This is a genomic window from Streptomyces sp. BB1-1-1, assembly GCF_031597775.1.
Lineage (GTDB): Bacteria > Actinomycetota > Actinomycetes > Streptomycetales > Streptomycetaceae > Streptomyces > Streptomyces thinghirensis.
The window spans coordinates 7,632,130-8,084,361 of the sequence record NZ_CP134203.1 but is presented as its reverse complement, the minus strand read 5'-3'; the positions used below and the strand labels follow the sequence as shown (position 1 = coordinate 8,084,361).

Below are 452,232 nucleotides of genomic sequence, written 5' to 3'. Positions count from 1 at the left end.
CCTCACCGGCCCTCCGGAGTCACTACGGTCCTGAACAAGGCCGGGCTGCTGGCGCCTGATCTCGACCACGGGGTGGCCGTACTGCCGCACGCCCAGCGGGCCCGCTCCCAACCTCAGCCGCGAAGCTGCGAACAGTGCCTTTCGTGGGGCCGAAACCAGTTGTGCGACGCCTGTAGGCACTGGCGTCGCAAAAACGCTGATCAGCAGGGATGTTGCGGGCGGTGTGGCGCCGGGCCGCTTCCCCTGCAGAACGGTCGATGCCGCGACTGCACAAGCCTTCGCCTGCGGCTGGGACCCGACACCGACGCCAGCACCTGGCGACAGCTGCGGTTCGCCGGGCCGTCCCGCCCGGCGGGCATCAGCGCAAGTCGCCCCGAAGTCCACCGCGCAGATCGACTGGTACTCAGCCCGCCGGTCGCGCAACATGCAGGCCAGTTGACGATCTTCGAAGCGGAGCGGGACTGGCGCCCGCTGGTCAACGCACTCCTGCCATCCCCGCCGCCATCGGTGACGACCCTCCTGGAGGATTTCGCCCGGCACGCCACCGAGCACCGCTGGAGCCGGCAGTCCCACGAGTCCACAGCTCGGGTCCTGCGGATGGCCGCCATCTGGCTGGGCGCCGAGACCACCTTCCGCGAGGATGACCTGCGGGCGCTGACCCGCGCGTGCCGCAGCGGTGGTCGCATCGGCGGTCTGGTCGCCTTCCTGAACCAACGCGAACAGCTCCTGGCCTCGCCCCCGCGCCGCAACCGCAACGAGGCCTTCGTCCAGCGCAGCATCGCCGCCTTTCCACCCCGAATCGGCGACGAACTCGGACCCTGGGTAAGGGTCCTGCGCGGAACCACCCGTTCCCACCACCTCGCCACCGACTACGGCACCATACGCCGCTACCTCTCCTACCTGGCCACACCCCTGGCTGACTGGACCAGCGGCTACACCACCTTGCGCCAAGTGACCACAACCGACGTCACCACCGCTGTCACCGCGGTCAAAGGCCCGCGCGCCCACGAGCGAGCAGTGGCCCTGCGATCACTCTTTCGTGCCCTGAAGCACGCCAAGCTCGTCTTCGCCGATCCCACCCGCAGCCTGCATGTCACCCGCCAGGAACTGTTGCCCACCACTCTGGCCCCCGACCGACTGGCCGGGCTCCTGGAGACGAGCGCCAATCCCGCTACCCGCCTGGTCCTGGCCTTGGTTGCCCTTCACGCAACCAGTGGCACCGACTTGCCTGACCTCACCCTCTCCGACGTTCTGCTCACCCGCCGGCAGCTTCTGATCCGCCGCCCTCACGGCCGCCACATCGTTCACCTCGACGACACCACCGCCGCCCTGCTGCACACCTGGCTCCGCTACCGCCATCGGCGATGGCCACGCACCGCCAACCCCCACCTCCTCGTTACCCAGCAGACCGCCAGCACCACAGATCCCATCTGCACGGACTACATCTACAGACGATTCACCCCCGCCGGTGTGACTCTGCGCGCTGTTCGCGCCGACAGAATTCTGGACGAGGCCCGCGAGACCGAAGACCCCGTTCATCTCGTTCGTGTCTTCGGAATCTCCGTCACCACTGCCATGAAGTACATCCACACAGCTCACCCCCACCGCGGCGGCCCTGTTCCTCACTGAGGCAGACATCCGCCCCGGGAAGCACCAGCACCCCCAAATAGCGTCGCTCCAGGACCCTGACCTGCCTTCACGATGGCGGCAGCTCAGTGTTGAGCCTCTCGGCAGGCACTCGCTCGATGCGGGTCCATCCCCTCCAGCCCCGCTCCTCCAGGATCTCCAACAACCGTGCGGCGTGCGGTGAGGACTCGACCATGGTTGAGTCCAGCAGGTCGACGAACTGATCGTCGATGCCGTCGTCGGCACCCACCTCGCCGGCCTCCACAGCGCGGACCATCAAGCGCTCCATGATGTCGGCGACCTCGACGATCCGCGGATCGTTGGCCGGCCAGTAGAGTGCCCCGCTGAGAAGGCTGTAGAGCTTCACCATGTCGGGGTCGTTCAACTCCTCGTGTTTCTTGGCGATCACGGAGTCGATCGAGTGCGGCACCTGGGCGGCGATCATGATCCAGGCGTCCCGCTCCATCTCGATGTACCGCTCCTCAACGCCGAGACCGCGCAGCCGGTCGAGGTAGTCCACGACGCTCTGCGGGAGCGCCAGGTGCTCTCCGGCGGCGAGCTTGGCGAGTCGGCTGCGAGTGTCCTGCAGCCGCCGGATCTCGGCACGCAGGGCCTTGTCGATCTCCTGGACGCCGGCGGCGAACTCCTCCGGGCCGGCGGCGAGCAGTTCCTGCACCCGGGCCAGCGGCACGCCGGCGTCTGCGAGCGTGCGGATCCGGATCAGTCGCCCGACCGCGACCGCGTCGTAGGACCGGTATCCGGACCGGTCGCGCTCGGGTTCCGGCAGCAACCCGATCCGGTGGTAATGGCGTACCGCCCGCACCGTCACCCCGGCGTACGACGCAAGCTGGCTGATGGTGAGCATGGGTCTCAGCCTGCCTCAGGCGATCTTCCGGCGATAGGCGGCCATCGCGAAGACGTACGCCACGACGAGGATGCCGACGCACCACGCGAGGGCGGTCCAGATGTCGTCACCGACCGGCTGCTGGGCGAACAGGTTGCGGATCGTGTTGACGATCGACGTCACCGGCTGATGTTCGGCGAACCAGCGCACCGGGCCGGGCATGGTCTTTGTGGGCACGAACGCCGAGCTGACGAACGGCAGGAAGATGAGGGGGTAGGCGAACGCGCCTGCTCCCTCGACCGACGACGCGGAGAGCCCGGGGATCACGGCGAGCCAGGTCAGCGCCAGGGTGAACAGGAGCAGGATGCCGGCGACCGCGAGCCATGCCGACACTCCTGCCCCTGAGCGGAAGCCCATGAGCACAGCGACGCCCACGACGAGCACGAGCGCGATCAAGTTGGCGACCAAAGAGGTGACGACGTGGGCCCACAGCACACCCGACCGCGCGATCGGCATGGACTGGAATCGTTCGAAGATCCCGCTCTTCACATCGGTGAACAGCCGGTACGCGGTGTAGGAGATGCCTGAGGCGATGGTCATGAGCAGGATGCCGGGCAGCATGTAGTTCACGTACGGAACCGACCCGGTATCGATGGCGCCGCCGAACACGTAGACGAACATCAGCATCATGGCGACCGGCGTGATGGCGGTCGTGATGATGGTGTCCATGCTGCGTGTGACGTGGCGCAGGGTCCGCCCCGTGAGCGCGGCAGTGTCGTTGAAGAAGTACGTGGTCATCCTCGTCCCCCAGTTGTCGTGCCAGTGACGTCGCTCTTGTCGCTGCCGCCGATGACTGCGAGAAAGATTTCCTCGAGAGTCGGCTGCTTCTCGACGTACTCGACCTTGGCGGGCGGGAAAAGCTGCTTGAGCTCGGCGAGGGTGCCGTTCACGATGATCCGACCCTGGTGGAGGATCGCGATCCGGTCGGCCAGCTGCTCGGCCTCTTCCAGGTACTGCGTGGTGAGCAGCACCGTCGTTCCGTGACCGGCGAGCTCCTTGACCGCGTCCCACACCTCGATGCGCGCCTCTGGGTCGAGTCCGGCCGTTGGCTCGTCCAGGAAAATCACCGGCGAATTCCCGATGAGGCTCATCGCGATGTCCAGCCGGCGGCGCATCCCACCCGAATACGTGGACACTCGCCGCGCGCCCGCCTCGCTCAGCGAGAAACGCCTCAGCAGGTCATCCGCAGTCGCGCCAGGGTCCTTGAGGTGGCGCAGCCTGGCGACCAGGGCGAGGTTCTCCCGACCGCTGAGGATCTCGTCGACGGCCGCGAACTGCCCGGTGAGACTAATGGACTCCCGCACGTTCGCCGCTTGCGTGGCGACGTCGAAGCCATTGACGCTCGCCGCCCCCGCGTCGGCTTTCAGGAGCGTGGCGAGGATCCTCACGGTCGTAGTCTTGCCCGCCCCGTTGGAACCGAGCAGGGCGAAGATACTGCCCGGCACCACGTCGAAGTCCACACCGCGCAGCACTTCGAGCTTCCCGTACGACTTCTTGAGACCTTGCACGCGAATCGCCGGACCGGCGATCGATTGGGCTGTCATGGTCATCTGCCTCCTTCGCGGAGCTGTTCCAGGCGACTGCGCGGAAGCTCCTCCCGGAAGGATGGAGGGTTGACCCAGCGTCAAGGTCAAGCCCGTTCCGACCACGGCACTCAGATCGCCTACCGGCCAGACACACTGCAGCGATGACGGGCCGCTCGCCCCGAGCTCGTTCGGCCGCGAACCCGCCATACTCATAGCTGTCGGTGCACCACTCACGCGTCGGTTCCTGCGACTCACCGGCCAGAAATCGACGAACCCGCCTGCTTCCCCCGGTGGCAAGGTCGACACCGGCGAGGACTTCGAGACGGCCGCCGCCCGTGAACTGGCGGAGGAGACCGGACTCGCGGTTCCGGCGACGGACGTACGGGTGGTGGCGGTCCTGGTCGACGGTCTGGGCGGGCTGACCCGGGTGACGGCCGCGGCCGTCACCCGGCGGGCCGCGGGTACGCCCCGGGTCACCGAGCCGGACAAGATCGTGCGCTGGGAGTGGTTCGACCGCGACGCGGTACCGTCCTCGCTCTTCGCTCCGTCCGCCTCGGTCCTGGACTGCCTGTGGCCCGAAGCGGCACCACGAGGACCCGCCGGGGTACGTCGCTACGAGGTGCTCGCCGACCGGGTGCGCGGGAGCGGGCCGAACGCGTTCAACCGAGTACTTCCCTGAGTCGGTCGCACACCCGCCGCACGTCCGCCGCCTCGGGGAAATGCCCCGCCTCCCCCATGGCCACCTGCAGCGCGGGGCCGAAGGCGGCGAACCGGGACATGTCCCGTGCGCCCACGGGCTGTACGACGAAGTGGATGTGACCGGGCACCCCGCCGGCGTGCGACCACAGACACACGTACACCTGCTCCGGGGCCATCACCTCGGTGACGGCGGCGCTGACCCGCTGCAGCAGGGGGCCCAGCTCGCCGGACTCCTGCGCCGTCAGCTCGGCCACGTGCAGCACGTGCCGGGCCGGCTTGACCACCAAGGTGCCCAGGCCGAGCGGTCCGACGCAGTGCTCAACCACCCATGACTCGGTCCGCAGCACGCTACCGCCCGGCAGCGGTGCCCTGCCGAGCATGAGGTCGCAGGCCTTGCATCCGCCGCCCGCACCCGTGTCCTCAGCCATGCCGCTCCCCCTTCGCAGACGTCTCCGGGCTGCCACGCCCGCATTCGATCACGGCAGCCCGCCCATGAGAAAGGTGCTCCGCGCACCGGCCCGGTGTCGGGCCGTGCCGGCTTGTGGCCCGGTACCGGCCCCCACCGTGCGGGCGGCAGCTCTCCGGAAAGCCGGGCGAAATAAATTCGGCGGCGATGTCGAGAACCCGTGATCGGCTCCGACCCAGGGGCGAACGCGACCACAATGGGTCGCAACAGCACCGCCGAGGAGAACACCATGGCCAAGTACCTGCTGCTCAAGCACTACCGCGGCGCTCCGGCTCCGGTCAACGATGTGCCCATGGACCAGTGGACGCCGGAGGAGATCTCGGACCACATGCAGTACATGAACGACTTCGCGGCCCGGCTCGAGAAGACCGGCGAGTTCGTCGACGGTCAGGCGCTCGCCCCCGAGGGAACGTTCGTCCGGTACGACGGCGAGGGGCGCCCGCCGGTCACCGACGGCCCGTTCGCCGAGACCAAGGACCTCATCGCCGGCTGGATGGTGATCGACGTCGACAGCTACGAGCGTGCCGTCGAGCTGGCCGGGGAACTGTCCGCCGCCCCGGGGGCGGGCGGGAAGCCCATCCACGAGTGGCTCGAGCTGCGCCCGTTCTACGGCGTGACGCCCACCATCACGGAGTGACCTCACCCATGGACGAGGCCCTGCTCCGCAGCCTCACACCGAGCGTCCTCGCCATCCTCGTCCGCCGCGGAGCCGATTTCGCGGCGGCCGAGGACGCCGTACAGGACGCACTGGTCGAGGCGGTCCGCGTCTGGCCGGCCGACCCGCCCCGGGACGCGAAGGGCTGGCTGGTCACCGTGGCCTGGCGCCGGTTCCTGGACGCGACCCGGGCGGACACCGCCCGCCGCCGGCGTGAGGACCTCGTCGACGAGGAACCGGCGCCCGGGCCCGCGCCCCAGGCGGACGACACGCTCCAGCTTTACTTCCTGTGCGCCCACCCGTCGCTGACGCCGTCGTCCGCGGTCGCCCTGACGCTGCGCGCCGTCGGTGGGCTGACCACCCGTCAGATCGCGCAGGCCTACCTGGTGCCCGAGGCGACCATGGCGCAGCGCATCAGCCGGGCCAAGCGCACCGTCTCCGGGGTGCGGTTCGACCGGCCCGGCGACGTCGCCACGGTGCTGCGCGTCCTCTACCTGGTCTTCAACGAGGGCTACTCCGGCGACGTCGACCTCGCCGCCGAGGCCATCCGGCTGACCCGGCAGCTCGCGGCCGCGATCGACCACCCCGAGGTGGCGGGGCTGCTCGCCCTGATGCTGCTCCACCACGCCCGGCGGGCCGCCCGGACCGCGCCGGACGGCAGTCTGGTGCCGCTCGCCGAGCAGGACCGCCGCCGGTGGGACACGGAGTCGATCGCCGAAGGCGTCGGGATACTGCAGGCGGCCCTCGCCCGCGACCGACTGGGCGAGTTCCAGGCCCAGGCCGCCGTCGCGGCACTCCACGCGGACGCGCCCACCGCCGGGGAGACCGACTGGGTGCAGATCGTCGAGTGGTACGACGAGCTCGCGCGCCTCACCGACAGCCCGGTCGTCCGGCTCAACCGCGCGGTGGCCGTCGGTGAGGCCGACGGGCCGCGCGCCGGCCTGGCGGCGCTCGCGGGTCTGGACGCCTCACTGCCCCGCCACACCGCGGTGGCGGCGTACCTCCACGAGCGCGACGGCGACCTGGTGACCGCGGCACGGCTGTACGCCGAGGCGGCCCAGAAGGCGCCCAACCTCGCCGAGCGCGCCCACCTGACACGCCAGGCCGCCCGGCTCAACGCCCGCCGACGCCACTGACGGGTGCGCTCGGAACCTCCGCGGCACTCGGCGCGACCCGACGCAGGTTCCGATCACGAATCCCCGCTCCGTCCTCATTGACATGGACGCGTCCCGGCGTAACTCTGAGAGCGCTCTCACAATCGGTACGGACCAATCCCCCCACACCCGCACGGAGGTGGAGAGTGCTCTCAAGCCTCAAACACCGTCTGCTCGCCGTGGCCATGGCCACAGGCCTGGCCGGCGCCCTGCTCACGTTCGGCGCCGCACCGCCCGCGGACGCCGCGGTGCCCGCCACCATCCCACTGAAGATCACCAACAACTCGAGCCGCGGCGAACCGGTCCACATCTACAACCTGGGCACCTCGCTGACGACGGGTCAGCAGGGCTGGGCCGATGCGAACGGCGCCTTCCACGCCTGGCCCGCCGGCGGCAACCCCCCGACTCCCGCGCCGGACGCGTCCATCCCCGGACCCGCCGCCGGGCAGACCAAGACGATCCGCATCCCCAAGCTGTCGGGACGCATCTACTTCTCGTACGGCCAGAAGCTCGACTTCCGGCTGACCACGGGCGGCCTGGTGCAACCGGCCGTGCAGAACCCGAGCGACCCCAACCGCAACATCCTGTTCAACTGGTCCGAGTACACGCTCAACGACGCCGGGCTGTGGCTCAACAGCACCCAGGTCGACATGTTCTCCGCGCCCTACACCGTCGGCGTGCAGCGCGCCGACGGCAGTGTGGCCGCCGCCGGACGGCTCAAGGCCGGCGGCTACAACGCGGTGTTCAACGCGCTACGGGCGCAGCCCGGCTGGGGCGGGCTGATCCAGACCCGGTCCGACGGCACCGTCCTGCGGGCGCTGTCGCCGCTGTACGGGCTGGAGACCGGGGCGCTGCCCGCGTCGGTCATGGACGACTACATCAACCGCGTCTGGCAGAAGTACACGTCCGCCACGCTCACCGTCACGCCGTTCGCGGACCAGCCGGGCACCAAGTACTTCGGGCGCGTCTCGGGCGGTGTCATGAACTTCACCAACAGCTCCGGGGCCGTCGTCACGAGCTTCCAGAAGCCCGACGCCTCCAGTGTCTTCGGCTGTCACAAGCTCCTGGACGCCCCCAACGACCAGGTACGCGGGCCCATCTCGCGGACGCTGTGCGCCGGCTTCAACCGCTCCACGCTGCTCAGCAACCCCAACCAGCCCGACTCCTCGGCGGCCGACTTCTACAAGGAGTCCGTGACCAACCACTACGCCCGGATCATCCACGACCGGATGGCCGACGGGAAGGCGTACGCCTTCGCCTTCGACGACGTCGGCCACCACGAGTCGCTGGTGCACGACGGCAACCCGGCCCAGGCCCAGCTCACGCTCGACCCGCTGAACTGAAGAACCGGTGACCGGGTCCGCCCCCGCCCGCCGCGTCGACGCGGCGGGCGGGGGCGGACCCATGGGTCAGGCGCCGGGCAGGACGCCGGTGCGGGCGACCTCGGAGTACCAGCGGGCGCTGGCCTTGGGGATGCGCGTGCCGGTCGGGTAGTCCACGTAGACCGCGCCGAAGCGCCTGCCGTAGCCGTGGGCCCACTCGAAGTTGTCCAGCAGGGACCACAGGAAGTAGCCGCGCACATCCACGCCGTCCACGATGGCCCGGTGCACGGCGGCCAGGTGGTCGCGTACGTAGGCGATGCGGGCGGGGTCGTTGACCTGTCCCGAGGGGTCGGCGTAGTCGTCGAACGCCGCCCCGTTCTCGGTGATGACCAGCGGCAGCCGCGGGAAGTCGGACGCCAGCCGGGTCAGCAGGTCGTACAGGCCGGTGGGGTCGACGGCCCAGCCCATGGCGGTGGTGTCGCCGGGCGGCTGGTGGAAGGCGACCCGCTCGGCCCCCGGCCACGGGGTGTGGGTGCTCCTGCCGTGTCCGTCCGAGGTGTGCGTGCCGCTGCCGTCGGCCTCGGAGACGAGGGTGGGCGTGTAGTAGTTGACGCCGAGGAAGTCCAGCGGCTGGTGGATCCGCCGCAGGTCGCCGTCCTGGACGAAGGACCAGTCGGTCAGCGCCGCGGTGTCCTTGAGCAGGTCCTCCGGGTAGGCGCCCTGCAGCATCGGACCGGTGAAGACCCGGTTGGCGAGCGCGTCGATCCGGCGGACCGCGTCCGCGTCGGCGTCGCTGCCGGTGAGCGGGCGGACGTGGTGGATGTTGAGGGTGACCGAGCACTGGGCGTCGGCGCGGACCCGGTCACGCAGTGCCTGTACGGCCAGGCCGTGCGCCAGGTTGAGGTGGTGGGCGGCGCGCAGGGCGGCGACCGGGTCGGTGCGGCCGGGGGCGTGCACGCCGGAGCCGTAGCCGAGGAAGGCGCTGCACCAGGGCTCGTTGAGGGTGGTCCAGGTCTTCACCCGGTCGCCGAGGGCGTCCGCGGCGAGGGCCGCGTACTCGGCGAACCGCTCGGCCGTGGCACGCTCGGGCCAGCCCCCGGCATCCTCCAACTCCTGCGGCAGGTCCCAGTGGTAGAGGGTGGCGACGGGCTGGATGCCCTTCTCCAGCAGGTCGTCGACGAGGCGCCGGTAGAAGTCCAGGCCCTTCTGCACGGCGGGGCCGCGGCCGGTGGGCTGGACGCGGGTCCAGGCGAGGGAGAAGCGGTAGGCGCCGAGCCCGAGCTCGGCCATCAGGGCGACGTCCTCCCGCCAGCGGTGGTAGTGGTCGGTGGCGATGTCACCGGTGTCGCCGTTGCGGACCCGGCCGGGGGTGCGGGCGTAGGTGTCCCAGATGGACGGCGTACGGCCGTCCTCCGCGGCGGCCCCCTCGATCTGGTACGAGGCGGTCGCGGAGCCCCAGAGGAAGCCCTTGGGGAAGGTACGGGCGGCGTCCGGGGCGGACGCGGTCTGCTGTGCTGCGGTGACCACGTAAGTCCTTTCTGGGAGGGGGTGTTCGCGGGCGCGCGAACGCCTGGCGAGGTGGGGATCGTGGTGCGGCCCGGCGGCTCGGTGCCGGACCGCACGGTGGCGGGTCAGCCCTTGACGGCGCCCGCCATGATGCCGCTGACGATCTGGCGGCCGAAGACGATGAACATCAGCAGCAGCGGCAGGGTGCCGAGCAGCGCGCCCGCCATGATCAGCGACTGGTCCCGGACGTATCCCGCGCTGAGCTGGGTGAGCGCGACGGGGACCGTCGGGTTGGTCATGTCGAGCACCACGAAGGGCCAGAAGAAGTCGTTCCACGCGTGCACGAAAGTGATCATGAACAGGACCGCCATCGCGGGCCGCGCGACGGGCAGCACGATGCTCCAGAAGATCCGCAGCGAGTGCGCCCCGTCCACGCGGCCGGCCTCGACGAGTTCGTCCGGCAGCGCCTCCGACAGGTACTGCCGCATGAAGAAGACCCCGACCGCGCTGACCAGCGTGGGGAAGATGACGGCGGGCAGCTGCTGCGACCAGCCCAGCTCGGACATCATCATGAACAGCGGTACGACACCGAGTTGCGGCGGCACCATCATGGTGCCGATCACCAGCATGAGCAGGGCGTTGCGGCCCTTGAACCGCAGTTTGGCGAAGGCGAACCCGGCCAGCGTCGCGAACATCACCGTGGACAGGGCGATCACCCCGGCCACGATGAGGCTGTTGAGCATGGCCTTGCCCATCGCCGCCTCGTCCCAGGCCCGGGCGAGGTTGCTGAACAGGTTGGGGCCGGGCAGGAACGGCGGCGGGGTCTGGCTCACCCGGGTGTTGTCGGTGGAGGCGGCCACCATCGTCCAGTAGAGCGGGAAGATCGACAGGATTGCCATGATGGCGAGCAGGACGTAGGCGAGCGGGCCCGCGTGGTGCTGGCGGCCGGCGCCCTGGCGCAGCAGCCGGCGGCCGCCGCGGCCGGCCGGCTTGTCGGCGGGGGTCCGGTCCGGGGCGTCCGTCCGGGCCGGGAGGCTTTGGGTGGTCATGGCGACTCCAGGTCAGGACGTACGGGAACGCAGGCGCTTGATCAGGCGCTGGGTCACGAAGACGAGGACGAGCAGCATGAACATCGCCCAGGCGACGGTCGCCGAGCGGCCCATCTGGTAGTTCTTCCAGCCCTCCTCGTACAGCAGCAGGCCGAGTGTCTGGTACTGGTTGTCCGCGCCACCGGTGATGCCGTTGGGGCCCTGGCCGAAGATCAGCGGTTCACCGAACAGCTGGGTGGCGCCGATCGTGGAGAGCACGATGGTGAAGACGATGGTGGAGCGGATCCCGGGGACGGTGACATGGGTGAACTGCTGCCACCGGGATGCGCCGTCGAGGGAGGCCGCCTCGTACCGGTCGGCGGGGATGGCCTGCATGGCGGCCAGGTAGAGCAGGGCGTTGTAGCCGGTCCAGCGCCAGATGACGATGGTGGAGATCGCGGCCTGGGCGGGCCACTTGTCGGCCTCCCAGTTCACCGGGTCGATACCGACCGTTCCGAGCGCCCAGTTGATCATGCCGAAGTCGCGTTCGAAGATCATGGTGAACACGAGGGCGGCCGCCGCCACCGAGGTGGCGTAGGGGACCAGCGAGGCGACGCGGAAGAACAGCGAGGCCCGCATCCGGTAGTTGAGCAGGTGGGCCAGGCCGAGCGCCATCATCAGCTGCGGCACCGTGGAGATGACGCCGATGGTGATGGTGTTCCGCAGCGCGTTCCAGAACCGGGAGTCGCCCCAGAGTTCGACGTAGTTGTCGAACGCCACCCACTCCATGACGTCGAGGGTGGCCAGTTCCACGTCGTGCAGGGAGATCCACGAGGTGTAGACGAGCGGGTAGAAACTGAACGCGGCGAAGACCACGAAGAACGGTGCGACGAACGCGTACGGGGCGCCCTTGATGTCCAGCCGGTGCAGCAGTGCGCCGCGCCGCCGGGCGGTGCGCTCGCCGCCCGTCCTGGGGGACGGACCGGGAGGCTCGTCCCCGGTCAGGGCCTTGGTGGTGGAGGTGGCCACCGGACTTCCTTCCTGAAAGCAGATGTGTGAGCCGGGCCCCGGGCCCGCCGGCGGGTCGCCGGCGGGCCCGGTCGGCCGCGGGGGCGGCGGATCAGCCGACCGCCTTCTCGATGCGCTCCGTGGTGGTCTTCCACGCCTCGTCACGCGAGGTGCCCTGCTCCACCAGGGCCAGGCCCTGGGAGAACGTGTCCTTGATCGTGCCGTCCTTGCGGCCGAGTACCTGCTTGTCCGGGATCTCCTGGGCGGCGGCGCCGAAGATCTGGCCGATCGGGGCGTCGCTGAAGTACTCCGACTTGGCGCTCTTCACATCGGCGCTGTCCAGCGCCTGGAGCGAGGACGGGATGTTGCCGATCTCCTTGAAGATGTGGGCCTGCTGCTCGGGCGCGGTCAGCCAGGCGACGAGCTTCTTGGCCTCCTCCTTCACCGGGCTCTGCTCGACCACACCGAGGAAGGATCCGCCCCAGTTGGCGCCCTTGGGAGCCTTCGCGACGTCCCACTTGCCCTTGTTCGCCGCACCGGCCTTCTCACTGATGTGGCTGAGCATCCACGCCGGGCACACGGCGGTGGCGAACGTGCCGTTGGCCAGACCCGGGTCCCAACCGGGCTGGAACTGGCGGAGCTTGGCCGACAACCCCTCCTCCCCGGCGTCGGCGGCGAGGTTCCACGCCTCCTTGACGGCCGGGTTCGTGTCGTAGATCAGCTCGCCCTTGCCGTCGTAGTACTGCTCGGGGTAGCCGTAGACCATGGCGTTGAACAGGCCGCTGGCCGCGTCCATGTAGGCCACGTCGCCACCCTTGAAGTCCTTCTTGAAGGTGCGGCCGACCTCGACGTACTTGTTCCAGTCGCCCTCCCACAGCTTGGCGACCTCCTCGCGGTCGGTGGGCAGGCCCGCCTTCTCGAAGTAGTCCTTGCGGTAGCAGACGGCCATCGGGCCGATGTCGGTGCCCAGGCCCAGCACCTTGCCGTCCTCGGTGCTGATCTGGGACTCCTTCCAGGGCAGGAAGTGGTCGGTCCCCGACATCTCGGAGAAGTCCGCGAACTTGTCCGCCTGGGTCTCGGTGATCTCCTTGGCCCGGCCGATCTCTATGCCCTGGATGTCCTTCAGGCCCTTGCCCGCGGCGAGCCTGGTCTGCAGCGCGGTGTAGTACGTCTGCTCGTCACCGGCGATCTCGGCCTTGATGTCGACATCCGGGTTCTCCTTCTCGTACTGCTCGAGAAGGCCGGTCTCCTTGATGCCCATCACGCCGTACAGGCCCATCGTGATGGTGGTCTTGCCGTCCTCCTTGCCACCACCGGTGACCGAGTCGTCACTGCTGCTGCAGCCCACGACGAGTGCCAGCGCGCCGGCGGCCGCGACCGCCGCCACCGCCCTTGTGCGCAACGAACCGAGACTGCCCATGGATCTCCTCCTAGCGACGGCGCTGACACATCGGCGTGACGAGTTGTGCGATGACCACAGCGACGACTACAGCGGCTCTGACAGGTTTGGGAACGTACCCAAATGTGGTGGGCACGTTCCCACCGGCGCATCGAAGACTCGTGGGAGCGCGCCCATCTGTCAATGACTTGAACGCAAGTTGCCGGTGAACTCCGATCGCCGCCCTCGTCCTTCAAGCCTCGGGGGGTGCTCTGCCGACGGCCGCGTCTGCAAGAATTGCCGCAGGTCACCTCCGCGGCAGGCACGGCCGCCGCGGCCGCCGAGGGGGGAGTGCATGACCGGCAACCGCCGTCCCACGATCAAAACGGTCGCCGCCCGCGCCGGCGTGGGCCGCACCACGGTCTCGCGTGTCGTCAACGGCTCGGAACTGGTCAGTGCCGACGCACGCGCCAGGGTCCTCGCCGCGATCAAGGAGCTGAACTACGTACCCAACTCGGTCGCCCGCGGCCTGGTGACCAACCGCACCAACGCCGTGGCCCTGGTGATCCCGGAGTCGGAGAGCCGGCTCGGCTCGGAACCGTTCTTCGCCGCACTGATCCGGGGCGTCAGCGGCGCTCTCGCGGAGAGCCGGACCCAGTTGCAGCTGATGCTCGTCCGCGACCAGGCCGAGCGGGACCAGCTGACCGAGTCGGTGGCGACCCGCCGCGTGGACGGCGTCCTGCTGGTCTCCGTGCACTCCGAGGACCGGCTGCCGGGCATGCTGGAGGAGATGGACCTGCCCACCGTGCTGGCCGGCCGCCGCGACGCGGGCGAGCGGCTGAGCTACGTCAACGCCGACAACGTCGGTGGGGCCACCGCGGCGGTCCGGCACCTGCTGGACAGCGGCAGGCGGCGGATCGCCACGATCACCGGCCCCCTGGACATGGACGTCGGCCGCAGCCGGCTCGCGGGCTGGCGCGCCGCGCACGGGGAGGCAGGGGTGCCCGCGAGGGAACTCCTGGTCGAGGCCGGGGACTTCACGGAGGAGGGCGGGAGCAGCGCCATGCGTTTGCTTCTTGAACGCGCCCCGGACCTGGACGCCGTCTTCGCCGCCTCCGACCTCATGGCGGTCGGCGCCCTGGCCGAGCTCCGCCGGCAGAAGCGGCGGGTTCCCGGTGATGTCGCCGTGGTGGGCTTCGAGGATTCCGTCCTCGCCCGCCACACCAACCCACCTCTGACGACGGTCCGTCAGCCGGTGGAGGAACTGGGCCGGACCATGGCCCGGATCCTCACCGACATCACGCAGCACGGCGCGTCCCGGCAGCAAATGACCCTGCCGACCGAGCTGGTGGTGCGCGAGTCGTCCTGACGCACGGCCCGGAGACGAGGTCGAGGAGGGCCGGGCGCGGACCCGCGCTCCATCAGGTCGCGGGCCCCGCGCTCCGCTAGTCGGGGACGGCGCTTCCCGAAGGGGCAGGCCCCACCGGCCCAGCCGGTACTCGCCGCTCGGCTTCCAGCCCTGGACGCGGGCTCGCAGAGCGGCCAGGACGACCATCTGGAACGCGGCGTAGATGCCCAGGATCGCGAAGGACACGATCTTGGTGAGGGCGTCCGTCGAGATCAGCGAGCCGACGGCGATCAGCGCCGGGACGACCGCGGCGACCAGCAGCGCGTACTCGGGCACCGCGCGGGTCGGGGAGAACTTCCGCAACAGCCGGTGGCCGATGATCATCTCGTCGCGGGCGTAGGAGTAGATCAGCCGGCCCGCCGCGGCCTGCAGACTGACGGTGCAGGAGAGGAAGGAGATGAGGACGACGGCCATCACCACCCGTGCGCCGGCCTCGCCGAGGGCGTCGAAGAGGACCCTCACGACCGGGTCGGAGTCCTCGCCGGAGATCACCGCCCGGTAGTCGACGACGGCCAGGAGCAGCGTCAGACAGGTGAAGGTCGCCGCCGCGCCGCCGACGTAGATGGTGCGTCGCATCGCCTTGGGAATCACCTTGCCGGGGTGGGCCACCTCCTCGGCGACGTCCCCGCAGGCCTCGAAGCCGTAGTTCTGGTAGAAGCCGATGATCGCCGCACCGAGGAAGACGGGCAGGTAGGAGCCGTCGCCGGCGGTCCCGTAGTCGTCGAAGAGGACGCCCAGGCCGTGGAAGCGATGCGTGACCAGCAGGATGACCCCGACGACGAGGGCGCCGATCAGTTCCGCGCCGAAGCCGATCAGCGCCACCCACGAAAGGGCCTTCGTGCCGGCGTAGTGATGAGCACCGCGACGACGATCAGCGCGATCGTGCACAGCACGGTGGTGTGCACGGTGGCGCGGAAGCCGAGCATGATGGCGATGTAGGGCCCAGCACCGTAGGCGACGCTGGTGATGGTGACGAGCAGGGCCCACATGTAGACCCACCCGGTCATCGAGGCCCAGCGTTTGCCCCACAGCCGCCGGGCCCACGGGTAGACCCCGCCCGCGATCGGGTACTGCGCGACGATCTCGCCGAAGACCAGGGCGACGAGGAACTGCCCGCACCCGGCCATGACGAAGGCCCAGATCATCGGTGGTCCGCCGTCGGCGAGTGCCGTGCCGAAGAGCGTGTAGGTGCTCACCACCGGGGAGAGGTAGGTGAAGCCGAGGGCGAAGTTCGCCCACGGTCCCATGTCCTTGCGGAACTCCGATTCCTTCTGCCCGTGGCCGGCGTCCGGGGGCCGCCCGGCGTTCCGGGAATCGTGATCGGGCCTACCCTTCCACGGCCGGCGGCCGTGGGGCCGGCCGGGCGGTGATGAGGTCCGCCGCGCGTTCGGCGGCGAGCAGTACGGTGACCATCGGGTTGATGGTCGGCATGGTGGGGAAGACGGACGCGTCCACGATCCGCAGCCCGTCGTGGCCACGCAGCCGCAGCTGGGGGTCGAGCACCGCCATGGGATCGTCCTCGGCGCCCATCCGGCAGGTCCCGGCCGGGTGGTAGACGGTGTGCGCGGCGCGGCGTCCGTACTCGGACAGGTCGGCGTCCGAGCGAACGTCCGGACCCGGCGCCACCTCGCGCAGCAGCCAGTCGCTGAACGGGGCGGTGGACGCCACCTCGCGGGCGATCCGCAGGCCTTCGACGATGGTGCGCTCGTCGTGCCCGTCCGGGTCGGTGAAGTAGCGGAAGTCCAGGGCCGGTTTGACGTCCGGGTCGGCGCTGCGCAGCCACATGCGGCCGACGGACCGGGCGCGTGGCACGTTCGGGGTCATGCAGACGCCGTGTTCGGGGACGGGGTAGCCCAGCCGTTCGGTGTTGGTGGTGAACGGCACCTGGTAGAAGTGGAACATCAGGTCCGGGCGCGGGCCTCCCGCCGGGTCGCGGCGCAGGAAGAGCCCGGCGTCGGAGTCCATGGCCGAGTTGGGCGGCAGCGGTTCACGGGTCTCCCACACCATCACCGACTCGGGATGGTCCAGCAGGTTCTCGCCCACCCCCGGCAGGTCGGCGCGGACCTCGATGCCCAGGTCCCGCAGTCGGTCGGCCGGGCCGATGCCGGAGAGCATGAGCAGCCGGGGCGTGTCGATCGCGCCGGCGCACAGCAGCACCTCGGCGTCCGCCTCCAGTGTCGAGAGGGAGCCGTCGGGGTTGCGGACCTGGACGCGGGTGAAACGGCCCTCGCTGTCGGGCGTCAGCCGGTATGCCCAGGTCTCCAGGCGCAGCGTCAGGTTCGGGCGGTTCAGTACGGGGTGCAGGTAGGCGACGGAGGCGGACGAGCGGGTGTTGGTCTCCGGGTCGTAGGCGACGGAGAAGAAGCCGGCGCCGTCGGTGAAGGGGCGGGCGTTGAAGTCCTCGACGACCGGCACACCGAGCCGGGTGGTCGCCGCCGTGACGAAGTCCTGGGCGATCGCGTTCCGGTCGGCGGCGCCGACGGGCACGATCGTGTTCTGCAGCCGTGTCCGGTACGGCAGGATCGTCTCCGGCTCCCAGCCGGTGCAGCCGCGCTCCGCCCACTCGGCCAGGTCCTGCGGGAACGGAAGGAAGCTGATCAGCGTGTTGTGCGAGGAGCAGCCGCCGAGGACGCGGGCGCGGGAGTGCAGGATGTGCGAGTTGCCGCGGGGCTGTTCCTCGGTGGTGTAGCCGTAGTCGAACTCGGAGCCGAGCAGGTTGATCCAGTTTCGGAGCCGCAGGATCCGTTCGTCGCCGACATCGCTGGGCCCGCCCTCCACCACGCACACGCGGCAGGCCGGGTCCTCGCTCAGCCGGGCGGCCAGTACGCAGCCGGCCGTACCGCCGCCGATGATCACGTAGTCGTAGGTCGTCGTCTCGTCGTCCATGGCGTCGCCTTCTCTCTCGCCCTGCCCGCTCAGCCCTTGAACCAGCCGGAGGGAGCCGGTCTGAGGTTCTGGTAGATGTGCTTGGCCTCCTGGTATTCGCGCAGGCCGGTGGGCCCGAGTTCCCGGCCGAAGCCGGAACGGCCGAAGCCGCCCCACTCGGCCTGCGGCACGTAGGGGTGGAAGTCGTTGATCCAGACCGTGCCGTGCCGCAGCCTGCCGGCGACCCGCTGGGCTCGGCTCGCGTCGTTCGTCCACACGCCGCCGGCCAGGCCGTAGCGGGTGTCGTTGGCCAGTTCGACGGCCTCGTCCTCGGTGCGGAAGCGCTCCACGGTGACGACCGGACCGAAGACCTCCTCCTGGACGATGCGCATGGAGCGGTCGCAGTCGGCGTAGACGGTGGGCAGCAGGAAGAATCCGCGGGACAGCTCGGGGTCGTCGGGGCGGCGGCCGCCGCAGACCAGGCGGGCGCCCTCGTCGCGGGCGATCTCCAGGTACTTCTCGACCTTCGCCCGGTGTTCCGCGGAGCTGAGCGGTCCGCTCTCGGTCGTCGGTTCGAGCCCGCTGCCGAGCCGGATGGACTGGGCGCGGGTGGCCAGCCGCTCCACGAACCGGTCGTGCAGGCCGTCCTCCACGAGCAGCCGCGAGCCGGCCGAGCAGACCTGCCCCGAGTGCAGGAACGAGGCCTCCAGGGCGTGGTCGACGGCCGCGTCGAAGTCGCAGTCGGCGAAGACCACGTTGGGGTTCTTGCCGCCGAGCTCCAGGGCGAGGTTCTTCACGCCCGGCGCGCACGCCTCCATGATCCGGCGCCCGGTGGCCAGGCCGCCCGTGAAGGAGACCAGGTCCACCTCGGGGTGGGAGGACATCGCCGCGCCCACGGTGCCGCCGGGGCCCAGGACCAGGTTCGCGACCCCGGGTGGCGCTCCCGCCTCCGCGATCAGCCGGACCATGTGGATCGTGGACAGCGGTGTCGTCTCGCTGGGCTTGAGCACGAAGGTGTTGCCCGCCGCCAGGGCCGGGGCCACTTTCCAGGAGGCCTGCAGCAGCGGGTAGTTCCACGGCGCGATGAGGGCGCAGACGCCGAGGGGGTGGTAGGTGACCCGGCTGAGTACGTCGGGGCCGACGTCCACCACCCGGCCGCCGTCCTTGTCGGCGATCTCGGCGAAGTAGCGGAACGCGTTCGAGACGTCCTCGACGTCGATGCGTGCCTCGGCGAGCGTCTTGCCGGTGTCGAGGGATTCGACATGGGCGATCTCCTCCTGGTCGCGCAGGAGGAACCGCGACACCCTGAGCAGCACGTCGGCCCGCTCCCGGGTGGGTGCCGACGGCCAGTCGCCCCGGTCGAAGGCCCGCCGGGCGGCTCGTACGGCCAGGTCGACGTCCGCCTCGTCGGCGTCGTCCACCTGCTGGATGACGGACGCGTCGAAGGGGTTGATCACGTCCCACCGCGCGCCGCCCACGGCGCCCGTCCACTCGCCGTCGATGAACAGTTCCGGCATCGCAGGCTCCCTCACTCGTACCTGTCCGGTGCCGACGCAGCCCTCCGGCGCGGCACACCTGGCACCAACATCGTCCGAGTGGCCCGCGCCGGTCATGTGGACGCACCGGCCGAGGGAGGGTTGGGCGGGGATGTGACCTGGTTGGGCTAGCTGGGGCGTGGATGCGGAGGCTGGTTGCCCTCCGGAGGCCGACGGGGGCGATCCGGAGATCGGAGGTCGTGTCGCCGCAGGCGGGCCGGCCGAGCCGAGCCGTCAGGCGGGCGCCCTCGTGGTCGGCGCGGGCCGACGGGTGGGCGGCGTGTCCCGGTGGCCGGGGAGGGCGACGCCGCCGGTGACGATCGCCTCCTGTCAGCCCGCGTCGGGCAGCGCCCCCGGGAGGCCGTCCTCCTCCGCCTGCCGCCGCGCCCGGCGGGCGTTCTCCTCGCGCACCGCCTCCAGCCACCGCCACGGCTTGATCTCGTCCAGGGTGAGGCCCGGGCACGCGAGTCGGTGGGGGACGCGGCGCGTGGCGCCGGGCGGAGGCTCGTTCAGACCGCTGTTCCAGGCCTGCCCGCCGGAGTCGATGTGCCAGCGGTGGCCGCCGGGGACGAGATGCGCGGGGACGGCGGGCAGGGGCTCGAGCAGGACGTGCCGGCCGGTGTAGGTGGGACGGCGTTCGCCGACCAGGCCGCAGTGCGGACAGACCGGCCGGGCAGGCGGTTCGGGCCCGGTGGCGCCGTCGCGGGCGGCCTGCGCCCGGTCGACGCTCTCCCAGGGCCCTGGGGCATCGACGGGCGGTTGCCGGTGGCTGTCGGGGCCGGGTACCGGGAAGAGGGTCGGTTCGTGTGTATCCCCCATGGACGCGAGCGTGCGGGGGAGGCAGGGAGCGGGACAGGGCGCAAGACGGGCGCAACGGCAGCATGCGGACGGATCGCACGGGCGCGGGCCCGGCGGGTCACCGCGAGGCCGACACCTCACCGACAGCAGCGTGCACGTGTGCTCGGACGTTCCATGGTCTTCGGCTGCCGGCGGCCGGCGGCCGGGCGGCCTGGCAGACTGACGGACGTGACAGCTCACGAGACAGTGCGCGCCCCCGTGTTCGCGCAGATCGTCCGGGCGCAGGATGCCACCCCGGCCCTCCGTCGGGATCTGCGGGACTGCTGGACGGCGGTCATCAACGCCGGGGGCGCGGTCATCCCCATGGGCTGTCCACTGCCGCCGGTGCCCTCGCCGGAGGTCGAGCCGGCGCTGGACGAGATCGTCCGGGGGCTCGCTCCGCAGCGCGGCCGGATCCTCCTCGCCACCGTCGACGGCGCACTCGCGGGCTGGGTACTCCTGCGCCGCGAGCCGCACCCTCTTGTCGCCCACTGCGGAACGGTGAACCACCTCCAGACGCACGTCCGTTTCCGCGGCATGGCCGTCGGTGCCGCGCTGATGCGCCGTCTCCCGGAGATCGCCCGCGACGAGATGGGCATGGAACGGCTGCGGCTCACCGCGCGGGCCGGTCTGGGGCTCGAGGACTTCTACCGCAGGGCCGGCTGGACCGAGGTCGGTCGATGGCCGGGGGCGCTGCGCGTGGCGCCCGGTGACGACCGTGACGAGATCCTGATGAGCCTCGCCCTGTGAACCGGCTGGCGTTCAGTCGCCCTTGACCGCCACCAGGACGGCACTGTCGCCGAACTGCCAGACCGGCGCGACGTGGCGGAAACCCGCCCGGCGCAGCAACTCGGTGTGGCGGTCCACCGCGAGATCCTCCCCGGCTCCGCTCCCCCCGTGGGCCGCGTGGCGCTGGGCGCGCTCGGCGAGCAGGTCGGCCAGCTCGGGGTCCCGGGCCGCCGCGGTCCACCACTCCTGCCAGTCCTCGTGGGCGTGGCCGCCCATCCGCTCGGCGCGGCGGCGGCCCACGTGGCCGGTGATGTCCGAGCACGGTGCCTCGCCGGGCGGGAAGTGGTCGCCGTTGACGAGTACTCCGCCGGGGCGCAGCAGCGCGGCGAGACGGCGGTACGTGTCCAGCAGTACCGGCTCGGGGAGGTAGTGCAGGGCCGTCGTGGAGACGGCGGCGTCCAGGGGGCGCTCCAGCCCGAGGGCGTCGGTCCAGCCGTCGGCGCCGATCACGGTGTCGACGTAGCGGGCGGCGTTCGCGTGGTGGGTCCGTCCCAGTTCCAGCAGCAGGGGGTCCATGTCGGCGGCGACGATCTCCGCGTCCGGCAGCCGGTCGACGAGTCTGGCGGCCAGGGAGCCCGGGCCGCAGCCGAGGTCGAGCAGGAGCGGCCGGGGACGGCCGGCCGTGACGTACTCGACGACATCCGTGATCACCGTGAACCGCTCCTCGCGGTCCACGGCGTAGCGCTGCTGCTGTCGCTCCCAGCGCTCCACCCACGTCCTGGCCACCGCCATGCTGATGCCCATCTGGTCGCGCCACCTCTTCCGTTCCTCACCCGTAGTGGTCGCGATCGAATCTACAGGTGGAAACGGTTATCACTTGCCATATCGCTCGTCCTTCACGCCAATGACGCCAGTACGGTGAGCAGACGGTCGATTTCCTCCACCGTGTTGTAGACGTGCGGGCTCACCCGCACCGACCCGTCCTTCTCACCCGCGCCGGCCTGGCAGAGGCTGTCGGCCCGCACCATGAAGCCGTGGCTGTAGAGGATGAACCCGAGGTCGTCGGACGGGATGTCCTGGTGCCGGAAGGTGACGATGCCGTGGCGGCGCTGGGCCGCGGGGAGCGCGGAGTCGGCGGCAAGACTGGTGGGACAGCCGAGGATCTCGTACGGGTCGAGGTGTCTGAGCCGGTCGGTCAGCCGGGTCGTGAGGCCGGCCGTCCAGCCTGCGATCCGGTCGGGACCGGCCAGGTCGAGCCAGTCGAGCGCGGCCCTCAGCGACACGATGCCCACCGTGTTGGGCGTGCCCTGCCAGCCGGCCGGCCGGAAGGCGGGCCCCCGCGCGTTGCGCGCCCAGACCGCTCCCGAACCCGGCAGGGCCATCGCCTTGTGCCCCGAGAAGACCACGAAGTCGACGTCGAGCGCGGGATCGGCCAGGTCGACGGGCAGATGGCCGACGCTCTGGGCCGCGTCCAGGCAGATCGGCACGTCCGGGCCGACCGCCGCGCGGATGCGGTGCACGTTCATGTCACCGCCGTAGACGTGGTGGACGTGCGTGGCGGCCACGAAGCGGGTCCGCGGACCGACGAGGTCGCCGAGGGCACGGTGGTCGTAGTCGCCCGAGACCGCCTGGTACGGCAGGGCGCGCAGGTGCACGCGGATGCCGCGGGCGGCCAGCAGCCGCTGCGCTTCGACCCAGGGGTCCAGGTTGGCCCGGTGGTCGGCGAACGGCACGAGGATCTCGTCGCCGTCGTCGAGGTACGGCACGAGCCAGTCACGCGCGACGGTGCGCAGGCCCTCGGTGGTGCCGCTGGTGAAGTGCACGGTGGAGTGGTCCGGTTCGGGATCGCCGAGGAACTCCTTGACCCGGTCCCGGGTGCCCTCCACCAGCTCCGTGGTGCGGTTGGCCCAGGGGTAGGTGCCGCGGCCCGCGTTGGCGTTCGACGTCGTGAGGTAGGTCTGGACGGCCTCCAGCACGGCGCGCGGCTTCTGGGACGTCGCCGCGCTGTCGAGGTAGGCCGACTCCGGATGTGCGGTGACGATGGGGAACTGCTCCCTCAGTTCCCGCTGCCAGAGCGCCGCGCTCATTCGCGCACCAGCGGGGCGCCCGCGTCTCGCCAGGCGACGATTCCGCCGGCCAGGCTTCGCACGTCGGGGTGGCCCATGCGGGTCAGCAGGGCGGCGTAGCGCAGTGACCTCTCGCCGACGGGACAGGCCAGCAGTACCGGTGTCCGCCTGGCGAAGGGGAGCCCGCCGCGGACGAGTTCCTCGAACAGTTCGTCGACGATGTTGACCGAGCCCTCGATGTGCAGGGCGGCGTAGGCGTGCGGGCTGCGCAGGTCGACGACGAGCGGCCGGGGGTCGCCCTCCGTGAGCCGGCGGCGGGCCTCGTCCACGGTCGCCGACCGGCCGCCTGCCCGCACCTCTTCCTCGGTGAGCGTCGCGAGGGTGGGCCCGCGGCTCGCCCTGCCCAGCAGTTCGGGGCGGCGTGCGCGCACGTAACTCAGGTAGCTCTCCGCCCGGTCGCACACGATGAACACCGCGGTCTCCCGGCGCCCCGACCCCTCCAACGCGGCGTCGACGTCCCCCAGATGCCGCACCGCGCCTTGATAGGCGGCGCCCCCGGTCGGTCCCGTCAGCAGTCCGCAGCGGCGGATGAGGGTGAGCATCCCGTCGATGGCCTCGCCCGAGGTGACGGACTCGATCGTGTCGTACGTCGCCGGATCGAACAGGCCGACCTGATGGACCTCGTCGATGGTGCGGATGCCGGGGATGAAGTCCGACTTGTGGGCGACCAGGCCGAGTACCCGTACCTCCGGGTCGTGCTCGCGCAGCACCCTGGCGACACCGGTCGACGAACCGGCCGTGCCCACGCAGGCGACGAACCAGTCCGGCGCCCGCCCGTCCAGGTCCTTGACTATCTCCGGCCCGGTGCCCTCCGCGTGTGCCTCGACGTTGCGCGGGTTGAAGTACTGGTCGGTGTGCAGGTACGTGCTTCCCGGCTCCGAGAGGGTCCGGTGGAAGTGGGTCAGCGGATCGTCCGTGTCGGTCGGGTCGAGGCACTCGCTGCGCCCCGGCAGCTCCTCGATCTCGGCGCCCAGGAGCAGGAGCAGCTCCTTGATCTCCGGCACGCGCAGCCGGTTGGTGACGCTCTTGAACCGCATTCCGTGCATGCCCGCCAGCAGGGCGAGCGCCTTGGCCGTGTTCCCGCTGGAGAGCTCCACGACCGTCCTCTCCCCGGCGGCCGCGTCCTCCAGGTGAGGGCGCGCCATGTGCCAGGCGGGCCGGTCCTTGACGGAGCCGAACGGGTTGAGCATCTCCACCTTCGCGTAGAGGTCGATGTTGCGCAGCCCGTGCACGGCGGGGTCGATGCGCACGAGCGGTGTGTTGCCGATGGCCTCCGTGATGCTGTCGTACCTCATGCGGGCGTTCCCCCCGGGTGTGTGATCGGCCAGTAGTCCTCGTCCAGGCACCAGCGCCAGAAGTCCCCCTCCCTTTCGACCGCCACCGTCCGCGCGAGGGGCTGCCGCTGCGCGTGGTGGGCGTGGAAGTCCATCGCGTACCCGGCGGTGTTGACGAAGGCCAGCAGATCACCGGCGCGCGGCAGCCTGGGCAGGAACACCAGGCGGCGGGTGATCAGATCGGCCTCCAGGCAGAGGTTGCCGACGAGGTGGACGCCGACCGGCCCCTCGTCGTCCTTCTCCGGTTCGCCGCGCGGCAGCAGTACGGGGTCCACGAGGACTCCGTGCTCCTCCAGGCTCACGTCCCCGGCGTTCATCCCGAGGCGCACCAGGTAGGGCGCCGAGTCCTCCCCCGTGCGGCGCACGTCCAGCACGCGGGCCAGCGACAGCCCGCACTGGTCGACCAGGGAACGGCCGGGTTCGATGTGGAGGTCGTGGAGATGTTCCAGCAGCAGGGTGCCGAGTCCCCGGCCCAGCACCGGCGCGGGGAGCGAGAGGAGTTCGTCGAGGTAGCCGGGGCCGGCGGCGGGGCGGTGGCCGGGGTACAGCGCGACGGACCCGCGCACCGTGCCGCCCTCGTTGCGCAGCCCGTAGCCGTGACCGCGCCAGGTCAGGGGCGGGCGGCCACCGAGGACCGCCTCGCTGAGCGCGGTCGTCCAGCGTTCCCACTCCTCGGCGTCGGCGACGTAGCCGACACCGAATCCGCCGCCGATGTCGACGGCGCGCGGTGCCAGGCCCCGGGCCCGGCACCGGTCCATGAGCAGCACGCACTGCTCCAGGGCCCGGCCCTTCTCCTCCAGGCCCGTGGTGTCCAAGTGATAGGCGAGGCCCGTCAGTTCCACGGCGTCCGCGTGCCGTTCCACGGCCGCCAGAAGCTCCTCCACCTCCCCCGCGGGGGTGCCGAAGCGGCTGCGGCGCGACAGCATCCGGGTGCCCGCTCCCCCGTGGTCGGCGGCCGACTCGAACCCGGACAGGCGCGCCAGGACGTCGACCCGCGGGAGGCCGTACTTCCGTACCAGGTCGGCGAGTTGTTCCAGCTCGCGGATCGAGTCCAGGTTGACCGTCGCGCCCACGCGGGCCGCCAGCCAGAGGAACTCCCTGTCCTTGGGACCGGTGGCCATGACACGGTCCCCGGTGAAGCCGCAGCTCAGGGCGTGCCGGAGTTCGTCCAGCGAGGCGACGTCGACGCCGACGGCGGCCGGTGCCTCGGCGGCCAGTCTCCGCACCAGGGCGCTGGACCGGTTCGCCTTGTGCGCGAAGTAGACGCGCCCGGCCAGATGGTGGCGACGGTAGACGGCCCGGAATCGCTCGGCGTTCGCGGCGACCGACTCGGGGAGCAGCACGTTGAGCGGAGAGCCGAGCGCGTCGACGAGCGAGTGCAGGAATGGTGCGGCCCCCAGCAGTGAGGCGAGCGGTGGATCCACCCGCGGCCTCAGATATAAGGGCACATCCACGAAAGACCCCTCCCCGTGTCGGCCGACCGTCGTTGCGACGACCGTTCGGGAGTAGTCGTTTCCAGGTACACACGCCGCTAAGCCTCGGGGCGCGGCCAGGGGCCCGGGCGGCCGCCTGCGCCGCTACCGGCCGGCTCGGCGCCCGGAGCGCTCCGTGCGCCTCCCAGCAGCTCGTACACGCTGGAGAAGCTGTCCTGCCCGTGGCCGTCCGCCGACCGTCTGTCCAGCAGGACCTTCAGCGGCTCATGGACGTCGGAGGCCACTCCGGCGGCTTCGCCGAGGCCGATCAGGCTGTCGACGCCGGCCCGGTTCAGGTCGACCGTGGAGACCCCGGAGTAGTGGAAAGCCAACGCGCCGTGCGGCGCGAGGATGCCGGCGGGGCGGTGCGCATGGCACTCGCCTCGACGTGGTACTGGTTCCTGCGCGGCAGGCTGAGCGAGGCCCGGGGATCGCTGGACGCAGCGCTGCGCGTCACCGGCGACACCCCGACGGCTCCGTTCCCAGGTCGCCTGCTGGCACGCGGCATTCACCGTACTGGCCGGGGACGGGAGGCGCGGCCCGGCCACCCGTCCTGCCGAGGATGCTGCCCTCGGCCGGGCCGGTGGCGCACGTGCCGTATGGTTCCTCGGCTACGCGTTGCTCAGCGCGGGCGAGGACCTGGCCCGCAGCGAGGCGCTGGTGGGCCGAGCCCGACGGACTTCCGCTCTTCGGCGAACTCGGCGATCGTCTCCTGGCACCGGGAGGTCGACTTCGGCCCCGACCCCGCGCTCCCCCACGCCGAACTCGGCTTCCTCGCCGAACAACGCGGCGACGCCCCCGGCGCCCCGCTCCCCGAGGCCGAGCGCGGCGACGTCGAGCGCATCACGGCCAGGGCTCTCGCGGCGTTGGGGGCGCGGACCTTCGCCGCCGAGTACTCGACGGATGCCGACGACGACGATCCCGACCTGGGGGACCACGGCGGGCCGACGGCTGGAGAAGGCTGAGGGAACCGGCGCCTGCCTTACGGGGCACAGGCCTCGGCGATGGACAGGCTGTTCTCGTAGAGGTGGTGGCGGGTGATCCGGCCGTCCTCGACGGTGAGGCGGAGGGCGAACGGACCCTCGAAGGACTTGCCCGTCACCCGTACGGTCCCCGAGATGTGTCCCATCAGGACGGCGTCGGTGCCGTCGACGAGGAAGGTGTCGAGGCAGGCACGCGCGTCGTCGGGCACGGTGTGCTGCATCAACTCCGTGAACTGGGCGGCGCATTCGGCGGCCGTGGACCGCGGCCGGATCCATGGAACGGCGGGGTTGTCGGCGAGCAGCCAGTCGACCTCGTCGGCGAAGAGGTCGACGAGCCGCCCGGTGTCGCCGGCCATGCGGGCGGCGAGGAAGTCCTGCACCACGGCCCGGGTGGCCTCGGCGACCGAACTCGCGGCGCCGGCGGAACTCGGCGTGGTGGCGGTGGGCTTGGCGGACATGCTGCTCTCCTCGCTGCTGCGGCTGGGTCCCGGCCGGGGGTGGTTCGCGGGGTTTCCCGTCGACGCACTTGATCCTGCCGGGGGGAGGGAGAGCGGTCGATTACCCCGAAGGTAAGTGCCGGGGATGATCGGGGAGGGCCAGGGTGCCGATGCCGCTCCGATCGAGTCCCGCGTAGCCCGACTGGGCCAGTCGGCTGACGGCGAGCGTTGCTCCGCGGGCTGTCGTTCGTTAAGGCGGACATGATCAAGAAGCTTGCCTGTGTCTCCGTCATGGCCACTGCTCTCCTGGCGTCCGCACCTGCCGCCGAGGCATCCCCCGTGCCCGGCCCGTCCGCCGGGATCCCCGGCGGGCCTCTCCTGGACGGTCTCCTCGGGTCGCTCGAGGTGGGCCACCCGGCCACGTCCCCGCAGTCGCTGCTGCCCGAGGGCATCCTCGGCAGGTGACGGGTGCCGTCGCAGTTGATCACCTCGGACGCTGATCAACGTCCCGTTGGCGCCGTCCCGTTCGCGTCGCCCCGTTCGCGCGGACGGACGGGCGCGAATGCGCGTAATCGTCCCTTCGGCCTCGGATCAGCCGGTTCACCGTTACGGTCCACCGGCTGATCCCGGCGCCGCCAGACCGCGGCAGGCTTCCCGTAACCACCGTCCGACAGCCTCCAGGGAGTCATTCGAACGCGGGAGGCTGTAGTGAAGCATGCGAGCAACAGGCGTGTCGGTGTCGTGGTGGCCGTGCTGAGCGGTCTGACCGTGGCCGCGGCGGCATCGACGACCGCGCACGCCGACGACCGGCCCGGCGACCGGCCCGACGCCATCGCGCACCGCGGATCGTCCGGCATGGCACCGGAGAACACCGCGGCCGCCATCGACCTCGCCGTCGACCAACGCGCCGACTTCGTCGAAATCGACGTCCAACGCACCAAGGACGGCAAACTCGTCAACTTCCACGACTGCACCATGGAACGCACCACCGACATCGAAGAGGTCTACCCCGACCGCCCCCGCTACCGCGTCTCCGACTTCACCTGGGCCGAACTCCGCAGACTCGACGCCGGCTCCTGGTTCCACCACGACTACACCGGCGAACCCCTCATCACCGTCGACCACGTCATCTCACGCATCGACCACACCCGCACCGGACTCCTCGCCGAAATCAGCCCCTGCGGCCACTACACCGACATCGCCACCGACCTCGCCGAAAACCTCCAGAACAAACCACGCTACGTCCGCCGCGCACTCGCCCGCGAACAACTCGCCGTCCAGTCCTTCCAGACCGACGACGCCCACCAATTCCACACCCACCTGCCCGACATCCCCATCGGCCTCCTCGACGCCGACCGCCCCACCGACACCGAACTCCTCGAACTCAGCACCTGGGCCGACCAAGTCAACCCCCAACACACCGTCACCGACCAGAACCTCGTCGACCGCATCCACCAACTCGGCATGGACATCAACGTCTGGACCGTCGACGAACCCGGCGCCATACGCAAAATGACCGCCCTCGGCGTCGACGGCATCATCACCGACTACCCCCAATCCCTCACCCAGCACTGACCAGAGCGTCCGGAAGTCACCGCGTTGACACACACCGCCATCGGGCGTTGACTACCAGTACGGCGCAGAGCCAGGCCGCTCCGGGGAACCGGTGATCCAAGCAACCCAGGAAAGCGGCACTCGATGATGTACGACCAGACGCGCGCACAGCAGCCGTCGGATCAGCCCCCGCGCCACCCCGAGCACCGGTCCGCGGCGCCGGACGCGCTCCTGCCGTCGGACGAGCGGGACGCGGTCCTTCAGCGGCTCCGCCAGGCCATCAACACCTTCGCCGACACTCCGCTTCAGGCGCTGGAAGAAGCGGAGGGCGCCTTCGACGACGCCGCCGCCCACCTCGCGAACGCCCTCGCGGAACGACGCCGTGCCCTTCACGAGAGCTGGCAGGACCGCGACCCCGAGACGCAGGCCGAAGAACTCCGGATCGCGCTGCGGCAGTACCGGGAGATCACCCAGCGACTGCTGCGCACCTAGGCCGCTCCGCGTTCTGTTGCGCGTCGGCCCTTCGACACCGGGGCTAGGCGCTCCTCGGTTTGCGGGCCGGCTGTTTGCGGGCCGGTGCCTTCTTCGCGGTCGTCGCCTTCGCGGTCGTCGCCTTCGACGCGGTCTTCTTCGCCGCTGTCTTCCTGGCGGGTGTCTTCCCCGCCGCGGGCTTCTTCTTCGGTCCCGGCAGCTCGTGCACCTCGGCGTGCCCGTCCTCGCCCCGGGACTCCTTCGCCTGGGACACGGACTCCTGCAGCGCGGCCATCAGGTCCAGCACCTGCCCCGGCCGCTCCTCCTGCTCGGGTGCCGCCGGCGGCGCCCTGTGCTCGCGCTTCGCCTCGATCAGGTCCGCGACGGCGTCCGTGTAGGTGTCCCGGAACTCGTCGCCCTCCAGGTCGTCGCGGGTCATCGTGTCCATCAGCGCGAGCGCTCCTTCGATCTCCTCCTCGGCCACCTCGACCGGCGGCGGGGTGAGCGACGAGGGGTCGCGGATCTCGTCGGGCCACCGCATGGCGTGCAGCACGATCGCCTCGTCCCGCACCCGCAGCAGGCCCAGCCGCTCCCGGCCCGACCACGCGTACTTCGCCACCGCAACCTTCGACGACCGTGCCAGGGCCTGACGCAGCAGCTCGTACGGCTTCGCCGCGACCTGTCCGTCCGGCTGCAGGTAGTAGCCGTCGCCGATCCTGATCGGGTCCACGGACCCCAGCGGTACGAACGCCACGATCTCGATGGCCTTCGCGGTCGGCAGCGGCAGCTCCCGCAGGTCCTCGTCGGTGACCGGAACGATCTGCGTCCTGGTCAGCTCGTACCCCTTGCCGATCTCGTCGGCGCGGACCTCCCGGTCCTCGAGCTCGCAGACCTTCCGGGTCCGGATCCTCCCCTGGTCCGCCAGGTGGTAACGGTGGAAGCGGATGCTGTGGTCCTCGGTCGCGCCGACCACATGGATCGGCACGGTGACCAAGCCGAACGAGATGGCACCGCTCCAGATCGACCGGGGCATGGACAGGCCTCTCCACGAAACGTCCCCGAGCAGCACCAGACTAGGAGGGACACGGCGGGCCCGCACGTGCGCCACCGGCGCCGGCCTCGGCCCGGGGCATCACATGCCATCACGGCAGGACGGGCGTAGTGTCCTCATATGCGTGATGCTCGGTGTGGTCGGCGTCGAGCAGCCCTGCCGGAGCCGGAGTTCTGATGGACGCCGCGATGGCCGCCGTAGTACGGGAGAGCGGTGCGTTCGGAGGGCTGTTGTACGTGCTGCCGCCGGGCGACAACGCCCTGTGGCAGATCCTGGTGGCGGGCGTTCCCCAGGAGATCGCCGCTCCGTGGCGGCGCGTCGCGCTGACCGATCCGATGCCGGTGGCGGACGCCGTCCGCGAGCGGCGCCTCGTATGGGTCGGCGGCCGGGAGGAGATGGCCCGCCGGTATCCGCGGCCGGCGCTGGTCCTGCCGTACGACTTCGCACTGGCGGCCACCCCGCTCGCTTCGGGCACCACCGTCCGGGGCGGACTGGTGCTGCTGTGGTCCGGGACCCATCCGGAGCGGCTGAGCCCCGAGGAGCGCGACGTCATCCAGGAGGGCTGTCGCCACCTGGGCGGGATCCTGCAGCAGGCGGCGGACCGCGGCGACCCGCTGCTGCCCGCGGACCGGCCACGGACCCTGCCTCCGCCGGCCGGGCGCACTCCCTCCCCCGCCGAGGCGACCGCGGTGTCGGCCTTCGTCGACCGCCTGCCGGGCGGGTCCTGCGCGCTGGACATGCACGGACGCATCACGTTCATCACCCCGGCCGGGGCCGACCTGGTCGGTGCCGATCGAACCGACCTGGTGGGTGCCCTGCCGTGGGAGGCGCTGCCGTGGATGGACGTACCCCATGTGGAGGACCGTTACCGGGCCGCGCTGGTCAGCCGCCGGCCGCAAAAATTCAGCGTCCTGCGTCCCCCGGACACCTGGCTGGCCTTCGAGCTGTACCCGGACGCCACCGGTATCAGCGTCCGCATCACCCCCGGCGGCCCGGCCGAGGACATTCCCCCGTCACCGTCCGTGCCGACCGCGGGCCCCAGCCGCGCCACCGTTCTGTACCACCTGATGCACCTGGCCTCCACCCTGACCGAGGCCGTCGGTGTGCAGGACGTGGTCGAGCAGACCGCCGACCAGTTGCTGCCCGCTCTGGGTGCGCAGGCCATGGTGTTGATGACCGCCGAGGGCGGCCGCCTGAAGATCCTCGGCCACCGCGGCTACTCCGCCGAACTCATGGACCGCTTCGACGCCGTTCCGCTCAGCTCGGACATCCCCGGCGCCAACGTCCTGGCCCGCGGTGTCCCGGACTTCTTCGCGTCCTTCGCCGAGCTGCGGCACGCCTACCCCACCACCGTGCACGAGGACGGCATGGCCGCGTGGGCGGTCCTGCCGTTGATCGCGTCCGGTCGGCCGATCGGCTCCCTCCTCCTCGCCTACAAACGGCCGCACGTCTTCCCGCCCGGCGAACGGGCCGCGCTCACCTCACTGGCCGGCCTGGTCGGGCAGGCCCTGGACCGTGCCCGTCTCTACGACGCCAAACACCACCTCGCACACCGCCTGCAGTCCGCCCTGCTCCCGCACACCCTGCCCCACGTGCCCGGCCTGCGGGTCGCCGCCCGCTACTTGCCGGCGGCCCGGGGCCTGGGGATCGGCGGTGACTTCTACGACCTCATCCGTCTCGACGAGCACACGGCCAGCGCCACCATCGGCGACGTACAGGGCCACAACGTGGACGCCGCCGCGCTGATGGGGCAGGTCCGCACCGCCGTGCACGCCCACGCCACCGTGGGGGCGACCCCCGACGACGTCCTGGCCCGCACCAACCGCCTGCTCACCGACCTGGACCCCGGCCTGTTCACCAGCTGTGTCTACGTCCACCTCGACCTCGCCACGCACCGGGTCTGTCTGTCCTCCGCCGGTCACCCGCCGCCGCTGGTGCGCCATGCCGACGGACGCATCGAACTCCTCCAGGTGCCGCCCGGCCTCCTGCTCGGCATCGAGCCGGACGCCCAGTACTCGGTGCTGGAATGCGACCTGCCGCCCGGCAGCGTGCTCGCCCTCTACACCGACGGACTCGTCGAAGCCCCCGGAGTCGACCTCGACGACGCCACCGCGGCCCTCGCCGGGCTTCTCGAACAGGCCGATCCCACCGACCTCGACGCGATGGCCGACACCCTCATCCGGCACGCGCCCAGCCCCGGCGACGACATCGCCCTGCTCCTCCTCAGTACCCGTGCATGACGCATGGGGCACTCCCGTGACCAGCAGATCGTTTTACACAGGCAAGTAGGACTGACGCCGGCCGGCACAGGCCGGCAGCGGAGGAGAAGAACCTCGATGAAGCACCAGAAGGTGTGCGATCTGATGAGCGACGCCGTGGTCCGCGTCCAGCGCGGCACACCGTTCAAGGAGATCGCCCACCTGCTGCAGGAGTACGACATCACAGCGGTGCCCGTCGTGGACGAGGAGAACCGTCCGGTGGGAGTGGTGTCCGAGGCGGACCTCCTGCAGAAGATGTGGGGCGGAGACCACGACCGTTCTCCGGAGGACGGGGAGGGGCCCCGGCCGGCCGGAGGCAAGGCGTCCGCCACGGACGCCGCCGGGCTCATGACCTCGCCCGCGGTCTGCGCGCGGGAGAGCTGGAGCGTCGTGGACGCCGCCCGGGTGATGGCCCGGCACGGCATCAAGCGGCTCCTGGTCGTCGACGAGGGAGGGCGGCTGATCGGAGTCGTCAGCAGAAGCGACCTGCTGCGGGTCTTCCTCCGCAAGGACCGGGCGATCCGCACCGAGATCATCGAGGAGGCGCTGGTCGGGTCCCTCGGACTGGCTCCCTCGTCGATGCAGGTGGATGTGACCCACGGCCATGTCGTCCTCAGCGGCCGGCTCCCGGGCGAGGTGTCCGTTTCCGTGCTGGAAGAGCTCTGCCGGCGCGTCGACGGTGTCGTCGCCGTGGAGTTCAGACCGGCGGGAGAGGCCGGCGCCGAGGGCTCGGCCTCCGTCGGCCGCTGACCGGTCGCGCGGCTCCCTCGTGCGGCCGCCGACGCGCCCGCCCGTGCCCGCCTCCGGGGGGGAGGCGGGCACGGGCGGGCGGGACCGGGCGGGCGGACCGGGTGTGGTCAGACCCCGGTCGAGTCCTTCACTTGGGATGCCTTCGCCGAGGGCTCCGGCACCGCGGCCGGGGCGGGCGCGGGCCCGCCCTCGCTGAGTCCGAACCGGCCGTGGAACTTCCGCAGGAAGCCGGGCGCGTACCAGGCCGAGCGGCCGAGCAGTCGCATGGCGGCGGGCACGAGTACGCCGCGGACGGCGACCGCGTCGATGAGGATGGCCAGCCCGCTGCCCAGGCCGAACATCTGCATGAAGCTGATCTTGGCGGTCCCGAAGGCGAAGAAACTCACGGCGAGCAGGCAGGCCGCCGCGGTGACGATGCGTCCGGTGTGGCCGAGGCCGTCGACCACGGCGGACTCGTTGTCCTCTCCCAGATCGTGGAGTTCCTTGATCCGGCTGGTGACGAACACCTCGTAGTCCATCGAGAGACCGAAGGCGATGCAGAACATCAGCACGGTCATCGACGCCTCCATCGGCTGCGGTGTGACACCGAGCAGGGAGGAGAGGTTGCCGTCCTGGAAGATCCAGGTCATGACGCCGAGCGTCGCCCCGAGACTGATCATGTTGAGGACCAGCGCGCGCAGCGGCTGCACGACGCTGCCGGTGAAGAGGAAGAGCAGGAGGAAGGTGGTGAGGGCGACCAGCCCCAGGGCGAGGGGGAGCCGGCCGCTGATGGAGTCCTTGGAGTCGACCAGTTGGGCGTCGGCTCCGCCCACCAGGGGCTCCGTCCCCGCGGGCCCCGCGACCGCTCTCACCTCCTTCACCAGGCTCTGGGCCTCGTCCGACTTCGGTGTCAGGCCGCTCACCACGGTGACGCGCTGCGCGTCGGGACGGCTGAGGGCGGCGTTGCCGGGGCCGTCCGCCGTGGCGCGTCCGCCGGCGTAGGTCCCCGTGCCCGCCTCGACGCGGACGACGCCGTCGAGGGCGGAGAGTTCGGCGGCGTAGAAGCCGAGCGGCTCCCGGCCCACGGACTCGTCGATGACGACGTGGAGGGCCGCGTCGTCGTTGCCGGCGAACTTGTCCCGCAGCACCGAGGCCACCTGGCGGCTCTCGGCGCCCTCGGGCAGTACGCGTTCGTCCGGCGTGCCGAGGGTGATGCCCAGCAGTGGGCTCGCCGCCACCAGTAGTACCGCGAGTACGGGCAGGGCGGTGAGCACGGGCCGCCGCATGACGGTGCGGGCCAGGCGTCCCCACAGGGGCGCCCGGGCGCCGGTGCGTGACCGCTTCGCCCACGGCAGCCGTCCGCTGTTGACCCGGTGGCCCAGGACGACGAACAGGGCCGGCATCACGAACAGGGTGCCGGTGGCGGCGATGACGACGACACCGACGCCGGCGTAGCCGAACGAGCGGAGGAAGTACTGCGGGAACACCAGGAGCGCCGCGAGCGCGACGGCCACGGTCGCGGCGGAGAAGGCGACCGTACGGCCCGCGGTGCGTACCGTGTGACGGACGGCGTCGTCCACGGTCGATCCGGTCGCGAGTTGTTCCCGGAACCGGCTGATCATCAACAGGGCGTAGTCGATGCCCAGTCCGAGTCCCAGGGCCGTGGTCAGGTTGGTCGCGGAGACGGAGACGTCGGTGACGCCTCCCAGGAGGGCGAGTTCGGCGAACGTTCCCGCGATGGCGAAGATCCCGATGATCAGCGGCAGCAGGGCCGCGACCACGCTGCCGAAGACGACCAGGAGCAGTACGAGGGTCAGCGGTACGGCGATGGCCTCGGCCAGCAGGAGGTCCTTGGGCGTCTGCGTCTCCAGGTCGTTGCCGACGGCCGCGCCGCCTCCGGCCCGGACGTCGAGTCCGCCCTCGTACGCTCCCGAGTACGCGTCGATGACGCTCTTGGCGTTCTCCCTCTGCTCTGTCTCGTCGCCCTTCACGTGGGCGAGCACCAGGGCGTCGCGGCCGTCCTCGGAGCGCAGGGCGGCGTTGTCCGCGTCCCAGTACGAGATCACGTTCTCGAGGTCCGCCTCCTTTCTGAGGTCGGCCGCCAGGGCACGGCCGCTCCGCGCGGCGTCCGGCGCGTCGATGCGGCCTTCGGGGGCACGGACCAGCAGGACCAGGTTCGTCTCCCCGCCGAACTTCTCCTCGATGGCCTCACCGGCTCGGGTGGACTGGGAGGCCGGGTCGTCGTAGCCGCCCCCCTTCAACTTGCCGAACGCGCCGGCCCCGACGGCGCCCATGAGGGCCACGGCCACGACGGCGACCACGAGTACCAGCCGGGACCGGCGGATCGCCAGTTCGGCTATGCGTTCAAACACGCACGTTCTCCTTTGTGTCCTTGCGGTGAAGTCGACGGGAAGCGACCGGAGTTGCCCTTTCGGGGCCGGCACAGCACTTCGTCGCCGCGAGACGACGTTAGAGAGACGGTGGAAGATTTGGCAGTGTGAGATTTACCTAACACTGTTCGGTTTTTGATATCCCGTCAGGTCTCGCGCCCGTACGCTCACCGCATGCCCTCAGACGAACACCCGCCGGCTCCAGGCTCCTTGCGCGAGCGGCGTCGGACCGCCGCGGCCCGGGAGATCGTGGACGCTGCGGAGCACCACATCGGGGAGCACGGGCCCTCGGCCCTGTCACTTCGCGCGGTCGCCCGCAGTCTGGGCATGACCGTGCAGGCGCTCTATCACTACTTCCCGAACCGCGACGCCCTCGTCACGGCCCTCATCACCAAGGCCTACGAGGACTTGGCCGAAGCGTTGCAGGCAGCCGTCGACACCGCGGTGGACGACCCGTCCACACCGCGCCTGGTGACGGTGGCGGAGGCCTACCGCGGCTGGGGCATCGCGCACCCCGAGCGCTTCCAGCTCCTCTACGGCACACCACTGCGGTACTACGCGGCGCCCGCCGAGGGCCCGACCACCCAGGCGGTGCGCCGGATGGGCGCGATCTTCCAGCGTGAGCTGTTCCGCGGGTTCACCACGGCACAACTCGCCGCGGCCGACATACCCGCGCTCTCGTCCCCGCTCCGGGAGCATCTGGAACGCCTGCCCGCGAACGGGCAGGGAGACCTACCGCCGCCTGCGGTCTGCCTCTTCCTGAGCGCGTGGGGGCACCTGCACGGCCTCGTCGTCCTCGAGGTGTTCGGGCACACCTCTTTCCTGGGCGAACATCAGGCCGAGATCTTCCGCACGTCGGTCCGGATCATGCTCGATGACATCCACAGCCGGATCTCCCGGCCTGCCGCGGACTGAGGGACGGCGTGCGCCGGGTTTGCTCATGCCGACAGGCTTCACGGTTTCGGGGCGTCGTCACGGGGTTCGGCCAGTGCCGGGATCTCCGGGTGCTCGCGCAGCGCGGCGATGACCGTGTTCACCGCGGCGCGCTGCGGGGTGCCGCGCCGCACCACGACGGCGACGTTGCGGTGCACCGGTGGGCTGAGCTCCCGGGTGACGACGGCGTGGTCCGGCGTGACGGCCAGGGCGGGCAGCAGGGCGATCGACCCGGCCGACTCCACGTGTCGCAGCAGCATCAGGTAGTTGCTGAACCGGCATGCCACCCGGGGTTCGAACCCCGACTCGCGGCACAGCCGCACGGTCAGGTCCGCCATGTACGACTGCGGTCGGTCACAGGCCCAGGTCTCCTCCTTGCAGGCCGCGAGGTTCACCGCCGTGCGGGAGGCGAGCGGATGGCCACGCGGCAGCACCAACACGACCGAATCGGTCCCCAATGACGTGATCTCGAGGTCCGCACCCCACGAGAGGCCCGCGTAGTCGGTGGTGGTGACGATGACGTCCGCCTCCCCCGAGCGCAGTGCGGGTCCGCTCTCGTGCGGCTCCATCTCGACCAGCTCGACGTGCAGGTGCGGGTGGGTGGTGGCCAGGCGCGTCGCCGCCGGGACCGCGAGGGTGTAGATCGCGCTCTGGAACACCCCGAGCCGGACGGTGCCGATGGGCTCGTCGTTCAGCGCGCGCAGTTCGGCCTCGGCCTCGGCCATCCGGTCCAGGATCTCCCGGCCCCGGCGGGCCAGCACGAGACCGGCCGGGGTCAGCCGCACCCGCCGCCCGGTCCGCTCGATCAGCCGGCACCGGGTCTCCGTCTCCAGCACCGCCAGTTGCTGGGAGACCGTCGACGCGCTCAGATGCAGCGTTTCGGCGACCGCGCGGACCGTACCGAGAGTGTCCAGCAGGCTGAGCAGCCGCAGCCGTCCCGAGTTGAGCACGCCTCGATTGTACGGAGCCCTGTCCGACTTTGCCGAACAGCAGCATCGAATCTGTGCGATGGACACGCGCAGCGGCGCGTCTCTAACGTCGGTCGCATGCCTTCCGAGACAGCCTTCGCCGACCCAGAGCGCCACCTCATCCGCTACTCCGGCCACGCACCCTTCTCGCCGGAGGTCATCACCCGCGCCGCGGGCACGTCGGTGTTCACCGAGAGCGGCCGTGAGCTGCTCGACTTCACCTCCGGTCAGATGAGCGCGATCCTCGGGCACTCCCACCCGGCGATCGTCTCGACGGTGCGTGAGCAGGTCGCGCACCTCGATCACCTCCACAGCGGCATGCTGAGCCGTCCGGTCGTCGAGCTCGCACGCCGGCTGGCCGGCACCCTGCCCGACTCTCTGGACAAGGCGCTGCTCCTGACCACCGGGGCGGAGGCGAACGAGGCCGCGGTGAGGATGGCGAAGCTCGTCACCGGCCGCCACGAGATAGTCTCCTTCGCCCGGTCCTGGCACGGCATGACCCAGGCCGCCGCGAACGCCACCTACAGTGCGGGCCGCAAGGGCTACGGCCCCGCCGCGCCGGGCAACTTCGCGCTTCCGGTGCCGGACCGCTTCCGCCCCGCCGTCGTCGACTCCGACGGCGAGCTCGACTGGCGTCGCCAGCTGGACATGGGCTTCGAGCTGATCGACGCCCAGTCGGTCGGCAGCCTGGCCGCGTGCCTGGTCGAGCCGATCCTCAGCTCCGGCGGAGTCGTCGAACTGCCGCCGGGCTACCTCGCGGCCCTGGCGCGCAAGTGCCGGGAGCGCGGCATGCTGCTGATCCTCGACGAGGCCCAGACCGGGCTGTGCCGCACCGGCGACTGGTACGCCTTCCAGCACGAGGGGGTCGTCCCCGACATCCTCACGCTGTCCAAGACGCTCGGCGCGGGGCTGCCGCTGGCCGCCGTACTGACCAGCGCGGAGATCGAGCAGCAGGCCCACGACCGGGGGTTCCTCTTCTTCACCACCCACGTCAACGACCCGCTGCCGGCCGCCGTGGGCAACACCGTCCTCGACATCCTGGTCCGCGACCGTCTCGACGAGCGTGCGCGCCGGCTCGGCACGACCCTGCGCGGTCATCTGGACAAGCTCGCCGCCCGCCACGACGTCGTCGGAGACGTCCGCGGCCGGGGACTGCTCCTGGGCGTGGAACTGGTCGGGGACCAGGTCCTGGGCGACGGGGGCGCCGACCGCCTCGGCGCGGCCGTCACCCGGCGCTGCTTCGACCTGGGGCTGCACATGAACATCGTCCAGCTGCCCGGCATGGGGGGCATCTTCCGCATCGCGCCCCCGCTGACCGCGAGCGACGACGAGATCGCCCGGGGCGTCGCCGTCCTCGACGAGGCGCTGACCGACGCGGCCCGGGACCTCTGAGGACTCCGCGCCCGTGCGAAGGCCCCGGTGGCCTGGAGGTCCAGGTCACCGGGGCCGTACGCGTGGGTGTCAGACGCCGGCCGTCTCCGGCTCGCGGGCAGGCTCCGGGGGCGCGGTGGTGTCACCGAGCTCCTTGTGGAGCTTCTCGCCCTCCACGTCGACGTTCGGCAGCAGGCGGTCCAGCCACTTGGGCAGCCACCACGCCTTGGTGCCGAGCAGGGCCAGCACGGCGGGCACGATGGCCATGCGGACCACGAAGGCGTCGAAGAGGACGGCGATCGCGAGGCCGAAGCCCATCATCTTGATCATGTTGTCGTCCTCCATGATGAAGCCGGAGAAGACACTGATCATGATGATCGCGGCCGCCGCGACGACCCGGCCGCCGTGGGTGAAGCCCGTGGTGACGGACTCGGCGGCGGACGATCCGTGGACGTAGGCCTCACGCATGCGCGTCACCAGGAAGACCTCGTAGTCCATGGCCAGGCCGAAGACCACGCCGATCATGAAGATGGGCATCATCGACATGATCGGGCCCGGCTGGGCCACACCGAAGAGGTCGGCGAGCCAGCCCCACTGGAAGACCGCGACCACCGCGCCGAGCGCCGCGGCCACCGAGAGCAGGAAGCCGAGGGCCGCCTTCAGCGGGACGAGGATCGAGCGGAAGACCAGCATCAGGAGCAGGAAGGCGAGGCCGACGACCAGGGCCAGGTACGGGATGAGCGCGTCGTCCAGGGTCTGCGAGAAGTCGATGGTCATCGCGGTCGCGCCGGTGACCAGCATGGTCGCGCCGGTCTCGGCCTTGATGTCGCCGGACAGCGAGCGAATGTCCTTCACCAGCGACTCGGTGTCCGCCTCGCTCGGCCCCGTCTTGGGCACGACCGTGAGGAGGGCGGTGTCGCCCGCCTCGTTGAAGTTGGCCGGGGTGACGGCGGCGGCCTCGCCCAGGCCGGTGATCTCCTTGCCGACGGTGTCGGCGGCGGCCTTCGCGTCGTCCGCGCCCCGGGTGTCGATGGTGACCATCAGCGGGCCGTTGAACCCGGCGCCGAAGGACTCGGACAGCATGTCGTAGGCCTTGCGCTGCGTGGTCTCGGGCGCGGAGCTGCCCTCGTCGGGCAGGCCCAGCTCCATGCTCGCGGCCGGCACGGCGACGGCGCCGAGGCCGAGCACCGCGGTCAGCAGCACGGTCACCGGACGCCGCAGCACGAACTGCGCCCAGCGGGTGCCGAGCTTCGGCTTGGCGGACGCGGCCCGCTGTCCGGCGGGCGCCTTGCGGTCCTTGCGGCTGAGCGCCTTCTTGCCGGCGAAGCCGAGCAGCGCCGGGGTGAGGGTGAGCGCGATCAGCACGGCGATGCCGACCGTGGCCGCTGCGGCCAGGCCCATCTTGGTGAGGATCGGGATGTTGACCACCGCGAGGCCGGCCAGGGCCACGATGACGGTGAGTCCGGCGAAGACGACGGCGGAGCCGGCGGTGCCGGTCGCGCGTCCGGCGGCATCCTCCGGGGTGCGTCCCTCGGCGATCTCCGCGCGGTAGCGGGAGACGATGAACAGGGCGTAGTCGATGGCGACCGCGAGGCCGATCATCATGGCGAGGGTCGAGGTCGTCGCGGAGAGTTCGAGCGTGCTGCCGAGCGCCCCGATGGCGGAGATGCCGATGCCGACACCGATGATCGCCGAGAGTAGCGGCATGCCGGCCGCGACGAGCGAGCCGAAGGTCAGCAGGAGGACGATCGCGGCGACACCGATGCCGATCAACTCGGCGGTGCCGCCCATCTCCTGCTCGGCCATGACCGCGTCGCCGCCGGTCTCGACGGTGAAGCCGTCGCCGCGCGCGTCGTCGGTGGCGGCGGTGAGCGAGTCACGTGCCTGGTCGGTCAGCTCCATGGCGTTGACCTTGTACGTCACCGAGGCGTACGCGGTCGTACCGTCCTCGCTGACGGCGTCCGCCTTGAACGGGTCGGCGACCGAGGCGACCTGCGGGCCGTCGCCGAGGGCCGTGACCAGCTCCTCGACCTTGGCCTTGCCGGCCGGGTCCGATATCTTCCCGCCGTCGGGGGCGCGGATCACGACGCGTGCGGTGGCGCCCTCGGCACTGGCGGCCGGGAAGCGCTCGTCGAGGAGGTCGAATGCCTTCTGGGACTCGGTGCCGGGCATCGAGAAGGAGTCTTCGGGCGGGGCGGGCGCCGTGGACGCGGCGACGCCGGCGCCCACGAGTATGGCCACCCAGAGCAGGGCGACGAGGCCGCGGCGCCGGAACGCGCGTCGGCCGAGTCGGTAGAGGAACGTAGCCACCTGGGACCAATCCGTCGGATGTCGGGCAGGACGAAGACCCGGCACATGGGGGGAAGGCAGAGACGCTGACCGGGGTACGGTTCCATGCTCGCCCGGCGTCTCCCGCATTTGATCCGACCCTGGGGCTGGACTGACGTACTGCATCGGGTGTAGTGCGACCCCGTGCTCCTCTCCCCCGGGTGTAGATCGCGGCGATGGGTGTACGCCGCACTTCGTTGCCGCGGGCAGCCGATGCCGCGCGCACCACCAGGGAGGGGGTGACTCCGCTGAGTACGGGGTCGCCGACGTCCAGGTGCCCGAGCCCGACCCGGTGCCGGCGCTCACCATCGGATGGGTCACCTGGCACATCGGCTACTGGTGGACGGCCATGCTCCGCGACTGCTCTTCTGGCCGGGCACCGCGGAGGGCGCCGTGGACTGGCTGCGCGGACTGCACGGGCAGTGGCGGGCGCGGCTGGGCGACCTCACCGACGCCGAGCCGGACTCCACTGACAGGACCGTCACCCTGCCCTGGGGCGAGGGCATGTCCCTGGCGGACGTGGCCGGCTGGGTCAACGTCGAACTGACCAAGAACGTCGCGGAGATCGGGCTCCTGCGCATCCTGCGGGGAGCCCGGAACGCCCCTCGCTGACCATGGCGCCGTGGCGGTACGTCCGCCGTCGTGGCCGGACCGCCGTCCGGTGCGACACTCAGCCGGTCGACGCGGCGAGGCGGACCCGGTCGCTGTCCCGGTCGGAGAGGAAGGACGCCAGCGCCCGCCCCTCCTCGGCGACGGCGGTGCGGTCGGCCCGGGAGAGGCGGCGCAGCGGTGTGACGGTCACCGTGCCGGCCTCGACAGTCCAGGTCGCGGCGACCCGGCCGTCGACCAGGACGACACAAGCGCCGGCGACCGACAGGCCCCGGTGGGCGTCGTCGATGATCCGGCTCCGGTCGTGGTAGCCGAGGATCGCGTTGTCGAACGCCGGCAGGAACCGCAGCGGGGCGGGGCTGTCGGGATCGGGGCGCGGCGCGTCCGCCAGGTCCAGCAGTTCCCGGCCGCGCTCGTCCCGGAAGGCGACCAGTTCCCCGCGTACCGCGGCGACCGCGGCGGGCAGTCCGGCGAGGCCGCACCAGGCGCGCAGGTCCGCCGATGCGGCGGGTCCGAACGCGGCGAGATAGCGCCGTACCAGGGCTTCGCCGACCGGATCGGAGCCGTGAGGGGCCGGCGGGTCGATCTCGCGGCCCAGCCATGAGGAGAGCGGGGCGTTGCGCACACCGGCCCTGCTGCGCCACAGCCCGCGCGGTGGCAGCTGCACCATCGGGATCAGCGCGACAGCCGTGCAGCGGCAGTCCGCCGCCGTCGCCCGCGCCGTGACGCTGGTATCTCGTCGCCTGGGACCTCGACCGGGACGACTGGCGCGTCTTCCGCGCCGACCGGATCACCCCGCGCGCTCCCACCGGGCCCCGTTCCACGCCGCGGGAGCTGCCCGGAGGAGATGTGGCCGCCTTCGTGACCGGCGGGTTCCGCGGCTCCGACCACTCCCCCGAATGGCCCTGCCGCGGGGAGGTCGTCCTCCACCTGTCCGCCGCCACCGTGTCCCCCTACGCCCCCGCCGGAACCGTCGAGGAACTCGGCCCGGACCGCTGTCGGCTCACCCTGGGTTCCTGGTCGTGGCCGGCCCTCGCCGCCACCATCGGCGCCTTCGACACCGACATCGAGGTCATCGGCCCGCCCGCGCTCAAGGAGGCCTTCGCCCGCCTGGCACAGCGTTGCGCCGACGCCGCGAGGAGTACACCCAGCGCACTTCCTACGCCGACGGAGGGCGCTCCCACCCGACCGTCGAGCGCCGTGAACGGGCGCCGTACGGTTCAGCCCGACGCGGGGTTCCCGGCCGGCCGGACCATGGCGCCCGCCAGCGCCCGGAAGGTCTCCTCGGGGTCGCTCCCGCTCAGCAGTCCGTCGAGGTTGCGGGAGAGCAGCAGCGTCACGAAGCCGTGGGCCATCGACCAGGCCGCCATGAAACCGAGGGCCGGATCGTCGCCGTGGCCCTCCACGGCCGCGCGAAGCCGGGTCCGCGTCCGCTCGCGCGCGGCGAGGAGCTCCGGGTCGTCCGTGCGCAGCAGTTCCGGCCGGAACATGACCTGGAAGTGCGCCGGGTGCGCGGTGGCGAAGCGCACGTACCGGACCCCCAGGTCACGCAGGTCTTCCGCCTCGCCGAGTGCGGCGGCCAGAAGGCCGTGCCCCTCGGCCGCGATGGCCGTGAGAAGGCCCGCGCGGTCCTTGAAGTGATGTGCGGGCGCGGCGTGGGAGACGCCCGCCCGGCGGGCCAGGTCCCGCAGGGACAGGGCGGCCGGTCCTTCGGTGGCGATGACGTCGAGGGCCGCGGTGAGCACGGCCCGTCGCAGGTCTCCGTGGTGGTAGGCGCGTTCGGCGGTCATGAGAGCAGGCTAGCGCAATCTAGTCATTGACAAGACCGTACGTCGACCGACAATCTAGTCGGTGCCAAGATATGGGACTCGCGGAACGAGGACGCCATGGGTATCGACCACGGACGCGTGCGGCAGATGTGGCACCTGCTGGAGCCGCTGCACGCCGTCGTCTACTACGCGCCGGAGGTCTTGGAGGAGATCCGGGCGCTCGGTTACGACACCGACGAGCGCTGGCCGAGTTACTTCCCCTTGCGGGCGGCGCCGCTCGGGGCGCCGGAGACCCGTCTGGTGGCATCGGCGTTCTACAGCTTCAGCCCGCGCATGGTGGCCGAGCACATCCCGGCCGCCTGGGACGTCGCCGCACCGGACAAGGTGCTCGCCGCCCGGGCGCGCGGCGTCGACCGGGCGTACACCGCGCTCATCGGGGACCGGACGGGCAGTCCCGATCTCTCCGAGGCCGCCGCGCTCGCCCGCCGGGCGGCGGAGGCCGCGCCCACCGGAGGCCGGCCGCTCGCCGCCGCCAATGCCGGCCTGCCCTGGCCCCGGGAGCCGCATCTCGTGCTGTGGCAGGCCGCGACGATCCTGCGCGAGCACCGCGGCGACGGTCATCTCGCCGCTCTTCTGACCGCGGGCCTCGACCCCGTGGAGGCGCTGGTGTCCTTCGCGGCGATCGGCGCGGCGCCGGCCGGCGTCTTCGCGAGCCGCGGCTGGAGCGAGCACGAGTGGGCGGCGGCCCGCGAACGACTCTCCGTGCGCGGCCTGCTGGAGGCGGACGGCACCGCGACCGACGCGGGCCGCGCCCTGCGCGCCGAGGTCGAGCGCCGTACCGACGAACTGGCCGCCGCTCCCTGGCGGGCGCTCGGTGACGAGGACACCACGCGGCTCGCCGAACTCCTCGGCCCGGTCTGGCTGGACGTGCTGGGCTCCGGCTTGCTGCCCCGCGAGAACACCCTCGGCATCGGCAAGGTCTGACCGGGCGGCGAGAAGGGGCGGGGCGGCCGGATTCGAACCGGCGTCCTCCGAGATGATGTCGCGGCGCACTACCTCTGTGCTACGACCCCGCCTTGCCGATGATCATACGGAACGCCCCCCGCGTTCCGGTAGGCGTCACACCCGCTGGGTCTGCTCCGCGCCCACGGGCTCCGCGGCCATGCCCCCCATCACGATGCGCGACCGGCTGTGCAACCGCAGCGAGGCGACGACGAAGGCGATCGCGACCAGGGTCATCGCCGCGCCCGCCCAGGCGGTGGCGGCGTAGCCGAGGCCCGCGTCGATGACCGTGCCGCCGAGCCAGGGGCCGCCGGTGTTGCCAAGGTTGAACGCGGCGGTCGTCGTGGCGCCGGCGAGGGTGGGCGCGGCGCCCGCGACGTTGAACATGCGGGCGTTGAGCGCCGGTGCCGTGTAGAAGGCGGAGACGCCGAGGAGCAGGGAGAGGGCGATCACGACGGCGGGGCTCGACGCGAACAGCGCCAGCGCGGCCAGCAGCACGGTCGAGGCGGTGATGCCGGAGAGCAGCACGCCGAACAGGTGGGCATCTGCGATCCGGCCGCCGATCGTCGTGCCGATCAGCGCGCCGAGCCCGAACAGGGCCAGCACGGTCGGCACCCAGCCGTCCGCCAGCCCGGCCACGTCGGTGAGCAGCGGCGCGAGATACGAGAAGGCACAGAACACGCCGCCCGCGGCGAGTGCGGTCACCACGACGGACAGCCACACCTGGCGGTCGCGGTAGATCGCCAGCTCACCCTTGAGCCGGGGCCGCTGCTCGGGCAGGGGGATGTGCGGGATCAGGGTCACCACACCCACGAGCGCGACGGCGGACGCCGCGCCCACCGCCCAGAACGCGGACCGCCAGCCCAGGTGCTCACCGAGGAAGGCGCCCACCGGGACACCGAGGACGTTGGCGATCGACAGGCCGCCGATCATCACGGCCATCGCCCGGGCCCGTGAGGTCTTCGGCACCATGGCGATGGCGACGGCGGCGCCCACCGCCCAGAATCCGGCGCACGCCAGCGCGCTCACGACACGCGAGACGAAGAGGATCTCGTACGTCGTCGCCAGCGCACCCGCGACCTGGCCGAGGCCGAACACCGAGATCAGCGCGACCAGCGTGATCTTCCGTGGCAGCCGCAGGGTCGCGACCGCGAGCAGGGGCGCGCCGACCACCATGCCGATCGCGAAGGCCGATATCAGCAGCCCGGCTTGGGGTATCGACACGTCCATGTCGTCGGCGATGGGCGGCAGCAGCCCGGAGAGCATGAACTCGCTCGTGCCGAGGGCGAATACGGACAGGCCGAGGATGTATACGGCGAGCGGCATGCGGGATGCCGGGGGCCGTGCGGAAGAGTCGGGCATGACAGGTGTCAACGACGCCCTTGATCCCGCCATTCCCGCACGCGGGTGCCGTCTCACGATGCGGCGGGGCCGTGGTGGCCGGGCCCATTGTCAGTGGTGGGAGGCAGGATGCCACTCATGACGACTTCCGCAGCAGTGATCGTTGACGCCGCCGCCTACGCGCAGGCCGTGCAGGACGCCGCGCGTGCCGCCGCCGCCTACTACGCGGGCGGCTCCTCGCCACTGGACGACGACACCTACGACCGGCTGGCGAGAGGCATAGCGGCGTGGGAGGCCGAGCACCCCGACGACGTGCTGCCGGACTCCCCTACCGGGAAGGTCGCCGGCGGCGCGGCCGAGGGCGATGTGCCGCACACGGTGCCGATGCTCAGCCTCGACAACGTGTTCTCACCGGAGGAGTTCACCGCCTGGACGGCGTCCCTCGCGCGTCGCCTGGGCCGGGAGGTCACGCGGTTCGGCGTCGGCCCCAAGCTCGACGGGCTCGCGGTCGCCGCCCGCTACAGCGGTGGCCGCCTCACCCGGCTGATCACCCGCGGTGACGGCACGGCCGGCGAGGACGTCTCGCACGCCATCGGCACCGTCGAGGGGCTGCCCGAGACGCTGTCCGAGCCGGTCACCATGGAGGTGCGCGGCGAGATCCTCATGACGACGGCCCAGTTCGAGCATGCGAACGAGGTGCGTCTGTGTCATGGCGGGCAGCCGTTCGCCAACCCGCGCAACGCGGCCGCGGGCACGCTGAGGGCGAAGGAGCGCGCCTACACGGTCCCCATGACGTTCTTCGGGTACGGCATGCTGCCCCTGCCCGAGACCGAAGCCGCGCTCGCCGGGCGGCTGGTGGAGCTCGCGCACAGCGACTTGATGTCCATGGCGGCCGGGCTCGGCGTGCACACCAGCGCGGGGACCGCGGTCCCGGACGTCGTCGCCGAGACGCCGGAGCAGGTGGTGGCCAGGGTCCAGGAGATCGCCGCGCTGCGCGCCGAACTGCCGTTCGGCATCGACGGGATCGTCGTCAGGGCCGACCTGGCCGCCGACCAGCGGGCCGCCGGATCCGGCTCCCGCGCGCCGCGGTGGGCGATCGCCTACAAGCTGCCGGCCGTGGAGAAGATCACCCGGCTGCTGGAGGTGGAGTGGAACGTGGGCCGCACCGCCATCATCGCCCCGCGCGGCGTCCTGGAACCGGTCGTCATCGACGGCTCCACGATCACCTACGCGACCCTGCACAACCCGGCCGACATCACCCGCCGCGGCCTGCGCCTGGGCGACCACGTCATGGTCCACCGCGCCGGCGACGTCATCCCCCGCGTCGAGGCGCCGGTCGCCCACCTGCGCACGGGGGACGAGCGGCCCATCGCCTTTCCCGAGCTGTGTCCGCGCTGCGGGTCGGACATCGACACGAGCGAGGAGCGCTGGCGCTGCGCGCAGGGGCGCAACTGCCATCTGGTCGCCTCCCTCGTCTACGCCGCGGGCCGCGACCAGTTGGACATCGAGGGCCTGGGCACCACCCGCGTCGTCCAGCTCGTCGAGGCCGGTCTCGTCGCCGACCTCGCCGACCTGTTCGCCCTCCGGCGCGAGGAGTTGCTCGGCCTCGAGCGGATGGGCGACACCAGCACCGACAACCTGCTCGCCGCGATCGCCAGGGCCAAGGAGCAGCCGCTGTCGCGGGTGCTGTGCGCGCTCGGTGTCAGGGGTACCGGCCGGTCCATGTCCCGGCGCATCGCCCGGCACTTCGCCACCATGGACCACATCCGCGCCGCCGATGCCGACGCCATGCGGCAGGTCGAGGGCATCGGGTCGGAGAAGGCCCCTGCGATCGTCGCGGAGGTCGCCGAACTCGCTCCGCTGATCGACAAACTCGCCGCCGCCGGCGTCGGCATGACCGAGCCCGGCGCCACTCCGCCGCAGGCGCGTACCGATGCCGAAGGCCGAGGCGACGGCGAAGGCGAAGGCGCGGCCGCGTCGCCGGTGGAGGGTGGTCCGCTGGCGGGGATGAGGGTGGTGGTCACCGGCGCGATGACCGGAAACCTGGAGAAGCTCTCGCGCAACGAGATGAACGAACTCATCGAGCGGGCCGGCGGGCGCTCGTCCTCCAGCGTCTCCAAGAAGACGACGCTCGTCGTCGCGGGTGAGGGGGCCGGCTCCAAACGGGCCAAGGCCGAAAAGCTCGGCGTCCGACTCGCCACCCCCGACGAGTTCGCCACCCTCGTCGCCGGTCTCGTGGAGTGAGCCGAGCACGGTGGTGGCCCACGCCAGCTGAAGAATCCTATGGGATCTGCCAGGAGCGGCAAGCATCTTGACCAGGTGATCGCATCTGCCTCACCATCAGAGGCGGCATGATCCTATGTGATTCCAGCCCTCCGGTACTCCAGTGGGGATACGACCATGGCAGCGGCGCGCATCACCGACCTCGACGTGATCGACATCCGTTTCCCCACCTCACGCGAGCTCGACGGCTCCGACGCGATGAACCCCGACCCCGACTACTCGGCCGCGTACGTGATCCTGCGGACCGACGCGGGTGACGGGCTGGAGGGCCACGCCTTCACGTTCACCATCGGGCGCGGCAACGACGTGCAGGCCGCGGCGACAGCCGCCCTGCGCGACCACGTCCTGGGCCTGTCCGCCGAAGCGGTGTGCGCCGACCCCGGGTCGGTGGGCCGGGCCCTGACCGGCGACAGCCAACTGCGCTGGCTCGGCCCGGAGAAGGGCGTGATGCACATGGCGATCGGCGCCGTGGTCAACGCGGTGTGGGACCTGGCGGCCAAGCGGGCGGGCAGACCGGTGTGGAAGTTGCTCTCCGACGCCGAACCGGAATGGCTCGCGGACCAGGTGGACTTCCGCTACATCGAGGACGCCCTCACCCGTGAGGAGGCCGTGGCGCTGCTCCGGCGGGGCAAGGCCGGTGCCGTCGAGCGCGAGGCCCGTCTCCTGGCGAACGGCTACCCGGCGTACACCACCTCCCCCGGCTGGCTCGGGTACTCCGACGAGAAGCTGGTCCGGCTCGCCGAGCAGGCGGTCGCCGACGGCTTCACGCAGATCAAGCTGAAGGTCGGCGCCGATCTCGCCGACGACGTCCGCAGGCTGCGCGCGGCGCGCGCGGCCGTCGGCCCCGACGTCCGGATCGCCGTCGACGCCAATCAGCGCTGGAACGTCGCGGAGGCCGTCGAGTGGACCAACGCACTGGCCGACCAGGCCCCGTACTGGGTCGAGGAGCCCACCAGCCCCGACGACATCCTCGGGCACGCGGCCGTACGCAGGGGCGTCGCCCCGGTCAAGGTCGCCACCGGTGAGCACGTCCACAACCGCATCGTGTTCAAGCAACTCCTGCAGGCCGAGGCGATCGACGTGCTGCAGATCGACGCGACAAGGGTGGGCGGCGTCAACGAGAACCTGGCGATCCTGCTCCTCGCCGCCAAGTACGGCGTCCCGGTCTGCCCGCACGCCGGCGGCGTCGGCCTGTGCGAACTGGTGCGCCATCTGTCGATGTTCGACTACGTGGCGCTGAGTGGGACGACCGAGGACCGCGTGATCGAATACGTGGACCATCTGCACGAGCACTTCAAGGACCCCGTCACCGTCGCGAACGGGCACTACAGGGCTCCCACGACACCCGGCTTCTCCTCGGAGATGCACGCCGCGTCGATCGCCGCCCACCGGTATCCGGACGGTTCCTTCTGGGTCAGCGACGCCACCGGCCTCGCGGAACGGCGGAAAGGTACGGATCGATGAGTGAACTGTCCGGGCTCAAAGCCCTGGTGACCGGCGGTGCGTCCGGCATCGGCAGGGCCACCGCCGCCCTGCTGGCCGCCCGCGGCGCCGACGTCGCCGTGCTGGACGTCGACCCGTCACGCGTCGGCGAACCCCTGCGCGGTTACCTCGCGGACGTGTCCGACGACGCGTCCGTGCGGTCCGCCGTCGCCACCGCCGCCGAAGACCTGGGCGGCGTCGACATCCTGGTCAACAACGCCGGCATCGGCGCGGTGGGCACGGTCGGGGACAACGACGACGCCGAGTGGCACCGGGTCCTCGACGTGAACGTCCTCGGCATGGTCCGCACCACCCGCACGGCACTGACCCACCTGCGGGCCTCCGCGCATGCCGCCGTCGTCAACACCTGCTCGATCGCCGCCACGGCCGGCCTGCCGCAGCGCGCCCTGTACAGCGCGAGCAAGGGCGCGGTGCTGTCCCTGACGCTGGCCATGGCGGCGGACCACCTCCGGGAGGGCATCCGCGTCAACTGCGTCAACCCCGGCACGGCGGACACCCCCTGGATCGGCCGCCTCCTCGACCGGGCGGCGGACCCGGTCGCCGAGCGGGAGGCGCTCGACGCCCGGCAGCCCATGGGCCGGCTGGTCACGGCCGAGGAAGTCGCGGCGGCCATCGTGTACCTGGCGAGTCCGGCCGCCGCCTCGGTCACGGGCACCGCGCTCGCCGTGGACGGCGGAATGCAGGGCTTGCGGTTGCGGCCGGAGGCGCGGTGACCCGCCCGGACCCGAGCGGTGCGTGCCCGCCGCTGCCCAGCCGCGCCCTCGGCCGGAGTGACGTCCGCGTCACCGCCCTCGGTTTCGGCGCCGCGGCCGTCGCCGGTCTCTACCAGGACGTGGGCGAGGAGGAGGCCGCGGCCGCCGTGGACGCCGCCTGGGCGGCGGGCGTCCGCTACTTCGACACCGCCCCGCACTACGGCCTCGGTCTGTCGGAACGCAGACTGGGCGAGGCTCTCAGGGGCAGGCCGCGGGACGGCTTCACCCTGTCCACCAAGGTGGGCCGGGTACTGGTGCCCCACGACGGCGGCGGGGACGACCTCGCCCACGGCTTCGCCGTACCGGCCACCCACCGGCGGCGGTGGGACTTCAGTGCCGACGGGGTGCGCCGCTCGCTGGAGGACAGCCTCACCCGCCTCGGGCTCGACCGCGTCGACCTGGTCCTGCTGCACGATCCCGACGACCACGAGGAGCAGGTGTTCCGGGAGGCCTACCCGGCGTTGGAGGACCTGCGGTCGCAAGGGGTCGTACGGGCGATCGGCGCGGGAATGAACCAGACCCGGATGCTGACGCGCTTCCTCAAGGACACGGACGTCGACGCCGTGCTGTGCGCGGGGCGCTACACCCTCCTGGAACAGGGCGCGTTGGATGCCCTGCTGCCCGCTGCGGAGGCGGCCGGCAAAAGCGTGGTCGTCGGCGGTGTGTTCAACTCCGGCCTGCTGGCCGATCCGTCGCCGGGTGCCACGTACGACTACGCGGCCGCTCCCGCTGACCTCCTGCGCCGGGCCGTGCGGATGCGCGAGGTCACCGAGTCGTGGGGAGTGCCGTTGCGTGCGGCCGCGCTGCGCTTCCCCTTCGGGCATCCGGCGGTCGCCTCCGTCCTCGTCGGGGCGCGGTCGGCCGCCCAGGTGCGGGACGCGACCGGGCTGTTCCACCGGCCCCTGCCCGACGCGGTGTGGGAGGGGTTGCGGACGCGGAACCTGCTGTCCGGTGAGGTACCGGTGCCGGCCGGGAGCGAGTCCTGAGCCTCGTCCGCACGCACCACCACGGTCGGGGCAGCGGGAACCGGTGCGCTGTCAGCCGGGCCCGAGCCGGCCCAGTCGGCGTTCCAGGCTGCGGGCGAGGTGGTCCGCCATCGCCTCGGCCGCGCGTTCGGGCCTGCGGCGCAGGATCGCGCGGACCACGCGCTCGTGCTCCGCGAGGGTCGGGGCGCCTTCGCTCTGGAGACTGCTGAGGCGGAAGATGTGCAGATGGGAGTGGAGCCGCTCCACCGCGTCCGCGAGCAGGGGCCGGCGGGCGGCCTCGGCGATCGCGTCGTGGAAACGCTGGTCCAGGACGGCGAAGTCCCGGTAGGCCGCGTACGGTCCGGCGGGGCCGGGGTGGGCCTGCATGTCCTCCAGGATGGCTTCGACGGCGTCGAGCTGGGACTCGTCGGCGTGGCGGGCGGCCAGGGCGGCGGCTCGCGGTTCCAGGAGCAGCCGCATCTCGAAGAGTTCCTCCACTCCCTGCCGGGTCAGCAGCTCGGTGGCCCGGTAGCCGGACAGGGAGCGCTTGACGACGAGACCGTCGGACTCCAGCCGCGCCAGGGCCTCGCGCACGGGGGTCGGGGAGACGTTGAGCGTGCGGGCCAGGGCCTCGATGCCGACGCGGGCACCGGGAGCGATCTCATGGTCCATGACCATGGCCTTGACGTCCTCGTAGACGCTGTCGGACAGCACCTGCCGGACCGGTGCCGAGGACGGCCCCTTCGCCCCGGCCGCGTCGTCGGAGACGGACGGGTCGTGTGCCGGCATCCGGGTCTCCTCAGTGCGCTGTGCGTTACGGCGGGCGCCAGTTTAACGAGGTGGGGCGGCCGCTTCGAGGTCGGCGACGGTGCCCGACATGATTGTCCGCACCTGCTCGGTGATGAGGTCGGCCGGCCAGTCCCACCAGGCCACCGCGAGCAGCCGGGCGACGTCCTCGTCGCTGTAGCGGGTGCGGATGAGCCGGGCGGGGTTGCCGCCGACGATCCCGTAGTCGGGCACGTCCTGGGTGACGACGGAGCCCGCGCCGATGATCGCCCCGTGTCCGATCCGTACGCCGGGCAGGACCGTCGCGCCGTGGCCGAACCAGACGTCGTTCCCCACAACCGTGTCGCCCCGGTTCGGCAGGCCGGTGAGCAGGTCGAAGTGCTCGGACCAGGAGCCGCCCATGGTGGGGAACGGGAAGGTGGAGGGGCCGTCCATGCGGTGGTTGGCGCCGTTCATGATGAACCGCGTGCCCGTCCCCAGCGCGCAGAACCTGCCGATGACGAGCCTCTCCGGCCCGTAGTGGTAGAGCACGTTGCGCGTCTCGAACGCCGTCGCGTCGTCCGGGTCGTCGTAGTAGGAATACTCCCCCACCTCGATCAGCGGGGAGGTCACCAGCGGCTTGAGGAGCACCACCCTCGGCTGCCCGGGCATCGGATGGAGCGCCGTGGGGTCTGCGGGCACGGACATGTCGGGCTGCTCCTCGGGGTCGGCGTGCGGTGACTCGGCCCCATGATCGCCGCAACATGGCTCGTGGGACACCGGTTTCGGGAGTGTACGTTCGTACGCTTCCGACTGTAGGCTCCGGGCATGACTGTTGACGTACTGCGTCGGCCCGCCCTGGCCGAACGGCGGGCTCGCGTGGCCGTCGCCGTGCTGTTCTTCACCAACGGGGCCCTGTTCGCCAACCTCCTGCCGAGGTATCCGCAGATCAAGGCCGACCTCGGTATCGGCAACGCGGCCTACGGGCTGGCCGTGGCGGCGTTCCCGGCCGGCGCCATCGCGGCCGGTCTCGCGGCCGGGATACTCGTCCGCCGGTTCGGCTCGGCGCGGGTTGCGGTCGGCGGCACGCTGCTGACCGGGGTGGGGATCCTCGCCGCCGGACTGGCGGACTCGGTGGTGCTGTTCGCGGCCGCGCTGTTCCTGGCCGGGGCGGCGGACGCGTTCACCGATGTCGCGCAGAACGCCCACGGCCTGCGGGTGCAGCGCCGTTACGGACGCTCCATCATCAACTCCTTCCACGCCATCTGGTCCATCGGCGCGGTCACCGGCGGGTCCATGGCCGCCGCCGCGATGGCGCTCGACGTCCCGCGGGGCGGGCACCTGCTGTTCTCGGCCGTGGTGTTCGCGGTCGCGGCGTGCGTCGCCCTGCGGTTCTGCCTGCCCGGCCCCGAGACCGAACCGGACGGGGAACCCGACGCCGAGGGCCGGACACCGCGGCAGACGCGGCGCACGGCACCGGGGCCGCGTACGGGCTACGTACTCGCCGCGCTCGTCCTGATCGCCACGGCCGGCACGCTCGTCGAGGACGCGGGCAGTTCCTGGGCCACGCTCTACCTCTCCGACTCGCTGCACGCGTCGGTGGCACTGGCCGCCTCCGGCTATGTCGCCCTGGTCGGGGCACAGTTCGTCGGCCGGCTGATCGGCGACCGGCTCGTGGACCGGTTCGGCCAGCGCGCGGTGGCCCGCTCCGGCGCTCTCGTCGCCGCGGCCGGCATGGGCCTGGCGCTGGCCGTGCCGACGGTGCCCGGGACGATCCTCGGATTCGCGGCGGCCGGGTTCGGAGTGGCGACCCTGGTGCCGGCCGCGATGCACGAGGCGGACGAGCTGCCCGGCCTCAAGCCCGGTTCCGGGCTGACCATCGTCTCCTGGCTCATGCGGCTGGGGTTCCTGCTCTCCCCGCCGATCGTGGGCCTGGTCGCCGATGCGTCGAGCCTGCGGGCGGGGCTGCTGGTGGTGCCGTTCGCCGGGCTCCTCGTGCTCCTGCTCGCCGGAGTGCTGCAGCCCCGGCGACGGTGAATGTACGTTCGTACGCTCCAGGGTACGATCGTGCGCATGCCGACGGACCACTTCGCGCAGGACCCCCGCACGAACCTCGAGCGCATGGAGGCGGGCGACCTCTACATCGCCGACGACCCCGAGATCGCCCGCAGGCAGCAGCAGGCCGTGCGGCTCGCCGCCCGCTACCAGGCCGCGTACGTGGAGGACGCGGAAGCCGCGCGGCCGATCCTCGCGGAACTGCTCGGCTCCTTGGGCGCCGAGGCCCACGTGCGGCCACCGCTGTACGTCGACTACGGCAGCAACATCACGATCGGCGCGCGCACCTTCGTCAACTACAACCTGACCGCGCTGGACGTCGCGGCGATCACCATCGGCGAGGACTGCCAGATCGGGCCGGGTGTCCAACTGCTCACCCCCACGCACCCCCTGGAGGCCGAGCCCCGGCGGGACAAGCTGGAGGCCGCCCGGCCCATCACCATCGGCGACAACGTCTGGCTGGGCGGGGGCGCCGTCGTCCTGCCCGGCGTGACCATCGGCGACAACGCCGTCATCGGCGCCGGAGCGGTCGTCACGAAGGACGTGCCCGCGAACGTCGTGGCCGTCGGCAACCCCGCCCGCCCGGTGCGGAAGGTGTAGGCCTGCTCCCATGGCAACCGGACACACGGATCCGCGGCGGCGTGAACGCATCATCGCCGCCACGCTCGACCTGATCGCCGAGGAGGGCATCGCGCGCGTCTCCCACCGGAGGATCGCGACGCGCGCCGGGGTCCCCCTGGGTTCGATGACGTACCACTTCAGTGGCATCGAAGAGCTGCTGCGGGAGGCGTTCGGCCGCTTCACCGACCACATCGTCGCCGTGTTCGACGCCCACCTCGGCGCGGCGGCCGACCGCGACCAGGCCCGGGCGGCGGTCGCCGACCTCGTACACGAACTGTCCGAGGGGAGCCAGCGGGACCTGGTGCTCACCCAGGAGCTGTACACCCTCGCCGCGCGCCAGCCGGCCTACCGGGAACTCACCCACGAGTGGATGCGCCGCAGTCGCGTCCACCTGGAGAAGCACTTCGACCCGGACACCGCCCGCCAGCTCGACGCCCTCATCGAGGGTCTGACCCTGCACCGCGCGCTGGCCCGTGAACCCCACGGACGGGCCCTCACCGCGGAGGCCATCGCCCGCGTCACGGCCACGGACCGGCGCGTCTCCTAGGGGGTGTCGTTCGGATCAGGCCGACTCCGGGCGACGGTGCCTTGCGACCGGCCCGAGCGGGGTCTGGTGCGTGCAGCTGCAAGGCGGAGGAGGGCGACAGAGCGGAGCCCTGGCAACCGACGACAACGCCGCTGGGGGCACCTCCCACGCCTTTAAGGCAGTGGGGGAGCGCGTGCCAGACCCCGCGACCCCGGCAAGATCCGAACGACACCCCCTGGCCGCCCGTGCGGTACAGGCCTGACCCCTGTGCCGCACGGGCATCCCCTGTGTCAGCAGACGCCGTCGCCCGGCTTGGGGTTGCCCAGGCCGAACAGGGGGCGCAGCTTGAGACCCACCCAGGTCCCGGCGAGCGCGAAGGCACCCCACAGCCAGCCGCTGAGGCTGCCCGAGGCGATGCCCGCCAGATAGGCGCCGATGTTGCAGCCGCCGGCCAGGCGGGCGCCGATGCCCATCAGCACGCCGCCGAGCACCGCCGCGAGCGCCGTGCGCCAGGGGATGCCCCGGTGCAGGGCCCAGGTGCCACCGACCGACGCGGCGACCGCGGCGCCGATCATGATGCCGATGTCGGTGAGGCTGGTCTTGTCGGCGAGCACCGGGCCCGCCAGCATCTCGGCGTTGCCGGGCCGCTGCCACCACGTCCAGTTCTCCGGGTGTCCGCCGAGCGCGCCCACGAGTTCGGAGCCCCACAGGCTGAAGGCGCTCGTGACGCCCCAGGCACCGCCGGAGACCCACAGCACGCCTGCTCCGAGCACGGCCAGCGCGAGGGCACCGGCGGCCGGCGGCCAGGAGCCGCGGACGGCGCGGACCGCCGCACCGCGCGCCGAGGGCACCGCCCCGAGGGGCGGCGGGTTGCGGCGGGCCTGGACGCGCCGCGTGACCAGCACCACCAGCAGCAGCGCGGCGATGGTCACGGCCCAGGAGCCGAACCAGCCGACGTGGTCGGACAGGACGACGGGCTCCCAGGCCGGGAGGTCCTTCCACAGGTCGAACTGCCAGGCGGCGAGCGTGGCGCCCGCGATGAAGCCGCCGAGGGTCAGCACCACCGACCCCTGTCCCGAGCCGACGGCGAAGAGGGTGCCCGAGGCGCAGGCGCCGCCGAGTTGCATGCCGATCGCGAAGAGCGCCGACCCGGCGAACAGACCGACCCCGATGGACCCGGCCGACGGGGCCGGCTGGGAGCCGAACAGCCCGGTGCCCGTGCCGATGAGCAGCGCGAACAGGGTGGCCGTGGTGCCGAGCAGCAAAGTGTGCGCCCGCAGCCCGGCGCCGTTGCCGACGGCGACCAGCTGCCGCCACGCGGAGGTGAAGCCGAACCGGGAGTGGAAGAGGGCGACGCCCAGACCGAGACCGAGCAGCAGCAGCACGCCCGGCTTGGCGCCGTGCGCGGACCACACGTACGCGGTCAGGGCCGCCGCGAGCAGCCCGGACACCGCGAGTGGCGTCCGGCGCACCGGGGGCAGGGGCGGCGCCTCGGGCCGTGCCGAGGAGGTGGGCGAGGGGGCGAACAGGGCGGCGGGCGCGCGCGGCGGCGCGGCCGGGGCCGACCCGGCTGGGGGTGCGGTGGTCACGGAAGATCTCCGGTGTGGTGCACGGGGACGGCGGGCGAGGGCACTGCCGTACCGGCGGCGCGGTTCACGCGGCCGGTACCGGGCTCAGTGGCGACAGAGGCCGTCGTCGACGCACCACGCCGAGTTCGCGAAGAGCGCGAGGCACAGCAGCGGAGCCGATGCATACATGCGTGCGAATATACGGAGTGGGGCGCTCCGGATGCCAGGCCGTCTCGCCATGCGGATGGCGACCTGGACGGCAGGCGAGCCAAGGCCCCGAAGCAGAGGACTGCCTCGGGGCCTCACAGCGAGCGGCGTGGCTACAGCGTGCGCTCCAGACGGTCCGCCACCAGCTTCACGAACCGGGCCGGCTCCTTCGGCCGGCCTCCCTCACCGAGTACCGCCAGGGCGTGCAGCAGTTCGGCGGTCTCGGTCAGTTCCGTCCGGTCCCGCTGTTCCGTGTGCGCCCGGTTCAGGGCCTTCACCAGCTGGTGCTCCGGATTGAGTTCGAGGATCCGCTTGGCGTGCGGCACCTCCTGGCCCATGGCCCGGTACATGTTCTCCAGCGCGGGCGTGAGCTCGTTCGCGTCGGAGACGACGCAGGCCGGGGAGACCGTGAGGCGGGAGGAGAGGCGGACCTCCTTGACGTCCTCGCCCAGGTGCTCCGTCATCCAGCCGAGCAGCCCGGCGTACTCCTCGCTCTGCGCGTCCTTCTCGGCGTCGCTCTTGTCGTCCTCGGTACCACCGAGGTCGATCTCGCCCTTGGCCACCGAACGCAGCGGCTTGCCCTCGTACTCCCCCACCGCGTCGACCCAGACCTCGTCCACGGCGTCGGTCAGCAGCAGCACCTCGACACCCTTGGCCCGGAACGCCTCCATGTGCGGGGAGTCCTCGATGGCCTGCCGGGACTCGCCCGTCATGAAGTAGATGTCGTCCTGGCCGTCCTTCATCCGCTCCACGTAACTCTTCAGCGTGGTCGGCTCGTCGGCGTCGTGCGTGCTCGCGAACGAGCAGGCGGCGAGGATCGCGTCCCGGTTGTCGGAGTCGGTCACCAGGCCTTCCTTCAGGACTGCGCCGAACTCCCGCCAGAAGGTGGCGTAGCGGTCCGGCGCGGACGTCATCAGGTCCTTGACCGTGGCCAGGACCTTCTTGGTCAGGCGGCGCTGGATCATGCGGATGTGGCGGTCCTGCTGGAGGATCTCGCGGGAGACGTTGAGCGAGAGGTCCTGCGCGTCGACGACACCCTTGACGAAGCGGAGGTAGGGCTGCAGCAGTTCCTCGCAGTCGTCCATGATGAAGACGCGCTTCACGTAGAGCTGTACGCCGCGCTGGTAGCCCTGGGTGAACAGGTCGTGCGGGGCGTGCGAGGGCACGAAGAGCAGTGCCTGGTACTCGAAGGTGCCCTCGGCCTGCAGCCGGATCGTCTCCAGCGGTTCGCGCCAGTCGTGCGCGATGTGCTTGTACAGCTCGTGGTACTCGTCGTCGGACACCTCGTCGCGCGGGCGGGCCCACAGTGCCTTCATCGAGTTGAGCGTCTCGGCCTCGCGCGCCTCGGCGCCGTCCTCGGCCGGCTCCGGCAGCAGGCGGATCGGCCACGTGATGAAGTCCGAGTACCGCTTGACGATCTCCTTGATCTTCCACTCGGAGGTGTAGTCGTGGAGCTGGTTCTCGGCGTCCGCGGGCTTGAGGTGGAGGGTGACGGAGGTCCCCCGCGGCGCCTCGGCGACCGTCTCCAGGGTGTACGTGCCCTCGCCGCGCGACGTCCAGCGAGTGCCCTCGGTCTCACCGGCGCGCCGGGTCACCAGGGTGACCTCGTCCGCCACCATGAAGCCCGAGTAGAAGCCGACGCCGAACTGGCCGATGAGCCCGTCGGCCCCGGCGGCGTCCTTGGCCTCGCGCAGCTCCTGAAGGAACTTGGCCGTGCCCGAGTTGGCGATGGTGCCGATGAGGTGCGTGACCTCTTCGTACGACATCCCGATGCCGTTGTCCCGCACGGTGAGGGTGCGGGCCTCCTTGTCGACGTCGAGCTCGATGTGGAGGTCGGTCACGTCGACGTCGGGAGTGTCGTCCCGCAGGGCGGCCAGGCGCAGCTTGTCCAGCGCGTCGGAGGCGTTGGAGACGAGCTCGCGCAGGAAGACATCCTTGTTCGAGTAGACGGAGTGAATCATCAGCTGCAGGAGCTGACGCGCCTCTACCTGGAACTCAAACGTTTCGGTCGTCATGGCTGGTGAGTACCTCACAGGTCCGCGGTCTTCTGCACTGGCGGAAGTCACTCTAGAACAGCCCGGGTTCCCATCGGCGCCGGTCAGCCGTCCTCGAGCACGGCGGCCTCCGCCAGCCAGTCCGTCACGACGGAGTGGCGGTCGGTGCCCGTGCCGAAGAGGCCTTCCGCGTCGAGGCGGGCCATGGCCGTCTCCATCGCCCGCAGTCTCAGGTCGAACTCGGCCTCCCACTCTCCGTCGGGCAGGTCGAAGAGCTCCCCCCGGGCCTCGAAGAGGGGCCGCACCGGCTCCATATGGCGTTCGCCGTAGCCGCAGAACGGGGAGTCGGCGTAGGACCACTTGATGTCCAGCGGCGCGCAGCCCTGGCGTGCCGACTCCTCGGCCAGGGCCTGGACGGACCACGCGGACAGCACCGGCCCGTAGGCCTCGCCGGGGGTGACGAGGGTGCAGTAGTAGAACCGGTGGTCGGGATGGTCGCGGAACAGGTCCAGGAGGGCGGCGCGGGCCGCGCGGTGGACGGCGTCGGCGAGGTCGGTCTCGGTCGGTGGCACGGCATCGGCTCCCGGTGCGCGCGGGGACGGCAAGGGCTCGGTGAGCATAGCGACGGGCACCGACAGCGCTCACGGCAGTCGGCGGACCGGGCGACTTGGCCGGCCGGCCTCCGCGAAGGCGGGCGCAAGAAGTTCCGTCAACAACGTTGACTCAAAGTCAGGGCGCATGCACATTACTTAAAAGTAGAACCGACCGGTAACCAGCGGTCACGCGCTCGCTCGACTCCCCTGCCCGCACCCCGAGAAGAGAGACCACATGCCGAAGCATGCCCTGCGCCGTGTCATGACCGCGTCAGCCGCCCTCGCCGGCACACTGGCTCTCGGTCTCACCGACGCCACCGCGCACGCCACCCCCTCCCTGGACTACGTCGCCCTCGGCGACAGCTACAGCGCCGGCTCGGGCGTCCTGCCCGTCGATCTCACCAACCTGCTCTGCCTGCGCTCCACGGCGAACTACCCGCACGTCATCGCCTCCGCCACGGGCGCCCGCCTCAAGGACGTCACCTGCGGCGCCGCACAGACTTCCCACTTCACCCAGGCGCAGTACCCGGGCGTCGCACCCCAGGTGGATGCGCTCAGCACCGGCACGGACCTGGTCACGCTGACCATCGGCGGCAACGACAACAACACGTTCATCAACGCCATCACGGCGTGCGGCTCCGCCGGGGTCCTCAGCGGCGGGAAGGGCAGCCCCTGCAAGGACAGACACGGCACGTCCTTCGTGGACCAGATCGAGAACAACACCTACCCCGCGCTCAAGGCCGCGCTGCGCACCGTCCGCGACAAGGCTCCCAACGCCCGGGTGGCGGCCCTGGGTTACCCGTGGATCACACCGGCCACCGCCGACCCCTCCTGCTTCGCGAAACTGCCGGTCGCCGCCGGTGACGTGCCCTACCTGCGGGACATCCAGACACGCCTCAACGCCGTCGTCGAGCGGGCCGCCGAGGAGACCGGTGCCACGTACGTGGACTTCTCCCGGGTGTCCGAGGGCCACGACGCCTGCGAGGCCCCCGGAACCCGGTGGATCGAACCGCTGCTCTTCGGACACAGCCTGGTCCCCGTGCACCCCAACGCCCTCGGGGAGCGGCGCATGGCCGAGCACACCATGAGCGCGCTGGGCCTGAGCTGACCCGCACCCCCCCACGTACGCTGGCTCCGTGCCGTCCTCCCGCCTGCGTCGTGTCGCCGTCCTTGTGCTCGAGGGTGCCAAGCCGCTCGATGTCGGTATTCCGGCGCAGGTGTTCACCACGCGCGCGAGCATGCCGTACGAGGTGCGGGTGTGCGGCGCGGCGCCCGGCCTCGTGACCGGCGGTGACGGCCTGTCATACCACGTGGCCCACGGCCTCGACGCGCTGGCCTGGGCCGACGTGGTCTTCCTGCCCGGTTACCGGTCCCCCGACCTCGACGATCCGCCGCGGATCGTCGTCGACGCGCTGACGGCGGCCCACGGACGGGGCGCGCGGCTCGCCGCCATCTCCACGGGCGCCTTCGCGCTCGCCGCCACGGGCCTGCTCGACGGCAGGCGCGCCACGACGCACTGGCACTACACGCGGGCGCTCGCGGCGAAGCACCCTCTCGTGCGGGTCGACGAGAACGTGCTGTTCGTGGACGAGGGCAGCGTGCTGACGTCCGCCGGCGCCGCCTCGGGCATCGACCTGTGCCTGCACATCCTGCGCGGCGACCTCGGGGTGGCCGCGTCGAACCACGCCGCCCGGCGCCTCGTCGCCGCCCCCTACCGCAGCGGCGGTCAGGCCCAGTACGTGCCGCGCAGCGTGCCGGAGCCGCTGGGCGAGCGGTTCGCCGCCACCCGCGAGTGGGCGCTGCGCCGGCTCGGCGAACCACTGACCCTGGAGGCCCTCGCCCGGCACGCGGCGGTGTCGGCGCGCACGTTCTCCCGACGCTTCGTCGACGACACGGGGTACACGCCGATGCAGTGGGTCATGCGCGCCCGTATCGACATGGCCCGTGAGCTGCTCGAACGCTCGGAGCGCAGCGTCGAGCAGATCGCCGCCGACGTCGGCCTCGGCACCGGTGCGAATCTCCGGCTGCACTTCCAGCGCATCCTCGGCACCACGCCGAGCGAGTACCGGCGCACCTTCGCCCAGGGCGACTAGCCCGCCACCGCCGCCTCCCGCGCTTGGCGCGATCCTTGCGAACCGTGGCACTCACGCCGCTGCCGTCGGCGGACGCCGCGCGGGAGTCTGGTGGCGGACCGCACGGCGAACCCGAAGGGACACCACTCATGACTCGCATCGGCATCAACGGTTTCGGCCGCATCGGACGCAACGTGCTGCGCGCCCTGCTCGAACGCGACAGCAAGCTCGAGGTCGCCGCCGTGAACGACCTCACGGAGCCCGCCACCCTCGCACGGCTGCTGGCCTACGACTCGACGGCAGGCCGGCTCGGCCGCCCGGTGACCGTCGACGGCGACACCCTCGTCGTCGACGGCCACCGCATCAAGGTGCTCGCCGAGCGCGAGCCGGCTCGGCTGCCCTGGGCCGAGCTCGGCGTCGAACTCGTCCTGGAGGCCACCGGCCGCTTCACCTCGGCCGGCGCCGCCCGCGCCCACCTCACCGCGGGCGCGAGGAAGGTCCTGGTCAGCGCGCCGTCGGACGGCGCCGACGTCACTCTCGCGTACGGCGTGAACACCGACGCGTACGACCCGGCCGCGCACACGATCGTCTCGAACGCGTCCTGCACGACCAACGCGCTCGCGCCGTTGGCCGCGGTCCTCGACGAGCTCGCCGGTATCGAACACGGCTTCATGACGACGGTGCACGCCTACACGCAGGAGCAGAACCTCCAGGACGGTCCGCACCGCGACCCCCGCCGCGCCCGCGCCGCCGGGGTCAACATCGTGCCGACCACGACGGGCGCCGCCAAGGCGATCGGCCTGGTGCTGCCGAATCTGGACGGCAAGCTGTCGGGCGACTCGATCCGGGTGCCGGTGCCGGTGGGTTCGATCGTCGAACTGAACACGACTGTCGCCCGTGACGTGACGCGGGACGACGTGCTGGCCGCCTACCGCGCCGCCGCGGAGGGGCCCCTCGCGGGCGTGCTGGAGTACTCGGACGACCCGCTGGTCTCCTCGGACATCACGGGCAACCCGGCCTCGTCGATCTTCGACTCGGCCCTGACCCGTGTCGACGGCCGCCACGTCAAGGTGGTCGCCTGGTACGACAACGAGTGGGGCTTCTCGAACCGGGTGATCGACACGCTCGGACTGCTCGCCACACGCTGAAAGCATGGCCGGTGCGACATCACGGGGGCTCGCACGTCACAATGGTGCGATGAGCAATTCCAAGGTTTACTTCGACATCGACATCGACGGCCAGGATGCGGGCCGCATCGTCTTCGAGCTCTTCGAGGACGTCACCCCCAAGACCGCCAAGAACTTCCTCGAGCTGGCCACCGGCGAGCACGGCTTCGGCTACGCGGGTTCCCCGTTCCACCGCGTGATCCCGCAGTTCATGCTCCAGGGCGGTGACTTCACCGAGGGCAACGGCACCGGCGGCAGGAGCATCTACGGCGAGAAGTTCGCGGACGAGAACTTCCAGCTGAAGCACACCGAGCCCTACCTGCTCTCCATGGCCAACGCGGGCCCGAACACCAACGGCTCGCAGTTCTTCGTCACCACCGTCCCCACCCCCTGGCTGGACGGCAAGCACGTCGTCTTCGGCAAGGTCGTCGAGGGCACGAAGGTGGTCGACAAGATCGAGGGCTACGGCTCCTCCCCGTCCGGCCGCACCTCCGCGAAGATCGCGGTGCGGGCCTCCGGCAAGCTCGAGGGCTGATCGGCCGCACCAGGACCTGAACCGAAGGGGGCCCACCGCACACCGTGCGGTGGACCCCTTGCCGTCCCGTCTGGTGAGGGGCGCCAGGTGGTGCGACGCTGGGGTGGAGAAGCATCCGAGCGAGGCAACCCGGGAGGGCCGATGGGACGGGACGTCCCGGCGCTGGTCTTCACCCGCGAGGACCGCCGCCGGTACCGGAGCAAGATGCAGGAGTGCCTCGAGGCCTTCGCACAGATGCTGCGCGAGTCACGGTTCGAGACCGAGCGGCCCCAGGTGGGGCTGGAGATCGAGCTGAACCTGGTCGACGACGAGGCCGAGCCGGCGATGTGCAACAGCGACGCGCTCGAAGCGATCGCGGACCCCGCCTGGGCCACCGAGCTGGGCCGGTTCAACCTGGAGATCAACATCCCGCCCCGCCGGCTGACGGCGGGCGGCCCCGACTCCTGGGAGACCGAGATCCGCGCCGCCCTGAACCACGCGGAGGACCGCGCCAAGTCGATCGGCGCGCATCTGATCATGGTCGGCACCCTGCCCACGCTGCGCGAGACGGACGTGGGCGAGGCCGCCCTGTCGGAGAACCCGCGCTACCGGCTGCTCAACGACCAGGTCTTCGCCGCCCGGGGCGAGGACCTGCACATCGAGGTGGACGGCGTCGACCGCCTGCGGACCTACGCGGACACGATCATGCCGGAGGCCGCCTGCACCAGCACGCAGTTCCACCTCCAGGTGTCCCCCGACGAGTTCGCCGACTACTGGAACGCGGCCCAGGCGATCGCCGGGGTCCAGGTCGCCCTCGCGGCCAACTCGCCCTTCCTGCTCGGCAAGGAACTCTGGCACGAGAGCCGTATCCCGCTGTTCGAGCAGGCCACCGACACCCGGCCGCAGGAGATCAAGGCGCAGGGCGTACGGCCCCGGGTGTGGTTCGGGGAGCGGTGGATCAACAGCGTCTTCGACCTCTTCGAGGAGAACCTGCGCTATTTCCCGGCACTGCTGCCGCTGTGCGACGAGCAGAACCCGGTGGAGACGCTGGACCGGGGTGACATCCCCGACCTGGGCGAGCTCACCCTCCACAACGGCACCATCTACCGCTGGAACCGGCCCGTCTACGCCGTCGCCCACGACAAACCGCACGTCCGGGTGGAGAACCGCGTGCTGCCCGCCGGCCCGACCGTCGCCGACACCCTCGCCAACGGCGCCTTCTACTACGGGCTCACCCGCGCTCTGGTGGAGGAGGAGCGGCCGGTGTGGTCGCGGATGTCCTTCTCGGTCGCCGAGGACAACCTGCACACCGCGGCCCGGCACGGCATCGAGGCACAGTTGTACTGGCCGGGCGTGGGCGAGGTGACCGTGCCCGAACTCGTCCTGCGGCGGCTGCTGCCGCTGGCGCACCGGGGACTGGAGCTCTCCGGCATGGACGCGGCCTGGCGGGAGCCGCTGCTCGGCATCATCGAGCAGCGGTGCGTCACCGGGCGCAATGGCGCGGTCTGGCAGAAGGAGATGTTCCACCACATCGACGCCTCCGTCCATCCGGGCCGCCACGAGGCGCTGCGCCGGATGACACAGCAGTACATGGACTACATGCATCTCAACGCCCCGGTCCACACCTGGCCGGTCGACTGAGGGCCGGCGCCCCGCGCGGCACGCGCCCAGGACCAGGGAGGCGGCAGACGATGTGCCGATGGCTTGCCTACTCGGGAACGCCCGTGCTGCTGGAGACCATCCTCTACCAACCGCAGCACTCACTGATCGACCAGAGTCTGCACGCCCGGATGGGCGTCGAGACGACGAACGGGGACGGGTTCGGCGTCGGATGGTTCGGGCCGGAGATGACGACGCCCGCGATCGTCCGGGAGATCGGTCCGGCGTGGAGCAACCGCAATCTGCGGGAGATCGCGAGCCATGTCCGCTCACCCCTGTTCTTCGCGCACATCCGGGCCTCGACGGGCAGTGCGGTGCAGCAGACCAACTGCCACCCGTTTCGCCACGGCCGCTGGATGTGGATGCACAACGGCGCGATCGCCGAGTTCCACCGCGTCCGGCGCGACCTCGCCCTGGCCGTCGATCCGCGGCTCTTCACGCACATCGAGGGTTCGACGGACTCGGAGATGATGTTCTTCCTGGCCCTCACGTTCGGCCTGGAGGACGACCCTCCGACGGCCGTGGCGCGGATGGCGGGGCTGGTGGAGGAGGTCGGACACCGGCACGACGTGGAGTACCCGATGCAGATGACGGTCGCCGTGACCGACGGGCTGCGGCTGTGGGCCTTCCGCTACTCCAGCCAGGGGGAGTCACGGTCGCTCTACTACAGCTCGCGTGTGGAGAGCCTGCGGGCCCTCCAGCCCGACCTGCCGTTCCTCCGGGAGGCGTCCGACGAGACCCGCCTCATCGTCTCGGAACCCCTGGGTGATCTGCCCGGTGTCTGGAACAAGGTGCCCGAGAGCAGTTACGGCGTCGTCCAGCCGGAGGGCGATGCCATGCTGCCCTTCGCCCCGCAGCCCGCCCGGCCCCATTGACACGGGTTGACACGGGCGCGAGGAGATCACACAATCGGTGCCATGACCACATACCGGTTCGGCACCACGGCGGAGTGTCCCCGCGTGCCCGAGCGAACCGGCTGTGAGCGCTCCGGCCGATAACGGCCGTCTTCGAACCGAGGTCCCGACGCGTCCCGCGTCGTGAGCCGATCGGTGTTCCTTCCGGCGAACAGTCCGGAACACCTTCTTTTCCCGGGCCCGTCCGGCGATGACGTCGTACCGCCATGGCCCGGCCCGCCCGTACCGCCGCACAAGGGGAGGACTCCCATGACCGTCACTGCTGCCGGCCCGATCACCAGTCTGCGAGAAGCACGCGTTCCGGAGGACGGAATGTACGAGGGCCGGCGTGTGCTGCGCCGACTGCCCGCAGGATGGGAGGAACGGCCCTACGAACTCTTCGAGGTCGTTCCGCAGGCGCGCACGATCGGCGCCGAGATCAGAGGCGTCGACCTCTCGCGCCCGCTCGACTCCGCGCTGCGCGAGGAGCTGAACCGCGCCCTGCTGGAGTGGAAGGTGCTGTTCTTCCGCGCCCAGCACCTCACCTCCGACCGGCAGCGCCGCTTCGCGGGCCACTGGGGCGAGTTGGAGACCAACCCCCTGCTCGCCGCCGGCTCCAGCGAGGACGTCGTCCGCTTCGACAAGGCCGACGGGGCCACCCCGACGTACGAGAACGTCTGGCACACCGACGTCACGTTCCGCGAGCGGCCGGCGCTCGGCGCCGTCCTCCAGTTGCGCGAGGTCCCGCCGTTCGGCGGGGACACCATGTGGGCGGACATGGCGGCCGCCTACGACAACCTCCCGCAGGAGGTGAAGGACCGCATCGACGGTGCTCGCGCCGTGCACGACTTCATCCCCGGCTTCGCGAGGTTCTACGGTCCCGAGCGGCTGATCCCCCACCAGGACCTCTTCCCGCCCGTGGAGCACCCCGTCGTGCGCACCCACCCCGAGACCGGACGGCGCATGCTGTTCGTCAACACCTCCTTCACCACCCACATCACCGGCATGGACCGGGACGAGAGCGACCGGCTGCTGCGCTTCCTCTTCCAGCAGGCGCACGTTCCCGAGTACCAGGTGCGCTTCCGCTGGCAGCCCGGCGACATCGCCTTCTGGGACAACCGCGCCACGCAGCACTACGCCGTGGGCGACTACGGCTCCGACCGCCGCGTCGCCGAACGCGTCGCCATCGAGGGCGACCGTCCCTTCTGACCCCGCGCGACCGGGGCCCGCTACTTGGGATCCTGCTCCTCGATCGCGGCCGGGCGCAGTTGCGCGGCACGGATGCGTGAGACGTCGAGTTTCAGGCCGCGGTCGAAGCGGTAGATGCCGTTCTGCTCCTGGAAGACGTCGGTCAACTGGGTGTAGCAGTAGCCGAACATGTCGCGGTCGCCCAGCAGCACCCCGGTCAGGCCGCTGAACCGTTCGTGGAACTCGTCCTCGTTACGGACCCGTTCCCCGTAGCCCCAGGACTCGGTGCGGTCCTCTCCGGAGCGGTCCGCTGCCGCCTCCGGGTCCCACCAGATGCCGCCGAACTCGCTGACGAAGTACGGCTGGCCGCGGTAGGGCTGTGAGTAGGGGGCGCCGTTGTCGTAGGCGTTGACGAAGGGGGCGTCCTTGGCGAGGCCCGACATCAGCTGGCGGAAGGCCGCCGGGTCCTGTTCGTAGTTGTGGGAGTCGTAGATGTCGGTCTCGGCGACCCGGTGGGCGTAGCCGGAGGCGTCGATGACGGGTCGGGTGGTGTCCATGGCCTTGGTGGCCAGGAACATCGCCCGGGTGACGGCGTCGAGCTGGGTGATGCGGTCGTGCAGCTTCTGGTAGGTCTCGTTGAGCGGGCACCAGCCGATGATCGAGGGGTGCGAGTAGTCCCGTTCGAGGGCTTCCAGCCACTGGCCGACGTAGGAGGCGTCGGGCTGCTGGTTGTCGCCGGAGGAGCCGCCCGTCTCGCAGCCCCAGTCGCCGAACTCGCCCCAGACCAGGTAGCCGAGGCGGTCGGCGTGGTACAGGAAGCGCTCCTCGAAGACCTTCTGGTGCAGCCGGGCTCCGTTGAAGCCGGCCTCCATGGCCAGCTCGATGTCCCGGACCAGTGCCTCGTCGGTCGGGGCGGTCATCAGCCCGTCCGGGTACCAGCCCTGGTCGAGGACGAGGCGCTGGAAGAGCGGGCGCCCGTTGAGGGTGACGGCCTTGCCGCGCAGGCCCACGGCGCGCAGCCCGGCGTAGCTCTCCGCGCTGTCGACGACCTGTCCGGCGTCGTCGAGGATCTCGAAGCGCAGGTCGTACAGGTGCGGGTCGTCGGGGCTCCACTCCCGTCGCCGGTCCTCCGGCACCGGCAGGTGGAGGCGCGGGGCGAGGTCCAGGTCGGCGCGGGCCTCGGCGCGGCTCACCTCGCCGTCGGCGTCGCCGAGGACGGCGCGTACCCGGTGGCCGGGCCGGTTGCCGGACAGGGGCAGTTCGAGGTGGAAGGCCGAGCCGGCCAGGTCGGGGGTGATCCGGGGGCGGCGCAGGTGGAGGTCGGGGACGGGCTCCAGCCAGACGGTCTGCCAGATGCCGGTCACCCGGGTGTAGTTGCAGTCGTGGTTGGCGTACCGCACGGCCTGCTTGCCGCGCGCCTGCGGACCGGACCTGGGGTCGCGGGCCCGGACGGTGACGACGACCTCCTCCCCCGCCCCGGCGATGTCGCCGAGGTCGGCGGTGAAGGGGGTGAAGCCGCCGCGGTGCCGGGCGACCTCCTTGCCGTCGGCCCACACGGTGGTGTCGTAGTCGACGGCACCGAAGTGCAGCAGTACGCGGCGTCCGGCCCAGGCCGCCGGCAGGGTGAGGGCGCGCCGGTACCAGACGGCCTCCAGGAAGTCGGTGTCCCCGATGCCGGACAGCTCGGACTCGGGCGGGAAGGGGACGAGGATCTCGTCCCGCAGCTCGCGGTCGAGGAGGCCTCGTTCGAGTCCGCTGTCGCCTCGGTCGGTCTCGAACTGCCAGGCGCCGTTCAGGTTGAGCCAGTCGCGGCGCACGAACTGCGGTCGCGGGTACTCCGGGCGCGGTGCGGAGTGAGTGGGCACACATGCTCCAGTCGATCGGTGGGCCGGCGCGGGAGCGCCGGGCCCGTGTGTACGGCTGTGGGGTGTGGTTCAGGAACCGCCGAGGCCGGTGGTGGCGACGGAGTTGACGATGCGGCGCTGGAAGAGGAGGAAGACCACGATCAGCGGCAGCGCGGCCAGCAGGGCGGAGGCCATGGACTGCGCGTACTGGATGCCGTAGGCGTCCTTCACGGTGGCCAGGCCCACCGGGAGGGTCATCAGGTCCGGGTCGTTGGTGACGATGAACGGCCACATGAAGTTGTTCCACGCCCCGATGAAGACGAAGATCGCCACCGCGGCCACGATCGGCCGCGAGAGCGGCAGCACGATCGACCGGAAGACCCGGAACTCGGAGGCCCCGTCGATCCGGGCCGCCTCCTCCAGCTCCTTGGGGATGCCGTCGAAGAACCGCTTGAGGATGAACACCATCATCGGCGCGACGACCTGGGGCAGGATGACCGCCGCGTAGGTGTCGACCAGGTTGAACAGGAGCATCTGCTCGAACAGCGGCACGACGAGCAGCTGCGGCGGGATCATGATGGCGGCGACGGTGACGGCGAGCAGCGCCCGGCGGCCGCGGAACGTGCCGCGCGAGAAGCCGTACGCCGCGAGGGTGGAGACCACCACCGTGATCAGCGTGACGAGTGCGGCGATGAAGAAGCTGTTGAAAGCCCAGACGGTGACGTTCCCGCGTTCCAGGATCTGCTGGTACGCGTCGATGGTGAAGGCGCCCTTGAACGGCGAGAGGCCGGGGGTGGAGACGTCCTCCTCGCTCTGCGCCGAGGTGGTGATCGCCCACGCGAACGGCACCAGCCAGACGACCGCCAGGACGGCCAGCGCCGTCCCGGCCAGGACGCGGGGCAGCCGGCCGTGGCCGAGGAGCAGTGGGGAACCGGACGCTTCGCGAGGTGGACGGCGCCGCGTGCGGACGGTGGTGGCGGTTGCGGACACGGTCAGTCCTCCTGGCGGAAGAGGCGGAGCTGCACGAGCGAGACGACGATGACGAGCGCGAAGAAGAGGTAGGAGATGGCGGAGGCGTAGCCGAGCCGGTAGCCGGTGAAGCCGACGTCGTAGACGTACTCGAGGACGGGGCGGGTGGAGCCGTTGGGGCCGCCCTTGGTGAGGATGTAGATCTGGTCGAACACCTTGAGCGACGCGAGGATCTGGAGCATGGCCACCAGTGCGGTGGTCCGGCGCAGTTGCGGCAGCGTGATCGACCACAGGCGCCGCCACGCCCCGGCGCCGTCGAGTGCCGCCGCCTCGTCGAAGGTCGAGGGCAGGGACTGGAGCGCGGCGAGGTAGAGCAGGAAGTTGAAGCCGACCGTCCACCAGACGGTGAGGGCGGCGACGGACCACATGGCGACGGACTCGTCGGACAGCCAGCCGACGGAGTCGAAGCCGAGCGTGGTGAGGAGCTGGTTGCCGAGCCCCAGTTCCGGTTGGTAGAGCCAGGTCCAGATGAGGGTCACCACTGTCACGGGCAGCAGGTAGGGGGCGAAGAACGCCAGTCGCCACGCCCACTGCCCGGCGAGCCCGCTGTGCACCAGCAGCGCCATCGCCAGCGCGACCAGCACCAGCGGCACGCTGGAGATGACGGTGAAGAAGACCGTGTTGCCGAGGCTGCTCCAGACGTCCGGGTCGCCGAACGCCTCGCTGTAGTTGTCGAAGCCGACGAAGCTCGTGTCGCGCAGGGCGAGCGAGGTGTCGGTGAAGCTCATCCACAGCCCTTGCACGATGGGCCACACCATGAAGAGGCCGAAGACGAGCAGGAACGGCAGGACGAAGACGAACCCGGTGCTCGGGGTGGTGCGTATGCGGCGCAGGGCGGCTCGGCCGCGGCCGCCGGTGCGCACGGCGGGCGGGTCGGTCTGCGCCTCGGCGCCGAGAGGTGCGGTGGTGGTCACGTCGGTCACTCCTTCTGCTGGTCAGGCCACCGGGTTGGGCTGCCGCAGCAGCGCGTCCGCCTCGCGGACCATCTGACGCACCGCCTTCTCGGCGGACGTGTTGCCCAGCAGCGCCGACTGGAGCGGCTGACACATCCGGTTCTGGAAGTTCGAACCGGCGCCGACGAACCAGTTGGGCGGGTCGAGCACCGCCACCTTCGCGGCGTCCGCGTAGGAGGACTGCGGGTCGAGGGCCGCGTACTCCGGTTCCGCGAGCACGGGCTGATAGGCGGGGATGTGACCGGCGCTCGCCCAGGTGAGGCTCTGCTTGAGGATCTCCGCGACATACCGGTGGGCCTCGCGTCGCCGCGCCGGGTCGGGGTTCTCCTGGTGCGGGAGGACGAAGCTGTGGCTGTCGGTGTAGACGGCCGGCTTCTCGAAGACCTGGGGGAAGGGGGCGGCCCCCAGGGGGATGCCGGACTGCTTCAGTGTCGGCAGCTCCCACTCCCCGAGCATGGCCATGCCGCCGCGGCCGCCGGTGAAGGCGGCCACCGAGCCGTAGTAGTCCAGGTTGTTGGGGTTGGTCCGGCCGTCGAAGAGCTGCTTCATGAACGTCACGACGCGTACGGCGGCGTCGATGTCGATCTCCGGGGGTCCCCCGTCCGGCAGGGTGAACTCGGCACCGGTCTGCGCGTAGAGGCCGGCGAACAGCCGCCAGTTCTGTGCCGTGTCGGTGACGTGGCCGAAGAGGATGCCCGACTCCCCGGTCGCCTCGGCGAGGGCCTTGCCCGCGTCCAGCAGCGCCTCGGGCGAGCCCATCGGAGCCAGTTCCCCCGAGGAGTCCAGGAGACCGGCGGTGTCCGCGGCCTCCTTGTCGTAGAAGACGATGAACGGGTGGACGTCGAGCGGGATCGCGTAGACCGTTCCATCGTGCTGCGTGCGCGCCCAGACGGCCGGCGTGAAGTCCTTCCGCGTGACCCCGAACTCGGCGAGCAGGTCCAGGTCGAAGGCGTCCACCAGGCCGCCGGGCGCGTAGCCCGCCAGCCGGGACAGATGCATGGCGGCCACGTCGGAGGCCCGGCCGCCGGCGGCGGACATGGCGAGTTTGGTGTAGTAGGACGGGCCCCAGTCCAGGATCGTGCGGTCGACCTCGAAGCCCTCGGCCCCCGCGGCCCCCTTGGAGACGGCCTCGATCATGTCGTCCATCAGCATCCCGTCGCCGCCCTGGAACAGGTCCCAGACGCTCAGCGCGGAAGCGCCCGAGGCGGAGGCCGGTGAGGCGCAGCCGGAGAGCGGGCCCGCGGCGAGCAGGGCTCCCGTTCCGGCCATGGTGTGACGCAGGAGCCGACGGCGGCTGAGGCGGCGTACCGGGTCGGACGCGGCCGGCACCCCCCGGGCAGGCAAACGGGAACTCATCGCGGACCTTTCGACGGCCGGACGCTGATGCGGTGGCTAGTTTTTACATCGATGTACATGGGCTGTAAAGAGCTGTGGCCCCAAGACGGGCAGCGGCGACGGTGCGCGGGGAGTCACGCCGGGGGGTTACTCCGACCTGCGCTCGGGCCGGTGCGGTAGCGGGACATAGACTCGGCCCTCGCGTGAGAGGCAGGGAGGTCTCGGTGGCACGGCCCAGGATCAAGGACGTCGCACGTCGTGCGGGCGTGTCGGAGAAGACGGTCTCCAATGTCATCAACGACTACGCCCATGTCTCCGACCGGACCAGGCAGGTGGTGCGCGAGGCCATCGAACAGCTCGGCTACCGGGTGAACCTGGCCGGGCGTCATCTGCGCAAGGGCCGCACCGGCATCATCGCCCTGGTCGTTCCCGAACTGGACATCCCGTACTTCGCCGAGCTGGCGCGGCATGTGATCCGCGAGGCCGAGCAGTGCTCCCTGACCGTGCTGATCCATCAGTCCGGGGCGGATCGCGACCATGAGCTGGCGGCGCTGGCCGGCTTCGGCTCCGCCTTCGCGGACGGGATCATCCTGAGCCCGCTCGCCCTGACCGCGGACGACCTGCGCGACCGTGCGGGCGCCCCGCCCACCGTGCTGCTCGGGGAGCTGCTGGAGGAGGGTGCCGACCACGTGGCCATCGACAACGAGAGCGCCGCGCGCGAGGCGACGAACCACCTGATCGGTCTCGGGCGGCGCCGCGTCCTCGCCGTCGGCGGGCGCGACGACTCGGGTCTGGGGACGGCCGAGGCCCGCACCCGGGGCTACCGCGCCGCCCTGGAAGAAGCGGGCATCGCCTACGATCCGGCGGCCCTGCTGCCGGTCGACTCCTTCCGGATGCCCGACGGCGCCGAGGCAGTGGCGCGGGCGCTGCGGGACGGCGCGCGGCCCGACGCGCTGCTCTGTCTCAACGACCAGTTGGCGCTGGGCGCGTTGCGCGCCCTGCACGAGCACGGCGTCAAGGTGCCCGAGGACGTCGCCGTCATCGGCTTCGACGACGTGGAGGGCGGGCGTTTCAGCGTACCGACGCTGAGCACGGTGGCCCCCGACAAGGCGGCGGTGGCCAAGGTCGCCGTGCAACTGCTCCAGCGCCGCATCGAGGAGGCGACGGGACCGGACGGCGTGAGTGACGGCGCCGATTCGGGTGTGCTGTCGCCCCAGGACCGCATCGTGGCCCACCGGCTCGTCCTGAGAGAGAGCACGGAGGGCCACGAGCGGCGCTGAGGGGGCGGTCGGTGCGGCGAGCGCGGGCAGCGGGCCCACGACGGGTCCGATGAGGGCAGTGACGGGCAGGCGAGCGCGCCTGCTCAAAAATGGTATTCCATTTTGCCGCAGACCTCTTGACGGTGCCGTTTGGCGAAAACTACGTTCTGTTCATCGGAACGCCGCTTCCGCTTTGTGGAACTCTCCAACTCCCCGCACCTGATCCCAGGAGTCCCGTATGACTGCCCTGGAAGACCGCCGCTCGCCCGCGGAGACCAGCGACACCGCCCCCAGCTCGGGTCTGTACACGTACGACCTGGCCCCGACGAAGAGGGAAGGGCGCCGCTGGGGCGCCTACAACGTCTTCACGCTGTGGGCCAACGACGTTCACAGCCTCGGGAATTACGCCTTCGCCATCGGACTGTTCGCCCTGGGACTGAACGTGTGGGGCATCCTCGCCGCCTTCGCGCTCGCGTCGGTCCTGCTCTTCCTGCTGCTGACGCTGTCCGGGTTCATGGGACACAAGACCGGCGTCCCCTTCCCCGTGATGAGCCGCATCGCGTTCGGCATCAAAGGAGCGAAGCTCCCGGCCGCCGTTCGAGGCGCCGTCGCCATCGCCTGGTTTGGTATCCAGACCTACCTTGCCTCCGCGGTGCTGAGCACCCTGCTGGTGGCGATGTTCCCCGGCCTGGCCCGCCTGGACACGAACTCCCTGCTCGGCCAGTCGACGCTCGGCTGGATCACCTTCCTGGTCCTGTGGGCCCTGCAAGTGGTCATCGTGAGCTACGGGATGCAGATGATCCGCCGGTACATGGCCTTCGCGGCGCCCACCACGCTGCTCACCATGTGCGCCCTCGCGGTGTGGATGTTCGTCCGGGCGGACGGCTCGATCAGCCTGTCCAACGGCGAGCCGCTCACCGGCGGCGCGATGTGGCTCCAGGTCCTCCAGGCCGCCGCCCTGTGGGTCGTGATCTACGGGACGTTCGTCCTGAACTTCTGCGACTTCACCCGGTCCGCCAGGAGCCGCGGCTCCATCGTCCGCGGGAACGTGATCGGCATCCCCGTGAACATGCTCTTCTTCGCCGTCATCGTGGCGATCCTCAGCGGAGCGCAGTTTTCTCTCGACGGGCACGTCATCACCAGTCCGACGGACATCGTCAGGACCATCCCCCACATGTTCCTGCTGGCCGTGGCCTCACTCGCCCTCATCGCCCTGACCGTGGCGGTGAACCTGCTGGCCAACTTCGTGGCACCGATCTACGCCCTGGTCGACCTCTTCCCGCACCGGCTCGACTTCCGCCGGGCCGGCCTCGTGAGCGCGATCCTGGGCCTGGTGATCACACCCTGGAACCTCTACAACAGCCCGGTCGTCGTCAACTACTTCCTCGGCGGGCTGGGCGCCCTGCTCGGCCCCCTCTTCGGCGTGATCATGGCGGACTACTGGCTGCTGCGGAAGTCCCGGGTGAACGTGCCGGCCCTCTACACCGAGCAAGCGGGCGCCGAGTACCACTACCGCCGCGGCTACAACCCGCGGGCCGTCGCCGCCTTCGTGCCGAGTGCCGCCATCGCCGTCGTCGTCGCCCTGGTGCCCTACTTCCACGCCGCGGCCGGCTTCTCCTGGTTCATCGGCGCGATCATCGCCGCGGCGCTGTACGCGCTCATCGCCGACCGCGCCTCGCCGATCCGCGACGTGGACGGCGAAGCCATCGCCGTCGCCGCGGAATAGCTCCGCCGTCGCCGCGCCACTCCCCACCCGAGCGGAAGGCCCGCCCATGCGCATCCTCGTGGTCAACGTCAACACCACGCAGTCCATCACCGACGCGATCGGCAAGCAGGCGGCCGGCGCGGCCTCCCCCGGCACCGAGATCGTTCCCCTGACCCCCGCCTTCGGCGCGGAGTCCGTCGAGGGGAACTACGAGAGCTACCTCGCCGCGATCGCCGTCATGGAGACCGTCCGCGCGCACCCGGAGCCGTTCGACGCGGTGATCCAGGCCGGGTACGGCGAACACGGCCGGGAGGGTCTTCAGGAACTGCTCGACGTCCCCGTCGTCGACATCACCGAGGCCGCGGCGAGCACCGCCCAGTTCCTGGGCCGCCGCTACTCCGTCGTCACCACCCTCGACCGCACGGTCCCCCTGATCGAGGAGCGGCTGGAGGTGGCCGGGCTGAGCGCCAGATGCGCCTCCGTGCGCGCCAGCGGGCTCGCCGTACTGGAACTGGAACGGGACGAACAGGCCGCCGTGGACGCCATCACCGCGCAGGCCGCCCGCGCGGTCGAGGAGGACCGCGCCGAAGTGATCTGCCTGGGCTGCGGCGGCATGGCCGGTCTCGCCGAACGCGTGGTGGAACGCACCGGTGTCCCCGTGGTCGACGGGATCGCCGCCGCCGTGACGATCGCCGAGTCACTGGTCCGGCTCGGCCTGTCCACGTCCAAGGTGCGCACCTACGCGCGACCGCGCCCCAAGCAGATCGTCAACTGGCCCCCGAAGGCGGTCTGAGACCTCCGAGTCCCGTGCCTCTCCCCCTGTCCCTCTCCCCTGTCCCGCGCCCCCGGTGGGCGGCCGCAAACCGGCCGCACACCGGCCACACCGGCCACACCGGCCGCGGGGTATTCTGACGGGCCGCCCGACCGACGCCCCGCACCGGCGCGGTCGGCGCGCCTCGGAACGGGAAGACAGACGAAGGACGGCGATGGCTGCGTCAGAGGGCTTCACGCCCGAGTCCGAGCGGGTCACGCGGCAGTTGCGCGACGAGATCGTCGACGGTGCGCGGCGGCCGGGCAGCCGCCTGGTGGAACGGGAGCTGGCCGAGGCGCTCGGTGTGAGCCGGCTGCCCGTCCGGGAGGCCCTGAAGACCCTGGTGGCCGAGGGCCTGGTGACGCCTCGACCGCGATCCTGGGCGGTGGTACGGGAGTTCACCACGAGCGACATCGCCGACCTCGACGAGGTCCGTTCGGGCCTGGAGACCCTGGCGTTCCGGCTCGCCGCCCAGCGGCACACACGTCCCGGGCTGGAGAAGCTCCGCGCGACGGTGGACGCCGAACTGGAGGCGGCCCGCGCGGACGACGCGGTGCGAGCCCGCCGGGCTGCCGCCGACTTCCACCAGACGGTCATCTCCCTGGCCGCCAACGAGCTCCTCAACGAACTCGAGCGCGTCCTGCGCAGCCGGCTGCGGTGGCTCATGGGCCAGCACGACGACCTGCTGGCCGTGGCGCTGGAACACGAGGCTCTCTACCAGGCCATCGCGGAGCGCGACGTCGAGCGCGTACAGGCGCTCGTCCTCCATCACCTGGCGACGAGCCGCAGCGCGGCCCTGGGCCACCACGCGCGGGAACGGGCGCAGGAGAACGAACAGCCTTAGCGCGGCTTTCGGCGGCGAACAGCGGGCATACGGATGTCCCGAGGCCCTCTCCGTCGCCGACCAACGGGAGTTCCCTGTGACGCCGAGCCTGCGCACCGCCCGCGCGTGCCGTGCCGCCGCCGCCCTCCTTCTCGCGGCGGCCGGATACGCGGCCACCCACCACCCGTGGCTCGCCCTGCCCGGCCTGTACGCCGCCGCCGTGTTCGCCTGGTGTGCCGCCCGCGCCCGGACGGAGCACCGGCTGCGGGTCGCGCGGGCACAGCGCGCCGAGCGGCTGGCACGCCCCCGCCTGCGGCAGCCGCTCGCCGCGACGCTGAAGCCCTGTTGCGCGTTCTGGCAGCACTCCGACGGGGCCGTGCACGGCCCGGGGTGCACCCGCCCCGCTGCCGCCCGCGTCCCCTTCCGCGACGACTGCTGCGAGCGGTGGTGGACCTCTCTGGGCGCACGGCACGACGCGGGCTGCCGCCATCACGTCGGCACGCCGGAGCACGACCGGGCCCGCACGACCCCGCAGTGAGGCAGCAAGCCCGCAGTAAGGCGGTAAGCACGTCACCGCTCGTGGGGATCGCCCACTGCCGGGCCGTCACCGCCGTGCCTGCTCCAGTGCCGTCCGCAGGGCCGGCGGGGTGGCGGCCGCCCAGGCCTGGGGGGAGCAGGAGTGGGGATACGGGACCGGTCCGGCGGTCGCCGAGCGGTCGTAGCCGGCGAGGACCTCGGGCAGCCGGTGGCCGTGGTGGGCCGCCGCCGCGACGAGCCCCTCGGCGACGGTGCGCACCTCGGCCGTGAGCCCCTGGCGGGCCAGGCCCAGGGCGATGACCGCGTTGTCGTGCGGCCAGGCGCTGCCCCGGTGGTACGACAGCGGGTGGTACGGCCGCTGGCCGGCGGCGAGGGTCCGGATCGCCCAGCCGGAGAAGAAGTCCGGCTCCAGCAGCCGTCGTCCCACCCGGCGGGAGCGTTCCGGGTCGAGGATGCCCGACCACAGCAGGTGCCCGGCGTCCGAGGCCAGCACGTCGACCTGGCGGCCGTCGCCGTCCAGTGCGAGCGCCGGGAAGTCCGCCTCCGGCATCCAGAAGTCCGCGGTGAAGCGGTCCCGCAGCCGGGCGGCGGTCTCGCGGAGCCGACGCGCGTAGGGCTCGTCCCGCCAGATGTCCTCGGCGAGCCGGGCCGTGCGCAGGAGCGCGTCATAGGCGTAGCCCTGCGCTTCCGACACCGCGATGGGTCCCTGGGCCTGGGTGCCGTCGCGGAAGCAGATGGCGCCCGCGGAGTCCTTCCAGTTCTGGTTGACCAGCCCGCCCGGGTCGGGGGTGTACACGAGGTAGCCGTGCTTCTCCAGGCCGCCGTCGGTGAGCATCCAGTCGACCGCCTTCCGGGCGTGCCGCTCCAGACGTACGGCCAGGGAGCGGTCGCCGGTCGCCTCGTGGTGGGCGTGGAGCAGGACGAGGAAGAGCGGCGTGGCGTCCACGGCACCGTAGTACCGGCCGTACGGCACCTGCCGGAAGTGGGCGAGTTCGCCGTGCCGGGTCTCGTGGACGATGCGTCCGGGCTGCTCGCCGCTGAAGACGTCGTGGCGCTGCCCCTGGGTGGCGGCGAGCGCGCTCAGGACGGCGGCCGCCGTCGCGGGCCGGTACGGCAGCAGGAAGTACGACGTCAGCAGTGAGTCGCGGCCGAACAGGGTGAGGAACCAGGGGATACCGGCGGCCGGGACGCGCACGTCCTCGCCGTCGACGCCGGGGACCGGGATGGTCAGCAGGTCGATGTCGGCGAGACCGCGCTCGACGGTGAGCGTCAGGTCGTCCGTCGCGTCCGTCGCGTCCGCCACGTCCGTCGTCGGTTCATGCCGGTTCGGGCGCCGTTCGGCAGCGGCAGCGGCGGGCATAGTACGTCCGTGCGGGTGGGCGCGGACGGTCAGGTGCAGGTCGGCCCGGCCGTGGGCGTCGAGCGGCAGGTGCCAGGTGAACGTCCGCGCGGTGGGCCCGGGTTCGGCCTCCGGGGCGTCGACCGAGTCCGGGGCGGGGCGGCAGACGACCTCGGTCCGGGCGTGCCAGTCTGCTCGCCGGTAGGTGAGGAGCAGACCGTCCGCGGTCTCCTGGACCCCGTGCTCCCCGCCGGGCTTGGCGTAGTGGCGGTCGTCGGCGCGGAGTTCGAAGAGGTCGGCGAAGTCGGCGTCGACGGTGAGGCCGAGGCGGGCGGTCACGGGGCCGGGGCGGTTGCTGACCAGACTCAGGTGTTCGGTGAACGTGCCCGCGGTGACGCTCTGCCGCCGGAAGACGGTGTACGCGGGCGGGTCGTCCCGGGTGCCCTCGGGGGTCAGGACGCAGGCGGCCGTGTCGTCGGTGTCCGCCGTGGCGGGAACGAGGGCGGTGGGCGCGCCGGCGTCGACGGTGAGTCGCCAGCGGCTGAGGTGCCGGGCGTCCTGGAAGAACAGTCCGTCGGGCGTCGACCCGCGGATGCCGCTGATCTCCCCGTCGGTGCCGAGGCGGACGAAGGTGGCGTCGCGCACCAGTTGGACGCGGGGGTCGGCCGCGGTCACGGCATGGGCTCCTTCGGGTCGGCGCTCAGCAGGTCGAGGGCGAGAGCTGCGGTCCAGGAGAAGTGCCGGGTGCCGCGGGCCTCCCCGCTGGACGGGTCGACGTACTCGGCGAATCCGGAGCGTCCCGCACGGGCGAGGAAGTCGGCGCGCAGACGTTCGGCGTCCTGCTGGAGGCCGTGGGTGCGCAGCCCTCGCTCGATCAGCCAGGCCGTGTTGAACCAGGCCGGTCCGCGCCAGTACCGGGTGGGGTCGAAGGCGTGGCCGGTCAGGTCGTAGCTCGGGACCAGGCTGGTGGCCGGGGCGGCGAAGCGCGGGCCGGTGAGCGTGGTGTGCAGGCGCCGGACGACGTCCCGCGGCAGGTGCGGCACGAGGAGCGGGACCAGTCCGCTGACGCTCCCCTCCTCGACCGGCGTGTCGGTGTGCAGGTCGCGCACGCGGAAGAGGCCGGCCTCCTCGTCCCAGAGCCGGTCCGTCAGTGCCCGGGTCAGCTCGGCGGCCCGCTCGGTGTGCCGCTGCCCCGGCAGGCCCAGTTCGCGTGCCATGGCGGCCAGGGCGAGTTCGCTCACCACCAGCAGCGCGTTGAAGCACGGGTCCTCCACGGCGAACCGGTGCCGCACGACGCGGTCGTCGTAGCCGGCTTCCCGGTACTCGGTGGCCAGCCGGACGTAGCGGCCGTAGTCGAGGTCGGTGGGCCGATCGGCGGGGTGGCCGTGGTCGAGGTCGGCGCGCCGGAAGGTGTCGGGCGGGCTGGGTTCTACGCGCTGGAGGGCCCGGTCCCAGCAGGGGCTGTTGTCCATGCCGGGTTCCCAGGGGTGGACGACGGCCGCGAGGCCCCCGCCGCCGAGGTCGCGGCGGGTGCGGAGGTAGTCGTGCCAGGCGGTGAGCCGGGGGTGGACGCGGGCGAGGAAGCCGCGGCGCCGTGACTCCGCCGGGTCGGCCCGGTGCACGAGCCACGCCGCCAGGGCGTGCACCGGCGGCTGGACGATGCCGGAGGTCTCGGCGGTCGCCGGTGCGCCTGCGGCGCGGCCGGCCCGGGAGGACTGCCAGAAGTCGGGGCTCGGGAAGTACGCGTCGTGGGGCAGGGCGGGGTTGAAGACGATGTGCGGCACGCGTCCGTCGGCCCACTGCGCGGCCAGCAGGGACTCCAGTTCGCGCTGGGCGCGGCGCACCGAGAGATGGCGCAGTCCGATGGCGACGAAGGCGGAGTCCCAGCTCCACTGGTGGGGGTAGAGGGTGCGGGAGGGGACGGTGGAGGTGCCGGTCCAGTTGTCGATGAGGACCCGCGCCGCACCGCGCCGCAGGGTCAGGTCCGCGGGCGCGGTGGGCGCGGGCCGGTCCAGGAGCTCCAGAGGGGACTTCACGCGCCCGACCTCGCCAGGAACGCGGGGACGGAGCGCACGGCCTCGACGGGGTCGCCGGTCAGCCGGCATTCGAGGGCGAGGTGGCCGTCGTAGCCGATGGTGTGCAGGGCGCCGAGCCAGGCGGGCCAGTCGAGGTGTCCGGCGCCGGGCTGGAAGCGGTTGGAGTCGGAGACCTGGGCGTGGCCGATGACGTCGGCGTGGGCGAGGATCGCGGCGGCGGGGTCGGGCTCCTCGATGTTCATGTGGTAGCTGTCGATGCCGATCCGGACCGAGTCCAGGCCGACGGCGCGGATCAGGTCGGCGGCCTGTTCGAGCCGGTTGACCATGTGGTCCTCGTAGCGGTTGAGCGGCTCCAGGAAGAGCGTGACGCCCTCGCGGCGGGCGTGCTCGCCGAGTTCGGTGAGTCCGGCGAGGAGCACCTCGCGGTCCTCCTCTTCGGTGCGCGGCGGTGTGAAGGGCGGCAGGCGGCGGGAGAACATTCCGTACGAGGCCGGGGTCTGGGCGCCCACGCCGCCGATCTCGGCGATGACGGTGAGCTGTGACTTCATCTGGGCGACGGCGTCGCGGCGCAGGTCCTCGTCGAAGGCGCCGAGGAAGTGCGGCATGTCGACGCAGACGGTCGGCATGACGACGCCGTCCTCGCGGGCCTGCTTGAGTTCGCCGCGACGGGAGGCGAAGTGGAGGTCGCCCTTGCCGCGCAGTTCGATCGCGTCGTAGCCGGCCTGCTGGGCGAAGTCCCACTTGGCCTGGAGGGTGTCCCCGGGCAGGAGCTGTTCCTGGACGGCGGTCTTGAGCATGGGGGGCCTTTCAGAAAAATCCGGTCGCAGAGGAGCCGGGTCTCAGAATTCCAGGACGACCTGCAGCGCCTCGGCGGGCCGCTCGTCCAGCAGTACGTAGGCGTCGGCGGCGTCGGCGACGGGGACGACGTGGCTCACCAGGGTGTCGACGTCCACCTGGCCCTCGGCGACCAGGCGCAGGAAGGTCTGCTGAAGGCGTTCGACGGTCCAGCGGTTCGACAGCTGGGGCGGGACGCCGCCGATCTGGGAGCAGATCAGCTGGACCCGGTTGTGGTGGAACTCGTCGCCGAGGCGCAGGCCGATGCCGTCGCCCTGGTAGAAGCCGGAGGCCACCACCCGGCCGCCGGCGGCGACCGAGCGCAGCGCCTCGTGCAGGGCCGGGTAGGCACCGCTGATCTCGATGGCGAGGTCGGCGCCGAGGCCACCGGTGGTCTCTCGGACGCGTTCGGCGACGGCGTCGGTGCGGGCGTTGAGGGTGTACTGGGCGCCGTACCGCTTCGCGATCTCCAGGCGGCCGTCGAGGGCGTCGACGGCGGTGACCCGGGCACCGCTGAGCCGGGCGAGGCGGGTGGTGAGCAGGCCGATGACGCCCTGGCCGAACACGGCGACGTCCTCGCCGAGGTGGATGTCGCCGGCCAGGACGGCGTTGAAGGCGATGGCGCCGACCCGGGCGAAGGCCCCGGCCAGCGGTTCGAGCCCGGTCGGCAGGGTGTGACCGATCATGCGCTCGGCGGGGACGATGCCCTCGCTGCGGTGGCCCCAGATGCCCCAGACCAGGTCGCCGGGGGCCGGCAGGCCCGGGGTGCCGGCGAGTTCCGGGGAGACCTCGACGACCTCGCCGACCTCGGAGTAGCCCCAGCCGGCCACCGGGTACTCGATGCCGGGCGCACCGTCGCGGAAGAGCCGCGCCCCGGGGTCCCAGGTCCGGGTCAGGTACGGGTTGGTGCCGCGGTAGGCGGTGAGTTCGGTGCCGGCCGAGATGCCCGAGTAACGGGTACGGACCCGCAGATGACCGGGCGGCAGTTCGGCCCTGACGTGCTCGGCCACCTCCACCTGACGGGGGCCGGTGAACTGGACGACGCGCTCCACGGATGACACGGCTGACACGAAGGGCTCCGGAAGGGTTGCTGGTGCGGTTGCGTCGACAATATCCGCAACTTATGTCTTGTCAACCAGCAAAAGTAGTGCTGTGATGCGTGGCGAGCAGACGTAAGCCGGAACGAGGACACTCAATGCGCATCAGGACCCTGCGGTCGAGGACGACCGCGGTCGGCGTCACGGCAGCCATGGGAATCGGGCTGCTCTCGGGCTGCGCGGGCAGCACCGGGCCCGGCAAGCCGGACCGTGAGATCACGGTCTGGTCCCAGGAGAACCTCCCCGACCGCGTCGCCGCGACGCGGAAGGTCATCGACGGGTTCGAGAAGAAGAGCGGGATCAAGGTCAAACTCGTCGGGGTCGACGAGGCCCAGATGCCGCAGCTGATCATGTCGGCGGCGGCGTCGGGCACGCTGCCCGACGTCATCGGCGCGGCCCCCATGGGCCAGGTCTGGCAGATGTACACCAACGGCCTGCTGAACACCGACATCCCGAAACGGATCGTCGGCGAACTCGGCCGGGACACCTTCAACCCCAACGCGCTGGAGCTGACCTCCGACGGCGCCACCAGTCTCGGCGTGCCCTCCGACGCCTGGCTCCAGCTGCTGGTCTACCGCAAGGACCAGTTCGCGCGGAAGGGCCTGGCGGCTCCCGACACGTACGCGAGGACGCTGGCCGCCGCCGAGGCACTGACCACCAAGGGCCACGACGGCATCTCGGCGGCCACCGACCCCAGCGACGTCTTCACCTCGCAGAGCTTCGAGAGCCTCGCCCTGGCCAACGACTGCCAACTGGTCGACGACCGGCACGAGGTCGCCCTCGAGTCCCCGCGGTGCGAGGCCGCCTTCCGCACCTACGACCGGCTCGCCCGCACCTACGGCGCGCCAGGCACCCAGACCGTGGACTCCACCCGCGCCACCTACTTCGCCGGCCGGTCCTCCATGGTCATCTGGTCCTCGTTCCTGCTCGACGAACTCGCCGGCCTGCGGGGGGACGCCCTGCCCAGCTGCCCCCAGTGCGCGAAGGACCCGCGGTACCTGTCGGACAACAGCGGCATCGTCACCGCGATGAAGGGGCCCGACGCCCAGGAGGCGGCCCAGTTCGGCGAGATCACGTCCTGGGTGACCACCAAGACGGCCGAGACCGCGGCGTCCCGCGAGTTCATCGAGTACATGATGGGCACCGGCTACGAGTCCTGGTTCGGCATGGCGCCCGAGGGCAAGATCCCGGTCCGCAAGGGAACAGCCGCCGAACCCGAGCGCTACCTCGACGCCTGGCGCCACAGCGACATCGGCGTCGACACCCGCAAGCCCCTCGACGAGGTCTTCCCCGAGACCCTGCTCGACCAGCTCGCCGACGGTGTCGGCAACCTGCGCCGCTGGGGCATCACCCAGGGCGAGGGAGCCCTCGTCGGCGCCACCAACGGCGAACTGCCCGTACCGAAGGCCATCGGCGCCATGACCAGCGGCCAGAGCTCGCCCTCGGAAGCGGCACGCGACGCCGACGAAGAGGTCGCCGCCCTGAAGAAGTCCCTGCAGTAGCCGCCCGCCTGCACGTCACGAAGGTCCCTCATGACAACAGCCCCAGTCGGCGCGCCGCAGCGCCGGGACACCAGCCCCCGGTCCACGGACCGGTCCGACGCACCGGGCCGCCGTCCGATGACCGCCAGCCGGCGCGCCAACCGAGCGGGCCTCGCGTTCGTCTCCCCCACCTTCCTCGTGGTCCTCGTGGTGGTCGTGCTGCCCATCGCGTGGACCGTGCTGCTGGCCTTCCAGAAGGCCAAGCTCGTCGACATCCAGGGCATGGGCCTGTTCGGCAACTGGTCCCTGGACAACTTCGCGCAGGTCTTCGACTCGGCCGGCTTCTGGTCCAGCCTGTGGACCACCCTGCTCTACACGGCGGGCTCCACGCTCGGCTCCGTGGTCCTCGGCCTGGTCGCCGCGCTCGCGCTGCGCAAGCCGTTCAAGGGGCGCGGGGTGCTGCGCGCGGCGATGCTGCTGCCGTACGTCGCGCCCGTCGTCGCCGTGGCCTTCGTCTGGGAGGTCGCGCTCAGCCCGCAGTACGGCGTGGTGAACGACTGGGGGCGGCGGCTGTTCGGCTGGGACGACCCGATCGCGTTCCTGTCGACCCGCGAGTACGAGGTGAACCTCCTCGGTCTGCACTTCGACATCCCGCTGGCGCTGCTGACCGTCATCGTCTTCGAGTGCTGGCGCTACTTCCCCTTCGCCTTCCTGTTCATCCTGGCCCGGCTGCAGGCGGTGCCGGACACCCTGGAGGAGGCCGCGCTGGTCGACGGCGCCACCATCACCCAGCGCTTCCGGCACGTCCTGCTGCCCCAGTTGATGCCGGTGATCGCGCTGCTGTGCGTGCTGCGCTTCATCATGACGTTCAACAAGTTCGACGACGTCTACCTGCTCACCGGAGGCGGAGCCGGCACCGACGTGGCCGCGGTGCGCGTCTACGACTTCCTCACCGCCCGCTACGACGTGGGGGCCGCGGCCGCCCAGGCGCTCGTCCTGGCCCTCGTACTGATGATCCTGCTGGGCCTCTACTTCAAGTTCTTCGGCAACAAGGTCCAGGAGGAAGCGTGACGCAGAACGTGCCCCAGAAGGCGGCGCTGAGCCGGGCCCGGTTCGAGGAGCGGTTCTTCGGCGTCGCGCGGTGGATCGTCATCGCGTTCCTCGCCGTGATCACCCTCCTGCCCTTCTACTACATGGTGCTGCTGTCGCTGAAGCCCATCGACGCGCTGCTGCTCGACCCGGGCTCCCTGTGGATCTCGGCGAAGGACTTCACCCTCTCCACCTACCAGGACGTACTGCGCTCCACCGACGACGGCGGCCAGGGCTTCCTCAAGTTCCTGGTCAACTCCGCGCTGGTCTCCCTCGGCACGGTGGCGCTGACCCTGGTGGCCGCCGTGCCCGGCGCCTACGCCGTAAGCCGGCTGAAGTTCTTCGGCCACCGCCAGGTCAGCGCCCTCTTCCTGGCCGTGTACATGTTCCCGGCGACCCTGCTGGCCGTGCCGCTCTTCGTCATCTTCGCGAAGATCGGCCTGTCTTCCAGCCTCGTCGGTCTCGCCATCGTCTACGTCGCCCAGACCGTGCCGGTGTCGATCTACATGCTGAAGAACTACCTCGTCACCATCCCGGCCTCCATCGAGGAGGCCGCGGCGCTGGACGGGTGCTCGCGGCTGCAGACCGTCCGCAAGGTGATCCTGCCGCTGGCCCTGCCCTCCCTGATGGCGACCGGGCTGTACGTCTTCATGATCGCGTGGAACGAGTTCCTGTTCGCGCTGCTGTTCCTGGCCGCGGACCCCGGTCAGTGGACGGTCTCCCTGGGACTGGCCCAGCTCTCCAACGGCATCGAGGTGCCGAAGACGATCCTGATGGCCGGTTCCGTGGTGCTGACGATCCCCGTGGTACTTCTGTTCTTCGCCGCCGAACGACTGCTCACCGAGGGTCTGACCAGCGGCGCCGACAAGAGTTGAGCCGTGGGGGACACCATGATGACGCCGAGTCAGGCCAGCGCCGGCGCGCTGCTGCAGCTGATCCGCAGCGGCCGCGCCAACACCCGGGCCGACCTCCAGCACGCCACCGGACTGTCCCGGTCGACCGTCGGACAGCGCCTCGACCTGCTCAACCGCGCCGGATGGCTGCGCCACACCACGGGAGCCTCCACCGGTGGCCGCCCGTCCCACCGGATCGCGTTCGATCCGAGCCACGCCTCGGTCATCGCCTTCGACCTGGAGACCCGGCACGCCCGCGCCGCCGTGCTCGATCTCGCGGGCACCATCCTGGCCGAGCACACCGGGCCGATGGATGTCGGTGCGGGCCCCGATCACGTCCTGGACCGGCTGGCCGAGTGGTTCCCGGACCTGATCGCGGCGGCCGGGGTGCCGGCGTCCCGTGTCGTGGGCATCGGGCTGTCCGTCCCGGGCCCGGTCGACTGGGAGTCCGGTCGGGTGATCGAGCCGCCCATCATGCCGGGCTGGGACCGGTACCCCATCCGGGAGCGGCTTCAGAAGGCATACGCGGCACGGATGGGCCTGGACCCGGAGGCCGACGCCGTCCCGGTGCTCGTGGACAACGACGCCAACCTCATGGCGCTGGCCGAGCACCAGGCCAACCACCGCGACTGCTCGTCCTTCCTGCTGCTGAAGGTCTCCACCGGCATCGGCGCGGGTGTCGTCATCGGCGACAGCCTCTACCGCGGCATCGACGGCGGCGCCGGCGACATCGGGCACATCCGCCTGCACGACCGGTCCGACGCGCTGTGCATGTGCGGCTCCCACGGCTGCCTCGCGGCCGTCGCCAGTGGGCGCGCGATCGCCAAGGAGCTGTCCGCCCTCGGCCTGGACACCGCTTCCGGTCGGGACGTGCGGCGCCTGCTCAACGAGGGCCATCCGGACGCCGTACGGCTGGCCCGGGAGGCCGGGCGGCGGGTGGGCGAGGTCCTGGTCACCGTCGTGACGCTGCTCAATCCCGGGGTGCTCATGATCGCGGGTGAGCTGTCCGGGGTGCCCTTCCTGACCGGGGTGCGCGAGTTGGTCTACCAGCGCGCGATGCCCCGCGCGACGGCCAACCTCCAGGTCGTCACCTCGCGGCTCGGCGACCACGCGGGACTCGTCGGGGCCGCCGCCATGGTCGTGGAGCACCTCTACTCCCCCGCCGGTGCCGACGCCCGCCTCGACCGCCTCGCGCCGTGAGCGCACCGCAGCCCCTCCCCGCGCTCCCGCCAAGAAATCCCGATCAGCACCAGGAAGACAGGAACACCGTGACCGCTGCCCCCGCCCCCTGGACCGGCCGGCCCGTCGAGGTCGGACTCGTGGGCGCCGGCCCCTGGGCCCGCACGATGCACGCCCGGATACTGGCCGCCGGGCCCGAGACGCGGCTGGCCGCGGTCTGGGCCCGCCGCACGGAGGCCGCCCGCGAGACGGCCGAGCCCTACGCCGCCCATGTCGCCGCGGACTTCGACGAGTTGCTGGACCGCTGCGAGGCCGTGGCCTTCGCCGTGCCGCCCGCCGTCCAGGCCGAGCTGGCACCGCTGGCGGCGAAGCGGGGCAAGGCCCTGCTGCTGGAGAAGCCGCTCGGGCCCGATCTGGCCTCGGCCCACCGCGTGGCCGACGCGGTCGCGGAAGCCGGTGTGGTCTCCCAACTGGTGCTGACCAAGCGCTATCACCCGGCCACCCGGGCCTTCCTGGACGCCGCGCGCGCCGTCGACGTGGCCGGGGCCCGCTCCTGCTACCTCCACGGCGCCTTCCTGCAGGGCGAGTTCGCCACCGGCTGGCGCCTCGAACACGGTGCCCTGCTCGACCTCGGCCCCCACCTGCTCGACCTGCTGGATGCCGCGATCGGCCCCATCACCGGCCTCCGCGCCACCGGCGACCCGCGCCGCTGGGTCGAACTGACCTGCGAGCACGAGAACGGAGCCGTCAGCCAGGCCTCGCTGTCCGGCTCGGTGGCCGTCCCACGCACGCTCACCCGCGTCGAGCTCTTCGGCCCCGAGCACCCGCTGGTCTACGACACGGCCGACATCGACCACGAGGAGTGCTGGCCCGTCCTGCGCCACGACTTCGCGACGGCCGTCCGCAGCGGCACGCCGACCCCGATCGACGCACAGCGCGGCCTGTACCTGCAGAGCCTCCTCGACCGGGCGGTACCCGGCTGACCGGCCGCCGCGACGGCCCCGCGTTCAGCGGGTGTCCGTCAGGCCGCCCGTGACGGCGATGACCTCGCCGACGGTGAAGCTGGAGTCCGCGTCGGAGGCCAGGTACACGTAGGCGGGAGCCACCTCCTCCGGCTGGGCGACCCGCCCCATGGGTGCCGAGCTGCCCAGGTTCGTCAGATAGTCGTCGGGGAAGCGCTGCCCCGCCAGGTTGAGCACCGTCCAGGTGGGGCCCGGGGAGACGATGTTGGCGCGGACGCCGCGCTCGGCGAGGTGCGGGGCGATGGACTTGGTGAAGACCACCAGGGCGGCCTTGGAGGCGGCGTAGTCCATCATGATCTCGCTGCCCTTGAGCGCCTCCTCGGACGCGGTGGCGATGACGGCGTCACCGTGGGAGAGGTGCGGCAGGGCCGCCATCACCAGGTGGAAGTAGGCGTAGACGTTCGTCTTGAAGACCCGGTCGAAGTCCTCGGCGGTCAGATCGGACAGGCTGTTCTGGCTGTTGAGGTAGGCGGCGTTGCTGACCAGGACGTTCAGAGCGCCCAGCTCCGCGACGGTGCGTTCGACCACATCGGCGCAGAAGGCCGGGTCGCACAGGTCGCCCGGCAGCAGCAGGCAGGTGCGGCCCTCCTTCTCGACCGCCTCCCTGGTCTCGTCGGCGTCGCTCTGCTCCTCGGGCAGGTGGACGATCGCGACGTCGGCCCCCTCCCGTGCGTAGAGCACGGCCACCGAACGGCCGATTCCGGAGTCGCCCCCGGTGATCAGCGCGACCTTCCCGGCCAGCTTCCCGGAGCCCCGGTAATGGGGGGCGAGGTAGCGCGGGCGCACTTCCATCCGCTCTTCCAGACCGGGGCGCTGCTGACGCTGGAAACGGTACGGCGGAGAGAGCTCCGCCTCCTCCTGGGGCATCGCCGGACGGTCGAGCGGTCCGCCGCCCGTTCCGTTCCTCTCCACCATTACTGGCCTCCACACGATCACGTACGCGGTCGGCGCCGCCGGTCGGCGGCGCCCAGCAATCGCATGTCCGGAGCTCAGAGCCTCAAACAGCTCCGTCGGGTTCAGTCGACGACCGCGGTGGCCTCGACCTCGATCAGGTGCTCGGGCACGTCCAGCGCCGCGACACCCAGCAGGGTGGCCGGCGGTGCCGCGGTGACCCCCAGCCTCGCGGTCGCCCGGGCGATGCCCTCCAGCAGCAGGGGCATCTTGTCGGGGGTCCAGTCGACGACATGCACGTTCAGTTTCGCCACGTCGTCGAAGGAGGCACCGGCCGCGGCCAGGGCGGTGGCGACGTTGAGGTAGCACTGCTCGGCCTGGGCCGCGAGATCGTCACCGCCGACCGTGGTCCCGTCGGCATCCCACGCGACCTGCCCGGCGGTGAAGACCAGCTTCGATCCGGACGCGATCGACACCTGCCGGTAGACGTCGATCTCCGGCAGTCCGCCGGGGTTCACCAGGGTGATGGCCATGACGTGTCTCTCCTTGCCGTTCACTCTCTTGTGGTTACTCGGGAACCGTAGGAGAGTGAACGCTGACATGGAAGAACGCACTTTTCAGTGACTGGGGAACCTGATGGTGACCAAGCAGTTCACGGGCTCGCCCGACGACGCGGACCTGACGCGCGCGGACTCCCTGGCGCGGGAGATCTTCTCGGACATCGCCAACAAGTGGGCGCTTCTGCTCATCGAGGCGCTGGGCGACCGCACCCTGCGTTTCAGCGAGTTGCGGGACGAGATCGAGGGCATCAGCCACAAGATGCTCACCCAGAACCTGCGCATGCTGGAGCGGAACGGGCTGGTGGAGCGGTGCGTGCACCCCACGGTGCCGCCGCGGGTCGAGTACACCCTCACGGAGCCGGGGCGGGGGCTGTTGAAGACGACGCACCACATGTGCGACTGGACTCACCAGTACCTGGGCCACATCGAGGCTTCCCGTCGCGGCTTCGGGGCATGACGGGCGCCGCCCGGTTCAGCGCCGTCGGCGAGCGGGGCCGCGGAAGACGGCCAGCCGCAGGACGACGAAGCGCACGACGGTGACGGCGACGGACGTGGCGGCGAGGACGCCGGTCTCGGCGGCGGGCGAGGCGCCGGGCTCGGCGTGCCTGAACCACAGCACGGCGCCGGACGTGACCAGGTAGCCGAGCACGAAGAGGCCGCCGGCTCCCAGATGGGCGCGGACCGCCCCCGCCGCGGTGTGCCGGAACGTCAGCCGCCGGTTCGCCTCGGTGTTGAGCACGGTCAGCACCAGCAGGGAGACCAGGTTGGCGGCGGCCGGTGGCCACCACAGGCGCAGCACCCAGTACAACAGGGCCTGCCCGACGGTCGACACGATGCCGATCGCGACGAACCAGCCGACCTCCCGCGACCACACCGTGCGCCGCGTGGAGGTGGAGGGAGCGCGGAGCGGCTCGCCAGGCTCCGGAGTGACCGGTGACGCGTTCAGCCGAGCCACACGTCACGCCCCCACCCATGCCGACCGACCGTCAACTCCCGGTCGCGCAGCCTACTACGCCACCGTGAGACACTTTGCCCGGCCTTTGCCTTTCGGGAACCGAGCGGCCCACGGGTGCGTTCATCCTGATAGCCGCGAGAAATCGCGGCCAAGGACCAAGACGGACACGCAGCAGCAACAGAAGCCGAGGTGGCACGAGTGGCGATGTGGGACAAGATCAAGGACCAGGCCAAGACCTTCCAGCAGTCCCAGGGCACTCGGGGAGCGAGCGGACCCGGGCAGGGCCCGCAGGGACATCAGGGACACCAGGGATCCGGCCGGCCCGGCTCGTCCTCCGGCGGCTCCAAGGCCCAGCTGATCGGGATGTTCAAGACCCAGCTCGCTTCGGTCAAGACCGAACTCAAGAGCGGCGCCTACCGGGACGCCAGCATGGCCATGTGCGCGCTGGTCGCCGCGGCCGACGGCCAGGTGGAGCCGGCCGAGCGGCAGCGCGTGGAGGAGCTGATCGTCTCCAACGAGGTCCTGCAGAACTTCCCGGCCGACCAGCTCCGCCAGCGTTTCAACCAGCACGTGGACAAGCTCGTCGCCAACTTCGAGCTGGGCAAGAGCGAGGCCCTCCAGGTGATCGCCAAGGCCGCCAAGAAGCCCGCGGAGGCCCGGGCGGTCATCCAGACCGGCATGGTCATCGCCGGAGCCGACGGGGTCTTCGAGCCGTCGGAGCAGTACGCGATCCGTGAGGCCTGCACCGCGCTCGGCGTGTCGCCGTCGGAGTTCGGCGTCTGACCGAGCCGGGTCCGTCAGCCTCGCCGATGGGGAAAGCGTTTGACGGCCGTCGGCGTCGCGGGATCGGATGAGCCGCATGAGCTCAGCAGGGCAGACGCGGCAGGGCCTTCACCCCCTCGACGACCGTCTCGTACGGCGCCTGGTCGCCGGGCAGTTCCCGCAGTGGGCGGGGCTGCCTGTCGAGCGCTTCCCGTCGGGCGGCACGGTCAACGCGATGTACCGGCTCGGCGACGAACTGGTCGTACGGCTGCCGTTGATCGAGGGCGGGGTCGGGGACGTGCTGGCGGAGCGGGAGTGGCTGCCCCGCCTGTCGCCCCTGCTGCCCACCGCCGTCCCCGAGGTGCTCGGGGACGGCGGGCCCGCCGAAGGGTATCCGTGGCCGTGGTCGGTGTACCGGTGGCTGCCCGGGGAGATCCCCGATGCCGGAGCGCTGAGCGAACCCGCGCTGCTGGCCGGGGATCTGGCCGGGTTCGTGGCGGCGATGCGGAGCGTCACCCTGCCGGACGCGCCGCGCGCCCATCGCGGCGGCCCGCTCGCCACGCTCGACGAGGCGACCCGGTCCGCGATCGAGGAACTGCGCGGCCTCCCCGAGGAAGGTGTCGACTGCGACGCCCTGGCCGCCGTGTGGGAGGACGCGCTGCGGGCCCCGGCCTGGGACGGACCGCCGGTCTGGCTGCACGCCGATCTGATGCCGGGCAACCTGCTGGTGAGCGGCGGCAGGCTGTCCTCGGTGATCGACTTCGGGTGCATGGGAGTGGGCGACCCGGCCTGCGACCTCTTCCCGGCCTGGAATCTGCTGCCGGCCGGCGCGAGGGAGGTCTTCCGCGAGGCGCTCGGCGTGGACGACGCGGCCTGGCGGCGCGGCCGCGGACGGACGCTCTCCCAGGCGCTGATCGCGCTGCCGTACTACCGCGAGACCAACCCGGCGATGGCCGGTAACGCCCGCCACGTGATCCGGGCGGTGCTGGCGGAGAACGGCTGAGCGGGTCGGCCGCCCGACCTCCCGCGAGCTAGGGAACGATGCCCACACCGTCGATCCGGCTCCACGCCCGCTCCTGCGCGGCGGTCATGGCGGGCCAGCCGAGTCCGCCCGGCCTGGGCCGCACCCGCGAGGCGTACGGCGCGGGCCGGTATCCGGGGTCGTAGAAGCAACCGTCGCCGTACGTCGCGTCGAAGGCGCCGCAGGAGTCCGCGACCGAACGCGGGGTCGGCTCGAGCCGGGATGTTAGAAACCCGCCGAGGCCGGGGCCACCCCTTCGATCATTGCGTTCATAGTGTTCGCCCGCTCGCCCGAGGAGTGCTGCGGGCTCAGCTGTCGTAGTCCACGGTCAGCTTCTCCGAGACCGGGTACGACTGGCAGGTCAGGACGTAGCCGGCGTCGACCTCGGCCGCTTCGAGCGCGTAGTTGCGGCGCATGTCGACGCTGCCGTCCGTGACCAGGGCGCGGCAGGTGCCGCAGACGCCGCCCTTGCAGGCGAAGGGCAGGTCGGGGCGGGTCTGCTGGGCGCCGTCGAGGACACTCCGCTCGCGGGCGAGGGAGGACGTCGTGGAGCGGCCGTCCAGGGTGATGGTGACCTCGCTGACGGGTCCCTCGGGGCCGGCGTCCTCGTGGCGGACCTCCCGCACGGGCTCGTCGTCGGCGAAGAACAGCTCCCGGTGGACGCGGTCCGCCGGGACGCCGAGGCCGGCCAGGACCTGCTGGGCGTCGGCGACCATGCCCTGCGGGCCGCACAGCCACCAGTGGTCCGCGCTCTCCACGTCCACCAGGGAGTCGACCAGTGCCGAGAGCCGCTCCGCGTCCAGGCGGCCGGAGAGCACCTCGGCCTCGCGGGGTTCGCGGGAGAGCACGTGGACCAGGTGGAAACGGGCCGGGTGGAGGTCCTTCAGGTCGGCCAGTTCGTCGGCGAACATCACCGTGTCGGTGCGGCGGTTGCCGTAGAACAGGGTGACGGTCGAGCGGTCGTCGGCGGCCAGCACCGACTCGGCGATGGACACCATGGGCGTGATGCCCGAGCCGGCCGCGATCAGTACGTGGTGGCCCGGGGTGGTCAGGTCGGGCGTGAAGAAGCCGGTGGGGGCCATCACCTCGACGGTGTCGCCCGGGCGCACCTCGCTCACCAGCCACGACGAGAACAGGCCGCCCGGCACCACCCGGACACCGATGCGCGGGACCGTACCGGCCGGTGCGCAGATCGAGTACGAGCGGCGCTCGTCCCGGCCGTCGACCTCGCGCCGCAGGGTGAGCGACTGTCCCGGGGCGAAGGCGAACTCCTCGGCCAGTTCGTCCGGGATCTCGAAGCTCACGGCCGCCGCGTCCGCGCACAGCCGCTGGACGGCGGCGACGCGCAGGCGGTGGAAGGCGGGACGGCGGCGGGTGCGCGCCGGCGGTGCCGAGGCGGACGCGGTCGCCGAGGCGGGGGCGGTCGGGGCCATCAGATCTCCTTGACGTACTCGAACGGCTCGCGGCAGGCCCGGCAGCGCCACAGCGCCTTGCAGGACGTGGCGGCGAAGCGGGAGGTCTCCTCGGTCTCCGCCGAGCCGCACCGGGGGCAGGGCACCGCGGGCCGGGTGGGCGACAGGACGAGGGAGACCGGGCCGCGGGGGGCGGCGCCGGGCGGGGCGATGCCGTGCTCGGCGAGCTTGCGGCGGCCGGCCTCGGTGATCCAGTCGGTGGTCCACGGCGGGTCGAGGAGCGTACGGATCTCCACGCGCGCGTACCCCGCGTCGCGCAGTCGCGCGGCGACGTCCGCCCGCATCTCGGCCATGGCCGGGCACCCCGAGTAGGTGGGGGTGAGGCTCGCGACCACGGTGCCGTCCCCGGTCACCTCGACGCCGCGCAGTACGCCGAGGTCGGCGAGGGTCAGCATGGGCAGCTCGGGGTCGGGCACCTGCTCGGCGACGTGCCGGGCGCGGCGGACGTCCAGGAGTGCGGGGCCGCCGGTCACCATGTCGCCTCCGGGTGGGCGCGGGCGACGCCCTGCAACTCCGCGAGGAGCGGCGCCAGATGTTCGGTGTGCTCGCCGGCGCGGCCGGAGCCGGGCAGCGGGCGGTACACCGGCAGGGGCAGTCCGGCCGCCTCGGTGACCTGGCGCAGGTCGTCGGCGACCTCGTCCCGGACGTCGTACGCGGTGTGCAGTTCGCCGAGGTACGGGGCGATCTGCTCCAGCGCCGCGCGCGTCCTGCGGTGCGACTCGTCCGTGCCGTCGCCCAGGCGTACGACCCACTCGGCGGCGTACTGCCGGTGGTACGTCAGTTCCTTGACGCCCTTCGCCGCGACCGCCGCGAGGACCGGGTCGGGGTGGGCCGCCAGCCGCTGGAAATGGGCCAGGCGCCAGCTGGAGAGAACCAGGAGCCGCACGATCGCGAACGCGAAGTCGCCGCCGGGCAGTTCGGCCAGCGTCACGTTGCGGAAGTCGCCGGCGTCCCGGAAGTAGGCGTAGGCGTCCTCGTCGCGGCCGGTGCCGTCGACCTGGCCCGCGCGCGAGTAGAGCAGACGGGCCTGGCCGAGGAGGTCGAGGCCGATGTTGGCCAGCGCCACCTCCTCCTCCAGCTCCGGCGCGCGCGTGACCCACTCGGCGAGCCGCTGCGCCGAGACCAGGGCGTCGTCGGCGAGCGCCACGCAGTCCGCGGCCAGTGCACCGGCGTCGACTCCCTCGGGCACGGTGGTGTCGACGCCGTGCAGCGGGTCCTCGAAGCCGGTGCCGTAGGCCCAGCGGGTGTCGTCCTCGTGTCCCTCGGCCAGGGTCAGGTAGACGTGGTCGTCACTCATGCCCTGCTCCTAGATGTGGGGGACGTCGTCGGGGATGTCGTAGAAGGTCGGGTGGCGGTAGACCTTGTCGGCGCTGGGCGCGAAGAAGGGGTCCTTCTCGTCGCGGGTGGAGGCGGCGATGTGCTCGGAGCGCACGACCCAGATGCTCACGCCCTCGTTGCGCCGGGTGTAGAGGTCGCGGGCGTGGGTGAGGGCCATCGTGTCGTCGGCGGCGTGCAGCGAGCCGACGTGGACGTGGTTGAGGCCGCGCTTGCCGCGCACGAACACCTCGTACAGCGGCCAGCCCTGCTTCTCGGCGCTCATGCCGCCGCTCCCTTCTCCGTGCGGGCCGCCTGCTTGGCCGCGTGGGCGGTGGCCGCCTCGCGCACCCAGGCGCCCTCCTCGTGGGCGGTCCGCCGCCGCTGGATCCGCTGTTCGTTGCACGGGCCGTCGCCCTTGATGACGCGCGTCAGCTCGTCCCAGTCCGGGGTGCCGAAGTCGTGGTGCCCCGTCTCCTCGTTCCAGCGCAGCTCCGGGTCGGGCAGGGTGACGCCCAGCTTCTCGGCCTGCGGGACGGTCATGTCGACGAAGCGGCGGCGCAGTTCGTCGTTGCTGTGCCGCTTGATCTTCCAGGCCATCGACCGCGCCGAGTTGGGCGAGGCGTCGTCGGGCGGGCCGAACATCATCAGGGACGGCCACCACCAGCGGTTCACCGCGTCCTGGACCATCTCCCGCTGGGCGTCGGTGCCGCGCATCATCGTCATCAGCAGCTCGTAGCCCTGCCGCTGGTGGAAGGACTCCTCCTTGCAGATGCGCACCATCGCGCGCGCGTACGGCCCGTACGAGCTGCGGCACAGCGGTACCTGGTTGCAGATCGCGGCGCCGTCCACGAACCAGCCGATCACGCCGACATCGGCGAAGCTCGGGGTCGGGTAGTTGAAGATCGACGAGTACTTCTGGCGCCCCTCGATCAGCCGCTCGGTGAGGTCGTCGCGGTCCGCGCCGAGCGTCTCGGCCGCCGAGTACAGGTACAGCCCGTGGCCGGCCTCGTCCTGGACCTTGGCGAACAGGATCGCCTTGCGGCGCAGCGACGGCGCGCGGGTGATCCACTCGCCCTCCGGCTGCATGCCGATGATCTCCGAGTGGGCGTGCTGGGCGATCTGCCGGATCAGCGTCTTCCGGTAGCCGTCCGGCATCCAGTCGCGCGGTTCGACGCGCTGGTCGTGCGCGATCGTCGCGTCGAAGTGCTCCTGCAGCCCGTCCGGGGGCGGCGCCTCGGCGGCGTGTGTCGTGGTCATCGTCACCAGCTTCCCAACCGACCATTCGTTCGGTATCAGTGTGACGTGTTTCCCGGTGCCGGGCAAGACCCGGACCCCCGCCGACCACACTCTTGACAGGGCAACCGCACGGCTGGATTACTGGGCCCTGCCATGCGCTAACCGAATGGTCGGTCGGGAGACAAGGTGGTGGGACCACGTGCTGGGAAGGGTGTCGCAGGCCGCTGAGCCGACGTCCACGGAGGTGATGTTCTCCGCGGACGAGGCGTCCCGGCGGCTGGGCATCGAGCTGGTCGAGCACGGCGAGGGAAGCGCCGTGCTCCGGATGACCGTGACACCGGCGATGGTCAACGGACACCGGATCGCCCACGGCGGCTACCTGTTCCTGCTCGCCGACACCGCCTTCGCCTGCGCCTGCAACAGCCACGGCCCGGTGACCGTGGCGGCGGGCGCCGACATCGTCTTCGTCGCGCCGGCCCGCGAGGGCGACGTACTCGTGGCGAGCGCCGAGGAACGCGCCCGGTTCGGCCGCAGCGGCGTCTACGACGTGACCGTGCGGCGCGCCGGAGAGGTGATCGCGGAGTTCCGCGGCCGCAGCCGCAGCGTGCGGGACACTACGGCGCGCGAGACGCCGGGCACGACGACGAAGGAGTCGCGATGAGCAGCGAGCCGACGACCGGGACGGCCCCGGCACCCCGCCGAGGAGAGCCCCTCCCCCACGACCTGCTGGACGGCGCCGAGCGGCTGTCCCGTGAGCAGCTCCGGGAGCTCCAGCTCGACCGGCTGCGCACGACGCTGCGGCACGCCTACGAGAACGTGGAGCTGTACCGCAGGAAATTCGACGCCGCCGGGGTGAAGCCCGACGACTGCCGCAGCCTCGCGGACCTGTCCAGGTTCCCCTTCACCACCAAGGCCGACCTGCGGGACACGTACCCCTTCGGCATGTTCGCCGTCCCGATGGCCGACGTGCGGCGCGTGCACGCCTCCAGCGGCACCACCGGCCGGGCCACCGTCGTCGGTTACACGGAGGGCGACCTGTCGATGTGGGCGGACGTCGTCGCCCGTTCGATCCGGGCCGCGGGCGGCCGCCCCGGCCACAAGGTGCACATCTCCTACGGCTACGGGCTGTTCACCGGAGGCCTCGGCGCGCACTACGGCGCCGAACGCGCCGGGTGCACGGTGATCCCGGCGTCCGGCGGCATGACGGCCCGGCAGGTGCAGATCATCCAGGACTTCCGGCCCGAGATCATCATGGTCACCCCGTCCTACATGCTCACCCTGCTCGACGAGTTCGAGCGCCAGGGTGTCGATCCGCGCACCACCTCCCTCCAGGTCGGCATCTTCGGTGCCGAACCGTGGACCGAGGAGATGCGCCGTGAGATCGAGGAGCGCATGGACATCCACGCCGTCGACATATACGGGCTGTCCGAGGTGATCGGCCCCGGCGTGGCGCAGGAGTGCGTCGAGACCAAGGACGGGCTGCACGTGTGGGAGGACCACTTCTACCCCGAGGTGGTCGACCCGCTCACCGACACCGTGCTGACCGAGGGCGAGGAGGGCGAGATCGTCTTCACCTCACTCACCAAGGAGGCGCTCCCGGTCATCCGGTACCGCACCCGCGACCTGTCCCGGCTGCTGCCGGGCACCGCCCGGCCCGCCTTCCGCCGGATGCGGAAGGTCACCGGCCGCTGCGACGACATGATCATCCTGCGCGGGGTGAACGTCTTCCCCACCCAGATCGAGGAGATCGTGCTGCGCACGCCCGGCGTCGCCCCGCACTTCCAGATCCAGCTCACCGAGCGCGGTCGCATGGACCACATGACCATACGGGTCGAGGCACGCCCCGACGCCGGCCCCGAGCAGCGCGCGGCCGCCGCCAACGCGATCCGGCAGGGCGTCAAGGACGGCGTGGGCGTCACCGTGGAGGTGGAGATCGTCGACCCGGAGACCCTGGAGCGCTCACTGGGCAAGCTCCGCCGGGTGAGGGATCTGCGCCAGGCGTGACCGTCGGCCGGCAGAGGGACCAAACGTGAGCACCGACACGTCCGTTCACCACTCGTGCTGGTGTGCGGAGAGGTGTGGATGGGCAGTCACTGCATGATCGGGGGAGGTTGAGTCCGTCCTGGGGGGAAATCCCGTGCGTGTGTGTGTGATCGGTGCAGGTCTGTCGGGGTTGGCGGTGGCCCACGCCCTGAAGGCGCGTGGCATCGGGTTCGTCTGCCTGGAGAAGGCTCCCGACGTCGGCGGGATCTGGCGTCAGCCGGAGGCGGCCGAGCGGGGCCCCGGGTACCTGTCGCTGCACCTCAACACCGCCAAGCAGCTGACCGGTTACGCCGACTTCCCGATGCCGGACTCGTATCCGCTCTATCCCCGGCACAGCCAGGTCGCCGCCTATCTGCGCTCCTTCGCCGACCGGGCCGGCCTGCGCGACCACGTCGAGCTGCGGACCGAGGTGGTCTCCGTGGACCAGGACGCGGACGGCAGGTGGACGGTGGTCAGCCGGGACGCGGACGGCGAGATGGCGTCGCGGCGGTTCGAGCAGGTGATCGTCGCGTCGGGACACCACACCGACCCCGCTCTGCCGGACCCGCTCCCGGCGGGTTCCGAATCATTCACCGGAACGATTCTGCACTCCCTCGACTACCGCGACGGCGGCGACTTCGCAGGCCGGCGCGTCGTCGTGGTGGGCCTCGGCGCCTCGGCGGTGGACATCGCCGCGGACCTGTCCCGGCACGCCGCCGAGACCGTGCTCTCGGTGCGCCGGGGACTGCACATCGTGCCCAAGCAGTTGTACGGGAAGTCGCTCGACGAGATCGCCGAAGCGCCCTGGTGGAACGAGATGTCCTTCGCCGAGCGGCGCAAGTGGGCCGAGGAGGCCCTGCTCGTCGCGCGCGGCAGACTGGCGGACTACGGCCTGCCCGAGCCCGACCACCCGGTCTTCTCGTCGGCCACGACCCTCTCGGACGAGATCCTCAGCCGGATCCGGCACGGCGCCGTGACCCCGAAGCCCGCGATCGCCTCCTTCGACGGCGACGAGGTCGTCTTCACCGACGGCACCCGGGTGGCGGCGGACGCGGTCGTGTACTGCACCGGCTTCCACATGACCTTCCCCTTCCTGCCCGCCGGCTGTCCGGTGGCGGCGGACGGCTCGGTCGAGCTGTACAGACGGGTGGTCCCGGCCGACCGGCCGGGCCTGTACTTCGTCGGGCTGGTCCGTCCCGTGGGAGCGATCACCCGGTTGGTGGAGGCCCAGGCGCAGTGGGTGGCGCGGATCATCGACGGCGAGGCCGAGCTGCCCGCGGCGGCGGAGATGCGCGAGGAGATCGGCACGTATCTCGCCGCCATCGTCGAGCGCTACGGCCGGACCCAGGGCGCCTCGATCCAGGTCGACGTGGGCCCGTATCTGGCGGAGTTCCGCGAGTCGCTGCCCGTGTAGCCGTCCCGCCGGGTGCCGCCACCGGCACCCGGCCACCCCGTCCGTGACCAGGACTCCCGGTGGGTCTCACCGGGAGCCCTGCGGTGTCCGGAAGGCCCGCTCAGTGCACCGCCACCGGGTGGCGGACGGACTCCACGGCCGGCGGCCTGACCGCGTACGCCTCCGAGGAGAGGTAGGCCGTCACCCGCGGCGGGCGGTCCTGCTGGTGGGCCAGTGCCAGATAGGCGATCAGCCCCACGCCGTCCTCGGGCCGCCGGTCGGTGAGCGCGGCCAGGGCACGGGCCGGCACCGAGGCGTCCATGCCGTGATGGCGCAGCACGCTCGCCGCCCGTGCCAGGGTCTCCCCGTCGTGCCCGGCGTAGTCCCTGACCGGGATGTGGAGGGTGAAACCGCTCGGTCGGGCGGCGGCGGTGTCGGTGAAAGAGTGGCAGGACAGGCCGGGCCGCCTGCTGAGCCCGGTCACGTCGGGGCCCAGGCCCGCGGCCGTCCGGAAGAATCCCTCGATCGCCGCGGGGCCGGGTCCCGGGGACATGCGGGACAGCCGCCCGGCCTGGCCGGCCGTGAGGTCCTCGTGGCGCACGTACACCTTCGCCCGGGGCTCCTCCCAGTCCCCCAGGTCCAGGGCGAGGAAGGGGTACCCGCTTCCCTGGGGCAGGTTGGCGAAGGCCTGCCGGTGGCCCAGCCGGTGCAGAGCCTCGCGCACGGTTCCGGCGGAACGTTCCGCCCCGTTCGCGGCCGGGTTCAGATAGACCTTGACCTTGGGCACACCGCCCGGTCTCAGCTCCAGGGCACACCACAGGGCCAGGGCACCCTGCGGTGAGGGCGGGAGAAAGAGGTCCTCGAGGTCGTCGAGCGGTCCGGTGGTGAAGTGCCAGCGCCGGGCCATCGCCCGGATCGCCTCGAGTCCGACACGGCCGCCCCGGGCCAGGCTGTCTGCGCCGCAGCCCGGGTCCAGGAGCACCCGCAGGGCGGGGGCCGCGTCGGGCTGGAAGGAGAGCGAGAACTCCACGGGGGTGTGGTCGTCGGACAGGAAGGTGCGGCTGGGTGGCGGCAGGCTCAGCGGCCGCTCGGCCACCGGGCCCAGCGAGTCGGTCAGGACACGGGCGTACGTATCGACGTCGGCCTCGGACAGGCCGGCGACCGCGCCGAGTCTTCGCAACTGGCCGCCGGTGAAGGCGCCGAGCGTCTGTGTGCCCCGCAGGCCCGTGTCCGTCGGTGCGGCGGTCACCGGCCCGTCCCCGGCCGGGGCCGCACAGCGAGATACCCGCCTGGGGAGGCGGGTATCGGGGGGTTCGGCGGCGGGAAAGCGGCGTTCGTGGATATGTGGTCCACGACACCTCCTTTTACTCGTAAGCAACTTGAATGCCGCGTTGCTCACTACCCGTGCCGTTGAACCTTCATGCGGGAGGGGCAGGTTGGGAGGGTGTTGCGCATGTCACCGTGTGAGCCAGTTGAGGAACTGGCTCCACATGCCGCTGCGTTCGGCCGGCCGGGCCGGACCCGCCGCCTTGTCCGGCTCGGCCGCCCCGGAGCCCGGCTGCGGGTCGCCGCGCCGCCCGGACCGCACCGGGGTGAAGCGGGCCGGGAGGGTGGCCAGGGCCCGGTTGAAGGGACCCGGACGCCACGTCAGGCTGTCCTCGGGGACGGCGAGTTCGACATCGGGCAGTTCGTTGAACAGGTGCTCGATGGCGGTGACCGTGATGTGCCGGGCCGGCTCCTTGGACGGGCAGGCGTGCGGGCCGGCGCTCCAGGCCAGGTGCGCGCGGTTGCTGCCGGCCTGGCGCGACGCCCTGAGTGCGGGGCCGGTGTTGGCCGCGGCGAAGCTGACCAGGACCAGGTCGCCCGCCTGCAGTCGCTGTCCGGCGAGTTCCGTGTCGGCGGCCGGGTAGTGCGGCGCGTAGTTCGACATCGGGGGGTTCTCCCACAGCGTGTCGTCGAGGGCCTCGTCGATCAGGCCGCCCTCTCGGGCGTACCGCTCGTGGGTCAGGAGCCGGTGCAGGGTGTTGCCGATGAGGTTGCGCAGCGGCTCGGCGCCCGCACCGAGCAGCAGCGCGAGCTGGTGGACCATCTCCTCGTCGGTCAGCCCGGCCTCGTGCTGCATCAGCCAGGAGGTGACGTCGTCACCGGGCTTGCTCCGCTTGAGCGCGACCAGCTCCCCCACCGCCTGGAAGAGCACCGCGGTGGCCTTGTCGGCGTTGACGCCGTCGAACATGCCGGAGATGCCGAACAGCACCCGGTCGCCGATGTCGGCGGGGCAGCCGAAGAGTTCGTTGAACACGAACAGCGGCAGCTGCTTGGCGTAGTCGCCGAGCAGGTCGGCCGAGCCGCGGCCGCGGAACTGGGCGATGAGGTAGCCGGAGATCTGCTCGGTGCTCCGGCTCAGCCGACGGGTGTCCACCTTCGCCATGCTGTCGGTGACCGCCTGGCGCAGCCGCAGGTGGTCGGCGCCGTCGGCGAACATGCAGTTGGGCCGGTAGGCGAGCAGCGGCGCGACGGGGCTGTCCGGGCCCACCTTGCCCTCGTTGAAGGCCCGCCAGCGACGCGCGTCCTTGCGGAAGGAACCGGAGTCCTGCAGCAGCTGGAGCGCCGCCGCGTAGTCGGTGACCAGCGTCGCCTCGACCCCGGGGGCCAGCTCGACGGGCGCGGCGGCCCCGTAGTGGCGCAGGTACTCGTAGTAAGCCTGGGGGTCGGCGGCGAACTCCGTCCCGTGCAGCGGCACCCGGGCGCCGGAGCCGTGGGCCGGGCACCCGGGCGGCGGCACCGGGGCGGTGTCGTGGGCGTTCATGTCTGCTCCCAGCTCCTAGCGGGTGCGGTCCAGCAAGTAGCGGACGAGGGTGGTCAGTGCGGCGGCCGAGGACTTCTCGTCGCGGGCGTCGCAGGTGACGACGGGGGTGTCGTCGAGCAGGTCCAGGGCCTCGCGCAGCGCCCGCTCGTCGCGCAGCGGCGCCCCGTCGAAGTGGTTGACCGCGATGGCGTACTCGAGTCCGTAGTGCTCGATGAGGTCGATCACGGGGAAGGAGTCGGCCAGCCGCTCGGGGTCGACCAGCACCAGGGCGCCGAGCGCGCCGCGGGCCATGTCCTCCCACATCTGCACGAAGCGCTGCTGGCCGGGCGTGCCGAACAGGTAGAGCACGACGCGGTCGCTGATGGTGAGGCGGCCGAAGTCCATGGCGACCGTGGTGGTGGTCTTGCCCTGGACCCCCTTGAGGTCGTCGACCGCCTCGGCGGCCTGCGTCATCGTCTCCTCGGTGGAGAGCGGCTCGATCTCGGAGATGGAGCCGATGAGGGTGGTCTTGCCCACCGCGAAGTGTCCGACGACGAGGATCTTCACCGCGGTCTGGGTCGCCCCGCCGCGTACGTAGTCCTGTTCACCCAAACTTGGCGCGGAGCCCATTGAGCACCTCCTCCAGGATCTCCCTGTCGGCCAGGCGCGCGGGGGCCACCGGCGGGCGGGTCATGACGTAGCCGCCTTCCATGAGGGATGCCAGCAGGATCCGCACCACGCCCAGCGGGAAATGGGTGTGTCCGGCGATCTCGGCGACCGAGAGATAGCCGGCCGAGCAGAGTTCCAGCAGGCTCTGCTCCTCGGGGGACAGCCGGGTCGGCCGCCGCGCGTCCTCGGCCGAGGCGGTGACCAGGGTGATGAGGGAAAGGTCGTCCTCGTCGGGCAGGCCGCGCCCCTTGGTGATGACGTACGGCCGTACTAATTCGGCGGCCTCCGGCTCCCAGCCGTCGCGGCCGGTCATGAGCGGGTGCCGAGGTTCTCGCGCGGCGGTGTCGTCAGCCGCTTGCCGAGCTGGGCGACGAGCTGCTGCATCCGGAAGGTGATGTCCGCCATGTCGACCTCCGGGGAGGCGGAGACGCCGAGGTAGGCGCCCTCGCCGGCGGAGATCAGGAACACCCAGCCGCCGTCGAACTCGACCAGGGTCTGCCGCCACGCCTGGTGCGGGTCCTCACAGAAGAAGGCGAGGGTGCGGCTGAGTGACTGGACACCGCTCATCGCGGCGGCGACCCGGTCCGCGTCGTCCTTGTCGAAGTCCTGCGTCCGGGCCATCAGCAGGCCGTCGGCGGAGATCAGGACCGCGTGCAGGGCCCCGGGAATCTCCAGGGCGCTGTCGAGCATCCATGACAGATCGTCGTTCACGAGTCCTCATGTCCTTCTCTGCTTGCACCAGGTGTTCTGCTCGTCCGGTCCGTGTCCTCGGGCCGGGTGACGCGGCCGGTCTGCGTGCCCCGCTGGAAGGCACCCATGATCTGCGCCTGCTCGGAGTCGGAGCGGCCCGCTTGGCGCGGGCCGGAGGAGCTGCCGGGCACGATGGCCATCGGGCGCTTGCGGCGCCGCCGGGGCAGACCGTCATCGGTCTGGGACGAGGTGAGCGCCGTCTCCGGTCCACCGTCCGGGCCCGGCCGGGCCGTACCGCGGGCGGCGGGGGCGGGCGCCCTCTTCTCCGGCATGGCGGTGAGCAGTTCGTGCGGCAACAGGACCACCGCGCGTACACCTCCGTAGGGGGAGGAGGAGTCCACCGACACCTCGAAGCCGAAACGCTCGCACAGCAGGCCGATGACCGCGAAGCCGAACTGTGGCGGGTTGCCGAGCCCCGCCACCCCCGAGGCCCGCTCGGTGGCGAGCAGCTTGTCGGCGCGGGCACGCTCCTCGTCGCTCATGCCGACACCGGCGTCGTCGACGACGACGCAGATGCCCTTGGGCACGGTCCGGATGTTGATCTCGACGACGGTGTCCGGGCTGGAGTAGCTGGTGGCGTTGTCGAACAGCTCGGCGAGGGCCAGGGCGACGGGTTCGACGGCGCGGCTGGTGATGCCGAAGTCGACCTGGGAGAGGATCTCCACCCGGCGGAAGTGCCGGATCCGGCCCTGGGCGCTGCGCACCACGTCGTACACCGAGGCGGTGTCACGCCGGCCACCGAGCCAGCCGTCGCACAGGACCGCGATGGACTGGGCGCGCCGGCCGAACTGCGAGTTGGTGTGGTCGATCTCCAGCAGGTCCTGCAGGAGCGCCGAGTCGCCGTACTTGCTCTGCAGCCGGGAGAGCACCAGTTGCTGTTCGGCGGCGAGGCCCTGCAGGGTCCGCATGGCCGATTTCAGCACGGTCTTCGTCTCGTCCTCGGCCCGCTCCTGAGCCGCCCGCACGGACTTCCCGTAATCGTTCTCCAGCTCCGTGTAATGATCCCTGAGCCCTTGGACCTGCTGCCGCAGAGCTCGTGCCGCCCTGCGCTGGCGGCTGATGAGCGCAGCGGCGGCGACGAGGGCGACGAGAAGGACCCAGAGCAATGGGTTCCCTGTGTATTCCGTCATAAGACTCTCTTCAGGCGACTGAAGGCCGGCTTGCTGGATTCCCGTCTACGCGGGCGGCCCGGTGGACTGCCCGCACCGGGGTTGCCGTCCGGGCTGTCCCTGAAGTCGGGGATGCGGCATTTCACCCATCCGCCCGCTCCGCAAACGCGGTGATCGTATCACCGCGTGATCAGGTGAATTTACGTCAAGAAGTGTTCAACCAGGACCGGTTGGGACCGGCATCTGGATCGACTCGGGCGGTGGGTACAGTCGGCCCCGTGAAAGATGCACAAGACACCTTCCGGCCGGGTCCGTGGGCGGCGCGGGGCGGCACGGGGTGACGCCGGAGGCCATGGCCGCCGTGTTCACGGCGGGCGTCGGGGCCGGGGCGATCAACAGCGTCGTCGGCTCCGGAACCCTGATCACCTTTCCCGTACTGCTGGCGACGGGGCTGTCCCCCGTCACCGCCACGGTCTCCAACGCGCTCGGCCTCATCCCCGGCTCCATCAGCGGGGCGATCGGCTACCGGAAGGAGCTTCGCGGCCAGCGCCGGCGCATCCTGAAACTGGGCGTCGGCGCGCTCATCGGCGGCCTCGCCGGCGCCACGCTGCTGCTGGCGCTGCCGGCCGACGCGTTCGAGACGATCGTGCCGGTCCTGGTGGGTCTGGCCCTGGTGCTGGTGGCACTCCAGCCCCGGATCGGCAGGCTGGTGCAACGCCGCCGCGAACGCACCGGCAACTCCCCCCGCCGTGACGGCGGCCCACTGCTGTTCACCGGCCTGACTCTCGCCAGCGTCTACGGCGGCTACTTCACGGCCGCGCAGGGGATCATCTACCTGTCCCTGATGGGCATGTTCCTCGACGACTCCCTGCAGCGCCTCAACGCCGCCAAGAACGTGCTGGCCGCCATCGTCAACACCGTCGCCGCGCTCTTCTTCCTCTTCGCCGCGGACTTCGACTGGACGGCCGTCGCGCTCATCGCGGTCGGCTCCGCCCTCGGCGGTTACCTCGGAGCCAAGGTGGGCCGCCGCTTCAGCCCGCTGGTCCTGCGGATACTGGTCGTGGCGGTCGGCACCGTCGCCCTCGTGCAGCTGCTGCTCCGCTGACCCGGCAGCGGGCCCGCGGCGTACTCGGGTACGTGAGTACGTGGGTACGTGGGTTGAAAGGCGACCGGAAGTGGAATGTGCCCCACCGCTCGCCCGCCCACACCCTGACGGCGCCTGACGGGCCGTGGCGAACACCACGCCCTCGCGCGGATTGTTCCGGGCGGTGATCAGGGAAGCCATGGAGGCGCCCAAGATCGACTCGAAGGGACGCACCCTCGTGACGCTCGTAGCGCCTCCCCCCATACCCAGAGCAGCGGGCTCGCTGCCGCTTCTGGGTCACGCGATACAGCTCCTGCGCGACAACCTCGGCTTCATCGCCTCACTGCGCGCCTCCTACGGACCGCTCGTCGAGATAACCCTCCAGCCCGGCACCCGCACACTGGTCGTCCAGGACCCCGACCTCATCCGCACCATGCTGACCGACCTCGGACCCAGCCTCGACAAGGGGCGGTTCTTCGAGAAGATGGGCCAGTTGCTGGGCGACTCCGTCGTCACCGCGGCCGGCCAGGCCCACGTCCGCAGACGACGCCAGCTCCAACCGGCCTTCGCCCGCGACGAGATCGCCCGCTACGTCGACACCATGCGCGGCGAGACCGAGGCCGCCGTCGCCGGCTGGGCCCCGGGCCGCGTACTCGACGTGCGCGAGGCCATGGTCGGGCTCAGCCTGAACATGCTGGCCAAGACCGTCTTCTCCGGCAGCCTCGACGACACCACGTTCCGTCGGCTGCGCGCGGACCTCTCGGTGGTGATGAACGGCGTCGGCGCCCGGGTCATGCTGCCCGACTGGATCGAGCGCCTGCCGCTGCCCGTCAACCGCCGCTTCACCGCGGCACGCGACGCCGTACGGGCCACCATCGACCGGGCCGTCACCGACCTCCAGGCCTCCGGCCACGACACCGGCGACATGCTCTCCCTGCTCCTGCGCACCACCGACGAGGAGACCGGCCGACCGCTGACCGGCCACCAGATCTCCTCCGAGATCCTCACCCTGGCCGTGGCCGGCACCGAGACCACCGCCTCGGTGCTGTCCTGGGTGCTGTACGAGCTCGCCCGGAACCCCGGTGTGGAGGCGCGGGTGCTGGACGAACTCGACGAGGTGCTCGGCGACCGGCCGGTCACCTTCGACGACCTGGGCCGGCTGCCGTACCTGAAGAGGGTCGTCGACGAGACCCTGCGGCTGCACCACACCGGGTGGCTCGTCACCCGCCGCACCGTCGCCGAGACCCGGCTCGGCCCGTGGACCGTGCCCGCCGGGACCGAACTCGCCTACTGCCAGCACGCACTCCACCGCGACCCCGGACTCTTCCCGGATCCGCTGAGGTTCGACCCCGACCGCTGGCTGGACAGCGACCAGCCCCGGCCCACGCACGCGTTCCTGCCCTTCGGCGCGGGCAAGCACAAGTGCATCGGTGACCGGTTCGCCCTCACCGAACTCGTCACCGCCATCGCCACGATCACCCGGCGGGTGCGGCTGGAACCGGCTCCCGGTCGGACGGTGCGGCCCGTCGCCGCGGCCACCGTACGGCCCCGGACCCTGCTGATGACCGTGCGCGACAGAAGGGACGCACCGGCCTCGCCCGCCGGCTGAACCGACTCACCGGGCCGGCCGGCAGGCTCCGCCGGCCGGCCCGGGCCCGCCATAACGGCGCGTTATGACCAGTCGGGATTGGTGGCCGCGGATCCGCGCCCGACATGCTGAGCGGCGCCCCCACACATCAACACGCGCCCCCACGCGTGTCGTCGGAATCGAGGAGCCTTGCGCATATCCAGACTCGTCCCCACCTTGGCGGCCGCTCTCATGGCAGCCCTGCTGTCCGCCCTCGCGCTCGCACCCAGCGCCTCCGCGGCGGAGCCCCGGCCCGGTGACGGCGGCCCCCAGCCGATCATCGGCGGCGGCTACGCGCAGAACGCCCCCTGGGCGGCCCGGCTGTTCTCCAACGGAACCCAGACGTGCTCATCGACCATCATCTCCCCCACCTGGATCCTGACCGCCAAGCACTGCGTGAGCGGCGGAAACCTCTCCTTCCGCATCGGCAGCCTCGACCAGAGCTCCGGCGGCACCGTGGCGAACGGCGTCCAGACCGTCACCCACTCCTCGTCGGACCTCGCGCTGGTCCGGCTCGACCGCTCGGTGTCCGCCTCCTACGCACAGCTCGGGCAGCCGGGCACGGTGCGGGTCGGCCAGGGCGTGCAGGTCTACGGCTGGGGCGCCACCTCCCGGTGCGGCTCGGAGATCAACTGCCAGTCCCGGTACCTGAAGGTCGCCAACCTGACCGTCACCCGCGGCTGCTACGACGCCTACTACGGCCAGGCGATCTGCGCCCGCCCCGGTGACGGCATCACCGCGGGCGGCGACTCCGGCGGCCCGATGATGGCCGGCGGCGTCCAGGTGGGAGTCGCCTCGACCAGCGACCGGCAGACCACCACCGCGTACACGAACGTGACCGCCTACCGCTCGTGGATCCAGTCGGTGGCGGGCGTCTGACCCTGACCCGTCTCCGGCGTGGAGCGGACCGGGCCGTCCAGGAACCGGACGGCCCGGCAGGCGCGTGGTGGATGCATCTACCGTTCCCCGTGAACGATCGGCGTCCCGCGCGAAGGAGTTCCGCTATGGCCGGGCAGACAGTCGAGTCAACGGTGGACGAGTACGAGGCCGCCGTCCTGCGGCTCCAGGACGTCAGCGTCCGCCGCCACACGACGGACCACCTGATCCTCGACGGGGTCGACTGGACGGTCCGGCCGGGAGAGCACTGGGCCCTGCTGGGAGCCAACGGCGCCGGCAAGACCACCCTGCTGCGGCTGCTCGGCGCGCTCATGCACCCCACGACCGGCACCGTCGAGGTCCTCGGCAGCCGGCTCGGTCGGGTGGACGTCCGTGAGCTCCGGGCACGCATCGGCCATGTCAGCTCCGCCCAGCGGGTGCCGCAGGACCTCACCGCCCACGCCGTCGTACTCACCGGCCACAGCGGCACCGTGCAGCCCCTGTGGCGGACGTACGACGACGAGGTCCGGCTCCGGGCCCACGACCTCCTCACCGAACTCGGCATCAAGGAACTGACCGACCGGCCGTACGGTGTCTGCTCGGGCGGGCAGCGGGCGCGCGTCCTCATCGCCAGGGCGCTGATGGCCGACCCGGCCCTGCTGCTCCTGGACGAGCCGTTCAACGCCCTGGACCTGCCGTCCCGCGAGGATCTCGTCGAGGCCATGCACCAACTGGCCGAGGGGCGCCGGCGACTGGCCACCGTGACGGTCACCCACCATCTGGAGGAGCTGTTCCCGGCCGTCAGCCACGGCCTGCTGCTGCGCGAGGGCCGGGTCCTGTCCCAGGGGGCCGTGGACGGTGTCCTGACCGACTCCCTCCTGACCGCCTGCTTCGGCCGCGACATCACGGTGTCCCGGCGCGACGGGCGCTGGTCGGCCTACTCGGGGCGCCGAAGCCACGCCTAGGGAGTGTCGTTCGGAGCCGTGCGAGGGGCGGCCCCGGACGTATCGGCTCACCGAACGTCCGGGGCCGCCCCTCGGCTCCCCCGCCGGGGACTGCCCGTCCGCCGGCCGGCGGAAACGGGAGGCGGGGGTGGAGGGCACGAGTGCGCGCCCACGGGTGACCCCGGTCAACACGGCGACGCCGTCGGGGTGCGAGGTCGTCCCGTGCGCGCTGCCGGCTCGTTCACGGGGCATGCGCACGGGTGGAGGACCTCCGCCTCGCCCGTCCCGCCCCGACACGAGGAGCAGCCGCACCGTGGGAACCGCCGTTCACGTCCCGCAGACCCGGGACATGCTCGGAGACGAACTCTCCGGCGACGAAGCCCTGACCGCCCTGCGCCGGTACGGCGGCCTGCGGCTGCTGACCGACTCCTTCGCCCGGTTCCGTTACGCGGACGGTTTCACCAACGCGCGGGCCCTCGCCTTCCAGGTGGTGCTCGGCCTGGTCCCGTTCACCATCGTGCTCGTCGGCCTCGCCACGTCGGTCCACACCGAGGGTGTGGGACGGGTCATCGAGCTCACCCTCGGCCGGATCGTGCCGGGCGCCAGCGCCGACGTCGTGGAGAAGGCGTTCGAGGGCACCCGACGCAGTGCCGACAGTGACGCGTGGAGCACGCTCGCACTGTGGCTGGGACTGGCGTTCGCCGTACTGAACCTCGCTTCGGCCATGGGCCAGATCGAGCGCGGCGCCAACCGCATCTACGGCATCGAGCGCGACCGCCCCGTCCACCGCAAGTACGCGAGGGCGCTGGTGCTCGCGCTCACCGCCGGCCTGCCCATGGTGCTGGGGTTCCTCGTGCTCGTCGCCGGTGAGGCCGTCGGGGACGCCGTGGCCCGCTCCGTCGGCGACCGGGACGGCGGCACCGGGTGGTGGAGCGTGCTGGAGTTGCCGGCGGGACTGCTGCTGGCCTGGGTCGCCTCGGCGGTGATCCTGCGCTGGTCGCCCCGCCGCGACCAGCCCGGCTACACCTGGCTGGCCTTCGGCTCTGCGGTCCACCTCGTGCTGTGGATCTCGGCGACCTGGCTGCTCGCGCTGTACGTCGGGCACAGCGGCGCCTTCGGTGCCGTCTACGGTCCGCTGACCGCCTTCATCGCGCTGCTGCTGTGGGCGAACCTCACCGCCGTGGCGCTCTTCCTCGGCATCGCGTTCGCCGCGCAGCTGGAGGCGGCCCGAGCCGGCATCCGTACGCCGGTGCGGCCGGATCCCGGGCCGGGAGACTGACGGTCCCGTCGGTGACGACCGGGGAGCCCGGGAAGCCGGCCCGGGACTACGCGGCGTCGCGGGGCGGAGTGAGCGCCCAGCGGATTCCGGCGGTCACGGCCACGCCGAGCGGGCGTACGCACACACCCTCGGCCGGAGGGACGCGGGGCAGCCACAGGGCGCGCGAGGCCCAGCCCGGCAGGAGCGAGACCGCGTTGGCGGCGATGACCGCGTACGGGAGGCGCGCGAGCAGCGGCACGGGCGGATTGAGCAGCAGGAACCGCGCGGTGCTGCGCGCCTCGCCGGTCGCGCGCAGTTCGCCGCGGTAGGCGGCCAGTCGCTCCGTGAGTCCGGCGCGGTCCACGGGCGGGTCGGGGACGCCGAGCGCGGTGGCGATGCGCGCCGCGTCGGCCACGTACGCGTCGCACTCGTCGTCGTCGAGGGGCCGGGCGCCGTAGCGCTGGTGGGCGCGCAGGAAGCTGTCGACCTCGGCGACGTGCACCCAGCACAGCAGGTGCGGATCCGCGGCGGCGTAGGCCTGCCCCTCGGAGGTGGTGCCGCGCACGCTGTCGTGCACGGCCCGTACCCGCTCGCACGCCTCCTGTGCGCTGTCGGCCGGTCCATAGGTGGTGACGGCCAGGAAGGTGCTGGTCCGCTGCAGCCGGCCCCAGGGGTCGCCGCGGAACCCGGAGTGCGCGGCGACGGCCGCCATGGCCAGGGGGTGGAGGGACTGGAGCAGCAGGGCGGTCAGGCCCCCGATGAACATCGAGGCGTCCCCGTGCACCCGTCTGATCGGCCGCTCGGGACCGAACCAGCGTGGACCCGGTGTGTCGTGGATGCGGGCACGGTTTCCGGGCCCCTCCGGCCCCGCCACCCTGGAGAAGATCATGTCGCCGAGCCGTGCGCGCGGGGCGGGACGGCTGTTCCCGGGGAGAAGTCCCATGGCTGCCGAGCCCTCCTTCACCCTGGTGCGGACGGGCGGCTCACATGACTACTTCTGCCCGGGTCCGCCGGGCGGGAACGTCAGGCGCAGCCCCAGGCCGACATTCCCTGAAGACGGGCGAGGCGTTCGGCCACCGCGATCTGCTCCCCGCGGGTGGCGAGATCGGCGCGCGGGGCGTACTTGAGGCCGCCGGCCGCGATCCAGCTCGACCGCGCGAACTGCAGGCCGCCGTAGTAGCCGTTGCCGGTGTTGGCCTTCCAGTTGCCGCCGGACTCGCAGGCGGCGATGGCGTCCCAGTCGGTACGCAGGGGGACCGACGGCGTGGCCGCCGCTGCGGTGGGCGTGCCCAGTGCGGTCGCGGCGAACAGGACCACCACCGCGGTCCGGATCCTGCGACCCCGCGAACTGCGCACGCCGCTCTTATGAGCATTTCGTCTACAGATCATACAGAAACTGTTACACCACGTGACGGTGAGGGTGCGCGCCGACCACCGCCTCCTTACGCCGGTCGGAGCACACGGTCCACCGTCCTCGCCGACCCCTCGCCCCCTACCCGCCCGGCGTCGCCGACCGAATGGCAGGCGGGCTGTCCACCACCGCCTCGGAGGCGAGGTAGTCCGGGACCGCCTCCGGGTCGACGAGGCGGTTGAGGCGGCTGGGGACGTCGAAGCCGATCAGCAGGATCACGACGAGTGTCAGCGAGAACGTCAGCACCGCGAGCGACTGCCCCAGGGACATGGCCGACGCCAGCTTGGCCCCGAGCACCGGGGCGACGGCGCCGCCCAGCGCTCCGACGTTGTAGGTGAAGCCCAGGGAGGCCGCCCGGGTCTCGGTCGGGAAGTGCCCGGCGATGAACTTGGGCAGCAGCCCCGAGATGCCCTGCGTACAGGCGAGCATGAGGAAGAGCAGGATGCCAAGCCCGACCTGGCTGTCCCGGATCGCGAAGACGGGGAAGACGAAGGCGATGCCGATCAGCAGGGTGCAGGCGTAGGCCCGGCGGGTGCCGAACCGGTCACCGAGGAAGCCGGTGACGACGCAGCCCGCCATCGTGCCGAACCCGGCGTAGTAGAGCGCGTCGCTGACCTGCGCGGGGGTGAAGCCGAGCTCGGTCTTGAGGTACGTGGGCAGCAGGGCCTGGACCGGCCAGCTGTAGAGGAAGGCGCAGAAGACGGTGACGCAGAGCGCGACGAACAGCAGCCACCGCCTGCGTCCGCCCAATTGCACGGCGAACGCGGTCAGACAGGCCGCCGCGACGACCGAGAGGACGGGCACCGCCCCCGCGCCGAGCGGGGTGAACACCGCGAAGAGCGATCCGGTGGCGACGACGGCGAGGACCGTGTTGACCGTGGCCCGGCGCGGGCCCGCGAACAGCGGCCGGAAGGGGTTCGGCCGTTCACCGGTGGCCCCCACCCGCGCCTCCCAGTCGTCGGCCTCGGGCAGCGCGCGCCGCACCCAGAGCGCGACGACCACGGGGAACAGGCCGATGTAGAACAGCCAGCGCCAGCCGTGTCCCGGCACCACGTGCTCGTAGACCTCGGCCGCCAGGACGCCGCCCAGCGAGAAGCCGGAGATGAGGAAACCCGAGGCGCGGTTGCGCAGCCGGGCGGGCCAGCTCTCCAGGACGTAGGTGGCGCTGGCGCTGTACTCGCCGGCCATGCCCATGCCGATCAGCAGTCGGGCGGCGAACAGGCTGGTGTAGTCCCAGGCGAAGCCGCAGGCGAAGGTACCGATCGAGTACAGCAGGATGCTGGCCACCATGGCGCTCTTGCGGCCGAAGCGGTCGCCGAGCGCGCCGAGCACGGCGCCGCCGAGCCAGCGGGTGATGAAGGCCCCGGAGACCAGGCTCGCGGACTCGACGGTCGACAGTCCGAAGTCGTCGGCGATCTCGGTCAGCACGAGAGTGATCAGGACGAAGTCGAAGCCGTCGAGGAGGTAACCGATCCAGGCGGCGAAGAACGACTTCCACTTCTCCCTGGAGATCTCGCGGTACCAGGGCAGGGCGGTCGGGTTGGTGCGCGCAGATGACATGACGGATCCAATGCGGGTGGGGGGGACGCGCGTCAGGGCCGGCGGGGCGGGGCCGGGGGGGGCGGGCCGGTCGCCCGTGCCCCCGGTGTCACAGGAGGCCGGCCTCGGCCAGTCGGCCGCGGATCCGGGCCAGGGCCGTCTCGTCGAGCGGTACCTGCGGTGCCGCGGTGGCCGCGCAGTCGATGTGGCCGAGCAGGTGGGCGGCGGCCTTGAAGGCGCCCAGCGCGGCGGAGCTGGGGCCCATCAGGGCCGGATCGCCCGCCTCGGTGAGGCCGAACAGGAGGGCGAGCCGGTCCTGTTCGGCCCTGGCGGCGGCCCAGTCGCCGGCGCGGGCGGCCTCGTAGAGCCGTACGTAGCCGTGGGCGTCGACGTTGCCCAGGCCGGGCACCACCCCGTCGGCCCCCGCGAGCAGCGCGCAGTCGACGGTGAGTTCGGAGCCGGTGAGCACCGAGAAGTGGGGTGCGCGCCGGCGCAGTTCGACCAGGAGGCGGCGCAGGGAGCCCTCGTCGCCGCTGGAGTCCTTGAGCCCGGCGAGGGTGCCGTCGCCGGCCAGGCCGAGCACCACGTCGCGGGGCAGCTTGGTGTGCACGGCGACCGGGATGTCGTAGGCGAACAGCGGCAGGTCGGCGCCCGCGCGGATCCGCCGGAAATGGTCCGCGATCTCGACGGGGTGCGTTCGGGTGTAGAAGGGCGCCGTGGCCACGAGCGCGTCGGCGCCCACCCGTACGGCGTCGGCCGCCCGGTCCAGTACCCGGGCGGTGGTCATGTCGATGATCCCGGCCAATACGGGGACGCGGCCGGCCGCGGTGTCCACGGCTGCCTCGAGGGCGGTCAGCCGCTGGGCGTCCGTGAGGTAGGCGGCCTCACCGCTGGACCCCAGCAGGAACAGGCCGTGCACACCGGCCGAGATCAGGTGCTCGGTGAGCCGGCGCACCGAGGCGGTGTCCACCTCCCCTGCCGGGGTGAGGGGGGTGACGAGCGGGGGGACGACGCCTCGCAGCGGCGCGGGGAAGGGCATGCGGTACTCCAGGTCGTGCTGTTTCCGCCCCGGGCGGTGGCGGGCAGCACCTCGCCTGTCACCCGGGGCATGGGGACGTAGGATCTCAGTCCCTCCAGGCGCTGCACATCGTCGAGATCAGGAGCGGCTTCGGGACCTACATCGGCACCATGTCGCTGGAGGCGGGGTTCATGCACCGGCATTTCGACGACATCCGCAGCCGGCTGTCGCGGCACTGAGCGCGCGCACCCCTCGTTCGTGTGAAGAAACGGGACGACGTCCGCCAGTCGAGTGAGAGCCGGGCGGGGACGTCCCGGCGCGCCCTTACGGTTTCGCGGTGACCTCGATCTCAACTGACACGCGCCCCCTGCGAACCGCCGACCTCGGCACGCTCGTCATCATGTCCTGGAGCCGTGAGACCCCCGACGGCGACGTCCCCTTCCTCCTCGCCTGCTCGCTCGGCGACGGGGAGGGCGGCCCGGAGGCGTCCCGGGCGGCCGTCGAACGGCTGCTGCGACACTCCGGACTCTCCGTGGGCGACGGTGTCCTCGACGCGACACGCCTGCCGAACCTGCCGGTCAGCCTGCTGGTCGTACCGGGCGCGGCGGCACTCACCATGCCGGGTGTCAACGCCCAGTTCGTCCCCACGCCCGAGTGGCGTACGGCGGTGGACAAGCGCGGGTACGCCTGCCTGATCTTCGCCACGCGCCCCTGGTCCGACGGGGAGCCCGGCGACGGCGAGGCGGTCGCCGCCTTCGCGAACGACGAGGACACGCTCACGTCGGCCGCGCAGGTCATCCTGCCCGCGCGCAGCCTCCGGAACTGACGGGCCGGGACCGGCGGGGGCCCGCGTCAGCGGATCGCCTCACGTCCACAACTCGCCGCTGTCGCACAGCCGGGCGCCCATGTTCCGCTGCATCATGCGCAGCGCGGCGTCCGCGAGGTCGGCGTGGATGTGGGCGACCGCGTCGCGCGGAACGATGACCTGCAAGTGGCGGATGTGGGCGTCGAGCGCCGAGTAGAGCACGCACTGTTCGGTCACCTGTCCGCACAGCACCAGCCGGTCGATCCCCTGTTGGTGGAGCAGATACGTCAACGGCGTCTCGTAGAAGATCGAGTGGCGTGCCTTGACCACGAAGAGGGAGGCGTCGTCGGGACGCAGCGGCTCGACGAGGCGGGCGTGCGGTCCCGAGAGGGCCTTGTCGACGATCTCACCGTGGTGCGAACGCCACTCCCCGAAGTTGTCGTTGACGTAGATCACGGGGACGCCCTGCCGCCGCGCCCGCTGCAGCAGGCCGGTCTGCGCCGGGAGCACGGACTCCACGGCGGGAATCAGCGAGTCGGCGTCCTCGTGATCGTAGGTGTTGATCATGTCGATGACGATCAGCGCGGTCTTGCCCATGATGACAAGGTTGCCACTGGACGGCGAAAGATCCGCCCTTCCCGGGCCGACGGCGGGGCGGGCAGGACACGGCAGGTCACCGGGAGTACCGGTCCGCGGGTTCCGCCTCTTCCTCCACGAGGTCGCTCGGAGCCCACGGCGGCGGCCCCAGCCCCTCGCTCCAGTCACGCAGTTGGTTCTCGTTCACGCAGAGTATTCCGCACTGTTCGGCGTACTCGGCGGCCGGAGCAGTGAAGTCGCTGCTGGTGACGACGACCGCGACGTCGGCCTCGTGGACGGTGAAGCAGGTACCGCCGAAGCGCTGGAGGTCCTGGGAGCCGACCTTGTTCTCGTCGTCGTAGCGCTTGCACTGGATGACGACGCGGCGGCCGTCGGGAGCCATCGCCACGACATCCGCGCCGAGGTCGCCCGCTCCGCCCACGACCTCCACCTCGGCGCAGCCGTCCCGTACGCACAGATCGGCTATCGCCTGCTCGAACTCGTCGGGGCTGAGCCGCTCGTGGTCGGCGACCGCCTCCGTCGCGGACTCCTCGACGCCGTGCGCCTCCTGTGCCGGCGCGGCCGTCGGCGTCTCCAGTGCGTCCAGGGCCGTGGCCGTGGCCTCCTCCAGGGCGCCCGTGGCCCGGCGCGCCACTCTCCTCGGGGAGAACCCGGCTCTCCTGCGCAAGCAGACGATGCCTGCCACCACTCCCCCGAGCACCAGGACGACGGCCCAGGCGGGGCGCCGCTCCGCGACGTCGAGCGCCATCCGCACGACCCATCCCACGACGCTCAGGCCGACGGCGGCGAGCCCGAAGAGCATGGCCGTCGCGCGGAGGTCGAAGCGGCGTCCCGGGCGTCGCGGGCGTATGCGGCGTTCAGGCACGGTCACGGTGGTCATTCCTCCCTGGGGCCGACATGAAGATCACTTACGCCGTCTGCCCAAGAACCACCGGTTCACCGTCCGTTCATGACACGCCGTCGGATGGCTCATCCCTCCCGTGCGAGAATCTTTCGGGCATAACGTGCTGAATATGAAGAAATGCCATGTCGTGTACCTGGTGTGCACCGCAGCGATGATCGGAACGGGGCTCGGTGCGGCTCCGGCGTCCGCCGGCCACATGACCCACGTGGTCCACCCCGGCGAATCGATCCAGAAGGCAGTGGACGCTGCCGACCCCGGCGACACCGTTCTCGTCACACCCGGCACGTACCACGAGAGCGTCAAGGTGAGCACGCCCGGGCTCACCCTGCGCGGCCTGGGCCGCGGCGCGGTCATCAAGCCGAGCACGGAGAAGGCCACCGACAACACCTGTGCCGAGGGCGGCAACGGCATCTGTGTGATCGGGACGAAGGACGAGAACGTCAAGGGCGTCACCGTCGCCAACCTGACGGTGACCGGCTTCAAGCGCACCGGCCTGTTCTCGATGGGCACCGACGGGCTCACGGTGCGGAACGTGACGGCGGTGAAGAACGGCGTCTGGGGCATCGCCCAGGAGCGGTCGATCCACGGCACCTTCCGGGACAACACCGCCCGCGACAACGGCGACGCCGGCATCTTCCTCGCCAACACCATCAAGGCCGAGGAAGGCGCCGCGGACACCGAGGGCACGGTCGTCGAGCACAACCGGGTCGAGGGCAACCGGATCGGCGTCACCGTCCGGCGCCTGCGCAACCTCGCCGTCGCGGACAACTACATCGGCGGCAACTGCGCCGGCGTGTTCGTCGTCGGCGACGAGAACAAGCCCAAGGCCGGCGACCTGGTCGTGCGCGACAACTACGTCGTGCGCAACAACAAGTCCTGCCCGAAGACCGACCGGCTGGAGGCGCTGCAGGGTTCGGGCATCGTGCTGACCGGCGTCGAGAAGGTCCTGGTCGCCGACAACACGGTCGAGGGCAACGCCGGCAAGTCGTCGATGTCGGGCGGCATCGTCCTGGCCAAGAGCATGGTGGGCACCGGCAACTCGGACAACGAGGTCAACGGCAACAGGCTGCGCGACAACTCGCCCGCCGACCTCGTCCACCCCGAGACCGGGGACACCGCCAAGACCAACACCTTCGAAGGCAACACCTGCGGGGCCTCCAAGCCCGCGGGACTGTGCTGACCGGCCGGCCGTAGCCACCCGTGGACCGAAGCAGGAAGGAAAGCGGCACATGACGACCGCACAGACTGCCCCTCCCCCGCCCATGCGGCTGAGGGAGCTCGCGTTCGGGGCGGCATGTGCCGCCGCCCTCCGCGCGGCCGCCCGGCTCGGTGTCGCCGACGCGCTCGGCGACACCCCCATGGCCGTGGAGGACCTCGCGGCCTCGGTGAAGACCGAGCCCAGGCCGCTGCGCCGGCTGCTGCGTGCCCTGACCTGCTACGGCGTCTTCGCCGAGCGGAAGGACGGGACGTTCACGCACACCGACATGTCCCTGCTGCTGCGGGAGGACGACCCGCACAGCCTGCGCTACATCACCCTGTGGTGCACCGAGCCGTGGACCTGGGACGCGTGGCCCCAGCTCGACGAGGCGGTGCGCACCGGCCACAACGTCGTCGAGGGCCTGTACGGCAAGGAGTTCTTCACCTACCTCAACGAGGACGCTCCCGAGTCGGCCGAGGTCTTCAACCGCGCCATGACCACCTCCAGCCGGCAGTCGGCCCAGGACGTCGCGGCGCTCCTCGACCTGTCGGGGAGCACGTCGGTCGCGGACATCGGCGGCGGCCAGGGGCACGTGGTGGCGAGCCTGCTGGAGAAGTACCCGTCGATGCACGGCACCCTGCTCGACCTGCCGCGGGTGGTGGAGAACGCCGACCCGCGGCTGCGCGAGGGCGGATCGCTCGCGGACCGGGTGCGGATCGTGCCGGGCGACTGCCGGGTGGCCGTCCCCGTCCAGGCCGATGTGTACATCATCAAGAACATCCTGGAGTGGGACGACGACAGCACCGCCCGTGCCCTGCGCAACGTCATGGCGGCGGGCGGGCCCGGGGCGCGCGTCGTGGTCATCGAGAACCTCGTCGACGACACGCCCTCGATGCGGTTCAGCACCGCCATGGACCTGCTGCTGCTCCTCAACGTGGGCGGTGCGAAGCACACCACCGACAGCATGGTCGGCCGGCTGACCGACGCGGGCCTCGTCATCGACGACATCCGCCCGGTCAACCCCTACCTGCACGCGTTCGACTGCACGGTGCCCGAGTGAGCTGACCGGGAGACGCGGCACGTCGGCCGCCGGACCGCTGCGCGCGGTCCGGCGGCCGACGTGTGCGTGCCGTGAGCGGGGCGGATCAGGCGTCCGGCGCGCGGCGGTCGGTGACGAGTCGCATGCGAGCGCCCCGGAGAGCGCGGGCGAGGTCACCGCCCGTCGGCGCGGAGGCGTCGCCACCGGCGGGGTCGTCCAGGAGTGTCGTCAGCTCGGCCACCTGTCCGGGGTCCGTGAGCCCGAGGGAAAGCGCCGGGTCGCCGGCGTCGAGACCGCCTCGTACGTCGACCAGCCGTACCACTACGTCGTCGCGCTGGAAGATCGTGCTGCACAGGACCGGGCTGCGCGGATCGTCCGCCGCCGCCTCGTCGCGGTCGGCGAGCAGTTGGGCCAGCCGCATGCCGCGGCCCGGCCGGGCCGGGTACGACAACGCGTGCCGCCGCGCCGCCGGATCCTCCTGCCCCGCGGTCACATGGTGGACGGCGGGCAGCGCCGCCCGCGTGTAGAACACCCGGGCGGACTCCGGGTCGCCGAGGTCCCGGTCCTGCTCCAGATACGGGTTGATGGCCTCCTCGACGGCCCGCACCTCGGGCTGCTCGGCCACGTGCCGCAGGGCCGCGAGCAGGTCGCCGCGCACCTCGATGGCCCGCACCACCCGGTTGCCGTGCAGGAACAGGGAGGTACGGCACAGCCGTGTGGTGTCGTCGACCCGCGGCTCGGGCGAGGCGTAGTCGGCGAGGATCTTCCCGACCGCTTCCTCGCTGCCCGGCTTCACCGTGAAGGTGAGCGCGTGCCGGATCACTCCGTCACCGATCCGGGGCGACGTCTGGAGTCCGCCCCGGGCGGTCCCGTCACCCGCCGCCGGGTGGCTCGTCTCGCGGACGACGTGGAAGCGCAGCGACCTGGTGTCCCGGACGCAGCTGTGCAGCGGCTTCACCATCCGCACGTGCTCTTCGCTGCTCACCCAGTTCAGGAAGGGCGGGGCACTCTCCCACTCGCTGGTGATGAGCCACTGGGAGGGGTTCTCGATGGACTGGCACAGCTGCTCGCCGAGGTGCCCGGGAACGGACTCGACGTGGCTGCGCAGCTGCTCGTACGTCTCGAGGAACTGCTGCTGGGCCCCGTCGTAGACCTCCACCAGCAGGACGACCCGGAGTCTGGAGCCGTCGAACACCGACTGGGAGACATGGTGCGACACCTGTCGCGTCAGCGGTTCGGTAACAGGGGTGGATGTGGTGGTCATCCTGCGCACATCTCCTTCGCGGGGGCGGAACTGAACATCGGCCGCGGTGATACGACGCCGGCGTGCCTCGATCCTGTGCCCGGCCCCGCGGGCGCGCGACTCGTATGCACTGCGCGGGTGACCGGGCGGCGCCGGGGCGGCGCGTGCGGGACTCAGGTGAGGTGTGCGAAGACCACCAGGTTGTCCGTGTAGTCCTTGGCCTTGCGGTCGTAGTCGCCCGCGCAGGTGATGAGCCGTACCTCGGCCCGGTCCCCGTCGCCGTACACGCGCTTGCTGGGGAAGTCGTCCTTGTCGAAGGTCTCCACGTCGTCGACCACGAAGGAGGCCTTGCGTCCGTCGGCTCTCTCGACGTGGAAGACGTCGCCCTCCTCCAGTTGGCCGAGGCGGGCGAAGACGGCCGCCGACGTCTTGGTGTCCACGTGCCCGGCGATGATCGAGGTGCCCTCCTCCCCGGGGGATGCGCCCTTGGCGTACCAGCCGACGAGGTTGGTGTCGTCCGGGGGCGGGGCCTGGAGCTGTCCGTTCGCGCCGATGGCGAGGTCGGTGAAGGGCGCGTCGACGGAGATCTCCGGGATGCGCAGGCGTACCGGCTTCGACCGTGGCAGGTCCGTCTCCGGCTCGCCCGAGGCGGGCGGGGCCGACGGGGCGGACGCGCCGGGCTGCGCGGCGAGCGGCGGGCGGGAGGAGTCGGCCGAGGTGTCGTTGCCGCCGATCAGGCTCACCGCCAGGACCAGCAGGGCCACGGCCAACAGCACCGTCATGCCCGAGCGGGACCCGGTCGGCGCCGGCTCGTCGTCGGCGGGGGAAGGGGGGACTGCCATCGAGGACCACCTCACTGGGTCACGGGCGGACGGGTTGGGGGAAGCGAGCCGGGCCGCCACGCGGTGCCTGGGCGGCGGCCCGACTGCTATCTCGCCCGGCACGGCTCAGGCCGTTCCGTGAGCCGACTTCCTGCGTCGGACGGCGTACAGACCGGTCCCGGCGACGGCCAGGACGGCCAGTCCGCCCGCGGTCGTGGTCGGCGCGTCCAGCCCGCCGCCTCCGGTGTGCATGCCGCCGCGCGGCTTCTCGTGCTCACCGCCGCCCCAGGACTTCTCACCCTCGTCCTGCTTGTGGGTCTCCGAGCCCTGCTTGGAGCCGCCCTCCCAGTCACCCTCGTTCACCGCGGTCAGCGCACCGCCACCCGTGTGCATGCCGCCGCGCGGCTTCTCGTGCTCACCGCCGCCCCAGGACTTCTCACCCTCGTCCTGCTTGTGGGTCTCCGAGCCCTGCTTGGAGCCGCCCTCCCAGTCACCCTCGTTCACCGCGGTCAGCGCACCGCCACCCGTGTGCATTCCGCCACGCGGCTTCTCGTGCTTGCCTCCGTTGTCGTGCTCCTTGCTGTAGGAAGAGTCGTCGTGGTCCCAGTCGCCTCCGACCGCCGCGTAGGCGCCGGGTGCGCCGAGGACGAGGACGGCCGAGGCCGCCGCTGTGGTCAGGAGCATGTGAGCAGAACGCATCTGAGGTTCCTTCCGTCACGACCGGGCAGCTGGTGCTTCGTCAGCTGAGGTGACCCGGCCCCGACGTGATTTACCGTCAGCCAGTCGTCCGTCTCGCACCACTCAAGGCGCTCAGCCGGGTGACGGACCGTCCGGTGAGGGAGCCCTCGCGGTCCCCGTCCACCGTCCGATGGCCGGCGGGTGCGACCGGACGCCTCGGTCCGTCAACTTTCTTGGGTGGTACGGCAGTCGGCGCCGACGGACCGGGGCGGTGGACCACCGTGTCGGCCGGGGCCGGCCGGGCGCGGCCGGAGCGCGGGACTTACTGGAGCAGGTGCCGATCTCGCCCGTTCGGGTGCCTCGGACGGGCGAGCCGCCGCGCGCGCCCACCGGTTTCCGTGCCTCGTTTCGGCGGCTCGACCCACGCGGGTCCGGCCCATGACCGACGACGGCCGCGCCGCTCGGGTGAGCGAGGCGCGGCCGGTCGGGGATCGGGGGTCGGGGTCGAGGGTCAGGGCCGGGTGTCGGGGTTACCTCTCGAGGAACGTCAGGAGGTCCGCGTTGAACCTCTCCTTGTCGCCGGGCACCATGGCGATGCCGTGGGAGGCCCGCTCGTAGACCTTCAGCTCCGCGCCCTCCACGAGCCGGGCGGTCTTGCGGCCCGTGGCGTCGATGGGGACGATCCGGTCGTCGTCGCCGTGGACGACGAGGGTCGGGACGTCGAACTTCTTCAGGTCCTCGTGGAAGTCGGTGGTGCCGAACGCGTCCACGCAGTCGACGCCGCCCTGGATGGTCTGCGCCATCGCCATGTACCAGAAGGCGTCCTTGTTGCCCCGCGTGACCTGGCCGCCGTCGCGGTCGGCGGAGAAGAAGCCGACCGCGGTGTCCTGCCAGAACTGCGAGCGTTCCGCGATGATGCCGGCCTTGAGACCGTCGAACACCGACTGCGGAACGCCCTCGGGGTTGTCCGGCCCCCGCAGCATCAACGGCGTGATCGCGGAGAGCAGGACCACGGAGCGGACCCGCTCGGTGCCGTGCCGGCCGATGTAGCGGGCCAGTTCCCCGCCGCCCATGGAGTGTGCGACGAGGGTGACGTCGCGCAGGTCGAGGGCGGTGATCAGGTCGTGCAGGTCGTCGGCGAAGGTGTCGAAGTCGTAGCCGTCGTAGACCGGCGTGGAACGGCCGTGACCGCGGCGGTCGTGGGCGATGCCGCGGTAGCCGGCGTCGGCCACCGCCTTGAGCTGGTCCTGCCAGGCGTCGCCGTTCAGCGGCCAGCCGTGGATGAGCACGACCGGACGGCCCCGGCCCCAGTCCTTGTAGAAGATGTCGACGCCGTCGCGAGTGGTGCAGATGGGCATGCGCCCTCCGTGGGTCGGGGGCCCGGCCGTGCGGCGGGCCGGTGGGTGGGAGGGACGCCCCGGCACCCTCCGGAAGCCGCCGCGTCCCACAGAAGTCGAACGCACCCGCTCAGCCACCGCACGCAGCACGCCGCCGGACGAGTACGGGAGCAGGGCGGGCACGTGAACGCGTCCCCACGCACCCCCCTCTGCCCGCTACTCGTCCGCCCTCCACTCGTCCGGGTCGACGTGTGTCGGGTCCCGCACCTCGGGCTGCTGGCGGCGGGAGCCGGGAGCGGCCCGGTCCGGGGTGGCCTCGCTGTGCGCGGACTGGGGCGGTGGAGGCGGTGCGGTGTCCCCGGGGGCGCCGACGCCGGCGGCGGGCAGACGCAGGGCGAGCAGGGCGACGTCGTCACCGCGGGGTGTGATGCGGTCGAGCAGCTCGTCGCAGTACTCGTCGATGCTCCGCCCCTCCAGCCGGCGGGCCAGGACGCCGGCGTGGTGGCGGAGCTTGGCCATGCCGAGGTCGATCGGGCGGTCGCGGCTCTCCACCAGACCGTCGGTGTAGAGCAGGAGGATGCTCTCCGGCGGGAGTTCCTCACGTGTGTCGGGCCAGCCCAGACCGAGGCGCAGGGTGGCGCTCATGCCGATGAGCGGGCCGTGTCCGCCCTCCAGGAAGCGGGTCTCCCCGTCCCGCGTGATCAGCAGGGGCGGCGGGTGTCCGGCGTTGACCCAGTGCAGCTGCCAGGGGCCGCCCTCGGGGCCCACGACACGGGCGAAGACGAGCGTGGCCATGGGGGCGTCGCTGGTGTTGGTCACGGCCTCGTCGAGGCGCCGCATGATCACGCTCGGCGGTTCCTGGTGGTCCCAGGCCAGGGCTCGCAGCATGTTGCGGACCTCGGCCATGTGGGCGGCGGCCTGCAGGTCGTGCCCGACCACGTCCCCGATGACCAGGGCCATGACACCGTCGGCGAGCAGAAAGGCGTCGTACCAGTCCCCGCCGACCTCCATGGCGCTCTCGGCGGGCCAGTACCGGGCCGCCATGCGCAGGTGGTCGACCTGCGGGAGGGGTGTCAGCAGCTGGCGTTGCATGGTCTCGGCGACGTTCTGCTGCTCGTGGTAGAGCCGGGCGTTGTCGAGGACCAGTCCGACCCGGCGGCCGATGTCGGCCAGCAGGGCGACCTCGGCCTCGGTGTGGGCGGGATGGTCCCCGGACCTCGCCACGGTCAGAATCCCGTACGACCGTTGCCTGGTGCGGAGCGGGACGACGACGGCCGCGTGGCCGCCGAGCCGTTCGAACAGCGCGCGGTGAGTGGCGGTGAAGGGGTTCCCCGGGTCGTGCAGCACGTCCTCGGCGCTCAGCGGTGCGGGGCGGTCACTGTTGATCAGCCTGGTCAGCGCGGCGCGGGCCGGGTCCGGCAGCGAGGTCACCGGCCCTCTCAGCCGTCCCGCCCGGTGCGGGTGTGTGCCGCTGCGCACCGCGACCCGCTCCAGGACGTCCGACTGCCCCTGGTAGACGTCGACCGCTGCCCACTGGCCCAGCTCCGGCACCAGCAGCCGCAGGAGACGGCGGAGCGTGGCGGAGGTGTGCTCGGAGGGGATCAGTACGGTGGAGATCTCGGCCACCAGGTGCAGTTGGGTGGTGAGTGCCTCCAGGGCGGCGGTGCGCGCCTCGGTCTCCTCCGCGGCGCTTCGGTGCAGGCTGAAGTCGTGGAAGACCAGCACGAGCCCTTCCGGCCGGCCGTCCCTAACCAGCGGGGTGGTGGCCCAGATGATCGGTACCGTGGTGCCGTCCGCCCGCTGGAAGTACTCCTCGCTTCCCTCCTCGGCTAAGACGCCGTGCAGCGGGTTGCGCAGCGCGCACCGCTCGCGCGGCACGGGACTGCCGTCGGCGTGCCGGTGCAGCAGGTCGTGCGCGTCGTGTCCGATCATGTCCGGCGCCGAGCGCCCCAGCAGGTGCTCGGCCCAGGGATTCACCGAGGTGATGCGCGCGGACGGGTCGAGGGTGAGGACACCGGCGCCGAGAGCCTGCAGGACGGCGCGGGCGAAGTCGGGTCCCGGGGCACCGTCCGCTTCTTCGTGCCCTCGCTCGTCGCCCTCCCGGTGGCCCGCCCAGCGTGATGTCACGACCCTCACAGCCTTCCGATGCCGTCCGTCCCGCCAGGTTCCCTCAGCGGGCGGGTACGGACCGCTCCGGAGGGCCGAAGGAGGGAGGTCGGGTAGGCTCCCGGTGCTGATCATGTACCTGGAGGGTTTGGTGCGGACGAAGACCACGACCACGGCGTCGGCCGTGCTGAGCTGTCTGCTGGCCGGGACCCTCGTGGCGGGGTGCGGCGGCGGTGACTCCGGCGGGAACCGGTCCGCCGACGCCATGCTCGAGGACGCCAACGCCGCGATGCGGGCGCTGAAGTCCGTGCGGGTCGACTCCACCAGCACCGCGGCGCAGGGCGGCACCGTCACCATCCGGCTCGTGACCGACCTCGACAGCCGGTGCACCGCGAGGACCGCCTTGTCCGAGGGCGGCCGCCTCGACCAGATCCGGATCGGCGAGACCGACTACGTCCGTCCCGACCGCGCCTACCTGCGGAAGTGGAAGGGCGGGACGAGCGTCACCGGCGAGCAGAAGCTCTGGATCAAGAAGCCGGTGGACGCCGCGCAGCCCGGCGACGGCCTCTCTGCCTGCACGCGCCCCTTCGTCTCCTTCGGCACGGCGAAGAAGGGGACGACCACCCGCGTCGGCGACCGGGAGGCGGTCGAGCTGACCGTGACCGACAAGGAGGACAAGGGCGGGACGTACCGCTTCTACGTCGCCACGCAGGGCAAGCCGTACCTGCTCAAGGCGGTGTACAAGGGCGCCGAGTACGACACGACCACGTCCTTCGCCGACTTCGACGAGCCGCTGGACATCCGGCCTCCGCGGCCGGCCGAGGTGGTCGACGCGGAAGAAGCGCTGCAATGAGGCCGTGAGCGACTCGGGGCGCTGCCGTGCCGTTCACGCGTCGGCGAGCCGTACCGCGGCCCTCATGCGCTTGCCGACCGGTTCCCGGCGCACCTCGAAGCTCTGGCAGACGGCCATGACTATCTCCAGCCCGTGCCGGCCGACCCGGCCCGGGTCCGTGCTCTCGGCCACCGGCAGCACCGGATCGCTGTCCCACACCGTGACCTCCACCCGGTCCTCGGTCAGCTCCAGATCGACCAGTGAGGGGCCTGGCGCGTATTTGCAGGCGTTCGTCAGCAACTCGCTGACCACCAGTTGCACCAGGTCCGTCGCGCGGTCGGACACCGGGAGGCCCTGCGCCGCCCGCACCCGCGCCAGAAACCTCCGGGCCAGCTCGCGGCCCCGGGCGATGTCGCCGGGCATGCCCTCGTACTCTGCCGAAACTTTGACCAGCTCGTTTCTCAGCTGGTCCCCATTCTGGGCAGCCACGTCCATCCGATCCGCCCTCTTCCTGAGCCTTGACCGTTACGCCAGCCCGTCTACCCCCAAAATCCGGGAACACCGGAGAAAACCGGAGAACAGCCCGCCCGATCGGCAGAACTCCGTGGTTCTGCCACTCAGTCGCCCGTGGGGCGCAGGACGAGGCAGAGGAAGCCCAGCGCGTCCCGGTAGACCCGAAGCCATCCGTCGCGGTGGGTGGTGGCCGCCTCGAGTGCCCGCGCACTGTCCGGGTCGGTGGGGTGGTCCAGGGCCCAGGAGGCCAGCGACCCGGTCCAGGACCACTCGTAGTCGTCGAGCTCCCCGCGGGTACTGACGTGCCCGCCGACGGGTGTCCAGCCGTCGGCGACGACCTGCTCCAACGTGGTCGGCAGATCGGTGAGGTCCCCGAGCATCTCGATGGCCTCGGCGGACGGCTCGCCCTCCCAGAAGCCGTCACCGACCAGGACGCGGCCTCCTGGCGCCAGGTGCCGGCGTGCGGCCGCGAGGGTGGCGAGCAGACCGCCGAAGGCGTGCGTGGCGCCGACGCACAGGACGAGGTCGAACCGGTGCGGGGCGGTGAATCGTGCGGCTTCCTGGCGGTGGAGGACCAGGCGGTCCCGCACGCCGAGCCGGTCCGCCGTCTCCCGGGCGTGTGCGAGCGAGATCTCGGAGATGTCGACGCCCTCGGCCGTGAGCCCCGGGTGTTCGGCGAGGGCGCGAAGGAGCCACTCTCCCCCTCCGCAGCCCAGGTCGAGGACGCGCGCGTCGCCATGTGGGACGCCACGTGCCAGCAGCCGGCGTACCGAGTCGTCGTCGAGCGGGGCCGCGATCGGGTGATCGGCATGGGCGAGTCTGGAGATCCTCTGTCGGTCCACCGGCGGAGCCTCGCACAACCGCACCGACGGCGCACCCGGTTTCGGCGGGCGGCCATCCCGGGCGTACAACCACTGGTTGTACTCCTAGGATGGCCGCCGTGGATCTCATCGCCGTACGCACCTTCGTCGCCGTCGCGGAGGCGGGGCAGTTCCAGGTCGCCGCCGCCGAGCTGGCGATCACCCAGCAGGCCGTCTCCAAGCGTGTCGCCGCGCTGGAGCGGGACCTCGGGGTGGCGTTGTTGACCCGCACCCCGCGGGGATCGCGGCTCACCATCGACGGGCAGGCCTTCCTCCCGCACGCGCGTGCGCTCCTCGCCGCCGCGGAGCGGGCCGCCGCCTCGGTGCGGCCGGGGCGGCGGCCGCTGCGCGTCGACGTGATCGGCAGACGGCTCTCCATGGCCGGGGTGCTGCGCGACTTCCACCGGACCCACCCCGAGGTCGACCTCGACGTCGTCACCCTCTTCCACGTCGACGCGGACGCGGCCGTGACCGCCATCCGGTCCGGGGAGATCGACGCGTCCTTCCGCTGCGTCACCATGCCGGGAAGCACCCTGCCCGACGGCGTCGAGGCCACGCCCGTCTTCGACGAGCCGCTCCACCTCTTCACCGGGCCCGCCCACGAGTTCGCGAAGGCCCGGGCGGTGACCCCGGCGCAGCTCTCCGGTCACCGCATCTGGATGCCCGGAAACGTCCCCGGCACCGAGTGGTCGGCCTACTACGACGCGCTCGCCGCCGAGTTCGGGCTCGCCATCGACGCGATCGGCCCCGACTTCGGCGTCGAGGGGCTCCTCGACACGATCGCCGAGTCCTCGACCGTCGCGACCTTCCTCAGCGAGCAGACCCCCCTCGTCTGGCCCGCCGTCCACGATCTGCGACGTATCCCCCTGCGCGACCCGACGCCCGTCTACCCGCACTCCCTGCTCTGGCACGCCGACAACCCGCACCCCGCGCTGACCGTCCTGCGGGCCTACCTCGCCTCCCGGCCGTCCGGTCGTCTCGACACGGAGGTCTGGACACCGGCGTGGGCCCTGCGCTCCCACCCACGGGGCGAGCGCGCCCGGCCGTGATGTGCGCGGCGCGCCCGAGCGGCACGCCCGGGCCGGTCGTCGCTGACCGGCCCGGGTCCGGTTCGAGGGGGCCGGTACGGCGTCAGCCGCCCAGGGCGCCGAGGACGACGAGCTTGGCCTCGTCCTGCACCTGCCGGAGGTGGTCCGCCCCGAGGAACGACTCCCCGTAGATCTTGTACACGTCCTCGGTGCCGGAGGGGCGGGCCGCGAACCAGGCGTTCTCGGTGGTCACCTTGATGCCGCCGATGGCCGCGCCGTTGCCCGGTGCCTCGGTGAGCACGGCGGTGACCGGCTCCCCCGCGAGGGTGTCGGCGGTGACCTGGGCCGGGGACAGCTTGGCCAGGCGGGCCTTCTCCTCGCGGGTCGCGGGCGCGTCGATGCGGGCGTAGGCGGGTTCGCCGAAGCGGGCGGTGAGGGCGGCGTAGTGCTCGGAGGGCGTGCTGCCGGTGACGGCGGTGATCTCCGAGGCGAGCAGCGCCAGGATGATGCCGTCCTTGTCCGTGGTCCACACCGAACCGTCCCGGCGCAGGAAGGACGCCCCGGCGGACTCCTCGCCGCCGAAGCCGAGCGTGCCGTCGACCAGTCCGTCCACGAACCACTTGAAGCCGACGGGTACTTCGACCAGCCGCCGGCCGAGGTCGGCGGCGACCCGGTCGATCATGCCGGAGGACACCAGCGTCTTTCCCACGCCGGCGTCGGCGGGCCACTCGGTGCGGTGGGCGTAGAGGTAGGCGATCGCGGTGGCGAGGTAGTGGTTGGGGTTCACCAGCCCGGCGTCGGGGGTGACGATGCCGTGCCGGTCGGCGTCCGCGTCGTTGCCGGTGGCGATGGTGAAGCGGTCGCGCTGTTCGATGAGCGAGGCCATCGCGTGCGGCGACGAGCAGTCCATGCGGATCTTACCGTCCCAGTCCAGCGTCATGAACCGCCAGGTGGGGTCGGCGAGCGGGTTGACCACCGTCAGGTCGAGGCGGTGCTGCTCGGCGATGCGGCCCCAGTACGCGACGGAGGCGCCGCCCAGCGGGTCGGCGCCGATCCGCACGCCCGCCGACCGGATCGCGTCGAGGTCCAGGACGCTCGGCAGATCCGACACGTACGCGTCGAGGAAGTCGTAGCGGCCGGTGCCGGGCGCGGCGAGCGCCTGGGCGTAGGGCACGCGTCGTACGTCCTTCAGGCCGGCCGCGATGATCTCGTTGGCCCGGTCCTGGATCCAGGAGGTGGCGTCGGAGCCCGCGGGGCCGCCGTTCGGCGGGTTGTACTTGAAGCCGCCGTCGGCGGGTGGGTTGTGCGACGGGGTGACGACCACTCCGTCGGCGAGGCCCGAGGTACGGCCCCGGTTGTGGGTGAGGATGGCGTGCGAGACCGCCGGGGTGGGGGTGTAGCCGTCCGCGGTGTCGACGAGGACGGTCAGGTCGTTGGCCGCGAGCACCTCCAGTGCGGTGATCCTCGCCGGCTCGGACAGGGCGTGCGTGTCGGCGCCCAGGAAGAGCGGGCCGTCGGTGCCCTGTGCGGTGCGGTACTCGCAGATGGCCTGGCTGGTGGCGGCGATGTGGTCGTCGTTGAACGCCGCCGCGAGGGACGATCCGCGGTGCCCGGACGTGCCGAAGGCCACGCGCTGCCCCGGCTCGGCCGGGTCCGGGTGCAGGGCGTAGTACGCCGTCACCAGCCGGGCTACGTCGATCAGGTCCTCGGGGCCGGCCGGCTTTCCGGCTCGGTCGTGCTGCATGCGCCCACTCCTCCGCGTCGGTCGGGACTTCGCTCGCGGTCCCATCTTCCCCTGTCCGGGGTGTGGTCCCGCGTGTTCCTGCCGAGGTGGAGGTACCGGGAGCGCCGGCTGTGCCGGCGCACCGGCCGGCCGGATGTCAGATCCGGCCGCCGGTGAGACGGGTGAGGGGACCGTGCGAGTGTCGTCCGGCGCGGCGTCCCACCGCGTACGACGCGGCGCTCACGGCGGTGATGCCGGCGCCCACGCCCGCGGCGACGAGCTTGCGGTGGGCGATGGCCGTCCACGCCGTCTTCGCCGTGGCCGCGACCTGGCCCGAGGTGGTGACGACCGCCTGGCGGCCGGCCGCGACGCCCTTGGCCGCCGTCTGCACGGCGCCGTTCGCGGCCTCGGCCGAACGCTGGGCGCCGGCCTTGGCCGCCGACGCCGCGTCACCGGCCCTGTCCGCGGCGGCCCGGCTCGCCCGGGAGGCGGGTGCCGTCGCCTTGTCGGCGGCGCCGCGGGCCTTGGCCTCGGCGGTCCGGGTGCTGGTGGGCTTCTTGTTCGTGTCCTTGTTCGGATCGCTCATGGAGACCGCCTTGCCCCTCACCGCGGCGGCAAACACCAACGGCCCTCCCGGTGCTCAACGGGCTCGCGCCGTCCGGGTTTTGACGCCGGAGGCCGAGCACGGTCCCGGCGGCGTGGACGTCGGTCAGGGTGCCGACCGTCTCGCCGCGGAGCGTGTGGAGGTCGCCGGTGGTGCGCAGGTGTCCGAGCCGTGACCGCGCCGAGCCGTCATCGTCGCGGACCGGGCAACTCGCGTGGCTCGACGCGCTCCTCCACCGCCGTGTCGCCCTCGCGTACGACCACGTAGGCGCCCTTGCCCGGGACCTCCGTGACCGCCTCGACCAGTTCGGTGCCGCGGTAGACGAGGCCGACGCCGTCGTCCGTGCAGTGGGCCGCCGGGAAGGTGCCGTCGGCGACGAGGCGGTGGATCAGGGGGCGGCGTCCCGGGTCGACGTCGTAGTGCACGCCGTTGCCGTAGGGCAGGAAGCCCAGCGCGTCGGTGACCGGGCGCAGTTCGGGGCCGAAGGAGTCGGTCGCGCCGCCCCGGAACCAGCAGAGGGATCCCGCGCTCACGCCGCTGAGCACGACGCCCGCCTCCCAGGCCCGGCGCAGGATCCGGTCCAGGCCGTGCACGCGCCACACGGCCAGCAGGTTCGCCACCGAGCCGCCCATGACCCACACGACGTCCTGGGCGAGCACGGTCTCCGCCACGTCCTCGACGTTGGGCATGGGGAACAGGTGCAGCGGTGTCAGGTCGAACCCGGCGACGCGGGCCGCCTCCGTCATGCGGGCGGTGAAGTGCTCGGCGTCCCCTATGGCGGTGCCCACGTACAGGACGCGGGGGCGGCGGCCGTGCGCGCCCGAGAGGTCCACGGCGTGATGGACCAGGGCGTCGAAGGTCACCATGGTCCGGCCGCCCGCTCGGTGTCCGCCGGAGGTGGCGAGGATGGTCGGTTCCGGTGCCGTCATGCGGGTGATCCTAACGACGACTGGCGGGCGGCTCGGTGACAGGCCGTCAGCGGGCGGCGGTCGGCGGCAGCTGGGCCGGGCTCACCTGCTCGCCCAGCACCTGGGCCATGAACTGCACCAGCCACCGCTGCGCCGGGCTGCGCGAGGACTCGTGCCGTGCGTACAGGGCGATCTCGATCGGCTCGGTCTCGAAGGGCAGCCGCACCAGACGCACCCGGTGGGAGGCGGTGAAGACCTCGCCGACGTACTCGGGGACGATGGCGATCAGGTCGGTCTGCTCCAGCAGGTAGGGCAGCATCGAGAACCGGGTGGCGTCCACGGCCACGCGCTCCAGCAGCCCGTGCGCGGCCAGCACGGCCCGGGGCGCGACGTGCCCGCTCGGCCCGAACACCGTCGCGTGGTGCTCGGCCGCGAGGTCCGGCAGCGTGACCGCGTCACCCCGCACGCGCGGATGGTCCGCGGCGACCATGAGGACGTAGCGCTCCCGGAACAGCGGGATCCGCACCGTCAGGTGCGAGGTGATCACCGGGGTGGCCACGAAGGCGTCGAGGTCGCCGCGGCGCAGCTGGCTCTCGGCGTCCTCCACGTCGAACGGGCGGACGGTGAACGACACCGCCGGCGCACGCTCGCGCGCCGCGGCGAGCAGCCTCGGCAGGAGGGTCGCCTCGCCGAGGTCGGAGAGGGCGATCGTGAAGCGGCCCGACATGGTCCCGGGGTCGAAGGCATCGCCCTGCCGGACCGTCCCGTCGATCTCCGCCAGGGCGCGCTGGAGCGGCTCGTACAGCCGTCGGGCGCCGGCCGTGGGCGTGAGCCCGCGTCCGTTGCGGCGGAACAGCTCGTCGTCGAAGTGCCGCCGGAGCTTGCCCAGGCTGTAGCTCACGGTGGGCTGCGTGACGTGGAGCGTCTCCGCGGTGGCCGTGACGCTGCCGGTCTCGTACAGGAGGACGAAGACGCGGGCCAGGTTGAGATCGAAGGTGCCCATATCGATGGACTCTATATCGGCATGCCGAAACATCTATTGGTGCCCATGTCGCGGGGTGCCTAGCGTGTCGGACGTCACTTCGAAAGGAACGTCCGTGCCATCCGTGCGTCGTGTCTCCCACGATTTCCTGGAGCGCCAGGGGCTCACCACCGTCTTCGGCAATCCGGGCTCCAACGAGCTGCCCTTCCTCGCCGGCCTGCCCGACGGCTTCCGCTACGTCCTCGGGCTGCACGAGGGCGCCGTCGTCGGCATGGCCGACGGCTACGCCCAGGCGACCGGCCGCCCCGTCCTGGTCAACCTGCACGCCGCCTCGGGTTCGGGCAACGCGATGGGCGCGCTGACCAACGCCGTGGCCTCGCGCACCCCGCTCGTGGTGGTGGCCGGCCAGCAGGTGCGGCCCGCCATCGGCCCGGAGGCCAACCTGGCGAGCGTCGACGCGCAGAGCCTGATGAAGCCGCTGGTCGGCTGGGCGGCGGAGCCGGCGTGCGCCGAGGACGTGCCGCGCGCGCTCGCCCAGGCCGTCTTCGAGGCGCGGCTCCAGCAGCGGCCGACCTATCTCTCCGTCCCCTACGACGACTGGTCGGCCGAGGCCGACGACAACGCCCTGGCGGTGCTCGACCGGCGGGTCGAGCGGGCCTCCGCGCCCGGCGGTGAGCACGCCCGCCGGCTCGTCGAGCAGGTCGCCTCCGCACGGCGCCCCGCGCTGGTGCTGGGCGGCGACATCGACTCGGCCGGCCGCTTCGACGACGCCGTCCGGCTGGCCGAGCGCCTGGGCGGCCCGGTGTGGGCGGCTCCCTCGCTCTTCCGGCTGCCCTTCCCCAACCGGCATCCGCAGTTCCGGGGCGTGCTGCCCGCCGGGATCGCGCCGATCTCCGAGGCCTTCGAGGGGCACGACCTCGTACTGGTGCTGGGCGCGCCGGTGTTCCGGTACCACGAGTACCTTCCCGGCCGGTACCTGCCGGAGGGCACCCGCTTGATCCAGGTGACCGAGGACGCGTCGGCCGCCGCGCGGGCGCCGATGGGCGAGGCGCTGGTCGCCGACCCCGGGGCCGTCATCGACCTGCTGCTGAAGGCACTCGACGCGCCGGGAACGCCCGCGGGCCCCTACCGGCCCGCACCCGAGCCGCTCACCGCCGAGGGAACGGGCCTCCACCCCGAGCAGGTCTTCGCCGCGCTGCGCGACGAACTGCCCGAGGACACCGCGTACGTCGTCGAGTCGACGTCGACCAACTCCGCGTGGTGGCGCCAGATGGACCTGCGCCGCCAGGGCTCGTACTACTTCCCGGCGGCCGGAGGACTCGGCTTCGGGCTGCCCGGCGCGGTCGGCGTCGCGATGGCCCAGCCCGACCGCCCGGTCGTCGGCGTGATCGGGGACGGCTCGGCCAACTACGGCATCACCGCCCTGTGGACGGCGGCGCAGCACCGGGTCCCGCTGACCGTCGTGCTGCTGCGCAACGGCACGTACGGGGCGCTGCGCTGGTTCGGCGGTCTGCTCGGCGTGCCGGACGCCCCCGGGCTGGACATCCCGGGGCTGGACTTCACCCGCATCGCGGAGGGCTACGGCGTCCGCGCCCAGCACGTCGGCGGCGCCGAGGAGTTGCGCGCCGTGCTCGCCGAGCGACCGGGCCATCCCCGTCTCATCCAGGTGGACACGGCGCTCACCACGCCCTCCTGAGAGACGACTTGACCGGCCGAGCGCCCGGAGCCGCCGACGCGCTCGGCACCCGAAGATCCCGAAGAAGGGGAAGACGATGACACTCCTGGACAGCGACGTCTGGGGCGGGAAGTTCTTCAGCGACGGCTGGCAGGACTCCCCCGCCGAGCAGCCGGTGACCGAGCCGGCGACCGGCGACCGGCTCGGCACGGTGGGCCTCGCCACGGCCGAGGACGTCGGCCGCGCCGCGGCCCGGGCCGCCGAGGCCCAGCGAGAGTGGGCGGCGACCTCGCCGCAGCGGCGGGCCGCCGTGCTGCGCCGCGCGGGCGACCTCTTCACCGAGCACGCCGCCGAGATCGAGGACTGGCTGGTGCGCGAGGCCGGCTCGGTCCGGTCCAAGGCCGGCTTCGAGGTGGGGCTCGCCGTGGGCGAGTGCTTCGAGTGCACGGGCCTGCCGACGCATCCGCAGGGCGAGGTGCTCACCTCGGAGGAGGCCCGCTGGTCACTCGCCCGCCGCCGGCCCGCCGGTGTCGTGAGCGTGATCGCGCCCTTCAACTTCCCGCTCATCCTCGGCCTGCGCTCCGTGGCCCCGGCGCTCGCCCTCGGCAACGCCGTACTGCTCAAGCCGGATCCGCGCACCGCGGTCAGTGGCGGCGTCGTCATCACCCGGATCTTCGAGGAGGCCGGGCTCCCCGCCGGTGTCCTGCATCTGCTGCCGGGCGACGGCTCGGTGGGCCGGGCGGTCGTCGAGGCTCCGGAGGTCCGGGTGATCTCCTTCACCGGGTCCACGCCGGTCGGGCGGGCCATCGGCGAGCAGGCCGGGCGGCTGCTGAAGCGGGCCCATCTGGAGCTGGGCGGGAACAACGCGCTGGTCGTGCTGCCCGGCGCGGACGTGCCGAAGGCCGCCTCGGCGGGGGCCTTCGGCTCCTACCTGCACCAGGGGCAGATCTGCATGACGACCGGTCGGCACATCGTGCACGAGTCGCTGGTGGAGGAGTACACCGCCGCACTCGCCGCGAAGGCCGAGGCGCTGCCGGTCGGTGACCCCGCCCGCGAGGACGTGGCGCTGGGCCCGATCATCGACCGCCGCCAACTGGAGCGCGTGCACGGCATCGTCACCGACAGCGTCGCGGCGGGCGCGAAGGTCGCCGCGGGCGGCGAGATCGACGGCGCCTGTTACCGCGCCACCGTCCTGACCGGCCTGACGACCGAGATGCCGGCGTGGCGCGAGGAGATCTTCGGCCCCGTCGCCCCCGTCATCTCCTTCTCCACCCTGGAGGAGGCCGCGCGGATCGTCGACGACTGCGAGTACGGGCTGTCGGTCGGCATCCTCGGGGACGTCGGGACGGCGATGAAGCTCGCCGACCGGATCGACTCCGGCAAGGTCCACATCAACGAGCAGACCGTGAGCGACGAGCCCAACGCTCCCTTCGGCGGGGTCAAGGCCTCCGGTACCGGGTCCCGCTTCGGCGGCGCCGCGGCCAACGTCGAGGCGTTCACCGAGACCCAGTGGGTCACGGTCCGCCCGGACATCGCCGACTACCCGTTCTGACCCTTCCGGCCACCCCGGCCGTTCCGGTTCCGCTCACTCACACCCGTCCCCGGGGGGAGAGTCACCATGGCTTCCGCCACCACGTCCGGCGCGCCCGCGAAGGCAGGCCGCGCCGGCAACAGCACCTGGACGGTGATCCTGTGCTGGATCACCGTCCTGCTGGAGGGCTACGACCTCGTCGTCCTCGGCGCCATCATCCCCACCCTGCTCAAGACCCACCACCTCGGCATGACCGCGGGCGACGCGACCACCATCGCGACGCTCTCGCTCGTGGGCGTCGCGATCGGCGCGGTCTGCGTCGGTCCGCTGGCCGACCGGCTGGGGCGCCGCCGCCTGCTCATCGGCTCGGTGGTGCTGTTCTCGCTCTTCACCATCGTGGTGCCGCTGGCGAACTCCGTCGCGATGTTCGCCGCGCTCCGCCTGATCGCCGGTCTGGGCCTGGGTGCCTGCATGCCGGTCTCGCTCACCATGATGGCCGAGCAGATGCCGGCCAGCCGCCGGGCGCGGGCCAGCACGCTGACGATGACCGGCTACCACACCGGTGCGGTGATCACCTCGCTGCTCGCCCTCCAGGTGACCGACGACTGGGAGATCCTCTTCTACCTGCTCGGCGTCGTCGGCCTCGTGGTCGCCGCCGTCCAGTGGTTCAAGCTGCCGGAGTCGGAGGCCTTCGTCCGGGCCAAGCAGGACGGGGACCGGCGGGTGCCGTTCACCGAACTGCTCAAGCCGGCCTACCTGCGGGCGGGCATCGGCATCTGGGTCGCGTCGTTCATGGGTCTGCTGCTGGTCTACGGTCTCAACACCTGGCTGCCGAAGCTGATGAACGACGCCGGCTACCCGGTGCCCACGGCCGTCACCCAGCTCCTCGTGCTCAACATCGGCGGCGTCGTCGGCCTGGTCGTCGGCGGGTTCGTCGCCGACCGGCGGGGCATCAAGGGCACCACGATGGTCTGGTTCGCCGTCTCGGTGGTCATGCTCGGGTGCCTGAGCATCAAGATGGAGAGCGACCTGCTGCTCAACGTCATCGTCTTCTTCACCGGCGTGTTCGTCTTCTCCGCCATGGTGCTCGTCTACGCCTATGTGACGAGCTTCTACCCGGCGTCCGTGCGCAGCACCGCGCTCGGCTCGGCGTCCGGGATCGGCCGGATCGGCTCGATCGTCGGCCCGTCGATCACCGGTGCACTGGTCGCCTCGGGGATCGGTCACCCGTGGGGGTTCTACTTCTTCGCCGCGGTGGCGGTCTGCGGCTTCCTTGCCGTGCTGACGCTGCCCCGCACGGCGGCGGCCGGACGGGCGGAGGCGGTGGAGCCGGCCGCCTGAGACCTCCGGGCACACATGACGGGAGCAGCGGGGTGACTCCACCCGGCTGCTCCCGCCGTGCTGCTTCGGTTCTTCTCGCGGTGTTCGGGGTCGGCGCTCAGTCGCGGTCCACGTGCTCGCGCAGGATCTTGCCGTTGGCCGCGTCGACGTCCACGGTCGTCTTGTTCCAGTTGTCGGTCGACACCACGTCGACGCTCCACAGGAGCTGCTGGTTGTCGTTCTCGTCCAGCTCGACGCCGGTGACGGTGCCCTTGGTCTTGTCGGTGGCCACCTTCACCGCCTGCTCCGGCGTCTGCGTCGCCTTCTTCAGCCGGTCGGCGACCTGCTGCTTGTCGTCGGCGTCCTGGTCCTCGACCTGGGTGCGGAAGACCTCGCCGGAGACCGCGTCGACGTCGATCCGGTGCACGGTGCCGTCGGGGGCGGCGACCTTGGCCTCCCACTCGGGGGCGCCCTGGCTGGGAGCCGGGTTCGGCATGCTGGGGCTGGGCGAGCCGGTCGACGCGGTGGCCTCGGCGGACGTGGGCTTCAGTTCGAGGTCGACGAGCTTGCCCTCGGGGACCTCCTTGACGGCGGTGTCGGCCGCCTTGTCCCAGGTGACCTTCGCCTTCGGGACCAGCGCCTGGCGCTCGGCCTGGTCGTCGGTCAGGGTTTCCGAAGGAGAGGGGGAAGCGGTGTCGGTGGCGGAAGCCGTGTTGGTGGGGGACGTGGTGGGGGGAGTTGTCTGAGCCGCCTCGGCGACACTGGAGCGTGTCGTGTCGGCGTTCGTGCAGCCGGTCATCAGGAGGACGGAACTGCCCAGGGCACAGATGACGGCCATCGAACGAAGAGGCGGAAGACGTCGCACAGAGCTCATACACCTCTCCGTAACCATATGACCTTCTTGCCATACCGGTTAGGGCGGAAAACCACCGCAATGGCCGATATGGCTCAGGGGGCCGCCGGTACGAGGCGGGGCCCGAGGTGCTCCAGCCACTCCCGGTACGCGGTGGACTGACGGGCCACCTCCCAGTACGCCTCCTCCAGCGCCGGATAGACGGCGTCCAGCTCGGCCCGGGTCCGCGCGGCCAGCAGCAGGCGTACGCCGAGGGGGTCGCCGTACAGCCGCCGTACGGCCGTGTCGGGGCGGGACTGAGAGCTGGGCTGGCAGACGGTGACCACCTCGCCGGTGGCGACGAGGGACGCGGCGGTGTGGTAGTCGCCGTGCAGGACGCGCGGGTCGAGGCCGACGGCGCGCAGCATGCGGTGCACGCCGTCCCACTCGCCGTCGACGGTGGGGTCGACCATCCAGCGGTCGTCGGCCAGGTCGGCGAGGCGGACGACGGTCCGGGCGGCCGCGGGGTGGTCGGCGGGCAGCATGACGAACTGGGGTTCGCGCTCGACGAGGACCCGCAGCCGCAGGCCCTCGGGGACGTGCAGCGGGCAGCCCTCCACCTCGTGCACGAAGGCGACGTCGAGCTGGCCGTCGGTGACCCTGCGCAGCAGCGCGTTGGCGGAGACGTCCATCTGGAGCGTCGGTTCCAGGCCCGGCCGTCTGAGCCGGCGCAGCCAGCCGGCCAGGGCACGGCTGGCCGTGGAGCCGACGCGCAGCCGGCTGTCACCGCCGGCCGCGGCGGCGCGGGCCTCGCGGACGAGAGTGCGCATGTCGGCCAGCAGCGGACGGGCCCGGCCGAGGACCGTCCGGCCGAGCGGCGTGGGTCGGCAGCCGGTGCGTTCACGAGTGAACAGCGGGCCGCCCAGGGCCTGTTCGATACGGCTCAGCTGGGTGCTCAAGGTGGGCTGGGTGACGCCCAGTTGGCGTGCCGCCCGGTGCAGGCTGCCGGCGTCGGCGATGGCGCACAGTGCGCGTAGGTGCCTCACCTCGAGCTCCATGCAGGGAGCGTAGGGCGGAACAGTTGGTTGCGCCAGGTGAACAAAACGCGGCGGATCAGGGCGAGTTCTGCACTCCGGTCGAAGCTGTTCCGGGGCGGCCGCACGGCGGTGGCCCCGTGGGTGATAGCCCCGCCCTATCACCTGTTGCCATCATCACAGCGGGCTCATGGGCGCTCCACACTCACCGGTGACGACTTCTCTCCCCACTCCCCCACACAAGGAGTCATCGATGCGTATCAGCCTGCCCCTGCTGTCCACCGCGGTCGGCCTCGGCCTGACGGCGGCCGTACTCGGCTCCGGTCCCGCCGCGACGGCCGCCGCTCCCCAGGCGCCGGCCCAGGGCGCCCACGTCGGCTACCAGCCCGCCGCCGGTTCGGGCGAAGACGCCGCCGCCAACCGGGCGTTCTTCGAGGCGGTCATCAAGTCCGTCGCCGAGAAGCGCGCCGCGAACCCGACCTCGACGGCCGCCGTCACCGTCTACTACAGCGCCACCAACGCGCCCAGCTTCCGCTCGCAGATATCCCGCTCCACGCAGATCTGGAACAGCTCGGTCTCCAACGTACGGCTCGCGGAGAGAAGCTCGGGCGCGGACTTCGCGTACTACGAGGGCAACGACTCGCGTGGCTCGTACGCCTCCACGGACGGACACGGCAACGGCTACATCTTCCTCGACTACCGGCAGAACCAACAGTACGACTCGACCCGCGTGACCGCCCACGAGACCGGGCACGTGCTCGGTCTGCCCGACCACTACTCCGGCCCGTGCAGCGAGCTGATGTCGGGCGGCGGCCCCGGCCCGTCCTGCACCAACGCCTACCCGAACGCCAACGAGCGCGGCCGGGTCAACCAGCTGTGGGCGTACGGCTTCAAGGCTGCTCTCGACAAGGCGCTGCAGAAGACCTCTCAGCGCTGATCGCCCGAGGCGGACGCGTGCGTGGGGGCGGCCCGGACCGGGTCGCCCCCCGCCCGTGCGCCCCTCTCCGCTTGCGCAACCTCCCCGCGGGTACCCGGAGTTCACTCTTCAGCGAACCCCCGAAGGAGTCCGACGTGAACGAGCGGCAGGCAGCCACCGGCAACGGTCTCGGCGATCTGGAACCGGGCACCCGGCAGCGCGCGCAGTTGCGCACCCGCCTCGCCGACGTCGCGTGGACGGCGTTGTGCGTCGTACTCGCGCTGTGGGCCGTGTGGAGCGCCGTGGACCTCGCGCGGGGCGCGACGGCGTGGGCGTACTGCGCCGTGGCCTGGGTGCTGTTCGCCGTGGCGCTGGCCCTGCGGGTGGTGGCGGTGCGGCGCAGGACCTCGCTGTAACGGGCCGGGGCTCACGGGCCGGTGGGCAGCGCGGAGAGTACGGCCCGGTGGACCGCCCGGGCCAGCCGGGCTCCCCACTCGGAGCGCGGGCCGGCGAAGGCGTGGGCCCCGGCTCCGGACCGCTCGGCGCGGGCGGCTACGCACACCGCGTCCGTGGGCGTGCCGGAGCAGTCGAGGCCCGCCTCCAGCAGCGCCTGGACCTTTGCCTCGGTCGCCGTCATCACGGCGTTGACCAGGGCGGCGTCGCTCAGCGCGACCGGCAGCGCGGCGATGATGTTGATCGTCCCCGGTGCGGCGGGCGCGGCGGCACCCTGCTCGGGCGAGGCCGCCCAACCGCGTACCGAGATCCCCGCCGTCACCACGGCTTCCACGCCGCCGTCCCGCGCCCGTGCGGAGGCGGACACGTCGGCGGCCGTCATCAGACCCACCCCGGACCCGCGGGCGCCGGCGGCGCGCGCCAGGTCGGCCAGGTGCCGCGCCGGGTCGGTTCGCCGGTAGCCGTGGGCGACCTGGGCGTTGAGCACCCACGCGCGGTCGGCGATCCCCCCGCCCAGCACGGCACTGCTGGCCATCCGCCAGCCCGGTCCGGGGCACCACAGCAGGGCGTGCAGCCGCTCGCCGTCCTCCACCCGTGTCAGCCGCTCCGGGTCCAGCAGGCGGGGCCCGGTACGGGGCGGGGGCAGGAGGGCGGACAACGGTCGGGGCTCCTCGCGTCGATCAGGGTACGGAGGTCGTCGGCGGACCGGACGATCGTACTCAGTGGCGTGTGCACGGCCGCGGGCGCGTTGCGAACGCGGTACCGGGCACCTTCACTGAACACAACTTCGCCACCAGGCGTCGGATCGGAGGCCACGATGCTTTCCCACACCCTGGAGCATGGGGTCCTGGTCATCACGGTGGACCGAGACCCGGGAATCGACGGGCGGGCCACGCTGACCACGCACATCACCAACCTGGTCGACGCCCATCAGCCGACCCCCGTCGTCATCGTCCTCACCGAGCGGGCCGCCGGCCCCGCCTCGGTCAGCGCCGTGCTCCGGGCCCACCAGTGGTGCCGCCGGCTCGGCGTCCTGATGTGCGTCGTCACCCACAGCGCGCCCGTCCGCCGGCTGTTGGAGAACAACTCCGGCACCTCGGGCCCGCGGCTGGTCGTGCACGCCCGCGTCGACACCGCCATCACCACCGCGTTCACCGCAGCGGCCTAACGCCGGTACGGAATTCCCGCGGTGGGCGCGTGCCCGGTCGAGGCCGGCCGTGACCGCTCCCCCGCTACCGCGCTCCGAACCAGAGGTCGGGCCCGAAGACCTCGTAGTGGATGGCCGCCGCGGGCACACCGCGGCGCAGCAGGTCGCCGCGGACGGCGCGCATGAAGGGCACCGGGCCGCACAGGTAGACCGTGAGCCCCTCGGGCAGTTCGAGACCGGCGATGTCCGCGTGGCCGGCCGATGCCTCCGGCGCCCGGTCGCCGGGCTCCTCGTACCAGAGGTGGAGCCGGGCGTCGGGCAGCTCGCGTATCAGGTCGAGCTGTTCCCGGCGGTGGGCGTGCGAGGCGGGGTCGCGGTCGGCGCGGACTACGGTCACCGGCCGGGTGGCGCCGGAGGCGGCCAGGTGGTTCAGCATGGCCAGCATGGGGGTGATGACGGTGGACGATCTCGTACTGGTCGGCGGTGCAGCTCGGGGTGGGCGTCGAACAGCTTCCGGTTCGTTTTTTTCGGTCGCGGCTCGACGGCTCTCGACAGCCCGGCGGTCGACCGCCGACAGCCGAGGCCGCCCGTCACCCGGAGGGGCGGTCCGTCAGTCCGATCAGGACCGGCCCGGTGGGCGAGGCCACCAGGTCGGCCACGGTCAGCGGGTCGAGCGCGGCATAGAACGCCTCCTGCGCGCCGCGCAGCGCGCCCCGCAGTCGGCAGGCCCCGCGCAGCGGGCACGGCGGGTCGTCGTCGCAGGCGACCACCTCACCGTCGCCTTCGAGCTCGCGCACGAGCCGGCCCACCGAGGCGCGCCGCCCCAGGTCGGCCAGCGTCAGCCCGCCGCCGCGACCGCGCCGCGCCTCCACGACGCCGAGGTGCTGAAGACGCGTGACGGTTTTCGCCGCGTGCGTGTACGGCACACCGACGGCCTCGGCCACCTCGCGGGTGGTCAGTGGGTCGTCACCGTCTCCCACGACCGCCAGGCGCATGACGGAACGCAGCGCCAGGTCGGTGAACTTCGTCAGCCGCACAGCCAGGACGCTATCAAATACGCATAATAGATTCGTGTTTACTTACGACCATGGCTCTGTCGAGTGCGTCACCGGACGCCGAGCGACGGACGGTGACACCTGATGGCGGCGGAAGACGGCGGCTCCCCCCGGCCGGCGGCCGGTCCGCCCCTCCCCGGGATCCTGTGCGACATCGCGGAACTCCTGTCCGCCGGCGGGGACGCGCCGGCCGGCGCCCTGTGGAAGCTCGCGGAACCGGGGCGGCAGCTCGACGCCAACGTCGTGCGCGTCCCCGCGGCGGGGCGGGTCGACACGCACACCGAACCGGACCTCGACGTCCTGCTGCTCGTCCTCGACGGTGCGGCGGTCCTCGTCCGCACCGACGGCGAACGCCCCCTGCGCGCGGGCGTCCTGACCTGGCTGCCGCACGGCTCGACCCGTGGCGTCGTCGCCGGCCCGGACGGGGTGACGTACCTGACCGTGCACCGGCGGCGTCCCGGCATGCGGATCCAGCCGCCGGACGCCGCCGACCGGCTCCGGCCCGGCGGCGCCTGAACCGGCGGACGTACGGTCAGCGCGCCGGTGCGGGCACTGTCAGGCGTCCGTCGTGCACCTCGGTGACACGGTCGGCCGCGGCCAGCTGGGCGTGGTCGTGGGTGACCAGCACGGTGGCCGTGCCCCGCTCCCGGGTGAGACCGCTGATCAGGTCGATGACGGCGGCGCCCCGCTCGTGGTCGAGGGCGCTGGTGGGTTCGTCGACCAGCAGCACACCGGGGTCGTTCATCAGGGCGCGGGCGAGGTTGACGCGCTGGCGCTGGCCGCCGGAGAGCTGATGCGGCCGGCGGTCGGCCCGGTCCGCCATCCCGACCGCGTCGAGGAGGTCCAGCGCCCGGCCCCGGGCGGCGCGCGGCCTGCGCCCGTCGATGTGGGCCATCACCTGGAGCTGCTCGGCCGCGGTGAGGGACGGCAGCAGGTTGGGCTGCTGGAAGACGATGCCGATCCGGTGCCGGCGCAGGTCGGCCAGCTCCCCGCGGCTCATCCCGGTGGTCTCGGTGCCGTCGACGGTGACGGTGCCGGAGTCGGGGGTGATGAGGGTGGCGGCGACGGCCAGCAGGCTGGACTTGCCCGAGCCGGAGGGGCCGATGACGGCGACGAGACTCCCCCTCGGGACGTCCAGGGTGACGCGGTCGAGGGCGGTCAGACGGCCGTCGCCGTCGGGGTAGGTGAGGGTGATGTCGGTCAGGCGCAGGCTCATCGGGCGCTCCCCAGGGCGGTCAGCGGGTCCACGGAGGTGATGCGGCGGACGGCGAGGCCGGCCCCGAGCCCGCCGAGCAGGACCGTCACGGCGGCCGGGACGAGGACGGTGGCCGGAGTGAGGACGAACGGGACGGCCGAGCCGGACACGGCGGCGCCGATCGCGGCGGCGGCCGCGGTACCGACGAGGGTGCCGCAGGCCAGCAGGACGACGGCCTGGCCGAGCGCGTCGCGCAGCAGTCCGGCCGTGGTGGCTCCCAGGGCCTTCAGCACGGCGATGTCGCCGCTGCGCTGAATCGTCCACACGGTGAAGAAGGCGCCGATGACGAGGGCCGAGATGGCGAACAGAAAGCCGCGCATCAGTTGCAGCGAGCCGTTCTCGGAGGTGTAGGAGCCGATCGCGGAGAGCGACTCGTCCTTCGTCACGGTCTCGGTGCCCGCCGCCCGGTCCGTCGCCGCGATGTCGGCACCGGAGGCGGTGTCGAGTGCGATCACCGTCGCGGCGGGTTCCCCGGCCCCTCCGGTGGGCGGGGCGACGGCCTGCCAGGTGCGCAGGCTCGTCCACACCACGGGGGTGTGGCTGAAGGAGACGTCACGGCCGGTGGCGGCGACGGTCAGCCGCCGGCCGGCGAGGACGACCGTGTCGCCCTCGCGGACGCCGAGTTCCTCGGCGGCGGCGGGCGGCATCAGCACCGTACGGTCGTCGATGCGGTCACCGCCGGGGGCCAGGCCCGAGCCGGGCTCGACACCGAAGACGGACACGCCGGTGCTCCGGTCGCCCGCGGTGGCCCGGGTGGTGGTGATGCCGAGCGGCTCGGCGTCGCGGATGCCGGGCGCCTTCGCCCACCGACGCCACTGGCCCTCGGTGACGGTGGAGTCGGCGTACGACAGGTCCTGACCGCCACTCGGGGCGGCGAAGGCGATCCGGTCGGCGGGCAGGGACGTGACGGCGGAGACGTTCTCCCGGGCGAGGCCGGCGGTCAGCCCGGACAGCAGCCCGACCAGCAGGGTGATCAGTACGACGACGCTGCCCATCAGGGCGAAGCGCCCCTTGGCGAACGTCAGGTCTCTCAAGGCGACAAACACGTCTTCGCCCGGCCTTTCGACAACGGTTGGGAGGGGTGGGGGGTCGCCGCCGACGGATTCGGCGAGGTGTCCACCGTCGCCGCTCGGGGGCCTCGCGGGCATCGCTCCTGGGCGGGGACTTCGCGGGCCGAAGGGTGCGGCCCGGCTTGTAACTTTCGGCAGATGCCCGGCCCCGGCACGGTCCGTAGGCTGGGACGATCGTGAACGCGCTGACTCCCACCACCCGGGCCCTGGCCTGGAGCCTGCACCTGCTGGTGGCCGGCCTGCTCGTCCTGCCGGCGGTACGGGCGGTGGCGGACGACCGGCCGCACGCGCCCGCCGTGATCGCCGTGGCCGCGGTGGTGGGCGTGGTGTACGCCGTGGGCCCCGCGCTCCCCGCCGTCCGCGCCTCCCGCCGTGCCGCCGCGCTGTGGCTGGGCGCGGTCGGCGCGGTGTGGCTCGCGCTGCTGGCCCTGTCCGCCGAGGGTGTGTGGCTGGCCTTCCCGCTGTACTTCGTCCAGCTCCACCTCCTGTCCCGCCGTGCCGGACTGACCGCGGTGGTCGCCACGGCGGTCGCGGCGATCGCCGCGTTCTCCGCCCACCAGGGCACCTTCACGGCGGCCACCGCGATCGGTCCGGCGCTCGGGGCCGCCGTCGCCGTGGCGGTGGTGTGGGGGTACCAGACGCTGTACCGGGAGAGCGAGCAGCGGCGCCGGCTCATCGAGGAGCTCACCGTCACCCGGGCCGACCTGGCCGACGCCCAGCGGGCCGCGGGCGTCCTGGAGGAACGCCAGCGCCTCGCCCGCGAGATCCACGACACCCTCGCGCAGGGCCTGTCCAGCATCCAGTTGCTGCTGCGTGCCGCCGAGCGGGCCCTGCCCGACCGGCCGGTACCCGCGATCACCTACGTGGTCCAGGCCCGGCAGGCCGCGGTGGACAACCTCGCCGAGGCCCGACGGTTCGTCGCCGCCCTCTCGCCGCCGGCCCTGGACGGCACGACCCTCGCCGACGCGCTGGACCGGCTCTGTGCCACCACCGGTGACCGGCATCGCCTCGACGTCCGTTTCCGCCTCGCCGGCCGGCCCCGCCCGCTGCCCACCGCGCACGAGGTGGCCCTGCTGCGCGTCGCCCAGTCCGCGCTGGCCAACACGGTGGGGCACGCCCGCGCCGATGGCGCCGAGGTGACCCTGAGCTACCTCGACGACGCCGTCGCCCTCGGTGTCACCGACGACGGGGTGGGTTTCGATCCCGCCGCCGTCCCCGCTCCCGGACCGGAGGGCGGCGGTTTCGGGCTGGCCGCCATGCGGGCCCGTACGCACGCCCTGGACGGCACGCTCACCGTCGAGTCCGCCCCGGGACGCGGTACCGCGCTGGCCGCCCGGCTCCCGCTCGCACCCCCGCCCACGCCCCCGCGCGACACCGACCCCGCCGACGACGACCCCGAGGCCCAGCCGTGACCGAGACCGCCATGACGCCGATCCGTCTGCTGCTCGCCGACGACCACCCCGTCGTCCGTGCGGGGCTGCGCGCGGTGCTGGAGACCGAGGAGGGCATCACGGTGGCCGCCGAGGCCGCGACCGCCGAGGAGGCCGTCGAGCGGGCGGACCGGGGCGACATCGACGTGGTCCTGATGGACCTGCAGTTCGGCAGGGGCATGAACGGCGCGGAGGCCACGGCCGCGATCACCGCGCGACCGGGGGCACCGCGCGTCCTGATCGTCACGACCTACGACACCGACGCCGACACACTGCCCGCCATCGAGGCCGGTGCCACCGGCTACCTCCTCAAGGACGCGCCGCCCGAGGACCTCGCCGCGGCGGTACGCACCGCGGCGACGGGCCGCACCGCGCTCGCGCCCACGGTGGCGGACCGGCTGATGACCCGCCTGCGCGAGCCGCACACCTCACTGACCCGCCGCGAGACCGAGGTCCTCGCCCTGGTCGCCGAGGGCCTGTCCAACCAGCACATCGCCGAGCGGCTCCAGCTGACCGAGGGCACGGTCAAGTCCCATCTGGCCCGCGTCTACACCAAGCTGGCCGTGGACTCCCGCACCGCCGCGGTCGCCACCGCCACCGCCCTCGGTCTCATCCGGCGCTGAAGCCGGCGCCGGGCCGCGGCGGGTTTCGGATCTCCCTGTTGCATCCGACCGTCCGAGGGGCACTCATCCAGGGACCGAGGAGGAAACGGCATGGAGGACTGGCGCGGGTTCGCACAGCAGATGGCGTCGTTGGCGCGCGATCTGCTGGCACAGGAGTCGGTGAACGACACGCTGAGCCGGATCACCGGTTCGGCCAAGGAGCTGGTGGAAGGCTGCGACGCCGCCGGCATCCTCATCCTGCGCGGGAAGCAGGTGCAGTCGCTCGCCCCCACCGACCAGGTGGTGGTCGACAGCGACGAACTTCAGGGGCGTGTCGGGGAAGGGCCCTGTTTCGACGCCGCTCGCACCTCCGACGGGCAGCGGCAGTTCCGGATCGCCGACTTCACGGACGAGGCGCAGCGCTGGCCCAAGTACCTGCCCGAGGCACGCAAGCTGGGCCTGGGCAGCATGATGGGCTTCCTGCTGTTCACCGAGGACGAGGATCTCGGGGCGCTGAACATCTACTCGTATCGGCCCGGCGCGTTCACCGAGGCCAGCGAGACGGCGGGCTGGCTGCTGGCCTCGCACGCCGCGGTCGCCTTCTCCAGTGCCCGTACGCACGCGCAGTTGCAGGAGGCCATCGGCACCCGGCACACCATCGGCGAGGCCATGGGCATCCTCATGGGCCGGCACCGCATGACCGAGGACCAGGCCTTCGCCGCGCTGCGACGGTACTCGCAGGACCGCAACGAGAAACTCCGTGACGTCGCCCGCCGGGTCTGCGAGCAGGGCAGCCTGCCCTGAGTCCGCGGGGCGCGAAATCGTCCGGGATTCAACCGGGCAACCGGCGTACGCCGGCGCGGCAGCGGGCACACGTCAGCGGTGACCTTGGCTGACTTCCTCTTCACCGTGCTCGGGGCGGGTGCCCTCGCGGCCGCCGTCCTCCCCCGGCTGGTGGCCGGACGGCCACTGTCCATGCCGCTCGTCTTCCTCGCCTGCGGGGCCGTGCTGCAACTGCTGCCCACGCCGCTGCCGGAGATCGACCTGGTGCGCGACCGGGTGTGGGTGGAGCACCTCACCGAGATCTGCGTCATCATCTCGCTGATGGGTGCCGGTCTCGCGCTGAACCGCCCCCTCGGCCTGCGCCGCTGGCAAGCCCCCTGGCGGCTGATCGGCATCACGATGCCCCTGACCATCGCGGCCACGGGGCTCCTCGCCTGGTGGCTGCTGGACTGGCCGCCCGCCGCCGCGCTGCTGCTGGCCGCCGTGCTCGCGCCCACCGACCCGGTGCTCGCCTCCGAGGTGCGGGTGGGCGCGCCCACCGACTCCGAGCACGACGAGGACGAGGTGCGCTTCGCGCTCACCAGCGAGGCCGGCCTCAACGACGGCCTCGCCTTCCCCGTCGTCATGGCGGCGATCGCCCTGACCGCGGCGGCGGGCACGGGCCTGTCCGGCGACTGGGTCGGGCACTGGCTCCTGGTCGACGTACTGTACAGCTGCGTGATCGGGGTACTGGCCGGCCTCGCCGTCGGCAAGCTGCTCGGGTGGCTCTTCTTCCGCGCCGGCCGGGCGTCGGTGCGACTGTCCGAGCACCGGGAGGGCTTCGTCGCGCTGGGTGCCACGTTCCTCTCCTACGGCGTCACCGAACTCGCCCACGGCTACGGGTTCCTGGCCGTCTTCGTCACCGCCTGCCGCATCCGCGCCGCCGAACGCGACCACGGCTACCACACCGTGCTCCACGACTTCGTCGAGCAGGTCGAACGACTGCTCACCGCCGGGCTCCTGTTTCTCCTGGGCGTCTGTGTCGCGCAGGGCGCCCTGGCCGACCTGACCTGGCAGGGCGCCGCCGTCGGTCTGCTCGTGCTGCTCGTCGCCCGGCCGCTGACCGGCTGGGTCGCGCAGTTCGGCACGGCCGCCGGCCCTCGGGAGCGCCTCGTGACCGCCTTCTTCGGCATCCGCGGCATCGGCTCGCTGTTCTACCTCGCCCATGCGCTCGGCACGGAGGGCTTCCACGTCCCGGCCGGGGAACTGTGGGCCGTGGTGGCCTTCACCGTCCTCGCCTCCGTCGTCCTGCACGGGGTGACCGCCTCCCCCGTGATCTCCCGTCTCGACCGGCTGCGGCTGCTGAGGGCCCGCGACCGACGGCTCACCGGGCGGAAGCCCAGCGAGGACGACGTGGCCGGCGAGCGCCTGTGACCGTCGCGCGTCTGTGACCGTCGCGCGTCTGTGACCGTCGCGCGAGGAAGCGACGGAAAGCATACGGTAGTTGAGCGAGATCCTTCTCAATTGGATCACGAACTCTCGTATAGTGATCGCCTGTTGCGTGCCGTGTGAAGTCTCTCGGTACTCACGCGCCCCGAAGGACGACACGAGGGCCGCTCCGGCGGCCTGGCGAGGACCCGATTGATGACCGCGCCCGCCCGCCCCGGCGACCGACCCGCTCCCCGTGTTCTCCTGGCCGTGGCCCTGCCCTGCGCGGTGGTGTCGGCGCTCGTCGTCGGCGGTGCCGTCGCCGCGGCGCCGTCCTCGGTACGCGTTCCGCTCGGCCTGGGCGCGAGCGCCGCGGCGATCCTGCTCTGCGCGGCGGTGACCGCGGCTGTGCACGCCGTCCGCCGGGAACGGGCCACCCGCCGCCTGCTGGACGCGGCCCGCGCGGACGCCGCCGGGCTCGCCCAGGACCGGGCGCGGCTGGCCGAGCGGGCGGGACGGGAACAGGAGCGCCTGCGTGCGGAGGCCGATCGTGAACGGGCCCGCGCCGTGGCGGAGTTCGACCGGGAGCGGGAGCGGCTCGCGGACGGTTTCGAGCAGGAGCGGGTACGTCTCGCCGAGCAGCGGGCCCAGGAGGTCGCGCGGCTCACCGAGGAGACCACCCGGCTGCGGGCACGGCTCGACCGGGCGACCGGTGAGCGGGCCGCCGCCGTCTCCGCGACGGCCAACGCGGCCGGCCGGATGCAGGCGCTGGCCACCGGGATGCTGGCCGACCTGCGCGCCATGGAGGAACGGCACGGCGACGAGGACGTCCTCGCCGACCTGCTCCACCTCGACCACCGCACCGCGCAGGCGGGCCGGCTCGCCGACTCCGTCGCCGTCCTCGCGGGCGCCCGCTCCGGACGTCGTTGGGCGCGGCCCATCGGCATGGAGTCCATTCTGCGCGGCGCCATGGGACGTATCGCCGGCTACCAGCGGGTGCGCGTGCACTCGGCCAGCGACGCCTCGGTCGCCGGGCACGCCGCCGAGGGCGTCATGCACGCCCTGGCCGAACTCCTCGACAACGCCGCGAACTTCTCCCCGCCGACCGCCGAGGTCCACGTGTACGTCGAGGAGGTGCCGGCCGGCGTCATCGTGTCCGTGGAGGACAGCGGGCTGGTGATGGGCGAGGTGCAACTGCGCCGGGCCCAGCGGGCGGTGGCCGGCGAGTCGGCCGGGCTCGGCGGCCTGACCGGTACCCGGCTGGGCCTGTCCGTGGTGGGCCGGCTGTCGGCCAAGCACGGGCTCAAGGTGTCCTTCCGGCCGTCCGCGCGCGGCGGTACGGGCGTGCTGATGCTCGTCCCCCAGGACATCCTGAGCGGTCCCGCCGCTTCCGACGGTCCGGCGGCGTCCCCGCCGCCCACCACCCCGACCGGCCTCCCACGCACCCCCGCACCGTCCGCCCCCGCACCGGCCACCGCCGGGCCGGAGTCCCTCTTCGCGCCGCCCACCGCCAGGCCGGAGTCCGCCGTCGCACCGTCCACCGCCGAGCCGAAGTCCGCCCTCGCACCGTCCACCGCCGAGCCGAAGTCCGCCCTCGCACCGGCCGCTCCCGCACCGTTTGCCGCCGGGCCGGGATCCACTCCCGCCGACGTGGCCCCCGAGCCGCTGCCCACCCACGAGTCCGCGGATGGCGAGCCGGACCCGTCGGCCGAGTCCGCCGAGCCGTTCACGGGGCTGCCCAGGCGCCGTCGCGGCCGCACCCTCGCCGCCGCCGAACGCGCCCGGGCCACCGCCCGGTCCGCCGAGCCGCGTGCCACGCCGCCCGCCGACGACGCGAAGGCACGCGCGGCCCGCTTCAGCAGCTTCCGCCAGGCCGTACGGGCCACCGGCCCCGCCACCTCACGGGACAGTGCCCGGCAGGCGGAGCCCGCAGCACCCGCACCGGCCGAGACGGCCCCCGACCATCCGACCCACTCGCACGCGCACCCGGAAGGCGACACCACTTCATGACCGGCTCGACCACCGCCGACGAGAAGCTCACCTGGCTCATCGAGGGCCTCCTGGAGCGCACGCCGGGCGCGCGGCACGCGCTCGTCCTGTCCCGCGACGGACTCAGGCTCTGCCGCACCCCGGAGCTCTCCGTCGACCAGGCCGACCAACTGGCCGCGATCGCCGCCGGCATCCAGTCGCTGTCCCACGGCGCGTCCGTGGAGTTCGGCGACGGCAGCGGCGGGGTGCGCTCGGCCATGACCGAGTTCTACGGCGGGGTCCTGTTCATCGTGGAGGCGGGTCAGGGCGCGCATCTGGCCGTCGTCACCTCCGAGGACGCGGACGCGGGGCTCGTCGGGCACAACATGAGCGAGCTCATCGAGCAGCTCGGCGAGCACCTCACCGCGCAGCCCCGTACGTCATGAGCCGCCCCGGCAGGGACGACGCGCCCGACCGTCTGTACACCGTCACCCAGGGACGCAGCCGGTCGAGCCCCGGCAACCCCTTCGACCTGGTCACCCTCGTCGTCGCCGAATGCGAGCCGACGCCCGGCATGCAGTCGGAGCACACGGCGATTCTCAGGATGACCGAGGCTCCCACCGCCGTCGTGGAGATCGCCGCCGAACTGCGGCTTCCGGTGAGCATCACCAAGGTCCTGCTCTCCGATCTCCACGCCGCGGGCCGGGTGAGCGCTCGCCACCCGCACACGGCAGCCGTTACCGATCCCGACATCCTGGAGCAGGTGCTCGTTGGACTCCGCAACCTCTGACGCCCGCACCCCTTTGGGTGCGTCCGCCGACAACGGCCTGAAGATCGTGGTCGTGGGCGGGTTCGGCGTCGGCAAGACGACCATGGTCCGCTCGGTCAGCGAGATACGCCCCCTCAACACCGAGGAGACGATGACGCAGGCCGGCGAGGCGGTCGACGACATCAGCGAGGTGCGCGGCAAGACCGCGACGACCGTGGCCTTCGACTTCGGCCGCATCAGCCTCGACGCGCGCAACGTGCTGTACCTGTTCGGCGCGCCCGGCCAGGAACGCTTCTGGTTCCTGTGGGACCGGCTGTTCTCCGGCACGCTCGGCGCGGTGGTCCTGGTGGACACCCGCCGCATCGACGACTCCTGGTACGCCATCGACCGCCTGGAGCACCACGGCACGCCGTTCATCGTCGCCTGCAACGACTTCGGCGGACCCCGGCATCGCCCCGAGGCGGTGCGCGAGGCGCTCGACCTGGACCCGAGGGTGCCGCTGGTCTTCTGCGACGCCCGGTCCCGCGAGTCCGGCAAGCAGGTGCTGATCGCGCTCGTGGAACACCTCCAGGCGCGCTACGCCGCCCAGCCCCGACAGGAGTTCGTGTGAGCACCGACGTCAGCGACGCCCCGGACGCCGTACCGCTCGGCGGCCCCCGCTTCCAGGCCGATCCCGCCCTGCTGTACCGGCAGATGCGGCGCGAGCACGGTGCCGTCACCCCGGTGCTGCTGGACGGGGACGTCCCGGCCTGGCTGGTGCTCGGCTATCGCGAACTGCACCAGGTGACCGGCGATCCGGTGCTGTTCAGCCGGGACTCCGACCTGTGGAACCAGTGGGACGACATCCCCGACGACTGGCCGCTGCTGCCGATGATCGGCCGGCGGCAGCCGTCGATCCTCTACACGGTCGGCGAACGGCACCGCGAACGCGCCGCCATGATCAGCAACGCGCTGGAGGCGGTCGACCCGCACCTCCTGCGCGGCCACGCCGAGCGGTTCGCGGACGAACTCGTCGACCGGCTGTGCGCCAAGGGCGAGGCCGACCTGGTCGGCGACTACGCCATGCTGCTGCCGGTGCGGGTCCTGGCCCGCCTGTACGGCTTCTCCGACGAGCAGGGACCGGCGCTCGTCACCGCCCTCAACGACATGATCGACGGCAGGGAGCGGGCCATCGCCGGCCAGACGCACCTCGCCACGTCGATGGCGGGCCTCCTCGCCGACCGGAAGGCGGCGCCCGCCGACGACGTCGCCTCCCGGATGCTGGCCGACGACAGCGGCTTCACCGAGGAGGAGGTCGCCCAGGACCTGATGGTGATGATGGCCGCGGGCCACCAGCCGACCGCCGACTGGATCGGCAACTCGCTGCGCCTGATGCTGACCGACGACCGCTTCGCCGCCTCCCTCTTCGGTGGCCGCAACAGCGTCGCCGAGGCCATGAACGAGGTGCTGTGGGAGGACACGCCCACCCAGAACGTGGCCGGCCGCTGGGCCTCCCGCGACACCCGGCTCGGCGGGCGCCACATCCGCGCCGGCGACCTGGTGCTGCTCGGTCTTCAGGGCGCCAACTCCGACCCGCAGGTCCGCACCGACGGTTCCGCGCTCACCGGCGGCAACAACGCGCACTTCTCCTTCGGACACGGCGAGCACCGCTGCCCCTTCCCCGCGCAGGAGGTCGCCGAGGTCATCGCGCGCACCGGCATCGAGGTCGTCCTCGACCGGCTGCCGGACATCGACCTGGCCGTACCCGCCGGGTCCCTCACCCGTCGCCCCTCGCCCTGGCTGCGGGGGCTGACCGAGTTGCCCGTGCGGTTCACCCCGACCACTGCCCTGGGAGGCACGTCAGCATGACGACCGGAACCGAAGAAGCCCGGATCCCGCTGGACCCGTTCGTCACCGACCTCGACGGCGAGAGCGCCCGGCTGCGCGCGGCCGGACCGCTCGCCGCCGTGGAGCTGCCGGGCGGCGTGCCCGTCTGGGCGGTCACCCACCACGCGGAGGCCAAGGCCCTCCTGACCGACCCCCGCCTGGTCAAGGACATCAACGTGTGGGGGGCGTGGCAGCGCGGCGAGATACCCGCCGACTGGCCGCTGATCGGGCTGGCCAACCCCGGCCGCTCGATGCTCACCGTGGACGGCGCCGAGCACCGCCGGCTGCGCACGCTGGTGGCTCAGGCGCTCACGGTGCGCCGGGTGGAGCACATGCGGGGGCGGATCACCGAGCTCACCGACCGGCTGCTCGACGAGCTGCCCGCGGACGGCGGCGTCGTCGACCTCAAGGCGGCCTTCGCCTACCCGCTGCCGATGTACGTCATCGCCGATCTGATGGGCATCGAGGAGGTGCGGCTGCCGCGGCTGAAGGTGCTGTTCGAGAAGTTCTTCTCGACGCAGACGCCGCCCGAGGAGGTCGTCGCCACCCTCACCGAGCTGGCCGGGATCATGGCCGACACGGTCGCCGCGAAGCGCGCCGATCCGGGCGACGACCTGACCAGCGCGCTGATCCAGGCGTCCGAGAACGGCGACCACCTCACGGACGCGGAGATCGTCTCCACGCTCCAGCTGATGGTGGCCGCCGGTCACGAGACCACGATCTCGCTCATCGTGAACTCCGTGGTCAACCTGGCCGCGCATCCCGAGCAGCGGGCCCTGGTGCTCTCCGGGGAGGCGGACTGGTCCGCGGTGATCGAGGAGACGCTGCGCTGGTCGACCCCGACCTCGCACGTCCTGATCCGCTTCGCGACCGAGGACGTCAAGGTCGGCGACAAGGTGATACCCGCCGGGGACGCGCTGATCGTGTCGTACGGGGCGCTGGGCCGGGACGAGGGGGCGCACGGCCCGACGGCGGGCGAGTTCGACATCACGCGCGCCTCGCAGAACCGGCACATCTCCTTCGGCCACGGCCCGCACGTGTGCCCGGGCGCGGCCCTGTCCCGGCTGGAGGCCGGCGTGGCGCTGCCCGCGCTCTACGCCCGCTTCCCGCACCTGGACCTGGCGGTGCCGGCATCGGACCTGCGCAACAAGCCGGTGGTCACGCAGAACGACCTGTTCGAGCTGCCGGTGAGGCTGGCGTAACGGCGTCCGGAGCGGCCGGGACGACGGCGGTCTCCTCACCCGCGGGGCGTTTGCTCCCCGCCCTGCGGGTAACTCCGGCATTCCGGACGCCGATCCCCGGGAGTCGCCATGTGGAAGCGCAAGGGCAGGAAGGACCGCCGGACCGCCAAGCCGGTCCCCATGGAGCTGTGCGACCTGTGCGCCAGGGTCTTCCCCGAGGACGAAGCCGTGAGCGGCTACGTGCCGGACTCCTCCGCGGCCCACCTCACCAACGAGTGGTTCGACGGGCTGCGGCGCATCACCGCGTGCTGCGACGACCACTTCGACGTGATCAAGAACGGTTACGCGCACCGGCCCTTCGTGGACGAGGAGCTGTGGGCGGCGAAGCTGACCCGCGCCCTGACCACGGGCCCGCCGGCGCTCTCCATGGACCAGCTCGGCTGCCGGACCGGCCTCCAGGAGCCGCAGATACGCGCAGCCATCGCCTGGCACAACGAACGCATGCGTGAGCAGCAGCGCATGGACCCCTGACAGCGCAGGGACCCCTGATGAGGCCGTCGGCCGCCTGTCTCCCGGTCGTGTGCAGGATCGCCTGTCTCCCGGTCGTGGTCAGGACGGGCGGGTACCGTGCACGCGGTACGGCTCCGCGTCGGCCCACTTGACCTCCAGGCCGAGCCCCGGCCGGCCCGGGTCGGGGCGAAGGGCGCCGCCGTCGGGCGACAGGACGCCGTCGAACAGCAGCCGCTCGACGCGCACATGGTCGTGGAAGTACTCCAGGTGCCGCAGCCGGCGGACGGCGCAGAAGGCGTGGGCGGACAGCGCCGGGGCGCAGTGCGCGGACAGGTCGAGGTGACGGCCGCCCGACAGACCGGCGACCTCCAGCACGCCGGTGATGCCGCCGCAGCGGGTGACGTCGGCCTGGAGGCAGTCCACGGCCGGCCCGTCGACGAGGTTGGCGAAGTCCTGGGCGGTGAAGGCGTACTCCCCCGCCGTGATCTCCAGCCGGGCCGGGCCCCGGTCGCGCAGCATCCGCAGCCCCGCCAGGTCCGCGGAGCTCACGGGCTCCTCGAACCAGCGCACGTCCCACTCGTCGTGGAACCGGTGCGCCCAGTACAGCGCCTCCTTGCGGCCGAGCGCCCCGTTGGCGTCGGTGAACAGTTCCGTTCCGTCGCCCACCGCCCGGCGTACGGCCGTCAGGCGCCGCGCGTCGGCCTCCGGGTCCCGCGAGGTCTTCAGTTTCACGCGCGGGATGCCCTGCTCGACCCACCCGGTGAGCTGGTCGGTGAGGCGGTCCTGGGAGTAGTTGGTGAAGCCGCCGCTGCCGTAGACCGGCACCCGGTCGTGGTGGGCGGGGAGGAGGTGGACCAGGGGGAGACCGAGCAGTCTCGCCTTGAGGTCCCACAGCGCCACGTCGACGGCGGACAGGGCCATGGCCCCGATGCCGGGGCGGCCGGCGTTGCGCATCCGGGTCCCCATCCGCTCCCACAGCGCCGGTGGTGAGGCGACCGGCCCGCCCTTGATCACCGGCGTCAGCACGGAGTGCGCGAAGGCGGCCACGGACACGTCCCCGTAGGTGTAGCCGAGGCCGGTCCTGCCGCCCGCGTGCACCCGCACCAGGACCATGGTCGTGGAGTCCCACTCCAGGGTGCCGTCCTGTTCCCGGCCGTCCGGGCCGTCGGTGGGGACCTCGAAGGCGTGGACGTCGACCGCGTCGACGGTGCACCCGTCCAGCGTCCTCGCGTCGAAGCCGGTCGCCGGCGTCATCTCGTACTCCCTCGGGCCGTCACGTACGCGCAGGCGAGCGGTCAGTCCGCACCGCCCTCCAGCGTGATCACCGTCTTGATGTCGTCGGCGCCCTGCTCGAACGCCCGTGTCGCGCGGTCGAGCGGCACCCGGCGGTTGAGGAGCCGGTGGAGCCACTCCCGGTCCGCTCGTGCCAGGGCGTCGGCGGCCTGCCGGAAGTGGCGGAGGTTGGCGTTGACGGAGCCCACCACCACGTCGTTCTCCAGCACGATGTCGCGGTTCACCGTGCCCGCGTCCACGGTCAGGCTCCGCCCGGCGGGCGAGACGCCGGTGAGACAGACGATGCCGTACGCCGCCGTCCCGCGCATCGCGTCGAACACCAGCCGGCCGGCCCCGGTGGCCTCCACCACGACGTCCGGGCGTACGGCGGCGAACACGTCGTCGGCCGCACCGCTGTGGTACGTGGCGCCGAGGGCGCGTACGAGGTCGGGCTTGGGCCCGTCCGTGACCCGGTCCAGGACGTGTACGTCGAGGCCGCGCTGCCGACCGAGGAGCGCGGCGAGGAGTCCGATGGGGCCGGCGCCGGTCACCAGTACGCTGTGGGGCTCGAACCAGGCCCTGGCGCCCACCCGCTCGATCTGTTCCCAGGCCTTGGCGACCACGCTGGCCGGCTCCATCAGCACGCCCGCGAGGCCCAGTCCCGCGTCGACGCGCACGGCGTAGTCGGTCTCCAGGCACCAGAGCTCGGCGCCGTACCCGTCGAGTTCCTTGATGCCCCGCTCGCGGTAGCGGCCGTTGCGGCACATGTCGAACTCGCCGTGCGCGCAGGCTCCGCAGGGCTCCGGGTCGGGGCGCCGCACCACGCCGGCCACCAGGTCGCCGACGGCGAATCCGCTGCCGTCCGGCGCCTCGGCCACGCGACCGAGGGACTCGTGGCCGAGGACCAGCCGGTCGCGATCCGGCGGTGCCTGGCCGTATGCGCCGGAAGCGATCTCCCGGTCCGTGCCGCAGACGCCCAGGGCCACCCCTCGGACCAGCAGCTCACCGGCGGCCGGTTTCGGCTCCCCCACCTCCTCCACCGCGAGCGAGCCGTCCCCGCCGGGTCGGACGGTCAGTGCGCGCATGATGCTTCCTCTCGGCTCGCCTTCCCGGAGCCGGTTCCCCGCATCGTTCGGCCCATGCAAGGGCCGTCCGGTCGGTGCGCGGCGGGCGTCCGGGTGGCGCCACGTTTGTCCGGCCCGCCGACGGGTCACTCAGTTCCGCATCCGCGAGCCATCGAAGGGACCCGCCCGAGGAGCATCCCGTGAACCGCTTCCGGCAGCCGTTCCACCGTGTGTGGGACCGGTTGGCCGCGTCCGCCCTGGTGCGGCGCGGCCGGGACCTGGAGCTGATGCACCGTGCCTTGGGGTTCGCCACGCTCGCCCTGGTCACGCTGGCGCCGCTGCTGATCGTGGTGGCCGCCTTCGATCCCCTGGGGGCGCGCGGCGGGTTCGCCTCCTGGCTGGCCGACGGCATGGGGCTGTCCGGCCGGTCCGCCCGTGTGCTGACCGACATCATCACTCCGCCGACCAAGATCGTCGGCACCACGAGCGTGTGGGGCGGTATCGCGCTCGCCGTGTTCGGCGTGTCCTTCGCGGCGAGCGTGCAGAACGGCTACGAACGCATCTGGGAACTGCCCTCCGGCCCGTGGCACCGCGTCTGGCGCCAGGGGACCTGGGTGGTCATGCTGACCGCCTACCTCTACCAGGAGGTGCAGACCCGGACCGCGCTGCACGGGTCGGTGCGGATCGCGCTGTCCACGGCGACGGGCATGCTCTTCTTCTGGTGGGGCCAGCACTTCCTGCTGGGCGGTCAGGTCCGCTGGCGTGACCTGCTGCCGGGTGCGATCGCCACCATGGTGGGCCTCATCGGCCTGCGCGGCTTCTCGTACCTCGTGTTCACACCGCTCATCCTCGACAACGCGATCAGCTACGGCACGGTCGGCATCGTGCTGGTGGTGGAGTCCTGGCTGATCGGGGTCGGGTTCGTCGTCTTCGGCGGCGCGATGGTCGGCCACTGGTTCTGCGAGCACCACTGGTGGACACGGAACATCGACCGCGAATGACCCCTCCTCCGCCTACGCTCCCGTCCGGTCCTCCAGGAAGGCAGACAGCCCATGGCCCGCCCGCTCCCGTGCACCACCGTCCGGCGTCGTGCCCGCGGAACCGGGGTGTCCGCGCTCGTCGTGGCGGGCGCGCTGCTCGCCACGGGCGCCGCGTGCGACGGCCCGCCGCCGTCTCCCCACCCCGAGGTGCTGCCGCAGGTCGAGACGCCCTACGACCGGGCCGTCCGGGAGGCGCTGGACGAGGTGTCCGGCAGCCGCCTGCTCTCGGTGGCGCTGCGCCGGGTCTCCGAGCCGCAGCCCGTCTGGCACACCCGGGTCGCCGCGCAGGACGGAACCGTGTACCTGGTCCGCGTCGACGCCGTGCACGGACGGCTTCTCGGCACCGCCGTGCCGGACGGCCAGTCGGCCGCGGACAAGGAGCGGGTCTCCGCCCTGGCCGCCTCGGCTCGGGTGCTGCCCGAGGAGGCCGTCGAGCAGGTGAAGAGTCCGGACTTCGGCAAGGTGACCGGCATCCGGCTGGAGGAGGACCGGCAGCACGAGGCCGTGTGGTTCGTCGACGTCACCACCGTCCGGCGGGACGACACGCAGACGTACCTGGTCGACGCCGTGACGAAGGACGTCCTCGACCGGCGGACGGCTCCGTCTTCGGCATGAGCCGCCCGGAAGGGCGGGAGCCCGGAAGGACGGGAGCCCAGGAGGACGGAAGGACGGGCGTGCCGGGGCCACCGTCCTCCACGCCGTGCCGCGACGGCGTCCCGCAGCCGTCGGCCGGGCATCCGGCGCGCGGCGCCCGCGCCCGGCCCTGGCATCACGTCACCATCGCGTCACCGACAACGCCGGCGCATGCCGTCGGCCAGTACCGCGGCGACCGTTCCGGTCACGGCGGCGCCCAGCGCGAGCGGCCGGCGGTGGCGGGAGAGCCAGAACTGGAGGCTGCGGGCGTGGGACTCGTCGTCGAAGGCCCCGTGCGCGCCGTAGTCGGCCGGTGCGGTGTCGTCCGGCGGCTTCCAGAGGTTGACCGGGCGGGACGGGTCGACGGGCTCGTCCGTCTGCTGCCCGTCGTAGCCGGTCCGGGCCAGATAGCGGTCCAGCAGCCCGGGAGCGAGCTTCTGGCCGAGCAGGGTGGCGACGGTGGAGCCGCCGACCCAGTACTCGCGCCGCTCGGGATGGTCGGCGGCGTACAGGACCGCCTCGGCGGCGACCTCGGGCTGGTAGACCGGGGCCACCGGGCGCGGATGCCGGGGCAGCCGGGTGAGGACCCAGCTGAACTGGGGCGTGTTGAGTCCGGGCATCTGGACCATGGTCACCCGGACCCCGCTGCGGTCGTGCAGGAGTTCGCAGCGCAGGGAGTCGGTGAAGCCCTGGATGGCGTGCTTGGCCCCGCAGTACACCGCCTGGAGCGGGACGCTGCGCTGGGCCAGCGCCGAACCCACCTGCACGATGGTGCCGCGGTCGCGCGGCGTCATGTGCCGCAGGGCGGCCTGGGTGCCGTGGACGAAGCCGAAGTAGGTCACCTCCGTGGCCCGCCTCAGTTCCTCCGGCGCGATCTCCGCCACCGGAGCGAAGACGGTCGAGAACGCGGCGTTCACCCAGACGTCGATCGGGCCGAGCTCCTCCTCGATCCGGGCAGCCGCCGCGTCCACGGCCTCCGGGTCGGCGACGTCCACCACCAGGGGCAGTGCGCGTCCGCCCGCCTTCCGGACCTCCTCCGCCGCCTGCTCCAGGGCGTACTCACCGCGCGCCAGGAGGGCCACGGAACTCCCGCGGGCGCCGAAGGCCCGGGCGGTGGCCCGGCCGACGCCACCGGTCGCCCCGGTGACGACCACGACTTCGGTGCCGCCCGCCCGGCGGTCCCGGCCGCCGCTCACTTCTTGCCCCGGCCGGGGAGGTGCTCGGCGTACTCGGTGAGCTTCTGGCGTACGCCCTTGGTGGCGATGCCGGTGGCCTGCGGGTCGTGCAGCGCGGCCTTGACGGCCTTCTTGCCCTGCTCCTTCATGATGTGCGGCGGGATCGGCGCGATCTCCGCGTCGACCTTGAACTCCAGGACCACGGGCCGGTCGGCGGCGAGCGCCTCGTCCCAGGCGGCGCCGACCTTCTTGGGGTCGGCGCAGACGATGCCCTTGAGACCGAGGAGTTCGGCGTAGGCGGCGTAGGGGACGTCGGGGATGTCCTGCGAGCCCGGGTACTTGGGGTCGCCGGCCATGGCGCGCTGCTCCCAGGTGACCTGGTTGAGGTCCTGGTTGTTGAACACGCAGAAGATGAGCGGTGCGGTCCCGGTCAGCCGGTCCAGATACCGCTTGACGGTGATCATCTCGTTCATGCCGTTCATCTGGAACGCGCCGTCCCCGATGAAGGCGATCACCGGCCGGTCGGGGTACGCGAACCGCGCCGCGATGGCGTACGGCGTCCCCGGTCCCATCGTCGCCAGCGTGCCGGACAGCGAGGCCCGCATGCCCTCGCGCAGCTTGAGGTGCCGGGCCCACCAGTTGGTGCCCGAGCCGGAGTCGGCCGTGAGGATGGCGCCGTCGGGCAGGCGGGGCGACAGTTCGGCGGCGACGGCCTGGGGGTTGATCGTCTTGCCGAAGTGCTCGCCCGCCCAGCGGTCGCACAGGTCGTGCCATTCCCGGACGTCCTTCTCGATCTTCTCCTGCCAGCCGCGGTCCTTCTTGCGCTGGAGCATCGGGATCAGGGCGCGCAGGGTCTCCCTGGAGTCACCGACGAGGTGGGCGTCCATGGGATAGCGGATGCCGATCATGCGGCCGTCGATGTCGATCTCGACGCCCCGGGCCTGTCCCTCCTCCGGCAGCCACTCCGAGTACGGGAAGCTGCTGCCGACCATCAGCAGGGTGTCGCAGCCCTGGATCATGTTGTCGCTGGCCTTGCTGCCCAGGAGGCCGATGGGTCCGGTGACGTACGGCAGGTCGTCGGGCAGGACCTCGCGGCCGAGCAGGGCCTTGGCGACGCCGGCGCCGAGCAGTTCGGCCACCTCCATCACCTCGGCCTCGGCGTTCGCCGCGCCCTGGCCGACCAGCATGGCGACCTTGTCGCCCGCGTTGAGGACGTCGGCGGCCTTGCGCAGCTCGTCGAGGTCGGGCAGGACCCGGGGCCTGCTCCAGCCCACGCTGGAGAAGACGGATCCGTGCTCCCTGGGCGGGGAGGGCTGGGCCTCCTCCTCCTGCACGTCGTTGGGGATGATGATCGTGGCGACGCCCCGGGTGGTCAGCGCGGTCTTGAAGGCCCGGTCGATCACGTGCCGGGCCTGGCCCGGGTGCACGACCATCTGGCAGAACTCGGAGACGTCCGCGAACAGCTGGTCGAGGGCGATCTCCTGCTGGTAGTGGGTGCCCAGCGACAGCCGCTTCTGCTGGCCCACCACCGCCACCACGGGCTGGTGGTCGAGCTTGGCGTCGTAGAGGCCGTTGAGCAGGTGCACCGCGCCCGGGCCCGACGTGGCGATGCAGCACCCCACCTCGCCGGTGAACTTGGCGTGGGCGCAGGCCATGAACGCGGCCATCTCCTCGTGCCGTGCCTGAATGAACTGCGGGTCGCCGTCGGCCCGGTCGAAGGCGCCGAGCAGGCCGTTGATGCCATCACCCGGATAGCCGTACACACGCTGGACGCCCCACTCGGACAGGCGCTGGAGCACATAGTCGGCGACTTGGGTCATGAGGCTCTCCTGGGCGTGGGGGGACGACGGTCGGCTTGTGGAGTTGCCTTCCCCGGCAGCCCGTAAACCGGGCGGTACTCACCCGTTCGGCCAGGAACCGACCGACCTTTGCATAGGGCAAAGGAGCGTGGGCACCCGTCCGCCGTCCGGCGGCACGGGGCTCACGAGCCCACCGACTCCCGCGCCGCACACCATGGACCGGAAAGTGGACGCGCATGTCTGTCACCAGCACTCCCCGTACGCCGCAGTCGTCCGCCGGGAAGGCGCGGGAGCCGGCCGGGGCGGGTGGCCGGACGCCCGAGGAGGAACTCGTGCACCGGATGGCCGCCTGTCCCGCGGGTCCGGACCGCGAGGCCCTGCGGGAAGCGGCCATCACGGCCTACCTGCCGGTCGCCCGGCGGATCGCCCGGCGCTACGGCTCCCCCGACCGGAGCCGTGAGGACCTCGACCAGGTGGCCTGCCTCGGGCTCGTCAAGGCGGTGGACCGCTTCGATCCCGGGCTCGGGCACGCCTTCCTCTCCTACGCCGTGCCCACCATCGACGGCGAGCTGAAGCGGTTTCTGCGGGACTTCACCTGGCAGGTCCATGTACCGCGGCGGCTGCAGGACAAGCACCGCCGGGTGCGGCTCGCACAGGAGGAGCTGAACAGGGCCGGGCGCTCCGACGGCGGAACCGTCCGTGACATCCAGCGGCTCACCGGCATCGACGAAGAGGACGTGCGGCTGGCCCTGCGGGCGGACCGGGCGCGCAACCCCCTGTCCGTGGACGAGCAGCGCGGCACCGGGAAGGGCTGCACCCTCGCGGAGACCATCGGCGGGGACGACCCGAGGCTCGAACTGGTCACCGACCTGGTGGCGCTCAGGACCCTCGTGGCGGAACTGCCGGCCCGGGAGCGCGCCATCCTGAAGCTCTACTTCGTCAACTCCCTGACCCAGCGGCAGGTGGCGGACATCGTCGGTCTCTCGCAGATGCACGTCTCACGTCTGCTGGACCGGTCCTGCGCCTTCTTGCGGCGCGGTCTCCTCGGGGGCTGACGGCCGCCGGCCCGGCGCGCGGTCGAGCCCCGACGGACCCTTGACCGTCGCCCTCGGGGCAGGGTAGACATGCGGCCACTGATGTTTACGTAAACATGAGCCACACCCCCTGACAGTGGGAGCACCTTCCGCGACGCTCGATGTTTACGCAAACAGGATGAGTGACCACACCTTCCAGTCGGGAGCACACGATGGCACGCCGTACCCGCAGCAGACGCCCTCTCGGGGTCGCCGCCCTGACCGCCCTGGCCACAGGGGCCGCCCTGATCAGCGTTCCCGCCCAGGCCGAACCGGCCGCGGCCGCCGCCTCCGTCACCGTGCGGCCCGACCCCTCGTACCAGCAGGAGGCGTTCGAGGGCTGGGGCACCAGCCTGGTCTGGTTCGCCAACGCCACCGGCGACTACCCGCCCGAGATCCGCGAGAAGCTGGCCCGGCTCCTCTTCGGCGACGACGGCCTGGGGCTGAACATCGCCCGCTACAACATCGGCGGCGGCAACGCGCCGGACGTCAAGGACTACCTGCGCGCCGGCGGCGCCGTCGAGGGCTGGTGGAAGGCGCCCGCGGGCACCACCCGCGAGGACACCGACTGGTGGAGCGCCGACGACCCGGCCGACTGGAACGAGGACGCCGACGCGACCCAGCGCTGGTGGGTCGAGCGCATCAAGGACGACATCGACCACTGGGAGACGTTCAGCAACTCCCCGCCCTGGTTCATGACCGTCAGCGGCTACGTCTCCGGTGGCTTCGACTCCTCCGCCGACCAGCTCAGGACCGAGTCGGTCGACGACTTCGCCGCCTACGTGGCCGGTGCGACGAAGCGGCTGGAGAAGGCCGAGGGCATCAAGGTCGACACCGTCGACCCGTTCAACGAGCCCAACACCCCCTACTGGGGCACGCGGCTGGGCGCGGACGGCGAACCCGTCGGCGGCCGGCAGGAGGGGGCGCACATGGGCCCCGGGCTCCAGCGCGAGGTCCTCCGGGCACTCGCCCCCGCGCTGAAGAAGGCGAAGGTCAAGGCGGACATCTCGGCGATGGACGAGACGAACCCCGGCACCTTCGCGACCAACTGGAACGCCTACTCCCAGGCCGACCGCGCCCTCGTCGACCAGATGAACGTCCACACCTACGGCACCGGGCAGCGCACCACCGTGCGGGACCTGTCCAAGGCCGCGGACAAACCCCTGTGGATGAGCGAGGTCGGCGGCGACTGGGGCGACGGCCAGGACTTCGAGGACATGCGGCCCGGCCTCGGCCTCGCCCAGCAGATCGTCGACGATCTGCGGGAACTGGAGCCGCGCGCCTGGGTGTTCTGGCAGCCCGTCGAGGACTACGACAACATGAAGCCGGGCGGCGAGTCCGCCGAGGGCGGCAACTGGGGCAGCATCCAGCTCCCGTTCAGCTGCACCGCCGAGGACACCCTCGAGACCTGCCCGATCCGGACCAACACCAAGTTCGACACCGCCCGCAACTTCACCCACTTCATCCAGCCCGGCGACCGGCTGATCAAGACGGACGACACCTCCAGCGCCGCCGCCGTCACCCGCGACGGCAAGGGCGCCTCGCTCGTCCACGTCAACCGCACCGCCGAGGCCCGCACGGTCACCGTCGACCTGTCGAAGTTCCGCGACGTGCGCCGGGGCGCCACCGTCACCCCGGTCGTGACCAGCGCCGACGGCAAGCTCGAACAGCAGGCCCCGATCAGGGTGAGCGACCGCGCGGCCACCTTCACCGTGCCCGCGCAGTCCGTGACCTCCTTCGAGATCAAGGGCGTCTCCGGCGTCGCGAAGGACGCCGCCCCGCTGCGCCAGGGCCACACCTACACGCTGACCGGCGTGCAGAGCGGCAAGGCCGTCACCATCGCGGGCAACGGCACCGACCTGGTCCTCGGCGCAGGGGCCGGAACCAGCGCCCAGCAGTGGCGGCTCAGCGCGGTGCGCCACGACAGCGGCGTGCGCGACCGCCACGTCTTCACCAACCCGGCGGACGGCACGCGGCTGGCCGTACGCGACGACGTCCCGGTGGCCGAGCCCGACACCGGCAGGCGTGACAAGGCCGCCGAGTGGATCATGTCGACCACCGGCGACGGCACCTGGACGCTGATCAACGCGGCCACCGGGCGCCTGCTCGAAGTCGGCGGCCAGGCGACGCACGAGGGCGCGGCCGTCACGACGTGGCCGCCCAACTCCGGCGCCAACCAGCGCTGGACGGTGACGGACGTGTCCGCCGGCTGACACCCCCCTCATGCCGAACGGCCCCGCCCGCGTCCACCCGCGGCGCGGGCGGGGCCGCGGCCCGCCCCGTACAGACGGACCCCGTACAGACGGACCCCGTACAGCCTGCCCCCACACACAGACAGAAGGAGACGCCATGACCAGCGACCCCCGCGAGCTCGACGTCCGCCGCAGGATGGCGGCGCAGGAGCTCTACTCGGACGGCGCGCCGGGACTGGAGGGCCTGGCGGAGGAGCGGCTGCGGGGCAAGGAGCTGGCCGACGCCTACAACCGGACCGGTGCCCGGGACGAGGAGGGCCGCGGGGCGCTGCTGAAGGAGATGCTCGCCTCCGTGGGCACGGGCGTCTGGATCGAGCCGCCGCTGCACGTGGCCTACGGCAATCGTGTGCACCTGGGCGACGACGTGTACGTCAACTTCGGCCTCACCCTCGTCGACGACGTCGAGGTCTTCGTCGGGAACCGGGTGATGTTCGCCCCGCACGTGACCATCAGCACCACCGGGCACCCCGTCCACCCGGACCTGCGCAGGGACGGGACGCAGTTCTCGGCGCCGGTGCGTATCGAGGACGACGTGTGGATCGGGGCCGGCGCGCTGATCATGCCGGGGGTCACCATCGGCCGCGGCTCGGTGGTCGGCGCGGGCAGCGTGGTGACGGCGCACGTGCCGCCCATGGTGGTCGTCGCCGGGACGCCGGCCCGGGTGATACGCGAGATCACGGACGCGGACCGGGAGTGGACCTACCGTCCGCCCCGCACCCTGGGCCGCGGCTCCGAGTGATCCAAGGACGACCGTCGGGTGGTCCAGGAGTACTCGGCAACTCCCGCCGTCCGCCCCGCACATGGCAGCGGACGCGGGACAGTACGATGATCGGGAATTGCTGCGGAGCGTCACCTCCCGGACCACGGAGCCTGCCATGACGACGGACCATTCCCAGCCTCCCCGGATCGACACCACCCGGGCCCACCCCGCGCGTGTCTACGACTGGCTGCTGGGCGGCAAGGACAACTACCCCGTCGACGAGGCGGTGGGCGAGACACTGCCGCCCGAGGCGCGGGACGCGGCGCGGCAGAACCGCGCGTTCATGAACCGTGCGGTGGCCCACCTCGCCGCGCAGGGCGTCGACCAGTTCCTGGACATCGGCACGGGCATCCCGACCGAGCCCAACCTCCACCAGATCGTCCAGCAGGCGGTGCCGACGGCCAGGGTCGTCTACGCCGACAACGATCCGATCGTCCTGCGGCATGCGGAGGCCCTGCTGGTCAGCAGTCCCGAGGGGGCCACGGACTACATCCAGGCCGATGTCCGCGAACCGGACGAGATCGTGCGGCACGCACGCGAGATCCTGGACTTCGACCGGCCCGTCGCGCTGTCGCTCATCGCCCTGATGCACTTCGTCCCGGACGAACAGGATGCCCACGGCATCGTCCGCGGCCTGGTCGAGACCCTCCCGTCGGGCAGTCACCTGGTCCTCTCGCACGCCGCGATCGACCTCTTCCCGGAGCTCGCCGAGCAGGTGATCGCCCAGTACGCCAAGGGTGGCATCCGCCTCGGCTTCCGTACCCGGGCGGAGGTGGCCCGCTTCTTCGACGGCCTCGAGATGCTGGCGCCCGGCCTGGTCACGACCACCGAGTGGTACGGCGCGGGCCAGGAGCCGCCCGCGCCGGAGGAGAGCGGCATCTACGCGGGCGTGGCGCGGATCCGCTGACGACGGGATGCGGCGCGGGGGCTCAGCGGCGCCGCCCGCGCGTCGCCCAGCCGCTGCCGATCCCGGCGACGTGCAGGGCCAGCAGGGCCAGGCCGATGAGCATGACGTTGGTGGCGGTGAAGATGTCGTTGGTCGAGATCTCCGCCGCGTTGATCAGCCAGGCGATGAGGAACAGAACCGCCGCGATGATGGCGAGCACGGTGTACACCCCTTCGGATCGGCGGCACCGGGCCGGTGCCGTGTCACGCGTATGCCCCCGACCGGTTGCGTGACACCGCGGAAGGCTCCACGCGCTTCGTACAGTGGAGGGGAACCGGGACCGTCCGCGGCGCACCGAGGCCGGGAGCGGTCCGTCCCGCACCCGCCCCACCGGAGCACCCATGCACGACCCGTCCACCGCACCGGACGACGGCTCCGGCACCCTGTTCGGCCTCGACGCCCTGACGCCCGGCCCGCCGGATGCCGCGCCCGCCGCCGGACCGCTCTTCCGGGACTCCGCCACCGCCCGCCGCCTGCTGCCCGTACGCGAGATCCACGCCGAGCCGGCGGCGGCCGCCTCCCCGCGCGGCCGGCAGGTGATCGCCCGGTTCCCCGAGGCCCGTGTGGTCGAGGTGGACTCCCACTGGCGCGTCCCCGGGCTGCACGGCAACGAGGGCAACGTGGAGCGCTGGGTGCGGGTCAAGGGTGAGACGCTGGTCCTGGGCGAGAGGAAGACGCTGACCACCCGCCCCAACGGCCGTTCCGCGGACTGGATCGCCCCCGGCGCCTCCAACGGCTGCGCCATGGCCTGCGCCTACTGCTATGTGCCGCGCCGCAAGGGATACGCCAACCCCGTCACCGTCTTCACCAACATCGACGGGATCATCGCCCACCTCGGCCGGCACATCGCCCGGCAGGGGCCCAAGCCCGAGCCGAACCAGTGCGACCCCGAAGCCTGGGTCTACGACGTCGGCGAGAACGGCGACTGCTCGGTGGACGCCCTGATCTGCGACAACACCGCGGACCTGGTGCACGCCTTCCGGCAGTGGCCGACGGCCAAGGCGTCCTTCGCCACCAAGTTCGTCAACCCCGACCTGCTCGCCCTCGATCCGCGCGGCCGGACCCGGATCCGCTTCTCCGTGATGCCGCCGGACGACTCCCGGCTGCTGGACGTGCGCACCTCCCCGGTCGCCGAGCGCATCGCCGCGGCCGGCGACTTCCTGGACGCCGGCTACGAGGTGCACTTCAACCTCTCCCCCGTGGTGGTGCGGCCGGGCTGGGAGGCGGCCTGGGCGGAGCTGCTGCGGCACCTCGACGACGTCCTGCCGGACCGGGTCAAGCGACAGGCCGCCGCCGAGGTGATCATGCTGACCCACAACCGGGAACTGCACGAGGTCAACCTCGGCTGGCACCCGCGCGCCGAGGAGGTGCTGTGGCGGCCCGAGCTGCAGCAGGCCAAGCGCTCGGAGAACAGCGCGCTGAACGTGCGCTACCGGAACAGCGTCAAGGCCGGGGCGGTGGAGCGGCTCCGGGCGCTCGTAACCGCCCACGCGCCCTGGCTGCGCGTCCGGTATGCCTTCTGAGGTCGCACCGCCCAGCCTCGCTCCGCGTCGTTCCGGGCACCGGGTATGGCGGACCTGACGTCGGATAACGTGCTGGGTGCAACCATCTGCCGGAAGGCCACACTTCCGGCACGCACACACCTGGGGAGCCGGCCTTGCCGCACACGATCGACGCGACCGGAGAACGACCGGACGCCGTCACCGAGGAGGGCTGGGTCGAGCTCGGCTCGCGCGCGGAACTGCGCGAGCTGCTGGGCGAGCCCTGGCCCCTGGTCATAGACAAGGTCCACGACCGGCTCACGGACGAGGACCGGGACATACTGGCCCGCTCCCCCTTCTGCCTGCTGGCCACCTCCGACGCCGAGGGCGGCTGCGACGTCTCGCCGCGGGGTGACGCGCCGGGCTTCACGCACGTCCTCTCACCCGGCACCCTCGTCCTGCCGGACCGGGCGGGGAACCGGCGGGGAGACAGCTTCCACAACATTCTCGACAATCCGCACGCCGGACTGCTCTACCTGATCCCCGGCGGCAAGGAGGTGCTGCGGATCAACGGCCGGGCCCGCATCCTCACCGACGCCCCCTTCTTCGACGCGATGGCACGGGACGGGCGGCGTCCGGACCTCGCCCTGCTTCTGGAGATCGACGAGATCTACCTTCACTGCCCGCAGTCCCTGAACCGGGCGGGGTTGTGGAAACCCCAGTCGTGGCAGGTGAGTTGAGCCAGTCGCCCGACCGGCGGCGAACGGGGCGCCACGGTCGCCACCGGGGCTGTGTGAGCCCCGTCTCTACCAGCGGTTTTTAGGTTAGGCTAACCTTCGCCACGTGAGATCTGGTGAAGACGCAGCCGGCCCCCCGCGCCTGCGCGGTCATGAACTGTCGGCGACCGGTGTGACCGTGGCGTACGACGGTGTCGACGTCGTGCACGACGCGGAGGTCCGGCTCAGGCCCGGTGAAGTGACCGTCCTGGTGGGCCCGAACGGCAGCGGCAAGTCGACGCTGCTGCGGACCGTCGCCCGGCTCCAGCGTGCCCGCAGTGCCACGCTCAGCATCGACGGGGACACCGACGGCCTGGCGCTGACGTCCCGTGAGTTCTCGCGGTACGTGGCCCTGCTGACGCAGGGGCGTCCGACCCCCGGCGGGCTGACCGTCCGGGACGTCGTCGAGTTCGGCCGCTATCCGTACCGGGGCCGCTGGGGGCGGCCGGATCCGGACGGCCCGGCCGCCGTCGACCGGGCGCTCGCGCTCACCGGCGTCGACGGCCTCGCCGACCGCGGCGCCGACCACCTGTCCGGCGGGCAGTTGCAGCGGGTGTGGCTCGCGAGCTGCCTCGCCCAGGAGACCGGCGTACTGCTCCTGGACGAACCGACGACCTACCTCGACCTGCGCTACCAGATCGAACTCCTCGACCTCATCCGCGACCTGGCCGACGACCACGGCATCGCCGTCGGTGTCGTCCTGCACGACCTCGACCAGGCCGCGGCCGTCGCCGACCGGATCACGCTTCTCGAAGCGGGCCGGATCGTCGCCGACGGCCCGCCCGAGGACGTGCTGACGCCGGAACGCCTCAGTGCCGTCTACGGCATCCGGATCGACGTCGACACCGACCCCCTGACCGGCCGGCTGCGCACCCGCCCGATCGGCCGCCACCACATACGAACCCCCGAAAGGCTCGGCACCACCTCATGAGACGCCTCCTGCTCACCGCGGCCGCCACCACCGCCGCGGCGCTCACCCTCGCCGCCTGCGGCACCACCGAGCCCGCCGCCGACAAGACCGAGAAGAAGGCCTCCGAGGCCATCACGCTCAAGGACGGCAAGGGCACCGAGGTGAAGCTCGACGGCCCGGCCACCAAGGTCGTCGCCACCGAGTGGAACGCCGTCGAGAGCCTCGTCTCGCTGGGTGTCGACCCGGTCGGCGTCGCGGACGTCAAGGGCTACAAGACGTGGGACACCTCGGTCCCGCTGAAGAACGAGCCCAAGGACATCGGCACGCGCGGCGAGCCGAGCATGGACACCGTCGCCTCCCTCTCCCCCGATCTCATCGTCGCCACCACGGACCTGCCGCCCGCCGCCGTGAAGCAGCTGCGCGAGGTCGCCCCGGTGCTGGAGGTGAAGTCCGCCGACGGCACCGACCAGATCGGGCAGATGCTCGACAACATCGACCTCATCGCCAAGGCCACCGGCACCACGGACAAGGCGAAGACGATCCGCGCCGACTTCGAGGCGAAGGTCGCCGAGGGCAAGAAGGCCCTGGCCGACGCCGAGATGGCCGGCCAGGAGATCGCCTTCGCCGACGGCTACGTGACCTCCAACCAGGTCTCGGTCCGCCCCTACACCGCGACCTCCCTCATCGGTGAGGTCAACGAGGCGATCGGTCTGAAGAACGCCTGGAAGATGAAGGGCGACGAGGCCTACGGTCTCGCCTCCACCGACGTCGAGGGCCTGACCGCCCTGCCGAAGGGCACCCACTTCGCCTACATCGGCAACGACGACGACCCGAACGCCACCCCGTTCACCGGCGCGCTGGCGAAGAACTCGGTGTGGAAGTCCCTGCCGTTCGTGAAGGCCGGCGACGTGCACCGGCTGAACGACGGCATCTGGATGTTCGGTGGACCCGGGTCGATGGAGGCGTACATCGACGCCGTCGTCGGCGCGCTGACGAAGTAGCGAGGCCATGGCCGTCACCGCAACCAAGCCCGCTGCCCGTCCGTCGACGGCTCCCACGTCCCGGTCGGGTGCGGCCGCGGTGACGGCCGGACTCGTCCTGCTGGTCGCCGTCCTGGCCGTCGTCGACATCACCCAGGGCACCGCCGCCGTGGGACCCGCCGAGGTGTTCAAGGCCCTGACCGGGCAGGCCGATCCGGACGACGCGTCCGTCGTGATCGCGTCCCGGCTGCCCCGGATGGCCGCGGGGCTCCTGGTCGGTGCCGTCCTCGGCACCGCCGGTGCCGTGCTCCAGGCGGTCAGCCGCAATGTGCTGGCGTCCCCCGACACCCTGGCCGTGAACGCGGGTTCGTACCTGGCGCTCGGGCTGGTCGGCGCCACCGGCGTCTCGCTCCCGATGATCGCCTCCTCCGGCGTCGCCTTCGCCGGCGGCCTGGCGGCGGCGGCCGTCGTGCTCGGCCTGTCCGGGCTCGGCACGGGCACCGTCCGGCTGGTGCTCGCCGGTACGGCGCTGATGCTGGGCTTCAACTCCATGACGGAGGGACTGCTGCTGCTCTTCCCCGAGCAGACGGACGGCCTCTACCAGTGGAACCAGGGCAGCATCGCCCAGAACGGCTTCGACGGCGTCCTGCAGATGCTGCCCATCGCCCTGATCGGACTCGTCGGACTGATACTGACGGCCCGTCGGGTGGACGCGCTCGCGCTCGGCGACGACGCCGCGCGCGGCCTGGGCGTCCCGGTCCGGGCCACCCGGGTCACGGTCGTGGTCCTGGCGGCGCTGCTGTCCGCCGCCGCGGTCACGCTCGCCGGGCCGATCGGTTTCGTCGGCCTGTGCGCACCCGCCCTCGTCCGCCCGCTCGCCCGCCGGTTCCGCGGCTTCGCACGATCCCGTACGACCATGCTCGCGGCGGCGCTCACCGGCGCGGCCCTGGTCCTCGGCTCCGACGTGCTGCTGCGGAGCCTCGTCGCGGACGACCTCTCGGTGGCCGTCCCCACGGGCGTCGTCACCAGCCTGGTCGGCGCCGTGTTCCTGGTCGTCATGGCGCTGCGGCTGAAGGACACGGCCGGGGCCGGCGCGCCCGACCGGTTGCGCATCCCGAGCCGGACGGTGTTCCTGGCCACCGTGGCGGTCCTGGCCGCCGTCCTGGTCGGTCTCGTGATCGCCGCCGTGCTGGTCGGCGACAGCAAGCTGCTGCTCGGTGACGTCGTCAACTGGGCGCAGGGACGGGCCGGGCGGACCGTCTCCTTCGTCCTGGACACGCGGGTGCCCCGGGTGCTCGCCGCGCTCTGCGCGGGTGCGGCGCTCGCCCTGGCCGGCACGCTGGTGCAGGCGGTGACCCGCAACCCGCTCGCGGAACCCAGCGTCCTGGGCGTCTCCGGCGGCGGCGCGCTGGGGGCCGTAATCCTGGTGACCACCGCGCCGGTCGCCGGGACGTGGGGGGTCGCCGGTGCCGCTTTCGCGGGGTCCGCCGTCACCGCGGTCGTCGTCTTCGGGCTCGCCGCCCGGGGCGGCTTCCGGCAGAACCGGCTGGTCCTCGTCGGCATCGGTGTCGCCGCCGCGACGACCGCGCTGATCAGCCTGCTGATCGTGCTCACCGACCCGTTCAACGCGACGAAGGCGCTGACCTGGCTGTCGGGTTCCACCTACGGGCGGACCATGCCGGACATCGTGCCGGTCGCGCTGGCGCTGACCGTGGGCATCGGTGTGGCGGTCGCCCGGCGCACCGAGCTGGACCTGATCTCGCTGGACGAGGACACGCCCCGGCTGCTGGGCCTTCCGCTGGGTCCGGGACGCCTCGGGTTCCTCGTGCTCAGCGTCGTACTCAGTTCGACGGCCGTGGCCTGCGCGGGCACCATCGGCTTCGTCGGGCTCGTGGCCCCGCACGCGGCCCGCGCCCTCGTGGGCCGGCGGCACGTGCGGGTCGTGCCCGTCGCGCTCCTCCTCGGCGCCACGCTCGTCTGCGCGGCCGACCTCATCGGCCGCACGGTGATCGCGCCGGCGCAGCTCGGCGCGGGCCTCATGACGGCGGTCATCGGTACGCCGTACTTCCTGTATCTGCTGGTGCGCAGCCGCCGGTAGGTGCCTCCCCCCTCCCCGGGCCGAAAACCGGGTGACGCCGATCGTGTGCCCTCGTACCGTGCCGGGATGGACCGGCGCACCGCGGACGGGGGCCGCGAGGGCCTGCTGAACGTCATCGACCTGGAGGCCACCTGCTGGGAGGGGCAGCCGCCGCCCGGCGCGGTGAGCGAGGTCATCGAGATCGGGCTCGCCGTGGTCGACCTCGACGCCCGGGAGCGCGTGAGCCGGCACCGTGTCCTGGTGCGGCCCGCCCGTTCCCGGGTCAGCGCGTTCTGCACCGAACTCACCGGCATCACCCAGGCCGAGGCCGACCGGGGCGTGAGTTTCGCCCAGGCCTGCGCCACGCTGGTGCGGGAGCACGGCGCGGGCGTCCGGCCCTGGGCGAGCTGGGGCGACTACGACCGGCGCCAGTTCGTCCGCCAGTGCGCCGCGGACGGGGTCCCCCATCCCTTCGGCCACCCTCCCGAGCGCACGCACACCAACGCCAAGGCGGTCTTCACCGACGCCCACGGGCTGCGCCGGAGGCCCGGCATGGCGCGGGCTCTCGAACTCGCCGGGCTGCCGCTGGAGGGTCGGCACCACCGAGGCGTGGACGACGCCTGGAACATCGCGGCGCTGGTGCTCCGGCTGGCCGACCTGGGCGCCTGGCCCGCTGTCGGGGGGCGTGGCGGGTCCTGACGTCGCCGTCGGCGAGTCGGGCACGTCCTGGTTGGCGGCGTGACCGTTGTTAGACAGCCCGTCAAGTTACTGAACCGTAATGAGCATGGCGCTACCCGTGGTAACCCCTGGCCGGTTACGGTCCCGTCACCCCACAGGAGCAGCGCGACCACGGCCCTCTCGCACCGGACCGCGGACGACCGGTTCCGGCCCTTCCCCAGGAGGTTCGCCATGCCCCCACGCCCACGCACGCTCGCCGCGGCCGTCACGGTCGCGCTCGCCCTCGGTGCGCAGGCCGTCCCGGCCGCCGCCGACAGATCGGCCACCGACACGGTCACGGAGGTGTCCCGCGGCGTCGAGATACCCGCCTTCTACACCCCGCCGTCCACGTTGCCCGACGCCGACGGCGCGCTGGTCCGCAGCGAGCCCTTGCGCCTCGCGCTGAGCCTGCCCAGCCTCGACGGCCCCCTTCCGGGGCGGGCGACCCGGCTGATGTACAAGTCCACCGACGCGAACGGCGAACCGGTCGCAGTGACCGGCGCCTACATCGAGCCGGCCGCGAAGTGGCGCGGCGACGGACCGCGCCCCCTGGTCGCCGTGGCACCCGGCACCATGGGCCAGGGCGACCAGTGCGCCGCCTCGATGGCCCTGGAGCACCCGCTGCTGCTCAACGGCGAGACGGTGTCGGTGGGTTACGAGGACCTGTCGATCTACCGGCTGCTGCTGCGCGGCGTCGCGGTCGTCGTCACCGACTACGTCGGCCTCGGCACCACCGACCGGCTGCACACCTACGTCAACCGCGTCGACGGAGCCCACGCCGTACTGGACGCCGTACGCGCCGCACGCTCCCTCGACTCGGCGTCCATCACCCCCGACTCGCGGGTCGGCCTCTTCGGATACAGCCAGGGCGGCGGGGCGACGGCCGCCGCGGCCGAGCTCCAGCCGACCTACGCCCCGGACGTCGAGCTGGCGGGCACCTACGCGGGCGCCCCGCCCGCCGACCTGACCGAGGTGACCGCGGCCATCGACGGCGGCGACCTGGCGGGCGCGCTGGGCTGGTCGCTCAACGGCTTCCTGCAGACCGAGCCCGCCCTGCGGCCCATCGCCGACCGGTACATCAACACGGCCGGCGAGGAGGCGCTCAAGGACCTGTCGACCATGTGCGTCGGCGACGCGCTCTTCGGGTACGGAGGCGACAGCAGCACCGACTGGACGGAGACCGGGCAGTCGATCAGCGACATCATCCGGGCCGAGCCGACGCTGCAGGCCTTCCTGGCCGAACAGCGCATCGGCTCGCTGAAACCCGACAGCCCGGTGCGCGTGGCCACGGGCGTCAGCGACGACCTGGTCCCCCACGAGCAGTCCCGCCGACTGGCCGTCGACTGGTGCCGCAAGGGTGCGAAGGTCACCTACGACGCGGTCCTGCTGCCCGGCGTCGGCAGTGGCCTGCTCAACCATTTCGCGCCGCTGCTCGCCGACCAGGGCAAGGCCATCTCCTGGCTCACCGACCGCCTCTCGGGGAAGCCGGCCGGCTCCAACTGCTGGAGCATGCCCGTACAGCCCTGAGCGCTGACGGTCACACACAGGGCCCCCGGCGGGCATCCGCCGGGGACCCCGCCGTACGCCGTCGGCGCCGTCGCGATGATCGTCCGGGAGTTCGTCAGCACCTCGAAGGACCTCTACAGCTTCTCCAAGGAGCGCTCCGAGGTCCGCCGACGCGCCCCCGGCAGGCGGCCCCGGCGAGCGAACCTCAGTGACGCGGCGCCCGACCCCACGGCGACCCCGGCGCAGACCAGGGCGCTGCCCACGGCCTGCGCGACGCCGTAGGAGCCCGTGCCGACGAGCGGTGCCGTGCAAGCGGCGGCGACCGGGATCAGGCCGGAGAACAGCGTGGCGCGCTCCGCCCCGATCCGCTGCATGCCCATGTACCAGCACACGAACCCGACCACGGTGACCACCGCCGCCTGCCACAGGAGCGCACCGGCCTCGACCGCGTCCGGCCGCCGCAGCCATCCGCCGCCGTCGACGAGGACACCCGCCGACGCCGACTCGACGGCGGCCACACCGCACACCACGGTGGACAGCAGCCGAGGGCCCAGGGGCCGCAGTACGGGCACCGCGAGGACGGCGAAACCGACCTCGCCGACCAGGGCGCACACGGAGAAGGCGATGCCCGCGCCGTCGGTGCGCCCCCACCCCTGGACCGTGAAGGCGCCCACCGCCACGAACAGCGCCCCGTACAGCACGACGCGCTGCGGCCGACGCCCGTCGAGGAGGGGGACGAGGACGGCGACCACCACGGGCGCGCAGCCCACGAAGACGCCGGGGACCGCCGGTTCGGCCGTGCGTTCCGCGGCGAGGACGGCCAGGTTGAAGCCGACCATGCCGACGGCGGCGAGCAGCGCCAGGCGCAGCCACCGGCCGGCCCCGAGCGTGCGCAGCCGGGTCGTCGCGCCGGGGCCGGCGAGCGGGACGAGAAGCAGGAAGGCCAGACCGTAGCGCAGGAACTGGCCGCCCGCGTACGGGTAGTCGCCGAGCAGGCTGTTGGCGGTGAAGGACCCTCCGACGAGGACACAGGCGAACGCGGCGAGCAGGGCTCCGCGCGTGGTGGTGGCGTTCATGGCCACGACGCTAGAAAGCGCGGCGGTCCGTCGCGGGGTCCACTCGACGGGCACCGTCGGGGACCAATCGGCGGCGACGGCCCTCACACGGGCATCACGCCTTCTCCATCACGTGCATGTCGCGGAGATCCGGGGTAGTCGGAACGTCCCGGTGCCAACACATCGGGAAAGCAAGGGATTTGACGGGAATGAGTAGACATGTGAAGGGGCTTCCAGTGCGCACCAGCAAAGTGGCAACCGCTGTGGCGACCGCGAGCGTCTCGGTCGCCCTACTGGCCGGCTGCGGCGGCGATTCCGGTGGCGAGAGCAAGCCGTTCGAGGGGCAGAGCGCCGACGACATCGCCGCGAAGGCGGTCGAGGCCACGCGACAGGCCAAGTCCATGCATGTGAAGGGCGACAACCGCCTGGAGGACGGCAGCACCGTCACCATCGACGTCTCGGTCGACCAGGAGAAGAACTGTCAGGGCACCATCGGCACCGGCGAGTCCACGGCCGAAGTACGGCACACCGAGGCGACCCTCTACCTGCGCGGCGACGAGCAGTACTGGCAGAACGCCCTGAAGCAGCAGCCCGACGCGGCGCGGAAGATGGCGCCGAAGCTCCAGGACAAGTGGGTGAGGATGCCGGCGAACGACGCCACGACCACCGGTGTCTGCGACAAGCAGGGCTTCATCTCCGCCATGGACGAGGACAAGTCCGAGCGCCAGGGCATGCAGCGCGGTGACACGACGGAGGTGGGCGGCGAGCGGGCCCTGAAGCTCACGAAGAAGGGCTCGGCCGGGGAGACCCTCGCCCTGTACGTCGCCACGGAGGGCGAGCCGTACATCCTGAAGACCACGACCGAGGGCGGCAAGAACCCGGGCAGCGTGACCTTCAGCGACTACAACAAGCCGGTGAGCCCCGAACAGCCGCCGGCCGACCAGACCGTCGACATGAAGGAACTGGCCGGCGAGCAGCAGGCCTGACCTACGGGGCGCCGCTCCCCGCCTCCCCGCGCTCCCGGTCCGAGGCCGGCCACACATAGGGCAGGTCGTCCGGGACTCCGGGAAACAGCTCGGCGTAGACCTCCGGATCCTTGCGCACCAGCGCCGACCGGTGGCTGCGGTGGAAGGCGTCGTCCCCGAGCCAGGGTGGCAGTTCCCCGGCGTCCGCCAGCTCCGGCTGGTCCCGCACCGGCTCGTGCGGGCGGCTCGCGGCGAGCCGCCCGCACGAGCCGGCGGCGAGCCCGGCGACGAGCGAGGCGGCGCAGCTGTCCTGGTGGCCCTGCTCGCGCCAGACCCGGCAGACCTCCAGGCCGTACCGGACGAGCGCCTCCTCGTAGCCCGTCCACATCCGCACCGCCGGGTGCCGGCGCCAGCCGTAGCCGGGCACGGTCAGGCCGCGCAGCACCTGGAGCGCCTCGACCCGCTGTTTGCCCAGCCGGCGGCGGTCCAGGACCAGCGCCGACTCCCGGAAGCCGGGGTGGGGGAGGAAGGTCTGCATGCCGGTGCCGCTCCGTTCAGCCGGGGAACTGGCCGCGCTCGCGCAGGTGTCCGCGGCGTTCGGCGTAGGCGAGGTCGTCGCGCCACAGGCGGCCGGCGGCGGCGCGCATCAGCGGGCGCAGGGCCGGTGCCAGTCGCCTGGCCACGGGGAAGCCCGGCCGGTCCGAGGTGGCCAGCACCGCCTCGACGACCGCGGTGCGCGGTCGGCCGTCCCGGTCCGGACCCAGCGGCGTGGCATGGCTCTCCACGACGGACCCCGTGCCCTCGCCGTCCGTGATGCGCATGACGACGGTGCGGGGCTCCGGCGCGGTGAACTCGGCGCGTACGGGCACGACGAGGCGGCCGGTGAGCCGGAAGGACACGTCCACGACGAAGCGGTCGTCGTCCTCGCCGGCGACCGCGGTGTCGCCGGATGTCTCATCGGGCGTCTCGACGACGGTGAGGTCCACGAAGGAGTACGGGTGGAACCAGGCACCGTGCCACGGGTCGAGCCGGTTGGCGACGACGTCCTCGGGTTCGCAGACCCCGACCCCGCGCCACACCGACGTCAGGGCCGTCGCCAACGGTGGCCTGCCGGGTACGAAGGGCGCGACCGTCGGCGTCTCCTCCCCCACCGCGTCCAGCCGTACCCACACCAGTACGCCGTCGTCGTGCACCGGCAGCGGCTCCCAGCCGGCGAACGCGGCACCGTCCAGGGCGAGTCCGTGCCAGTGGCACACGAGCGTGCCGCACCGCACCGGACTGTCGGCCAGCGGAGCGCCGAGGTGGGGACACGCGCCGGGTCCGCCCACCAGGCGCCCGCGCGCGTCGCGCCAGACGACGACCTCGACACCGGCGACCGTGCCGGACAGCGGGCGGATGGTCCGTACCTCCGTACTCGCGCCGAGGACGTACCAGTTGCCCGAGGGGCGTGCCCGGGCGCGCCCGAGAGCCGCGGCGATGAGGGCGGGGCGGGCCTCGCGCCAGGTCGGGCGCTGCTTCTGCCAGGGGACGGGGCGGCGGCGCAGCCGCAGGGGAAAGCGGCCCCGGCGGGGGCTGGGGTCGTGCCTCATCCGGCCTCCTTCACGGAGCAGGCGTCGCTGCGGCACGGCACCGGCGGCGTCCCGCGAGCGGCGCCGCCCCTGGCCCTCAGCCGGGCGGACAGCACTCGTACGAGCCCGTCGGCGGCCACGGTCGCGCGACGGCGGCGGCGCACCACCGCGCGCCGGTGCAGTACCGCGTACCCGCCGTCCGCGATGGCGTCGAGGATGCCGCGGTAGAGGACGTACGCGGTACGGATGCAGGGGCGTGAGACCGGGTCCAGCATCGCCAGCCCGGGTGCGGCCTCGCGGTAGACGGCGCGGGTGAGGTCGTCGGCGGCCCGCAGCGCGGCGGTGATGCGGGGGTCGTGGCGGCCGGTGCGCCTGCTCCACAGCAGCAGGTCCCGCTGGACGCCGTGCGCGGCCAGCAGGTCCGCCGGCAGGTAGATCCGCCCCCGGTCCAGGTCCTCGCCCACGTCCCGCAGGAAGTTGGTCAGCTGGAAGGCGACGCCCAGCGCGGCGGCGTGCGGCGCGGCCCGGGCGCGGGCCGTCACGGTGCCGAGCACGGGGAGCATCTGCAGGCCGATGACGGCGGCCGAGCCGTGCATGTAGGCGCGCAGGTCGTCGTAGGTGGCGTAGTCGGTGACCGTGAGGTCGCTGCGCATGGAGGCCATGAAGTCGGTGAAGTGCGCCGGGTCGATGGCGTACCGGGCGGCGGTGTCGGCGAGGGCGACCACCACGGGTTCGCCGGCGGGCCCGGCATCGGTCAGCGCCCGCCGCAGCTGCTCCTCGAGCCGGGTGAGGGTCGCCGCGCGTTCGGCGGTCGTCGCCCGGGCCCCCATGTCGTCGACGATGTCGTCCGCCCACCGCGCGAATCCGTACAGGGCGTGCACGGCCGGCCTGCGGTCCGCGGGCAGGAGGCGGGTCGCCAGGAAGTACGTGCGCCCGTGCCGGGCGTTGAGGAGCCGGCACCGGGTGTAGGCGGCGCGCAGGGCCGGGTCGGTGATGCCCGCCGCGTCCAGTTCGCGGCGGGTCATCGGCGCCCGCCCTTCGTCGCCGTACGTCGCGCCGGTGTGCCGGTGATGCGGGCGGCGGCCAGCTTCCCGGAGATCAGCACGGTCGGCACGCCCACCCCGGGGGTGGTGCCGCAGCCCGCGAGGACCGCGTTCTCCGTGCCGCGCACCAGGTTGCGGGGGCGGAAGGGACCCGTCTGGGCGAAGGTGTGGGCGACGGAGAACGGCGTGCCCGCGGCATGCCCCTGGGCGGTCCAGTCGGCGGGTGTCACCAGGCATTCCTCCTCGATGGCGGCGGCGAGGCCGGTCAGTCCCCGGTGTTCCAGGGTGGTGAGCAGACGGTCGCGGTAACGGGGCGCGAGATCGGTCCAGGCCCGGGCGTCCGGCCCGATGTCGGTGTTGGGGCAGGGCGCGAGGACGTAGTGGAGGTGTCGTCCCTCGGGGGCCAGGGTGGGGTCCCCGGCGGTGGGCCGGGTGATCAGCAGCGACGGATCGGTCATCAGGGTGCCGGTCCGGGTCAGTTCGTCGAAGGTCCGGCGCCACGCGGCGCCGAAGGAGAGCGTGTGGTGGGCGAGGTGCGGCCAGGTACGGGTGGTGCCGGCGTGCAGGACCACGGCGGAGGGCGCGTGCCGCAGCCCGACCGGGCGGCGCGGGCGGCGGCCCAGCAGCCGGTGGACGACGGGCAGGTCGGGGGTGAGGACGACGGCGTCGCAGGGGATGCGTTCGTGGGCGGTGACGACGGCGGTGACCCGGTTTCCGGACCGTTCCAGGCGGGTGACGTCCTGTCCGAGGCGCAGGTCGGCGCCGGCGTCGGCGGCGGCGTCCGCCATGGCGCGGGGCAGGGCGTGCATGCCGCCGCGGGGGAAGTACACGCCGGCCACGGTGTCCATGTAGGCGATGACGGCGTAGGCGGCCAGCGCGCGGGCCGGTGCGACACCGGCGTACAGGGCCTGGAAGGAGAAGACCCGTTTCAGCCGCTCGTCCGTCAGGAAGCGTCCGATACGCGCGTCCAGCCGGCCGAAACCGCCGAGGGCGGCGAGTCTGGCCAGGTCGGGCGTGAGCAGACCGAGCGGAGAGTCGAAGTTGGCGTCGATGAACCGGCGCATCTGCACCGCGTACAGCTGCCGGAGCCAGACGCGCAGCCGCCGGTACCCGGCCGCCTCCCGCGCCCCGGCGAACCGCTCCACCTCCGCCTCCATGGCGGCGGCGTCGGTGTGAACGTCCAGGGTGCCGCCGTCGGCGAAGAACGCCCGGTAGGCGGGGTGCAGGGGAAGGAGTTCGACGCGGTCGGCCAGCCGGTCGCCGACGGCGGCGAACGCCTCGTCGGCCAGATCGGGCATCGTCAGTACGGTCGGGCCCGTGTCGAGGCGGTAGCCGCCGAACTCACGCCGTCCGGCACGGCCGCCGGGCAGCGGGTCGCGTTCCACAACCGTCACCCGCCGCCCGGAGCCCAGCAGGTGCAGGGCGGCCGACAGGCCCGCGAGCCCCGCACCGACGACCACGACGTGGTCGGTGCGACCGGTCACCGTCCGCGTCATCGCGGGCCCTCCGCCGGGTGCGGCAGGTCCCGCGGCTTCTCCCGGCCGTCGTCGGCCGTGCTGGGGCGCATCCCGGGTCCTCTCGTCGTCGGCTGCGGCGCTGAGCCGTGTCGGGTACGTCGGCCGCTGCGCCTACTTCGACCGGGCGGCGCACGGTGGATGCACCGTCCGGCGTCGGCCTCGGTGGGTGACTCGGCGTCATGCCTTCCCCCTTCGCTTCCGGCCCGACGCCGCCGACGCCCGTTCCCGCCCCGCAGTCACCCGCCCGGCGGGCACCCGCCCCGGGCCGGCCAGCGCGCCGTGCGTCCAAGGGCGGCACGGGGACGGAATACTCCGGCGGAACCGAGCCCGCGCACGCTCTTCGTACAAACGGAAACGGAAGGAGGTGGCCGTGGTCGAGGCGGACATCGTCGTCGTCGGTGCCGGGGCGGCAGGTCTCTCCCTGGCGCACCGGCTCCCGGCTCACTCACCGCACGGCGCGGCGCCCTCCGTCGTCCTGATCGATCCGCCGCCCGGCCCGCTGCGGGCACCGCGGCGCACCTGGTGCTTCTGGGAGGCGGGCCCCGGCCGCTTCGACCCGGCGACGACGGCGTCCTGGGAGTGGCTGCGGGTACGGAGCCGGGACGGGGCGGTGGCCCTGCGGCACATCGCGCCGGCCCGCTACAAGATGATCCGCTCGGACGACTTCGAGGCGCTGGTCGACCGTGACCTGAAGGAACGGGCCGGGCTTCGGCGTCTGGAGGCCACCGTCGGCACGGTGACCACCCTGCCGGACGGGACCGCCTGGGTGCCGGCCAGGGACGCCACCGGGGCCGACGTCGGCCTGCGCGCCCGCTGGGTCTTCGACTCCCGCCCGCCCGACCGCCCGCCGCCCGCCCGCACCCGCCTCCTCCAGCACTTCCGCGGCTGGTTCGTCCGCACCGAGCGGCCGGTCTTCGACCCGGCGGTGGTCGATCTGATGGACTTCCGCACCAGGCAGCCGGAGCGCGGCCTGTCCTTCGGCTACGTGCTCCCGACCGGGCGGCACACCGCGCTGGTCGAGTACACCGAGTTCGGCCCGGCGCCGCTGACGTCCGCCGCGTACGACAGCGCCCTGGAGGACTACACGCGCCGCGTCCTGCGGACCGGTGCCACGGAGGTCCTGTCGACGGAGCAGGGGGTGATCCCGATGACCGACGCCGTGTTCGAGCGGCGGGCGACGGGCTCCGGTGCCGTCTTCCGGATCGGGATGGCGGGCGGGGCGACACGCGCGTCCACCGGCTACACGTTCGCCGCCGTGCAGCGGCAGTCCGACGCCGTCGCACGCGCCGTGCGCGCGGGCCGCCGCCCGGTACCGCCGCCCCCGCACCCGGTGCGCGCCCGGCTGATGGACGCGGTGCTGCTGCGCGCGCTGGACACCGGCCGGGTGGACGGCCCCGACCTCTTCTTCCGGCTGTTCGACCGCGTACCCGCCGGTCGGCTGCTGCGCTTCCTCGACGGACGGTCCCGGCTGTACGAGGACCTCGCGGTCGGGGTGCGCACTCCCGCCCTGCCGATGCTGCGCACGGCGGCCGAACTGCCGTGGCTGCCGCGCCGCCGCGCCTCCGTCCGTTGAGCGGGACCCGTCCGTACGCGTCCCGTCCGTACGCGACCTGTCCGTACGCGACCTGTCCGTACGCGTCCCGTCCGCGCGGAACCTGGGGCGGGCCCCCGCCCCCGTCCGTTGGCAACACCCGTCCGTTGGCAACACCCGTCTGTCAGCAACATCCGTCCGTGAGCCACCTGCCCCGGGAGTCCCGATGCCGCCCTTGCTGCGCGACGCCGCGCTGACCGCCGCCTTCGACCACGGCGCCGGCCGCTACGACCGCCTGGTCGCGCTCAACCCGGGCTACCACGCCCAGTTGCGCCGCTCCGCCCGCCGGCTCGGCCTCGCGGACGGCGGCGCCGGACGCCGGGTGCTGGACCTGGGCTGCGGCACCGGCGCCTCGACGGCGGCGCTGGCCGCGGCCTTCCCCGCCGCGGAGATCGTCGGGGTGGACGCCTCGGCGGGCATGCTGGACCGGGCCCGGGCCAAGCGCTGGCCGTCGCGGGTGCGGTTCGTACACGCCCCGGCGGAGGAACTGCACCGGGCCGAGGTGCACGGCCCCTTCGACGCGGTGCTCGCCGCCTACCTCTTCCGCAACCTGACCGACCCCGACGCCGTCCTGCGTACGGTGCACCGGCTGCTGGCTCCCGGGGGCAGGCTGGCGGTGCACGAGTACGCGCTCGGCGGGCGGCGCGTGGACCGTCTGGTGTGGGCCGCGGTGTGCCGGGGCGTCGTACTGCCGCTGGGCACGGCCACGGGCGACCGGGACCTCTACCGGCACCTGTGGCGCAGCGTCGTGGAGTTCGACACCGCGCCGGCGTTCGGGGCGCGGCTGGGCCGGGCCGGGTTCGCACGGGTCCGGGTCCTTCCGTTGCCCGGCTGGCAGACGGGCATCACCCACACCTTCCTCGGCCGCCGCGCCGGCGCGGAGACGGACCGTGCGGAGACGGACGGTGCCGAGACTCACGGCACGGAGGCAGGCGGTGCGCGGACGGGCCCGGTCGGGACGGGCCGGGCGCGGACCGGCGGCCCGCAGGCCGGTGGTGCCTCGTGAGCCGGGGCGGCGGGTTGCGGCCGCCGGGCCGGGATCGCCGCGCCCTGGCCGTCCGTCCGCGGGCAGGGCGGGGGCGGGTGGCCGGTGATCCGCCGTCCGTGGCGGTGATCGGCGGCGGCATCGCGGGCCTGGCGGCGGCGACCGTCCTGGCCGAACGGGGGGTACGGGTCGTGCTCCACGAACGCGAGGCCGTACTCGGCGGCCGGGTCGCCGGCTGGCCGGTCGACCTGCCCGACGGCACGTCCGCCACGATGAGCCGGGGCTTCCACGCCTTCTTCCGCCAGTACTACAACCTGCGGAGCCTGCTGCGCCGTTCCGACCCCGCGCTGGGGATGCTGACCGGGCTGCCGGACTATCCGCTGTGGCACAGCAGCGGGCTGCGCGACGGTTTCCGCCGGGTACCGCGCACTCCCCCGTTCAGCGCCCTCGGCTTCGTCGCCCTGAGCCCCAGTTTCGCGCTGCGCGACCTGCCGGCCATGCGGCCCGCCGCCGCCCTGCCGCTCCTCGACGTCCGTACGCGCCGCGTCCACGAACAACTGGACGACATCAGCGCCCACGACTTCCTCGACGCCGTCGGCTTCCCCGCGGCCGCGCGGCATCTGGCCTTCGAGGTGTTCTCCCGCAGCTTCTTCGCTGACCCGCGGGAGCTGTCGGCCGCGGAGATGGCGCTGATGTTCCACATCTACTTCCTCGGCTCCAGCGAGGGCCTGCTGTTCGACGTCCCCCGCGAGCCGTTCCCGAGGGCGCTGTGGGATCCGCTCGCGGAGCGACTGACGCGGCACGGTGCCGAGGTGCGGACGAGCACGTCCGTCGAGGCGGTCCGCCCCGGTCCGTCCGGCGGCCACCTGGTGGTCGACTCCGCCGGTGCCCGGCCGTACGACGCCGTCGTGCTCGCTCTGGACACCGGCGGTCTGAAGGGGGTGGTGGGCCGTTCACCGCGGCTCGGTGACGACGGGTGGCGCCGGCGGGTGGCGCGGCTGCGGACCGCTCCGCCGTTCCTGGTCTCCCGGCTGTGGCTGGACCGTCCGGTCGCGTCCGGCCGGCCCGGTTTCCTCGGCACCAGCGGCTACGGCTCGCTGGACAATGTCAGTGTGCTGTCCCAGTGGGAGGGCGAGGCGGGCCGCTGGGCCGCCCGCACCGGAGGCTCGGTCGTCGAACTCCACGCCTACGCCCTGCCCTCGACGGCCGTCCGGGAGGTCGAGGAGAAGCGCCTCGTCGACCAGTTGCACCAGGTGTACCCGGAGACCCGCGAGGCCCGGATCGTGGCCGCACGGCACGAGTGGCGGGTGGACTGCCCGCTGTTCACCGTCGGCGGCTACCGCGACCGTCCGACGGTCCGCACGCCCGACCCGGCCGTCGTCGTCGCCGGGGACCTGGTCCGTACGGATCTGCCCGTGGCCCTGATGGAGCGCGCCGCCACCTCCGGGTTCCTCGCGGCCAACGCCCTGCTGGAGCGGTGGGGCGTACGGGGGGAGACGCTGTGGACGGTGCCTGACCGGGGACGGTCGGTACTGCTGCGTGCCGTGGCGCGACGGTTCGGATCGAGCTGACCTGCGCGGGGCCCGCTACGCCCCCGTTTCCTCCACCGCGCGGTCGGCCCGCCCGCCCGCGCCGAGCGGACCGGTGGGGGCCATGGCGCCCTCGGCCTCCAGCCGGGGCAGCTCCCGGCGGGACAGCCGCAGGACCAGCGGCGGCAGGGTCGTGCGCCCCACCTGTGCCAGACGCAGCCAGCCGGGCACGTACACGGCGGTGCGACGTCGCTCCACGGCGCGCACCAGCCGGTCGGCGGCGTAGTCCGCCGGGAAGGTGCGGCGGGCCGGAGCCGGCATGTGTGCCCGCAACTCGCGCAGGACGGCGTACCGGTCGGCGTCACGGATCATGTCGGTATCGAGCCAGTTGAGGTAGGCGATGCCCACGGCGACCCCGTGGTGGGCCACCTCGGCGCGCAGTGAGTGGGTGAAGGCCTCCACGCCCGCCTTGGAGGCGCAGTAGGCGCTCATCATGGGGGCGGCGCCGAGCGAGGCCAGCGAGGCGATCTGCAGGTGGTATCCGGCGGTGCGGAGCAGGTCCGGCAGGAAGGCGCGGGCCGTGTGGGCGCTGCCGGTCAGGTTCACGTCGACCACGCGGCGCCACTCGGCCGGGTCCGACGTGGCGAACGGGCCGCCTTCCGCGATGCCCGCGTTCGCCACCACGACCGACGGCGGCCCCAGGCGCCCGCGGACCTCACCGGCCGCGTCATCCAGCGCGGCGGGGTCGGTGACGTCGGCCTCGACCGCGCACGCCGGAGTCGGCAGGTCCGCCGCCACGGCGTCCAGTCGCGACTTCTCGTGGCCGAGCAGGGCGATCCGGGCACCTCGGCGGGCGCACGCGTGTGCCAGGGCGGCGCCCAGTCCGCGCGCGGCGCCGGTCACCACGACGGTGCGATTCTGGAGGGGGCTGTCTGTCACCGGTCGGCCCCTTCTCGCGGAACACGCGGACGGTCGAACGCGGACGGTCGCAGGTGCCCGGTCGTACGCGGCCGACCGCATGGGCCCGGCGAACGCGGTCGGTCCCACACGGCGGGTCGCACGCAGCCGGTCATCGCTTGTCGCCGGTGCGGTCGCGTCGGGTGAGGGTGCGCTGTACCCGTGCGAGGCCGGCGAACCGGTGCTGACGCAGCGCGGCGCGCGCGGCGTTGGCGCCCGGCGCCCCGTGCACCCCGCCGCCCGGGTGGGCGCCCGCGGAGGCGAGGAAGAGGCCGGTCACCGGCGTCTCCGGCCGCCCGGTGCCGGGCACGGGCCGGAAGACGAGTTGCTGGTGAATGGCCGTGGTGCCGCCGTTGATGGCGCCGCCCTCCAGGTTGGCGTTCATGTTCTGGAGCGTCGGCGGGGCCAGTACGCGCCGGGCCCGGATCAGTGACCGGAAGCCGGGCGCGAAGCGTTCCACCTGGCGCTCGACGCGGTCGGCCATGAGCTCCTGCTCCTTGGTGTCCCAGCTGCCGGTGATGCCCTCGTCGCCCGCGTCGGCCCCGATGTCGTGGGGGACGTGGGTGTAGGCCCAGGCGGACTCGGTACCGCGCGGTGAGCGGGACGGGTCCGTGGTCGTCATCTGGCCGAACAGCGCGAAGGGGCGGTCGGGGACCTGCCGCATGGCGATCTGGGCGGCGAACCGGGTCAGCTCGTCGAGACCGTCGGCCAGATGCACGGTCCCGGCCCGCGCCGCGTCCTCGCACCGCCAGGGCACGGGGCCGTCCAGCGCCCAGTCCACCTTGAAGGTGGCGAAGTCCCACTGGAAGCGCCGCAGATCGGCGAGGACTTGGTCCGGCAGGTCCTCGGGCGCGACGAGATCGCCGTAGAGGGCGGGCACGGACACGTCCGCGAGGACGGCGCGCCGGGCGGCGACCGTCTCCCCACCGGCCGTGCGGACACCCACCGCGCGCCGGTCGCGCACCAGGACGTGCTCGACGCGCCGCCCGCAGCGCAGGGTGCCGCCCCGGGCGCGCAACCGGTGGACCAGGGCCGCGGTGAGGGCGCCGGAGCCGCCGACCGGCACGGGAAAGCCGTAGGTCTGTCCGAGCATGGACATCAGCCAGCCGAAACCGCCGCTCCCGGCGGCCTCCGGCGCGAGGTCGGCGTGCAGGGCGTTGCCGGCCAGGAGCAGTTTGCCGCCCTCGCCGCGGAACTCCTCCTCGCCCATGCGGCGTACCGGCAGCACCAGGGTGCGCGCCAGTCGCAGCCCGCCCCCGCCGCGCAGCCGCAGGGCCAGCCGGGCGCCGGCCCGGACCGGGGGGAACGGGGTGAAGAGTGCGTCCAGGATGTCGGCCCGGTACCGGTCCCACACCTCGTGCAGGCGTTCCCAGGCGGCGCCGTCCCCGGGCGCGAAGGCGTCGAGGGAGGCGGCGGTGGTGCCCACGTCGCGGTCGAGGACGGCGCACGTACCGTCGGTCAGGGGGTGGGCCAGCACATGGGGGGCGTGCGCCCAGCGCAGCCCGTGGTCCTGCAACCGCAGTCCGGCGAGGACCGGGGAAGCGGCGGCGAGCGGGTAGAAGGAGCTGAACAGGTCGTTGACGAAGCCGGGGGCGACCTCGCTGTCGTGGCGCACCGCCCCGCCCGGCTCGGGCTGCTCCTCCAGGACCTCCACGCTCCAGCCGGCGTCCACCAGCAGGTTCGCCGCCACCAGCCCGTTGGGGCCGGCCCCGATCACGACGGCGTCAGGCACGGCCGGCTCCGGGTCCGAAGTCCACGGACCCGGTCGACTCCGCCGGGTCCGGCCGGCACTGTTCCCCGGCCTCGGACTCGCACAGCTTCGCGAGCCGGGAGAGCATCGCACGGTGGCGCACCTGGATCAGCGCCTCGACACCCACGTTGTGCAGCAGGCCGCCGGGGCCGCGCAGCGGGTGTTCGTCCACGATCACCAGGCACTGCTCGCCCCAGGGGCGCAGCTCGATGGCGATCCGGGCCGTGCCGAGCCTGCCCGCCTTCGCCTCCAGTTCCAGCACTGAGCCCTCCACACAGTGCCGGACCACCGACTCGTTGTTCAGCCGCACCGGCCCGAGCCGCACCTCGTAGGCGATCGTCGCGCCGACCCGCGGCCACTGTCCGGTCTTGGGGATGACCTCCGACGGGCCCACCACCCACTCCACGTACCGGTCGCCGTCCGCGAGGACATCCCACACCGCCGCCGGACTCGCCTGGATCAACCGATGCCGAACCGCCACGCGTGCCTCCCACATCCAGAAGCCGTCACTGCAAGGACGCAGCACTGAGTGCCCCGTCCGGGACCGGCCAACCAGGGCAGGGTCTTCCGCCCTCTCCGTGCCGCCCCCTGCCGCCCTGCAACAAGCTCTCCGGAAAGCTCCTGCATTGGCATGGACCTGACGTTGCAGCCTGGCTAAGCTCGAAAGCAACCCGGTGAGAGCGCTCTCAGACTGCGGTTGTTCCACCCCCACCTTGCTGGAACGACGAAGGGCAACTCCCGTGAGACGCAGCAGACTCAGGCACCTCGGCCTGGCCACCCTCCTCATGCTCGGCAGCCTCACCGCGGTCGGCACGCTGCCCGCCTCGGCGGCCGACTCCCCCGCCGACTCCGCCAAGGACCCGGCCGCTTCCGCCGGCCTCCTGGACGCCATGCAGCGGGACTTCGGCCTCACCCGGGCCGAGGCCGAGGACCGGCTCGCGGCCGAACGCCGCGCCACCGACCTCGCACCCACGGCACGCAGGGCCGCCGGGGACGCCTTCGGCGGCTCCTGGTTCGACGCCGGTCGCGGGCGACTGACCGTGGCCGTCACCTCGGAGGCGTCGCCCGCGACGGTACGGGCCGTCGGCGCCACCGGTGCGCACGTCCGCACCGTCGAGCACAGCGCACGGCAGCTCGACGCCGCCAAGACGCGCATCGACCGCCTGGACGCGCCCGCCGGCGTCAGCAGCTGGCACGTCGACCCGGCCGCCAACGCGGTGGTCGTCGACGTGGTCGCGGGCAAGCGGGCTGACAACGATGTCCAGCGCTTCGTGACCCGGGCCCGCGAGGCCGGACCGGTCACGGTGCGCACGGTGTCGTCGGCTCCGCAGACCTTCGCCGCGGGCACGGTCGGCGGCGACCCGTACTACACCGGCAACGTCCGCTGCTCCATCGGCTTCTCGGTGCACGGCGGGTTCGTCACCGCCGGGCACTGCGGCGGTGCGGGAGGGGCGGTCCGCGGCTGGGACGGCTCGCACATCGGGACGTTCCAGGGCTCGTCGTTCCCGGGCAACGACTACGCCTGGGTCAGCGTGGGCAGCGGCTGGTGGACGGTACCGGTCGTGCTCGGCTGGGGCACGGTCTCCGACCAACTGGTGCGCGGCTCGAACGAGGCACCCGTCGGCGCCTCGATCTGCCGCTCCGGCTCCACCACCCACTGGCACTGCGGCACCGTGCTGGCCAAGAACGAGACGGTCAACTACAGCCAGGGCGCGGTGCACCAGATGACGAAGACCAGCGTCTGCGCCGAGGGCGGCGACTCGGGCGGCTCCTTCATCAGCGGCGACCAGGCGCAGGGCGTCACCTCGGGCGGCTGGGGCAACTGCTCCAGCGGCGGGGAGACCTGGTTCCAGCCCGTCAACGAGATCCTGAACCGCTATGGGCTGACCCTGCACACGGCCTGACCCCGCGCACGGCCTGACCCGGGGACGGCGGGGAGGACTTCGCCGGGAGACCGGCGGGGCCCTCCCCGACCGCCGGTCGGGCATCCGCCCCATCCGTCGGTCGGGCATCCGCCCCGACCGTCGGTCGCGCGCGGTCAGAAGTCGCCCGGGCAGGCGCCCGGCCCGGCGCCCGGCTCCGGTGCGTCGGGTCCGGTCGCCGTGGTCAGTCGGCGGTAGGCGGCCCGGGCATGGACCAGGCGGGCCAGTGCCGTGCCGACGAGGGCCGCGACGAGCAGACAGCCCAACCAGACCGCGTCCCGTCGGCCGGCCCACGTCAGCGTGCCGGCGGGCGGGATGGCGAAGCCGTTGAGGGACAGCCAGCAGAGGACGGCGGTCCCGGGGGCGGCCGTGAACCGGGCGCAGAGCCCGAGCAGGGCCGCCAGCAGGGAGAGCACGGCGAGCGCGAGTCCGGGGCGGCCCGAGCCCACGATGCCGTTGAGGAGGGCCACCAGGGCGAGGGCGCCGCAGAAGGCCCCCGCCCACACAAGCGGAGCCGCGACCGGCCGGGGAACGGGTCTGGCACCGCTGCCCAGGGGCACCCACTCGATCATGCTGACGGCTCCTTCCGGTCCCGGACGGCTCCGACCACACCGTCGGACACCGACCCTGCGGGCAGATTGTCCCACCGGGGTGTCCGGTGACGTACCGGCCGGGGTGGTGACCGGGGCTCACCGGCCACCGCCGCGACCGTGCCCGCGTGCCCTGCCCTTCGACGACCCTCGTACCGGCCGTCGTCCGAACCGCCGGGCTTCTGCCCCGCCCTACCGGTCGGCTTCCGCGTGCTCCGCGGGCGCGGCCGGGGCCGGCCCGGACGCCGGCTGTTCGCCCGCCTCCGCCTCCCCGCCGGAGCGGCCCCCCGGCGCCGTGGTGGGCGTCCTCGCCCCGGGGAGCATTCGGCCGGCGGCCCGCAGCGCGCCGGCGAGCACGTGCGCCCGTCCCGCGACGATGGGACCGAGGACGGCGAGGACGAGAACGTATCCGGCGATGAAGGGGGCGAGCCGCCCGTCGAGTCCGGCGCCCGCTGCCATGGCGGCCAGGATCAGCGCGAACTCCCCGCGGGCGACCAGGGTGGTGGCGATCTCCGCGGCGGGTTCGGAGCCGTAGTGGTACACCCGGGCGACGCACAGCCCGGCGATGACGTTCATGACGACGGTCAGTGCCGCCGCCGCGGCGACCGGGCCGGCGACGGAGGCGATGTCGCCGGGGTCGATGGCGAGCCCGAAGGCGAAGAAGAAGATCGCCGCGAAGGCGTCCCGGAGCGGGTGCACCAGTTCACGGATCCGCGGTCCGGAGGGAGTACCGGCGAGGATGAGCCCGACCATGAAGGCGCCGATGGCGTCGGCGACGCCCAGCACCTCGGAGACACCGGCGACGAGCACCGCGGCCCCGAGGAAGCTGATGACGAGCAGTTCGTTGTCCCGGGTCTCGATGAGGCGGCCCACGAGCCGGGTGCCGTAGCGGGCCGCGGCGGCCAGCAGCAGCAGGAAGCCGAAGGCCTTGCCCGCTTGGAGGGCCATCTCCGCGAAGCCTTGCGCACCCGCGATGATCGGCTGCAGGGCGGCGAGGTACAGCGCGAGGAAGATGTCCTCCACGACGATGACACCGAGGATGAGGCGGGTCTCCGGGCGGCCGATCCGGCCCAGGTCGATGAGGATCTTGGTGACGATCGCGGAGGAGGATATGCCGAGCACGCCGGCGAGCACCAGCGCCTCCCGCACGCCCCAGCCGAGGACGAACCCGAAGCCGAGGCCGGCGCCGACGTTGAGCAGCAGGTAGATGCCCCCGGCGGTCAGCAGCCGCTTGCCGCCGCTCTTGAGGTCGTCGAGGTGGAACTCCAGACCCAGATAGAACAGCAGCAGCACCAGTCCGAGGGCGGAGAGCATCTCGAAGTCGTGCGCGTCCTCGACCAGGACGAAGCCGGGTGTGTGGGGACCGAGCAGGATGCCGGCGAGCATGAAGAGGGGGATCGTCGGAAGTCCGATCCTGCCGCCGAGGCGGGCGAGGAACGCGGCGGCCAGGAAGGCGCCGCCCATGGCGAGCAGGGTGTCAGCGTGTCCCACGGGTCACCCCCTTCGACCGTGCGGAGGGTCGGGAGGGCTTCACTTGACGGGGGTGGATGCGGGTTCTCCTTCATCTGCGGTGCGTCATGCGTCGTGCGCCATGCGTCAGCTGCCGTACGGTCGGGCGTCGTTGACCGGTACCCCTGCGGTGACACCACTCCCGGGCCGAGCGGGGCGCCGACCTGGCCGCGGCGCACCCGGACGGGCGGGCGGCCCCGACCCGGGGCGCGCTCACGGCAGTACGCCACGATGACCACCGGCCGCCTCGGCACTCGGGGCGCGGACGGCACACCCGGAACGGACCACGCGGCAACGCCCGCAGACGGGCGAGATGGGGCTTTTCCGCAACGTCCCCCGGCCCCCGAAAAAGCCCCCGGGGCGCGGCGTCGCTCCACGGTCACACGCCGGACCGGGGCCGTGCCATCGGGGACGGCACCCATAACGTCCGGGCGTCGACACCCATCATCGGCCCGGGACGCGCGCCGCCCGGCGGACGAGGCGAGTACCCCGCTGTGCGGCCGACGGAGGTGCGCCGCGGCCGACTCGGGGATCCCGGCCGCGGCACACCCCGCCGCCCCGGTGCGGGAGGAATGCGCACCGGGGCATGTTCTGCGGCTTCCCCGGGTCGGCGCCGCGATACTGCGCCGGACGAGTGATGGTCGCCGCCGGTCAACCGGCGCGGTGCCCCAACCCTTTCGACTGACAGCCGCCGCTCGGCGGGCATGGCCTGTCGCCATTCGATCGGCCGGTTCTCCATGATCGTGAGCGAATCCCCGACCCTTTATCCGGAAGGTGTGTGCTGCCATGGGATCCCCCGCGTCCCGCGTATCCGGCGTGGAATTGCCGCCGGTCTTCTGTCCTTTCGAGTCCGCCATTCACCCCCGTGTCCGGCAGATCGAGAAACGAGCGGTGGAATGGATCGGCGACAGCGGCATGTGTGCCACCGAACGGGAACGTGCCTGGGCCGTGGCGACGCACAGCGCCGACTTCTTCGCCCGGTTCACCCCGGTCGCCGACGACGACCGGCTGCTGGCGGCGGCCCTGTGGGTGTACTGGGGTTTCGCCTTCGACGACGCCCGCTGCGACAGCGGACCGCTCAGCAGCCGGCCCGCGCAGTTCAACGCGCTGGCCGGCCAGGTGCAGCGGGCCTGCGAGACGGATTCGGCCGCGGGCACGGACCGGTTCGTCGGCGCCCTGCAGGACATCATGCGCCGCTTCCGCGGCTTCGCCCCGCCCACGCAGGTGTCCCGGTTCACGTACGCCCACCGCGCCTGGCTGTCGGGCGTGGCGTGGCAGATCGGCAACCAGGCGGGCGGCCGCATGCCCGGGCTGGACGACTTCCTGACGATGCGGCTGCTGTCGTCGGGCGGCGAACCCACCTTCGCCCTGCTGGAACTGGCGACGGGCGTCGAGGTCCCCGACCGTGAACTGCACCGGCCGGCCGTCCGCGCGCTGACCGAGATGGCCATCCTCGTGGCCGCCCTGGACAACGACCGGCACTCGCTGCACAAGGAGTTGGCGGGCGGTCAGGCCGACCAGAACCTCTACACGGTGCTGATGCAGGAGCTGGACTGCCCGCTCCAGGACGCGGTGACGGCCGGCACCGCGCTGCGGGACCGGGTCCTGCTGCGGTTCGTGGGGCTCCACGACCGGGTTCGGCCGACGGCGAGCGGCGAACTCGCCGGGTATCTCCAGGGGCTGCGGTACGGCATCCGCGGCAACAACGAGTGGGGGCTGCGGGTGCCGCGCTACCTGAGCGGCGGGCACTGGCCGGACGAGATGGACGACACGCTGCTGTCCTGGGCCGACGAGCCGTCCGACGTCCGTCCGGGGCCGCTGGAGGGCGCCCCGTCCGTCGCCTGGTGGTGGGACCCGGACCTCGCCTGACGCCTCGGCAGGTGCGGACGCCTCACCGGCCGGAGGCCAGGTCGAGGGTCCACCAGGGGCCGCCGGAGCCCTTCGCCCTGCCGACGCCCGCGTGGGTGTAGCGGCAGGTGAGGAGGATGTCGCGGTGCGGGGCGCTGCGCATCCACGCGGTGACCGCGGCCTCCGCGGTGTCGGACCCGGCGGTGACGTTCTCGCCGGCGGAGCCGACCCGGTAGCCGGCGGCCCGCATCCGGTCGGCGGGGCTGCTGCCGTCGGCTCCGGTGTGGGTCAGCCGACGGCTTCGCGCCATCGCGGCACTGTGCTTCCGGGCGGCCCTGCTCAGCGCCGCGTGCAGCCGCACGGCAGAGCAGCCGGCCTTCTTCCGCTGCCGGTTGACGGCGGCGACCATGCGGTCGTCCACGGCGCCGGGGCGGCCCGCCTGCGGCCGGGGCCCCTCGGCGGCGGCCGGGCCGGACGCCGCCGGACCGGGCGCGGACTGCCACCGGCCCGGCTCGGGCACCGGCCACAGGGGCGCCCGGTAGGGGGTGGGCGGGGTCGGTGCGGGCGGCGGCCCCGCCCAGGCGGGCACCGTGGCTGCGTGCAGGGCGGTGAGGACCGCGCAGAGGACGAGCACCGTCCGCCGCATCCCGGTCATATTGATTGCACCTTTCATTTCCGACTACTGCTTCAGTGACGTTCATCGCGTTTTCTGCTGGTGTATCCACCGCTTCATTCGGGGGAATTCAGCCTTTCGTTGGCGGCCCGGGGGAGCTGTACTGACTAGGCTGGCAATTGCCCGCTTCCCCTCTTTCCGTGAATCATTTCGGAGGTTTTTCATGTCGTTTTCGCTGCGCCGCGCCGTCGTGGTGTCCTTGGCCGCTTTGGCCCTGACGGCGGGCGGGGCCGTGTCGGCCGCCAGTGCCGCGCCGGTGTCGGCTCCGGCCGTCGCCTCGCCCGGCCCCGGCGGTGGTGGCGGCGGGTTCAACGGCGGCCACGAGCCGCCGATGCACTTCGGCCCGTTCGAGATCCCGAAGTTCGGCAGCGTCTCCGGCGGCTTCTCCTGGGGTCTGGCGCGCTAACCGGACCAGGCAGCAGGGGTACCCGGGTGAGGGCCGTCGGTGGACGGCCCTCATCGTCGTTTGAGCGTGGCGGCGCTGGCCACGAGCACCACGACCACGCATACGAGGATCAGCACCGCGTCCCGGACGAACAGCCCGGTGACGCCGTCGTGCGTGGCCGCCTCGCCCGCCGCCTGCACCGCGTACGTCATCGGCATCGCGCGGGCCACCGCCGCCAGCGCGCCGTGCATCTCCTCCCGGGGCACGAACAGCCCGCACACCAGGAACTGGGGCAGGACTCCGGCCGGCAGGAACTGCACCGCCTGGAACTCGTTGCGGGCGAAAGCGCTCACCAACAGGCCGAGGGCCAGGCCCAGCAGGGCACCGAGCATGGCGATGACCATCAGCAGATAGGCGGGGCCCTTGATGTCCAGGCCCAGCGGGCCCACCGCGAGCAGCGTGGACAGCACCGCCTGGAGGAACGCCAGGAACGCGAACGCGAGGCTGTAGCCGAGGACGATGTCCAGCCGCCGTACCGGCATGGTCAGCAGCCGCTCCGCGGTGCCGGAGGTGCGTTCCCTGAGCGTCGACACGGACGCCACCAGGTACATCACGATGACCGGGAAGATGCCGAAGACCTGGGGCCCGACCCGTTCGAAGGTCTCCTCGGAGTCGTGGAACATCAGCTTGAGCAGCACCATGAGCATGCAGGGGATGCCCAGCAGCAGGGCGGTGCTGCCGCGGTCGCGGGAGATCTGCTGCAGCACCCGTACCGCGGTCGCGGAGGTGATGCCGGGTGAGAACGGCAGCCGGTCGGTCAGGTGGGTGGCAGTCATGTGAGGGTGTCCGCAGCGAAGAAGGTGCGTTCGGCGTCGGGCGCGCCGGGCTGGTCGAGCAGGTGGGGCGAGAGGCCGTCGACGGCGTCGTGCTGCCGGGCCCGCGCCTCGGCCGCCGCCGCCGCCCTGACGAGGTGCAGGAACGCCTCCTCCACCTCGTCGCAGCCGGTGTGTTCGAGCAGGCTGTTCCGGTCGGCGCTGGCCAGGAGCCGGCCCGAGCGCATCAGCAGCAGCCGGTCGCAGCGGTCGGCCTCGTCCATGACGTGGCTGGAGACCAGGAGCGTGGTGCCCTCCTCGGCGAGCCGCTGGAAGACCAGCCACAGCTCCCGGCGCACCATCGGGTCGAGGCCGACCGTCGGTTCGTCCATCACCAGCAGGTCGGGGCGGTTCAGCAGGGCCACGGCCAGGGAGACCCGCGAGTACTGACCGCCCGACAGCCGCGCGACCGGCTGGTCCGCGTACGCCACGAGGTCCACCTCCTTCACGACGCGGACCACGGCGTCCTCCCGGTGCCAGCCCCGCATGCCGAGGGCGGCGGCGAAGTACCGCAGGTTCTCCAGGACCGTCAGGTCCGCGTACACGGAGGGTGCCTGGGTGACGTAGCCGACGCGGGTGCGCAGCGGCCAGGCGCCCGCCGCGTGGCCGAGCACCTGGACATGGCCGCCACTGGGCTGCTGGACGCCGACCACGCAGCGCAGCAGGGTGGTCTTGCCGCAGCCGCTCGGGCCCAGCAGTCCGACGATGCGGCCGCGGGGGATGGTGAAACTGACGTTGCGCAGCACCGATTGGGTCCCCCGGGCCACTTGCAGCCCGTAGGCGGCGACGGCCGGAAAGTCACCCGGAGGCGTTGCGCTGTGCTCGGTGTGCTGCACGGCTCCACTGTGTTTCGTCGGATCGGGGCCTCGGCGGGCAGCCTCGGCGCGGCCACCGGGGTGGCGTGGGAGGGTCCGGGTCAGGATTCGCGGCGGGTCATCGCCCAGGCGATGTCGTGCAGTTGGCGGTAGGCGTCGGCGGTCGGCCGGGCCAGCGACAGGGACCGCAGCGCGGCCGCCATCTGGCGGCGGGCCTCCTCCTCGGCCGCCTGCCGTCCGCCGGCCCGCTCCACGAGGTGACGCGCCAGGTCGATGCCGGCCTCGTCCAGTGGGTGCGGTGCGCGGTACAACTCGCGCAGCCGCTCGGCCTCCGCGCCCGGAGCCGCGAGGGCCGCCGCCACCGGCAGTGACTTCTTGCGCGCGGCGAGGTCCGCGCCGACCGGCTTGCCGCTGCGCGCGGTACGGCCCCAGATGCCGAGGATGTCGTCCGCGCACTGGAACGCCACGCCGAGTCGCCGGCCGAACTCCCGCAGGCCGCCGACCCGGACGTCGTCCGCGCCGGCCAGCACGCCGCCCAGCGCGCAGGCGCAGCCGATCAGGGCGCCCGTCTTGCCGGCGGCCATGTCCAGGTAGTCCGCGACCGACACCTCGTGGGCCTTCTCGAACGCGACGTCGTTGCTCTGCCCCTCCACCAGTTCCAGGAGGGCGCCCACGAGTTCCTGCACGGCTGCCTCGGCCCGCCCCGGCGGGGCCTGGGCCAGTGCGCGCAGCGCCGCGACCAGCAGCGCGTCTCCGGTCAGTACGGCGGCCGGGGTCCCGAACAGCGACCAGGCGGCGGGCCGGTGGCGGCGCAGCGCGTCGCCGTCGATGACGTCGTCGTGCAGCAGGGTGAAGTCGTGCACCAGCTCGACCGCCACGGCGCCGGGCACCGCGGCCGCCGGGCTCCCTCCGACGGCCACCGCCGACAGCAGGGTGAGCGCCGGGCGCACGGCCTTGCCGCCGCCGAACTCGGCCGCGCGGGGTGCGCCGTCGGCCTCGCACCAGCCCCGGTGGTACCGGGCCACCAGGCTCTCCGCGGCCGGCAGCGACTCGACCGCGGCCCGCAGGGCGGGCGAGAGCACGTCGTCGACCCAGTCCAGACGCGGAAAGGCACCTACCGGGGCCGAGTCGGTCATCTGCGACACGTACTGCTCCTCACGTTGGCAGGACACGTTGGCGGAAAGCGGAAACCGACGGCACTCGCACCGCGCCGGGTCGGCCGCACCGCCAGTCAATCGGCTGCCGCACCGCGGGGAGAGTCCGCGGCGCCCCACCCGGCGAAAGATCACCGGAGCAGCCCAGCTCTATGACCATGCACCCAGCCGACAATCACGCCGACCGCCCGCCACGGCTCCCGTCGACCGCCCCACGCGGTCCGCGGTGTCACGCGGTGCGCGATCCGCAGTCCGCCCCGCCGCGGGATGCGACGGGGCGGACAGTTGCGGACGGTCCGTCAGCACGGCGTGACTGCCATCAACTTCTCGAAGGAAGCCATGCAGTCAGGGCAGTGACGTGCCCGTTCACCGTCGGATGCTTCGATACGTTCGCGGAGCCGCTGTCCGCACAGGGTGGCCGCGGCCTGTTTGGCCATCACGTGCCACACCAACGCTCCGCCCGCCTTCTCCGGGCCCACGCACATTTCGTACATGATCGGCCTCCCAGCCTGGACGCCGCTGACACTCTCCAGGAGACACCGGATCGGCCGTCACCAGTACTGTGCGGGGGCCATTCGGGTGACGGCCGCTTCGTCCCTCCGAGGTGACGACACACCCGGACGGATAGAAACGATCAGCCAACCGGCCCTACATGGGTGGTCGCGTGACGTGGCGTCGACACAGGCTGCCGCGGGTCGGCTGCTCTGGTCGGATGGCGACACAGACCGAACCGATCGCGCCGGTCCCGGCGGCGGAACACCGCGGCAAGGGGCGGGTGGTCGTCTCCTGGCTGACCACGACCGACCACAAGCGCATCGGCCACCTGTATCTCATCACGTCGTTCGCGTTCTTCCTGATCGCCGGGGTACTGGCGATGCTGATCCGGATGGAGTTGGCCCGGCCGGGCCTGCAACTGCTCTCCAACGAGCAGTACAACCAGGCGTTCACGATGCACGGCACGATCATGCTGCTGCTGTTCGCCACCCCGACCTTCGCCGGATTCGCCAACGCCGTCATGCCGTTGCAGATCGGTGCGCCCGACGTGGCCTTCCCGCGGCTGAACATGCTGGCGTACTGGCTGTTCCTCTTCGGCGGTCTGATCGTGCTCGGCGGCTTCCTCACCCCGCAGGGCGCCGCGGACTTCGGCTGGACCGCCTACACCCCGCTCAGCGGGCCGGTCCGGTCCCCCTACCTCGGCGGTGATCTGTGGATCATGGGGCTGGCGCTGTCCGGGTTCGGCACCATCCTGGGGTCGGTCAACTTCATCACCACGATCATCTGCGTGCGCGCACCCGGCCTGACGATCTTCCGTATGCCGATCTTCGTCTGGAACGTGCTGCTGACCTCGGTCCTGGTGCTGCTGGCGTTCCCGGTGCTGGCGGCGGCGCTGCTGGTGCTGGAGGCGGACCGGCACTTCGGTGCGCACGTGTTCGACGCGGAGAACGGCGGTGCGATCCTGTGGCAGCACCTGTTCTGGTTCTTCGGCCATCCCGAGGTGTACATCCTCGCGCTGCCGTTCTTCGGGGTGATCACCGAGATCATCCCGGTCTTCGCCCGTAAGCCGATCTTCGGTTACATGGGCCTGGTCGGCGCCACCATCGCCATCGCCGGGCTGTCGGCCACCGTCTGGGCGCACCACATGTTCGCCACCGGTGCCGTGCTGCTGCCGTTCTTCTCCTTCCTGACGTACCTCATCGCCGTCCCCACCGGGGTGAAGTTCTTCAACTGGATCGGCACGATGTGGAGGGGGTCCCTGTCCTTCGAGCCGCCGATGCTGTGGGCGGCCGGCTTCCTGGTGACGTTCCTCTTCGGGGGTCTGACCGGAGTGATCCTCGGCTCACCACCGCTGGACTGGCACGTCACCGACTCGTACTTCGTCGTGGCGCACTTCCACTACGTCCTGTTCGGCACGATCGTGTTCGCGATGTTCGGCGGATTCAGCTTCTGGTGGCCGAAGATGACGGGCCGCATGCTCGACCACCGGCTGGAGAAGGTGCACTTCTGGACGCTGTTCGTGGGCTTCCACACCACGTTCCTGGTGCAGCACTGGCTCGGCGTCGAGGGCATGCCGCGCCGGTACGCCGACTACCTGGCCGTCGACGGATTCACGGCCCTCAACACCCTCTCCTCCGTCGGCGCGTTCCTGCTGGGCCTGTCCACACTGCCGTTCCTGTACAACGTGTGGAGGACCGCCAAGTACGGTCGGCCGATCGAGGTCGACGATCCCTGGGGCTACGGGCGCTCGCTGGAGTGGGCCACGTCCTGCCCTCCGCCCCGCCACAACTTCCGGGAACTGCCGCGCGTGCGCTCCGAGTCGCCGGCCTTCGACCTGCACCACCCCGGCCTCGCCCGGCTCGACCAGGCGGAGCAGACCGGGCGGCGCGACGCGGTGGAGCCGGGTGAGGGACACAAGGGCGGCGACCGTACGTCCTGACCCGGGGTCAGGGCACGCGTACGCCGGTGACGGCGAAGCCGCTGCGCGGACGGGTCGGGACGCGGCGCAGGGAGATGCGCAGGTCCTGCTCGGGGACCGTGTACTCCAGACGCGCCAGCCGCACCGCAAGGGACTCCAGCAGGCCCACGGTGACGCGCTCGCCGGGGCAGCGGTGACCGGTGGCCGGATCGCCGCCGCCCTGCGGGATCAGCTCGTCGGGGTCGGCGGGCCGTTCCAGGAACCGTTGTGGCCTGAAGGTGTACGGGTCGCCCCAGAGCTTCTCGTCGTGGTTCTGGCCGTAGACGTCGAGCAGCAGCATCCCGCCGGCGGGGACGGACTCGCCGTGCCAGGTCAGCTCCTTGACGGTCCGACCGCCGAGGAACGGGGCGAACGGGTAGAAGCGGCGGACCTCGTGCGCGAACGCCGTGGCGAACGCGCCGTCACCCGCGCGCAGCCGCTCCCGGTGGGCCGGCCACCGGTGCAGGGCGTGGGCGGCGAAGGCCACGAACCAGCTCACGGCTGCCGTGGGGCGCAGCACGTTCAGCAGTTCCACCGCCGCCGTCCCGGCGTCCAGTGGCGCCTCCGGCGCGTCGTGGTGCCGGGCGACCCGCTCCAGGACCGAGCCCACGGGGGCGGTGACCTTCCCGGACCGTACGTCCTCGATCAGGCGGGCCATACGGGCCTCCTGCCGGACGCGGGCGCGGCGGCCCCGCAGATGGCGGGGCCCTGGCGTGGCGAAGCCGTCCACCATGGCGATCAGGTCCCGCGCCAGTGGCTCCGCGTCGACGGCCTCCGCCGGGAGCCCGGCCCAGCGGCAGACCCCTCGGGTGAGCACCACGCCCGCCTCGTCGAACAGCACGACGCGGGGGCGTTCGCTCCAGGAGCGTGCGGCCTCGTCCCAGGCCGCGGCGACGTGCTCGGTGAGGTCGGTGACGCGGCCGGGGTCGAGCAGCGGAAGGAACAACTCCTTGCGGGCGCGGTGGGCGTCCCCGTCGAGGGTGTGGACCGCGCCCTGCCCGAACAGCGTGTCAAGCACGGGTGCGGGGATGGCGCCGTGGCGGTGGACGTTGCCCTCGTCGTAGAAGAAGCGCACCGCCTCCGGTCCGCGCACGGCCAGCGCGGGCTTGCCGAGCAGCCGGGTGCGCACCATGGAGTCCGTGCTGTCTCGCATGCGGTTGGGCAGCCAGGCGTACCCCTCGGTCAGCAGGGGCAGAGTGCGGTCCATCAGCGGGCGGCGGTGTGCGTCCATGGCCGGCGAGTGCCCCGGGCCGCCACGCGGACACCTGGCCCGTCCGGGCGGGTCGGCGGTGGGGCACGGCACGGGGCGGGGCGGGTGAGCGTGCGTGGGAGGGGTACTCCGTCCTCCCATGAGGACCCGGCCCGGGCATCCGGACCGGACAGGCACTCCCGGACAAGTACTGCCCAACAGGTACTCCCCGACAGGATCGGACCACCCCCATGTCGCCGTCCCCGGACGACTCCCTTCGGATCCACTTCGTCGGCAACGCCACCGTGCTGCTCCGGTACCGCGAGCTGAGCCTGCTCACGGACCCGAACTTCCTTCACCGCGGCGAGCGCGCCCACCTCGGGTACGGCCTGGTGAGCCGCCGTCTCACCGAGCCCGCGCTCGGTCCCGGCGATCTGCCGCGGCTCGACGCCGTGCTGCTGTCCCATCTGCACGGCGACCACTGGGACCGCAGGGCCCGGCGGCACCTGTCCCGGTCGCTGCCGATCGTCACCACGCCGCACGCCTCGCGCCGGCTGCAAGGCGTGCACGGGTTCCACCGAGCCGTGGGGCTGCGCACCTGGCAGGAGGAGACCGTGCGGCAGGGGGACGCCCAGGTGCGCATCACGGCGCTGCCCGGCCGGCACGCCGGGCATCCCGCGCTGCGGCGTCTGCTGCCGCCGGTGATGGGCAGTCTGCTGGAGTTCGGCCCGGCCGGCGGTCCGCCGCTGCACCGCCTCTACGTGTCCGGCGACACGCTGCTCTTCGACGGACTGGACGAGATCGCCCGGCGCTTTCCCGGACTGGACCTGGCCGTGCTGCACCTGGGCGGGACGACGCTGCCCGGCGGTTTCGTGGTGACCATGGACGGACGCCAGGGCGCGGAGCTGGCCCGGCGCCTCGATCCCCGGCTGATCCTGCCGGTGCACTACGACGACTACACCGTCTTCCGCTCCCCGCTCGACGCCTTTCTGGCCGAGACCGACCGCAAGGGCCTCGCGGACCGGATCGTGCACTGCCGGCACGGTCAGCGGGCCGTCCTCGGCCCGGACGGCGGGCCGCCCGCCGTGACCTAGGGGGTGACCGCCGCGACCGTTCAGTTCAGCTTGTCGACGGCCGTGACCGTGGTGGCCTTGAAGTCGGCCACCTGGGCGTGCGCGAAGGTGCCCATCTGACCCCACTGCACGACGGTCACGGTCCTGCCGTCCCGGCCCACCGAGAACAGGCCGATGTCGGAGGCGCCCCACTCGGCGACCGTGTGGACGCCGTAGACGTGGGCGCCCTCCTCCACGTTCAGCCGGCCGTAGTACTTCTGCGTGGCGGTGATGTCGGGGTACTGCTCCATCACCTTCCGCGCGCAGTCGGCGAGGTTCTTGCGCAGCAGGGCGGCGAACTCCCTGGCCTGCCGCGGGCTGCGCTCGACGACCGTGACCTGGAGGGCGCCGGTGTCGTACTCGGTCCAGTACCGGCGGTGGGAGGCGGTGGACGGCAGCGCCTCGCCGACGCACATGGGCAGCGGCTCCGGCTGCCCGGCGGTGACCGGTCCGGCGTACCAGTCGGAGGTGGGATGCGGCGGCAGTTCGGCCGGCTCCAGGAAGGCGGGAGGATCGATCTGCGGCGTCGCCGCGGTCGCCGGGACCGCGGCCACGGCGACCGCGGCACCGGCCGCCAGCGCGGTCACGGCGGCGCGGGCCCCTCGGTTACGGACGTGCATGTGTCCCCCATGTCGGTTCGTCGGTATCGGTCGTCCTTTTCCCCGTACGACCCGTACGACCCGACATAAGGGCGAAGGGTTGCCCTTGTCCCTGCTACGAATTCACCCGGCCGCGTTGTCGATGCGCATCCGCACCTGCTCCTCCAGACGGCGCAGGCTGCTGTCGAGGGCGTCGGCCACCGTGTGCTGCCCGGGGTCGTGGCCCTCGTCGAAGAACGACAGGTGCACCGTCACCTCGCTGGCCCCGCTGTCGAGTCCGGCGACCTGCAGCCAGCCGGCGTAGCTGCCCTGGTCGCGGGTGCCCCATTCGAGCCGCATCTGCTCGGGCCGGGCGCTCAGCAGCGCGGAGGTGTCCTGGTCGGTGCGGTCCTCGTGCACGGTGACCGCCGGCGGGTCCTCGGGCTCCACGTGCAGGTCCCGGGGCAGCCAGGTGCCCAGCTGCCCGACGTTCGCGGCCTGGTCGAAGACCTGCTCGGGATGGGCGGGCATGGTGCGGGAACGCTCGTACTCGGTCATGCGGCACCACTCCTTCGCGCTCGGTGTCGTACGACCTGACGCGTGCCCTGTCTGCCCGGACCGAAGCGCTTCGGCGGTGATCCGCTCGACGGGCGGGGCGGGACGCCCGGTGCCAGACTGCTGCGCAGTGTGCCCCGCCACGACGGGTTTCTCGACGAGGGGAGACGAGGTGTCGACGCCAGAGGCGAGCGATGCGCTGCTGCAGGAGTTCCTCGCCGATCCGGCCCATCTGACCCTGGACCTGGCCAACGCGGTGGCCCGGTGCACGAAGGCCCTGGATCTCCAGCACGCGGTGGTCTACCTCGTCGACCTGCAGCAACGGCATCTCGTACCGCAGACCGACGTGGCATCGGCCATCCCCGTCGACGGCTCTCTCGCCGGCTGGGCCTATCGCACCCAGGCGCTGCGTGTGGAGGAGTCGGACACGGGCGGCGTCACGGCGTGGCTGCCCCTGGTGGACGGTGCGGAGCGGCTCGGCGTGCTGGCGGTGCACTCGTCGGCGCTCACCTCCGCCACCCTGACCCGGGGCCGGGCGCTGGCCTCGCTCCTGGCCATGATGATCACCTCGAAGCGGGCCTTCGAGGACTCGTTCGTCCGGCGCACCCGTACCCGGCCGATGCACCTCCCCTCGGAGATGCTCCGCGCGTTTCTGCCGCCGCGCACCATCGGCAACTCGCACGTCGTGTCGACGGCCGTCCTCGAACCGGCCTACGAACTCGGCGGGGACGCCTTCGACCACTCGCTCACCCAGACGGCACTGCACGTCTCGGTCATCGACTCCATGGGGCACGACCTGGCTTCCGGGCTGACCAGCGCGGTGGCGCTGGCCGCCTGCCGCAACGCCCGGCGCAACGGCGCCGACCTGCCCACGCTCGTGGAGTGCGTCGACGACGCGCTGGCCCGCTGGCTGCCGGAGCAGTACTGCACCGCGGTCCTCGCCCAGTTGGAGTTCGAGACCGGCCTGCTGCGCTGGAGCAACTGCGGGCACCCGGCGCCTCTCCTGATCCGGGGCGAGCAGTTGATCGTCGACGCCCTGGAGCGGGACGCCGACCCGCCGATGGGCGCGCCGGCGCTCCTGTCCGCCGAGCCGCGCCAGACGCACGAGATGAGGCTCGAGCCCGGTGACCGGGTGCTGATGTACACCGACGGGGTCACGGAGGCGCGCACCCGGGAGGAGGAGCTGTTCGGGCTCGAACGGTTCGCGGACTACGTCATCCGGGCCACGGCGGGCGGCGAGCTGGCGCCCGAGTCACTGCGGCGTCTGATCCACTCGCTCCTGGACTCGCAGACCGGCGGGCGGCTGCGGGACGACGCGACGATCCTGATGTTCGAATGGCGGCCGCCGGTCTGCTGACGCCGTCGCGGCGCGGTCCCCGACAGGTCAGACCGGGTGCCCTTGGGCACGCAGCCAGTCGTGCACGGTGTCCTTGTCCGACGGGGTGATGCGGACGGGTCCTTCCACGTAGGGGCCCTCGTCCTCGGTGAAACCGGTGTCCGTGATCCTCGCGGTGACCCAGGTGGCCAGGTCCTGGGCGGCCCGCTCGGACAGGGCGCCCCGTTCCCAGCCGGCGCGGGCCTCGTGGGCCGCGGCATGGTCGTGGTCCTCGGTCTCCGCCAGCCACGCGGCCACCAGCCGTTCCACCGTCCGGCGGTCCTCGGGCCCGGTCCGCTGCTGCGCCTGCTTGTCGTTCATGCCGCCCGAGTGCCCGGATTCCTGCCGGCGCCTCACCTCCGGGACGGGTTCGTGTCGGCGTTACCGCGCCGGGTACCCGGAACCCAGCGGAGGACCGGCCCGACACAGTCTGATTCAGACTGATCCGGCCCGGCAGAAGGCGACAGCCCGGGAAGGGGACAGCAATGACGCAGCCCGCCGACGACCACGCTCTCGACCAGCGCGCCGGCGTTTCCGAGCTCCGTCTGGCAGCGGGGGACCCCGAACTCGTCCCTCAGAACGACGCACGCCACGAGGATCTCCCGCTCGACCGCAATCAGGCGATCCTGCAGGCGGCCAAGCAGGTGGGCTCGATCCTGAAGAAGAAGGAGCACCCGTTCGCGCTGGCCGGCAGCGTGGCCGTGTACGCGCACGGCGGCACCCAGAACCTCCAGCACGACGTCGACTTCTGCATCCGGCCCGACGACGCGGAGGCCGTCGCCGCATCGCTGCGGGAGGCGGGTCTGGCGGTGTACACGCCGCCCGAGGACTGGCTGCTGAAGGCGAACTGCCTGGGACAGCAGGTCGACCTCATCTTCGAGCTGGCGCACGAGCCCGTCACGACACAGTTGCTGGCGCGGGCCCAGGACCTCTCGGTCGACTCGGTGCTCATGCCGGTCCTGTCGCCGACCGATCTGCTGCGCGGTCTGCTGGCGGCCTTCTCGGAGCACCACTGCGACTTCGGGGCGGTACTGCCGATCGCCCGCACACTGCGGGAGAAGATCGACTGGGAGGAGCTGCGCCGCGACTGCGGGGAGGCCCCGATGCCCGCCGCGTTCTTCTTCATCCTCGAACGGCTGGAGATCATCTCCCCGTCCCACTCCGCGAAGGAGGAGCAGCGATGAGCGACCCCGTCGCACACCAGGGCCCCGCGGCGAGCGAAACCTCCGCCGCGGGCGAGAACGTCGAGTACCGCGTGGCCCACCTGCACGACCGGCTCGCCGCGGAGGAACTCGGCGAGCTGGGCGTACGCGCCGAGATCCGGGCCGGCGCGATCGTGCTCACCGGCACGGTGCCTTCCGCGCAGTGCCGCGAGACGGTGCTGCGGGTCGCCCACGAGGAGCTGGCCGGGCTCACCGTGCACACCGACGTCGTGGTGGCGGAGACGGCCGGCCCCGACCATGCGGAGGAGCTGTGATGATCCGCGTCGCCGCCGTCGGAGACATCCACATGGGGCCGGACAGCCAGGGACTGCTGCGGCCGGCCTTCGAGACCCTGCCCGACTGTGCCGACCTGCTGCTGCTCGCCGGGGACCTCACCCGGCACGGCACGCCGGAGGAAGCGCGGGTGGTGGCCCAGGAGGTACGCGACCTACCGGTGCCGGTGGTGGCCGTGCTCGGCAACCACGACCACCACGACGAGCAGCCCGAGAAGGTCACCGCCCTCCTCCAGGACGCCGGCGTGCGAGTCCTGGAGGGCGAGGGGACCGTCGTGGAGTGCGCCGGGACCCGGGTGGGGATCGCCGGGACCAAGGGGTTCGGCGGCGGCTTCGTCGGGCGCAGCGCGGGAGAGTTCGGCGAGCCGATCATGAAGGAGTTCGTCCGCACCACACGCCGCTCGGCGGACAGCCTGCACGCCGCGCTGAAGGAGCTGGACGACGAGGGCTGCGCGGCCCGGGTGGCGCTGACCCACTTCTCCCCCGTCGCCGACACGCTCGCCGGGGAGCCGCCGGAGATCCACCCGTTCCTCGGCAGCTATCTCCTGGCCGAGGCGATCGACACGGCCGGCGCGGACCTCGCCGTTCACGGCCACGCCCACCTGGGCTCGGAGCACGGAATAACGGCGGGCGGAGTGCGGGTGCGCAACGTGGCCCAGCCCGTCATCCGCCGGGCCTTCAACGTCTACCGGCTGGGCACCGCCTGACCGCCGCGTGTGTCAGCTCCGGCCGGCGTCCTCCGTCGTACGTCCGAGGCAGGTGACGTCCGCGGGGTCCAGGCCCGCCGCCTCGATCACGTGGAAGCCCATACGGTCGTAGAAGGCCCTGGCCGGTGTGTTGGCCGTCGCCATGACCAGGTGGACGGCGGGTACCCCGCGCTCCCGCAGTGCCCGCCAGAACGTGCGCATCAGCGCCCGGCCGTGACCGTGTCCCTGCCAGTCGGGCAGCAGGTCGATGTGGAGATGGGCCGGGTACGCGGCGAGTTCGGGGACGATCATCCGCTCCGGGTCGTGCAGCAGTCCGGCCATGACCTCGTCCGGGGAGCCGGGCGGGCCGTCCGGTGCCGGGTAGCGGTCGGCGACCCGCGGCAGCCACTTGGCCCGGAACTCCTCCGCGAAGCGCGGGGTGTCCGCCGTGCCGAGGATGTAGCCGACCGCCCGGCCCCGTCCGTCGTCCAGCACGAAGGCCAGGTCAGGGTCCAGGTGGACGTAGGGGGCGGCGAAGATGGCGGGCAGGACGGCGGGGTCGGCGTACACGGGCCTGCTGTCCCGGCCGTTGTGCGCGGTGCGGATGCAGATGTCGTCGAGGGCCGGGGCGTCGGCGGGGCGGTACGGGCGTACGGCGGCTGTCGAGGTCACCGCAGCATCCTGCCCGCTTGGGAGCGCTCCCACAAGTGGTCCGCTTCGATCGGTGGCGCCCGGGTACCCGGCGGCCGGCAGTGTGACGGCGGTTGGCAGGAGGCCGGCAATGGAGGACACGGCGGACCGGATCGCGCAGCCGTGGGGCGACAGAGTGCCCTACGGGCGGCACGAGACCTGGCCGGCCCGGGTGGACACGTTCCTCGCGGACGGGGTGGAGCCCGAGGCGGTGCAGCGGTGGGTGCAGTCGGCGTCGATCCTGCACTCCGACGGGGACGCCATGGACATCGCGGTGGCCGACGGCCGGATGGTGGGCGTACGGGGCCGGGACGTGGACCGGGTCAACCGCGGCCGGCTCGGCCCGAAGGACCTGTTCGGCTGGCAGGCGAACGCCTCCCGGGACCGGCTGACCCGGCCGCTGGTGCGGCGCAACGGGCGGCTGGAGGAGACGGACTGGGACACGGCGATGAACCTGGTCGCCGCCCGCTCCCGCGAACTGCTGGACGAGCGCGGACCGGGCTCGATCGGCTTCTACACCTCCGGGCAGCTGTTCCTGGAGGAGTACTACACGCTCACGGTCCTCGCCCGGGCCGGCATCGGCACCAACCACCTCGACGGCAACACCCGCCTGTGCACGTCGACGGCCGCGGAGGCGCTCAAGGAGACCTTCGGCTGCGACGGACAGCCCGGCAGCTACGACGACTTCGACCACGCCGACGTGGTCGCGCTGTTCGGCCACAACATCGCCGAGACCCAGCCCGTGCAGTGGATGCGGCTGCTGGACCGGATGGAGGGGACCGATCCACCGCGCCTGCTGTGCGTGGACCCCCGCCCCACGCGGGTCGCCCGGCACGCCGCCGTGCACCTCGCGCCGCGCGGCGGCACCAACGTCGCCCTGCTCAACGCGCTGCTGCACGAGACGATCCGGCACGACCGGATCGACCGCGACTTCATCGACGCGCACACCGTCGGCTTCGAGGAACTGGCCGAGCGCGTCGCCGACTGCACGCCCAAGTGGGCCGCGGACATCTGCGACGTCCCCGCCGCCCGGATCGAGGAGGCGGCCGAACTCGTCGGCACCACCGACGCGTTGGTCTCCACCGTCCTCCAGGGCGTCTACCAGTCCCACCAGGCCACGGCCGCCGCGGTGCAGATCAACAACCTGCACCTGATCCGCGGCATGCTGGGCCGCCCCGGCGCCGGCCTTCTGCAGATGAACGGCCAGCCCACCGCCCAGAACACCCGCGAGTGCGGCGCCAACGGCGACCTGCCGGGCTTCCGCAACTGGCAGAACGACTCCCACGTCGCCGACCTCGCGAAGGTGTGGAACGTCGAGCCGGAGACCATCCCGCACTACGCGCCGCCCACGCACGCGATGCAGATGTACCGGTACGCCGAGCAGGGCTCGATCCGGATGCTGTGGATCAGCGGCACCAACCCGGCCGTGTCCCTGCCCGAACTGTCCCGCATCCGCTCGATCCTGACGCAGAAACGCCTGTTCACAGTCGTTCAGGATCTGTTCCTGACGGAGACGGCGCAACTGGCCGACGTGGTGCTGCCCGCCGCCACCTGGGGCGAGAAGACCGGCGCCCTCACCAACGCCGACCGCACGGTGCACCTGTCGGAGAAGGCGGTCGAACCGCCCGGCGAGGCCAAGCCCGACCTGGACATCTTCCTGGACTACGCCCGGCGCATGGACTTCCGGGACAAGGACGGCGGCCCGCTGATCACCTGGGACGACCCCGAGTCGGCGTTCGAGGCGTGGAAGCGGTGCAGCGCTGGCCGCCCCTGCGACTACACCGGCCTGTCCTACGCCAAGCTGCGCGACACCAGCGGTATCCAGTGGCCCTGCGACGAGGAGTCGCCCGAGGGCACCGCGCGCCTCTACACCGACGGCATCAGCTGGGCCCACCCGGACCTGTGCGAGAGCTACGGCAAGGACCTGGAGACCGGGGCGTCGCAGGAGGTGGTCGAGTACCGCTCCCTCAACCCCGGCGGCAAGGCGATGCTGAAGGCCGCCGCCTACTGGCCGCCGCACGAGGAGCCGGACGAGCAGTACCCGTTCCAGCTCACCACCGGCCGGACGATCTACCACTTCCACACCCGTACGAAGACCGGGCGGGCACCCCAGCTCCGCGACGCCGCCCCGGACGTGTGGGTGGAGATCTCCACCGCGGACGCGGACCGGCTCGGCCTCGGCGAGGGCGACCTGGTCGACGTGACGAGCAAGCGCGGCTCACTGCGGGGGCGGCTGCGGGTGACCGGCATCCGGCCGGGCCTGCTGTTCGTGCCGTTCCACTACGGCTACTGGGACACCGAGGGCGGGTCGGGACCGGGCCCGGACACTCCCGGGCGGGCGGCGAACGAGACGACCATCACCGACTGGGACCCGGCCTCCAAGCAGCCGCTGTTCAAGACGGCCACGGCCGGCCTCACCCTCGTGGAGCGCGGCGACGGCAGTGCGTCCCCGGCACCGACCACCGCCGCCTCGGCGCCCGCCACCCCCGGCGCCGCGACACCCACCGCCGGCGGACCGGCGGCGCACACGACACAGACGCCGACCGAGTTCCCGCACGGCCGTGAGGAAGGCGCCCAGTGAACGGCATCACCCTGACCCTGCGCACCCTGCACCGCGGCGAACGGCACCTGGCGCACGACCTGGTGAGCGTCGCCGAGCGGCACCGCACCGAGCACGAGGTCCATCACGTCGCCACCGACCTCGCCGTCTGGTCCCGCGAACACGTCCGGCGGCTGGCCGAGGTCGCCGCGCACCACGACGTGAAGCTCGGCGACCCGCCGGACCACTCGTCGGACGGCGTCTTCGCGACGCTGCGGAAGAAGGCGTCGGAGGCGGTGGTGCGCCGACCCGAGCCCGGCCTGCTGCTCCTGCGCGACCTGCGGGAGCTGCACATCGCCGCCGCGGAGAACTCGCTGCACTGGGAGATGCTCGCCCAGGCCGCCCAGGCGTCCAGGGACAGCGAACTGCTGGGGCTGGCCTCGGCCTGCCACCCGCACACACTGCGCCAGATGCGCTGGACCAACACCCTGATCAAGAACCTGTCGCCGCAGATCCTCAACAGCCTGTGACCTGCGCGGCCCCGGCGCGCGCGGTGCCGGGGAGCGCCGGTACCGCGCCGGACGCCGAATGGCGCCGCCGGGTCCGGGCACCTGATGATCCCAGTAGGCGTCACACCCTCGGCAACCATCGACACCCATGGAAAGAAGCGAGAGAGAGTGTCATGAGTCTTCTGCGTATGGTCGGCCGCCCGATGCTCGCCTCGATGTTCGTCGCGGGCGGTCTGCACGCCCTGCGCCGGCCCGCGGACGTGGCCCCGGCGGCGGAGCCGATCGTGCGGCCGGTCGCGGACCGCGTGGCGGCGCTGCCGGACGACACCGAACAACTCGTACGGCTCAACGGCGCCGTCCAGGTGGCGGGCGGGGTCCTGCTCGGGCTCGGCCGCTGCCCGCGGCTGGCCGCGCTGGCCCTCGCGGCGACGTTGGTCCCCACCACGCTGGCGGCGCACCGCTACTGGGAGGCGGAGGACCCGTCCGACCGCGCCCAGCAGCGCATCCACTTCCTGAAGAACCTGTCCATGATGGGCGGGCTGCTGATCGCCGCCGACGACACCGGCAGCGCACCCTCGCTGCTGTGGCGCGGCCGGCACGCGGCCCAAGACCTGCGGCACGACGCCCACTTGGTGCACCGTTCGGTCCGGGCCGCGGCACGTCCCGCGGCGGCCGCGGGCGGTATCCGGGCCAAGCTGGGCAGCTGCTGAAGGGGGCGTTAGCCCACTGAGTGTGGGGGGACCCGACGTCCGTGGCGGGTCGGTTCCGTAACCGCCACGACCTGCTGGAGGTGAAGCATGGGACACGGAGGAAACGTCATCGACGAGCTGACGACCGATCACCGTGAGGTCGAGGAGCTCTTCGGCAAGATCGAGGCCCTGCCGTCCGGTCACAAGGACCGCAAGCTGTACGCCGATCAGGCCACCATCGAGCTGATCCGGCATTCGGTGGCGGAGGAGGCGTATCTCTACCCGGCCGTCCGTGAGCACGTGGCGAACGGAGGTGCCCTCGCGGACAAGGAACTCGAGGACCACGCCGAGGCCGAGCAGCTCATGAAGGACCTGGAGGGCTGCGCGGCGGACGACGCCGAGTTCGACCGGTTGATCGGCAAGCTGATGAGCGAGATCCGTGAGCACGTCGCCGACGAGGAGGGCAACCTCTTCCCGAGGCTCCGCGAGGCCTGCCCCGCGGACGCGCTGAACCAGTTGGGCGACAAGGTCCGACAGGCGAAGAAGACGGCGCCGACACGTCCGCACCCGTCCGCGCCGGACAAGCCCCCGATGAACAAGCTCCTGGCGCCCGGTGCGGGAATGGTCGACCGGGTGCGGGACGCGATGTCGGGGCGGGGCAAGTCCGGCTGAGCGCACCCGTCCGCAAAACCGTGTGAGGGCCCGTCGCCATTGGCGACGGGCCCTCACACGGCGTTCAAGCCCACCACTCCCCCGCCCTCCCGGGCGCCGCCGTCGTCGGGATCGTCTCGGGCAGGCCGCGAAGCGAGGCGATGGTGCGTTCCAGTCCGTCCTGCCAGGTCACACTCGGCAGCCAGCCGAAGATCTCACGGGCGAAGCCGGTGACCGGCCGGGGCTCGGCAGGCCGGTCACCCGCCCCGTCGACAAACGTCAGCGACGAGTCGGACCCGGCCAGGTCGATCACCAGGCGGGCGATCTCCGCGGCGGTGGGCTCCTCGTCGCCACCGATGTCCACGGGCCGCACCGAGCGGCCGGCCGCGACCAGCAGCACGCCGTCGACCATGTCGTCGACGTAGCACAGGGGGTGCTTCCGGCTGCCGTCCCCGGTTACGGTGACGGGCCGGCCGGCGAGGGCCTGTTCGATGAAGCCGGCCAAGGTTCCACCGGCGTCCGTGCGCATACCGGGTCCATAGCCGGTGAACAGCCGGACGATGCCGGCGTTCGAACCGTGGGCGCCCGCGTGCGCGGCGACCAGAGCCTCGGAGAACCGGACGGCCTCGGCGCAGGCGCTGTGCGGACCCACCGGGTCGGCGTGGGGCGGCACCGGCGGCGAGGAGGCGAGCAGAAACCGGGCACCGTCCCGGTCGGCGACGGCCAGCGCGTTGCGGGTGCCGAGGCTGGCGGCGTCCAGGACCTCCACGGGCCGATCCGGCCAGGCGGCCGGAGACGCGGGGCCCGCCAGGTGCAGGACCAGGTCGTAAGGGCCGGCCAAAGCCTCCACGCACTCAAGATCGGAGATGTCACGTTCCAGAAAGCGGAACCCGGCCCGTCCGGCGAGGTGGGCCACCTTCTCCGCCCGCCCCGTGGAGAGATCGTCCAGGCAGTCGACTTCGACGCCTGAATCGAGCAGGCGGGTGCACAGATGTGAACCGAGGAACCCCGCGCCGCCGGTCACCAGGACATGGTTCCAGGGCGGGCTGAACGCCGCCATCGACATCATGAGGACGACCTTTCTTCCTCTGCGAAAAGCGTGCCCCGAGTGCCCCACCGAGTCGCTTTCATGCTCTGACGTCTACTGCGACCCCTGCCGTCACGGTCCGTGAGCACCAAGACCTGTGATCAAACCCACTCGAATAACCAAATCAGTTGGCGTAGCAGGAGTTTGTCCCCTCCGCCCCGCCCCCTGCGGCGGGGACCGGCGATGACTCGCCGTTCCCGTCTGCCACGATGGTCGGCGCCGTCTCCGGCTCAGTGGAGTGGCCGCGCAACGCAGCCGGCCTTCTCGCTCCCGTCCCTTTCCCTTCCGGGTCTCACGACTCGTCTTCGAGTGGCGCACTGTGTCTTCTTCCCCTGCCCCCGCCTCCGCACCGTCCCGTTCGCCGTGGCGGTCCCTGAGATACCGCAGCATGCGCTGGTGGTCGGTCGCGAACTTCGTGTCGAACGCCGGAACGTGGATGCAGCTCACGGTGCAGAACCTGCTGGTCCTGCAGATCACCGGGTCCGCCGCCGCGACGGGACTGTCGATGTCCGTCCAGGCCGCGCCCGCGCTCCTGATCAGCGTCTTCGGCGGCGCGGCCGTCGACCGCTGGCCACGGAAGCTGACCGCCGCCGTCAGCCAGGCCCTGCTCGGCGCGGTCGCGTTCGTGACGGCGCTCATGGTGGCACTGGACCGGCTCGACGTGACCTCCCTGATGCTGCTGGCCGCCGTCACCGGGGTCATCGCCACCGTCGACGGCCCGGCGTGTTCGCTGCTGGGCAACGACCTCGTCCCGCCCCAGGACGTGCCCTCCGCGATCGGCGTGGGCGCCCTGGTGCACCAGGCCGGCCGCCTCACGGGGGCCGCGCTGGCCGGGGTCACGGTCGGTTTCCTCGGCACGGCCGCCGCCTACGCCGCCAACGGCTTGTCGTTCCTGTTCGTGGCCTCGGTCATCCCCTTCCTGCGCCCCGCACGCGGTGCCGTCAAGCACACCGGGGCGGTGAAGCGCGACACCGACGCGGACACCATGACCGTCCGCGAGGGGCTGGCCTTCTTCGCCCGCCGTCCCCGCCTGCTGGCGCTGGCCGGCGTCACCGGGGTCAGCGCGGTCTTCGGCCGCAACTACCAGCTCACCCTGGCCGTCCTGGTCACCGGGCCGCTCGCGGGCGGCGCCGGTTCGTTCGGCACGGTCTCCACGGTGCTGGCCGTCGGCGGCATCGTCGGCGCCGTCCTGGGCGCCCGGCTGCGCCGGCCCAGCGTGCGGATCGTGGGCGCGCTGGCGGCGGCGGGCGGGCTGCTTCAGGTGGTGGCCGGGCTGTCGCCGTCGCTGGCCGTCCTCCTGGTGATGGTGCTGCCGATGGCCGTGGTGGAGTCCGTCTCCGACACCGCGGGCACGGCGGTACTCCAGACCGACCCGCCCGCGCACATGCGGGGCCGGGTGCTCGGGGTGTGGGGCAGCATCGGCACCGTGTGGAGCCTCGGCGGCCCTCCTGCCCTGGGCCTGCTGATGGAGCTGGCCGGCGCACGCGGCGCCCTCATCGCGGGCGGACTGATCATCGCCGGCAGCATCGGCGCGGGCCACCTCCTGCGGGAGCGCCGGATCACGGCCCCGGTGGCGGTGCGGGCCGGAGACGCGGATGTGCCCGAGCAGGCGGCGCTGGGGACCGCCGCCTGAGCGGGACACGACTCGGGACCGGGGGTGGGTGACGCGGCCCGGCGCTACGGGGTGCCTCCCCCACTCTCGGCTTCACTCGAGCGGGAGGTGCCCCCACCGCCCACCCGTGCCGCCCCAGCGGCACGACTGCCCGCAGCTGGGCGGGGCGGCGGCGACTGCCCGCAGCTACGCGAGGCGGGGGAAACCGGTAGCCGCGTACGGCGAGAAGGGGACGTGTCGGGGGGTGTCCGCCCGCAGCGGTTGGCGCGTCAACACACGGCACTTCTGCGGCCGACCGATTCCGCGCCGTTCCGAGGACGGACACCCCCCGGCGCGGCCCCGACCCACAACGAAACAGAACGCGCTACCCGCACCCCCACCGAATCCGCACAGGCCACCGCAGGTACCCGGATCAGGCGACGAGCGCCTGGCCGGGGTCCAGTCGGGCCACGAGCTGGGCGTGATGCAGTTCGGCGACAGGCGCAACGAGGTCGGGATGGCGCAGGAGCGTCGCCGCCCGCCGGTCCTGTTCGTCGGGCGCGAGCAGGCGGCGGAACTCGACCGGCGTACCGGACGGCCTACCCGCCACCGGGCCACCGTCACCGTCCGCCAGCGCCGCCACCGCCAGGGCGGCCAGTTCCGGGTCGGTCAGCAGGCAGGCCGCCCAGCTCGCGACGACCTCGTCCACCCAGGTTCGCCAGGCGTCCCCGTCCGGGTCGGCGGCAGCCGTACCGTCCGCGCCGGTGATCCAGTCGAGCCGGGCGGAGCCTCCGGGACCCGCCACGCCCAGCAGCGCGACGTCCATCGGGGTCGGATAACGCAGCCGGGCCGCGACCGTCACCGCCTGCCGCGCCTGCACCTCACCCAGGGCGCAGGCCAGCGCGCCACCGGACGCCGGGTAGGCGCAGGTGAGCCACTGGGCGGTCGCCGCGATGACGGGGGAGAGATCTGCGTGCACTGCCGGGCCGTCCGAACTGGTCGTCGTGGAGGACACGAAAACCGTAGCCCGGGGCCCCCGGCGCGGAACATGGCCCGGCTCTCCTCGGCGGCGTGGCCTCGGACACATCACACGACTCGAGGACCGCGCCGCCACCTCATAGGCGCGCGACCCGGGCAGCGCCGCCCCACGCCGAGCGTCCGATCACTCGGCCGCCACGACGATGCAGCGCCGCAGCACCTCGACCGCCTCCGGATCGCCCTCGATCATCACCCGGGAGTCCCCGGAGCCCCCGGGGCCCCCGGACCCCCCGTCGGCGCCCTCCCGATTCCACAGCCGGCGCAGCACGCCCTCCGGGCTGCCGCTGAACGTCACGTCGGCCGTGCCGTCCCCGGCGCCGTCCGTCACGACGAACTCCCCCGGTCCGGTCCGCACCCGCCACGCCGCGTCACCGGCCCGCACCAGGTACGTGCGCCCCGGCGAATCGGCCAGGATGTCGGTGAAGTACTCGCCCCACTCGGCGACGGAGTACGCGGCGAAGACCTTGAGCAGCTCGTCGATCCCGTCCACGGCGAGATCGGCCGGGACCGGCGCGACAGCCTGCCCGGTGCCCAGTTCGGCGTCGATGCGGTGGATGACGGTCTCCTGGGCCATCCGCCGGATCCAGAAGCCGACGCTCTGGTCGGGACCGTACCAGGCGGCGGCCGGGTCCTCGGGAGCGCGGGTGGCGAACTCGGCGCGCAGCGCGGTGTACCCACGGTCGAGCAGCGCCGTCGGCTCCTCCTTGGCGAACTCCTCCGGCGGCCACGGCTCGGGCTCGACGCCCTCCCGCATGGCGACGGTCTTGTGCAGGTAGACCTCGCCGACGTGGCGGGTCAGATCGGCGACGGTCCAGCCGGGGCAGGTGGGCACCGGGGCGTCGGCGGCGGTCTCGACGACGGCCCGCAGCCGGTCGTAGTCGGCCGCGAGGCAGTCGAGGAAGCGGGAGTACTCCATGCCGCAGAGCCAAGCACACGCTCAGGACAGGAGCACGGCGTTTTACCGGCCCGGCGGGATCGGTCCCGTGCTCACCAGGCCCCGCTGGTCAGCACCGGCCGGCGGACCGCCTCGGCGGCGTCCCGCAGATGGAGGGCGACGGTGATCAGGGCGCGCAGGGCGGAGGGACGCAGGCTCTGGGCGCTCTCGGCGGCCAGCACCAGGAGGCAGCCCGCGGCCTGCTCGACCACCGGGACGGAGAACGCGAAGTTGTCGCCGTCGGCCCCGCGGAACGCGCGCCAGGGGGTCGCCGCACCGTCGATGGCCTTCTGGACCGCGTGCTCGAGATGCCGTGCGGCCTGCTCGCACACGGGGGCGGGCAAGGTGATGGTCCGATGGAACGCTGAACTGGTCATAGTCCCACTGCTCCCCCGTCCCCGGGGTCTTCGATCGGCGTACCGGGCGTTTTTCACCGGGTCGGCCGCAACCCGGTCCTGGGCTCCTAGGCTGGTCTCCGTGTGCTCCATCACCTCGCCCTCGGTCGCCGCGGCCCGGTTCACCGGCCGGTCGGTGACCGGTGAGCGCCCGCTGTCCGGTTCGCTCACCGAGGTCACCCTCGACGACGGACACACGGTGATGGTCAAACGTGGCGACGGCGCCGGAGCGGCCCGGGCCGAGGCCGCCGGGCTGCGTTGGCTGGCGGACGCCGGCACGGTGCGGATCCCGGCGGTGCGCGGCGACGACGAGCGCTGGCTGGTCACCGACCGCGTGGCACAGGGCCGGGCGAGTGCCGGGGCGGCGGTCCGGTTCGGCCGGGACCTGGCCGCGCTGCACGCCGCGGGGGCGCCGGCCTTCGGTGCCCCGCCACCCGGTGGGCCGAAGGGCGCGTACATCGGGCTCGCCCCGATGCGCAACGTCACCGGAAGCGACTGGCCGAGCTGGTACGCGGAGCACAGGGTGCTTCCGTACCTGCGCCACGCGGTCGACGCAGGCACCCTCCGGCAGGCCGAGGCGGCCGATGTCGAGCGGGTCTGCGAGCGGCTGCCCGAGCTGGCGGGGCCCGCGGAGCCGCCCGCCCGGCTGCACGGCGACCTGTGGAACGGCAACGTGCTGTGGGGCGCCGACGGGCAGGTCCATCTGATCGACCCGGCCGCGCACGGCGGGCACCGGGAGACCGACCTGGCGATGCTGCGCCTCTTCGGCTGCCCGCACCTGGACCGGATCCTGGACGGCTACCGGGAGACCGTGCCCCTCGCCGACGGCTGGGCCGGCCGCGTCGGCGTGCACCAGCTCTTCCCGCTGCTGGTGCACGCCGTACTCTTCGGGCGCGGCTACGCCGAGCAGGCCCTCACGGCGGCGCGGGCGGCGCTGCGGCGCCCTGGCTGAGCGTCAGCGCGTCACGACGTGCCGCTCGTTGGGTACGCAGTGGGTCATCGTCAGACCCTCGACGTCACGCGGCGGGTTCTTGCCGAGGTTGGCCAGCCGCTCGCGGTCCTCGTCGGTGAGGTCCTGGCTGGCCAGCGGCTTGAGGTCCGACACGTCCTGCGGGCTGATACCGATCCCCTCGCCGACCCGCAGGCCGAGGTCGTTCTCGACCAGCAGGAAGTGCCACACCATGCGCTCCTGCACCGGCCGGTCGCACTGGGAGAGCAGGTTGACGAAGTTCGCCACGAGGTCGTCGCGCTCCCACGGCTCCAGCAGCAGATAGCGCTGCCCGGCCTGCATGTAGTCGTTGGTGCGCGGGATGCGCTTGCGGGTGAGCCGCCCCTGGATCTCCGGCCCCTGCTCGTCGTGCGTGGGGTACTCGCCCTCGCGCAGGCCGCCGGTGATCGACGGCTCGTAGTTGACGATCGGGTTCTCGCCGCCGCCGTCCTGGTGGTAGGCCATCTGGCCGTCGCGCTGGTTGGTGCGCACGTCGGCGTTCTTGGCCTGGTTGACGGGCAGCTGGAGGTAGTTCGGGCCGACCCGGTAGCGCTGGGTGTCGCTGTAGGAGAAGGTGCGGCCGACCAGCATCTTGTCGTCCGAGAAGTCCAGGCCGTCGACGATGACGCCGGTGCCGAAGGAGATCTGCTCGTTCTCGGCGAAGTAGTTCTCCGGCATCCGGTCGAGCACCATCCGGCCGACCGGCTTCGCCGGGAACTCCTGCTCCGGCCAGGTCTTGGTGTCGTCGAGCGGGTCGAAGTCGAGCTCCGGGTGGTCGTGGTCGTCCATCATCTGGACGAGCAGCTCCCACTCGGGGTAGTCGCCGCGGGTCACCGCGTCGTAGAGGTCCTTGGTGGCGTGGCCGAGGTCGTGGGCCTGGACGTTGGCGGCGTCCTCCTCGGTCATGCTGCGGACGCCCTGCTTGGGCATCCAGTGGAACTTGACGAGCTTGGTCTCGCCGGCCGCGTTGACCCACTTGTAGGTGTTGACGCCGAAGCCCTGCTGGTGGCGGTAGTCCGCCGGGATGCCGCGCGGGCTGAACAGGTTGACCAGCATGTGCATGCACTCGGGCGTCTGCGACATGAAGTCGAAGATGCGCCGGGGCTGCTGCTCGAAGGTCACCGGGTCCGGCTTGAGGGCGTGGATGACGTCCGGGAACTTGATCGCGTCGCGGATGAAGAAGACGGCCAGGTTGTTGCCGACGAGGTCCCAGTTGCCGTCCTCGGTGTAGAACTTCACCGCGAAGCCGCGGGGGTCGCGGGCCGTCTCGGCCGAGTCGCGTCCGCCGATGACGGTGGAGAACCGGACGGCCAGGTCGGTGCGCTTGCCCCGCTCCTGGAACAGCTTGGCCCGGGTGTAGCGGTCGATCGGCTCGTCGCCCCAGGCGCCGTACGCCTCGAAGTAGCCGTACGCGGTCACCCCGCGGGCGTGCACGACGCGCTCGGGGATGCGCTCGCGGTCGAAGTGGCTGATCTTCTCCAGGAACTGGTAGTTCTCCAGCGTGGCGGGGCCGCGGGCGCCGACGGTGCGCTGGTTCTGGTTGTCGTAGACGGGGTGCCCCTGCCGGTTGGTGAGCACCTTGCGGTCGTCGCCCGGGGCGGATCCCTGGCTCGATACGTCCGTCATGTTCGTGGGCTCCTTCGACTCGTGGCCGGCCTCGGACGCGGCCCTGAGCTGCGAGGCGGCCGTCGGCCGCGCACATGGGCGGCCCGGGTACCCCGCGGCACGTCATCCGACACATACCGATTTGCGCTTATTTCCCGTATCTCACGCCGAGGACCCGGAAGCCCGTGCCGCCGGGCGTCCGGGTCCTCGCGGGCGGACCGCGCGTTCAGCCGCCGTTCAGCCGTGCGCGCAGCAGCCCCTTGCCCAGTTCGGCGCCCTTGCGGCTGTCCGACTGCGCCTTGCGGAACAGCTCCGCGACCTCGGTGTCCTTGTTGCGCTCCGCGTCCTGGATGTACGTCTCCAGGCGCAGCGCGTTGTTCAGGCACGACTCGACGTACCAGATCAGGTTGTAGTCCTTGTCCTGCGTGCCGGTCACGCCGCCGGTCTCCGTGCCGCTGGTCATGCGGGCCTCCTCTTCGAGGTGTTCGATCCGAAGTGCGGGCCGGGTACCCGGGGCGCCATGGGACACACGGCGTTCGCGGGAACGGACCCGGACTCGGCCCCGGACTCGGACTCGAACTGGGACTTACGGCCATTCAGTCATGTCCCATTGGGCCACATGTCCCATTGGGCCACATGTCCCAATGGGACATTTTCAGGTGTACTCTCGGAGGCATGACGGCGACGAAGCCCTCCCCCACCCCCGAGGACCGGCGACAGCGCAAGGCGCGGCAGACCCGCGACGCGCTGGCCACCGCCGCCTGCGACCTGATCCTGGAGCGCGGGGCCGCGGCGACCACGGTGGAAGCCATCGCCGAGCGCGCGGACGTCACGCGCCGCACGTTCAGCCGGTACTTCGCCGGCAAGGAGGACGCCGCCCTCGACTTCGTCCGCCGGGACGGCGACCGCATCAACGCGCTGCTCCGGTCCCGCCCCGCCGGCGAGCCGCCCCTGCTCGCCTATCGCAGGGCCGTGCGCGACTGGCTGGCCGACCGGGACGACCCGGCCTGGCACGTGCGTCCCCGGATGCGCCGGCTGCTGGCCCTCGCCGACAGCGAGCCCGACCTGTTCGCCGCCTACCAGCGCATCCGGGTCGACGCCCAGGAGGAGTCGATCCGCATCGTCGCCGACCGGCTCGGCACCGACGACGCCCGGGACGTGCGCCCGGCCGCCCTCGTGGACGCCGCCGCCGGAGTCCTGATCGCCGCCCTGCGCCTGTGGGCACGCGGCGGCGACCGGGACGCGGGAGCCGCAGACCTCGCCGCCCTCGTGGAGCGGGCCTACGACGCCCTGACCTCGGAGGCCGCGGCCGCGACCCCCGACAGCACCACCGAAGAGTGAGAGCACCATGAGCACCACCACCCCCGCCGCCGAGTTCACCGGCCGCACCGCCCTGGTCACCGGCGCCGCCTCCGGCATCGGCCTGGCCACCGCCCGCCGCCTCGCCGCCGGCGGCGCGAACGTCGTCGTCGCCGACCACAACGCCGAGGGCGCCGAGAAGGCCGCCGCGGAGCTGGTCGCGGAGGGCGTCGAGGCCGCCGCGGTCGAGCTGGACGTGACCCGTCCGGAGTCCGTCGAGGCCGCGGTGAGGTTCACCGTCGACACCTTCGGCGGCCTGGACCTCGCCGTGAACAACGCGGGAATCGGCGGCCCGAGCGCCCCGACCGGCGAGTACGACATCGCGGCCTACGACCGGGTCGTCCGCACCAACCTCGACGGCGTCTTCTACTCGATGCGCCACGAACTGCCCGCCATCGAGGCCACCGGCAAGGGCGGCGCCATCGTCAACGTAGCCTCCATCCTCGGCTCGGTCGGTTTCGCCGGCTCCCCCGCCTACGTCGCCGCCAAGCACGGCGTGGTCGGGCTGACCAAGGCGGCCGCCGCCGAGTACGCGGCCAAGGGCATCCGGGTCAACGCGGTCGGCCCCGGCTTCATCGACACCCCGCTGCTGAAGACCATGGACGAGGCCGCCTACGACGGCCTGGTCGCCCTGCACCCGGCCGGCCGTCTCGGACGCTCCGAGGAGGTCGCCGAGCTGATCGCCTTCCTGCTGTCGGACCGGGCGTCCTTCGTCGCCGGCAGCTACCACCTGGTCGACGGCGCCTACACCGCCGTCTGAGACCCGCCGCACAACAGCCGGCCGCACGACAGGGGGCCGACCGGGGGGAAGAACAAAGGAGTTCAGCCATGAAGGCACTGCAGTACCGCACCATCGGGGCGCCGCCCGAAGTGGTCACCGTCCCCGACCCGGAGCCCGGCCCCGGCCAGGTGCTGTTGAGGGTCACCGCCGCCGGCGTCTGCCACTCCGACATCGCGGTGATGAGCTGGCCCGCCGAGGGCTTCCCCTACGAGCTGCCCCTCACCCTCGGCCACGAGGGCGTCGGCACGGTGGCGGCGCTGGGCGCCGGAGTGCGGGGCCTCGCCGAGGGCGACGCGGTCGCCGTGTACGGCCCCTGGGGCTGCGGCACCTGCGCCAAGTGCGCCGAGGGCAAGGAGAACTACTGCCTGCGCGCCGACGAGCTGGGCATCCACCCGCCGGGGCTCGGGCGTCCGGGGTCGATGGCCGAGTACCTGCTCATCGACGACCCCCGGCACCTGGTCCCGCTGGACGGGCTCGACCCCGTCGCGGCGGTGCCGCTGACGGACGCGGGACTGACGCCGTACCACGCCATCAAGCGGTCGCTGCCCAAGCTGGTCCCCGGGTCGACCGCGGTCGTCATCGGTACCGGCGGCCTCGGCCACGTCGCCATCCAGCTGCTGCGCGCCCTGACGTCCGCCCGCGTCGTCGCCCTCGACGTCAGCGAGGACAAGCTGCGCCTCGCCCGTGAGGTGGGCGCGCACGAGGCGGTGCTCTCGGACGCGAAGGCCGCGGACGCGGTGCGCGAACTCACCGGCGGCCTCGGCGCCCAGGCCGTGTTCGACTTCGTCGGAGTGGCGCCGACCGTGCGGACCGCGGGCGCCGTGGCCGCCGTCGAGGGCGATGTCACGCTGGTCGGCATCGGCGGCGGGTCGCTCCCTGTCGGGTTCGGTCTGCTGCCCTTCGAGGTGTCGGTGAACGCCCCCTACTGGGGAAGCCGCAGCGAGCTCGTCGAGGTGCTGAACCTGGCTCGCGCGGGCGCCGTGTCGGTGCACACCGAGACGTACTCCCTGGACGACGCCCCGCTCGCCTACGAGCGGCTCCACGAGGGGAAGGTCAACGGCCGTGCGGTGATCCTGCCCCACGGCTGACCGCCCGCCCCTTCCCGCGCGCCACGGTCCGGACGCGGACGCCTTCGACGCGGCGCGCGGTGCCGACGATCACCTGGCCGTGGACCCGACGGAGCAGGCGGAGGAGGCGCGACCGGTCCCCCGTTCCGGTCGTGCCCCCTCGGTCCGTCGAACCTACGTGGACGACTCGGCCGTTGTGAATCGTGTCGATGCCCGCTGCCGGACCATCCGGACTCACCCGTGCACAGGTGAGTCCGGATGGTCCGGTTTCGCCCCAAGCAGGGATGGCTGGTCGAGGTCGCCCGCCGCCAGATGGGCGAGCACGACCTCGTACAGGTCGCTGCCCGCGGCGAGCAACTGGCGTTCCAGGACGGGTTCGGCGCTGCGGACGTGCTCGCGCACGGTCTGGGCGTGCACGCCCAGCGTCCGCGCGGCGCGCTCGGCGTTGCCTCCGACGGCGATCCAGGTGCGCAGCGTGCGCCGCAGGTCCCGGGGGTCCGGTTCCAGGCGGCCGAGCAGGTCGCCGGCCCAGGTGCGCAGTGCGGGCCCGGCCAGCAGGTCGGTGAGACGGGCGGGGCCGGGCCGTTCGGTGCCGCCGGGGTGCTGGGCGAGGCCGGCCTGGGCGTTCAGGGCGAGGTGGACGGCGGCGCGGGCGGTCAGGTCGGCGAAGTCCGTCCGCAGCAGCGCCTCGACCCGGTCCATGCGGGCGCGGACCGTGTTGCGGCTGACGCCGAGGACCTTCGCCGTGTTGACGGCGGTGAACTCCAGGCCGAGCCGGGTGGTGGCGAGGAGTTCGGCGCGGGTGTGGTGCGGCAGGATGTCGAGCGGGCGCAGCAGGTGGAGCGCCCAGCCGTGCAGCGCCGCCGGGTCCATCAGGCGCTCGGGACGGGTCCGCTCGGCGTACACGGCCGCCTTGTCGGGGCGGAACCGGGCGACGGCCAGGGCGCTCACGGCCTGGCCGTACGCGGTGGCGGTGCGGGCGAGGCTCTGCCGGGCGCTACCGCCGAGGAAGACGCCGGGGAGACGGCCGACGAGCGAGCGCAGCTCCTGACCGGCCGCCTCGCGGGGCGTGAGGACGATCACGTGCCCGTCCATGGCCGGGCACCGTACGACGAGGGCCCGTTCGCCCGTCGCCGACAGGCACTCCTCGGCGAGCCGGTCGCGCTCCTCGGGGCTGCTCTCCACGACGTAGACACACGCCTCGTCGGTGTCGAGGAGACCCGGCCAGAGTCCGGCGGCCACGCGGCGGGCGGAGACGGTCTCCTCCACCATCAGCAGTTGCAGGATGGCCAGGCGCAGGTCGGAGGTGGCCCGCCGCAGCCGGTGTCCGGCCGCGGTCGACTCGTGGCCGGCCAGCAGCAGCTCCACGACCTGCGCGGTGTGCGTGACGATGTCGGAGACCCGCCGGTCGAAGGGGGCCTCGCGCGCCACCGCGAGGACGGCGGCCGGCGCCGGGTGGACCCGCTCCACGCGGACGAGCCGCAGATGACGCCCCCGGTCCTCCAGGGCGGCGGAGGCGATCCGGCCGGAGGTGATGTCGGCGACCAGGTCCTCGTCCAGCGGGGTGCGGGTACCGGCCAGCAGGCGGCCGGCGCCGTCCTGCAGGGACACGGCCGCGTGCGCGGTCCGGGCGAGCCATGCCACGACCCTGCGTACGTCGCGTCCGGCCGGCCGCAGGTGGTCGAGCAGTTCCGCCGACCAGTCCGCGCCTTCACCGGCCCCGGCTCTTCGCTGCCGTGCCCCGTCCTCTCGGCCCGCCACGTCGGCCTTCTCCTCGCCCTCGCCTTGACCCTCGGCCCAGGTCGGGGACGTTACCGCATGGCTGAGCGCGCACGGCACCTCCGGCGGACGCGACGATCCGGGAAGGGACGGCGGCCGAGCCACCGACCGGGCCTGTCGGCCCGGCGCCCGCCGGCGGGCATAAGCTCGGTGAATGGCGAAGTACTTCGACGTGCACCCCGACAACCCCCAGCCGCGCAGCATCACCCAGGTCGCCGACAGCGTCCGCTCAGGGGCGCTGATCGCGTATCCGACGGACTCCTGCTACGCGCTGGGCTGCCGACTGGGCAGCCGCGACGGCATCGACCGCATCCGGTCGATCCGGCAACTGGACAGCCGGCACCACTTCACCCTGGTGTGCCAGGACTTCGCGCAGCTCGGTCAGTTCGTACAGATCGACAACGACGTGTTCCGGGCGATCAAGGCATCGACGCCGGGCAGTTACACCTTCATCCTGCCGGCGACGAGGGAGGTGCCGCGCATGCTCCAGCATCCGAAGAAGAAGACCGTGGGCGTGCGCATCCCGGACCACGTCGTCACCCAGTCCCTGCTCACCGAACTCGGTGAACCGCTGCTGTCCAGCACCCTGCTGCTGCCCGGCGAGGAGGAGCCGATGACCCAGGGCTGGGAGATCAAGGACCGGCTCGACCATGTGCTCGACGCGGTGATCGACTCCGGGGACTGCGGCACCGAGCCGACCACGGTCGTCGACTTCTCCGGCGGTGAGGCGGAGATCGTGCGGCGGGGCGCGGGCGACACGGCCAGGTTCGAGTAGCCGACCGCCCACCGCCGGGGACCGCCGCGCTCCCCCGGAGCGACGTGCCAGGATGGCCATGATCCGCCGGTGACGCCGGCGGATCGGGCACCGAGGCACGACAGAAAGGCAGTCCCCCCATGACCGCCGTACAGGGAACAGCCGTCGACGTCCCCACCGACGAGGGCACCGCCGACGCCTACCTCACGCATCCCGCCGACGGGAAACCGCATCCGGCGGTCCTGCTCTACATGGACGCCTTCGGACTGCGCCCGCAGCTGCGGAACATGGCCGACCGGCTGGCCGGTGCCGGGTACACGGTCCTGGTCCCCAACGTCTTCTACCGGCACGGGCGGGCGCCGGTCGTGGAACTGCCCGAGTTCATCGACCCGGGGGCCCGGCCGGACATCTTCCAGCGCCTCGGGCCGATCATGCGGTCGCTGACGCCCGACCGGGCGATGCGGGACGCCGGGGCCTACCTGCGGTGGCTCGCGGACTGCCCGGCGGCGGCCGACGGCCCGGTCGCGCTGACCGGCTACTGCATGGGCGCCGGGCTCGCCCTGCGCACGGCCGGCACGTATCCGGACCGGGTCGCCGCGGCGGCCGGCTTCCACGGCGGGAACCTGGCGACCGAGGGGCCGCAGAGCCCGCACCTGGTGGCCGAGGGCATCACCGCCGAGCTGTACTTCGGCCACGCGGACCACGACGGGTCCATGCCGCCCCAGCAGCAGGAGCGCCTGGCGGCGGCGCTGACCGCGGCCGGCGTCCGGCACCGCTGTGAGGTGTACGGCGACGCCCCCCACGGCTACACGCAGGCCGACACCGCGGCGTACGACCCCGAGGCGACCGAGCGGCACTGGGCGGCGCTGCTGGACCTCCTGAAGCGGACGTTCTGACGCGTACGGCTGCGAAACGTCGGTGCCCGGGCGGGAGTTGACGGGGCTCCCCGCGTCGGGCCCCGTCCCGGGCGTTGTTACCGTGCCCGGGTGTCTGACTCCTCACGTGATACCGCCGAAGGCGCCGGCTGGGGCTCCGCCGAGCGCGGCGCCTACCGAGCACTCATGCCGCAGCGCACCGAGAAGCTGTCCTGGCTGAGTCCGAGAACGCTGTGGGCCGCCCGCAACGGCGTGCTGGCCTCCTGGTTCGGGGACCCCACGGGCCGGACCCGGGGCCGCTGGGTGGCGCGGCGGACGGCGGCCGGGGCGCCGGCCGACAAGGTGATCCGGCGCGACGACCCGGACCGGTTCTCCTTCCTGGTCATCGGCGACACCGGGGAGGGCGACGACCCGCAGTACGCCGTCGTCCCCGGCCTGCTGAAGGAGGGTCAGGACACGCGGTTCGCCGTCCTCGCCAGCGACGTGATCTACCCGGTGGGCAGTGCCGACGACTACGGCACGAAGTTCTTCCGCCCGTACCGCGACTACCCGGCACCCATATACGCGATACCGGGCAACCACGACTGGTACGAGGACCTCGGCGGCTTCATGCGCGTCTTCTGCGACGACGCCGCACCGCTGCCGCCGGAGCCCGCGCCGCGCCCCCTCACCCCCGCCTGGCTGCGGTCCCTGCTGTGGCACCGGCCGCGCCCGGACGACGGCCGGCACCTGGACGAGGCGCGCGAGATGCGGTCCGCGCCCGCGCAGCGGGCCGAGCAGCCCGGACCGTACTGGGCGATCGACGCCGGACCGGTGCGGATCATCGGCATCGACACGGGGCTGCTGGGCACGGTCGACGCCGAACAGGGCGCGTGGCTGCGGGAGGTGTCCCGGGGCCCGCGGCCGAAGATCCTGGTCACCGGCTCACCCCTGTACGTGGACGGCGAGCACCACCCGTGCCCCATAGCGGGCGGCGGCACGGTCGACGACCTCGTGCGCGACCCCGGCCACCACTACGTCGCGGCGATAGGCGGCGACATCCACAACTACCAGCGCTATCCGGTCGACGTGGACGGCCGCACCGTCCAGTACGTCGTCGCGGGCGGCGGCGGGGCGTTCACGCACGCCACCCACACCATCCCCCGTGTCTCGGTGGCCGGCGTCGACGAGCAGGACTTCCGCTGCTATCCGCTGCGCGGCGACTCCCTCGCCTTCTACAGCCGGCTGTACGGCCGCCGACTGCGACTGCGCCGCTTCTTCACCCTCACGGAGGCCGAGGCGACGGCCGTGATCACCGAACGCCTCGGCATCCGCCCGGCCCGCGCCCCGGGTACGGCCGCGCGGGTCACCCGGCGCACCAGGCTGGTCGCCGGGCTGCTGGGTACCGGACGGCGGCCCGATCGCGGGAAGCGGTTCCGGCTGCCCGTGCGCAAGATCTACACGCAGCTGTTCTCGCCGAGTTCGGCGACGTACGACCCGCCCTTCTTCAAGTGCTTCCTGCGTCTGGACGTCGCCCCGGACGCGGTCCGGCTGCGCTGCTACGCCGCCACCGGCAACCGGGCCCAGGAGCTGGACCCGCCGGTCGAGGACGAGGTGACGATCCCGCTCGTCTGACGGCTCACCAGCGTCCCGGTTCGCTGCCGGCGAGCGCTTCCGAGGGGGTGCCGTCGACTCCGGCCGGTACGTCGCCGGCGAGCATCACGCGGTGCATGGTCCGGGGGTGGTCGAGGTGGGCGTTGTCGCTCGGGGCGAGGTGGATGGTGGCCCGGTTGTCCCAGAAGGCGACGCTGCCCGGCTCCCAGCGGAAGCGGACGGTGTACTCGGGCCGGGTCGCCTGCTCCAGCAGCAGCTGAAGGACCGCCGCGCTCTCGGGGCGGGAGAGCCCGGCGATCTGCTCGACGTAGTAGCCGTTGACGAACAGCACCCGCTCCCCCGTCTCGGGGTGGACGCGGACCAGCGGGTGCACGGTCGCGGTCTGGTGGTCGAGCAGGTGGCGGACGTAGGCGTCGTCGCCCGGCCGGGGCTGGTAGCCGACGCCGAGGCGGTGTTCGGCGCGCAGGGTGTCGACGAAGGCGCGCATCGGGGCGGACAGTCCGGCGTAGGCGGCGGCGAGGTTCGACCAGGTGGTGTCGCCGCCGTACGGCGGGACCGTCTCGGCGCGCAGGATCGTGGCGGCCGGCGGGTCGACGCGGGCGCCGTGGTCGCAGTGCCAGCCGCGCAGCAGCGTGTGGCGCCGGCGCCGCAGCCACTCGTCGTGCTCCATCCCGAACCGCCCGCCCAGCTCCAGCCGGTCGGCGGTCGTCTCGACCTCCGGGAAGTCCGCCGGTGACGCCTTGCCGCGCCGGGGCAGGACGACCGGCTCGCCGAAGAGGCGCGCGAACGCGACGTGTCCGGCGTGGTCGAGGCGCTGGTCGCGGAAGAAGACCACCTTCCAGCGCAGCACCGCCGCCCGGACCGCCGCGACCTGCGCCGCGTCGAGGCCGCCGGCCAGGTCGACGCCGGCGATCTCCGCGCCGATGTGCCCGGCGGCCGGTTTCACCTCGATCCCGGCCGCCTCGGCCGCCGTACGTTCCGCCGTTGCCCTGTCCGTCGTCATGCGCGCTCCGTTGGTCGGTCGTTCCGGGTCCAGCAGAGATCGTGGCAGAACACCTGGCGCACCGTCCGGTTGATCACCACTCGCCCCGTGGGCGACGCTGGACGGGCGGCACACCGCCGTATCCGGTCGAGGGAAGGTCCCACGGTGATCAGCATCCCGACGCACACGCTCAACGACGGCACCCCGCTCCCCGCCCTGGGGCTCGGCACTTGGCCGATGACGGACGACGAGGCGGAGCGGGCGGTCCGCGAGGCCCTGGAGACGGGCTACCGCCTGATCGACACGGCGACGAACTACCGCAACGAGACCGGCGTCGGCCGCGGCGTGGCGGCCAGTGGCGTCCCCCGCGAGGAGATCGTGGTGACGACCAAGCTGCCCGGCCGGCACCACGGCTACGAGGAGACCCTCGCCTCGTTCGAGGAGTCCCGTGCCCGGCTCGGACTCGAGTACGTCGACCTGTACCTGATCCACTGGCCGCTGCCCCGCGTGGACAAGTACGTCGACTCCTGGAAGGCCATGGTCAAGCTGCGCGAGGACGGCCTCGTACGCTCGGTGGGCGTCTCCAACTTCACGGCCGGGCACATCGAACGGCTGGAGAAGGAGACCGGCGTCCTGCCGTCCGTCAACCAGATCGAGCTGCACCCGCTCTTCCCGCAGGACGAGCTGCGCGCCTTCCACGAGCGCGAGGGCATCCGCACCGAGAGCTGGAGCCCGCTGGGACGCGGCAGCGACCTGCTGGACGATCCGGCCCTGGTCGCGGTCGCCGACGCGCACGGCGTGACGCCCGCCCAGGCGGTGCTGCGCTGGCACACCCAGCTCGGCGCGGTGCCCATCCCGAAGTCCTCCGACCCCGCGCGGCAGCGGGCGAACCTCGACGTCTTCGGCTTCGAACTGGACGCCGGCCAGATGCGCTCCGTCGCGGACCGCGCGCACCGGCGGATCGGCGGCGACCCGGAGGTGCACGAGGAGTTCTGACCGGGGTACCCGGCCCCGGTCGGCACGCGTCTTCAGGGAAGGAGCCGCAGGTGGGCGAGCGGAACGGACTGCGGGACTACCACGGCAAGCGCGACTTCCACCGCACCGGCGAACCCGCGGGGCGCGGGGCGGCCGCGGAGAGCCACGGGGACGAGGAGCCCCGCTTCGTCGTGCAGATCCACGACGCGAGCACCCTGCACTTCGACTTCCGGCTCCAGGTGGCCGGCGTGCTGAAGTCCTGGTCGGTGCCGAAGGGGCCGTCGGCGGACCCGAGCGACAAGCGGCTCGCCGTGCCGACGGAGGACCATCCGCTGGAGTACGAGGAGTTCGAGGGCGTGATCCCAGCGGGCGAGTACGGGGGCGGCACGGTCATCGTGTGGGACCACGGCACGTACGAGCCGCTGAGCCACGACCGCCGGGGACGGCCGGTGGACTTCGGGGAGTCGCTGGCACGCGGCCACGCGCGGTTCCGGCTGCGCGGCGCGAAGTTGCGCGGCGAGTACGCGCTGACCCGGTTCCGCGGCGGGAAGGAGGACGACGAGGAGGAGGCGTGGCTGCTTGTGAAGGCGACCGGCGGCGGGTCGCGCGGGCACGGCACCCCGGACCCCCGGCGTGCCCGGTCCGCACGCACCGGCCGCACGCTCGCACGGGTCGCCGAGGAGAACCGCTAAGGGTTCGCCGGCAGGGGCTGTTCGGCCCAGATGGTCTTGCCGGTGCCCGTCTGCCGGCTGCCCCAGCGCTGGGTGAGCTGGGCGACCAGCAGCAGGCCCCGCCCGCCCTCGTCGTAGGCGTGGGCCCGGCGCAGGTGCGGTGAGGTGGAGCTGGCGTCGGAGACCTCGCAGATGAGGGCGCTGTCGCGGATGAGGCGGAGCTGGATGGGCGGCTCGCCGTACCGGATCGCGTTGGTGACGAGTTCACTGACGACCAGTTCGGTGACGAAGGCGGCCTCGTCCAGTCCCCACTCCGTCAGCTGCTCGGTGACGGACCGCCGGGTGGCGGCCACGTGCGAGGGGTCCGGGTGGACGTCCCAGGTGCGGATCTGGTCCGTGCCCAGCGCACGCGTACGGGCCAGCAGCAGCGCCACGTCGTCACCGGGCTCCTCCGGCATGACGGCCTTGAGCACGGTGTCGCACAGGGCGTCGAGCGAGTTGGCGGGGGCGGTCAGCGCCCGGCACAGTTCCGCGGTGGCGTGGTCGACGTCGCGGTCGCGGTCCTCCACGAGGCCGTCGGTGTACAGGGCGACGACGGAGCCCTCGGGCAGTTCCAGCTCGGCCGCCTCGAACGGCAGTCCGCCGACACCGAGCGGCGGCCCGGCGGTCATGCGGACGAGCCGCGCGGTGCCGTCGGGCAGGACGACGGCCGGCGCGGGGTGGCCGGCCGCGGCCAGGGACAGGCAGCGGGTGACGGGGTCGTAGACGGCGTAGAGGCAGGTGGCGCCCAGTTCCGCGACGTCGTCGCCCGAGTCGCCGGCCACGAGGTGGGTGACGAGGTCGTCGAGGTGGGTGAGGAGTTCGTCGGGGGGCAGGTCGACGTCGGCGAGGGTGCGGACGGCGGTGCACAGCCGGCCCATGGTCGCGGTGGACGGGATGCCGTGGCCGACGACGTCGCCGACGACGAGCGCGACCCGGCTGCCGGCCAGCGGGATCACGTCGAACCAGTCACCGCCGATGCCGGCCGCCGACACGGAGGGCAGATAGCGGTGGGCCACCTCGACCGCCGCCTGACCGGGCAGTCCCTTGGGCTGCAGGCTGTGCTGGAGGGCCAGGGCGGTGGAACGCTCGCGGGTGAAGCGGCGGGCGTTGTCGATGCAGACCGCGGCCCTGCTGGCGAGCTCCTCGGCGAACACGGCGTCCTCGCTGCCGTACTCGTCCGGCTGTTCCATGCGCACGGCCACGGCGACGCCCAGGGTGATGCCGCGGGCCCGCAGGGGCACCGCCATCATCGAGTGGGCGCCCGTACGGTAGGAGCGCCCCGCCGGGGCCCGCGCGTTGCGCTCGGCGACCCAGTGCACGAACGACGGCTCGCCCGCCTGGCTGACGAGGACCCGGCCTTCCCGCATCGCCCGCGCGGGCGGCGAGAGGGCGGGGTGGACGTCCACGTGCCCCAGGTGCACGGCCGCCTCGGGGGTGCCCTCGGTGACGGAGCCGTGCGCGACCCGGCGCAGCGCGACCTCCTCGCTGAACACCGCCGGCGACTCCTCCGCGCCCAGGACCCACTCGAGCAGGTCGACGCTGGCGAAGTCGGCGAACCGCGGCACCACCACCTCGACCAGTTCCTCGGCGGTGCGCACCAGGTCCAGCGTGGTGCCGATGGCGGCCGCCGCCTTGTTCAGCAGGGCCAGCCGCTCCCGCGCCCAGTACTGCTCGGTGCTGTCGAAGGCCGCCAGGGCGGTCCCCAGCAGTTCGCCGGAGGCGTCCCGCACGGGCCACATCTCGGTGGTCCAGGCGTGGTCGCGGTTGAGGGCCGGCGCGCCCGTGAAGCTCTCGTAGCGCGCGGGCCGGCCCGTCTCGGCGACCTGGCGCAGGTGGTGCAGGAAGCCCTGGCTGTGCTCGGCGTCCTCGACGGAGTCCGAGAAGTAGCGGCCGGTCAACTCCTCTTCCGGCACGCCCATCACCTGGCACGCCACCTCGTTGAGCCGCAGGTAGTGCTGGCGGGTGTCGAAGACGGACATCGACATGGCCGCCTGCTCGAAGGCCAGCTCCGCCAGCGAGGTCCGTCCGCCGCCGGGCGGTTCGACGGTGACGGCGTATCCGGCGGGCCTGCCGTCGGCGCCCGTCAGGGCGCGGGCCCGCAGGCTGACGGCGACGAGGGTGCCGTCCCGGTGCCGCGTCCGAACGGTGCCGGACAGGGTGGCCAGGACGTCCGCCGGCACGTCCTCGGCCAGCAGCTCCCGGGCGGCCCGTCCCACGGCCTCCTCGGCCGGGTAACCGGTCAGCCGCCGGGCGCCCTCGCTCCACCCCGTCACCGTGCCGTGGGTGTCCAGGGTCGCCACAGCGGAGGGATGCTCCATATCCTCCAGGATTGACCCTTTACAGCACGGTTTCAACCGCGACGGAGCGGGAGTGGGCCGCCTACCCCTGGTGTGCGCGCAGTGCGGCCAGGGAGCGGTCGGCGTGCGTGTTCGTCCTCAGCTCGCTGCGGACGACCTCGAGCAGGGTGCGGTCCTTCCCGATGACGAAGGTGACCCGCTTGGTGGGGGCCAGGCTGAACCCGCGTTTCACTCCGAACAGCTCGCGGACCGCGCCGTCGGCGTCGGACAGCAGCGGCATGCCGAGGGTGTGGCGCCCGGTGAACTCCTGCTGCCGTTCGACGGGGTCCCCGCTGACCCCGACGGGGCGGGCTCCGACCGCGGCGAACTCGGCGGCGAGGTCGCGGAAGTGGCAGGCCTCGGCGGTGCAGCCGGGGGTCAGGGCGGCCGGGTAGAAGAACAGCACGACCGGGCCGTCGGCGAGCAGCTCGGACAGGCGGCGCGGGGTGCCGGTCTCGTCCGGGAGCGTGAAGTCGTCGACCGTGTCACCCACGGCCGGGGCCGCGCTCACGACCGGCCCTCGCTGTCCTTGGCGACGCCGCGGGCCCACAGCACGAGCGGCACCTGCACGGGGAGCCGGCCGTAGGCGGCGGCCTTCTGCGGTGCGGGGCGGTGCCGCCAGTCAACGGCCATCTTGACGTTGGCCGGGAAGACTCCGACGAAGAAGGCGGCCGCGGTCAGCGCGGCGGCCTTGCGGGTGCGCGGCAGTGCGATGCCCGCGGCGAGCGCCAGTTCGGCGACGCCACTGGCGTACGTCCAGGCCCGGGGCGCGCCGGGCAGGCCGCGCGGCACGATCGCGTCGAAGGTGCGAGGGCGGGCGAAGTGGGCGACGCCCGCGGTGGCCAGCAGGCCGGCGAGCAGCAGGGGTGAGCGTTCGGACCGGGACACGGTTCCTCCTCTGGGGGCCTGCCGCGCGATATTACTCGACGGTAAGGAACGGCAGGCGACGGGAGGTGCCGGGTTCGCGTACGGCGGCGCGGCCGCACGGTGGGGCGCTCGCACGGCGGAGCGTCCGTCAGACCGTCCCCGCCCGCGCCGTGGGCCGGACCTCGGGCTCCTCGTCCGCCGCGTAGCCGAGGAAGTCGTCGACCATGCGGTGGAAGAGGGTGGCGAGCTGCCGCAGCTCCTCGGGGGACCAGTCGGCCAGGGCCAGCTGCATGCCCCGGGCTCCGGCCTCGCGCAGGCGCGCGACAGCCTGACGGCCGGTCTCGGTCAGCTCGATGCGCTGGGCACGGCGGTCGTCGGGGTCGGGGACGCGGCTGGCGTATCCGGTCCGCTGCAACTGCTGCACCGTGCGCGTGACGTGCGAGGCCTCCACGCCCAGCCGGGCCGCCAGCTCACCCGGGCGCAGCGGCTCGGAGTCGGCCACCTGACGCAGCAGCGCCACGGCGGCCCGGTCGAGCGGCACGTCCGCGAAGGCCATCAGCCGGTCGTGCTGCCGCTGCCGCGTGCTCAGGTAGGTGACCCGGGTGAGCGCTCGCTCGATCTCGGTCACCTCGGGGGACGCGGGACCGTCGGGGAGCGGGGATGTGGGCATACGACCACTTTACCATCTCATTGCGTAACGCAAGTAAACGCCCGTCGCCCGCCCGTCACGCCCCGCCCCGGGGTGTGACGGGCGCCAGCCACATGCCCACGATCGCGTCGACCAGCCCGTCGGCGGCCTCCTGCCAGCTGGCGCGGGGGGTGGGGCGCCCTTCGGCGAGGGCGCGTTCCCGTTCGGCCGCCACGTGCACGATGAGATGACGCGCCATGTCGCCCCGCTCCGCCCGGACCTCGTCCGGCAGCGCCGGCATGCACCGGTCGCGCCCCGCGATGATCTCGCGCAGGGAGGCGGAGGCGCGGGACTCCTCGGTCATGATCTGCCGCAGCGCCGGGTCGGTCATGACCTGGGCGCAGAACCGCGCGTACCAGGTGGGACTGCCCAGCGCCGCCAGATGATCGAACTGCGGCCGCACGAGGCAGTCCACCCAGTCGCGCAGGACCGTCGAGTGACCGAGGGCGGCCAGCTGCCGTGCCCGCAGGTCCTCGACGCGTTCGGAGTGCCGCTGGGCGATGGCGCGGACGAGGTCGGACTTGGTGCCGAAGTGGTAGCCGACCGCGGCGTTGTTGCCCTGTCCCGCGGCCTCGCTGACCTGGCGGTTGGATACCGCGTACACCCCGTGCTCGGCGAACAGCCGCTCGGCGGTGGTGAGGATCAGCTGCCGGGTCGCGCTGACCTGTTCCGTCCGTACCGTCCTGCCCGCCATGATCACCACCGCGCCGGGACCTTCCTCACATCCGGCGACGGCCAGTCCCTGGAGTCGTCGCAGGTCCGCCGTCGTGCGGCGAGTCCTCACGGAAGCCTACGCAACCGTGGACCGGGGGCGCCGCTCGGCCCGGACGAGCGTGTCCGCCCCCGACCCGTAGGATACTTCAAGCGACTGACTTAAAAGCTCGCACCGGTTTCGCGCTCATCCTCGAAAGGCACCTTCATGCCCGCATTCCCCGCCAGATCCACCGGCGCCGAGACGGCCACCGCGCCGCGGCCGAACGCCGTGGTGGCGGTACTGGCCCTGGCCGGGATCGTCGTCTCGCTGATGCAGACCCTGGTCATCCCGATCGTGCCGGAGCTGCCCAAGCTCCTGGACGCACCGGCCTCGGACGCGGCCTGGGCGGTGACCGCCACGCTGCTCGCCGCGGCGGTGGCCACTCCGGTGGTCGGCCGGCTCGGCGACATGGCCGGCAAGCGGCGGATGCTGCTGCTCAGCCTGGTGCTGCTGATCGCCGGCTCGGCGGTCTGCGCCCTGAGCGTCACCCTGGTTCCGATGGTCGTCGGCCGCGCCATGCAGGGCCTGTCCGCCGCCGTGATCCCGCTCGGCATCAGCATCATGCGCGACGAACTGCCCGCCGAGCGGCTGGCCGGCGCCACCGCCGTGATGAGCGCCTCTCTCGGGGTCGGCGGCGCGCTCGGCCTGCCCGCCGCGGCGCTGATCGCGGACAACCTGGACTGGCACATGCTGTTCTGGCTCTCCGGCGCTCTCGGCGCCGTCGTGCTGGTGCTGGTGCTGGCGCTGGTGCCCGAGTCGGCGACGCGCACCGGCGGCCGCTTCGACCTGATCGGCGGCATCGGCATGGCGGCCGGTCTGGTGTCCCTGCTGCTGGCGATCTCCAAGGGCGCCGACTGGGGCTGGACCGGCGGCACCACCCTCGGCCTGTTCGCGGCGGCCGTGGTGATCCTGCTGGTGTGGGGCTGGTGGGAGCTGCGTACCCCGCAGCCGCTGGTGGACCTGCGCACCACCGCCCGCCGTCAGGTGCTGTTCACCAACCTGGCGTCCATAGCCATCGGCTTCTCGATGTTCGCGATGTCCCTGGTGCTTCCGCAGCTCCTGCAGTTGCCCGAGGCCACCGGTTATGGCCTGGGCCGCTCGCTGCTGGCCGCGGGCCTCGTGATGGCGCCGTCCGGTCTGGTGATGATGGCGTTCGCCCCGGTCTCCGCGAAGGTCTCCAAGTCCCGGGGCCCGAAGGTGACCCTGATGATCGGCGCCCTGATCGTCGCGGCCGGCTACGGGCTGAACATCGTGCTGATGTCCGAGCTGTGGCACCTGGTGCTGGTCTCCTGCGTCATCAGCGCGGGCATCGGCTTCGCCTACGGCGCCATGCCGGCCCTGATCATGGGCGCGGTGCCGGCCGGCGAGACGGCCGCCGCGAACAGCCTGAACACCCTCATGCGGTCCATCGGTACGTCGGTCGCCAGTGCCATCGCCGGCGTGATCCTGGCTCAGATGACCGTCAGCCTCGGCGGCTTCGCCCTGCCGTCCGAGAACGCGTTCAAGGTCGTCATGGCGATCGGCGCGGGCGCCGCCCTGCTCGCCTTCGTGATCGCGTCCTTCATCCCGCGGCACCGCCCCGCCGCCGGTCCGGCGCCCACGGCACCGGCCCCCGGCGTCGAGGCGGAGGCCACCACCGCCGCCCGCTGACGGCGACGGCGCCGGTCCCGCCCCGGGGCCGGCGCCGTTCAGGCGAACCTGGCGGACAACGCGCGTGACGGCGCACGGGCGGGTCGAGAACTGACCCGTGGAGCTGCCGCTGATCCCTCCCATGCTCGCCACCCCCGGCACCCTGCCGTCCGCCGCGCAGGACGCGCACTGGGCCTACGAGACCAAGCAGGACGGCCAGCGCGTGGTGGTCTACCTGCCCGGCGACGGCAGTGTGCGGCTGCGCGCCCGCTCCGGCCACGACATCACGGCCGCCTACCCCGAACTGGCACCGCTCGGCACCGCGCTCGGCTCCACCGCCGCCGTGCTGGACGGGGAGGTGCTCGCCCTGGACGAACAGGGCCGCGCCGACTTCCAGTTGCTGCAGTCCCGCATGGGTCTGGCGCACGCCCCGGGCCGGGCGGCGCACCGGGCGGTGAAGGTCCCCGTCCACCTGGTGCTGTTCGACGCCCTGCACCTGGCGGGCCGGCCCCTCCTGCGCCTCCCCTACACCCACCGCCGCGAGCAGCTGACGGACCTCGGTCTCGGCGGGCCGTCCTGGTCGACCCCGACCGCGCTGGTCGGCCACGGGGAGCAGGCGCTGCGTGCCACCCGCGAGCACGGCCTGGAGGGCCTGGTCTGCAAGCGGCTGGACTCGGTGTACGAGCCGGGGGTCCGCTCCCGGGCTTGGATCAAGATCCGCAACATGCGCAGCGAGGACGTCGTGGTCGGTGGCTGGCTGCCCGGCAAGGGACGGCTCTCGGGCCTGCCGGGCGCCGTCCTGGTCGGCCAGCGCGCCGCGGGCCGGCTGCGCTACGTCGGCGGGGTCGGGACCGGCTGGAGCGCGGCCGAGCGCACCGATCTGGCGGCGCTGCTGGGGGCCGCCGCGAGCGACGTGTGCCCCTTCGACCCCGTACCGCCGGTACCGGGAGCGCGCTGGGTCGTCCCCCGGCTGGTCGGCGAGGTCCGCTACAGCACCCGCACCCGCGAGGGCATGCTGCGCCAGCCGTCCTGGCTCAGGCTCCGCCCGGACCTCGCACCCGAGGAGTCGGCCGCCGACATTCCGGACGACATGGTGTGACGGTGTGACCCGTGTGACACGGGGTCAAGTATTGGGCTGCCCTTCACCGCGGGGACGCACGCGACCCCTTGGCCCGGAAGTGAAAAGACGGGACCCTGAACTCCCTTTCCCCCCACAGCCGTTGGGCTGCGCCCGGAATCAGAGGAGGACGCGGTGTCTTCGCGTACCGCTGGAACCCGCCGCAAGAGATGGCTCGCCGCACCGCTCGGTGCCCTGGCCCTCGTCGTCGCCTTCCCCGCCACCGCCTTCGCCGCGCCGCCCCCGGGGCTGCCCGGCAACGCCGACGGCCTGGAGCGGGCGTACCAGCCCGCCTACGACTACGACACCGACGGCTGCTATCCCACACCGGCCATCGGCTCCGACGGAGCGGTCAACGGCGGACTCAAGCCGACCGGCGCCCTGAACGGCAACTGCCGGGACGCCTCCGACCTGGACAACACCAACGGCTACTCGCGCGCCAAGTGCGACAACGGCTGGTGCGCCTACATGTACGGCCTCTACTTCGAGAAGGACCAGGCGCTGCCCGGCAGCGGTCTCGGCGGTCACCGGCACGACTGGGAGCACGTCGTGGTGTGGGTGCGGGACGGCACCGTGGAGTACGTCTCGACCTCGAACCACGGCTCGTTCAGCGTGCACGCGAGGTCGGCGGTCCGCTTCGACGGCACCCATCCGAAGATCGTCTACCACAAGGACGGCATCAGCACCCACTGCTTCCGCTTGGCGACCTCGGGCGACGAGCCGCCGGAGAACCACGAGGGCGGCTGGCAGTACCCGACGCTGGTCGGCTGGAACGGCTATCCGGCCGGCCTGCGCGAGAAGCTGAGCTCCTACGACTTCGGCAGCGCCAACTTCGGCCTGAAGGACGGCAGCTTCGCCTCCCACCTGGCGGCCGCCAAGCCCTCCGGCGTCTCCTTCGACCCGAACGCCTGAGTCGAGCGCGGCCGGCCGGGGCCGGTCGAGCGAACCCGGCCACCGACTCGTCCCCGGGAGCACTATCGTGTCCGCATGTCCGTCCCCGAACTGATCCGCATCGTCTCCCGCGACTCCCCCATGGCCCTGGCGCAGGTCGAGCGCGTCCGGGCCGAGTTGGCGGCCCTCCACCCCGGCGTGCGCACCGAGGTCGTGCCGGTGAAGACCACCGGCGACAAGTGGCTCGGCGACCTCTCGCTCGTGGAGGGCAAGGGCGCGTTCACCAAGGAGGTGGATGCCGCGCTGCTGTCGGGCGAGGCCGATCTGGCGGTGCACTGCGTCAAGGACGTGCCCGCCGACCGGCCGCTGCCCGCGGGCACGGTGTTCGCCGCGTTCCTGGAGCGGGACGACATCCGGGACGCGCTGATCCATCCGGACGGGCTCACCCTGGACGAGCTGCCGGCCGGGACCCGCGTCGGCACCTCCTCGGTGCGCCGCGTCGCCCAGCTGGCCGCCACCCACCCGGACCTGCAGTGCGTGCCGTTCCGGGGCAACGCCAACCGGCGACTGGCGAAGCTGGCCGCCGGCGAGGCGGACGCCCTGCTCCTCGCGGTCTCCGGCCTGGAGCGCATCGGCCGCCGTGACGTGATCAGCGAGGTCCTCTCCCCCGAGACGATGATGCCGCCGATCGGCGCGGGCATCCTCGCCCTGCAGTGCCGCGAGAGCGACACCGCCCTCATCGACGCGGTCAGCGGCCTCGGCCATCCGGGGACCCATCGGGAGGCGACGGCGGAACGGATGTTCCTGCATGTGCTGCAGGGGCACTGCAACAGCCCGATCGCCGGATACGCCCGCGTGGACCGGAGCGGGGAACTCTCCCTGCGGGCCTGCGTCTTCACCCCGGACGGCAAGACCCGGCTCAACGCCCACGAGTGGGCCGGCCGGCTCGACCCGGCGACGCTCGGCACGTCGGTCGCCGTGGCCCTGCTGCGTCAGGGCGCCCGCGAGATCATCGACGGCATCGCGCACTGAGGCGCGGCCGACCTGTGATCAGGCGGAGCCCTCCTCCGCCTGGCCCCGCAGGAAGGCGCTCACCTGGTGCGCCAGCCCGTCGTCACGCACCGTGCCGGAAAGGGTTCCGGCGCTCCCGTCGTGCAGCCCGAGGCCGCCGGTCCACAGCCGGCGGTCGGCCCACTCCTCGTCCACCCGCAACTGCACCTGGACGTCCACCTGGCCAAGGCTCGCCTCCGGGCCGGCGGCGTAGAGCACGGCGGTGGCCCGGCGCAGCGGGTAGACGTCGAAGCCCTCGACGAACTGGGAGTTGCGCCAGTCGAGGAAGGCGCTCTCCCCGTCGGGGCCGATCCGCACGTCGATCTGGCCGTCCTCCAGGTGGATGCCGAGGTGCCGGGCGCCTCGGTTCTCGACGGTCACCCGGACACAGAAGTACGTCAGCCCCTCGGCGGCGTCGTCGCGTCCACGCGGCGGCTCGGCCGGCTCAAGTCGGTGGACGCGGACCCGCAGACCGGCGTGCTCGTCGTACTCCTGCCAGTCCCCGACCACGTTCGGCTCGTACACGGTGCCCCTCTCGACCTCTCGACGCTGCTTCCTATCTGTGCGCTCAGTGCACTGTCAAATGAGCGGAATGCGCTGTGGCCAGGGACTTCGCCCCTTTTGATCAGCGATCAAGCGTTGCGCAGGAAGTATCCGCCGACGCCCCCTCCGGGCGATCACTCAGAGCGTGCCGCACATCACGTTCGGCGGCGACGCCGTCTCGCTCACCGGTCCGCAGCCGTTCGGGTGGCCGTCCGGGGCATTCGCGCTCAGTATCCATATATATGAGGACTTGCCCGCACCCCTGCTGAGGGAGGTGCGCATGATGCGTATCGCCGGCAGAACCAAGCCCCATCCGCACGACGACGCTCCCGACACGGCCGCGGCCTTCGCTCGCCTCGCGGGGCTGCCCGAGGGCCCGGAGCGCAAGGCGCTGCGGGACGAACTGATCCAGGTGTGGCTGCCCATGGCCGAGCGGATCGCGGTCCGCTTCCGGGGCCGCGGCGAGAACCTGGAGGACCTCTACCAGGTGGCGGCCCTCGGCCTGGTCAAGGCCGTCGACCACTACGACCCGGAGCGCGGCCACGCCTTCGAGGCGTACGCCGTGCCGACCGTGACCGGCGAGATCAAACGGCACTTCCGCGACCACATGTGGACCCTGCACGTGCCGCGGCGGATCCAGGACCTGCGCAACCGGGTGCGCAAATCCGCGAAGGAGCTGGCACAGACCACACCGGGACGCGCCCCCACCATCGAGGAGATCGCCGACCACGCGCAGCTGACCACGGTCGAGGTGCGTACCGGCATGGAGGCCCTGGAGTGCTTCTCCGCGCTCTCGCTGGAGGCGGAGATGCCCGGCACCGACGGGTACGCCCTCGGGGACGCGCTCGGCGGGCCGGATCCGGCCTTCGACGCGGTGGTGGACCGGGTGGCCGTCCGGCCCTGCCTGGAGGCGCTGCCCGAGCGCGAGCGCACCATCCTCTACCTGCGCTTCTTCGGCGGGATGACGCAGAGCCGCATCGCGCAGCAGCTCGGCATCTCCCAGATGCACGTCTCCCGGCTGCTCAGCGGCTGCTTCGACCGGATCCGCGACGAGATCCTCGCGGAGGCCCGCTGACTCAGATCCCTGGTGCGGCACCGGGGATCTGCGTCGGGCCGTGCCGGTCCAGCGCGTCCTCGAGGGCGGCCCGGATCTCCGGCGGCATCACTCCGGTGCGCCCCCAGATGAGTATCATTTCTGCCACATTGCGCAGTTTGATGTTCGTATGCTGGGAAACTTCCTTCAGGACGATCCATCCCTCGTCCGGCGTCACCCTGCCGAGGACGACGACCATCCCGATCGCCTGGTCGACGACGGCGTGCGAGACGACCGCCTCCTTCAGCTGCCGGACCTGCTCCTGCAGCTGGAAGAGCTGGTCCGAGCCGGTCTGGTCCGAGCCCCAGTCCGTGGGCATGATCACCTCCGGATCCGGCGGGCCACCGCCGCCTGTGCGGCGCGATGCCGCTCCGACGCATCCATCGTCGCCACCTGCGCCTCCTCGCGCCACTGGGCCGTCCGGGGCTCGTCCGCCACCGTTTCGGCGCCGCGCCCGGGGTACTCGGCAGGCGCCCGCCGCACTCCCGGCCGGACACTGGTGTGGAGCCGGTGGCTGCCGGTGGACGAGACCAGGACGCGACTGCCATGAACCACGACATGCCCTTCCCCGCCGGCGAGAGCCTCCTGTCCACGCACTCCGTGTTCGGGGCTCCCTGCTGGGTGAGTCTGACCAGCCGTGATCTGAAGGCCACCGAGGAGTTCTACTCCGCCGTACTGGGCTGGCAGTGGCGGCCCGGCAAGCTGGGCGAGCCCTTCCGGATCGCCCTGGCCGACGGGGTGCCGGTGGCCGGGATCGCCGCGGTCGCCGCGATGTGGCAGATGGCGGTGGCGTGGACGCCGTACTTCGCCGTGCGCAGCGCCGACGAGGCCGCGTCCCGGGTGCAGGAGCGCGGCGGCACGTCCGCGGTCGGGCCGATCTCCCTCCCGCCCGGGCGGGCGGCCCTGCTGGCCGACCGGGACGGCGCGACCTTCGGGATCTGGGAGGGCGAGCTGTTCTCCGACTGGGAGACCTGGCGCACCTCGCGACCCGCCTTCATCCGGCTGCACACCCGTGACGCCTTCGACGCCGCCATCTTCTACGGCGAGATCTTCGACTGGGCGGGGCCCGGCGGCTGCTGCGAGGTCCAGTACGAGGGCGACGAGGTGGTCCTGCGCAGCCAGGGCGACGTGGTGGCGCGCATCGAGTCGGGGGCCCTGGGAGCGGCGCCCGACCCGGCCATCCGGCCGCACTGGCAGGTGCACTTCGCCGTCGAGGACGTGGCGGCCTGCGCCCGCACCGCGGAGCGGCACGGCGGCAGCGTGCTGTCCGTGAGCGGTGACGAGGCCGTGCTCCGGGACGCCGACGGCGCGCAGTTCACGGTGACCGCGCGCCGCCTCGGCAGCTGACCTCACGGGCTGCTCACCGGCCGGTGCGGGACGGCCGGGAGAGCAGCACCAGACTGCGCTGCTCCACGGTCACCACGGTGCCCGCCTTGTGCTCCGCCTCGTCGGGGACGCCCTCCGGGTCGGCGGTGTCGATCAGGGTCGCCCAGCGCTCGCCGTAGGTGGCGTCGGGCAGCCGGAAGGCCGCCGGCTCCCAGTGGCTGTTGAACAGCAGCAGGAAGGAGTCGTCCTCGACCGGCCGGCCGCACGGGTCGGGTTCGGCGATGGCGTCGCCGTTGAGGAAGACGCCGACGGCGTGCGCGTCGGAACGCTGCCAGTCGTCGTCGGTCATCTCCCGCGCGTCGGGCAGCAGCCACACCAGGTCGGGCAGCGGCTGGTCCGCGTGGGTGGGGGTGTCGCCGCGGAAGTAGCGGCGCCGGCGCAGCACGGGGTGGCCGGCCCGCAGCGCGATGACGCGCCTAGTGAAGTCCAGCAGCGCGCGCTGTTCCCCGTTCAGCCGCCAGTCGACCCAGGAGATGTCGTTGTCCTGGCAGTAGGCGTTGTTGTTGCCGCGCTGGGTGCGGCCCAGTTCGTCGCCGTGGCAGAGCATCGGGATGCCCTGCGAGAGCAGCAGCGTGGCGAGGAAGTTGCGCTGCTGGCGGCCGCGCAGCTCCCGGACGGCCGGGTCCTTGGTCTCGCCCTCGGCGCCGCAGTTCCAGGACCGGTTGTGGCTCTCGCCGTCCCGGTTGCCCTCGCCGTTGGCCTCGTTGTGCTTGTCGTTGTAGGAGACGAGGTCGCGCAGGGTGAACCCGTCGTGCGCGGTCACGAAGTTGACGCTGGCGCGCGGGCGGCGCCGGCTGTGCTGGTACAGGTCGGAGGAGCCGGTCAGCCGGGAGGCGAACTCGCCGAGCGTGTGCTCCTCGCCGCGCCAGAAGTCCCGTACCGCGTCCCGGTACATGCCGTTCCACTCCGACCACAGCTGCGGGAAGTTGCCGACCTGGTATCCGCCCTCGCCGACGTCCCAGGGCTCGGCGATCAGCTTGACGCGGCTGATCACCGGGTCCTGCTGGATGAGGTCGAAGAACGCGGAGAGCCGGTCCACCTCGTGGAACTGCCGGGCCAGGGTGGCGGCGAGGTCGAAGCGGAAGCCGTCGACGTGCATCTCGGTGACCCAGTACCGCAGCGAGTCCATGATCAGCTGGAGCACGTAGGGGTGGCGCATCAGGAGGCTGTTGCCGGTGCCGGTGGTGTCGTAGTAGTGCTGCCAGTCGCCGTCCACCAGGCGGTAGTACGAGGCGTTGTCGATGCCGCGGAAGGAGAGGGTGGGGCCCTTCTCGTTCCCCTCGGCGGTGTGGTTGTAGACCACGTCGAGGATCACTTCGAGGCCGGCCTCGTGCAGGGCCTTGACCATCGACTTGAACTCGTTGACCTGCTGGCCGCGGGTGCCGTGGGCGGCGTAGCCGTTGTGGGGCGCGAAGAAGCCGATGGTGTTGTAGCCCCAGTAGTTGGACAGGTCCCGGTCCTGGAGGTGGCCGTCGTGCACGAACTGGTGCACCGGCATCAGCTCCACGGCGGTCACGCCCAGGGACGTCAGGTGTTCCACGACCGCCGGGTGCGCCAGCCCGGCGTAGGTGCCGCGCAGTTCCTCGGGCACGTCGGGGTGGGTGCGGCTGAGTCCGCAGACGTGCGCCTCGTAGATCACGCTCTCCGAGTACGGGCGCCCCGGCGGGCGGTCGTCGCCCCAGTCGAAGAACGGGTCGGTGACCACCCCGAGCATGGTGTGCCCGGCGCTGTCCCCCGGGTCGGCCCTGCCCCTGGCCCGCTCGAAGAGGGAGGCGTGGTTGTCCACCATCCCGTCCACGGCCCGGGCGTACGGGTCGAGGAGCAGCTTCGCCGGGTTGCAGCGGTGGCCGACGGCCGGGGCCCACGGACCGTGGACCCGGTAGGCGTAGCGCTGCCCCGGGCCGACGCCGGGCAGGTAGCAGTGCCAGACGAAGCCGTCGACCTCGGGCAGCGGGACGGTGCTGTGGGTGCCGTCGTCGTCGACGAGGACGAGGTCGACGCGGTCGGCGACCTCGCTGAACAGTGCGAAGTTGGTGCCCTGTCCGTCGTACGCGGCCCCCAGGGGGTAGGGGTGCCCGCTCCACACGGGCGACCCCTTCCAGTTCGGCCTGGCGCGGGTCACCGGGCCTCCTCCAGAACGCCGTTCGTCCTGCCGGCCGGTCCGGCCACCCGGGCCACCGGCATGATCTCTCGCGGCACTTCCAGCCCCTCCTGGGTGATCGGCTCCGGAGATGTCGCCACCAGCGGGACGCGTTCGCCGGCCCGGGCGCGCTGCGAGAACCAGATCACCTTGGCACCGGTGTCGGCGGCGCAGCAGCCCCAGCCGTCGCTGGTGGCGGCGAGGTGCTGCAGGCAGGTGCGCAGGTCCTGGTCGGGCCGGAGCGCGTGGTCGTTGCCCCCCACGGCCGTGATGAGGTGCTGGTGGTTCCACCACATCTCGATCGACGTGTGCTTGTCGCTCGCGTGCTCGTCGATCGCCCGAAGCAGCATTTCGGCGCCCGAGCAGACGGGTTCGACGAGGTTCTCCAGGTTCCAGAACCGGAGGTGAGCGGCCAGGATGCGCCTGACCTGTCCGACCCGTTCCGGGCTCACTTCCACATCGAGGTGGTAGTAGCAGGGCACTGCGGTCTTCATCGTCGTGGCTCCTCACCGCGAAAGCTCTCGCTCCTCCTCGTCCCTTGGGGGACGAGCTCCCCGAACACGAAGCGTGAGCACTGATCGCTTCTGAGTCACTCCAGAGTGAGAGCAGTAGTCCATTCGTGCAACACGAGAAAGCAGTTGAAGATCCAACAAGACGGCGCGTCACCACCCGTGCACCATGTGTGAAGAACTCGATCGTCCGTACCCCCGGACCGTCCGGAAGGTGACCGGCCATGCTGCTTCCCGCGAAGAGCGAAGTCGCCCGGCAGCTGCGGCGTTACCGCGCCTGGGAACGCTCCATGCTCGCGTCCCCGGCGGACGTGGGCGTCCGGTCCACCTTCGAGGACTCCGGCTACACCCTCTGCGTGCTGATGGGAAAGCGGTGCGCACGTGAGGCCGCGGACGCCGCCGAACGGTATCTGCGAACGGACCTGGTCACCCATGCGCAGGAACGGGCGGACCGGCTCTCCCCGTCGGGGCGGAAGACCCCCTCCGGCGCGGCTTGACCCGAACGGCCGGGCTGCGGCCCGGCCCCGAGCACGGCGGAGGTGAGAACGGATGAGTGCGACCGTGGGGATCGGACGTATCCCGGTACGGGACGTCCACCCGGTGGTGGAGTACGGCAGGCGCCCGGCGAAGGCGGTGGCCGGAGAGACGTTCCAGGTCACCGCCTCCGTGTTCCGCGAGGGGCACGACGCGGTCGCCGCCAACGTCGTGCTGAAGGACCCCGAGGGCCGGCCGGGCCCGTGGACGCCGATGCGGGAGCTGGCCCCGGGCACCGACCGCTGGGGCGCCGAGGTCACCCCGGGCGCCCCGGGCGACTGGACCTACCGGGTGGAGGCGTGGAGCGACCCCGTCGCCACCTGGAAGCACCACGCGCGCATCAAGATCCCGGCCGGTATCGACACCGGCCTGGTCCTGGAGGAGGGCGCCGAGCTGTACCGGCGGGCCGCCGCGGGTGTGCCGAAGGGCGCCGGGCGCGCCGTGGTGCTGGCCGCCGCGGCCGCGCTGCTCGACGACACGCTGCCGGTGGCCACCCGTTTGGCGGCGGCGTTGACGCCGGAGGTGGACGCGGTACTGGCCCGGCATCCGCTGCGCGAGCTGGTCACCACCTCCGACCCGCTGCCCCTGCTCGTGGAGCGCGAACGCGCCCTGTACGGCGCCTGGTACGAGTTCTTCCCCCGCTCCGAGGGCACCCCCGAGCAGCCCCACGGCACCTTCCGCACCGCCGCCCGCCGGCTGCCCGCCATCGCCGCGATGGGCTTCGACGTCGTCTACCTGCCCCCCGTCCACCCCATCGGCACCACCCACCGCAAAGGCCGCAACAACACCCTCTCCGCCACCCCCGACGACGTCGGCGTCCCCTGGGCCATCGGCTCCCCCGAAGGCGGCCACGACACCGTCCACCCCCAGCTGGGCACGATCGACGACTTCGACCACTTCGTCACCGAAGCCGCCCGCCTGGACCTGGAGGTCGCCCTCGACTTCGCCCTCCAGTGCTCCCCCGACCACCCCTGGGTCCACAAACACCCCGACTGGTTCCACCACCGCCCCGACGGCACCATCGCCCACGCCGAGAACCCGCCCAAGAAGTACCAGGACATCTACCCCGTCGCCTTCGACGCCGACCTCGACGGACTCGTCACCGAGACGGTCCGCGTGCTCCGCTTCTGGATGGACCACGGGGTGCGGATCTTCCGCGTCGACAACCCCCATACCAAACCCGTCGTCTTCTGGGAACGCGTGATCGGCGAGATCAACCGCGCCGACCCCGACGTGATCTTCCTGGCGGAGGCCTTCACCCGCCCCGCGATGATGCACACCCTGGCCCAGATCGGCTTCCAGCAGTCCTACACCTACTTCACCTGGCGCAACACCAAGCAGGAACTGACCGAGTACCTCACCGAACTCTCCGGGGACGCCGCCTCCTACATGCGGCCCAACTTCTTCGCCAACACCCCCGACATCCTGCACGCCTACCTCCAGCACGGCGGCCGCCCCGCCTTCGAGGTCCGCGCCGTCCTCGCCGCCACCCTCTCCCCCACCTGGGGCATCTACAGCGGCTACGAACTCTGCGAGAACACCCCCCTGCGCGAAGGCAGCGAGGAATACCTCGACAGCGAGAAGTACCAGCTCAAACCACGCGACTGGGCCACCGCCGCCCGCGAGGGCACCACCATCGCCCCCCTCATCAGCCGGCTCAACACCATCCGGCGTAACCATCCCGCGCTGCACCGGCTGCGGAACCTGCGCTTCCACCGGACCGACAACGACGCGCTGATCGCGTACAGCAAGCGCGTGGGGGCCGACGTCGTGCTGGTGGTAGCCAACCTCGATCCCCACCGCACCCAGGAGGCCACGATCTCGCTCGACATGCCGCAGCTCGGCCTGGACTGGCACGAGACGGTGCCGGTCCACGACGAACTCACGGACGAGACCTACCACTGGGGCCGGACGAACTACGTCCGGCTGGAGCCCGGCCGGACCCCCGCTCACGTCTTCCACGTCCGCCGGCCGTCCGCCGCCACGCCCCAGAACGGAGGGTCAGGAGCCTCATGACCGTGAACGAGCCCGTGCCGGACAAATTCGAGGACACCCCGGCCAAGGACCGTGACCCGGACTGGTTCAAACGAGCCGTCTTCTACGAGGTACTCGTCCGCTCCTTCCAGGACAGCAACGGCGACGGCGTAGGCGACCTCAAGGGCCTCACCGCCAAGCTGGACTACCTGCAATGGCTGGGCGTGGACTGCCTGTGGCTCCCGCCCTTCTTCAAGTCGCCGCTGCGCGACGGCGGTTACGACGTCTCCGACTACACCGCCGTGCTGCCCGAGTTCGGCGACCTGGCCGACTTCGTCGAGTTCGTGGACGCCGCCCACCAGCGCGGCATGCGCGTGATCATCGACTTCGTCATGAACCACACCAGCGACCAGCACCCGTGGTTCCAGGAGTCCCGCAAGGACCCCGACGGCCCGTACGGCGACTACTACGTCTGGGCGGACGACGACACCCGGTACTCCGACGCCCGCATCATCTTCGTCGACACCGAGGCGTCGAACTGGACCTACGACCCGGTCCGCGGGCAGTACTACTGGCACCGCTTCTTCACCCACCAGCCCGACCTCAACTACGAGAACCCGGCCGTCCAGGAGGAGATGCTGGCGGCGCTGAAGTTCTGGCTGGACCTGGGCGTCGACGGCTACCGCCTCGACGCCGTGCCCTATCTGTACGCCGAAGAGGGCACCAACTGCGAGAACCTGCCCGCCAGCCACGCGTTCCTCAAGCGCGTCCGCAGCGAGATCGACGCGCACTATCCCGACACCGTGCTGCTGGCGGAGGCCAACCAGTGGCCGGAGGACGTCGTCGACTACTTCGGCGACTACGCCGCCGGCGGCGACGAGTGCCACATGGCGTTCCACTTCCCGGTCATGCCCCGGATCTTCATGGCCGTACGCCGCGAGTCCCGCTACCCCGTCTCCGAGATCCTCGCCAAGACCCCGGCCATCCCGTCCGGCTGCCAGTGGGGCATCTTCCTGCGCAACCACGACGAGCTGACCCTCGAAATGGTCACCGACGAGGAACGCGACTACATGTACGCGGAGTACGCCAAGGACCCGCGCATGCGCGCCAACATCGGCATCCGCCGCCGACTGGCCACCCTGCTGGACAACGACCGCGACCAGATCGAGCTGTTCACCGCTCTGCTGCTCGCCCTCCCGGGCTCGCCGATCCTGTACTACGGCGACGAGATCGGCATGGGCGACAACATCTGGCTCGGCGACCGCGACGCCGTACGGACCCCGATGCAGTGGACGCCCGACCGCAACGCCGGGTTCTCGACCTGCGATCCGGGGCGCCTGTATCTGCCGACGATCATGGACCCGGTCTACGGCTACCAGGTGACGAACGTCGAGGCGTCCATGGCCTCGCCGTCCTCCCTGCTGCACTGGACCCGCCGGATGATCGAGATCCGCAAGCAGAACCCGGCCTTCGGCCTCGGCACCTACACCGAACTGCCCTCCTCCAACCCCGCTGTGCTCGCCTTCCTGCGGGAGTACGAGGACGACCTGGTGCTGTGCGTGAACAACTTCGCGCGGTTCGCGCAGCCCACCGAACTCGACCTGCGGGAGTTCGCCGGGCGCCATCCGGTCGAGCTGTTCGGCGGAGTCCGCTTCCCCGCCATCGGCGAACTGCCGTACCTGCTGACCCTCGGGGGCCACGGCTTCTACTGGTTCCGGCTCACCCGAGTCGCATCCCGCATCGGCCGCCGCGTTTGAGCGTGGGCCGAGGAAAGGACGCGTCACCATGCCGAAGACCGCACCCCTGCGCCCGAGACGCGGGCATCTCGCCGAGACCATGGCCTCGCTCGGCGAGCTGCTGCGGGAGTGGCTGCCGCGCCAGCGCTGGTTCGCGGGCAAGGACCGGCTCGTGGCCGAGCTCGGTCTGCTGTCGATGACCGAGCTCTTCCCGGGCTGTCTGCACCTCCTGGTGCACACCGGGCAGGGCCCCGTGCCCGCCCCGGGCGGCGCTCCCCCGGCCGGCGACTGCTACCAGCTGCTGCTGGGCGTGCGCGAGCAGCCGTCACCGCGCCTGGGCCGGGCGATCATCGGGCAGGTGCAGGACGGCCCGCTGGCCGGCCGGACGGTCTACGACGCGCTGCACGACCCCCGGTCGGCCCAGCTGCTCCTGGAACGGCTCCGGCACCCCGGCAAGGCGGGACCGCTGCGCTTCGAGTCCGACCCCGCGCGGCCGGTGCCCGGCGGGCTCGTGCCGCGGCTGCTGGACGCCGAGCAGTCCAACTCGTCGCTGATCTACGGCGACGAGTTCATCCTGAAGCTGTTCCGGCGCATCCAGCCCGGCGTCAACCCCGACCTGGAGGTGCCGGACGCGCTGGCCAGGCAGGGCTGCGGGCGGGTCCCCGCGCCGGTGGCGTGGATGCGGACGACCCATCCCTACGAGGCGACGCTCGGTGTGCTCCAGCCGTTCCTGCACGACGCCTCGGACGGCTGGACCCTCTCCCTGAACGCGCTGGCGTCCGGGGACGACTTCACCGTGCAGGCTCGCGAGCTGGGGCGGGCGATGGCCGACGTGCACCTGGCGCTGGCCTCGGCGTTCCCGGCCGGCCCGCCCGGGGAGAACGGCCGGACGGCGGCGGCGATGACCGAGCGGCTGACCACCGCCGCGCACTGCGTACCGGCGCTGCAGCCCTTCGTGCCCGGGCTGCGGGCGGCCTTCGCGGCGCTGTCCACCTGCGACTCCGGACCTCCCGCCCAGCGCATCCACGGCGACCTGCACCTGGGGCAGGTGCTGCGGGCCGGCCGGGACTGGTTCGTCATCGACTTCGAGGGCGAACCGTCCCGCCCGCTGTCCGAACGGCGCAGCGCCCACTCCCCCGTGCGGGACATCGCGGGCATGCTGCGCTCCTTCGACTACGCCGCCCGGCAGCGCCGCCCGTGGCGCCCCGAGTGGGCGCGCCGCTGCCGGGAGGCGTTCTGCGCCGGCTACGCCGCCCGCGCCGGATGGGACCCCCGTAAGAAGCACGGCCTGCTGCGCGCCTACGAGACGGACCGCGCCGTGTATGAGGTGCTGTACGAGGCCCGGCACCGCCCCGACTGGCTTCCCGTACCCATGGCGGCGATCGAACGACTCGCCGTGAGAGGAGACTGACCCGTGGCCCTCCGCGACACCTCGCTCCCCGAGCCGTCCGGTCCCGTCCCGCCCACACCCGGTGCGTGCGGAACCGCCCCGCCCCTCGACCCGACCGACCGCGGGCGCCTGCTGGCGGGCGCCCACCACGACCCGCACGCCCTGCTCGGCGCCCACCCCGTCCCGGGCGGCATCGCCTTCCGGGCGCTGCGCCCGTTCGCCCGCGAGGTGAGCGTGGTGGTGGCCGGCGAGCGCCACGGCCTGGTGTCGGAGGAGGACGGTCTCTTCTCCGGTGTCCTGCCACTGGCGGAGATCCCCGCGTACACCCTCGTGGTGACGTACGAGGAGGGCGAGCAGGAGACGCACGACCCGTACCGCTTCCTGCCCGCCCTCGGCGAACTCGACCTGCACCTGATCGGCGAGGGACGGCACGAGCAGCTGTGGCAGGCCCTCGGCGCGGAGCCGATGACCCACGAGGGCGTCACCGGCACCCGGTTCACGGTGTGGGCGCCGAACGCCCAGGGGGTGCGGGTCGCCACCGACTTCACCCACTGGGACGGCACGGCGTTCCCGATGCGCTCGCTCGGTTCGTCCGGGGTGTGGGAGCTGTTCCTGCCGGGCGTCGGCGAGGGCACCCGGTACAAGTTCGAGATCCACTCGCGGTACGGCCACCGGTTCCTCAAGGCCGACCCGATGGCCCGCGCGGCGGAGGAACCGCCGAACACCGCGTCCGTCGTGACCGCGTCGGCGTACGAGTGGGGCGACGGGGAGTGGATGCGGACCCGGGCCGAGACCCCCGTGCACGAGGCGCCGTTCTCGGTGTACGAGGTGCACCTGGCGTCCTGGCGGCCGGGGCTGTCCTACCGCGAGCTGGCCGAGGAGCTGCCCGCGTACGTCAGGGACCTCGGCTTCACCCACGTCGAGCTGATGCCGGTCGCCGAGCACCCGTACGGCCCGTCCTGGGGCTACCAGGTCACCGGCTTCTACGCGCCGACCGCGCGCCTCGGCTCGCCCGACGACTTCCGGTACCTGGTCGACGCCCTGCACCGGGCCGGTCTCGGCGTGATCATGGACTGGGTGCCGGCGCACTTCCCGAAGGACGACTGGGCGCTGGGCCGCTTCGACGGGGACCAGCTGTACGAACCCGGGGACTCCCGGCGCGCGGAGCACCCGGACTGGGGCACGTACACCTTCGACTTCGCGCGTACCGAGGTGCGCAACTTCCTCGTGGCGAACGCCGTGTACTGGTGCGAGGAGTTCCACATCGACGGGCTGCGCGTCGACGCGGTCGCCTCGATGCTCTACCTGGACTACTCGCGCGACTCGGGCCAGTGGGAGCCCAACCAGTACGGCGGCCGGGAGGACCTGGCGGCGATGGCGTTCCTCCAGGAGATGAACGCGACCGTCTACCGGCGCTGCCCCGGCGTGGTGACCATCGCGGAGGAGTCGACCGCGTGGGGCGGGGTGACCCGGCCCACCGACACCGGCGGTCTCGGTTTCGGCCTGAAGTGGAACATGGGCTGGATGCACGACTCGCTGGAGTACGTCGCGCACGAGCCGGTGCACCGCAAGTACCACCACCACGAGATGACCTTCTCGATGGTGTACGCCTACAGCGAGAACTACTGCCTGCCGATCTCCCACGACGAGGTGGTGCACGGCAAGCAGGCGCTGGTGTCGAAGATGCCGGGCGACTGGTGGCAGCGGCGGGCGAACGTGCGCGCCTACCTCGGCTTCATGTGGGCGCACCCGGGCAAGCAACTGCTCTTCATGGGGCAGGAGTTCGCGCAGGGTGCCGAGTGGTCGGAGAAGCAGGGCCCCGAGTGGTGGCTGCTGGACGAGGGGTACCACTCGGCGTCCGACCACCGCGGGATCCAGGACCTGGTCCGCGAGCTCAACACCTGCTACGGGCGGACGCCGGCGCTGTGGCAGCGCGACACCGATCCGGCCGGTTTCCGGTGGGTCGCCGTGGACGCGGCCGAGGACAACGTCTTCGCGTTCCTGCGGTACGACGCGGACGGCACTCCGCTGCTGGCGGTGTCGAACTTCTCCCCGGTCGTCCGGCACGAGTACGGCCTCGCCGTCGGCGACGAGGTCACCGCCTGGCAGGAGGTGCTCAACACCGACGCCGAGGAGTACGGCGGCAGCGGCGTGGGCAATCCCGACCCGCTAAAGCCCGAGGACGGGAGCCTCCGGATCACCCTGCCGCCGCTGGCGACGGTGTGGCTGATGCCGTACGCCCTGTGAGGCGCGGCGGCGCGACCAGGTGTCCGGCCGCCTTCCCGGGGCAGTCGGTGGTCCAACGGACCTAGAAGACCTCGTCGCCGCCGCGACCGGGCCCACTGAAAGGCGGCATCACGTGCGCACCGTCGGAGTGGAGGAGGAGCTCCTCCTGGTCGACCCCGAGACCGGTGAGCCGCGGGCGCTGTCCGCCGCCGTGCTCGCCCGGGCCTCACTGGACGATGCCGAGCAGGACGTGTTCGAGAAGGAACTGCACGAGCAGATGGTCGAGTTCGCCACGCATCCGCAGTCGGACATGGAGCGGCTGCACGCGGAGATCGTCCGCTGCCGTGCGGAGGCCGGGGGCCACGCCGGGGGAATCGGCTGCGCCGTGGCCGCGCTGGCGACGTCGCCGCTGCCGGTGACCCCGTCCGTCGGCGTGAACCGCCGCTACGACTGGATGGCCGAGCAGTACGGCGTCGTGGTCCAGGAGCAGCTCGTCCTGGGCTGCCACGTGCACGTCTCGGTGGAGTCCGACGAGGAGGGCGTCGCGGTGATCGACCGGGTGCGGCCCTGGCTGCCGGTGCTGGCCGCGTTGAGCGCGAACTCGCCGTTCTGGCAGGGCAGGGACTCCTCCTACAGCAGCTATCGCAGCCGGGTCTGGCAGCGCTGGCCGTCGGCCGGTCCGACGGAGCTGTTCGGCTCGGCGGAGACCTACCACCGGCGGGTCGCGGACATGCTCGCCACCGGCACGATCCTCGACGACGGGATGATCTACTTCGACGTCCGGCTCTCCCAGCGCTATCCGACGGTCGAGTTCCGGGTCGCGGACGTCTGCCTGGACGCGGGGACGGCCGTCGTCGTCGCGGCCCTCGCCCGCGCGCTGGTCGGCACGGCCGCGCGGGAGTGGCGGGAGGGCACGGAGCCGGCCGAGCACAGTGTGAGCCTGCTGCGTCTCGCGGCCTGGCGGGCGGCCCGGTCCGGGCTGACGGAGGAACTGCTGCACCCCGCGACGATGCGGCGGATGCCGGCCGAGACGGTCGTACGAGCGCTGCTGGACCACGTCGGGGACGCGCTGGCCGACGACGGCGACCTCGACCGGGTGCGGGACGGCGTCGGCGAATTGCTGCGGCACGGCAACGGTGCCCGGGTGCAGCGCGAACTGCTGGAGCGCACCGGCAGCCTGCGGGACGTCGTCACCGAGTGCGTACGCCGTACTCAGGCGGCCTGAGACGCCCCGCGGGGCCGTCGCTCCTCGCACCTTCTCAGAGGATCAGGACCAGGGCGTAGCCCAGGAAGCCCGCCGCGATGAGCAGCACCAGGGCGAGGATCACGGTCAGGGGTGCCTTGGCCCAGCCCTTGGAAGGGTTGTTGCCCTCCCACGGGCCCGCCTCGGACATGCTGCTCTCGCCCGGCGGAGTCTCGCCGGGCGGCACACCGCCTCCCTGTTCCAGTCCGGTGGTGCGTTCGGGTTCCGGGTCGGGGTTCGTATAGCTCATGCCGTCCGAGTCCCCCGATCCGGCCGAGATCACCAGGCGGGAACACTTCCGGCGTCCCGGCCCCCCGCCGCCTGCGGCTCCGCTACATTCCGAGCACGGCCGATCACGGTGCTCGTCGGTGCTCGTCCGTGGGGTCCACCGTCCGTACATGTCAGGAGCCAGCGCATGCGCGACCTCGCTCTCGCTCCCCGGGCCGTCCCGCCCCTGACCGGCGGGCTCGCCGACAGCCTCTTCGAGACGGCCGCCCTCAGTCCGACCCTGCCGATGCTCGCCCGCCGTACCGGGCCGGACTCCACCGTCTGGCACGAGGTGACGGCCGTGGAGTTCCGCGACGAGGTGGCCGACCTGGCCAAGGGGCTGATCGCGTGCGGGATCTCGCCGGGCGACCGCGTGGCGATCCTGGCCCACACCCGCTATGAGTGGACGGTCTTCAGCTACGCGCTGTGGACGGTGGGCGCCGAGGTCGTGCCGATCTATCCGACCTCCTCGCGCGACCAGGTCGAGTGGATCCTGCGGGACGCCGGCTGCGTGGCCGTGGTGGTCGAGGACGAGCAGAGCGTGATGACCGTCGGCTCGGTGTGCGCGTCGCTGCCGTCACTGCGCCATGTCTGGCAACTGGACGCGGGCGTGATGGACACGCTCGTGGCGCGCGGCGAGTTCCTCCCGTTCGCCACGGTCGACTCCATGCGCCGCATCGTGCTGCCGGACTCCACCGCGGTCGTCGCCTACACCTCGGGCACGTCCGGCCGCGCCATGGGCTGCGCGCTGAGCCACCGCGGCCTGGCCAGTCCGTGCGACACGCTGATCGAGGGCTGGGGCCACACGGTCGCGCCGCCCGGGGAGCAGGGCGCCGTCCTCGCCTTCCTGCCCTTCTCCCACGTGTACGGGCTGATGATCCAGAGCCTGTGCGTCCGGGGCGGGCTGCTCATGGCGCACGAGCCCGCGATGACCGGGGAGGCGCTGGCCTCGGCCCTGCGCTCCTTCCGCCCGACCTACTTCTACGCCGTCCCGTCGGTGCTGGAGAAGCTGTACAAGACCTTCCTGCGCACGGCCCAGAAGGCGGGCCGCGGAGCGCTGTTCGAGCGGGCCGCCGAGACGGCGCGGGACTTCGCCGCCGCGCTGGAGCGCCAGCGGCTGGGCAGGGGGCCGGGGCCCGGCTTCGACCTCCGCCTCCAGCACGCCCTGTACGAACGGACGGTGTACCGCCGGCTGCGGAACGCGCTCGGCGGTCGGGTGCGCCGCGCGACGTCCGGTGGTTCGCCGCTCAGCCGCGAGCTGTCCCTCTTCTTCGAGGGCATCGGCGTCTACGTCCACGACGGCTACGGCCTGACGGAGACCAGCGGCGGACTGACGATGCAGCCGCTGGGCCGCGAGAAGTCCGGCACCGTCGGGCAGCCGCTGCCCGGCATGGAGATCCGGGTGGCCGACGACGGGGAGATCCTGGTGCGCGGGCCGTCGCTGTTCCAGGGGTACGTCGGTGACGAGGCCGCGACCCGTGAGGTGCTGCGCGGCGGCTGGCTGGCCACCGGGGACCTCGGGCACCTGGACGACGAGAACTATCTGGCGATCACGGGCCGCAAGAAGGACATCATCATCACCAGCGGCGGCAAGAGCGTGGCCCCGGCCGCCCTGGAGCAGCGGCTGCGCATGCATCCGCTCGTCCACCAGGCGGTGGTCGTGGGCGACAACCGGCCCTGCGTCGGCGCCCTCATCACGCTCGACCCGGAGTTCCTGACGCACTGGCGGGCGGGGTTGGCCCTGCAGGGCGACGCCCCGGCCCGTGAGGCGCGCGAGGAGAACGCGCTGCGGGAGGAGGTCGCGCGGGCCGTCGCCGCGGCCAACAGTGCCGTCTCGCGCTCGGAGTCCATCCGGGTCTTCCGCGTCCTGCCCGATCCGTTCGACGTGGCCAACGGGCTGCTCACCCCGTCGATGAAGCTGCGCCGGGACGAGATCGTACGGACCTACGCCTTCGAGATCGACGCGATGTACGAGGCGCGGTCGCACCGCCGGCCGCCGGCGCCGCCGGCGGATCCGGCCGGGTGGGAGGACTCGGACAACGTGTTCTTCCGGTGACCGGGTAGGCCGGCAGACGTGCGCGGGCGCCGGTGTCCCACCGGCGCGCCCGCGCGGTCGTCGTCCCGTGTGCCGGCCGGGTCAGCCGCCCACGTACCAGCTGAAGCCACCGCTCGACGCGCTCACCGCGAGCAGGACGGCGAAGAGGACGAGGGCCAGGATGCCGAGCACGATACCGGCCTTGGCCATGCCCGCGCCGCCCTTGGCCGGGGCCTGCCGCAGTCCGACGGCGCCCAGCACGATGGCGACCGGTCCCAGAATGACGCTGAGGAAGAACAGGCCGATGATTCCGGAGCAAAGACTCGCGATGGCCAGACCGTTCGTGCGTGACCTGGACGACGCGGCAGGGGAACTGCCGTAACTGGTCATCAGAGATCTCCCGAGTGGGGTAGTCGGACACGGGCGTTCCCTCGCGGAGCGCCCTGGTGTGTTCCGCCTTCCGGGTTCCCTCGCAATCCGCTCTGCATTCCGGGGAATTCGCCGGGGGTGACGGGACGATCACCCCCGGCCACCGCGCCCCGACCCGCACAACGAGGCGCGTAGGGTCGGCCGGCACGGGAACTAACAAACGAAGGGAAAGCGAAGAAGGGACAACGCCCGGCGGATGCCGGGCCGGGAAGGCGAAATGGCAGCCGAGTCGCGTTGGGACAGGACACTGGCTTCCGAGGAGATCACGAACCGCACCGCCAGCTTCACCGGGGAGCTGCACAATGTGACCGGTGCGCGGCTGGTCGCGGAGGAATTCCTCTACGACCTGGCCCGTGCGTCACCACCCGCGCAGCCCGAGCACTGGGACGACATCCTCCTGGTGGTCACGGAGCTGGCGGCGAACGCGGTGCAGTACGCCCCGGGGCCGTTCACGCTGCGGCTGCGCCGTACCTTCGACGGAGTGCACGTGGTGATGCACGACACGAGTACGACCGAACCCGCGCCGCGTCCCTTCCATCCGAGCAACGGCGGCGGCGGCATCGGCTGGCACCTGATCCACACCCTGTCCGACCAGGTGAGCGTCGTCACCGGCGAGCGGGGCAAGGACATCCACGTCTTCCTGCCCTGGTGACCGCCCCGGTCAGGGGGTGCCCGCGTCGCGCAGGGGCACCAGCACGCTGATCGACTTGCCGCCTCCCGGGTGCCGGTCGACGGCGATGTCGCGGGCCAGGCGGGCGACCAGCGGCCAGCCGTAACCGCTCCCGTGGTGCCTGGTGGGGAACTCGTAGGCGGCCCTGGGCACCACCGCGCTGTTGTCGTGAACGGCGATCCACACCCCCTCACCCATGGGCCGGACCTCGAACCCGGCCAGTCCGCCGCCGTGCCGGATCGCGTTGGTGACCAGCTCCGAGACGACGAGCAGCAGGTCGACGACGTCCTCGTCCCGCACCCCGCGGCCCGAGCCCCATTGCGCGCGCGCCACCGACTCCGCGTACGCGCGTGCCGTCGCCGCGCTGGTCACGGCGCCCGGTGCCGGTGCGCCGGACGGCGCGAAGCCGGATGAGGCCGTGGTGGTCCCGTCGGTTGGTTCCATGTCAGTGGTGTCCCTGGTCTTCGCCGTGCTGTCGTTCGGCGCCGGTCAGTCCGCGGTGGTGTCCTGCGGCGGCAGCCGGTGGTAGTAGTCGCCGACGGACGCCAGGTACTCCCGGTCCATCGTCTCGCTGTCGGTCCGGAACCGGGGCGCGGCCTTGACCTCCGCCCTGGTGCAGGCCACCGTGACGGTACGGGCCTCGGGGTCGATGCCCCTGACCATGCCGACCGGCACGAGCACGCTCCGGCCGAAGACCCAGACGCCGGTGTCGACGACCAGGTGCCGCATGCCGAAGTGGTCGGCCTGGCGGTCCACGTGACCGATGGTGCCGTCGTTCGCGACGACGGTGCAGCCCGTCAGGTCCTGTTCCTCCGTGTAACCACTGCCCGTCGCGTACGACCAGATGCTTTCCATCGGCACGCTGTCCCTTCCCTCCCGCGTGGGTGACGACTGTGGGGCCGGGCCTGCGCCACGGGCCGGACCGGCTCCACAGCAGCAGATACCCGGCCCGGGCCGCCGCATTCGGACGCCGTGGGCCAATCGGCGGCGGCGAGATCCACCGGGCCGCCCCGCGGCCGGTCCGGGAGCGCGGCCCGATCCGTCCGAGGGCGTGCTCCACCGGGTGGCGTCCCGCTTTGTTCGGACCCGCGACCTGGGTTAGCCTCTGGCGTATTTTTCTCTTTGGGCAATCCGTGAACTGCGGGAATGCATCCACAACGGACCGGACCGGGCAATCGGTCCGGCAGGGGGTTGTCGAGTCCTCGGTCCGAGGGCTCCTGGGGAGCGGAACGAGGGTGCGCATGACCAGCGACAGCGCCGGTACCGTCGAGGCGGTTCCGGGCGATCAGGAGTTGCGCCGTCTCCTTGCCGGCCTGACGGCCGTGCGGGACGGCGACTTCGGCACTCGTCTGCCGGACGAGGCCGATGGCCTGATGGGCGACATCGCCAAGGTCTTCAACGGCATGGTGGACCAGTTGTCCGTGTTCACCTCCGAGGTCACCCGGGTGTCCCGCGAGGTGGGCACGGAGGGGACCCTCGGCGGGCAGGCGAGGGTGCCGGGCGTCTCGGGCACCTGGGCCGACCTGACGGACTCGGTCAACGCCATGGCGGGAAACCTGACCACCCAGGTCCGTGACATCGCCCAGGTCGCCACGGCGGTCGCCAAGGGCGACCTGTCGCAGAAGATCGACGTGGACGCCCGCGGCGAGATCCTCGAACTGAAGAACACCATCAACACGATGGTCGACCAGCTCTCCGCCTTCGCCGACGAGGTCACCCGCGTCGCCCGCGAGGTCGGCACCGACGGGCGGCTCGGCGGCCAGGCCGACGTCCAGGGCGTCAAGGGCACGTGGCGCGACCTCACCGACTCGGTGAACTTCATGGCGGGCAACCTGACCAACCAGGTCCGCAACGTCGCCCAGGTGGCCACCGCCGTGGCCAAGGGTGATCTCTCCCAGAAGATCACGGTGGACGCCCGCGGCGAGATCCTCGAACTGAAGAACACCATCAACACGATGGTCGACCAGCTCTCGGCCTTCGCCGACGAGGTCACCCGCGTCGCCCGCGAGGTCGGCACCGAGGGCAATCTGGGCGGCCGCGCCCAGGTGCGCGGTGTGTCGGGTACCTGGAAGGACCTGACCGACAACGTCAACTCCATGGCCAACAACCTCACCGGCCAGGTCCGCTCCATCGCCCAGGTCGCCACCGCCGTGGCGCGCGGCGACCTGTCGCAGCGGATCACCGTGGAGGCCAAGGGCGAGGTCGCGGCGCTGGCCGACGTCATCAACACGATGGTCGACACGCTGTCGGCGTTCGCCGACGAGGTCACCCGCGTCGCCCGCGAGGTCGGCACCGAGGGCCGGCTCGGCGGGCAGGCGCTGGTGCCGAACGTCGCCGGCACCTGGAAGGACCTCACCGACAACGTCAACTCCATGGCCAACAACCTCACCGGCCAGGTGCGCAACATCGCGCTGGTGACGACCGCGGTGGCCCGGGGCGACCTGTCGAAGAAGATCGACGTCGACGCGCGCGGCGAGATCCTGGAGCTCAAGACGACGATCAACACGATGGTCGACCAGCTCTCCGCCTTCGCCGACGAGGTCACCCGCGTCGCCCGCGAGGTCGGCACCGAGGGCCGGCTCGGCGGCCAGGCCGAGGTGGAGGGCGTCTCCGGTACCTGGAAGCGCCTCACGGAGAACGTCAACGAGCTGGCCGGCAACCTCACCCGCCAGGTCCGCGCGATCGCCGAGGTCACCTCCGCCGTCGCCGAGGGCGACCTGACCCGCTCCATCAACGTGGAGGCGTCGGGCGAGGTCGCCGAGCTCAAGGACAACATCAACTCCATGGTGGAGTCCCTGCGCGAGACCACCCGGGCCAACCAGGAGCAGGACTGGCTCAAGACCAACCTCGCCCGGATCTCCGGCCTGATGCAGGGGCACCGGGACCTGCCCGTGGTCGCCGAGCTGATCATGGACGAGCTGGTGCCGCTGGTGTCGGCCCAGTACGGCGCCTTCTATCTCGCCGAGGACGGCGACGAGGGGCCCGAGCTGCGGCTCGTCGGCTCCTACGGCTGTCCCGAGGACGGGAGCAGGCCCACCCGCATCGCCTTCGGCCGCACCCTGGTCGGCCAGGCCGCGCGCAGCCGGCGCACCATCGTGGTGGACGAGCTGCCGGCCGGCTACGTGACGATCTCCTCCGGGCTCGGCGAGGTGGTGCCGACCGCCCTGGTGCTGGTGCCCATCGTGGTCGAGGGGCAGGTTCTCGGCGTGATCGAACTGGCGTCGGTCACCTCCTTCACCCAGGTCCACCGGGACTTCCTGGAACTGCTGATGGAGACCATCGGCGTCAACGTCAACACGATCGTGGCCAACGCCCGCACCGACGAGCTCCTCTCCGAGTCGCAGCGCCTGACCGCCGAGCTGCAGGCCCGTTCCGCCGAGCTCCAGGTCCAGCAGGAGGAGCTGCAGCGCTCCAACGCCGAGCTGGAGGACAAGGCGTCCCTGCTGGCGACGCAGAACCGGGACATCGAGGCGAAGAACCTGCAGATCGAGCAGGCCCGGCAGGAGCTGGAGGCCCGTGCCCAGCAACTGTCGCTGGCCTCGAAGTACAAGTCGGAGTTCCTGGCCAACATGAGCCACGAGCTGCGCACCCCGCTCAACAGCCTGCTCATCCTCGCCCAGCTGCTCGCCCAGAACCCGTCGCGCAACCTCACCCCCAAGCAGGTCGAGTACGCGGGCATCATCCACTCCGCGGGCTCGGACCTGCTCCAGCTGATCAACGACATCCTGGACCTGTCGAAGGTCGAGGCGGGGAAGATGGACGTCGCACCCGAGCGGGTGTCGCTGCGGCAGCTCATCGAGTACGTCGAGGCCACCTTCCGGCCCATGACGACGCAGAAGGGCCTGGAGTTCACGGTGTCGACGGCCGCCGGAGCACCGGCGGACCTGCTGACCGACGAGTCCCGGCTGCGTCAGGTGCTGCGCAACCTGCTGTCCAACGCGGTGAAGTTCACCGAGCGGGGCGGGGTGGAGCTGGCCGTCGAGCCGGCGTCGGACGACGAGGTGCCCGCCGGTGTGCTCCGGGGCGGTGCGGTGGTGGCCTTCCGGGTGAAGGACACCGGTATCGGCATCCCCGAGCAGAACCTGGAGTCGATCTTCGGCGCGTTCCAGCAGGCGGACGGCACGACCAGCCGCAAGTACGGCGGCACCGGACTCGGCCTGTCCATCACCCGGGAGATCGCCCAGCTGCTCGGCGGCGCCGTCACGGTGGACAGCACACCCGACCGGGGCAGCACGTTCACGCTGTTCCTGCCCGTGGCCCGGCACGACTTCGAGGAGCTGCTGGACCTGGGCGCGGAGCACGCCCCGGCCGAGTCGCCCGCCGACGTGCTCAACCGCCCGGCGGCGGCGCCCGAGCTCACGGGCGGCCACCGGCAGCGCCCGCGGCGGCTGCTCGTCGTGGAGGAGCGGCCGCGTGGTCTGCTGACCCTCGTCGCGGAGAGCGTGATCACCGACCTGACGCACGGACGGGACGACGCGGGCGACCGGCCCCCGCTCGACGTCATCACGGCCGTGGGGGCGCAGGAGGCCGCGGGCGCGCTCGCGGCCGAGCCGTGCCACTGCGTCGTCCTGGAGCTGGGCATGCCGGACTCGGAGGCGTCCCGCTTCCTGGAGGCGCTGCGCGGCGACTCCGCGCTGGCGAGCGTGCCGGTGCTGGTGCACAGCGGTCACCGCGCGGACGCGGCGCTGGAGGAGAGCCTGCGCTCCGGGGCTGAGGGCGGGGCGCTGGAGTTCCTGTCCAGCCTCGACGAGCTGCGGGAGCGCATCGCGCTGCACCTGGCCGCCGAGGAGCCCGGCGACGTCCTCTCCCTGGTCCGGCCCGAGGAGCCGCAGCACCTGGCTCCGGACGCCGTGGACGACTCGTCGGCCGGGCGCACCGTCCTCGTCGTCGACGACGACGCGCGCAACCTCTTCGCGCTCAGCGGGATCCTGGAGCTGCACGGTTTCCGGGTCCTGCACGCGGAGAACGGACGCCGGGGCATCGAGACGCTCGTGGACCACCCGGACGTCGCGCTGGTCCTGATGGACGTGATGATGCCGGAGATGGACGGCTACACGGCGACGGCCGAGATCCGCCGGATCCCCCGGTACGCCGAGCTGCCCATCATCGCGGTCACCGCGAAGGCGATGCCCGGCGACCGGGAGAAGAGCCTCGCCTCGGGCGCCAGCGACTACGTCACCAAGCCCGTCGACACCCGGGACCTCATCGCCTGCGTCCGACGGTGGCTGCCCGCATGAGCGTGCCGGCCCCCGTCCCGTACACCGGTGGGCCGGGCGGTGCGCGGCACGTCCCGTCGCGCTCCGTCGCGGCCTCCAGCCGAGGAGCGTCCTCATCGTGAACATGTCCGAGCAGCCACGCGGGCCGGCCGGCGACGCGCCGCGGGACGCGTCGGCCACGCCGCCCCCGGCGTCCGGGCCGCGGCAGTCCTGCGCGGTCGACGGGCCGGCCGCCGGCTTGCGCGCGATGGCTCCGCTGTCGCCCGTGGGCAGGCTGGCGGCCACGGTGGACCGGCTCAGCCGCGAGGTGCGGGCCGCCCAGGCGGAGGCCGAGGGCCGGGCCCTGATCGAGCTCGCCAAGGGCATCCTGGTCGCGCGGCTCGGGTGTGGTCCGGCGCAGGCCGCGCGGCAGCTCGCCGAGCTGGCCGAGCAGTCCCAGGTGACTCCCCTGGAGTTCGCGGTCGACGTCATCAACCAGGCCGCCCGGGACCGGATGTCGGAGGTGACGGACGCGTTCCTGACGGCCACCGCCGCCGTGCGGGCCACGGACGCCGACGACGGCGACGACGGCGGGGACGCCGGGGAGGCGGTGGCCGAGTCGGCCGCCGTGCGCCTGCGGGCGGCCGAGAGCGGCGCGCTGGCCGCGGACGACACCCAGGCCGTGGCCGACGCCCTGCTGGAGCAGGCGCTGCGCCCGCTCGGCGCGGTCGCCGTGGCCATCTGGGCGGCCGGGTACGACGGGTCGCTCACGTTGGCCGGCAGTGCGGGGTTCTCCCCGGCCGAGGCCACCCGCTGGCGTTATGTGCCGCCGGACGTGGCGACGGTGGCCCGGTGCGGGCTGACCGAGCGCGAGGGCCAGTGGATCACCTCGCTGGCCGGTACCGGGCTGCCCAGCGTGGGCCGGCACCAGTACCCGGACGGCGGCAGGGTCGCCGTGCCCGCCGGTACCGGCGGGCGTATCCACGGCGTGCTGGAGATCGCCTGGCCGGTGCCGCTGGCTCCGCAGCCGCCCCAGGTGGTCCGTCAGGTGGAGGCCCTGGCGGAGCTGTGCGCGCACACCCTGGAGTCGTACACGCCGCCGGACGGTGCCGGACAGGAGCCGCCCGTCATGCCGGACGCGGTGGAGCTGATGGACCTGGCCGACGGTCTGTACGACCCCGCCCTGGTCCTGGTGCCGCACCTGGACGCCGCCGGCAACCTGGCGGACTTCCGCATCCAGCACGTGAACAAGGGCTTCCTGGATCCCGCGGGGCGGCCGCGTGCCGTCGTGCGCGGCGCGCTGCTGCTGGAGGCCTACCCGATGGCCGCCGGGGACAGCGAGCTGTTCCAGAACGTGGAGCGGGTGTACGCCACGGGCGAGCCGTTCCGGGCCCGGCGCATCAACCTGACCGCGCTGGTGGACCAGGTGCCGCTGTCGGCGGTCGCGGACATCAGTGTCAGCAGGCACGGCAACGCCGTTCTGCTCATCTGGCGCATCGAGGACGAGACGGCCCGGCTGGCCAGCCTCCTCCAGCACGCCCAGCGCCTCGGCCGCATCGGCGGCTTCGAGGAGAACCTGCTGACCGGCGAGATCACCTGGAACGGACAGCTGTTCGACCTTTACGGGCGTCCGCAGACGAGTGTGCCGGTGCCGCTGGAGGAGCTGACCGCCCACGCCCACCCGGACGACGCCGTCACCATCGGCCGGTTCCTGCGCACGCTGCTGCACCACCGGCGGCCGGCGTCGGCGGCGTTCCGGCTGCAGCGGCCCGACGGGGTGACCCGGCACGTCCGGGCGGTGGCCGAACCGGTCCTGGACACCGACGACCGCCTTCTCGTCGTACGGGGTGCGTACCAGGACATCTCGGCGCAGCACTGGACCGAGGTGGCGCTCGCCGCGACGCGCGACCAGCTGGCGCATACCGAGCAGCAGGCCATCGAGCGGGCCCGGCTGACCCTGCAGCTGCAGCACGCCATCATGCCGCCGGAGCAGACCCCGCTCAAGGTGCCGGAGCTCCAGGTGGCCGTCCGGTACCGGCCGGCGGAGACGGAGCAGCTGGTGGGCGGCGACTGGTACGACGCCGTGATGCTGCCGAGCGGGCGGGTGCTGCTGTGCGTGGGCGACGTGGCCGGGCACGGCATAGAGGCCGCGACCAGCATGGTGGTGCTGCGCAACGCCCTGCGGGGCCTCGCGGTGACCGGTGCCGGGCCCGGCCAGCTGCTGTCGTGGCTCAACATCGTGGCGCACCATCTCACGGGCGGGGTCACCGCGACCGCGGTGTGCGGGCTGTACGACCCGGCCCGCCGCACGCTGCGCTGGGCCAGGGCGGGCCATCTGCCGCCGGTGCTGGTCCGCGGCGCGGACGCCAAGCCGCTGCCGCTGCTCAAGGGCATGCTGCTGGGAGCGGTGGCCGAGGCGGTGTACGAGGAGGACGAGGTGCAGCTGGCCGGCGAGGACACGCTGCTGATGTACACCGACGGTCTGATCGAACGCCGCGACCGCTCGGTGGAGGAGGCGCTGGCCCAGTTGCTGAGCACCGTCCGTCCGACGCCGAACACCCTCGACCAGCACCTGGACCGGCTGCTCACCTACAGCAGGTCGGACACGGACGACGACACGTGCCTGGTGGGCATCCGGGTCGGGTGACGCAGGACACGGAATTCCGGTCCCGACCGGACAGGTGTGACGAACGGATTCGGGGGTAATCGCCGGGCGCGGTGGGACACGATGACGTCCCACCGCCCGGCCGTATTGTTGGAGGTACACGTGCCCATAGCCCAGAACCCGCTGTCCGTCGAGGTGACGCTGCCCCGGGAGGAGGTCGCGCTGCTCACGGTGGAGGGCTACCTGGACGTCGACACCGCGACCGAGCTCCAGCACCATCTGGCCAACCAACTGCACCACGGCCGGCGGCACTTCCTGCTGGACCTCTCCGAGGTGCCGTTCATGGACTCGTCCGGCATGAACATCATCCTGCGGGTCTATCAGGAGGCACGCGAGCTGCCGGGCAGTGTGCACATCATCGCGCCCACCCCGGCCGTGCGGCGCGTGCTGGATCTGACGGGGGTGAGCCTCACGGTGCCGGTCTCCGAGAGCATCGACGAGGCGCTCTCCCGCGTCGACGCCCAGCCGGAGGGTCCGCGGATACCCGAGGTCTGAGTTTCCCCCTCCTACCCGACGCTCATCCGAAACGTTCGCGCGGGAGCAGGTGTCGTACGAGGTCGGCGGGTGGTTACAGTTGTCGCCCGGCAGAGTCACGTCGCCGTCACGTCGCCTCCCGGGGCTGTGCGGCGCAACGCGGATGAGGAGTGGAACAGGTGCCGGAACAGGCGGAGGGAACAGCGGGATCGCCGACGAACGAGGTCAGGGACTTTCTGCGGCGTCGCCGTGAGCAGATCGCCCAGCGGTGGGCGGACGAGCCGTTGTTCCGGGCCGTGTTCACCGTCTCGCGCGACGAGGCGGTCGAGGCGGGCAAGGCCGTGGTGGACGCGCTGGCCCAAGTGGCGGACGCGGCACGGGTGGAGGACCCGGACGCCGCCGGATTCACGACGGTGCGCGAGCAGTTGGCGCGGATGGGCGCGGCCCGCTCGCGGGCCGGCCTGAGCACCGCCCAGGTGTCGAGCGAACTGGCCGCCCTGCGCCCGCCGGTCGAGAACCTGCTCGTGGCCGACCTCACGGACGCCTCCGCCGAGCACGCCCGGGACAGCGTCACCACGCTGAGCGTGCTGATGGGCACCCTGCGGGTCGTGGTCATGCAGACGGCGCTCAGCGAGGGGCAGGCGCTCATCGACCGCCAGCGGCTGCAGTTGCTGGAGGTGGCCACTCCCGTCATCAAGCTGTGGGACGGCATCGTGGCCGTCCCGCTGATCGGCACGCTGGACAGTGCCCGCAGCCAGGTCGTCATGGAGACCCTGCTGGAGTCCATCGTGGAGCAGCAGGCGCGCTACGCGATCCTGGACATCACCGGGGTGCCGACCGTCGACTCGCTGGTGGCCCAGCACCTGATGAAGACGGTCGCGGCGGCCCGGCTGATGGGCGCCGAGTGCATCGTGTCCGGCATCCGGCCCGCGATCGCGCAGACCATGGTCCACCTCGGCCTGGACCTGGGCACCGTGGTCACCCGGGCGAGCCTCGCCGACGCGCTGGGCTATGTGCTGCACCAGCTCGGGGTCGGCATCGTGAACCCCGTCGCGAACGGTCCGGTCACGCGGTGAACGAGGCATTCCCGGGGCCCCACGCGGGTCCCGTGACGGGTCATGTTCCGGTCCTCCGGCTCGGCGAGGTGCTGCTGGTCACCCTTCAGGGAGACCTGCACGACAGCACGGCGCAGCAGCTCCAGCAGGACCTCGCCGAGACCATCTCCCGCAGCGGAGCCACGGGTGTGATCATCGACATCTCCGGTGTGGAGATCGTCGACTCCTTCCTCGGCCGCGTCCTGGCGGAGATCGCCGGGCAGACCGAGTTGCTGGCCGCGCGTACCGTGGTGGTCGGCATGCGGCCGGCGGTGGCCATCACCCTGGTGGAGCTGGGCCTGACGCTGCCGGGGGTGCACACGGCGCTCAGTACCGAGGTGGCTCTTGACCTGCTGACGCGGCACGCCCCGTCGTCCCGCTTCGGCGGCCTGCGCCAGGAGAGTCCGTGATGCACACTGCCGCGGGCGCCCAGGCCCGCCTGCCGATCCGTTCGGACATGGATCTGGTGTGGGTACGTCAGCACGTGCGGCAGGCGGCCGCCCAGCTCGGCTTCGGTCTGGTGGACCAGACGAAGCTGGTCACGGCGGCCAGCGAACTGGCCCGCAACACGCTCGTGTACGGCGGCGGTGGAACGATGGAGACGGAGCCCCTCGCCGAGGGGGGCACCCGTGGGCTGCGGCTGACCTTCAGCGACGAGGGACCGGGCATCGCGGACCTGGAGCAGGCGCTCAGCGACGGCTTCACCTCGGGGGGCGGGCTGGGCATGGGGCTGGGCGGCGCGCGGCGCCTGGTGCACGACTTCGCGATCGAGAGCGACCCGGGTGCGGGCACCACCGTGCGGGTGACCTCCTGGGTGGGCCGGCCGCCTCGCCCGCGTGAGGAGTCCTGATGCCGCGCGTGTGGGACGTACCGGTGCACGACTCCACCCGGGTGCGCGACGCCCGGGTGGCCGCGGAGCACGCGGCGGCCCTGGCCGGGCTGGACGATCGGCGCACCGCCACCGCGGCGCTGGTGGCGACGGAGCTGGCGACCAATCTGCTCAAGCACGCCGGGGGCGGTCGGGTCCTCATCGACGTCGTCGCTCCCACCGTCCTCTCGGCCGACCGTGACGGCGATACCCGGCTCGTGCAGGTCACCACGGTCGACCACGGCCCGGGGATCGCCGACGTGCCCGCCGCCCTGCGCGACGGTTACAGCACGACGAACTCCCTGGGCGCCGGTCTCGGCACCTGCGCGCGCCTCGCCGACGACTTCGACCTGCACAGCGGCCCTGGGCGGGGCACGGTGGTGGTCGCCCGGGTCGGCCCCGTACCCGACGGCCGTGCCGCGGAGCCCGGTCCGGCGGCCGGGGTACGGGCCGGCGCGGTGAACGTCCCCTTCGGCGGGGCCGACTACTCGGGCGACGCCTGGGCGTGGGTCCGGGCCGGGGACCGGGTCACGCTGATGCTGGCCGACGGGCTCGGCCACGGCCCGGAGGCGGCCCGCGCCTCGACCGCCGCCGTCGAGGCGCTGCGCGGTTCTGCCCACCTAGGGCCCGCCGAGGCGCTGCGGCGGCTCGACACGGCGCTGGGCGGGACCCGCGGCGCGGCCGTCGCGGTGGCCCAGGTCGACACGCGTGCCGCGGTGCTCAGGTTCGCCGGCGTCGGCAACATCGGGGCACGGCTGTGCGCGGGCGGCACCTGGCGGCACCTGGTGTCCCGGCCCGGCATCGTCGGCACCCACCGGCCCACGACCCTGCGCGAGGAGGAGGCGGCCTGGGCAGACGACCGGGTGCTGGTCCTGCACAGTGACGGTCTGCCGAGCCGCTGGACCCCGACGCCCGACACCTGCCGCACGGCGGCCGACCCGGCGGTGACGGCCGCCGTGACGGTCCGTGACGCCAGCAGTTCCGCCCGCCCGGTGCGGGACGACACCGCCGTGGCCGTACTGGCCTCGACCCCGCCGGATGCCCGATGACCCGTACCCCACACACCACCGACGCGGCCCGGTCACGCCCCACCATGACGCACCCGGCCGCGGCCCCCGGCGTGCCACGACTGGAACACCGGCAATCCACGGCCCCAGCCAGCAGCGAGCCCGCCCACCCCACGCAGAACGACACCACCGCGACCGGCCCGGCCCCGACCCCGCTGGACCGCCCATGACCCGCACCTGGCAGATCACCGACATCACCGACGCGGCCCAGGCGCGCATCACCACCGCGCGCCTGGCCGCGGCCTTCGGTGTGCCGCCCCTGGAGCGGGCGCGGCTGGTGGCGTCGCTCGGCGCGCAGCTGCGGCTGTGTCTGACCAAGGGCGGTACCTGGCGGCTCACCCTGGAGGCGGGCACGGCTTCCCGCGCCACGCCGGAGGCCGGGGAGGGCGTGCTGCACGCCGTGCTGACGCCGTCGCGCGACGCCGCGGCCGCCGGGGAGCCTCCGTGGCGGGTCACGGTGCCCTGCCCCGAGGCCGTGCCGACCGCCGATGTCGACGCGTCCGCGGACGACCCGGCCACGCTGGCCGAGGCCCTCCTGGGAGCCGACGAGGACACGGCACTGGTGCTGGACAGGCTCACCGAGCAGGAGGACCTGGTCGAGTTCCACCGGGAGGAGCTGCACCAGACGAACCAGGGCGTCGTGGCCCTGCACGCCGAGCTGGACGCCGCCGGGCGGGCCCAGCGGGAGGCGTTCGCCGCCGAGCGCAAGGCGCGTACGGAGGCGGAGAACGCCCGTCGCAGGCTGACGTTCCTGGCGGACGCGAGCGCGGTGCTGACGGCGTCGCTCGACCACCACGAGATCGTGCGCCGCCTGCCGGAGCTGCTGGTGCCGGAGTACGCCACGAGCGTCGACGTCTGGCTGTTCGAGCAGGAGGGCGACCGGCCGGGGCCCGCCCATCCGGCCGCCGCCGTGGTCGCCGCCCGCACCGGGCGGCCCCAGTACGCCGCCGCTCACCCCGGCGGCCTGCCCGGCGTCGACGACCAGCCGCCCTCGGCGCTGGAACCTCAGCGGCCCCTGCTGTGCATCCCGCTGCCGACCCGGCAGGCGCCCCTGGGCGTGGTGACCCTGTCCCCGCCCGGGGAACGCTGGGACCCGGACGACGCCGTGATGGTGATCGAGCTGACCCGGCGGGCCAGCATCGCCATCGACCACGCCCAGCGCTACCAGCACAACCGCGACATCGCGGAGACGCTCCAGCGGGCCCTGCTGACGGAACTGCCCGCCCCGCCGGGACTCGGCCTGGCCGCGCGCTATCTGCCGGCCACTCACGGGCTCAACATCGGCGGCGACTGGTACGACGCGTTCCGCCAGCCCGACGGCGGCGTCATCGCCGTGGTCGGCGACGTGACCGGGCACGGGCTGCGCGCGGCCGTGATGATGAGTCAGCTGCGCACCGCGCTGCGCGCCTACGCCGTCGACGGCGGCAGCCCCGGCCGGCTCCTGACCCGGCTGCACACCTTCCTCCACCACCTCCAGCCCGACCTCTTCGCCACCGCCGTCATCGCGCGCTTCCACCCCGACGACCCCACCATGACGTGGGCCGCCGCCGGCCACCCGCCGCCGGTGCTGCGTACCCCGGACGGGCGGGTCCAGACCCTGGACGCGAAACCGGGTGCGATGCTCGGCATCCCGCTGAAGCAGGAGATCGCCGACCACACGGTGCGGCTGGCGCCGGGCTCGACGCTCGCGCTGTACACGGACGGTCTGGTGGAGCGCCGCGCCCGGGGCATAGACCCGGGCATCGCGCGGCTGGCCGAGGCACTCGGGTCGTTCGGCTCGGCGGAGCTGGAGGCGGACCTGGAGGGTTCGGCGGACGGCATCCTGCGTCCCCTGCTCAGCGACTCCGAGCGGGACGACGACGTGTGCCTGCTGCTGTGCCACCTGCGCGGGTCCGGCTGACCTGCGCCGACACCGAACGTGTCGCCTGCCTGCCGCGTCCGGCTGGCCGAACCGGTGTGGGCGCGGTGGGATCGACGAGGTGCGAAGCAGCGATCCAGGGGCAGGCGAATGGCGTTCGCGGCAGACCGCCTGGAGCCGCAGAAAGGGATGAACACCGTGACACGACCCAGGATCCTGGTGGTCGGCGCAGGTTTCGCCGGCGTGGAGTGCGTCCGCCGTCTGGAGCGGAAGCTCTCCCCCAACGAGGCCGACGTCACCCTGGTGACGCCATTCTCCTACCAGCTCTATCTGCCGCTGCTGCCCCAGGTCGCCTCCGGGGTGCTGACGCCCCAGTCGATCGCGCTCTCCCTGCGCCGCAGCAGCAAGTACCGGACCCGGATCATCCCGGGCGGCGCCATCGGCGTGGACCTCAAGGCGAAGGTCTGCGTGGTGCGCACCATCACCGACCAGATCGTCAACGAGCCGTACGACTACATCGTGCTGGCCCCCGGAAGCATCACCCGCACCTTCGACATCCCAGGGCTCACCGACAACGCGTTCGGCATGAAGACGCTGGCGGAGGCCGCGTACATCCGCGACCACGTCATCTCCCAGCTGGACCTCGCCGACGCCAGCCAGGACCCCGCGGAGCGCGCATCCCGGCTGCAGTTCGTGGTGGTCGGCGGCGGTTACGCGGGCACCGAGACCGCGGCCTGTCTGCAGCGGCTGACGCACGCGGCCGTCAAGCGCTACAACCGGCTCGACCCGAGTCTGATCAAGTGGCATCTGATCGACATCGCCCCGAAGCTGATGCCCGAACTGGGCGAGAAGCTCGGACGCGACGCGCAGGAGGTGCTGACGCGGCGCGGCATCGAGATCTCCCTGGGCGTGTCCATCGAGAAGGCCGGCCCCGAGGAGGTCACCTTCACGGACGGCCGGGTGGTGCCCACCCGCACGCTGATCTGGACCGCCGGAGTGGTGGCGAGCCCGCTCATGGCCACGCTCGGCGCGGAGACGGTCAAGGGACGGCTCGCGGTCACCGCCGAGATGTGCCTGCCCGACCACGACGGGGTGTTCGCGCTCGGCGACTCGGCCGCCGTGCCCGACCTCGCCAAGGGCCAGGAGGGCGCCGTCTGCCCGCCCACCGCCCAGCACGCCATGCGGCAGGGCCGGCACGTCGCCGAGAACCTCATCGCCACCCTGCGCAACCAGCCGATGCGGCCGTACGTCCACAAGGACCTGGGGCTCGTCGTCGACCTCGGCGGCACCGACGCGGTCTCCAAGCCGCTCGGCGTCGAACTGAAGGGCCTGCCCGCCCAGGCCGTGGCCCGCGGCTACCACTGGTCGGCGCTGCGCACGGGCGTGGCGAAGGCCCGGGTGGCGGCCAACTGGACGCTCAACGCCATCGCCGGCGACGATTTCGTCCGCACCGGCTTCCAGGCCCGCAAGGCGGCCAAGCTGAAGGACTTCGAGTACACCGACGCCTATCTGACGCCGGAGCAGGTCCGGAAGCAGGTGGAGGGAGCGGGCCGGGCGCAGCTGTGACCCGGCGGCAGTGGTCCGTTCGCGGCATGGCATGCTGAGAAGTGGATCTCGGCGTGAACCGGCCGGGGATCGGGCGTGAATCGGGAGAGTGTACGGCGGCGTGAAGGCAGCGGGGCGCTCGGTGCGGACACGGCTGCGGGACCGCGTCGCCGCGTCCGACCCCGGGCTGCTGCGGTTGACGGCGGGCCTGCGGACGGTGGGTGCCATCGCGCTGGCGCTGGCGGTGCTCGCCGCGTTCGGTGCGGACGTCACCCATCTGGTGGCGGGTGCCATGGCGGCGATGGTCGCGACCTTCGCCATCCGGGAGAAGGAGCTGAAGGGGCAGGCCGTCACCCTTGCGCTGGGCCTGCCCGTCGCCCTGGCGTCGGTGTCGATCAGCGCCCTGCTCACCTCGCGGGTCGTCATCGGTGACGCCTTCTTCGTCGTACTGATCTTCTGTGCCGTCTTCGTCCGCCGGTTCGGCGACCGCGGCACCGCGCTCGGGCTGATCGGCTTCCAGGTCTACTTCGTTTCCCTGTTCGTCGGCGCGAAGGTGTCGGTGCTGCCGGGGCTGCTGGGTGCCATCGCGGTGGCGTTCGTGTGCAGTGCGGTGGTGCGCTTCGCGGTGGTGCCGGAGACACCGGCGGGCGTGCTCCAGCGGCTGCGGCAGGCGTTCCGCGCCCGGCTGGCGCAGCTGATCGCGACACAGAGCGAGTTGCTGGACGCCGGTCCGGACGGGATCGACAAGACGCTGGAGCACCTGCGCGACGGCACCGCGCGCCTGCACGAGACGGCCCTGATGATCCAGTCCCGGCTGGAGGAGGGCACTCCCGACGCGTCCACGGCGCGTCTGGTGCAGCGGCGCATCGCGGACGCCGAGATCGCCGCCGAGCGCCTCGGCCTGCTGCTGCTGACCGCGCGCAGCGCCGAGCGGGCGGACACCCTGACCCTGCATCTGCCGGGCGCGCCCGCGCCCTCGGTGGGCCGCTCACCGGCGCCCGGCGAGGCCACGGAGATCCTGCGCCGCGATCTCGGGGCGCTGCGCACGCTGGTGCTGCGGCCGCCCGCCGAGGCGCGCGGTACCGCGCTGTCCCATCTGCGCAACCGGCTCCTCGGCTACCGCGACGAGGAGAACCTGCCCGAGGCGATCCCGGCGGTCCAGGACGTGTTCCGCGGCATCGGTGAGACCGCGCGTGCGGTCATGGGCCTGCGGATCGCCCTGGACGGGCCGCAGGACGAGTCGGACGACACTCCCGCGACGACCCGTTCCCGGGAGGAGCTGGACGCCGAGGACGCCGCCATCGACGGCGGTGAGGAGACCGCCCCGAAGGAGGAGCCGACCGGGCTGCGGCGGCCCACCACGCGCGCCGCGGTGCAGGTGTCGGTGGGGTCGTCGCTGGCCATCCTGGGCGGGGAGCTGCTGTCCGCCGAGCGCTGGTACTGGGCGGTGCTCGCGTGCTGGATCGTCTTCCTGAACACGGCCTCCACCGGCGAGATCCTCGTCAAGGGCTACCGCCGCGTGCTGGGCACGATGCTCGGGGTGGTGGCCGGCATCGTGCTGGCGGGCCTGGTGGGCGGCCACACCTGGATCGCGTTCGGGCTGGTGCTGCTGTTCATCTTCGCGATGTTCTACACGGCGCCGCTGTCGTACACGCTGATGTCGTTCTTCGTGACGGCGATGCTGGGGCTGCTGTACACGCTGCTGCACACCTACAGCCTGTCGGTGCTGCTGCTCCGTGTGGAGGAGACGGCGCTCGGCGCGGCCTGCGGGATCGTGGCGGCGGCGCTGGTGCTGCCGATACGCACCGACCGGCGTACGAACGAACTGCTCGGCACGGTGCTGGAGCGGCTCACCGACGTCACCGAGGGAGCGGTCGACCAGCTCAGTGGCGGGCCGGCGGCCGATCTGCTGGACACGGCGCGGGAGCTGGACCAGGCGCTGGGCGATCTGCGGGCCGCCACGCAGCCGCTCACCCATCCGATCACGCCGCTGCGGGCGCGGCGCAACACCGCCCAGTACGTGGTCGCGCTGCTGGAGACCTGCGCCTATCACGCGCGGTCGCTGGCCGCGACGGCCGAGCTGCTGCCCGCCCACCCCTCGATCGCGGCCGACCCGCGACTGCGCGGGGCGGTGCGGCGCACGGTGCGCAACATCGAGGCGATCGCCGCCCGCGTCGCCGACGAGGACGCGGAGAGCGAGGTGGAGACCGGGCCGAGCATCGCCTCGCTGCTGGCCCCGGACGCCGCCGGGGTGCCGCGGTACGGCCGCATCACCGGCCGGGTACTGCGGCACCTGGAGCGCCTTGACGAGGCGGTCATGGGTCTGGCCCGGCCGCTGGGCGTGCCCGTCGCGCCGCCGAAGCGGTGACGACGCTCAGAAGTCGCTGGGCAGACCGCTCGCCTCGGCGATGCCGCGCAGTTCCTCGTTCTGCACGTGGCGTTCCTTGAGGTAGTCGGCTATCTCCCCGAGGCGTTCGGGGTCGGAGGCGGTGGCCGCGTCGGTGACGACCCGGACCGGGCCGGTCTCGTCGGTGCTGATCTCGACGACCTCGTTGTCCAGTCGGCCCGTGACCGCGGTGGCGATGACCAGGGCGGCCTCGTCCCTGATGGCCTGGGGCAGCGCCTCGGCGTTGTCCCCGTCGAGGGAGAAGTCGATGGTGGGCATCTGGTGCTCGTCGATCGCCTGGAGGACGGGTTCCACCACGCTGAGCAGGAGCTGGTAGTCGTCGGTCTCCATGCGTATGCGCAGGAGATCGAGGTAGACGTCCACGGGACGTCCGTCCGGCGGAGGAATCTCGTGTTCGTTCATTCGCCCCGTGTTCCCCGTGCGGCGCGGCTCAGACGCGGCGCCATCGCGCGAGGGCGAAGGAGAAGACGCCGAACAGCATCAGACCTGCGGCGACGCAGATCAGGAGCCAGGGTCCGAGCGGGGTTTCGGCGAAGGAGCGCAGGGTGTCGTCCAGTCCCTTCGCCTTGTCGGCCTCGTAGTCGACGGCGGCCCGCACGGCGAAGGCGCCCGCCGCGGCGAAGACCAGTCCGCGTGCCGCGCCGCCGCCGACTCCGGTGACGTCGACCAGCCGCCGGGCCCGGGGGCTCAGCACGCCGATCTTCAGCTTCTTGTGGTAGCCGCGGCGCAGCGCCTGTACGCCGATCACCACTCCGGCGACGACGATCGCGACGCCTGCCACGCCCACGAGCCACCGCCCGGCGGGCATCTCCATCACCTTGGCCGTGACGTCCCGGGACTGCTGGTCGCTGGAGCCGCTGCCGCCGGTCCCGGCCGCGAAGGCCAATACCGAGTAGGCGACGAACGCGTAGAACAGGCAGCGGGCGGCGGCCGGCAGCCGCTTCTTCGCCGTCTGGCCGTCCTTGCCCGTGGCGCCGAACAACGCCTCGGACAGGCGCCACAGCGCCATGCCGACGAGCCCGATGCCGAGCGCCCACAGCAGTACGGCGCCGAAGGGCTTGTCCGACAGCTCGGCCAGGGCACCTCCGCGATCCGCCTGCCGGTTTCCGGTGCCGAAGCCGATCTGCAGGGCCAGGATGCCGACCAGCAGGTAGATCACGCCGCGAGCGGTGAGACCCGCCCGGGCGGCCCCCTCGGCGGCCGAGCCGTTCGCCGCCCGCCTGGCCCGACCGCGGCCGGTACGTGCCATGACACGTGCGTTCATGTGGACCTCCCCTCCCGGACTCCGCATGCCCCGGCATCCGCCGCGCACACCGGGCGGCGGGGCCGGTGACCGGGCGGAACGCGCGCCGCCCCGGTCACCGGGACGCACGACTGCCCGTACGCCGCCTCGCGGCGTACGGGCAGTCACGCCACCACACGTCCCCGCCGTGGGTCAGTCCGCCACTCCCGCGGGCTCGGCGACGGGCACGGGCACGGGGGCCGGGCCGGCCGCGAGCCAGCGGCGGGCGGCCTCCAGGGCCAGTGCCACATCACGCGTGCCGGTCGACACGCACAGCGTGTACGCCAGGTCCCGGGTCCGGGGGCCCGGTCCGCCCGTGTCGTCGGCGGGCTCGTACAGCGCGGCCGCCTCGTACTCGTCGACGAGTCCGCGCAGCACCGCGGGGTGGGGCATCAGCATCCGTCTCGTTCCTCCTTCGGTCCTCTGTACGTCAGGTACGCGCCGGTCGTCAGGTGCGCACCGGCCGGCCGGTCCCCCGGCGGCCCGGCCGCTGGCCCATCGCCTCGTCGCGGACGCGGGCGCAGCTGCGGCTGATGAGTCGCGAGACGTGCATCTGCGAGATGCCCAGGTGGTCGGCTATACGGCTCTGCGTCATGTCCTCGAAGAAGCGCATGTAGAGGATGGCGCGCTCGCGTTCGGGCAGCCTGCGCAGCCCCTCCTTGGCGGACTCGCGGTCGATCACGGTGTCGTACGAGGCGTCCGCCGCGCCGAGGGTGTCCGCGAGGCTGTAGCCGTCGTCGCCGGCCGACAGTTCGGCGTCCAGCGAGAGGGTGCTGAAGCTCTCCAGGGCCTCCATCCCGGCGCTGACCTCGTCCTCGGTCAGTCCGGTGTGGGCGGCGAGGGCGGCCACCGAGGGTTCGGGGCTGCCCGGGCTCTGGGTGAGCTCGCGCCGGGCGACCCGCACCTTGTTGCGCAGTTCCTGGACCCGGCGGGGCACCCGCAGGGCCCACATCCGGTCCCGGAAGTGGCGCTTGACCTCGCCGGTGATGGTGGGCACGGCGTAGCTCTCGAAGGCTCCCCGTTCCGGGTCGAAGCGGTCGATGGCCTTCACCAGGCCGAGCGCCGCGACCTGGCGCAGGTCTTCGATGGACTCGCCGCGGTCCCGGAACCGCCCGGCGATCCGGTGGGCCATGGGCAGCCAGGCCGTGACGAGTTCGTCGCGCACGGCGTCGCGTTCGGGGCCGTCCTCCAGCCCCGCCAGCCGGCCGAAGAGGGCCATGGTGTCGGGGGCGTCGTCGTGCCGGCGACGGGCGGGAGCGGCGGTGGCAGCAGCCGTGGCGTGGGCGGGCTCGGGGGTTGCGGGACGGGTGGCGGACGTTTCGATGAGCATGCGGATTCGCTCCTGAACGGTGGTCTCAGGGGACTTTCCGCGGGAACGGCACTGTCCGGGTCACTCACCCGGAGGGCCTAAGCAGCCATACCGCTCCCGCTGCTGCGCCTCCGGTCCGAAGCACGAACTTGCGACTGCCCCCACCCCGGTGGAACAAACTCCGCTTTTCGAAAAGTACTCAGGACAGCGGAACGACCACGGTGATGCACTTGCCTCCCGTGGGAAGGTCTGCCACCCGCACGTCGCGTGCGAGCCTGCAGACGATCGGCCAGCCCCGGCCGCCCACGCGGCGGCGCCCCTGGGTGTCGGTCGGCGGCACGGCCACCGGCAGGTCGTGGCTGCGGTCGCACACCGAGAGCCGGACGCCGGGTCCGACGACGTCGACCTGGAAGTCGGTGATGCCGCCGCCGTGCAGGATCGCGTTGGTGGTCAGTTCGGAGGCGACGAGCACGGCGTCCGACAGGGCGCCCGCGTCGCACGACGTGTGGCCGTCGGTGCCGCGGCATTCGGTGACGACGCGTTCGACGGTCCGGCGTGCCTCGGCCGGTTTGCAGGGCCGGTACCGCCGGTGCCGGTCCGCGCCGTACTGTTCGACGACGGGTTCGGTCGTGTGCCTGTCACACATCCGTCAGCTCCCTGGTCGGTGGGATGGGCCGGATCCGGTCGGCCCCACGCCGTGTGCGCGCCGTGCGGCCTCGTTACTTTCGGCTGACCTCTGCCCGTACCCCCAAACCTCCGGCCCTCCTTACGGCCCAGCGGCCATCCAGGCGCCCTGCGGGGGTACGCGGAGTGCATGACGGATGTTGTGGACTCGGACGAACTGCTGCGCCGCATGCACCGCGCGAGGGCCTGCGCGGTGGATCAGGAGCGGACCTGGCGGGCGCGGAGTGAAGAGCTGCGGCCGACCGACCCGGAGGGTTCCCGGGAGGCCGCCGTACGGACGATCGCGTACGAGGCCGTCCTGCGGGTGCTGGACGAGGTGCTGACCCCGGGGCGTAACGCGCGGTGAGGAGCCGCGGGGCGGATTGACGGGGTTCCGGCCGGGAAACCGGATCGGCATGACAGCCGACCACACCCGAGCACCGGTCCTTGAAGCCCTCGTCGACTACCGCCGCGAGGGGCGGTTGTCGTTCACGCCTCCTGGGCACAAGCAGGCGCGTGGGGCCGACCCCGCGGTGCGCGAGGTGCTGGGCGACGCCGTCTTCTACGGTGACGTGCTGGCGACCGGCGGACTCGACGACCGGCTGACCAGGGGGCGGGTGCTGCAGCGCGCACAGGAACTGATGGCCGACGCCGTGCACGCCGACCACACGTTCTTCTCGACGTGCGGGAGTTCCCTGTCGGTGAAGGCGGCGATGCTGGCGGTCGCGGGGCCGCACGAGAAGCTGCTGATCGGCCGGGACGCCCACAAGTCCGTCGTCTCGGGGCTGATCCTGTCCGGTATCGAGCCGGTCTGGGTCGAGCCGCGCTGGGACGCGGAAGGGCACCTGGCCCATCCGCCGTCCGCCGAGGAGTTCGAGAAGGCGTTCGCCGCCCATCCCGACGCCAAGGGCGCCCTCGTCACCAGCCCGACGCCGTACGGCGCGAGCGCCGACCTGCGGGCCGTCGCCGAGGTCTGCCACCGTCGCTCGGCGCCGCTGATCGTCGACGAGGCCTGGGGAGCGCATCTGCCCTTCCACCCGGAGCTGCCGTCCTGGGCGATGGACGCGGGCGCCGACATCTGTGTGACCAGCATCCACAAGATGGGCAGCGGTCTGGAGCAGGGCTCCGTTTTCCATCTGCGCGGTGACCTGGTCCCGCCGAAGCTGCTCGGTATGCGGGCGGACCTGCTGGGCACCACCAGCCCCTCGGCGCTGATCTTCGCCGGGCTGGACGGCTGGCGCCGCCAGATGGCGCTGCGCGGACGCGAGCTGATGGGCGGCGCCCTGGAACTGGTTGCCGAGGTCCGCGCGGCCGTCGAGGAGATCGACGGCATGCACGTCAACGACCGGGACGACTTCTGCGGCCCGGGACTGGCCCACGGCTTCGATCCGCTGCCCGTCGTCATCGACCTCGACGGGCTCGGCGTCTCGGGCTTCCAGGCGGCGGACTGGCTGCGCGAGCAGCGGAGCGTGATCGCGCACATCACCGACCATCGCCACATCGGCACGCAGATCACCCACGGCGACGACCGGGAGACCGCCGGCGAGCTGCTCGCCGCGCTCAAGGACCTCGCGCGCGCCGCCCCCGGTCTGGAGCGCGCCCCGCGCGTCGACGTGCCGTCGCCGGCCGAGTTGCGGATGCCGCAGGTGGGTCTGCCCAGGGACGCGTTCTTCGGCCCCACGCAGGACGTGCCGCTGGACCGGGCGGCCGGTCGCGTCGCGGCGGAGATGATCACGCCGTACCCGCCCGGCATCCCGGCCGTCCTGCCCGGCGAGCGGCTGAGCGAGCCCGTCCTGCGGTATCTGCGCAGCGGCCTGGAGGCCGGGATGTACCTACCGGACCCGAGCGATCCGGAACTGGCGACGGTCAGGGTCGTCGCGGAGGACGGCGAGTGAAACGGGTCACGTGCCCCGGGTACCGGTTTCACGGAACGGACGGAGATGGTTTAGCGTTCATCCATACGTGGCGACGAAGTCGACCGGAGTGTCCTTCGTACGTCACCGCTTACGGCCCTGGCTGGCTTCCCCCGTCCAGCCAGGGCTTTTTCATGCCCTGGCGGCGCCGTCCCCGGATCCGGCACGGAATCCGTACGGGATCCGCCGTCCGCCGAGGTGCTCAGGGCGCCGAGAGCGACTGAAATGGGCATAGGGAAAGCCCCGGAACCGAATCGCCGGCGAGGAGCCCCGTGCCATGACCAAAGCGATCAAACTGCTGACCGCACTCCCCCAGCCCCAGCGCGAGCGGCTGATGGCGCTCGCCCGGGAGGTCTCCTTCCCGGAGGACTCCCGGATCTTCGAGGCGGGAGACAGGGCCGACCGCTTCTGGATCGTCCGCTCCGGCGCGGTCTCCCTGACCCAGCAGGTGACGTCCCTGCAGCGGGTCACGGTCGCCAGTCTCGGCGCGGGCGACCTGCTCGGCTGGTCCTGGCTGTTCCCGCCCTACGAGTGGGATTTCGGCGCCGAGGCCTTCAGCCCGGTGCGGGCCTACGAGTTCGACGCGGCCCCGGTGCTCGCCCTGTGCGACGAGGAACCGCACCTCGGCATCGTGCTGGTGCGGTCGGTCGCCGAGATCCTCGCGCACCGGCTGGAGACCACCAGGGGCCGGCTCATGGAGCACTACGCGTTGCACGGGCGCGGCTCCCTGTGAGGTGCCGTCAGACGCGGTAGCGGCGCAGCGCCGGCACCGCGGCCGCCAGGGCCAGCATCACCACGACGACGAGCAGCCCGCCGCCGGCCACCGCCTCCCGCGCGCCGAAGGCGGAGCCCGCGCCGCCGTGCAGGACGTCGGCCAGGCGCGGGCCGCCCGCCACGACGACGGTGAAGACGCCCTGCATGCGCCCGCGCATCTCGTCGGTCGCGGCGGACAGCAGGATCGCGCCGCGGAACACCATGGAGACCATGTCGGCGATGCCGGCCACGGCGAGGAACGCCACCGCGAGCCACAGGCTTCCGCTCAGTCCGAAGCCGGTGATGGCGGCGCCCCAGACCACCACCGCGCCGATCACCATCCAGCCGTGCCGGCGCGCCCGGGAGAAGGTGCCGGAGAACAGTCCGCCGGCCACCGCGCCGATGGGGATCGCCGCGAAGAGCAGGCCGAGGGCGAGTCCCTCGCCGTAGGGGGCGTAGGTCTCGGCGGCGAGTTGCGGGAACAGGGCGCGGGGCATGCCGAGGACCATGGCGACGATGTCGGCCAGGAAGGAGAGCAGCAGCACCTTGTGCCCGGCGATGTAGCGGAAGCCCGCCAGGACCTCGCGCACGCCCGCGCGTCGGACCGCCGTACCCGACAGCGGCGGCAGGGCGGGGAGTCTGTACACCGCCCACACCGTGACGCACAGGGCGAGGGCGTCGATCAGGTACAGCTCGGGCAGGCCGACGACCGGGATGAGCGCACCGGCGAGCAGTGGCCCGACCACCTGTCCGGTCTGCATGACGGTCGAGCCGAGCGCGTTCGCGGCGGGGAGTTCCTCCTCGGGGACCAGGCGGGCGACGGAGGCGCTGCGGGCCGGGGCGTTCAGGCCCCAGAAGGCCTGCTGCAGCGCGAGCAGCAGCATCAGGGCGGCCACCGACTCGAGGCCGGTGGCCGCCTGTATCCAGAAGAGCAGCGAGGTCACGGCGATGCCGGCGTTGGTGACCAGGAGCAGTTTGCGGCGGTCCACGGTGTCGGCGACCGCGCCGCCCCACAGCGCGAACACGATCAGCGGCAGCAGGCCGGCGAGGCTCGCGGCGCCGACCCAGGCCGAGGAGCCGGTGATGTCGTAGATCTGCTTGGGCACGGCGACGGCGGTGAGCTGGCTGCCGACTGCCGTGACGATGGTCGAGGACCAGAGCCTGCGGTAGGCCGGCCGGCGCAGGGGGCGGGTGTCCATGGCCCACCGGCGCCACCCGCCCCGCCGGGACCCGTCCGGGGCGGGGGCCTTCGCCGCGGGTCGGGGCCCGCTCTCGCTGCTGCTCTCGCTCGTGTCCACGCGCTTCCTACGTGCTCGATACATCTTTCGGCTGCGGGGATCACTATCGCAGCTCCGTTCGAGTACGGGGGACGCGTGTGACCGGGCCCGGCCCGCTCCCCGTTCAGGCTCCGGCGACGAGCGTGACGCCGAGGACGATCATCGTGGCGGCGACCACTCCGTCGAGGACCCGCCAGGCCGCGGGGCGGGCCAGGAAGCGGCCGAGGTAGCGGGCGCCGAAACCGAGCGCGGCGAACCAGCACAGGCTGGCGGCCGCGGCACCCAGGCCGAACGTCCAGCGCAGCGGGCCCTGGTCGGCGGCGACCGAACCCAGCAGGAACACCGTGTCGAGGTAGACGTGCGGGTTGAGCCAGGTCAGCGCCAGGCAGGTGAGGATCGCCCGCCGACGCGAGCCCGCGGCGTCACCGTCCGCCCGCAGCGCACCGGCCGGCCGGAACACGCGCCGAGCGGCCAGGGCGCCGTAGCAGAGCAGGAAGGCGCCGCCGATCCAGGCGACCGCGGTCAGTGCGCCCGGCCAGGCCACGACCACCGCGCCCACCCCGCCGACGCCCAGGGTGATGAGCAGGGCGTCGGACAGGGCGCAGATACCGACCACGGCGAGGACCGCGTCACGGCGGATCCCCTGGCGCAGGACGAAGGCGTTCTGGGCACCGATGGCGACGATGAGCGAGAGGCCGGTGCCGAAGCCCGCGGCCGCGGCGGTGAGTGCGTTGGTCATGCCATTGACGCTAAGCGGGCGATCACAGGAGGTACAGCTAAAGATTCTTACGCATCCTTAGCGTTCTTAATGACGCGTGGCACGATGACACGATGACTGGCACGACGGGAATGACCACGGCCGCCTTCGCGGATCTTCCGCTCGACCAGGTGCGGACCCTGCTGGCCGTGGTGGACGAGGGCACCTTCGACGCGGCCGCCGCGGCGCTGCACGTGACGCCGTCCGCGGTCAGCCAGCGGGTGAAGTCGCTGGAGCAGCGCACCGGCCGGGTGCTGCTGCTGCGCACCAAGCCGGTGCGGCCGACGGATTCCGGCGCCGTACTGGTGCGGCTGGCCCGCCAGGTGGCCCGGCTGGAGCGGGACGCGTACGCCGAGCTGGGGCTGAGCGGGGCCGGGGAACCGACGCGGGTCTCGGTCGCCGTCAACGCCGACTCGCTCGCGACCTGGTTCCTGGGCGCCCTCACGCGGGTGCCCCGGGAGCCGCGGCTCTGTTTCGAACTGCGCCGCGAGGACGAGGACCACACGGCGACCCTGCTGCGGGAGGGCGTGGTGATGGCGGCGGTGACCTCGTCGCCCGACCCCGTTCCCGGCTGCACCGTCCGTTACCTGGGCCGGATGCGGTACCTCCCCTGCGCCAACCCCGGTTTCGCCGAGCGGCATCTGGACGGACCGCTGCGGGAGTTGCTCGTCGAGGCGCCGGTGGTGATCTTCGACCGGCGGGACGACTTCCAGGACGGCTTCGCGCGGCGCCTCGGTCACGACGGCGCGGGTTCCGCGCGGCACTACGTGCCGACCTCGGAGGGCTTCGCCGAGTCGGTCGCCGCCGGCCTGGGCTGGGGCATGGTGCCCGAACCGCAGGCGGAACCGCTGCTGCGCGGCGGGCGGCTCGTCGAGTTCGCCCCGGATCTGGCGGTGGACGTCCCGCTGTACTGGCAGCAGTGGAAGCTCGACTCCCCGGCGCTGGCGACGGTGGCCGAGGCGGTGGTGGCGGCGGCGCGGGAAGAGCTGCGGAGGTAGGCACGACGGCACGACCGAAGGCGCGGCGCCGGTTTCACTCCGCTGTCGACAGGTCACCCGCAACGGAGTAAGGCATTCACGAGGGCGCGAACGATACCGATCGCAGGTGACTTTGATGGACAACTGGCGAGAGCACGCCGCGTGCCGCACGGAGGACCCCGACCTGTTCTTCCCGATCGGCACCACCGGACCGGCCGCTTTGCAGACCGAGCAGGCGAAGACGGTCTGCCGGCGCTGCCCGGTCCAGGAGCAGTGTCTGCGCTGGGCACTCGACACGGGGCAGACCATCGGCGTCTGGGGCGGCACCAGTGAGCTGGAACGCCGTGCGCTCAAGCGGCGCGAGACCGTGCGCAGGAAGTCCGGCTGATCCCGGTGCGACCCCGTCGCCTCCGGCACCCGGACCTGGGTCCGCGACAGCACCGCCCCGGAAAGGACCGGCCGTGAACGTACGTGTGCACCGCGTCTACGACCCGCCCGAGCCGGACGACGGCGTGCGCGTCCTGGTGGACCGGCTGTGGCCGCGCGGCATGGCGAAGGACGCCGCGCACGTGGACGAGTGGCCCAAGGGACTCACCCCGTCGACCGAGCTGCGCCGCTGGTACCACGCGGGTGACGGCTCCTACGAGGAGTTCGCCGAGCGGTACGAGGCCGAGCTGGCCGCCCCGGAGGCGTCCGAACTCCTCGACCGCGTACGGGAACTGGCGCGCGAGGGGGACGTGACCCTGCTCACGGCGTCCAAGTCGCCCGAGGAGAGCCATGCCGCCGTGCTCCTCCGTCTCCTCGACGAGGCGTGAGGAGACGGAGGAGACGGGGAAGCCGGCGAGTCGCGTCCCTCGCTCAGCCGGTCTGCCGCGCCGCGGCCCGGCCCGCCGCCCGCCCGGAGAACAGGCAACCGCCGAGGAAGGTGCCCTCCAGCGCGTTGTAGCCGTGCACCCCGCCGCCGCCGAAGCCGGCCACCTCGCCGGCCGCGTACAGGCCCTCGACGGGTGTGCCATCGGCGCCGAGGGCGCGGGAGTCGAGGTCGGTCTGGATGCCACCGAGGGTCTTGCGGGTCAGGACGTGCAGCTTGACCCCGATCAGCGGGCCGGCCGCCGGGTCGAGGATGCGGTGCGGCGTGGCGACCCTGCCGAGTCGGTCGCCGATGTAGCGGCGGGCGTTGCGGATGCCCTGGACCTGGGCGTCCTTGGCGTAGGGGTTGGCCATCTGGAGGTCGCGGGCCTCGATCTGGCGCCGGATGGCGGCGGCGTCCAGGAGCGGCTTGTCGGTCAGGCCGTTCATCCTGTCGACCAGTTGCTCCAGGTTCGGCGCGGACACGAAGTCGGCGCCCTTGCGCAGGAAGGCGTCCACCGGGCCCGGCGCGCCCTTGCCGAGGACGCGTTCGCGCAGGAAGCCGGCGCGGTCCTTGGCGGTGATGTCGGGGTTCTGCTCGGAGCCGGAGAGCGCGAACTCCTTCTCGATGATCTTCTGGGTGAGGATGAACCAGGAGTGGTCGTGGCCCGCGAGGTCATCGGCCGTGCGCAGGTGCCGGAGGGTGCCGAGGGTGTCGTAGCCGGGCAGGCAGGGCTCCGGCAGGCGGCGGCCGAGGGCGTCGAACCACATCGAGGACGGTCCGGGCAGGATGCGGATGCCGTGGCCGGGCCAGATCGGGTCCCAGTTGCGCACGCCCTCGGTGTAGTGCCACATCCGGTCGCGGTTGACCAGGCGTGCGCCCGCCTCGGCGCTGATGTCGAGCATCCGCCCGTCGACGTAGGTGGGGACGCCGGTGACCATCTCGGCGGGCGCGGTGCCGAGGCGCTCGGGCCAGTGGCGGCGGACGATGTCGTGGTCGGCGCCGATGCCCCCGGAGGTGACGATCACGGCCTGGGCGGTGAGTTCGAACTCGCCGACGGGGTCGCGGTTGGAGGCGACTCCGCGCGGCGAGTGGTCCTCGGCCAGTACCGTGCCGCGCACGCCGCGCGCGGTGCCGTCCTCGACGACCAGGTGGTCGACGCGATGGCGGTGGTGGCGGGTGAGCAGTCCGTCGCGCACGGCCTGCTTGGCGTGGGCCACGAAGGGTTCGACGACGCCCGTGCCGGTGCCCCAGGCGATGTGGAAGCGGGGCACGGAGTTGCCGTGCCCGCCGGCCCGGAGGTCGCCGCGCTCGGCCCAGCCGACGGTGGGCAGGAAGGTGATGCCGTGTCCGGCGAGCCAGGACCGCTTCTCCCCCGCCGCCCACTCGACGTACGCGCGGGCCCAGCGCACGGCCCAGGAGTCCTCGTCCTCGGTCCGGTCGAAGCCCGCGCTGCCCTGCCAGTCGTTCCAGGCCAGGTCGAAGGAGTCCTTGACGCCGAGGCGGCGCTGCTCGGGGGAATCGACGAGGAAGAGGCCGCCGAAGGACCAGAAGGCCTGTCCGCCGAGGTTGGCCGCGTTCTCCTGGTCGACGAGGGCGACCCTCCTGCCCCGGCTGGTCAGTTCGTGGGCCGCGACCAGTCCGGCCAGGCCCGCTCCGACCACGATGACGTCGGCATCCATGGCGACCGTCCCTTCCTGTTCCGTGTCGTTGGGTTCGAGTGGTGTCGCGTCATTGGGTTCAGGTGGTGTCGCCGCCCTCGGTGAGCAGTGCGGTGAGCAGCTGTCCCAGCCAGGCGCGGGCGTGCTCCACGTCCCGGTCCAGGAGCAGTTGGGTGGTGACTCCGTCGTACGCGGCGACCACGGCGTGCGCGGCGCCGTCGGCGTCGCCCAGCACGGCGGGCAGGGTCGCGTCCCCGCGCGCACCGGCGAGCCGGTCGGCGATCGCGCGCCTGAGCCGCGCCCGGTGCTCCAGCAGAGTCCGCGCCACGGCCGGATCGCGGGCGGCGTGCACCAGGAAGTCCGTCTTCACCAGGAGCCAGTCCCGGTCCAGGAGCAGCACCTCGGTGACGCGGTCCACGGCGGCGGGCACGTCCAGGTCCGGACCGTCCAGCGCGAGGGCGCCGGACACCTGCTCCGCGATCAGGTCGGCCCGTTCGCGGTAGAGGGCGAAGAACAACTCGTCGAGGCTGTCGAAGTTCGAGTAGAAGGCGCCCCGGCTGTATCCGGCCGCCTCGCAGACCTCCTCGATCGACACCCGGCCGAACCCCTTGGCACCGAACACCGCGAAGGCCGCGTCCAGGAGGTTCGCGCGGGTGCGCGCGCGGCGCCTGGTCACGCGCCCGGTCGTCGCCCTCACCACCGTCTCCGGACCTCCTCCGTTCGATTCGCGAATGTATCGGATACACCGGCGCATCCGAAGGGGTGTGACGCAGCGCGTGACACGCATCGAACACAGTTTCGAATGAGGAGTACGCTGGTGCCATGACCACGCACCTCCAGGGATCGCTCTTCGACCAGACGGACGAGGCCCGGCTCGGCCCGCTCGCCGGGCTGCACCGCACCCACCTGGGCTCCGGGGCCTGGATCGACCTGCTCCCCGGGTGGCTGAGCGGCGCCGACGCGCTGTTCGAGCGGCTGGCCGCCGACGTCCCGTGGCGCGCGGAGCGGCGGGCCATGTACGACCAGGTGGTCGCCGTACCCCGCCTGCTCGCGTTCTACGGCGCGGGCGACACGCTGCCGCACCCGCTGCTGACCGAGGCGCGCGACGCGCTGTCCGCGCACTACGCCCAGGAGCTGGGCGAGCCGTTCACCACCGCCGGCCTGTGCCACTACCGCGACGGCCGGGACAGCGTCGCCTGGCACGGAGACCGGATCGGAAGGGGCGCGCGCCAGGACACGATGGTCGCCATCCTCTCCGTCGGCGCGCCCCGGGACCTGCTGCTGCGCCCGGCGGGCGGGGGCGGCGACACGGTGCGCCGGCCGCTGGGCCACGGCGACCTGATCGTGATGGGCGGCTCCTGCCAGCGCACCTGGGAGCACTGCGTCCCCAAGAGCACCCGCGCCGCGGGACCACGCATCAGCGTCCAGTTCCGCCCGCACGGCGTGCGCTGAGGGCCGTGCGGCCGGCGTGCACTGAGGGCAGTACGGCGGCGTGCGCCGAGGGCCGTGCGGCCCTTCGCCTGCCGTGTCTGGTTGGCTGTCCTGTCGGGCAACCACCTGGAAGGCGGGAGACCACCATGCGCGCGGACGTGCGGCAAGTCGCCGACGACACCTACCTGGTGCACGGCGGCAACACCAACTGGGTCCTCCTCACCGACGGCGACGCGGTGACCCTGGTCGACACCGGCTACCCCGGCGACCGGCAGCTCCTGCTCGGCTCCCTGGCCGCCGTCGGCAGCTCACCCGAGGCGGTCGAGGCCGTGCTGATCACCCACGCGCACAACGACCACCTGGGCTCGGCCGAGTACCTGCGCGCCGCCCACGGCACCCCGGTCCTCCTCCACGAGGCCGAAGTCCCCCACGTCCGGCGGGACTTCCTCCAGCAGGTGTCGGTCGGCACGGTCCTCGCCAACGCCTGGCGGCCGGGCGTGCTGCGCTGGGCGGTGCACGTGCTCCGCTCCGGCGGCACCGAGCAGCACCCGGTGACCGCGCCGGAGCCCTTCCCGACCGAGGGCGCCCTGGACCTTCCCGGCCGGCCCGTGCCGGTGCACACCCCCGGACACACCGACGGGCACTGCGCCTACCACCTCCCCGACGCCGGGGTGGTGATCTCCGGCGACGCGCTGGTGAGCGGGCACGCCACCTCCCGGATCGCGGGACCGCAGCTGCTGCCCGGCATGTTCCACCACGACCTGGCGCGCACCGTGGCCTCCCTCGACGTCCTGGCGGGGCTGGACGGCGACGTCCTGCTGCCGGGGCACGGTCCCGTCCACCGCGGCCCCGTGAAGGAAGCCGCGCGACGGGCGCAGGAAGGGGCGTTCTAGAGTCGGGGCATGGCCTTGCAGATCAGCGCCACCAATCCGGAGCACCCCGCGCTCCTGCTCGAACTGCCGTGGCAGACGCCGCTGGAGGAGTGGCCCGAGGAGTACCTCGTGCCGCTGCCCCGCGGCATCTCCCGCCACGTCGTCCGCTACGCCCGGGCCGGGGACGAGGTGATCGCCGTCAAGGAACTGGCCGAACGGCCCGCGCTGCGCGAGTACCAGCTGCTGCGCGACCTGGATCGGCTCGCCATCCCCGCGGTGGACGCGCTGGCCGTGGTCACCGGCCGCACCGGCACCGCCGGCGAGGCACTGGAGCCGGTGCTGGTCACCCGGCACCTCGGCGGCTCGCTGCCGTACCGGTCGATGTTCGAGACGACGCTGCGCCCGGCGACCATGCACCGGCTGATGGACGCCCTGGCCGTGCTGCTGGTCCGGCTGCACCTGGCCGGCTTCGCCTGGGGCGACTGCTCGCTGTCCAACACACTCTTCCGGCGCGACGCGGGCGCCTACGCCGCCTACCTGGTGGACGCCGAGACCGGGGAGCTGCATCCCCGGCTCAGCCCCGGGCAGCGCGACTACGACCTCGACCTCGCCCGGGTGAACATCAGCGGGGAGCTGCTGGACCTGGAGGCGTCGGGGGCGCTTCACCCCTCCGTCGACCCGATCGACTTCGGCATGGAGATCTGCGCCCGCTACCGGAGCCTGTGGGAGGAGCTGACCCGCACCTCCGTCTATCCGGCGGGCAAGTACCACTACATCGAGCGCCGGATCCGGCGGCTCAACGATCTCGGCTTCGACGTGGCCGAGATGCAGATCGAGCACGCCTCCAACGGCGACACGGTCACCTTCGTCCCCAAGGTCGTCGACGCTGGCCACCACCAGCGCCAGTTGCTGCGCCTGACGGGCCTGGACGCCGAGGAGAACCAGGCCAGGCGGCTGCTCAACGACCTGGAGAGCTGGATGGCCACCCAGGACGACTACGCCCCGGGCGACCCCCTCGGTGCCCGCCCGGAGGTCCTCGCCCACCGCTGGGTGCGCGAGGTCTTCCGGCCCACCGTGCGGGCGGTGCCGGTGGAGCTGCGCGGCGCGATGGACCCGGCCGAGATCTACCACGAGCTGCTGGAGCACCGCTGGTACCTGTCCGAGCGGGCCCAGCACGACATCGGCCTCGACACGGCCGTCGTCGACTACATCGAGAACATCCTGCCCAAGGCCCGGGAGACCCTGCAGCCCACGGCGGACTGAGCGGCGTACCGGTCCGTCACGTGTGCGGGACCACCGCCACCGGGCAGTCCGCGTGGTGCAGCACGCCGTGCGCCACCGAGCCGATCCGGGCGCCGACGGCCGTACGGCGGGCGCGCCGCCCGACGACCACCAGCTGGGCACCCGCGGCCACCGACAGCAGCACCTGCCCCGCGCTGCCCATCTCCACGTGCTCGATCACCGGGACGTCGGGGAAGCGCTCGCGCCACGGTCCGAGCGCCTCGCCGAGCGCCTTCCTCTCGTACTGCTCCAGGCCCCCGGCCTCGTCGGCGAGCCGCATCGAGCCCGGGCTGTAGGTGAACACCGTCGGCAGGGCCCAGGCCCGGACGGCACGCACGGCGGCACCGCGGGCGGCGGCCGCCTCGAAGGCGAAGCCGATCACGTCGGCGCTGTCCTCCGGCTCCCCCTGCTGCCCCACGACGACCTCGCGGCCGGCGGCCTCGGTCGCGGCCTCGCCCCCGGCCCGTACGAGGACGACGGGGCGGTTCGCCTCGGCGATCACCTGCTGGCCCACGGAGCCGAGCAGGAAGCCGACGACCGCCCCGTGGCCGCGCGAGCCGAGCACCAGCGTCTCGGCGTCGGCCGCGGCGGCGAGCAGTACGGCGACGGCGTCATCGGCCTCGCGGACCTCGGTGGACACCGTGAGGTCCGGGTGCCGCTCGGTGACGGTGCGGACCGACTCGGCGACCGAGTCCCGCGCCCACCGCTCCTGCGCGTCCCGGTCCCCCGTGCCGGCCGCGTCCAGCTCCTGGAACCGCCAGGCGTGCACGACGTGCAGCGGTGTTCCGCGGCGGTCGGCCTCCCTCGCGGCCCAGGCCAGTGCGGCCAGGCTCTCCTCCGAACCGTCGACCCCTGCCGTGATCGGGCGCGTCATGCGGGTCCCTCCCTGTGTCGCGGGCACGTCCATGGGACCAGTCTTCCCTACGCCGCCCTCATGATCTCGGAGTGGGCGTCCGCGTGCTGGGCCCCGGGGCGGCTTCCGGCTCTCTGAGCGGGGCCCGGCGATCGAACCCACGGTGGACGGCGGGCCGGTGCGGTGACGGGGCCCTGGTCCGGCGGCTCGGTCGGGCGGACCAGGGACCTGGTCCGGCGGCCCGGTCGGGCGGCGCCGTCCGGTGTGCGGCCCTGCGGTGCGACGATGGCGCGATCCGGCGGGGCCGCCCGGCGCCCTTGCCCTCGCGGGGCTGTCGGAGGCGCGTGCCAGGATGGGCATCGTGCAGCAGACCTCTTTCAGCAGCCCGCTCGTCGGTCGCGAGGCCGAACTCGCGCGTCTCACCGGCGTACTGGAGCGCGCCCGCTCCGGTGAGGCGCGCGCCGTGCTGATCGCCGGGGACGCCGGGGTCGGCAAGACCCGGACCCTGGACGAGGTCGCCGGGCGGGCCGCCTCGGCCGGGACGATCGTCCTCACCGGGCACTGCGTCGACCTGGGCGACGTGGGCCTGCCGTATCTGCCGTTCACCGAGATCCTCGGGGTGCTGGCCGCCGACGAGCGGTTCACCGCCGTGCTGGCCGCGCATCCGGTCGCCGACCGGCTGCTCGGCGGCGATCCGGACGACGGGGGTGGCGGGGGCGCCGGCACGCGGTCGCGGCTGCGGCTGTTCGAGGGGGTGGCCGCCCTGCTGACCGAGCTGGCGGACATCGCCCCGCTGCTGCTGGTCCTGGAGGACCTGCACTGGGCCGACCAGTCCTCCCGCGACCTGCTGCGGTTCCTGCTCAGCCGGGGAGTCCTGCAGCGCCCGGCGGGCGGGGCGCCCGGCGGGCGGCTCGCGGTGTTCGCCTCGTACCGGGCGGACGACCTGCACCGCCGCCACCCGCTGCGGCCCCTGCTGGCCGAGCTGGTCCGGCTGCCCGCCGTGGAGCGGCTGGAACTGCGGCCGCTGCCCGACGCCGACGTGGCGCGACTGGTGCGTTCCCTGCGCGACCTGCCGCTGCCGGACACCACCGTGCACCGGATCGTCGAACGCGCCGAGGGCAACGCCTTCTACGCCGAGGAGTTGGTCGCGGCCACGGACACGCCCGCCGGAGGTGTACCCAGCGGACTGGCCGACGTCCTGCTCATCCGCTTCGAGCAGCTGTCCGAGATCGCCCAGCAGGTACTGCGCACCGCCGCGGTCGCCGGGCGCCGCGTGGGTCACGACCTGCTGCGGGACGCCGTCGGGCTGCCCGAGGAGGAGCTGGAGTCGGCGCTGCGCGAGGCGGTGGAGCGGCAGTTGCTCGTCTCCGGCGACGGGGACGCCTACTCCTTCCGGCACGCCCTCGCGCGGGAGGCGGTCTACGCCGACCTGCTCCCAGGGGAACGGGCCCGGCTGCACGGCGCGTTCGCCCGGCTGCTCGCCGCGCGAGGCCGCCGGTCCGACAGCGCGGCCGAGCGCGCCCACCACTACCGCGAGAGCCACGACCTGCCCGAGGCGCTCGCCGCGTCCCTGGAGGCCGCCGACCACGCCCAGCGCGTCGGCGCGCCCGCCGAGGAGCTGCGGCACGTCGAGACGGCCCTCGACCTGTGGTCGGCGGTCGACGCCTCGGCACGGCCCGCCGGGCCCGACGCCGTGACGCTCACGCTGCGCGCCTCGGCGGCCGCCGCGCACGCCGGGGAGCTGCACCGCGCGGTCTCCCTCACCCGGTCCGCGCTGGCCGGCCTCGGCCAGGACGCCGACCTGGAGCTCGCCGCCCGCGTCCGCTACACACTCGCCGGGAACCTGCTGAGCGTCGACAACCTGTCGGCCGCGTTCGCCCACAGCAGCGATGCGCTCGGCCTGATCCCCGCCGAGCCGCCGTCTTCCACGTGGGTGTGGGCCGCGGCGACACACGTCATGGCGGCCCGCCAGGTCGGGGAGTACGAGACGGCGCTGCGGGTGGCACGCCGGGCCCTGCGCGTCGCGGAGGACCTGGGCGTCACCGACGCCCGCGCCGACCTCCTGATCTCCCTCACCAGTCTCGAAGGCGGCAACCGGAGCACTCCGCAGGGCCGCGAGCGGCTGCTGGAGGCGCGGGAGCTGGCGCGGCGGGCGGGCAACGCGCCGGTGGAGATGCGCGCGTTGTTCAACCTCGCCATCGGCTGTTTCGAGTCCGGTGACCTGGACGAGTGCCTGCCCTGGGCGGCGGAGGGGCTGGACCGGGCCCGCCGCTCCGGGCTGCTGTCCTCGCCGTATCCGCGGGAGATGCGGTACCTGCGGCTGCTGGTGCAGTACACGCTGGGCCACTGGGACGAGTGCGTGCGCGGGGCGGCGGACACCTCCGGCGTGCTGCCCGCCGCGGGCGGTCACGCCATCGGTCCCGGTCTGTACGTGGCGCTGGCGCGCGGTGACTCCGGGGCCGCGGAACGCGCTCGCGCCATGCTGGAGGGGCCGTTCGACTGGATGGGCACGCTGGTCGCCGGCATCGTGCTGACCGACGCCGCCGCGCTGCGCGGGGACGCCGAGGAGGCGGTGCGGTGGGCGCGGTCCACCGTCGAGGCGCTCACCGACGACGCGATCCCGCGGCCGGCCGTGACCGTCAGGCTCACCGCCCTGGCCCTGTCCGCGGTCGCGGACACCGTCGTCGTACTGCGCGGGGCCGGCGACGCGGCGGGGCTCCGCCGCTGGACGGACACCGCGGCGGAGCTGCTGGAGTGGGCCCGGTCGTCCGCCGGTCAGGGTGAGGACGACAGACCCCAGGGACCGGAGGGCCAGGCCTGGCTGGCGCGTGCGGAGGCGGAGGGGATCCGGATCGCCGGGTCCGGACCCGACCCGGCGTCCTGGGAGAAGGCGGTGGCCGGGTTCGCGTACGGCGACGCCTACGAACGCGCGCGGTGCCGGCTGCGGCTGGCGGAGGCCCTGCTGGCGGCCGACCGCCGCGAGGAGGCGGCAGCCGAGGCCGACACCGTACGCCGGGAGGCCGACCGGCTCGGCGCCACGCTGCTGCGCGAGCGGCTGAACGACCTGGTCCGCCGCGGCCGGCTGACGGACGCGACGCCCACCGGCGATCGCGCGTCGGTACTCACCGCCCGTGAGCGGGACGTGCTGCGGCTGCTCGCCCTCGGCCGCAGCAACCGCCAGATCGGCGAGGAGCTGTTCATCAGCGCCAAGACGGCGAGCGTCCACGTCTCCAACATCCTGGCCAAGCTGGCGGCGGCGAGCCGCACGGAGGCGGTGGCGATCGCCTACCGGCAGGGCCTGGTCACTCCCGAACCGACGACTTCCACCTGACCTCCGGCTCGGGACGGACCCCGGCCGGCGCCCTCCCCCGGCTCGGAGCGGACGCGGGAACCCTCGGTGTCCGGCGGACGTTGTCCCGGCACCGACACCCCTACCGGAGCGAGAACCACCACACAGGGCGGCACGATGAGCGATTTGGTCCCCGGGGGCAACGTCCCCCTGCCGGGCGGCCCCGTGAGCGTGCGGGTGCCCGGTGCCTTCGACGTGTCGGCGCTCGTGACGGACGACGGCGGCAAGGTGGGCGGTGACGGCGACTTCGTCTTCTACAACCAGCCGGAGGCACCCGGCGCCCGGTTGCGGGACGACACGCTCACCGTCGATCCCTCACGGCTGCGCCCCGGTGCGACCCCGGGTGACGGTGGCGGTGAGCCCCTCGGACCCCGGGGCCGCCCTGGGCGACCTCCCCTCCCCCACGCTCCACGTCACCGACGCGCGCGGCCGGGCACTGACCCGGTTCACGCCGCCACGCCCACGGCAGGAGACCGTGCTGCTGCTCGCGGAGTTCTACCGGCGCGGCGGGAACTGGAAGTTGCGCGCTCTGGGGCAGGGCTACGCCGACGGGCTCGCCGGTCTCGCCCGGGACTTCGGGGTGGAGGTCGTCGACGACGCACCGGCACCCGACGACCGGGCGCCGACCGCGCCCCGCGTCATCCCCGCACCGCCTCCCGCCGACACCGACGGCTTTCTCGGCCTGGTCAACTCCGCCCGGGCCGCGGCCGGTTCCGGCCCCGTCGCCGCCGACGCGCGCCTGGTCTCCGCGGCCCGGGCCCACGCCGCCGCCATGGCCGCCGCGGGCACGCTGAGCGTCGAGACCCGGGACGGCCTCTCCGTCCACCAGCGCGTCGTCTCCGCCGGGTACGCGTATCTCACCGTCGGCGAGCACCTGGTCTCCGGTCCGCGCACGCCCACCGAGTTCGTCGCGTACTGCCTGCGCACCGAGCGGACCCGGCGCACGCTGCACGGCGCCGCCTTCACGCACGCCGGTTGGGCGCACGTCACCGGCGGGCCCTCGGGCGACACGTACTGGACCGCTCTGTGGGCCGTGCCGTTCACCCCGGACGGCCTGGTCCGGACGACGGCCGAGGTCGTCGAGCTCACCAACCGGGAGCGGATCAGGGCGGGCCTGCCCGCCCTGGCCGTCGACGCCCGGCTGACCCACGCGGCCCAGGCGCACAGCGCGGACATGGTCGCCCGCGACTTCTATTCGCACACCGACCCGGACGGCGGCAAGCCCTGGGACCGGGCCGCCGCCGCGGGCGCCACTCGGCACACGGTCGGCGAGAACATAGCCTGCGGCCAGCGTTCCCCAGCCGACGTGGTGGAGGGCTGGATGAACAGCCCAGGACACCGCGCCAACATCCTCAAGGGCGACTTCACCCACATCGGCATCGGTCTCGCCGGCGGCGGCCGGGCGGGGACGTACTGGACCCAGCTCTTCGGCGGCTGAACACGGCGCCTGGCGCACGATCTTGGCGGAAGGGGGCACTCCGGGCCAGGATGCCCATATGAAGGGTGACCTCTTTTCCAGCGAGCACATGGTGCAGCCCGCCACGGCGCCGGGCATGACCGTCGAGAACTCCAAGTGCATCCGTTACACGGTGAACGGCGACATGCTGGCCCGGCAGGGGGCGATGGTCGCCTACCGCGGCAACCTCCAGTTCGAGCGCAAGGGCCAAGGCGTGGGCGGCATGCTCAAGCGCGCGGTCACCGGGGAGGGGCTGCCCCTGATGGCGGTGCGCGGACAGGGCGAGGCCTGGTTCGCGCACGAGGCGCAGAGCTGCTTCATCGTCGAGGTGGAGCCCGGCGACGAGTTCACGGTCAACGGCCGCAACGTCCTGTGCTTCGACTCCTCGTTGTCGTACCGCATCGCCACGGTCAAGGGCGCCGGCGTCACCGGCGGCGGGCTGTTCAACAGCGTCTTCACGGGACACGGCAGGCTGGGGCTGGTGTGCGACGGCAGCCCGCTGGTCATCCCGGTCTCGCCCGAGTACCCGGTCTACGTCGACACGGACGCGATCGTCGGCTGGTCCGCCGGGCTGTCGACCTCCCTGCACCGTTCGCAGTCCATCGGCTCGATGCTGCGCGGCGGTTCCGGTGAGGCCGTGCAACTGCATCTCCAGGGCCAGGGCTTCGTCGTCGTACGGCCGAGCGAGGTGACGCCGCAGAAGACGCAGCAGCACTGAGGCAACCCGGTCCGCTCCGTCGACGTCTTGATCGGCAACAGGTGACGCCGCCCTGGTCGCCCCACGTGACCAGGGCTGGTTTTCGACGCACTATACACAGCGCGTATACATGGAGTGCATACGAGTGCGCGACCGAGCGCTCGCTCCCGGTGTACACGCGCCTGTGCGTATGGACCGAAAGGAATCCATGTACGGCAAGGCATTCGCCCCGGAGTACCAGGGCGCCCTCACCGCCCTCTCCGTCAACTCCTCGCTGACCGATGTCCTGGCCGCCGGGGCGGAGCAGTTGGCGGCGGCCGAGCGCGCGGGACGGCACGGCGAGGCGGCGCGCTCCGGCCTCGCGGTGGCCGAGGCCCAGCGCCGGCTGGGCCGGGTCGGGGAGGCGGACCGGGCGTGGAAGGCGAGTTACCGGGCGGCGCGCACGGCCGGGGACACCGCGGCGATGGCCTGGGCGCTGTGGAGCGGCGGGACGCTGGCCCGGCAGCGCGGTGCCCTCCGGCTGGCCCGGCGGCTGCTCGGGCTCGCGGCCGATCTCGGCGAACGCGGCGGTGACGTCGTCGTCCGCGGCTACTCGCTGGCGGGCCTGGCCGAGACCGGCCGGATCCAGGGTGACTACGAGGCCGTCGGGCGGCTGCACGAGCAGTTGCTGGCCGAGGCGCGGCGGCGCGGCGAGGCACGGCACACCGTGTGGGCGCTGGAGGGCATCGCCCAGATGCACCGCAACACCGGCGCGTACGACCGCGCGTACGCCTTGTTCGAGGAAGCGGCCGGGATCGCCGCCCGGGCCGAGGACCGGCGCGGCCACGCCTGGGCGCTGCGGGGGCTCGCCGACGTCGTCTCGGTGCGCGACGGTGACACCGGGCGGGCGTTGGACCTGCTCACCGAGGCGGAGACGGGTTGCCGGGCGATGAAGCTGTCCGGCGCGCTGGCCTACAACCACAAGATGCGCGGCAACGTCCTGTACCGCGCCGGGCGTTACGCCGAGGCCCGCGACCTCTACGAGCAGGCGCTCGCGGAGTTCCGTGCCATGGGCGAGCCGCGCGGGGAGGCCCTCTCCCGGCTGGGCCTGGCCAAGTCACTGGCCCGCCTGGGCCGCGACCGCACCGAGACGGCCGCCGAACTCTCCGAGCTGGCCGGAGTCCTGGAGGGAATCGGCCTGATGCACGCCCGGAAGATGGTGGCCCGGGCACAGGAGGAGTTCGGCCTGACGGGCACGCAGACGGACGGGGTGGCGCAGGCCGACACGAGCGCGCAGGGCCACGCGGTGGCGGATCCCTACGCGGTGGTGCGGACCCACGCGGGCGCGCAGGCCGACGCGGGCGCGCAGCCCCACACGGCGGTGCAAGCCGACGCGGGCGCGCAGCCCCACACGGTGGCGCAAGCCGACGCGGGCGCGCAGGGCCACGTCGTGACGGAGGCCGTGCGGTGACGGCGACGGCCATGGCGGCAGCGGCGCCGGTGGGTGCTCCGCGGGTCCTCGGCCGCAGCCGCGCACTGGTGCGGCCCGCGCTGGAGGAGGCCGTGGGGCGGCTGCATCCGTGGGTGGCCGAGATGGCCGCGTACTCCTTCGGCTGGTGCGAGGTGGGCGGGGCGCCCGCCGGCGTCGGGGCCTCCGGCGGCAAGGGCGTACGGCAGGCCCTCGCCGTGCTGGGCGCCGAGGCGGCCGGTGCGTCCGGGCGGGCGGGGGTGCCCGCGGCGGTCGCGGTGGAGCTGGTGCACGCCTTCTCGCTGCTGCACGACGACATCATGGACGGCGATCCGGCGCGACGCCGCCGCCCCGCCGTCTGGAAGGCGTACGGCACCGGGCCCGCCGTCCTCGCGGGCGACGCGCTGTTCGCCCTGGCCGTCGAGACGCTCGCCGCCGCCCCGGCAGGCCCCCGGACGGTCCGTCTGCTGTCCGCCGCGCTGAACGACCTGGTACGCGGACAGGCGGACGACCTGCTGTTCACCGAGCGCCCGTGGACGGGCCCGAAGCGGGTGCGGCCGGGCGAGTACCGGGCGATGGCCGAGCACAAGACGGGGTCGCTGCTGGGCTGCGCGGCGGCCATGGGTGCCGTGCTCGGCGGGGCGCCCCGGTCGACGGCCGCCGCTCTCGACCGGGCCGGGCGGCACCTCGGCATCGCCTTCCAGGTCGTCGACGACATGCTGGGCGTCTGGGGCGACCCGGCCGTCACCGGCAAGCCCGTGCACGGCGACCTGCGGGAGCGGAAGAAGACCTTCCCGGTGCTGGCGGCGCTCGACGCCCCCCTTCCGGCCGCGCGGCGGCTGGCCGCGCTGCTGGCGTCCGACGCCGCCGATCCCGAGGAGGCCGCCGCCCTGATCGACGAGGCGGGCGGTCGTACGGCGGCACTGGCCGAGGCGCACCGGTGCCTCGGCGCGGCGGAGGCGGCACTCGCCGAGGCGGCACCGGGAGCGGAGACGGCCCGGGAGCTGCGGTCGCTGCTGGACTTCCTGGTGCGGCGCGACCTCTGAGCGCCCGTGACCTGCGACGCCGCTCACCCGCGCCCTCGGCGACGTGTTGACCTTGGGCGCGGCGCGCGAAAGGGTGCGAAGGGGCGCGGATCACCGCCCGCACCGGAAGGATGACTGCCTTGATCGGGATCACCGAGATCGAAGCCGCGGCCGAGCGGATCGCCGGACATGTCGTACGCACGCCGACCGTGCCCAGCCCTGGGCTGTCCGCGCTGCTCGGGGTCCCGGTCACCGCGAAGCTGGAGTTGCTCCAGCGCACCGGCTCGTTCAAGGCACGCGGCGCGACGGCGAAGCTGCTGTCGCTGACCGAGGCCGAGCGGGCCGCCGGTGTCGTCGCGGTCAGCGGCGGCAACCACGGCATCGCCGTCGCGGTCATGGCCGCCGCCCTCGACGTGAAGGCCACCGTGGTCATGCCGCGCACGGCACCGACCCGCTCCGTGGAGACCGCCGAGGAGGCGGGCGCGCTGGTGCGGCTCACCGACGGCATGGACAGTGCCTTCGCTCTGGTGAACCGGCTGCGGGAAGAGGGCCTGACTTTGGTGCACCCCTTCGACGACCCCGTGGTGATCGCCGGGCAGGGCACCGTCGGGCTGGAGTTCGCCGAGGACGTCGGGGAGCTCACCGACGTGATCGTGAGCATCGGGGGCGGCGGCCTGATAGCGGGGGTCGCGGCGGCGCTGCGGGCCCTGCGGCCGGACGTGCGGATCTGGGGTGTGGAGACCGAGGGCGCCGAGGCCATGTCGCGGGCGCTGGCGGCGGGCGGGCCGCTCGCCGTGCCCCTGTCCTCGATCGTCACCACGCTCAGCGCCCCGTCCGTCTCACAGCTCACGTACGACCATGTGTCGGCGCTGGTCGGCGAGGTGCTCGTGGTGCCGGACCGGGAGGCCGTCGAGGGTTCGCTGGCTCTCGCCGAGCACGGCAAGGTGTGGACCGAGCCGGCCGCCGGCTGTCTGGTGCCCGCGGCCCGCCGCGTGGTGGAGCGGGTGGGCGACGGCGCCCGTATCGGGCTGGTGGTGTGTGGTGGCAACGCCACGACCACCGACATGACGGCCTGGGCGGACCGCTTCGGGCTGCGCTGACCCGGATTTCCCGCGCGACATCCGCATTTACCGTGGGTTACCCGCAGGTCGGCCCCGTATTTCCGGTGCCACGCGCACCGAGGGTGGAAATGCGGGGCCGAACGGGAGCACGGTGCTGCCCAGTTCAGCGGCGGTGCGCGCCCGCACGGCCGCTTTTCCGGAATTCGCCGTCGCGCACGTGTTCGCCGATTTTGAAGAAGGGTCAGAAATGGCCCGGCTCGCCCATTCGTTGAACGCGACACCGCTCGCCGGCCGTACCTCTGGGCAAGCTGAGAGCCAGCGGTGCGAACGAGGGATGGCCATGGGCAGGGCGCACGTCTCCACACACGAGTTGGTCGCCGGTCGGTACCGCCTGCTCGAGGTCGTCCACCGTGAGACGAACCGGGTCTGCTGGTCCGGGGAGGACACCGGGACGGGCCGCCCGTGTCTGGTCACGCAGGTCGGGCTCCCGGAGGAGCAGGCCGGTGAGACCGCCCGCAGGGCACCCGGCCGGGTGGTCCGCACCTGCGAGACCATGCAGTCGCTGTGCCCCGGGCGGGTCCCCGCCGTGGTCGACGCGGTCGTGGCGGACGGCGCCCTGTGGACGGTGACCGAATGGGTCGGCGGCGTACCGCTCGCCGAACTCCTGGACCGGCAGGGCACGTTCAACTACGTGCGGGCGGCCCGCATCGGCCTGGAACTGCTGGACGTGCTGGAGGCGGCGCACGACCTCGGTGTCACGCACGGCGAGCTGAGCCCGGGGCAGGTGTTCGTGCGCGAGGAGGGCTCCGTCGTCGTCACCGGCTTCGGACTGGCCGGCGCCACCCTCGCGCCGAGGCTCACCGCGCCCTCGTACGCCTCGCCCGAGCAGGCCCGCGACGAGCGGATCGGGCCCGCCGCCGATCTGTGGACGCTGGGCGCGATCCTCTACACGATGGTCGAGGGCCGTCCGCCGTTCCGTGACCGGGGCCGGCCCGAGACGACGCTGAAGGGCGTGGACCGGCTGCCGCTGCGCACCCCGGTGCGCGCCGGTCCGCTCACCCAGGCCGTGCAGGGACTCCTGCGCAAGAACTCGCGGGAGCGGCTGACCCGGCCGGTGGTCCGCGAGGCCCTCGTCCGGGTGCTGACGGAGGATCCCGACGCCGCGGTGCGCGAGGCCCCCCGCCCCCGGCTGCGGGGCGCGTGCGCCGCGGCCCGGCAGGTGAGCGGCGAATGGAGCCGGCGGACGATGCTCGCGGGCACCGCCCTGGCCGTCGTCACGGTCACGGTCGCCGTCCTCGCCGTCACCCACGGGCTGCCCGGCACGGACGGCGGCACCGGCACCGGCACCGCCACCGGCTCCGGCACCGGGCAGCGCCCCTCGCCCTCCGCCTCGCCCCCCGCCTCACCGCCCACCGGCGGCACCGCCCCCGCCTCCCCCGCTCCCCCGCCGAGCGCGACTCCCGCACCGACGAAGCCGGGCGACGCCGTACCGGCCGGGTTCCGCCGCTACGACGCGCCGGAGGGCTTCTCCGTCGCCCTCCCCGAGGACTGGCGGCGGCTGGACACCTCGCGGGTGTCCGACGTGGCGTACCGGGTCGTCTTCGGCTCGTCCGGCGACCCGCGCACCCTCGCGGTCACCTACAGCGAGCGCGCGGGCGAGGATCCCGTGGCGGTCTGGCGCGACGACGTCGAGCCCGGCCTGGAGCGGTCGGGCGACTACCGCAGGATCGGCGAGATCCGCGCGACCACGTACCGGGGACGCGAGGCGGCCGACATGGAGTGGGTCGCCCGGGACGACGACACCCGGGTGCGCACCTTCGGCCGCGGCTTCCTCCTCGGCGGCGGACGCAGCTTCTCGCTGCGCTGGACGACTCCGGCCGACGACTGGGACGACTCGGCGAACGAGCAGGCGCTCACCGCCTTCCTCGGGACGTTCCGGGAGGACGCGGACTGACTCCTGCTCCTCCGGATTCCCTCCGGATTCCCTCCGTTTTCGCTCCGCCTGGCCGGGGACTCGCCCGTTATGGTGCGAATCGGATACACGATGATGACCGAGCAGGCCGGCCCCCGTGAGCTCGTCGGCCATCTGGTGCGGGCCGAGGAGGTGGGGTTCGACTTCTCGGTGACCTCGGACCACTACTTCCCGTGGCTGCGTTCGCAGGGGCACTCGCCCTACGCGTGGGCCGTGCTGGGCGCCGCCGCCCAGGCGACCTCCCGCATCCCGCTGATGACCTACGTGACGTGCCCGACGTTCCGCTACCACCCGGCGGTGGTGGCGCAGAAGGCGGCGACGCTGCAGTTGCTGTCCGAGGGCCGGTTCCGGCTGGGACTCGGCTCGGGCGAGAACCTCAACGAGCACGTGGTGGGCGGCGGCTGGCCGTCCGTGGACGTGCGGCACGAGATGCTCACGGAGGCCGTGGAGATCATCCGGGCGCTGTTCGAGGGCCGCCATGTGAACCATCGCGGCACGCACTTCGACGTGGAGTCGGCCCGGCTGTGGGATCTGCCGGACAGCGCGCCGCCGATCGGGATCGCCGTCTCCGGTGAGCGTTCCTGCGCGCTCGCGGGCGAGCACGCCGACCTGGTGATCGCCACCGAGCCGAAGCCGGAACTGCTGGAGGCCTTCGACCGGCACGGCGGCGAGGGCAAGCCGCGCGTGGGCCAGCTGCCGGTGTCCTACGACCCGGACCGGGACACGGCGATCAAGCGCGCCCACGCGCAGTTCCGCTGGTTCGGCAGCGGCTGGAAGGTCAATTCGGAGCTCCCGCACCCGGATTCGTTCGATGCCGCCACCCAGTTCGTGACCCCGGACGACGTCGCCGAGTCGATCCCCTGCGGCGACGACCCGGACGCCTTCGTGGAGGCCGTACGCCCCTACGCCGAGGCCGGATTCACCGAGATCGCCCTGGTGCAGATCGGCGGCGAGTCGCAACCCGCCTTCCTGGACTGGTCGGAGAAGACCCTCCTGCCCGCGCTGCGCGAGGCACTGGGCCGGTCCTGAACCCGTTCGTGAAACCCGGCACGGGCGAATCACCCGTCCGCCTGAGCATCTTGCGGGCGGGCGGGGTACTAGAGGGCTCTACGTCCGTCCCCCTGGAGGCCCCCGTCGTGAACTCCCTCGTGCACAAGACTCTGGTGGTGCAGCTCCAGGCGGGCGACGCCGACCGCTTCCCCGTGCTCGCCCACTTCGCCTACGAGGCCGCGGACCCCTTCGCGCTCACCGTGGTGTTCAGCCATGACGGCCGTGTGCTCGCCCGGTGGACGCTGGACCGGGAGATGGTGGGTGAGGGCCTCACCCGCCCGGTCGGCGTGGGCGACGTCCGGCTGCGCCCCGAGTCGCGGGGCCTGTGGGACGAGCTGCGCATCGAACTGCTGGGCGACGCCCGGCCCGACGGGGAACGCCACCACGCCGTGGTGTTCGTGTGGGCCGCGGCCGTGGAGGCCTTCCTGCGCGAGACCCACACCGTGGTCCGGCCGGGCGAGGAGGAGGTCCGCGTCGACGACTTCCTCGCGGAGCTCATGGCCGAGGGCTGACCGGCCTCAGCGCGAGGTGTGGCGATGCCGGGTCCACAGGGGTATCCCGAACCAGCACACCAGGTACCAGATCACCACGCCGGTGACCAGGTACGGCACGAAGCCGTCGTCGGTCGCGACGCGCAGGATCAGCAGGAGCGAGGACGTCATCGTGGCGAGCAGCAGCACCAGGCCGAGCAGGGTCAGCCGGGAGGCCAACCGTACGGCCTGGGGTTTCACTCGCCGTCCGGAGACTATGCGGTGCAGGGACACCGGGCCGATGAGGGCACCGGTCGTCACGGCGCCCAGGACCACCGTCACCAGGTAGATCGTCTGGTTCGTGTCCGAGAGGTCGTCGTACTTCGGGGTGAACACGACGGTCAGCAGGAAGGCGAACAGGATCTGCACACCCATCTGCGCGACGCGGACTTCCTGGATCAGGTCCGTCCACATCCGGTCCGCCCGCTCCTCCTCGGTCTCGTCGCGCCCCCTGCGTCGCTCCGAGTTCGCTGCCGTGTCCATTTCCGTCACTGTTCCTCCCGGTTACCGCGGCCTGCGTTCCCTTCCCTCTTCCCGGGTTCCCCACGGTCAGGCGCCGTGTCGGGGCGGCGGCATCCGGTTTGAGGGGTCGGCGGACGGTTACACGGGGCGGGACCGACGCAGGCCAGGAGGAAGGCGAAGGATGTCCGACACTCAGCTCACCGTGACGCTCAGCGGTGGCGGCATCGACGACGCGCGGGCGATCGTCCGGGCGCTGGAGGGCGTCTTCGGCGCACCCGACGGCCTCCCGGCCGACGAACAGGCGACCGTGCGCACGGCGACCTTCGACTCGCCGGCCGCTCCGGAGGCGGCCTCGGCACCGCGGGAGGCGGGTTCGCCGCTGTCCGCGCCGGTGACGGTCACCGTTCAGGGCACGCCGCAGGCCGTCGAGGCGGCCGGCGAGACGCTGTCCCGCGCCTTCACCACGCGGAACGAGGGAGCGGCCTCCGGCGACCAGGAGCGGGAGCGCGAGCTGCTCCTGGTGCCGTGAGGGACGCGCGTACCGGTACCGCCTACCAGCGGCCCTCGACCTGCTCCTTGATCCGACGGTCGTAGAGGTCGCGGATCGCGTCGAGCGTCTCCCCGGACAGCTCCGGCAGCCGGGCGGCCTCCGTGTTGGCCCGGGCCTGCTCGGGCGAGCGGGCGCCAGGGATCACGGTGGTCACACCGGGCTGCTGGATGATCCAGCGCAGCGCCAGCTGGGCCGGGGTGTAACCCTCGGGGGCGAGCGCGGCGAACTCGGCCGCGGCCTCCACGCCCGTGGTGAAGTCGACGCCGGAGAAGGTCTCGCCCTGGTCGAAGGCCTCGCCGTGCCGGTTGAAGTTGCGGTGGTCGTTGGCGGCGAAGACCGTGTCCCGGGTGTACTTGCCGGACAGCAGCCCGGAGGCCAGCGGCACCCGGGCGATGATGCCGACGCCCGCCTCCCGGGCCGCCGGAAGGACCTCGCGCAGGGGCTTCATACGGAACGGGTTGAGGATGATCTGCACGCTCGCCACGTTGGGCCGGGCGATCGCGGTGAGCGCCTCCTCGCAGGTCTCCACGCTGACGCCGTAGGAGGCGATGCGCTCCTCCGCGACCAGGGTGTCCAGGGCGTCGAACACCTCGTCGCTGGAGTAGACGAGGGTCGGCGGGCAGTGCAGCTGCACCAGGTCGACGACGTCGACGCCGAGGTTGCGGCGGGAGCGGTCGTTCCACTCCCGGAAGTTGTCGAGTACGTAGTTCTGCGGGATCTGCTCGACCCGGCGGCCCATCTTGGTGGCGACCAGCACGTGCAGGTCGGGCCTGCCGCGCAGGAAGGTGGCGATGGTCTCCTCGCTGCGGCCGTCGCCGTAGACGTCCGCCGTGTCGAAGAAGGTGACCCCCGACTCGGCCGCCGCCTCCAGCACCGTGAGGGCTTCCTTGTCGTCGACGTCTCCCCAGTCGGCGCCGAGTTGCCAGGTGCCGAGGCCGACCACCGAGGCGTGCTGGTTCGACCTGTCGAATGTCCGCTCGTCCATGCCGTCAGTCTGTCATCCGGAGTGATCCCGCACCGCGTCGGGACGGCCCTGCGCGCTCCTTCGGCCGCGAGTGGCCGGCCGGCGTGCCTGGAGCGTCCGCGCGAGCCTCGGTCCCAGCCAGCGCTTGAGCCGGCGCAGCCCCTCCAGTCGCCCGGCCGCCCGGTCGAGCCGGTAGTACAGCCGGGGCGGGACGTACGGCAGCAGGGGCGAGTGGCGCTGGCCGAGGAGGGCGAACATCCGCTCCGGCGGCAGGTGGATGTAGCGGGGCAGGTTCTCGTACCACTGGGCGCTGAAGCGGGCCGCGCTCTGCGACGGCAGCAGGGCCGCCCTGCGTTCCCGCTCGTAGTGGGCGAGGGCGTCCTGGAGGGTCCCCCGCTCGCGCAGTGCGGCGGACAGGGCCATGGCGTCCTCCAGGGCGAGCGTGGTACCGGCGCCGATGGAGTAGTGCGTGGTGTGGGCCGCGTCGCCGAGCAGGACCAGGTTGCCCCGGGACCAGGTGCGGTTGGTGAGGGTGCGGAAGGTCGCCCACTGGGCACCGGCGCCGGCCCCGGACCGACCGGTGAGCGGGTGGCCGTCCAGGACGTCGGCGAAGAGTTTCTCCAGCAGGACCAGCCCCTCACCCTCGTCGGCCCGGTCCAGGCCCAGACCGGTCCAGGTCTCGGGCGCGCATTCGACGACGCAGGTACTGCCCTCGGGACCGAAGCCGTAGCCGTACGCCCAGATCCAGCCGTGCTCGGTCTCGGTGAAGGCGAAGGTGAAGGCGTCGAAGATCTTGGTGGTGCCGAGCCAGACGTAGTGGTTGCGCCCGGCCCGGATCTCGGTGCCGAAGTGACCGGCGTGCCGGGCGCGCAGGGCGCTGCCCACCCCGTCGGCCGCCACGACGAGATCGGCGGCGGGCAGGTCGGCGGCGGTGATCTCGCACTCGAACTCCAGGCGCACGCCGAGGGAGCGGGCGCGGGCGGCGAGGATCTCCAGGAGTCGGTGACGGCCGATGCCGAAGCCCTCGTCGCCCCGGTGGCGGGCGGTCCGTTCGCCCACGTGGGCGACGCCGTCCCGCCAGCGCACGGAGTGCTCCTCGACGGCGCGCGCGGACTCGGGGTCGTGCTCGTGGAGCCGGTCGAGCAGTCCGCGCCAGTAGGTCACGCCCCAGCCGTAGGTGGAGCCCTCCGGGTCGCGTTCGTACACGGTGACGTCGTGGGAGGGGTCCTGCCGTTTCAGCAGGATCGACAGATACAGGCCGGCGGGCCCGCCACCGACACAGGCGACCTTCACATTCACCCCTGGAACGCACTCGTAGCAGTCAGATGACTACTTAGAGTAGCAACGAAAGGGGTTGATGATCGTAAGACCCGCCCGGCCAGGGGCCGGCCCTATCCGGCCGCCGCCGTGCGGCACTCCGGGTGGCCCCAGCCCTGGTCGTTCTTGGCGATGGACTCCCCGGCCGCGTAGGAACGGCCGCACAGGCAGCGTCCGGGGAACTTGGCCTTGATGGTGCGCGCCGAGGCACCGCCGCCCTTGCGGGCCGTGCCGGGCCCTCGGCGCGGTGCCTTCCTCGCCGCCGGGACGTCCGGTGCGGGCGGCGGCTCCGGCGAGCCGAGGCCGCTGCCCGCGGGCTCCTGGACGACGGCGGCCTGACTGGCGGCGCGGTCGGCGAAGTCGTTGAGCCGGTCGCCGTCGACCTGGTGGGCGGGCACGTAGCGGAACTCGACCGAGCGGCCGACGAGCAGCTCGTCGATGCGTACGACCAGCTCCTGGTTGGCGACCGGCTTGCCGGCGGCCGTCTTCCAGCCGTTGCGCTTCCAGCCGGGCAGCCAGGTGGTGACGGCCTTCATGGCGTACTGCGAGTCCATGCGGACCTCGAGCGGTACCTCGGGGTCGGTCGACGCCAGCAGGCGCTCCAGCGCCGTGAGTTCGGCGATGTTGTTGGTGGCCTTGCCGAGCGGCCCCGCTTCCCAGCGGACGGGGGTCTCCGACGCGTCGGCGACCACCCAGGCCCAGCCGGCCGGACCCGGGTTTCCCTTCGAAGCCCCGTCGCACGCGGCCACAACACGTTCACGCATGCGCCCGATCATGCCATGGCTCGACGGGGTGCCGGGGCGGGGTCAGGGGACGTCCGTGATCTTCGGCATCTCTCCCTCGGTCCTCGTGATGTCGAGCACCGAGAAATAGGCGCCCTGTGGGTCGCTCAGGGTCGCGAACCGGCCGAAGGGGCTGCTCATCGGCCCGAACCACAGGGTCCCGCCCAGCTCGGTGGCGCGGGCCACGGCCTCGTCGCAGTCGGCGACGGTGAAGTAGACGTTGATGTACGGCGGCACCTCGGACGGGATGTCGTCCGTCATGGCCATGCGGCCGAGCACGGTGTCGTCGCCCACGTCGAAGAGGCGGAAGTCCACCCCGTCGTCCTCCATCTGCTTCGCCGTGTAGGAGAAGACCGCGGGGAAGAAGGCGTCCGACTTCCCGGGTTCGCGGGTGAAGACCTCGGCCCAGCAGTACGCGCCGGGCTCGGCCACCGCCTCGAACCCCTCGTGGGTGCCGCCCTGCCAGATGCCGAACACGACGCCGCCCGGATCCCGGGCCAGGCACATGGTGCCGAAGTCGCCGACCCGCATGGGCTCCATCAGCACCTCACCGCCCGCCTCGCGCACCCGGGAGGCGGTCGCCGCGGCGTCGGGGGACGCGAAGTAGAGGCACCACTGCGAGTGGCCCTCCTGACCGGACATGGGCGGGACCACGGCGGCGACCGCCTTGCCGTTCGCGTAACACTGGGTGTAGTTGCCGTGCTCCGACGACGACTCGCCGAAGGTCCAGCCGAGGACGTCGCCGTAGAAGCTCTTGGCTGCCTCGACGTCACCGAACATGGCATCGGCCCAGCAGGGGGTTCCTTCAGGTTGCACGGCCATGACTGCCGCCTCCCGTAGGGATGAATGGTCCGGCGGGTGGTCCGGATGATGGGGATGGACAGGGGGTGAGGGTGGTGCGGACGGTCCGATTCCTCACGCTAGTCATCCCCACCCCCGCCCGCGCGCCGGCGGCTGTTCACTCGCCGGCGTACGCCTTCTCCAGCGCGGCGATGTCGAGCTTGCGCATCGACATCATGGCCTTGTTGGCGCGCCCCGCCTTCACGGGGTCCGGGTCGCGGAACATCTCCTCGAGCCTGCTCGGGACGACCTGCCAGGACACACCGAACCTGTCCTTGACCCACCCGCAGGGGCCCTCCTCGCCGCCGCCCTCGGTGAGCCTGGTCCAGTAGTGGTCGACCTCTTCCTGGTTCTCACAGGTGATCTGGAAGGAGATCGCCTCGTTGAACTTGAACTCCGGGCCTCCGTTGAGGGCGACGAACCTCTGGCCGTTGGCCGTGAAGTCGACGGTGAGCACGGTGCCGGTGGGCTGGTGCCCTCCCGCGGGGTAGCGGGTGACGGCGCCGATGCCGGAGTCCTTGAAGAGGGAGACGTAGAAGTGGGCGGCCTCCTCCGCCTGGCCGTCGAACCAGAGACACGTGGTGAATCCGTCGGTGCTCATGAGTACCTCCTGCGCGTCGAACACGGTCACCACTGTCGACCGGCGGCAGCCGGAGAACTCATCGGTCGTACGGAATCCGATGCGGACGGTTCTGCCACGGGAGCCGAGCGCTCTGCTCGTGGCGAATCTGCCGCGGGCAGAGAAGGCCCCGCCGGAGTCCGCGGCGGGCCGAGAGTGGAGGAACCGCGGCGCCACCGGCCGCGTACCACTCCCCACCGGAACTCCCGACGACTCGACAAGGAGCGCCGATGTCTCCACTCATCGCCGGCCCGGCCCCGGCCGTGCCGCCCCGGGCCCAGGAGGGCGACACCCCTGCGACCCGGTTCGACGACCATCTGGCCGAGCAGTTGCTCGCGCAGCGGATCGTGCTGCTGGGCACGCAGGTCGACGAGGTCTCCGCGAACCGGATCTGCGCCCAGTTGCTGATCCTGTCCGCGGAGGACCCGCGCACCGACATCAGCCTGTACATCAACAGCCCCGGCGGCTCCGTGCACGCGGGGCTCGCCATCTACGACACGATGCGGCTGATCCCCAACGACGTCTCGACACTCGCCATGGGCTTCGCCGCCAGCATGGGGCAGTTCCTGCTGAGCGTCGGCGCGGCGGGCAAGCGCTACGCCCTGCCGAACGCCCGGGTCATGATGCACCAGCCGTCGGCGGGCATCGGCGGCACCACCGCCGACATCGAGATCCAGGCCGACAACCTGGAGTTCACCAAGCGGACCATCGAGCGGATCACCGCCGAGCACACCGGTCAGAGCCCGGAGACCATCTCCCGGGACGGCGACCGCGACCGCTGGTTCACGGCCGAGGAGGCCAGGGAGTACGGAATGGTGGACCAGGTCGTCCAGTCCCTCGCGGACGTGCGCCCGGCCGCCACCAGGCGACGGATGGGGCTGTGACATGGGGAGCTACACGATTCCGAACGTCGTCGAGCGGACCCCGCAGGGCGAGCGGTCCTACGACGTGTTCAGTCGGCTGCTGTCGGAGCGGATCATCTTCCTGGGCACCGAGATCGACGACGGCGTGGCGAACGTCGTCATCGCGCAACTCCTCCATCTGGAGTCGTCGGCTCCGGAGAGCGAGATCGCGGTCTACATCAACTCCCCCGGCGGCTCGTTCACGTCGCTGATGGCGATCTACGACACGATGACGTTCGTGCAGGCGCCGATCTCGACGTTCTGCGTCGGGCAGGCGGCCTCCACGGCGGCCGTGCTGCTGGCCGGCGGGGACCCCGGGCGGCGGTTCGTGCTGGAACACGCGCGGGTGCTGCTCGGTCAGCCGGCCAGCGGCGGACGGCAGGGCACGGTCTCCGATCTGGCGCTGCAGGCCAAGGAGATGGTGCGGATCCGCTCCCAGGTGGAGGAGGTGCTGGCCCGCCACACGCACCACGACGTGGCGACACTGCGCGCGGACATGGACCGCGACAAGGTGTTCACCGCCGAGGAGGCCGTGGCCTACGGGCTGGCCGACGAGGTCCTCAGCCGGCGCCTGCTGCGCGTGTGAGACGCCGGGCCGGTGCCTCGCCGTCCGCGAGACGCCGGCCCGTGCGGGCGGTCAGGCGGCCAGGCACATCCCGTCGTAGCGGGCACCGGACGTACCGTGCCCCCGGCCGGCGCCGGTGCGCCGGGAGGTGAGGCGCACCAGTTCTCCCTGGGTCCGCGCCAGCAGGTCGCCCAGCCCCAGCCCGAGGGCGCCCGCGGCGGCGGCCAGCACCTCCGACGACGCCTCCTTGCGGCCGCGCTCGACCTCCGACAGGTACGGCATGGAGATCCGGGCGGCCTCCGCCACCTCCTTCAGCGTGCGCTCCTGGGCGAGGCGTTCGCGCCGCAGGACGTCGCCGACCAGATCGCGCCAGAGGGGCTCTCTGATGGTGGGCGACCTCCGCTCCGGGGAAACCGGCGGGGCGGCGGGGCGGTCTCCCGGGCGCGCGGGCTGCGGGCGCGACTGGGAGCGCGACTGCGGGCGCAGGGGAATGACGCGGGCTTCGTTCGGCACGTGGCTGGTCACCTCCTCAGCCTAGGAGTCCCGCCGCGCGACGGAAGGGGCCGGCGTTCCGCCCAGAGGGAAACCGGAGGGAACCACCGGGTGCCGGTCGCCGCGCACGGGACTACCCTGATGAGGGACACAGACCCCGCGATGACGCAGCGGCACCGATTATTCGCCACCCGTGAACACGGGAGGCATGTGTCGCCGCGCCCCGGGTACCCGCAAGCGGGAAGACCTAGGGAGACGTCGAACCGTGACTTTCGTGGGAGAGGTAATGGAGACCGCCGTGATCCGGCCGGAAGCGCAGGTTGTCGAAAAGGCCACCGGGAGCAGGACGGGCGAGGGATCACTGCCGGGTGTCGTGGACCCCCGCACCGTGGCGCCGCGTGACGCGCGGCAGCTGTCCCGCCAGTTCTTCCAGCGCCTGACGGAACTCGAAGAGGGCACGCACGAGTACCAGTACGCGCGCAACACCCTGATCGAGATGAACATGTCACTCGTGCGGTTCGCCGCAGGCCGCTTCCGCGGTCGCGGGGACGACATGGAGGACATCGTTCAGACCGGCATGATCGGCCTGATCAAGGCCATCGACCGGTTCGAGCTGGCGCGCGAGGTCGAGTTCACCTCCTTCGCGCTGCCGTACATCGTGGGCGAGATCAAGCGCTTCTTCCGTGACACCACCTGGGCGGTGCACGTACCGCGGCGCCTCCAGGAGCTGCGCGTGGAACTGGCCAAGGCCCGGGAGGAGCTCTCCTCCCGTCTGGACCGCGAGCCCACCGTCGCCGAACTCGCCACGCTGATGAACATCAGCGAGAACGAGGTCGTCGAAGGCCAGATCGCGTCCAACGGCTACAACTCGTCCTCGCTGGACGCCGCGCTGACCGGGGACGGGCCCGAGAACGGCGAGTCGGTACTGGCCGACTTCATCGGTATGGAAGAGGACGGGCTGCGGCTCGTCGAGGACTTCCACTCCCTCGCCCCGCTGATGGCCGAGCTCAGCGAGCGCGACCGGCAGATCATCCACATGCGGTTCGTGGAGGAGGCCACCCAGGCGGAGATCGGCGAACAGCTCGGCTGCTCGCAGATGCACGTGTCCCGGCTGATCAAGCGGATCATCACCCGGCTGCGCGAGGGCATGCTGGGCGAGCTGGGCTGCGCCTGACGAGGACGCGGAGGACGCGAAGACGTGAACGTGCCGCCCCGGACTCAGCCGCGGGGCGGCACGTTCACGATTCGGTGAGGGGCATCACGGCGCGCACCCGCTTGCCGACCGGCACGCGTTCGACGACGACCGCTTCCGCCAGGGCGTGGACGATCTCCAGACCGTGCCGGCCGACGCGCTCGGGGTCGCGAGGGAAGCGCTGGGGCACCGCGCCGCTGCTGTCGTAGACGGTCACCGCCATCGAGGTGCCCGTCCCCTCCAGCTCCAGGATGTACGGCCCCTTGCTGTGGCGGTCGGCGTTGGTGATCAGCTCGCTCACCACCAGCAGCACCGCGCCGTCGGCGCGCGGGCCGATCGTCGCGCACCACTCGGTCCTCAGCTGATCGAGGAAGAGCGAGGCGAAGGAACGTGCCTCCGCTATACATCCCGGCTCACCGGAGTAGTGTGCCGCCCGCCTCAGCGGTTCAACGGGTACGTCGAAACCAGTCGGTATCACTGCCCCGTCCAGGTACTCGGTCATGCGTTTCTCTCTCGGAAGCCGGACTGGCCGGACGCTGCTGCACCTGTCCTCGTACCCCGAGTCGGGCCGCGCAGTCCCCGTGTCTTCGTAGTGCGGGCATCGTCACAGTGGCGCGGGGAACCCGAGGGTGCGGGAAGGGTGTGCGATGAACGAACTGATGACCGCGCGAAGCCTCACCACCCGGCCGGTGGTCACCCTCGGCGGCGATGCCGTCGCCCACGTCAAGGACACCGTATGCGACGCCGCCGCGAGCCGGATCACCGGTTTCACCCTGACCGGGCGGGGTCTGCTGTCCGGCCCGATGAAGGAGGGTCTGCCCTGGCCGGCCGTGCACGCGCTGGGCCATGACGCGGTGATGATCCGCGACCGGCGGGGACTGGTGAGCGCCACGGCCATGATGGTGCACCAGCAGACCCTGCAGGCCCGGTTGCTGGGGGCGAGGGTGGTGACGGAGACGGGGGCCGAGATCGGTACGGTGCTCGACGTCGTGGTGGAGGGCGGCACCGGCGGACGGGTCGTCGGCTTCCGGGTGGCGGCGAGCAGGGGGTTCCTGCCGGGGCCGACCCGGCACCGGCGCCGGGTGTACGTGCCGCGCGGCGAGACGCTCACGGTCGCCGGCCGGGCCCTCGTCCTGCCCGGGGACGCGGTACGGCATGTCGCGGACGACCTGCCGGGCTTCACCTCCCTGGTCGGCGGCGTGCCCGGGTACTGGAAGGGCTCGCTGCCGTGATGCTGTTCACGGAGGTGCGGGGTCTCCCGGTGGTGCCGCCGGCCGAGGCCGGGCCGCTCGGCACCGTGACGTCCCTGACCGTCGACATCGCGTCCCGCGCGGTGAGCCATGTGCGGCTTCGCGGCAGCCGTCTGCGCAGGGAGACCGTGCTGCCGTGGGACGCCGTGCACGCGGTCGGCCCGGGCGCCGTCCGGGTCCGTTCCACCGCCGCGCCGGACACCGCCCCGCCCCGCCACGACCTGCTGGGCCGCCGGGTCCTGACCGAGGCGGGCGCCGAGCACGGCACGGTCCTGGACGTGGCGTTCGATCCGGAGACCGGCCGTCTCCTCGCGGTCTTCACCACCCGGGGCGAGGTGTCGGCCGACCGCCTGCTGGGGCTGGGCGACCACGCCCTCGTCGTCCGGGCGGGCTGACGGGTAGGTCCATCGCGAGCACCGGCCGAACGCCCCGACCCCGGCCGAGCGACCCGGCGCCGACCCGCACGCCCTCCGGCCCCGCTCCCCCGAACGCCTGCCGACGCGGACGGCCCTGTCGGCGGGCGCGTCCGGTGGGTGCTGCATAGCGTGGCAGCGTGAGTTCGCGAACCCCCTCCGGCCCTCCCGGCCGGACAGCCGCCCGTCACGGCTGGATCCAGGCACTGGTCACGGTGCTGGCCGGGCTGGTCGCCATGGGTGCCGTGGCCGCGCTCGGGCTGTGGGCGGCCGGGGCCACGGACCTGCCCGACAACGCCTTCCCCCGGGTCGTCACGGCGACCGTCGTCACCGCCGTGGGCGGCGCGCTGGAGGTGTCCGGTGATGCCGGGGGGTTCGCCGACACCGACGCGGGGCTGACCGTGCTCCCGCTGTCGGTCACGCTGACCGGCGCCCTGGTGATCGCCCGGGGCTTCCTGCGGCCGCTGCGCCACCGGGCCGTCGCCGGCGCCCCGGAGCTGGCCGGGTGGGCCGGACGGATCGCCGTGCTGTGGCTGCTCGCCCTCCTCGGGCTGGCCTTCGCCGCCCGCCAGACCTTCGAGGTCTCCCTCGGCGAAGGCGTCCTGAACGACCTAGGCGACCTGTTCGGCGTCACTCCGACGGTCGGCTTCACCACGGACGTGCCGCTGACCGTCCTCTTCGGGCTGCTGTGGCTCGCGGGGGTGCTCGTGCTGGCTCTGCTGGTGTCGCGCGGGGCCCCGTTGCCCGGGCGGCTGCTGCGCCTGCAGACGTCGGTGCGGCCGGCGGCGTACGCGATGGTCGCGTTGCTGCTCGCGTACGTCGTCGTCGGCGTCGTCGTCGGGCTGGTCGTCGCGGGGACGCGGGGGCACCCCGCGGACACCTTCGCCGTACTGCTGCTCGGTCTGCCGAACCTGGCGTGGCTCGCGCTCACGATCGGCCTCGGTGCCACCTGGGACGGGCGCGTGGAGGGACCGTTCGGGCTGCCGATGCCGCACGTGCTCGACGAGGTGCTGCGCGGGCCGGACGTATCGACGCTGAACGTGGGCACGCTCGCCGAGCACGACGGGCGGATGTGGTGGCTCGTGGTCGTCGCGGCGGTCCTGCTCCTGGCGGCCGGGTTCCTGCTCGCGTCCCGCTCCCCGGACCGGATGCCGGCCTGGCTGCACGCCGTGCACATGGCCGTGGCGCTGGCGCTGACGGTTCTCATGATCGGGCTCGTCGGCCGGCTCTCCGCGCACTACGGCCTGTCGGTGCTCGGCATCGGCGACCTGGGCGGTGGACTGTCCGGGCAGTTGTTCCTGCGGCCGCGTCTGTGGGGTGCGGTCGGTCTCGCACTGGCGTGGGGGCTCGTCACCGGGTTCCTCGGCGCGTCGCTCGCGCGGTGGGCGGGCCGGCGGGCCGGCGGGGCCCCTGCTCGGTCCCGGTGACACCGTCGGAAGGCGCTCGGGCGGCTCGGGCGGCTCGGGCGGCTCAGGCGGCTCAGGCGACGGGGACGACGAGGGGCGGGGAGGCCCGCTGCATGCGCAGGGCGTCCACGGACTCGGCCATGAGTTCGTACTCGGTGGTGTCGTCGCTGGTGGCGATGCGCACCAGGCGCCCCGCGGCCAACTCGTCGGCGACCAGCTCCTGTTGGACGTCGTCGGCGCACCAGGCGCGCATGACGCGCGGCACGTCGGGTGCGTCGTCGGCGACCGGAGTCAGGGCGCCGCGCGGTAAGTGGGGGGTGTCGGGTTGCGGATCGAGCCGTTCGGCGATCCAGGACGCTCGGTCGCGCAGCCACCACAGGGCGAGGGCGAGGGTCGGGGCCCGGTAGGTTCCCAGGGGTACACCGATGCGCCGACCGTCACAGACACCGTAGGCGGTGACATGGCACAGGAACTCGTCGTGCACTGCTCCCCTCCCCCCGTCGCCCAGCCCGCCTGCAGGCCGGGCATGGCGTCCGTGCGGCTCGTGTGCTGTGCGTGAGGGCGTTGTCGCATGGTGTGAGACGCCCTAGAGGTGAGTATGTTCACTACTGAACCACTGTCACCATGAATTTCCGGCCAGTCTCCTGGCATATTCACGGCACTTGATGGCTGAAATGCCGCGGCGCGCGATCCCGTCTTCATCACCCGGGCGCGCCCTCTTCCGGGGCCCGGGAGCGCGCCCGCATGACCCCCGGGGTAATCGACGGCGCGGACGGGCGCGGGCATCGTTGCGGTACCGGGTCGCCGCGACCGGCATCCGGTTCCTGACCTGCGCGTACCACCACGATGGAGGCTGATCGACATGTCTGCACCCACCCGCCGTTACGAGGATGCCGTCGCCCGCTACTTCGAGGCCTGGAACGCCGGGCCGGACGCCCTGGCCAAGGCGGTCGCCGCGGCCTGGACCAATGACGGCGGCTACACCGATCCCCTGGCCGACGTCCGTGGCCACGAGCAGATCGCGGCCGTGATCGCGACGGCGCACGAGCAGTTCCCGGGCTTCGCCTTCCGGCTGTCCGGTGCCGTGGACGGGCACCACGACACGGCGCGCTTCTCCTGGGAACTGGTGAGCGAGGCCGACGGATCGGCGCCCGTGGCCGGGTCCGACGTGGTCACGCTGGACGGCGAGGACCGGATCCGGTCCGTGTTCGGCTTCCTCGACCGGGTGCCCGCCGGGGCGTGACCGCCCGCGGCCGGCGATGAGTTCCGTCGCTCCCAGGGGTCTACCGGGAAACGAACCGACGACACCGCTGGGAGCGAAACATCATGACCATGCAGAGGGATCTCGACGAGGAGTTCACCGCCGAGCTGCGCAAGAGCCCGAGCGAGGGTGGCTGGACGTATCTGGTCTGGCCGAAGTCCGCCGAGTTCTTCGGCACCCGGGGACTGGTCAAGGTCCGCGGCACCATCGACGGGGAGGTCTTCCGCAGCTCCTTCATGGCGCTCGGCGACGGCACACACAAGTTGCCGGTGAAGGCCGCCCTCCGCAAGGCCATCGGCAAGGAGGAGGGCGACACGGTCACGGTCCGGCTCCAGGAGCGGCTCGGCTGAGCGTCCTACCGCGTGACGATCTCGTCGATGCGGGCCAGTTCGTCGGCACCGAAGTCCAGGTTGCCGATGGCCGACACGCTGTCCTCCAGCTGCCCCGGGCTGCTCGCGCCGACCAGGGCGGAGGTGACGCGACCCCCGCGCAGCACCCACGCCAGGGCCATCTGGGCCAGCGACTGGCCGCGGGACTTCGCGATCTCGTCCAGGGCGCGCAGCTTGCCCACCAGTTCCCCGGTGACCGCGTCGGAGTTCAGGAAGGGGCTGTCGCTCGCGGCGCGCGAGTCCTCCGGGATGCCGTCGAGGTAGCGGCCGCTCAGCAGGCCCTGCTCCAGCGGGGAGTAGGCGATGGAGCCGACCTGCAGCTCGTCGAGGGCGTCCAGGAGGCCGCTGGTCTCGGGGCGGCGGTCGAGCATGGAGTAGCGCGGCTGGTGGATCAGCAGCGGGGTGCCCAGCTCGGCGAGGATGCGGGCGGCCTCGCGGGTCTGCTCCGGGGAGTAGTTGGAGACACCGACGTACAGCGCCTTGCCCTGCCGCACCGCCGTGTGCAGGGCGCCCATCGTCTCCTCCAGGGGAGTCTCCGGGTCGGGGCGGTGCGAGTAGAAGACGTCGACGTAGTCCAGGCCCATCCGGGTCAGGCTCTGGTCGAGGGAGGACAGCAGGTACTTGCGCGAGCCCCACTCGCCGTACGGGCCGGGCCACATCAGGTAGCCGGCCTTGGTGGAGATGACCAGCTCGTCGCGGTACGGCGCGAAGTCGGCCTTGAGCGCCTCGCCGAGCGCGGACTCGGCGGAGCCGGGCGGCGGGCCGTAGTTGTTGGCGAGGTCGAAGTGGGTGACGCCGAGGTCGAAGGCGCGGCGCAGGATGGCGCGCTGGGTCTCGACGGGGCGGTCCGGGCCGAAGTTGTGCCACAGGCCGAGCGAGAGCGCGGGGAGCTTCAGGCCGCTGCGTCCGGTGCGCCGGTAGGGCATGTCCGCGTAGCGGTCGGTGTGTGCGGTGTACAACGCGACTCCAGAGGGGTTGGCACCCGGGGTACGGGGCTTGGGCGGAACCGTGTCCCACTCTGTCGTGACCTGCGGGCAGTGGTCCAACAGAAGAATCCGATGGAATTGTGCGGCTACGCTTCTCAGTCATGGAACTGCGTCATCTCCAGCACTTCGTGGCGGTCGCCGAGGACCAGCACTTCACCCGCGCGGCGGAACGGCTGATGGTGTCCCAGTCCGGCCTGTCGGCGTCCATCCGGGCGCTGGAGCGGGAGCTGCGGGCGCCGCTGTTCGTGCGCACGACGCGCCGGGTGACGCTGACGGAGGCGGGGCGGGCGCTGCTGGGCGAGGCCGAGCGGATCCTGGCCCAGGTGCGGTCGGCGCACGAGGCGGTCGCCGCGGTGCAGGGCGTGCTGCGCGGGACGCTGTCGCTGGGCAGCGAGCAGTGCATCGCCGGGGTGCCGGTGGCGGGGCTGCTGGCCGCGTTCCGCGGGCGGCATCCGGACGTGGAGATCCGGCTGCGGCAGGCGGGCTCGGGCGAGCTGGCGGAGGAGGTCGCGGCCGGGCGGCTCGACCTGGCCTTCGCCTACCGGACGCAGGCGGACACCGACCAGCTGCGCTCGGTCTCGCTGGCCGGCGAACCGATGACCGTGCTCTGCCATCCCGACCACCGCCTCGCGGCGAACGGCGCGGCGCTGACGCCGCACGATCTCGCCGACGAGGTCTTCGTCGACTTCCACCCGGACTGGGGCCCGCGCCGCGTCACCGACACCGCCTTCGCCGAGGCGGGCGTACGGCGGACCGTCGCGCTGGAGGTGAACGACGTGCACGGGCTGCTCGACCTGCTCGACGAGAACCTCGGCATCGCCGTCGTGCCGCGCCACTTCCGGCACAAGCGGGCCTCCCTCACCTCGCTGCCGCTGAAGGACTCCCCCGAGACGGCGTACGAGACCATCGCGCTGCTGCCACCGGCCGAGGCCACCAGCCCGGCCGCGCGGGCGTTGATGGGACTGCTGGAAACGGGGAGCGGGTGAGCGCGGACTGCGCGATGGTGGACGTATGCATGCGAAGGACATCCTCATCGAGGGCTACGGCCGCATCCAGGAAGAAGTCCACGCCGCCGTCGAGGGCCTGGACCCCGACGGCCTGAACGCCCGTCCCGCCGACGACGCCAACTCCGTCGCCTGGCTCGTCTGGCACCTCACCCGCGTCCAGGACGACCACGTCGCGGACGCCTTCGGGCTCGACCAGGTGTGGCTGAGCGGCGAGTGGGAGAAACGCTTCGGCCTCGGGCTGCCCCGCCACGACACCGGATACGGCCACAGCTCCGCGGAGGTCGCGAAGGTACGGGTCGACTCGGCCGGCCTGCTGACCGGCTACTACGACGCCGTGCACGAGCAGACGCTCGGCGCCCTGCGCTCCCTGGCCGCCAAGGACCTGGAGCGGATCGTGGACGAGAACTGGGACCCGCCGGTCACGCTCGGCGCGCGGCTGGTGAGCGTCCTGTCCGACGATCTCCAGCACGTCGGACAGGCCGCCTATGCGCGCGGGCTCGTTCAGAGCGCCGCTTCGTAGCCCGGCAGGACGACGTCCTCGATCAGGGCCCGGCGCTCGTCGAAGGGGATGAAGGCGCTCTTCACCGCGTTCACCGTGACCGTGCGCAGGTCCTCGGCCGTCCAGCCCGCCTGCTCGACCAGCAGGGACATCTCACGGGTCATCGTCGTGCCGGAGACGAGCCGGTTGTCGGTGTTGAGGGTGACGCGGAAGCCGAGGTCCTTGAGCGCGGTGATGGGGTGCTCGGCGATCGAGGTGGCGGCGCCGGTCTGGAGGTTGGAGGTCGGGCACATCTCCAGGGCGATCCGGCGGTCGCGGATCCAGCCGGCGAGGCGGCCGAGCTTGCCGGCGGCGAGGTCCGGGATGTCGTCCGTGATGCGCACGCCGTGGCCGATGCGCTGGGCGCCGCACACCTGGAGCGCCTGGTGGATGCTGGGCAGGCCGTGCGCCTCGCCGGCGTGGATGGTGAAGGGCACGTTCTCCCGGCGCAGGTACTCGAAGGCGTCGAGGTGGTCGGCGGGCGGGAAGCCGTCCTCGGCGCCCGCGATGTCGAAGCCGACGACACCGGCGTCCCGGAAGGCGGCCGCGAGGTCGGCGGTCTCGCGGGTGCGGTCGAACATCCGCATCCCGCACAGCAGGGTGCCGACGCGCACCGGGGTGCCCGCTGCCGCCGCCTTGGCCATGCCGGCGGCCAGACCCTCCTGGACGGTCTCGACGACCTCGGCGAGGGTCAGTCCGCCGCTGGTCATCAGCTCGGGGGCGTAGCGGACCTCGCCGTAGACGACGCCGTCGGCGGCGAGGTCGAGGACGTACTCCTCGGCGGTGCGCAGCAGGCCCTCGCGGGTCTGCATCACGGCGAGGGTGTGCTCGAAGGTGGCGATGTAGCGCACCAGGTCGCCGGAGTTGGCGGCCTCGTAGTACCAGGCGGCCAGCTCGTCGGGGTCGGTGGTGGGCAGGATGTGGCCGACGGCCCCGGCCAGCTCCACGACGGTCGCGGGGCGCAGGCCGCCGTCGAGGTGGTCGTGCAGCACCGCCTTGGGGAGGCGGCGGAGGGTCTCGGTGTCCATGCGGGTCCCGGTGTCTGTGCGGGTCCCGGTGTCTATGCGCGTAGATGACATGTGCGGTCGTTCCTCGGCGGGTCGTTGAGCGGGGATGCTGGGCAAGGCTGCCGGGCAGGTGTGCCGGTCAGGTCAGGAGTCGGCGGGCTGGAGCAGGTCCCAGCGGTTGCCGTACAGGTCCTGGAAGACGGCGACCGAGCCGTAGGGCTCGTGCCGGGGCTCCTCCAGGAAGGTCACGCCCGCGGCCGCCATGCGGGCGTGGTCGCGGGCGAAGTCGTCGGTGTACAGGAAGAAGCCGACGCGCCCGCCCGTCTGGTCGCCGACCCGGGAACGCTGGGCCTCCCCCTTGGCGCGGGCCAGCAGCAGGGCGGTGCCCTGCCCCGCGCCCGCCGCGCCGCCGGGTTCGACGACGACCCAGCGGGAGCCGTCGGGCCGGGGCGTGTCCTCGGCGAGGCGGAAACCGAGGGCCTCGGTGTAGAAGCGGATCGCCTCGTCGTAGTCGTCGACGACGAGGGTGACCAGGGCGATGCGTCTCATCGGGGCCTTTCGGGGACGGGCGATTGACGGGAGAGGTTATACGTAAAACGCACCGCGGCGCCAGTCTCCGGTCCTACGTCTCGGGCCCGAGGCGCGGGGCGCGGCCCGTCCACTACCGTCACGGCCATGAAGATCACCGCACCACCGCGCGAGCCCCGGCAGCGCAAGCATGACGTGCTGGACCGGCTGGAAGGGGAGATGGACATCTGGGTGGCCACGGCGGACGCCGAGGGCCTGCCCTGCATGGTCCCGCTGTGGTTCGTGTGGCACGGGGAGTCGGTCTGGCTGTGCACCCGGCTCACCAACCCGACCGGCCGCAACCTGCGGGACGGCGGCCGGGCCCGGCTGGCGTTCGGGCACACCCGGGACGTCGTGCTGATCGACGGCGAGGTGGAGACGTTCGGCCTGCGGGAGGTGCCGTCCGCGGCGGCCGGGGCGTTCCTCGCGAAGACCGGCTGGGACCCGCGCGAGGACAGCGCGTCGTACGCCTGGTTCCGGGTGCGCCCGCTCGCGGTGCAGGCGTGGCACGAGCAGCGCGAGCTGAAGCAGCGGCACATCATGCGGGACGGCGCCTGGACCGCGTAGCGCGCGCATGCCCGTACGGGCGTCTCAGCCGGTCCGGGCGCCGTCGAGGCGCGACAGGTCCTCCTCGGTGAGCCGGAGGGCGCCGGCTGCGACGTTCTCGGCGAGGTGATCGGGGTTGCCGGTGCCGGGAATGGCCAGGACGCCCGGGCCCTGGTGCAGGGTCCAGGCGATCCTCACCTGCGCCGGGCTCGCGCCGTGCGCCCTGGCCACCGTACGGACCTCGTCCTCGTGGGCGGCGCCGGCGCCCCGCGGTCCGGCCTCGCCGGCGATGGCGTAGAACGGCACGAAGGCGATGCCCTGCTCACCGCACAGGGCGAGGAGTTCGTCGGTGGTGGGGTCGTGGAAGCCGAGGCCGTAGCGGTTCTGGACGGAGACCACGGGGGCGATGGCCTGGGCCTCGGCGAGGTGCCGGGGCTCCACGTCGGAGATGCCGAGGTGGCGGATGAGGCCCGCCTCGCGCAGTTCGGCGAGGGCGCCGAAGTGCTCGGCGATCGAGTCCTGCCGCATGCGGCGCAGGTAGACGACGTCGAGGTGGTCCCGGCCGAGTTGGCGGAGGTTCTCCTCGACGTGGGCCCGCAGGTCCTCGGGCCTGGCGGAGGTGCCCCACTCCCCCGACCAGTCGCGGTACGGGCCGACCTTGGCGGCGATCACCAGGTCGTCGGCGTACGGCGCCAGCGCGCTGTTGATCAGCTCGTTGGCGGAGCGCAGGGAGGAGAAGTAGAAGGCGGCGGTGTCGATGTGGTTGACGCCGAGTTCGACCGCCCGGCGCAGTACGGCCAGGGAGCGCTCGCGGTCGCTCGGCGTGCCGAGGTGGAAGGCGGCGCTGCCCGTCAGCCGCATCGCGCCGAAGCCGATGCGGCGGACGGGCAGGTCGCCGAGGTTCCAGGTGCCCGCGGACTCCGCGGTGATCGTTTCCGAGGTCACCGGCGGAGTCTCGCACACGCCGGGGACGGCTCAGCAGTAGAGGTTGCCGCCCGGTGAGACGCCGAGGATCTGGCTGAACTGCTGGTACTTGGAGACGCGGCTCTGCACCTGCGCGGGGTTCTTGCCGTCGCACTCCAGGGAGCCGTTGATGGAGCGGATCGTCTGGCCGAAGCCGGCGCCGTTGACCATGGCGTTGTGCCCGGTCATGCTGCCCGGCCCGGACTGGGTGTTCCAGTACCACAGGGCGGTCTTCCAGGCGACGGCCGCGTCGTTCTGCACCAGCCAGGGGTTGTTCAGCAGGTCGATACCGAGCGCGTCGCCCGCGGCCTTGTAGTTGAAGTTCCAGCTGAGCTGGATCGGGCCGCGCCCGTAGTAGGCGGCCTGGCCGGCCGGGCAGCCGTAGGACTGGCCCCAGTCGCAGTAGTGCGGGTAGTTGGCGGTGTTCTGCTCGACGATGTGCACGAGTCCGCCGGTCTCGTGGCTGACGTTGGCGAGGAAGGCCGCGGCCTCCTGCTTCTTGGTGGTGTCGCTGCCGGTGTTGGCGAAGCCCGGGTAGGCACTGAGCGCGGCGGTCAGACCGCTGTAGGTGTAGAAGGAGTTTCTGCCCGGGAACATCTGGTTGAACTGGGCCTCGGACACCACGAAGTCGCCGACCGGAGTCTCCGAGCCGCCGTCGCAGGCGTACGGCTCCCAGTACCACGTGCTGATGAGCGGGTCGTAGCCCGGGTTGGCGTGCTCGGCCCGGTAGGCCCTGCCGTCGGTGTAGCGGACGATGTCGCCGGCGTTGTAGTTCGCGTCGGCCGACCAGGCCGGGTAGCTCGAACACGCGGCGGCGGACGCCTGGGTGGCGGGCAGGATCACGGGCACGGCTCCCGCGAGGGCGAACACGGTCACCAGGGCGGATATACGGCGCCTCGACACAGGTCTGCCTCCTTCGACGGAGCACGGCCGCTCCCGTACAAGGGCAGGACGGAGCGGAGCCCTGTGCGCGCGTGCCGGACGGACCGGCCACGGCGTGGGGGCGGCCGTGGTGGGGGGTGTGGAGGCACACTCAACCGCGTTGGTCTGTACCAGTCAAGGGTGTAGACCACTTCAACCCAGCCGTTTTCCGGCCGGGTTGGCGTGGACTCCTCGGGCGGTCGGCTCGGCGGACCCTCGGGCTTCTCCGAGACCGCGCGCCGGTCAGCTCAGCGGCTTCTTCAGGACCGCCTTGCGGTGGCTGAACGTCTCGATGGAGTAGCGGCCGTGGTAGTTGCCCATGCCGCTCTCCCCCACGCCGCCGAACGGCAGGTCGGAGACGGTTAGATGGGCGAGCGGCAGCCCGTGGCCGAGACCGCCGGAGGACGTCTCGGCGGCGAACCGCTCCCGGGTCGTGTCGGACTCGCTGAAGACGTAGAGGGCCAGCGGCTTGTCGCGGTCGTTGACGAAATCGATCGCCTCGTCCAGGCCGGGCACGGTGACGATCGGCAGGATCGGGCCGAAGATCTCCTCGCGCATCACCGGAGCATCGGGGGCGACGTCGGCGAGCACGGTCGGCGCGAGGTACTTCTCCGCCCGGTCGCTGCCGCCGCCGACGACCACCCGGCCGGAGTCCAGCAGGCCGGTCAGCCGGTCGAAGTGGCGCTCGTTCACGATCCGCGCGTACTCCGCGGACTGCGCCGGGTCGGTCCCGTACAGTCCCTCGACCGCGCGGACCAGCGCCGGCTCCAGGGCGGCGGCGGTCTCCGGGTCGGTGAGGACGTAGTCGGGGGCCACGCAGGTCTGGCCGGCGTTGAGGAACTTGCCGCCGGCCAGCCGGGCGGCGACGACGTCGAGGTCGGCGTCGCGGTCGACGAACGCCGGTGACTTGCCGCCGAGTTCGAGGGTGACCGGGGTGAGGTGCTCGGCGGCGGCGCGCATGACGATGCGGCCGACGGTGCCGTTGCCCGTGTAGAAGACGTGGTCGAAGCGCTCGGCGAGCAGTGCCGTGGTCTCGGGGATGCCGCCCTCGACCACGGCCACGGCCTCGGTGTCCAGGTACCGCGGCAGCAGGCGGGCCAGCACGGCGGAGGTGGCCGGGGCCAGCTCGCTGGGCTTGGCGACCACCGCGTTGCCGGCGGCCAGGGCGCCGACCACCGGGGCCAGCAGGAGCTGGGCCGGGTAGTTCCAGGGCGCGATGACGAGGACGACGCCCAGGGGGTCGTACTGCGTCCAGGCGGTGGCGTCGACGCCGAGGTGCGCCGGGACGGGGGCGGGCTCGGGGCGCAGCCAGTCGGCGAGATGGTCGAGGGTGTGGTCGATCTCGCGCACGGTGAAACCGATCTCCGTGCGCTGCGCCTCGGCGGCGCTCTTGCCCAGGTCGGCGTGGAGCGCGGCCTCCAGGTCGGGGCCGTTCTCCGTGAGGAGCGCGCGCAGCCGGCGCAGCTGTGCGGTGCGCCACTCGACGGGCTTGGTGCGGCCGGTGCGGAAGGTGGCGCGCAGCCGGGCCACGACGTCGGCGGGCTGCTCGGGGGCGGGGTGGTTCACGGTGTGCCTCGCTGATGGGGGGAATCCGGTGACGGACACCGACTGGACGGCTGAAGGGCTGGAAACAACTGGGTGTAGTTGCCAACCTTTCAGGTACCAAAATACATTCCCGGCCACGGTGCCGGCTTCGCGTGCGCCGGCGGCGGAGGTCGCGGCCGGAAACCGTCCCTTCCCCGCCCCGTTCAGTCCTCGTCGCGGGCCGGTACGACCACCAGGAAGGCGTCCGACTGCAGGTCCATCACGACGGTCGCGGCCTCACCCTGCGCCCGGCGGCGTGCGGCGTACTCCTCCGCCGGCCACGATCCGCGCGGCGACCCCGCTGGAAATCGTTCCAACACCTTCGCGCCCATAGCGGCGGTCACCTCCACTGCCCCTGTGTCCGTTCGTGCTCTCCTGCCCGAGCGTCTGCCCGCGATCCGCATGGACATGCCCCACCCGCCCTCGACTACACATAAGGGAGAAATAAGAGCAGAATGGACGTATGCGGCGTTACCGCACACCGCGACCAGACGCGGTCAAGACCCGGTAAGTCAAAGGAGACGACTCATGGCCAACGTCTCGCACACCCGAGGTGACATCTCCGGCCACCCCGACGCTCCGGAAATGCAGGCGCGCTACGCCCGCATGCTCGGCGGTCGGGATGTGGCGCTCGTGGACGGGCCGGTGTTCCTGCTCGGCCTGTACTGTGCCGTGTCCCCGTGGATAGTCCACTTCACCACGAGCCAGCCCGCACTGGTGGCCCACAACCTGATCATAGGAATCGCCATCGGTCTGCTGGCCCTTGGCTTCACCCGAGCCCCGGAACGCATGTACGGCCTCAGCGGGGCGATGTGCGCGATGGGCATCTGGATGATCATCTCGCCGTGGATCGTCGGCACCAACCCGGACGCCGGCGTCATCTGGAACAACATCATCATCGGCGCCCTCACCCTGGCCCTGGGCGCGGTGTGCGCCGCCACGGCGGCGAAGACCATGCGCAAGCCCTAGACGCACGGGAAGGGAACTCGTCGGGCCGGCCCGCCCTCGCGGACCGGCCCGCGCCACGCCCCGGGACCCCTGGCGGACTGCGCCCGCCCGCAGCGGGCACACGCACTACCGCCCGGGCCGTCAGCGCATTGGGGTCCTGTGGACGATCCTCGTCGGCATCCTGGCCGCGCTGATCGGGTCGTGGATCGCGACGGCGTTCGACGTGGGCGACACCGACGGCGTCGACTGGGTCGAGTGGCTCATCCAGATCGGCCTGGCCGCGGTCGGCGTGGCCGCGCTGGACCGGTCGCGGCCGCGCACGCGCCGCTGAGCACGCGGGGCCGTCACCGGCTGCCGAGCCACTCCTCGTACCAGGTCACGGTGGCGTCGACGGTGTCGGCGAGCGGCTTCGGGGCCACCCCGTAGGAGCGCTCGAAGGCGGCGGAGTCCATTATCTGGGGTTCCGTGTGCTGGTAGAACATCTCCGCGTACTCGGCCATGAACCGCTCGTCGAAGGGGCCGACGGGGCGGGGCTCCGCGAGCACCGTGACGTTCAACGGCCGGCCCACGCGCTTCTCGATCATCGTGTGGATCTCGCGCGTGCTGACAGCGGGCGCGGTGGGCAGGTGCCAGACACGGCCGTCGCCCTCCGGTCGCTCGCCGAGCGTGGCGAGACCGGCCGCCACGTCCCGGATGTCCGTGTAGCTGTGCGGCAGGTCGATGTCGCCGAACGCCAGGACCTCCCCGCCGGTGAGCGCGCCCGGGAAGACGGCGGCGCCGAGGGACGAGTTGAGCACTCCGGGACCGACGAAGTCGGCGCTGCGGCCGAGGGCCACCCGGGCCCGGCCGGCCCGGTGTGCGGCGAGGTACCGCTCGTCGAGTTCAGCGCGCATCCGCCCCTTGCGGCTGGTCGCCTGCCAGGGGCTGTCCTCGGTCATCACCGCTCCCCCGGTCTCGCCGTACGGGTACAGCGTGTCGAGTACGACCAGTCGGGCCCCGGTCGTCTCGACGGCCGCCAGGACGGCTGCCTGGACGCGGGGCATCACCTCCGTCTGGAGGTGGTAGTCCACGTTGACGCAGTGGTACACGACAGCGGCGTCACCGGCCGCGGCCCGGGCACCGTCGGCCGTACTCACGTCGGCGGCGAACCGCTCGACGCCCTCGATCGCGGGACCGTCGGCCTTCCGGTCGACGAGACGGACGGGATACCCCCTGCGGACCAGCTCACGAGCGAGTCCGGTACCGGCGGGGCCCGACCCCAGGACGGTGTGCGGGGCGTACGACTGCGGGGCGGCGGCGGACATGACGGCCCTCTTCTCTTCGTCTCCTTCGCACGGACAGCGACAAGCTCCGCTACCCGTGCTCGCTTTAGTTAGAGACTGTAACTCTCGCGATTGTGCATAGCAAGGAGGATGGTCAGAGACGTTCGGGGTGCTCCACGTCGGCCAGAAGCCTCGCCGTGGCTTCGGGGGCCTCCACCTGGAAGTGGTGGCTGCCCAGGTCGACGAGCACGATGTCGAGGCGGTCCCCGTAGCGGTCGATCGCTTCCTGCGTCACCAGGTCGCGAATGGCGAACACCGTGATCGGCTGCTTCGTCTCGCGCAGCGCCGCGTCCATGTCCCAGCGCAGCAGGCCCTCGATGGCACGCAGGCCCGCGGGTTGCCGTACCGCGACCATCTTCTCGAAGTAGGCGTCCATGACAGCCGGGTCGGTCCCGGCCGGCGAACCTCCCTCGACGAGGCCGCGCACCGCCGCGGCGAAGTCGCCGCGGAACATGCCCAGCACGGCGTCGGTCTGTTCCTCGTTCTGCGCCGGGAACAGGGACAGGTAGTGCAGCCCGTCCAGCGCGACCACATGTGAGACGGTGCCGGGCAGCAGCCGGCCGGTCTCGACGGCGACCGCCGCGCCGAGGGAGTGCCCGGCGACGACGGCCTCGGTCACCGACTCGGCCTCCAGTACGGCGGCCACGTCGCGGGCGAACTCCTCCATGGTCCACACTTCCCGCGTCGACCGGGACTCGCCGTGCTCGGCCAAGTCGACCGCGAGAACGCGGTAGTGCTCGGGCAGATGGCCGGTCACCGCGTGGAAGTCGCGGCGGTCGCACGCCCAGCCGTGGATGAGGACCATGACCGGCCCGTCGGCCGGACCGGCGGCCGTGTACCGGATCGTCGTGTGGTCCGATCGCCTGGCTACGAGGTTCTCGCTGATGGTGCCGTTCGCATCGGCCATGGTGCTTCCTTCTTTCGTACGAGTGATTCCGTGTCTGTTCTCTCGAGGGAGGGAGGGAGGCGGCGGTCGCCGCGGCCGGTGCCTCACTCGCCCGGGGCCGCGACGGCGCGGCCCCGTGTCCGCAACTGGTTCAGGCGCAGGAGGAAGGCGGCGGAGACGATCACGACGATCGCCAGTGCGTAGATCTCGGTGGCGGTCCGCAGGCCCAGGGCGGTGACGGCGATGCCGCCGAGCACGGCGGGCACGCTGTTGCCGAGGTAGTTGATGATGTTCGCCGAGGCGAAGACCGCGCCGCGTTCGTGCGGCCTGGCGATCCGGGCGAAGGTGCCGAACGTCGCCAGCACCGAGGCGCCGAGGCCGACGCCCGCGACGACGGTGCCGAGGGCGCAGAGCCAGACGAGGTCCGCCACGATGCCGGCGAGCGCGGCCAGGACGCCGAGTCCGAGCAGCGCGGACGAGGGGGCCAGCAGCGAGGACGCTGAACGGGAGCGGAGCGCGGCGACCGTGAGCGCTCCGGTGCCCGTCAGCAGGGTCACGACGATGCCGCCGACCAGGTGACTGCGCAGCCCCAGCAACTGGGCCGCGACCGACGGGCCGAGGGAGAGGAACAGCCCGGCCAGCGCCCAGCCGGCGATCATCGCCGGTACCACCGGGACGATGTCCGCGCGCAGGTGCGGGGGCAGCGCGGCCCGCGGGCGCAGGGAGGCGACGGCTCCCGGCCGGCGCGGGGAGGTCTCCGGCAGGAGAGCGGCGACCATCGCCGCCGGCACCATGGCGCCGAGCAGCAGGGCGTAGACCAGTCGGGTCGGGGCGGGGCCGAACTCCACCAGCGCACCGGAGCCCAGAGCGCCGAGAGCGAGCCCGGTCAGGGGCGCCACCGAGGTGACAACGCCCGCGCGCCCAGGGGCGTGCGGCGGTTCGAGGTCGACGAGGGTGGCGCTCAGGGTGGTCGTCGCCGCCCCGGTGGCTATGCCCTGCAGCACGCGGGCAGCGGCCAGGACGGTCACGTTCCCGGCGGTGAGGAACAGGACGAGCGCGACCATCTCCAGCGCGATCGCCGCAGCGAGCACCGGCCGGCGGCCGAGGTGGTCCGACAGCCCACCGACGACGAGCAACGAGCCCAGCAGGCCGACCACGTACAGGGCGAAGACGAGAGTCAGCACCCATGCCGAGAAGTGCCATTGCTGCTGGTAGATCGGGTAGAGCGGGGACGGCACGCTGGAGGCGGCCAGGAAGACGACGAAGACGGCGGCCGCGCCGGTGAAGGCGGCCCCGCGCAGCACACGGCGCGTGCCCCCGTCGGACGGTACGGCGGATACAGCAGAGTCGATAGACATAGACATCTCGCAGTGATCTGTGCGTTAGTGGTCCCGACGCTAACACAAACGCAGCGATCACTGCAGTAATAGTGCAGTGATCAGTGCGATACTGGTCGGGTGTCCACTCCCGCTTCCCCCGCCCCACAGACCGGGAGCCGGCCAGGGGGCCGCTCCGCCCGAGTCCGCGCGGCCGTCCACCGGGCCGTCAAGGAACTGGTCGCCGACGAGGCCGGCGAACCGCTGACGATCCCGGTCGTGGCCGGCCGCGCCGGCGTGCACGCCACCACGGTCTACCGCCGTTGGGGCACCGTCGGTGAGCTGCTCGCCGACGTCGCGACCAGCCGCTTCTCCGGCGGCATCGTGGTGCCGGACACCGGAAGCCTGCGCGAGGACCTGGAACGCTATGCGTCCGACCTCGCCAAGGACCTCTGCGACCCGGACACCCTGGCCCTGGTGCGCGCCACCATCGGCACCGGCGGAGAACAGGGTGCCGCCGCATGCCGCGGAGAACGCCGGCAACAGCTCGAAGCCATGCTGGAACGGGAACAGGCGCGGGGCGGACAGCCCCCGAGCCTGGAACGCGCCACGGACGCCGTGCTCGCGCCCCTCTACTACCGGGCCGTCTTCACCGACGAGCCCCTCGCCCCCGAATGGACACGCACTCTCGTGTCACACCTGCTGCCGGAAAGGACCACGTGATCGAGGAGGGTCGTACACCATGGTCGTGAAGGAAACGGAGCTGCCGTTTCTGCGCCGTTGCGTGGAACTGGCGGCCGAGGCGCTGGAGGCCGGCGACGAGCCGTTCGGGTCGGTGCTGGTCGGCGCGGACGGCACGGTGCTGGCCGAGGACCACAACCGGGTGGCCTCCGGGGACCGCACCCGCCACCCGGAGTTCGAGCTGGCACGCTGGTCGGCCGCGCACCTCACCCCCGAGGAGCGGGCCGCCGCCACGGTGTACACCTCCGGCGAGCACTGCCCGATGTGCGCCGCCGCACACGCCTGGGTGGGCCTGGGACGCATCGTGTACGTCGCCTCGTCGCAGCAGCTCGGCGAGTGGCTGGCGGAGCTGGGCGTCCCGGCACCGCCGGTGCGGACGCTTACGGTGCGGGAGGTGGCGCCCGGCGTGCCGGTGGCGGGCCCGGTACCGGAACTGACCGAGGAGATCCGTGCCCTGCACCGCCGTTTCCACGAGGGACGGGCCGGGGCGTAAGGGGTCACGGACGAAGTCACCGAGCGGTCTCTGCCACGCCCGGCGGCGTCGCACGCGTCCCGGCGGAGCGGGTCGCCCCGGCGACGCGCTGTCCGGCGCCCCGGGACGACCGTCCGCTCTCGGTCAGCTCCCGGCCCCCGGCCGGAACCGCCGGTGGAGGACGACCCCGCCCAGCACGAGCGCCGCGCCGCCCGCGAGTACCGGCAGGGTCTGGTCCGCCCCGGTGTGGGCGAGGGACGCCGACGCCTGCGGCGGGGCGGCGTGCGGGACCGGCTTCGGCCGGGCGCGTTCGCGCTCCTCCTCGGGTGCGGACGGCTCGGGCTCCGGCTCCGCGGGGGGCCGCTCGGACTCGGGGCGGTCGCCGGAGGTGTTCGTCGACTCGTTGCCGACGGCCGGGTTGCCGATGCCGACGACGTTGACGCTGTTGCCGGTGACGTTCACCGGGAGGTGGACCGGCAGCTGCACGCCGTTGCCGGAGAGCACGCCCGGCGAATCCTTTGCGCCGCCCTCGGCGACCGCACCGCCGGACGAGCCGGTGCCGGCGGAGCCCGTCCCCTTGTCCGTCGCACCGGCCCCCTCGGTGTTGGCGCAGCTGTTGCCCGCGGCCGGGTTGAGGAGCCCCACCACGTTCACCGTGTTGCCGCAGACATTGACCGGCACGTCCACCGGGAGCTGGACGGTGTTGCCCGAGATCAGCCCGGGCGATCCGACGGCGGTACCGTCGGCGGAGGCGCCGTCGGACGCGAACGCCGCGTATCCCGGCATCGTCACGGCCAGCGCGCCGGAGGCGGCGACGGCGAACACCGCGTTTCGGGTAACCCTTCTCATGAGGTTCCCTGCCTTCCAGACATGGTCACGGGCGCTCGCCCGCACCGGTTAAAACGCGGGCGCACCATCCGAGTTATGGCTTATAGGTCTTTCACTCCATCGAGTGGCCGTTTTGTCGAACGAGCGGCAAAGCGTCCGTACGCCCGCCGAGGCCCCTCCCCCGTGCGACCGGGGCCGCCGCCCGGAGGCGAGGTGAGCGAGGCCCGCTTATGGTGATCGAGGGCGCCGACCACCGGTCCGCGACGGGGCGTCCGGGAGGCATCGATGCAGGCCAAGCTGTCGACTCGGCCCTCGGTCCGGCGCTGCGCGGTCACCGGAGCGCTCGGGCTGGCCCTGCTGTCCACGGGGCTGCCGGCCGCGACCGCACGGAACACCGGGCCCGACCTGTCCCGGTTCCACGACCAGAAGATCAAGTGGTCGGCGTGCGAGGGCATGGACGTACCGAAGGACCTGCAGTGCGGGAAGGTCACCGTCCCCCTCGACTACGACCGCCCCAAGGCGGGGACCCTCGACCTGGCCCTCGCCCGGTACCGAGCGACGGGTGAGTCGCGGGGCTCGGTGCTGCTGAACTTCGGCGGTCCTGGCGGCTCCGGCGTCAGCGAACTCTCCGCCGGCGGCAAGGACTTCATGCATCTGACCAACGGCTACGACGTGGTGACCTTCGATCCCCGCGGCGTCGGCCGGTCCTCGCCGGTCACCTGCGGCCCGGCCACGCTGGACATCGTGGAGGCGACGGACGGGGACGAGAAGCTCACCGACGCGCGGGACGTACTACGGCGCCTGCGGGAGGCGGCGGCCGAGTGCGCGAAGCACTCCGGCCCGGTGCTGCCCCACATAGGCACGGTGAACGCGGCGCGCGACATGGACGTGATGCGCCGGGCGCTCGGTGACGACCGGCTCAACTACCTCGGCTTCTCCTACGGCACCCGGTTGGGCGCGGTCTACGCCGCCCGGTTCCCGGACAAGGTCGGCCGGATGGTGCTGGACGGCGTGGACACGCTGACGGAACCGCTGACCGAGCAGGGGCTGACCGGCGCGCGGGGGCAGCAGACCGCGCTGGAGAACTTCCTCGACTGGTGCGTGGAGGACATCGCCTGCCCGTTCGGACAGGACGCCCGGCAAGCCCGGCGCCATGTCGAACAGGTCATCGCCTCGCTCGACGCGGACCCGGTACCGACGGGCTTCGGCGAGCCCTTCTCCGGGCAGGACATGGTGGGCGCCATCGGTCAGGCGCTGTACAGCGAGGAGCTGTGGCCCACACTGCAGCGGGCGCTCGCGCAGCTGCTCGAGGACGGCGACACCCGCGGCCTGGAGGGCTTCGTGTCCGGCGGAGTCACCTTCCCGGTCCGTGCGCGGACTCCCGCGGACACCGGCGGCGGCCTCACCGACCCGGAGGACGTCCCGATGGACAACCTGCCGGCCGCCCTGATGGCGATCAACTGCGCCGACGACCCCGACCGCCCCACCGCCGACCAGGTCGCGGGATCCCTGGAGCGGCTGCGCGCACGGTACGAGGAGGCCTCGCCGGTCTTCGGCCGGTACCGCCTCACGCAGGTGCTGATGTGCCACGGCCGGCCCAAGGGCACGGACTACATCCGTGACGACGTGAAGGACCTCGACACCTCGAAGATGCTCCTCGTCGGCACCCGGGGCGACCCGGCCACGCCGTACCGCTGGACGGTGGAGACGGCCGAGCGGCTCGGCCCCGCGGCGGTGGTCCTCGACAACAAGGGCGAGGGGCACACCGGCTACGCGTCCTCCGAGTGCGTGCACCGCAAGGTCGACGACTTCCTGCTGTACGGCTCCCTGCCGCCCGACGGCAGCTCCTGCGGCTCCGAGGGCTCCCGGAGCTCCCGGGACGACGACTGAACCGGAAGGCGCGACCGGGATGGTGAATTGCTCCGAATGCCCGATACGCCCATCAGTCCTATCGTGCTGACATGGAGCACGATCTGAGTCCCACCACCCTCGCCGAACTGCGGCGCCCCCGCCCCTACCCGGCCGTGTCGGTGCTGACCCCGACGCACCGTCGCGAACCGGACAACGCCCAGGACTCCGTCCGGCTGCGCAACGCGGTCGCCGAGGCCAAGAAACAGCTGCAGGACGACCCCGCGGTCACCCGCGAACGGCGTGTGGAGGTGTCCCGGGAACTCGACCGGGCCCTCGCCGAGGTCGATCTGACACACGCCGAGGACGGCCTGGCGCTCTTCGCCGCGCCGGGTGAACACCAGGTCTGGACGCTCGCCCGCTCCGTCCCCGAGCGCGTGGTCCTGTCGGACACCTTCCTGACCCGCAACCTCGTCGCCGCGCAGGCCGCCGAGCGGCCGTTCTGGGTGCTGTCAGTCGCCGCCGACCGCGTCAGGCTGTGGAGCGGGGGCGCGGGCCGGGTCGTCGAGGACCGCACCGGGGAATTCCCGATGGACCGGCCGCCGCTGGACTTCGACCCCGAACGCCAGGAGCGGATCGGGGACGCGCCCAGCACCTTCCGGGACGAGACCACCCGCCGGTTCCTGCGCGACGCCGACACCGAGATGGGCCGGGTCCTGCGCGCGCATCCCCGGCCGCTGTACGTCACCGGGCCGCAGCCCGCGCTGTCCCTGCTGGAGGAGACCGGGAACACCGTGCGGGACGCGGCCCTCGTCCCGCACGGGGGCCTCGCGCACGGCACGGCGGAGGCCGTGTGGCAGGCGGTGCGGCCGGTCCTCGACGACGAGGCGCGGGGCGCCGTCGAGGCCGTCGCCAGGGAACTGGACGCGGCACGCGGCCGCAAGGACTTCGCGGCCGGCGTCGACGAGTTGTGGGAGAGCGCCCACGCCGGCCGGGTCCGGCTGCTGGCCGTCGAGGAGAACTACAAGGTGGCCATGCGCGAGGACGGTGAGCACCTGCTCCCGGCGGACGGCGGCGACCTCGACGCCCGCGAGGACATCGTGGACGAGATCGTCGAGCAGTGCCTGGAGACCGGCGCGGACGTCCGCTTCGTGCCGGACGGCGCCCTCGGGGAGGTGGACGGCATCGCGGGGGTGCTGCGGTACTGACGCCGGCCGCCGCGTCCCGGGAGCTCCGCCCCTCTTGACGACCATGAAACCCTGTTCGCCGTACCCGCACCCGCCCCTCGGCGGGTGTACGGCGGACGGGGAAGGAGCCGGCGGAGCGTGAGCGAACTTCTGGGTGTGGCGGTCCTGGGCGCGGGACACATGGGCGCCGATCACGTACGGCGCCTCGACCGGGTGGTGAACGGCGCCAGGGTCGCCGCGGTGGCGGATCCCGACGCCGAGCGGGCCAAGGAGGCCGTGGGCGGGATCGACGGGGTGGTCGTGCACACGGACGTCGAGGCCGCGCTCGACGCGCCGGGCGTGGCGGCCGTCCTGATCGCCTCGCCGGGCGAGGTGCACGAGGAGGCGCTGCTGGCGGCCTTCGCGCGGGGGCTGCCGGTGCTGTGCGAGAAGCCGATGGTGCCGGACTCGGCGGGAGCGCTGCGGGTGGTGGAGGCGGAGGCGCGGCTGGGCCGGAGGCTGGCGCAGATCGGGTTCATGCGGCGGTACGACGCCGAGTACCGGCAGCTCAAGTCGCTGCTGGACGGCGGGCGGCTGGGCCGGCCCCTGATGCTGCACTGCGTCCACCGCAACGTGTCCTCGCCGCCGCACTTCACCTCGTCGATGCTGGTCACCAGTTCCGTCTCGCACGAGATCGACGCGGCCCGCTGGCTGCTCGGGCAGGAGCTGACCGCGGTGACCGTGCTCCGGCCGCGCCCGTCGGCGGGCGCGCCCGGGGGGCTGCTCGATCCGCAGTTCGTGCTCTTCGAGACCGAGGGGGGCGCGCTGGTCGACGTGGAGATCTTCGTCAACTGCGGCTTCGGCTACGAGGTGCGCTGCGAGGCCGTCTGCGAGGCGGGCAGCGCCCGGATCGGTGAGGCGCACACCATGGTGGTGACGGCGGCGGGCGGTGCCCGGGAGGAGGTGCCGCAGGACTACCTCGTACGGTTCGCCGACGCCTACGACCGCGAGGTGCAGAGCTGGGTCGACGCGACCCGGCGGGGCCGGGTCACCGGGCCGGGCACCTGGGACGGGTACGCCGCCGCCGCGGTCGCCGAGGCGGGGGTGCGGGCCCTGGAGACGGGAGTGCGCGCACCCGTCGACCTGGCACCCCGCCCGGCACCCCCCGACCCGCCATAGAACAGGGGTCCGACGAACACCAGGACGACGACGCCACTGGACTCCGACGCCCGTCAAGTCCCGTAGGGAACCTACGACTTGACCCTCGACTCACGTACGCCGTTGGTGTGCCGAAGTCGCTCCGGGAAGACTGTGGCATATGCCCGAAGCACCACCGTATCGTGTGTTGCCAAATCCCTTACGGGGCGTCGCGGGCTGTGCAACAGTCGTAACGGTCCTTGCGCCAGCCTCGTTCCCGCCTTGGTCGCCCGTCTGCACATCGGAGTGCGTCATGTCGTCCCATCTCTCCGCGGACCACCCGGCCGCCCAGCCACCGGGACACGGCTCGGTCGAGGCGCTGATATCGCAGGCGCGGCGGCTGCGGGGCGACGTGGACGCGGTACGGCGGGACAGCCAGCACGACGGAACGGACCCCCGCGGACGCTGGCAGCGCGCCCTGTACGACCTGGCGCTGCACCAACTCAGCGACATCGACGCGCACTTGGCGCAGCTCCGGGACGGTCCGGCGCCGGCCCCGCGGCCCGGTTCGCTGCTCAGCCGGGTCGGCAGCGCGGAGTGGAACCTGCTGACGGACGAGGCCGAGTGGTCCGGCGAGCTGTTCCAGATCCTCGGCCGCGACCCCGCCACCGCTCCGCTGAGCCTCGACGAACTCCCGTCCCTGGTACTCGCCGAGGACCGGCCGAAACTGACCGCGATGGTCACGGACTGCCTGGTCGACGCGCGCCCCATCGACGGCGAGTTCCGCGTCGTGCGCCCCGACGACACCGTGCGTACCGTGCACATGATGGGCGAGCCCGTGCTCGACGCCGACGGCAGCACCGCCTCGATGTGGGCGGTGCTGCGGGACGTCAGCGAACTGCGTCGCAGCCAGCGGGCGGTGAGCGAGACCCGTGACTCGCTCCGCCGCCAACCGCTGTCCGCGGGCACCGAGCAACGGGCCGCGGTCGAACCGCGGGAAGCCGTGCCGCCGCCCTGGCACGGCCTCCTGCGGTTCCCGCACGAGGGACGGCCCGGTCTGGATCTGGCCGCCGGATACCTGCCGTCGACGGCCGAGGCGGCCGGTTGCGGCGCCTGGTACGACGCGTGCCCGCTCGCCGGCGACGAGACCCTGCTCACCGTCGGCGACCTCGTCGGCCCGGGCGCCGACGCGGCGCAGGTTCCGGCGACGCTGATCGGCGCCCTGCGCGGCCTGGCGATGGCGGGTGTCCGGCCCGCGCACCTCCAGGACCGACTCGACCGGTTACTCGAGACCACCGCCCTGCCGCCCGTGCGCTCCGCCCTGTACTGCGGTTACCGGCCCCGCGCCCGCGCCTTTGCGTGGGCGCATGCCGGACACCCCGTCCCGCTGCTGTTCCGCGACGGGACGGGGCGCGGACTCGCCGGGCAGGCCGAGGCGACCCTCGAAGCCGGTGACCTGTTGCTCCTGCACACCGGCCAACTCGGACCGGCAGACGTGCGTCGGCTCCTCTCCCTCTCCCCCCGTCTGGCCGAGGTGCGCTCGGCGCGGGACGGCGTACGGATCGTGACGGAGGAGCTCGACGAGTCACCGCGCCAGGCGGACGCCTGCGTGCTGGTGGCCCGGGTGACGCCTTAGCCGACGTGTCGCTCGGACAACGCGTCGCTCGGACAACGTGTCGCGCCCTATGCCGGAGCGATGTCGCCGCCCTTCCCCTTGGGTGACCTGCCGGGCGACTTGCCCTTGGGCAGCGCCAGTTTGATCTCCTCCCGCAGCTCCTGGATCTTCGGGTAGCCGGCGTACTCGGCGGTGAGCCGGTACATCTGGCGCAGTCGGTCCCAGGTCCGCTGGGAGGAGTTGGACCCCATCGACACCAGGGCGAGGCGCGCATAGCGGTCCGCCTGTTCGGGGTCGTCGGCGATGAAGCAGGCGGAGGCCATGGACAGATAGTCGAAGATCTTCGACCGCTGCCGGCCGTCGACCCTCAGTGCCAGTGCCTTCTCCGCGTAGTACTGCGCGTGCGCGGCGGCGCCCGGCTCGAAGTCGGCGAGGGTCCGGTAGGCCAGGGCCTGCATGCCGAGCAGGTCCTCCTCCTTGAACGTCTGCATCCAGTCCGGCGGCGGCACGTCCGCCTTGTCGGAGACGAAGAGGTCCTCGGCCCGCCCCAGGGTGCGGCGCATCGCCTGGCCCTTGCCCATGGAGGCCTGTGCCCAGGCCTCGATGGTGTACAGCATCGCCTGAGTCCGCGGCAGCACCTCTTCGCCCGAACCGGACTTGGCGAGCTTCATCAGGTCGAGCGCGTCGTCGGGCCGGCCCAGGTGGACCATCTGGCGGGCCGCCCGGGACAGTGCCTCGCCGGCCCGGGGCCGGTCGCCGCCCTCGCGCGCGGCGTGGGCGGCGATGACGAAGTACTTCTGGGCGGTGGGTTCCAGGCCGACGTCGTGCGACATCCAGCCCGCGAGGACGGCGAGGTTGGCGGCGACGCCCCACAGGCGCCGCTGGAGATGGGGTGGGTGGTGGTAGGCGAGCATGCCGCCCACCTCGTTGAGCTGGCCCACCACGGCCTTGCGCTGGAGCCCGCCGCCACGGGCGGCGTCCCAGGCGCGGAACACCTCGACCGAGCGCTCGAGTTCCTCCACCTCCTGAGACCCGATGGGTGCGGCCTCGTAGCGGTCGAACCCGGCGGGGTCGGCGTGCAGGGGTTGACGGAGGTCGGGAGCGTCGGCAGCCAGGGCCGGGTCGGTGTGCAGCCAGTCGTGCATGGCGCTGCTGAGTGCGGATCCCGCGGCGAGCGCGGCGCCCGCGCCCACCAAGCCGCGTCGGTTGAGCATGAGGTCCATTCCCGTGAATTCGGTGAGGACCGCCGCAGTCCGCTCGGGCGCCCACGGCACACCGTCGGGATGTTCCTCGCTCCCGCCGCCCTGCCGTTTCCCCGCACGCCCGTGCCGGACCAGACCGAGGTCCTCGATGGTCACGACACGGCCGAGACGCTCGGTGAACAGAACCGCCAGCACCCGCGGCACCGGATCGCGCGGGATCTCTCCCATGTCGATCCATCTCCGCACCCGCGAGGTGTCGGTCGCCAGCTGGGGGTGGCCCATGGCCGCCGCCTGCCGGTTCACCAGCCTCGCGAGCTCGCCCTTGGACCAGCCGGCCAGGCCGAACAGGTCCGAGAGACGGGTGTTGGGTTCTTTGCTCACGTCAAGCCCCCAGGTTCTCGGCTGAGTTGACAGTAGCCCCGTGCAGGTTGCCGGGCGACTATTCGCCACCGTTCGCCAGGGTGCGCCAGATGGTGTGCCACGGGCGGCCGGGTGTCAGGTAGGAATGCGCCACCCCGACCCGGTCGCCGTGGGGTTACTCCCCAGGGTGGCCCCCGGCGGCCGGGCGGGTAGCGCGACGGCTTTCAGAAGGCGTGACCTTCCGGATCGGATCTTCCTGGATCGACCGGACGGGCACCGCGCTTCAGGCAGGCACAGCAGGCACACGAAGGGATCTGTCTCGCCCATGTACGCAGCATCGTCCTCCGTGTCCGCCCCGCAGCGTTCGCTGCACCCCCGTCCGGCGGCGGGCGGCGGCCCCTATCTCGCCCCCGCGCGTCCGGCGGCCCCGGTGCTCGGGGCGGGCAGGGCGCGGCGCGGCGCGGGCCCCGGCACGCAGCCGCTCAGCGGAAGAATCGACCTGTCCGGCCCCCAGGGCACCCAGCTGCGCACGGCGATCGCCTCCGTGCACCGGATCTGCCCGGAGTTCGCCCCGGTGCAGGTGCTGCGCCGCAGCGGGCGGTCCGTGCTCCTGGTCGGCACGACCGGGCGCAACACGGCGGTGGCCAAGTGTTTACTGGACCACTCCCCCGCATGGGCCGAGCGGATCCGGCACGAGATAGGGGCATACCGCTCGTTCGTCCGGCACCGCCCCCCAGTGCGGGTGCCGAGGCTGATCGCAGCGGACCCGGACAACTGCACGCTGGTGATCGAGCGGATGCCGGGGCGGGTGGCGGCGCTGCAGCGGCACCCACTGGAAGCCCCGCCGCGGGCGGACATCAGGGCGGCGCTCGGCGCGATCTGCCGGCTCAACGCCTGGCGGCCGCCCGCCGGCACCTTCGACGCCCCGCTGGACTACGCGGCCCGGATCTCCCGGTACCACGAGCTGGGTCTGCTCACCGACCGGGACCTGGGCGACCTGCAGAAGCTGCTGCACGGCATCGCCCATGCGGGCGGACGCCAGGGCATGGGCCAGTTCTGCCACGGTGACGCGCTGCTGTCCAACATCCTCATGTCACCCGCCGGTCCAGTGCTGGTGGACTGGGAGCACGCGGGCTGGTATCTCCCCGGCTACGACCTGGCGACCCTGTGGGCGGTCCTCGGTGACGCCCCGGTGGCCCGCCGTCAGATCAGCCAGATCGCCCAGTCGGCGGGGACGGCCGCGCGCGACGCGTTCCTGGTGAACCTGATGCTCGTGCTGACCCGGGAGATCCGTACGTACGAGACGGCCGTGCAGCGTTCGATGCACGACACGGCTCCGGCACCACAGGGGCCGGCCCACCCGGGCGCCGCGCCGACCGGCGAGGAACAGCGGCTGCTGCTGCGCCGGCTGCACGACGACTGCCAGATGGCCCGCCGGGCCGTGCGTGCGGCGGTCGGCACGCGCTGACGGGAGCGCCGGTTCGAGGAGGCGACGGTCCGCGGTGTGCCCTTCAGGGGCGCACCGCGGGTTTCGTGTGTGCCCGGGAACTCGCAGCGGCCATTGGTGTACGCCACTGACGCCGCGCAGGCCCGTGCGCCGCCGTCGCGAAACTCGCCCGACCCCCTGCTGACATGGGAAATCGCCGTCACGACGGCATGATTGACGGATCGTAGGACCGCCGGGTACCACTGACCCACGCTCGGCCCCGCACGCCCCGCCACGCCCCACCGTCACAGGAGGCCGCTTTGCGAGGTTCCCCCGTCGTGCCCGCCCTGGCCACCGCGGCACTGCTGCTGCCGCTGCTCGGCGCGGCACCGTCCGCCGCCGGCCCCTCCGACGCCCCGCCCGGCCCCGACCGTCTGCAGCGGGCGTTCGCCACCGCGGCGGCCGAGTACCAGGTGCCGCAGAGCGTCCTGCTCGGCGTCTCCTACCTCCAGTCCCGCTGGGACGCGCACGGCGGTGCGCCGAGCGTGACCGGCGGCTACGGCCCGCTGCACCTCACCGACGCGCGCACGGCACTGGCCGGGGCCTCGCACCACAGCGAGGGCACCGAGGACCCGCGCGGCGACGACGCCCGCGCCCCGCTGCACCCGACGGCCACGGCCGCGCACCCCACCGACCTGCCGGACCGGCTGACCACGCTGCCGAAGGCCGCGGAGCTGACCGGGCTGAGCCCCGGCGCGCTGCGCGAGGACCCGGCGGCGAACGTGTCCGGCGGTGCCGCGCTGCTCGCCGCCGCCCAGCGGGAACTGGGTGAGCCGCTCAGCGCGGACCCGGCGGACTGGTACGGGGCGGTGGCCCGCTTCTCGGGCGCGGAGGACTCCGCGACGGCGGCGGCGTACGCGAACGACGTGTACGAGGTGATCCGCGCGGGCGAGCACCGGACCACGGACGCCGGGCAGCGGGTCACCCTGGCCGCCCGGCCCGACGTGGCCCCCGACGTCTCGCAGCTCGCGGACGCGGGCCTGCGCGCCGCCTCGGCCGCCGGCACCGAGTGCCCGAAGACGGTGTCCTGCGAGTGGATCCCGGCACCGTACGAGGAGTTCGGAGACAGCGACTACGGCAACCACGACCTGGGGAACCGGCCCGCCTCCCAGCGCATCCGGTACATCGTCGTGCACGACACGGAGGGCGCCTGGAACGGGGTCCTCAACATGGTCCAGGACCCGACCTACGTCTCCTGGAACTACACGCTGCGCTCCACCGACGGCCACATCGCCCAGCACGTGAAGGCGAAGGACGTGGCCTGGCACGCGGGCAACTGGTACGTGAACGCGAAGTCGATCGGCCTGGAGCACGAGGGCTTCCTCGCGGACCCGGACGCCTGGTACACGGAGGCGATGTACCGCTCGTCGGCGCGGCTGGTGAAGTACCTGGCCAAGAGGTACGACATCCCGCTGGACCGGCAGCACGTCCTCGGCCACGGCAACGTCCCCGGCACCACCACCGCGACGATCCCGGGCATGCACACCGACCCGGGTCCGTACTGGGACTGGCGGCACTACTTCCAGCTGCTCGGCCGCCCCTTCGAGCCCACCGCCGGCAAGAGGTCCGGCCTGGTGACGATCCGCCCCGACTACGCCACCAACCGTCCCGAGTACACCGGCTGCGAGACGAAGGGCGAACCCTGCGCGCCGCACGGCTCCAGCGAGGTGCGGCTGTACGCCGACCACGACGTGAACGCGCCTCTGATCAAGGACATCGGCCTGGGCACCACCCCGACGACCGGGGTGAACGACCTGTCCTCCCGGGTCTCCACGGGCCAGCAGTACGCGGTGGCCGACCGGTGGGGCGACTGGACGGCCATCTGGTACCTGGGTCAGAAGGCCTGGTTCCACAACCCGAGGAAGCACCCGGCGGCGGTGCCCGCCTCGGGCCGGGTGATCACTCCGCGGGAGGGCCTGGCGAGCGTCCCGGTGTACGGGCGCGCGTACCCGGAGAAGGCCGCCTACCCGGCGGACGTGCCCGCCCAGGCCGTGTCGCCACTGCCGTACCGGCTGCTGGAGGGGCAGAGGTACGTGGTCGGTGAGAAGGTGCCCGGCGAGTACTACTACGCGGTCACCTTCGACGAGGCCTCCCACCGGGTGGTGACCGGTGAGGACGAGTACTACGAGATCCAGTACGGCCACCGGGTCGGGTACGTGCGCGCCGCCGACGTCACGCTCGCGACCGTGCGGTAGCCGGCCGGGTCAGCCCTGCTGGAAAAGCTCCGCCGGGAGCGGCTTCAGCAGGGCGTACAGGTCGTCGGTGATGGGCCGGTCCCAGGCGGCGATGGTCACCAGGACACCGTCGCTGCGGTCGAACTGCACACAGGAGATCCGGCCCTCGGAGAGCTTGAGGCGGCGCACGATGAGCAGGTTGTCGCCCTGCATCACCGGTACGTCCTCGGTGCCGACGACCGTGATCTCCTCGTCGTTCTCCAGCGCCAGCAGCAGCTGGGCCACCTCGAACGGGATCTCGCCCTCGGGGACCTCGCGGGCCGGGGAACCGGTGGGCAGATTGCCGATGATCATCGCGGGACCGCGACCGCCGAAGAGGTCGTAGCGCAGGAAGACGCCCTGGCAGCTGCCGTCGGGCGCGGGCAGCAGGCCGGCGCCCAGGTTCCCGGGCCAGTCGCCCGGATCCATGGCCAGTACGTCGAAGTCGGGCCCGGCGGGCGTGGCGCTGCGGCGGCGGAGGAACGACATGCCGCCATGGTACGTGGCCCGGGCCCACGAACGGAGTGCGGGCGGGAGCCCGACCGGGCTACGCGGTCCGCTTGTGCCGTTCGTGGTGGCGGGCCACCCGGGCCCGGTTCCCGCAGGACGGCTTGCACCACTCCTGGCGGGAGTGCTCCTTCAGGAAGTAGCGCACACAGCGTGGTGCGTGGCAGGCCCGCAGCCGCGGCCGGTCGGGCCCGGTGAGGAAGCCGATCACCGCCCGCGCGAGGGCGGCGGCGAGATCGGGCCGGCCACCGTGCGCGGGTTCCGCGCGTACGACGGGTCCGGCGCCGTCGGCCCAGTCCAGGACGGGAACGGTGGGGGTGCGGGCGGCCGCCTCGTTCAGGCGCCGCACGGCGTCGGGGACGGGAAGCAGCCGGGCGGCGTCGGCGGGGCTCGGCTCGCCGGGGCGCACGGCGCGCGCGAAGAGGGCACGGGCGGCGGCGCGCACCTCGCGGGCGGCGGCCAGGGTGGGCTCGTCGGCGGTGAAGACGCCGGCGCCCGGCACGGTGTCGGGGTGCGCCCGCACCCAGGTGTTGAGCCCCGCGAGGTCGGTCAGGTCGTCGGCGACCCCGCCGTTCCCGTCGTGCCGGACGGTCAGAGCGAGGTCGAGGGCGATCCGGGTGTCCCTGCTGGGCGAGTCCTGCATGGGCCGATGATAGGCAGGCCGGGTTCCGCCGAAGGCCGGGGTGCGTCGCGCCTCGGACGCCGGGCGGGCGGGGCCGGCGACGATCCGCTCCCCACGGCGTCGGTGGGCACGGGCCCGCGCCCTCACTCCTCCGGTGGAGCCGGTGGCACCACCGCGACCGGGGACGTCGCGTGCAGCAGGACGGCGTGGGTGACCGAGCCCATCATGCGGGCCGGGGCCAGCAGGCGTCGGCGGTGGCGGCCGACGACGACCAGTTCGGCGTCGCGGGAGGCGGCGACGAGGTGGCCGGCGGCGTCGCCGGGCGCGACGTACGGTTCGGCACGGACGTCGGGGTGGCGTTCCCGGTACGGGGCGAGGAAACCGTCGGCCAGGACCCGGGTCTCGCTCTCGATGGAGACCTCGTCGATCACCGGGGGCATGATCTGTCCGGCGGCGGCCCAGGTCTGCACCGGCCACGGGTAGGCGGCGACCACCTGGAGGCGGGCGCCGCGCAGCGCGGCCTCGGCGAAGGCGAAGGACAGACTGGCGTCGTCGGGGCTGTCCACGTGCAGGCCGAGGACCACCCGGGGGCCGGACTCGGCCGGCGCCTCGCCGTGGACCTCGCGTCCGGGGCGGGGCACGACGACGACGGGGCACTCGGCGTCGCGGGCGGCGGCCAGGCCGTTGGAGCCGAGCAGCAGACTCGCGAAGCCCCCGCGGCCCCTTGACCCGAGCACGATCAACTGGGCGTCGGCACCCAGTTCCGGCAGCACGGCGCCGGGTACGCCCTCCATGCCGACGTACTCGGTCGGCACCGCGAAGGCCCGACCTTGCAGGTGCGCGCGGGCCTGGTCGAGCACCGGGTCCTCGCCGGTGTCCGGCGGGCCCGCGACCAGGACGTCGGTCTGCGCCCAGGCGGCGTACTGGCGCACGTGCACCACCCGCAGACGTGACTCGCGCCGGTGGGCGGTGTCGAGGGCCCAGTCCAGGGCGCGCAGGCTGTCGTCCGAACCGTCGACCGCCGCGATGACCGGCAGGGTGGTGCTCATGGGTTCCTCACCTCCGGAGTGCAACCGTTCCCCCTCCTGGCGTCAGCCTCGCTCAGGCGTCGGCCACGAAGGGGCACTCACGGTCGCGTGTCCGGAAAAACCGGCGGAACACTCCCGGATCGGCCGGACGCACCCCGGCCCGGCTCACCGCCCCGGCGGGCGTTTCACGTGAGGTCGAACTCCCCTTCCCGCGCTCCCGACACGAACGCGCCCCATTCCGCGGGGGTGAAGATCAGGGAGGGACTTTCCGGGCTGCCGCTGTTCCGCATGGCGATGAACCCCTCGACAAAGGCGATCTGGACATCCCCCAGGCCTCGGCTGCTGGACTGCCACTGCGCGTTGCTGAGATCCAGCTCCGGCTTGTCCCAGCCCATGAGCGGGCGCTGTTGGGTGGTGCTCTCGGCCACGTCCGTGCTCCTCCCGATTTCGTCGTCCGCGGTCAGCCTAGCGATCGGGTCCGAGCGCCGACAGGCCACGTGACGGGTGCCTTTCGGAAGATCGGCGCCGCGGTTCCCACGCGCCCGTCGTTTCGGCCGCGACAAAGTCGCCGGGTCAGGAACCGGCGAACCGGTCCCGCAGTTCGCGTTTGAGGATCTTCCCGCTGGCGTTGCGCGGCAGGGCGTCCACGAAACGGACCCTCTTGGGTGCCTTGAACGCGGTGAGCCTCTCGCGGGCGTGGGCGATCAGTTCGTCCTCCGTGACCTCGCCGCGCGGGACGACGACCGCCGTGACGGCCTCTATCCACCGCTCGTCGGGCAGGCCGATCACGGCGGCCTCGGCGACGGCCTCGTGGGTGTAGAGGGCGTCCTCGACCTGGCGGGAGGCGACCAGTACGCCGCCGGAGTTGATGACGTCCTTCACGCGGTCGACGATCGTGAAGTAGCCGTCCGCGTCCCGCACGGCGAGGTCGCCGGAGTGGAACCAGCCGTCGCGGAAGGCCGCGGCGGTCTCCTCGGGCTTGTCCCAGTAGCCCTCGCACAACTGCGGCGATCGGTAGACGACTTCGCCCGGCGTGCCGTCGGGCACGTCCTTGCCGTCCTCGTCGACGACGCGTGCGTCGACGAACAGCACGGGCCGGCCGCAGGAGTCCATCCGGCCCTCGTGCTCGTCCGGGCCGAGGACGGTGGCGAGCGGGCCGATCTCGCTCTGGCCGAAGCAGTTGTAGAAGGCCAGGTCCGGGAGGCGTTCGCGCAGCCGCTCCAGGACCGGCACGGGCATGATCGACGCCCCGTAGTAGGCCTTGAGCAGGCCGCCGAGGTCGCGGGTGGCGAAGTCGGCGCGGTTCGCGAGGCCGATCCACACGGTGGGCGGTGCGAAGAGGCTGTCCGCGCGGCCGGCCTCGATCAGGTCGAAGAGGCGGTCGCCGTCGGGTGCGTCCAGGACGGTGTTCGTCGCGCCGACGGCGAGGTAGGGCAGCAGGAAGACGTGCATCTGCGCCGAGTGGTAGAGGGGCAGCGCGTGCACGGGGCGGTCGCCCGCGCCGAGGTCCAGGGCGGTGATGGCGCTCAGGTACTCGTGCACCAGCGCCCGGTGGGTCATCATCGCGCCCTTGGGCAGTGCGGTGGTGCCCGAGGTGTAGAGCAGTTGCACGAGGTCGTCGCCGCCCGGCTCGGGGCCGTCGTACGCGGGCGCCGTGGCCTGCCGGGCGAGCAGTGAGTCGTCGGCGTCGCGCAGCGGGAGGACGCGTGCGCCGTCGGGGAGCCGGCCGGCGAGGTCCGGGTCGGCGAGCACCAGGGTGCTGCCGGACTGGCGGACGATGTAGGCGAGGTCGTCGCCGGTCAGGTTCTGGTTGACCGGGACGTGCACCAGGCCCGCGCGGGCGCAGGCGAGGAAGGCGATCAGGTAGGCGTCGGAGTTGTGCCCGTAGGCGCCGACCCGGTCCCCGCGGGTCAGCCCCTGCTCCAGCAGGACGCTCGCCGCGCGGGAGACGGCGGTGTCGAGTTCGTCGTACGTCCAGGAGCGGTCGCGGTACTCCACCGCGACGCGTGCCGGAGTGCGCCGGGCACTGCGCCGCAGCACCCCGTCGACCGTGCTGCCGTGTCCGGGCGTCAGCGTCATGGCATGATCCTCGGCCGGTCGGCGGGGCGGGTCAAGACGTGTGCGCCGCGCCGAAAGTGGCTCGTGTCATGCCACTGACACGTACACATACCGACTGGTACGCTCAGCCGCCCCTTCCTCCGAAGACGTCGGGAGGCACGATGCGCACACGCCTGAGACGGCTCGTCGTCACGGCCGTCGCCCTGCTCACCGCCGCGACCACGCTGCCGGCCGCCGCGGCCGAACGGTCCGGTGACCGGCACGAGCGTCCGTCCCACGGCGGGCTGTCCGCCGTCATCCGCTACACCGAGTACGGCATCCCGCACATCGTCGCGAAGGACTACGCGAACCTCGGCTTCGGCACGGGCTGGGCCCAGGCCGCGGACCAAGTGTGCACACTGGCCGACGGTTTCGTGACCGTGCGCGGCGAACGCTCCCGCCACTTCGGCGCCGACGCGGGGTCCGACCCCGCGCTCTCGTCGGCCGCCACGAACCTCTCCAGCGACCTGTACTTCCGGGGAGTGCGCCGGGCGGGCACGGTGGAGAAGCTGCTCGCCGAGCCCGCGCCGCGCGGTCCCAGCCGGGACTCGAAGGAGCTGATGCGGGGCTTCGCGGCGGGCTACAACGCCTGGCTGGAGCAGAACCGGATCACCGACCCGGCGTGCCGGGGTGCCTCCTGGGTGCGGCCGGTGACCTCGCTGGACGTGGCCGTGCGCGGCTTCGCCCTGGCCGTGCTCGGCGGTCAGGGCCGGGCCGTGGACGGCATCACGGCCGCCCAGCCGCCGGCCGGGAGCACCGGGGCGGCCCCGGAAGGGAAGCCCGGAGCCGACGCGACCGCGCGCGCCGCCCGGGAGCTGTTCGCCGCCGACAACGCCGACATGGGTTCCAACGCCGTGGCCTTCGGCGGACGCACCACCGCGAACGGCCGCGGGCTGCTGCTGGGCAATCCGCACTACCCGTGGCACGGCGGGCGCCGCTTCTGGCAGTCGCAGCAGACGATCCCCGGACGGCTCGACGTCGCCGGAGGTTCTCTGCTCGGCACCACGACGGTTGCCATAGGCCACAACGCGCACGTCGCCTGGAGCCACACCGTGGCCACCGGCGTCACCCTCAACCTCCACCAGCTGACGCTGGATCCGGCCGACCCGACGGTCTACCTGGTGGACGGCAGGCGCGAGCGGATGACGAAACGGTCCGTCACCGTCCCGGTGAAGCACGGCGCTCCCGTGACGAAGACCCAGTGGTGGACCCGGTACGGTCCGGTGGTGACGTCGCTCGGCGCCTCGGTGCCCCTGCCGTGGACCACGACGACGGCGTACGCGCTGAACGACCCGAACTCCGTCAACATGCGCGCCTCCGACACCGCGCTCGGCTTCGGCAAGGCCCGCGGCACGGACGACGTACTGGACTCGCTGCGCCGCACGCAGGGGCTGCCGTGGACGAACACGATCGCCGCCGACTCGCGCGGCCGCACGCTGTTCACCCAGTCGCAGGTGCTGCCCCGCATCACCGACGAGCTGGCCGAGCGCTGCTCCACACCGCTCGGCGAGGTCACCTACCCGTCGTCGGGGCTCGCTGTGCTGGACGGCTCGCGCGGCGACTGCGCGCTGGGCCGGGACCGGGACGCCGTGCAGCCGGGGATCTTCGGCCCGGACCGGATGCCGACGCTCAAGGACGCGCCGTATGCGGAGAACTCCAACGACAGCGCCTGGCTGACCAACGCGGACCGGCCGCTGACCGGCTACGAGCGGGTCTTCGGCACCGTCGGCACCCAGCGGTCGATGCGGACGCGGGGGGCCATCGAGGACGTGGCGGCGATGGCGGACCGGGGTGAGCTGACCGTGCGGGACCTGCAACGGCAGCAGTTCGCCGACCGCGCCCCCGCCGGCGACCTGGTCGCGGCCGACGCCGCGCGCGCCTGCGCCGCACTGCCGGGCGGCACGGCCACGGGCAGCGACGGCAAGGCCGTTGATGTCCGCGAGGCCTGCGGTGTGCTCGCCGGCTGGGACCGCACCGTCGACACCGACAGCCGGGGCGCGCTGCTCTTCGACCGGTTCTGGCGCGGGCTCACCAGGGCCGTATCGGCGGGGCAGTTGTGGAAGGTGCCGTTCTCGCCGACGGACCCGGTCACCACCCCGAACACGCTGAACACGGACGCGCCGGGCTTCGCCACCGCCCTCGCGGACGCGGTGGCCGAGCTGCGGGCGGCGGGCATCGCGCTGGACGCGCCGCTCGGTGAGCACCAGTTCGTCGTGCGGGGCGGCGAGCGCGTCCCCGTGGGCGGCGGCACGGAGTCGCTGGGCATCTGGAACAAGATCGAGCCCGTGTGGGACGCGGCCCGCGGTGGCTACACCGAGGTGACCACCGGTTCCAGCTACATCCAGGCCGTGGGCTGGGACGGCAGCCGGTGCCCGGTGGCCCGTACGCTCCTGACGTACTCCCAGTCCTCCAACCCCGCCTCGCGGCACTACGCGGACCAGACCCGGCTGTTCTCCGGCGAGAAGTGGGTGACGTCCCGCTTCTGCGAGCGCGACATCCGGACGTCGCCCGACCTCCGGGTGGTCCGGGTGCGCGAGCGCTGAGCCGCACCCAGCTCCTCCGCACCGCGACCCGTCCGGCGCCATGCCGGGCGGGTCCGGCGGTTCGTCAACTCCGCACGCCCCATTGACACGACCCGTCACTGACAGGAAAGTTTCACTCCGCACGGCGATCCAGGAAAGATACTTTCAGCTTCGATGCGGGAGGCTCTTCGATGGCCGGACAGGCGATGAGCGGATTCACACGGCGTCAACTGGGCGCCGGCGCACTGGCCCTGGGCGGTGCCCTGGCCATCGCCCCGTTCGCGGCCGGGCCGGCCGAGGCCGTCGCGGACAAGGGCCGCCGCCCCACCCTGCGGCGCGGCTCCGCCGAGCGCGCCGGCCTGCTCCCCGGCCATCTGCGCCAGCTCGTCACCGACGCCGAGACGTTTCTCGGTCCCTCCCCCAAGCACCCGTGGTACGCGGGCGCCGTGCTGCTCGCAGGCCGGGGCGGCACGGTGGCGCTGCACGAGCCGATCGGCATGGCGGTGCGCTACCGGGCCTACGACGAGGAGACCGACACCGGTGTCGAGTTCCCGGCCGGGCAGCAGATCCCGATGGCCGAGGACACGGTGTTCGACCTCGCCTCGATCTCCAAGCTGTTCACCTCGATCCTCGCCGTGCAGCAACTGGAACGGGGCGCGCTGGAGCTGGAGGCGCCGGTCGCCTCGTACCTGCCGGACTTCGGGCGGGCCGGCAAGCAGGACATGACGGTGCGGCAGCTGCTGACGCACACCTCCGGCTTCCGGGCGTGGATCCCGCTGTACAAGGCGCCCACGTACGAGGAGAAGGTCCGGCTGGTCTACGAGCAGGAGCCGGTGAGCGCGCCCGGCACGGCGTACCTCTACTCGGACCTGAACATGATCTCGCTCCAGCTGGTGCTGGAGAAGGTCACAGGGCGCACCCTGGACGTGCTGCTGCGCGACGAGATCACCGCCCCGCTCGGTCTCGACCGCACCCGCTACAACCCGCCCGCCTCCTGGCGGCCCCGGATCGCGGCCACGGAGGACGCCCGCCTGCCCTGGTCCGGCCTCGACCGCGGACTGGTGTGGGGCGAGGTGCACGACGAGAACGCCTTCAGCCTCGGCGGCGTCGCCGGCCACGCCGGGGTCTTCTCCTGCGCGTGGGACCTGGCGGTGCTCGGCCGTACGCTGCTCAACGGCGGCTCCTACGGGCGGGCGCGCATCCTGCGGCCGGAGTCGGTGGAGCTGATGTTCACCGACTTCAACACCGACTTCCCGGGGGACGAGCACGGCCTCGGCTTCGAGCTGTACCAGCACTGGTACATGGGCGCCATGGCCACCCCGCGCACGGCCGGACACACCGGCTTCACGGGGACCTCGCTGGTGCTCGACCCGACGACCGACTCGTTCCTGGTGGTGCTCGGCAACTCGGTGCATCCGGTGCGCGGTTGGCGCTCGGGGTCGGCGCCCAGAGTCGCGGCCGGCACCAACATGGCGCGGGCCGTGCCGGTCCGTCCCGCGCACGGGCGTACGGCGTGGTTCTCCGGGACGGCGGGTTCGTCGACCGCCACGCTCACGCTGCCCGCGCTGGACACCTCCGGTGGCGGGGCGCGGCTGCGCTGCTCGCTGTGGTGGGACACCGAGCCGGGGTCGGACGCCCTCGTGCTGGAGGCGACGACCGACGGTGGCACCACCTGGCGGCCGGTCCCGTTCACCACCGCGCGCCGCGGTGCGGAGCCGCGGGAGCACCCGGCGGGTTCGGCCACCGGCTGGTCGGGCCGCGTCTGGCACCGGCTGACGGCCGGCCTCCCGGCCGCTCGCGGGCTCACCCTGCGCTGGCGGTACACGACCGACCGGCTGTACGTGGGCCGCGGGGCGTACGTCGACGGGCTGCGCGCCGAGTCGGCCGACGACGTCCTGTTCCACGACGCGCGCCCCGCGGACGCGGCGCGGATCGAGGCGGTGGGGTGGACGGCGTCGGCCGACTAGGCGAGCGTTCGCGCCTGGTGTCCGCTAGCCGTTGAAGACGGCCTTCTGCACCTCGTTCGGCCCGTCGAAGCTGTTCTCCTTGAGACCGTCGAGACGGCTCACGACCTTGTCGTCGGCCTTGTTCTTGCGGGCGCAGTCGACGAGCGACTTCTTGTCCGCCGGGTAGTCCATACCGCTGAGGGCCTTCTGCAGGTCGATGGGGCTGAGGTCAGCCATGGCAGGCTCCTTGTCGTACCGATTACAGGGGCGGAATGTCCGCTATGTCGCGGTACCCATCCCTGTCCGGCGCATGCGCCGTCAGTTCGCCGTCCGCTCCAGTACCGCCATCGCCGCATTGTGCCCGGGCACCCCGCTGATCCCTCCCCCGCGCACCGCGCCCGCCCCGCACAGCAGTACGTTCGCCGTCCCGGTCTCCACGCCCCAGTGGCCGGTGCCCTCCTGGGCGTGGGGCCAGGCCAGCTCGCGGTGGAAGATGTTGCCGCCGGGCAGGCGCAGGTCGCGTTCCAGGTCGAGCGGCGACCTGGCCTCGACGCAGGGCCGCCCGTCGGCGTCGGTCGCCAGGCAGTCGGCGAGGGGTTCGGCCAGGTGGGCGTCGAGCTGGGCGAGGGTCGACTTCAGCAGTTCCTCGCGTACGGCGTCGTTGTCACGGGCGAAGAGGCGGGCGGGCGTGTGCAGGCCGAACAGGGTGAGCGTGTGCATGCCCTTCGCGGCCAGGTCCGGACCGAGGATCGTGGGGTCGGTCAGCGAGTGGCAGTAGATCTCGGAGGGCGGGGCGGCGGGCAGCTCGCCGGCCGCGGCACCGGCGTGCGCCGTGGCCAGTTGCTCGTAGCCCTCCGCGATGTGGAAGGTCCCGGCGAACGCCTCGCGCGGGTCGGCCGCGGGGTCGCGCAGCGCCGGGAGCCGCGTCAGCAGCATGTTGACCTTGAGCTGGGCGCCCTCGGCGGGCGGGGGCGGCGCCTGCCCCGTGAGCGCCGCCAGCTCCCTCGGGGAGGCGTTCACCAGGACGTGGCGTGCGGCGGCGACGCCCTCGCCGGCGTCCGAGCGGTAGGTGACCTCGGCCGTGCGCCCGTCCGAGTCGATCCGCACCGCCTCGTGCCCGGTGGCGAGCACGGCGCCCGCCGCGCGTGCCGCGTCGGCCAGGGCGTCGGTGAGGGCGCCCATGCCGCCGACCGGCACGTCCCAGGCGCCGGTTCCGCCGCCGATCACGTGGTAGAGGAAGCAGCGGTTCTGGCTCAGGGAGGGGTCGTGGGCGTCGGCGAAGGTGCCGATCAGGGCGTCGGTGAGGGCCACCCCCCGGACCAGGTCGTCCGCGAAGTGCTGCTCGATCGCGACGCCGATCGGTTCCTCGAACAGCGCCCCCCACGCGGCATCGTCGTCGACCCGGCGGCGCAACTCGTCCCGGGTGGGCAGCGGCTCGGTGAGGGTGGGGAAGACGCGCTGGGCGACGTGTCCGGTCATCGCGTAGAAGCGCTGCCAGGCGTCGTACTCCCGCTCCGAGCCCGTGAGCCGGGCGAACGACTCCCGAGTCCGCCGCTCGCCCCCGCCGACGAGGAGCCCGGTGGGCCGCCCGTTCCGCTCGACGGGCGTGTACGAGGAGACGGTGCGTCCGCGTACCCGGAAGTCCAGGTCCAGGTCCCGCACGATCTTCTTCGGCAGCAGGCTGACCAGGTACGAGTACCGCGACAGCCGCGCGTCGACCCCGGCGAACGGCCGGGTGGACACGGCCGCGCCCCCGGTGTGGTCCAGCCGTTCCAGCACCAGCACGGAACGGCCGGCGCGTGCCAGGTAGGCGGCGGCGACCAGACCGTTGTGGCCACCGCCGACGATGACGGCGTCGTAGGTGCGGGATGCTCGGGGCTCGGTGGGCGGCGTCATGGCTCTTGGTAACACGGGGTGGCGGTGGGCTGCCAGAGGTGCGGCGGGGCCCTCAGCTCCGGCCTCGGCCTCGGCTCCGGCCTCGGCCTCGGCTCCGGCTCCGGCTCCGGCTCCGGCTCCGGCTCCGGCTCCGGCTCCGGCTCCGGCTCCGGCTCCGGCTCCGGCTCCGGCTCCGGCTCCGGCTCCGGCTCCGGCTCCGGCTCCGGCTCCGGCTCAGCCTGCCCCGGACCCGGCGCGGGCCGGACCCGGCGGGGGCCGGATCGGCGCGGGCCGGATCGGCGGTCCCCGCCTCGGACGCGTGCCGCGCCCGTCCCGGCTCAGCGTGCCCCCGCCCCGCGCTGTACCGCCACCCTGCGGTACAGCTCCACGGCCTCGGCGCCGCGGCCGAGTTGTTCCAGGCAGTGGGCCTCGTCGTCGCGCCCGGCGAGGGTGTCGGGGTGGTCGGGGCCCAGGACGCGTTCGCGGGCGGCGGCGACCCGGCGGTACTCGGTGAGGGCGGCGGCCCAGCGGCCCAGCCAGCCCAGGCCGACGGCGACCTCGCGGCGGCTGACCAGCGTGTCGGGGTGGTCGGGGCCGAGGACGCGTTCACGGATGGCGCACACTTCGCGGGACTCGGCGAGGGCCTCCTCCCAGCGGCCGAGCCGGCCGAGGTTGACGCCCAGGCCGTGCCGGGCGCGCAGGGTCTCGGGGTGTTCGGGGCCCTGGGCGCGGGTGCGGTCGTCGATCAGCTCCTGGTAGAGCGCCAGCGCTTCGGTGCTGCGGCCGAGGCGGCCGAGGCTGATGCCCATCTCGTAGCGGGCGGCGAGGGTGTCGGGGTGGTCCGGGCCGAGCGCGCTCTCGCGGGCCTCGGCGACCTCCCGGTAGGCCACCAGGGCCTCCTGCCAACGGTCCAGCCTGCTGAGTTCGTAGGCCACCTCGTAGCGGGTGACCAGGGTGTCGGGGTGCTCGGGGCCGAGCACGCGGGCGCGGGCGGCGGCCACCTCGCGGGCCATGCGGTGGGCGTCCTCGGGGCGGCCGAGCCGGCCGAGGTTGAAGGCGAGGTTGTGCCGGCAGCGCAGGGTGTCGGGGTGGTCGGCGCCCATGACGCGCTCGCGGGCCGCCAGGACCGACGTGTAGACCTGGTGGGCGTCGGCGTGCTGGCCCAGCCGGCCCAGGGCGTACGCCATCTCCTGCCGGACGGCGAGCGTGTCGGCGTGGTCGGTGCCCAGCACCCGGATCCTGGCCTCGGCGACACGTTTGTAGGCGCGCAGTGCGTCGGCGGCGTGGCCCGTGCGGCTGAGCGTGAAGGCGACCTCGTAGCGGCTGGCGAGCGTGTCGGGGTGGTCGGGGCCGAGCAGGCGCTCGCGCTCGTCGGCCACCGCGCGGTGCACCTCGCCCGCCTCCTCCCAGCGGCCGAGCCGCCCCAGGCTCAGGCCGGCGCTGTGCCGCCCGGCCAACGCGGCGACCTCCTCGGGCGCCGGGTCGGGTCGCTCGTCGGGGGCGGGTGCGGGTGCGGCGGCCTCGGCGCCGGCCGGCCGCGGAATCCACTCGCCGGACAGGCCGGCGGCGGGGTCCGGGGGCGTGGAGCGCAGCCCGGTGCCGGTCGCCTTGTGGCCGGTGGTCATGCCGTGGGTCCAGGACGGCAGCGCGGCCCGGCCCCCGACCGGCTCGGGCGTCCGCGTCCGCGGCGCCGGAACGGCCGGCGCGTACGCCGGTGCCGTGCGGCCGGCGGTGATCCGGCGGCCCAGCTCGCGGGCGTCGTCCGGGCGTTGGTCGGGCCGCTTGGCCAGCAGGTCCAGGATGATCCGGTCCAGGTAGGCGGGCAGTTCGGCGCGGTGGGTGCGAGGGGGCTCGGGCTCGGTGTCGCGGTGGCCGACGAGGATCGCCCAGGCGTCGTCGAGGTCGAACGGCGGCACGCCGGTGGCGATCTCGTAGAGCACGCAGCCCAGTGAGTACAGGTCGCTGCGCCGGTCGACGTCGTCGCCGCCGATCTGCTCGGGCGACATGTAGTGCGGGGTGCCCATGGCGATGCCGGTGCCGGTCAGCCGGGCGGTGAACCCGACGTCGTGGCCGAGCCGGGCGATGCCGAAGTCGCAGATCTTCACGGTGCCGTCGGCGAGCCGGACGATGTTCGCGGGCTTCAGGTCGCGGTGGACGATGCCCTGTTCGTGGGTGTAGGCGAGCGCGGAGGCGACCTGTTCGCCGATGTCGACGACGTCGGGCACCGGCAGTGGATGGTGTTTGTTGTCCTCCAGGAGCCGGCTCAGGTCGCGGCCCTCCAGCAGCTCCATGACCAGGAAGAGCACACCGTCCGACTCACCGAAGTCGTGCACGACGGTCACCCCACGGTGCTGGAGCGCGGCGGCCACCCTGGCCTCGCGCCGGAACCTCTCCCGCAGGACGCGGGTGAAGGAGTGATCGTGCCCGGTGCCCAGTGGCTTGAGGCACTTGACGGCGACGCGACGGCCCAGTGACTCGTCCCGCGCCCGCCACACCTCGCCCATGCCGCCGCGCCCGATCCGCTCCAGCAGCCGGTACCGGCCCTGGATCAGCGTGCTGTCCCCCATCTCGCTGCCCGCCCCCGTAGCAGTCCGCCCCGCCCTCCCCTGGCCGGTCCAGTATGGCGGTCTATGGTCCGAGTTTGTATGGTGCCGGGCGCGCGGCCGGTCCGAGCCTCGCCATGGCGCGCAGGATGTGTTTGGGCGGCAGCTGCCAGCGCAGACGTGCGGGAACGGCGCGCAGCAGGCTGCCCGTGGCACGCAGCCGTCGGGTGACGGTGGCGGGTGCGGGGGCCGGTCTGCCGTAGAGCTCGTGCGCATACCGCGGTAGGGAGTCGTACGCCAGATGTGCCACCCGCCGCCACAGCAGCTCGCGTGCCGGCACCAGGAGGGGGTGCGTGGGCGGGCGGAGCAGGAAGTCGTCCACCTCGTGCGCGTCGTCGCCCGCGGCCAGTTCGGGCCGTACCCGGGCGAAGTAGGCGGCCAGCTCGGTCCGGCTCGCGGGTACGGCGTCGGGGTCGAGTCCGACCAGGCGGGCGCTGTGCCGGTGTTCGGCGAGGTAGCGGTCGGCGTGGGCGTCCGTGAGCGGGAACCCGGAGCGGCGCAGCACGTGCAGGTAGGAGCCGATCTCGGCGCAGTGCACCCACAGCAGCAGCGCGGGTTCGTCGACGCCGTACCGCTCACCCGTGTCCGGGTCCGTCGCCCCGAGCATGCGGTGGATCTTCCGCACCCGGGCGCCGGCCCGCTCGGCGGCCTCGGTGGTGCCGTACGTCGTCGTGCCGACGAAGCTCGCGGTGCGCATCAGGCGCCCCCAGGCGTCGCGCCGGAAGTCGCTGTTCTGCATCACGCCGCGTACGGCGCGCGGGTGCAGGGCCTGGAGGTACAGGGCGCGGATGCCGGCGATCCACATCATCGGGTCGCCGTGTGCCTGCCCACCGAGCCGGGGCCGAACAGTCCCGGATCGCCCGCCTGGCCGCCCGCCCGATCACCCGTCCGTGTGGCCGTCATACCGGCAGGCTAACGCCCCCGCGTCCGCCGGCCCCAGGGCCTCGGCACAGAGCCTCAGCGCAGGGTGGCGAGGAACTCTCCGCAGGCCCGGGCGCAGGCGCGGCAGGCCTCCGCGCTCTCCTCGGCGCCCAGGTGCTCGTCGAAGACGTGCGCGCTCTCCAGGCACACCTGTCGGCACCACTCCAGCTGGACACGGATCGCGGCCTCGTCCACCTGGTTCTGTTCGGACAGCACCCGGCACGTCGCGTCGCAGACCTCCGCGCACATGATGCCCTTGCGCCGTACGAGCTCCTGGTTCTCGGTCCCGTCCGGGTCCACGAGGCTCGCCCGCAGCGCGCACGCCCGTGCGCACTCGGTGCACGCCTGTGCACAAGCGAAGCGGTCCTCCAGGAAGCGGAACAGTTCCTGCTGGGAAGTCGTCGTCGATGTCACACCGCGCGGGTTGCCGCTGCGGACTGCGCCAAACCGCCGGGCCCGTTGTTCCCAAGGGTTCCGGCCCGTTTTCCCGGGGCGCCGCCGGGCACCCGGGACTCTTCCCGAGCTGGTGACAGCGATGACGTCGATGACTGCGGAGGTGCACGACATGCCGGGACGACAGGAACTTCCGTCGACCCTGGAACGCTCCCCCCGGGAGGCCCAGCGCACCTGGATCAAGGCCCATGACTCGGCCGTGGAGGAGTACGGCGAGGGTGAGCGCGCCCACCGGGTGGCGTACGGGGCGCTGAAGCACAAGTACGAGAAGGTCGGCGACCACTGGGAGCGCAAGGAGGGCGGCCGCAAGGGCCCCTCCGACCCCCAGTCCGGTCGACCCCGCGGACAGGGCGGACGCAGCGGCGAGGGCGTCGACGAGAAGGCCTCGAAGGAGCACCTGTACGGCGTCGCCAAGCGACTGGGCGTCGAGGGCCGGTCGCGGATGTCCAAGGCGGATCTGCTCACGGCGATCCGGAAGGCCAACCGTTCGCAGACGCGAGCCTCCCGGTCGGGCTGAGCTGGTTGGTTGCCCGGACCGGGGGTACCCGCGCCCCATGACCAACGCATGGATGGACCTGGCGGTGAGCTCCAGCGGGATCGGCATCGGGATCGGTGCCGCGGCCGTCGTGGTGGTGGGCCTGCTGATCGGCGCGTTCGCCTTCGGCAGCCGGCAGAAGCGCAAGGAGTCGCCCCCGCCGCGTCCCGAGGAGCAGCCCCGTATGCCCGACGAGGGGCCCGTCCACGAGACGCGGGAGCGGCGGGAGCCCGACGAGATGCCCAGGAGCGACGACCGGACGCTGCCGCACGACCTCGGGCACCAGGGCAGCCGCACCGCTTCCGATCAGGACCGGCCCCGCTGGGACGAGGGCAGCAGCGGTTCGTTCGGCAGCGGCGGACCGGGCGGACGCTGATCCCCGAGAATGTCGTACAGGTCGTACAGAGGGAAGTGAGAACCATGGCCGACCCCGCTCGCAACACCCTGCCGTTGCCCGACTACGACCATCTGCCGATCGGTGGGCTGGAGAGCCGGATCCGGTCGCTGGGCGCGGAGCAGGTGGAGGATCTGCTGGCGTACGAACGGTCGCACGCCGACCGCCTCCCCGCCACGGAGCTGCTGGCGGCCCGGCTGGAGCAGCTGAAGTCCGGTGCCGAGCCGTCCTCGGGCGACCCGGACGCCGTACGCCCGGAGCAGGGGCAGGGCCGCACGGGCTCCCCCGTGTCGCCCGCGACCTCACCGGAGCCGTTCTCCCCGCCGCCGCACGGCACTCCGGACCAGCCGGGCAAGCCGAAGGGTGACCGTACGTAGCCTCCCCCCGGCACGGGCGTAGTTTCCGGCGCGGACGCCGGGGAACCCATGCGCCGTGCTGTTGAAGAGGAGAAGGGCCCGCGCCGGTGCGCGGGCCCGCTACGCGGCCGAACACACCGTCAACTGGGCCGACGGGCGGTTGCCCGTCTCCGAGGGCGGTGGGCTGCTGCGCAAGGCCTTCCCGGAACACTGGTCCTTCCTGCTGGGCGAGATCGCCCTCTACAGCTTCGTGGTGCTGCTGCTGACCGGGGTGTGGCTGACGCTGTTCTTCAAGCCGTCGATGACGGAGGTCGTCTACGACGGGTCGTACGAGCCGCTGCTCGGGCTGAGCATGTCGGAGGCGTACCGGTCGACGCTGGACATCAGTTTCGACGTGCGCGGCGGGCTGCTGATCCGGCAGCTGCACCACTGGGCGGCCCTGGTGTTCGTTGCGGCCATCGGAGTGCATCTGCTGCGGGTCTTCTTCACCGGGGCGTTCCGCCGGCCGCGTGAGGTGAACTGGCTGATCGGCGTGACGCTGTTCGTGCTGGCGCTCGCCGAGGGCTTCGCCGGCTACTCACTCCCGGACGACCTGCTGTCCGGGACGGGGCTGCGCATCGCGCAGGGCATCATGCTGTCCATCCCGGTGGTGGGGACGTACATCAGCATGTTCGTGTTCGGCGGCGAGTATCCCGGCGACGACGTGATCCCGCGGTTGTACTCGCTGCACATCCTGCTGCTCCCCGGGCTGCTGCTGGCGCTGGTCACGCTCCATCTGATCCTGGTCTTCTACCTGAAGCACACCCAGTGGGCGGGCCGCGGCCGGACCAACCGCAACGCCGTGGGCAAGCCGATGTTCCCGCAGTTCCTGACGAACTCGACGGGCTTGTTCTTCATGGTCTTCGGCGTCCTGACGGTGCTCGCGGCGGTGGCGCAGATCAACCCGATCTGGGCGTACGGCCCCTACCGGCCCGACATCGTCTCCTTCGGCTCGCAGCCGGACTGGTACGTCGGCTTTCTGGAGGGGTCGCTGCGGCTGGTGCCGCCCTTCGAGACGGAGGTGGCGGGGCACACCGTCATGTGGAACGTGCTGGTGCCCGCGGTCGTGCTGCCGGGCGCCCTGTTCGCGGTGCTGTACGCCTACCCGTTCTTCGAACGCTGGGTGACGGGCGACCACATGGAGCACCATCTGTGCGACCGGCCCCGGGACAAGCCCGTGCGGACCGGGCTGGGCGTCGCCGCGATCTGCTTCTACGGGGTTCTCCTGCTGGCGGGCGGCAACGACATCCTCGCCCACGTCTTCGACGTCTCGCTGAACCTGCTGACGTGGGTGTTCCGGATCTCCCTGGTGCTGCTGCCGCCGATCGCCTTCATGGTCACCAAGCGTGTCTGCCTGGCGTTGCAGGAGCGGGAGCGCGAGCGGCTGGCCGAGGGCGAGGAGACGGGCGATCTGGTGCAGACCCTGGCGGGCGGCTACGTCGAGAACCACGCGCCCCTCGACGCCGAGGAGCGGTACGTGCTGCGGTCGCGGAAGGAGCCCGAGCCGCTGGCGCCGTCGGCGCCCGACGAGGACGCGCCGCAGGTGGGGCGGCTGCGGGCGACGCTCAGCGAGTGGTACTACGGCGACCGGGTCGACGTCGGGGAGACGGAGTCCGGGCCGGAGTCGTCCTCCGGCGAGCTGGAGCGCTGAGCGCCCCGGCCGGCGTACTGGAAGACGAGGCCGAGGACGGCCAGGGCGAGCACGCCGAAGCCGATCAGCGCGAGCCACAGGCCGTAGACGATGCCGAGGGCGAGGACGACGGCGCCGAGGGCGGTGACGATGGGCCAGGGGCTGTGCGGCGGGAAGAACTCCAGCGGGCCCGCGGTCTCCAGGACCTCCGCGTCGCCGCGGTCCTGGGCCCGCAGGCCGCGCTTGCGGTACTGCACACGCAGGAAGAACGCGACGAGCGAGGCCATCAGGAAGGCGATGGTCAGTGCGGCGGTGCCGGCGGGTTCCTCGGAGAACCAGCCGTATCCGGCCGCGGTGACGGCGAAGAAGGCCGCCACGCCGGTGAACAGACGCGCTTCGGTCCTCACTGCTGTTTCCTCACTGCTGTTCCCTCACTGCTGTTCCCTCACTACTGCTTCCTCTGCTCGTGCCTCTGGTCGTGCCGGCCGATGTCGGGGTGGTGCAGGTCGAACGCCGGGGACTCGGAGCGGACCCGGGGCAGCGACGTGAAGTTGTGCCGCGGGGGCGGACAGGTGGTGGCCCATTCGAGGGAACGTCCGTAGCCCCAGGGGTCGTCGTGCTCCACCCTCGTGCCGTACTGGCGGGTGCGCCACACGTTGTAGAGGAACGGCAGCGTGGAGAGGCCGAGCAGGAAGGCGCCGATGGAGCTGATGGTGTTCAGCGCGGTGAAACCGTCCGCGGCCAGGTAGTCGGCGTAGCGGCGGGGCATGCCCTGCTGGCCGAGCCAGTGCTGGACGAGGAACGTGGTCTGGAAGCCGACGAAGAGCGTCCAGAAGTGGATCTTTCCGAGGCGTTCGTCGAGCAGCTTGCCGGTGAACTTCGGCCACCAGAAGTAGAAGCCGGCGAACATCGCGAAGACGACCGTGCCGAAGAGCACGTAGTGCAGATGGGCGACGATGAAGTACGAGTCCGTCAGGTGGAAGTCCAGGGGCGGTGACGCGATGAGGACACCGCTCATGCCGCCCAGCAGGAACGTCACCAGGAACCCGGTCGACCACAGCATGGGTGTCTCGAAGGACAGCGAGCCGTGCATCATCGTGCCGATCCAGTTGAAGAACTTCACTCCCGTCGGCACCGCGATGAGGAACGACATCAGGGAGAAGAACGGCAGCAGCACGGCCCCGGTGGCGAACATGTGGTGGGCCCACACCACGGCGGACAGCATGGTGATGGCGATGGTGGCGCCGACCAGGCTGACGTAGCCGAAGATCGGCTTGCGGCTGAAGACCGGGATGATCTCGGAGACGATGCCGAAGAACGGCAGCGCGACGATGTACACCTCGGGATGGCCGAAGAACCAGAACAGGTGCTGCCACAGCAGCGCCCCGCCGTTCGCGGCGTCGAAGATGTGCGCGCCGAACTTCCGGTCGGCCTCCAGCGCGAGCAGCGCGGCGGTGAGCACGGGGAAGGCCGGCAGCACCAGGATCGACGTGAACAGCACGTTCCAGGTGAAGATCGGCATCCGGAACATGGTCATGCCGGGGGCGCGCAGACACAGGATGGTGGTGATGAAGTTGACCGCGCCGAGCGTGGTGGACACGCCGGTCACCACCAGCCCCATGGTCCACAGATCACCGCCCGCGCCGGGGCTGAACACCGCGCTGTTCAGCGGCGCGTAGGCGAACCAGCCGAAGGCGGCCGCTCCCCCGGGCGTCAGGAACCCGGCCACCACCATCAGGCCGCCGAAGAGGTACAGCCAGTACGAGAGCGCGTTGAGCCGGGGGAACGCCACGTCCGGGGCGCCGATCTGCAACGGCATGATCGCGTTGGCGAACCCGGCGAACAGCGGGGTCGCGAACAGCAGCATCATGATCGTGCCGTGGACGGTGAAGAGCTGGTTGTACTGGTGGTTGGTGACCAGCTGGAGCCCCGGGCGGGCCAGTTCACTGCGCATCAGCAGGGCGAGGACGCCGCCGAAGAGGAAGAACCCGAAGGAGGTCGTCATATAGAGGTTGCCGATCACCTTGTGATCGGTCGTCGTCGCCCACCGGGCCAGCGCCCGCCCGAGCGTGCGGTTCGTCCGCTGCCGCGCCGGTGCCCGGCGCGGCGGCTCCGTCCTCTCGTCCACCGCCATGCGGCGGAGGGTACCCAGGCACTGTGGGCTCAGTCGTACGGCCACGCCGGACCCGCTGTCAGGCGTCCGGCCCCTCATCCGCACGGAAGACGTCGTCGGTGTGTTCGCCCAGCTCAGGCGGTGCATACCGGTAGCTGGCCGGAGTGGCGCCGAGGCGGATCGGATGGGCCACCTGGCGGGTACCGCCGACGTCCACCACGGCCTCGACGCCCAGTCGTTCGGCGTAGGCGAAGGCCTCGTCGAGGGCGTTGACCGGACCGGCCGGCACTCCGGCCGCGGGCAGCACGTCGGCCCACTGGTCGGCGGTGCGGGTGCGCAACCGGTCCTGCAGGAGCGGGCGGAGTTCACTCCGATGGGCCACGCGGTCGGGGTTGGTGCGGAACCGGGCGTCGTCGGCGAGCTCGGGTGCGCCGAGCAGCGCGGCGAGCGCGGCGAACTGCCGGTCGTTGCCGACCGCGAGCGCGATCGGCCGGTCCGCCGTGGGGAAGGTCTCGTACGGGGCGATGCTCGGGTGGGCGTTGCCGAGCCGGCCCGGGACGACGCCCGCCGCGACGTAGCCGGAGGCCTGGTTGGCCATCGCCGACAGCAGCGAGCCGAGCAGGCTGACCTCGACGAGCTGGCCCTCGCCGGTGCGTTCCCGGTGACGGAGGGCGGCGAGGATGCCGACCGTGGCGTGCAGTCCGGTGATGACGTCGACGAGGGCCACACCGGTCTTGGTCGGCTCCCCGTGCGGTTCCGGCTCGCCGGTGACGCTCATCAGCCCGCCGACGGCCTGCACCAGCAGGTCGTAGCCGGGCAGTCCGGCGCCCGCGCCGGTGCCGAACCCGGTGACGGAGCAGTAGACGAGCCGCGGGTCGGCGGTGCGCAGTTCCTCGTGGCCGAGGCCGAGCTTCTCCATGGTGCCGGGGCGGAAGTTCTCCACCACGACGTCCGAGCCGGCGATCAGCGCGCGGGCCCGGGCCCGTCCCTCGTCGGTGGTGAGGTCGAGGGCGACGGACCGCTTGTTGCGGTTGACGCCCAGGAAGTACGTGGAGGTGCCGGAGGCGTCGGCGGGCGGGCGCCAGGCCCGGGTGTCGTCGCCGGTGCCGGGCCGTTCCACCTTGACGACCTCGGCGCCAAGGTCGGCGAGGAGCATCGTCGCGTACGGTCCGGCCAGCACGCGGGACAAGTCGGCGATGCGCACGCCCTGGAGGGCTCCCGTGCGGTGCGTGCCGTCGTCGGTGTCGCTGTCGGGCGTGCCGTTCTCGGGCTGGGCGTTCATGGGCATGGCGCGGCTCCTCGTGGTGTCCGGTTCGTCGGGTCCGGTCTCCTGATCGGCATGCGCGCTCATCGGTGTCCTCACACGTGACCTGCGCCACGTGCACGCGGGCCCGGTCCGGAGGCGCCGGGTCCGGACCCGCGTGCGGGATGTGGGACGCGTGGTGCGGGTTACGGGTTACGGGTTACGGGTTACGGGTTACGGGTTACGGGTTACGACGCGTCGAGCACGGTGCCGGTGCCCACGGAGCAGACCGGGTCGCGGTCCTCGGGGTCGTCCCAGAAGTCGTCGTCGGCGGGTGCCTCGGCCTGGCCGGGGGTCCACTCGCTGTTGAAGTAGTTGTGGTTCGCGCCGGTGATGTGGACCGCGCTGTGCAGTGCCCGGCCCCGGCTCACGCCGCGGGTGCCGTCGACGTAGAGCTGCCCCTGGAGGTCGGAGACGTCGCCGTCGCAGCCCGGCAGGATCGTCAGCGACGGCACGTCGGGGACCGGGTTCTGGCCGAAGGCGGTCGGGCCGATGAGCACGGTGCCGCGGATGTTCCAGCGGGCCCGGCCCTGGTGGCCGTCCTGGCTCGCGGGCGGCGGATAGAGGCTGTCCATGGCGGCCCGGTCGACGCCTTCGCCGCCGCGTGAGTGGCCGACGAGCAGGACGCGGGACAGGTCGGCCTTCGGGCCCCGGCGTACGGCCGTCGGCGCCGCGGCGGGCCTCGCGGCCCAGTCCGCCCAGCGGGCCAGGTGCGAGCGCACCAGCGACGAACGGGCCTGGGCGCCGCCGTCCTCGACGTCGCCGTCCTGGCCGTTGATGCCGTTGGCGGAGATCGAGACGGTCACATAGCCCTGGGAGGCCAGCAGCTTCTGGTCCTTCGAATAGCCGCGGTGGCTGGGGATGGGCCGGGCGTCGTCGGCGCAGGGCCATTCCATGGTGACGGCGTCGTCGCCCTTGCCGGGGACGTAGCAGGTGGCGTGGCGGCCGTGCAGGAAGAGGGCGAGCGGGCGCTTGCCGGTCGCTCCCTCGGGCGCGACGACCAGGCCGCGCATCTCGACCGGGGCGGCGAAGCCGGGCAGTCGCACCGCGCCGAGCGCGTACTCGCCGGTGGTCGTGGCGAACCGGCCGGGTCTGCCCGGGTCGACGGTGGCGGCGGGGAGCCGGGGCGGGAGTTTCGCCCGGGGCGTCTCGGTGGGGCGGCGCTCGCGAGTGGCCGGTTCGGTGTCGTCCTGGGGTTTCACGACTACTCGCCAGCGAGTGCACATGAGGGCGATTTAACTCGATCGTGTGATCGTCACTTTCCGGGCTTGCGGTGGCCTGGGCCACCCGGGCTAGCGTGATCGTGCGATCTGGGACGCCGGGTACGGTGCCAGTGCGCGGGGCCCCCGCTCCACCGGAGTGATGGTTCGGGGCCTCCCCGCCACCTCTGGCCGTACCCAACTGGCCGGATTGTGAGGGAACCGGCCTCCCGGTATCGGACCACGGACAGGATCCGTGTCGCCGCCCCGGGGTCGAGTACGCCGGGGACCAGTGCGCCCAAAACCGTTCGGGGCGTGCGGCTGAGCGGGCTCACTTCCGATCAGTCCACAGGAACGGTAAGCGGAAGGTCCGGCCTTCCGATTGCGGTACGCCGAACGGTCGGCGTGGGACCCCACCGGGACGTCGCCGTGCGACACGTCCCGCAGGGGCCGCTCCAGGGCTGTCACCTCATCGGTACCGGTGAGGCGACAGCCGGGCGGCAGTTCGGCGGTGCCGTTCAGCTCCCGCTGGTGCTGGCCGTCCCACTGATCCCGCCGGCCTCGCGGGCTCCGCCCGTCGGGCAGTCGTCGCTGGACCGGCCCGCCAGCCGGCCGCCGGGCTGTTCCACGGTCACCTGTGCGCTGCCCAGTGCCGGGTCCTGACGCAGCCGGGCGACGGCGACCGTGCACGCCAGTTGGTCGACGGCCGTGCCGCTGAGGCTCCCGGCGCTCCGCGGCAGCTGGACGACGACCGCCGCTCCGTCGGTCCGGATGGTGGGCACCACGGAGGCCGGCGGCAGTTCGGTCGTCAGTCCCGCTTTCTGCTCCTGCTCGTCCGGGCCCTTGAACAGCATGAGTACGGTGCTGCCGAGGTCGGTCGCGCCGTGCGTCGTGCGGGACACCGCCACCAGGGCGCCGTCCGTGACGAAGTAGAGCGGGACCGTGGTGACGGGCACGGCCACGGACTCGGCCTGCGACGGGGTGGCGGTCCGGCCCGGTTCCAATACGCCGGTCGCGGGTTCGCCCGCCTCGACCACACCGGTCGCGGGGATGCCGCAGGCGGAGAGCGGGAGCAGCGCCGCCGCGAGCAGGAGGGGGAGCCGGCGTCGGGCGCTGCCGTCGGCCGGTCCCACGCCCGGGGCCGTCGTGGTCGCCGGTGGTGGCGTGGGCGGGTTCATGGTCGTTCCTCCTTCGCCGCGTGCGGCACCCGGTCCTCCGTCCCGTCCGGTCTCAGCGGGAGGACGACCGTGAAGACGGCGCCGCCGTCCGGATGGTTGGCGGCCCGGACGGTGCCGCCGTGCAGGTGTACGTTCTCCGCGGTGATGGCCAGCCCGAGGCCGCTGCCCTCGCTGCGGGTCCGGGCGCTGTCCGATTTGTAGAAGCGGTCGAAGACGTGCGGCAGGACGCTGTCGGCGATGCCGTCCCCGGCGTCGCGGACCACGACGACCGCCTGCCGCCCCGCGTGGGGGTCGTCCTCCCCGTAGAGGTGCAGGCGGACGGGTGGAGCGCCGTGCCGGAGGGCGTTGGCGACGAGGTTCGCGACGACGACGTCGACGCGGCGCGGGTCGACGCGGCCGCGCAGCGTGCCCGGTTCCGGCAGGCTGGTCTCCACCGTGTCCAGCCAGCCGCGGGAGGCGAGCGTGCGCCGTACGGACTCGGCGAGGTCGATCTCGTCCAGGTGCAGGGCGGCCGCGCCCGCGTCGAACCGGGAGATCTCCATGAGGTCGTCCACCAGGCCGGCCAGCTTCGTGGTCTCCTCGCTGATGAGGCGTACGGCCATCGCGGTGTCGTCGTCGAGCCCGGCGGCGTCCTCGTCCAGCACGTCGGTCACCGCGGACATCGCCGCCAGCGGGGTGCGCAGTTCGTGCGAGACGTCCGCGGCGAAGCGGCGGGCACCGGCCTCCATGCGCCGCAGTTCCGCCACCGATCCCTCCAGCGCGGCGGCCGTCTCGTTGAAGGTGCGGGACAGGTCGGCGAGTTCGTCGGAGCCCTGCACCGCGAGCCTGGTGTCCAGGCGGCCCTCGGCGATACTGCGGGTCGCCCGCCGCAGCGCCCGGACGGGCCGCAGCACTCCGCGCGCGGCCAGGAGGGCGATCAGCACGGCCAGGGCCAGGGCGGGCACGGTGGCGCGTTCGATGGCGGTGACCAGCGCGTCGACGTAGCCCTGTTCCTCCCGCTGCGGCACGGTGAGGTAGACCTCCAGTCCGGAGGCGCGCCGCTCGGTGACGTACTGGCCCGCGAAGGTGACGGGCATGCCGACGACCAGTGCGGAGTGGCCGTCCCGAGTCACCCGCTGGAACACGGTGGCGCGGCGGGTGCGCACGGACTCGCGCATCGCCGGGGACAGTTCCCGGAACGAGTCCCCGGGGCCGGACGTGGCGCTCGCGTCCCGGTAGGCGACCAGCACCCGCCAGTTCTGGGACCGCCCGCCGCGCGACACGTCGACGGCGAACGACCGCAGGTCGGACTCGTCGGGCGGAAAACGGTAGTTGGGGACCAGGGTGTTGACCCGGTGCCGGAAGTCCTCGATCACCGTGTCCTGGCTCTGCTGCAGAACCCCGGTACGTGCCTCACGGAAGGTCAGCGCGCCGGTGGTCACCGTCGCCACCACAGCGACCAGCGTGAAGGCCACCACCAGCCGCACGCGCAGGCCGCTCAGCGCGCGCAGCACCCGGGGAACTCTCACCGGGCCCCGAACCGGTAGCCGAAGCCGCGCACGGTGTGCACGTAACGGGGTCTGCCCGCGGGCTCGCCGATCTTGGCCCGCAGGCGCTTGACGCAGGCGTCCACGAGTCTCGCGTCCCCGTGGTAGTTGTGCTCCCATACGGCTTCCAGGAGCTGTTGGCGGCTGAACACCTGGCCGGCCGAGGCGGACAGCGTGAGCAGCAGCCGCAGTTCGGAGGGGCCGAGGGCGACGGGCCGGCCCTGGTGGGTGACGGTGAGTCCGGCCCGGTCGATGACCAGATCACCGTGGTGTTCGGTACGGGGCGTGCCGTGCTCGTCCGACGCGCCGCCCACGCGGCGCAGCACCGCGCGGATGCGTGCGTCCAGTACGCGGGCGCGGACCGGCTTGACCACGTAGTCGTCCGCTCCGGCCTCCAGTCCGACGACGATGTCGGTGTCGTCACCGCGGGCGGTGGCCATGATGATCGGCACCTGGTCGTGGGCGCGTATCCGTCGGCACACCTCCAGGCCTGGCATGCCCGGCAGCATCAGGTCCAGGACCACGGCGTCGGGCCTGAAGGACCGCAGCTGTTCCAGTCCGTCCTCGCCCGTCGCGGCCGCGGCGACCTCGTGCCCCTGGCGGCGCAGGGCGAGGCGCACGCCCTCCCGGACGGCGCGGTCGTCTTCGATGATCAGGACCCGTGGCATGGATCTCAGTATGCGTATGAACGTGCGAATGCTCGCGCGCGGGTGGCGGCTGTTACACAGCGGTCCAAAAGCCGTCCACGGGCGATCACACGGCGAGGGCACGCTTCGTGATCATGAACGAGCACCGATCGACGTCCTCGCCGACCTCCGGCGCGGCCCACCGGCGCAGCCGCGGCAGCCGCACCCGCCGCAGACGGGGCGGGAAGCCGCCGAGGCTGTGGGCGGGGCTCGCGGCCGGCGTCGTGCTGCTGCTCGCCGGCGGTCTGGTCCTCAAGGAGCGCGCGGACACCTCCTCCCCCCGCTCCGCCGACGCGACGGATGCCGCCGGGCGGTCTGCGGCGCCCTCGGCGTCCCCGGCGTCCGAGCGACCCGCGTCACGCAAGGTCGTCGAGACGGAGGAGGCGAAGGAGGCGAAGGAGGCGAAGGAGGAGGAGAAGAAGAAAGAGGGGAGCCCGGACCCCGGCTCGATCCGGTCGTCGGGCCCGGGGACCTTCGCCACCGCGGGCGGCGGCGGCGACCGGGTCGGCGGAAGCGGGCGGACGCTGACCTACGTGGTCCAGGTCGAGGACGGCATCGGGATCCCGGCGGGGGACGTCGCGACCGAGGTCGAGCGGATCCTCGCCGACGAGCGGGGCTGGACGGCCGACGGGGAGGTCGGGTTCCGGCGGGTCTCCGGCGGCACGTCCGACTTCCGGGTACGGCTCGCCACGGCGGAGACGGTGGACGACATATGCGGCCAGTACGGTCTGGACACCGGCGGCGAGGTCAACTGCAACGTGGGTCAGGACGTCATGGTCAACCTCAAGCGGTGGCTGCTGGCCACGCAGTACTACGCGGACGACGTGACGTCCTACCGGGCTCTGATCATCAACCACGAGGTCGGACACTTCCTCGGCCACGGCCATGAGGGGTGCCCCGGGGCGGGGCGGCCCGCTCCGGTGATGATGCAGCAGATCAAGGGACTGCACGGATGCCGGACCAATGTCTGGCCCTACGACACCGAGGGCCGGCCCGTCACCGGACCGGCCGTCGGCTGAGTAGAGCAGGCGTACGTCGCTCAGGCGGTGGTGGCCCGCTCCACGGGAATCCACAGTTCCGCGTCGGCCTGCGCCCCGTCGTCCGTCAGGCGGACGCGGAGGATCTCGGGTCCGGGCCTGCTTCGGTAGGGGTTCGACGGGAACCACTGGGTGAACACGTCCCGCCACAGGTACTGGAGGGCCTGCGGGAACGGACCGGAGTTCTCGAACACCGCCCATGTCCCCGCCTCGACCGGGAGGGCGTCCAGGTCCGTGGGGGTCTCCGTGCGAGTCACGACACCGTGGTAGTAGTCGAGTTCGGTGCCCTCGGCGCGGCTCGGGTCGATCTGGTCGGACACCCCGACGATCCCCTCCGGCTCCTGGTCGGAGAGTGAAGTGATCCGCTCCAGGGTGCCTGGGCCGATGCCCCGGATGAACTCGGCGATCGCCGGGTTGGCCCCCTCGTGGACCAGGGGGACACGGGCCCTCTTTCCGACGACACGGAAGTCCTCCTTGTCCTGGATCCGGTATCGCATGCTGCTGCTCCCTTCGACGACGAGTCGGAAGGACATCCGGGGCTGGGACTGCAGAGCCGCGCCGGTTCGCCGGGCCTCGCCCGGGCCCACACCGTGCATGGCGCGGAACGCCCGCGCGAAGGCCTCGCCCGAGCCGTAGCCGCAGCGGACCGCGATGTCCAGCAGCGTCCGCTCACCGGCGAGCACCTCGGCGCCCGCCACGGTCAGCCGCCTGCGGCGGACGTATTCCGAGAGCGGTATGCCGGACAGCGCGGAGAACATGCGCCGGAAGTGGTACTCCGACGTCACCGCGATGCGCGCGAGTTCGGCGACGTCGACCGGCCGGTCGAGACGCGCCTCGATGTGTTCCATGGCCTGGTTCAGCCGTTCCAGCACCCCGGGCTCCTTCCCTGTCGCTCACTCACGTTAGGGAGCCCGCGCCTCCGGGACCCGACATCCTGTGCCCGGCGCAGTCGGGTGCTAAGTCGCCGTGTCGAGCGGGCGGCGGCAGCACCTGTCCGGCGCGGAGGTCGGCCGGCTGGTCGCCGGGGCGTTGCGCTGAGCCGGTGGGTGGTTACCGGCGGCGGTCGGTCGCGGATTCGGCGCAGTCGGGGTTGCGGCACGTGCCCCGGTGCCACTCCGGGACGTAGATCCCGAGGGTCTTGTGCCGTTTGATCTCCGCGGGAACGTGGTGGCCGCAGGACGGGCAGGTGTGCCCGCGTTGCACCTCGGCCTGCCGCGGTTCGGCCTGCGTCGTCTTCGTGTGCTGCGTGTGACTGCTCATGATTCTCACGTCCACGCTAGGAAGAGCCTTTTAGAAGCTTTTGCCCCTACTTTACGTTCCCATGTCCGGCGGGAACAGTCCTGTGCCACGTCGGGCTTCACCGGGGGTCCTGCCGCCCTCCTGGGGGTGGCGCCAGGGCCTCCTCCTCGTCAGGGCCGCCCGCCTCCTCGTCGGCCGTGTCGGCGGGGCGTCGCAGGCTCAGGATCACCGACACCGCCAGGACCACGACGATGACCGCCAGACTCACCGGGGACGGGATCTCCGGCACGGAGGGGCTGACCATCTTGTGGAGGGCCTGGAGGATGAGCTTGACGCCGATGAAGCCGAGGATGATCGCCAGGCCCTTGCTCAGGTAGTGGAAGCGGTCCAGGAGCCCCGACAGCAGGAAGTACAGGGCCCGCAGGCCGAGGATGGCGAAGGCGTTGCTGGTGTAGACGATGAAGGCGTCGTCACTGACGGCGAGCACGGCCGGCACGCTGTCCACGGCGAAGATCAGGTCGGCCGCCTCGATCGCGGCGACGACCGCGAGCAGCGGCGTCGCCACCCGCTTGCCGGCCTCCTTCACGAAGAACTTCGGGCCCGCGTAGGTGTCGCGCACGGGGATGACCTTGCGCAGCAGCCGGACGGCGAAGCTCCGACCCGGGTCGAAGCTCTCCTCCTCGCCCTTGAGGATCTTGTAGACGCTGTAGAAGAGGATGGCCGCGAAGACGAACAGAACGGCGGTGAACCGGCTGACCACGGCCACGCCCGCGGCGAGGAAGACACCGCGGAACACCAGGGCGCCGATCACGCCGAAGAAGAGAACCCGGTGCTGGTAGGCGCGGGGCACCTTGAAGTAGGCGAAGATCAGGGCGAAGACGAAGAGGTTGTCGACCGAGAGGCTCTTCTCCAGCAGCCACGCGGTGGTGTACTCCGTGCCCGCCGTCCCGCCGAGGACGACGAAGACGACCCCGCCGAAGACGAGGGCGAGGCCGACCCACAGCGCGCTCCAGGCCCCCGCTTCCTTGAAGCCGATGACGTGCGTGTCGCGGTGGGCCAGCAAGTCGACGGCGAGCGACACGACAACGGTGGCGGCGAAGGCTATCCAGAGCCAGAACGGCACATCGAACATGCGGGCCTCGCAATGATCCGCAGGGACACACCCCTACACCCGAGTGTGCCCCACGCGACGTTCGGGGACGATCTCAGCGGTCCTCGGGCAGGGGGGCGGGGCGCAGCGCCTCGGACGGCACCCCGTTGGCCTTGGCCGCGTCGGCGAGTGCCTGGGCGGCCGCCTCCGCGGCCTGCGCCGTGTCGTCGGCCGCCTGGGCCGCACCGTCGTCGGGAGCCTTCTCGCGGGTGGCGGGCGACTGGGGCAGCGCTTCGGTGAAGGCGCGGGACACCCCCTGAAGCGCGGAGGTGACCTCGCTGGGGATGACCCAGAAGGTACTGCCGGACCCCTGGGCGAGCTGGGGCAGCACCTGGAGGTACTGGTAGGCGAGGAGTTTGGGGTCGGGGTCGTTGCGGTGCACGGCCTGGAAGACCTCGTCGATCGCCCGGGACTGTCCCTCGGCCTTGAGGATCTCGGCGGTGCGGTTGCCCTCCGCGCGCAGGACTGCGGCCTGCTTGTCGCCCTCGGCGGTGAGGATCTGCGACTGACGCTGCCCTTCCGCGCCGAGGATGGCGGCCCGCTTGTCCCGCTCGGCCCGCATCTGCTTCTGCATCGCGTCCTTGATGGACTGCGGAGGGTCGATGGCCTTGATCTCCACCCGGTTCACTCGCAGCCCCCATTTACCGGTGGCCTCGTCGAGCACACCGCGGAGCTGGCTGTTGATGGTGTCGCGTGACGTGAGGGTCTTCTCCAGATCCATGGAACCCACGACATTGCGCAACGTGGTGACGGTGAGCTGCTCGACCGCCTGGAGGAAACTGGCGATCTCGTAGAAGGCCGCGCGCGGATCGGTGACCTGGAAATACAGCACGGTGTCGATCTCGACGACCAGGTTGTCCTCGGTAATGACCGGTTGCGGTTTGAAGGAGACGACCTGTTCCCGAAGATCGATCACCGGATAGACACGGTCGATATACGGGATGACGAGGTTCAGACCGGGTTTCAGGGTGCGGTGGTAGCGGCCGAGCCGTTCGACGTTGCGGGCGCGGGCCTGGGGCACGATGCGTACCGCCCGCACCACGGTAAAAACCGCGAGCAGCGCGACGATCACACCGGCGATGAGGAACGCCGAGGCTTCCATGGTCACTCCCGGGGGTAGACGAGTGCGGTGGAGCCGCTGATCTCCATGACGTCGACGGTCTTTCCCTGCGGAATCACCAGCGTCTCGTCATAGGAACGGGCCGTCCATTCCTCGCCGTCGATACGGACCCTGCCCTCCATGCCCGTCACCTCGGAGACGACGTAGGCGGCCTTGCCGACCAGCGCGTCCACACCGAATCGCGTCGTCTGGGGCTGGATGACGTGACGCAGCGCGATGGGGCGCACGAAAAGGACGGTGACGGTGGCGACGACGGTGAAGACCAGGAACTGGAAAGGCGGTGAAAGTCCGGCCGCGGCGGACCCGGCCGTGATCAGCGCGGCCGCGCCCAGCATTCCGAGAGCGGCGGTGAGAGTGAAGATCTCCGCCACGATCAGGACACCTGCGATGATCAACCAGATCAGCCAAGGATCCATTACGACCCCTCCTGGACGGTGCGGGTACGCGAATGGCTGGGCGTATACCTCTGTTTTACCTTCTTCCAGGAAAACAGAACCCATCCGGTGCTGTCACGAATCCGTCCGTAGAACGTTTCGGACCGCCGTGGGAGCCGACGTCGTACGAGTGCCCCTTGCGCCGCGTGGTGCGGTGCAGTGGGCTGTCCCCATGAAGAACAGAAGCCTCGCGGCGCTGACCGCTGCCCTGGTCGTCACCCCTCTCTTAGCGGCGGGTGCACCGGGGCAGCGCGCGGCGGCCGCCGAACCGGGCACCGGCGGTTCCCTGCCGCCCGCCGACGCGCCTCTCGTCCACGGAGTGGACCTGGACACGGTGACGATCCCCGAGTTGCAGGCTCGCATGAAGCGCGGGTCGCTGACCTCGTCGGCGCTGACCCGGGCGTATCTGCGGCGGATCCAGGCCATCGACCCGAAACTCAACGCCGTGCTGCGCACCAGCCCGACGGCCCTGCGCGAGGCCGCCGCCAGCGACGCCAGGCATCGTCACGGAAAGGGCCGCGGCCCGCTCGACGGCATCCCCGTGCTGCTCAAGGACAATGTGAACACCCGCGACATGCCGACGACGGCCGGATCGCTGGCCCTGGCCGGCAGCCCGCCGGAAACGGACGCGGTCCTGGTCGGGAAAGTGCGGGCGGCGGGCGCGGTGATCCTCGGCAAGGCCAACATGTCCGAATGGGCCAACTTCCGGGCGGCGAAGCCGACGTCGGGGTGGTCCGCGGTGGGCGGGCAGACCAACAACCCGTATGTCCTGGACCGGAACCCCTGCGGTTCGTCCTCCGGTTCGGCCGCCGCGCTCGCCGCGTCCTTGGCGCAGGTGGCCATCGGCACCGAGACGGACGGCTCCATCGTGTGCCCGGCCGGGATGAACGGGGTGGTCGGCCACAAGCCCAGCCTCGGCCTGGTCAGCCAGTCCGGCGTCGTCCCGATCTCCGCCGAGCAGGACACGGCCGGCCCCATGGCACGCAACGTGATCGACACGGCGCTCACGCTCTCGGTGCTCAGTGGCCGCGACACCGTGCGTGCCGGCAGCACTGTCGGCCTCACGGACGCGGCCACGCGTCCCGGCGGTCTGCGCGGCAAGCGGATCGGCCTGTGGCGGCTTCCCTCCCTCGGCACGGAGGTGGACGCCCTGATGACCCGCACGGCGGCACGGCTGCGCGCCGCGGGGGCCCGGGTCGTCGAGGTGACCCCGCCCTACCAGGAGCGACTCGCCGAACTCGAGTTCCCCGCGCTGCTGAGCGAGTTCCACCGGGACATCGACGCGTACCTCGCCACCCGCGACGGGCCCCGGGACCTCGCCGAGCTGATCGAGTTCAACCGCACGCACCCGGCCGAGCGGACCTGCTTCGCCGGTCAGGAACTGTTCGAGCAGGCCCTGGACGCGCCCGGGACCACCGACCCGCGGTACCGGGCCATGCGCGCCGAGTTGACCGAACTCTCCCGGCGTTCCATCGACGAGACCATGGCGGCGCACGACCTGGACGCCGTCGCCTCCCCGGCGAATCCGCCCGCATGGACGACCGACTGCGCACGGGGCGACAACGACGTGATCCCGTCCTCCACCCCGGCCGCCGTCGCCGGGTACCCGTCGCTTTCGGTGCCCGCGGGGACCGTCGACGAACTGCCGGTCGGCCTGCTTCTGATGGCCGGCGACCACCAGGACGCCGAACTGCTGTCGCTGGGCGCGGCGGTGGAGGACCGACTGGACGCCTGGCGAGCGCCCCGCTACCTGCCGACATCGCCCCACAGCACGTCCCGGCCGGAAGGCCGCTGACGGAACCGGGTCGGCGCGCGCCCCGCCGAGCGCGCGCCGACCCGGTAGCGGTCACCCGGCCGCGCAGGCTCCGAGGTCTTCCCAGACGCCCCACTCACCGGAGGTGCCGGGCTCCTCGCCCGTCACCCACCACTTGGCGCGCCAGTTGTGGCCGCCGAAGGAGACCGTGTCACCGCCGGTGTACACGCTTCCGTCGTTCCACGGCGGAGCGGTACACGCGCCCGGCTCACCTCCACCGCCGTCGTCGCCACCGCCACCGTCGCCGCCGCCGATGTTGACGTCGACGCAGGAGTAGAAGGCGTTGCCGGTGTCCGCCACGTTCCAGACCGCGAGCACCTTCTGACGGCCGGTGAAGCCGCCGAAGTTCACCTGGTGGCTGACGTCCGGAGCGGGCTGTGCACCGTGACCGTCGAATTCGGCGACCTTCCGGTCGCCGATGAAGTACTGCCAGGTGTCGGTGGCGTGCCGTGCCGTGTGGTGCCAGGTGAAGGTGTGCGTCGTACCGACCGGCGTGACCCGCCAGCCCTTGCTGTCGTCGTCCAGTTCGGCGAACTGGCTGTTCCCGCCGCTGCAACTGCGCAGGCCCTTGGGCCCCTCGACGCTCTGCGGCTCGTACTTGATCTGGCCGCAGTCGACGATGCCCGCGGCGCACTGGTCCTGCCGGCTCCCGGGCGAGGTCACCCAGCCATGGGCGTTCGCCGTGCTCGCCGGAAGACTGACGGCGAGCACGGGGGCCACCAGCGCTCCGATCGCGAAGGCCATCCGTCTCTTCGTGTTCATGCCATGCCCTTTCCTCGGAAGCGTCGATGCCACCGCCCGCGAGACCGGTCACCACCGGGCGCTACCGGCGGTGGAGATCGAGGACGGAGGCCGATATAGGTCTAGACCTAGCCGCACTAGGTCTAGACCATAGCCATGGACGGGATTCGGTCAAGGGCCTGAACAACGTGAACCGGCAAGCGGATGTGCCGACTTCGGGCCGGAACACACCCCGCACCGCACCCCTCGGCGAGACCGTCCTGCCGAGGTCGCCCAGCGAGAGAGGAGCCCCGCCTGTGGAAACGCTGGAAAGAAGCCGGGAGCACGTGATCGGACTCTTCCGCATCGTCGTAGGCCTGCTGTTCGCCTGCCATGGAGCCGCCACCCTGTTCGACGTGCTGGGTGGTCCGCACGGAGCCGGGCCCGGCGTCGGCGAGTGGCCCGGCTGGTGGGCCGCCGTCATCCAACTGCTCGGCGGCGCGATGGTTCTGTGCGGGGCGGGGACCCGGGCCGCAGCCGTCCTGTGCTCCGGATCCATGGCGTACGCCTACTTCACCGAGCACCAGCCCGACGCGCTGTTCCCCATCGAGAACGGCGGCGAAACGGCAGCCATGTTCTGCTGGTCCTTCCTGCTCATCGCCGCCATCGGACCGGGCAGTTGGGCACTCGCTCCCCTCCGGCGCCCCCGGCGGCGGACCACCACCCGGCGGATCGGGACGACGTCACTTCACTGAGCGCGGTCGGTTCTCGTCCGCCCCGGGGCGTCGGGGGCGTCACCGGCCGGCGCCGTGCTGGCGCGGACGATCAACGTGGGTTCGACGGACGCGGGCTCCGGCGCCGCCCCCGGGTCCGCGATGTGCCGCAGCAGGTGGGCGACCGCGAGGGCGCCCATCTCGGTGAAGGGCTGGGCCACCGTCGTCAGCGAGGGCGAGCAGTACTCCGCCAGCGCGATGTCGTCCACACCGACTACGGAGATGTCCTCCGGCACCCGACGGCCGAGTTCGTGCAGGGCGCGGATCACCCCGAAGGCCATCTCGTCGCTCGCCACGAAGACCGCGGTGACGTCGGGGATCTTGCCCAGGATCAGCCCGTTGCGGTACCCGGAGGCGGGTGTCCAGTCACCCTCCAGTACCGGCGGCACGGACAGTCCGGCCGCCTCCAGGGTGTCGCGCCAGCCGACGCGGCGGCTGGCGGCGTCGAGCCACTCCTCGGGCCCCGCGACGTGCCAGACGGTCTCGTGACCCAGCTCGATCAGGTGACGTGTCGCCAGGCGCGCCGCCTGGGTCTGGTCGACGGCGACGACCTCGGTGGCCGAGGTCCGCGATCCGTCGACGGTGACGGTCGGCACCGAGCGGGTGAGCTGCTCGATCCGCGGGCTCACATGGACCAGCGGCACCGACAGGATGACCCCCTCGACGCCCTGCTCCGCCAGCCGGGACAAGGCCCCCTCGATCGCCGCGGTGTCCAGCGAAGCGGTGGTCGCGGTGCTGACCGCGTACCCGGCTTCGCGTGCCGCGGTCTCGATGCCGAACGTCAGGTTCGTGCGCGAGTAGAAGTTGGTCTGCAGCGTCACGACGCCGATCGTCCGGCTGCGCCCCGACGACAGCATGCGCGCCGCGTTGTTCTTGCGGTAGCCGAGCTGTTCGACGGCGGCGAGCACCTTGGCGCGGGTCTTGTGCTGGACGTTGGGATGACCGGCCAGGGTCCGGGACACCGTCTGGGCGGAGACCCCGGCGAGCCGGGCCACGTCCGCCATGCCGGGCTGCCGCGCGACGCCGTCGTCGGGCGTCCGCCTGCTCGCGGGCTTGTTGCCGGCTGCCGGTGTTTCCGATGACATCGCTCGCCTCTCCGGGGACGACGCGGTCCGGGGCCGCGTCGTCGCAGATGGTGGTCCCGCACACCAGTCTAGCCACGTAGGCCCTATTGGCATCGATAACATCGTCTGCCATAGTTCCCGCCAGCGCATGGAGCCGGGCAGATCGGTTCGGTGCGGGGAGCCGTAGCCGACGCCGAGGAGGCGGAATGGCAGCAGGGTGGCAGCGATAACATCGCGGGCCGGCCCAGTGAGCGGCGCTCCGGCCCGGGTAGTCCCCGTGCCCGCCCGCCTCGCGCGCGTCAACGGCTTCCCGCTTCGGCGGTACGCGCGACCGTCCCCCGGCGCATCCTCTCGCTGCCCGCGTCGCCGGGGCAGGTGCCTGCCGGCCGTCACGAACTCGCCACCGTCTCCGTCCCTCATCCGACCCGAGGAGGAAGCACCAAGTGGAAACCATGACGTCCCCATCACCTCGCCCACCCGGACGCAGACGAGTGCCACGCCCCGGCGCCGTCGCCGCGGTGCTGGGCCTCGCCCTCGGCATGCTGTCGACCGCCGCGGTCCCCGCGGGCGCGGCCCTGCCCCGGGCCGTCGCCGCCCCGGCGTCGGCGGGGACGCCGGTGGAGCTGAGCCGCGGCGGGCTGACCGTCACCGTGGCGAAGGAGTTCCCCCAGGTCATCTCGTACCGGCTGGGTGAGCGCAGCCTCGGCGGGCAGGCGTCCGCCCTGGACAGCTTCACCATCAACGGCACACCGCACCGCGCCACCACGACCATGCGGGCCAAGGACGGCAGGGCGACGTACACCTCGATCTTCGAGGACCTTCCTCACCTCACCATCACCTCGACCATCACGGTGACCGAGGAGACGACGGTCGTCTTCGCCGTCGAGAAGATCTCCGGCGAGGCCGCCGCGACGGTGCGCACCCTCTCGATCCCCGGTCAGTCCCTCGTCTCGGTGGACTCCTCCGAACCGGGCGCGAACCTCGCCCGGACGAAGATCTCCACGGACTCGACGACGACCGCCGACCGGTTCATCCCCATCACCGGCGACACGGTCCCGGACAAGGCGCCGGTCGGCACCCCGTACGCGTTCGTCGGCAACTCGCAGCTGTCGGCGGGGATCATCACCAACGCGACCGAGGACTCGCCGCAGAACGACAACACCAACTGGAACAGCCGCCTGCAGTCCCGCGTCGTCGACGCCGGCGACGGCAGGCGCCGGGCGGAGCTGTCGGTGGGCACCTACACCCACCGGCCCGACGGCGCGACCGATCCGCGGGTGGACACCTACGAGCTGCCGCGGGCGACCGTGGTCCTCGCCGCCGACGCCAACGACGACGGCATGGTCGACTGGCAGGACGGCGCCGTCGCCCACCGGGAGCACATGCGGCGTCCGCTCGGCGCGGACCGGGTGCCCGAGCGGGTGGTGCAGCGGATCCCGTTCAACTTCGCGAGCCAGGCCACCAACCCGTTCCTGAAGACGCTGGACAACACCAAGCGCATCTCCATGGCCACCGACAACCTCGGGCAGTGGGTGCTGGAGAAGGGCTACGCGAGCGAGGGCCACGACTCCGCCCACCCCGACTACGGCGGCAACGAGAACGTCCGCGCGGGCGGCCTGAAGGACCTGAACCGGCTCACCGGGACGGGCGCCGACTACAACGCCGACTTCGCCGTGCACGTCAACGCCACCGAGGCGTACGCGCAGGCCAAGACCTTCAGTGAGGACCTGGTCGCGGGCCAGAAGAACGGGTGGGACTGGCTCAACCAGGCCTACCACATCGACCAGCGGAAGGACCTGGGCACCGGCGCCGTCCTGGACCGGTTCAAGAAGCTCCGCGAGGAGGCGCCGGGCGTCAGGACCCTCTACATCGACGCCTACTACTCCAGCGGCTGGCTGGCCGACGGACTGACCGCCGAACTGCGCAAGATGGGCTTCGAGGTCGCCACCGAGTGGTCGTACAAGTTCGAAGGCTCCTCGGTGTGGTCGCACTGGGCCGCCGACAAGAACTACGGCGGCGCCACCAACAAGGGCATCAACTCGAACATCGTCCGCTTCATCGCCAACTCCGACCGCGACGTGTGGAACGTCGACCCGCTGCTCGGCGGCGCCAACATCGTCGAGTTCGAGGGCTGGACCGGCCAGGACGACTGGAACGCCTTCTACCGCAACATCTGGACCGACAACCTGCCGACCAAGTTCCTCCAGCACTACCAGGTGATGGACTGGGAGCTCGGCGAGTCCGCGAAACTGACCGGCGGCGTGAGCGTGCAGTCCGTCGACGGCGAGCGGCGGATCTCCATGGGCGACGCCGTCGTCCTCAAGGGCGACACCTACCTGCTGCCCTGGGGGAACGCCGAGGAGGGCAACGGCACCTCCTCCCCCGGCGACGCCGACAAGATGTACTTCCACAGCGCCTCCGGCGGCACGCACACCTTCGAGCTGACCGAGCAGTTCGCGGGCAACCAGAACTTCACCCTGTACGAACTCACCGACCAGGGCCGGGTGAAGAAGGCCGGGGTGAAGGCCCACGACGGGCGGGTGACGCTCACCGCCGAGAAGGGGCAGCCGTACGTCCTGGTGCCCAACGGCGGCAAGGCGCCGCACAAGGACCCGCGCTACGGCGAGTTCACCGGCCTGTCCGACCCGGGCTTCAACGGCGGGGACCTGGACGACTGGAACGCGCGCGGCGGTGCGGAGATCGTCCGGGCCGACAACGGCGACAACGTCGTCCGGCTGGGCGACGACGCCTCCGGCATCTCCCAGAAGGTCTCCGGCCTCACGCCGGGCAAGCGGTACACGCTCGGCGCGGACGTCGAGATCGGCCCCGGTGAGCGACGGGACACCACACTCCGGGTGCGCGGCGGCAAGGACCCGGCGGTGAAGACCTTCGACATCACCCCGGCGGTCAACAAGATGGCGGCCGACGAGAAGCGGGACACCTACTCCCAGCGGGCCGCCGTCGCCTTCACGGCACCGCGCGGCGGCAAGGTCACCGTCGACCTCGGGGCCGCCGCGGGCAGCGCCCCGGTCGTCCTGGACGACGTACGCGTCATGGCGGACACCACCGCGCCGCTCCCCCGCGGCGAGGACGGCACCGTGATCGCCCACGACGACTTCGAGGGCAACCAGCCGGGCTGGGGGCCGTTCGTCAAGGGTGACGCCGGCGGTGTCACCGACCCCCGCACCAGCATCAGCGACCTGCACGAGCCCTACAGCCAGAAGGAGTGGAAGAACACCTACTCCCCCTACGACACCGGCGCGTTGAAGGGCAAGGCGGTCGACGACGTGCTCGCCGGGCGGCACTCGCTGAAGTCCCACGCGGAGAACACGGGGCTGGTGCACCGCACGACCCCCGCCACGGTGCCGTTCGAGGAGGGCCACAAGTACAGGGTCTCCTTCTCGTACCAGACCAACATCGAGGGCCAGTGGGCCTGGGTCACCGGCGCGGACCGGGTCGGCGGCGGCAGGACCGCCTCCCGGGACATCGCGCGTGACGTCCTGGAGCCCGCCCTGGACACGGCGACGTACTCCCGGGAGATCGTCGCCGGGTGCGGGGACACCTGGATCGGGCTGCGCAAGCTCGGCAGTGCCCGGGGTACGGACCTGGTGATCGACGACTTCACCGTGACCGACCTGGGCGAGGCCGACGCCGGGGCGGCCTGCGCCGGGGCCACCGCGCCGTCCGGCGCCGAGCTGAGTCCCGGCGTGCCCGGTGAGTACGTCACGACGTTCACCAACCACGAGTCGGCCGACGCCGTGAACGTCGGTGTCCGGTTCCAGGGGCTGCCCGAGGGCTGGAAGGCCGAGGTGAAGGACAGGGACGGCAACCTCTTCGAGAGCGTGGAGCCGGGCGCGAGCGTGCGCACCACGTGGCTCCTCACGCCGCCGGCCGACACGTCCGACACCTCGCCCGCCTGGAAGGTGACGGCCACGTACGCCCACGCCGGGGCGACCAAGACCGTGTCGGCGGACGCCCGGGCCGCGGTGACCGACGAACCCGTGCTCTCGCCCGGCTCGATGACCGCGACCGCCGACTCCGAGAACGGCTCCTCCGGTTCCGGTGAAGGGCCGGTGTCCAACGTGCTCGACGGGGACGCCGGCACCATCTGGCACACCGACTACACCGTCTCCCAGGCCCCGTATCCGCACTGGGTGACGCTGAAGCTCGACGGCGCGGCCGACATCGACGGCTTCGGCTACCTGGGCCGGCAGAGCGGCGGCCAGAACGGGCGCGTCGCCGACTACGAGGTGGCGGTGTCCCAGGACGGCGAGGAGTGGACGACCGTGGCCGACGGCACGCTGAAGGACGTCCCGCAGACGCAACGGATCTCCTTCGACCGGGTGCGCGCCTCCCATGTGCGGTTCACCGCGCTGAACGCGCTCAACGGGCAGCCGTACGCGGCCGCCGCGGAGATGCGTGTCCACGGCGTGCCGGTGGACCTGCCGACGGGCTACCCCCCGGGCGAACGCCCTGCCGACGCCCACTGAGCCGGACGTCCGTCGGCGGCCCGCCCTGCCGGGGCGGGCCGCCGACGCGCGGGGCCGGGAGGAGGTCAGTCGAACGTCTCGACGTACTCCTCCGGCGGGCCGAGGTCGGGTCGGTCGTGCAGGGCGATCCGGTCGCCGAAGCGTTCGAGTTCCAGCACGGTCAGCGTGTTGTCGCCGGGGTGCAGCAGCGGGCCGGGCAGGTAAAGCGTGGTCTGCGGTCCGATCTCCCAGTAGCGGCCCAGCAGGGTGCCGTTGACCCAGAGGAAGCCCTTCCCGAAACCGGGCAGGGCGACGAAGGCGTCGGCGGGCTCCGCCACGGACAGCGCGGCGGTGGCGAAGCCCGCCCGGCCGTCCGGTGGGGCCGCCGCCGCGGCGCGGGCCGTGTCCTGCGGCGTCCACTCGTCGAGCGGCAGCGGGCGGATCGTCCAGCCGTGCACCAGCCTGCGTTCCACCCGCACCCCGCCGAGGATGCCCTTGCCCTGGCCGAGCAGCGGTCCGTAGTTGATCCGCCCCTGGTTCTCCACCAGCAGCGCCAGCCGGACGCGCGCTCCGGTGCCGGATACGGTGAAGGAGGCGGTCTCGCGGTCCAGTACGGCGACGGGTGTGCCGCCGACGAAGACCTGGGCGCGGTCGTGCAGTCCCGTGACGGTCAGTTCGTGGCTCCCCGGCGGCAGCAGCGGCTCGGCCTCGTAGAGGACCAGGCCGGAGGCCAGGGAGAGTTCCTCGAAGCTCAGCGGCAGCGGTGCGGGTACCGGTTCGGCCGCGGCGCGCAGCGCGTCCAGCAGGGCCGCGTGCCGGGTGACCGGGAGTTCGCGGGGTGCCAGCAGCGGCGGATCCGCGGGCAGCGGGCGCTCGGGTCCGGCGCCGTCGAGCGCGGTCAGCTTCTCCCGCAGAGCGAAGAACTTCGGTGTCAGGGCGCCGTTCTCGGCGATGGGGGCGTCCGAGTCGTAGCTGGTGACGGCCGGCTGGATCCCGCCGCCGTCGTGGTTGGCGCCCGCCCACAGTCCGAAGTTGGTGCCGCCGTGCGCCATGTAGAGGCTCACGGAGCCGCCTTCGTCGAGGATGCCGCCCACGGTCTCGGCCGCGCTCTCCGCCGACCTGACGTGGTGCTTCTCGCCCCAGTGGTCGAACCAGCCGTTCCAGAACTCGGCGCAGAAGAACGGCTCCCCGGGCCGGCGCGAGCGCAGCAGCGCCGCCGCCTGAGCGGGGCGTGAGCCGAAGGTCGCCGCCGCCAGTTCGCCGGGCAGGGCGCCGCCGTCCTGCATCAGCGGGGTCGGCCCGTCGGCCGTGTAGAGCAGTTCGGTGACTCCCCGCTCGACCAGGGCGTCACGCACCCGGCGGACATAGGCCTGGTCGTCGCCGTAGCTGCCGTACTCGTTCTCGATCTGTACGGCCACGACCGGCCCTCCCCGGCCGGCCTGGAGCTCGGCGACGCGCGGGATCAGCTCGTCGAACCAGCGGTCGACCGCTTCCAGGAAGGGGCCGTGGGAGGTCCGCAGCCGCATGCCGGGAGTGCCGGTCAGCCAGGCCGGCAGGCCGCCGTTGTCCCACTCGGCGCAGATGTACGGGCCCGGCCGCACGATGACGTCCAGTCCCTCCTCCTGGGCGAGCCGGACGAACCGGGCCAGGTCGCGCGGGCCGTCGAAGCGGACGTCGCCCTCGGTGCGTTCGTGGAAGTTCCACGGGACGTAGGTGTCCACGGTGTTCAGGCCGAGGGCGGCCAGCCGCCGGAGCCGGTCGGCCCACTGCTCGGGCCGGACCCGGAAGTAGTGCAGCGAGCCCGCCAGGACGCGGTGCGGGCGCCCGTCCCGCAGGAGGACGCCGTCGCCGTACGTCAGGGTCGCCGCGGCCGGCGGCGGGGAGGCTGGGGAGGGAGTGCTCACTTGACGGCTCCAGCGGTCAGGAGGGGGACGAGGACACCAGCGGTCGGAGGTTGGAACTATGACAGAGAATGTTATCGATGCCAATCCGAGAGCGGCGCCTATGTCTGTCCTCATGTGCGACCTGGTCCCTGCCCATGAGAGCGATGCCATTACTAGGGTACTGGTCAGCGGGATCGACTGCGCGAGGGTCGGGCTGAGCAGCACGTCGAACACTCCGGGACGACAGCGCTCCGGGGCGGCGGGCCAGGTGCCGCCCCGGAGCTGATCGTGGGCCGCTCGTCAGAGCGTGAGCGGCGCCGTGAGGCGGACGTCGGTGAGGGAGCGGGCGGCGTGCACCTCATAGGCGCCCTCGACGCGGCGCCAGCCGTCGCCGTCCCAGACCTCGAAGGACCGGTCGGGCAGCTCGACCGTCACCGAGGCGCTCTCGCCGGGCGCGGCCGACACCTGCGCCGAGCCGGCGAGCCACCGGGCCGGGCGGTCCGGTCCGGGGCCGGTCGGCGCGACGTACAGCTGCACGACCTCGCGGCCCGTCCGGCTTCCGGAGTTGCGGACGGTGACGGTGACCGAGGTGCCGTCCGACTCGATCGACTCGTAGGTCCAGTCCGTGTAGCCCAGGCCGTGGCCGAAGACGTACGAGGGTGTCCGCCCCGCCCGCTCCCAGGCGCGGTAGCCGATGAACACGCCCTCCTCGTAGTCGAGTTCACCGTCGGTGGGGACGACGTTGGTGACCGGCGCCCTGTCCAGGTCGCCCCACGTGGTGGGCAGCCTGCCGCCGGGCTCCTCGTCTCCGAGCAGCACATCGGCGAGCGCCGCACCGCCTTCCTGGCCGGGGAACCAGCCGAGCAGTACCGCGGCGACCTCGTCCCGCCACGGAAGCTCCACCGGTGAACCGGAGTTGACGACCACGACCGTGCGCGGGTTCGCCGCGGCCACCGCCCGCACGAGGTCGTCCTGGCGGCCGGGCAGCGTCAGGTCCACGCGGTCGAAGCCCTCGGACTCGACGCGCTCCGTCGTCGCGACGACGACCACTGCCGTGTCCGCGTTCCGGGCCGCCTCGACGGCCTCGGCGATCAGCTCGTCCGGGTCCCGCCGCGGCCCGAGGTGTGTCAGGGAGAACATCACGCCGAACACCGGGGCGGCGGCCCCCTGGGGCAGGGTGTGCAGCAGCGACACCTCCACCGGTTCGTCCTCTCGCAGCACGACCCGCCCCCGCTCGACGGGCGCGCCGAAGAACGCCTCGAACGGATCGGCCTCCGAGTCCAGCGGCTGCTCCCCGTCGAACAGCGTCTCGCCGGCGACCGTCAGTCGGTAGCCGCCGATGCCCCGCGTGCCGAAGGAGTGCTCGCCGCTCTCCCGCGGCCGGAACGTGCCGGTGACCTCGATGCTGTGCAGCGTCTCGCGGGTCACGCCGTCGGGCAGGTCGTCGCCGATCCACTGCACCTGGCCGCTCGGCAGCCGGCCCTCGCCGAGCACCTTCCCGGCGGCGTCCCGGCAGACCGCCCGCAGGGTGAATCCCTTGTCGGCAACAGTGAGTTCGTCACTCGGATCGGCGCCGACCGCGAACGACAGGGCGCCCTCGGGCAGCGCGGCGGTCAGTCCGTCGAGCGGGGAGACGACCCGGGCGGGGAACACGGTCGCGGAGCCGCCGCCGAGGATCCTGGCGTCCCGCGCGGCCGCGCCGAGCAGCGCGACCCTTCGCATGCGGGCCGGGTCCAGCGGAAGTACGGGGCCGGTCTCCCCCACGGGCTCGTTGCGCAGGAGCACGAAGGCGCGGCGCGCGATCTCGCGGGCCAGCCCGACGCCGTCGACCTCGGCCGGGGGCTCGGCGACCACCGGCTCCGCGCCGTCGAGTACGCCCACCCGGGCGGCGAGACGCAGCACATTGCGCACCGCGTCGTCGACCGCGGCCTCCTCGACCTCCCCCGCGCGCACGGCGGCGGCCAGCGCCTCCCCGTAGACGGTGTGCGGGCCCGGCATGGCCACGTCCAGGCCGCCCTCGATGTCACCGGTGGTCGACCGGGCCGCCATCCAGTCGGAGACGTTGAAGCCGTCGAAGCCCCACTCGCCGCGCAGGACCTCGCGCACCAGACGCTGGTGCTCGGTCATGGTCGGGCCGTTGACCCGGTTGTAGGCGGTCATGACGCCCCACGGGCGGGCATGGGCGACGATCGCCTCGAACGGCGCCAGATACAGCTCGCGCAACGCCCGCTCCGAGACGAGGTTGTTCACGGTGAAGCGGTCGGTCTCGGCATCGTTGGCGACGAAGTGCTTCATCGTGGTGCCCACACCACCGGACTGCACGCCCCGCACATAGCCGGCGCCGATCTCACCCGTCAGAAGCGGGTCCTCGCTGTACGCCTCGAAGTGGCGCCCGCCGAGCGGCGACCGGTGCAGGTTGACCGTCGGCGCGAGCAGCACGTGCACTCCCTTGCGCCGCGCCTCCTGCGCGAGCAGCACTCCCGCGCGCCGGGCCAGTTCCGGGTCCCAGGTGGCGGCGAGGGCGGTCGGGGACGGCAGCGCGATGGACGGGTCGTCGGCGGTCCAGCGCACACCGCGCACGCCGATCGGGCCGTCCGACATCACGATCGACGCCAGACCGATCTGCGGCATGGCCGGCAGCGACCACATGTCCTGACCGGCCAGCAGGCGCGTCTTGGAGTCGAGGTCGAGCTTGCCGAGCGCGGCCTCGACCGCCGCCTCGCGGGCCTGGTCCGGATCCGCCGCTGCGGTCCGCGCTGCCGTGTGGTGCGGTTCGGGCATGGCGGTGCCTCCTTGCTCGTATGTGTGGCGACCGGGACGGGCGCGCGTCGCTCCGGCCATAGTGACCCACCTACTTGTCAATCGGTAGGTTTCGTTATCCATGCGTTATTTCCGTGGCCCCCTTGCACTTTCGGGGGTTCGACGCGAATGCTTACACGTGTAAGCACTATTCGCCTTCCCCGAAAGGTCTCGCTTCGATGAAGCTGAACGTCCATGAGCGCGGCTCCGGCGACAAGGTGGCGCTGCTGATCCACGGCGGCATGTCCGACCATCGCACCTGGCACGCGCTCGAGGAGCATCTCGTCGGCCTCGGCTACCGCGTCGTCGCCCCCGATCTGCGCGGTCACGGCCGCAGCCCGCGCGGGGAGTACCGCGCCGAGCTTCTCGCCGAGGACCTCGTGGAGAACCTGCCCACCGGCGCCGACGTGGCGCTCGGCCACTCGATGGGCGGCCTGTCCCTCGCCCTCGCGGTCTCCCGTCTGCGCCCCGCCCGCGCCGTCTACTCCGACCCCGGCTTCCGGCTGCGCAACGTACCGGCCGGGGCGACGGCCGGCATGCGGCAGATGGTCGCCTCCGCGACCGCCGAGAGCGTGCGGGCCATGAACCCGCGCTGGTCCGACGAGGACGTGGCGGCCGAACTGGCGGGCTTCGCCCTGTTCGACCCCGAGTTCCTGTCGGCCACGGACCGGTTCGCGCAGGACTACCTGCCCGAGTCGGCCGTCGTACCGTCCCTCGTGCAGCTCGCCGACCCCAGCCTGTGTGTCGACGCGCAGGGCGCGGCGCTGCTGAAGGAGCGGGGGTTCGAGGTACGCGTCGTGCCGCAGGCGGGGCATTGCATCCACCGGGACGATCCGCAGGCCTTCCTCAAGTCCCTGGACGGCTGGATCTGACGTTCCCGAAAGCGTGCCAGGGCCCCGGCGCGGGGAGGGGAAGCGCCGGGGCCCTGGCGCGGGTGGTGGCGGTACTCGCCGGTTCCGCCGCCCCCTCACCACCGGGATCGATCAGCGCCCGCCGCGTACGAACCGTTCGAGCCGCCGGGTGTCCCACCCGGTGTGCGTACGGTCGGGGCTGATCGGGGTGACCGTCACATGACCCCGCTGGAGAAGGGCGAAGTCCGGGCGGCGCTTGGTCTCGGGACGGCAGTCCGGGGCGCCCGGCGGGCAGAGTTCGCCGCCGATGGTGAAGGTGTCGCCCTTGGCCGTGTAGCGGAACCTCACGACCTTCTGCGTGCCCACCGACGTCCACTCGGTGCTCTTGGGACGCTGCGCCCTCTCGTGGTGCGGGTAGTTGACGTTCACGACGAACTTCGCGGTCAGCAGGCCGCGTTCACGCAGATCGCCGATGAACTTCGCCCCGAACTCGGCCGTGTCGCGGTACGTGTGGTCCGCGACCTCCAGGGAGTCCGTGACGGCCGGGTCGTACGAGCTGTTGAGCGCGACCGCCGGCACCCCCTCGTCGATCGCGGCGAGCGCGGCACCGACCGTGCCCGACTCGTTGACGACGGAGGCGACGTTCGGGCCGTAGTTGCTGCCGGTCACGACCAGGTCCGGACCGTCGGCCCAGCCGGCCTTGGCCGCCAGCCCGCCGCCGATCCCGAGGCGCACGGTGTCGGCGGGCGTCGCGCTCGGCGTGGACGGACCGCAGGGCGCGCTCCCCTTGCACACCCCGTACACCGCGCCGCCGCTCGGCGCTCCGGAGCAGTCGCCCGCGTAGCCGGCGGGCAGCGCGGCCCGGCGCTGGACGGTCAGTTGACCGCCACCCGTGGCACTGGTGCCGGCGCCGCTCTGGTTCGCCCACGGCGCCATGACGACCACGTCCGCACCGGCCGCGCACAGGGCGCGGCGCACCTCGTACAGGCCCTTGCCGTCGGAGGCGTTGGGGCGGGCCATCCGCATGGAGTCGTCGTTGCTGAGCAGGACGCGCAGGCCCGCGAGGGACCGTCGGTCGTCGTCATGCTCGGGACGGTCGTGGGCCGCCTGCGCCTGAGTGCAGGCAAGCAGCACGGTGCCGGCTGCGGCGAGGGCGGGGAGTGTTCTGCGGTGCTTCATGGTGACCCTTCTGAGAGTTGGGGGTTAGGTGTTGGGAGGGTGGGTGCGACTGTGTGCGGTGTGAGCCGGGGGGGCACAGGGCCCCCGGCCGTGTGGCGTCCCTGGCCGTGCGGTGTCCCTGGCCGTGCGCTGTCCTGGACCGTGCGGTCTCGGCTCACCGCACCTTCCGCACCGGCAGCACCCCGAGCGCGCCGATGAGGGAGACGGCCGCGGCGACCGGGAAGAGCGCCTCGTAACCGCCCGCGGCGACGATCCAGCCGGCGATGGTGGGGGCCAGGATCTGCGGGCCGGCGTTGGCGATGTTGATGACGCCCATGTCCTTGCCCGCGTCGGCGGTGCGCGGCAGCACCTTGGTGATGAGCGCCATGTCTACGGCCATGTACACACCGAACGCCAGGCCGCCGAAGATGTTGTAGGCGAGCATGCCGCCCTCCGTCGGCCACACCATCGGCACGACCAGCGCGAGCGCCGCCGCGATTCCGGACGCCAGCACGAAGGGCTTGACCCTGCCGACGCGGTCGGCGATCGGGCCGACCAGGAGGGAGGCGATCACGGTGCACACGGCGTTGACGATCATCAGGAAGCCCTGGGTCGGCAACAGGTCCTGCGGTGCGATCTTGATGTGCTCGGCGAGCAGGTACATGTTGTACGTGAGCACGATCATGTAGCCGAGCATCACCCCGAGCCGCGACAGGAAGGCCCAGCCGAAGTCGGGGTGGTCCTTGGGATTGACCCAGAAGTTGGCGAGGAATGCCTTCGCGGAGAACCGTTCCCGCGGCAGGGCACGGGCGTCCCGGTCGGGCGAGACGGTCACGAACACCAACGCCGCGACGACCACGATCACCGCGATCAGGTAGTAGCCGTTCTCCCCGGCGAACCGGCCGCCGAAGCCGCCGATGACCCCGTCGAGCCCGAACTTCGTCCCGGGCACACCGCCGATGACCAGCGCGGCGACGATCGTGCCGAGCGGCACGCCGAGCCCTACCAGTGCGGAGAACGTGCCGTACTTGCGGGCCGGTACGCGGTCGGGCATCGCGGCGGTCAGGGCCGCCTGGTAGCCGTTCATGATGAACTGCACCACGCCCCAGCTCATCCCCAGCATGGCGATGCTCGCCGCGTGGGCCTGCATGACCAGGGCGAGCGCGCCGAGCAGCGCGCAGAACAGGATCCACGGCGCGCGGCGCCCGAACCGGGACCGGGTGCGGTCGGAGAGCTGGCCGAAGACCGGGTTGCCGATCGTCGCGAGGACGGCGCCGATGGTGCTGGCCGTGGACAGCGCGGTGGTGTCGTTCGTACCGGTGATCTGGGCGACCTGGATGGGAAGCAGGAAGCCGCCCACGCCCATCCACACCAGGTACAGGGCGACGTTGGCCATCGGCAGCGTCAGGTGGAGCGGCCCGAGCCGCGCGGGGACGGCGGGCGCGTCGTCGGCCTGATCGGCCTGGTCGGCCTGGTCGGCCACGACGGTCGACGGCGGCATGTTTTCAGGAAGTGAATGAGTCATGTGGGGCCCCTTGGAAGGCGATGCCGAAAGAGCGGGACGCGGGTGGGGCACGCGTTCGGCAGGAGCGTAGGTGACACGTGTAAGCATGGCTAGATGTCGCGCATCACGCGATGGTTTCGTTACTTATCGGCGAGGGGCCCGCGGAAGCGGCACCGATGCGGAGTGCGTTGAGAAGTTGAAGCGTTGGAGGCGGCCGATGGCGCTGAGGGGCAACACCGTGGCGGCCAATTCGCTGACGTTTCCGCGTGGTTGGCGCACGTGATCGGCGCGATCTACTTCACGCCAGTAGTCGCGTGAACCCGGTGAACCCGCGCGGGCTGTCCCTCAGCACTGTCCTGACACGTCGACGTAGGAGGTGTCAGTCGACGGAGGCCATGAAGTCCAGCATCCTGCGGTTGATCTCCTGCGCGTGGTCGATCCGCGGCCCGTGACCCGTGCTGGAGATGACCTCGGCTCGGGCACCGGGGACCAGGCGCGGCACACGCTCCGCCTGCCGCCGCGGGTGCACGAGAAGGCTTCGCTCGCCGAGCGCCAGATAGAGCGGCGTCCGGATGGTGGACAGCTCCTCCTCGGACAGGGGAAGCGGCGCCGGGCGGCGTACGCGGTAGGCGCGAACCGCCGTTCGGACCATCGCGCGCAGTTCCGGCACGACGAGGACCGGCTGTTCGAGCCAGGCCGCCAGTCGCGGGCGGAGCGCCTTGGGCGCGAAGGTCGCGAAGAAGCCGGCGAAGATCCAGACGAAGAAGCGCAGCCCCACCTTCTCCAGGCCGCCGGGGTCGAGCAAAGTGGCCGAGGCGAGACGACCGGGCCTGCGGTGCGCCTGGTTCAGGACGAGCCAGCCGCCGTAGGAAGAGCCGACGAGGTGGACGCGGTCGAGTCCGAGCCCGGCGAGCGTCTCGTCCAGCCACTGCGCCGCGTGTTCGGGCTGGTGGATGGGTTCGCGCTGCACGCTGCGGCCGGGATCGCCCGGGGTGTCGATCGCGTAGACCGGGCGGTCCGCGCTGAGGTCGGGGGTGTTCGGGTACCACATGGCGGAGCATGCGCCCGACCCGTGCACCAGGACCACGGGAGTGCGGGTTCGGGCAGCCTCGCCGGCGGGGCCGTAGCGGTAGACGTGCGTGGTGCCGAAGGAGGTCTCCACGTCCTCCTCCGCGAGCGCGGGCGCCCCCAGCGCGTATACCGCGTCGCAGGCCGTGAAGTAGCGCTCCCGCCAGGCGTCGCTCACATAACGGCCGACGCCGGGCTGGGTTCGGGCAGCGTTCTCGGGCATGGCCACCTCCGGCGTCGCGGTTATGTGATACGAACGTACCATGAAGGTGGTACAGCTGTATCATCAAAAGGCCCATGGGAGCCGTGGCAGGAACGACGAACGGAGAACCGGCCGATGCCCAAGCGCGTGGACCACGCGGAACGGCGCACCGAGATCGCCGAGGCCCTCGTCCGGGTCGCCGACCGACGCGGGCTGCACGCCGTCGGGATGCGCGATGTGGCGGCGGAGGCGGGGGTGTCGCTGCGGCTGGTGCAGTACTACTTCCAGACCAAGGAGAAGTTGCTGCTCTTCGGGCTCGAACTGCTGGCGGAGAGATTCGGGGAACGGGTCGCCGCCCGGGTACGGGCCGCCGGGGACGGTCCGGGTCCGCGCGCGACGGTCGAGGCGTTGCTGATGGCCGCGCTGCCGACAGACGACGAGAGCCGCACCTTCCACCACCTCTACACCGCGTACGCGGTTCTGTCCGTGAACGACCCCGCGCTCGCGGCCCAACCCTTCATCAAGAACCCTGATGCCGCCGAGGATGCCCTGACCGAACTCCTCCGGCAGGCGCAGGAAGCGGCACTGCTCGAACCCGGTGTGGACGCGCGGTTGGAGGCGGCCGGCCTCCTTGCCATGTCCGCGGGACTCGGCACCGGCATCCTCGTCGGCCAGCGCAGCCCGGAGTCCGCGACCACGGTCCTGGACCACCACCTGAACCGTATCTTCCGCACCGGTGATGAGGCCTTGACATGAGTGACCGGAGCCCGGCAGCCGTGGAGCTGCAAACCGCCCGGCTGTCGCTGGGACGCCCAACCGCAGCCGATGTCGACGCGATCTTCGCCGTCCACCGCGACCCTGAGACCTGTGCCCACAACCCGTCCGACGCGCTCGCCCGGTTCGAGGAAGCAGAGGCGCTCTATCAGCGTTGGGACGACCAGTGGCAGCAGTACGGATACGGGTACTGGGTCGTCCGTCGGCACGGCTCCGCTCAGCAGCTCGGATTCTGCGGAATCAAGCCCATGGAACTGCACGGAGCCCCGGTCCGGAACCTCTTCTACCGCTTCGCCACCTCGGCCTGGGGCCAGGGCTTCGCCGGTGAAGCCGCAGCCGCGGTCGCCAGCTGGGCGTCCCATCATCTGCCCGACATCCCGCTGATCGCCCGCGTTCGACCGGCCAACGTCGCTTCTCAGCGCGTGGCGATACGCGCCGGGCTCGGCCGAGCACAGCATCTCGACACCGAGGGGTACGACGGCTTCGACTGGATCTACATGGCCCAACGAGCGAACGGGGCCACAAGCGGGCGCGCTCGCACACCAGGGCTCCGAGTTCCGAACGAGGCTCCCCGGACTGGTTGATGGCCGGTCACGATCCGCATCAGGCCGATTCGCGCACGACGAGGCCCGTCCGGAGGATGTCGTGCGTCTCCGGAGGTGCGTCAGGAGTGCCGATCAGCCGGTTGAGCAGCCGGGCGATCTCCCGCGACGGCATGTAGTCCATCCGCACGGTCGTGAGCCGGGGCCGGAGCAGCCGCCCGATGAGCAGATCGTCGGCACCGACGACCGCGACGTCCTCCGGCACACGCTTCCCCGAGTCCTGCAAGGCGCGGACGGCGAGCGCGGCGTACTCGTCGTTGTACGCGAACAGGCCGTCGATCCCCTCGTCGGCGCACTGCCGCGCCCAACGCGTCGCCGCGCCCTCGTCGAGCGCGAGGTCCTGCCGTACGACGGTGACGGCGTCCCGCGCCCGCGCGCCCTTCTCGGCGCCTGCCAGCCGGGGCTCGGCGAATCCGCGCAGCGAGGCGTCGGCGGGCACGATCACGCCGAGGGCCCGGCGGCCGGCCGCGGCGAGATGTTCCACCGCGCGGAACCCGACCTGCTCCTGGTCGGCCACCAGCGCGTGCGCGCCCGGAACCGGCACCGGGCCGCAACCGAGGACCACCCCGACGCCGGCCTTGTGCAGCACGGTGACGGCGTCCTCGTCCATGCTGTCGTCCATCAGCGACAGCACGGCGTCGGGACGCAGCTCGGCCCAGCGCCGGCCGGCCTCCGCGCCCCGCGCCCCGGTAGGTCCGTAGAGCACGGCGGTGTGGCCCAGTTCGGCGAGGGCCTGCTGGAGGTCGGCGTAGGCGTGCGCGAACAGCGGTCCCACGGTTACCGCGGGCGCGGTGAGCAGCACGATCCCGCTGTGCCCGGCTCGCAGGGCGCGCGCCACGGCGTGCGGCACATAACCGAGCTGCCGGGCCGCGTCCCGCACCCGCTCGCGAGTGGCCTCGCTGACCCTCCCGCCCTCGGTGTTGTTGAGGACATAGGAGACGGTGGCCCGGGACACCCCCGCTACGCGCGCCACATCACCACTGGTGGGCGGGGCGCCGGCGGCGCGGGGCGAGGGCGTGGAGGCCATGCCGGTCATCATCGCAGAAGGACCTCGAGTCCCGACGCGCCACCCGTGGCGGGGCAACGCTCGGACCGGCGGCCGAACGGAGCCGGAGATGATGGACCGAGGCCGATGCCCCCGACGGCCGGCCAGTCCCGGGCTTCCGGTCAGGCGGTGGCGATCAGCCTTCGCGCGTGACGGTCACGCCCGCGAGCAGCGCGATGAAGTCCCGGAACGCCTGGGGCATGTCGACCTCGTCGGGTGCGAGCAGCCACTGGTACTGCAGGCCGTCCATCACGGCGGTGACCAACGGGGCCACCTGCTCGGGCGTGAGCCCTCCGGGCAGGCGGTCGCCGTACTCGGCTCGCAGCAGGGCGGCCATGGTCTCGCGCACGGTCACGTAGCGGCGGGTGAAGAACTCGCGCGCCGGGTGGTCCTCGGTGACGCTTTCGCCCAGCAGGGCGGAGAAGGTCTGGATCACGGTCGGCCGCATCGCGTTGTAGTCGACCAGCGATGTCAGCAGGTCCAGTCGCCACTGGCTGTCGGGCATGGCGTCCCACTGGTCCCGCTCTCCGAGGACGGCGATCAGCAGCGCCTCCTTGGTGGGGAAGTAGTGCAGGAGGCCCTGCTGGGTGAGCCCGACGCGCTCGGCGATCGCTCCCAGGCTGGCTGCCCGGTATCCGCGCTCGGCGATGACCTCCAGCGCGGCACGGAGAATCTCCGCGCGCCGCTCCTCGCCCCTCGTCCCGGCTCCCACTGCGCCCCTTCCCGAAGATGACCGCGCCCGCCGGCGCCCGTCGGCCCAAGGGGACCGTACGTCAATCGCTCGCGAGGTGAGGACAACGACCATACCGATCAACAGGCGCCGGCCCGCGCCTCCCGTTCGTCGGCCCCGATGAGTGCCCCGCTCCGCCTTGTCGCCCGCGACGAAGCGGGGGCCGGGCGGCTGCGCCTACCTTCCGGACATCACCGGTTCGAGAAGGCGGGCAACCGCTGTGCCACGCGGTGCGGCCGTTGCCGCTGATGGCAGCAACCGAAAGGGGCAGCAGATGGCAGTGCGCACAGCACGGATCGGCGCGGTGGGCCTGGTGGCGGCGGCTGTGACCGCGGCTTCGTTCACCTCACCCGTGGCGGCCGGCGTCGGCCCGGGACATGCTCGGACCCAGCAGGCCATGGACGCCGCGGTCAAGGACGGAGTGCCCGGGGTCACCGGGCAGGTCAATGCCGCGTACTCGGTCTGGATGGGCACCTCGGGCGTCGGGAACCTCAAGACGGGCACACCGCGCTCGGTGGTCGACCGCTACCGGATCGGCAGCATGACCAAGACCTTCGTCGCGACCGTGATGCTCCAGTTGGACGCGGAGGGCAGGATCGACCTCGACAGCTCGGTCGACACGTGGCTGCCCGGTGTGGTCCGGGGCAACGGCAACGACGGCCGCCTGATATCCCTGCGGCAACTGCTCAACCACACCAGCGGAATCCCCAGCTACACCGCCGACCCGGAGTTCCTGGAGCGGGGATTCACCGAGAAGTTCCTGGAGCACCGCTACGACACCTACCCGCCCGAGCAGTTGGTGGACATCGCCATGCGCCAGAAGCCGCTCTTCGACCCGGGCACGGCCTGGAGCTACTCGAACACCAACTACGTCCTGGCCGGAATGGTCATCGAGAAGGCCTCGGGCCGCCCGTACGAGGAGGAGATCAAGCGGCGCGTCATCGAGCCGCTCGGCCTGTACGCCACCTCCGTCCCCCGCACCGCCTCGTCGATGCCGGCGCCGAGTTCGCGTGCGTACTCCAAGCTCTCCCTGGCGCCGCGGCCCACGGACCGGACGTACGACGTCACCGAGCTCAATCCGTCCGCCGCGGCCTCGGCGGGCGCGATGATCTCCACTTCCGGTGACCTGAACCGCTTCTACTCGGCCCTGCTGGGCGGCAGGCTGCTGCCCGCGAAGCAGCTGGCGGAGATGAAGACCACCGTCCCGGTCAGCGGGGCCGGCCTGATCACGGCCTACGGACTGGGGCTGATGAAGTTCTCGCCGTCCTGCGGTGCCGTGGTGTGGGGGCACGGCGGCAACATCCAGGGATCGGCGTCCCAGGCCGTGACCTCGGCGGACGGCAGGCACTCGCTGGCCTTCAACTTCAACGGCGACTGGGCGGGCGACAGCCAGGCGGTCATCGAGGCGGAGTACTGCCCGAAGTGAGCGCGATCAGCGTGCGGACGTGCCGATGCGGCGCAGCAGGCGCAACTGCAGCATCAGTGCGAAGCGGACGTCGGGGTCGGTGAGGTCGGCCCGGGCGACTTCGGTGGCGCGGCGCAGGCGGTAACGGAAGGTGTTCTGGTGGACGTACATCGCGTCGGCGGACGCCGGGACGTCGCCGAAGGCGTTGAGCCAGGCGCAGAGGGTGTCGACCAGTTGGGAGTCGTGCTCCTGGTCGTAGGCGAGCAGCCGGGCCAGCGGGCCGGTCGGCGGATCGCCCCGCTCGGCTGCGAGGTCGGCCAGGTCGAGCAGGAGTGCCTCGACATGGACGTCCGAGATTCGGGCGAGCTGCCGGGCGCCTCCGTTGGTGCGCAGGACGCGCAGTGCCCGGTCGGCTCCTTCCCGGGAGCGGGCCAGGGCGCTGCCGTCCTGGGCCGCGGGGCCGATGCCGATCAGCGGAGTCAGCCGGTCGCCGATGCGCGTGAGGAAGTCGGTGCCGGTACGGGCCGCCCTCTCCTCCGCGTCCCGCTGATGCGGTGGCACGGGGAGGATGCCGTACGCGACGTCACCGACGAGCGCCGTGGCCGCGCGGGCGTGGATCGCGGAGAGATGCACGGCGAAAGCGTCGGCCAGGCGCTGGCGTTCGGCCGTGTGCTGGGCGTGCAGATCGGTGGAGCCGGTCAGCTCGGGCGGGTCCGGCACGGCCAGGGCGAGGACCACGCCCGCGTAGTCGGTCAGGCCGAGCCGGCCCAGCGCCTCCGCGGCGCCCGGCCCTCCTTCCAGGGCGGTGGAGACCAGGTCGGCGCGGAGTCGGTGCTCGACGTCGGCGCCGGCCCGCAGGCGCAGCATGTGCAGGGCCACCAGTTTGGCCGCGTCGTGCAGTGCCCGGCCGCGTTGCTCGGTGAGCGGGGTGTGGGTGACGGCCCAGATGGAACCGAGGAGTTCGTCGCCGGCGCGTACGGCGATGGCGGCGCGCGGGATGTGGAATCCGTCGGTCTCGGGTGGGTCGACGTGGACCGGCTGGTCGCTGCGGTAGAGGGAACGGAAGATCCCTCGGTCCTCCAGGAAACGGGTGAAGCGTTCGGGCACTTGGCGGCCCAGTACGGTTTCCACGCGTGAGGGGTCGGCCTCGTCCTGGCGTCCGGAGAAGGCCAGGACGCGGGAGCTGCGGTCCTCGATGGTGACGGGGGCGTCGAGGAGTGCGGCCACCGCGTTGGCGAGGGCGAACAGGTCGCCGGAGGGTGTGCCGCCCAGCGTCTGCGGGCCCTCCTCGCCGACGTCGCCGTCCGCGAGCAGCGAGCGCAGCAGTGCGGCGAGCTGGGCCCACGAGGCGCCGCGGGTCAGCGCGAGCAGCGCCACCCCGGAGCTCTCCGCCGCCGCGGTCACGACGGCATCGGCCGGCACCGGGGCGCGAACCACCAGCGCCGCGGCGCCGGCGTCACCGAGAGCGGTGAGCAGCCGGGCGGTGTCACCCGCCCCGTGGACGCCGATGCCGAGCACCAGCGCCTGCCGGGGCAGCACCGGTTCGTCCAGTGCGTCGTGGATGACCACCCCGCCGATCTCGTCGGCCGTGTCCGGGGCACCGCACACCAGGTCGAGCAGGGTGGTGCCGAGGTCCTCCAGGACCCGTCTGAGGCTGGCCCGCGGTTGTGTGTTCACTGTGCCCCCGCACCTCCGGTCCCCCCGGACAGTGGTCGCAGCCGTTCTTGGCCGGTGTGGACGGGATTGTGCGGTGTTCTCGTCGGACACCACAAGCCCCTCCCCCGTCACAGGGGGATCCACTCGGTCTCGACGGTGACCTCCTCGAGGACGTCGGGGAGCGGCACGACTCCGAGTCCGGGGCCGTCGGGGACCGGGAGGTGACCGTCGGCCAGGACGAACGGCTCGGTGATGTCGGTCCGGTAGAAGCGGTCGGAGGCGGAGACGTCGCCGGGCAGTGTGAAGCCCGGCAGCGCGGCCAGAGCGACGTTCGCGGCACGGCCGAGGCCGGTCTCCAGCATGCCGCCGCACCACACCGGCACGCCGTGCGCGGCGCACACGTCGTGGATACGGCGGGCCTCCAGGTAGCCGCCGACCCGGCCGGGCTTGACGTTCACGATGCCGCACGCGCCCAGGGTGATCGCCGCCGCGGCGGCGCGGGCGGAGGTGATCGACTCGTCCAGGCACACCGGTGTGGACAGGGTCCTGGCCAGCCGCGCATGGCCGAGCAGGTCTTCCTCGTCCAACGGCTGCTCGATCAACAGCAGATCGAACGCGTCCAGTTGGGCCAGGTGCCGGGCATCGGCAAGGGTGTAGGCGGTGTTGGCGTCGACCTGGAGCAGCAAGTCGTCGCCGCAGTGCTCGCGTACCGCACGTACCGGCTCGATGTCCCAGCCGGGCTCGATCTTGAGCTTGATACGGCGATACCCCTCCTCGAGATAGTCGTCCACCGCCTCGACCAGCTCCGGCACCGAGTCCATGATGCCCACGGACACCCCGCACGGCACCCGGTCGTGGACGGCGCCCAGCTCGCGCGCCAACGGCACTCCCCGGGCACGCAGTTCGGCGTCGAGTACAGCCGTCTCCAGCGCGGCCTTCGCCATCCGGTGGCCCCGGAACGGCGCCAGTGCCGGGAGGACGCCGGCCGCGTCCAGTCGCCGGCACCGCCCCAGCGCGGGAACGAGGAATCGGCGCAGCACGTCGGCGCACGCGGCCACGTACTCCGGGGAGTACAGCGGGTCGGCCATCGCCACACACTCGCCCCAGCCCTCGGCGTCGGTGCTCACCGCGCGCAGCAGCAGCGCCGTGCGCTCCGTCTGCGTACCGAACGAGGTGCGGAAGGGGGCCACCAACGGCAGCCGGATCCGGCGGATTTCGACTCCGGTGAGCTTCACTGTGCGTCCTTGTCTTCGAGGAGGTACCAGCCGGCGCGGTCGAATCCCGTCACCTGCCACCCGTCGGCGAGGAGCCCGCCGAGGACGTCGCGTACGGCGGAGCGCCAGGCCGCGGCCGACCGCGGGTCGCCGCGGCGCAGCGCCTCGATGTCCTCCGGTACGGCGACCAGGGACCGCGGCCCGGAGACGGGAAGGGCCAGCGGCCGCCCGTCGGACGTGGCACCGAGCGCAACGGCGGCGCCGCCCGCGCGTTCGGCCACGGCGTCGGTGACCCGATGGCGGCCGTGGCAGGCAGCGGCGGTCTCGGGTGCGGCCAGCCGCCACTCCACCAGGAGCCGGTCGGTGTCGTCGGCGCCGTTGATGCCGTCGTTCATCGGGCCGTAGAAGTTGGGCAGGTACTGCGCGGGCCGGGCGGCCAGCTTGCCGATGTTGAAGTAGGCGTTGCGCCGTACCAGCGGATCGAACGTCCAGGACACCTGGGTCGCGCCGCGCTGGAGCGCCCAGCCGCGCTGGTGGGTCTTGAGGGCGAATCCGACACTGCGGCCACGCATCCGGGCGGAGACGCCGGCGATGTGGCTGTGCAGGGTGCCGTCGGGCGGCGGGCCGAAGAAGCCGATGCAGGCGCCGACCAGTTCGTCGCCGTCGTCGTCGAAGGCGGCCGCGACGTAGCTGCCCGCCTTGTCCATCGCACGCAGCAGTTCGGTGGTGGCCAGCGCGTTCTCGCCGGCGGGTTTCCAGATGCCTTCGAAGAGCCGGCAGGCCGCTTCCAGATCCGCCAGGGCACTGATCGGCCACACGTGGCAGCCGGCCGCGTGCGCGGCCGCGTCGGCCGCGGCCAGCGCCTCCGCCACGAGCCGGTGGCCCGCTTCGGGAGCGAAGGGAGTGGCAGCGGACATGTCCGTCATCGGGTGCTCCCGCCGAGCGTTGTCGCGTCACTGTCGCGCGCGGCGGTCCTCGGGGCCGCGGCGAGCAGGTCGCCGACGAGTGCCGCCAACAGTGCCGTGCGGCGCGGGAGGTCCGCGACGAGCACGTGCTCGTCGGGGGCGTGCGCGCCGCCGCCCACGGCGCCGAGTCCGTCCAGGGTCGGGATGCCGGCACCCGCGGTGAAGTTGCCGTCCGAGGCTCCCCCGACGGCGGCGGCCGTGAGCGGGCCGATGCCCAGCTCCGCGGCGAGTTGCCGGGCGCGGCGGTAGAGCGCGTCCGATGCGGCAGGGGGCAGGGGCGGCCGGTTGGGTCCGCCGGTCACCTCCACCGTCGCACCGTCGAGTACGGGCCGCAGTCGGTGGAGCGCGGTGTCCACCCTGGTCTGTTCCGCGGCGTCGCGCACGCGGACGTCCACGGAGAACCGGCCGTGGGCGGGGACGGTGTTGGTGGTGGTTCCGGCACTCAGCAGTGTCGGAGTGACCGTGGTGCCCGCGTCGATGCCGGACAGTGCGGCGACCGCGAGCACCTGGTGGGCGGTCTCGACGCCGGCGTTCACTCCGCGCTCCGGTTCCAGTCCCGCGTGGGCGGCCCGGCCGTCGACCCGTACCTCGTACTGGGAGACTCCCTTGCGTTCGGTCTTCAGCGCGCCGCCGTCGGCGGACGCCTCCAGGACCAGCGCCGCGGCGCAGCCGGCCGCCTCGGACTCGATCAGCTCCCGCGACGACGGAGAGCCGAGTTCCTCGTCGCCGGTGACCAGGAGGGTCAGCCCGTCGAGGGCGCCGGCGCCGAGCGCGGCGACGGCGTGGAAGGCCATGACGAGTCCCGCCTTCATGTCGAAGCAGCCGGGCCCGCGCAGCACGCCGTCGCGGACCGTGAACGGGTGGGCTGCAAGGGAACCGACGGGCCACACCGTGTCGTGGTGGCCGAGCAGCAGGACGCGCCGGGGGCCACTGCCCAGACGCCAGCGCAGATGGGTGCGGCCGTCCACCGTGATGACGTCGGGTGCGGTGCCCAGGTACGGTGCCGCGACCGTGGCGACCGCCCGGGCGCTGCGGGCCACGGCGTCGAGGTCGGCCGAGGGCGACTCGGTGCGTACCAGATGTCCGATGTCGTCGATGACGGCGGGCAGTACGGCCTCGAAACGGGCCACGGGGACGGGCTCGTGCGGTGACGCCTGAATGCCGTGCGGCCGCTGCACGTCAGGACACCTTCGGGGTCGCACGGACGCCGAAGTGCACGTACCGCTCACCGGTCGGCAGTGCGTAGAAGGTGACCGGGGTCCATGACCGGCTGCCGGGGAGCTTCACGACGAAGAGGTCGTCCGACACGGGCACCAGGTCGCCCTCCTGCACCGGCTCGGGCACCAGGGCGGCGAGTGGGCCTGTCACCGTGTGGCGCAGTCGCAGTCCGTCGGCGCCCTCGTCGAGGATCTCGATGCGCGCACCGGCCCGCTCGTACCGGCCCAGGTGGGTGTGGGCGTCCACGGTCACCGGCTCGACGGGCGGCATGAGCGGCCGCGGCAGGGCGACCCCGGCCAGCTCGGCGAAGATCTCCCTGAACAGTTCCAGGTACAGGTCGTGGGCGCCGCCGCCGTTGGTGAGCAGGGTGACGGCGAGGTTCCGTTCGGGCAGCAGGCGCAGGAACGCCGACTGGCCGATGGTGTTGCCGTCGTGTCCGAGGAGCCGGTGGCCGCCGCCCCCGTCGAAACGCATCCAGCCCAGCCCCCAGGAGTCTCCGAGGGAGTGCACGTCCGGCAGGTCGACCTGCTTCTCGGTCATCGCGTAGGCGGCCTGCCGCGACAGCACGCGGGTGCCGTCGGCGGCGATGCCACCGGCAAGGTGCATGCGGGCGAAGGCCAGGACGTCGGAGGCCGACGCGGTGATCAGTCCGGCCGGTCCGGCGGAGCGCGGCAGTCCCCACGCCGGCACCGGCCGCGGGTCCTCGTCGCCCGGGGCGTCGTGGCCGATCGCGGTGCGGAAGCGCAGTGCCTCCTCCGGCAGCGTGACGGTGTGCGCGAGGCCCAGCGGGGAGAACAGCCGCTCCTTGAGGGCGCCGTCCCAGCTCGTGCCGGTGACCTTCTCGATGATCCGGCCGGCGAGTACGAAGCCCGAGTTGCAGTACGAGAACGTCGCCCCCGGCGGATGAATCCGTGCCGCCGCGCCCAGCTCGTCCACGTAGCGCTCGACGCAGTCGTCACCACGGCCGGTGTCGGTGAAGATGTCGCCGTCGATGCCGCTGGTGTGTGTGAGCAGGTGCCGTACGGTGAGCTGTTTCGCCGTGTACGGGTCGGCGAGCCGCAGCTCCGGCAGGACGTCGGTGAGGGGGGCGTCGAGGTCGAGCCCGCCCTCGTCGGCCAGCTGCATGATCACGGTGGTGGTCCACACCTTGGTGATGGACCCGATCTGGAAGAGCGAGTCCTCGGTGGCCCGCACGCCGGTGTCCTTGTTGAGCACACCGTGGGCGGTCAGGGCGAGTTCGTCGCCGCGGGCGATGCCCAGGACCGCGCCCGGTACCCGGTGCCGGGCCGCCAGCTCGCCGAGCCGTCGCTCCCAGTGCACGGCGTCCAGTGGGGTACGGGCCGGACGTCCGGGCCCACCGGCGTGGCGCTCCACCCAGTCGACGGTGCGACGGGCGAGGTCGACGCGGTGGGCGGGCGGTCCGTCGAGCAGGAACAGGTGCGACCCGCCCGGGTAGAGCACCAGCCGGGTGGGCACGCCCCGCGCCCTGAGCGCCGCGAACCACTGCTCGGCCTGCCCGACTGGACAGCGTTCGTCGGCCGCGCCGTGCACCACCAGCGTCGGAGTGCGGACCTGCTCCACCCGCGAGTACGGGGAGAGTTCGGCGTATCGCTCACGGTTCTGCCACGGCGGGCCGCCCAGTTCGGTCGCCGCCAGCGGGTGGGCCTCGTCGCTGGTGCCGCACATGCTGGTGAGGTCGCTGACCGCACCACCGGCGACTGCCGCGGCGAAGCGGTCGTCACGGCTGGTGAGGTAGCAGGTCATGAAGCCGCCGTAGCTGTAACCGGCCACCGCCAGTCGCCGCGGGTCGGCGATCCGTTCGGCGACCAGGGTGTCCAGCGGTTCGAGGAGGTCCGGCGCGTCGGCCGTGCCCCACGCTTGGCGCGCGGCGGTGAAGAACGCCTCGCCGTACCCGTCGCTGCCACGGGGGTTGAGCAGCAGCACCGACCAGCCGCGTGCCGCCAGCACCTGGTGGTACGGGTGGAAGGGGTCCGCTGCCCCGTTCCAGGCGTTGTGCGGCCCGCCGTGGATGTCGAGCAGCAGCGGTGCGGGGCACGTGGTGGCCGGGTCTCGCAGCAGCCAGCCGTGCACCCTGGTGCCGTCGGAGACGACGAACTCCCGCTCCCGCGACGGGAGTAGCTCCACCTCCCCCAGTTCCGCCCCGTGCCGGGTGAGCACCCTTTGTCGGCCGGTGGACACCTCGACGGTGGCGATCTCGCCGTACGAGGTGGGAGTCGCCAGGACGAAGGCCGCGGTGTCGCCGGCGGTGGACAGGCCGGAGACGACACGGCCCGCACCGCCGACGAGCGCGCGGGGCGCGCCGCCGTCGGCGTCGGTCACGTACAGGTGGGTGCAGCCGCGCTCCCGAAGGCAGAACAGCAGCCACCGGCCGTCGTCGGCCGGCCGGGGCAAGGCCCCCGGGTAGCCGGGGCCACCGGGCATCACGTTGCGGTCGAGCCCGGCGGTGAGGTCGGCGGGCGCGTCGCCGCGCAGCGGGACGCGCAGCACGCTCTGGTGACCGAGCGCGGTGTCCGTGCGCCCCACGACCAGCAATGCCGCACCGTCGGCGGTCCAGTTGACGGCGTACGCGGTGCCCTCGCCGGAGCCGACCGGCCGCGGTTCCGCGCCGGTGGCCGGGCGGTCCACCACGTACGCCTGGGAGCGCAGGGTCAGGTCGGCGTCGGCGCCGCGTGCCGCGCAGAAGGCGAGACTGCGCCCGTCCGGTGACCAGGCCGGCGTTCCCGCGTGCCAGTCGCCGTGGGTGACCTGCCGGACCGCGCGGCTGCCGACATCCACGAGGTGCAGGTGGTTGCGGACCGTGCCCCACAGGCCCGGACCGTCGGCCTTGTAGCCGAGCCGGTCCGTCACGACCGGGGCCGGGGTGTTTCCGGGAGGGGCCGTCCCGCGGTCGCTGTCGACCGGGGCCGGGAAGGCTATCGCGGTGCCGTCCGGGCTCCACACCGGCGCACCGGCGCCCGCGGGAAGGTCCGTGACCGGCTCGGGTTCGCCGCCCTCGGCAGGGAGCAGCCACAGCTGCGGCGGGCCGTCGCCGCCGCGCAGGAAGGCGATCCACCGGCCGTCGGGAGACCACGCCGGCGCGGTGTCGTCGGGTCCGCGGGTGAGCCCCCGGGCCGCGCCGCCGCCGGTCGGCACCGTCCACAACGCGCGGTCATCGCGGTCGTTTTCGCGGTCGGCGGTGCGCAGCACGTAGGCGATGCGCGTGCCGTCCGGGGACAGCGCCGGCTGCTCCGGCAGCGCGATGGCGTAGAGGTCGTCGAAGCCCAGGCGTCGCGTCACGGTGTGCTGTCTCCTCGTGGACGGAGTGGATGGGAGTGGCTTACGGACGTCACAACACGCCTTTCGCGTACGGCGGTTGCGGCAGGGCGAGGTCGACGGCGGCCGCGAAGTGACAGGCGGCCCGGTGCGGTCGTGCCGCGGCGTCCTCGGCGGGGTCCCTGGTGCGGCACACCTCGCGCCCGGCATGGAAGCGGGGGCCCGCGGGGCAGCGGGGGTGGTAGCGGCAGCCGGGTGGCGGGTGGTGCGGGTCGGCGGGCTCGACGGCGGTGAAGGCGACCGGGTCCGCGCCGGTGTCCGCCGCGGGGAAACGGCTGGGCACGGCGGCGAGCAGATCGCGGGTGTAGGGGTGGCGTGGGTCGGCGAGTACCTCCTCGGTGGGACCGGCCTCGACGATCCCGCCGAGATACATCACGGCGACATGGTCGCTGAGATAGCGCACCACGGCCAGATTGTGCGAGATGAACAGCATGGTCAGCTTCATCCGGCGCTGCACGTCGCGCAGCAGGTTGAGCACGGTGCCCTGGACGGAGACGTCGAGGGCGGAGGTGATCTCGTCGGCGATCACGGCCTGCGGCCGCCCGGCCAGTGCCCGGGCGAGTGCCACCCGCTGCCGCTGGCCTCCGGAGAGCTGCCCGGGCAGCATCGGGGCCCGGTCCGGACCGAGACCGACCTGCTCCAGCAGGTGGGCGACCTCGGTACGGCGAGCCGCCCTGCCGCGGCCTCGTTCACGCGGCAGGGCCTCGGCGATGGAATCCCCGATACTCATCCGCGGATCGAGGGAGGAGTAGGGGTCCTGGAAGACCATCTGCAGCGGCCGGCGCCGCCCGCGCAGCTGTCGTACGTCGGTCCCGTCCAGCAGGACGCGGCCCGACGCGAGCGGGGCCAGTCCGACCGCGGCGCGGGCCAGCGTCGACTTCCCCGAGCCCGACTCGCCCACCAGGCCGACCACTTCACCGGCCGGCACGGTCAGGTGCGCGCCGTCCACAGCGGTCAGGGCCCGGCGCCGGGACCCGTAGCGCACGCTCACTCCCTCGAAGACGAGCCCGCTCACGCCGTGCCTCCTGTCGTGGTCTCTTCGGCCAGTGCGCTTACGTCCCGGACTGGGTGCCAGCAGGCGATCCGGTGTCCGGCGGTGTACGTGACCGGCTCGGGGTCCGCACCGCGGCACCGGTCGTCGGCGTGAGGGCAGCGCGGGGCGAACGCGCAGCCTTCGGGTATCTGGCCGGGCTCCGGCGGGCGGCCGGGGATCACGGCCAGCGGGCTGTCCCGGTCGGTGCCGAGGTCCGGTACGGCAGCCAGGAGGGCCCGTGTGTAGGGGTGCCGGGCACCCGTGAAGAGTTCGGCTGCGGGCAGGTCCTCGACGACTCGGCCCGCGTACATGACGAGCACCCGGTCGCAGGTCTGGGCGACGACCGTGATGTCGTGGTTGATGAGCAGGATGGCGGTGTCCCGCTCCGCCCGTACGTCGGTGAGCAGGCGCAGCACCTGCCGCTGCACGGTGACGTCGAGGGCGGTGGTCGGCTCGTCCGCGATGATCAGCCTGGGGTCGCCCATCAGCCCCGCCCCGATCATCGCGCGCTGCCGCATGCCCCCGGAGAACTCGTGCGGATACTGGCGCGCACGCCGCTCCGGAGCGGGTACGTGCACGGCGCGCAGCCGGTCCACGGCCCGCGTGAACGCGGCGCTCCTGGAGAGCTGTTGGTGGTGTTCGGCGATCTCGGCGAGCTGCCGTCCGACTCTCATGACCGGGTTGAACGAGGACATCGGGTCCTGGAAGACCATCGCCAGCGAGGTGCCGAGCAGGAGGCGCAGTTCCTTCTCGCCGGTGTCGAGCAGCGGCGTACCGGTGAACTCCAGTCGCCGGGCGGTGATGTGGGCCGGTGGGTCGACGAGCCGGGACACGGCCATCGCGGTCAGGCTCTTGCCCGAGCCGGACTCGCCCACCACACCGACGGCCTCGCCCGGGTGTATCGCAAAGCTGACCCCGCGTACCGGGGTGGTCCACCCCGCGGGCCCGGGGAAGGCCACCCGCAGGTCCTCCACCGTGAGCACCGGCTCCCCTTCACTGTCCGGCCGGTGCCCGGCGGTGCCCTGGGCGGGGGGTGGGAGGGGGCGGTGGCGGAGGCTCGGGCGCGACATGGTGCGTACGCCGAGAGCGGTGGCGGCGGCCTCGCCGAAGAGGTTGAACGCCAGGCCGGTGACGACGACCGCCACACACGGCGCGAGGGCGGGCGCGGGGGTGAGGCTGATCCGGTCCAGCCCCTCGCCGAGGAGCCGGCCCCAGTCGTAGTTGGGAGCCTGTACGCCCAGGCCCAGGAACGAGAGCCCGGCGAAGGCCGGCAGCGATGTGCCCGCGCCGATGGTGGCGTTGACGGCCAGCGGCTCGGCGATGTTGGGCAGGATGTGGCGTACCAGGAGCCGGGTCCGGCCGACGCCGACGGTCCGGGCCGCGGCCACGAAGTCCTGGCCGGCGACCGACGCGCTCAGTGTCTGGGTGAGCCGGGCGAAGGCCGGGGCCATCGCCAGTCCGATCGCCAGCACGGCGCCGGTCGCGCCCACACCGAAGACGACCGCGAAGAAGAGGGCGAGCAGCAGGCCGGGGAAGGCGACGGCGATGTTCACCACAGAGGTCACGAGACGCCCCGCCCGGCGCGGCAGCACCGAGGGTGCCGTACCGAGCACCAGACCCAGGACCACACCGAGGAAGGTCGCGGTGACCGCGAGCAGCAACGACAGCCGGGTGGCCACCAGCACGCGGCTGAGGATGTCGCGGCCCAGGTTGTCCGTGCCCAACGGATGTGCTTCGGACGGCCCTTGTTGGAGCGCGGACGTGTCCACCACGGAGGCCCTGTCCCCCCACAGGAACGGTGCGACGACGGCCAGTACGACCACGGCCAGCAGCAGAAGCCCGGCGCACGCGCCGACGGGGGTGCGGGCGGCCGCCGACCATCGGGAGCGGGGTGCGGACATCAGTCCTCTCCGATCGCGGAGCGCGGGTCGAGCAGGGCGAGGCCCACGTCGACCAGCAGGTTGACCACCAGCACTCCGGTCCCGTAGACGAGCACGATGCCCTGCACCACCGGGTAGTCCTTCTGCAGGATGGACTGCACGATCGTCGAGCCGAGGCCGGGCCAGGCGAACACGTTCTCCACGAGCACCGTTCCCGCGACCAGCGCCGAGAGCAGCAGGCCGCCGAGAGTGAGCGTCGCGGTCAGGGCGTTGGGCAGCGCGTGGCGCACGTACACGCTGCGCGGCGGCAGCCGCTTGGCACGCGCGGTGCGCACGAAGTCCCGGCCCAGGACTGACAACATCTCCACCCGGCAGATCCGGGCCAGCACCGAGGCGGGTCCCATGGCCAGGGCCACCACCGGCAGCACGTACGAGCCGGGCCCTTGCCGCCCGGCGACGGGGAACCAGTCGAGGCGCACCGCGAACACATAGGCCAGTACGACCGCGAGCAGGAACTCCGGTACGGCCGCCAGCAGCACGCTGCCCGAGGTGAAGGCCAGTTCGGCGCCGCGCCGGCGCCCGCCCCGGGTCAGTGCGGCCATCGCCGTGCCCACTGGTACGGCGATCGCCATGGCCAGTACGAAGGCGAGGCCCGCCAGTTGCAGGGTCGCGGGCAGCCGGTCGCCGATCGTCTGCGTCACGGGCAGACCGCTGATGGTGGAGCTGCCCAGGTCGCCGGTGAACAGCCCGCCCAGGAACCGCGGATACTGCTGCCACAGCGGGGCGTCGAGGCCGAGTTCCGCGCGCCGCGCCGCGACCATGTCCGGGGAGGCGGTGGTACCCAGTGCGGCGCGCACCGGGTCACCGGGGACGAGGTGGATCATCAGGAACGCCGCTGTGACGAGCACCCACAGCGACACCACCAGCCGGGCCGTGCGCCGGATGCCGAAGAGCAGCCACCGGTGTCTCCACCAGTCGGTGGCCGATGCCGCAGGCGCCCTCGGGACGGCCGTCGCAGTCGTCATCGAGCCGCCCTCCTAGTCGGCGTACATGCGGATGGAGGACGGGACGATCGTGCCCTGACTGACCTCGAAGCGAGCGGATGTGCCGAAGACGGGGGTGAGGGAGTTGTAGTAGGGCACCACGTTGAGGTGTTTGATCAGCGCCGTCTCGGCCTGTTGCCACCGCGGGCAGCCGGCGGTGCCGACCTGGGCCGAGGCCTTCCGCACGAGAGCGGCGTACTCGGGGTTGTCGACTCCGGAGAAGTTCAGGCCCTTCGGCGGCGTCGGACCGTCCATGAAGGGGACGAGCTGGTTGGGCGCGGTGAGTGCGATCGGGCCCATGGAGACGTCCCAGTTGCCGGACCCGAAGAGTGTGCTGTTCAGCGCGGGGCTGTCCGCCGGCTTCAGCGTGACCTCGGCCCCCAGGCTCTGCCACTCCTTCTGGATCAGTTCGGCGCCCGCGGCCATGCTGGGCCCGTTCTGGGTGCCGTACATCAGGCTCAGCGTGAGCTTCTTGCCGTTCTTGGTCCGGATGCCGCCGGATCCCGGCACCCAGCCGGCCGCGTCCAAGGCGGATTTGGCCGCCGTGAGGTCGTGCGGGGGGAGGTTGCCGGTGACCGAGTCACCGGTGCAGGCTCGTGGCTCGTCGGTGACCAGGCCCTGGGAGGGTTTTCCGGTGCCGTTGGTGATCACCTTGCCCACGTCGGACAGGTTCAGCGCCTGGACCAGCGCCCGGCGCACCGTCTCGTCCGCTGCGGGGCGGGTCCCGCTCTGGTTGAAGTACAGCTGGCCCAGCGGTGCCTGTACGTCGGCGTGGAACAGTTCCCGCGCGGCCGGCCGCTTCTGCTCGGGGCCGGAGATCGCCGCGGCGTTCAGCTCTCCGGACAACAGCAGGTTCGCGGCCGTCGTCTCGTTGGGGATCACCCGGATCGTCACCTTGTCCGGCAGCCCCTTGGCGCCTTGCCCGGAGGGGCCCCAGCTGTAGTCCTCGCGCCGGGTCAGCGTGTAGTGGTCGTTGGCCACGGACTCGGTCATGGTGAACATGCCGGTGCCGCTCCCCTTGCCGCCCTTGGCCAGTACCGTGCGGTCCTTGAGGCCGTTGCCGCAGGCGATCGGCACGGAACCGGCGTTGCGCAGCAGGAACGCGTCGGGGGCACCGCTGGTGAGCGTGACGGTGCGCTGCCCGTCGTCGGCCTCGGCGGTGGTGCCTGGCTGGATCAGCACGCCGGCCAGGGGTGACTTGTTCTTCGGGTCACCGATGTAGTCGATGTTGGCGGCCACGTCGCTCGCGGTCAGTTTCGAGCCGTCGGAACAGGTGAGGCCGGGCCGCAGCGTGAAGGTGGCCGTCTTGAGCGTCGCCTGCCACTTCTGTGCCAGCCCGGCCACGGGCTCGCCCTTGTCGCCGAGGTGGATCAGCGGGTCGTACAGGTAGCGGTTGATGCCGATGGCGATGGACATCACCGTCTTGGCCGGGTCGAGGCCGCCCGGGTCGGAGGCGTAGGCCGTGGTGAACGTCCTGCCGTCCGCCGGCTCGCCCTCCGCGCCGGCGCCCGCGCCGGATCCGCCGCCGCAGCCGCCGGCCAGGAGCGCGGTGGCCGCCACCAGAGGCAGCGCACGCCCGGCGGGTGCCGTGGCGCCTCTCATATCGACTCCCGCCCGTTCACGGAGGGGGCCTGAATCCCCGCGGGCGTCGCGGGCGGACGGTTGAGCTCATCCCATGCGGACATGCGGATCCCCACCTCCGAGGCTTCGAACCGGTGATGTCCGAAAGGTAGGACAGGGTCAGGGCTCGCACTTCGTCGTGCACGACAAGTCCGGGCGGCCTGGTTCATCGGCGCCGACGAACCAGGCCACGGGCACCGGCACCGGCTCGCGCGGCCCACGGTGCCCGGGCTATTCGGCGGCTCCGTCGCGCGGACCCGACACGGCAGACGCGAAGAGCCCAGGAGAAGGTGACTCCCCGTGGGGCGCCCAGCGCGCACTCTGCGGCCACGACCTGACGCGGATCCGGAGGAACCCGTATGAGTGACGGAATCGCCTGGATAGGAACCCATAACACCACAGACACCTCAGCCGCCCTCCCCGGCATGCTCGGCGGGGCCGGCTACCGGACGGTGGAGTCGATGCGGCCCGCACCCGACGAGGAGATCGTCTGCGTGACGACGAACCAGTGGAGCCCGCCGCAGCGGATCATCCATGCGCCGGGTGACGGGCACGCCTGGCAGGAGAACGGGCCCCGGCTGCCCGCAGCGGTGTTCACAGCAGTCGGCGACTACTGCGGCCTGTCCATCGATCAGGAAGCCGTTCAGGCCGGTGATCTCCCCGCGGTCTTGATTCCCATGGTCGGGGCGGCTGATGCGCGGTCAGCTCACGGATGACGGGCTGACCGTGGCGTGCCCACCAGCCAGCAGAGCAGACGCAACACGACGCAACACGACGTCCAAGCCCGCGCGTTCACTCGGGCTACGCGGTCTTGCAGAACTCCGCCAGTCCGATGTTGATGTGCTTCGCCTCGTCCTCGGTCACCTCGTGGGCGCTGCTGCTGAATCGCTGCTGCGCACTCCACTCCAGCCGCTCGGCTCCGCCGTTGATCGCCGCGCACTGATTGCGGGCGTTGTCGATGGCGTCTTCCTCGTCGGCGACCAGCACCGGGTTGACGTCGAACAGCACGGCGAGCACGTTGTCACGGGTCGCGCCGGTCGGCTCCGGAGGGATACCGGCCTTCTTCTCCGCGGCGGAGTCGTCGACACCGGGGCTCGCGGCCTTGGTGGTCGGGGCGGCATGGGTGGTGTCGTCCTTGTCGCTGTCGTCACCGCTGCTGCACGCCGACAGGGCGGCGAGGGCGGCGAGCAGGACGGCGGCGGTGACGGTGCGCTTCACGGTGTGGTCCCCCCACGGGTACGGATGTGTCTGGTGTGAGACACGGCCGGGGGACGGATGGTTGTGCCGGGCTGACCTTGAACACCGAGGCACAAGACCTACCGGCCGTTCAAGAAGCCGGTCGGCCCCGTCGTCGGCCAGCTCATCGACGCCCGAGAGCCGTTAACCCGCAACGACCTGCGGCAATGGCTCAGCCACAAACCCCCGCCAGCACCCGCTACTACGCCGCGATCCTGCGCGAAGCCCTCGAAGGCGACCGAGACGTCATTTACGGCCCTCACCCAGCGGCTCCCAGACATCCCTACGCCCACCGGGCCAACCCCCAGAAGGCTCGGAACGATGGGCGCCCGGGGCCAGCGACCACGTGGCGGAGGGCGACGCGTTCGTATCGGGATCCCCTGACGTGGCCGAAGTTACAAGAGTTCCTTACGCATCAACGTGCACATCGTTTCGTAGCGGCGCAGCGATCCATCCGGGGCTTGCTCGTGCCACGAGTCAGGCTGGCGGTCGTATGCGACATAGCCCAGTCGTTCGTACAGCGCCCGAGCCCGGGGGTTGTTCTCCTCCACGCCGAGTTCGGCTCGCCGCAGACCGCGGTTCATGATCCGAAGCTCTGCGGCTTCGACGAGGAAGGTGCCGATCCCGCATGATTGCAATGCCGGATGGACAGCCAGCTGCCACAGAGTGCCAACCCTCTCCTTGACTCGGTAGTCGACGCCACCCTTCGCAACGGGAATGTCCGTTGCCGAGCAGACCGCAAGATAGTCGACCTCGCCGAGCCGGGCACGCTCCAACTGCGTCGCGACGCTGGCCAAGTGGAGTTCGGACCCCGACCACCCGCACGACGCGAGGTCCGCATGCACGAAATCGCGTGCTGACAGCTTCACCACAACGTTGGTCATCCCCACCGCCTCCGACCAGCCAGCATCCATTCCCGTCACACGGGACGCAACGCCATTTCCCACCTGCAGGCCCTTGCAGGAGCTCACCGCCACCGAGAGGTCCCCCCATCAGGCACTGGCCGCATCGCGAGCGCCCGTCGAACGCGGCGCCACGACGCTGAAGTAGCGCATCCTCCGCAGTTTTGATGCAGCCCCAACCGCATGACATCAATCGACAAGGCCATACTCACGTCGGGGCGGCAACGCTGATGAGGCTCGCTGAACGGCGACCGTGCCGGCCGAACGTCCCTAAGTTCAGGCGGTGCACCGCGGTACGGGTCGCCGGAGCCTCCCAGGACCAGGTGAGAAGACAAGCTCAGGCCAGGGACTCGAAGTATGCCTTCTGCGCGGGGTAGTAGTCCTCGAAGTCGGGCTGTGGTCTGCCCGTGCGTGCGGCGGTGAGCATGTCCAGGTAGTACTCCCAGCCGGGGCCGGTCTGGCCGAGGTGCTCCGTGGAGGCGAGATGATGGACCAGTCGGAGTTCGGTGGTGCCGTCGCTCTCGGCCAGCAGCAGCTCCATCGACCAGGATCCGGCCTCGTCCTCCATCGAGACGGCGAGTCGGCGCGGCGGTTCGCAGGCTTCGATTCGCAGTGGGCACCAGGGTGCCGACTCCTCGAACATCATCTGCACTTCGACGGTGCGGCCGGCCGCCGCATGGCCGCGCCACGGGCCGAACCAGCGGGCGGTGCGCTCCGGCTCGGTGACACTTGCCCAGACGTCATCGGCGGAGGCGCGGTAGCTGCGGGTAAGGATCAGGTCGTGCCCCGTCGGCGTGGGGATGAGTTGTCCGGTGGGCTCAAGGGTCATGCCGTGTCCTCCTTGGAGTGGCGCGCGATGTGCTGATCGTTGGCGGGCTCAGCCCGATTGCGGTCCCGTCGGGTGCGGTGAACCTCGGTCTCCAACGCCGCCAGACGCTGCGACCAGTCGACAGGCTGGGTGTCGAACTGGGTGAGCCAGGCGGCTAGGTCACCCAGCCGCGAGCGGACGAGGGAGTAACGCCGATGGCGTCCGATGTGCTGGTCCCGGACCAGGCCGCTCTCCCGCAGCACGCGCAGGTGACGGCTGATCGCGGGCCGGCTGATGGCGAACCGGGCAGCAATGTCGCCTGCCGTCAGTGGTGTGCGGAGCAACATCATCAGGATCTGGCGGCGCACCGGATCGGCGATGGCGTCGGCCACCTTGCTCAGGTCGTCCACACCAGAAGCGTAACCCATAGGTTACGCGTCAGGATGGCATGTCTCAGGTTGCACCCAGCGCGGAGGTTGGAAGACAAGCTGAGCTGAACCGCTGACGGGGTGGTTCCGGAATACGCCAGAGACACCCGGGGGGTGAGGCTCAGCGACGTCGAGCGCCGCCGGGCCGATGCGCTCGCAGAGCTGGGATACGTGGCGCTGGCCTTCGACCTCCACGGCGGGCGCTATTCGGGCGACCATGAGGAGACGTTGGCCCGCTGCATGCCGCTGCTAGCCGACCCCGTCCGGATGCGAGGCATCGGCCACGCGGCGCTCGACGTGCTCCGCGCCGAGCCGCGGACCGACCCGGACCGGATCGCCGCCGTCGGCTACGGCACCGGGGGCGCAATCGCGCTGGAACTCGGGCGCGACGGCGTCGACCTGCGCGCGATCGCGACAGTCAACGGACTGACCACGGGCCGACCGGGCGAGACGGCGCGCATGTACCGCCCGATGTGGGCCGGGGTCGGGTCGGAAGACCCGATCATGCCGCCCGCGCAACGGAACGCGTTCACCGCCGAGATGCAGGCTGCGGGCGTCGACTGGCGCCTCACGGTCTACGGCGGAGCCTTGCACGCCTTCCATCACCCACCGGTCGACCACATCGTGCTTCCCGGGGTCGGTTATCACCCTCAGCACGCGCAGCGGGCTTGGCGGGACGTCGTCGACCTACTCGCCGAGTGCCTGCCCATAACGGAGTGATCTGGGCAGCCTGGGGTTTGTTCACAGGATCTGACCTTGACGTTCAACCGGAGCCCTTGCGGGAGATCAGCGCCTGGATGCAGCGGCGTCGCAGCTCACGCGCACAGCCTTCGAGTCGTACGCCTTGTCGCGGGTCGTCGGCGGTGCGCGCCCCGGAGGCGCGATGTCCTTCGGGGCGCGCGGCAGGGGTTCGGGTTCAGGCGTTGTAGCCGCCGTGGGCGTCCAGCACCGCGCCCGTGACGTACGACGCGGCGGGGCTCGCCAGGAAGGCGATCGCCGCGGCGATTTCGTCGGGGTGCCCCATGCGTTGCAGGGACAGCGAGCTGAGCAGGGCCTTGAGGGTGTCGGGGTCCGGCGGTTGCATGCCGCTGTCCATGAGCCCGGCTTCCACGACGTTGGCCGTGATGTCGCGGGGCCCGAGGTCCCGTGCGACCCCCATGGTGTACCTCTCGATGCCTGACTTGGTCGCCGAGTAGTCGGCAACGCCCGGGACGCCGACCCGGGAGCCCAGTCCGGAACTCACCGTGATGATGCGGCCGCCCGTGCGCAGCACTCGGGAGGCGGCCCGGATGACGGCGATCACGCCGAGGTAGTTGGTGGCGTGCATCCGGTCCAGTGCGGCGGTGTCGGCGTCCGGGTCGTCCACCGTGTGGCCCTGCTCCACCGAGATCGCCGCGTTGTTGACGAGGATGTCCAGGCCGCCGAAGTGCGCGACCACGTCGTCGATCAGCGCCGGCGCCCGGCTGGTGTCCGCCTGGTCGGACTGGAAGGCGACGGCCTTGGCTCCCTTGCCGTGCACCTCGTCGACGACGGCCTGCGCCTGTTTCTCGGAGCTGATGTAGGTGAAGGCGACGTCGGCGCCCTGCTCGGCCAGCAGCCGTACGGTCGCTGCTCCCAGTCCGCGCGATCCCCCGGTGACCAGGGCGACCTTGCCCGTGAGTGGCTTGCTCATTCTTCTCACCTCGTTGATTGACCCTTCCCAACAGTCGCAACTCTAATTGTTACGACAGACCGTTGCAACCTTCACTGTTACGACTACGCTGTCGTAACATAGAGCGTTGCGGCTGAGAGGAGGACTTCATGAGTGCCAACAGCAGGTTGACCATCGCCGCCCACGCGCTGGCCTGGATCGGTCTCTATCAGCGCCAGGGCCATGAGGTCGCCACCTCCGAGCAGATCGCGACCAGCGCGAACACCAACCCCGTGGTGATCAGGCGGCTGCTCGGCGAGCTGCGCAGGGCCGGGCTCGTGGAGTCCCGCCGGGGCGTGGGCGCGGGCTGGTCGCTGGCGCGCGAGCTGGAGTCGATGACCCTGCTCGACGTGTACGAGGCAGTGGAACCCGGCCCGCTGTTCGCGATGCACCGCACCACCCCGGACCAGGGATGCGTGGTGGGTTACGGCATCCAGCCGGCGATGCAGAGCATCTACGAGGGCATCGAGGAGACCCTCAGACACGAGCTGGCCCGCGTCACGCTCGAGAACGTACTCCGGGACGTACTCGCGGCACCTCGCTAGCCTCCCCGTTACGCCCTGACATCACCAAGATCCCCATCGATGCCCAAGCCAGTGAATAGCCTGGCAACCAGTGACGCCAAGGACGATTGCGCCATCTCTCGCTCCAGGACCAGCTTGTCGGTTCGCAACCACCGTGCCCGGGTGGCCTTCTAGGATCCACTGGCCTTCTAGGATCCACTTTTCCTGGCGGCTTCGCTTCGGCCCGCTCGCCTCATGGCGCCCGCAGCGGCAGGCTGGAGGTGTGACCAGCGCGCCCATCGTCGTGCACCGGCCCTCTCCATCGGGAGGCCGGAGAGTGTCCGTGCACCGTCGCGGACGCGACGAGATCCTCGGCACCGCGTACAGCGACCACGACCTGGTGGTGTTCCTCGAAGGCGTCGGCATCGCGGACCCGGAGGCCGTCCTCGATCAGCCGCAGTGGGTGGAGTGGCGCGAGGGTCCTGCCCATGATTTCGGCTCCGACTGACATCCGGTCGCGACGCCGCCGGCTGGTGGCGTCATGGCGCAGCTTTCACCGTGCTTGCCCCCGATGTGCCCCCTGGCACCGTGCCGCCTAGAGCGAAGCCCCCCTTCTTTGGTCATCGCCCAGCGTGCAGGTGCGCCTGCCGGGTAATGACCAGACCACGCCAGCGCCTGCGGGCGCCCTGTGCACTGTCGAGCCACCGGACTCCGGCAGCGTGAACGACGTCACCTTCGAGATGGGACAGGCCCAGAAGGGGCCGCAGGCGCAGCACATCGTCCGGGCCTGCCCGGAGCGAAGCGACGACCACCGAGGCGGCTGCCGTACCGGCAGCAGCCTTCGTGGTCATGCCGCGCGACTCGGGCGTTGGATGAGCGTCCGCGCGGACGAAGATGGCGTAGCGCGCACAAGACACTGACCGTGAGTAGAGTCGTGGTCACTGTGACGACCCAGCCGCGCGAACAGGACGCGCCGTGGCCGCCCGATCGACAAGCCCGGTGGCCCGCAGTCCGGTCTGTCACCCTATGCGGCGTCGGCGTCGTTGTTCTCGCCGCTGTCCGGGAGGCCGAAGTCGAGGGTGTCGGCCGCCTCGCGCCTGGTCTGCTCTGCCACGCGTGCCGCGTCGGCGACGACGTCGCCCCGTTCGGCTATCAGCAGGTCGTAGATCGGCACGGCGCTGGTGACGGTGGCGTTCACGTGAAGATGTCCGTTTCCTCGGAGTCAGGGCCAGCGGGGAAGGTTAGCGGATCAGCTGCCGACCGGGGCCGAGTCGTCCAGGGACCGGGCGCCCGGCAGCTGGTGACGGGCGGCGATCAAAGCCGCGTCGATGTCCCGGGTCCCGCTGGACACGCACAGCGTGTAGGCGCCATCGGCCCTGCGCCGGCGCACCTGCGCACTGCCCGCGTCGGAGGCGCCCACAGCGGCGAGGGACTCGTCCTGGTCGATCAGATCCCGCACCACCGCGGGGTCGGCCATCAGGCAGTAGGTGGCCAAGGGCCATGCGCTCCGATACCCGATTCTCCGCCTCGCACTCCCGCCCGCAACGCAAGGCACCATGGACCGGACGATGGGGTCGATTCTTATTGGCCGGAGATGCGGGTGAGTTCTTCACTGAACTCCGTCAGCTCGGGTGAGGGCCGCTTTGCAGCTTTGACCAGCTGCGCCACCGAACGGGCCTGACGGGAGACGCACGTCGGGTCCATGTGGCCGCCGTTGGGGTGGGCCACCGCATACCGAGCGGTGGCAAGGAATCCGCTGGCGCCCTTCAAAGGGGAGAGGTAGGTGACTTCGGGAACCGTCACTTTGGAGCCGTCAGCAGCGTGGATGGTGATCGTGAAGGTGTAGATCCAGGGCTGTGACCCTTCGTAGAAGTGTTCAGGCCCGACAGTGAAAGCCACGCGCTCCTGGGAGTGGGGCGGCAACGAGTACTTCATCTTCCGGGTGAGTACCGCGCCCGCTTTCGCGTCGAGCGGCACCTTGATGTCGTACTGCGCTTTGACGTCGGCCAGGCCCCCGCCGCGTGGGCATCCGGCCTCTCTTACCGCGCTCAGGCGCACGCCGGCCTTGGTGATCACGAGCACGATGTCGGCAGCGACGTTCTCCTCCCGGTCGACGTCGGAGTCGACCAACGAGAGGGACGGTGGCGGATCGGGCTCGGGCTGGGCGTCCGGCCAGAACAGGAAGACCAGGGCTGCCACACCGCCGAGTACACCCACCACTTCCCTAGGAACGTGAACCTCTCACGCTGCCGGCTCCAAAAGCCTGATGAGCTCTCCGGGGGGTGCCGACTCCGTCGGCCCGTCCGCCTCGCCTTGTACCTGCTCCGCCGCGGACGAACGAGCCCCCTCGCCCGACTAACCCGCTTCCAGGCTCCCACTGTCTAAACCGTCCCCATCACCCGTACTCATGCCCCACGTCACGGTTGCCCCCGCTGCTACGGGCGAGGTCGAAGATCAGCAGGAGCCGGCGGGAAAATTCAGGCGCGCTTCGCGATCTCTTCGTCCGCCGGGCAGGTGCTCGCTAGCTGTGCGTGAGGTTCCACCACAGGGCTGCTGCCACCACCGCGGCGGTGCCGAGAAGCAGCACCGCTCCGAAGGCGGCGCAGAGCCAGGGGGTTGCGTGCCCGTAACCTTCCATCACCCAGCGGTCGGGATCGCGCGGGTCGTAGTACACCAGGACGCGGGTGCCGACAGGGAAGGCCCCGATCCAGGTGCGGCCGACGTCGGAAGTCTGCTGCTGCAAAACGCCCGTGCTCGTGGTCCAGGCGACAATCGGATGGTAGGCGGGCATACCTTTGCCGCCCACGGTGATGCTCGTGTTGCCGCCGGAGTGCGGGGCGTGGCCCACGATATAGCCGTACGCCTTGGTGCCTGAACGCCGTAGGACATGGGCGCGACGGATGCTCCTGAAGCCCATGGTGAAGAAGCAGCCGCCCAGAAAAAGGGGGATGGCCGCGAAAGCCCACTCCTTCTCAACACTCAATGCTTGCCCCCTGTTCGCCTTGGCGCCGTACCTGATTGCCGCGCACGAGCCTCGAAATCAATGGAACCACGGGTTTGCGCGCACCCAGGTGCGCTTCACCTGGCGCTACTTCGACGCGGCCGCCATGGCCGAAAGCCTCGCCCGCAGCCGGGCCTCCTACGAGGAGAGCAGCAGTGAGAAGGACCTGGGGCAGGCTCCGATGCCGCCGCTCGACAACCCAGAGCTCGCCCTGGTCCTCGCCGGGGTGCCGGACTCCCTGGCCCAGTCCGGCAGCGACCTGTACGCCGTCATCATCAACGTGGCCGTCAACGCCTGGATAGCCGGCCACATCCACGGCGAGGACGGCTGCCCCGGCTGCGACGGCAGCCGGTACGCGGCGGCACGGTCAAGGAGCCCTGTTGGTTCCCTATCCTGCCTCATGTGCTGGTCAGACACTCTCGCGCAGATCGCCGCGGGGTTCGGCCTATCCGTCGGCATTGCCCACGCCTACACCACCGCCGTCGTACGGCTCCTCGCCGGCCGGGCACTCGCCCAGGCCCGTGCGGGGTGGTGTGAGTGCGCCGTGAGGCGCCGTGCACGGGTGCGGAGGTGAGAGACCGTCGCCATCGCCCCCGGGGGCAGCCTGATTCGGGAGATGCCGTTGAGGGTGGGAGCGGCCCCGACAAAGCCGGGACGGGTCACCCGGCCACGGTGGGTCAGTGCGTGACGTCGAAGGTGGCGGCGCGGGGCACGTACGACGTGTCCCCGTCCTTGGCCGTCGCCAGTACCGAGACGTACCAGGTGCCCTTGGCCACTCCGGCGGCCTCTCGCTTGGTGACCTTCAGCGTGTAGGTGCAGCGGGTCGTCTCGTCCGAGCCGCTGTGGCACTTGGCGCTCTCCACCCAGCGAAGCTCCGCCGCGGTCGGGCCAAGCTCGGAACTCGCGGGCCAGGTGAGCACTTTGAGGTCCCGGATGCCCGAGTCGTCACTCGCGTCCACGGTGTACGTGAATGATCCCGCGCCGCCGTCGGACGGAGCGACGTAGCGGGCCGAGCCGTTCTTCAGGGTCAGCTCCGTAGGGGCAGAGGCCAGGGCGATGCCACCGGCGGCCACTCCGCCGAGGGCGACGGCACCGATGAGTGAGGAGACGAGGATGCGCTTGGGCATGGGAGATCCCCCTGAGTTCGTCGGGAAGTTGGATACGCGGAAGAGCGTGGAAGAAGCGCTGGTAGAAGCGGTAGTAGAAGCGGTGGCCCACCGCGGTTGTCGATGCGACGACCCTATGGTCGGGGGCATGGCGCCGTCCTCGTGCTGTGGGACGATCGGCGCGTCGAACCGCAGGTAGAGCATCTGCAACCCAGGTAAGAGACCGGCGTCCGCCTCCAGCCGGAGTCGGGCCGCTCCTCTGCGGCCATAGCCTTGATCCGCTATGGAATCTCTCATGAGCCGTACCGACGACCGGCTGTTTCCGGTCCTGCTGATTGGTGCCCAGGCCGTGGTGTGGCTCGGGGCGGCGTTGCTGCGCGGGGCCGCCCCGCCCGCGTCCGCCATTCTCGTGGCGGCTCTGGTCGCCGGAGTGGTGACGGCCGCACTGGCCCTCCGCCGTACCCGCCCGGTGGCCACCGTCGTCGTGGTTGCCGCCGCCTGTGCGCTGGGCGCCGGACCGCTGCCCGCCGGCGCGCTGGCGGTACTGGGCACCGCGGGTGTCGCACTGGCCCTGTTTACCGTGGCGACCGAACGCGACGCCTTCACCGCCGTGTTGTGCGTGGCGGCGCTCGCCGCCTGGCAGCTGCTCCACGGCATCAGCCTGCACGGGCTCAGCGACCGCAACGGACTCGACCTCGTGCTGACCGCGGTGCTGTACGCCGCCGCGTGCGGCGTCGGCCTCCTCGTACGGCGCGAAAGTCGCGCACGGCAAGCGGCCGAGCAGCTACTGAAGCGGGCGGAGTCCGAGCGCCACCGGCTCCCTGCGGCCGAACGGCGCCGTATGGAGCGGGAGTTGCACGATGTCAGCGCCCACCATCTGACGGCCGTGGTGGTCACTGCGGGGGCAGCCCTCGGGCTGCGCGAACGTCGTCCCGAACTGGTCGAGGAGGCTTTGGAGTTCGCGGTCGACACCGGGCGCGAGGTCACCCGAGCGCTCGGCGCGGTACGGGCGCCGGCTCCCTCCCGCGAGGAACTGCCGTCACCGGAGGAACGGCTGCTTGACCTGGTCGCCGGGTTCCGGCGCCTGGACCAGCAGGTGGACTGTGAGATCGGCCCCCTGCCGGACGGTGCCGTCGCGGACGCGGCCTACGGCATCGTGCGCGAGGCGCTGACCAACGTGGCCCGGCACGCCACCGGTGCGCATACGAGGGTGCGGGTCCGGTACGGCGACACCCGCACCGACGTCGTGGTCACGAGCGCGGCACCGCCGGCCGGTGCGGCGGCGTACGGTGCGGGACTCGGCGGGGGACGCGGCCAGGGCTTCCTGCGGTCGCGGGCCCGGGAGGCGGGCGGCACCCTCACCACCGGCCCGACGCCGGAAGGCGGCTGGGAGGTGCGCGCGGTCCTGCCCGGTCGGACCGCCGCCTCGGTGGAGCGGTCCGTTCCGCGGAGCTATCGCCTGGCGCAGCTGACGGCCGCCGTCGGCCTGGTCCTACAGCCACTGCTCCCGGTGCTGGTCATCCGGGCGGAGGACGCGGCGAGCGGTACGCGGGTGTCCGCAGGTGTGCTCTTCGCGCTGCTGGCCGCGGCACAGGCAGTCGCCCTGTTGTGGCTGCGCCGTGCGCCCCGCACTGCCCAGGGAGCCCTGTTCGGTCTGGCCCTGTGGTGGCCGGTGGCGATGGCCGCAGGCGACTACACCGGTCCGGTGGTCCTGCCGCCGGCACTGAGCCTGATCGCCACCTGCGCGGCGCTCGCGGCGGACGCGGCCCGTGCGGCAGCCGGTCCGTCCTTCGCCGAAGACGGCCCGCGCCTGACCGTGCCGGCCCGTACCGTCGCTGGTCCGTCCGCTACCGGCGCCCGCCCGCGCCTCTCCCTGCCGGCCCTCCCGGTCGCCGCCGCGGCGGCGCACGCGGCGGCCGCGACAGCAGCCGTCCTGGACCGGGGCACGACGGCCCCCGTCTGGGCGGTCGTAGCGACGGCGACGACCGCGGCGTCTCTCGCGGTCGGCGCGGCCCGCTGGTCCGGAGCCCTGCGCGGGCGACGCGACCGGGCTGCCCTGGGCACGCAGCACGAACGCCTCGCCGCCTGGACCGAGGAGGCCGTCCGGGACGCGTGGGCCGAGCGCCGCAGGATCGCCGCCGGACTGGAGACCACCGTTCTGTCACGCACCGCCGACATGGTCGCGGAGGCGGAGGCGGGCCGGCTGGACGTGACCGCCGAACGCGCCCGCGAGGCCCTGGCCGCGATGCGCGCCCTGCTCGGCACGGTCCGGGAAGGCGAGACCGGATCCGAACTGCGGCCGCAGCCCACCCTCCAAGCGCTCGACCTGCTCGCCCACCAGCTTCGGGCCACCGGCCGCGACGTCGAGATACGGGTGACCGACCGCGTACCGGAACGACTGCCCACCGCCGTCGACCTGGCCGCCTACCACGCTGCCGAGACGGTGCTCGCGGCCGGCGGCGAGGAACCCTCGGTACTCGAACTCGACGCGCGAAACGATACCTTGACGCTTACGGCCACCGGAGTGCCCCGCGCCGCCGACCCCGCCGTACGGGAGAGGCTGACCACCCGGGTCTCGGCACTCGGCGGCACCCTGACCACCGGCCCCCGGGGCGCGGTCCGCCTCCGGCTGCCACTCGCGGACGCGCCGGACAACGAGGAGAATGAGCAATGAGCCTCAATGTGCTGATCGTCGACGACCAGGGCATCGTACGGGCCGGGTTCGCCGCCGTGATCGACGCCGAGGAGGACATGACGGTCGTCGGCGAGGCCGCCGACGGCGCTGCCGCGGTGCGGCTCGCTGAAGAACTGACACCCGACGTGGTCGTCATGGACGTGCGCATGCCCGGACTGGACGGCATCGCCGCCACCCGCATTATCACCAGCCGTCAGGACGCGCCCCGTGTTCTTGTCCTGACCACCTTTGATCTCGACACGTACGTCTTCGACGCGCTACGCGCCGGCGCCTCGGGCTTCCTCCTCAAGGACGTGCACCCCTCCGAACTGTTGCACGGCATCCGGGTGGTGGCCGACGGCGAGAGCGTGCTCGCCCCGTCCGCGACCCGCCGTCTCATCGGCCACTACGCGTCCGGACCGCCCGCCGCGGTCCCGGCCGGGAGCTCCTCCGAACTGGCCGGCCTGACCGGCAGCCAGCGCAATGTCCTCACCCTGGTCGCGTCCGGCCTCACCAACGCGGAGATCGCCGAGCAACTCGGCATCGCTGTGGGCACCGTGAAGTCCCACGTGAACGCGATGCTCCGCAAGCTCGGCCTGCGCGACCGCGTACAGGCGACGATCCTCGCGTACAACCTCGGCCTCGCCCGCCCGAACCCACCCGGCACCCACCTCTGACCACCACAACGCGACCAAGGAGTTCATTCACCGTGACCGATACCGGTACCGATAGCGCTTCCGGCCGATCCGTCCCCCGCCGTCTGCGCGACCATGTCGGCGTCGTCGGCCTCGTCTACCTCGCTCTCTGTGCCGCCCTGCTAGCGTGGTCACTCATAGTCACCATCGGTGACAGCTCGGGCGAGTCCATGGCAGGCGTCATCCCGGTCCTCGCCACCGCTCCGGTCAGCCTGGTGTTCCTCGTGTTGCCGGACCACGTCATGTGGTTCATCACTGCCGTCGCTCTCGGGGCAGCGGTCAACGCCGCGATCATCGGCTGGTGCACCCGCGCACTGCGCCGCCTCGGCCGCCCGGACCACACATCCTGAGCCTCGGCCGCCCGACCGCCGGCAGGCCGGGAGGTTTCCCCTCCGGGGCTCCGGAAGACAAGGCGCCCCAGTAACGCGCCGGATATACCCCGGGGTGCAGGAGCAGATCCTTCTCCGGAGTGACGCGGTCCCCCGCCCCGGTCAGGGAGGCTGCTCCGCAGGACCAGCAGAAAGGGGAAGGGCCGTATGGAAGTCAAGCCGCCCGACTGGAACATCGTGGGCATCCTGGGGGCCGCTCGGGGCGCGCAGGGGGGCGCCGGGGAAGCCATCGGCACTGAGCATCTACTGGCCGGCATCACCACGGCCAAGGGGCCGGCGCGCGACGTGCTCGTGAACGAAGGGGCGACCAAGACCGCCCTGCTGGCGGTGTTGCGGGACAGGATGCACAGGGACGGCGCCTGGACAGCCGGCGACGACGTGGTGGGCAGCGTCGTCTCCAAGGAAGTTCTGGGGGACGACGGCGATGGGCGCACCCACTTCACGGGCGCCGCGGCCAGAGCGCTGCGCGCGGCGATGGGGCAGGCGGAGCAGGAGGGCGCGGCGAAGTTCGGCGCCGAGCACCTGCTGAGGGGACTGCTGGAGGAGGACAACCGCGCCGTGGAGCTGCTGGGCGTGTGCGGCATCCCACCGCAGGCAGTACGCGACCGGCTCGACGGCGGCTCCGGGTGTGCGCAGGATGGCCTCGACCCTCTGCTGCACGCCACCCGCGACGTTCTCCTCGGCCGTAGGCACTATCGTCTGAGGCCCTTTTGGATGCGATGGCTGATCAACTCCGGCGGGGTCAACTGGGCGTCACTGCCTGCAGGTTGGGTCAAAATGGAAACCTACGAGCAGGCCCGTCGTCTCGGTGACGGCGTGGTGGGCACCGAGCACGTACTGCTCGCGATCCTGGCCACCCACGAGGTCGCGCTCCAGTACCCGCATCTGGTGGGGGACAGCGCGCCCGACCAGGACACCCGGTACGCGGGCGGCGAGCGACTGACCCGCCTGGGCATCGACTACGCCTCGGTGCACCGTGTCCTGACCGCCGGGGACCGCGTTCGCCTGACGGCCGACGCCCGGCCCGTCGAGCAGTACGTCGGCGAATCCGTGGCCCCGAACCTGGAGAGTACGGCCGATCCGGGCACCGGCCCTCTGGTCGAGGCCCTCCTGAGAGATGACACCCGCGCCCGGCAGCTGACCGAGGCGCTGACCAGTACCACCGGCAACTGACAGGGCGTATGGTCCCGGGTTCGTCAACGTGCCTGCCGCCCAGACGACCAGACGGATAGTCCCTTGGGTGTTATCCGGAGCCTGCGTCACTTGTCGCCTGGCGTCGGGCGGCGAGGTAGGGCGCTCCAATCGGGTGCCGCGCGTTGGTGCCATCGTTCTGCTGTGATCAGGTGTATGCCGGTGATCGAGCCAGGACGGCCGGGGGGAGGTCGTGGGCGAGGTTCAGGCAGGCGGTGACCCGGGAGGGTAGCTGGTCGTTGATGGCGCACGGGTAGCACACGCTCAACGTGAATCGGGACGGTCAGCGTTGCAGGGTGAGGACGCCCGGTCGCCAGGGCAGTTGGTCGTAGGGGCCTCCCGCGGTGGGGGACTTGCCCTGGTAGAGGAACTGCAGGTCGCAGGGGTCGATGGTCATCGTCTGGTCGGGGTTGTCGCGGACCAGGTCACCGTGGCTGATGTCGTTGGTCCAGGTGGCACCGCTGTTGGCCTTGCCCGCGAAGGGGTTGCTCTCACTGGCGGCCTGCGGGGTCCACGAGCCACTCAGGCTGGCGGCCGTGAAGGAGCGGAAGTAGCGTCCGTTGGCGCCCATCGCCTCGACGATCATGAGGTACTGGTTCTGGCCCTGGACCTTGTAGACCTGTACGCCCTCGAAGAGGTTGGCCTTGGTGTCACTCATGATCGTCGAGTACGACGAGCCGAAGTTGCCCGGGAAGTTCCCGATCGGCATGCTCGCCCGGTAGATCTTGCCGTTGTCACCGGCGAAGAACAGGTACATGTTCTGTCCGTCGGCGATCAGGGTCTGGTCGATCGGGCCGGTGTCGGAGCCGGAGATGCTCCCGGTGAACAGCGACTGCGGAGCGGACCAGCCGTTGGGGTTGGTGGGGTCGCTCGACGTGCGGTAGACGAAGGGCGACGCGCCCCACTGGTACGCCAGCACCCAGACGTTCTTGGGCGCGAAGTAGAACAGCGTGGGCGCCACCGCGGCCTGGCTCATCCCGGCCTGGCCGGTCGACGCCATGTCCGACCAGTTCGTGAAGGGGGCGAACATCATCGAGCCGTAGGACGATCCGGACACGTTCGACGCGTAGACCAGGTGCTTGCCGTTGTGGGTCACGGTGGTGAAGTCCTTGACCGCCGCCCACCCGTTCGCCGGCTGCGCCAGCACACCCGTCGACGTCCACCGGTAGGTCGACGGAAGAGAACACGGGCCATCCGTGGGCGGCGTCCCGGTCAGGCCGGACCACTTCTGGCCGCTGCCACCGACACACGTCCCGATCTGCACCGCCGTGCTGTTGGCCGTACCGGCGCCCGCGACCTCCAGGCACAGCCCGGACTCCACGCCGACGACCGTGCCGTCGGAGTTCACCCGCCACTGCTGGTTCGCACCGCCGGAACAGCTCCAGATCTGCACCCGCGTCCCGGGCGCGGTGGCGTGACCGGGAACATCCAGGCACTTGTTGCCGTATACGGTCAACTGCTGGCTGTCAGTCATCGTCCACTGCTGATTGGTGCCACCCCAGCAGTCGTATATCTGCAGGTACGTACCGTTGGCCTGGACGGCGCCCGGCACATCGAGACACCGCCCCGAACCGGCACCGCGCAAGGCGCCACTGGCGGCCGCCTGAGCCGGGGCGACGGTGAGCAGCGCCGCCAACACGGCGACGGCCGCGACCAAGGCGGCGAGCACCACGGACGGGTGCCCGCGGGTGAGATTTCCTCTGCGCATGGGGACTTCCTCTACCGTGAGTGAACGGTCGGCTTGTTCGACATATGGAACAAAGGCCGAAGTGTCGAGCAGCCTGAATGCTAGGTAGCGGACGATCGACGTCAACCCCTCTCGCACCTATCGCTCTCGAAACCGAAACATTCACGCCTCACCGCTGCACCGCACAGCCACCCCGCTGCAGCCACAACCCAGAACGACTGACGCTGATTCACGGAACGGCTGACGAATACCGGCGTGACGACACCGCCGACCCCACCGTGACCCCGAATCCTCGCCAGCCAGGGACGACACAACCGAAGCCACCCATCCAACCCACTGAGGTTCGAATGTTTCGACCTCAAAGCAGAAACTTTTCCGTGACTGAGTATTGACGATGCATCGTCAACACCTCAATCATTCCTGTCGCCGCCCGGCTGCGTCCGTCTGCCGCACGGGAGCGGACGACGCGACCCCCCGCTCTTCAGTCCTTCCGTGATTTCTACCTTGGAGGCACAGTGATGGGCTCGTACGCCCTTCCCAGACCCGTCATCCGCCGGAAGCTCCGCGGCCTGTTGCTGGCGATGGTCGTCGGCATCCTCGGTGCGGGCACCGCACTGGTCGCGCCGCCGACCGCACACGCCGCCGAGAGCACCCTCGGCGCAGCGGCGGCGCAGAGCGGCCGCTACTTCGGCACCGCCATCGCCTCGGGCAAGCTGAGCGACTCGACGTACACGACGATCGCGAACCGTGAGTTCAACTCGGTGACGGCCGAGAACGAAATGAAGATCGACGCCACCGAACCGCAGCGAGGGCAGTTCGACTTCACCGGCGCCGACCGCGTCTACAACTGGGCGGTACAGAACGGGAAGCAGGTGCGCGGCCACACCCTGGCCTGGCACTCCCAGCAGCCCGGCTGGATGCAGAGCCTCAGCGGTAGCGCACTGCGCCAGGCGATGATCGACCACATCAACGGCGTGATGACCCACTACAAGGGCAAGATCGCCCAGTGGGACGTCGTGAACGAGGCGTTCGCCGACGGCAGTTCGGGAGCCCGGCGCGACTCCAACCTGCAACGCACCGGCAACGACTGGATCGAGGTCGCCTTCCGCACCGCGCGCGCCGCCGACCCCGCGGCCAAGCTCTGCTACAACGACTACAACGTCGAAGACTGGACCTGGGCCAAGACCCAGGCCATGTACGCGATGGTCCGGGACTTCAAGCAGCGCGGCGTGCCGATCGACTGCGTCGGCTTCCAGTCGCACTTCAACAGCGGCAGCCCCTACAACAGCAACTTCCGCACCACCCTGCAGAACTTCGCCGCGCTCGGCGTCGACGTGGCCATCACCGAACTCGACATCCAGGGCGCCCCTGCCTCGACCTACGCCAACGTGATCAACGACTGCCTGGCCGTCGAGCGCTGCCTCGGTGTCACCGTCTGGGGTGTGCGCGACACCGACTCCTGGCGATCGGAGCAGACGCCGCTGCTGTTCAACGGTGACGGCAGCAAGAAGCCCGCCTACACCGCCGTCCTCAACGCACTCAACGGCGGCACCACCACGCCCCCTGCCGACTCCGGACAGATCAAGGGCGTCGGCTCGGGCCGCTGCCTGGACGTGCCCAGCACCAGCACCACCGACGGCACGCAGCTCCACCTGTGGGACTGCCACGGCGGCACCAATCAGCAGTGGATGTACACCGCCGCCGGCGAGCTCAGGGTCTACGGCAACAAGTGCCTGGACGCCGCCGGCACCGGCAACGGCTCGAAAGTACAGATCTACAGCTGCTGGGGCGGCGACAACCAGAAATGGCGCCTCAACTCCGACGGATCCATCGTCGGCGTCCAGTCCGGCCTCTGCCTCGACGCCGTCGGAGGCGGCACCGCCAACGGCACCCTGATCCAGCTCTACTCCTGCTCGAACGGAAGCAACCAACGCTGGACCCGCACCTGATGGGACCTGCCACAAACGAAGGAGCGGTTCGATGACGGCCTGCGGTGCGGCTTCTCCCGCACCTCCAGGAAGACATCATTGATGGTCCCGGGTCGCCGCCGTGGTGGCGGCGACCCTCATTGATCTGACCGGTGAGCTATTCGATGCGCTCGGCGAGCATGCGCAGCGTCATGCGGGTGGCCTGGGCCACCGCGTCCTCGTCTCCCCGACCATCGGGTGGGCCGAGGGTCGCGCAGGTGCGGAACGACTCGGCGTTGCCGAGGCTGGACAGCCGTTCCCGCAGGGCGGGGTCGGACAGCGGCGGAACACGGCTCTCTCCAGCCGTGTCCGTATCCCGCAATACCCGACGGACCCGCGGCTCGCCGTGGCCCGCCGGACACCGCTTCAGCGACCGCACTCGCGCCAAGGACACCACCGTCCACGCGCTGTTGGCCGCCGACCACAGCCGACGTTCCATCCAGCGCCCGCTCGCCATGACCTACCGCACCGTCCAAACGGCGCGCGACGCCGCGAACCCAAGAGTGCGAGGCCAGTGCAACCCGGTCGGGCACAGACGCCCCTACAACGCGGGGGTGCGGGCACCGGTCTGACCAGGTTGAAGACCTCGCGGGCGGCGTATCGCTTGAGGCATCAGTGCTCTCGACTAGTCGATGGGACCGGACGCTGGGCTGCGGACCTCGTCTGCGCCAGGTGAGAGTGCTGGGAACCCTGCCGTTGTGCCAGGTGGCGTCATCGTGGCTCGATCACCCGGAACGTGATGCTCACACAAGCCCTGGACGTGGCAGCCAGACTGCACTGCGACACAGAGGCGCGAACGATGATTCGGTGCGGCACCGGCACCGCGTAAGAGGCCCTAACAAAGGCGTTGGACGTGGCGGTGGGTGATCAGGCAGGCGGCGAGTCCGAGGAATGCTTCATGGATGTCGTCGCGTCGTTCCCAGCGGATGCGTAGGCGGCGGAAGCCGTGGAGCCAGGCGATCGTGCGCTCGACGACGTAGCGGAAGATGCCCGGCCCAGTGCCGTGTGGCTCGCCTCTCTTCGCGATCACGGGGCGGATACCTCGTTGCCAGAGCAGGCGGCGGTACTTGTCGTGGTCGTAGCCGCGGTCGGCCAGCAGCGCGTCGGGGCGTCGGCGGGGTCTGCCGATCCGGCCTGCGACGTCCGGGATCTTGTCGAGCAGTGGCTCGAGTTGGGTGACGTCGCCCGCGGTTTCCGCCGGTCAGCGACACCGCGAGCGGGATGCCCTGTCCGTCGACGATAATGTGGTGCTTGAGTCGATCACCGCCCGTTCCCAGTCCAGACGGTTCTTCGACCGCAGCTCGTTCAGCAGCAGCTGGTGGAGCTGGTCCCAGACGCCGGCCTCATTCCAGGCCGCAAGGCGCCGCCAGCAGGTCATGCCCGAGCCGAAGCCGAGTTCCTGGGGCAGGTACTCCCACTGGATGCCGGTGTGCAGGACGAAGAGGATCCCGCACAGCGCCTGCCGGTCCGGTACCCGCGGTCTGCCCTCGGCCTTCTTCGGACCTGGTTTCGGCAGCAACGGCTCGATCAGCGACCACAGTTCGTCTGACACGATCCACGGCCGCGACTGACGGATTCCCATACCCAGACCTACGAGCAGAGCGGCCGACAGACTCATGATCAGAAGCTTTTGTCAGAGCCAGTAAGGGACGACCGCACACCGTCCAACTCGGCGTTTTGCGCCTGTTCCTCTAGTGTCTCGGCCAGAGCTGCGGGAAGTCCGAAGATGCTGCCGCTGGTCTCCATGAAGATCAGGTCGCGGCCAGGGCCCGGCACCTTCCGTGATCGGCCGATCACCGTACTCGCCCCCGCCCTGGCTCACATCGCTTGCACGGTGCAAGGAGCTGATCGCCGCCTCGGCATTTGGCCGCATCCCCGCGTGGTCTTCCCAACGCAGCCAACTGCAACGCGTGGTCGCCGGAGCCGCACGGCCCAGAGGTCATCTACGAAATGCGGACGCGTACGTGACCAGGCAGTGCCTGACGAGCGGCAGCCCCATGAGGCAGGAAGAGGCGTGTGACAGCTCCCGCGCTTTGGTCGTATCTGCCAGACCGGTATTCCCTAGTCTCCGCAGACGTCGTCTCGCGTGACCTTCGCGGTCGCAAGGTCGATACTGCCCCTGCAGGACTCTTTTCGGTCTGTAGTCCGCTCATCACGAAGACCTGACGTTCCGTCATCGAAGTCAGCATTGAGTCAGCATCAGTACCGCCAGAACCCGCTCACGACCGCCACCGACCGCCACCGACCGCCAAGATCACGAACCAACCGCCAGCACTCTGACCAGCAAAAACACAGGTCAAACGCCCATCTGCCAATCTGCCAATCTGCCAGGGAGATACCCTTGAAGATGCTCATCAACGTCCCGGAGACCGTGGTCGCGGACGCGCTGCGCGGTATGGCGGCCGCCCATCCCGAGCTGACCGTGGATGTCGAGAACAGGGTGATCGTGCGGCGGGACGCTCCCGTGGCCGGGAAGGTCGCCCTGGTGTCGGGGGGCGGCTCCGGGCACGAGCCGCTGCACGGCGGGTTCGTGGGGCCCGGGATGCTGTCGGCGGCCTGTCCGGGTGAGGTGTTCACCTCGCCGGTGCCGGACCAGATGGTGCGGGCGGCGGCGGCCGTGGACAGCGGGGCCGGGGTGCTGTTCGTCGTCAAGAACTACACCGGTGACGTGCTCAACTTCGACATGGCCGCCGAGCTGGCCGAGGACGAGGGCATCCAGGTGGCGAAGGTACTGGTCAACGACGACGTGGCGGTGACGGACAGCCTCTACACGGCCGGGCGGCGCGGTACGGGCGCGACGCTGTTCGTGGAGAAGATCGCCGGGGCCGCGGCGGACGAGGGCCGGCCGCTGGAGCGGGTGGAGGCGATCGCCCGTCAGGTGAACGACAGTTCGCGCAGTTTCGGTGTCGCGCTCAGCGCCGTCACCACGCCGGCCAAGGGCAGCCCGACCTTCGACCTGCCGGTGGGCGAGCTGGAGCTGGGCATCGGCATCCACGGGGAGCCCGGCCGGGAGCGGCGCCCGATGATGACCTCGGGGGAGATCGCCGAGGCCGCCGTGGACGCGGTCCTGACGGACCTCACCCCGCGCAACCCGGTCCTGGTCCTGGTCAACGGCATGGGCGCGACGCCGCTGCTGGAGCTGTACGGCTTCAACGCGGAGGTGCAGCGCGTACTCGGCGAGCGCGGTGTCGCCGTCGCCCGCACCCTCGTCGGGAACTACGTCACCTCGCTGGACATGGCGGGGGCGTCGGTCACCCTGTGCGAGATCGACGAGGAGCTGCTCGGACTGTGGGACGCGCCGGTGAAGACGCCCGGTCTGAGGTGGGGCATGTGACGGTGGACGGGGAAAGGATCGGAACGTACCTACCAGGCAAGGAGATCCTGTGCTCGACGCCGACTTCTTCCGCCGCTGGATGACGGCGACCGCCGCGTCGGTCGACCGCGAGGCGGAACGGCTCACCGCCCTCGACTCGCCCATCGGCGACGCCGACCACGGCAGCAACCTCCAGCGCGGGTTCACGGCCGTGGCGGCCACGCTGGAGAAGGAGGCGCCCGACACGCCCGGCGCCGTACTGACGCTCGCCGGACGGCAGCTCATCTCCACGGTCGGCGGCGCCTCGGGGCCGCTCTACGGGACGCTGCTGCGCCGCACCGGCAAGGCGCTCGGGGACGCCGCCGAGGTGAGTCGGGAGCAGCTGGCCGAGGCGTTTCGGACGGGAGTGGACGCCGTCCGGACGCTCGGGGGTGCCGCGCCGGGCGACAAGACCATGATCGACGCCCTGGTGCCCGCCGTGGACGCCCTCGGCGACTCGTTCGCCGCGGCCCGCGCCGCGGCCGAGGAGGGGGCCGAGGCGACCGTGCCGTTGCAGGCGCGCAAGGGCAGGGCGAGCTATCTCGGCGAGCGCAGCATCGGGCACCAGGACCCCGGGGCGACCTCGGCGGCACTGCTCGTCGCGGCGCTGGAGGAGGCGGCCGGTGAGTGAGGAGAAGCTGGTCGGGATCGTGCTGGTGTCGCACAGCGCCGAGGTCGCCGCGTCCGTGGCCGAACTGGCGAAGGCGCTGTCGGGCGGTGGCGTGACGGTGCCGATCGCGCCGGCGGGCGGGACCGCGTCCGGCGGGTTCGGGACCAGCTCCGAGCTGGTGTCCGCCGCCGCCGCGTCCGTGGACCGGGGCGCGGGAGTCGCCGTCCTCACCGACCTCGGCAGTGCGGTGCTCACCGTCAAGGCGCTGCTCGCCGAGGGCGACGAACTCCCCGAGAACACCCGTCTGGTGGACGCCCCCTTCGTCGAGGGCGCGGTGGCCGCGGTCGTGACGGCCGCGACGGGCGCCGACCTCGCGACCGTGGAGGCGGCGGCCGCGGAGGCGTACTCCTACCGGAAGGTCTAGCCGTACGGAAGGTCCAGCCGTACCGGAAGGTCCAGCCGCGAACGTCCGGTGCCCTGGGCGGCGGCGGGCGGGTCCGCCCCGCCACGCCACCGGCGTGGTGCGGGTGCGTCAGGTGAGGCCGCCCGCCGCCGCCCGGACAGCGGTGCGCAGGGTCGCGGCCAGTTCCGCCCGCGCCGTCGCGGCGTCGGCGGGGGTGTCGGCCGTGTGCCAGGCGTGGTGTTCGACCGCCGCACGCAGCGCCGCGTTGAACATGGCCGCCCAGATCGCCGGCCGCAGGTCGTCGGCGGGCAGCCCGGCGCGTTCGGCGAGGGCGCGGGCGAACGCCGGTTCGGCCTCGTCGTAGGTCTGCAGCCAGACCGCGCGCAGGCCCGGTTCGGTGCGGGTCAGCCGTACCAGTGCCCCGACGGTGGCGTGGGCCGGGCCGGCGAGGAGGCGGTCGTCGTCCGCCGTCCGCTGCTCGAAGTCGAAGACCTCGTCGAGGGGGCGGCCGGGCCGCCACTGCCGCAGCGAGTCGGCGATCAGCTCGACGCCGGCCGCGAGGAGCGGGCGTACGCAGCTCTCCTTGGTCGGGAAGTAGCGCCACACCGTGCGCGCCGAGATGCCGGCCGCGCGGCCGATCTGCTCGCCCGTGGTCGCGGCCACCCCCTGGGTGACGAAGAGGTCCACGGCGGCGCGGGCGATCGCCAGCCGGATCTCGGCCTTGCGTTCCTCGGTCAGGGGCGGTCGTCCTGTACGTCCGCGAACTGCGGCCATCTGGTCCTCCGGCGCCGGTGGTGGTCTCCCGGAATTCTCCACGACTACTTTTTGTCGCTCACCGACATTAAGTCGTAGGCTGGCCCGGCAGCAGGCTCCAGCCCCTGGACCTCACGAGAAGGAGCACCACATGAGCGGCGGACCGGGCGGGCGCAGTGTCATCGTCACCGGAGCGGGATCCGGTATCGGGCGGGCCGCCGCCCTGGCCTTCGCCGCGCAGGGTGACCGCGTCGTACTGGCGGACCTCAACGCCGAGGGCGCGGACGCGGCGGTCCAGGAGATCGAGGGGGCCGGCGGCACCGCCGTGGCCGTGGCGGGCGATCTGAGCGAGCAGGCCGTCGTCGACCGGGTGACGGCGACCGCGGTCGAGCGGTTCGGCGGGATCGACGTCCTGGTGAACAACGCCGGGATCATGGACCGGATGTCGGCGCTCGCGGACGTGAGCGACGCCGAGTGGGAGCGGGTGCTGAGGGTCAATCTCACCGCGCCCTTCCTGCTGACCCGCGCGGTGCTGCCGCACATGCTGGCGGCGGGCCGGGGTGCCGTGGTCAACACCGCCTCCGAGGCGGCCCTGCGCGGCAGCGCGGCGGGCGCCGCCTACACGGCCTCCAAGCACGGCGTGGTGGGGCTGACCAAGTCGCTGGCGGTGATGTACCGGGGGCGGGGCATCCGCGCCAACGCGATCTGCCCGGGCGGCACACAGACCGCCATCACCGTCGACCCCGCTCAGGGCGCGCACGGGCCGGCCACGCTCGGCCCGCACTTCGTCAACCTCGGCCGGGTGTCGCAGCCCGAGGAGCAGGCCGCGGCGATCGTGTTCCTCGCCTCGGAGGCGGCGAGCAACATCAACGGCGCGATCCTGCCCGTCGACGACGGCTGGTCCGCGGTCTGAGCCACCCCGCGGCCACGGGGCGCCGGAGGTTCACTCGCCGTCCACGAACTCCCGCGCCAGGCGCTCCCCCGCCTTCTCGGCGGCGGCCTTGTCCTCGACGGGCTCGACCTCGCTGCCCTTGAAGACGATGTACGTCACGCCGGACGCGACGCCGCCCCCGTGCGGGTCGGCCGGGATGCCGAGCGACTCGGCGGCGGCGTAGGAGGCCTCGCCGATGAGGTCGCGCGGGCCGACGTCGCCGACGACCGCGTAGCGCACCCGGTCCCCGTGGACGACCGCCGCGACCGATCCGCCGTGGACGTCGGTCTCGCGGTGGTCCCAGATGTCGCTCGGCTCGGGCACGACGACGTAGGGCAGGCGTTCGGCGTCCAGGGGACGGCCGTCCGACCGGGTGTAGGCGGTGGCGGGGGTGAAGTGCGGGTCGGTACCGCTGTTGCAGTGGTCACCGGGCCGGCCGTCGCAGTCGACGTCCAGGTCGGCCTTCCAGTACACGGCGTCCCGCGTTCCGCAGACCGGGATGTCCGCCGGCGCCCCGGCGTCGGATCGGTAGCGTCCGCGCGAGACGGGGTCGCAGTCCCGCACCTTGGCCAGCAGGTCGGCGGCGTGGACGGGTCCGTGCCGCCGGGCCTCCTTCGACCCGTCACCGGCGCCCGCCTCGGCTCCGGGCCGGATCCCGGAGGGCGGCGGAACGGGACCGGCCTGGGACGGCGGGACCGGCCCGATCCGGGTGCCGGACCTGCCCACGCGGACCGGCGGGGCCTCGTGCCGGTGACCGGGGTCGAGCTGCACCTGGGGGCCGGGGCGGGGCGGGAGCGGAGCGCCGGGGAACGTCGTGGGGGCGAGCAGGGCGGCGCTGGCCGCGACCAGTGTCAGCGACTGGACACGCACTATGTGGCCTCTCCTGGGGGACATGGACGGTCACTCGGCCACATCTGTCCCCGAATCGTGCGCGCGACCACCTTTTGTGGGCCAGACGGTGCACGTCCGCGCCCGGCGCGCGGCCGGGGTCACCGACGCCCTCTTGATGTGGTCGCGTCACAGGCGCATATTGGTCCGGACCATTGCTCTCGGGCCGGAGAGAGCCGAAGCAGAAGCCGAGCCGCAGCCGTCCTGGAGGCAGAGCCGTGCGAGACGCACCCGTTCCCGCCGTTCCCGCCCCTGTCCCCGTACTGCGCCGCTGTGCCCTGCTCTGCGGCACACTCGTCCTGGTCACGTCCTGCGGCTGGGGCATGGGCGACGACGGCGACGACGGCGGCGGGCCGCCAGGAGCGCCGACGGGCGTCACCGCAGAGGCGGGCAGCGCCACGACCGTGCACGTGATGTGGAACGCGGTCGACGGCGTCGAGACCTACGAGGTCTATCGCGGCGGCACGTTGGTGAAGAAGGTGGAGGCGTCCGACCGCATGGTGGACGTCACCCGGCTGCGCCCCTCGACGGCCTACGCCTTCACCGTGCGGGCGCGCGACGCCGACGGGCGACTGGGGCCGCGCAGCCAGGAGGTGCGGGCGACCACCCCCGCCGCCGTCGCCGACGACTCCGCCCCGACGCGCCCGGCGGACGCCCGCGGCCGGGCGGCGGGCAGCCGGGCGGTCCAGCTCACCTGGTCCGCCGCGACCGACGACCGCGGGGTCGTGTCGTACGACGTCTACCAGGGCGGGACGAAGGTGCACAGCGTCGGCGGCGGCCAGACGGCGGCCGTGGTCACGGGGCTGCGCGCGGGCACCCGGTACTCCTTCACGGTCCGGGCGCGGGACGCCGCCGACAACGTCTCCCCCGCCGGCGCCACCGTCCGGCTCACCACCCCGGGCTCCGACGACGGCCGCGCCACCGCGCCCACCGGTCTGCGCGCGGCCTCCCACCACGCCGACGGCGGCTACTACATCGACCTCACCTGGACCCCGCCGCGCACCGACGGCCTGGTCACCGAGTACCAGATCCACCTGGACGGCCGCCCGGCGACATCACTCGTCTACGGCGCGGACGCGCCGCGCGACCGGGCGGAGTACAGCTTCTACGCGGGACCGGAGGCCGGGGTCACGCATCGGGTGCGGGTCCGGGCCAGGCTGTCCGACGGCACCTGGGGCGGACTGTCGGCGGAGCGGAAGGTGACCACGGGCGACGGCGGGTGACGCCCCGGCAGCCCTGCGGCCGACCGGCGCGTCACCTGGGCGGTCGCGCTCGGCATGCGGGCACGGCCGCCGCCCTGTTGGCTGCCCGTGAGGCAGCACGGGCGTTCCCGATCTCGGCGGCGCAAGGGATGTACCGCCGACCGTGCCGCCGGAGGGCAGTCCACATGCGCATCTCATCGCCACTACTCCGCTCCGGCCTGACCGCGGCAGCCGCCGCCGCGCTGCCCGTCGCCCTGGCCGCCGGGCCGGCTTCCGCGGGCCCGGGGATCTCCGTGAGCACCACCGGGACCACGGTGTCGGTCACGACCACCGCCTGCGCCCAGCTCAACGGCAGTTGGGGCACCGCCTCGCTGCTCACCGGCAGTCAAGGGGACTTCGCCCAGGGGCGCCAGGTGGCGCTGTCCGGGACGAGTTCCGGACAGTCCGCCTCCTGGTCGGGCATCAGCCCGGGCACGTACACGGTGATCGTCATGTGCTCCAACAACAGCACCGCCGGCACCCAGACCGTCATCGTCTCCGCGGCGCCCTCTCCTTCGCCCAGCCGCTCCGCCTCCCCCTCGCCCTCACCCTCCGCGTCGCCACGCGGTGTCATGGGCGGTCTCGGCGGGGCCGTCCAGGACTACGGCACGGCCACCCTCGTGGCGGGCGGCGCGCTGGTCGGCACGGGCGCCATCGCCGCGGCGTGGTTCCTGCGCCGCCGCCAGAAGCCGTACCGGTTCTGAGCCGTGGCCGCGCTCACTTCCGCTCGTCACCCGGCAGCCCGGCGAACTCCGCCAGCGCGTGCCTGAGCCACTGGGTCCAGAAGGTCTCCAGGTCGATGCCGGCGCGCAGCACCAGGTGCCGCAGCCGGTCCTCGGTACTGTCCCTCTCGGGCGGGAAGTCCCGCTTCTCGATCTCCTCGTACTCGGCCAACTGCCGTTCGTGCAGCTCCAGATGGCGGCGCAGGTCCGTCTCGATACCGGTGGTGCCGACCACGGCGGCGGCACGCAGCCGCAGCAGCATCGTGTCGCGCAGGGGCTTGGGGTCCTGTGCGGCGGCGGCCCAGCGGGCCAGTTCGGCGCGGCCCGCGGGCAGGACCTCGTAGGACTTCTTCTGGCCGCGGGCCGGCTGCTGGCCGGGCAGCGCGCGGATCAGGCCGTCCGCCTCCAGTTTTCCCAGCTCGCGATAGATCTGCTGGTGCGTCGCCGACCAGAAGTAGCCGATCGACCTGTCGAACCGGCGGGTCAGCTCCAGCCCCGACGACGGCTTTTCGACCAGGGCGGTGAGGATCGCGTGCGGGAGTGACATGGGCTCATCCTAGGGACGGCCCGCGCGCCTTCCGGACCGCGCGGCCCTACAGCGCCGCCGCCAGCTCGGTGCCCTGCTTGATGGCGCGCTTGGCGTCCAGTTCGGCGGCCACGTCGGCGCCGCCGATGAGGTGCGCGCTGCGCCCGGCGGCGACCAGGTCGTCGTACAGGCCGCGGCTCGGCTCCTGGCCCGTGCACAGGACGACCGTGTCGACCTCCAGGACGGTGGACTCGTCGCCGATCGTGATGTGCAGTCCGGCGTCGTCGATCCGGTCGTAGCGCACGCCCGGGACCATGGTGACGCCGCGGTGCTTCAGCTCGGTGCGGTGGATCCAGCCGGTGGTCTTGCCGAGGCCGGCGCCGACCTTGGACGTCTTGCGCTGGAGCAGGTGCACGGTGCGCGGCGGTACGGGCCGCTCGGGCGCGGCGAGGCCGCCCGGCGCGCGGTAGTCCATGTCGACGCCCCAGAGGCGGAAGTACGTCTCGGGGTTCTCGTGCGCCTTGTCGCCGCCGTCGGTGAGGTACTCGGCGACGTCGAAGCCGATGCCGCCCGCGCCGAGGATCGCGACGCGGTCGCCGACGGGGGCGCCGTCGCGGAGCACGTCGAGGTAGCCGACGACGCTCGGGTGGTCGACGCCGGGGATGTCCGGGGTGCGCGGGGTGACGCCGGTGGCGACGACGACCTCGTCGTGGCCGGCGAGATCGTCGGCTCCGACCCGGGTGTTCAGCCGTACGTCGACGCCGTGTTCCGCCAGCCGGGTGCGGAAGTAGCGCAGCGTCTCGTCGAACTCCTGCTTGCCGGGGACCTTGCGGGCGACGTTGAGCTGGCCGCCGGTCTCGCTCGCGGCGTCGAAGAGGGTGACCTCGTGGCCGCGTTCGGCAGCGCTCACCGCACAGGCCAGCCCGGCCGGTCCGGCCCCGACGACCGCGACGCGCTTGCGCCGCCGGGTCGGGGCGAGGACCAGCTCGGTCTCGTGGCAGGCGCGCGGGTTGACCAGGCAGGAGGTGATCTTGCCGCTGAAGGTGTGGTCCAGGCAGGCCTGGTTGCAGCCGATGCAGGTGTTGATGGCCTCCGGGCGGCCCGCCGCGGCCTTGGCGACGAAGTCGGGGTCGGCGAGCATGGGCCGGGCCATCGACACCATGTCGGCCGTGCCCTCGGCGAGCAGCCGCTCGGCCACCTCGGGGGTGTTGATGCGGTTGGTGGTGACGAGGGGCACCGACACCTCGCCCATCAGGCGCTCGGTCACCCAGGTGTAGGCGCCGCGCGGCACGGAGGTGGCGATGGTGGGGATGCGGGCCTCGTGCCAGCCGATGCCGGTGTTGATGATGGTCGCGCCGGCTGCCTCGACGGCCTTGGCGAGGGTCACGACCTCGGCGAGGGTGGAGCCGCCCGGGACCAGGTCCAGCATGGAGAGCCGGTAGACGACGATGAAGTCCTCGCCGACGGCCTCGCGCACCCGGCGGACGATCTCGACGGGGAGGCGCATGCGGTTTTCGTAGGAGCCGCCCCAGCGGTCGGTGCGGTGGTTGGTGCGCGCGGCGATGAACTCGTTGATCAGGTAGCCCTCGGAGCCCATGATCTCGACGCCGTCGTACCCGGCCTCGCGCGCGAGGCGGGCGGTGCGGGCGTAGTCGTCGATGGTGCGCTCGACATCGGCGTCGGTCAGCTCTCGGGGCACGTGCGGGCTGATCGGCGCCTGGAGGGGGCTCGGGGCGACGAGGTCGGCGTGGTAGGCGTAGCGGCCGAAGTGCAGGATCTGCAGGGCGATCCGGCCGCCCTCGCGGTGTACGGCGTCGGTGACGACCCGGTGCTGCTCGGCCTCCGCCTCGGTGGTGAGCTTGGCGCCGCCCTCGTACGGCCGGCCCTCGTCGTTGGGGGCGATGCCGCCAGTGACGATGAGGCCCACTCCGCCGCGGGCGCGGGCGGCGTAGAAGGCGGCCATGCGCTCGAAGCCGCGCTCGGCCTCTTCCAGGCCGACGTGCATGGAGCCCATCAGGACCCGGTTGGGCAGCGTGGTGAAGCCCAGGTCGAGCGGGCTCAGCAGGTGGGGGTAACGGCTCATCGGGCCCTCCGTGCGCGGTGTCGTGCCTCTGTTGTAGAGGACGGCCGCCTCTTTGTGCAACTAGTTGCACAAAGAGGCGGCGCACACCACACCGCCGCCTCGGGCCTCGGTCAGTGGTTCTCCAGCCGTACGTGCAGTTCCCGCTCCTGGTCCCCGGAGGCCGTGCTCAGGTCGTGCACGGTGAACAGGGAGTCCAGGGTGGTGCGGAAGCGCTCGATCGCCCAGTAGCCGCCCTGCACGTCGGCCTCCACGGACGCCCTGAGCCGGGCGGGGTCGCACTCGCCCCGGGCCTCGGCCACGTCGAAGGTGCCGAGCCACACGGTGGGGCGCACCTCGTGGTAGTCCCGGGGCACCTCGTCCGAGCGCCGGTCCGACGAGAAGCACGTGCACAGGGCGTCGAACACGGTCCGGGCGTCCTCCTTGCTGCACCCGCTCAGCTCCACCGAGACGGACTCCGGATGCAGTCGCTCACCGTCCATCGTGATCGCTCCTCTCGTGGCCCATACCACCAGAAAAGCACCACTCGCCGCCCGATGCGAAGGGGGCGGGTCAGCCCCGCGTGAAGCGGTAGGTCCTGCTGTCCGTCAGCACGCAGAAGCCCGGCGACACGACGATCACGCGCAGGGTGCCGGTACGGCGGTCGTAGTCGATGCCCTCCGCCTCGAAGCCGCCGGAGCAGGCGCTGCGCAGGGGCAGCTGCCGCAGGGCGGTGACGTGGCCGGTGACGTCGGCGGTGCCGTTCGGCGCGGCGGACAGGTCGATCCGCAGCAGCGGCTTGGTGATGCCGAAGAGGGTGCCCGCCGGGTCGTCGGAGGAGCACAGCAGCGTGGTCGCGTCGAGGAAGTCGCAGCCCTGGACGTCGCGCACGGCGTGGTCCAAGTGGACGGTGGCCGCCTGCGGGAGGTTCACCGAGGGCGAGGTGCTCGCGTTGACGCCGGGCGTCGGGAAGACGAGCAGCCGGTTCATGGTGCCCCACTCCCCCGCCAGCATCCACTGGCCGTCCGGGGAGATCGCGGACCAGGAGTTGTTCAGCGCCTCGCCGGGGCTCAGCGTGTGCACGTACTCCGACCAGCGCCCGTCCGGCGCCTGCACGCGGAACATCTTGGTGTTCCCGTCGTCGCGCTGGTACGGCTCGACGTAGTGGCCGTCGTAGGAGGCGTCGGGGTCGCCGACGTGGTTCCAGCCGCGGGTGCTGAGGCTCAGGGGGATGGTGCCGATGCCCGTGTAGCGATTGGGGCTGCCGGCCGGGACCTCGACCGAGGCCAGACCCTGGCTCTCGGTCAGCGGGTCGGCGCGGTCGGAGCCCACCTCCGTCCAGATGTCGGCGGACGGCGCGGCGGACGGGGCGGCGGCGGACGGACCGGCGAGACCGACGGCGAGGGCGAGGGCGGCGAGGCCGGTCAGAGCGGCATGACAACGTTGCCGGGCGCGCAGGGGCATGGGCGGGCTCCTCGGTGGGGGGTGGGCGGTACGCACTCGGCGCACAGTCTGTCCCGAGGTTGCAGTCATGTACAGACCAACCTCGGCCGCGCTCCGTGCGGCGGCCGCAGCCGTGCCGGGTGATGCTGGAAGGAGACGGCGGAGCCTCGGAGAAACGGCCCTGTGGGCGGTGGAACGCGGTAGAACAAGGGAGTCGGCATCAAAAGGGCGTGCCGCGTGGAACGGCGAAGGCGGGGCGTGGGATGAGTGCAGCCGGGTCTGCCGGGTTCGGGGGCGACACGTCGCCGCGCGGACCGGTGCGGCCCAGCGGGCTGCTCGACGTGCTGAACGTGGCCTCGGTCGTACTGGACACCGAGGGCCGGATCGTGCTGTGGAGCCCGCAGGCCGAGGAGTTGTTCGGATACACCGCACCGGAGGCGCTGGGGCAGTACGCCGCCCGCATCATGGTCCACGAACGCCATCTCGACCTGGTCGTGAAGCTGTTCGCCGACGTCATGAAGACCGGCCAGAGCTGGGCCGGGGCGTTCCCCATCCGCCACAAGGACGGCGGCACCCGGTTGGTGGAGTTCCGCAACATGCGCCTCCTGGACGACCGGGGCGACGTCTACGCGCTGGGACTCGCCGTCGACCGGTCCACCGTGCGCCGGCTGGAGCACGACGTGGCACTGTCCACGCGGGTGATCAGGCAGTCCCCGATCGGGCTGGCCGTCCTCGACACCGATCTGAGGTACGTCTCGGTCAACCCGTCCCTGGAGAACATGAACGGCATGACCGCCGAGGAGCACCTCGGCCGGACGGTCCGCCAGGTGCTGCCCCTGGTGGACGCCGCTCCCCTGGAGGAGGCGGCGCGCCGGGTGCTGGAGACCGGACTGCCGATCGTCGGCCAGCCCGCGACCGGGCGGACCCCCGCCGACCCGGACGAGGAGCACACCTGGTCGCTGTCGCTGTACCGGCTGGAGGACGCCGTCGGTGCGGTGCTGGGCCTCGCCGTGTCGGTCGTGGACGTCACCGAGCAGCACTGGGCGGGCGTCGAGGCGGAGGCCGCGCGGCGCCGGCTGGCCGCCGTCGCGGACGCCTCCGCGCGGATCGGCACCACCCTGGAGCTGGACCGCACGGCGCACGAGCTGGCCGACGTGGCCGTGCCGGACCTCGCCGACATCGCGGCCGTGGACCTGCTGGAGGCCGTGGTGAAGGGCCGGCGCAGCACCCTGGGCCCGGCCGAGCCCGCGGTGATCCGGGCCCTGGCCGTGCAGGCGAACGACGCCCCGGACGCGCTGCGGGCGGCCGATCCACCCGGCCAGGTCGCCCGGTACGGGCCGGACCGCCTGGTCACCGAGTGCGTGCGCACGGCCCGGCCGGTGCTGGTGGAGCGGGTGACGGAGGAGGACCTGCCGCGCATCGCCCGTTCACCGGAGGCGGCCGAGCTGCTGCGCCGGGCGGGTGTGCACTCCTACCTGGCCGTTCCGCTGATCGCGCGGGGCGAGGTGCTGGGCGCCCTGGACCTCAAACGGATCGGCAATCCGCTGCCGTTCGGCGAGGACGACCTGCTGCTGGCCCGGGAGCTGGCCGTCCGCGCGGCGGTGCAGATCGACAACGCCCGCTGGTACCAGAACGCCCGCGACACCGCCCTCACCCTCCAGCGCAGCCTGCTGCCGAGTCATCCTCCGGTGACGGGCGGACTGGAGGTCGCCTCCCGCTACCAGCCCGCCGAGGCGACCAGCGAGGTCGGCGGCGACTGGTTCGACGTGATCGAGCTGGAGGACTGCAAGACCGCGCTCGTGGTGGGTGACGTGATGGGCAGCGGCATCGCGGCGGCGGCCTCCATGGGGAGGCTGCGCACCGCGACGAACACCCTGGCCGCCCTCGATCTCGACCCGGCGTTCCTGCTCGGACACCTCGACCGGACCACGGCCGGCCTGGACCAGGCCATCGCCACCTGCCTCTACGCGGTCCACGACCCGCACCGGCGGCAGTGTCTGATCGCCAACGCCGGGCACCTGCCACCGGTGCGCCTGCGCGCCGGCCGTCCGCCGGAACTGCTGGACCTGCCCACCGGGGTGCCGCTGGGCGTGGGCGGCGTCGCCTTCTCGACCACCACCGTCGATCTGGAGCCGGGCGACCGGCTGGTGTTCTACACCGACGGTCTCGTCGAGACGCGCCGGCATCCGCTGGACGAGCGGCTGGACGCGCTCCTCGCCCTGCTGGAGGGCCCGGACCGCCCGCTGGAGGAGGTCTGCGACCTGCTCCTGCGCACGCTGCACGAGCCGGAGAACTCCGACGACGTGGCCCTGCTGATCGCCCGGGCCACGACGCCGGACGTGCCTAGCTGAGGTCGCGCTCCCTGACGCCGATCACCACATGGGCGTACAGCTCGTCGCAGACCGCGAGGCGGGTCGTCAGGCCGGCGCGGGCGAAGGCGTCGACGGCCGCAGGTGCCTGGCGTCGGCTCGTCTCGGCCAGCAGGCAGCCGCCGGGCGCGAGCCAGCGGGGCGCCTCGGCCGCGACCCTGCGCAGCACCCCGAGACCGTCGGTGCCGCCGTCGAGGGCGACCAGCGGCTCGTGCTCCCGCGCCTCGGCGGGCAGCAGGGCGACCTCGCCGGTGGGTACGTAGGGCACGTTGGCCGCGAGTATGTCCGCCCGGCCGCGCAGCGCCGCGGGCAGCGCGTCGAACAGGTCACCGGCGTACACCCGGCCCCCGGCGGCCGCGAGGTTGCCGCGGGCGCAGCGCACGGCGGCCGGGTCGACGTCGGCGGCGTGCACCTCGGGCCGGTCCAGGGCGGCGGCCAGGGCGGCACCGACGGCGCCGGAGCCGCAGCACAGGTCCACGACGACGGCCGCGTCCGGCGCCTGCGCGAGGGCCTCGGCCACCAGGAACTCGGTACGGCGGCGGGGCACGAAGACACCGGGGGCGACGGCGACGCGCAGGCCGCGGAACTCGGCCCAGCCGAGGACGAGTTCGAGGGGCACTCCGGTGACGCGGCGGTCGACCAGGGCGGTGAGTTGCCCGGCGGTGCGGGCGGCGCCCAGGATCAGTTCCGCCTCGTCCTCGGCGAAGACGCAGCCCGCGGCGCGCAGCGCGGCCACGACGGAGTCGGGCGACGGGAAGGAGGGGGAGAAAGGGGAGGGGAACGAAGGGGTGGAGAACAGCTGAGGCATGGAAGCCGAGAGCCTTTCGAGAACCGAAGGGCGCTCTCACGGTCACCCGCTGGCGGGGACCGCACTGCCGTGAGGTGAGAGCACCCGGGCCGACACAGCGGTAATGGGTCTCACCTCCCAGGCGTCCGGCGGCCGGGACTGTCCTCGGCCGCCGGTCACACTACCCCAATGATCAGACGCCGACGGTCTCCTCGGCCTCTTCGTCCGCCTCCTCCGCCGCGGGCACCGCCTTGCGCTCGTTCGGCCTCGCGTGCCTGGCGGGGGTGGCCGACGCGGGCGCCGTACCGCCCCGCTCGCGGACGGCGGCGACCGCCGTCACCAGGAGGCCGAGCAGCAGCCAGGCGACCAGTGTCCACACGCCGCGGCCCAGTCCGTCGCCGTCGAAGTACAGCAGGCCGCGGGCGCCCTCGACGAACCCGGCGCCGTTCCAGAAGGCGTGCAGGGTGCCGAAGAAGCCGTTCTGCAGTTCGGGGCGGAACAGGCCGCCCGAGGTGGTGAAGTTCAGCATCACGAACAGCACCATCATGGCGAGCGTGGTCCACCGCTTGAGGAAGGTGTGCAGGCCCACGCCGATGAACAGGATGCCCGCCGCGTACAGCCAGGCCAGGCCCCACACACCGGCGAGATCGTGGTGGGCGAGGTGGAACACCGGTCCGGCGAGCAGGGCGCCGATCCCGCTGACGACGACGGAGACGCCGAGGGTGAGCAGGGCCCGGACGCGCATGGACAGGGCGGCGCCGGCGGCTCCGAGGGCGGCCACGGAGGCGTAGGAGCCGATGCTGACCGCGATCAGCAGGAAGAACAGGCCCTGGCCGGTGGGGTCGTCGTCGACCGGGGTGGCCACGTCGGTCACCTTCAGCGGGACGCCCTGCCGCTCGGCGAGCGGGGTGAAGACCTTCTCCGCCGCCATGGCGCCCATGTCGGACGCGGCGGTGGCCACCACGACCTCGGGCGCCTTGTCGCCGGGCACGTAGGCGCCGGTGATGTCGCGGGCCTTCAGCAGGTCGACGGCGTCGGCGCGGGTGGCGACGGTCCGTACGTCGAGGTCGTCGCCGGCCTTGTCCTTGACCGACTGGGCGAGCACCTTCGCCTCGGGGCCGGAGCCGACGACGGCGACCGGCAGGTGGTTCGGCTCGGGGGTGACGAAGGCCCCCATGTACGCGAGTCCCATCCCGATGCACATCAGCAGCGGGGTGATCAGGTGCGTGAGCACGTGGCGCAGGGCGTGCGACCTCATCGCTCACATCCTCCAATGACTGGTTCGGCGGCGGCAGATAGTTGGCTTATACAACTCTCTCTTCAAGTTGTACTATACAACTAGCAATGCGGAGGAGGACCTGTGACGACGGCCGAGATGCCCGATGAGACGACTGTCACCCCCGGCGGCCGCCCGGCGGAGGCCGTGGAGACCATCCAGCGGGAGATGACGGCCTTCGCCCGCCGCGCCCGCGCCTCGGCGGGCCGCATGCACCCCGAGCTGTCGCTGGTGTCGTACACGCTGCTCGGTCACCTGGAGGAGCGGGACGGCTGCCGGGCCACCGACCTGGCCGCCCACTACGCCCTGGACAAGTCCACCGTCAGCCGCCAGGTGTCCGCCCTGGAGCGCACCGAACTCGTCGAGCGGCGCGTCGACCCGGACGACCACCGCGTCCAGGTCCTGCACCTGACGGAGGCCGGACGGCACATCCTGGCCCAGGTCACCGAGAGCCGCCGGACGGCCTTCCGGGAGCGGCTCGCCGACTGGCCCGAGGAGGACCTGGTCCGCTTCGCCGCGTATCTGGAGCGGTACAACGCGTGGCAGGAGGCCGCACCCGGCGAGGGCCAGGACTGAGGTGCGCCTCCGAGAGCACGTACGGTTGACCGCGTACGCACTGATCACGCCGGCCGCGGGCATCCCTCGCGGCGGCCCGAAAGGCCCCACCGCATGAACACCACCCGAGGCTTCACCGGGCGCCCGCGCGCCGCCCGGCCGGGACTGCCGCCCGGCCAGTACGACGCCGGTGACGACTGGCCCGTGCTGTCCGCCGAGGTCACGCCCGACGTGTCGCTGGCCGACTGGACCTTCCGCGTGAGCGGGCTGGTGGCCGAGCCCCGCACCTGGGACTGGGCCGGAGCGCACCGGCTGCCGGCGTCGGCGTACTCGGGCGACATCCACTGCGTGACCGGCTGGTCGAAGTTCGGGGTGCGGTTCGGGGGCGTGTCCCTGGACGCCTTCCTGGAGGCGGCGCGCCCGCTGCCGTCCGCCACGCACGCCGTCGCCTACGCGCACACCGGGTACACCGCGAACCTGCCGCTCGCGGACCTGACCGGCGGGCGCGCCTGGATCGTGTGGGAGTACGACGGGCAGCCCCTCGTCCCCGAGCACGGCGGCCCGGCGCGGCTGGTGGTGCCGCACCTGTACTTCTGGAAGAGCGTCAAGTGGATCGCGGGCCTGGAGCTCCTGGACCACGACGAACCGGGCTTCTGGGAGCAGAACGGCTACCACGCGCGCGGCAACCCCTGGGAGGAGCAGCGGTACTCCGGTGACTGAGACAGCGACGCACACGGCAGGGTCCTTCACTCCCCCGACGCGGTTCGCCGTGCCCAGGCGCATCGAGGTGGACGGCCCGACGGCCGGGACGTGGCAGACCGCCACCCTCACGGAGATCCGCCGCGAGACGCACCGCGCGTCCACCTTCCGGTTCGCCGTACCCGGCTGGGCGGGCCATCTGCCCGGCCAGCACCTGATGCTGCGGCTGACCGCCGAGGACGGGTACGTGGCCCAGCGCCACTATTCGCTGGCGTCCGCGCCCGACGACTCCGGGCACATCGAGCTGACCCTCGACCACGTCGAGGACGGCGAGGTGTCCGGCTGGTTCCACACGGTCGCCCGGCCCGGCGACCGGATCGAGGTGCGCGGCCCGCTGAGCGGCTTCTTCGCCTGGCCGGGCGACCGGCCCGCCCTGCTGCTGGGCGCGGGTTCCGGCGTGGTGCCGCTGATGTCGATGGTGCGGCACCACCGGGCGCTGGGACTGACGGTGCCGCTGCGACTGCTGGTGTCCGCGCGCACTCCCGGGGAACTCATCTACGCCCGCGAACTCGGCGCGGAGACGACCCCCGTGTTCACCCGCGGCGCGCCGGCCGGGACGCCCGTGGGCCGGATGACGACCGCGCACCTGGCACCGCTCCTGGCCGAAGCGCCCGCCGACGGCTGGGAGGCCTACGTGTGCGGCTCCAACTCCTTCGCGGAGCACGCCTCGCGGCTGCTGGTGGCGGCCGGTCAGCCGGTGGACCGGATCAGGATCGAACGCTTCGGCTGACCCACGGCCGGGCCGCGGTGGACGGCGCCCCGGCACCGCGCCACGCTTGGACGCCCCTCGGCCCCGAGTCCGAGGGCCGCACCAGCCGCGGCCCCCGGTTTCCCCCGGGCGCCGCTGGGCACCTGTCCGCGGTGCGGAGCAGTCGTCCGGCGTTCCGGGGTGGGCGACATGGTGAGCGAGACGCGCCGAACGGGGTACCAGACCTGTGCGGGCACTCGCACGCGTGGCGCGACGCGGAGACACGGCGGCCCCCCGCTCTCGTACGGCCGTCCGCCCGGCCTCCGGTCGCTGTGATCGCGAGGAGGTCGACATGCGAACCCGGGTGCGCGGCTGGCGCGTGCGGCGCAATCCGCTGCGGCGCCGGTCGGACGTCGTCGAGGCGTGGACCGCGCTGGTCGTCGCGGTCCTGCTGATCGTGGGAGCACCGCTGCTCGGAGCCGCCGCGGCCATATGGGGCCACGGTCAGGCCCAGGCGGTCGCGGCGGAGCAGCGCGCGGAGCGGCACCGCGTCCGCGCCGAGGTGGTCGGCCGGACTCCCGACACGCTGCCGTCGGTGCAGGCCGGCGGACAGCACTCGTACCGCGCGACCGTGCGCTGGAGCACGCCGGACGGTACCGACCGGAGCACTACGGCCCGTGTCCCGGCCGGCGCCGGGCACGGTGACGCGGTCGACGTGTGGCTGGACTCCCGGGGCAAGAGCGTGCCGCCGCCGACGGACGGTTCCGCGGTCTGGCAGCACAGCGTCACGATCGGCGTGTGCACCACCATGGGGGCGGCGCTCACGGTGCTCCTCGCACACTGCGCCGTACGCAAGGTGGCCCTCCGGCACCGGATGGCCGAGTGGGACCGCGACTGGGCCCTCACCGAACCCCAGTGGACACGCCGCCGGGCCTGACGGCACGCCGGTGACCCGACCACCTGGCCCCGGCCCCGGGGCCCGGCACGGTCCGGGTCGGCGTTCGATCCGTCGAACCGCAGGTCAGGCCGGTGGGCTGCCCGCCGACGATCTGGCGAGACCTCCGACCATTCACGTACGGTGTGATCATCCGTACGGTCCGGCACTGTCTCCCCGCAAAGGCGGTTCTCGATGGCCCTGTTCGACCTTCCGCTCGAAGAACTCCGCGCCTACCGCAGCGCGTCGGCAGAGCCCGAGGACTTCGACGCGTTCTGGAGCAAGACGCTCGACGAAGCCCGCGCGCACGATCTGGACGCCCGCTTCGAACCGGTCGACACGGGACTGACCACGGTGCGGGTGCACGACGTGACGTTCGCCGGGTTCGGCGGTCACCCGGTGAAGGGCTGGCTGATCCTGCCGGCCGCGGCGGAGGAACCGCTGCCGCTGGTCGTGGAGTTCGTCGGGTACGGCGGCGGGCGCGGGCTGCCGCACGAGCACCTGCTGTGGGCGTCCACCGGCCGGGCGCACTTCGTGATGGACACCCGCGGCCAGGGCAGCGCCTGGGGCGGCGGTGGTGGGACGGCGGACCCCGTCGGCGGCACGCCCGCGTACCCGGGCTTCATGACCCGCGGCCTGGACGCCCCCGAGAACTACTACTACCGCCGCGTCTTCACCGACGCCGTGCGCGCGGTCGAGGCGGCCCGCTCCCACCCGCTCACCGACCCCGCACGCACGGTCGTCCTCGGGGGCAGCCAGGGCGGCGGCATCACGATCGCCGTGGGCGGCCTGGTGCCGGACCTCACGGCCGTCGCGCCGGACGTGCCGTTCCTCAGCGACTTCCCGCGCGCGACCAAGCTCACCGACCGGCACCCCTACCGGGAGATCGGCCTGTACCTCAAGACGCACCGCGGCCGCACCGAGGACGCGCTGCGCACGCTGTCCTACTTCGACGGCGTGCACTTCGCGGCGCGCGGCCGGGCACCCTCCCTGTTCTCGGCGGCCCTGGAGGACCAGACCTGCCCGCCGTCGACCGTCTTCGCGGCGTTCAACGCCTGGGCGCACGACGACAAGGCGATCGAGGTGTACGACTTCAACGACCACGAGGGCGGCGGGCCCTTCCAGCAGGCGGCCAAGTTGCGCTGGCTGCGCTCGTACCTCTGAGCCCGCGCGATCCCGCCACGGCCGGGTCGGCGGCCTTCCGCCCAGTCCGACCAGTCGGTATGTGCATGGAGCCGGGCCGAACCGTCGCGACCCGGCTCCCGGCGTACAACGGAGGGCGGCCCCATGTCCGAGGAGTGGGGCGGGTGGGCCGACGCGGCCCGCGCCCGGCCGTGGGAGCGGGACACGCTGGTCAACGCGTGGTCGACGTCCAAGGGCCCGACCGCCCTGTGCGCCCACATCCTCGCCGACCGCGGGCTGCTGGACCTCGACGCGCCGGTGGCCGTGCACTGGCCCGAGTTCGCGGCGGCGGGCAAGGAGAACGTCCTCGTGCGGCGTCTGCTGTCGCACCGCGCCGGCCTGTCGGGGCTGCGTGAGCCGCACTCGGCGGCGCAGTTGTACGACTGGGACCTGACCACCGGTCGGCTGGCGGCCATGGAGCCCTGGTGGGAGCCGGGCACCCGGTCCGGGTACCACGCGATCACCTACGGCTTCCTGGTCGGTGAGGTCGTGCGGCGGGTGTCGGGGCTGCTGCCCGGGGCGTTCCTGGAGCGGGAGGTGACCGGGCCGCTCGGCATCGACTTCACCATCGGGCTGCCGGAGAAGGAGACGGGGCGGGCGGCCGAACTGGTGCGTCCGCGGGTGGCCTCCGACAGCGAGCAGGCCACGGTCTTCGCCCAGTCGGC

420 protein-coding genes and 13 pseudogenes (2 of these 433 cut by a window edge) are annotated in these 452,232 nt (G+C 72.2%); 218 read left to right on the top strand and 215 right to left on the bottom strand.

What is annotated here, in order from left to right; all coding sequences use genetic code 11:
• On the top strand, positions 1-1,629 hold the 3' portion of the coding sequence (locus RI578_RS37135; RefSeq protein WP_310875185.1) for a hypothetical protein. The gene continues 471 nt to the left of window position 1, outside the view; only the last 1,629 of its 2,100 coding nucleotides appear in the window; its start codon lies beyond the left edge, outside the window; it ends in the stop codon at positions 1,627-1,629.
• 67 nt (positions 1,630-1,696) lie between these two features.
• On the opposite strand, the gene RI578_RS37130 is transcribed toward RI578_RS37135, so the two are convergent.
• Genes RI578_RS37130 through RI578_RS37120 form a run of 3 tightly spaced genes read right to left on the bottom strand, consistent with a single transcriptional unit; the run spans position 1,697 to position 4,074 of the window.
• Positions 1,697-2,491, bottom strand: coding sequence for a MerR family transcriptional regulator (locus RI578_RS37130; protein WP_310875184.1), 795 nt, complete (start codon positions 2,489-2,491; stop codon positions 1,697-1,699).
• A 15-nt stretch (positions 2,492-2,506) separates the two neighbouring features.
• Positions 2,507-3,268, bottom strand: a complete 762-nt coding sequence (locus RI578_RS37125; RefSeq protein ID WP_310875183.1) for an ABC transporter permease — start codon at positions 3,266-3,268, stop codon at positions 2,507-2,509.
• Positions 3,265-4,074, bottom strand: coding sequence for an ATP-binding cassette domain-containing protein (locus RI578_RS37120; RefSeq protein ID WP_310875968.1), 810 nt, complete (start codon positions 4,072-4,074; stop codon positions 3,265-3,267). Before RI578_RS37120 ends, RI578_RS37125 begins: the two co-directional genes overlap by 4 nt.
• A 226-nt stretch (positions 4,075-4,300) precedes the next feature.
• Here RI578_RS37120 and RI578_RS37115 point away from each other — a divergent pair, with 226 nt between their 5' ends.
• Positions 4,301-4,735 carry an NUDIX domain-containing protein gene (locus RI578_RS37115; RefSeq protein WP_399063261.1) on the top strand — a complete coding sequence of 145 codons (435 nt, stop codon included), beginning with the start codon at positions 4,301-4,303 and terminating at the stop codon, positions 4,733-4,735.
• On the opposite strand, the gene RI578_RS37110 is transcribed toward RI578_RS37115, so the two are convergent.
• Entirely contained in the window at positions 4,716-5,183 is a 468-nt protein-coding gene (locus RI578_RS37110; protein WP_310875182.1) for a hypothetical protein, read from the bottom strand. The genes RI578_RS37115 and RI578_RS37110 overlap by 20 nt on opposite strands.
• 267 nt (positions 5,184-5,450) lie before the next feature.
• Here RI578_RS37110 and RI578_RS37105 point away from each other — a divergent pair, with 267 nt between their 5' ends.
• The 3 genes from RI578_RS37105 to RI578_RS37095 all read left to right on the top strand — a co-directional run bounded on the left by RI578_RS37105 (position 5,451) and on the right by RI578_RS37095 (position 8,373).
• Positions 5,451-5,858, top strand: coding sequence for a YciI family protein (locus tag RI578_RS37105; protein ID WP_310875966.1), 408 nt, complete (start codon positions 5,451-5,453; stop codon positions 5,856-5,858).
• A gap of 8 nt (positions 5,859-5,866) precedes the next feature.
• Positions 5,867-7,012, top strand: a complete 1,146-nt coding sequence (locus RI578_RS37100; protein ID WP_310875965.1) for a DUF6596 domain-containing protein — start codon at positions 5,867-5,869, stop codon at positions 7,010-7,012.
• 164 nt (positions 7,013-7,176) lie between these two features.
• Entirely contained in the window at positions 7,177-8,373 is a 1,197-nt protein-coding gene (locus tag RI578_RS37095) for a glycoside hydrolase family 64 protein (RefSeq protein ID WP_310875181.1), read from the top strand.
• A 66-nt stretch (positions 8,374-8,439) separates the two neighbouring features.
• Here RI578_RS37095 and RI578_RS37090 read toward each other — a convergent pair whose 3' ends face one another.
• The 4 genes from RI578_RS37090 to RI578_RS37075 form a co-directional block, all read right to left on the bottom strand.
• Positions 8,440-9,879: a GH1 family beta-glucosidase gene (locus RI578_RS37090; RefSeq protein WP_310875180.1), complete on the bottom strand. Its 1,440-nt coding sequence runs from the start codon at positions 9,877-9,879 to the stop codon at positions 8,440-8,442.
• Positions 9,880-9,983: 104 nt separating this feature from the next.
• Positions 9,984-10,907, bottom strand: coding sequence for a carbohydrate ABC transporter permease (locus tag RI578_RS37085; protein WP_310875179.1), 924 nt, complete (start codon positions 10,905-10,907; stop codon positions 9,984-9,986).
• Positions 10,908-10,919: 12 nt separating this feature from the next.
• Positions 10,920-11,915 (bottom strand): sugar ABC transporter permease, encoded by a 996-nt coding sequence (locus RI578_RS37080; RefSeq protein WP_310875178.1) that lies wholly within the window; start codon positions 11,913-11,915, stop codon positions 10,920-10,922.
• Positions 11,916-12,006: 91 nt separating this feature from the next.
• Positions 12,007-13,314, bottom strand: a complete 1,308-nt coding sequence (locus RI578_RS37075; RefSeq protein WP_310875177.1) for an ABC transporter substrate-binding protein — start codon at positions 13,312-13,314, stop codon at positions 12,007-12,009.
• A 313-nt stretch (positions 13,315-13,627) separates the two neighbouring features.
• On the opposite strand from RI578_RS37075, the gene RI578_RS37070 reads away from it, so the two are divergent.
• Positions 13,628-14,641, top strand: coding sequence for a LacI family DNA-binding transcriptional regulator (locus RI578_RS37070; RefSeq protein WP_310875964.1), 1,014 nt, complete (start codon positions 13,628-13,630; stop codon positions 14,639-14,641).
• A 195-nt stretch (positions 14,642-14,836) separates the two neighbouring features.
• Here RI578_RS37070 and RI578_RS37065 read toward each other — a convergent pair.
• The 4 genes and pseudogenes from RI578_RS37065 to RI578_RS37050 form a co-directional block, all read right to left on the bottom strand.
• A pseudogene (locus tag RI578_RS37065) lies at positions 14,837-15,927 on the bottom strand (APC family permease); the annotation flags it as partial.
• 79 nt (positions 15,928-16,006) lie between these two features.
• Entirely contained in the window at positions 16,007-17,566 is a 1,560-nt protein-coding gene (locus RI578_RS37060; protein ID WP_310875176.1) for a GMC oxidoreductase, read from the bottom strand.
• Positions 17,567-17,595: 29 nt separating this feature from the next.
• The gene (locus RI578_RS37055; RefSeq protein ID WP_310875175.1) at positions 17,596-19,062 is read right to left on the bottom strand and encodes an aldehyde dehydrogenase family protein; all 1,467 of its coding nucleotides are present in this window, start codon (positions 19,060-19,062) and stop codon (positions 17,596-17,598) included.
• Positions 19,063-19,410: 348 nt separating this feature from the next.
• Positions 19,411-19,899 carry a DUF6083 domain-containing protein gene (locus RI578_RS37050; RefSeq protein WP_310875174.1) on the bottom strand — a complete coding sequence of 163 codons (489 nt, stop codon included), beginning with the start codon at positions 19,897-19,899 and terminating at the stop codon, positions 19,411-19,413.
• A 207-nt stretch (positions 19,900-20,106) separates the two neighbouring features.
• Between RI578_RS37050 and RI578_RS37045 the strand changes: the two genes are divergently transcribed.
• Positions 20,107-20,667 (top strand): GNAT family N-acetyltransferase, encoded by a 561-nt coding sequence (locus RI578_RS37045; protein ID WP_310875173.1) that lies wholly within the window; start codon positions 20,107-20,109, stop codon positions 20,665-20,667.
• Between the two features lie 12 nt (positions 20,668-20,679).
• Here the strand turns inward: RI578_RS37045 and RI578_RS37040 are convergent, their stop codons facing one another.
• The 5 genes from RI578_RS37040 to RI578_RS37020 all read right to left on the bottom strand — a co-directional run bounded on the left by RI578_RS37040 (position 20,680) and on the right by RI578_RS37020 (position 25,910).
• Entirely contained in the window at positions 20,680-21,450 is a 771-nt protein-coding gene (locus RI578_RS37040) for a class I SAM-dependent methyltransferase (RefSeq protein WP_310875172.1), read from the bottom strand.
• Between the two features lie 92 nt (positions 21,451-21,542).
• Complete coding sequence (locus tag RI578_RS37035) at positions 21,543-22,733, bottom strand: aminotransferase class V-fold PLP-dependent enzyme (protein WP_310875171.1); 1,191 nt, start codon at positions 22,731-22,733, stop codon at positions 21,543-21,545.
• Positions 22,730-24,067 (bottom strand): pyridoxal-phosphate dependent enzyme, encoded by a 1,338-nt coding sequence (locus RI578_RS37030; protein ID WP_310875170.1) that lies wholly within the window; start codon positions 24,065-24,067, stop codon positions 22,730-22,732. Before RI578_RS37030 ends, RI578_RS37035 begins: the two co-directional genes overlap by 4 nt.
• Positions 24,064-25,530 (bottom strand): Y4yA family PLP-dependent enzyme, encoded by a 1,467-nt coding sequence (locus RI578_RS37025; protein WP_310875169.1) that lies wholly within the window; start codon positions 25,528-25,530, stop codon positions 24,064-24,066. The genes RI578_RS37030 and RI578_RS37025 overlap by 4 nt, the downstream gene beginning before the upstream one ends.
• Before the next feature lie 107 nt (positions 25,531-25,637).
• The gene (locus RI578_RS37020; protein ID WP_310875168.1) at positions 25,638-25,910 is read right to left on the bottom strand and encodes a hypothetical protein; all 273 of its coding nucleotides are present in this window, start codon (positions 25,908-25,910) and stop codon (positions 25,638-25,640) included.
• A gap of 267 nt (positions 25,911-26,177) precedes the next feature.
• Here RI578_RS37020 and RI578_RS37015 point away from each other — a divergent pair, with 267 nt between their 5' ends.
• Positions 26,178-26,543 carry a hypothetical protein gene (locus RI578_RS37015; RefSeq protein WP_310875167.1) on the top strand — a complete coding sequence of 122 codons (366 nt, stop codon included), beginning with the start codon at positions 26,178-26,180 and terminating at the stop codon, positions 26,541-26,543.
• 17 nt (positions 26,544-26,560) lie between these two features.
• Here RI578_RS37015 and RI578_RS37010 read toward each other — a convergent pair whose 3' ends face one another.
• Positions 26,561-27,019 carry a nuclear transport factor 2 family protein gene (locus RI578_RS37010; RefSeq protein ID WP_310875166.1) on the bottom strand — a complete coding sequence of 153 codons (459 nt, stop codon included), beginning with the start codon at positions 27,017-27,019 and terminating at the stop codon, positions 26,561-26,563.
• Positions 27,020-27,259: 240 nt separating this feature from the next.
• On the opposite strand from RI578_RS37010, the gene RI578_RS37005 reads away from it, so the two are divergent.
• The 3 genes from RI578_RS37005 to RI578_RS36995 all read left to right on the top strand — a co-directional run bounded on the left by RI578_RS37005 (position 27,260) and on the right by RI578_RS36995 (position 29,044).
• Complete coding sequence (locus RI578_RS37005) at positions 27,260-27,463, top strand: hypothetical protein (RefSeq protein WP_310875165.1); 204 nt, start codon at positions 27,260-27,262, stop codon at positions 27,461-27,463.
• 243 nt (positions 27,464-27,706) lie between these two features.
• Entirely contained in the window at positions 27,707-28,573 is an 867-nt protein-coding gene (locus RI578_RS37000) for a glycerophosphodiester phosphodiesterase family protein (protein WP_310875164.1), read from the top strand.
• A gap of 126 nt (positions 28,574-28,699) precedes the next feature.
• Positions 28,700-29,044 (top strand): hypothetical protein, encoded by a 345-nt coding sequence (locus tag RI578_RS36995; protein ID WP_310875963.1) that lies wholly within the window; start codon positions 28,700-28,702, stop codon positions 29,042-29,044.
• A gap of 43 nt (positions 29,045-29,087) precedes the next feature.
• Here RI578_RS36995 and RI578_RS36990 read toward each other — a convergent pair whose 3' ends face one another.
• Positions 29,088-30,056, bottom strand: a complete 969-nt coding sequence (locus RI578_RS36990) for a Ku protein (protein ID WP_310875163.1) — start codon at positions 30,054-30,056, stop codon at positions 29,088-29,090.
• Between the two features lie 194 nt (positions 30,057-30,250).
• Here RI578_RS36990 and RI578_RS36985 point away from each other — a divergent pair, with 194 nt between their 5' ends.
• Positions 30,251-32,314 (top strand): SpoIIE family protein phosphatase, encoded by a 2,064-nt coding sequence (locus tag RI578_RS36985; protein WP_310875162.1) that lies wholly within the window; start codon positions 30,251-30,253, stop codon positions 32,312-32,314.
• Positions 32,315-32,410: 96 nt separating this feature from the next.
• Complete coding sequence (locus tag RI578_RS36980) at positions 32,411-33,082, top strand: CBS domain-containing protein (protein ID WP_310875161.1); 672 nt, start codon at positions 32,411-32,413, stop codon at positions 33,080-33,082.
• A 107-nt stretch (positions 33,083-33,189) separates the two neighbouring features.
• Here RI578_RS36980 and RI578_RS36975 read toward each other — a convergent pair whose 3' ends face one another.
• Positions 33,190-35,433 (bottom strand): MMPL family transporter, encoded by a 2,244-nt coding sequence (locus RI578_RS36975; protein ID WP_310875160.1) that lies wholly within the window; start codon positions 35,431-35,433, stop codon positions 33,190-33,192.
• A 192-nt stretch (positions 35,434-35,625) separates the two neighbouring features.
• Between RI578_RS36975 and RI578_RS36970 the strand changes: the two genes are divergently transcribed.
• The gene (locus RI578_RS36970; protein WP_310875159.1) at positions 35,626-36,366 is read left to right on the top strand and encodes a TetR/AcrR family transcriptional regulator; all 741 of its coding nucleotides are present in this window, start codon (positions 35,626-35,628) and stop codon (positions 36,364-36,366) included.
• A 38-nt stretch (positions 36,367-36,404) separates the two neighbouring features.
• Here the strand turns inward: RI578_RS36970 and RI578_RS36965 are convergent, their stop codons facing one another.
• On the bottom strand, positions 36,405-37,334 hold the full coding sequence (locus tag RI578_RS36965; RefSeq protein WP_310875158.1) for a LysR substrate-binding domain-containing protein: 930 nt from the start codon (positions 37,332-37,334) through the stop codon (positions 36,405-36,407).
• 96 nt (positions 37,335-37,430) lie between these two features.
• Between RI578_RS36965 and RI578_RS36960 the strand changes: the two genes are divergently transcribed.
• Positions 37,431-38,744 carry an aspartate aminotransferase family protein gene (locus RI578_RS36960; protein ID WP_310875157.1) on the top strand — a complete coding sequence of 438 codons (1,314 nt, stop codon included), beginning with the start codon at positions 37,431-37,433 and terminating at the stop codon, positions 38,742-38,744.
• Positions 38,745-38,813: 69 nt separating this feature from the next.
• Here the strand turns inward: RI578_RS36960 and RI578_RS36955 are convergent, their stop codons facing one another.
• Entirely contained in the window at positions 38,814-41,033 is a 2,220-nt protein-coding gene (locus RI578_RS36955) for an MMPL family transporter (protein WP_310875156.1), read from the bottom strand.
• A 330-nt stretch (positions 41,034-41,363) separates the two neighbouring features.
• On the opposite strand from RI578_RS36955, the gene RI578_RS36950 reads away from it, so the two are divergent.
• A complete protein-coding gene (locus tag RI578_RS36950) occupies positions 41,364-41,663 on the top strand; it encodes a DinB family protein (RefSeq protein ID WP_310875155.1) in 300 nt (99 codons plus the stop codon).
• A 58-nt stretch (positions 41,664-41,721) separates the two neighbouring features.
• On the opposite strand, the pseudogene RI578_RS36945 reads toward RI578_RS36950, so the two are convergent.
• Positions 41,722-42,420, bottom strand: a pseudogene (locus RI578_RS36945) (DNA glycosylase AlkZ-like family protein); the annotation flags it as partial.
• Between RI578_RS36945 and RI578_RS36940 the strand changes: the two are divergent.
• Positions 42,387-42,815: pseudogene (locus RI578_RS36940) on the top strand (helix-turn-helix transcriptional regulator); the annotation flags it as partial. The pseudogenes RI578_RS36945 and RI578_RS36940 sit on opposite strands and share 34 nt — an antisense overlap.
• 65 nt (positions 42,816-42,880) lie before the next feature.
• Here the strand turns inward: RI578_RS36940 and RI578_RS36935 are convergent.
• Positions 42,881-43,450: a TetR/AcrR family transcriptional regulator gene (locus RI578_RS36935; protein WP_310875154.1), complete on the bottom strand. Its 570-nt coding sequence runs from the start codon at positions 43,448-43,450 to the stop codon at positions 42,881-42,883.
• A 96-nt stretch (positions 43,451-43,546) separates the two neighbouring features.
• Here RI578_RS36935 and RI578_RS36930 point away from each other — a divergent pair, with 96 nt between their 5' ends.
• On the top strand, positions 43,547-44,413 hold the full coding sequence (locus tag RI578_RS36930) for an SCO6745 family protein (protein ID WP_310875153.1): 867 nt from the start codon (positions 43,547-43,549) through the stop codon (positions 44,411-44,413).
• A gap of 135 nt (positions 44,414-44,548) precedes the next feature.
• On the opposite strand, the gene RI578_RS36925 is transcribed toward RI578_RS36930, so the two are convergent.
• Positions 44,549-45,757 carry a Cmx/CmrA family chloramphenicol efflux MFS transporter gene (locus RI578_RS36925; RefSeq protein ID WP_310875962.1) on the bottom strand — a complete coding sequence of 403 codons (1,209 nt, stop codon included), beginning with the start codon at positions 45,755-45,757 and terminating at the stop codon, positions 44,549-44,551.
• A 153-nt stretch (positions 45,758-45,910) separates the two neighbouring features.
• Here RI578_RS36925 and ligA point away from each other — a divergent pair, with 153 nt between their 5' ends.
• The 4 genes from ligA to RI578_RS36905 all read left to right on the top strand — a co-directional run bounded on the left by ligA (position 45,911) and on the right by RI578_RS36905 (position 51,296).
• The gene (ligA, locus tag RI578_RS36920) at positions 45,911-48,016 is read left to right on the top strand and encodes an NAD-dependent DNA ligase LigA (RefSeq protein ID WP_310875152.1); all 2,106 of its coding nucleotides are present in this window, start codon (positions 45,911-45,913) and stop codon (positions 48,014-48,016) included.
• A 156-nt stretch (positions 48,017-48,172) separates the two neighbouring features.
• The gene (locus RI578_RS36915) at positions 48,173-49,519 is read left to right on the top strand and encodes an enolase C-terminal domain-like protein (protein ID WP_310875151.1); all 1,347 of its coding nucleotides are present in this window, start codon (positions 48,173-48,175) and stop codon (positions 49,517-49,519) included.
• On the top strand, positions 49,516-50,271 hold the full coding sequence (locus RI578_RS36910) for an SDR family oxidoreductase (protein ID WP_310875150.1): 756 nt from the start codon (positions 49,516-49,518) through the stop codon (positions 50,269-50,271). The genes RI578_RS36915 and RI578_RS36910 overlap by 4 nt, the downstream gene beginning before the upstream one ends.
• Before the next feature lie 32 nt (positions 50,272-50,303).
• A complete protein-coding gene (locus RI578_RS36905) occupies positions 50,304-51,296 on the top strand; it encodes an aldo/keto reductase (RefSeq protein ID WP_399063256.1) in 993 nt (330 codons plus the stop codon).
• 51 nt (positions 51,297-51,347) lie between these two features.
• On the opposite strand, the gene RI578_RS36900 is transcribed toward RI578_RS36905, so the two are convergent.
• Both RI578_RS36900 and RI578_RS36895 read right to left on the bottom strand, forming a co-directional pair.
• Positions 51,348-52,064 (bottom strand): GntR family transcriptional regulator, encoded by a 717-nt coding sequence (locus RI578_RS36900; protein WP_310875148.1) that lies wholly within the window; start codon positions 52,062-52,064, stop codon positions 51,348-51,350.
• 42 nt (positions 52,065-52,106) lie between these two features.
• A complete protein-coding gene (locus RI578_RS36895) occupies positions 52,107-52,748 on the bottom strand; it encodes a CatB-related O-acetyltransferase (RefSeq protein WP_310875147.1) in 642 nt (213 codons plus the stop codon).
• Positions 52,749-52,868: 120 nt separating this feature from the next.
• On the opposite strand from RI578_RS36895, the gene RI578_RS36890 reads away from it, so the two are divergent.
• From RI578_RS36890 to RI578_RS36880, 3 genes are read left to right on the top strand one after another with little or no spacing between them, the layout of a single operon-like run.
• Positions 52,869-54,077: an MFS transporter gene (locus tag RI578_RS36890; protein WP_310875146.1), complete on the top strand. Its 1,209-nt coding sequence runs from the start codon at positions 52,869-52,871 to the stop codon at positions 54,075-54,077.
• Between the two features lie 36 nt (positions 54,078-54,113).
• Positions 54,114-54,695, top strand: a complete 582-nt coding sequence (locus RI578_RS36885; RefSeq protein ID WP_310875145.1) for a sugar O-acetyltransferase — start codon at positions 54,114-54,116, stop codon at positions 54,693-54,695.
• 10 nt (positions 54,696-54,705) lie between these two features.
• Positions 54,706-55,263 carry a TetR family transcriptional regulator gene (locus tag RI578_RS36880; RefSeq protein ID WP_310875144.1) on the top strand — a complete coding sequence of 186 codons (558 nt, stop codon included), beginning with the start codon at positions 54,706-54,708 and terminating at the stop codon, positions 55,261-55,263.
• A gap of 269 nt (positions 55,264-55,532) precedes the next feature.
• On the opposite strand, the gene RI578_RS36875 is transcribed toward RI578_RS36880, so the two are convergent.
• The 3 genes from RI578_RS36875 to RI578_RS36865 all read right to left on the bottom strand — a co-directional run bounded on the left by RI578_RS36875 (position 55,533) and on the right by RI578_RS36865 (position 59,583).
• Complete coding sequence (locus RI578_RS36875; RefSeq protein ID WP_310875143.1) at positions 55,533-56,831, bottom strand: YeeE/YedE family protein; 1,299 nt, start codon at positions 56,829-56,831, stop codon at positions 55,533-55,535.
• 299 nt (positions 56,832-57,130) lie between these two features.
• Positions 57,131-59,032, bottom strand: coding sequence for a molecular chaperone HtpG (htpG, locus tag RI578_RS36870; RefSeq protein WP_310875142.1), 1,902 nt, complete (start codon positions 59,030-59,032; stop codon positions 57,131-57,133).
• Positions 59,033-59,115: 83 nt separating this feature from the next.
• Positions 59,116-59,583 carry a DUF4303 domain-containing protein gene (locus RI578_RS36865; RefSeq protein ID WP_310875141.1) on the bottom strand — a complete coding sequence of 156 codons (468 nt, stop codon included), beginning with the start codon at positions 59,581-59,583 and terminating at the stop codon, positions 59,116-59,118.
• 256 nt (positions 59,584-59,839) lie between these two features.
• On the opposite strand from RI578_RS36865, the gene RI578_RS36860 reads away from it, so the two are divergent.
• The 7 genes from RI578_RS36860 to RI578_RS36830 all read left to right on the top strand — a co-directional run bounded on the left by RI578_RS36860 (position 59,840) and on the right by RI578_RS36830 (position 67,117).
• The gene (locus RI578_RS36860) at positions 59,840-60,712 is read left to right on the top strand and encodes an SGNH/GDSL hydrolase family protein (RefSeq protein ID WP_310875140.1); all 873 of its coding nucleotides are present in this window, start codon (positions 59,840-59,842) and stop codon (positions 60,710-60,712) included.
• 28 nt (positions 60,713-60,740) lie between these two features.
• Positions 60,741-61,697, top strand: a complete 957-nt coding sequence (locus RI578_RS36855) for a helix-turn-helix domain-containing protein (protein WP_310875139.1) — start codon at positions 60,741-60,743, stop codon at positions 61,695-61,697.
• A gap of 128 nt (positions 61,698-61,825) precedes the next feature.
• Positions 61,826-62,824 (top strand): type I glyceraldehyde-3-phosphate dehydrogenase, encoded by a 999-nt coding sequence (gene gap, locus RI578_RS36850; RefSeq protein WP_310875138.1) that lies wholly within the window; start codon positions 61,826-61,828, stop codon positions 62,822-62,824.
• Between the two features lie 49 nt (positions 62,825-62,873).
• The gene (locus RI578_RS36845) at positions 62,874-63,377 is read left to right on the top strand and encodes a peptidylprolyl isomerase (RefSeq protein ID WP_310875137.1); all 504 of its coding nucleotides are present in this window, start codon (positions 62,874-62,876) and stop codon (positions 63,375-63,377) included.
• 141 nt (positions 63,378-63,518) lie between these two features.
• Positions 63,519-64,997 (top strand): glutamate-cysteine ligase family protein, encoded by a 1,479-nt coding sequence (locus RI578_RS36840; RefSeq protein WP_310875136.1) that lies wholly within the window; start codon positions 63,519-63,521, stop codon positions 64,995-64,997.
• A 50-nt stretch (positions 64,998-65,047) separates the two neighbouring features.
• The gene (locus tag RI578_RS36835) at positions 65,048-65,890 is read left to right on the top strand and encodes a class II glutamine amidotransferase (protein ID WP_310875135.1); all 843 of its coding nucleotides are present in this window, start codon (positions 65,048-65,050) and stop codon (positions 65,888-65,890) included.
• Between the two features lie 288 nt (positions 65,891-66,178).
• Positions 66,179-67,117 carry a TauD/TfdA family dioxygenase gene (locus RI578_RS36830; RefSeq protein WP_310875134.1) on the top strand — a complete coding sequence of 313 codons (939 nt, stop codon included), beginning with the start codon at positions 66,179-66,181 and terminating at the stop codon, positions 67,115-67,117.
• Positions 67,118-67,137: 20 nt separating this feature from the next.
• On the opposite strand, the gene RI578_RS36825 is transcribed toward RI578_RS36830, so the two are convergent.
• The 4 genes from RI578_RS36825 to RI578_RS36810 all read right to left on the bottom strand — a co-directional run bounded on the left by RI578_RS36825 (position 67,138) and on the right by RI578_RS36810 (position 72,278).
• Positions 67,138-68,961: a sugar-binding domain-containing protein gene (locus RI578_RS36825; RefSeq protein ID WP_310875133.1), complete on the bottom strand. Its 1,824-nt coding sequence runs from the start codon at positions 68,959-68,961 to the stop codon at positions 67,138-67,140.
• Positions 68,962-69,030: 69 nt separating this feature from the next.
• Positions 69,031-69,930 (bottom strand): carbohydrate ABC transporter permease, encoded by a 900-nt coding sequence (locus RI578_RS36820; RefSeq protein WP_310875132.1) that lies wholly within the window; start codon positions 69,928-69,930, stop codon positions 69,031-69,033.
• A gap of 2 nt (positions 69,931-69,932) precedes the next feature.
• Entirely contained in the window at positions 69,933-70,883 is a 951-nt protein-coding gene (locus tag RI578_RS36815) for a sugar ABC transporter permease (protein WP_310875131.1), read from the bottom strand.
• 21 nt (positions 70,884-70,904) lie between these two features.
• The gene (locus RI578_RS36810; protein ID WP_310875130.1) at positions 70,905-72,278 is read right to left on the bottom strand and encodes an extracellular solute-binding protein; all 1,374 of its coding nucleotides are present in this window, start codon (positions 72,276-72,278) and stop codon (positions 70,905-70,907) included.
• Between the two features lie 203 nt (positions 72,279-72,481).
• On the opposite strand from RI578_RS36810, the gene RI578_RS36805 reads away from it, so the two are divergent.
• From RI578_RS36805 to RI578_RS36785, 5 genes are all read left to right on the top strand, one after another.
• Positions 72,482-73,537 (top strand): LacI family DNA-binding transcriptional regulator, encoded by a 1,056-nt coding sequence (locus RI578_RS36805; protein ID WP_310875129.1) that lies wholly within the window; start codon positions 72,482-72,484, stop codon positions 73,535-73,537.
• Positions 73,538-73,754: 217 nt separating this feature from the next.
• The gene (locus RI578_RS36800) at positions 73,755-75,242 is read left to right on the top strand and encodes an NCS1 family nucleobase:cation symporter-1 (protein WP_310875128.1); all 1,488 of its coding nucleotides are present in this window, start codon (positions 73,755-73,757) and stop codon (positions 75,240-75,242) included.
• A 46-nt stretch (positions 75,243-75,288) separates the two neighbouring features.
• Complete coding sequence (locus RI578_RS36795; protein ID WP_310875127.1) at positions 75,289-76,014, top strand: aspartate/glutamate racemase family protein; 726 nt, start codon at positions 75,289-75,291, stop codon at positions 76,012-76,014.
• A 193-nt stretch (positions 76,015-76,207) separates the two neighbouring features.
• A complete protein-coding gene (locus RI578_RS36790) occupies positions 76,208-76,876 on the top strand; it encodes a GntR family transcriptional regulator (RefSeq protein WP_310875126.1) in 669 nt (222 codons plus the stop codon).
• Positions 76,877-76,952: 76 nt separating this feature from the next.
• A complete protein-coding gene (locus tag RI578_RS36785; protein ID WP_310875125.1) occupies positions 76,953-77,393 on the top strand; it encodes a hypothetical protein in 441 nt (146 codons plus the stop codon).
• Between the two features lie 66 nt (positions 77,394-77,459).
• Here RI578_RS36785 and RI578_RS36780 read toward each other — a convergent pair whose 3' ends face one another.
• From RI578_RS36780 to RI578_RS36765, 4 genes are read right to left on the bottom strand one after another with little or no spacing between them, the layout of a single operon-like run.
• A complete protein-coding gene (locus RI578_RS36780; protein WP_310875124.1) occupies positions 77,460-79,406 on the bottom strand; it encodes a glycogen debranching N-terminal domain-containing protein in 1,947 nt (648 codons plus the stop codon).
• Positions 79,403-80,767, bottom strand: coding sequence for an MGH1-like glycoside hydrolase domain-containing protein (locus RI578_RS36775; RefSeq protein ID WP_310875123.1), 1,365 nt, complete (start codon positions 80,765-80,767; stop codon positions 79,403-79,405). The genes RI578_RS36780 and RI578_RS36775 overlap by 4 nt, the downstream gene beginning before the upstream one ends.
• Positions 80,764-81,564, bottom strand: coding sequence for a sugar phosphate isomerase/epimerase family protein (locus RI578_RS36770; RefSeq protein WP_310875122.1), 801 nt, complete (start codon positions 81,562-81,564; stop codon positions 80,764-80,766). The genes RI578_RS36775 and RI578_RS36770 overlap by 4 nt, the downstream gene beginning before the upstream one ends.
• 42 nt (positions 81,565-81,606) lie before the next feature.
• Complete coding sequence (locus tag RI578_RS36765; RefSeq protein ID WP_310875961.1) at positions 81,607-82,653, bottom strand: zinc-binding alcohol dehydrogenase; 1,047 nt, start codon at positions 82,651-82,653, stop codon at positions 81,607-81,609.
• 143 nt (positions 82,654-82,796) lie between these two features.
• Here RI578_RS36765 and RI578_RS36760 point away from each other — a divergent pair, with 143 nt between their 5' ends.
• From RI578_RS36760 to RI578_RS36740, 5 genes are all read left to right on the top strand, one after another.
• The gene (locus RI578_RS36760) at positions 82,797-84,200 is read left to right on the top strand and encodes an extracellular solute-binding protein (RefSeq protein ID WP_310875121.1); all 1,404 of its coding nucleotides are present in this window, start codon (positions 82,797-82,799) and stop codon (positions 84,198-84,200) included.
• Between the two features lie 30 nt (positions 84,201-84,230).
• Positions 84,231-85,250, top strand: a complete 1,020-nt coding sequence (locus RI578_RS36755; RefSeq protein ID WP_310875120.1) for a sugar ABC transporter permease — start codon at positions 84,231-84,233, stop codon at positions 85,248-85,250.
• A 26-nt stretch (positions 85,251-85,276) separates the two neighbouring features.
• Positions 85,277-86,143, top strand: coding sequence for a carbohydrate ABC transporter permease (locus tag RI578_RS36750; protein WP_383558567.1), 867 nt, complete (start codon positions 85,277-85,279; stop codon positions 86,141-86,143).
• Between the two features lie 18 nt (positions 86,144-86,161).
• Positions 86,162-87,361, top strand: a complete 1,200-nt coding sequence (locus RI578_RS36745) for an ROK family protein (RefSeq protein ID WP_310875959.1) — start codon at positions 86,162-86,164, stop codon at positions 87,359-87,361.
• Between the two features lie 68 nt (positions 87,362-87,429).
• Positions 87,430-88,323, top strand: a complete 894-nt coding sequence (locus RI578_RS36740; protein ID WP_310875119.1) for a Gfo/Idh/MocA family oxidoreductase — start codon at positions 87,430-87,432, stop codon at positions 88,321-88,323.
• A gap of 24 nt (positions 88,324-88,347) precedes the next feature.
• Here the strand turns inward: RI578_RS36740 and RI578_RS36735 are convergent, their stop codons facing one another.
• Both RI578_RS36735 and RI578_RS36730 read right to left on the bottom strand, forming a co-directional pair.
• Entirely contained in the window at positions 88,348-89,229 is an 882-nt protein-coding gene (locus RI578_RS36735; RefSeq protein WP_310875118.1) for an SDR family oxidoreductase, read from the bottom strand.
• Positions 89,230-89,378: 149 nt separating this feature from the next.
• On the bottom strand, positions 89,379-89,786 hold the full coding sequence (locus RI578_RS36730; protein WP_310875117.1) for a RidA family protein: 408 nt from the start codon (positions 89,784-89,786) through the stop codon (positions 89,379-89,381).
• 103 nt (positions 89,787-89,889) lie between these two features.
• Here RI578_RS36730 and RI578_RS36725 point away from each other — a divergent pair, with 103 nt between their 5' ends.
• Positions 89,890-90,270, top strand: a complete 381-nt coding sequence (locus tag RI578_RS36725; RefSeq protein WP_310875116.1) for a helix-turn-helix domain-containing protein — start codon at positions 89,890-89,892, stop codon at positions 90,268-90,270.
• A 15-nt stretch (positions 90,271-90,285) separates the two neighbouring features.
• Here the strand turns inward: RI578_RS36725 and RI578_RS36720 are convergent, their stop codons facing one another.
• Complete coding sequence (locus tag RI578_RS36720) at positions 90,286-90,768, bottom strand: GtrA family protein (RefSeq protein ID WP_310875115.1); 483 nt, start codon at positions 90,766-90,768, stop codon at positions 90,286-90,288.
• 198 nt (positions 90,769-90,966) lie between these two features.
• Here RI578_RS36720 and RI578_RS36715 point away from each other — a divergent pair, with 198 nt between their 5' ends.
• Together RI578_RS36715 and RI578_RS36710 are read left to right on the top strand one after the other, a co-directional pair.
• The gene (locus RI578_RS36715) at positions 90,967-91,551 is read left to right on the top strand and encodes a TerB family tellurite resistance protein (RefSeq protein ID WP_310875114.1); all 585 of its coding nucleotides are present in this window, start codon (positions 90,967-90,969) and stop codon (positions 91,549-91,551) included.
• Between the two features lie 67 nt (positions 91,552-91,618).
• Complete coding sequence (locus RI578_RS36710) at positions 91,619-92,533, top strand: aminoglycoside phosphotransferase family protein (protein ID WP_310875113.1); 915 nt, start codon at positions 91,619-91,621, stop codon at positions 92,531-92,533.
• 28 nt (positions 92,534-92,561) lie between these two features.
• On the opposite strand, the pseudogene RI578_RS36705 reads toward RI578_RS36710, so the two are convergent.
• The 6 genes and pseudogenes from RI578_RS36705 to paaA form a co-directional block, all read right to left on the bottom strand.
• A pseudogene (locus RI578_RS36705) lies at positions 92,562-92,762 on the bottom strand (hypothetical protein); the annotation flags it as partial.
• A gap of 97 nt (positions 92,763-92,859) precedes the next feature.
• Complete coding sequence (gene paaE, locus RI578_RS36700; protein WP_310875112.1) at positions 92,860-93,984, bottom strand: 1,2-phenylacetyl-CoA epoxidase subunit PaaE; 1,125 nt, start codon at positions 93,982-93,984, stop codon at positions 92,860-92,862.
• Entirely contained in the window at positions 93,984-94,499 is a 516-nt protein-coding gene (gene paaD / locus RI578_RS36695; protein WP_310875111.1) for a 1,2-phenylacetyl-CoA epoxidase subunit PaaD, read from the bottom strand. Before paaD ends, paaE begins: the two co-directional genes overlap by 1 nt.
• Complete coding sequence (gene paaC, locus RI578_RS36690) at positions 94,493-95,320, bottom strand: 1,2-phenylacetyl-CoA epoxidase subunit PaaC (RefSeq protein ID WP_310875110.1); 828 nt, start codon at positions 95,318-95,320, stop codon at positions 94,493-94,495. The genes paaD and paaC overlap by 7 nt, the downstream gene beginning before the upstream one ends.
• A 9-nt stretch (positions 95,321-95,329) precedes the next feature.
• On the bottom strand, positions 95,330-95,623 hold the full coding sequence (gene paaB, locus RI578_RS36685; protein WP_121750802.1) for a 1,2-phenylacetyl-CoA epoxidase subunit PaaB: 294 nt from the start codon (positions 95,621-95,623) through the stop codon (positions 95,330-95,332).
• The gene (gene paaA, locus RI578_RS36680; RefSeq protein ID WP_310875109.1) at positions 95,620-96,597 is read right to left on the bottom strand and encodes a 1,2-phenylacetyl-CoA epoxidase subunit PaaA; all 978 of its coding nucleotides are present in this window, start codon (positions 96,595-96,597) and stop codon (positions 95,620-95,622) included. The genes paaB and paaA overlap by 4 nt, the downstream gene beginning before the upstream one ends.
• Before the next feature lie 226 nt (positions 96,598-96,823).
• Between paaA and paaI the strand changes: the two genes are divergently transcribed.
• From paaI to RI578_RS36665, 3 genes are all read left to right on the top strand, one after another.
• Positions 96,824-97,237: a hydroxyphenylacetyl-CoA thioesterase PaaI gene (paaI, locus tag RI578_RS36675; RefSeq protein ID WP_310875958.1), complete on the top strand. Its 414-nt coding sequence runs from the start codon at positions 96,824-96,826 to the stop codon at positions 97,235-97,237.
• On the top strand, positions 97,234-98,580 hold the full coding sequence (gene paaK, locus RI578_RS36670; RefSeq protein WP_310875108.1) for a phenylacetate--CoA ligase PaaK: 1,347 nt from the start codon (positions 97,234-97,236) through the stop codon (positions 98,578-98,580). The genes paaI and paaK overlap by 4 nt, the downstream gene beginning before the upstream one ends.
• A gap of 133 nt (positions 98,581-98,713) precedes the next feature.
• On the top strand, positions 98,714-100,012 hold the full coding sequence (locus RI578_RS36665; RefSeq protein ID WP_310875107.1) for an NAD(P)-binding domain-containing protein: 1,299 nt from the start codon (positions 98,714-98,716) through the stop codon (positions 100,010-100,012).
• Positions 100,013-100,112: 100 nt separating this feature from the next.
• Here the strand turns inward: RI578_RS36665 and RI578_RS36660 are convergent, their stop codons facing one another.
• The 6 genes from RI578_RS36660 to RI578_RS36635 form a co-directional block, all read right to left on the bottom strand.
• Complete coding sequence (locus RI578_RS36660) at positions 100,113-101,240, bottom strand: tryptophan dimethylallyltransferase family protein (protein ID WP_310875106.1); 1,128 nt, start codon at positions 101,238-101,240, stop codon at positions 100,113-100,115.
• 207 nt (positions 101,241-101,447) lie between these two features.
• Positions 101,448-102,797, bottom strand: a complete 1,350-nt coding sequence (locus RI578_RS36655) for a cytochrome P450 (RefSeq protein ID WP_310875105.1) — start codon at positions 102,795-102,797, stop codon at positions 101,448-101,450.
• 15 nt (positions 102,798-102,812) lie between these two features.
• The gene (locus tag RI578_RS36650) at positions 102,813-103,406 is read right to left on the bottom strand and encodes an ATP/GTP-binding protein (RefSeq protein ID WP_121750796.1); all 594 of its coding nucleotides are present in this window, start codon (positions 103,404-103,406) and stop codon (positions 102,813-102,815) included.
• Positions 103,381-103,758, bottom strand: coding sequence for a DUF742 domain-containing protein (locus RI578_RS36645; protein ID WP_310875104.1), 378 nt, complete (start codon positions 103,756-103,758; stop codon positions 103,381-103,383). Before RI578_RS36645 ends, RI578_RS36650 begins: the two co-directional genes overlap by 26 nt.
• Entirely contained in the window at positions 103,755-104,156 is a 402-nt protein-coding gene (locus RI578_RS36640) for a roadblock/LC7 domain-containing protein (protein WP_053126708.1), read from the bottom strand. Before RI578_RS36640 ends, RI578_RS36645 begins: the two co-directional genes overlap by 4 nt.
• The gene (locus tag RI578_RS36635) at positions 104,153-105,325 is read right to left on the bottom strand and encodes an ATP-binding protein (RefSeq protein WP_310875103.1); all 1,173 of its coding nucleotides are present in this window, start codon (positions 105,323-105,325) and stop codon (positions 104,153-104,155) included. The genes RI578_RS36640 and RI578_RS36635 overlap by 4 nt, the downstream gene beginning before the upstream one ends.
• A gap of 331 nt (positions 105,326-105,656) precedes the next feature.
• On the opposite strand from RI578_RS36635, the gene RI578_RS36630 reads away from it, so the two are divergent.
• The 5 genes from RI578_RS36630 (at position 105,657) to RI578_RS36610 (ending at position 111,114) form a co-directional block, all read left to right on the top strand.
• Positions 105,657-106,409 (top strand): sulfite exporter TauE/SafE family protein, encoded by a 753-nt coding sequence (locus RI578_RS36630; protein WP_310875102.1) that lies wholly within the window; start codon positions 105,657-105,659, stop codon positions 106,407-106,409.
• 124 nt (positions 106,410-106,533) lie between these two features.
• A complete protein-coding gene (locus tag RI578_RS36625) occupies positions 106,534-107,997 on the top strand; it encodes a cytochrome P450 (RefSeq protein ID WP_310875101.1) in 1,464 nt (487 codons plus the stop codon).
• Between the two features lie 168 nt (positions 107,998-108,165).
• Positions 108,166-108,894 carry a trypsin-like serine protease gene (locus tag RI578_RS36620; protein ID WP_310875100.1) on the top strand — a complete coding sequence of 243 codons (729 nt, stop codon included), beginning with the start codon at positions 108,166-108,168 and terminating at the stop codon, positions 108,892-108,894.
• A 125-nt stretch (positions 108,895-109,019) separates the two neighbouring features.
• A complete protein-coding gene (locus RI578_RS36615) occupies positions 109,020-109,856 on the top strand; it encodes an ATP-binding cassette domain-containing protein (protein ID WP_310875099.1) in 837 nt (278 codons plus the stop codon).
• Positions 109,857-110,148: 292 nt separating this feature from the next.
• Positions 110,149-111,114: a YihY/virulence factor BrkB family protein gene (locus RI578_RS36610; protein WP_310875098.1), complete on the top strand. Its 966-nt coding sequence runs from the start codon at positions 110,149-110,151 to the stop codon at positions 111,112-111,114.
• Between the two features lie 46 nt (positions 111,115-111,160).
• On the opposite strand, the gene RI578_RS36605 is transcribed toward RI578_RS36610, so the two are convergent.
• The 4 genes from RI578_RS36605 to RI578_RS36590 all read right to left on the bottom strand — a co-directional run bounded on the left by RI578_RS36605 (position 111,161) and on the right by RI578_RS36590 (position 115,082).
• The gene (locus RI578_RS36605; protein WP_310875097.1) at positions 111,161-112,036 is read right to left on the bottom strand and encodes an oxygenase MpaB family protein; all 876 of its coding nucleotides are present in this window, start codon (positions 112,034-112,036) and stop codon (positions 111,161-111,163) included.
• Between the two features lie 80 nt (positions 112,037-112,116).
• Entirely contained in the window at positions 112,117-112,482 is a 366-nt protein-coding gene (locus RI578_RS36600) for a transglycosylase family protein (protein WP_310875096.1), read from the bottom strand.
• A 103-nt stretch (positions 112,483-112,585) separates the two neighbouring features.
• Positions 112,586-114,064 (bottom strand): sialate:H+ symport family MFS transporter, encoded by a 1,479-nt coding sequence (locus tag RI578_RS36595; RefSeq protein WP_310875095.1) that lies wholly within the window; start codon positions 114,062-114,064, stop codon positions 112,586-112,588.
• 88 nt (positions 114,065-114,152) lie between these two features.
• Complete coding sequence (locus RI578_RS36590; protein ID WP_310875094.1) at positions 114,153-115,082, bottom strand: dihydrodipicolinate synthase family protein; 930 nt, start codon at positions 115,080-115,082, stop codon at positions 114,153-114,155.
• A 316-nt stretch (positions 115,083-115,398) separates the two neighbouring features.
• On the opposite strand from RI578_RS36590, the gene RI578_RS36585 reads away from it, so the two are divergent.
• Positions 115,399-115,887: a DUF5949 family protein gene (locus RI578_RS36585; protein WP_310875093.1), complete on the top strand. Its 489-nt coding sequence runs from the start codon at positions 115,399-115,401 to the stop codon at positions 115,885-115,887.
• Positions 115,888-115,926: 39 nt separating this feature from the next.
• Here the strand turns inward: RI578_RS36585 and RI578_RS36580 are convergent, their stop codons facing one another.
• Together RI578_RS36580 and RI578_RS36575 are read right to left on the bottom strand one after the other, a co-directional pair.
• Positions 115,927-116,463 (bottom strand): isochorismatase family cysteine hydrolase, encoded by a 537-nt coding sequence (locus RI578_RS36580; protein ID WP_310875092.1) that lies wholly within the window; start codon positions 116,461-116,463, stop codon positions 115,927-115,929.
• A 76-nt stretch (positions 116,464-116,539) separates the two neighbouring features.
• Positions 116,540-117,334 carry a restriction endonuclease gene (locus RI578_RS36575; protein ID WP_310875957.1) on the bottom strand — a complete coding sequence of 265 codons (795 nt, stop codon included), beginning with the start codon at positions 117,332-117,334 and terminating at the stop codon, positions 116,540-116,542.
• A 142-nt stretch (positions 117,335-117,476) separates the two neighbouring features.
• On the opposite strand from RI578_RS36575, the gene RI578_RS36570 reads away from it, so the two are divergent.
• Both RI578_RS36570 and RI578_RS36565 read left to right on the top strand, forming a co-directional pair.
• Complete coding sequence (locus RI578_RS36570) at positions 117,477-118,547, top strand: right-handed parallel beta-helix repeat-containing protein (protein WP_310875091.1); 1,071 nt, start codon at positions 117,477-117,479, stop codon at positions 118,545-118,547.
• Between the two features lie 49 nt (positions 118,548-118,596).
• Positions 118,597-119,625: a methyltransferase gene (locus tag RI578_RS36565; protein WP_310875090.1), complete on the top strand. Its 1,029-nt coding sequence runs from the start codon at positions 118,597-118,599 to the stop codon at positions 119,623-119,625.
• Between the two features lie 85 nt (positions 119,626-119,710).
• Here the strand turns inward: RI578_RS36565 and RI578_RS36560 are convergent, their stop codons facing one another.
• From RI578_RS36560 to RI578_RS36540, 5 genes are all read right to left on the bottom strand, one after another.
• Positions 119,711-120,868 carry a SchA/CurD-like domain-containing protein gene (locus RI578_RS36560; protein WP_310875089.1) on the bottom strand — a complete coding sequence of 386 codons (1,158 nt, stop codon included), beginning with the start codon at positions 120,866-120,868 and terminating at the stop codon, positions 119,711-119,713.
• 152 nt (positions 120,869-121,020) lie between these two features.
• Positions 121,021-121,689, bottom strand: coding sequence for a class F sortase (locus RI578_RS36555; protein ID WP_310875088.1), 669 nt, complete (start codon positions 121,687-121,689; stop codon positions 121,021-121,023).
• Positions 121,690-121,794: 105 nt separating this feature from the next.
• Positions 121,795-122,367: a hypothetical protein gene (locus RI578_RS36550; protein ID WP_310875087.1), complete on the bottom strand. Its 573-nt coding sequence runs from the start codon at positions 122,365-122,367 to the stop codon at positions 121,795-121,797.
• A 509-nt stretch (positions 122,368-122,876) separates the two neighbouring features.
• On the bottom strand, positions 122,877-123,704 hold the full coding sequence (locus tag RI578_RS36545) for an alpha/beta hydrolase (RefSeq protein ID WP_310875086.1): 828 nt from the start codon (positions 123,702-123,704) through the stop codon (positions 122,877-122,879).
• Between the two features lie 195 nt (positions 123,705-123,899).
• Positions 123,900-125,810, bottom strand: coding sequence for a SpoIIE family protein phosphatase (locus tag RI578_RS36540; RefSeq protein WP_310875085.1), 1,911 nt, complete (start codon positions 125,808-125,810; stop codon positions 123,900-123,902).
• A gap of 130 nt (positions 125,811-125,940) precedes the next feature.
• On the opposite strand from RI578_RS36540, the gene RI578_RS36535 reads away from it, so the two are divergent.
• Entirely contained in the window at positions 125,941-126,642 is a 702-nt protein-coding gene (locus RI578_RS36535) for a hypothetical protein (RefSeq protein WP_310875084.1), read from the top strand.
• Between the two features lie 33 nt (positions 126,643-126,675).
• Here the strand turns inward: RI578_RS36535 and RI578_RS36530 are convergent, their stop codons facing one another.
• Positions 126,676-127,116, bottom strand: a complete 441-nt coding sequence (locus RI578_RS36530; RefSeq protein ID WP_310875083.1) for an ATP-binding protein — start codon at positions 127,114-127,116, stop codon at positions 126,676-126,678.
• 122 nt (positions 127,117-127,238) lie between these two features.
• The gene (locus tag RI578_RS36525; protein WP_310875082.1) at positions 127,239-127,976 is read right to left on the bottom strand and encodes a class I SAM-dependent methyltransferase; all 738 of its coding nucleotides are present in this window, start codon (positions 127,974-127,976) and stop codon (positions 127,239-127,241) included.
• A 98-nt stretch (positions 127,977-128,074) separates the two neighbouring features.
• On the opposite strand from RI578_RS36525, the gene RI578_RS36520 reads away from it, so the two are divergent.
• Complete coding sequence (locus tag RI578_RS36520) at positions 128,075-129,043, top strand: LysR family transcriptional regulator (protein WP_310875081.1); 969 nt, start codon at positions 128,075-128,077, stop codon at positions 129,041-129,043.
• Between the two features lie 82 nt (positions 129,044-129,125).
• Here RI578_RS36520 and pgm read toward each other — a convergent pair whose 3' ends face one another.
• The 4 genes from pgm to RI578_RS36500 form a co-directional block, all read right to left on the bottom strand.
• Entirely contained in the window at positions 129,126-130,766 is a 1,641-nt protein-coding gene (gene pgm / locus RI578_RS36515) for a phosphoglucomutase (alpha-D-glucose-1,6-bisphosphate-dependent) (protein ID WP_310875080.1), read from the bottom strand.
• A 136-nt stretch (positions 130,767-130,902) separates the two neighbouring features.
• Complete coding sequence (locus tag RI578_RS36510; RefSeq protein WP_310875079.1) at positions 130,903-131,331, bottom strand: hypothetical protein; 429 nt, start codon at positions 131,329-131,331, stop codon at positions 130,903-130,905.
• Between the two features lie 206 nt (positions 131,332-131,537).
• Positions 131,538-132,278, bottom strand: a complete 741-nt coding sequence (locus RI578_RS36505) for a peptidase E (protein WP_310875078.1) — start codon at positions 132,276-132,278, stop codon at positions 131,538-131,540.
• A gap of 46 nt (positions 132,279-132,324) precedes the next feature.
• Positions 132,325-133,260 carry a LysR family transcriptional regulator gene (locus RI578_RS36500; RefSeq protein WP_310875077.1) on the bottom strand — a complete coding sequence of 312 codons (936 nt, stop codon included), beginning with the start codon at positions 133,258-133,260 and terminating at the stop codon, positions 132,325-132,327.
• A gap of 94 nt (positions 133,261-133,354) precedes the next feature.
• On the opposite strand from RI578_RS36500, the gene mdlC reads away from it, so the two are divergent.
• The 3 genes from mdlC to RI578_RS36485 all read left to right on the top strand — a co-directional run bounded on the left by mdlC (position 133,355) and on the right by RI578_RS36485 (position 137,786).
• Positions 133,355-134,935, top strand: a complete 1,581-nt coding sequence (mdlC, locus tag RI578_RS36495) for a benzoylformate decarboxylase (RefSeq protein WP_310875076.1) — start codon at positions 133,355-133,357, stop codon at positions 134,933-134,935.
• Positions 134,936-135,011: 76 nt separating this feature from the next.
• On the top strand, positions 135,012-136,466 hold the full coding sequence (locus RI578_RS36490) for a benzaldehyde dehydrogenase (protein WP_310875075.1): 1,455 nt from the start codon (positions 135,012-135,014) through the stop codon (positions 136,464-136,466).
• A 66-nt stretch (positions 136,467-136,532) separates the two neighbouring features.
• Positions 136,533-137,786 carry an aromatic acid/H+ symport family MFS transporter gene (locus RI578_RS36485; RefSeq protein ID WP_310875074.1) on the top strand — a complete coding sequence of 418 codons (1,254 nt, stop codon included), beginning with the start codon at positions 136,533-136,535 and terminating at the stop codon, positions 137,784-137,786.
• A gap of 97 nt (positions 137,787-137,883) precedes the next feature.
• On the opposite strand, the gene RI578_RS36480 is transcribed toward RI578_RS36485, so the two are convergent.
• Together RI578_RS36480 and RI578_RS36475 are read right to left on the bottom strand one after the other, a co-directional pair.
• Positions 137,884-138,639: a PepSY domain-containing protein gene (locus tag RI578_RS36480; protein ID WP_310875073.1), complete on the bottom strand. Its 756-nt coding sequence runs from the start codon at positions 138,637-138,639 to the stop codon at positions 137,884-137,886.
• Positions 138,640-138,713: 74 nt separating this feature from the next.
• Positions 138,714-139,655 carry a LysR family transcriptional regulator gene (locus tag RI578_RS36475; RefSeq protein ID WP_310875072.1) on the bottom strand — a complete coding sequence of 314 codons (942 nt, stop codon included), beginning with the start codon at positions 139,653-139,655 and terminating at the stop codon, positions 138,714-138,716.
• A 229-nt stretch (positions 139,656-139,884) separates the two neighbouring features.
• On the opposite strand from RI578_RS36475, the gene snpA reads away from it, so the two are divergent.
• On the top strand, positions 139,885-140,568 hold the full coding sequence (gene snpA, locus RI578_RS36470) for a snapalysin (RefSeq protein ID WP_310875071.1): 684 nt from the start codon (positions 139,885-139,887) through the stop codon (positions 140,566-140,568).
• A 134-nt stretch (positions 140,569-140,702) separates the two neighbouring features.
• Positions 140,703-140,963 (top strand): hypothetical protein, encoded by a 261-nt coding sequence (locus RI578_RS36465; protein ID WP_310875070.1) that lies wholly within the window; start codon positions 140,703-140,705, stop codon positions 140,961-140,963.
• 11 nt (positions 140,964-140,974) lie between these two features.
• On the opposite strand, the gene RI578_RS36460 is transcribed toward RI578_RS36465, so the two are convergent.
• Positions 140,975-141,658: an adenosylcobinamide amidohydrolase gene (locus RI578_RS36460; protein WP_310875069.1), complete on the bottom strand. Its 684-nt coding sequence runs from the start codon at positions 141,656-141,658 to the stop codon at positions 140,975-140,977.
• Between the two features lie 159 nt (positions 141,659-141,817).
• Between RI578_RS36460 and RI578_RS36455 the strand changes: the two genes are divergently transcribed.
• Positions 141,818-142,168: a hypothetical protein gene (locus RI578_RS36455; protein ID WP_310875068.1), complete on the top strand. Its 351-nt coding sequence runs from the start codon at positions 141,818-141,820 to the stop codon at positions 142,166-142,168.
• A gap of 64 nt (positions 142,169-142,232) precedes the next feature.
• Here RI578_RS36455 and RI578_RS36450 read toward each other — a convergent pair.
• Together RI578_RS36450 and nsrR are read right to left on the bottom strand one after the other, a co-directional pair.
• Positions 142,233-142,601, bottom strand: a pseudogene (locus RI578_RS36450) (hemin transporter); the annotation flags it as partial.
• A 136-nt stretch (positions 142,602-142,737) separates the two neighbouring features.
• On the bottom strand, positions 142,738-143,184 hold the full coding sequence (gene nsrR, locus RI578_RS36445) for a nitric oxide-sensing transcriptional repressor NsrR (protein ID WP_310875067.1): 447 nt from the start codon (positions 143,182-143,184) through the stop codon (positions 142,738-142,740).
• 102 nt (positions 143,185-143,286) lie between these two features.
• Here nsrR and RI578_RS36440 point away from each other — a divergent pair, with 102 nt between their 5' ends.
• Positions 143,287-143,718, top strand: coding sequence for a hypothetical protein (locus RI578_RS36440; protein ID WP_310875066.1), 432 nt, complete (start codon positions 143,287-143,289; stop codon positions 143,716-143,718).
• 16 nt (positions 143,719-143,734) lie between these two features.
• Here RI578_RS36440 and RI578_RS36435 read toward each other — a convergent pair whose 3' ends face one another.
• Both RI578_RS36435 and RI578_RS36430 read right to left on the bottom strand, forming a co-directional pair.
• Positions 143,735-144,418, bottom strand: coding sequence for an ABC transporter ATP-binding protein (locus tag RI578_RS36435; protein ID WP_310875065.1), 684 nt, complete (start codon positions 144,416-144,418; stop codon positions 143,735-143,737).
• Entirely contained in the window at positions 144,415-145,503 is a 1,089-nt protein-coding gene (locus tag RI578_RS36430) for an FtsX-like permease family protein (protein ID WP_310875064.1), read from the bottom strand. The genes RI578_RS36435 and RI578_RS36430 overlap by 4 nt, the downstream gene beginning before the upstream one ends.
• 200 nt (positions 145,504-145,703) lie before the next feature.
• On the opposite strand from RI578_RS36430, the gene RI578_RS36425 reads away from it, so the two are divergent.
• From RI578_RS36425 to RI578_RS36375, 11 genes are all read left to right on the top strand, one after another.
• Positions 145,704-146,939 (top strand): sensor histidine kinase, encoded by a 1,236-nt coding sequence (locus RI578_RS36425; protein WP_310875063.1) that lies wholly within the window; start codon positions 145,704-145,706, stop codon positions 146,937-146,939.
• An 11-nt stretch (positions 146,940-146,950) separates the two neighbouring features.
• Positions 146,951-147,580, top strand: a complete 630-nt coding sequence (locus RI578_RS36420; RefSeq protein ID WP_310875956.1) for a response regulator transcription factor — start codon at positions 146,951-146,953, stop codon at positions 147,578-147,580.
• Between the two features lie 90 nt (positions 147,581-147,670).
• A complete protein-coding gene (locus RI578_RS36415; RefSeq protein WP_310875062.1) occupies positions 147,671-148,363 on the top strand; it encodes a GAF and ANTAR domain-containing protein in 693 nt (230 codons plus the stop codon).
• Between the two features lie 78 nt (positions 148,364-148,441).
• Positions 148,442-149,755 carry a cation:proton antiporter gene (locus tag RI578_RS36410; RefSeq protein WP_310875061.1) on the top strand — a complete coding sequence of 438 codons (1,314 nt, stop codon included), beginning with the start codon at positions 148,442-148,444 and terminating at the stop codon, positions 149,753-149,755.
• A gap of 210 nt (positions 149,756-149,965) precedes the next feature.
• Positions 149,966-151,759: an ATP-binding protein gene (locus tag RI578_RS36405; protein ID WP_310875060.1), complete on the top strand. Its 1,794-nt coding sequence runs from the start codon at positions 149,966-149,968 to the stop codon at positions 151,757-151,759.
• On the top strand, positions 151,756-152,163 hold the full coding sequence (locus RI578_RS36400) for a roadblock/LC7 domain-containing protein (protein ID WP_310875059.1): 408 nt from the start codon (positions 151,756-151,758) through the stop codon (positions 152,161-152,163). The genes RI578_RS36405 and RI578_RS36400 overlap by 4 nt, the downstream gene beginning before the upstream one ends.
• Positions 152,160-152,507 carry a DUF742 domain-containing protein gene (locus RI578_RS36395; RefSeq protein ID WP_310875058.1) on the top strand — a complete coding sequence of 116 codons (348 nt, stop codon included), beginning with the start codon at positions 152,160-152,162 and terminating at the stop codon, positions 152,505-152,507. Before RI578_RS36400 ends, RI578_RS36395 begins: the two co-directional genes overlap by 4 nt.
• A complete protein-coding gene (locus tag RI578_RS36390) occupies positions 152,488-153,096 on the top strand; it encodes an ATP/GTP-binding protein (RefSeq protein ID WP_310875057.1) in 609 nt (202 codons plus the stop codon). The genes RI578_RS36395 and RI578_RS36390 overlap by 20 nt, the downstream gene beginning before the upstream one ends.
• A complete protein-coding gene (locus RI578_RS36385; protein ID WP_310875056.1) occupies positions 153,093-154,334 on the top strand; it encodes a cytochrome P450 in 1,242 nt (413 codons plus the stop codon). Before RI578_RS36390 ends, RI578_RS36385 begins: the two co-directional genes overlap by 4 nt.
• A complete protein-coding gene (locus RI578_RS36380; protein ID WP_310875055.1) occupies positions 154,331-155,554 on the top strand; it encodes a cytochrome P450 in 1,224 nt (407 codons plus the stop codon). Before RI578_RS36385 ends, RI578_RS36380 begins: the two co-directional genes overlap by 4 nt.
• Before the next feature lie 108 nt (positions 155,555-155,662).
• Positions 155,663-156,064 carry a hypothetical protein gene (locus RI578_RS36375; protein ID WP_310875054.1) on the top strand — a complete coding sequence of 134 codons (402 nt, stop codon included), beginning with the start codon at positions 155,663-155,665 and terminating at the stop codon, positions 156,062-156,064.
• Between the two features lie 78 nt (positions 156,065-156,142).
• On the opposite strand, the gene RI578_RS36370 is transcribed toward RI578_RS36375, so the two are convergent.
• Both RI578_RS36370 and RI578_RS36365 read right to left on the bottom strand, forming a co-directional pair.
• Positions 156,143-157,297, bottom strand: a complete 1,155-nt coding sequence (locus tag RI578_RS36370) for an enolase C-terminal domain-like protein (protein WP_310875053.1) — start codon at positions 157,295-157,297, stop codon at positions 156,143-156,145.
• Between the two features lie 41 nt (positions 157,298-157,338).
• Entirely contained in the window at positions 157,339-158,400 is a 1,062-nt protein-coding gene (locus RI578_RS36365) for a glucose 1-dehydrogenase (RefSeq protein WP_310875052.1), read from the bottom strand.
• Positions 158,401-158,579: 179 nt separating this feature from the next.
• Between RI578_RS36365 and RI578_RS36360 the strand changes: the two genes are divergently transcribed.
• A complete protein-coding gene (locus RI578_RS36360) occupies positions 158,580-159,380 on the top strand; it encodes a ribonuclease BN (RefSeq protein WP_310875051.1) in 801 nt (266 codons plus the stop codon).
• Positions 159,381-159,431: 51 nt separating this feature from the next.
• The gene (locus RI578_RS36355) at positions 159,432-160,034 is read left to right on the top strand and encodes a hypothetical protein (protein ID WP_310875050.1); all 603 of its coding nucleotides are present in this window, start codon (positions 159,432-159,434) and stop codon (positions 160,032-160,034) included.
• A gap of 170 nt (positions 160,035-160,204) precedes the next feature.
• Here RI578_RS36355 and RI578_RS36350 read toward each other — a convergent pair whose 3' ends face one another.
• Both RI578_RS36350 and RI578_RS36345 read right to left on the bottom strand, forming a co-directional pair.
• Complete coding sequence (locus RI578_RS36350) at positions 160,205-161,248, bottom strand: SDR family oxidoreductase (protein WP_310875049.1); 1,044 nt, start codon at positions 161,246-161,248, stop codon at positions 160,205-160,207.
• Entirely contained in the window at positions 161,245-163,047 is a 1,803-nt protein-coding gene (locus RI578_RS36345) for a thiamine pyrophosphate-requiring protein (RefSeq protein WP_310875048.1), read from the bottom strand. Before RI578_RS36345 ends, RI578_RS36350 begins: the two co-directional genes overlap by 4 nt.
• A 215-nt stretch (positions 163,048-163,262) precedes the next feature.
• On the opposite strand from RI578_RS36345, the gene RI578_RS36340 reads away from it, so the two are divergent.
• The 4 genes from RI578_RS36340 to RI578_RS36325 all read left to right on the top strand — a co-directional run bounded on the left by RI578_RS36340 (position 163,263) and on the right by RI578_RS36325 (position 168,018).
• Entirely contained in the window at positions 163,263-164,081 is an 819-nt protein-coding gene (locus tag RI578_RS36340; RefSeq protein WP_310875047.1) for a sigma-70 family RNA polymerase sigma factor, read from the top strand.
• A 191-nt stretch (positions 164,082-164,272) separates the two neighbouring features.
• Positions 164,273-166,312: an RICIN domain-containing protein gene (locus RI578_RS36335; RefSeq protein ID WP_310875046.1), complete on the top strand. Its 2,040-nt coding sequence runs from the start codon at positions 164,273-164,275 to the stop codon at positions 166,310-166,312.
• A 136-nt stretch (positions 166,313-166,448) separates the two neighbouring features.
• Entirely contained in the window at positions 166,449-167,090 is a 642-nt protein-coding gene (locus RI578_RS36330; RefSeq protein ID WP_310875045.1) for a sugar O-acetyltransferase, read from the top strand.
• 136 nt (positions 167,091-167,226) lie between these two features.
• The gene (locus RI578_RS36325; protein WP_310875044.1) at positions 167,227-168,018 is read left to right on the top strand and encodes an SAM-dependent methyltransferase; all 792 of its coding nucleotides are present in this window, start codon (positions 167,227-167,229) and stop codon (positions 168,016-168,018) included.
• A 22-nt stretch (positions 168,019-168,040) separates the two neighbouring features.
• Here the strand turns inward: RI578_RS36325 and RI578_RS36320 are convergent, their stop codons facing one another.
• Entirely contained in the window at positions 168,041-168,217 is a 177-nt protein-coding gene (locus RI578_RS36320) for a hypothetical protein (RefSeq protein ID WP_310875043.1), read from the bottom strand.
• Between the two features lie 181 nt (positions 168,218-168,398).
• Between RI578_RS36320 and RI578_RS36315 the strand changes: the two genes are divergently transcribed.
• From RI578_RS36315 to RI578_RS36285, 7 genes are all read left to right on the top strand, one after another.
• Positions 168,399-169,580, top strand: a complete 1,182-nt coding sequence (locus tag RI578_RS36315; RefSeq protein ID WP_310875042.1) for a spore photoproduct lyase family protein — start codon at positions 168,399-168,401, stop codon at positions 169,578-169,580.
• A 134-nt stretch (positions 169,581-169,714) separates the two neighbouring features.
• Entirely contained in the window at positions 169,715-170,278 is a 564-nt protein-coding gene (locus tag RI578_RS36310) for an MSMEG_1061 family FMN-dependent PPOX-type flavoprotein (RefSeq protein WP_310875041.1), read from the top strand.
• 103 nt (positions 170,279-170,381) lie between these two features.
• Positions 170,382-171,245, top strand: a complete 864-nt coding sequence (gene cdtA, locus RI578_RS36305; protein ID WP_310875040.1) for a siderophore ABC transporter ATP-binding protein CdtA — start codon at positions 170,382-170,384, stop codon at positions 171,243-171,245.
• On the top strand, positions 171,242-172,225 hold the full coding sequence (locus RI578_RS36300) for an iron-siderophore ABC transporter substrate-binding protein (protein WP_310875039.1): 984 nt from the start codon (positions 171,242-171,244) through the stop codon (positions 172,223-172,225). The genes cdtA and RI578_RS36300 overlap by 4 nt, the downstream gene beginning before the upstream one ends.
• Before the next feature lie 7 nt (positions 172,226-172,232).
• On the top strand, positions 172,233-174,302 hold the full coding sequence (locus RI578_RS36295; protein WP_310875038.1) for an iron ABC transporter permease: 2,070 nt from the start codon (positions 172,233-172,235) through the stop codon (positions 174,300-174,302).
• A gap of 66 nt (positions 174,303-174,368) precedes the next feature.
• Positions 174,369-174,980, top strand: coding sequence for a 3'-5' exonuclease (locus RI578_RS36290; protein WP_310875037.1), 612 nt, complete (start codon positions 174,369-174,371; stop codon positions 174,978-174,980).
• A 210-nt stretch (positions 174,981-175,190) separates the two neighbouring features.
• Complete coding sequence (locus RI578_RS36285) at positions 175,191-176,525, top strand: lipase family protein (protein WP_310875036.1); 1,335 nt, start codon at positions 175,191-175,193, stop codon at positions 176,523-176,525.
• Positions 176,526-176,638: 113 nt separating this feature from the next.
• On the opposite strand, the gene RI578_RS36280 is transcribed toward RI578_RS36285, so the two are convergent.
• Complete coding sequence (locus RI578_RS36280; RefSeq protein WP_310875035.1) at positions 176,639-177,580, bottom strand: DMT family transporter; 942 nt, start codon at positions 177,578-177,580, stop codon at positions 176,639-176,641.
• Between the two features lie 215 nt (positions 177,581-177,795).
• Here RI578_RS36280 and RI578_RS36275 point away from each other — a divergent pair, with 215 nt between their 5' ends.
• Positions 177,796-178,545, top strand: coding sequence for a hypothetical protein (locus RI578_RS36275; RefSeq protein WP_310875034.1), 750 nt, complete (start codon positions 177,796-177,798; stop codon positions 178,543-178,545).
• A gap of 1 nt (position 178,546) precedes the next feature.
• Here RI578_RS36275 and RI578_RS36270 read toward each other — a convergent pair whose 3' ends face one another.
• From RI578_RS36270 to crtI, 4 genes are read right to left on the bottom strand one after another with little or no spacing between them, the layout of a single operon-like run.
• Positions 178,547-179,062 (bottom strand): MSMEG_6728 family protein, encoded by a 516-nt coding sequence (locus tag RI578_RS36270; protein ID WP_310875033.1) that lies wholly within the window; start codon positions 179,060-179,062, stop codon positions 178,547-178,549.
• 16 nt (positions 179,063-179,078) lie between these two features.
• Positions 179,079-180,113: a DUF5914 domain-containing protein gene (locus RI578_RS36265; protein WP_310875032.1), complete on the bottom strand. Its 1,035-nt coding sequence runs from the start codon at positions 180,111-180,113 to the stop codon at positions 179,079-179,081.
• On the bottom strand, positions 180,110-181,117 hold the full coding sequence (locus tag RI578_RS36260) for a phytoene/squalene synthase family protein (protein ID WP_310875031.1): 1,008 nt from the start codon (positions 181,115-181,117) through the stop codon (positions 180,110-180,112). Before RI578_RS36260 ends, RI578_RS36265 begins: the two co-directional genes overlap by 4 nt.
• On the bottom strand, positions 181,114-182,631 hold the full coding sequence (gene crtI, locus RI578_RS36255) for a phytoene desaturase family protein (RefSeq protein WP_310875030.1): 1,518 nt from the start codon (positions 182,629-182,631) through the stop codon (positions 181,114-181,116). Before crtI ends, RI578_RS36260 begins: the two co-directional genes overlap by 4 nt.
• Before the next feature lie 391 nt (positions 182,632-183,022).
• On the opposite strand from crtI, the gene RI578_RS36250 reads away from it, so the two are divergent.
• From RI578_RS36250 to RI578_RS36240, 3 genes are all read left to right on the top strand, one after another.
• A complete protein-coding gene (locus RI578_RS36250) occupies positions 183,023-184,225 on the top strand; it encodes a lycopene cyclase family protein (protein WP_310875029.1) in 1,203 nt (400 codons plus the stop codon).
• A gap of 184 nt (positions 184,226-184,409) precedes the next feature.
• Complete coding sequence (locus tag RI578_RS36245) at positions 184,410-185,249, top strand: methyltransferase domain-containing protein (RefSeq protein ID WP_310875028.1); 840 nt, start codon at positions 184,410-184,412, stop codon at positions 185,247-185,249.
• A 77-nt stretch (positions 185,250-185,326) separates the two neighbouring features.
• Entirely contained in the window at positions 185,327-186,799 is a 1,473-nt protein-coding gene (locus tag RI578_RS36240; RefSeq protein ID WP_310875027.1) for an NAD(P)/FAD-dependent oxidoreductase, read from the top strand.
• 15 nt (positions 186,800-186,814) lie between these two features.
• On the opposite strand, the gene RI578_RS36235 is transcribed toward RI578_RS36240, so the two are convergent.
• The 3 genes from RI578_RS36235 to RI578_RS36225 form a co-directional block, all read right to left on the bottom strand.
• Complete coding sequence (locus tag RI578_RS36235; RefSeq protein ID WP_310875026.1) at positions 186,815-187,696, bottom strand: SDR family oxidoreductase; 882 nt, start codon at positions 187,694-187,696, stop codon at positions 186,815-186,817.
• A gap of 130 nt (positions 187,697-187,826) precedes the next feature.
• Positions 187,827-189,446 (bottom strand): NAD(P)/FAD-dependent oxidoreductase, encoded by a 1,620-nt coding sequence (locus RI578_RS36230; RefSeq protein WP_310875025.1) that lies wholly within the window; start codon positions 189,444-189,446, stop codon positions 187,827-187,829.
• Positions 189,439-189,945 carry an SRPBCC family protein gene (locus tag RI578_RS36225; RefSeq protein ID WP_310875024.1) on the bottom strand — a complete coding sequence of 169 codons (507 nt, stop codon included), beginning with the start codon at positions 189,943-189,945 and terminating at the stop codon, positions 189,439-189,441. The genes RI578_RS36230 and RI578_RS36225 overlap by 8 nt, the downstream gene beginning before the upstream one ends.
• Before the next feature lie 259 nt (positions 189,946-190,204).
• Here RI578_RS36225 and RI578_RS36220 point away from each other — a divergent pair, with 259 nt between their 5' ends.
• A complete protein-coding gene (locus RI578_RS36220; RefSeq protein WP_310875023.1) occupies positions 190,205-191,368 on the top strand; it encodes a S1 family peptidase in 1,164 nt (387 codons plus the stop codon).
• A gap of 134 nt (positions 191,369-191,502) precedes the next feature.
• Here the strand turns inward: RI578_RS36220 and RI578_RS36215 are convergent, their stop codons facing one another.
• Positions 191,503-191,958: a hypothetical protein gene (locus RI578_RS36215; RefSeq protein WP_310875022.1), complete on the bottom strand. Its 456-nt coding sequence runs from the start codon at positions 191,956-191,958 to the stop codon at positions 191,503-191,505.
• Between the two features lie 210 nt (positions 191,959-192,168).
• A complete protein-coding gene (locus RI578_RS36210; RefSeq protein ID WP_310875021.1) occupies positions 192,169-193,467 on the bottom strand; it encodes a cation:proton antiporter in 1,299 nt (432 codons plus the stop codon).
• A 909-nt stretch (positions 193,468-194,376) separates the two neighbouring features.
• Here RI578_RS36210 and RI578_RS36205 point away from each other — a divergent pair.
• Positions 194,377-195,354, top strand: a complete 978-nt coding sequence (locus tag RI578_RS36205; RefSeq protein WP_310875020.1) for a terpene synthase family protein — start codon at positions 194,377-194,379, stop codon at positions 195,352-195,354.
• Between the two features lie 22 nt (positions 195,355-195,376).
• Here the strand turns inward: RI578_RS36205 and RI578_RS36200 are convergent, their stop codons facing one another.
• On the bottom strand, positions 195,377-195,988 hold the full coding sequence (locus tag RI578_RS36200; RefSeq protein ID WP_310875019.1) for a CAP domain-containing protein: 612 nt from the start codon (positions 195,986-195,988) through the stop codon (positions 195,377-195,379).
• A 181-nt stretch (positions 195,989-196,169) separates the two neighbouring features.
• Between RI578_RS36200 and RI578_RS36195 the strand changes: the two genes are divergently transcribed.
• Entirely contained in the window at positions 196,170-196,412 is a 243-nt protein-coding gene (locus tag RI578_RS36195) for a hypothetical protein (RefSeq protein ID WP_310875018.1), read from the top strand.
• A gap of 50 nt (positions 196,413-196,462) precedes the next feature.
• Here the strand turns inward: RI578_RS36195 and RI578_RS36190 are convergent, their stop codons facing one another.
• From RI578_RS36190 to RI578_RS36180, 3 genes are all read right to left on the bottom strand, one after another.
• Positions 196,463-197,227: an ABC transporter permease gene (locus tag RI578_RS36190; protein ID WP_310875017.1), complete on the bottom strand. Its 765-nt coding sequence runs from the start codon at positions 197,225-197,227 to the stop codon at positions 196,463-196,465.
• Positions 197,224-198,099 (bottom strand): ABC transporter ATP-binding protein, encoded by an 876-nt coding sequence (locus tag RI578_RS36185; protein ID WP_310875016.1) that lies wholly within the window; start codon positions 198,097-198,099, stop codon positions 197,224-197,226. The genes RI578_RS36190 and RI578_RS36185 overlap by 4 nt, the downstream gene beginning before the upstream one ends.
• Before the next feature lie 80 nt (positions 198,100-198,179).
• On the bottom strand, positions 198,180-199,214 hold the full coding sequence (locus RI578_RS36180) for a polyprenyl synthetase family protein (RefSeq protein WP_310875955.1): 1,035 nt from the start codon (positions 199,212-199,214) through the stop codon (positions 198,180-198,182).
• Between the two features lie 730 nt (positions 199,215-199,944).
• Here RI578_RS36180 and ctaD (RI578_RS36175) point away from each other — a divergent pair.
• Positions 199,945-201,666 carry a cytochrome c oxidase subunit I gene (gene ctaD, locus RI578_RS36175; protein ID WP_310875015.1) on the top strand — a complete coding sequence of 574 codons (1,722 nt, stop codon included), beginning with the start codon at positions 199,945-199,947 and terminating at the stop codon, positions 201,664-201,666.
• 7 nt (positions 201,667-201,673) lie between these two features.
• Here the strand turns inward: ctaD (RI578_RS36175) and RI578_RS36170 are convergent, their stop codons facing one another.
• Positions 201,674-202,915 (bottom strand): cytochrome P450, encoded by a 1,242-nt coding sequence (locus tag RI578_RS36170; RefSeq protein WP_310875014.1) that lies wholly within the window; start codon positions 202,913-202,915, stop codon positions 201,674-201,676.
• Positions 202,916-203,124: 209 nt separating this feature from the next.
• On the opposite strand from RI578_RS36170, the gene RI578_RS36165 reads away from it, so the two are divergent.
• Positions 203,125-203,967: an MBL fold metallo-hydrolase gene (locus tag RI578_RS36165; RefSeq protein ID WP_310875013.1), complete on the top strand. Its 843-nt coding sequence runs from the start codon at positions 203,125-203,127 to the stop codon at positions 203,965-203,967.
• A gap of 20 nt (positions 203,968-203,987) precedes the next feature.
• On the opposite strand, the gene RI578_RS36160 is transcribed toward RI578_RS36165, so the two are convergent.
• Both RI578_RS36160 and RI578_RS36155 read right to left on the bottom strand, forming a co-directional pair.
• Positions 203,988-204,605, bottom strand: coding sequence for a hypothetical protein (locus tag RI578_RS36160; RefSeq protein ID WP_310875012.1), 618 nt, complete (start codon positions 204,603-204,605; stop codon positions 203,988-203,990).
• 102 nt (positions 204,606-204,707) lie between these two features.
• On the bottom strand, positions 204,708-205,121 hold the full coding sequence (locus tag RI578_RS36155; protein ID WP_310875011.1) for an SRPBCC family protein: 414 nt from the start codon (positions 205,119-205,121) through the stop codon (positions 204,708-204,710).
• Positions 205,122-205,290: 169 nt separating this feature from the next.
• Here RI578_RS36155 and RI578_RS36150 point away from each other — a divergent pair, with 169 nt between their 5' ends.
• Positions 205,291-206,475, top strand: coding sequence for a PP2C family protein-serine/threonine phosphatase (locus tag RI578_RS36150; RefSeq protein WP_310875010.1), 1,185 nt, complete (start codon positions 205,291-205,293; stop codon positions 206,473-206,475).
• A 27-nt stretch (positions 206,476-206,502) separates the two neighbouring features.
• On the opposite strand, the gene RI578_RS36145 is transcribed toward RI578_RS36150, so the two are convergent.
• On the bottom strand, positions 206,503-206,814 hold the full coding sequence (locus RI578_RS36145) for a hypothetical protein (RefSeq protein ID WP_310875009.1): 312 nt from the start codon (positions 206,812-206,814) through the stop codon (positions 206,503-206,505).
• Positions 206,815-206,978: 164 nt separating this feature from the next.
• On the opposite strand from RI578_RS36145, the gene RI578_RS36140 reads away from it, so the two are divergent.
• The 3 genes from RI578_RS36140 to RI578_RS36130 are packed head-to-tail and all read left to right on the top strand — an operon-like array spanning position 206,979 to position 208,695.
• Positions 206,979-207,677 carry a nucleotidyltransferase family protein gene (locus tag RI578_RS36140; RefSeq protein ID WP_310875008.1) on the top strand — a complete coding sequence of 233 codons (699 nt, stop codon included), beginning with the start codon at positions 206,979-206,981 and terminating at the stop codon, positions 207,675-207,677.
• On the top strand, positions 207,674-207,970 hold the full coding sequence (locus RI578_RS36135) for a BON domain-containing protein (protein ID WP_310875007.1): 297 nt from the start codon (positions 207,674-207,676) through the stop codon (positions 207,968-207,970). Before RI578_RS36140 ends, RI578_RS36135 begins: the two co-directional genes overlap by 4 nt.
• Positions 207,970-208,695, top strand: a complete 726-nt coding sequence (locus RI578_RS36130; protein ID WP_310875006.1) for a metallophosphoesterase — start codon at positions 207,970-207,972, stop codon at positions 208,693-208,695. Before RI578_RS36135 ends, RI578_RS36130 begins: the two co-directional genes overlap by 1 nt.
• Before the next feature lie 12 nt (positions 208,696-208,707).
• Here RI578_RS36130 and RI578_RS36125 read toward each other — a convergent pair whose 3' ends face one another.
• Positions 208,708-209,346, bottom strand: a complete 639-nt coding sequence (locus RI578_RS36125) for an N-acetyltransferase (RefSeq protein ID WP_310875005.1) — start codon at positions 209,344-209,346, stop codon at positions 208,708-208,710.
• Between the two features lie 109 nt (positions 209,347-209,455).
• Here RI578_RS36125 and RI578_RS36120 point away from each other — a divergent pair, with 109 nt between their 5' ends.
• The 4 genes from RI578_RS36120 to RI578_RS36105 all read left to right on the top strand — a co-directional run bounded on the left by RI578_RS36120 (position 209,456) and on the right by RI578_RS36105 (position 213,773).
• Positions 209,456-211,945: a nitrate reductase gene (locus RI578_RS36120; protein ID WP_310875004.1), complete on the top strand. Its 2,490-nt coding sequence runs from the start codon at positions 209,456-209,458 to the stop codon at positions 211,943-211,945.
• Positions 211,942-212,433 (top strand): hypothetical protein, encoded by a 492-nt coding sequence (locus tag RI578_RS36115; protein WP_310875003.1) that lies wholly within the window; start codon positions 211,942-211,944, stop codon positions 212,431-212,433. The genes RI578_RS36120 and RI578_RS36115 overlap by 4 nt, the downstream gene beginning before the upstream one ends.
• Positions 212,434-212,585: 152 nt before the next feature.
• Positions 212,586-213,122: a DoxX family protein gene (locus RI578_RS36110; RefSeq protein ID WP_310875002.1), complete on the top strand. Its 537-nt coding sequence runs from the start codon at positions 212,586-212,588 to the stop codon at positions 213,120-213,122.
• Positions 213,123-213,209: 87 nt separating this feature from the next.
• Positions 213,210-213,773: a hemerythrin domain-containing protein gene (locus RI578_RS36105; RefSeq protein WP_310875001.1), complete on the top strand. Its 564-nt coding sequence runs from the start codon at positions 213,210-213,212 to the stop codon at positions 213,771-213,773.
• A 64-nt stretch (positions 213,774-213,837) separates the two neighbouring features.
• Here the strand turns inward: RI578_RS36105 and RI578_RS36100 are convergent, their stop codons facing one another.
• On the bottom strand, positions 213,838-214,821 hold the full coding sequence (locus tag RI578_RS36100) for an NAD-dependent epimerase/dehydratase family protein (RefSeq protein WP_310875000.1): 984 nt from the start codon (positions 214,819-214,821) through the stop codon (positions 213,838-213,840).
• Positions 214,822-215,227: 406 nt separating this feature from the next.
• On the opposite strand from RI578_RS36100, the gene RI578_RS36095 reads away from it, so the two are divergent.
• Positions 215,228-216,472: an MFS transporter gene (locus RI578_RS36095; protein WP_399062564.1), complete on the top strand. Its 1,245-nt coding sequence runs from the start codon at positions 215,228-215,230 to the stop codon at positions 216,470-216,472.
• 391 nt (positions 216,473-216,863) lie between these two features.
• Here RI578_RS36095 and RI578_RS36090 read toward each other — a convergent pair whose 3' ends face one another.
• The 3 genes from RI578_RS36090 to RI578_RS36080 form a co-directional block, all read right to left on the bottom strand.
• The gene (locus tag RI578_RS36090; protein WP_310875954.1) at positions 216,864-217,409 is read right to left on the bottom strand and encodes a hypothetical protein; all 546 of its coding nucleotides are present in this window, start codon (positions 217,407-217,409) and stop codon (positions 216,864-216,866) included.
• A gap of 183 nt (positions 217,410-217,592) precedes the next feature.
• On the bottom strand, positions 217,593-218,384 hold the full coding sequence (locus tag RI578_RS36085; RefSeq protein ID WP_310874998.1) for a maleylpyruvate isomerase family mycothiol-dependent enzyme: 792 nt from the start codon (positions 218,382-218,384) through the stop codon (positions 217,593-217,595).
• A 71-nt stretch (positions 218,385-218,455) separates the two neighbouring features.
• Entirely contained in the window at positions 218,456-218,779 is a 324-nt protein-coding gene (locus RI578_RS36080; protein WP_310874997.1) for a hypothetical protein, read from the bottom strand.
• A gap of 100 nt (positions 218,780-218,879) precedes the next feature.
• On the opposite strand from RI578_RS36080, the gene RI578_RS36075 reads away from it, so the two are divergent.
• The gene (locus RI578_RS36075; RefSeq protein ID WP_399062560.1) at positions 218,880-219,749 is read left to right on the top strand and encodes a fructosamine kinase family protein; all 870 of its coding nucleotides are present in this window, start codon (positions 218,880-218,882) and stop codon (positions 219,747-219,749) included.
• 3 nt (positions 219,750-219,752) lie between these two features.
• Here RI578_RS36075 and RI578_RS36070 read toward each other — a convergent pair whose 3' ends face one another.
• Positions 219,753-221,411, bottom strand: coding sequence for a catalase (locus RI578_RS36070; protein ID WP_310874996.1), 1,659 nt, complete (start codon positions 221,409-221,411; stop codon positions 219,753-219,755).
• A gap of 205 nt (positions 221,412-221,616) precedes the next feature.
• Complete coding sequence (locus RI578_RS36065) at positions 221,617-221,853, bottom strand: hypothetical protein (RefSeq protein WP_310874995.1); 237 nt, start codon at positions 221,851-221,853, stop codon at positions 221,617-221,619.
• Between the two features lie 212 nt (positions 221,854-222,065).
• Between RI578_RS36065 and RI578_RS36060 the strand changes: the two genes are divergently transcribed.
• From RI578_RS36060 to RI578_RS36050, 3 genes are all read left to right on the top strand, one after another.
• Entirely contained in the window at positions 222,066-222,731 is a 666-nt protein-coding gene (locus tag RI578_RS36060; protein ID WP_310874994.1) for a TetR family transcriptional regulator, read from the top strand.
• Positions 222,732-222,738: 7 nt separating this feature from the next.
• Complete coding sequence (locus RI578_RS36055; protein ID WP_310874993.1) at positions 222,739-223,509, top strand: SDR family NAD(P)-dependent oxidoreductase; 771 nt, start codon at positions 222,739-222,741, stop codon at positions 223,507-223,509.
• Between the two features lie 68 nt (positions 223,510-223,577).
• Complete coding sequence (locus RI578_RS36050; RefSeq protein WP_310874992.1) at positions 223,578-224,618, top strand: NAD(P)-dependent alcohol dehydrogenase; 1,041 nt, start codon at positions 223,578-223,580, stop codon at positions 224,616-224,618.
• Between the two features lie 213 nt (positions 224,619-224,831).
• Here the strand turns inward: RI578_RS36050 and RI578_RS36045 are convergent, their stop codons facing one another.
• Positions 224,832-226,358 carry a helix-turn-helix domain-containing protein gene (locus RI578_RS36045; RefSeq protein WP_310874991.1) on the bottom strand — a complete coding sequence of 509 codons (1,527 nt, stop codon included), beginning with the start codon at positions 226,356-226,358 and terminating at the stop codon, positions 224,832-224,834.
• A gap of 172 nt (positions 226,359-226,530) precedes the next feature.
• Between RI578_RS36045 and RI578_RS36040 the strand changes: the two genes are divergently transcribed.
• The 3 genes from RI578_RS36040 to RI578_RS36030 all read left to right on the top strand — a co-directional run bounded on the left by RI578_RS36040 (position 226,531) and on the right by RI578_RS36030 (position 229,619).
• Entirely contained in the window at positions 226,531-227,151 is a 621-nt protein-coding gene (locus tag RI578_RS36040) for an L-threonylcarbamoyladenylate synthase (RefSeq protein WP_193776685.1), read from the top strand.
• 119 nt (positions 227,152-227,270) lie between these two features.
• Positions 227,271-228,026: a dienelactone hydrolase family protein gene (locus RI578_RS36035; protein WP_310874990.1), complete on the top strand. Its 756-nt coding sequence runs from the start codon at positions 227,271-227,273 to the stop codon at positions 228,024-228,026.
• 90 nt (positions 228,027-228,116) lie between these two features.
• Positions 228,117-229,619: a metallophosphoesterase gene (locus RI578_RS36030; protein WP_310874989.1), complete on the top strand. Its 1,503-nt coding sequence runs from the start codon at positions 228,117-228,119 to the stop codon at positions 229,617-229,619.
• Positions 229,620-229,623: 4 nt separating this feature from the next.
• On the opposite strand, the gene RI578_RS36025 is transcribed toward RI578_RS36030, so the two are convergent.
• Positions 229,624-230,601, bottom strand: a complete 978-nt coding sequence (locus RI578_RS36025; RefSeq protein WP_310874988.1) for a TauD/TfdA family dioxygenase — start codon at positions 230,599-230,601, stop codon at positions 229,624-229,626.
• 144 nt (positions 230,602-230,745) lie between these two features.
• Here RI578_RS36025 and RI578_RS36020 point away from each other — a divergent pair, with 144 nt between their 5' ends.
• On the top strand, positions 230,746-231,576 hold the full coding sequence (locus tag RI578_RS36020; protein ID WP_310874987.1) for an aldo/keto reductase: 831 nt from the start codon (positions 230,746-230,748) through the stop codon (positions 231,574-231,576).
• A gap of 50 nt (positions 231,577-231,626) precedes the next feature.
• The gene (locus tag RI578_RS36015; protein ID WP_310874986.1) at positions 231,627-232,247 is read left to right on the top strand and encodes a DNA polymerase ligase N-terminal domain-containing protein; all 621 of its coding nucleotides are present in this window, start codon (positions 231,627-231,629) and stop codon (positions 232,245-232,247) included.
• On the opposite strand, the gene RI578_RS36010 is transcribed toward RI578_RS36015, so the two are convergent.
• The 5 genes from RI578_RS36010 to RI578_RS35990 all read right to left on the bottom strand — a co-directional run bounded on the left by RI578_RS36010 (position 232,244) and on the right by RI578_RS35990 (position 236,853).
• Positions 232,244-234,586, bottom strand: coding sequence for a SpoIIE family protein phosphatase (locus RI578_RS36010; RefSeq protein ID WP_310874985.1), 2,343 nt, complete (start codon positions 234,584-234,586; stop codon positions 232,244-232,246). The two genes, RI578_RS36015 and RI578_RS36010, sit on opposite strands and share 4 nt — an antisense overlap.
• A 61-nt stretch (positions 234,587-234,647) precedes the next feature.
• Positions 234,648-235,115 carry a peroxiredoxin gene (locus tag RI578_RS36005; protein ID WP_310874984.1) on the bottom strand — a complete coding sequence of 156 codons (468 nt, stop codon included), beginning with the start codon at positions 235,113-235,115 and terminating at the stop codon, positions 234,648-234,650.
• The gene (locus RI578_RS36000) at positions 235,112-235,492 is read right to left on the bottom strand and encodes a DoxX family protein (RefSeq protein ID WP_310874983.1); all 381 of its coding nucleotides are present in this window, start codon (positions 235,490-235,492) and stop codon (positions 235,112-235,114) included. Before RI578_RS36000 ends, RI578_RS36005 begins: the two co-directional genes overlap by 4 nt.
• Positions 235,493-235,619: 127 nt before the next feature.
• Positions 235,620-236,141 (bottom strand): MarR family transcriptional regulator, encoded by a 522-nt coding sequence (locus RI578_RS35995; RefSeq protein ID WP_310874982.1) that lies wholly within the window; start codon positions 236,139-236,141, stop codon positions 235,620-235,622.
• 55 nt (positions 236,142-236,196) lie between these two features.
• Positions 236,197-236,853 (bottom strand): TetR family transcriptional regulator, encoded by a 657-nt coding sequence (locus RI578_RS35990; protein ID WP_310875952.1) that lies wholly within the window; start codon positions 236,851-236,853, stop codon positions 236,197-236,199.
• A gap of 225 nt (positions 236,854-237,078) precedes the next feature.
• Between RI578_RS35990 and RI578_RS35985 the strand changes: the two genes are divergently transcribed.
• The 4 genes from RI578_RS35985 to hemC all read left to right on the top strand — a co-directional run bounded on the left by RI578_RS35985 (position 237,079) and on the right by hemC (position 241,582).
• Positions 237,079-238,563, top strand: a complete 1,485-nt coding sequence (locus tag RI578_RS35985; protein ID WP_310874981.1) for an MFS transporter — start codon at positions 237,079-237,081, stop codon at positions 238,561-238,563.
• A 97-nt stretch (positions 238,564-238,660) separates the two neighbouring features.
• Entirely contained in the window at positions 238,661-239,641 is a 981-nt protein-coding gene (locus RI578_RS35980) for an ATP-dependent DNA ligase (protein WP_310874980.1), read from the top strand.
• A gap of 153 nt (positions 239,642-239,794) precedes the next feature.
• Positions 239,795-240,571, top strand: a complete 777-nt coding sequence (locus RI578_RS35975) for an NPP1 family protein (protein WP_310874979.1) — start codon at positions 239,795-239,797, stop codon at positions 240,569-240,571.
• A gap of 75 nt (positions 240,572-240,646) precedes the next feature.
• Positions 240,647-241,582, top strand: coding sequence for a hydroxymethylbilane synthase (gene hemC, locus RI578_RS35970; RefSeq protein WP_310874978.1), 936 nt, complete (start codon positions 240,647-240,649; stop codon positions 241,580-241,582).
• Positions 241,583-241,600: 18 nt separating this feature from the next.
• On the opposite strand, the gene RI578_RS35965 is transcribed toward hemC, so the two are convergent.
• The gene (locus RI578_RS35965; RefSeq protein WP_310874977.1) at positions 241,601-242,125 is read right to left on the bottom strand and encodes a hypothetical protein; all 525 of its coding nucleotides are present in this window, start codon (positions 242,123-242,125) and stop codon (positions 241,601-241,603) included.
• Between the two features lie 301 nt (positions 242,126-242,426).
• On the opposite strand from RI578_RS35965, the gene RI578_RS35960 reads away from it, so the two are divergent.
• Positions 242,427-243,218 carry a SigB/SigF/SigG family RNA polymerase sigma factor gene (locus RI578_RS35960; RefSeq protein ID WP_310875951.1) on the top strand — a complete coding sequence of 264 codons (792 nt, stop codon included), beginning with the start codon at positions 242,427-242,429 and terminating at the stop codon, positions 243,216-243,218.
• Between the two features lies 1 nt (position 243,219).
• Here RI578_RS35960 and RI578_RS35955 read toward each other — a convergent pair whose 3' ends face one another.
• A complete protein-coding gene (locus RI578_RS35955; protein ID WP_310874976.1) occupies positions 243,220-243,555 on the bottom strand; it encodes an ANTAR domain-containing protein in 336 nt (111 codons plus the stop codon).
• A gap of 2 nt (positions 243,556-243,557) precedes the next feature.
• Positions 243,558-243,791, bottom strand: a complete 234-nt coding sequence (locus tag RI578_RS35950) for a hypothetical protein (RefSeq protein ID WP_310874975.1) — start codon at positions 243,789-243,791, stop codon at positions 243,558-243,560.
• Between RI578_RS35950 and RI578_RS35945 the strand changes: the two genes are divergently transcribed.
• Positions 243,783-244,583, top strand: a complete 801-nt coding sequence (locus RI578_RS35945; RefSeq protein WP_310874974.1) for a VOC family protein — start codon at positions 243,783-243,785, stop codon at positions 244,581-244,583. The two genes, RI578_RS35950 and RI578_RS35945, sit on opposite strands and share 9 nt — an antisense overlap.
• Positions 244,584-244,596: 13 nt before the next feature.
• Here RI578_RS35945 and glgX read toward each other — a convergent pair whose 3' ends face one another.
• The gene (gene glgX, locus RI578_RS35940) at positions 244,597-246,744 is read right to left on the bottom strand and encodes a glycogen debranching protein GlgX (protein WP_310874973.1); all 2,148 of its coding nucleotides are present in this window, start codon (positions 246,742-246,744) and stop codon (positions 244,597-244,599) included.
• Positions 246,741-247,256: a pep a2 gene (locus tag RI578_RS35935; protein ID WP_310874972.1), complete on the bottom strand. Its 516-nt coding sequence runs from the start codon at positions 247,254-247,256 to the stop codon at positions 246,741-246,743. Before RI578_RS35935 ends, glgX begins: the two co-directional genes overlap by 4 nt.
• Positions 247,257-247,495: 239 nt before the next feature.
• On the opposite strand from RI578_RS35935, the gene RI578_RS35930 reads away from it, so the two are divergent.
• The 6 genes from RI578_RS35930 to RI578_RS35905 all read left to right on the top strand — a co-directional run bounded on the left by RI578_RS35930 (position 247,496) and on the right by RI578_RS35905 (position 256,356).
• Positions 247,496-247,768 carry a DUF5133 domain-containing protein gene (locus RI578_RS35930; RefSeq protein ID WP_310874971.1) on the top strand — a complete coding sequence of 91 codons (273 nt, stop codon included), beginning with the start codon at positions 247,496-247,498 and terminating at the stop codon, positions 247,766-247,768.
• A 52-nt stretch (positions 247,769-247,820) separates the two neighbouring features.
• Positions 247,821-249,821 carry an alpha-1,4-glucan--maltose-1-phosphate maltosyltransferase gene (locus RI578_RS35925; RefSeq protein ID WP_310874970.1) on the top strand — a complete coding sequence of 667 codons (2,001 nt, stop codon included), beginning with the start codon at positions 247,821-247,823 and terminating at the stop codon, positions 249,819-249,821.
• The gene (gene treS, locus RI578_RS35920; RefSeq protein ID WP_310874969.1) at positions 249,818-251,536 is read left to right on the top strand and encodes a maltose alpha-D-glucosyltransferase; all 1,719 of its coding nucleotides are present in this window, start codon (positions 249,818-249,820) and stop codon (positions 251,534-251,536) included. Before RI578_RS35925 ends, treS begins: the two co-directional genes overlap by 4 nt.
• 28 nt (positions 251,537-251,564) lie before the next feature.
• A complete protein-coding gene (locus RI578_RS35915; protein ID WP_310874968.1) occupies positions 251,565-252,926 on the top strand; it encodes a maltokinase N-terminal cap-like domain-containing protein in 1,362 nt (453 codons plus the stop codon).
• A gap of 3 nt (positions 252,927-252,929) precedes the next feature.
• The gene (gene glgB, locus RI578_RS35910; protein ID WP_310874967.1) at positions 252,930-255,152 is read left to right on the top strand and encodes a 1,4-alpha-glucan branching enzyme; all 2,223 of its coding nucleotides are present in this window, start codon (positions 252,930-252,932) and stop codon (positions 255,150-255,152) included.
• Positions 255,153-255,264: 112 nt separating this feature from the next.
• On the top strand, positions 255,265-256,356 hold the full coding sequence (locus tag RI578_RS35905) for a glutamate--cysteine ligase (protein ID WP_310874966.1): 1,092 nt from the start codon (positions 255,265-255,267) through the stop codon (positions 256,354-256,356).
• A gap of 34 nt (positions 256,357-256,390) precedes the next feature.
• Here the strand turns inward: RI578_RS35905 and RI578_RS35900 are convergent, their stop codons facing one another.
• A complete protein-coding gene (locus tag RI578_RS35900) occupies positions 256,391-256,624 on the bottom strand; it encodes a DUF6480 family protein (RefSeq protein WP_310874965.1) in 234 nt (77 codons plus the stop codon).
• Positions 256,625-256,789: 165 nt separating this feature from the next.
• Here RI578_RS35900 and RI578_RS35895 point away from each other — a divergent pair, with 165 nt between their 5' ends.
• Entirely contained in the window at positions 256,790-258,697 is a 1,908-nt protein-coding gene (locus RI578_RS35895) for an AMP-dependent synthetase/ligase (RefSeq protein ID WP_310874964.1), read from the top strand.
• Positions 258,698-258,778: 81 nt separating this feature from the next.
• On the opposite strand, the gene RI578_RS35890 is transcribed toward RI578_RS35895, so the two are convergent.
• Positions 258,779-259,066 (bottom strand): DUF4190 domain-containing protein, encoded by a 288-nt coding sequence (locus RI578_RS35890; protein ID WP_310874963.1) that lies wholly within the window; start codon positions 259,064-259,066, stop codon positions 258,779-258,781.
• A 256-nt stretch (positions 259,067-259,322) separates the two neighbouring features.
• Between RI578_RS35890 and RI578_RS35885 the strand changes: the two genes are divergently transcribed.
• Entirely contained in the window at positions 259,323-259,757 is a 435-nt protein-coding gene (locus RI578_RS35885) for an ATP-binding protein (RefSeq protein WP_310874962.1), read from the top strand.
• Positions 259,758-259,766: 9 nt separating this feature from the next.
• On the opposite strand, the gene RI578_RS35880 is transcribed toward RI578_RS35885, so the two are convergent.
• Together RI578_RS35880 and RI578_RS35875 are read right to left on the bottom strand one after the other, a co-directional pair.
• Positions 259,767-260,219: an ATP-binding protein gene (locus RI578_RS35880; RefSeq protein WP_310874961.1), complete on the bottom strand. Its 453-nt coding sequence runs from the start codon at positions 260,217-260,219 to the stop codon at positions 259,767-259,769.
• Positions 260,220-260,264: 45 nt separating this feature from the next.
• Positions 260,265-260,630 (bottom strand): PRC-barrel domain-containing protein, encoded by a 366-nt coding sequence (locus RI578_RS35875; protein WP_310875950.1) that lies wholly within the window; start codon positions 260,628-260,630, stop codon positions 260,265-260,267.
• 386 nt (positions 260,631-261,016) lie between these two features.
• Between RI578_RS35875 and RI578_RS35870 the strand changes: the two genes are divergently transcribed.
• The 10 genes from RI578_RS35870 (at position 261,017) to RI578_RS35825 (ending at position 276,909) form a co-directional block, all read left to right on the top strand.
• Positions 261,017-265,012, top strand: coding sequence for a HAMP domain-containing protein (locus tag RI578_RS35870; protein ID WP_310874960.1), 3,996 nt, complete (start codon positions 261,017-261,019; stop codon positions 265,010-265,012).
• 103 nt (positions 265,013-265,115) lie between these two features.
• On the top strand, positions 265,116-267,617 hold the full coding sequence (locus tag RI578_RS35865) for a SpoIIE family protein phosphatase (RefSeq protein ID WP_399063247.1): 2,502 nt from the start codon (positions 265,116-265,118) through the stop codon (positions 267,615-267,617).
• Positions 267,618-267,737: 120 nt separating this feature from the next.
• A complete protein-coding gene (locus RI578_RS35860) occupies positions 267,738-268,130 on the top strand; it encodes an STAS domain-containing protein (protein ID WP_310874959.1) in 393 nt (130 codons plus the stop codon).
• A 158-nt stretch (positions 268,131-268,288) separates the two neighbouring features.
• Positions 268,289-269,185, top strand: coding sequence for an STAS domain-containing protein (locus RI578_RS35855; RefSeq protein WP_310874958.1), 897 nt, complete (start codon positions 268,289-268,291; stop codon positions 269,183-269,185).
• Positions 269,182-269,613, top strand: coding sequence for an STAS domain-containing protein (locus tag RI578_RS35850; protein ID WP_310874957.1), 432 nt, complete (start codon positions 269,182-269,184; stop codon positions 269,611-269,613). Before RI578_RS35855 ends, RI578_RS35850 begins: the two co-directional genes overlap by 4 nt.
• Positions 269,613-270,053, top strand: coding sequence for an anti-sigma regulatory factor (locus tag RI578_RS35845; protein ID WP_310875948.1), 441 nt, complete (start codon positions 269,613-269,615; stop codon positions 270,051-270,053). The genes RI578_RS35850 and RI578_RS35845 overlap by 1 nt, the downstream gene beginning before the upstream one ends.
• Positions 270,053-271,120, top strand: coding sequence for an ATP-binding protein/SpoIIE family protein phosphatase (locus RI578_RS35840; RefSeq protein WP_310874956.1), 1,068 nt, complete (start codon positions 270,053-270,055; stop codon positions 271,118-271,120). Before RI578_RS35845 ends, RI578_RS35840 begins: the two co-directional genes overlap by 1 nt.
• Before the next feature lie 184 nt (positions 271,121-271,304).
• Entirely contained in the window at positions 271,305-273,038 is a 1,734-nt protein-coding gene (locus RI578_RS35835) for a SpoIIE family protein phosphatase (protein WP_310874955.1), read from the top strand.
• A 147-nt stretch (positions 273,039-273,185) separates the two neighbouring features.
• Positions 273,186-274,562, top strand: a complete 1,377-nt coding sequence (locus RI578_RS35830; RefSeq protein ID WP_310874954.1) for an NAD(P)/FAD-dependent oxidoreductase — start codon at positions 273,186-273,188, stop codon at positions 274,560-274,562.
• Positions 274,563-274,662: 100 nt separating this feature from the next.
• Complete coding sequence (locus RI578_RS35825; RefSeq protein WP_310874953.1) at positions 274,663-276,909, top strand: FUSC family protein; 2,247 nt, start codon at positions 274,663-274,665, stop codon at positions 276,907-276,909.
• Positions 276,910-276,915: 6 nt separating this feature from the next.
• Here the strand turns inward: RI578_RS35825 and RI578_RS35820 are convergent, their stop codons facing one another.
• The 5 genes from RI578_RS35820 to RI578_RS35800 form a co-directional block, all read right to left on the bottom strand.
• On the bottom strand, positions 276,916-277,350 hold the full coding sequence (locus RI578_RS35820) for a hypothetical protein (protein ID WP_121750679.1): 435 nt from the start codon (positions 277,348-277,350) through the stop codon (positions 276,916-276,918).
• Positions 277,351-277,378: 28 nt separating this feature from the next.
• Positions 277,379-278,212, bottom strand: coding sequence for a DUF1206 domain-containing protein (locus RI578_RS35815; protein ID WP_310874952.1), 834 nt, complete (start codon positions 278,210-278,212; stop codon positions 277,379-277,381).
• A 171-nt stretch (positions 278,213-278,383) separates the two neighbouring features.
• Entirely contained in the window at positions 278,384-278,629 is a 246-nt protein-coding gene (locus RI578_RS35810) for a DUF5133 domain-containing protein (RefSeq protein ID WP_310874951.1), read from the bottom strand.
• Between the two features lie 49 nt (positions 278,630-278,678).
• Positions 278,679-279,560, bottom strand: a complete 882-nt coding sequence (locus RI578_RS35805) for a SigB/SigF/SigG family RNA polymerase sigma factor (protein ID WP_310874950.1) — start codon at positions 279,558-279,560, stop codon at positions 278,679-278,681.
• Between the two features lie 178 nt (positions 279,561-279,738).
• Entirely contained in the window at positions 279,739-280,185 is a 447-nt protein-coding gene (locus RI578_RS35800; protein WP_310874949.1) for an ATP-binding protein, read from the bottom strand.
• 168 nt (positions 280,186-280,353) lie between these two features.
• Between RI578_RS35800 and RI578_RS35795 the strand changes: the two genes are divergently transcribed.
• The 3 genes from RI578_RS35795 to RI578_RS35785 all read left to right on the top strand — a co-directional run bounded on the left by RI578_RS35795 (position 280,354) and on the right by RI578_RS35785 (position 282,848).
• Positions 280,354-280,569 (top strand): hypothetical protein, encoded by a 216-nt coding sequence (locus RI578_RS35795; RefSeq protein ID WP_310874948.1) that lies wholly within the window; start codon positions 280,354-280,356, stop codon positions 280,567-280,569.
• Positions 280,570-280,618: 49 nt separating this feature from the next.
• Positions 280,619-282,097, top strand: coding sequence for an aminotransferase class I/II-fold pyridoxal phosphate-dependent enzyme (locus RI578_RS35790; protein WP_310874947.1), 1,479 nt, complete (start codon positions 280,619-280,621; stop codon positions 282,095-282,097).
• Positions 282,098-282,392: 295 nt separating this feature from the next.
• Positions 282,393-282,848: a cyclic nucleotide-binding domain-containing protein gene (locus RI578_RS35785; protein WP_310874946.1), complete on the top strand. Its 456-nt coding sequence runs from the start codon at positions 282,393-282,395 to the stop codon at positions 282,846-282,848.
• A 7-nt stretch (positions 282,849-282,855) separates the two neighbouring features.
• Here the strand turns inward: RI578_RS35785 and RI578_RS35780 are convergent, their stop codons facing one another.
• Positions 282,856-284,166 carry an MFS transporter gene (locus tag RI578_RS35780; protein ID WP_310874945.1) on the bottom strand — a complete coding sequence of 437 codons (1,311 nt, stop codon included), beginning with the start codon at positions 284,164-284,166 and terminating at the stop codon, positions 282,856-282,858.
• Positions 284,167-284,269: 103 nt separating this feature from the next.
• Complete coding sequence (locus RI578_RS35775; RefSeq protein ID WP_310874944.1) at positions 284,270-284,884, bottom strand: LysE/ArgO family amino acid transporter; 615 nt, start codon at positions 284,882-284,884, stop codon at positions 284,270-284,272.
• Positions 284,885-284,976: 92 nt separating this feature from the next.
• Between RI578_RS35775 and RI578_RS35770 the strand changes: the two genes are divergently transcribed.
• The 3 genes from RI578_RS35770 (at position 284,977) to RI578_RS35760 (ending at position 286,694) form a co-directional block, all read left to right on the top strand.
• Positions 284,977-285,900, top strand: coding sequence for a LysR family transcriptional regulator ArgP (locus RI578_RS35770; protein ID WP_383554219.1), 924 nt, complete (start codon positions 284,977-284,979; stop codon positions 285,898-285,900).
• A 115-nt stretch (positions 285,901-286,015) separates the two neighbouring features.
• Positions 286,016-286,267 (top strand): WhiB family transcriptional regulator, encoded by a 252-nt coding sequence (locus tag RI578_RS35765; protein WP_310874943.1) that lies wholly within the window; start codon positions 286,016-286,018, stop codon positions 286,265-286,267.
• A gap of 73 nt (positions 286,268-286,340) precedes the next feature.
• The gene (locus RI578_RS35760) at positions 286,341-286,694 is read left to right on the top strand and encodes a DUF488 family protein (protein WP_310874942.1); all 354 of its coding nucleotides are present in this window, start codon (positions 286,341-286,343) and stop codon (positions 286,692-286,694) included.
• 43 nt (positions 286,695-286,737) lie between these two features.
• On the opposite strand, the gene RI578_RS35755 is transcribed toward RI578_RS35760, so the two are convergent.
• Positions 286,738-288,411, bottom strand: a complete 1,674-nt coding sequence (locus RI578_RS35755) for an FAD-binding dehydrogenase (RefSeq protein WP_310874941.1) — start codon at positions 288,409-288,411, stop codon at positions 286,738-286,740.
• Positions 288,412-288,469: 58 nt separating this feature from the next.
• Positions 288,470-289,144: a TetR/AcrR family transcriptional regulator gene (locus RI578_RS35750; protein ID WP_399062519.1), complete on the bottom strand. Its 675-nt coding sequence runs from the start codon at positions 289,142-289,144 to the stop codon at positions 288,470-288,472.
• Positions 289,145-289,212: 68 nt separating this feature from the next.
• On the opposite strand from RI578_RS35750, the gene RI578_RS35745 reads away from it, so the two are divergent.
• The 3 genes from RI578_RS35745 (at position 289,213) to RI578_RS35735 (ending at position 291,956) form a co-directional block, all read left to right on the top strand.
• On the top strand, positions 289,213-289,842 hold the full coding sequence (locus tag RI578_RS35745; protein WP_310874940.1) for an alpha-ketoglutarate-dependent dioxygenase AlkB: 630 nt from the start codon (positions 289,213-289,215) through the stop codon (positions 289,840-289,842).
• A 125-nt stretch (positions 289,843-289,967) separates the two neighbouring features.
• Positions 289,968-290,714 (top strand): MBL fold metallo-hydrolase, encoded by a 747-nt coding sequence (locus RI578_RS35740; protein WP_310874939.1) that lies wholly within the window; start codon positions 289,968-289,970, stop codon positions 290,712-290,714.
• Positions 290,715-290,723: 9 nt separating this feature from the next.
• Entirely contained in the window at positions 290,724-291,956 is a 1,233-nt protein-coding gene (locus tag RI578_RS35735; RefSeq protein ID WP_310874938.1) for a DUF4032 domain-containing protein, read from the top strand.
• Between the two features lie 16 nt (positions 291,957-291,972).
• Here RI578_RS35735 and RI578_RS35730 read toward each other — a convergent pair whose 3' ends face one another.
• Positions 291,973-292,848 (bottom strand): universal stress protein, encoded by an 876-nt coding sequence (locus RI578_RS35730; protein WP_310874937.1) that lies wholly within the window; start codon positions 292,846-292,848, stop codon positions 291,973-291,975.
• Between the two features lie 331 nt (positions 292,849-293,179).
• On the opposite strand from RI578_RS35730, the gene RI578_RS35725 reads away from it, so the two are divergent.
• The 9 genes and pseudogenes from RI578_RS35725 to RI578_RS35685 all read left to right on the top strand — a co-directional run bounded on the left by RI578_RS35725 (position 293,180) and on the right by RI578_RS35685 (position 305,396).
• A complete protein-coding gene (locus RI578_RS35725) occupies positions 293,180-296,158 on the top strand; it encodes an AAA family ATPase (protein ID WP_310874936.1) in 2,979 nt (992 codons plus the stop codon).
• A gap of 135 nt (positions 296,159-296,293) precedes the next feature.
• Positions 296,294-297,614 (top strand): annotated as a pseudogene (locus RI578_RS35720) (CAP domain-containing protein).
• A gap of 58 nt (positions 297,615-297,672) precedes the next feature.
• On the top strand, positions 297,673-298,350 hold the full coding sequence (locus tag RI578_RS35715; protein WP_310874935.1) for an AIM24 family protein: 678 nt from the start codon (positions 297,673-297,675) through the stop codon (positions 298,348-298,350).
• Positions 298,351-298,537: 187 nt separating this feature from the next.
• A complete protein-coding gene (locus RI578_RS35710; protein WP_310874934.1) occupies positions 298,538-299,779 on the top strand; it encodes a tetratricopeptide repeat protein in 1,242 nt (413 codons plus the stop codon).
• Positions 299,780-299,790: 11 nt separating this feature from the next.
• Positions 299,791-300,822 (top strand): polyprenyl synthetase family protein, encoded by a 1,032-nt coding sequence (locus RI578_RS35705; RefSeq protein ID WP_310875946.1) that lies wholly within the window; start codon positions 299,791-299,793, stop codon positions 300,820-300,822.
• Between the two features lie 119 nt (positions 300,823-300,941).
• Entirely contained in the window at positions 300,942-301,901 is a 960-nt protein-coding gene (locus tag RI578_RS35700; protein ID WP_310874933.1) for a threonine/serine dehydratase, read from the top strand.
• Between the two features lie 301 nt (positions 301,902-302,202).
• Positions 302,203-303,816 carry a serine/threonine-protein kinase gene (locus RI578_RS35695; RefSeq protein ID WP_310874932.1) on the top strand — a complete coding sequence of 538 codons (1,614 nt, stop codon included), beginning with the start codon at positions 302,203-302,205 and terminating at the stop codon, positions 303,814-303,816.
• 69 nt (positions 303,817-303,885) lie between these two features.
• Entirely contained in the window at positions 303,886-304,863 is a 978-nt protein-coding gene (locus tag RI578_RS35690) for an LLM class F420-dependent oxidoreductase (RefSeq protein ID WP_310874931.1), read from the top strand.
• A 107-nt stretch (positions 304,864-304,970) separates the two neighbouring features.
• On the top strand, positions 304,971-305,396 hold the full coding sequence (locus RI578_RS35685; protein ID WP_310874930.1) for an SsgA family sporulation/cell division regulator: 426 nt from the start codon (positions 304,971-304,973) through the stop codon (positions 305,394-305,396).
• A gap of 6 nt (positions 305,397-305,402) precedes the next feature.
• Here the strand turns inward: RI578_RS35685 and RI578_RS35680 are convergent, their stop codons facing one another.
• Complete coding sequence (locus tag RI578_RS35680) at positions 305,403-305,897, bottom strand: DUF6328 family protein (protein ID WP_310874929.1); 495 nt, start codon at positions 305,895-305,897, stop codon at positions 305,403-305,405.
• A gap of 160 nt (positions 305,898-306,057) precedes the next feature.
• On the opposite strand from RI578_RS35680, the gene RI578_RS35675 reads away from it, so the two are divergent.
• Positions 306,058-306,405: a hypothetical protein gene (locus RI578_RS35675; protein ID WP_310874928.1), complete on the top strand. Its 348-nt coding sequence runs from the start codon at positions 306,058-306,060 to the stop codon at positions 306,403-306,405.
• Between the two features lie 22 nt (positions 306,406-306,427).
• Here RI578_RS35675 and RI578_RS35670 read toward each other — a convergent pair whose 3' ends face one another.
• The 5 genes from RI578_RS35670 to RI578_RS35650 all read right to left on the bottom strand — a co-directional run bounded on the left by RI578_RS35670 (position 306,428) and on the right by RI578_RS35650 (position 310,930).
• Positions 306,428-307,411, bottom strand: a complete 984-nt coding sequence (locus RI578_RS35670) for an aldo/keto reductase (RefSeq protein ID WP_310874927.1) — start codon at positions 307,409-307,411, stop codon at positions 306,428-306,430.
• 12 nt (positions 307,412-307,423) lie between these two features.
• Positions 307,424-308,689, bottom strand: coding sequence for an FAD-dependent monooxygenase (locus RI578_RS35665; RefSeq protein WP_310874926.1), 1,266 nt, complete (start codon positions 308,687-308,689; stop codon positions 307,424-307,426).
• 92 nt (positions 308,690-308,781) lie between these two features.
• Positions 308,782-309,483 carry a ribonuclease H gene (locus RI578_RS35660; protein WP_310874925.1) on the bottom strand — a complete coding sequence of 234 codons (702 nt, stop codon included), beginning with the start codon at positions 309,481-309,483 and terminating at the stop codon, positions 308,782-308,784.
• A 30-nt stretch (positions 309,484-309,513) separates the two neighbouring features.
• Positions 309,514-310,311 (bottom strand): VOC family protein, encoded by a 798-nt coding sequence (locus RI578_RS35655; RefSeq protein WP_310874924.1) that lies wholly within the window; start codon positions 310,309-310,311, stop codon positions 309,514-309,516.
• A gap of 136 nt (positions 310,312-310,447) precedes the next feature.
• A complete protein-coding gene (locus RI578_RS35650) occupies positions 310,448-310,930 on the bottom strand; it encodes a VOC family protein (RefSeq protein WP_310874923.1) in 483 nt (160 codons plus the stop codon).
• A 248-nt stretch (positions 310,931-311,178) separates the two neighbouring features.
• On the opposite strand from RI578_RS35650, the gene RI578_RS35645 reads away from it, so the two are divergent.
• Positions 311,179-311,832: an ATP-dependent Clp protease proteolytic subunit gene (locus RI578_RS35645; RefSeq protein WP_310874922.1), complete on the top strand. Its 654-nt coding sequence runs from the start codon at positions 311,179-311,181 to the stop codon at positions 311,830-311,832.
• 1 nt (position 311,833) lies between these two features.
• Positions 311,834-312,436 (top strand): ATP-dependent Clp protease proteolytic subunit, encoded by a 603-nt coding sequence (locus RI578_RS35640; protein ID WP_310874921.1) that lies wholly within the window; start codon positions 311,834-311,836, stop codon positions 312,434-312,436.
• 51 nt (positions 312,437-312,487) lie between these two features.
• On the opposite strand, the gene RI578_RS35635 is transcribed toward RI578_RS35640, so the two are convergent.
• On the bottom strand, positions 312,488-312,940 hold the full coding sequence (locus RI578_RS35635; protein WP_310874920.1) for a helix-turn-helix transcriptional regulator: 453 nt from the start codon (positions 312,938-312,940) through the stop codon (positions 312,488-312,490).
• Positions 312,941-313,193: 253 nt separating this feature from the next.
• Here RI578_RS35635 and RI578_RS35630 point away from each other — a divergent pair, with 253 nt between their 5' ends.
• Positions 313,194-314,081 (top strand): RNA polymerase sigma factor SigF, encoded by an 888-nt coding sequence (locus tag RI578_RS35630; RefSeq protein WP_310875945.1) that lies wholly within the window; start codon positions 313,194-313,196, stop codon positions 314,079-314,081.
• A gap of 64 nt (positions 314,082-314,145) precedes the next feature.
• On the opposite strand, the gene RI578_RS35625 is transcribed toward RI578_RS35630, so the two are convergent.
• Entirely contained in the window at positions 314,146-314,601 is a 456-nt protein-coding gene (locus RI578_RS35625; protein ID WP_310874919.1) for an ATP-binding protein, read from the bottom strand.
• A gap of 145 nt (positions 314,602-314,746) precedes the next feature.
• Here RI578_RS35625 and RI578_RS35620 point away from each other — a divergent pair, with 145 nt between their 5' ends.
• The 3 genes from RI578_RS35620 to RI578_RS35610 all read left to right on the top strand — a co-directional run bounded on the left by RI578_RS35620 (position 314,747) and on the right by RI578_RS35610 (position 317,189).
• Positions 314,747-315,331, top strand: a complete 585-nt coding sequence (locus tag RI578_RS35620) for a PRC-barrel domain-containing protein (RefSeq protein ID WP_310874918.1) — start codon at positions 314,747-314,749, stop codon at positions 315,329-315,331.
• On the top strand, positions 315,328-315,744 hold the full coding sequence (locus tag RI578_RS35615; protein ID WP_310874917.1) for a PRC-barrel domain-containing protein: 417 nt from the start codon (positions 315,328-315,330) through the stop codon (positions 315,742-315,744). Before RI578_RS35620 ends, RI578_RS35615 begins: the two co-directional genes overlap by 4 nt.
• 158 nt (positions 315,745-315,902) lie before the next feature.
• Entirely contained in the window at positions 315,903-317,189 is a 1,287-nt protein-coding gene (locus tag RI578_RS35610; protein ID WP_310874916.1) for a streptophobe family protein, read from the top strand.
• A gap of 52 nt (positions 317,190-317,241) precedes the next feature.
• Here RI578_RS35610 and RI578_RS35605 read toward each other — a convergent pair whose 3' ends face one another.
• Positions 317,242-317,652 carry a hypothetical protein gene (locus tag RI578_RS35605; protein ID WP_121750646.1) on the bottom strand — a complete coding sequence of 137 codons (411 nt, stop codon included), beginning with the start codon at positions 317,650-317,652 and terminating at the stop codon, positions 317,242-317,244.
• A 378-nt stretch (positions 317,653-318,030) separates the two neighbouring features.
• On the opposite strand from RI578_RS35605, the gene RI578_RS35600 reads away from it, so the two are divergent.
• A complete protein-coding gene (locus RI578_RS35600) occupies positions 318,031-318,411 on the top strand; it encodes a nuclear transport factor 2 family protein (RefSeq protein WP_310874915.1) in 381 nt (126 codons plus the stop codon).
• Between the two features lie 83 nt (positions 318,412-318,494).
• Positions 318,495-318,779, top strand: coding sequence for a DUF1905 domain-containing protein (locus RI578_RS35595; protein WP_310874914.1), 285 nt, complete (start codon positions 318,495-318,497; stop codon positions 318,777-318,779).
• 5 nt (positions 318,780-318,784) lie between these two features.
• Here the strand turns inward: RI578_RS35595 and mgrA are convergent, their stop codons facing one another.
• Entirely contained in the window at positions 318,785-319,777 is a 993-nt protein-coding gene (mgrA, locus tag RI578_RS35590; RefSeq protein WP_310874913.1) for an L-glyceraldehyde 3-phosphate reductase, read from the bottom strand.
• 128 nt (positions 319,778-319,905) lie between these two features.
• Here mgrA and RI578_RS35585 point away from each other — a divergent pair, with 128 nt between their 5' ends.
• The gene (locus RI578_RS35585) at positions 319,906-320,790 is read left to right on the top strand and encodes a LysR substrate-binding domain-containing protein (RefSeq protein ID WP_310874912.1); all 885 of its coding nucleotides are present in this window, start codon (positions 319,906-319,908) and stop codon (positions 320,788-320,790) included.
• A 25-nt stretch (positions 320,791-320,815) separates the two neighbouring features.
• Complete coding sequence (locus RI578_RS35580; RefSeq protein ID WP_310874911.1) at positions 320,816-321,331, top strand: mycothiol transferase; 516 nt, start codon at positions 320,816-320,818, stop codon at positions 321,329-321,331.
• Here the strand turns inward: RI578_RS35580 and RI578_RS35575 are convergent.
• Together RI578_RS35575 and RI578_RS35570 are read right to left on the bottom strand one after the other, a co-directional pair.
• Entirely contained in the window at positions 321,313-322,377 is a 1,065-nt protein-coding gene (locus tag RI578_RS35575; protein WP_310874910.1) for an adenosine deaminase, read from the bottom strand. The two genes, RI578_RS35580 and RI578_RS35575, sit on opposite strands and share 19 nt — an antisense overlap.
• 123 nt (positions 322,378-322,500) lie before the next feature.
• On the bottom strand, positions 322,501-322,905 hold the full coding sequence (locus RI578_RS35570) for a VOC family protein (RefSeq protein WP_310874909.1): 405 nt from the start codon (positions 322,903-322,905) through the stop codon (positions 322,501-322,503).
• A gap of 126 nt (positions 322,906-323,031) precedes the next feature.
• Between RI578_RS35570 and RI578_RS35565 the strand changes: the two genes are divergently transcribed.
• Positions 323,032-323,490, top strand: a complete 459-nt coding sequence (locus tag RI578_RS35565; protein WP_310874908.1) for a pyridoxamine 5'-phosphate oxidase family protein — start codon at positions 323,032-323,034, stop codon at positions 323,488-323,490.
• Positions 323,491-323,514: 24 nt separating this feature from the next.
• Here the strand turns inward: RI578_RS35565 and RI578_RS35560 are convergent, their stop codons facing one another.
• The 4 genes from RI578_RS35560 to RI578_RS35545 form a co-directional block, all read right to left on the bottom strand.
• Positions 323,515-324,432: an aldo/keto reductase gene (locus RI578_RS35560; RefSeq protein ID WP_310874907.1), complete on the bottom strand. Its 918-nt coding sequence runs from the start codon at positions 324,430-324,432 to the stop codon at positions 323,515-323,517.
• Between the two features lie 12 nt (positions 324,433-324,444).
• Positions 324,445-325,335, bottom strand: a complete 891-nt coding sequence (locus tag RI578_RS35555; RefSeq protein ID WP_310874906.1) for a glycoside hydrolase family 19 protein — start codon at positions 325,333-325,335, stop codon at positions 324,445-324,447.
• Positions 325,336-325,596: 261 nt separating this feature from the next.
• Positions 325,597-326,919 (bottom strand): aldehyde dehydrogenase family protein, encoded by a 1,323-nt coding sequence (locus RI578_RS35550; protein ID WP_310874905.1) that lies wholly within the window; start codon positions 326,917-326,919, stop codon positions 325,597-325,599.
• 182 nt (positions 326,920-327,101) lie between these two features.
• Positions 327,102-327,269, bottom strand: coding sequence for a hypothetical protein (locus RI578_RS35545; protein WP_310874904.1), 168 nt, complete (start codon positions 327,267-327,269; stop codon positions 327,102-327,104).
• A gap of 196 nt (positions 327,270-327,465) precedes the next feature.
• On the opposite strand from RI578_RS35545, the gene RI578_RS35540 reads away from it, so the two are divergent.
• A complete protein-coding gene (locus RI578_RS35540; protein WP_310874903.1) occupies positions 327,466-327,906 on the top strand; it encodes an SPW repeat protein in 441 nt (146 codons plus the stop codon).
• A 112-nt stretch (positions 327,907-328,018) separates the two neighbouring features.
• Positions 328,019-328,216 (top strand): annotated as a pseudogene (locus RI578_RS35535) (GlsB/YeaQ/YmgE family stress response membrane protein); the annotation flags it as partial.
• Between the two features lie 13 nt (positions 328,217-328,229).
• Here the strand turns inward: RI578_RS35535 and RI578_RS35530 are convergent.
• The 3 genes from RI578_RS35530 to RI578_RS35520 form a co-directional block, all read right to left on the bottom strand.
• On the bottom strand, positions 328,230-329,189 hold the full coding sequence (locus RI578_RS35530) for an NAD-dependent epimerase/dehydratase family protein (RefSeq protein WP_310874902.1): 960 nt from the start codon (positions 329,187-329,189) through the stop codon (positions 328,230-328,232).
• Between the two features lie 112 nt (positions 329,190-329,301).
• Positions 329,302-330,114, bottom strand: a complete 813-nt coding sequence (locus RI578_RS35525; protein WP_310874901.1) for an alpha/beta hydrolase — start codon at positions 330,112-330,114, stop codon at positions 329,302-329,304.
• An 83-nt stretch (positions 330,115-330,197) separates the two neighbouring features.
• Positions 330,198-331,451: an MFS transporter gene (locus RI578_RS35520; protein ID WP_310874900.1), complete on the bottom strand. Its 1,254-nt coding sequence runs from the start codon at positions 331,449-331,451 to the stop codon at positions 330,198-330,200.
• Between the two features lie 99 nt (positions 331,452-331,550).
• On the opposite strand from RI578_RS35520, the gene RI578_RS35515 reads away from it, so the two are divergent.
• On the top strand, positions 331,551-332,132 hold the full coding sequence (locus RI578_RS35515; RefSeq protein WP_310874899.1) for a TetR-like C-terminal domain-containing protein: 582 nt from the start codon (positions 331,551-331,553) through the stop codon (positions 332,130-332,132).
• Positions 332,133-332,151: 19 nt separating this feature from the next.
• Positions 332,152-332,643 (top strand): nucleoside deaminase, encoded by a 492-nt coding sequence (locus RI578_RS35510; RefSeq protein ID WP_310874898.1) that lies wholly within the window; start codon positions 332,152-332,154, stop codon positions 332,641-332,643.
• A 123-nt stretch (positions 332,644-332,766) separates the two neighbouring features.
• Here RI578_RS35510 and RI578_RS35505 read toward each other — a convergent pair whose 3' ends face one another.
• The gene (locus RI578_RS35505; protein WP_310874897.1) at positions 332,767-333,471 is read right to left on the bottom strand and encodes a chaplin; all 705 of its coding nucleotides are present in this window, start codon (positions 333,469-333,471) and stop codon (positions 332,767-332,769) included.
• Positions 333,472-333,735: 264 nt separating this feature from the next.
• On the opposite strand from RI578_RS35505, the gene RI578_RS35500 reads away from it, so the two are divergent.
• From RI578_RS35500 to RI578_RS35485, 4 genes are all read left to right on the top strand, one after another.
• Positions 333,736-335,340, top strand: coding sequence for an alpha/beta hydrolase (locus RI578_RS35500; protein ID WP_310874896.1), 1,605 nt, complete (start codon positions 333,736-333,738; stop codon positions 335,338-335,340).
• Positions 335,341-335,411: 71 nt separating this feature from the next.
• Complete coding sequence (locus tag RI578_RS35495) at positions 335,412-336,506, top strand: chemotaxis protein (RefSeq protein ID WP_310874895.1); 1,095 nt, start codon at positions 335,412-335,414, stop codon at positions 336,504-336,506.
• A 117-nt stretch (positions 336,507-336,623) separates the two neighbouring features.
• Positions 336,624-337,643, top strand: coding sequence for a Gfo/Idh/MocA family oxidoreductase (locus tag RI578_RS35490; RefSeq protein WP_310874894.1), 1,020 nt, complete (start codon positions 336,624-336,626; stop codon positions 337,641-337,643).
• Between the two features lie 271 nt (positions 337,644-337,914).
• On the top strand, positions 337,915-339,237 hold the full coding sequence (locus RI578_RS35485) for a SpoIIE family protein phosphatase (protein ID WP_310874893.1): 1,323 nt from the start codon (positions 337,915-337,917) through the stop codon (positions 339,235-339,237).
• Positions 339,238-339,284: 47 nt separating this feature from the next.
• Here the strand turns inward: RI578_RS35485 and RI578_RS35480 are convergent, their stop codons facing one another.
• Positions 339,285-340,799: a hypothetical protein gene (locus RI578_RS35480; protein ID WP_310874892.1), complete on the bottom strand. Its 1,515-nt coding sequence runs from the start codon at positions 340,797-340,799 to the stop codon at positions 339,285-339,287.
• Between the two features lie 304 nt (positions 340,800-341,103).
• On the opposite strand from RI578_RS35480, the gene RI578_RS35475 reads away from it, so the two are divergent.
• Both RI578_RS35475 and RI578_RS35470 read left to right on the top strand, forming a co-directional pair.
• Positions 341,104-342,246 carry an aminoglycoside phosphotransferase family protein gene (locus RI578_RS35475; protein ID WP_310874891.1) on the top strand — a complete coding sequence of 381 codons (1,143 nt, stop codon included), beginning with the start codon at positions 341,104-341,106 and terminating at the stop codon, positions 342,244-342,246.
• 278 nt (positions 342,247-342,524) lie between these two features.
• A complete protein-coding gene (locus RI578_RS35470) occupies positions 342,525-344,459 on the top strand; it encodes an N-acetylmuramoyl-L-alanine amidase (RefSeq protein WP_310874890.1) in 1,935 nt (644 codons plus the stop codon).
• A 9-nt stretch (positions 344,460-344,468) separates the two neighbouring features.
• Here RI578_RS35470 and RI578_RS35465 read toward each other — a convergent pair whose 3' ends face one another.
• The 5 genes from RI578_RS35465 to RI578_RS35445 all read right to left on the bottom strand — a co-directional run bounded on the left by RI578_RS35465 (position 344,469) and on the right by RI578_RS35445 (position 348,713).
• On the bottom strand, positions 344,469-344,966 hold the full coding sequence (locus RI578_RS35465; protein WP_121750623.1) for a hypothetical protein: 498 nt from the start codon (positions 344,964-344,966) through the stop codon (positions 344,469-344,471).
• Positions 344,967-345,024: 58 nt separating this feature from the next.
• A complete protein-coding gene (locus tag RI578_RS35460) occupies positions 345,025-345,627 on the bottom strand; it encodes a CGNR zinc finger domain-containing protein (protein WP_310874889.1) in 603 nt (200 codons plus the stop codon).
• A gap of 122 nt (positions 345,628-345,749) precedes the next feature.
• Positions 345,750-346,655 (bottom strand): universal stress protein, encoded by a 906-nt coding sequence (locus RI578_RS35455; protein WP_310874888.1) that lies wholly within the window; start codon positions 346,653-346,655, stop codon positions 345,750-345,752.
• A 164-nt stretch (positions 346,656-346,819) separates the two neighbouring features.
• Positions 346,820-347,062, bottom strand: coding sequence for a DUF397 domain-containing protein (locus RI578_RS35450; RefSeq protein WP_121751142.1), 243 nt, complete (start codon positions 347,060-347,062; stop codon positions 346,820-346,822).
• 145 nt (positions 347,063-347,207) lie between these two features.
• Entirely contained in the window at positions 347,208-348,713 is a 1,506-nt protein-coding gene (locus RI578_RS35445; RefSeq protein WP_310874887.1) for an acyl-CoA synthetase, read from the bottom strand.
• Between the two features lie 140 nt (positions 348,714-348,853).
• Here RI578_RS35445 and RI578_RS35440 point away from each other — a divergent pair, with 140 nt between their 5' ends.
• Positions 348,854-351,274: a penicillin acylase family protein gene (locus RI578_RS35440; RefSeq protein WP_310874886.1), complete on the top strand. Its 2,421-nt coding sequence runs from the start codon at positions 348,854-348,856 to the stop codon at positions 351,272-351,274.
• A 170-nt stretch (positions 351,275-351,444) separates the two neighbouring features.
• Positions 351,445-353,220 (top strand): serine hydrolase, encoded by a 1,776-nt coding sequence (locus RI578_RS35435; RefSeq protein ID WP_310874885.1) that lies wholly within the window; start codon positions 351,445-351,447, stop codon positions 353,218-353,220.
• Between the two features lie 24 nt (positions 353,221-353,244).
• Here RI578_RS35435 and RI578_RS35430 read toward each other — a convergent pair whose 3' ends face one another.
• From RI578_RS35430 to RI578_RS35410, 5 genes and pseudogenes are all read right to left on the bottom strand, one after another.
• Positions 353,245-353,436, bottom strand: a complete 192-nt coding sequence (locus RI578_RS35430) for a DUF2795 domain-containing protein (protein WP_055420399.1) — start codon at positions 353,434-353,436, stop codon at positions 353,245-353,247.
• 81 nt (positions 353,437-353,517) lie between these two features.
• Positions 353,518-355,095: an NAD(P)/FAD-dependent oxidoreductase gene (locus tag RI578_RS35425; RefSeq protein WP_310874884.1), complete on the bottom strand. Its 1,578-nt coding sequence runs from the start codon at positions 355,093-355,095 to the stop codon at positions 353,518-353,520.
• Positions 355,096-355,412: 317 nt separating this feature from the next.
• Positions 355,413-357,641 carry a tetratricopeptide repeat protein gene (locus RI578_RS35420; protein WP_310874883.1) on the bottom strand — a complete coding sequence of 743 codons (2,229 nt, stop codon included), beginning with the start codon at positions 357,639-357,641 and terminating at the stop codon, positions 355,413-355,415.
• A gap of 61 nt (positions 357,642-357,702) precedes the next feature.
• Positions 357,703-358,580, bottom strand: a pseudogene (locus RI578_RS35415) (oxygenase MpaB family protein).
• A 54-nt stretch (positions 358,581-358,634) separates the two neighbouring features.
• On the bottom strand, positions 358,635-359,012 hold the full coding sequence (locus RI578_RS35410) for a four-helix bundle copper-binding protein (RefSeq protein ID WP_310874882.1): 378 nt from the start codon (positions 359,010-359,012) through the stop codon (positions 358,635-358,637).
• 151 nt (positions 359,013-359,163) lie between these two features.
• Here RI578_RS35410 and RI578_RS35405 point away from each other — a divergent pair, with 151 nt between their 5' ends.
• The 4 genes from RI578_RS35405 to RI578_RS35390 are packed head-to-tail and all read left to right on the top strand — an operon-like array spanning position 359,164 to position 362,026.
• A complete protein-coding gene (locus RI578_RS35405; protein WP_310875944.1) occupies positions 359,164-359,568 on the top strand; it encodes a ChaB family protein in 405 nt (134 codons plus the stop codon).
• A gap of 37 nt (positions 359,569-359,605) precedes the next feature.
• A complete protein-coding gene (locus RI578_RS35400; RefSeq protein WP_310874881.1) occupies positions 359,606-359,962 on the top strand; it encodes a DUF6479 family protein in 357 nt (118 codons plus the stop codon).
• A gap of 44 nt (positions 359,963-360,006) precedes the next feature.
• Complete coding sequence (locus tag RI578_RS35395; RefSeq protein ID WP_310874880.1) at positions 360,007-360,357, top strand: hypothetical protein; 351 nt, start codon at positions 360,007-360,009, stop codon at positions 360,355-360,357.
• A 55-nt stretch (positions 360,358-360,412) separates the two neighbouring features.
• Complete coding sequence (locus RI578_RS35390) at positions 360,413-362,026, top strand: ubiquinol-cytochrome c reductase cytochrome b subunit (protein ID WP_310874879.1); 1,614 nt, start codon at positions 360,413-360,415, stop codon at positions 362,024-362,026.
• On the opposite strand, the gene RI578_RS35385 is transcribed toward RI578_RS35390, so the two are convergent.
• The 7 genes and pseudogenes from RI578_RS35385 to RI578_RS35355 all read right to left on the bottom strand — a co-directional run bounded on the left by RI578_RS35385 (position 361,954) and on the right by RI578_RS35355 (position 369,992).
• Positions 361,954-362,412: a cytochrome c oxidase subunit 4 gene (locus RI578_RS35385; RefSeq protein WP_310874878.1), complete on the bottom strand. Its 459-nt coding sequence runs from the start codon at positions 362,410-362,412 to the stop codon at positions 361,954-361,956. The genes RI578_RS35390 and RI578_RS35385 overlap by 73 nt on opposite strands.
• A 41-nt stretch (positions 362,413-362,453) precedes the next feature.
• Positions 362,454-364,184, bottom strand: a complete 1,731-nt coding sequence (gene ctaD, locus RI578_RS35380; protein ID WP_310874877.1) for a cytochrome c oxidase subunit I — start codon at positions 364,182-364,184, stop codon at positions 362,454-362,456.
• A gap of 13 nt (positions 364,185-364,197) precedes the next feature.
• A complete protein-coding gene (locus RI578_RS35375) occupies positions 364,198-365,400 on the bottom strand; it encodes a CoA transferase (RefSeq protein ID WP_310875943.1) in 1,203 nt (400 codons plus the stop codon).
• Between the two features lie 215 nt (positions 365,401-365,615).
• Positions 365,616-366,647 (bottom strand): annotated as a pseudogene (locus RI578_RS35370) (hypothetical protein); the annotation flags it as partial.
• 491 nt (positions 366,648-367,138) lie between these two features.
• Complete coding sequence (locus tag RI578_RS35365; RefSeq protein WP_310874876.1) at positions 367,139-367,798, bottom strand: hypothetical protein; 660 nt, start codon at positions 367,796-367,798, stop codon at positions 367,139-367,141.
• On the bottom strand, positions 367,795-369,291 hold the full coding sequence (locus RI578_RS35360; RefSeq protein ID WP_310874875.1) for an ATP-binding protein: 1,497 nt from the start codon (positions 369,289-369,291) through the stop codon (positions 367,795-367,797). The genes RI578_RS35365 and RI578_RS35360 overlap by 4 nt, the downstream gene beginning before the upstream one ends.
• A gap of 11 nt (positions 369,292-369,302) precedes the next feature.
• Entirely contained in the window at positions 369,303-369,992 is a 690-nt protein-coding gene (locus RI578_RS35355) for a response regulator transcription factor (protein ID WP_310874874.1), read from the bottom strand.
• A gap of 113 nt (positions 369,993-370,105) precedes the next feature.
• Between RI578_RS35355 and RI578_RS35350 the strand changes: the two genes are divergently transcribed.
• Positions 370,106-371,029: a DUF3152 domain-containing protein gene (locus RI578_RS35350; RefSeq protein WP_310874873.1), complete on the top strand. Its 924-nt coding sequence runs from the start codon at positions 370,106-370,108 to the stop codon at positions 371,027-371,029.
• Between the two features lie 20 nt (positions 371,030-371,049).
• On the opposite strand, the gene RI578_RS35345 is transcribed toward RI578_RS35350, so the two are convergent.
• From RI578_RS35345 to RI578_RS35325, 5 genes are all read right to left on the bottom strand, one after another.
• Entirely contained in the window at positions 371,050-371,919 is an 870-nt protein-coding gene (locus tag RI578_RS35345; RefSeq protein WP_310874872.1) for an AraC family transcriptional regulator, read from the bottom strand.
• 178 nt (positions 371,920-372,097) lie between these two features.
• The gene (locus RI578_RS35340) at positions 372,098-372,307 is read right to left on the bottom strand and encodes a hypothetical protein (RefSeq protein ID WP_310874871.1); all 210 of its coding nucleotides are present in this window, start codon (positions 372,305-372,307) and stop codon (positions 372,098-372,100) included.
• Between the two features lie 97 nt (positions 372,308-372,404).
• On the bottom strand, positions 372,405-373,418 hold the full coding sequence (locus tag RI578_RS35335; RefSeq protein ID WP_310874870.1) for a TerC family protein: 1,014 nt from the start codon (positions 373,416-373,418) through the stop codon (positions 372,405-372,407).
• Positions 373,419-373,491: 73 nt separating this feature from the next.
• Positions 373,492-374,538, bottom strand: a complete 1,047-nt coding sequence (locus RI578_RS35330) for an SPFH domain-containing protein (RefSeq protein ID WP_310874869.1) — start codon at positions 374,536-374,538, stop codon at positions 373,492-373,494.
• Positions 374,539-374,540: 2 nt separating this feature from the next.
• Positions 374,541-374,972, bottom strand: a complete 432-nt coding sequence (locus RI578_RS35325) for an NfeD family protein (protein ID WP_310874868.1) — start codon at positions 374,970-374,972, stop codon at positions 374,541-374,543.
• Positions 374,973-375,162: 190 nt separating this feature from the next.
• Here RI578_RS35325 and RI578_RS35320 point away from each other — a divergent pair, with 190 nt between their 5' ends.
• The gene (locus RI578_RS35320; protein ID WP_310874867.1) at positions 375,163-376,785 is read left to right on the top strand and encodes an amidase; all 1,623 of its coding nucleotides are present in this window, start codon (positions 375,163-375,165) and stop codon (positions 376,783-376,785) included.
• Positions 376,786-376,836: 51 nt separating this feature from the next.
• Here the strand turns inward: RI578_RS35320 and RI578_RS35315 are convergent, their stop codons facing one another.
• Positions 376,837-377,565, bottom strand: coding sequence for a lytic polysaccharide monooxygenase (locus RI578_RS35315; RefSeq protein ID WP_310874866.1), 729 nt, complete (start codon positions 377,563-377,565; stop codon positions 376,837-376,839).
• Between the two features lie 275 nt (positions 377,566-377,840).
• Between RI578_RS35315 and RI578_RS35310 the strand changes: the two genes are divergently transcribed.
• Positions 377,841-378,278, top strand: a complete 438-nt coding sequence (locus RI578_RS35310) for a DoxX family protein (protein WP_310874865.1) — start codon at positions 377,841-377,843, stop codon at positions 378,276-378,278.
• Here RI578_RS35310 and RI578_RS35305 read toward each other — a convergent pair.
• On the bottom strand, positions 378,272-379,381 hold the full coding sequence (locus RI578_RS35305; RefSeq protein ID WP_310874864.1) for a LacI family DNA-binding transcriptional regulator: 1,110 nt from the start codon (positions 379,379-379,381) through the stop codon (positions 378,272-378,274). The genes RI578_RS35310 and RI578_RS35305 overlap by 7 nt on opposite strands.
• Before the next feature lie 470 nt (positions 379,382-379,851).
• Here RI578_RS35305 and RI578_RS35300 point away from each other — a divergent pair, with 470 nt between their 5' ends.
• Positions 379,852-383,850, top strand: coding sequence for an endo-alpha-N-acetylgalactosaminidase family protein (locus tag RI578_RS35300; protein WP_310874863.1), 3,999 nt, complete (start codon positions 379,852-379,854; stop codon positions 383,848-383,850).
• A 65-nt stretch (positions 383,851-383,915) separates the two neighbouring features.
• Here RI578_RS35300 and RI578_RS35295 read toward each other — a convergent pair whose 3' ends face one another.
• Both RI578_RS35295 and RI578_RS35290 read right to left on the bottom strand, forming a co-directional pair.
• On the bottom strand, positions 383,916-385,733 hold the full coding sequence (locus RI578_RS35295) for a beta-galactosidase (protein WP_310874862.1): 1,818 nt from the start codon (positions 385,731-385,733) through the stop codon (positions 383,916-383,918).
• A gap of 279 nt (positions 385,734-386,012) precedes the next feature.
• Positions 386,013-388,493, bottom strand: a complete 2,481-nt coding sequence (locus tag RI578_RS35290) for a glycoside hydrolase family 3 C-terminal domain-containing protein (RefSeq protein WP_310874861.1) — start codon at positions 388,491-388,493, stop codon at positions 386,013-386,015.
• Between the two features lie 197 nt (positions 388,494-388,690).
• On the opposite strand from RI578_RS35290, the gene RI578_RS35285 reads away from it, so the two are divergent.
• Positions 388,691-389,383, top strand: coding sequence for an alpha/beta hydrolase (locus RI578_RS35285; RefSeq protein ID WP_310874860.1), 693 nt, complete (start codon positions 388,691-388,693; stop codon positions 389,381-389,383).
• A gap of 111 nt (positions 389,384-389,494) precedes the next feature.
• On the opposite strand, the gene surE is transcribed toward RI578_RS35285, so the two are convergent.
• The 3 genes from surE to RI578_RS35270 form a co-directional block, all read right to left on the bottom strand.
• Positions 389,495-390,541, bottom strand: a complete 1,047-nt coding sequence (surE, locus tag RI578_RS35280; RefSeq protein WP_310874859.1) for a 5'/3'-nucleotidase SurE — start codon at positions 390,539-390,541, stop codon at positions 389,495-389,497.
• 154 nt (positions 390,542-390,695) lie between these two features.
• Entirely contained in the window at positions 390,696-392,045 is a 1,350-nt protein-coding gene (locus RI578_RS35275; protein WP_310874858.1) for an MFS transporter, read from the bottom strand.
• A 358-nt stretch (positions 392,046-392,403) separates the two neighbouring features.
• Positions 392,404-393,315, bottom strand: a complete 912-nt coding sequence (locus RI578_RS35270) for an alpha/beta fold hydrolase (protein WP_310874857.1) — start codon at positions 393,313-393,315, stop codon at positions 392,404-392,406.
• Between the two features lie 114 nt (positions 393,316-393,429).
• Here RI578_RS35270 and RI578_RS35265 point away from each other — a divergent pair, with 114 nt between their 5' ends.
• Together RI578_RS35265 and RI578_RS35260 are read left to right on the top strand one after the other, a co-directional pair.
• The gene (locus RI578_RS35265; RefSeq protein WP_310874856.1) at positions 393,430-394,050 is read left to right on the top strand and encodes a TetR/AcrR family transcriptional regulator; all 621 of its coding nucleotides are present in this window, start codon (positions 393,430-393,432) and stop codon (positions 394,048-394,050) included.
• Positions 394,047-394,652 (top strand): GNAT family N-acetyltransferase, encoded by a 606-nt coding sequence (locus RI578_RS35260; protein ID WP_310874855.1) that lies wholly within the window; start codon positions 394,047-394,049, stop codon positions 394,650-394,652. Before RI578_RS35265 ends, RI578_RS35260 begins: the two co-directional genes overlap by 4 nt.
• Before the next feature lie 19 nt (positions 394,653-394,671).
• Here RI578_RS35260 and RI578_RS35255 read toward each other — a convergent pair whose 3' ends face one another.
• Together RI578_RS35255 and RI578_RS35250 are read right to left on the bottom strand one after the other, a co-directional pair.
• A complete protein-coding gene (locus RI578_RS35255) occupies positions 394,672-395,697 on the bottom strand; it encodes a LacI family DNA-binding transcriptional regulator (protein ID WP_310874854.1) in 1,026 nt (341 codons plus the stop codon).
• A gap of 154 nt (positions 395,698-395,851) precedes the next feature.
• A complete protein-coding gene (locus tag RI578_RS35250) occupies positions 395,852-396,427 on the bottom strand; it encodes a TetR/AcrR family transcriptional regulator (protein ID WP_310874853.1) in 576 nt (191 codons plus the stop codon).
• 292 nt (positions 396,428-396,719) lie between these two features.
• Between RI578_RS35250 and RI578_RS35245 the strand changes: the two genes are divergently transcribed.
• Entirely contained in the window at positions 396,720-397,871 is a 1,152-nt protein-coding gene (locus RI578_RS35245) for a serine hydrolase domain-containing protein (RefSeq protein WP_310874852.1), read from the top strand.
• A 6-nt stretch (positions 397,872-397,877) separates the two neighbouring features.
• Here RI578_RS35245 and RI578_RS35240 read toward each other — a convergent pair whose 3' ends face one another.
• The 9 genes from RI578_RS35240 to RI578_RS35200 all read right to left on the bottom strand — a co-directional run bounded on the left by RI578_RS35240 (position 397,878) and on the right by RI578_RS35200 (position 411,794).
• A complete protein-coding gene (locus RI578_RS35240) occupies positions 397,878-399,527 on the bottom strand; it encodes a helix-turn-helix domain-containing protein (protein ID WP_310874851.1) in 1,650 nt (549 codons plus the stop codon).
• A gap of 107 nt (positions 399,528-399,634) precedes the next feature.
• A complete protein-coding gene (menC, locus tag RI578_RS35235) occupies positions 399,635-400,741 on the bottom strand; it encodes an o-succinylbenzoate synthase (RefSeq protein WP_310874850.1) in 1,107 nt (368 codons plus the stop codon).
• Entirely contained in the window at positions 400,738-401,646 is a 909-nt protein-coding gene (locus RI578_RS35230) for a GNAT family N-acetyltransferase (protein ID WP_310874849.1), read from the bottom strand. Before RI578_RS35230 ends, menC begins: the two co-directional genes overlap by 4 nt.
• On the bottom strand, positions 401,643-402,794 hold the full coding sequence (locus RI578_RS35225) for a M20 family metallopeptidase (protein WP_310875942.1): 1,152 nt from the start codon (positions 402,792-402,794) through the stop codon (positions 401,643-401,645). Before RI578_RS35225 ends, RI578_RS35230 begins: the two co-directional genes overlap by 4 nt.
• 70 nt (positions 402,795-402,864) lie before the next feature.
• Complete coding sequence (locus RI578_RS35220) at positions 402,865-406,200, bottom strand: serine hydrolase (protein ID WP_310874848.1); 3,336 nt, start codon at positions 406,198-406,200, stop codon at positions 402,865-402,867.
• Between the two features lie 49 nt (positions 406,201-406,249).
• The gene (locus tag RI578_RS35215; protein WP_310874847.1) at positions 406,250-407,251 is read right to left on the bottom strand and encodes an ABC transporter ATP-binding protein; all 1,002 of its coding nucleotides are present in this window, start codon (positions 407,249-407,251) and stop codon (positions 406,250-406,252) included.
• Positions 407,248-409,170, bottom strand: coding sequence for a dipeptide/oligopeptide/nickel ABC transporter permease/ATP-binding protein (locus tag RI578_RS35210; RefSeq protein WP_310874846.1), 1,923 nt, complete (start codon positions 409,168-409,170; stop codon positions 407,248-407,250). Before RI578_RS35210 ends, RI578_RS35215 begins: the two co-directional genes overlap by 4 nt.
• On the bottom strand, positions 409,170-410,174 hold the full coding sequence (locus RI578_RS35205; RefSeq protein ID WP_310874845.1) for an ABC transporter permease: 1,005 nt from the start codon (positions 410,172-410,174) through the stop codon (positions 409,170-409,172). The genes RI578_RS35210 and RI578_RS35205 overlap by 1 nt, the downstream gene beginning before the upstream one ends.
• 12 nt (positions 410,175-410,186) lie before the next feature.
• A complete protein-coding gene (locus RI578_RS35200; protein ID WP_310874844.1) occupies positions 410,187-411,794 on the bottom strand; it encodes an ABC transporter substrate-binding protein in 1,608 nt (535 codons plus the stop codon).
• A 377-nt stretch (positions 411,795-412,171) separates the two neighbouring features.
• Between RI578_RS35200 and RI578_RS35195 the strand changes: the two genes are divergently transcribed.
• The gene (locus tag RI578_RS35195) at positions 412,172-412,528 is read left to right on the top strand and encodes a hypothetical protein (protein ID WP_310874843.1); all 357 of its coding nucleotides are present in this window, start codon (positions 412,172-412,174) and stop codon (positions 412,526-412,528) included.
• An 85-nt stretch (positions 412,529-412,613) separates the two neighbouring features.
• On the opposite strand, the gene RI578_RS35190 is transcribed toward RI578_RS35195, so the two are convergent.
• Positions 412,614-413,030 carry a hypothetical protein gene (locus tag RI578_RS35190; RefSeq protein ID WP_310874842.1) on the bottom strand — a complete coding sequence of 139 codons (417 nt, stop codon included), beginning with the start codon at positions 413,028-413,030 and terminating at the stop codon, positions 412,614-412,616.
• A gap of 413 nt (positions 413,031-413,443) precedes the next feature.
• Positions 413,444-413,932 (bottom strand): GNAT family N-acetyltransferase, encoded by a 489-nt coding sequence (locus RI578_RS35185; protein WP_310874841.1) that lies wholly within the window; start codon positions 413,930-413,932, stop codon positions 413,444-413,446.
• 67 nt (positions 413,933-413,999) lie between these two features.
• Between RI578_RS35185 and RI578_RS35180 the strand changes: the two are divergent.
• A pseudogene (locus RI578_RS35180) lies at positions 414,000-414,181 on the top strand (IS5/IS1182 family transposase); the annotation flags it as partial.
• Positions 414,182-414,287: 106 nt separating this feature from the next.
• Here RI578_RS35180 and RI578_RS35175 read toward each other — a convergent pair.
• Entirely contained in the window at positions 414,288-414,779 is a 492-nt protein-coding gene (locus RI578_RS35175; RefSeq protein ID WP_310874840.1) for an SRPBCC family protein, read from the bottom strand.
• On the bottom strand, positions 414,776-415,168 hold the full coding sequence (locus RI578_RS35170; protein WP_310874839.1) for a metalloregulator ArsR/SmtB family transcription factor: 393 nt from the start codon (positions 415,166-415,168) through the stop codon (positions 414,776-414,778). The genes RI578_RS35175 and RI578_RS35170 overlap by 4 nt, the downstream gene beginning before the upstream one ends.
• Positions 415,169-415,297: 129 nt before the next feature.
• Between RI578_RS35170 and RI578_RS35165 the strand changes: the two are divergent.
• Positions 415,298-415,906: pseudogene (locus tag RI578_RS35165) on the top strand (dienelactone hydrolase family protein); the annotation flags it as partial.
• Between the two features lie 196 nt (positions 415,907-416,102).
• On the opposite strand, the gene RI578_RS35160 reads toward RI578_RS35165, so the two are convergent.
• Entirely contained in the window at positions 416,103-416,858 is a 756-nt protein-coding gene (locus RI578_RS35160; protein WP_310874838.1) for an SDR family oxidoreductase, read from the bottom strand.
• A 128-nt stretch (positions 416,859-416,986) separates the two neighbouring features.
• Here RI578_RS35160 and RI578_RS35155 point away from each other — a divergent pair, with 128 nt between their 5' ends.
• Complete coding sequence (locus tag RI578_RS35155; RefSeq protein WP_310874837.1) at positions 416,987-417,421, top strand: Rrf2 family transcriptional regulator; 435 nt, start codon at positions 416,987-416,989, stop codon at positions 417,419-417,421.
• Between the two features lie 241 nt (positions 417,422-417,662).
• Complete coding sequence (locus RI578_RS35150) at positions 417,663-417,887, top strand: hypothetical protein (RefSeq protein WP_310874836.1); 225 nt, start codon at positions 417,663-417,665, stop codon at positions 417,885-417,887.
• A gap of 516 nt (positions 417,888-418,403) precedes the next feature.
• Here RI578_RS35150 and RI578_RS35145 read toward each other — a convergent pair.
• The 4 genes from RI578_RS35145 to RI578_RS35130 all read right to left on the bottom strand — a co-directional run bounded on the left by RI578_RS35145 (position 418,404) and on the right by RI578_RS35130 (position 420,362).
• Complete coding sequence (locus RI578_RS35145; RefSeq protein WP_310874835.1) at positions 418,404-418,577, bottom strand: hypothetical protein; 174 nt, start codon at positions 418,575-418,577, stop codon at positions 418,404-418,406.
• 51 nt (positions 418,578-418,628) lie between these two features.
• Entirely contained in the window at positions 418,629-418,856 is a 228-nt protein-coding gene (locus RI578_RS35140) for a DUF5133 domain-containing protein (protein WP_310875941.1), read from the bottom strand.
• A 104-nt stretch (positions 418,857-418,960) separates the two neighbouring features.
• Positions 418,961-419,578 (bottom strand): hypothetical protein, encoded by a 618-nt coding sequence (locus tag RI578_RS35135; protein ID WP_310874834.1) that lies wholly within the window; start codon positions 419,576-419,578, stop codon positions 418,961-418,963.
• Between the two features lie 322 nt (positions 419,579-419,900).
• Positions 419,901-420,362: a DUF3592 domain-containing protein gene (locus RI578_RS35130; protein WP_310874833.1), complete on the bottom strand. Its 462-nt coding sequence runs from the start codon at positions 420,360-420,362 to the stop codon at positions 419,901-419,903.
• 430 nt (positions 420,363-420,792) lie between these two features.
• Here RI578_RS35130 and RI578_RS35125 point away from each other — a divergent pair.
• Positions 420,793-420,888: pseudogene (locus RI578_RS35125) on the top strand (IS5/IS1182 family transposase); the annotation flags it as partial.
• A 169-nt stretch (positions 420,889-421,057) separates the two neighbouring features.
• Here RI578_RS35125 and RI578_RS35120 read toward each other — a convergent pair.
• Complete coding sequence (locus RI578_RS35120) at positions 421,058-421,507, bottom strand: DUF5707 domain-containing protein (protein ID WP_310874832.1); 450 nt, start codon at positions 421,505-421,507, stop codon at positions 421,058-421,060.
• Between the two features lie 274 nt (positions 421,508-421,781).
• On the opposite strand from RI578_RS35120, the gene RI578_RS35115 reads away from it, so the two are divergent.
• The 4 genes from RI578_RS35115 (at position 421,782) to RI578_RS35100 (ending at position 426,417) form a co-directional block, all read left to right on the top strand.
• Positions 421,782-424,160: a histidine kinase gene (locus RI578_RS35115; RefSeq protein WP_310874831.1), complete on the top strand. Its 2,379-nt coding sequence runs from the start codon at positions 421,782-421,784 to the stop codon at positions 424,158-424,160.
• Positions 424,157-424,837 carry a response regulator transcription factor gene (locus RI578_RS35110; protein WP_310874830.1) on the top strand — a complete coding sequence of 227 codons (681 nt, stop codon included), beginning with the start codon at positions 424,157-424,159 and terminating at the stop codon, positions 424,835-424,837. The genes RI578_RS35115 and RI578_RS35110 overlap by 4 nt, the downstream gene beginning before the upstream one ends.
• Positions 424,838-424,869: 32 nt before the next feature.
• Entirely contained in the window at positions 424,870-425,205 is a 336-nt protein-coding gene (locus RI578_RS35105) for an SCO4225 family membrane protein (protein WP_310874829.1), read from the top strand.
• Positions 425,206-425,391: 186 nt separating this feature from the next.
• On the top strand, positions 425,392-426,417 hold the full coding sequence (locus RI578_RS35100) for a Clp protease N-terminal domain-containing protein (protein WP_310874828.1): 1,026 nt from the start codon (positions 425,392-425,394) through the stop codon (positions 426,415-426,417).
• A gap of 301 nt (positions 426,418-426,718) precedes the next feature.
• Here the strand turns inward: RI578_RS35100 and RI578_RS35095 are convergent, their stop codons facing one another.
• Positions 426,719-428,143, bottom strand: coding sequence for a non-reducing end alpha-L-arabinofuranosidase family hydrolase (locus tag RI578_RS35095; RefSeq protein WP_310874827.1), 1,425 nt, complete (start codon positions 428,141-428,143; stop codon positions 426,719-426,721).
• Between the two features lie 497 nt (positions 428,144-428,640).
• On the opposite strand from RI578_RS35095, the gene RI578_RS35090 reads away from it, so the two are divergent.
• Positions 428,641-430,071, top strand: a complete 1,431-nt coding sequence (locus tag RI578_RS35090) for an endo-1,4-beta-xylanase (protein ID WP_310874826.1) — start codon at positions 428,641-428,643, stop codon at positions 430,069-430,071.
• Positions 430,072-430,207: 136 nt separating this feature from the next.
• On the opposite strand, the gene RI578_RS35085 is transcribed toward RI578_RS35090, so the two are convergent.
• Positions 430,208-430,411, bottom strand: a complete 204-nt coding sequence (locus tag RI578_RS35085; RefSeq protein ID WP_310874825.1) for a hypothetical protein — start codon at positions 430,409-430,411, stop codon at positions 430,208-430,210.
• 513 nt (positions 430,412-430,924) lie between these two features.
• Positions 430,925-431,671: pseudogene (locus RI578_RS35080) on the bottom strand (IS5 family transposase).
• A gap of 759 nt (positions 431,672-432,430) precedes the next feature.
• Between RI578_RS35080 and dhaK the strand changes: the two are divergent.
• The 3 genes from dhaK to RI578_RS35065 are packed head-to-tail and all read left to right on the top strand — an operon-like array spanning position 432,431 to position 434,475.
• Positions 432,431-433,423, top strand: coding sequence for a dihydroxyacetone kinase subunit DhaK (dhaK, locus tag RI578_RS35075; RefSeq protein ID WP_310874824.1), 993 nt, complete (start codon positions 432,431-432,433; stop codon positions 433,421-433,423).
• Between the two features lie 49 nt (positions 433,424-433,472).
• Positions 433,473-434,072, top strand: a complete 600-nt coding sequence (gene dhaL, locus RI578_RS35070) for a dihydroxyacetone kinase subunit DhaL (protein WP_310874823.1) — start codon at positions 433,473-433,475, stop codon at positions 434,070-434,072.
• A complete protein-coding gene (locus tag RI578_RS35065; protein WP_310874822.1) occupies positions 434,065-434,475 on the top strand; it encodes a PTS fructose transporter subunit IIA in 411 nt (136 codons plus the stop codon). Before dhaL ends, RI578_RS35065 begins: the two co-directional genes overlap by 8 nt.
• Positions 434,476-434,583: 108 nt before the next feature.
• Here RI578_RS35065 and RI578_RS35060 read toward each other — a convergent pair whose 3' ends face one another.
• Positions 434,584-435,228, bottom strand: coding sequence for a TetR family transcriptional regulator (locus RI578_RS35060; RefSeq protein WP_310874821.1), 645 nt, complete (start codon positions 435,226-435,228; stop codon positions 434,584-434,586).
• Positions 435,229-435,358: 130 nt separating this feature from the next.
• Here RI578_RS35060 and RI578_RS35055 point away from each other — a divergent pair, with 130 nt between their 5' ends.
• Positions 435,359-436,120 (top strand): glucose 1-dehydrogenase, encoded by a 762-nt coding sequence (locus RI578_RS35055; RefSeq protein WP_310874820.1) that lies wholly within the window; start codon positions 435,359-435,361, stop codon positions 436,118-436,120.
• A gap of 30 nt (positions 436,121-436,150) precedes the next feature.
• Here the strand turns inward: RI578_RS35055 and RI578_RS35050 are convergent, their stop codons facing one another.
• Positions 436,151-437,008, bottom strand: coding sequence for a glycoside hydrolase family 75 protein (locus RI578_RS35050; RefSeq protein WP_310874819.1), 858 nt, complete (start codon positions 437,006-437,008; stop codon positions 436,151-436,153).
• 236 nt (positions 437,009-437,244) lie between these two features.
• Between RI578_RS35050 and RI578_RS35045 the strand changes: the two genes are divergently transcribed.
• Both RI578_RS35045 and RI578_RS35040 read left to right on the top strand, forming a co-directional pair.
• Entirely contained in the window at positions 437,245-438,249 is a 1,005-nt protein-coding gene (locus tag RI578_RS35045; RefSeq protein ID WP_310874818.1) for a fibronectin type III domain-containing protein, read from the top strand.
• Positions 438,250-438,413: 164 nt separating this feature from the next.
• Positions 438,414-438,971 carry a hypothetical protein gene (locus RI578_RS35040; RefSeq protein ID WP_310874817.1) on the top strand — a complete coding sequence of 186 codons (558 nt, stop codon included), beginning with the start codon at positions 438,414-438,416 and terminating at the stop codon, positions 438,969-438,971.
• 13 nt (positions 438,972-438,984) lie between these two features.
• Here the strand turns inward: RI578_RS35040 and RI578_RS35035 are convergent, their stop codons facing one another.
• From RI578_RS35035 to RI578_RS35020, 4 genes are all read right to left on the bottom strand, one after another.
• The gene (locus tag RI578_RS35035; RefSeq protein ID WP_310874816.1) at positions 438,985-439,536 is read right to left on the bottom strand and encodes a PadR family transcriptional regulator; all 552 of its coding nucleotides are present in this window, start codon (positions 439,534-439,536) and stop codon (positions 438,985-438,987) included.
• Positions 439,537-439,582: 46 nt separating this feature from the next.
• Complete coding sequence (locus RI578_RS35030; RefSeq protein WP_310874815.1) at positions 439,583-441,598, bottom strand: NADPH-dependent 2,4-dienoyl-CoA reductase; 2,016 nt, start codon at positions 441,596-441,598, stop codon at positions 439,583-439,585.
• Positions 441,599-441,708: 110 nt separating this feature from the next.
• Positions 441,709-442,077: a hypothetical protein gene (locus tag RI578_RS35025; protein WP_310874814.1), complete on the bottom strand. Its 369-nt coding sequence runs from the start codon at positions 442,075-442,077 to the stop codon at positions 441,709-441,711.
• 70 nt (positions 442,078-442,147) lie between these two features.
• On the bottom strand, positions 442,148-443,038 hold the full coding sequence (locus tag RI578_RS35020) for a hypothetical protein (protein WP_310874813.1): 891 nt from the start codon (positions 443,036-443,038) through the stop codon (positions 442,148-442,150).
• Between the two features lie 242 nt (positions 443,039-443,280).
• Here RI578_RS35020 and RI578_RS35015 point away from each other — a divergent pair, with 242 nt between their 5' ends.
• Positions 443,281-445,368 carry a SpoIIE family protein phosphatase gene (locus RI578_RS35015; protein ID WP_310874812.1) on the top strand — a complete coding sequence of 696 codons (2,088 nt, stop codon included), beginning with the start codon at positions 443,281-443,283 and terminating at the stop codon, positions 445,366-445,368.
• Here the strand turns inward: RI578_RS35015 and RI578_RS35010 are convergent.
• Entirely contained in the window at positions 445,361-446,194 is an 834-nt protein-coding gene (locus tag RI578_RS35010; protein ID WP_310874811.1) for a putative protein N(5)-glutamine methyltransferase, read from the bottom strand. The two genes, RI578_RS35015 and RI578_RS35010, sit on opposite strands and share 8 nt — an antisense overlap.
• Before the next feature lie 172 nt (positions 446,195-446,366).
• The gene (locus RI578_RS35005; RefSeq protein ID WP_310874810.1) at positions 446,367-447,431 is read right to left on the bottom strand and encodes a hypothetical protein; all 1,065 of its coding nucleotides are present in this window, start codon (positions 447,429-447,431) and stop codon (positions 446,367-446,369) included.
• A gap of 117 nt (positions 447,432-447,548) precedes the next feature.
• Between RI578_RS35005 and RI578_RS35000 the strand changes: the two genes are divergently transcribed.
• The 6 genes from RI578_RS35000 to RI578_RS34975 all read left to right on the top strand — a co-directional run.
• Positions 447,549-448,025 carry a MarR family winged helix-turn-helix transcriptional regulator gene (locus RI578_RS35000; protein WP_310875940.1) on the top strand — a complete coding sequence of 159 codons (477 nt, stop codon included), beginning with the start codon at positions 447,549-447,551 and terminating at the stop codon, positions 448,023-448,025.
• Between the two features lie 93 nt (positions 448,026-448,118).
• Positions 448,119-448,724: a sulfite oxidase-like oxidoreductase gene (locus RI578_RS34995; protein ID WP_310874809.1), complete on the top strand. Its 606-nt coding sequence runs from the start codon at positions 448,119-448,121 to the stop codon at positions 448,722-448,724.
• Entirely contained in the window at positions 448,717-449,493 is a 777-nt protein-coding gene (locus RI578_RS34990; RefSeq protein WP_310874808.1) for a ferredoxin reductase, read from the top strand. Before RI578_RS34995 ends, RI578_RS34990 begins: the two co-directional genes overlap by 8 nt.
• A gap of 310 nt (positions 449,494-449,803) precedes the next feature.
• Positions 449,804-450,388, top strand: coding sequence for a hypothetical protein (locus tag RI578_RS34985; protein WP_310874807.1), 585 nt, complete (start codon positions 449,804-449,806; stop codon positions 450,386-450,388).
• Between the two features lie 192 nt (positions 450,389-450,580).
• Complete coding sequence (locus RI578_RS34980) at positions 450,581-451,549, top strand: acetylxylan esterase (protein WP_310874806.1); 969 nt, start codon at positions 450,581-450,583, stop codon at positions 451,547-451,549.
• Positions 451,550-451,672: 123 nt separating this feature from the next.
• On the top strand, positions 451,673-452,232 hold the 5' portion of the coding sequence (locus RI578_RS34975; protein ID WP_310874805.1) for a serine hydrolase domain-containing protein. The gene runs 472 nt beyond the window's last position; only the first 560 of its 1,032 coding nucleotides appear in the window; it begins with the start codon at positions 451,673-451,675; its stop codon lies off the right edge, out of view.

Bases quoted from the DNA above. Each gene is read 5' to 3' on its own strand.
- RI578_RS35305 (WP_310874864.1), bottom strand. From the start codon at position 379,381: ATGTCATCGGAAACACCGGCAGCCGGCAACAAGCCCGCGAGCAGGCGG.
- RI578_RS36880 (WP_310875144.1), top strand. From the start codon at position 54,706: ATGGCAACCGGACACACGGATCCGCGGCGGCGTGAACGCATCATCGCC.
- RI578_RS35585 (WP_310874912.1), top strand. From the start codon at position 319,906: ATGGAACTGCGTCATCTCCAGCACTTCGTGGCGGTCGCCGAGGACCAG.
- RI578_RS36480 (WP_310875073.1), bottom strand. From the start codon at position 138,639: ATGAGCTCTGTGCGACGTCTTCCGCCTCTTCGTTCGATGGCCGTCATC.
- RI578_RS36370 (WP_310875053.1), bottom strand. From the start codon at position 157,297: ATGACGCCGGCGACCGGCTTCGACGCGAGGACGCTGGACGGGTGCACC.
- RI578_RS35545 (WP_310874904.1), bottom strand. From the start codon at position 327,269: ATGGGCGCGAAGGTGTTGGAACGATTTCCAGCGGGGTCGCCGCGCGGA.
- RI578_RS35845 (WP_310875948.1), top strand. From the start codon at position 269,613: ATGCACACTGCCGCGGGCGCCCAGGCCCGCCTGCCGATCCGTTCGGAC.
- RI578_RS37100 (WP_310875965.1), top strand. From the start codon at position 5,867: ATGGACGAGGCCCTGCTCCGCAGCCTCACACCGAGCGTCCTCGCCATC.
- RI578_RS35790 (WP_310874947.1), top strand. From the start codon at position 280,619: ATGACAGCCGACCACACCCGAGCACCGGTCCTTGAAGCCCTCGTCGAC.
- RI578_RS35705 (WP_310875946.1), top strand. From the start codon at position 299,791: ATGGCGGCAGCGGCGCCGGTGGGTGCTCCGCGGGTCCTCGGCCGCAGC.
- RI578_RS36930 (WP_310875153.1), top strand. From the start codon at position 43,547: ATGGGTATCGACCACGGACGCGTGCGGCAGATGTGGCACCTGCTGGAG.
- RI578_RS35900 (WP_310874965.1), bottom strand. From the start codon at position 256,624: ATGAGCTATACGAACCCCGACCCGGAACCCGAACGCACCACCGGACTG.
- RI578_RS35655 (WP_310874924.1), bottom strand. From the start codon at position 310,311: ATGGCCGTGCAACCTGAAGGAACCCCCTGCTGGGCCGATGCCATGTTC.
- RI578_RS37130 (WP_310875184.1), bottom strand. From the start codon at position 2,491: ATGCTCACCATCAGCCAGCTTGCGTCGTACGCCGGGGTGACGGTGCGG.
- RI578_RS35925 (WP_310874970.1), top strand. From the start codon at position 247,821: ATGAGTGCGACCGTGGGGATCGGACGTATCCCGGTACGGGACGTCCAC.
- RI578_RS36550 (WP_310875087.1), bottom strand. From the start codon at position 122,367: ATGCGTTCTGCTCACATGCTCCTGACCACAGCGGCGGCCTCGGCCGTC.
- RI578_RS35735 (WP_310874938.1), top strand. From the start codon at position 290,724: ATGGCCTTGCAGATCAGCGCCACCAATCCGGAGCACCCCGCGCTCCTG.
- RI578_RS35645 (WP_310874922.1), top strand. From the start codon at position 311,179: ATGTCTCCACTCATCGCCGGCCCGGCCCCGGCCGTGCCGCCCCGGGCC.
- RI578_RS35110 (WP_310874830.1), top strand. From the start codon at position 424,157: ATGAGCCTCAATGTGCTGATCGTCGACGACCAGGGCATCGTACGGGCC.
- RI578_RS35650 (WP_310874923.1), bottom strand. From the start codon at position 310,930: ATGAGCACCGACGGATTCACCACGTGTCTCTGGTTCGACGGCCAGGCG.
- paaE (WP_310875112.1), bottom strand. From the start codon at position 93,984: ATGGCCCCGACCGCCCCCGCCTCGGCGACCGCGTCCGCCTCGGCACCG.
- RI578_RS35755 (WP_310874941.1), bottom strand. From the start codon at position 288,411: ATGGATGCCGACGTCATCGTGGTCGGAGCGGGCCTGGCCGGACTGGTC.
- RI578_RS35985 (WP_310874981.1), top strand. From the start codon at position 237,079: ATGCCCGCATTCCCCGCCAGATCCACCGGCGCCGAGACGGCCACCGCG.
- RI578_RS36440 (WP_310875066.1), top strand. From the start codon at position 143,287: ATGGCGGCGGAAGACGGCGGCTCCCCCCGGCCGGCGGCCGGTCCGCCC.
- RI578_RS36795 (WP_310875127.1), top strand. From the start codon at position 75,289: ATGCGCATCCTCGTGGTCAACGTCAACACCACGCAGTCCATCACCGAC.
- RI578_RS35485 (WP_310874893.1), top strand. From the start codon at position 337,915: ATGTCGTCCCATCTCTCCGCGGACCACCCGGCCGCCCAGCCACCGGGA.
- RI578_RS35025 (WP_310874814.1), bottom strand. From the start codon at position 442,077: ATGGACGGTGAGCGACTGCATCCGGAGTCCGTCTCGGTGGAGCTGAGC.
- RI578_RS36830 (WP_310875134.1), top strand. From the start codon at position 66,179: ATGACCGTCACTGCTGCCGGCCCGATCACCAGTCTGCGAGAAGCACGC.
- RI578_RS35035 (WP_310874816.1), bottom strand. From the start codon at position 439,536: ATGTCACTCCCGCACGCGATCCTCACCGCCCTGGTCGAAAAGCCGTCG.
- RI578_RS35460 (WP_310874889.1), bottom strand. From the start codon at position 345,627: ATGCAGGACTCGCCCAGCAGGGACACCCGGATCGCCCTCGACCTCGCT.
- RI578_RS35320 (WP_310874867.1), top strand. From the start codon at position 375,163: ATGAAGAACAGAAGCCTCGCGGCGCTGACCGCTGCCCTGGTCGTCACC.
- RI578_RS36085 (WP_310874998.1), bottom strand. From the start codon at position 218,384: ATGGAGTACTCCCGCTTCCTCGACTGCCTCGCGGCCGACTACGACCGG.
- RI578_RS35630 (WP_310875945.1), top strand. From the start codon at position 313,194: ATGGAGACCGCCGTGATCCGGCCGGAAGCGCAGGTTGTCGAAAAGGCC.
- RI578_RS36160 (WP_310875012.1), bottom strand. From the start codon at position 204,605: ATGCACGTCCGTAACCGAGGGGCCCGCGCCGCCGTGACCGCGCTGGCG.
- RI578_RS35830 (WP_310874954.1), top strand. From the start codon at position 273,186: ATGAACACCGTGACACGACCCAGGATCCTGGTGGTCGGCGCAGGTTTC.
- RI578_RS36105 (WP_310875001.1), top strand. From the start codon at position 213,210: ATGGGACACGGAGGAAACGTCATCGACGAGCTGACGACCGATCACCGT.
- RI578_RS36725 (WP_310875116.1), top strand. From the start codon at position 89,890: ATGGTGACCAAGCAGTTCACGGGCTCGCCCGACGACGCGGACCTGACG.
- RI578_RS36135 (WP_310875007.1), top strand. From the start codon at position 207,674: ATGAGCGACCCCGTCGCACACCAGGGCCCCGCGGCGAGCGAAACCTCC.
- RI578_RS36595 (WP_310875095.1), bottom strand. From the start codon at position 114,064: ATGTCATCTGCGCGCACCAACCCGACCGCCCTGCCCTGGTACCGCGAG.
- RI578_RS36245 (WP_310875028.1), top strand. From the start codon at position 184,410: ATGCCGCCCTTGCTGCGCGACGCCGCGCTGACCGCCGCCTTCGACCAC.
- RI578_RS36420 (WP_310875956.1), top strand. From the start codon at position 146,951: ATGACGCCGATCCGTCTGCTGCTCGCCGACGACCACCCCGTCGTCCGT.
- RI578_RS36380 (WP_310875055.1), top strand. From the start codon at position 154,331: ATGACGACCGGAACCGAAGAAGCCCGGATCCCGCTGGACCCGTTCGTC.
- RI578_RS35680 (WP_310874929.1), bottom strand. From the start codon at position 305,897: ATGGACACGGCAGCGAACTCGGAGCGACGCAGGGGGCGCGACGAGACC.
- RI578_RS36345 (WP_310875048.1), bottom strand. From the start codon at position 163,047: ATGACCCAAGTCGCCGACTATGTGCTCCAGCGCCTGTCCGAGTGGGGC.
- gap (WP_310875138.1), top strand. From the start codon at position 61,826: ATGACTCGCATCGGCATCAACGGTTTCGGCCGCATCGGACGCAACGTG.
- RI578_RS36040 (WP_193776685.1), top strand. From the start codon at position 226,531: ATGGCGAAGTACTTCGACGTGCACCCCGACAACCCCCAGCCGCGCAGC.
- RI578_RS35835 (WP_310874955.1), top strand. From the start codon at position 271,305: ATGACCCGCACCTGGCAGATCACCGACATCACCGACGCGGCCCAGGCG.
- RI578_RS36580 (WP_310875092.1), bottom strand. From the start codon at position 116,463: ATGGGCAAGACCGCGCTGATCGTCATCGACATGATCAACACCTACGAT.
- RI578_RS35350 (WP_310874873.1), top strand. From the start codon at position 370,106: ATGAACGAGCACCGATCGACGTCCTCGCCGACCTCCGGCGCGGCCCAC.
- RI578_RS35765 (WP_310874943.1), top strand. From the start codon at position 286,016: ATGGACAACTGGCGAGAGCACGCCGCGTGCCGCACGGAGGACCCCGAC.
- RI578_RS35420 (WP_310874883.1), bottom strand. From the start codon at position 357,641: ATGGGGGACAGCACGCTGATCCAGGGCCGGTACCGGCTGCTGGAGCGG.
- RI578_RS36025 (WP_310874988.1), bottom strand. From the start codon at position 230,601: ATGACGACGGACAGGGCAACGGCGGAACGTACGGCGGCCGAGGCGGCC.
- RI578_RS35745 (WP_310874940.1), top strand. From the start codon at position 289,213: ATGACCACGCACCTCCAGGGATCGCTCTTCGACCAGACGGACGAGGCC.
- paaC (WP_310875110.1), bottom strand. From the start codon at position 95,320: ATGAGTGACGACCACGTCTACCTGACCCTGGCCGAGGGACACGAGGAC.
- RI578_RS36935 (WP_310875154.1), bottom strand. From the start codon at position 43,450: ATGACCGCCGAACGCGCCTACCACCACGGAGACCTGCGACGGGCCGTG.
- RI578_RS35915 (WP_310874968.1), top strand. From the start codon at position 251,565: ATGCCGAAGACCGCACCCCTGCGCCCGAGACGCGGGCATCTCGCCGAG.
- paaI (WP_310875958.1), top strand. From the start codon at position 96,824: ATGTTCTCCGCGGACGAGGCGTCCCGGCGGCTGGGCATCGAGCTGGTC.
- RI578_RS36130 (WP_310875006.1), top strand. From the start codon at position 207,970: ATGATCCGCGTCGCCGCCGTCGGAGACATCCACATGGGGCCGGACAGC.
- RI578_RS35400 (WP_310874881.1), top strand. From the start codon at position 359,606: ATGACCAACGCATGGATGGACCTGGCGGTGAGCTCCAGCGGGATCGGC.
- RI578_RS35100 (WP_310874828.1), top strand. From the start codon at position 425,392: ATGGAAGTCAAGCCGCCCGACTGGAACATCGTGGGCATCCTGGGGGCC.
- RI578_RS36995 (WP_310875963.1), top strand. From the start codon at position 28,700: ATGTACGACCAGACGCGCGCACAGCAGCCGTCGGATCAGCCCCCGCGC.
- RI578_RS36530 (WP_310875083.1), bottom strand. From the start codon at position 127,116: ATGGACGTGGCTGCCCAGAATGGGGACCAGCTGAGAAACGAGCTGGTC.
- RI578_RS35365 (WP_310874876.1), bottom strand. From the start codon at position 367,798: ATGAACCCGCCCACGCCACCACCGGCGACCACGACGGCCCCGGGCGTG.
- RI578_RS36490 (WP_310875075.1), top strand. From the start codon at position 135,012: ATGACACTCCTGGACAGCGACGTCTGGGGCGGGAAGTTCTTCAGCGAC.
- RI578_RS36120 (WP_310875004.1), top strand. From the start codon at position 209,456: ATGGAGGACACGGCGGACCGGATCGCGCAGCCGTGGGGCGACAGAGTG.
- RI578_RS36315 (WP_310875042.1), top strand. From the start codon at position 168,399: ATGCACGACCCGTCCACCGCACCGGACGACGGCTCCGGCACCCTGTTC.
- RI578_RS35185 (WP_310874841.1), bottom strand. From the start codon at position 413,932: ATGACCAACGTTGTGGTGAAGCTGTCAGCACGCGATTTCGTGCATGCG.
- RI578_RS36840 (WP_310875136.1), top strand. From the start codon at position 63,519: ATGGGACGGGACGTCCCGGCGCTGGTCTTCACCCGCGAGGACCGCCGC.
- RI578_RS35675 (WP_310874928.1), top strand. From the start codon at position 306,058: ATGTCCGACACTCAGCTCACCGTGACGCTCAGCGGTGGCGGCATCGAC.
- RI578_RS36435 (WP_310875065.1), bottom strand. From the start codon at position 144,418: ATGAGCCTGCGCCTGACCGACATCACCCTCACCTACCCCGACGGCGAC.
- RI578_RS35115 (WP_310874831.1), top strand. From the start codon at position 421,782: ATGAGCCGTACCGACGACCGGCTGTTTCCGGTCCTGCTGATTGGTGCC.
- crtI (WP_310875030.1), bottom strand. From the start codon at position 182,631: ATGACGCGGACGGTGACCGGTCGCACCGACCACGTCGTGGTCGTCGGT.
- RI578_RS36650 (WP_121750796.1), bottom strand. From the start codon at position 103,406: ATGGGCTCCGCGCCAAGTTTGGGTGAACAGGACTACGTACGCGGCGGG.
- RI578_RS36145 (WP_310875009.1), bottom strand. From the start codon at position 206,814: ATGAACGACAAGCAGGCGCAGCAGCGGACCGGGCCCGAGGACCGCCGG.
- RI578_RS35865 (WP_399063247.1), top strand. From the start codon at position 265,116: ATGTCCGAGCAGCCACGCGGGCCGGCCGGCGACGCGCCGCGGGACGCG.
- RI578_RS36300 (WP_310875039.1), top strand. From the start codon at position 171,242: ATGAGACGCCTCCTGCTCACCGCGGCCGCCACCACCGCCGCGGCGCTC.
- RI578_RS35570 (WP_310874909.1), bottom strand. From the start codon at position 322,905: ATGAGACGCATCGCCCTGGTCACCCTCGTCGTCGACGACTACGACGAG.
- RI578_RS36860 (WP_310875140.1), top strand. From the start codon at position 59,840: ATGCCGAAGCATGCCCTGCGCCGTGTCATGACCGCGTCAGCCGCCCTC.
- RI578_RS36190 (WP_310875017.1), bottom strand. From the start codon at position 197,227: ATGACTGCCACCCACCTGACCGACCGGCTGCCGTTCTCACCCGGCATC.
- RI578_RS35960 (WP_310875951.1), top strand. From the start codon at position 242,427: ATGCGTATCGCCGGCAGAACCAAGCCCCATCCGCACGACGACGCTCCC.
- RI578_RS35090 (WP_310874826.1), top strand. From the start codon at position 428,641: ATGGGCTCGTACGCCCTTCCCAGACCCGTCATCCGCCGGAAGCTCCGC.
- RI578_RS36645 (WP_310875104.1), bottom strand. From the start codon at position 103,758: ATGACCGGCCGCGACGGCTGGGAGCCGGAGGCCGCCGAATTAGTACGG.
- RI578_RS37075 (WP_310875177.1), bottom strand. From the start codon at position 13,314: ATGGGCAGTCTCGGTTCGTTGCGCACAAGGGCGGTGGCGGCGGTCGCG.
- RI578_RS35315 (WP_310874866.1), bottom strand. From the start codon at position 377,565: ATGAACACGAAGAGACGGATGGCCTTCGCGATCGGAGCGCTGGTGGCC.
- RI578_RS36505 (WP_310875078.1), bottom strand. From the start codon at position 132,278: ATGACGGCACCGGAACCGACCATCCTCGCCACCTCCGGCGGACACCGA.
- RI578_RS35260 (WP_310874855.1), top strand. From the start codon at position 394,047: ATGAGTGACCGGAGCCCGGCAGCCGTGGAGCTGCAAACCGCCCGGCTG.
- RI578_RS35175 (WP_310874840.1), bottom strand. From the start codon at position 414,779: ATGACCCTTGAGCCCACCGGACAACTCATCCCCACGCCGACGGGGCAC.
- RI578_RS36035 (WP_310874990.1), top strand. From the start codon at position 227,271: ATGACCGCCGTACAGGGAACAGCCGTCGACGTCCCCACCGACGAGGGC.
- RI578_RS37030 (WP_310875170.1), bottom strand. From the start codon at position 24,067: ATGAGGTACGACAGCATCACGGAGGCCATCGGCAACACACCGCTCGTG.
- RI578_RS35155 (WP_310874837.1), top strand. From the start codon at position 416,987: ATGAGTGCCAACAGCAGGTTGACCATCGCCGCCCACGCGCTGGCCTGG.
- RI578_RS35930 (WP_310874971.1), top strand. From the start codon at position 247,496: ATGCTGCTTCCCGCGAAGAGCGAAGTCGCCCGGCAGCTGCGGCGTTAC.
- RI578_RS35205 (WP_310874845.1), bottom strand. From the start codon at position 410,174: ATGACGACTGCGACGGCCGTCCCGAGGGCGCCTGCGGCATCGGCCACC.
- RI578_RS35000 (WP_310875940.1), top strand. From the start codon at position 447,549: ATGCCCGATGAGACGACTGTCACCCCCGGCGGCCGCCCGGCGGAGGCC.
- RI578_RS35340 (WP_310874871.1), bottom strand. From the start codon at position 372,307: ATGAGCAGTCACACGCAGCACACGAAGACGACGCAGGCCGAACCGCGG.
- RI578_RS35625 (WP_310874919.1), bottom strand. From the start codon at position 314,601: ATGACCGAGTACCTGGACGGGGCAGTGATACCGACTGGTTTCGACGTA.
- RI578_RS35015 (WP_310874812.1), top strand. From the start codon at position 443,281: ATGAGTGCAGCCGGGTCTGCCGGGTTCGGGGGCGACACGTCGCCGCGC.
- RI578_RS35890 (WP_310874963.1), bottom strand. From the start codon at position 259,066: ATGACCAGTTACGGCAGTTCCCCTGCCGCGTCGTCCAGGTCACGCACG.
- RI578_RS34980 (WP_310874806.1), top strand. From the start codon at position 450,581: ATGGCCCTGTTCGACCTTCCGCTCGAAGAACTCCGCGCCTACCGCAGC.
- RI578_RS36845 (WP_310875137.1), top strand. From the start codon at position 62,874: ATGAGCAATTCCAAGGTTTACTTCGACATCGACATCGACGGCCAGGAT.
- RI578_RS35120 (WP_310874832.1), bottom strand. From the start codon at position 421,507: ATGCCCAAGCGCATCCTCGTCTCCTCACTCATCGGTGCCGTCGCCCTC.
- RI578_RS36265 (WP_310875032.1), bottom strand. From the start codon at position 180,113: ATGAGGCACGACCCCAGCCCCCGCCGGGGCCGCTTTCCCCTGCGGCTG.
- RI578_RS35880 (WP_310874961.1), bottom strand. From the start codon at position 260,219: ATGGAACCAACCGACGGGACCACCACGGCCTCATCCGGCTTCGCGCCG.
- RI578_RS35510 (WP_310874898.1), top strand. From the start codon at position 332,152: ATGGTCGTGAAGGAAACGGAGCTGCCGTTTCTGCGCCGTTGCGTGGAA.
- RI578_RS36500 (WP_310875077.1), bottom strand. From the start codon at position 133,260: ATGGGCACCTTCGATCTCAACCTGGCCCGCGTCTTCGTCCTCCTGTAC.
- RI578_RS35540 (WP_310874903.1), top strand. From the start codon at position 327,466: ATGGCCAACGTCTCGCACACCCGAGGTGACATCTCCGGCCACCCCGAC.
- paaK (WP_310875108.1), top strand. From the start codon at position 97,234: ATGAGCAGCGAGCCGACGACCGGGACGGCCCCGGCACCCCGCCGAGGA.
- surE (WP_310874859.1), bottom strand. From the start codon at position 390,541: ATGAAGCACCGCAGAACACTCCCCGCCCTCGCCGCAGCCGGCACCGTG.
- RI578_RS37060 (WP_310875176.1), bottom strand. From the start codon at position 17,566: ATGGACGACGAGACGACGACCTACGACTACGTGATCATCGGCGGCGGT.
- RI578_RS36375 (WP_310875054.1), top strand. From the start codon at position 155,663: ATGTGGAAGCGCAAGGGCAGGAAGGACCGCCGGACCGCCAAGCCGGTC.
- RI578_RS36200 (WP_310875019.1), bottom strand. From the start codon at position 195,988: ATGACCGGGATGCGGCGGACGGTGCTCGTCCTCTGCGCGGTCCTCACC.
- RI578_RS35805 (WP_310874950.1), bottom strand. From the start codon at position 279,560: ATGCTCATCGAAACGTCCGCCACCCGTCCCGCAACCCCCGAGCCCGCC.
- RI578_RS36180 (WP_310875955.1), bottom strand. From the start codon at position 199,214: ATGACCGACTCGGCCCCGGTAGGTGCCTTTCCGCGTCTGGACTGGGTC.
- RI578_RS37070 (WP_310875964.1), top strand. From the start codon at position 13,628: ATGACCGGCAACCGCCGTCCCACGATCAAAACGGTCGCCGCCCGCGCC.
- RI578_RS35465 (WP_121750623.1), bottom strand. From the start codon at position 344,966: ATGTCGTTCCTCCGCCGCCGCAGCGCCACGCCCGCCGGGCCCGACTTC.
- RI578_RS35245 (WP_310874852.1), top strand. From the start codon at position 396,720: ATGGCAGTGCGCACAGCACGGATCGGCGCGGTGGGCCTGGTGGCGGCG.
- RI578_RS34985 (WP_310874807.1), top strand. From the start codon at position 449,804: ATGCGAACCCGGGTGCGCGGCTGGCGCGTGCGGCGCAATCCGCTGCGG.
- RI578_RS36095 (WP_399062564.1), top strand. From the start codon at position 215,228: ATGCGCTGGTGGTCGGTCGCGAACTTCGTGTCGAACGCCGGAACGTGG.
- RI578_RS36745 (WP_310875959.1), top strand. From the start codon at position 86,162: ATGACGCCGAGTCAGGCCAGCGCCGGCGCGCTGCTGCAGCTGATCCGC.
- RI578_RS36365 (WP_310875052.1), bottom strand. From the start codon at position 158,400: ATGCGCGCACTGACCGTCCGACCCGGCGGGGACGGCTCGCTCGCGGTG.
- RI578_RS36895 (WP_310875147.1), bottom strand. From the start codon at position 52,748: ATGTCCGTGCCCGCAGACCCCACGGCGCTCCATCCGATGCCCGGGCAG.
- RI578_RS35435 (WP_310874885.1), top strand. From the start codon at position 351,445: ATGGCCGGACAGGCGATGAGCGGATTCACACGGCGTCAACTGGGCGCC.
- RI578_RS37125 (WP_310875183.1), bottom strand. From the start codon at position 3,268: ATGACCACGTACTTCTTCAACGACACTGCCGCGCTCACGGGGCGGACC.
- RI578_RS35525 (WP_310874901.1), bottom strand. From the start codon at position 330,114: ATGGCCGATGCGAACGGCACCATCAGCGAGAACCTCGTAGCCAGGCGA.
- RI578_RS35520 (WP_310874900.1), bottom strand. From the start codon at position 331,451: ATGTCTATCGACTCTGCTGTATCCGCCGTACCGTCCGACGGGGGCACG.
- RI578_RS35530 (WP_310874902.1), bottom strand. From the start codon at position 329,189: ATGTCCGCCGCCGCCCCGCAGTCGTACGCCCCGCACACCGTCCTGGGG.
- RI578_RS35690 (WP_310874931.1), top strand. From the start codon at position 303,886: ATGGTGCGAATCGGATACACGATGATGACCGAGCAGGCCGGCCCCCGT.
- RI578_RS36790 (WP_310875126.1), top strand. From the start codon at position 76,208: ATGGCTGCGTCAGAGGGCTTCACGCCCGAGTCCGAGCGGGTCACGCGG.
- RI578_RS37050 (WP_310875174.1), bottom strand. From the start codon at position 19,899: ATGGGGGATACACACGAACCGACCCTCTTCCCGGTACCCGGCCCCGAC.
- paaA (WP_310875109.1), bottom strand. From the start codon at position 96,597: ATGACCACGACACACGCCGCCGAGGCGCCGCCCCCGGACGGGCTGCAG.
- RI578_RS36415 (WP_310875062.1), top strand. From the start codon at position 147,671: ATGGAGGACTGGCGCGGGTTCGCACAGCAGATGGCGTCGTTGGCGCGC.
- RI578_RS36455 (WP_310875068.1), top strand. From the start codon at position 141,818: ATGCTTTCCCACACCCTGGAGCATGGGGTCCTGGTCATCACGGTGGAC.
- RI578_RS36400 (WP_310875059.1), top strand. From the start codon at position 151,756: ATGACCGGCTCGACCACCGCCGACGAGAAGCTCACCTGGCTCATCGAG.
- RI578_RS36730 (WP_310875117.1), bottom strand. From the start codon at position 89,786: ATGGCCATCACCCTGGTGAACCCCGGCGGACTGCCGGAGATCGACGTC.
- RI578_RS35580 (WP_310874911.1), top strand. From the start codon at position 320,816: ATGCATGCGAAGGACATCCTCATCGAGGGCTACGGCCGCATCCAGGAA.
- RI578_RS35800 (WP_310874949.1), bottom strand. From the start codon at position 280,185: ATGTGTGACAGGCACACGACCGAACCCGTCGTCGAACAGTACGGCGCG.
- RI578_RS36635 (WP_310875103.1), bottom strand. From the start codon at position 105,325: ATGACGGAATACACAGGGAACCCATTGCTCTGGGTCCTTCTCGTCGCC.
- RI578_RS37005 (WP_310875165.1), top strand. From the start codon at position 27,260: ATGATCAAGAAGCTTGCCTGTGTCTCCGTCATGGCCACTGCTCTCCTG.
- RI578_RS36290 (WP_310875037.1), top strand. From the start codon at position 174,369: ATGGACCGGCGCACCGCGGACGGGGGCCGCGAGGGCCTGCTGAACGTC.
- RI578_RS35740 (WP_310874939.1), top strand. From the start codon at position 289,968: ATGCGCGCGGACGTGCGGCAAGTCGCCGACGACACCTACCTGGTGCAC.
- RI578_RS35810 (WP_310874951.1), bottom strand. From the start codon at position 278,629: ATGCTGATGCCCCACCCCGCGGTGCTGCGCGGACTCGTCGACGAGTAC.
- RI578_RS35335 (WP_310874870.1), bottom strand. From the start codon at position 373,418: ATGTTCGATGTGCCGTTCTGGCTCTGGATAGCCTTCGCCGCCACCGTT.
- RI578_RS36915 (WP_310875151.1), top strand. From the start codon at position 48,173: ATGGCAGCGGCGCGCATCACCGACCTCGACGTGATCGACATCCGTTTC.
- RI578_RS36990 (WP_310875163.1), bottom strand. From the start codon at position 30,056: ATGCCCCGGTCGATCTGGAGCGGTGCCATCTCGTTCGGCTTGGTCACC.
- RI578_RS35405 (WP_310875944.1), top strand. From the start codon at position 359,164: ATGCCGGGACGACAGGAACTTCCGTCGACCCTGGAACGCTCCCCCCGG.
- RI578_RS36475 (WP_310875072.1), bottom strand. From the start codon at position 139,655: ATGGAGCTCGAGGTGAGGCACCTACGCGCACTGTGCGCCATCGCCGAC.
- RI578_RS34995 (WP_310874809.1), top strand. From the start codon at position 448,119: ATGAACACCACCCGAGGCTTCACCGGGCGCCCGCGCGCCGCCCGGCCG.
- RI578_RS35005 (WP_310874810.1), bottom strand. From the start codon at position 447,431: ATGAGGTCGCACGCCCTGCGCCACGTGCTCACGCACCTGATCACCCCG.
- ligA (WP_310875152.1), top strand. From the start codon at position 45,911: ATGACGACTTCCGCAGCAGTGATCGTTGACGCCGCCGCCTACGCGCAG.
- paaD (WP_310875111.1), bottom strand. From the start codon at position 94,499: ATGGTGACCGGCGGCCCCGCACTCCTGGACGTCCGCCGCGCCCGGCAC.
- RI578_RS35285 (WP_310874860.1), top strand. From the start codon at position 388,691: ATGAAGCTGAACGTCCATGAGCGCGGCTCCGGCGACAAGGTGGCGCTG.
- RI578_RS36110 (WP_310875002.1), top strand. From the start codon at position 212,586: ATGAGTCTTCTGCGTATGGTCGGCCGCCCGATGCTCGCCTCGATGTTC.
- RI578_RS36910 (WP_310875150.1), top strand. From the start codon at position 49,516: ATGAGTGAACTGTCCGGGCTCAAAGCCCTGGTGACCGGCGGTGCGTCC.
- RI578_RS35200 (WP_310874844.1), bottom strand. From the start codon at position 411,794: ATGAGAGGCGCCACGGCACCCGCCGGGCGTGCGCTGCCTCTGGTGGCG.
- RI578_RS35820 (WP_121750679.1), bottom strand. From the start codon at position 277,350: ATGAACGAACACGAGATTCCTCCGCCGGACGGACGTCCCGTGGACGTC.
- RI578_RS36980 (WP_310875161.1), top strand. From the start codon at position 32,411: ATGAAGCACCAGAAGGTGTGCGATCTGATGAGCGACGCCGTGGTCCGC.
- RI578_RS36590 (WP_310875094.1), bottom strand. From the start codon at position 115,082: ATGCCCTTCCCCGCGCCGCTGCGAGGCGTCGTCCCCCCGCTCGTCACC.
- RI578_RS36170 (WP_310875014.1), bottom strand. From the start codon at position 202,915: ATGGACGCACACCGCCGCCCGCTGATGGACCGCACTCTGCCCCTGCTG.
- RI578_RS35670 (WP_310874927.1), bottom strand. From the start codon at position 307,411: ATGGACGAGCGGACATTCGACAGGTCGAACCAGCACGCCTCGGTGGTC.
- RI578_RS36215 (WP_310875022.1), bottom strand. From the start codon at position 191,958: ATGATCGAGTGGGTGCCCCTGGGCAGCGGTGCCAGACCCGTTCCCCGG.
- RI578_RS37010 (WP_310875166.1), bottom strand. From the start codon at position 27,019: ATGTCCGCCAAGCCCACCGCCACCACGCCGAGTTCCGCCGGCGCCGCG.
- RI578_RS37040 (WP_310875172.1), bottom strand. From the start codon at position 21,450: ATGGGCATCAGCATGGCGGTGGCCAGGACGTGGGTGGAGCGCTGGGAG.
- RI578_RS35325 (WP_310874868.1), bottom strand. From the start codon at position 374,972: ATGGATCCTTGGCTGATCTGGTTGATCATCGCAGGTGTCCTGATCGTG.
- RI578_RS36710 (WP_310875113.1), top strand. From the start codon at position 91,619: ATGAGCCGCATGAGCTCAGCAGGGCAGACGCGGCAGGGCCTTCACCCC.
- htpG (WP_310875142.1), bottom strand. From the start codon at position 59,032: ATGACGACCGAAACGTTTGAGTTCCAGGTAGAGGCGCGTCAGCTCCTG.
- RI578_RS36070 (WP_310874996.1), bottom strand. From the start codon at position 221,411: ATGACGGACGTATCGAGCCAGGGATCCGCCCCGGGCGACGACCGCAAG.
- RI578_RS35600 (WP_310874915.1), top strand. From the start codon at position 318,031: ATGTCTGCACCCACCCGCCGTTACGAGGATGCCGTCGCCCGCTACTTC.
- RI578_RS36280 (WP_310875035.1), bottom strand. From the start codon at position 177,580: ATGAACGCCACCACCACGCGCGGAGCCCTGCTCGCCGCGTTCGCCTGT.
- RI578_RS36195 (WP_310875018.1), top strand. From the start codon at position 196,170: ATGTCGTTTTCGCTGCGCCGCGCCGTCGTGGTGTCCTTGGCCGCTTTG.
- RI578_RS35290 (WP_310874861.1), bottom strand. From the start codon at position 388,493: ATGCCCGAACCGCACCACACGGCAGCGCGGACCGCAGCGGCGGATCCG.
- RI578_RS36755 (WP_310875120.1), top strand. From the start codon at position 84,231: ATGACAACAGCCCCAGTCGGCGCGCCGCAGCGCCGGGACACCAGCCCC.
- RI578_RS35895 (WP_310874964.1), top strand. From the start codon at position 256,790: ATGCGCGACCTCGCTCTCGCTCCCCGGGCCGTCCCGCCCCTGACCGGC.
- RI578_RS36600 (WP_310875096.1), bottom strand. From the start codon at position 112,482: ATGATCTGTAGACGAAATGCTCATAAGAGCGGCGTGCGCAGTTCGCGG.
- RI578_RS35330 (WP_310874869.1), bottom strand. From the start codon at position 374,538: ATGGAAGCCTCGGCGTTCCTCATCGCCGGTGTGATCGTCGCGCTGCTC.
- RI578_RS35055 (WP_310874820.1), top strand. From the start codon at position 435,359: ATGAGCGGCGGACCGGGCGGGCGCAGTGTCATCGTCACCGGAGCGGGA.
- RI578_RS36395 (WP_310875058.1), top strand. From the start codon at position 152,160: ATGAGCCGCCCCGGCAGGGACGACGCGCCCGACCGTCTGTACACCGTC.
- RI578_RS35060 (WP_310874821.1), bottom strand. From the start codon at position 435,228: ATGGCCGCAGTTCGCGGACGTACAGGACGACCGCCCCTGACCGAGGAA.
- RI578_RS35875 (WP_310875950.1), bottom strand. From the start codon at position 260,630: ATGGAAAGCATCTGGTCGTACGCGACGGGCAGTGGTTACACGGAGGAA.
- RI578_RS36285 (WP_310875036.1), top strand. From the start codon at position 175,191: ATGCCCCCACGCCCACGCACGCTCGCCGCGGCCGTCACGGTCGCGCTC.
- RI578_RS36925 (WP_310875962.1), bottom strand. From the start codon at position 45,757: ATGCCGCTCGCCGTATACATCCTCGGCCTGTCCGTATTCGCCCTCGGC.
- RI578_RS37035 (WP_310875171.1), bottom strand. From the start codon at position 22,733: ATGAGCGCGGCGCTCTGGCAGCGGGAACTGAGGGAGCAGTTCCCCATC.
- snpA (WP_310875071.1), top strand. From the start codon at position 139,885: ATGCGTATCAGCCTGCCCCTGCTGTCCACCGCGGTCGGCCTCGGCCTG.
- ctaD (WP_310875015.1), top strand. From the start codon at position 199,945: ATGGCGACACAGACCGAACCGATCGCGCCGGTCCCGGCGGCGGAACAC.
- RI578_RS35010 (WP_310874811.1), bottom strand. From the start codon at position 446,194: ATGCCTCAGCTGTTCTCCACCCCTTCGTTCCCCTCCCCTTTCTCCCCC.
- RI578_RS37055 (WP_310875175.1), bottom strand. From the start codon at position 19,062: ATGCCGGAACTGTTCATCGACGGCGAGTGGACGGGCGCCGTGGGCGGC.
- RI578_RS36760 (WP_310875121.1), top strand. From the start codon at position 82,797: ATGCGCATCAGGACCCTGCGGTCGAGGACGACCGCGGTCGGCGTCACG.
- RI578_RS36545 (WP_310875086.1), bottom strand. From the start codon at position 123,704: ATGCCCATCTGCACCACTCGCGACGGCGTCGACATCTTCTACAAGGAC.
- RI578_RS35425 (WP_310874884.1), bottom strand. From the start codon at position 355,095: ATGACGCCGCCCACCGAGCCCCGAGCATCCCGCACCTACGACGCCGTC.
- RI578_RS36080 (WP_310874997.1), bottom strand. From the start codon at position 218,779: ATGACCAGTTCAGCGTTCCATCGGACCATCACCTTGCCCGCCCCCGTG.
- RI578_RS35935 (WP_310874972.1), bottom strand. From the start codon at position 247,256: ATGAAGACCGCAGTGCCCTGCTACTACCACCTCGATGTGGAAGTGAGC.
- pgm (WP_310875080.1), bottom strand. From the start codon at position 130,766: ATGCAGCACGACCGAGCCGGAAAGCCGGCCGGCCCCGAGGACCTGATC.
- RI578_RS37085 (WP_310875179.1), bottom strand. From the start codon at position 10,907: ATGACCACCCAAAGCCTCCCGGCCCGGACGGACGCCCCGGACCGGACC.
- RI578_RS35795 (WP_310874948.1), top strand. From the start codon at position 280,354: ATGACGGATGTTGTGGACTCGGACGAACTGCTGCGCCGCATGCACCGC.
- RI578_RS36890 (WP_310875146.1), top strand. From the start codon at position 52,869: ATGACTGTTGACGTACTGCGTCGGCCCGCCCTGGCCGAACGGCGGGCT.
- RI578_RS36405 (WP_310875060.1), top strand. From the start codon at position 149,966: ATGACCGCGCCCGCCCGCCCCGGCGACCGACCCGCTCCCCGTGTTCTC.
- RI578_RS35140 (WP_310875941.1), bottom strand. From the start codon at position 418,856: ATGGCCGACCCCGCGGTGGTGCGGGATCTGATCGACCAGGACGAGTCC.
- RI578_RS35595 (WP_310874914.1), top strand. From the start codon at position 318,495: ATGACCATGCAGAGGGATCTCGACGAGGAGTTCACCGCCGAGCTGCGC.
- RI578_RS36100 (WP_310875000.1), bottom strand. From the start codon at position 214,821: ATGATGTCGATGGCGGCGTTCAGCCCGCCCTGGAACCATGTCCTGGTG.
- paaB (WP_121750802.1), bottom strand. From the start codon at position 95,623: ATGAGCGCCGAGAAGCAGGGCTGGCCGCTGTACGAGGTGTTCGTGCGC.
- RI578_RS35770 (WP_383554219.1), top strand. From the start codon at position 284,977: ATGACTGGCACGACGGGAATGACCACGGCCGCCTTCGCGGATCTTCCG.
- RI578_RS35725 (WP_310874936.1), top strand. From the start codon at position 293,180: ATGGGCATCGTGCAGCAGACCTCTTTCAGCAGCCCGCTCGTCGGTCGC.
- RI578_RS36165 (WP_310875013.1), top strand. From the start codon at position 203,125: ATGTCGCCGTCCCCGGACGACTCCCTTCGGATCCACTTCGTCGGCAAC.
- RI578_RS35455 (WP_310874888.1), bottom strand. From the start codon at position 346,655: ATGAGCACCACCCTGCCGGTCATCGCGGCGGTCGACGGTTCGGACGAC.
- RI578_RS36355 (WP_310875050.1), top strand. From the start codon at position 159,432: ATGGCCCGCCCGCTCCCGTGCACCACCGTCCGGCGTCGTGCCCGCGGA.
- RI578_RS35030 (WP_310874815.1), bottom strand. From the start codon at position 441,598: ATGAGCCGTTACCCCCACCTGCTGAGCCCGCTCGACCTGGGCTTCACC.
- RI578_RS36565 (WP_310875090.1), top strand. From the start codon at position 118,597: ATGACGACCGCACAGACTGCCCCTCCCCCGCCCATGCGGCTGAGGGAG.
- RI578_RS35695 (WP_310874932.1), top strand. From the start codon at position 302,203: ATGGGCAGGGCGCACGTCTCCACACACGAGTTGGTCGCCGGTCGGTAC.
- RI578_RS36970 (WP_310875159.1), top strand. From the start codon at position 35,626: ATGCCCTCAGACGAACACCCGCCGGCTCCAGGCTCCTTGCGCGAGCGG.
- RI578_RS36630 (WP_310875102.1), top strand. From the start codon at position 105,657: ATGGCCGCCGTGTTCACGGCGGGCGTCGGGGCCGGGGCGATCAACAGC.
- RI578_RS36295 (WP_310875038.1), top strand. From the start codon at position 172,233: ATGGCCGTCACCGCAACCAAGCCCGCTGCCCGTCCGTCGACGGCTCCC.
- RI578_RS35870 (WP_310874960.1), top strand. From the start codon at position 261,017: ATGACCAGCGACAGCGCCGGTACCGTCGAGGCGGTTCCGGGCGATCAG.
- hemC (WP_310874978.1), top strand. From the start codon at position 240,647: ATGTCCGTCCCCGAACTGATCCGCATCGTCTCCCGCGACTCCCCCATG.
- RI578_RS36155 (WP_310875011.1), bottom strand. From the start codon at position 205,121: ATGACCGAGTACGAGCGTTCCCGCACCATGCCCGCCCATCCCGAGCAG.
- RI578_RS35375 (WP_310875943.1), bottom strand. From the start codon at position 365,400: ATGAACGCCCAGCCCGAGAACGGCACGCCCGACAGCGACACCGACGAC.
- RI578_RS36770 (WP_310875122.1), bottom strand. From the start codon at position 81,564: ATGCTCAAGACCGCCGTCCAGGAACAGCTCCTGCCCGGGGACACCCTC.
- RI578_RS36060 (WP_310874994.1), top strand. From the start codon at position 222,066: ATGACGGCGACGAAGCCCTCCCCCACCCCCGAGGACCGGCGACAGCGC.
- RI578_RS36325 (WP_310875044.1), top strand. From the start codon at position 167,227: ATGACGACGGACCATTCCCAGCCTCCCCGGATCGACACCACCCGGGCC.
- RI578_RS36900 (WP_310875148.1), bottom strand. From the start codon at position 52,064: ATGCCGGCACACGACCCGTCCGTCTCCGACGACGCGGCCGGGGCGAAG.
- RI578_RS35575 (WP_310874910.1), bottom strand. From the start codon at position 322,377: ATGGACACCGAGACCCTCCGCCGCCTCCCCAAGGCGGTGCTGCACGAC.
- RI578_RS35020 (WP_310874813.1), bottom strand. From the start codon at position 443,038: ATGCCCCTGCGCGCCCGGCAACGTTGTCATGCCGCTCTGACCGGCCTC.
- RI578_RS35160 (WP_310874838.1), bottom strand. From the start codon at position 416,858: ATGAGCAAGCCACTCACGGGCAAGGTCGCCCTGGTCACCGGGGGATCG.
- RI578_RS35565 (WP_310874908.1), top strand. From the start codon at position 323,032: ATGAAGATCACCGCACCACCGCGCGAGCCCCGGCAGCGCAAGCATGAC.
- RI578_RS35710 (WP_310874934.1), top strand. From the start codon at position 298,538: ATGTACGGCAAGGCATTCGCCCCGGAGTACCAGGGCGCCCTCACCGCC.
- RI578_RS35355 (WP_310874874.1), bottom strand. From the start codon at position 369,992: ATGCCACGGGTCCTGATCATCGAAGACGACCGCGCCGTCCGGGAGGGC.
- RI578_RS36605 (WP_310875097.1), bottom strand. From the start codon at position 112,036: ATGGGACTTCTCCCCGGGAACAGCCGTCCCGCCCCGCGCGCACGGCTC.
- RI578_RS35495 (WP_310874895.1), top strand. From the start codon at position 335,412: ATGGAGCACGATCTGAGTCCCACCACCCTCGCCGAACTGCGGCGCCCC.
- RI578_RS35270 (WP_310874857.1), bottom strand. From the start codon at position 393,315: ATGCCCGAGAACGCTGCCCGAACCCAGCCCGGCGTCGGCCGTTATGTG.
- RI578_RS35990 (WP_310875952.1), bottom strand. From the start codon at position 236,853: ATGGCGGGCAGGACGGTACGGACGGAACAGGTCAGCGCGACCCGGCAG.
- RI578_RS37110 (WP_310875182.1), bottom strand. From the start codon at position 5,183: ATGGCTGAGGACACGGGTGCGGGCGGCGGATGCAAGGCCTGCGACCTC.
- RI578_RS36735 (WP_310875118.1), bottom strand. From the start codon at position 89,229: ATGCCCCAGGAGGAGGCGGAGCTCTCTCCGCCGTACCGTTTCCAGCGT.
- RI578_RS35475 (WP_310874891.1), top strand. From the start codon at position 341,104: ATGTACGCAGCATCGTCCTCCGTGTCCGCCCCGCAGCGTTCGCTGCAC.
- RI578_RS36960 (WP_310875157.1), top strand. From the start codon at position 37,431: ATGCCTTCCGAGACAGCCTTCGCCGACCCAGAGCGCCACCTCATCCGC.
- RI578_RS35885 (WP_310874962.1), top strand. From the start codon at position 259,323: ATGGCAGCCGAGTCGCGTTGGGACAGGACACTGGCTTCCGAGGAGATC.
- RI578_RS35775 (WP_310874944.1), bottom strand. From the start codon at position 284,884: ATGACCAACGCACTCACCGCCGCGGCCGCGGGCTTCGGCACCGGCCTC.
- RI578_RS36485 (WP_310875074.1), top strand. From the start codon at position 136,533: ATGGCTTCCGCCACCACGTCCGGCGCGCCCGCGAAGGCAGGCCGCGCC.
- RI578_RS36335 (WP_310875046.1), top strand. From the start codon at position 164,273: ATGGCACGCCGTACCCGCAGCAGACGCCCTCTCGGGGTCGCCGCCCTG.
- RI578_RS35785 (WP_310874946.1), top strand. From the start codon at position 282,393: ATGACCAAAGCGATCAAACTGCTGACCGCACTCCCCCAGCCCCAGCGC.
- RI578_RS35840 (WP_310874956.1), top strand. From the start codon at position 270,053: ATGCCGCGCGTGTGGGACGTACCGGTGCACGACTCCACCCGGGTGCGC.
- RI578_RS35640 (WP_310874921.1), top strand. From the start codon at position 311,834: ATGGGGAGCTACACGATTCCGAACGTCGTCGAGCGGACCCCGCAGGGC.
- RI578_RS35040 (WP_310874817.1), top strand. From the start codon at position 438,414: ATGCGCATCTCATCGCCACTACTCCGCTCCGGCCTGACCGCGGCAGCC.
- RI578_RS35815 (WP_310874952.1), bottom strand. From the start codon at position 278,212: ATGAACGCACGTGTCATGGCACGTACCGGCCGCGGTCGGGCCAGGCGG.
- RI578_RS35255 (WP_310874854.1), bottom strand. From the start codon at position 395,697: ATGGCCTCCACGCCCTCGCCCCGCGCCGCCGGCGCCCCGCCCACCAGT.
- RI578_RS35430 (WP_055420399.1), bottom strand. From the start codon at position 353,436: ATGGCTGACCTCAGCCCCATCGACCTGCAGAAGGCCCTCAGCGGTATG.
- RI578_RS35265 (WP_310874856.1), top strand. From the start codon at position 393,430: ATGCCCAAGCGCGTGGACCACGCGGAACGGCGCACCGAGATCGCCGAG.
- RI578_RS35620 (WP_310874918.1), top strand. From the start codon at position 314,747: ATGAACGAACTGATGACCGCGCGAAGCCTCACCACCCGGCCGGTGGTC.
- RI578_RS36510 (WP_310875079.1), bottom strand. From the start codon at position 131,331: ATGAGCGATCCGAACAAGGACACGAACAAGAAGCCCACCAGCACCCGG.
- RI578_RS35955 (WP_310874976.1), bottom strand. From the start codon at position 243,555: ATGCCCACGGACTGGGGCTCGGACCAGACCGGCTCGGACCAGCTCTTC.
- RI578_RS35395 (WP_310874880.1), top strand. From the start codon at position 360,007: ATGGCCGACCCCGCTCGCAACACCCTGCCGTTGCCCGACTACGACCAT.
- RI578_RS36055 (WP_310874993.1), top strand. From the start codon at position 222,739: ATGAGCACCACCACCCCCGCCGCCGAGTTCACCGGCCGCACCGCCCTG.
- RI578_RS36615 (WP_310875099.1), top strand. From the start codon at position 109,020: ATGGCCGGGCAGACAGTCGAGTCAACGGTGGACGAGTACGAGGCCGCC.
- RI578_RS36555 (WP_310875088.1), bottom strand. From the start codon at position 121,689: ATGGCAGTCCCCCCTTCCCCCGCCGACGACGAGCCGGCGCCGACCGGG.
- RI578_RS35995 (WP_310874982.1), bottom strand. From the start codon at position 236,141: ATGCCCACATCCCCGCTCCCCGACGGTCCCGCGTCCCCCGAGGTGACC.
- RI578_RS35195 (WP_310874843.1), top strand. From the start codon at position 412,172: ATGAGTGACGGAATCGCCTGGATAGGAACCCATAACACCACAGACACC.
- RI578_RS35730 (WP_310874937.1), bottom strand. From the start codon at position 292,848: ATGACGCGCCCGATCACGGCAGGGGTCGACGGTTCGGAGGAGAGCCTG.
- RI578_RS36885 (WP_310875145.1), top strand. From the start codon at position 54,114: ATGCCGACGGACCACTTCGCGCAGGACCCCCGCACGAACCTCGAGCGC.
- RI578_RS36010 (WP_310874985.1), bottom strand. From the start codon at position 234,586: ATGGAGCATCCCTCCGCTGTGGCGACCCTGGACACCCACGGCACGGTG.
- RI578_RS35230 (WP_310874849.1), bottom strand. From the start codon at position 401,646: ATGACGGACATGTCCGCTGCCACTCCCTTCGCTCCCGAAGCGGGCCAC.
- RI578_RS37120 (WP_310875968.1), bottom strand. From the start codon at position 4,074: ATGACAGCCCAATCGATCGCCGGTCCGGCGATTCGCGTGCAAGGTCTC.
- RI578_RS36950 (WP_310875155.1), top strand. From the start codon at position 41,364: ATGGGTCACCTGGCACATCGGCTACTGGTGGACGGCCATGCTCCGCGA.
- RI578_RS36810 (WP_310875130.1), bottom strand. From the start codon at position 72,278: ATGAGTTCCCGTTTGCCTGCCCGGGGGGTGCCGGCCGCGTCCGACCCG.
- RI578_RS36260 (WP_310875031.1), bottom strand. From the start codon at position 181,117: ATGACCCGCCGCGAACTGGACGCGGCGGGCATCACCGACCCGGCCCTG.
- RI578_RS36065 (WP_310874995.1), bottom strand. From the start codon at position 221,853: ATGACCAGCGGCACGGAGACCGGCGGCGTGACCGGCACGCAGGACAAG.
- RI578_RS35275 (WP_310874858.1), bottom strand. From the start codon at position 392,045: ATGACTCATTCACTTCCTGAAAACATGCCGCCGTCGACCGTCGTGGCC.
- RI578_RS36800 (WP_310875128.1), top strand. From the start codon at position 73,755: ATGACTGCCCTGGAAGACCGCCGCTCGCCCGCGGAGACCAGCGACACC.
- RI578_RS35440 (WP_310874886.1), top strand. From the start codon at position 348,854: ATGCGCACACGCCTGAGACGGCTCGTCGTCACGGCCGTCGCCCTGCTC.
- RI578_RS36330 (WP_310875045.1), top strand. From the start codon at position 166,449: ATGACCAGCGACCCCCGCGAGCTCGACGTCCGCCGCAGGATGGCGGCG.
- RI578_RS35505 (WP_310874897.1), bottom strand. From the start codon at position 333,471: ATGAGAAGGGTTACCCGAAACGCGGTGTTCGCCGTCGCCGCCTCCGGC.
- RI578_RS37105 (WP_310875966.1), top strand. From the start codon at position 5,451: ATGGCCAAGTACCTGCTGCTCAAGCACTACCGCGGCGCTCCGGCTCCG.
- RI578_RS36570 (WP_310875091.1), top strand. From the start codon at position 117,477: ATGAAGAAATGCCATGTCGTGTACCTGGTGTGCACCGCAGCGATGATC.
- RI578_RS35715 (WP_310874935.1), top strand. From the start codon at position 297,673: ATGAAGGGTGACCTCTTTTCCAGCGAGCACATGGTGCAGCCCGCCACG.
- RI578_RS37015 (WP_310875167.1), top strand. From the start codon at position 26,178: ATGGTTCCTCGGCTACGCGTTGCTCAGCGCGGGCGAGGACCTGGCCCG.
- RI578_RS36985 (WP_310875162.1), top strand. From the start codon at position 30,251: ATGGACGCCGCGATGGCCGCCGTAGTACGGGAGAGCGGTGCGTTCGGA.
- RI578_RS35750 (WP_399062519.1), bottom strand. From the start codon at position 289,144: ATGCGCCGGTGTATCCGATACATTCGCGAATCGAACGGAGGAGGTCCG.
- RI578_RS36340 (WP_310875047.1), top strand. From the start codon at position 163,263: ATGTCTGTCACCAGCACTCCCCGTACGCCGCAGTCGTCCGCCGGGAAG.
- RI578_RS36655 (WP_310875105.1), bottom strand. From the start codon at position 102,797: ATGAACGCCCACGACACCGCCCCGGTGCCGCCGCCCGGGTGCCCGGCC.
- RI578_RS35660 (WP_310874925.1), bottom strand. From the start codon at position 309,483: ATGATCGGGCGCATGCGTGAACGTGTTGTGGCCGCGTGCGACGGGGCT.
- RI578_RS35445 (WP_310874887.1), bottom strand. From the start codon at position 348,713: ATGACGCTGACGCCCGGACACGGCAGCACGGTCGACGGGGTGCTGCGG.
- RI578_RS36835 (WP_310875135.1), top strand. From the start codon at position 65,048: ATGTGCCGATGGCTTGCCTACTCGGGAACGCCCGTGCTGCTGGAGACC.
- RI578_RS35945 (WP_310874974.1), top strand. From the start codon at position 243,783: ATGAACCACGACATGCCCTTCCCCGCCGGCGAGAGCCTCCTGTCCACG.
- RI578_RS36270 (WP_310875033.1), bottom strand. From the start codon at position 179,062: ATGCAGACCTTCCTCCCCCACCCCGGCTTCCGGGAGTCGGCGCTGGTC.
- RI578_RS36050 (WP_310874992.1), top strand. From the start codon at position 223,578: ATGAAGGCACTGCAGTACCGCACCATCGGGGCGCCGCCCGAAGTGGTC.
- treS (WP_310874969.1), top strand. From the start codon at position 249,818: ATGACCGTGAACGAGCCCGTGCCGGACAAATTCGAGGACACCCCGGCC.
- RI578_RS35500 (WP_310874896.1), top strand. From the start codon at position 333,736: ATGCAGGCCAAGCTGTCGACTCGGCCCTCGGTCCGGCGCTGCGCGGTC.
- RI578_RS36560 (WP_310875089.1), bottom strand. From the start codon at position 120,868: ATGACCACCACATCCACCCCTGTTACCGAACCGCTGACGCGACAGGTG.
- RI578_RS36140 (WP_310875008.1), top strand. From the start codon at position 206,979: ATGACGCAGCCCGCCGACGACCACGCTCTCGACCAGCGCGCCGGCGTT.
- RI578_RS35095 (WP_310874827.1), bottom strand. From the start codon at position 428,143: ATGCGCAGAGGAAATCTCACCCGCGGGCACCCGTCCGTGGTGCTCGCC.
- RI578_RS35210 (WP_310874846.1), bottom strand. From the start codon at position 409,170: ATGTCCGCACCCCGCTCCCGATGGTCGGCGGCCGCCCGCACCCCCGTC.